The 461,373-nt window shown below is 56.6% G+C and carries 426 protein-coding genes, 7 tRNA genes, 3 pseudogenes and 1 riboswitch (2 of these 437 cut by a window edge); of the genes and pseudogenes, 179 read left to right on the top strand and 257 right to left on the bottom strand.

Annotation, left to right across the window (positions count from 1 at the left end):
* The 30 genes from N2M06_RS05105 to N2M06_RS04960 all read right to left on the bottom strand — a co-directional run.
* Positions 1–80: the 5' end (the start) of a chemotaxis protein CheA gene (locus N2M06_RS05105; protein ID WP_346351823.1), read on the bottom strand. It extends 1,930 nt beyond the left edge of the window; the window shows 80 of its 2,010 coding nt (coding positions 1–80); the start codon lies at positions 78–80; the stop codon falls past the left edge of the window.
* Positions 81–89: 9 nt separating this feature from the next.
* On the bottom strand, positions 90–848 hold the full coding sequence (locus tag N2M06_RS05100) for a protein phosphatase CheZ (protein WP_026344628.1): 759 nt from the start codon (positions 846–848) through the stop codon (positions 90–92).
* A gap of 10 nt (positions 849–858) precedes the next feature.
* Positions 859–1,242 (bottom strand): chemotaxis response regulator CheY, encoded by a 384-nt coding sequence (cheY, locus tag N2M06_RS05095; RefSeq protein ID WP_014293118.1) that lies wholly within the window; start codon positions 1,240–1,242, stop codon positions 859–861.
* Between the two features lie 133 nt (positions 1,243–1,375).
* Positions 1,376–2,089: an RNA polymerase sigma factor FliA gene (locus N2M06_RS05090; RefSeq protein ID WP_346351822.1), complete on the bottom strand. Its 714-nt coding sequence runs from the start codon at positions 2,087–2,089 to the stop codon at positions 1,376–1,378.
* Positions 2,082–2,927: a MinD/ParA family protein gene (locus N2M06_RS05085; protein WP_156816403.1), complete on the bottom strand. Its 846-nt coding sequence runs from the start codon at positions 2,925–2,927 to the stop codon at positions 2,082–2,084. The genes N2M06_RS05090 and N2M06_RS05085 overlap by 8 nt, the downstream gene beginning before the upstream one ends.
* Before the next feature lie 34 nt (positions 2,928–2,961).
* The gene (gene flhF / locus N2M06_RS05080; protein WP_346351821.1) at positions 2,962–4,314 is read right to left on the bottom strand and encodes a flagellar biosynthesis protein FlhF; all 1,353 of its coding nucleotides are present in this window, start codon (positions 4,312–4,314) and stop codon (positions 2,962–2,964) included.
* A 14-nt stretch (positions 4,315–4,328) separates the two neighbouring features.
* Positions 4,329–6,428, bottom strand: a complete 2,100-nt coding sequence (flhA, locus tag N2M06_RS05075) for a flagellar biosynthesis protein FlhA (protein WP_346351820.1) — start codon at positions 6,426–6,428, stop codon at positions 4,329–4,331.
* A gap of 111 nt (positions 6,429–6,539) precedes the next feature.
* Positions 6,540–7,673: a flagellar biosynthesis protein FlhB gene (flhB, locus tag N2M06_RS05070; protein ID WP_346351819.1), complete on the bottom strand. Its 1,134-nt coding sequence runs from the start codon at positions 7,671–7,673 to the stop codon at positions 6,540–6,542.
* 1 nt (position 7,674) lies between these two features.
* Positions 7,675–8,463, bottom strand: coding sequence for a flagellar biosynthetic protein FliR (gene fliR, locus N2M06_RS05065; protein WP_019933566.1), 789 nt, complete (start codon positions 8,461–8,463; stop codon positions 7,675–7,677).
* Between the two features lie 162 nt (positions 8,464–8,625).
* Entirely contained in the window at positions 8,626–8,895 is a 270-nt protein-coding gene (fliQ, locus tag N2M06_RS05060; protein WP_019933565.1) for a flagellar biosynthesis protein FliQ, read from the bottom strand.
* Positions 8,895–9,572 (bottom strand): flagellar type III secretion system pore protein FliP, encoded by a 678-nt coding sequence (gene fliP / locus N2M06_RS05055; RefSeq protein ID WP_245541363.1) that lies wholly within the window; start codon positions 9,570–9,572, stop codon positions 8,895–8,897. The genes fliQ and fliP (N2M06_RS05055) overlap by 1 nt, the downstream gene beginning before the upstream one ends.
* A gap of 134 nt (positions 9,573–9,706) precedes the next feature.
* Positions 9,707–10,048: a flagellar biosynthetic protein FliO gene (gene fliO / locus N2M06_RS05050; RefSeq protein WP_019933563.1), complete on the bottom strand. Its 342-nt coding sequence runs from the start codon at positions 10,046–10,048 to the stop codon at positions 9,707–9,709.
* Entirely contained in the window at positions 10,045–10,392 is a 348-nt protein-coding gene (fliN, locus tag N2M06_RS05045) for a flagellar motor switch protein FliN (RefSeq protein WP_346352154.1), read from the bottom strand. Before fliN (N2M06_RS05045) ends, fliO begins: the two co-directional genes overlap by 4 nt.
* A gap of 68 nt (positions 10,393–10,460) precedes the next feature.
* A complete protein-coding gene (gene fliM, locus N2M06_RS05040) occupies positions 10,461–11,516 on the bottom strand; it encodes a flagellar motor switch protein FliM (protein WP_019933561.1) in 1,056 nt (351 codons plus the stop codon).
* Between the two features lie 7 nt (positions 11,517–11,523).
* Positions 11,524–12,003, bottom strand: a complete 480-nt coding sequence (locus N2M06_RS05035) for a flagellar basal body-associated FliL family protein (protein WP_346351818.1) — start codon at positions 12,001–12,003, stop codon at positions 11,524–11,526.
* A gap of 9 nt (positions 12,004–12,012) precedes the next feature.
* Positions 12,013–13,851: a flagellar hook-length control protein FliK gene (locus N2M06_RS05030; RefSeq protein WP_346351817.1), complete on the bottom strand. Its 1,839-nt coding sequence runs from the start codon at positions 13,849–13,851 to the stop codon at positions 12,013–12,015.
* 91 nt (positions 13,852–13,942) lie between these two features.
* Positions 13,943–14,380 (bottom strand): flagellar export protein FliJ, encoded by a 438-nt coding sequence (fliJ, locus tag N2M06_RS05025; RefSeq protein ID WP_346351816.1) that lies wholly within the window; start codon positions 14,378–14,380, stop codon positions 13,943–13,945.
* A complete protein-coding gene (fliI, locus tag N2M06_RS05020; RefSeq protein ID WP_346351815.1) occupies positions 14,380–15,717 on the bottom strand; it encodes a flagellar protein export ATPase FliI in 1,338 nt (445 codons plus the stop codon). The genes fliJ and fliI overlap by 1 nt, the downstream gene beginning before the upstream one ends.
* Positions 15,698–16,483, bottom strand: coding sequence for a flagellar assembly protein FliH (gene fliH / locus N2M06_RS05015; RefSeq protein ID WP_346351814.1), 786 nt, complete (start codon positions 16,481–16,483; stop codon positions 15,698–15,700). Before fliH ends, fliI begins: the two co-directional genes overlap by 20 nt.
* Entirely contained in the window at positions 16,480–17,526 is a 1,047-nt protein-coding gene (gene fliG, locus N2M06_RS05010) for a flagellar motor switch protein FliG (protein WP_346351813.1), read from the bottom strand. The genes fliH and fliG overlap by 4 nt, the downstream gene beginning before the upstream one ends.
* A complete protein-coding gene (gene fliF, locus N2M06_RS05005) occupies positions 17,519–19,225 on the bottom strand; it encodes a flagellar basal-body MS-ring/collar protein FliF (protein WP_346351812.1) in 1,707 nt (568 codons plus the stop codon). The genes fliG and fliF (N2M06_RS05005) overlap by 8 nt, the downstream gene beginning before the upstream one ends.
* Positions 19,226–19,392: 167 nt before the next feature.
* Entirely contained in the window at positions 19,393–19,707 is a 315-nt protein-coding gene (gene fliE, locus N2M06_RS05000) for a flagellar hook-basal body complex protein FliE (protein WP_019933553.1), read from the bottom strand.
* An 81-nt stretch (positions 19,708–19,788) separates the two neighbouring features.
* Entirely contained in the window at positions 19,789–21,114 is a 1,326-nt protein-coding gene (locus N2M06_RS04995; protein ID WP_346351811.1) for a sigma-54 dependent transcriptional regulator, read from the bottom strand.
* Complete coding sequence (locus tag N2M06_RS04990) at positions 21,111–22,145, bottom strand: ATP-binding protein (protein ID WP_346351810.1); 1,035 nt, start codon at positions 22,143–22,145, stop codon at positions 21,111–21,113. The genes N2M06_RS04995 and N2M06_RS04990 overlap by 4 nt, the downstream gene beginning before the upstream one ends.
* 217 nt (positions 22,146–22,362) lie before the next feature.
* The gene (locus N2M06_RS04985; RefSeq protein WP_346351809.1) at positions 22,363–23,811 is read right to left on the bottom strand and encodes a sigma-54 dependent transcriptional regulator; all 1,449 of its coding nucleotides are present in this window, start codon (positions 23,809–23,811) and stop codon (positions 22,363–22,365) included.
* 264 nt (positions 23,812–24,075) lie between these two features.
* A complete protein-coding gene (gene fliS / locus N2M06_RS04980; protein WP_346351808.1) occupies positions 24,076–24,471 on the bottom strand; it encodes a flagellar export chaperone FliS in 396 nt (131 codons plus the stop codon).
* A gap of 22 nt (positions 24,472–24,493) precedes the next feature.
* Entirely contained in the window at positions 24,494–24,787 is a 294-nt protein-coding gene (locus N2M06_RS04975; RefSeq protein WP_346351807.1) for a hypothetical protein, read from the bottom strand.
* Positions 24,787–26,199, bottom strand: coding sequence for a flagellar filament capping protein FliD (fliD, locus tag N2M06_RS04970; RefSeq protein WP_346351806.1), 1,413 nt, complete (start codon positions 26,197–26,199; stop codon positions 24,787–24,789). The genes N2M06_RS04975 and fliD (N2M06_RS04970) overlap by 1 nt, the downstream gene beginning before the upstream one ends.
* Before the next feature lie 10 nt (positions 26,200–26,209).
* A complete protein-coding gene (locus N2M06_RS04965) occupies positions 26,210–26,587 on the bottom strand; it encodes a flagellar protein FlaG (protein WP_346351805.1) in 378 nt (125 codons plus the stop codon).
* A gap of 106 nt (positions 26,588–26,693) precedes the next feature.
* Positions 26,694–28,208, bottom strand: a complete 1,515-nt coding sequence (locus tag N2M06_RS04960) for a flagellin (protein ID WP_346351804.1) — start codon at positions 28,206–28,208, stop codon at positions 26,694–26,696.
* A 265-nt stretch (positions 28,209–28,473) separates the two neighbouring features.
* Here N2M06_RS04960 and N2M06_RS04955 point away from each other — a divergent pair, with 265 nt between their 5' ends.
* Complete coding sequence (locus N2M06_RS04955; protein WP_346351803.1) at positions 28,474–32,637, top strand: FkbM family methyltransferase; 4,164 nt, start codon at positions 28,474–28,476, stop codon at positions 32,635–32,637.
* Between the two features lie 45 nt (positions 32,638–32,682).
* Here N2M06_RS04955 and N2M06_RS04950 read toward each other — a convergent pair whose 3' ends face one another.
* From N2M06_RS04950 to tnpA, 4 genes are all read right to left on the bottom strand, one after another.
* Positions 32,683–33,381, bottom strand: a complete 699-nt coding sequence (locus N2M06_RS04950; protein WP_346351802.1) for a hypothetical protein — start codon at positions 33,379–33,381, stop codon at positions 32,683–32,685.
* 25 nt (positions 33,382–33,406) lie between these two features.
* Positions 33,407–34,747, bottom strand: coding sequence for a UDP-glucose/GDP-mannose dehydrogenase family protein (locus N2M06_RS04945; RefSeq protein ID WP_346351801.1), 1,341 nt, complete (start codon positions 34,745–34,747; stop codon positions 33,407–33,409).
* Between the two features lie 134 nt (positions 34,748–34,881).
* Positions 34,882–35,787: a HipA domain-containing protein gene (locus tag N2M06_RS04940; RefSeq protein ID WP_346351800.1), complete on the bottom strand. Its 906-nt coding sequence runs from the start codon at positions 35,785–35,787 to the stop codon at positions 34,882–34,884.
* A 74-nt stretch (positions 35,788–35,861) separates the two neighbouring features.
* Positions 35,862–36,275, bottom strand: a complete 414-nt coding sequence (tnpA, locus tag N2M06_RS04935; protein ID WP_346352153.1) for an IS200/IS605 family transposase — start codon at positions 36,273–36,275, stop codon at positions 35,862–35,864.
* A 60-nt stretch (positions 36,276–36,335) separates the two neighbouring features.
* Between tnpA and N2M06_RS04930 the strand changes: the two genes are divergently transcribed.
* Positions 36,336–37,517 (top strand): transposase, encoded by a 1,182-nt coding sequence (locus N2M06_RS04930; protein ID WP_346351799.1) that lies wholly within the window; start codon positions 36,336–36,338, stop codon positions 37,515–37,517.
* A gap of 117 nt (positions 37,518–37,634) precedes the next feature.
* Here N2M06_RS04930 and N2M06_RS04925 read toward each other — a convergent pair whose 3' ends face one another.
* Positions 37,635–37,952 (bottom strand): helix-turn-helix transcriptional regulator, encoded by a 318-nt coding sequence (locus N2M06_RS04925; RefSeq protein WP_346351798.1) that lies wholly within the window; start codon positions 37,950–37,952, stop codon positions 37,635–37,637.
* A 217-nt stretch (positions 37,953–38,169) separates the two neighbouring features.
* On the opposite strand from N2M06_RS04925, the gene N2M06_RS04920 reads away from it, so the two are divergent.
* The 3 genes from N2M06_RS04920 to N2M06_RS04910 are packed head-to-tail and all read left to right on the top strand — an operon-like array spanning position 38,170 to position 40,499.
* Positions 38,170–39,729, top strand: coding sequence for an ATP-binding protein (locus N2M06_RS04920; RefSeq protein ID WP_346351797.1), 1,560 nt, complete (start codon positions 38,170–38,172; stop codon positions 39,727–39,729).
* Between the two features lie 3 nt (positions 39,730–39,732).
* A complete protein-coding gene (locus N2M06_RS04915; protein ID WP_346351796.1) occupies positions 39,733–40,038 on the top strand; it encodes a nucleotidyltransferase domain-containing protein in 306 nt (101 codons plus the stop codon).
* On the top strand, positions 40,035–40,499 hold the full coding sequence (locus N2M06_RS04910; RefSeq protein WP_346351795.1) for a hypothetical protein: 465 nt from the start codon (positions 40,035–40,037) through the stop codon (positions 40,497–40,499). Before N2M06_RS04915 ends, N2M06_RS04910 begins: the two co-directional genes overlap by 4 nt.
* A gap of 200 nt (positions 40,500–40,699) precedes the next feature.
* On the opposite strand, the gene N2M06_RS04905 is transcribed toward N2M06_RS04910, so the two are convergent.
* From N2M06_RS04905 to zipA, 4 genes are all read right to left on the bottom strand, one after another.
* A complete protein-coding gene (locus tag N2M06_RS04905; protein ID WP_317073993.1) occupies positions 40,700–40,987 on the bottom strand; it encodes a helix-turn-helix domain-containing protein in 288 nt (95 codons plus the stop codon).
* Positions 40,980–41,300, bottom strand: a complete 321-nt coding sequence (locus N2M06_RS04900) for a hypothetical protein (RefSeq protein ID WP_346351794.1) — start codon at positions 41,298–41,300, stop codon at positions 40,980–40,982. Before N2M06_RS04900 ends, N2M06_RS04905 begins: the two co-directional genes overlap by 8 nt.
* A gap of 147 nt (positions 41,301–41,447) precedes the next feature.
* Positions 41,448–43,481, bottom strand: a complete 2,034-nt coding sequence (gene ligA / locus N2M06_RS04895; RefSeq protein WP_346351793.1) for an NAD-dependent DNA ligase LigA — start codon at positions 43,479–43,481, stop codon at positions 41,448–41,450.
* Positions 43,482–43,544: 63 nt separating this feature from the next.
* Positions 43,545–44,495, bottom strand: a complete 951-nt coding sequence (gene zipA / locus N2M06_RS04890; protein WP_346351792.1) for a cell division protein ZipA — start codon at positions 44,493–44,495, stop codon at positions 43,545–43,547.
* 245 nt (positions 44,496–44,740) lie between these two features.
* Between zipA and cysZ the strand changes: the two genes are divergently transcribed.
* The gene (cysZ, locus tag N2M06_RS04885) at positions 44,741–45,502 is read left to right on the top strand and encodes a sulfate transporter CysZ (RefSeq protein WP_317073989.1); all 762 of its coding nucleotides are present in this window, start codon (positions 44,741–44,743) and stop codon (positions 45,500–45,502) included.
* Here cysZ and N2M06_RS04880 read toward each other — a convergent pair.
* A complete protein-coding gene (locus tag N2M06_RS04880; protein WP_019933539.1) occupies positions 45,469–46,014 on the bottom strand; it encodes a DUF882 domain-containing protein in 546 nt (181 codons plus the stop codon). The two genes, cysZ and N2M06_RS04880, sit on opposite strands and share 34 nt — an antisense overlap.
* Before the next feature lie 137 nt (positions 46,015–46,151).
* The gene (locus tag N2M06_RS04875) at positions 46,152–47,654 is read right to left on the bottom strand and encodes a L,D-transpeptidase family protein (protein WP_346351791.1); all 1,503 of its coding nucleotides are present in this window, start codon (positions 47,652–47,654) and stop codon (positions 46,152–46,154) included.
* A 290-nt stretch (positions 47,655–47,944) separates the two neighbouring features.
* On the opposite strand from N2M06_RS04875, the gene cysK reads away from it, so the two are divergent.
* The 6 genes from cysK to dsdA all read left to right on the top strand — a co-directional run bounded on the left by cysK (position 47,945) and on the right by dsdA (position 54,624).
* On the top strand, positions 47,945–48,913 hold the full coding sequence (gene cysK, locus N2M06_RS04870; RefSeq protein ID WP_346351790.1) for a cysteine synthase A: 969 nt from the start codon (positions 47,945–47,947) through the stop codon (positions 48,911–48,913).
* Between the two features lie 107 nt (positions 48,914–49,020).
* A complete protein-coding gene (gene crr / locus N2M06_RS04865) occupies positions 49,021–49,530 on the top strand; it encodes a PTS glucose transporter subunit IIA (protein ID WP_346351789.1) in 510 nt (169 codons plus the stop codon).
* 3 nt (positions 49,531–49,533) lie between these two features.
* Positions 49,534–49,812, top strand: coding sequence for an HlyU family transcriptional regulator (locus N2M06_RS04860; protein ID WP_346351788.1), 279 nt, complete (start codon positions 49,534–49,536; stop codon positions 49,810–49,812).
* Complete coding sequence (locus tag N2M06_RS04855; protein ID WP_346351787.1) at positions 49,805–51,763, top strand: GNAT family N-acetyltransferase; 1,959 nt, start codon at positions 49,805–49,807, stop codon at positions 51,761–51,763. Before N2M06_RS04860 ends, N2M06_RS04855 begins: the two co-directional genes overlap by 8 nt.
* Positions 51,764–51,845: 82 nt before the next feature.
* On the top strand, positions 51,846–53,180 hold the full coding sequence (locus N2M06_RS04850) for a sodium:alanine symporter family protein (RefSeq protein WP_019933533.1): 1,335 nt from the start codon (positions 51,846–51,848) through the stop codon (positions 53,178–53,180).
* Between the two features lie 94 nt (positions 53,181–53,274).
* Entirely contained in the window at positions 53,275–54,624 is a 1,350-nt protein-coding gene (gene dsdA / locus N2M06_RS04845) for a D-serine ammonia-lyase (protein WP_346351786.1), read from the top strand.
* A 235-nt stretch (positions 54,625–54,859) separates the two neighbouring features.
* On the opposite strand, the gene N2M06_RS04840 is transcribed toward dsdA, so the two are convergent.
* Positions 54,860–55,459 carry a hypothetical protein gene (locus tag N2M06_RS04840; RefSeq protein ID WP_346351785.1) on the bottom strand — a complete coding sequence of 200 codons (600 nt, stop codon included), beginning with the start codon at positions 55,457–55,459 and terminating at the stop codon, positions 54,860–54,862.
* A 199-nt stretch (positions 55,460–55,658) separates the two neighbouring features.
* On the opposite strand from N2M06_RS04840, the gene N2M06_RS04835 reads away from it, so the two are divergent.
* A complete protein-coding gene (locus N2M06_RS04835; protein WP_346351784.1) occupies positions 55,659–57,920 on the top strand; it encodes an arginine/lysine/ornithine decarboxylase in 2,262 nt (753 codons plus the stop codon).
* A gap of 226 nt (positions 57,921–58,146) precedes the next feature.
* Here the strand turns inward: N2M06_RS04835 and flgL (N2M06_RS04830) are convergent, their stop codons facing one another.
* The 13 genes from flgL (N2M06_RS04830) to N2M06_RS04770 all read right to left on the bottom strand — a co-directional run bounded on the left by flgL (N2M06_RS04830) (position 58,147) and on the right by N2M06_RS04770 (position 70,637).
* A complete protein-coding gene (gene flgL, locus N2M06_RS04830; protein WP_317073977.1) occupies positions 58,147–59,403 on the bottom strand; it encodes a flagellar hook-associated protein FlgL in 1,257 nt (418 codons plus the stop codon).
* 9 nt (positions 59,404–59,412) lie between these two features.
* Positions 59,413–61,353, bottom strand: a complete 1,941-nt coding sequence (gene flgK / locus N2M06_RS04825) for a flagellar hook-associated protein FlgK (protein ID WP_346351783.1) — start codon at positions 61,351–61,353, stop codon at positions 59,413–59,415.
* 9 nt (positions 61,354–61,362) lie between these two features.
* Positions 61,363–62,328 carry a flagellar assembly peptidoglycan hydrolase FlgJ gene (gene flgJ / locus N2M06_RS04820; RefSeq protein ID WP_019933527.1) on the bottom strand — a complete coding sequence of 322 codons (966 nt, stop codon included), beginning with the start codon at positions 62,326–62,328 and terminating at the stop codon, positions 61,363–61,365.
* Positions 62,329–62,348: 20 nt separating this feature from the next.
* Positions 62,349–63,443 carry a flagellar basal body P-ring protein FlgI gene (locus N2M06_RS04815; protein ID WP_346351782.1) on the bottom strand — a complete coding sequence of 365 codons (1,095 nt, stop codon included), beginning with the start codon at positions 63,441–63,443 and terminating at the stop codon, positions 62,349–62,351.
* A gap of 13 nt (positions 63,444–63,456) precedes the next feature.
* Positions 63,457–64,131, bottom strand: a complete 675-nt coding sequence (gene flgH, locus N2M06_RS04810; protein ID WP_346351781.1) for a flagellar basal body L-ring protein FlgH — start codon at positions 64,129–64,131, stop codon at positions 63,457–63,459.
* Between the two features lie 13 nt (positions 64,132–64,144).
* Positions 64,145–64,933, bottom strand: coding sequence for a flagellar basal-body rod protein FlgG (gene flgG, locus N2M06_RS04805; RefSeq protein ID WP_019933524.1), 789 nt, complete (start codon positions 64,931–64,933; stop codon positions 64,145–64,147).
* Positions 64,934–64,944: 11 nt separating this feature from the next.
* Complete coding sequence (flgF, locus tag N2M06_RS04800; RefSeq protein WP_317073972.1) at positions 64,945–65,691, bottom strand: flagellar basal-body rod protein FlgF; 747 nt, start codon at positions 65,689–65,691, stop codon at positions 64,945–64,947.
* 159 nt (positions 65,692–65,850) lie between these two features.
* Positions 65,851–67,218: a flagellar hook protein FlgE gene (gene flgE, locus N2M06_RS04795; RefSeq protein ID WP_346351780.1), complete on the bottom strand. Its 1,368-nt coding sequence runs from the start codon at positions 67,216–67,218 to the stop codon at positions 65,851–65,853.
* A 9-nt stretch (positions 67,219–67,227) separates the two neighbouring features.
* Positions 67,228–67,926 (bottom strand): flagellar hook assembly protein FlgD, encoded by a 699-nt coding sequence (locus tag N2M06_RS04790; protein ID WP_317073970.1) that lies wholly within the window; start codon positions 67,924–67,926, stop codon positions 67,228–67,230.
* Between the two features lie 6 nt (positions 67,927–67,932).
* Complete coding sequence (gene flgC, locus N2M06_RS04785) at positions 67,933–68,352, bottom strand: flagellar basal body rod protein FlgC (protein WP_019933520.1); 420 nt, start codon at positions 68,350–68,352, stop codon at positions 67,933–67,935.
* Positions 68,349–68,750, bottom strand: a complete 402-nt coding sequence (gene flgB / locus N2M06_RS04780; RefSeq protein ID WP_019933519.1) for a flagellar basal body rod protein FlgB — start codon at positions 68,748–68,750, stop codon at positions 68,349–68,351. The genes flgC (N2M06_RS04785) and flgB (N2M06_RS04780) overlap by 4 nt, the downstream gene beginning before the upstream one ends.
* Positions 68,751–68,880: 130 nt before the next feature.
* The gene (locus N2M06_RS04775) at positions 68,881–69,702 is read right to left on the bottom strand and encodes a protein-glutamate O-methyltransferase CheR (protein ID WP_019933518.1); all 822 of its coding nucleotides are present in this window, start codon (positions 69,700–69,702) and stop codon (positions 68,881–68,883) included.
* A gap of 23 nt (positions 69,703–69,725) precedes the next feature.
* On the bottom strand, positions 69,726–70,637 hold the full coding sequence (locus N2M06_RS04770; RefSeq protein ID WP_346351779.1) for a chemotaxis protein CheV: 912 nt from the start codon (positions 70,635–70,637) through the stop codon (positions 69,726–69,728).
* 169 nt (positions 70,638–70,806) lie between these two features.
* On the opposite strand from N2M06_RS04770, the gene flgA (N2M06_RS04765) reads away from it, so the two are divergent.
* The 3 genes from flgA (N2M06_RS04765) (at position 70,807) to N2M06_RS04755 (ending at position 72,331) form a co-directional block, all read left to right on the top strand.
* A complete protein-coding gene (gene flgA, locus N2M06_RS04765; protein ID WP_346351778.1) occupies positions 70,807–71,529 on the top strand; it encodes a flagellar basal body P-ring formation chaperone FlgA in 723 nt (240 codons plus the stop codon).
* A 68-nt stretch (positions 71,530–71,597) separates the two neighbouring features.
* Positions 71,598–71,918: a flagellar biosynthesis anti-sigma factor FlgM gene (flgM, locus tag N2M06_RS04760; protein WP_346351777.1), complete on the top strand. Its 321-nt coding sequence runs from the start codon at positions 71,598–71,600 to the stop codon at positions 71,916–71,918.
* A complete protein-coding gene (locus N2M06_RS04755; protein ID WP_019933514.1) occupies positions 71,918–72,331 on the top strand; it encodes a flagellar protein FlgN in 414 nt (137 codons plus the stop codon). The genes flgM (N2M06_RS04760) and N2M06_RS04755 overlap by 1 nt, the downstream gene beginning before the upstream one ends.
* A gap of 157 nt (positions 72,332–72,488) precedes the next feature.
* On the opposite strand, the gene N2M06_RS04750 is transcribed toward N2M06_RS04755, so the two are convergent.
* Together N2M06_RS04750 and N2M06_RS04745 are read right to left on the bottom strand one after the other, a co-directional pair.
* Positions 72,489–72,890 (bottom strand): LPP20 family lipoprotein, encoded by a 402-nt coding sequence (locus N2M06_RS04750; protein ID WP_019933513.1) that lies wholly within the window; start codon positions 72,888–72,890, stop codon positions 72,489–72,491.
* Positions 72,880–73,608 (bottom strand): FlgO family outer membrane protein, encoded by a 729-nt coding sequence (locus N2M06_RS04745; RefSeq protein ID WP_019933512.1) that lies wholly within the window; start codon positions 73,606–73,608, stop codon positions 72,880–72,882. The genes N2M06_RS04750 and N2M06_RS04745 overlap by 11 nt, the downstream gene beginning before the upstream one ends.
* Before the next feature lie 162 nt (positions 73,609–73,770).
* Here N2M06_RS04745 and N2M06_RS04740 point away from each other — a divergent pair, with 162 nt between their 5' ends.
* The 9 genes from N2M06_RS04740 (at position 73,771) to N2M06_RS04700 (ending at position 80,801) form a co-directional block, all read left to right on the top strand.
* Positions 73,771–74,907 (top strand): flagellar assembly protein T N-terminal domain-containing protein, encoded by a 1,137-nt coding sequence (locus tag N2M06_RS04740; RefSeq protein ID WP_346351776.1) that lies wholly within the window; start codon positions 73,771–73,773, stop codon positions 74,905–74,907.
* A gap of 77 nt (positions 74,908–74,984) precedes the next feature.
* Positions 74,985–75,059 (top strand) — tRNA-Arg (locus tag N2M06_RS04735).
* 59 nt (positions 75,060–75,118) lie between these two features.
* Entirely contained in the window at positions 75,119–75,949 is an 831-nt protein-coding gene (locus N2M06_RS04730; protein WP_346351775.1) for an SDR family oxidoreductase, read from the top strand.
* 9 nt (positions 75,950–75,958) lie between these two features.
* The gene (locus tag N2M06_RS04725) at positions 75,959–76,807 is read left to right on the top strand and encodes a TraB/GumN family protein (protein WP_346351774.1); all 849 of its coding nucleotides are present in this window, start codon (positions 75,959–75,961) and stop codon (positions 76,805–76,807) included.
* Between the two features lie 70 nt (positions 76,808–76,877).
* On the top strand, positions 76,878–77,030 hold the full coding sequence (locus N2M06_RS04720; RefSeq protein WP_019933508.1) for a DUF3149 domain-containing protein: 153 nt from the start codon (positions 76,878–76,880) through the stop codon (positions 77,028–77,030).
* 112 nt (positions 77,031–77,142) lie between these two features.
* Entirely contained in the window at positions 77,143–77,724 is a 582-nt protein-coding gene (gene smrA, locus N2M06_RS04715; protein ID WP_346351773.1) for a DNA endonuclease SmrA, read from the top strand.
* A gap of 21 nt (positions 77,725–77,745) precedes the next feature.
* Positions 77,746–79,221: a carboxypeptidase M32 gene (locus tag N2M06_RS04710; RefSeq protein ID WP_346351772.1), complete on the top strand. Its 1,476-nt coding sequence runs from the start codon at positions 77,746–77,748 to the stop codon at positions 79,219–79,221.
* A gap of 50 nt (positions 79,222–79,271) precedes the next feature.
* Positions 79,272–79,649 carry a DUF393 domain-containing protein gene (locus N2M06_RS04705; RefSeq protein WP_317073961.1) on the top strand — a complete coding sequence of 126 codons (378 nt, stop codon included), beginning with the start codon at positions 79,272–79,274 and terminating at the stop codon, positions 79,647–79,649.
* 66 nt (positions 79,650–79,715) lie between these two features.
* Positions 79,716–80,801: a ketoacyl-ACP synthase III gene (locus tag N2M06_RS04700; RefSeq protein WP_346351771.1), complete on the top strand. Its 1,086-nt coding sequence runs from the start codon at positions 79,716–79,718 to the stop codon at positions 80,799–80,801.
* Here N2M06_RS04700 and N2M06_RS04695 read toward each other — a convergent pair whose 3' ends face one another.
* Positions 80,802–81,281, bottom strand: a complete 480-nt coding sequence (locus N2M06_RS04695) for a VC2046/SO_2500 family protein (protein WP_346351770.1) — start codon at positions 81,279–81,281, stop codon at positions 80,802–80,804.
* Positions 81,282–81,412: 131 nt separating this feature from the next.
* On the opposite strand from N2M06_RS04695, the gene N2M06_RS04690 reads away from it, so the two are divergent.
* Both N2M06_RS04690 and N2M06_RS04685 read left to right on the top strand, forming a co-directional pair.
* Positions 81,413–81,497: transfer RNA gene (locus N2M06_RS04690), tRNA-Tyr, on the top strand.
* A gap of 54 nt (positions 81,498–81,551) precedes the next feature.
* Positions 81,552–81,636: transfer RNA gene (locus N2M06_RS04685), tRNA-Tyr, on the top strand.
* An 82-nt stretch (positions 81,637–81,718) separates the two neighbouring features.
* Here N2M06_RS04685 and N2M06_RS04680 read toward each other — a convergent pair.
* Both N2M06_RS04680 and N2M06_RS04675 read right to left on the bottom strand, forming a co-directional pair.
* On the bottom strand, positions 81,719–84,811 hold the full coding sequence (locus tag N2M06_RS04680; protein WP_346351769.1) for an efflux RND transporter permease subunit: 3,093 nt from the start codon (positions 84,809–84,811) through the stop codon (positions 81,719–81,721).
* Positions 84,798–85,820: an efflux RND transporter periplasmic adaptor subunit gene (locus N2M06_RS04675; protein ID WP_245541354.1), complete on the bottom strand. Its 1,023-nt coding sequence runs from the start codon at positions 85,818–85,820 to the stop codon at positions 84,798–84,800. The genes N2M06_RS04680 and N2M06_RS04675 overlap by 14 nt, the downstream gene beginning before the upstream one ends.
* A 189-nt stretch (positions 85,821–86,009) precedes the next feature.
* On the opposite strand from N2M06_RS04675, the gene xthA reads away from it, so the two are divergent.
* Positions 86,010–86,819: an exodeoxyribonuclease III gene (xthA, locus tag N2M06_RS04670; RefSeq protein ID WP_346351768.1), complete on the top strand. Its 810-nt coding sequence runs from the start codon at positions 86,010–86,012 to the stop codon at positions 86,817–86,819.
* 30 nt (positions 86,820–86,849) lie between these two features.
* Here xthA and N2M06_RS04665 read toward each other — a convergent pair whose 3' ends face one another.
* From N2M06_RS04665 to N2M06_RS04650, 4 genes are all read right to left on the bottom strand, one after another.
* Positions 86,850–87,542, bottom strand: coding sequence for an ABC transporter permease (locus tag N2M06_RS04665; RefSeq protein ID WP_346351767.1), 693 nt, complete (start codon positions 87,540–87,542; stop codon positions 86,850–86,852).
* Between the two features lie 3 nt (positions 87,543–87,545).
* Complete coding sequence (locus tag N2M06_RS04660) at positions 87,546–88,286, bottom strand: ABC transporter permease (RefSeq protein ID WP_019933498.1); 741 nt, start codon at positions 88,284–88,286, stop codon at positions 87,546–87,548.
* 199 nt (positions 88,287–88,485) lie between these two features.
* Complete coding sequence (locus tag N2M06_RS04655) at positions 88,486–89,262, bottom strand: ABC transporter substrate-binding protein (RefSeq protein WP_317073953.1); 777 nt, start codon at positions 89,260–89,262, stop codon at positions 88,486–88,488.
* 28 nt (positions 89,263–89,290) lie between these two features.
* Positions 89,291–90,058: an ATP-binding cassette domain-containing protein gene (locus N2M06_RS04650; RefSeq protein WP_346351766.1), complete on the bottom strand. Its 768-nt coding sequence runs from the start codon at positions 90,056–90,058 to the stop codon at positions 89,291–89,293.
* A 325-nt stretch (positions 90,059–90,383) separates the two neighbouring features.
* Here N2M06_RS04650 and N2M06_RS04645 point away from each other — a divergent pair, with 325 nt between their 5' ends.
* The 3 genes from N2M06_RS04645 to ycaO all read left to right on the top strand — a co-directional run bounded on the left by N2M06_RS04645 (position 90,384) and on the right by ycaO (position 94,648).
* Positions 90,384–91,295: a lysine exporter LysO family protein gene (locus tag N2M06_RS04645; protein WP_346351765.1), complete on the top strand. Its 912-nt coding sequence runs from the start codon at positions 90,384–90,386 to the stop codon at positions 91,293–91,295.
* 152 nt (positions 91,296–91,447) lie between these two features.
* A complete protein-coding gene (asd, locus tag N2M06_RS04640) occupies positions 91,448–92,551 on the top strand; it encodes an aspartate-semialdehyde dehydrogenase (protein WP_346352152.1) in 1,104 nt (367 codons plus the stop codon).
* Between the two features lie 339 nt (positions 92,552–92,890).
* Complete coding sequence (ycaO, locus tag N2M06_RS04635; protein WP_346351764.1) at positions 92,891–94,648, top strand: 30S ribosomal protein S12 methylthiotransferase accessory factor YcaO; 1,758 nt, start codon at positions 92,891–92,893, stop codon at positions 94,646–94,648.
* Between the two features lie 201 nt (positions 94,649–94,849).
* On the opposite strand, the gene N2M06_RS04630 is transcribed toward ycaO, so the two are convergent.
* The gene (locus N2M06_RS04630) at positions 94,850–95,578 is read right to left on the bottom strand and encodes a DsbA family protein (RefSeq protein WP_346351763.1); all 729 of its coding nucleotides are present in this window, start codon (positions 95,576–95,578) and stop codon (positions 94,850–94,852) included.
* Positions 95,579–95,720: 142 nt separating this feature from the next.
* On the bottom strand, positions 95,721–96,350 hold the full coding sequence (locus N2M06_RS04625) for an energy-coupling factor ABC transporter permease (RefSeq protein ID WP_346351762.1): 630 nt from the start codon (positions 96,348–96,350) through the stop codon (positions 95,721–95,723).
* Positions 96,351–96,573: 223 nt separating this feature from the next.
* Here N2M06_RS04625 and N2M06_RS04620 point away from each other — a divergent pair, with 223 nt between their 5' ends.
* Genes N2M06_RS04620 through N2M06_RS04600 form a run of 5 tightly spaced genes read left to right on the top strand, consistent with a single transcriptional unit; the run spans position 96,574 to position 103,001 of the window.
* On the top strand, positions 96,574–97,521 hold the full coding sequence (locus N2M06_RS04620) for a TAXI family TRAP transporter solute-binding subunit (RefSeq protein WP_019933490.1): 948 nt from the start codon (positions 96,574–96,576) through the stop codon (positions 97,519–97,521).
* A gap of 45 nt (positions 97,522–97,566) precedes the next feature.
* Entirely contained in the window at positions 97,567–99,582 is a 2,016-nt protein-coding gene (locus tag N2M06_RS04615) for a TRAP transporter permease (protein ID WP_346351761.1), read from the top strand.
* Positions 99,579–99,950, top strand: coding sequence for a DUF1850 domain-containing protein (locus N2M06_RS04610; protein ID WP_019933488.1), 372 nt, complete (start codon positions 99,579–99,581; stop codon positions 99,948–99,950). The genes N2M06_RS04615 and N2M06_RS04610 overlap by 4 nt, the downstream gene beginning before the upstream one ends.
* 8 nt (positions 99,951–99,958) lie before the next feature.
* A complete protein-coding gene (locus tag N2M06_RS04605) occupies positions 99,959–101,716 on the top strand; it encodes an ATP-binding protein (RefSeq protein WP_346351760.1) in 1,758 nt (585 codons plus the stop codon).
* Positions 101,697–103,001, top strand: coding sequence for a sigma-54 dependent transcriptional regulator (locus tag N2M06_RS04600; RefSeq protein ID WP_019933486.1), 1,305 nt, complete (start codon positions 101,697–101,699; stop codon positions 102,999–103,001). The genes N2M06_RS04605 and N2M06_RS04600 overlap by 20 nt, the downstream gene beginning before the upstream one ends.
* On the opposite strand, the gene N2M06_RS04595 is transcribed toward N2M06_RS04600, so the two are convergent.
* Positions 102,998–103,699: a DUF3108 domain-containing protein gene (locus tag N2M06_RS04595; protein WP_317073945.1), complete on the bottom strand. Its 702-nt coding sequence runs from the start codon at positions 103,697–103,699 to the stop codon at positions 102,998–103,000. The genes N2M06_RS04600 and N2M06_RS04595 overlap by 4 nt on opposite strands.
* A gap of 11 nt (positions 103,700–103,710) precedes the next feature.
* The gene (locus N2M06_RS04590) at positions 103,711–105,024 is read right to left on the bottom strand and encodes an MFS transporter (protein WP_346351759.1); all 1,314 of its coding nucleotides are present in this window, start codon (positions 105,022–105,024) and stop codon (positions 103,711–103,713) included.
* A 129-nt stretch (positions 105,025–105,153) separates the two neighbouring features.
* Between N2M06_RS04590 and N2M06_RS04585 the strand changes: the two genes are divergently transcribed.
* Entirely contained in the window at positions 105,154–105,792 is a 639-nt protein-coding gene (locus N2M06_RS04585; RefSeq protein ID WP_019933483.1) for a response regulator transcription factor, read from the top strand.
* A 15-nt stretch (positions 105,793–105,807) separates the two neighbouring features.
* On the opposite strand, the gene N2M06_RS04580 is transcribed toward N2M06_RS04585, so the two are convergent.
* Together N2M06_RS04580 and N2M06_RS04575 are read right to left on the bottom strand one after the other, a co-directional pair.
* On the bottom strand, positions 105,808–109,281 hold the full coding sequence (locus N2M06_RS04580; RefSeq protein ID WP_346351758.1) for a PAS domain-containing hybrid sensor histidine kinase/response regulator: 3,474 nt from the start codon (positions 109,279–109,281) through the stop codon (positions 105,808–105,810).
* Positions 109,278–110,423, bottom strand: a complete 1,146-nt coding sequence (locus N2M06_RS04575) for a 3-phenylpropionate MFS transporter (protein ID WP_346351757.1) — start codon at positions 110,421–110,423, stop codon at positions 109,278–109,280. Before N2M06_RS04575 ends, N2M06_RS04580 begins: the two co-directional genes overlap by 4 nt.
* Before the next feature lie 91 nt (positions 110,424–110,514).
* Between N2M06_RS04575 and N2M06_RS04570 the strand changes: the two genes are divergently transcribed.
* Entirely contained in the window at positions 110,515–111,420 is a 906-nt protein-coding gene (locus N2M06_RS04570) for a ChaN family lipoprotein (protein WP_346351756.1), read from the top strand.
* On the opposite strand, the gene N2M06_RS04565 is transcribed toward N2M06_RS04570, so the two are convergent.
* A complete protein-coding gene (locus N2M06_RS04565) occupies positions 111,421–112,785 on the bottom strand; it encodes a GGDEF domain-containing protein (protein ID WP_346351755.1) in 1,365 nt (454 codons plus the stop codon).
* A gap of 122 nt (positions 112,786–112,907) precedes the next feature.
* Here N2M06_RS04565 and N2M06_RS04560 point away from each other — a divergent pair, with 122 nt between their 5' ends.
* From N2M06_RS04560 to N2M06_RS04550, 3 genes are all read left to right on the top strand, one after another.
* The gene (locus tag N2M06_RS04560) at positions 112,908–113,240 is read left to right on the top strand and encodes an SMR family transporter (protein WP_019933478.1); all 333 of its coding nucleotides are present in this window, start codon (positions 112,908–112,910) and stop codon (positions 113,238–113,240) included.
* A gap of 1 nt (position 113,241) precedes the next feature.
* Positions 113,242–113,955 carry a glycerophosphoryl diester phosphodiesterase gene (locus N2M06_RS04555; RefSeq protein ID WP_346351754.1) on the top strand — a complete coding sequence of 238 codons (714 nt, stop codon included), beginning with the start codon at positions 113,242–113,244 and terminating at the stop codon, positions 113,953–113,955.
* Positions 113,956–114,222: 267 nt separating this feature from the next.
* Complete coding sequence (locus N2M06_RS04550) at positions 114,223–115,605, top strand: DEAD/DEAH box helicase (protein ID WP_346351753.1); 1,383 nt, start codon at positions 114,223–114,225, stop codon at positions 115,603–115,605.
* Positions 115,606–115,670: 65 nt separating this feature from the next.
* Here the strand turns inward: N2M06_RS04550 and N2M06_RS04545 are convergent, their stop codons facing one another.
* The 5 genes from N2M06_RS04545 to N2M06_RS04525 all read right to left on the bottom strand — a co-directional run bounded on the left by N2M06_RS04545 (position 115,671) and on the right by N2M06_RS04525 (position 120,415).
* Positions 115,671–116,837: a benzoate/H(+) symporter BenE family transporter gene (locus N2M06_RS04545; protein WP_346351752.1), complete on the bottom strand. Its 1,167-nt coding sequence runs from the start codon at positions 116,835–116,837 to the stop codon at positions 115,671–115,673.
* A gap of 53 nt (positions 116,838–116,890) precedes the next feature.
* Positions 116,891–117,325, bottom strand: coding sequence for a CBS domain-containing protein (locus N2M06_RS04540; protein WP_019933473.1), 435 nt, complete (start codon positions 117,323–117,325; stop codon positions 116,891–116,893).
* Between the two features lie 138 nt (positions 117,326–117,463).
* On the bottom strand, positions 117,464–118,000 hold the full coding sequence (gene hutZ / locus N2M06_RS04535; RefSeq protein WP_019933472.1) for a heme utilization protein HutZ: 537 nt from the start codon (positions 117,998–118,000) through the stop codon (positions 117,464–117,466).
* Entirely contained in the window at positions 117,993–118,496 is a 504-nt protein-coding gene (gene hutX / locus N2M06_RS04530; RefSeq protein WP_346351751.1) for a heme utilization cystosolic carrier protein HutX, read from the bottom strand. Before hutX ends, hutZ begins: the two co-directional genes overlap by 8 nt.
* 17 nt (positions 118,497–118,513) lie before the next feature.
* A complete protein-coding gene (locus N2M06_RS04525) occupies positions 118,514–120,415 on the bottom strand; it encodes a TonB-dependent hemoglobin/transferrin/lactoferrin family receptor (protein WP_346351750.1) in 1,902 nt (633 codons plus the stop codon).
* Positions 120,416–120,658: 243 nt separating this feature from the next.
* Between N2M06_RS04525 and N2M06_RS04520 the strand changes: the two genes are divergently transcribed.
* The 8 genes from N2M06_RS04520 (at position 120,659) to N2M06_RS04485 (ending at position 127,146) form a co-directional block, all read left to right on the top strand.
* Positions 120,659–121,360, top strand: coding sequence for an energy transducer TonB (locus N2M06_RS04520; protein WP_346351749.1), 702 nt, complete (start codon positions 120,659–120,661; stop codon positions 121,358–121,360).
* A gap of 3 nt (positions 121,361–121,363) precedes the next feature.
* Positions 121,364–121,984, top strand: coding sequence for a MotA/TolQ/ExbB proton channel family protein (locus N2M06_RS04515; protein WP_346351748.1), 621 nt, complete (start codon positions 121,364–121,366; stop codon positions 121,982–121,984).
* The gene (locus N2M06_RS04510; protein WP_346351747.1) at positions 121,981–122,403 is read left to right on the top strand and encodes a biopolymer transporter ExbD; all 423 of its coding nucleotides are present in this window, start codon (positions 121,981–121,983) and stop codon (positions 122,401–122,403) included. The genes N2M06_RS04515 and N2M06_RS04510 overlap by 4 nt, the downstream gene beginning before the upstream one ends.
* A gap of 110 nt (positions 122,404–122,513) precedes the next feature.
* Entirely contained in the window at positions 122,514–122,708 is a 195-nt protein-coding gene (locus tag N2M06_RS04505; RefSeq protein ID WP_346351746.1) for a hypothetical protein, read from the top strand.
* A 245-nt stretch (positions 122,709–122,953) separates the two neighbouring features.
* The gene (locus N2M06_RS04500; RefSeq protein WP_346351745.1) at positions 122,954–124,009 is read left to right on the top strand and encodes a BMP family protein; all 1,056 of its coding nucleotides are present in this window, start codon (positions 122,954–122,956) and stop codon (positions 124,007–124,009) included.
* 327 nt (positions 124,010–124,336) lie between these two features.
* Positions 124,337–126,004 carry an energy-dependent translational throttle protein EttA gene (ettA, locus tag N2M06_RS04495; protein WP_346351744.1) on the top strand — a complete coding sequence of 556 codons (1,668 nt, stop codon included), beginning with the start codon at positions 124,337–124,339 and terminating at the stop codon, positions 126,002–126,004.
* A 126-nt stretch (positions 126,005–126,130) separates the two neighbouring features.
* Positions 126,131–126,838, top strand: coding sequence for an AzlC family ABC transporter permease (locus tag N2M06_RS04490; RefSeq protein ID WP_346351743.1), 708 nt, complete (start codon positions 126,131–126,133; stop codon positions 126,836–126,838).
* The gene (locus tag N2M06_RS04485) at positions 126,835–127,146 is read left to right on the top strand and encodes an AzlD domain-containing protein (protein ID WP_346351742.1); all 312 of its coding nucleotides are present in this window, start codon (positions 126,835–126,837) and stop codon (positions 127,144–127,146) included. Before N2M06_RS04490 ends, N2M06_RS04485 begins: the two co-directional genes overlap by 4 nt.
* A 334-nt stretch (positions 127,147–127,480) precedes the next feature.
* On the opposite strand, the gene N2M06_RS04480 is transcribed toward N2M06_RS04485, so the two are convergent.
* On the bottom strand, positions 127,481–128,296 hold the full coding sequence (locus N2M06_RS04480) for a phytanoyl-CoA dioxygenase family protein (RefSeq protein ID WP_346351741.1): 816 nt from the start codon (positions 128,294–128,296) through the stop codon (positions 127,481–127,483).
* 95 nt (positions 128,297–128,391) lie between these two features.
* Here N2M06_RS04480 and N2M06_RS04475 point away from each other — a divergent pair, with 95 nt between their 5' ends.
* Both N2M06_RS04475 and N2M06_RS04470 read left to right on the top strand, forming a co-directional pair.
* Positions 128,392–129,297, top strand: a complete 906-nt coding sequence (locus tag N2M06_RS04475; protein WP_346351740.1) for a LysR substrate-binding domain-containing protein — start codon at positions 128,392–128,394, stop codon at positions 129,295–129,297.
* Positions 129,294–130,040: an alpha/beta fold hydrolase gene (locus N2M06_RS04470; protein WP_346351739.1), complete on the top strand. Its 747-nt coding sequence runs from the start codon at positions 129,294–129,296 to the stop codon at positions 130,038–130,040. Before N2M06_RS04475 ends, N2M06_RS04470 begins: the two co-directional genes overlap by 4 nt.
* Here N2M06_RS04470 and N2M06_RS04465 read toward each other — a convergent pair.
* Together N2M06_RS04465 and N2M06_RS04460 are read right to left on the bottom strand one after the other, a co-directional pair.
* Positions 130,037–131,386: a Na+/H+ antiporter NhaC family protein gene (locus tag N2M06_RS04465; RefSeq protein WP_346351738.1), complete on the bottom strand. Its 1,350-nt coding sequence runs from the start codon at positions 131,384–131,386 to the stop codon at positions 130,037–130,039. The two genes, N2M06_RS04470 and N2M06_RS04465, sit on opposite strands and share 4 nt — an antisense overlap.
* Positions 131,387–131,518: 132 nt before the next feature.
* On the bottom strand, positions 131,519–132,109 hold the full coding sequence (locus N2M06_RS04460; RefSeq protein ID WP_346351737.1) for a DUF4202 domain-containing protein: 591 nt from the start codon (positions 132,107–132,109) through the stop codon (positions 131,519–131,521).
* 171 nt (positions 132,110–132,280) lie between these two features.
* On the opposite strand from N2M06_RS04460, the gene hmpA reads away from it, so the two are divergent.
* A complete protein-coding gene (hmpA, locus tag N2M06_RS04455) occupies positions 132,281–133,477 on the top strand; it encodes an NO-inducible flavohemoprotein (RefSeq protein ID WP_346351736.1) in 1,197 nt (398 codons plus the stop codon).
* A 113-nt stretch (positions 133,478–133,590) separates the two neighbouring features.
* Entirely contained in the window at positions 133,591–134,424 is an 834-nt protein-coding gene (locus tag N2M06_RS04450; RefSeq protein WP_346351735.1) for a CoA ester lyase, read from the top strand.
* A 47-nt stretch (positions 134,425–134,471) separates the two neighbouring features.
* Here N2M06_RS04450 and N2M06_RS04445 read toward each other — a convergent pair whose 3' ends face one another.
* Both N2M06_RS04445 and N2M06_RS04440 read right to left on the bottom strand, forming a co-directional pair.
* A complete protein-coding gene (locus N2M06_RS04445; protein ID WP_019933450.1) occupies positions 134,472–134,615 on the bottom strand; it encodes an entericidin A/B family lipoprotein in 144 nt (47 codons plus the stop codon).
* 54 nt (positions 134,616–134,669) lie between these two features.
* Positions 134,670–134,966, bottom strand: coding sequence for a hypothetical protein (locus N2M06_RS04440; protein WP_040614416.1), 297 nt, complete (start codon positions 134,964–134,966; stop codon positions 134,670–134,672).
* A gap of 88 nt (positions 134,967–135,054) precedes the next feature.
* On the opposite strand from N2M06_RS04440, the gene N2M06_RS04435 reads away from it, so the two are divergent.
* On the top strand, positions 135,055–135,966 hold the full coding sequence (locus N2M06_RS04435) for a lytic transglycosylase domain-containing protein (protein WP_346351734.1): 912 nt from the start codon (positions 135,055–135,057) through the stop codon (positions 135,964–135,966).
* Here the strand turns inward: N2M06_RS04435 and N2M06_RS04430 are convergent.
* The 22 genes from N2M06_RS04430 to flgB (N2M06_RS04325) all read right to left on the bottom strand — a co-directional run bounded on the left by N2M06_RS04430 (position 135,960) and on the right by flgB (N2M06_RS04325) (position 154,379).
* The gene (locus N2M06_RS04430) at positions 135,960–136,892 is read right to left on the bottom strand and encodes a flagellar motor protein MotB (RefSeq protein WP_346351733.1); all 933 of its coding nucleotides are present in this window, start codon (positions 136,890–136,892) and stop codon (positions 135,960–135,962) included. The two genes, N2M06_RS04435 and N2M06_RS04430, sit on opposite strands and share 7 nt — an antisense overlap.
* Entirely contained in the window at positions 136,892–137,758 is an 867-nt protein-coding gene (motA, locus tag N2M06_RS04425) for a flagellar motor stator protein MotA (RefSeq protein WP_019933446.1), read from the bottom strand. The genes N2M06_RS04430 and motA overlap by 1 nt, the downstream gene beginning before the upstream one ends.
* Positions 137,758–138,477, bottom strand: coding sequence for a FliA/WhiG family RNA polymerase sigma factor (locus N2M06_RS04420; protein ID WP_019933445.1), 720 nt, complete (start codon positions 138,475–138,477; stop codon positions 137,758–137,760). Before N2M06_RS04420 ends, motA begins: the two co-directional genes overlap by 1 nt.
* A gap of 9 nt (positions 138,478–138,486) precedes the next feature.
* A complete protein-coding gene (locus tag N2M06_RS04415) occupies positions 138,487–138,972 on the bottom strand; it encodes a flagellar basal body-associated FliL family protein (RefSeq protein ID WP_019933444.1) in 486 nt (161 codons plus the stop codon).
* Positions 138,973–138,989: 17 nt separating this feature from the next.
* Entirely contained in the window at positions 138,990–140,123 is a 1,134-nt protein-coding gene (locus N2M06_RS04410; protein WP_346351732.1) for a flagellar hook-length control protein FliK, read from the bottom strand.
* Positions 140,124–140,155: 32 nt separating this feature from the next.
* Positions 140,156–140,557, bottom strand: a complete 402-nt coding sequence (locus N2M06_RS04405; protein ID WP_346351731.1) for a hypothetical protein — start codon at positions 140,555–140,557, stop codon at positions 140,156–140,158.
* The gene (fliS, locus tag N2M06_RS04400; RefSeq protein ID WP_019933441.1) at positions 140,554–140,949 is read right to left on the bottom strand and encodes a flagellar export chaperone FliS; all 396 of its coding nucleotides are present in this window, start codon (positions 140,947–140,949) and stop codon (positions 140,554–140,556) included. Before fliS (N2M06_RS04400) ends, N2M06_RS04405 begins: the two co-directional genes overlap by 4 nt.
* An 18-nt stretch (positions 140,950–140,967) precedes the next feature.
* The gene (fliD, locus tag N2M06_RS04395) at positions 140,968–142,284 is read right to left on the bottom strand and encodes a flagellar filament capping protein FliD (RefSeq protein ID WP_346351730.1); all 1,317 of its coding nucleotides are present in this window, start codon (positions 142,282–142,284) and stop codon (positions 140,968–140,970) included.
* 194 nt (positions 142,285–142,478) lie between these two features.
* On the bottom strand, positions 142,479–143,354 hold the full coding sequence (gene lafA / locus N2M06_RS04390; RefSeq protein ID WP_346351729.1) for a lateral flagellin LafA: 876 nt from the start codon (positions 143,352–143,354) through the stop codon (positions 142,479–142,481).
* 131 nt (positions 143,355–143,485) lie between these two features.
* Positions 143,486–144,361: a lateral flagellin LafA gene (lafA, locus tag N2M06_RS04385; RefSeq protein ID WP_346351728.1), complete on the bottom strand. Its 876-nt coding sequence runs from the start codon at positions 144,359–144,361 to the stop codon at positions 143,486–143,488.
* Between the two features lie 263 nt (positions 144,362–144,624).
* Positions 144,625–145,623 (bottom strand): hypothetical protein, encoded by a 999-nt coding sequence (locus N2M06_RS04380; RefSeq protein ID WP_346351727.1) that lies wholly within the window; start codon positions 145,621–145,623, stop codon positions 144,625–144,627.
* Between the two features lie 14 nt (positions 145,624–145,637).
* Positions 145,638–146,534: a flagellar hook-associated protein FlgL gene (gene flgL / locus N2M06_RS04375; protein ID WP_346351726.1), complete on the bottom strand. Its 897-nt coding sequence runs from the start codon at positions 146,532–146,534 to the stop codon at positions 145,638–145,640.
* Positions 146,535–146,545: 11 nt separating this feature from the next.
* Positions 146,546–147,865 (bottom strand): flagellar hook-associated protein FlgK, encoded by a 1,320-nt coding sequence (gene flgK, locus N2M06_RS04370; RefSeq protein WP_026344610.1) that lies wholly within the window; start codon positions 147,863–147,865, stop codon positions 146,546–146,548.
* 6 nt (positions 147,866–147,871) lie between these two features.
* Positions 147,872–148,258: a rod-binding protein gene (locus N2M06_RS04365; protein ID WP_346351725.1), complete on the bottom strand. Its 387-nt coding sequence runs from the start codon at positions 148,256–148,258 to the stop codon at positions 147,872–147,874.
* Between the two features lie 12 nt (positions 148,259–148,270).
* Positions 148,271–149,380, bottom strand: coding sequence for a lateral flagellar basal body P-ring FlgIL (gene fgIL / locus N2M06_RS04360; protein WP_346351724.1), 1,110 nt, complete (start codon positions 149,378–149,380; stop codon positions 148,271–148,273).
* Between the two features lie 9 nt (positions 149,381–149,389).
* Positions 149,390–150,061: a flagellar basal body L-ring protein FlgH gene (flgH, locus tag N2M06_RS04355; protein ID WP_346351723.1), complete on the bottom strand. Its 672-nt coding sequence runs from the start codon at positions 150,059–150,061 to the stop codon at positions 149,390–149,392.
* Entirely contained in the window at positions 150,061–150,846 is a 786-nt protein-coding gene (gene flgG / locus N2M06_RS04350) for a flagellar basal-body rod protein FlgG (protein ID WP_019933431.1), read from the bottom strand. The genes flgH (N2M06_RS04355) and flgG (N2M06_RS04350) overlap by 1 nt, the downstream gene beginning before the upstream one ends.
* Positions 150,847–150,885: 39 nt before the next feature.
* Positions 150,886–151,617 (bottom strand): flagellar basal body rod protein FlgF, encoded by a 732-nt coding sequence (locus tag N2M06_RS04345; protein WP_346351722.1) that lies wholly within the window; start codon positions 151,615–151,617, stop codon positions 150,886–150,888.
* A gap of 9 nt (positions 151,618–151,626) precedes the next feature.
* Positions 151,627–152,904 carry a flagellar hook protein FlgE gene (flgE, locus tag N2M06_RS04340; protein WP_346351721.1) on the bottom strand — a complete coding sequence of 426 codons (1,278 nt, stop codon included), beginning with the start codon at positions 152,902–152,904 and terminating at the stop codon, positions 151,627–151,629.
* A gap of 19 nt (positions 152,905–152,923) precedes the next feature.
* Positions 152,924–153,589: a flagellar hook capping FlgD N-terminal domain-containing protein gene (locus N2M06_RS04335; RefSeq protein WP_346351720.1), complete on the bottom strand. Its 666-nt coding sequence runs from the start codon at positions 153,587–153,589 to the stop codon at positions 152,924–152,926.
* Positions 153,590–153,591: 2 nt separating this feature from the next.
* Positions 153,592–154,011 carry a flagellar basal body rod protein FlgC gene (gene flgC / locus N2M06_RS04330; protein ID WP_346351719.1) on the bottom strand — a complete coding sequence of 140 codons (420 nt, stop codon included), beginning with the start codon at positions 154,009–154,011 and terminating at the stop codon, positions 153,592–153,594.
* Between the two features lie 2 nt (positions 154,012–154,013).
* The gene (gene flgB, locus N2M06_RS04325; RefSeq protein WP_019933426.1) at positions 154,014–154,379 is read right to left on the bottom strand and encodes a flagellar basal body rod protein FlgB; all 366 of its coding nucleotides are present in this window, start codon (positions 154,377–154,379) and stop codon (positions 154,014–154,016) included.
* A gap of 77 nt (positions 154,380–154,456) precedes the next feature.
* On the opposite strand from flgB (N2M06_RS04325), the gene flgA (N2M06_RS04320) reads away from it, so the two are divergent.
* The 3 genes from flgA (N2M06_RS04320) to flgN are packed head-to-tail and all read left to right on the top strand — an operon-like array spanning position 154,457 to position 155,950.
* Positions 154,457–155,209: a flagellar basal body P-ring formation chaperone FlgA gene (flgA, locus tag N2M06_RS04320; protein WP_346351718.1), complete on the top strand. Its 753-nt coding sequence runs from the start codon at positions 154,457–154,459 to the stop codon at positions 155,207–155,209.
* 58 nt (positions 155,210–155,267) lie between these two features.
* Positions 155,268–155,543, top strand: coding sequence for a flagellar biosynthesis anti-sigma factor FlgM (gene flgM, locus N2M06_RS04315; protein ID WP_019933424.1), 276 nt, complete (start codon positions 155,268–155,270; stop codon positions 155,541–155,543).
* Positions 155,540–155,950, top strand: a complete 411-nt coding sequence (gene flgN / locus N2M06_RS04310) for a flagellar export chaperone FlgN (RefSeq protein ID WP_346351717.1) — start codon at positions 155,540–155,542, stop codon at positions 155,948–155,950. The genes flgM (N2M06_RS04315) and flgN overlap by 4 nt, the downstream gene beginning before the upstream one ends.
* Here the strand turns inward: flgN and N2M06_RS04305 are convergent.
* From N2M06_RS04305 to N2M06_RS04235, 15 genes are all read right to left on the bottom strand, one after another.
* The gene (locus tag N2M06_RS04305) at positions 155,922–156,332 is read right to left on the bottom strand and encodes a hypothetical protein (RefSeq protein WP_019933422.1); all 411 of its coding nucleotides are present in this window, start codon (positions 156,330–156,332) and stop codon (positions 155,922–155,924) included. The two genes, flgN and N2M06_RS04305, sit on opposite strands and share 29 nt — an antisense overlap.
* Positions 156,313–157,659 (bottom strand): FliI/YscN family ATPase, encoded by a 1,347-nt coding sequence (locus N2M06_RS04300; RefSeq protein ID WP_346351716.1) that lies wholly within the window; start codon positions 157,657–157,659, stop codon positions 156,313–156,315. The genes N2M06_RS04305 and N2M06_RS04300 overlap by 20 nt, the downstream gene beginning before the upstream one ends.
* Positions 157,646–158,329, bottom strand: coding sequence for a FliH/SctL family protein (locus N2M06_RS04295; RefSeq protein ID WP_346351715.1), 684 nt, complete (start codon positions 158,327–158,329; stop codon positions 157,646–157,648). Before N2M06_RS04295 ends, N2M06_RS04300 begins: the two co-directional genes overlap by 14 nt.
* Positions 158,330–158,355: 26 nt before the next feature.
* Positions 158,356–159,381 carry a FliG C-terminal domain-containing protein gene (locus N2M06_RS04290; RefSeq protein ID WP_019933419.1) on the bottom strand — a complete coding sequence of 342 codons (1,026 nt, stop codon included), beginning with the start codon at positions 159,379–159,381 and terminating at the stop codon, positions 158,356–158,358.
* Positions 159,378–161,072 (bottom strand): flagellar basal-body MS-ring/collar protein FliF, encoded by a 1,695-nt coding sequence (gene fliF / locus N2M06_RS04285; RefSeq protein WP_346351714.1) that lies wholly within the window; start codon positions 161,070–161,072, stop codon positions 159,378–159,380. Before fliF (N2M06_RS04285) ends, N2M06_RS04290 begins: the two co-directional genes overlap by 4 nt.
* A 9-nt stretch (positions 161,073–161,081) precedes the next feature.
* Positions 161,082–161,405, bottom strand: coding sequence for a flagellar hook-basal body complex protein FliE (gene fliE, locus N2M06_RS04280; protein ID WP_019933417.1), 324 nt, complete (start codon positions 161,403–161,405; stop codon positions 161,082–161,084).
* A gap of 2 nt (positions 161,406–161,407) precedes the next feature.
* Positions 161,408–162,760, bottom strand: a complete 1,353-nt coding sequence (locus N2M06_RS04275) for a sigma-54 dependent transcriptional regulator (protein ID WP_346351713.1) — start codon at positions 162,758–162,760, stop codon at positions 161,408–161,410.
* Positions 162,757–163,602 carry an OmpA family protein gene (locus N2M06_RS04270; protein WP_346351712.1) on the bottom strand — a complete coding sequence of 282 codons (846 nt, stop codon included), beginning with the start codon at positions 163,600–163,602 and terminating at the stop codon, positions 162,757–162,759. Before N2M06_RS04270 ends, N2M06_RS04275 begins: the two co-directional genes overlap by 4 nt.
* Before the next feature lie 105 nt (positions 163,603–163,707).
* A riboswitch (cyclic di-GMP riboswitch) is annotated at positions 163,708–163,795 on the bottom strand.
* A gap of 126 nt (positions 163,796–163,921) precedes the next feature.
* The gene (flhA, locus tag N2M06_RS04265) at positions 163,922–166,000 is read right to left on the bottom strand and encodes a flagellar biosynthesis protein FlhA (RefSeq protein ID WP_346351711.1); all 2,079 of its coding nucleotides are present in this window, start codon (positions 165,998–166,000) and stop codon (positions 163,922–163,924) included.
* Between the two features lie 10 nt (positions 166,001–166,010).
* Positions 166,011–167,141, bottom strand: a complete 1,131-nt coding sequence (gene flhB, locus N2M06_RS04260) for a flagellar biosynthesis protein FlhB (RefSeq protein ID WP_346351710.1) — start codon at positions 167,139–167,141, stop codon at positions 166,011–166,013.
* Positions 167,142–167,921, bottom strand: coding sequence for a flagellar biosynthetic protein FliR (gene fliR, locus N2M06_RS04255; RefSeq protein ID WP_019933412.1), 780 nt, complete (start codon positions 167,919–167,921; stop codon positions 167,142–167,144).
* Positions 167,922–168,188: a flagellar biosynthetic protein FliQ gene (locus N2M06_RS04250; RefSeq protein ID WP_019933411.1), complete on the bottom strand. Its 267-nt coding sequence runs from the start codon at positions 168,186–168,188 to the stop codon at positions 167,922–167,924.
* Positions 168,189–168,857 carry a flagellar type III secretion system pore protein FliP gene (gene fliP / locus N2M06_RS04245; RefSeq protein WP_245541359.1) on the bottom strand — a complete coding sequence of 223 codons (669 nt, stop codon included), beginning with the start codon at positions 168,855–168,857 and terminating at the stop codon, positions 168,189–168,191.
* 64 nt (positions 168,858–168,921) lie between these two features.
* The gene (fliN, locus tag N2M06_RS04240; RefSeq protein ID WP_346351709.1) at positions 168,922–169,299 is read right to left on the bottom strand and encodes a flagellar motor switch protein FliN; all 378 of its coding nucleotides are present in this window, start codon (positions 169,297–169,299) and stop codon (positions 168,922–168,924) included.
* Between the two features lie 22 nt (positions 169,300–169,321).
* Positions 169,322–170,158, bottom strand: coding sequence for a FliM/FliN family flagellar motor C-terminal domain-containing protein (locus tag N2M06_RS04235; protein WP_346351708.1), 837 nt, complete (start codon positions 170,156–170,158; stop codon positions 169,322–169,324).
* A 238-nt stretch (positions 170,159–170,396) separates the two neighbouring features.
* Between N2M06_RS04235 and chrA the strand changes: the two genes are divergently transcribed.
* A complete protein-coding gene (gene chrA / locus N2M06_RS04230; RefSeq protein WP_346351707.1) occupies positions 170,397–171,527 on the top strand; it encodes a chromate efflux transporter in 1,131 nt (376 codons plus the stop codon).
* A 224-nt stretch (positions 171,528–171,751) separates the two neighbouring features.
* Here the strand turns inward: chrA and purT are convergent, their stop codons facing one another.
* The 5 genes from purT to N2M06_RS04205 all read right to left on the bottom strand — a co-directional run bounded on the left by purT (position 171,752) and on the right by N2M06_RS04205 (position 178,712).
* A complete protein-coding gene (gene purT / locus N2M06_RS04225) occupies positions 171,752–172,933 on the bottom strand; it encodes a formate-dependent phosphoribosylglycinamide formyltransferase (RefSeq protein ID WP_346351706.1) in 1,182 nt (393 codons plus the stop codon).
* 51 nt (positions 172,934–172,984) lie between these two features.
* The gene (locus N2M06_RS04220; RefSeq protein WP_346351705.1) at positions 172,985–175,438 is read right to left on the bottom strand and encodes a heavy metal translocating P-type ATPase; all 2,454 of its coding nucleotides are present in this window, start codon (positions 175,436–175,438) and stop codon (positions 172,985–172,987) included.
* 14 nt (positions 175,439–175,452) lie between these two features.
* Entirely contained in the window at positions 175,453–175,644 is a 192-nt protein-coding gene (locus N2M06_RS04215; RefSeq protein WP_346351704.1) for a heavy-metal-associated domain-containing protein, read from the bottom strand.
* 300 nt (positions 175,645–175,944) lie between these two features.
* A complete protein-coding gene (gene gabT / locus N2M06_RS04210; RefSeq protein ID WP_317073909.1) occupies positions 175,945–177,225 on the bottom strand; it encodes a 4-aminobutyrate--2-oxoglutarate transaminase in 1,281 nt (426 codons plus the stop codon).
* A gap of 23 nt (positions 177,226–177,248) precedes the next feature.
* The gene (locus N2M06_RS04205; RefSeq protein WP_019933400.1) at positions 177,249–178,712 is read right to left on the bottom strand and encodes an NAD-dependent succinate-semialdehyde dehydrogenase; all 1,464 of its coding nucleotides are present in this window, start codon (positions 178,710–178,712) and stop codon (positions 177,249–177,251) included.
* A gap of 157 nt (positions 178,713–178,869) precedes the next feature.
* Between N2M06_RS04205 and N2M06_RS04200 the strand changes: the two genes are divergently transcribed.
* From N2M06_RS04200 to N2M06_RS04180, 5 genes are all read left to right on the top strand, one after another.
* Positions 178,870–179,796 carry a LysR family transcriptional regulator gene (locus N2M06_RS04200; protein WP_317073907.1) on the top strand — a complete coding sequence of 309 codons (927 nt, stop codon included), beginning with the start codon at positions 178,870–178,872 and terminating at the stop codon, positions 179,794–179,796.
* 470 nt (positions 179,797–180,266) lie between these two features.
* Positions 180,267–181,274: a TRAP transporter substrate-binding protein DctP gene (gene dctP, locus N2M06_RS04195; RefSeq protein ID WP_019933398.1), complete on the top strand. Its 1,008-nt coding sequence runs from the start codon at positions 180,267–180,269 to the stop codon at positions 181,272–181,274.
* A 58-nt stretch (positions 181,275–181,332) separates the two neighbouring features.
* Positions 181,333–181,866, top strand: coding sequence for a TRAP transporter small permease (locus N2M06_RS04190; RefSeq protein ID WP_019933397.1), 534 nt, complete (start codon positions 181,333–181,335; stop codon positions 181,864–181,866).
* On the top strand, positions 181,863–183,179 hold the full coding sequence (locus tag N2M06_RS04185) for a TRAP transporter large permease subunit (RefSeq protein WP_019933396.1): 1,317 nt from the start codon (positions 181,863–181,865) through the stop codon (positions 183,177–183,179). The genes N2M06_RS04190 and N2M06_RS04185 overlap by 4 nt, the downstream gene beginning before the upstream one ends.
* Before the next feature lie 5 nt (positions 183,180–183,184).
* A complete protein-coding gene (locus N2M06_RS04180; RefSeq protein ID WP_019933395.1) occupies positions 183,185–183,607 on the top strand; it encodes a universal stress protein in 423 nt (140 codons plus the stop codon).
* Between the two features lie 95 nt (positions 183,608–183,702).
* Here the strand turns inward: N2M06_RS04180 and N2M06_RS04175 are convergent, their stop codons facing one another.
* Positions 183,703–184,989, bottom strand: a complete 1,287-nt coding sequence (locus N2M06_RS04175; RefSeq protein WP_346351703.1) for a purine/pyrimidine permease — start codon at positions 184,987–184,989, stop codon at positions 183,703–183,705.
* A gap of 177 nt (positions 184,990–185,166) precedes the next feature.
* On the bottom strand, positions 185,167–185,595 hold the full coding sequence (gene zntR, locus N2M06_RS04170; protein ID WP_317073903.1) for a Zn(2+)-responsive transcriptional regulator: 429 nt from the start codon (positions 185,593–185,595) through the stop codon (positions 185,167–185,169).
* A gap of 200 nt (positions 185,596–185,795) precedes the next feature.
* Here zntR and purH point away from each other — a divergent pair, with 200 nt between their 5' ends.
* Positions 185,796–187,379 carry a bifunctional phosphoribosylaminoimidazolecarboxamide formyltransferase/IMP cyclohydrolase gene (purH, locus tag N2M06_RS04165; RefSeq protein WP_346351702.1) on the top strand — a complete coding sequence of 528 codons (1,584 nt, stop codon included), beginning with the start codon at positions 185,796–185,798 and terminating at the stop codon, positions 187,377–187,379.
* A gap of 15 nt (positions 187,380–187,394) precedes the next feature.
* Entirely contained in the window at positions 187,395–188,681 is a 1,287-nt protein-coding gene (purD, locus tag N2M06_RS04160; RefSeq protein ID WP_317073901.1) for a phosphoribosylamine--glycine ligase, read from the top strand.
* Positions 188,682–188,813: 132 nt separating this feature from the next.
* Here the strand turns inward: purD and N2M06_RS04155 are convergent, their stop codons facing one another.
* The 4 genes from N2M06_RS04155 to N2M06_RS04140 all read right to left on the bottom strand — a co-directional run bounded on the left by N2M06_RS04155 (position 188,814) and on the right by N2M06_RS04140 (position 191,150).
* Positions 188,814–189,206 carry a CbiX/SirB N-terminal domain-containing protein gene (locus N2M06_RS04155; protein WP_317073900.1) on the bottom strand — a complete coding sequence of 131 codons (393 nt, stop codon included), beginning with the start codon at positions 189,204–189,206 and terminating at the stop codon, positions 188,814–188,816.
* A gap of 1 nt (position 189,207) precedes the next feature.
* Positions 189,208–189,627, bottom strand: a complete 420-nt coding sequence (locus tag N2M06_RS04150) for a hypothetical protein (RefSeq protein ID WP_019933389.1) — start codon at positions 189,625–189,627, stop codon at positions 189,208–189,210.
* Positions 189,628–189,749: 122 nt separating this feature from the next.
* Positions 189,750–190,022: a nucleoid-associated protein HU-alpha gene (gene hupA, locus N2M06_RS04145; protein ID WP_019933388.1), complete on the bottom strand. Its 273-nt coding sequence runs from the start codon at positions 190,020–190,022 to the stop codon at positions 189,750–189,752.
* A 216-nt stretch (positions 190,023–190,238) separates the two neighbouring features.
* Positions 190,239–191,150 carry an NAD(P)-dependent oxidoreductase gene (locus N2M06_RS04140; protein WP_346351701.1) on the bottom strand — a complete coding sequence of 304 codons (912 nt, stop codon included), beginning with the start codon at positions 191,148–191,150 and terminating at the stop codon, positions 190,239–190,241.
* A 106-nt stretch (positions 191,151–191,256) separates the two neighbouring features.
* On the opposite strand from N2M06_RS04140, the gene N2M06_RS04135 reads away from it, so the two are divergent.
* On the top strand, positions 191,257–193,245 hold the full coding sequence (locus N2M06_RS04135; RefSeq protein ID WP_346351700.1) for a TonB-dependent copper receptor: 1,989 nt from the start codon (positions 191,257–191,259) through the stop codon (positions 193,243–193,245).
* A gap of 103 nt (positions 193,246–193,348) precedes the next feature.
* Here N2M06_RS04135 and N2M06_RS04130 read toward each other — a convergent pair whose 3' ends face one another.
* The 5 genes from N2M06_RS04130 to N2M06_RS04110 form a co-directional block, all read right to left on the bottom strand.
* Positions 193,349–194,152, bottom strand: a complete 804-nt coding sequence (locus N2M06_RS04130; protein WP_346351699.1) for a DUF1338 domain-containing protein — start codon at positions 194,150–194,152, stop codon at positions 193,349–193,351.
* Between the two features lie 16 nt (positions 194,153–194,168).
* Positions 194,169–195,638, bottom strand: coding sequence for a succinylglutamate-semialdehyde dehydrogenase (astD, locus tag N2M06_RS04125; RefSeq protein ID WP_346351698.1), 1,470 nt, complete (start codon positions 195,636–195,638; stop codon positions 194,169–194,171).
* Entirely contained in the window at positions 195,631–196,659 is a 1,029-nt protein-coding gene (astA, locus tag N2M06_RS04120) for an arginine N-succinyltransferase (protein WP_346351697.1), read from the bottom strand. Before astA ends, astD begins: the two co-directional genes overlap by 8 nt.
* A 62-nt stretch (positions 196,660–196,721) precedes the next feature.
* Positions 196,722–197,936 (bottom strand): aspartate aminotransferase family protein, encoded by a 1,215-nt coding sequence (locus N2M06_RS04115; RefSeq protein WP_346351696.1) that lies wholly within the window; start codon positions 197,934–197,936, stop codon positions 196,722–196,724.
* 386 nt (positions 197,937–198,322) lie between these two features.
* Positions 198,323–198,904 carry an aminodeoxychorismate/anthranilate synthase component II gene (locus N2M06_RS04110; RefSeq protein WP_346351695.1) on the bottom strand — a complete coding sequence of 194 codons (582 nt, stop codon included), beginning with the start codon at positions 198,902–198,904 and terminating at the stop codon, positions 198,323–198,325.
* A gap of 273 nt (positions 198,905–199,177) precedes the next feature.
* Between N2M06_RS04110 and N2M06_RS04105 the strand changes: the two genes are divergently transcribed.
* Both N2M06_RS04105 and N2M06_RS04100 read left to right on the top strand, forming a co-directional pair.
* Positions 199,178–200,968 carry a PAS domain S-box protein gene (locus N2M06_RS04105; RefSeq protein ID WP_346351694.1) on the top strand — a complete coding sequence of 597 codons (1,791 nt, stop codon included), beginning with the start codon at positions 199,178–199,180 and terminating at the stop codon, positions 200,966–200,968.
* Positions 200,969–201,292: 324 nt separating this feature from the next.
* The gene (locus tag N2M06_RS04100) at positions 201,293–202,399 is read left to right on the top strand and encodes a sensor domain-containing diguanylate cyclase (RefSeq protein WP_346351693.1); all 1,107 of its coding nucleotides are present in this window, start codon (positions 201,293–201,295) and stop codon (positions 202,397–202,399) included.
* 28 nt (positions 202,400–202,427) lie between these two features.
* Here the strand turns inward: N2M06_RS04100 and N2M06_RS04095 are convergent, their stop codons facing one another.
* On the bottom strand, positions 202,428–205,472 hold the full coding sequence (locus N2M06_RS04095; protein ID WP_346351692.1) for an efflux RND transporter permease subunit: 3,045 nt from the start codon (positions 205,470–205,472) through the stop codon (positions 202,428–202,430).
* A 14-nt stretch (positions 205,473–205,486) separates the two neighbouring features.
* Positions 205,487–206,548, bottom strand: coding sequence for an efflux RND transporter periplasmic adaptor subunit (locus N2M06_RS04090; RefSeq protein WP_346351691.1), 1,062 nt, complete (start codon positions 206,546–206,548; stop codon positions 205,487–205,489).
* Positions 206,549–206,710: 162 nt separating this feature from the next.
* Here N2M06_RS04090 and N2M06_RS04085 point away from each other — a divergent pair, with 162 nt between their 5' ends.
* Positions 206,711–207,148 carry a hypothetical protein gene (locus tag N2M06_RS04085; RefSeq protein ID WP_346351690.1) on the top strand — a complete coding sequence of 146 codons (438 nt, stop codon included), beginning with the start codon at positions 206,711–206,713 and terminating at the stop codon, positions 207,146–207,148.
* Positions 207,149–207,302: 154 nt separating this feature from the next.
* On the opposite strand, the gene N2M06_RS04080 is transcribed toward N2M06_RS04085, so the two are convergent.
* Positions 207,303–208,325 carry a DUF5924 family protein gene (locus N2M06_RS04080; RefSeq protein WP_346351689.1) on the bottom strand — a complete coding sequence of 341 codons (1,023 nt, stop codon included), beginning with the start codon at positions 208,323–208,325 and terminating at the stop codon, positions 207,303–207,305.
* A 123-nt stretch (positions 208,326–208,448) separates the two neighbouring features.
* The gene (gene zapE / locus N2M06_RS04075; RefSeq protein ID WP_346351688.1) at positions 208,449–209,552 is read right to left on the bottom strand and encodes a cell division protein ZapE; all 1,104 of its coding nucleotides are present in this window, start codon (positions 209,550–209,552) and stop codon (positions 208,449–208,451) included.
* A 171-nt stretch (positions 209,553–209,723) separates the two neighbouring features.
* On the opposite strand from zapE, the gene N2M06_RS04070 reads away from it, so the two are divergent.
* A complete protein-coding gene (locus tag N2M06_RS04070; RefSeq protein ID WP_346351687.1) occupies positions 209,724–211,454 on the top strand; it encodes a potassium/proton antiporter in 1,731 nt (576 codons plus the stop codon).
* A 10-nt stretch (positions 211,455–211,464) separates the two neighbouring features.
* Here N2M06_RS04070 and N2M06_RS04065 read toward each other — a convergent pair whose 3' ends face one another.
* Positions 211,465–212,196, bottom strand: a complete 732-nt coding sequence (locus tag N2M06_RS04065; RefSeq protein WP_346351686.1) for a UTRA domain-containing protein — start codon at positions 212,194–212,196, stop codon at positions 211,465–211,467.
* Between the two features lie 179 nt (positions 212,197–212,375).
* On the opposite strand from N2M06_RS04065, the gene N2M06_RS04060 reads away from it, so the two are divergent.
* From N2M06_RS04060 to N2M06_RS04035, 6 genes are read left to right on the top strand one after another with little or no spacing between them, the layout of a single operon-like run.
* On the top strand, positions 212,376–213,422 hold the full coding sequence (locus N2M06_RS04060) for an extracellular solute-binding protein (RefSeq protein WP_346351685.1): 1,047 nt from the start codon (positions 212,376–212,378) through the stop codon (positions 213,420–213,422).
* Positions 213,423–213,424: 2 nt separating this feature from the next.
* Positions 213,425–214,228 carry an alkaline phosphatase family protein gene (locus N2M06_RS04055; protein WP_346351684.1) on the top strand — a complete coding sequence of 268 codons (804 nt, stop codon included), beginning with the start codon at positions 213,425–213,427 and terminating at the stop codon, positions 214,226–214,228.
* Positions 214,225–215,136, top strand: a complete 912-nt coding sequence (locus N2M06_RS04050; protein ID WP_346351683.1) for an ABC transporter permease subunit — start codon at positions 214,225–214,227, stop codon at positions 215,134–215,136. Before N2M06_RS04055 ends, N2M06_RS04050 begins: the two co-directional genes overlap by 4 nt.
* Positions 215,129–215,911 (top strand): ABC transporter permease, encoded by a 783-nt coding sequence (locus N2M06_RS04045; RefSeq protein WP_346351682.1) that lies wholly within the window; start codon positions 215,129–215,131, stop codon positions 215,909–215,911. Before N2M06_RS04050 ends, N2M06_RS04045 begins: the two co-directional genes overlap by 8 nt.
* Complete coding sequence (locus N2M06_RS04040) at positions 215,911–216,927, top strand: ABC transporter ATP-binding protein (RefSeq protein WP_346351681.1); 1,017 nt, start codon at positions 215,911–215,913, stop codon at positions 216,925–216,927. The genes N2M06_RS04045 and N2M06_RS04040 overlap by 1 nt, the downstream gene beginning before the upstream one ends.
* Positions 216,927–217,592 carry an HAD family hydrolase gene (locus tag N2M06_RS04035; protein WP_346351680.1) on the top strand — a complete coding sequence of 222 codons (666 nt, stop codon included), beginning with the start codon at positions 216,927–216,929 and terminating at the stop codon, positions 217,590–217,592. Before N2M06_RS04040 ends, N2M06_RS04035 begins: the two co-directional genes overlap by 1 nt.
* A gap of 82 nt (positions 217,593–217,674) precedes the next feature.
* Here N2M06_RS04035 and N2M06_RS04030 read toward each other — a convergent pair whose 3' ends face one another.
* Positions 217,675–218,016, bottom strand: coding sequence for a DUF2750 domain-containing protein (locus tag N2M06_RS04030; RefSeq protein WP_019933323.1), 342 nt, complete (start codon positions 218,014–218,016; stop codon positions 217,675–217,677).
* A 144-nt stretch (positions 218,017–218,160) separates the two neighbouring features.
* Here N2M06_RS04030 and N2M06_RS04025 point away from each other — a divergent pair, with 144 nt between their 5' ends.
* From N2M06_RS04025 to N2M06_RS04010, 4 genes are all read left to right on the top strand, one after another.
* Positions 218,161–218,808, top strand: coding sequence for an isochorismatase family protein (locus tag N2M06_RS04025; protein ID WP_346351679.1), 648 nt, complete (start codon positions 218,161–218,163; stop codon positions 218,806–218,808).
* On the top strand, positions 218,801–219,988 hold the full coding sequence (gene pncB / locus N2M06_RS04020; RefSeq protein ID WP_346351678.1) for a nicotinate phosphoribosyltransferase: 1,188 nt from the start codon (positions 218,801–218,803) through the stop codon (positions 219,986–219,988). Before N2M06_RS04025 ends, pncB begins: the two co-directional genes overlap by 8 nt.
* A gap of 94 nt (positions 219,989–220,082) precedes the next feature.
* On the top strand, positions 220,083–220,877 hold the full coding sequence (phhA, locus tag N2M06_RS04015; RefSeq protein ID WP_346351677.1) for a phenylalanine 4-monooxygenase: 795 nt from the start codon (positions 220,083–220,085) through the stop codon (positions 220,875–220,877).
* Between the two features lie 9 nt (positions 220,878–220,886).
* Positions 220,887–221,237, top strand: a complete 351-nt coding sequence (locus N2M06_RS04010) for a 4a-hydroxytetrahydrobiopterin dehydratase (protein ID WP_346351676.1) — start codon at positions 220,887–220,889, stop codon at positions 221,235–221,237.
* Between the two features lie 121 nt (positions 221,238–221,358).
* Here the strand turns inward: N2M06_RS04010 and N2M06_RS04005 are convergent, their stop codons facing one another.
* The 4 genes from N2M06_RS04005 to puuD are packed head-to-tail and all read right to left on the bottom strand — an operon-like array spanning position 221,359 to position 225,479.
* Positions 221,359–222,633, bottom strand: a complete 1,275-nt coding sequence (locus N2M06_RS04005; protein ID WP_346351675.1) for an FAD-binding oxidoreductase — start codon at positions 222,631–222,633, stop codon at positions 221,359–221,361.
* Positions 222,634–222,647: 14 nt separating this feature from the next.
* The gene (gene puuC, locus N2M06_RS04000; RefSeq protein WP_346352151.1) at positions 222,648–224,132 is read right to left on the bottom strand and encodes an aldehyde dehydrogenase PuuC; all 1,485 of its coding nucleotides are present in this window, start codon (positions 224,130–224,132) and stop codon (positions 222,648–222,650) included.
* 19 nt (positions 224,133–224,151) lie between these two features.
* Positions 224,152–224,712, bottom strand: coding sequence for an HTH-type transcriptional regulator PuuR (gene puuR, locus N2M06_RS03995; protein WP_317073844.1), 561 nt, complete (start codon positions 224,710–224,712; stop codon positions 224,152–224,154).
* A complete protein-coding gene (gene puuD / locus N2M06_RS03990; RefSeq protein WP_346351674.1) occupies positions 224,709–225,479 on the bottom strand; it encodes a gamma-glutamyl-gamma-aminobutyrate hydrolase in 771 nt (256 codons plus the stop codon). The genes puuR and puuD overlap by 4 nt, the downstream gene beginning before the upstream one ends.
* A gap of 184 nt (positions 225,480–225,663) precedes the next feature.
* Here puuD and N2M06_RS03985 point away from each other — a divergent pair, with 184 nt between their 5' ends.
* Both N2M06_RS03985 and N2M06_RS03980 read left to right on the top strand, forming a co-directional pair.
* The gene (locus N2M06_RS03985) at positions 225,664–227,079 is read left to right on the top strand and encodes a glutamine synthetase family protein (protein WP_346351673.1); all 1,416 of its coding nucleotides are present in this window, start codon (positions 225,664–225,666) and stop codon (positions 227,077–227,079) included.
* Between the two features lie 56 nt (positions 227,080–227,135).
* Positions 227,136–228,626 (top strand): Na+/H+ antiporter NhaC family protein, encoded by a 1,491-nt coding sequence (locus N2M06_RS03980; RefSeq protein ID WP_346351672.1) that lies wholly within the window; start codon positions 227,136–227,138, stop codon positions 228,624–228,626.
* A gap of 236 nt (positions 228,627–228,862) precedes the next feature.
* On the opposite strand, the gene cydB is transcribed toward N2M06_RS03980, so the two are convergent.
* Together cydB and N2M06_RS03970 are read right to left on the bottom strand one after the other, a co-directional pair.
* Complete coding sequence (cydB, locus tag N2M06_RS03975) at positions 228,863–229,858, bottom strand: cytochrome d ubiquinol oxidase subunit II (protein ID WP_346351671.1); 996 nt, start codon at positions 229,856–229,858, stop codon at positions 228,863–228,865.
* Between the two features lies 1 nt (position 229,859).
* A complete protein-coding gene (locus N2M06_RS03970) occupies positions 229,860–231,266 on the bottom strand; it encodes a cytochrome ubiquinol oxidase subunit I (protein ID WP_346351670.1) in 1,407 nt (468 codons plus the stop codon).
* A gap of 291 nt (positions 231,267–231,557) precedes the next feature.
* On the opposite strand from N2M06_RS03970, the gene N2M06_RS03965 reads away from it, so the two are divergent.
* Both N2M06_RS03965 and N2M06_RS03960 read left to right on the top strand, forming a co-directional pair.
* On the top strand, positions 231,558–233,426 hold the full coding sequence (locus N2M06_RS03965; RefSeq protein ID WP_346351669.1) for an ATP-binding protein: 1,869 nt from the start codon (positions 231,558–231,560) through the stop codon (positions 233,424–233,426).
* Positions 233,423–234,784 carry a sigma-54 dependent transcriptional regulator gene (locus N2M06_RS03960; protein WP_346351668.1) on the top strand — a complete coding sequence of 454 codons (1,362 nt, stop codon included), beginning with the start codon at positions 233,423–233,425 and terminating at the stop codon, positions 234,782–234,784. The genes N2M06_RS03965 and N2M06_RS03960 overlap by 4 nt, the downstream gene beginning before the upstream one ends.
* Before the next feature lie 30 nt (positions 234,785–234,814).
* On the opposite strand, the gene N2M06_RS03955 is transcribed toward N2M06_RS03960, so the two are convergent.
* Positions 234,815–235,564: a M48 family metallopeptidase gene (locus tag N2M06_RS03955; RefSeq protein ID WP_346351667.1), complete on the bottom strand. Its 750-nt coding sequence runs from the start codon at positions 235,562–235,564 to the stop codon at positions 234,815–234,817.
* Positions 235,565–235,789: 225 nt separating this feature from the next.
* Here N2M06_RS03955 and N2M06_RS03950 point away from each other — a divergent pair, with 225 nt between their 5' ends.
* The gene (locus N2M06_RS03950; protein WP_346351666.1) at positions 235,790–237,412 is read left to right on the top strand and encodes a methyl-accepting chemotaxis protein; all 1,623 of its coding nucleotides are present in this window, start codon (positions 235,790–235,792) and stop codon (positions 237,410–237,412) included.
* A gap of 203 nt (positions 237,413–237,615) precedes the next feature.
* Here N2M06_RS03950 and N2M06_RS03945 read toward each other — a convergent pair whose 3' ends face one another.
* Together N2M06_RS03945 and hppD are read right to left on the bottom strand one after the other, a co-directional pair.
* On the bottom strand, positions 237,616–238,989 hold the full coding sequence (locus N2M06_RS03945; RefSeq protein WP_346351665.1) for a sodium-dependent transporter: 1,374 nt from the start codon (positions 238,987–238,989) through the stop codon (positions 237,616–237,618).
* 138 nt (positions 238,990–239,127) lie between these two features.
* The gene (gene hppD, locus N2M06_RS03940) at positions 239,128–240,204 is read right to left on the bottom strand and encodes a 4-hydroxyphenylpyruvate dioxygenase (RefSeq protein WP_346351664.1); all 1,077 of its coding nucleotides are present in this window, start codon (positions 240,202–240,204) and stop codon (positions 239,128–239,130) included.
* A gap of 316 nt (positions 240,205–240,520) precedes the next feature.
* Here hppD and N2M06_RS03935 point away from each other — a divergent pair, with 316 nt between their 5' ends.
* A complete protein-coding gene (locus N2M06_RS03935; RefSeq protein WP_346351663.1) occupies positions 240,521–240,892 on the top strand; it encodes an endonuclease domain-containing protein in 372 nt (123 codons plus the stop codon).
* 504 nt (positions 240,893–241,396) lie between these two features.
* On the opposite strand, the gene N2M06_RS03930 is transcribed toward N2M06_RS03935, so the two are convergent.
* On the bottom strand, positions 241,397–243,397 hold the full coding sequence (locus N2M06_RS03930) for a UvrD-helicase domain-containing protein (RefSeq protein WP_346351662.1): 2,001 nt from the start codon (positions 243,395–243,397) through the stop codon (positions 241,397–241,399).
* 9 nt (positions 243,398–243,406) lie between these two features.
* Positions 243,407–243,832, bottom strand: coding sequence for an Lrp/AsnC family transcriptional regulator (locus N2M06_RS03925; protein WP_019933300.1), 426 nt, complete (start codon positions 243,830–243,832; stop codon positions 243,407–243,409).
* A 139-nt stretch (positions 243,833–243,971) separates the two neighbouring features.
* On the opposite strand from N2M06_RS03925, the gene yjeH reads away from it, so the two are divergent.
* The 36 genes and pseudogenes from yjeH (at position 243,972) to N2M06_RS03745 (ending at position 289,014) form a co-directional block, all read left to right on the top strand.
* A complete protein-coding gene (gene yjeH, locus N2M06_RS03920) occupies positions 243,972–245,246 on the top strand; it encodes an L-methionine/branched-chain amino acid transporter (RefSeq protein ID WP_346351661.1) in 1,275 nt (424 codons plus the stop codon).
* Positions 245,247–245,546: 300 nt separating this feature from the next.
* A complete protein-coding gene (locus tag N2M06_RS03915) occupies positions 245,547–246,686 on the top strand; it encodes a hypothetical protein (RefSeq protein ID WP_346351660.1) in 1,140 nt (379 codons plus the stop codon).
* Positions 246,686–248,092: a cytochrome P450 gene (locus N2M06_RS03910; RefSeq protein ID WP_346351659.1), complete on the top strand. Its 1,407-nt coding sequence runs from the start codon at positions 246,686–246,688 to the stop codon at positions 248,090–248,092. The genes N2M06_RS03915 and N2M06_RS03910 overlap by 1 nt, the downstream gene beginning before the upstream one ends.
* The gene (locus tag N2M06_RS03905; protein WP_346351658.1) at positions 248,089–248,436 is read left to right on the top strand and encodes a hypothetical protein; all 348 of its coding nucleotides are present in this window, start codon (positions 248,089–248,091) and stop codon (positions 248,434–248,436) included. The genes N2M06_RS03910 and N2M06_RS03905 overlap by 4 nt, the downstream gene beginning before the upstream one ends.
* Positions 248,437–248,731: 295 nt before the next feature.
* A complete protein-coding gene (locus N2M06_RS03900) occupies positions 248,732–250,006 on the top strand; it encodes a capsular biosynthesis protein (RefSeq protein WP_346351657.1) in 1,275 nt (424 codons plus the stop codon).
* 178 nt (positions 250,007–250,184) lie between these two features.
* Positions 250,185–250,523 carry a DVU3141 family protein gene (locus tag N2M06_RS03895; protein ID WP_346351656.1) on the top strand — a complete coding sequence of 113 codons (339 nt, stop codon included), beginning with the start codon at positions 250,185–250,187 and terminating at the stop codon, positions 250,521–250,523.
* 243 nt (positions 250,524–250,766) lie between these two features.
* The gene (locus N2M06_RS03890) at positions 250,767–252,473 is read left to right on the top strand and encodes a polysaccharide biosynthesis/export family protein (RefSeq protein ID WP_346351655.1); all 1,707 of its coding nucleotides are present in this window, start codon (positions 250,767–250,769) and stop codon (positions 252,471–252,473) included.
* Positions 252,473–253,270: an ABC transporter permease gene (locus N2M06_RS03885; RefSeq protein WP_346351654.1), complete on the top strand. Its 798-nt coding sequence runs from the start codon at positions 252,473–252,475 to the stop codon at positions 253,268–253,270. The genes N2M06_RS03890 and N2M06_RS03885 overlap by 1 nt, the downstream gene beginning before the upstream one ends.
* Positions 253,267–253,947: an ABC transporter ATP-binding protein gene (locus N2M06_RS03880; RefSeq protein ID WP_346351653.1), complete on the top strand. Its 681-nt coding sequence runs from the start codon at positions 253,267–253,269 to the stop codon at positions 253,945–253,947. Before N2M06_RS03885 ends, N2M06_RS03880 begins: the two co-directional genes overlap by 4 nt.
* Positions 253,948–254,276: 329 nt before the next feature.
* Positions 254,277–255,359, top strand: coding sequence for a chain-length determining protein (locus N2M06_RS03875; RefSeq protein WP_346351652.1), 1,083 nt, complete (start codon positions 254,277–254,279; stop codon positions 255,357–255,359).
* Between the two features lie 5 nt (positions 255,360–255,364).
* Positions 255,365–257,368 carry a hypothetical protein gene (locus N2M06_RS03870; RefSeq protein ID WP_346351651.1) on the top strand — a complete coding sequence of 668 codons (2,004 nt, stop codon included), beginning with the start codon at positions 255,365–255,367 and terminating at the stop codon, positions 257,366–257,368.
* Between the two features lie 13 nt (positions 257,369–257,381).
* Positions 257,382–258,656 (top strand): nucleotide sugar dehydrogenase, encoded by a 1,275-nt coding sequence (locus tag N2M06_RS03865; RefSeq protein ID WP_346351650.1) that lies wholly within the window; start codon positions 257,382–257,384, stop codon positions 258,654–258,656.
* 170 nt (positions 258,657–258,826) lie between these two features.
* On the top strand, positions 258,827–260,992 hold the full coding sequence (locus tag N2M06_RS03860) for a glycosyltransferase (protein WP_346351649.1): 2,166 nt from the start codon (positions 258,827–258,829) through the stop codon (positions 260,990–260,992).
* The gene (locus N2M06_RS03855; RefSeq protein WP_346351648.1) at positions 260,985–262,208 is read left to right on the top strand and encodes a glycosyltransferase family A protein; all 1,224 of its coding nucleotides are present in this window, start codon (positions 260,985–260,987) and stop codon (positions 262,206–262,208) included. The genes N2M06_RS03860 and N2M06_RS03855 overlap by 8 nt, the downstream gene beginning before the upstream one ends.
* Positions 262,209–262,334: 126 nt before the next feature.
* Positions 262,335–263,813 carry a hypothetical protein gene (locus N2M06_RS03850; protein WP_346351647.1) on the top strand — a complete coding sequence of 493 codons (1,479 nt, stop codon included), beginning with the start codon at positions 262,335–262,337 and terminating at the stop codon, positions 263,811–263,813.
* A 255-nt stretch (positions 263,814–264,068) separates the two neighbouring features.
* A pseudogene (locus tag N2M06_RS03845) lies at positions 264,069–265,179 on the top strand (ISAs1 family transposase).
* A 43-nt stretch (positions 265,180–265,222) separates the two neighbouring features.
* Positions 265,223–266,017: a class I SAM-dependent methyltransferase gene (locus tag N2M06_RS03840; protein WP_346351646.1), complete on the top strand. Its 795-nt coding sequence runs from the start codon at positions 265,223–265,225 to the stop codon at positions 266,015–266,017.
* A gap of 22 nt (positions 266,018–266,039) precedes the next feature.
* Positions 266,040–267,362: a phosphoglucosamine mutase gene (gene glmM / locus N2M06_RS03835; protein WP_346351645.1), complete on the top strand. Its 1,323-nt coding sequence runs from the start codon at positions 266,040–266,042 to the stop codon at positions 267,360–267,362.
* 178 nt (positions 267,363–267,540) lie between these two features.
* Positions 267,541–268,557 carry a UDP-glucose 4-epimerase GalE gene (galE, locus tag N2M06_RS03830; RefSeq protein WP_346351644.1) on the top strand — a complete coding sequence of 339 codons (1,017 nt, stop codon included), beginning with the start codon at positions 267,541–267,543 and terminating at the stop codon, positions 268,555–268,557.
* A 155-nt stretch (positions 268,558–268,712) separates the two neighbouring features.
* Positions 268,713–269,888, top strand: a complete 1,176-nt coding sequence (locus N2M06_RS03825) for a nucleotide sugar dehydrogenase (RefSeq protein WP_346351643.1) — start codon at positions 268,713–268,715, stop codon at positions 269,886–269,888.
* A 41-nt stretch (positions 269,889–269,929) separates the two neighbouring features.
* On the top strand, positions 269,930–271,252 hold the full coding sequence (locus tag N2M06_RS03820) for a hypothetical protein (protein ID WP_346351642.1): 1,323 nt from the start codon (positions 269,930–269,932) through the stop codon (positions 271,250–271,252).
* Positions 271,252–274,089 carry a glycosyltransferase gene (locus N2M06_RS03815; protein WP_346351641.1) on the top strand — a complete coding sequence of 946 codons (2,838 nt, stop codon included), beginning with the start codon at positions 271,252–271,254 and terminating at the stop codon, positions 274,087–274,089. The genes N2M06_RS03820 and N2M06_RS03815 overlap by 1 nt, the downstream gene beginning before the upstream one ends.
* 1 nt (position 274,090) lies before the next feature.
* On the top strand, positions 274,091–275,566 hold the full coding sequence (locus N2M06_RS03810; RefSeq protein ID WP_346351640.1) for a methyltransferase domain-containing protein: 1,476 nt from the start codon (positions 274,091–274,093) through the stop codon (positions 275,564–275,566).
* Position 275,567: 1 nt separating this feature from the next.
* A complete protein-coding gene (locus N2M06_RS03805) occupies positions 275,568–277,607 on the top strand; it encodes a glycosyltransferase family 2 protein (RefSeq protein WP_346351639.1) in 2,040 nt (679 codons plus the stop codon).
* Positions 277,601–278,515: a glycosyltransferase family 1 protein gene (locus tag N2M06_RS03800; RefSeq protein ID WP_346351638.1), complete on the top strand. Its 915-nt coding sequence runs from the start codon at positions 277,601–277,603 to the stop codon at positions 278,513–278,515. Before N2M06_RS03805 ends, N2M06_RS03800 begins: the two co-directional genes overlap by 7 nt.
* 177 nt (positions 278,516–278,692) lie before the next feature.
* The gene (gene rfbD / locus N2M06_RS03795; RefSeq protein ID WP_346351637.1) at positions 278,693–279,589 is read left to right on the top strand and encodes a dTDP-4-dehydrorhamnose reductase; all 897 of its coding nucleotides are present in this window, start codon (positions 278,693–278,695) and stop codon (positions 279,587–279,589) included.
* Positions 279,586–280,473: a glucose-1-phosphate thymidylyltransferase RfbA gene (gene rfbA, locus N2M06_RS03790; protein ID WP_346351636.1), complete on the top strand. Its 888-nt coding sequence runs from the start codon at positions 279,586–279,588 to the stop codon at positions 280,471–280,473. Before rfbD ends, rfbA begins: the two co-directional genes overlap by 4 nt.
* Positions 280,470–281,021: a dTDP-4-dehydrorhamnose 3,5-epimerase gene (gene rfbC / locus N2M06_RS03785; protein ID WP_346351635.1), complete on the top strand. Its 552-nt coding sequence runs from the start codon at positions 280,470–280,472 to the stop codon at positions 281,019–281,021. Before rfbA ends, rfbC begins: the two co-directional genes overlap by 4 nt.
* A gap of 14 nt (positions 281,022–281,035) precedes the next feature.
* A complete protein-coding gene (gene rfbB, locus N2M06_RS03780; protein ID WP_346351634.1) occupies positions 281,036–282,103 on the top strand; it encodes a dTDP-glucose 4,6-dehydratase in 1,068 nt (355 codons plus the stop codon).
* An 11-nt stretch (positions 282,104–282,114) separates the two neighbouring features.
* The gene (gene pgi, locus N2M06_RS03775; RefSeq protein WP_346351633.1) at positions 282,115–283,797 is read left to right on the top strand and encodes a glucose-6-phosphate isomerase; all 1,683 of its coding nucleotides are present in this window, start codon (positions 282,115–282,117) and stop codon (positions 283,795–283,797) included.
* A gap of 262 nt (positions 283,798–284,059) precedes the next feature.
* Positions 284,060–284,848: a 3'(2'),5'-bisphosphate nucleotidase CysQ gene (gene cysQ / locus N2M06_RS03770; protein WP_346351632.1), complete on the top strand. Its 789-nt coding sequence runs from the start codon at positions 284,060–284,062 to the stop codon at positions 284,846–284,848.
* A 203-nt stretch (positions 284,849–285,051) separates the two neighbouring features.
* Positions 285,052–285,450: a nucleotidyltransferase domain-containing protein gene (locus N2M06_RS03765; RefSeq protein WP_346351631.1), complete on the top strand. Its 399-nt coding sequence runs from the start codon at positions 285,052–285,054 to the stop codon at positions 285,448–285,450.
* Positions 285,443–285,865: a DUF86 domain-containing protein gene (locus N2M06_RS03760; RefSeq protein ID WP_317074521.1), complete on the top strand. Its 423-nt coding sequence runs from the start codon at positions 285,443–285,445 to the stop codon at positions 285,863–285,865. The genes N2M06_RS03765 and N2M06_RS03760 overlap by 8 nt, the downstream gene beginning before the upstream one ends.
* Before the next feature lie 110 nt (positions 285,866–285,975).
* Positions 285,976–288,039 (top strand): capsular polysaccharide biosynthesis protein, encoded by a 2,064-nt coding sequence (locus N2M06_RS03755; protein WP_346351630.1) that lies wholly within the window; start codon positions 285,976–285,978, stop codon positions 288,037–288,039.
* A gap of 212 nt (positions 288,040–288,251) precedes the next feature.
* Positions 288,252–288,446, top strand: a complete 195-nt coding sequence (locus N2M06_RS03750; protein ID WP_317074519.1) for a hypothetical protein — start codon at positions 288,252–288,254, stop codon at positions 288,444–288,446.
* The gene (locus N2M06_RS03745) at positions 288,436–289,014 is read left to right on the top strand and encodes a hypothetical protein (RefSeq protein ID WP_317074518.1); all 579 of its coding nucleotides are present in this window, start codon (positions 288,436–288,438) and stop codon (positions 289,012–289,014) included. The genes N2M06_RS03750 and N2M06_RS03745 overlap by 11 nt, the downstream gene beginning before the upstream one ends.
* Positions 289,015–289,232: 218 nt before the next feature.
* Here the strand turns inward: N2M06_RS03745 and fghA are convergent, their stop codons facing one another.
* Together fghA and N2M06_RS03735 are read right to left on the bottom strand one after the other, a co-directional pair.
* Positions 289,233–290,066: an S-formylglutathione hydrolase gene (fghA, locus tag N2M06_RS03740; protein WP_346351629.1), complete on the bottom strand. Its 834-nt coding sequence runs from the start codon at positions 290,064–290,066 to the stop codon at positions 289,233–289,235.
* Between the two features lie 146 nt (positions 290,067–290,212).
* Entirely contained in the window at positions 290,213–291,331 is a 1,119-nt protein-coding gene (locus tag N2M06_RS03735) for an S-(hydroxymethyl)glutathione dehydrogenase/class III alcohol dehydrogenase (RefSeq protein ID WP_346352150.1), read from the bottom strand.
* Positions 291,332–291,550: 219 nt separating this feature from the next.
* Between N2M06_RS03735 and N2M06_RS03730 the strand changes: the two genes are divergently transcribed.
* Positions 291,551–292,417, top strand: a complete 867-nt coding sequence (locus N2M06_RS03730) for a LysR family transcriptional regulator (RefSeq protein WP_346351628.1) — start codon at positions 291,551–291,553, stop codon at positions 292,415–292,417.
* Positions 292,418–292,558: 141 nt separating this feature from the next.
* On the opposite strand, the gene bfr (N2M06_RS03725) is transcribed toward N2M06_RS03730, so the two are convergent.
* From bfr (N2M06_RS03725) to N2M06_RS03710, 4 genes are all read right to left on the bottom strand, one after another.
* A complete protein-coding gene (gene bfr / locus N2M06_RS03725) occupies positions 292,559–293,026 on the bottom strand; it encodes a bacterioferritin (protein ID WP_019933244.1) in 468 nt (155 codons plus the stop codon).
* 12 nt (positions 293,027–293,038) lie between these two features.
* The gene (bfr, locus tag N2M06_RS03720; RefSeq protein ID WP_019933243.1) at positions 293,039–293,503 is read right to left on the bottom strand and encodes a bacterioferritin; all 465 of its coding nucleotides are present in this window, start codon (positions 293,501–293,503) and stop codon (positions 293,039–293,041) included.
* A gap of 135 nt (positions 293,504–293,638) precedes the next feature.
* The gene (locus tag N2M06_RS03715) at positions 293,639–294,787 is read right to left on the bottom strand and encodes a hypothetical protein (protein ID WP_346351627.1); all 1,149 of its coding nucleotides are present in this window, start codon (positions 294,785–294,787) and stop codon (positions 293,639–293,641) included.
* A gap of 181 nt (positions 294,788–294,968) precedes the next feature.
* A complete protein-coding gene (locus tag N2M06_RS03710; protein WP_346351626.1) occupies positions 294,969–295,415 on the bottom strand; it encodes a MarR family transcriptional regulator in 447 nt (148 codons plus the stop codon).
* 127 nt (positions 295,416–295,542) lie between these two features.
* On the opposite strand from N2M06_RS03710, the gene N2M06_RS03705 reads away from it, so the two are divergent.
* Together N2M06_RS03705 and N2M06_RS03700 are read left to right on the top strand one after the other, a co-directional pair.
* On the top strand, positions 295,543–296,670 hold the full coding sequence (locus N2M06_RS03705; RefSeq protein WP_346351625.1) for a homogentisate 1,2-dioxygenase: 1,128 nt from the start codon (positions 295,543–295,545) through the stop codon (positions 296,668–296,670).
* The gene (locus tag N2M06_RS03700) at positions 296,667–297,665 is read left to right on the top strand and encodes a fumarylacetoacetate hydrolase family protein (protein WP_346351624.1); all 999 of its coding nucleotides are present in this window, start codon (positions 296,667–296,669) and stop codon (positions 297,663–297,665) included. The genes N2M06_RS03705 and N2M06_RS03700 overlap by 4 nt, the downstream gene beginning before the upstream one ends.
* Here N2M06_RS03700 and N2M06_RS03695 read toward each other — a convergent pair.
* From N2M06_RS03695 to rpe, 4 genes are all read right to left on the bottom strand, one after another.
* Entirely contained in the window at positions 297,650–297,850 is a 201-nt protein-coding gene (locus tag N2M06_RS03695) for a hypothetical protein (protein ID WP_346351623.1), read from the bottom strand. The two genes, N2M06_RS03700 and N2M06_RS03695, sit on opposite strands and share 16 nt — an antisense overlap.
* Positions 297,851–297,965: 115 nt before the next feature.
* Positions 297,966–298,973, bottom strand: a complete 1,008-nt coding sequence (trpS, locus tag N2M06_RS03690; protein ID WP_346351622.1) for a tryptophan--tRNA ligase — start codon at positions 298,971–298,973, stop codon at positions 297,966–297,968.
* Between the two features lie 19 nt (positions 298,974–298,992).
* Positions 298,993–299,661, bottom strand: coding sequence for a phosphoglycolate phosphatase (locus N2M06_RS03685; protein ID WP_346351621.1), 669 nt, complete (start codon positions 299,659–299,661; stop codon positions 298,993–298,995).
* On the bottom strand, positions 299,654–300,328 hold the full coding sequence (rpe, locus tag N2M06_RS03680; protein ID WP_346351620.1) for a ribulose-phosphate 3-epimerase: 675 nt from the start codon (positions 300,326–300,328) through the stop codon (positions 299,654–299,656). Before rpe ends, N2M06_RS03685 begins: the two co-directional genes overlap by 8 nt.
* Positions 300,329–300,572: 244 nt before the next feature.
* Between rpe and N2M06_RS03675 the strand changes: the two genes are divergently transcribed.
* Positions 300,573–300,749 (top strand): DUF2970 domain-containing protein, encoded by a 177-nt coding sequence (locus tag N2M06_RS03675; RefSeq protein WP_346351619.1) that lies wholly within the window; start codon positions 300,573–300,575, stop codon positions 300,747–300,749.
* Here N2M06_RS03675 and N2M06_RS03670 read toward each other — a convergent pair.
* The 9 genes and pseudogenes from N2M06_RS03670 to pilM all read right to left on the bottom strand — a co-directional run bounded on the left by N2M06_RS03670 (position 300,746) and on the right by pilM (position 308,723).
* Entirely contained in the window at positions 300,746–301,564 is an 819-nt protein-coding gene (locus N2M06_RS03670; protein ID WP_019933216.1) for a Dam family site-specific DNA-(adenine-N6)-methyltransferase, read from the bottom strand. The genes N2M06_RS03675 and N2M06_RS03670 overlap by 4 nt on opposite strands.
* 73 nt (positions 301,565–301,637) lie before the next feature.
* Complete coding sequence (locus N2M06_RS03665) at positions 301,638–302,972, bottom strand: AAA family ATPase (RefSeq protein ID WP_346351618.1); 1,335 nt, start codon at positions 302,970–302,972, stop codon at positions 301,638–301,640.
* A 3-nt stretch (positions 302,973–302,975) separates the two neighbouring features.
* Positions 302,976–304,043, bottom strand: a complete 1,068-nt coding sequence (gene aroB, locus N2M06_RS03660) for a 3-dehydroquinate synthase (RefSeq protein WP_317074506.1) — start codon at positions 304,041–304,043, stop codon at positions 302,976–302,978.
* Between the two features lie 15 nt (positions 304,044–304,058).
* Positions 304,059–304,577: a shikimate kinase AroK gene (gene aroK, locus N2M06_RS03655; protein ID WP_026344579.1), complete on the bottom strand. Its 519-nt coding sequence runs from the start codon at positions 304,575–304,577 to the stop codon at positions 304,059–304,061.
* A 157-nt stretch (positions 304,578–304,734) separates the two neighbouring features.
* A pseudogene (pilQ, locus tag N2M06_RS03650) lies at positions 304,735–305,925 on the bottom strand (type IV pilus secretin PilQ); the annotation flags it as partial.
* Between the two features lie 83 nt (positions 305,926–306,008).
* Positions 306,009–306,545 carry a pilus assembly protein PilP gene (locus N2M06_RS03645; RefSeq protein WP_346351617.1) on the bottom strand — a complete coding sequence of 179 codons (537 nt, stop codon included), beginning with the start codon at positions 306,543–306,545 and terminating at the stop codon, positions 306,009–306,011.
* A complete protein-coding gene (locus N2M06_RS03640; RefSeq protein ID WP_317074504.1) occupies positions 306,542–307,126 on the bottom strand; it encodes a type 4a pilus biogenesis protein PilO in 585 nt (194 codons plus the stop codon). The genes N2M06_RS03645 and N2M06_RS03640 overlap by 4 nt, the downstream gene beginning before the upstream one ends.
* Complete coding sequence (locus N2M06_RS03635; RefSeq protein WP_317074503.1) at positions 307,123–307,677, bottom strand: PilN domain-containing protein; 555 nt, start codon at positions 307,675–307,677, stop codon at positions 307,123–307,125. The genes N2M06_RS03640 and N2M06_RS03635 overlap by 4 nt, the downstream gene beginning before the upstream one ends.
* A complete protein-coding gene (gene pilM / locus N2M06_RS03630; protein WP_346351616.1) occupies positions 307,665–308,723 on the bottom strand; it encodes a type IV pilus assembly protein PilM in 1,059 nt (352 codons plus the stop codon). Before pilM ends, N2M06_RS03635 begins: the two co-directional genes overlap by 13 nt.
* A 163-nt stretch (positions 308,724–308,886) precedes the next feature.
* On the opposite strand from pilM, the gene N2M06_RS03625 reads away from it, so the two are divergent.
* Positions 308,887–311,265 carry a PBP1A family penicillin-binding protein gene (locus N2M06_RS03625; RefSeq protein WP_346351615.1) on the top strand — a complete coding sequence of 793 codons (2,379 nt, stop codon included), beginning with the start codon at positions 308,887–308,889 and terminating at the stop codon, positions 311,263–311,265.
* Between the two features lie 51 nt (positions 311,266–311,316).
* Here N2M06_RS03625 and N2M06_RS03620 read toward each other — a convergent pair whose 3' ends face one another.
* Positions 311,317–312,162 carry a Tim44-like domain-containing protein gene (locus N2M06_RS03620; protein WP_317074500.1) on the bottom strand — a complete coding sequence of 282 codons (846 nt, stop codon included), beginning with the start codon at positions 312,160–312,162 and terminating at the stop codon, positions 311,317–311,319.
* Positions 312,163–312,303: 141 nt separating this feature from the next.
* On the opposite strand from N2M06_RS03620, the gene dnaB reads away from it, so the two are divergent.
* Both dnaB and alr read left to right on the top strand, forming a co-directional pair.
* Positions 312,304–313,698, top strand: a complete 1,395-nt coding sequence (gene dnaB / locus N2M06_RS03615) for a replicative DNA helicase (protein ID WP_019933205.1) — start codon at positions 312,304–312,306, stop codon at positions 313,696–313,698.
* Positions 313,699–313,707: 9 nt separating this feature from the next.
* Positions 313,708–314,796: an alanine racemase gene (alr, locus tag N2M06_RS03610; RefSeq protein ID WP_317074499.1), complete on the top strand. Its 1,089-nt coding sequence runs from the start codon at positions 313,708–313,710 to the stop codon at positions 314,794–314,796.
* Between the two features lie 73 nt (positions 314,797–314,869).
* On the opposite strand, the gene N2M06_RS03605 is transcribed toward alr, so the two are convergent.
* From N2M06_RS03605 to zur, 3 genes are all read right to left on the bottom strand, one after another.
* Positions 314,870–315,748, bottom strand: a complete 879-nt coding sequence (locus N2M06_RS03605; protein ID WP_346351614.1) for a bile acid:sodium symporter — start codon at positions 315,746–315,748, stop codon at positions 314,870–314,872.
* 63 nt (positions 315,749–315,811) lie between these two features.
* Complete coding sequence (locus tag N2M06_RS03600; RefSeq protein ID WP_317074497.1) at positions 315,812–316,018, bottom strand: hypothetical protein; 207 nt, start codon at positions 316,016–316,018, stop codon at positions 315,812–315,814.
* Between the two features lie 38 nt (positions 316,019–316,056).
* On the bottom strand, positions 316,057–316,506 hold the full coding sequence (zur, locus tag N2M06_RS03595) for a zinc uptake transcriptional repressor Zur (protein ID WP_317074496.1): 450 nt from the start codon (positions 316,504–316,506) through the stop codon (positions 316,057–316,059).
* A 159-nt stretch (positions 316,507–316,665) separates the two neighbouring features.
* On the opposite strand from zur, the gene N2M06_RS03590 reads away from it, so the two are divergent.
* The 5 genes from N2M06_RS03590 to oxyR all read left to right on the top strand — a co-directional run bounded on the left by N2M06_RS03590 (position 316,666) and on the right by oxyR (position 320,383).
* Positions 316,666–316,848 (top strand): type II toxin-antitoxin system HicA family toxin, encoded by a 183-nt coding sequence (locus N2M06_RS03590; protein WP_014293460.1) that lies wholly within the window; start codon positions 316,666–316,668, stop codon positions 316,846–316,848.
* 43 nt (positions 316,849–316,891) lie between these two features.
* Positions 316,892–317,332 carry a type II toxin-antitoxin system HicB family antitoxin gene (locus N2M06_RS03585; protein ID WP_317074495.1) on the top strand — a complete coding sequence of 147 codons (441 nt, stop codon included), beginning with the start codon at positions 316,892–316,894 and terminating at the stop codon, positions 317,330–317,332.
* Positions 317,333–317,455: 123 nt separating this feature from the next.
* A complete protein-coding gene (gene dusA / locus N2M06_RS03580) occupies positions 317,456–318,454 on the top strand; it encodes a tRNA dihydrouridine(20/20a) synthase DusA (protein WP_346351613.1) in 999 nt (332 codons plus the stop codon).
* 95 nt (positions 318,455–318,549) lie between these two features.
* Positions 318,550–319,278 carry a glutathione peroxidase gene (locus N2M06_RS03575; RefSeq protein WP_019933196.1) on the top strand — a complete coding sequence of 243 codons (729 nt, stop codon included), beginning with the start codon at positions 318,550–318,552 and terminating at the stop codon, positions 319,276–319,278.
* Between the two features lie 211 nt (positions 319,279–319,489).
* Complete coding sequence (gene oxyR / locus N2M06_RS03570) at positions 319,490–320,383, top strand: DNA-binding transcriptional regulator OxyR (RefSeq protein WP_317074493.1); 894 nt, start codon at positions 319,490–319,492, stop codon at positions 320,381–320,383.
* Positions 320,384–320,430: 47 nt separating this feature from the next.
* On the opposite strand, the gene N2M06_RS03565 is transcribed toward oxyR, so the two are convergent.
* The 14 genes and pseudogenes from N2M06_RS03565 to N2M06_RS03500 form a co-directional block, all read right to left on the bottom strand.
* Positions 320,431–320,507: transfer RNA gene (locus N2M06_RS03565), tRNA-Arg, on the bottom strand.
* A gap of 25 nt (positions 320,508–320,532) precedes the next feature.
* Positions 320,533–320,609: transfer RNA gene (locus N2M06_RS03560), tRNA-Arg, on the bottom strand.
* Positions 320,610–320,634: 25 nt separating this feature from the next.
* Positions 320,635–320,711: transfer RNA gene (locus N2M06_RS03555), tRNA-Arg, on the bottom strand.
* An 11-nt stretch (positions 320,712–320,722) separates the two neighbouring features.
* Positions 320,723–320,815 (bottom strand) — tRNA-Ser (locus N2M06_RS03550).
* 140 nt (positions 320,816–320,955) lie between these two features.
* Positions 320,956–321,147 (bottom strand): carbon storage regulator CsrA, encoded by a 192-nt coding sequence (gene csrA / locus N2M06_RS03545; protein WP_019933193.1) that lies wholly within the window; start codon positions 321,145–321,147, stop codon positions 320,956–320,958.
* A gap of 216 nt (positions 321,148–321,363) precedes the next feature.
* Entirely contained in the window at positions 321,364–323,991 is a 2,628-nt protein-coding gene (alaS, locus tag N2M06_RS03540) for an alanine--tRNA ligase (protein WP_346351612.1), read from the bottom strand.
* A 102-nt stretch (positions 323,992–324,093) separates the two neighbouring features.
* Positions 324,094–324,558 carry a regulatory protein RecX gene (locus tag N2M06_RS03535; protein ID WP_019933191.1) on the bottom strand — a complete coding sequence of 155 codons (465 nt, stop codon included), beginning with the start codon at positions 324,556–324,558 and terminating at the stop codon, positions 324,094–324,096.
* 44 nt (positions 324,559–324,602) lie between these two features.
* A complete protein-coding gene (recA, locus tag N2M06_RS03530; protein WP_346351611.1) occupies positions 324,603–325,670 on the bottom strand; it encodes a recombinase RecA in 1,068 nt (355 codons plus the stop codon).
* A gap of 74 nt (positions 325,671–325,744) precedes the next feature.
* A complete protein-coding gene (locus N2M06_RS03525) occupies positions 325,745–326,230 on the bottom strand; it encodes a CinA family protein (protein ID WP_346351610.1) in 486 nt (161 codons plus the stop codon).
* 160 nt (positions 326,231–326,390) lie between these two features.
* A complete protein-coding gene (locus N2M06_RS03520) occupies positions 326,391–327,515 on the bottom strand; it encodes an ABC transporter permease (RefSeq protein WP_228212254.1) in 1,125 nt (374 codons plus the stop codon).
* 1 nt (position 327,516) lies between these two features.
* Positions 327,517–330,234 carry a ribosome-associated ATPase/putative transporter RbbA gene (gene rbbA / locus N2M06_RS03515; protein WP_346351609.1) on the bottom strand — a complete coding sequence of 906 codons (2,718 nt, stop codon included), beginning with the start codon at positions 330,232–330,234 and terminating at the stop codon, positions 327,517–327,519.
* 1 nt (position 330,235) lies between these two features.
* On the bottom strand, positions 330,236–331,306 hold the full coding sequence (locus tag N2M06_RS03510; RefSeq protein ID WP_346351608.1) for an HlyD family efflux transporter periplasmic adaptor subunit: 1,071 nt from the start codon (positions 331,304–331,306) through the stop codon (positions 330,236–330,238).
* Positions 331,307–331,755: 449 nt separating this feature from the next.
* Positions 331,756–332,880: pseudogene (locus N2M06_RS03505) on the bottom strand (ISAs1 family transposase).
* Positions 332,881–332,945: 65 nt separating this feature from the next.
* Positions 332,946–333,200 (bottom strand): hypothetical protein, encoded by a 255-nt coding sequence (locus N2M06_RS03500; RefSeq protein WP_346351607.1) that lies wholly within the window; start codon positions 333,198–333,200, stop codon positions 332,946–332,948.
* A 110-nt stretch (positions 333,201–333,310) separates the two neighbouring features.
* Here N2M06_RS03500 and mutS point away from each other — a divergent pair, with 110 nt between their 5' ends.
* Positions 333,311–335,854: a DNA mismatch repair protein MutS gene (gene mutS / locus N2M06_RS03495; protein WP_346352149.1), complete on the top strand. Its 2,544-nt coding sequence runs from the start codon at positions 333,311–333,313 to the stop codon at positions 335,852–335,854.
* Positions 335,855–336,073: 219 nt separating this feature from the next.
* On the opposite strand, the gene rpoS is transcribed toward mutS, so the two are convergent.
* The 11 genes from rpoS to pyrG all read right to left on the bottom strand — a co-directional run bounded on the left by rpoS (position 336,074) and on the right by pyrG (position 345,774).
* The gene (gene rpoS, locus N2M06_RS03490; RefSeq protein ID WP_346351606.1) at positions 336,074–337,057 is read right to left on the bottom strand and encodes an RNA polymerase sigma factor RpoS; all 984 of its coding nucleotides are present in this window, start codon (positions 337,055–337,057) and stop codon (positions 336,074–336,076) included.
* Positions 337,058–337,099: 42 nt separating this feature from the next.
* Positions 337,100–338,032, bottom strand: a complete 933-nt coding sequence (locus N2M06_RS03485; RefSeq protein ID WP_346351605.1) for a peptidoglycan DD-metalloendopeptidase family protein — start codon at positions 338,030–338,032, stop codon at positions 337,100–337,102.
* A gap of 32 nt (positions 338,033–338,064) precedes the next feature.
* Complete coding sequence (locus N2M06_RS03480; protein ID WP_019933185.1) at positions 338,065–338,646, bottom strand: YqaA family protein; 582 nt, start codon at positions 338,644–338,646, stop codon at positions 338,065–338,067.
* Positions 338,643–339,263 carry a protein-L-isoaspartate(D-aspartate) O-methyltransferase gene (locus N2M06_RS03475; protein ID WP_019933184.1) on the bottom strand — a complete coding sequence of 207 codons (621 nt, stop codon included), beginning with the start codon at positions 339,261–339,263 and terminating at the stop codon, positions 338,643–338,645. The genes N2M06_RS03480 and N2M06_RS03475 overlap by 4 nt, the downstream gene beginning before the upstream one ends.
* 5 nt (positions 339,264–339,268) lie before the next feature.
* Positions 339,269–340,015, bottom strand: coding sequence for a 5'/3'-nucleotidase SurE (gene surE, locus N2M06_RS03470; RefSeq protein ID WP_346351604.1), 747 nt, complete (start codon positions 340,013–340,015; stop codon positions 339,269–339,271).
* Positions 339,996–341,036 carry a tRNA pseudouridine(13) synthase TruD gene (locus N2M06_RS03465; RefSeq protein WP_346351603.1) on the bottom strand — a complete coding sequence of 347 codons (1,041 nt, stop codon included), beginning with the start codon at positions 341,034–341,036 and terminating at the stop codon, positions 339,996–339,998. The genes surE and N2M06_RS03465 overlap by 20 nt, the downstream gene beginning before the upstream one ends.
* On the bottom strand, positions 341,033–341,509 hold the full coding sequence (gene ispF, locus N2M06_RS03460; protein ID WP_019933181.1) for a 2-C-methyl-D-erythritol 2,4-cyclodiphosphate synthase: 477 nt from the start codon (positions 341,507–341,509) through the stop codon (positions 341,033–341,035). Before ispF ends, N2M06_RS03465 begins: the two co-directional genes overlap by 4 nt.
* A complete protein-coding gene (gene ispD, locus N2M06_RS03455; RefSeq protein WP_346351602.1) occupies positions 341,506–342,192 on the bottom strand; it encodes a 2-C-methyl-D-erythritol 4-phosphate cytidylyltransferase in 687 nt (228 codons plus the stop codon). Before ispD ends, ispF begins: the two co-directional genes overlap by 4 nt.
* The gene (gene ftsB / locus N2M06_RS03450) at positions 342,189–342,479 is read right to left on the bottom strand and encodes a cell division protein FtsB (protein WP_019933179.1); all 291 of its coding nucleotides are present in this window, start codon (positions 342,477–342,479) and stop codon (positions 342,189–342,191) included. Before ftsB ends, ispD begins: the two co-directional genes overlap by 4 nt.
* A gap of 275 nt (positions 342,480–342,754) precedes the next feature.
* Positions 342,755–344,050: a phosphopyruvate hydratase gene (gene eno / locus N2M06_RS03445; protein WP_346351601.1), complete on the bottom strand. Its 1,296-nt coding sequence runs from the start codon at positions 344,048–344,050 to the stop codon at positions 342,755–342,757.
* 86 nt (positions 344,051–344,136) lie between these two features.
* The gene (pyrG, locus tag N2M06_RS03440; RefSeq protein ID WP_346351600.1) at positions 344,137–345,774 is read right to left on the bottom strand and encodes a CTP synthase (glutamine hydrolyzing); all 1,638 of its coding nucleotides are present in this window, start codon (positions 345,772–345,774) and stop codon (positions 344,137–344,139) included.
* Positions 345,775–346,041: 267 nt separating this feature from the next.
* On the opposite strand from pyrG, the gene tenA reads away from it, so the two are divergent.
* The gene (gene tenA / locus N2M06_RS03435; protein ID WP_346351599.1) at positions 346,042–346,710 is read left to right on the top strand and encodes a thiaminase II; all 669 of its coding nucleotides are present in this window, start codon (positions 346,042–346,044) and stop codon (positions 346,708–346,710) included.
* A 56-nt stretch (positions 346,711–346,766) separates the two neighbouring features.
* Here the strand turns inward: tenA and N2M06_RS03430 are convergent, their stop codons facing one another.
* Both N2M06_RS03430 and N2M06_RS03425 read right to left on the bottom strand, forming a co-directional pair.
* Positions 346,767–347,696, bottom strand: a complete 930-nt coding sequence (locus N2M06_RS03430) for an FAD-binding protein (protein ID WP_317074482.1) — start codon at positions 347,694–347,696, stop codon at positions 346,767–346,769.
* Complete coding sequence (locus N2M06_RS03425; RefSeq protein WP_019933174.1) at positions 347,693–348,445, bottom strand: electron transfer flavoprotein subunit beta/FixA family protein; 753 nt, start codon at positions 348,443–348,445, stop codon at positions 347,693–347,695. The genes N2M06_RS03430 and N2M06_RS03425 overlap by 4 nt, the downstream gene beginning before the upstream one ends.
* Positions 348,446–348,564: 119 nt before the next feature.
* Between N2M06_RS03425 and N2M06_RS03420 the strand changes: the two genes are divergently transcribed.
* Positions 348,565–350,208 (top strand): electron transfer flavoprotein-ubiquinone oxidoreductase, encoded by a 1,644-nt coding sequence (locus tag N2M06_RS03420; RefSeq protein ID WP_346351598.1) that lies wholly within the window; start codon positions 348,565–348,567, stop codon positions 350,206–350,208.
* Positions 350,209–350,419: 211 nt separating this feature from the next.
* Here the strand turns inward: N2M06_RS03420 and N2M06_RS03415 are convergent, their stop codons facing one another.
* The 6 genes from N2M06_RS03415 to N2M06_RS03390 all read right to left on the bottom strand — a co-directional run bounded on the left by N2M06_RS03415 (position 350,420) and on the right by N2M06_RS03390 (position 357,617).
* A complete protein-coding gene (locus N2M06_RS03415) occupies positions 350,420–351,181 on the bottom strand; it encodes an SDR family NAD(P)-dependent oxidoreductase (protein WP_346351597.1) in 762 nt (253 codons plus the stop codon).
* Positions 351,182–352,075 (bottom strand): 3-hydroxyisobutyrate dehydrogenase, encoded by an 894-nt coding sequence (mmsB, locus tag N2M06_RS03410; RefSeq protein WP_346351596.1) that lies wholly within the window; start codon positions 352,073–352,075, stop codon positions 351,182–351,184.
* A gap of 180 nt (positions 352,076–352,255) precedes the next feature.
* On the bottom strand, positions 352,256–353,368 hold the full coding sequence (locus N2M06_RS03405; protein WP_346351595.1) for an enoyl-CoA hydratase/isomerase family protein: 1,113 nt from the start codon (positions 353,366–353,368) through the stop codon (positions 352,256–352,258).
* A 24-nt stretch (positions 353,369–353,392) separates the two neighbouring features.
* On the bottom strand, positions 353,393–354,547 hold the full coding sequence (locus N2M06_RS03400; protein ID WP_346351594.1) for an acyl-CoA dehydrogenase family protein: 1,155 nt from the start codon (positions 354,545–354,547) through the stop codon (positions 353,393–353,395).
* A 373-nt stretch (positions 354,548–354,920) separates the two neighbouring features.
* The gene (locus N2M06_RS03395) at positions 354,921–356,420 is read right to left on the bottom strand and encodes a CoA-acylating methylmalonate-semialdehyde dehydrogenase (RefSeq protein ID WP_346351593.1); all 1,500 of its coding nucleotides are present in this window, start codon (positions 356,418–356,420) and stop codon (positions 354,921–354,923) included.
* Positions 356,421–356,429: 9 nt separating this feature from the next.
* Positions 356,430–357,617 (bottom strand): acetyl-CoA C-acyltransferase, encoded by a 1,188-nt coding sequence (locus N2M06_RS03390; protein ID WP_346351592.1) that lies wholly within the window; start codon positions 357,615–357,617, stop codon positions 356,430–356,432.
* Positions 357,618–357,727: 110 nt separating this feature from the next.
* On the opposite strand from N2M06_RS03390, the gene N2M06_RS03385 reads away from it, so the two are divergent.
* The 5 genes from N2M06_RS03385 to N2M06_RS03365 are packed head-to-tail and all read left to right on the top strand — an operon-like array spanning position 357,728 to position 364,162.
* Complete coding sequence (locus tag N2M06_RS03385; RefSeq protein ID WP_317074474.1) at positions 357,728–358,891, top strand: isovaleryl-CoA dehydrogenase; 1,164 nt, start codon at positions 357,728–357,730, stop codon at positions 358,889–358,891.
* A gap of 9 nt (positions 358,892–358,900) precedes the next feature.
* Complete coding sequence (locus tag N2M06_RS03380; protein WP_346351591.1) at positions 358,901–360,505, top strand: carboxyl transferase domain-containing protein; 1,605 nt, start codon at positions 358,901–358,903, stop codon at positions 360,503–360,505.
* Positions 360,506–360,514: 9 nt separating this feature from the next.
* Positions 360,515–361,306 (top strand): enoyl-CoA hydratase-related protein, encoded by a 792-nt coding sequence (locus tag N2M06_RS03375; protein ID WP_317074472.1) that lies wholly within the window; start codon positions 360,515–360,517, stop codon positions 361,304–361,306.
* Complete coding sequence (locus N2M06_RS03370) at positions 361,300–363,267, top strand: acetyl/propionyl/methylcrotonyl-CoA carboxylase subunit alpha (RefSeq protein ID WP_346351590.1); 1,968 nt, start codon at positions 361,300–361,302, stop codon at positions 363,265–363,267. Before N2M06_RS03375 ends, N2M06_RS03370 begins: the two co-directional genes overlap by 7 nt.
* Complete coding sequence (locus N2M06_RS03365; RefSeq protein ID WP_346351589.1) at positions 363,260–364,162, top strand: hydroxymethylglutaryl-CoA lyase; 903 nt, start codon at positions 363,260–363,262, stop codon at positions 364,160–364,162. Before N2M06_RS03370 ends, N2M06_RS03365 begins: the two co-directional genes overlap by 8 nt.
* 62 nt (positions 364,163–364,224) lie before the next feature.
* On the opposite strand, the gene N2M06_RS03360 is transcribed toward N2M06_RS03365, so the two are convergent.
* From N2M06_RS03360 to N2M06_RS03335, 6 genes are all read right to left on the bottom strand, one after another.
* Positions 364,225–365,402 (bottom strand): IS3 family transposase gene (locus N2M06_RS03360; protein ID WP_346351588.1). Its coding sequence is split into 2 segments (ribosomal slippage): positions 364,225–365,111 and positions 365,111–365,402, totalling 1,179 coding nucleotides; the frame shifts between segments, so codons are not numbered across the junction.
* Positions 365,403–365,583: 181 nt separating this feature from the next.
* On the bottom strand, positions 365,584–366,522 hold the full coding sequence (gene mdh, locus N2M06_RS03355) for a malate dehydrogenase (protein WP_019933161.1): 939 nt from the start codon (positions 366,520–366,522) through the stop codon (positions 365,584–365,586).
* A 160-nt stretch (positions 366,523–366,682) separates the two neighbouring features.
* Positions 366,683–367,360: an arginine ABC transporter permease ArtM gene (artM, locus tag N2M06_RS03350; protein ID WP_019933159.1), complete on the bottom strand. Its 678-nt coding sequence runs from the start codon at positions 367,358–367,360 to the stop codon at positions 366,683–366,685.
* Positions 367,353–368,000 carry an arginine ABC transporter permease ArtQ gene (gene artQ / locus N2M06_RS03345; RefSeq protein ID WP_346351587.1) on the bottom strand — a complete coding sequence of 216 codons (648 nt, stop codon included), beginning with the start codon at positions 367,998–368,000 and terminating at the stop codon, positions 367,353–367,355. The genes artM and artQ overlap by 8 nt, the downstream gene beginning before the upstream one ends.
* 1 nt (position 368,001) lies before the next feature.
* Positions 368,002–368,742, bottom strand: coding sequence for a transporter substrate-binding domain-containing protein (locus N2M06_RS03340; protein WP_019933157.1), 741 nt, complete (start codon positions 368,740–368,742; stop codon positions 368,002–368,004).
* 13 nt (positions 368,743–368,755) lie between these two features.
* A complete protein-coding gene (locus N2M06_RS03335) occupies positions 368,756–369,493 on the bottom strand; it encodes an ATP-binding cassette domain-containing protein (RefSeq protein ID WP_346351586.1) in 738 nt (245 codons plus the stop codon).
* 133 nt (positions 369,494–369,626) lie between these two features.
* Here N2M06_RS03335 and argR point away from each other — a divergent pair, with 133 nt between their 5' ends.
* On the top strand, positions 369,627–370,127 hold the full coding sequence (gene argR / locus N2M06_RS03330) for a transcriptional regulator ArgR (RefSeq protein ID WP_019933155.1): 501 nt from the start codon (positions 369,627–369,629) through the stop codon (positions 370,125–370,127).
* A 160-nt stretch (positions 370,128–370,287) separates the two neighbouring features.
* Here the strand turns inward: argR and N2M06_RS03325 are convergent, their stop codons facing one another.
* The 6 genes from N2M06_RS03325 to N2M06_RS03300 all read right to left on the bottom strand — a co-directional run bounded on the left by N2M06_RS03325 (position 370,288) and on the right by N2M06_RS03300 (position 376,787).
* Positions 370,288–371,190: a Dyp-type peroxidase gene (locus tag N2M06_RS03325; RefSeq protein ID WP_346351585.1), complete on the bottom strand. Its 903-nt coding sequence runs from the start codon at positions 371,188–371,190 to the stop codon at positions 370,288–370,290.
* 92 nt (positions 371,191–371,282) lie between these two features.
* Positions 371,283–372,347 (bottom strand): ABC transporter ATP-binding protein, encoded by a 1,065-nt coding sequence (locus tag N2M06_RS03320; protein ID WP_317074463.1) that lies wholly within the window; start codon positions 372,345–372,347, stop codon positions 371,283–371,285.
* Positions 372,347–373,969 carry an iron ABC transporter permease gene (locus N2M06_RS03315; protein ID WP_317074462.1) on the bottom strand — a complete coding sequence of 541 codons (1,623 nt, stop codon included), beginning with the start codon at positions 373,967–373,969 and terminating at the stop codon, positions 372,347–372,349. The genes N2M06_RS03320 and N2M06_RS03315 overlap by 1 nt, the downstream gene beginning before the upstream one ends.
* Before the next feature lie 36 nt (positions 373,970–374,005).
* Positions 374,006–375,019 carry a Fe(3+) ABC transporter substrate-binding protein gene (locus tag N2M06_RS03310; RefSeq protein WP_019933151.1) on the bottom strand — a complete coding sequence of 338 codons (1,014 nt, stop codon included), beginning with the start codon at positions 375,017–375,019 and terminating at the stop codon, positions 374,006–374,008.
* A gap of 191 nt (positions 375,020–375,210) precedes the next feature.
* On the bottom strand, positions 375,211–376,437 hold the full coding sequence (locus N2M06_RS03305; protein WP_019933150.1) for an ammonium transporter: 1,227 nt from the start codon (positions 376,435–376,437) through the stop codon (positions 375,211–375,213).
* Positions 376,438–376,448: 11 nt separating this feature from the next.
* Positions 376,449–376,787 (bottom strand): P-II family nitrogen regulator, encoded by a 339-nt coding sequence (locus N2M06_RS03300; protein ID WP_019933149.1) that lies wholly within the window; start codon positions 376,785–376,787, stop codon positions 376,449–376,451.
* A 178-nt stretch (positions 376,788–376,965) separates the two neighbouring features.
* On the opposite strand from N2M06_RS03300, the gene arfB reads away from it, so the two are divergent.
* Complete coding sequence (arfB, locus tag N2M06_RS03295) at positions 376,966–377,382, top strand: alternative ribosome rescue aminoacyl-tRNA hydrolase ArfB (protein ID WP_019933148.1); 417 nt, start codon at positions 376,966–376,968, stop codon at positions 377,380–377,382.
* Between the two features lie 89 nt (positions 377,383–377,471).
* On the opposite strand, the gene N2M06_RS03290 is transcribed toward arfB, so the two are convergent.
* Positions 377,472–377,831 (bottom strand): YacL family protein, encoded by a 360-nt coding sequence (locus N2M06_RS03290; RefSeq protein ID WP_346351584.1) that lies wholly within the window; start codon positions 377,829–377,831, stop codon positions 377,472–377,474.
* A 297-nt stretch (positions 377,832–378,128) separates the two neighbouring features.
* Between N2M06_RS03290 and N2M06_RS03285 the strand changes: the two genes are divergently transcribed.
* Positions 378,129–379,526: a uracil-xanthine permease family protein gene (locus tag N2M06_RS03285; RefSeq protein ID WP_019933146.1), complete on the top strand. Its 1,398-nt coding sequence runs from the start codon at positions 378,129–378,131 to the stop codon at positions 379,524–379,526.
* A gap of 87 nt (positions 379,527–379,613) precedes the next feature.
* Here N2M06_RS03285 and N2M06_RS03280 read toward each other — a convergent pair whose 3' ends face one another.
* The 9 genes from N2M06_RS03280 to ampD all read right to left on the bottom strand — a co-directional run bounded on the left by N2M06_RS03280 (position 379,614) and on the right by ampD (position 396,081).
* Positions 379,614–380,294: a Fe2+-dependent dioxygenase gene (locus tag N2M06_RS03280; RefSeq protein WP_317074458.1), complete on the bottom strand. Its 681-nt coding sequence runs from the start codon at positions 380,292–380,294 to the stop codon at positions 379,614–379,616.
* Positions 380,295–380,555: 261 nt separating this feature from the next.
* A complete protein-coding gene (locus N2M06_RS03275; RefSeq protein ID WP_346351583.1) occupies positions 380,556–382,802 on the bottom strand; it encodes a TonB-dependent siderophore receptor in 2,247 nt (748 codons plus the stop codon).
* A gap of 174 nt (positions 382,803–382,976) precedes the next feature.
* A complete protein-coding gene (gene acnB / locus N2M06_RS03270) occupies positions 382,977–385,574 on the bottom strand; it encodes a bifunctional aconitate hydratase 2/2-methylisocitrate dehydratase (protein WP_346351582.1) in 2,598 nt (865 codons plus the stop codon).
* A 215-nt stretch (positions 385,575–385,789) separates the two neighbouring features.
* The gene (locus N2M06_RS03265; protein ID WP_346351581.1) at positions 385,790–388,030 is read right to left on the bottom strand and encodes a patatin-like phospholipase family protein; all 2,241 of its coding nucleotides are present in this window, start codon (positions 388,028–388,030) and stop codon (positions 385,790–385,792) included.
* Positions 388,031–388,170: 140 nt separating this feature from the next.
* Positions 388,171–389,598 (bottom strand): dihydrolipoyl dehydrogenase, encoded by a 1,428-nt coding sequence (lpdA, locus tag N2M06_RS03260; RefSeq protein WP_346351580.1) that lies wholly within the window; start codon positions 389,596–389,598, stop codon positions 388,171–388,173.
* A gap of 151 nt (positions 389,599–389,749) precedes the next feature.
* Entirely contained in the window at positions 389,750–391,657 is a 1,908-nt protein-coding gene (aceF, locus tag N2M06_RS03255; RefSeq protein ID WP_346351579.1) for a pyruvate dehydrogenase complex dihydrolipoyllysine-residue acetyltransferase, read from the bottom strand.
* A gap of 10 nt (positions 391,658–391,667) precedes the next feature.
* Positions 391,668–394,328 (bottom strand): pyruvate dehydrogenase (acetyl-transferring), homodimeric type, encoded by a 2,661-nt coding sequence (aceE, locus tag N2M06_RS03250; protein WP_317074451.1) that lies wholly within the window; start codon positions 394,326–394,328, stop codon positions 391,668–391,670.
* A 61-nt stretch (positions 394,329–394,389) separates the two neighbouring features.
* On the bottom strand, positions 394,390–395,151 hold the full coding sequence (gene pdhR, locus N2M06_RS03245) for a pyruvate dehydrogenase complex transcriptional repressor PdhR (protein WP_019933138.1): 762 nt from the start codon (positions 395,149–395,151) through the stop codon (positions 394,390–394,392).
* A 387-nt stretch (positions 395,152–395,538) separates the two neighbouring features.
* Positions 395,539–396,081: a 1,6-anhydro-N-acetylmuramyl-L-alanine amidase AmpD gene (ampD, locus tag N2M06_RS03240; RefSeq protein WP_317074450.1), complete on the bottom strand. Its 543-nt coding sequence runs from the start codon at positions 396,079–396,081 to the stop codon at positions 395,539–395,541.
* Between the two features lie 72 nt (positions 396,082–396,153).
* On the opposite strand from ampD, the gene N2M06_RS03235 reads away from it, so the two are divergent.
* The 7 genes from N2M06_RS03235 (at position 396,154) to coaE (ending at position 402,974) form a co-directional block, all read left to right on the top strand.
* Positions 396,154–396,672, top strand: coding sequence for a retropepsin-like aspartic protease (locus N2M06_RS03235; protein WP_346351578.1), 519 nt, complete (start codon positions 396,154–396,156; stop codon positions 396,670–396,672).
* 48 nt (positions 396,673–396,720) lie between these two features.
* Entirely contained in the window at positions 396,721–397,575 is an 855-nt protein-coding gene (nadC, locus tag N2M06_RS03230; protein ID WP_317074448.1) for a carboxylating nicotinate-nucleotide diphosphorylase, read from the top strand.
* Between the two features lie 131 nt (positions 397,576–397,706).
* Entirely contained in the window at positions 397,707–398,159 is a 453-nt protein-coding gene (locus N2M06_RS03225) for a prepilin-type N-terminal cleavage/methylation domain-containing protein (protein ID WP_346351577.1), read from the top strand.
* A gap of 4 nt (positions 398,160–398,163) precedes the next feature.
* A complete protein-coding gene (pilB, locus tag N2M06_RS03220; RefSeq protein WP_346351576.1) occupies positions 398,164–399,876 on the top strand; it encodes a type IV-A pilus assembly ATPase PilB in 1,713 nt (570 codons plus the stop codon).
* Positions 399,877–399,898: 22 nt separating this feature from the next.
* Positions 399,899–401,125: a type II secretion system F family protein gene (locus tag N2M06_RS03215; protein ID WP_346351575.1), complete on the top strand. Its 1,227-nt coding sequence runs from the start codon at positions 399,899–399,901 to the stop codon at positions 401,123–401,125.
* A gap of 386 nt (positions 401,126–401,511) precedes the next feature.
* A complete protein-coding gene (locus N2M06_RS03210) occupies positions 401,512–402,366 on the top strand; it encodes an A24 family peptidase (RefSeq protein WP_346351574.1) in 855 nt (284 codons plus the stop codon).
* A complete protein-coding gene (coaE, locus tag N2M06_RS03205; protein ID WP_346351573.1) occupies positions 402,363–402,974 on the top strand; it encodes a dephospho-CoA kinase in 612 nt (203 codons plus the stop codon). The genes N2M06_RS03210 and coaE overlap by 4 nt, the downstream gene beginning before the upstream one ends.
* On the opposite strand, the gene N2M06_RS03200 is transcribed toward coaE, so the two are convergent.
* The 6 genes from N2M06_RS03200 to trmB all read right to left on the bottom strand — a co-directional run bounded on the left by N2M06_RS03200 (position 402,964) and on the right by trmB (position 408,631).
* Positions 402,964–404,148 carry a CsgG/HfaB family protein gene (locus N2M06_RS03200; protein ID WP_346351572.1) on the bottom strand — a complete coding sequence of 395 codons (1,185 nt, stop codon included), beginning with the start codon at positions 404,146–404,148 and terminating at the stop codon, positions 402,964–402,966. The two genes, coaE and N2M06_RS03200, sit on opposite strands and share 11 nt — an antisense overlap.
* Positions 404,149–404,158: 10 nt before the next feature.
* Positions 404,159–405,589 (bottom strand): DUF6844 domain-containing protein, encoded by a 1,431-nt coding sequence (locus N2M06_RS03195; RefSeq protein WP_346351571.1) that lies wholly within the window; start codon positions 405,587–405,589, stop codon positions 404,159–404,161.
* Between the two features lie 46 nt (positions 405,590–405,635).
* Positions 405,636–406,244, bottom strand: coding sequence for a penicillin-binding protein activator LpoB (lpoB, locus tag N2M06_RS03190; protein WP_019933125.1), 609 nt, complete (start codon positions 406,242–406,244; stop codon positions 405,636–405,638).
* A 23-nt stretch (positions 406,245–406,267) separates the two neighbouring features.
* Positions 406,268–407,539, bottom strand: a complete 1,272-nt coding sequence (locus N2M06_RS03185; protein ID WP_346351570.1) for a hypothetical protein — start codon at positions 407,537–407,539, stop codon at positions 406,268–406,270.
* Complete coding sequence (locus N2M06_RS03180) at positions 407,493–407,669, bottom strand: hypothetical protein (RefSeq protein ID WP_346351569.1); 177 nt, start codon at positions 407,667–407,669, stop codon at positions 407,493–407,495. Before N2M06_RS03180 ends, N2M06_RS03185 begins: the two co-directional genes overlap by 47 nt.
* 248 nt (positions 407,670–407,917) lie before the next feature.
* Positions 407,918–408,631, bottom strand: a complete 714-nt coding sequence (gene trmB, locus N2M06_RS03175; protein WP_346351568.1) for a tRNA (guanosine(46)-N7)-methyltransferase TrmB — start codon at positions 408,629–408,631, stop codon at positions 407,918–407,920.
* Positions 408,632–408,840: 209 nt separating this feature from the next.
* Here trmB and N2M06_RS03170 point away from each other — a divergent pair, with 209 nt between their 5' ends.
* Together N2M06_RS03170 and N2M06_RS03165 are read left to right on the top strand one after the other, a co-directional pair.
* The gene (locus N2M06_RS03170; protein ID WP_346351567.1) at positions 408,841–410,340 is read left to right on the top strand and encodes an NAD-dependent succinate-semialdehyde dehydrogenase; all 1,500 of its coding nucleotides are present in this window, start codon (positions 408,841–408,843) and stop codon (positions 410,338–410,340) included.
* Positions 410,341–410,366: 26 nt separating this feature from the next.
* Positions 410,367–411,779, top strand: a complete 1,413-nt coding sequence (locus N2M06_RS03165) for an aminotransferase (protein ID WP_317074438.1) — start codon at positions 410,367–410,369, stop codon at positions 411,777–411,779.
* A 234-nt stretch (positions 411,780–412,013) separates the two neighbouring features.
* On the opposite strand, the gene lysS is transcribed toward N2M06_RS03165, so the two are convergent.
* Both lysS and prfB read right to left on the bottom strand, forming a co-directional pair.
* Positions 412,014–413,501 carry a lysine--tRNA ligase gene (lysS, locus tag N2M06_RS03160; protein ID WP_346351566.1) on the bottom strand — a complete coding sequence of 496 codons (1,488 nt, stop codon included), beginning with the start codon at positions 413,499–413,501 and terminating at the stop codon, positions 412,014–412,016.
* Positions 413,502–413,527: 26 nt separating this feature from the next.
* A protein-coding gene (prfB, locus tag N2M06_RS03155) for a peptide chain release factor 2 (RefSeq protein ID WP_346351565.1) occupies positions 413,528–414,626 on the bottom strand; the annotation gives its coding sequence in 2 pieces (ribosomal slippage) (positions 413,528–414,550 and positions 414,552–414,626; 1,098 coding nt in all).
* Positions 414,627–414,882: 256 nt separating this feature from the next.
* On the opposite strand from prfB, the gene N2M06_RS03150 reads away from it, so the two are divergent.
* From N2M06_RS03150 to N2M06_RS03130, 5 genes are all read left to right on the top strand, one after another.
* A complete protein-coding gene (locus N2M06_RS03150) occupies positions 414,883–415,896 on the top strand; it encodes an amino acid ABC transporter substrate-binding protein (RefSeq protein WP_346351564.1) in 1,014 nt (337 codons plus the stop codon).
* A 69-nt stretch (positions 415,897–415,965) separates the two neighbouring features.
* The gene (locus tag N2M06_RS03145; protein ID WP_317074204.1) at positions 415,966–417,150 is read left to right on the top strand and encodes an amino acid ABC transporter permease; all 1,185 of its coding nucleotides are present in this window, start codon (positions 415,966–415,968) and stop codon (positions 417,148–417,150) included.
* Positions 417,151–417,152: 2 nt separating this feature from the next.
* Positions 417,153–418,253, top strand: coding sequence for an amino acid ABC transporter permease (locus N2M06_RS03140; protein ID WP_346351563.1), 1,101 nt, complete (start codon positions 417,153–417,155; stop codon positions 418,251–418,253).
* A 36-nt stretch (positions 418,254–418,289) separates the two neighbouring features.
* The gene (locus tag N2M06_RS03135; RefSeq protein WP_317074209.1) at positions 418,290–419,018 is read left to right on the top strand and encodes an amino acid ABC transporter ATP-binding protein; all 729 of its coding nucleotides are present in this window, start codon (positions 418,290–418,292) and stop codon (positions 419,016–419,018) included.
* A gap of 121 nt (positions 419,019–419,139) precedes the next feature.
* Positions 419,140–421,014, top strand: coding sequence for a methyl-accepting chemotaxis protein (locus tag N2M06_RS03130; RefSeq protein ID WP_346351562.1), 1,875 nt, complete (start codon positions 419,140–419,142; stop codon positions 421,012–421,014).
* Between the two features lie 35 nt (positions 421,015–421,049).
* On the opposite strand, the gene recJ is transcribed toward N2M06_RS03130, so the two are convergent.
* Positions 421,050–422,786 carry a single-stranded-DNA-specific exonuclease RecJ gene (gene recJ / locus N2M06_RS03125; protein WP_346351561.1) on the bottom strand — a complete coding sequence of 579 codons (1,737 nt, stop codon included), beginning with the start codon at positions 422,784–422,786 and terminating at the stop codon, positions 421,050–421,052.
* Between the two features lie 297 nt (positions 422,787–423,083).
* Positions 423,084–423,971, bottom strand: coding sequence for a site-specific tyrosine recombinase XerD (gene xerD, locus N2M06_RS03120; RefSeq protein ID WP_346351560.1), 888 nt, complete (start codon positions 423,969–423,971; stop codon positions 423,084–423,086).
* Positions 423,972–424,045: 74 nt separating this feature from the next.
* On the opposite strand from xerD, the gene fldB reads away from it, so the two are divergent.
* Entirely contained in the window at positions 424,046–424,561 is a 516-nt protein-coding gene (gene fldB / locus N2M06_RS03115) for a flavodoxin FldB (RefSeq protein WP_019933111.1), read from the top strand.
* A gap of 194 nt (positions 424,562–424,755) precedes the next feature.
* Here the strand turns inward: fldB and brnQ are convergent, their stop codons facing one another.
* Both brnQ and N2M06_RS03105 read right to left on the bottom strand, forming a co-directional pair.
* A complete protein-coding gene (gene brnQ / locus N2M06_RS03110; protein ID WP_346351559.1) occupies positions 424,756–426,060 on the bottom strand; it encodes a branched-chain amino acid transport system II carrier protein in 1,305 nt (434 codons plus the stop codon).
* 164 nt (positions 426,061–426,224) lie between these two features.
* Positions 426,225–426,932: a methyltransferase gene (locus tag N2M06_RS03105; RefSeq protein WP_346351558.1), complete on the bottom strand. Its 708-nt coding sequence runs from the start codon at positions 426,930–426,932 to the stop codon at positions 426,225–426,227.
* 70 nt (positions 426,933–427,002) lie between these two features.
* Between N2M06_RS03105 and srmB the strand changes: the two genes are divergently transcribed.
* Positions 427,003–428,304, top strand: a complete 1,302-nt coding sequence (srmB, locus tag N2M06_RS03100; protein ID WP_317074245.1) for an ATP-dependent RNA helicase SrmB — start codon at positions 427,003–427,005, stop codon at positions 428,302–428,304.
* A gap of 124 nt (positions 428,305–428,428) precedes the next feature.
* Here the strand turns inward: srmB and yaaA are convergent, their stop codons facing one another.
* Genes yaaA through N2M06_RS03085 form a run of 3 tightly spaced genes read right to left on the bottom strand, consistent with a single transcriptional unit; the run spans position 428,429 to position 431,376 of the window.
* The gene (yaaA, locus tag N2M06_RS03095; RefSeq protein ID WP_346351557.1) at positions 428,429–429,208 is read right to left on the bottom strand and encodes a peroxide stress protein YaaA; all 780 of its coding nucleotides are present in this window, start codon (positions 429,206–429,208) and stop codon (positions 428,429–428,431) included.
* Positions 429,209–429,215: 7 nt separating this feature from the next.
* On the bottom strand, positions 429,216–430,325 hold the full coding sequence (locus tag N2M06_RS03090) for a PilT/PilU family type 4a pilus ATPase (protein ID WP_346351556.1): 1,110 nt from the start codon (positions 430,323–430,325) through the stop codon (positions 429,216–429,218).
* Between the two features lie 16 nt (positions 430,326–430,341).
* Entirely contained in the window at positions 430,342–431,376 is a 1,035-nt protein-coding gene (locus N2M06_RS03085; RefSeq protein ID WP_317074630.1) for a type IV pilus twitching motility protein PilT, read from the bottom strand.
* Positions 431,377–431,416: 40 nt separating this feature from the next.
* Here N2M06_RS03085 and N2M06_RS03080 point away from each other — a divergent pair, with 40 nt between their 5' ends.
* From N2M06_RS03080 to mutT, 9 genes are all read left to right on the top strand, one after another.
* Positions 431,417–432,109 (top strand): YggS family pyridoxal phosphate-dependent enzyme, encoded by a 693-nt coding sequence (locus tag N2M06_RS03080; RefSeq protein WP_346351555.1) that lies wholly within the window; start codon positions 431,417–431,419, stop codon positions 432,107–432,109.
* Between the two features lie 10 nt (positions 432,110–432,119).
* Positions 432,120–432,944 (top strand): pyrroline-5-carboxylate reductase, encoded by an 825-nt coding sequence (gene proC / locus N2M06_RS03075; RefSeq protein ID WP_019933103.1) that lies wholly within the window; start codon positions 432,120–432,122, stop codon positions 432,942–432,944.
* A 9-nt stretch (positions 432,945–432,953) separates the two neighbouring features.
* Complete coding sequence (locus tag N2M06_RS03070) at positions 432,954–433,505, top strand: YggT family protein (RefSeq protein ID WP_019933102.1); 552 nt, start codon at positions 432,954–432,956, stop codon at positions 433,503–433,505.
* A 69-nt stretch (positions 433,506–433,574) separates the two neighbouring features.
* Positions 433,575–433,988, top strand: a complete 414-nt coding sequence (locus tag N2M06_RS03065) for a DUF4426 domain-containing protein (RefSeq protein WP_019933101.1) — start codon at positions 433,575–433,577, stop codon at positions 433,986–433,988.
* An 11-nt stretch (positions 433,989–433,999) separates the two neighbouring features.
* Positions 434,000–434,605 carry an RdgB/HAM1 family non-canonical purine NTP pyrophosphatase gene (gene rdgB, locus N2M06_RS03060; protein ID WP_019933100.1) on the top strand — a complete coding sequence of 202 codons (606 nt, stop codon included), beginning with the start codon at positions 434,000–434,002 and terminating at the stop codon, positions 434,603–434,605.
* On the top strand, positions 434,599–435,744 hold the full coding sequence (gene hemW / locus N2M06_RS03055; protein ID WP_019933099.1) for a radical SAM family heme chaperone HemW: 1,146 nt from the start codon (positions 434,599–434,601) through the stop codon (positions 435,742–435,744). Before rdgB ends, hemW begins: the two co-directional genes overlap by 7 nt.
* Positions 435,745–435,794: 50 nt before the next feature.
* Positions 435,795–436,529: a cell division protein ZapD gene (gene zapD, locus N2M06_RS03050; RefSeq protein ID WP_346351554.1), complete on the top strand. Its 735-nt coding sequence runs from the start codon at positions 435,795–435,797 to the stop codon at positions 436,527–436,529.
* Positions 436,526–436,717: a DNA gyrase inhibitor YacG gene (gene yacG / locus N2M06_RS03045; RefSeq protein ID WP_346351553.1), complete on the top strand. Its 192-nt coding sequence runs from the start codon at positions 436,526–436,528 to the stop codon at positions 436,715–436,717. The genes zapD and yacG overlap by 4 nt, the downstream gene beginning before the upstream one ends.
* Positions 436,707–437,111: an 8-oxo-dGTP diphosphatase MutT gene (mutT, locus tag N2M06_RS03040; RefSeq protein ID WP_346351552.1), complete on the top strand. Its 405-nt coding sequence runs from the start codon at positions 436,707–436,709 to the stop codon at positions 437,109–437,111. The genes yacG and mutT overlap by 11 nt, the downstream gene beginning before the upstream one ends.
* 244 nt (positions 437,112–437,355) lie before the next feature.
* On the opposite strand, the gene parC is transcribed toward mutT, so the two are convergent.
* The 6 genes from parC to nudF form a co-directional block, all read right to left on the bottom strand.
* Complete coding sequence (gene parC, locus N2M06_RS03035; protein WP_346351551.1) at positions 437,356–439,602, bottom strand: DNA topoisomerase IV subunit A; 2,247 nt, start codon at positions 439,600–439,602, stop codon at positions 437,356–437,358.
* Between the two features lie 15 nt (positions 439,603–439,617).
* Positions 439,618–441,513, bottom strand: a complete 1,896-nt coding sequence (parE, locus tag N2M06_RS03030) for a DNA topoisomerase IV subunit B (RefSeq protein WP_346351550.1) — start codon at positions 441,511–441,513, stop codon at positions 439,618–439,620.
* A gap of 441 nt (positions 441,514–441,954) precedes the next feature.
* Entirely contained in the window at positions 441,955–442,527 is a 573-nt protein-coding gene (locus tag N2M06_RS03025) for a YqiA/YcfP family alpha/beta fold hydrolase (protein WP_346351549.1), read from the bottom strand.
* A complete protein-coding gene (gene cpdA, locus N2M06_RS03020) occupies positions 442,527–443,357 on the bottom strand; it encodes a 3',5'-cyclic-AMP phosphodiesterase (RefSeq protein ID WP_346351548.1) in 831 nt (276 codons plus the stop codon). Before cpdA ends, N2M06_RS03025 begins: the two co-directional genes overlap by 1 nt.
* Before the next feature lie 8 nt (positions 443,358–443,365).
* Positions 443,366–443,827, bottom strand: a complete 462-nt coding sequence (locus N2M06_RS03015; RefSeq protein ID WP_346351547.1) for a DUF1249 domain-containing protein — start codon at positions 443,825–443,827, stop codon at positions 443,366–443,368.
* Between the two features lie 19 nt (positions 443,828–443,846).
* Positions 443,847–444,464, bottom strand: coding sequence for an ADP-ribose diphosphatase (gene nudF, locus N2M06_RS03010; protein ID WP_317075093.1), 618 nt, complete (start codon positions 444,462–444,464; stop codon positions 443,847–443,849).
* A 197-nt stretch (positions 444,465–444,661) separates the two neighbouring features.
* Here nudF and tolC point away from each other — a divergent pair, with 197 nt between their 5' ends.
* Together tolC and N2M06_RS03000 are read left to right on the top strand one after the other, a co-directional pair.
* On the top strand, positions 444,662–445,966 hold the full coding sequence (gene tolC / locus N2M06_RS03005; protein WP_346351546.1) for an outer membrane channel protein TolC: 1,305 nt from the start codon (positions 444,662–444,664) through the stop codon (positions 445,964–445,966).
* A 28-nt stretch (positions 445,967–445,994) separates the two neighbouring features.
* Entirely contained in the window at positions 445,995–446,468 is a 474-nt protein-coding gene (locus N2M06_RS03000; RefSeq protein ID WP_346351545.1) for an FKBP-type peptidyl-prolyl cis-trans isomerase, read from the top strand.
* A gap of 9 nt (positions 446,469–446,477) precedes the next feature.
* Here the strand turns inward: N2M06_RS03000 and N2M06_RS02995 are convergent, their stop codons facing one another.
* Genes N2M06_RS02995 through N2M06_RS02980 form a run of 4 tightly spaced genes read right to left on the bottom strand, consistent with a single transcriptional unit; the run spans position 446,478 to position 450,432 of the window.
* Complete coding sequence (locus tag N2M06_RS02995; protein ID WP_346351544.1) at positions 446,478–447,491, bottom strand: AbrB family transcriptional regulator; 1,014 nt, start codon at positions 447,489–447,491, stop codon at positions 446,478–446,480.
* Complete coding sequence (locus N2M06_RS02990) at positions 447,488–448,996, bottom strand: tripartite tricarboxylate transporter permease (RefSeq protein WP_346351543.1); 1,509 nt, start codon at positions 448,994–448,996, stop codon at positions 447,488–447,490. Before N2M06_RS02990 ends, N2M06_RS02995 begins: the two co-directional genes overlap by 4 nt.
* A 4-nt stretch (positions 448,997–449,000) precedes the next feature.
* Positions 449,001–449,435, bottom strand: a complete 435-nt coding sequence (locus N2M06_RS02985; RefSeq protein ID WP_346351542.1) for a tripartite tricarboxylate transporter TctB family protein — start codon at positions 449,433–449,435, stop codon at positions 449,001–449,003.
* 10 nt (positions 449,436–449,445) lie between these two features.
* Complete coding sequence (locus N2M06_RS02980; RefSeq protein WP_346351541.1) at positions 449,446–450,432, bottom strand: tripartite tricarboxylate transporter substrate binding protein; 987 nt, start codon at positions 450,430–450,432, stop codon at positions 449,446–449,448.
* 154 nt (positions 450,433–450,586) lie between these two features.
* On the opposite strand from N2M06_RS02980, the gene N2M06_RS02975 reads away from it, so the two are divergent.
* The 3 genes from N2M06_RS02975 to N2M06_RS02965 are packed head-to-tail and all read left to right on the top strand — an operon-like array spanning position 450,587 to position 453,689.
* Positions 450,587–451,264 (top strand): response regulator transcription factor, encoded by a 678-nt coding sequence (locus N2M06_RS02975; RefSeq protein WP_317075087.1) that lies wholly within the window; start codon positions 450,587–450,589, stop codon positions 451,262–451,264.
* A complete protein-coding gene (locus N2M06_RS02970) occupies positions 451,261–452,661 on the top strand; it encodes a sensor histidine kinase N-terminal domain-containing protein (RefSeq protein ID WP_346351540.1) in 1,401 nt (466 codons plus the stop codon). The genes N2M06_RS02975 and N2M06_RS02970 overlap by 4 nt, the downstream gene beginning before the upstream one ends.
* A complete protein-coding gene (locus N2M06_RS02965; RefSeq protein WP_346351539.1) occupies positions 452,658–453,689 on the top strand; it encodes an ABC transporter substrate-binding protein in 1,032 nt (343 codons plus the stop codon). Before N2M06_RS02970 ends, N2M06_RS02965 begins: the two co-directional genes overlap by 4 nt.
* Before the next feature lie 141 nt (positions 453,690–453,830).
* Here N2M06_RS02965 and hldE read toward each other — a convergent pair whose 3' ends face one another.
* On the bottom strand, positions 453,831–455,255 hold the full coding sequence (gene hldE / locus N2M06_RS02960) for a bifunctional D-glycero-beta-D-manno-heptose-7-phosphate kinase/D-glycero-beta-D-manno-heptose 1-phosphate adenylyltransferase HldE (RefSeq protein ID WP_019933087.1): 1,425 nt from the start codon (positions 455,253–455,255) through the stop codon (positions 453,831–453,833).
* A gap of 129 nt (positions 455,256–455,384) precedes the next feature.
* Here hldE and lpxL point away from each other — a divergent pair, with 129 nt between their 5' ends.
* On the top strand, positions 455,385–456,311 hold the full coding sequence (gene lpxL, locus N2M06_RS02955) for an LpxL/LpxP family Kdo(2)-lipid IV(A) lauroyl/palmitoleoyl acyltransferase (protein WP_346351538.1): 927 nt from the start codon (positions 455,385–455,387) through the stop codon (positions 456,309–456,311).
* Between the two features lie 401 nt (positions 456,312–456,712).
* Here the strand turns inward: lpxL and glnE are convergent, their stop codons facing one another.
* Positions 456,713–459,598: a bifunctional [glutamate--ammonia ligase]-adenylyl-L-tyrosine phosphorylase/[glutamate--ammonia-ligase] adenylyltransferase gene (gene glnE, locus N2M06_RS02950; protein WP_346351537.1), complete on the bottom strand. Its 2,886-nt coding sequence runs from the start codon at positions 459,596–459,598 to the stop codon at positions 456,713–456,715.
* Between the two features lie 154 nt (positions 459,599–459,752).
* On the opposite strand from glnE, the gene N2M06_RS02945 reads away from it, so the two are divergent.
* From N2M06_RS02945 to N2M06_RS02935, 3 genes are read left to right on the top strand one after another with little or no spacing between them, the layout of a single operon-like run.
* Positions 459,753–460,166, top strand: a complete 414-nt coding sequence (locus tag N2M06_RS02945) for a YjfI family protein (protein WP_346351536.1) — start codon at positions 459,753–459,755, stop codon at positions 460,164–460,166.
* Positions 460,167–460,176: 10 nt separating this feature from the next.
* The gene (locus tag N2M06_RS02940; protein ID WP_346351535.1) at positions 460,177–460,797 is read left to right on the top strand and encodes a hypothetical protein; all 621 of its coding nucleotides are present in this window, start codon (positions 460,177–460,179) and stop codon (positions 460,795–460,797) included.
* Complete coding sequence (locus tag N2M06_RS02935) at positions 460,794–461,126, top strand: hypothetical protein (RefSeq protein ID WP_346351534.1); 333 nt, start codon at positions 460,794–460,796, stop codon at positions 461,124–461,126. The genes N2M06_RS02940 and N2M06_RS02935 overlap by 4 nt, the downstream gene beginning before the upstream one ends.
* A gap of 243 nt (positions 461,127–461,369) precedes the next feature.
* Here the strand turns inward: N2M06_RS02935 and N2M06_RS02930 are convergent, their stop codons facing one another.
* A protein-coding gene (locus tag N2M06_RS02930; protein ID WP_019936099.1) for a CYTH domain-containing protein crosses the window boundary here: on the bottom strand, positions 461,370–461,373 show its end. The gene runs 1,508 nt beyond the window's last position; 4 of the gene's 1,512 nt are visible here — the last part of the coding sequence; its start codon lies off the right edge, out of view — the gene reads right to left on this strand; it ends in the stop codon at positions 461,370–461,372.

Below are 461,373 nucleotides of genomic sequence, written 5' to 3'. Positions count from 1 at the left end.
TGCTCCGACAGCTGTTCCAGAATTTCCGATGCTTCCACCAGAAAATCCTGCAGAATATCTTCGTCTACCTCAAAGCCCATGCTTGCTCCTTAAAATCCCAGACTGGACAGCAGATCGTCCACTTCATCCTGATCCGAGACCACGTCATCACGTTGTTCCTTGTTGATGATGGGCCCTTCCGCTTCAATGGCCTTCTGTGCCTTTTCAGCGTTAGACTCTTGCTGCTCCAGGCGGGGCGCTTCGTCTGTAAGGCGGCCAAACACCGACAAAATTTCAACCAGCTTGGCTTCCACTTCCTGCACCAGCTTGATCACCCGGCGAATCACCTGGCCGGTAAGATCCTGGTAGTCCTGAGCCATCAGAATTTCGGTCAGCAGCTGACGCAGCTGCTCGGCATCCTGCTCGGAATTTTGCAGAAAGTTGTCGAGCTGATAACACAGCTCCTTGAACTGTCCCAGCTCAAGCTGGCGCTGCATCAGCCCCTGCCAGCCCGGTTTTACCTGCTGTATACGATCGCTGAGCCGGTCTGCGATGGGCAGACTGGCTTCCACTGCGTCCATAGTGCGGTTGGCGGCCTTGTCGGTCATGTCAATGACATGATTAAGCCGCTCGCGGGCGTCGGGAATGTCGGTTTCGGCCAGCACCGGCAGGCGGGGATCGTTACGAAACTCTTGCAGCGAATCATGCAACTGACGGGTAAGCTGACCTACCTGCTCCAGCAGTGCGTCGGCATGAGGCATGCAAACGTCAGTCATAAAACGATCGGCACCGGCCTGGTCACCCTGCTCCAGCAGTGCCACCAGCTGACGGGCCTGTTCCAGGTTGATCAACCCTTGTGCTTGTGTCATGGAAAGACCTTTATCCGATGCGCTCGAATACCTTTTCGAGTTTTTCTTTGAGAGTGCCGGCGGTAAAGGGTTTTACCACATAGCCGTTTACACCCGCCTGAGCCGCTGTAATGATCTGCTCGCGCTTGGCCTCTGCGGTAACCATTAATACCGGCAGATGCTTGAGCTTGTCATCAGCCCGAATGGCTTTGAGCAGGTCAATGCCCTGCATGCCCGGCATATTCCAGTCGGTGACCACAAAGTCGAAGTCGCCGTTTTTCAGCATCGGTAATGCAGTGAGACCGTCGTCGGCTTCGTGCGTGTTGTTGAAGCCCAGATCTCTGAGCAGATTTTTGATGATCCTGCGCATTGTGGAAAAGTCATCCACAATCAGGATTTTCATGTTCTTGTCCAACCCATTCCTCCTGTTCTGCTGCCTCGGCAGCCACTGAACATGGTGTAAAATACCTACTCAAATACAAGTCGGCCATCGCTCCCGTTTCTGAACGGGAATATGACATTTTTTCACATTGACTGCTTGTTCTGTATCAAGCCTGCCATTCTTTAAGACGAGATTTAAGGCGCAGCATGGCCTGACTGTGGATCTGGCTCACACGAGACTCCGACACCGACAGTATGCCGCCGATCTCTTTCAGATTCAGCTCTTCGTCGTAATAAAGTGACAACACCAGCGCCTCACGCTCGGGCAGTTTGCGAATGCCTTCTGCCAGCGCTCGCTGAAAGCGTTCCTTGGCCATGCCGTCAAAGGGGCTGCCGGTATGACTGTGCAACTCGGCCTGTTGCTCGACGCCTTGCTCAAACTCATCCATTTCAAGCAATTTGCCATGATTGACGTCTGCCAGCATGGCGTGATACTGAGTCAGTGAGACACCCAGTTCATCGGCAATTTCCCGATCCTGAGCCGGTCGCCCTTCCCGTCGCTGAATAGTATGCATGGCCTCGGCAATGTGCCGGCCGTTGCGATGCACCGAACGGGGAACCCAGTCGCCCCGGCGGATTTCATCCAGCATGGCACCGCGAATGCGAATACCGGCAAAGGTCTCAAAACTGGCTCCTTTGGAGGCATCGAAGTTTTTCGACGCCTCCAGCAGTCCGACCATGCCGGACTGAATAAGATCATCAAGCAACACACTATCGGGCAGACGGGCCAGCAGATGCTGAGCAATACGCCGCACCAGGCCGGCATGACGCTCTACCAGACTTTGACTTTGATGCTGTGCGTATGCCTGTGCTCTACTCACTCCGTACTCCTTGCTGGTTCATGGCGGGATTACGCAGCAGGCGCTCCACAAAGAACTGCAGGTGCCCTTCGGCCCGGTGCGGAGTGGGCCAGTTCAGCGCTTTGGCGGCCAGCGCCCGTATGGCGATGGCAGAAGGCGACTTGGGATACTGGTTCACTACCAGCGCCTGACGGCGCACCGCCAGACGCAAGTTACCGTCAAAGGGAATGCAGGCAACCAGCTCAAGGGAGGCATCCAGAAACTTGTCGGTGACCCGGGTCAGTTTGGCAAACAGCTCCATACCTTCACGCTGGGTACGCACCATGTTGGCCACAATTTTAAAACGAAATACGCCATGCTCCCGGGACAGCAGCTTAATCAAGGCATAGGCATCGGTAATAGAAGTAGGCTCATCACATACCACCACCAGCACTTCCTGAGACGCCCGGGAAAAGCTCAGCACCATGTCGGAGATGCCGGCGGCGGTATCTACCAGCAACACATCAATGGGCGTCTGCATTTCACTGAACGCACGAATAAGACTGACATGCTCCAGCGGCGACAGCTCGGTCATGGACTGATTGCCCGATGTGGCCGGAATAATGCGAATGCCCTGCGGGCCTTCGACCATTACCTCATCCAGGGTACATTCGCCTCTCAATACATGAGACAGATTGCGCCGGACCCGAATGCCCAGCAGCACATCCACGTTGGCCAGCCCCAGATCGGCATCGAGTACCAATACCCGCTTGCCCTGCGCTGCCATGGCCGAGGCCATGTTCAGGGTAATATTGGTTTTGCCCACGCCCCCTTTGCCGCCAGTGACGGCAATTACCTGCACTCTGTTCATTTTTTGCATAAGCCGCAGTCCGCTTGCCTGGTCATGAAACCAATTAGTCATAGAAACGCGCATCCTCATCGTCGGCGGCTTCCCAATAATAGGGATCTTCACGCTGCTCTACCGCGCCCATTGCCTGCTTGACCAGCTCACCGGCCTTGGCCAGGCGCAGATCTTCCGGTACTCGCTGGCCATCGGTGACATAGCTGATGGGCAAACTGTTCTGAATACTGATATCAAGCACATCCCCCAGCGACAGGCTTTCATCCAGCTTGGTAAGGATGCAGCCGGCCAGTGGAATGCGCCGAAAGTGCTCTACTGCCTCCTGCAGCACTCTGCGCTGGGCGGTAGCCGGCAATACCAGATAATTACGAATGCGGATCTGGCGATCACCGACCAGGGTATCGAGCTGCTCGTTCAGGCGCATATCACGCTGGCCCATGCCGGCGGTGTCAATTAATACCAGACGGCGATGACGTAACTGATAAAGTGCCTGCGCCAGCTCTTCATAGGTGCGTGCCTGCTTGACCGCCACGCCCATAATGCGGCCGTAGGTCTGCAGCTGCTCATGGGCACCGATGCGATAATGATCCGTGGTGATCAGCGCCAGCTGATCAGCACCATGGCGGGCAGCAAAGCGGGCCGCCAGTTTGGCAATGGTGGTGGTTTTACCCACTCCGGTGGGGCCGAGCAGCGCTACAGCGCCGCCCTGGCGCATAATTTCATCTTCCCCGGTCAGCACCAGCTCGGTCAGGGCGTTTTCAATCTGGGTCCAGGCTTCATGAGGGGCTGCACGCTCATGTACCCGCATGGCCAGCATATCGGCAAAACCATCACTGAAACCAAGCTGGTTCAGTTGTTTAATCACCATGGCGCGCACCGGCTCCCGGCGCTCTACTTCCTGCCACATCAGACCGGATACCTGATGTTCCAGCAGCCGGCGAATACTGGCAATTTCCTGACGCATGGCGTTCAGCTCTTTGTCTTTGGTGCTGTCTTTCTGGCGGCTGCGGCTTTTTTCACCACCGGCAAACAGCGGTGCAGGCGATGGCATCACCGGCTCCCGGCGCGCTTCCGGCTGGCCCCAGTCCACCTGCTCGGCCAGGGTTTTGGGAGACGGTGCTGTGTTGCCACGATTTAACAGCGCCTGCAAGGAGTCAGCCTGCTGCTGCTGGCTGAGTGGCGGAATAAATTGACGGGCCTGCGACGAAATTCTGACATTGTCGTCCGTTAACGGACGCTGCCCCTTATCGACCGGTGTATTGTCGTCATCGTCTACGGCGGCCACAATTTCTATGCCCCCGGACACTTTTTTATTAGACATGATCACCGCATCGGCCCCCAGCTCTTCTTTTACTTCGGCCAGGGCGGCACGCATATCTTTGGCAAAAAACCGTTTAATCTTCATTTATGGCTCTCCCGCTACTGCTGCCCAACTGAAGCCACGATGCGGATTTGGCGATCATCCGGCACTTCCTGATAAGACAGCACCCGCAGACTGGGAATGGTATGTTTTACAAAGCGCGCCAGCGTGGTACGCAGCATGCCTGACGTCAGTAATATGGCCGGCTGGCCTTCCAGCTCCTGGTTGGCAGCAGCCTGCGACAGCGACTGCTGCATGCGCTCTGCCAGCCCCGGCTCTATGCCACTGCCCTGAGTACCACCCGCCTGCAAAGAGTTCTGCAAGATCTGTTCCAGCTCAGGTGCCAGCGTAATAACCGGCAGCTCCCGCTCGGTGCCGGCAATTTCCTGCACCAGAAAGCGGCGCAGAGAAATACGGCAGGCGGCGGTCAGTACTTCCGGATCCTGACTCTTGGGCGCGTATTCGGTGAGGGTCTGCAAAATGGTACGCATGTCCCGAATGGACACCCCTTCGTTCAGCAGGCTCTGCAGTACCTTGGTGACCAGCGCCAGACTGAGCGTATTGGGTACCAGCCCTTCCACCAGCTTGGGCTGAGTGCGGCCCACCTGATCAATCAGGTTCTGTACTTCTTCATGACCCAGCAGCTGAGAGGCATTGTTGGTCAGCAGCTGGCTGAGGTGAGTGGCCACCACGGTGGCGGCATCCACCACTGTGTAACCCAGGCTCTGGGCGTTTTCTATCTGATCCCGGCCAATCCAGGTGGCTTCCAGCCCAAAGGCGGGATCCCGGGTGTCTATGCCCTGCACCGGGCCGAACACCTGACCGGGGTTGATGGCCAGCTCCCGCTCTGGGTAGATATCGGCCACCCCGGAGCTGACCCCCATCAGGGTTATCTGATATTCATTGGGGCTTAACTCCAGATTGTCACGTATGTGCACGGCAGGAATAAGAAAGCCCAGCTCCTGAGACAGCTTTTTGCGCACGCCCTTGATACGGCTGAGCAGCTCGCCGCCCTGAGACACATCCACCAGACTGATCAGCCGGTAACCCACTTCCAGCCCTATGGTGTCTACCTGGTTTACATCGTCCCAGCTGAGTTCGCGGTTTTCGTTTGCTGCTATCGCCGGTGCCTGAGCATTGCTTTCCTGTTGCTGCTCGGCCTGCTCCTTGCGACGTTTGTGCATCCACCAGGCACCGCCAGCCGCCAGGCCACCCAGCAGCAAAAAGGCAAAATGGGGCATGCCCGGCACCAGTCCCATGGCAATAAGAATGCCGGCAGCAATGGACAGGGAGCGCGGATTGTCAAAAAGCTGACCCAGCATGGCCTGCCCCATGTCTTCCCGGGTATTTTGCCGCGTCACAATTATGGCGGCGGCAATGGACAGCAACAAGGACGGAATCTGCGCCACCAGACCGTCACCTATGGTCAGCAGAGTGTAGACACGCCCTGCTTCACCAAAGCTCAGCTCGTGCTGAGCCATGCCGATAATAAAGCCGCCGATAATATTGATGAACAGGATCATAATGCCGGCAATGGCATCGCCTTTTACAAACTTGGAAGCACCGTCCATGGAGCCGTAGAAGTCGGCTTCCTGTGTGACCTCTTCCCGCCGGGTGCGGGCTTCATCCTGATTGATAATGCCGGCATTAAGGTCGGCGTCGATGGCCATCTGTTTACCGGGCATGGCATCCAGGGTAAAGCGGGCGCTCACTTCCGAAATACGGCCGGCACCCTTGGTCACCACCACAAAGTTGATGATCATCAAAATCAGAAAGACGATAAGGCCCACGGCATAGTTGCCGCCAATAACCACAGAGCCAAAGGCCTCAATCACGTTACCGGCAGCGTTGCCTCCCTGATGCCCTTCCAGCAGTACTACCCGGGTAGAGGCCACGTTCAGCGCCAGCCGCAGCAGAGTGGCTACCAGCAAAACGGTGGGAAAGGCGGCAAAGTCGAGAGGGCGCTGGGTATATACCGCCACCAGCAAAACCACCAGTGCCAGAGCAATATTGAACGAAAACAGCACATCCAGCATTAATGCCGGAATGGGCAGCACCACCATGGCCAGTGCCGCCAGCACCAGCAAAGGCGTACCCATGCCCGAATGTAACCAACGGGTCCACTGTTTAGCCTGAGAAAGCCTTGCCCTTAACTCCATGACACTCGCTGCGGTTTATTGATAGTGGCGGTGAGAATGCAAGAAGTGCGCCATAAATTTACAGGGACTGGGGCCGATTCTAATCCCTAATCCCTAATCCCTTTAAGTCAATCACACCCGGTATTCATCGGGAATCGGCAAGTCGTCTTTCAGCGGCACTGGTTTATTGCCCTGCCCTTTGCGCCAGGCGTTCAGCTGGAACACATAGGCCAGGATCTGGGCCACCGCCACAAAGAGACCGTCGGGAATTTCCCGATCCAGCTTGGTGGAAAAGTACACGGCCCGGGCCAGCGCCGGAGAAGAAATAACCGGCACCTTATATTCCCGGGCTATTTCCCGGATTTTAAGGGCCACTTCATCCAGCCCCTTAGCCACCACTACCGGAGCCGAGCCGGGTTTATCCTTGTCGTAGCGCAGGGCCACTGAGAAATGGGTGGGGTTGACCACCACCACATCGGCGGTGGGCACTTCCGCCATCATGCGGCGGTTGGCCATTTCCTGCTGCAGACGGCGAATACGGCTTTTTACCTCGGGCTTGCCCTCGGTATTTTTGTATTCATCTTTTATTTCCTGCAGGGTCATTTTCAGCTGGCGGGTGTGATTCCACACCTGAAACGGCACATCAATGGCCACAATGGGCAGCAGCGCCAGACACAGCCCCAGCCCCATCCACAGCAAAAGCTCCAGGGCATCTTTCATCGCCAGGTTCAGGGTTTCACTGCTTAAACGCAAAATATTGTCGAACTGGCCCCACAGCAGCCAGATGGCAATGGTGGCAATAAACACCACCTTGGCAATGGATTTCAGCAGCTCTACCAGTGCCTGCACGCCAAACATGCGTTTAAAGCCGCTCATGGGGCTGAGCCGGTTCCACTTTGGCATCATGGCCTGGGTGCTGAAGTTAAAGCCCCCCAGCAGGCTGTTGCCCACCAACGCCGCCACCAGCACCACCGCAAACATGCCCAACAACGGCCACATGATGCCACCAATGGCCGAGGCCAGCGCCGGCATCATGGTTTCGGGATCGAAAATGGCGGCCCGCTCCAGCTCAAAGCTGGCGGCAAACACCGCCGACATGGCGGCACCCAGTGCGTCTCCCAGCATTAACAGCGCGGCCGCGGCACTAAGCAGCACCGCGGCTGTGCCAAGCTCCTTGGAACGGGGGATCTGGCCTTTTTCACGGGCTTGCCGAAGCCGTTGCTCCGTGGGCTGTTCTGTTCTTTCCTGACCGTCCGACTCTGCCATATCAGCCTCCTTCGCAGGTCAGTCTCAGGGTGTCGCACATCACCAGTTGCAGGCGTAACCACTGATTCTCGAAATGATCCATAAAGCCGCCCAGGGTCAGCCACATAATAAACAAGCCGCACACCATGCTGATGGCAAAACCCACGCTGAAAATATTCAGCTGGGGTGCCGCCCGGGTCATGACCCCAAAGCTGAAGTTAATCAGCAGCATGGCCACAATGGCCGACAGAGCCATGGCCACCGCTGCCTGAAACAGCAGGGTAAGCAGGCTCGCCAGGTTTTGCCAGTCACCCACGCTAAAGCCACTTGCCGATACCGGCACAGAAGTAAAACTGAGTACGATGGCTTCTATCATCACCAGATGACCGTCCAGCGCCAGAAACAGCAAGGTGCCCAGCATCAAATAAAGCTGGCCCACCACGGGCGCAGACTGGCCATTGAGTGGATCCACCATGGAGGCAAAGCCCAGACTGGTTTGCATGGCGATGATCTGACCGGCGGTCACAAAGGTCTGCAGCAAAAACTGCGATAACAAACCAATCACGGCACCAATCAGTACCTGCTGTATGCTCACCAGAAACCCTTCCACCGAAAACAGCTCCACCGCCGGCATGGCCGGCAGCACAGGGGCCACGGCAATGGTGATGGCCACCGCCAGCAGCAGGCGCACATACACAGGCGTGAGGTTGGCACCAAACATCACCATGGTCATCATCAACCCGGCAATGCGAAACAGCGGCCAGAGGTAGGACGACAGCCATTGCATCAGCTCGGCAGTGGTGTAGTTCAAACAAACTCCTGAAAAGAAAGCTATAAGCCGTAAGCTGTCAGCTTTAAGCAGCCCGAGTCGTTGGTAAGCCTTCAGTTATAAACTCAATTTGTGAGCAAAACTCAGTTCCCGCAAACAATCGGGATTGTCTTACAGCTTACGGCTTAAAGCTTATGGCTGAAGTTAACCGATGACCTGTGGTATCAGCTCTGTGAGTTCATGAAAGTAGTCAATCAGCATGCCAAAGCCCCAGTGCGCTCCTACCGCCAGCGCCCCCAGAGTGACCAGCAGGCGGGGCAGAAAGCTTAAGGTTTGTTCATTAATGGAGGTGGCCGCCTGAAAAATGGAAACCATTAACCCTATCGCCAGACTGGGAAAGATCACCGCCGACACCAGCACGGTCACCAGCCAGAGGGCGCTGCGAAACAGGTCAACGAAGGTTTCCGGGCTCATCAGTTTGCTCCCAGTCCAAAGCTGGTAGCCAGGGTGCCCATAATCAGGTTCCAGCCGTCCACCAGCACAAACAGCATCAGCTTAAAGGGCAGCGATATCAGCATGGGCGACAGCATCATCATCCCCATGGCCATCAGAATACTGGCCACCACCAGATCAATCACCAGAAAGGGCAAAAACAGCATAAAGCCGATTTGAAAGGCGGTTTTCAGCTCGCTGGTGACAAAGGCCGGAATCAGTACTCTGAGTGGCACTTCTGCTTCGTTGTTTACCTGCACATTGGCAATATTCAAAAAGGTGTCGAGATCCTTTACCCGGGTCTGGGTCAGCATAAAATCACGAATGGGCTGCTCGGCGCGGGTGAGCGCTTCCTTTGAGCCGATTTCTTCCGCCAGGTAGGGCTGCAGCGCCTCGGCGTTTACCCGGTCGAGCACCGGCGACATAATAAAAAAGGACAGAAACAGACTGATGCCAATCAGCACCTGATTGGACGGGCTTTGCTGCAGGCCCAGGGCCTGCCGCAGAATGGACAGCACCACAATAATACGGGTGAAGGAGGTCATCATAATAACGATGGCAGGCAAAAACGACAGTGCCGTCATTAATGCCAGCACCTGCAGAGTTAAGCTGTATTCCTGACTGCCGTCGGCATTGGTGGTGACCGTCACCGCTGACATGCCCTGCTGAGCCAGTGCCGGCGTGGCCAGCAGCAGTAACAATGGCAAAAAATAGCGAATGCGGCTCACAGGCGTTCCTTATTCATTTATTTGCTCCGACGATTCCCAACAACCCTATTCCCTGCTCCCTATTCCTACGGGGTATTCCCTACTCCCTGTTTTTCAGGTACTTCCAGTGGCTGCTCCAGCTTGCCCAGGTGGCTGATATTCTGCGGCGTAATACCCAGCAGCACCTGCTCCTTGCCTACCTGCACTACCACCAGTTTTTCCTTGTGGCCCAGGGCCAGGCTGGACACCACTTTCAGCTGGCGGTTACCGCCCAGCACCGGCAGCTTGAGCCGGCGCAGCAGTTGCCCCAGCGCCAGCAAAAGACCGATGACCAGGGCCGATGACAGCGCCCAGGAACTCCAGTCAATTTCAGGGCCGCCCTGGGCATAAGCCGGTGCCGCCATCAATAACAACAGCAGAATTCTCATTTCAGCTTTTTAATCCGCTCGGTCTGGCTGATCACATCGGTAAGACGAATACCGAATTTATCGTTCACCACCACTACTTCGCCGTGCGCAATCAGGGTGCCGTTCACCATCACATCCAGCGGCTCACCGGCCAGCCGGTCCAGCTCTACCACAGATCCCTGGTTAAGCTGCAGCAGGTTACGAATACTGATCTGGCTGCGGCCCACTTCCATGGAAATGGTGACCGGAATATCCAGAATGGTGTCGAGCTTGCGCCGTTCTTCCTGAGTGATGGGATTTTTGCCATCGTTGCTGAAGTCATCCAGCTCGGCTTTTTTAACCTCACTTTGCTCCTGCTCCGCCATGGCGTCGCCCCAGATATCATCCAGCTCGCTTTGATCGAGTTGGTCACCTTGATCGTTCTGCTCGCTCATTATGCGTCCTCAATGGTTCTTTCCAGTTCTTCCAGCTCGGCTTCGCCATCAATGCGCACGCCGCGGCGGGTGACTTCTTGCAATTCAGTTTTAACGGTTTCGGGCCTTTTGATTTTTTCGGTAATGCGAATGGCCATTTTTTCCTGCGACCGGCCCAGCTGCGCTCTGAAGGTGGGCAGCTCTTCTACCGACACCAGCAAATGCTCGGGCATTTCAATGGGAATAATATCGCCCGCCTGCCAGTCCATGATATTGCGCAGGGTGACTTCCTTCTCCAACAGACGGGTGGACATTTCCACTTCCACATCGAGAATTTCATCCCGCAGGGCTTTGCCCCAGCGCAGGTCATTTTCGCCCTTGTCGCTCTGCACGCCGGCATCCAGCAACTCACGAATGGGCTCCAGCATGCCGTAGGGCAGGGTAACGTGAAAGTCACCGCCGCCGCCGTCAAGGTCGATATGAAAGGAGCTGACCACCACCACTTCGGTGGGGCTGACAATGTTGGCCATGGTGGGGTTCACCTCTGAGTCGAGGTATTCAAACTCCACGTCCATCACCGGTGCCCAGGCCTCTTTGTAGTCTTCAAATACCAGCTTGAGCAGCAGCTGAATGACCCGGCGCTCGGTGGGAGTAAATTCCCGGCCTTCAATTTTGGCATGACGACCGTCACCACCAAAAAAGTTATCCACCAGAATAAACACCAATCTGGCTTCCATGGTGACCAGGCCTATGCCCTTGAGCGGGCGAAAGCGCACCATGTTCAGGCTGGTGGGCAGAAACAAGGAATGTACATATTCGCCGTATTTAATTACCTGCACGCCATTAATGGAGACCTCAGCGGTGCGGCGCATCATATTAAACAGGCTGATGCGCATATGGCGGGCAAAACGCTCATTCACCATTTCCAGGGTCGGCATTCGGCCCCGGACAATGCGATCCTGTGAAGAGAAGTCAAAGGAGGCGACGCCTCCTTCTTCTTTCACTTCTTCTTCTTTGACATCGTCGGCTCCGTGTAACAGAGCATCGATTTCATCCTGGGATAACAGATCGCTCACAGCTCACCTATTGCATCACTATGCTGGTAAATAACACTTTTTCAAATAACCGCTTTTCCAGTACTTCGGCAGTGGCGTAATTCAGCTCATTAAGAGCTTCTTCACGCAGTGCCTTTTTATTGGCGGCCGTCAGATAATTGTCGGCGGTTTGACGGCTGAATACATCCAGCAGAGTGCTTTCCAGCAGTGGCAGATGCTGTCGGGCCAGCTCGGCATTGGCTTCTCCACGCACCATTAGTTGCGCCTCAATTTGCACCAGTCGGTCTCGTCGCCCGCCGGGCACGCTGAAGGTAAAGGGCTGTGACAGGCTGACATACATGGCCTGATCACTATTATTATCCTGCTCTGCTACCGGCGCTTCTTCTGCACCCGATATCAGCAACCAGGCGGCCGCTCCGCCTGCTCCCGCCAGCACGAGCAAAAGCAAAATCCAGACCAGCTTGCGTTTATACCATGCCACCTTGGGAATGGTGAGGTTCTCTGCCATTAAGTGTCCTTATGCAAAAAAGTCGATACCACCTTCATGCAATGTTCTGCCCGCTGAATATTGAGTGAAGCCTGCTTCATCATCGTTCGGGCCCTGCTCAAACGAGGATGAATTATGCCCATTTTCCCGGCCGGTTGCACCCTGCCCCTGGTTACCATTTTGCGCTGTATTCTGTTGCTGCCCGGCAAAGCTGCCCACCTGCCCCTGTCCCAGCTGAATACCTTGTTGCTGAAGCATATCACGCAGGCGCGGCATGGCCTGCTCCAGCATATCCCGGGCCTGCGCATGCTGAGCCTGGATCTGCATGCTCACTTCGCCCTGCTCGAATTTAAGCTGAATGCGGATGCCGCCAAGTTCGGACGGGTTAAGACGAATATCTGCCTCCTGCAGCTCCTGATTCACCATTACCTGCACCTGCTGGCTCAGCTGGCGGGCATTTTGCTCCGGCGCGGCCTGATGCAGATTGAGCGCCCGCTCCAGCTGAGGCTGAGCTGCGCGCTCGGGGGCCGCGGCTTCACGGGTGGCGGTAATGGCAGCGGTTTGCTGCAGTGGCTGGATCTCGTTTTTTTCGGCCTGGTGAGCGCCTGACTGCACCGCCCCTGCCAGCGCGTCAGCCAGTTTCTCGCCACGGCTGGCATCTTCATCGCGGCTTTCACCATCAGTTCCGGCATCGGCTGCGGCTTTTTCGGTAACCTGAGCCGCCAGACTTTCACTACTTTTTTCAGCCACGGTCAGATCGACCTTACTCTCGGTATTGCCTTGCTGTGTCCAACGCTGGCCGTGCTCAATTTGTGCCAGCCAGTTGGGTGTGGCAGCCTGCTGAGGCTGAACAGTGTCTTGCCGAAACGCGGTATTGGTGCTGCTGTCAAGTTCCGGCTCAGGGGCAGGCACGAAGGACGATGGCGTTACCGACTGCTGCACTGACGGTTGCCCTGATTGCGCTGATTGCGCTGATTGCGCTGATTGCGCTGATGATTGTTGTACCAGCTGCGGCGCTGGTGTTGCATTTGTGCTGACAGAAGCGCCTGCTTTATTTACCCCGGCTTCATGTTCTGATGTGCTTTTTAGCTCAACAGTTTCTGCTTTAACAACTGGCTCTTTAGCGGCCACATTCGGCTGCGCTGCCGGCTTGCTTTCGCCATTAGCGGAAGCGGCAACCGCACGCTCCTGCTCTGCATGAGCGGTCACTTGGGTATCGACCCGCTGTGCATTATCACGGTTTGCCAGTGCGTTGTCTTTGGCGGGCGCACTGTCTGTGACCGGCGCAGGCTGTTGAGGCTTTACCTCAGTGGCCACATTAGGCTGCGCTGCCGGCTTGCTTTCGCCATTAGCGGAAGCGGCAACTGCGCGTTCCTGCTCTGCATAAGGGGTCACTTGGGTATCGACCCGCTGTGCATTATCACGCTTTACCGGTGCGTTGTCTTTGGCGGGCGCAGGCAGCTGAAGCTCAGCCTTGTCAGCTATTGCAGAATCGCGCTTTCCGCTTTCAGCTGCAGACATTGCCGCTGCCGGCACCAAATTGCCGCTCTGCAGCGTATCGGCTCTCAGCTCTTCCTCGGGCTTGTCATGCTTCTGCTCTGCCGTTGCACCCGCCGGCTTGTCTGCTTCCTCTTCAGGTTCGGCTTTCACCTTGATATCAGCCTCTTTTGGCGTCGTCTCGCCCTGCTCTGATCCGGCCACTTCCTGTTTGTCTGCAGATTCATTGCCAGCCTGTACTTGCTGGCCTGCACCGGTTTCGGCGCTTTCCAGCAGCTCGGCAAAGTTAACCCCTTCACCCTCGGCTTTAGGCTGCAACGAGGCACTGGCAGAACTCACAGTGCCGGCAAAGGCAGGAATAATTGTGGTCATACAGAGTCACCTGATTAAAAGTGTGGCCACCGGGCATACACGCTGATACGGGTATGATGCAATAAATGCACCAGGTTGTCGTAGGCCGAGATTACATGGGTTTGCGGTGGTAACGGTAGATGGCGAGGTTGTCGAGCATTTTCTGCTCCTGACGGGCGGCTTCCTGCTTTTTGCGCTCGGCTTCACGTTCCATCAGTTTGGCAATGGCCTGTTTGCGGGCGCGCACCGCCAGCCAGGCATCGCGGCTTTGGGTTAATTGCTCCCGGGCCTGTTGCAGGCCTTGCTGTTGCTGCTGCTGGGCCACTTCCAGCTTGTCGATAAAGCCACGGAAATGACCAAACTGATGAGCCTCCAGCCCGCTCTGACCCCGTTGCTGAAAGGTTTGCACATACTGGCGCTGATACTGGCTCAGGGTTTGCAGCTGTTGCTCCATCTGCTGCAGCTGCAGCTGGGCAATATTCAGCTCGGCGGCGGCCTTGCGCTCTTCGCCGTCCAGCTGCTCCAGCAGCAAATTCAGTGCCCGGCTCATCAGCCTGCCCTCAGCAGCGGCATGGCCACCACTTCCAGCTCTTTGAGGCAGGCTTGGTAATCAAATACGTCCGTCATGCTCTGGGTTAAAAAACGCTCCAGCCGGGGCCGTATGGTAATGGCCATATCCAGCCGCGGATCGGCCCCGCTCTTGTAGGCACCCAGGTTGATCAGATCGTGATTTTGCTGATAGAGCGCATAAGCCTGCTTGACCGCTCTGGCCTGTTGCTGATGCTGCTCGGAAGTGACCGCCGTCATTACCCGGCTGATGGACTTTTCAATATCAATGGCCGGATAGTGACCACTGTCGGCCAGTTGCCGCGACAGCACTATATGGCCATCGAGAATGGCCCTGGCCGCATCGGCAATCGGGTCCTGCAGATCGTCCCCTTCGGTCAGCACGGTAAAGAAGGCGGTAATGCTGCCCTGCCCTTCGGCACCGTTACCGGCCCGCTCCACCAGCGCCGGCAGCTTGGCAAACACGGAAGGCGGATACCCCTTGCTGGCGGGCGGCTCTCCCACTGCCAGGGCAATTTCCCGCTGGGCCTGGGCATAACGGGTTAAAGAGTCCATCAGCAGCAGCACGTTCAGGCCCTGATCCCGGTAATATTCCGCCAGCGTCAGGGCAGTTTCACAACCCTTGAGGCGCATCAGGGGCGAGGCATCGGCGGGGGCCGCCACCACCACAGCCCGGGCGCGGCCTTGGTCGCCGAGGATCACGTCGATAAATTCCTTTACCTCCCGGCCCCGCTCGCCAATCAGACCCACCACCACCACATCGGCTTTGGCCCCCCGGGTCATCATGCCCAGCAGCACACTTTTGCCCACGCCGGAGCCGGCAAACAGCCCCATGCGCTGGCCCTGCCCTACTGTGAGTACCGAGTTGATGGCACGCACGCCCACATCCATGGGCGCTTCAATGGGCTTGCGCGCCATGGGGTTAATGGGGCGGGAAACAAAATCTGCCGTTGTGGCGGTATTGATAGGGCCAAGGCCGTCCAGCGGCTGGCCGATGCCATCAATTACCCGGCCCAGCAAGGCCATGCCCACAGGCACGCCGTTGCCGTTTCCGGCGGGCGTGACTCTGGCCCCCGGGATCACGCCTTTCAGGGATTCACTGGGCATGAGATAGAGCTTGTCGTCGGCAAAACCCACCACTTCGGCGTCCATTTCACCAAACTGGGTTTGCACCTTGCACTGGCTGCCCACGGCGGCAGTGCAGCCTACCGCTTCCAGCGTTAACCCCACCACCCGGGTCAGTTTGCCGCTGGCGGCCATCACGGGTGCCAGACCGGCACACTGATAAGCGCCCAGGCGCTCAGCCAGCGTCTGTGTCATGGAACCGGCTCCAGTTGGCCTTGATGAAATTGGCCATCAGCTCGTCGATGCGGCTGGCAAGACTGACATCCAGCTGAGACATGGCCGTGTGCAGGCGCAGCTCGCCCCGCTCAAGACCGGGCTCGGCCACCAGCTCCCAGCCGCGCTTGGCACAGGCTTCTTCACTGTAATGCGCCTGCAGCAGAGCCATGTCTTCGGCGTTCAGATAAAAGGTAAGGGTGCCTTCATGATGAGGCAGTGCCTGCAGGGCTTCCTGTATGGTAGCCAGCAGCAGTTTGGGCGAGGCGGTGGCCTCGGCCTTCAGCAAATTGCGGGCAAGCTCCATGGCCATGATCACCAGGCTTTGCTCCACGGTATGATCAATGGTGGCCAGAGGGGCCTGCAGTTGTTCGGTAAGGGTGTTCCAGCGCTCCAGCAGCGCCTGCATTTGCGCCTCGCCATCGGCCAGCCCCTGCTCAAGGCCCTGTTGCAGTCCGGCTTCGTGGCCTTCCTGCATGCCCTGCAGCCGGCCCTCTTCCCGGCCTTCCGCCAGGCCCTGCTCTTTGCCTTCGGCGTGGCCTTCTTCATAGGCGGCCTGGCGAATGGCTTCCAGGGCTTCAGCGGTAAGGGGCTCGGGAGTGGCTTCTGGCTCCGGTTCATCGGCCACCGGTGCCGGCTCGTTGCGCAGCCTGAGCGCCGCCTGCTCCTGACGAACCGGCTCGGGCTGGTTAAGTTCGGGCCACTGCCAACCCGCAGGAATACGGCCCTTGGCGTCGTAGCCACTCATACGTAATCATCTCCGCCACCTTTGGCCAGCATCAGCTCTCCGGTGTCGGCCAACCGGCGGGCCACCGCCAGGATCTCGCGCTGGGCCGCTTCCACATCGCTAACCCGCACCGGTCCCATGGCCTCCAGATCGTCCTGCAGCATTTCGGCAGCGCGACGGGACATATTATTGAAGAACTTCTCTTTAAGCTGATCATCGGCACCTTTCAGGGCTCGCTGCAGCAGCTCGGCATTCACTTCCCGCAGCAGCACCTGAATGCCCCTGTCGTCCACGTCTATCAGGTTTTCAAACACAAACATCAGATCCTGGATCTTCATGCTCATTTCTTCATCCTGATCACGAATGGAATCCATCAGGGCACCTTCAATGGAGGTATCCAGATAGTTCATGATGTCGGCGGCGGTTTTCAGGCCGCCCATCTTGGCAGCCTTGGCGTTGCTCTTGCCCACAAACTGTTTTTCCATAATGTCGTTCAGCTCCTGCAGCGCCGCCGGCTGCACTTCTTCCAGCTCGGCAATGCGCATAATCAGGTCCAGCCGCATGGGCTCAGGAAACTGCTGCAAAATGGCGGCGGCCTGATCCGCATCGAGATACGACAGCACTATGGTCTGAATTTGCGGATGCTCATTGTGAATAATGCCGGCCACCTGACGGGCATCCATCCACTTGAGCGAATCGAGCCCGCGGGAGCCGGCACCGGCGGCAATCTGGTTCACCAGACGGCCGGCCTTGTCTTCACCCAGGGCCGCCACCAGGGCATTGCGCACAAAGTCCTGACTGCCCACACCAATTTTGGTAAAGCGCTGAATGTCTTCAATAAACAGCCGGTGCACGGCACTGACCCGATCCGGACTGAAATCCCCCAAGGCGGCCATTTTCATGCCCAGGCGCTGCACCTGCTTGGGGTCGAGGTGGCGAAAAATCTGGGCGGCGTCTTCTTCCCGCAGGCTCAGCATCAGCAGCGCTGCCTTGTCGGTGCCTGTCATGCGCGACAGCAGTTGCCGCTGTGCATCGGTAATTACCAGCTCCTGCTCATCACTCATCGCTTTGTACCCAGTCTTTAATTACCTGTGCCGCCAGATCCGGCTCGTTGGATACCAGCGCCCGTACTGCCGACAGCAAGTCTTCATCCTTGTTCAGATCCGGCAGCCGCAGCTGGCCGTCCTTAATGCCGAACATACCGTCTTCCAGTTCGGCCTGCTGTGCCAGCATATCGAGATCATTATTGCCCGACAGCGCACTCTGACCGTCCAGATCCAGTTCATCCGTTTTGTCGTCTATGTTCAGCAGGCGTTTCACCATGGGACGCACCAGTGCCAGCAGCAGCACCACCAGTACCAGCACGGCACCGAGAATGCGCGCCAGCCGCCAGAACCAGGTCTGCTCATAAAAAGGAATGTCCGCCACGGCATCAAGGTCGGGCCGGTTAAACGACATGCTGACCACTTCAATGGCATCACCCCGGCTTACATCAAAGCCCAGCCCCCCCTTCAGCAAACGCTCGATGCGGGCCAGTTCGGCGCTCTCCAGCGGCACTCTTTCCGTGGTGCCGTCGGCCTGAGTCACATTTTTGTAGTCTACCGCCACCGACACCGTTAACCGGCGAATATCACCCACGGCACTTTCGGTGTGGCTGATGGTGGTGTCCAGCTCAAAGTTACGGGTCGCTTCCCGCCGGCTGCGCTCTGTGCCGGATTTTTCCGTGGCCTGCCCCGCCTGCTCGGGAATATCCGACTCCATGGGCGGCTGATTGGTCAGCGCGCCGGGAATGCCGATGGGGCCGGTGCCGGAGGTGTTGTCTTCCATCACCATCTCGGAGCGCACCGCGGGCATGTCGGGGTTATAGGTTTTTACCGTTTGCTGACGACGACGAAAGTCGAGATTCAGATCCACTTCAGCGGTGTAATTCCCCAGCCCCAGCACCGGACTGAGAATGGCGTCAATCTTCTGACGATATTCTTCTTCCTGCTGTTGCTGCAGTTCAAATTCCCGCCGGTTGCGGGCAGCCAGCGGATCCTGAGAGCCGGAGTTCAGCAGACGGCCGTTCTGATCCGTCACCGTTACCCGGCCGGGAGTGAGATCGGGTACCGCAGAGGCCACTGTGTCCACAATGGCGTCTACTTCTTCCTGGCGCAGGCTGCCGCCCCGGCGCAGATTAAGCACCACGGTAGCACTGGGCTTGCGCTTGTCGCGCACAAAGACATTTTCCCGGGGTATGGCCAGCAGCACCTGGGCACGGGCCACGCTGTTATATTGCTCTATTACCCGGGCCAGCTGACGCTCCCGGCTGAGATTAAGGCGCTCCCGCTCCAGCCGCTGGCTGATGCCAAAACCGGGATCGGACAGCAGTATGCTGTCGCCTTCCGGCGGTGCCTGAGTGAGGCCGGAGCGACGCAGCCCCAGCTGAATATCGGCATATTGATCCGCGCGCACCAGCACGCTGTTGCCGTCTATTTTGTATTCAACCTTCTGGGCATCGAGATAATCGAGGGTTTCAATCAATTCCTGATTGTTATACACCCCCAGCGGCCGCATTTCCGGCTCCTTGCCCCACAGCAGCACAAAAATGGCCATGGCCAGACAAATGGCCAGCGCCAGCACAATAACCACCTGGCGTAATACATCGGCATTGCCCAGCAGCGCAAAAGGCGTGCTCTTGCGCTCCTGAGCTTCCATATCGGTGCCGTCACTGTTGGCCGGAAGCGTGCTTTGGTCAGTTTCTGCCAGCGGATTATCTGCCACCCGTCAGCTCCTTAAACCAATCGGATTAATCATGTGTTCAGTCCGTCATCCTGACGAAAGTCAGGATCTCTCTGCAGGAAGATACCGGGTCAAGCCCGGTATGACCGTGCTTAAAATACAGTACTGATATCAGCAATGGATGGCTCTCTTCCTTAGTAAAGCAGGTATTAAACCGGCATATTCATAATGGTTTTATACGACTCCACCAGCTTGTTGCGCACCTGCACGGTAGCCTCAAAAGCAATGCTGGATTTTTGGGCGGAGATCATTACCTGCTCCAGCCCCACCGAAGGATCCCCCAGCTCAAAACGGGTGCGCAGATCACCGGTGGTTTGCTGCAGTGCATTTACCTTGTTCACGGCCTGACCCAGCAGCTCGGCAAAATCCTGACGAGGGGCCGCACCCTGCACTGGTGCCATGCTTTGGGCTTCTCCCTGCATTGACTGCATTTCTGCCAGCAAAGCAGCGGCTTTAATATCCATGGTTTGGCTCCTCAATCAGTGAATTTCATACAACCCACGCATCTTAATGCAAAGCTCGGGCCAGTTCATCTTTTGTGCGAATTAAACAGGTACTTCTATACCTGCCTCGCGCATGCGGGCAAGCTTATAACGCAAAGTCCGGGGGCTGATGCCTAACTGCTCCGCCACCTCACGCCGGCTGCCACCGCTGCTTTGCAGGGCCTGCAGAATAATGCGGTGCTCCTGACTTTCCAGCTTGTCGCCCAGCTCTGCTGTGACCGGTGCCGGGGCCGTACTGAAGGGGCCGGCATCGTCCAGCAAAATATCGGTGGCGGCAATCTCGCTGCCGGCGGCCAGAATAAGGGCCCGCTGCATCACGTTGTCGAGCTCGCGCACATTGCCAGGCCAATGCCAGTGTCTTAGCCGTGTTTCGGCATCTTCCGACAGAGTGACGCCATGCCGCCCCTGCATGCCGGCATGCCGGCTTAACAGAAAACGCGCCAGCGGCAGAATATCACCGGGGCGATCCATCAGGGCCGGCCAGACCAGCGGAAACACATTCAGCCGGTAATAGAGATCTTCCCGAAAACGGCCCTCGGTTACCGCCTGACGCAGATCCCGGTTGCTGGTGGCCAGTACGCGCACATTCAGCTTTAAGGTTTTACGGCTGCCCAGACGCTCCACTTCCTGCTCCTGCAGCACCCGCAACAGCTTGGCCTGCAGGTTCACGTCCATTTCGGTAATTTCATCCAGCAAAAGGGTGCCTTCATGGGCCTGTTCAAACTTGCCGGGGCTGGCCTGCACGGCACCGGTAAAGGCTCCTTTTTCATACCCGAACAAAGTGGCTTCCAGCATATTGTCGGGAATGGCAGCGCAGTTGATGGCCACAAAAGGCTGATTGGCCCGGTTGGAGCGGGCATGAATAAAGCGCGCCAGCACTTCCTTGCCGGTGCCGCTGGGGCCGGAGATCATCACGCTGGCATCAGTAGCCGCTACCCGGGCTGCCAGTTGCAGCAACTGGCGACTGGCGGCATCTTCAGCAATAGGGTCGCTATTGTGATTTGACTCGGGCTGCACATAGCGGCGCACCCGCTCCAGCAGGACCTCGGGCGTAAAGGGTTTGGCCAGATAATCCACGGCACCGGCGCGCATGGCGGTCACCGCGCCCGATACCTGAGCGTGCGCCGTGATCACCAGCACCGGCAGGCCGGGCAGGCGCTCGTTAATCCATTCCAGCAGCTCAAGGCCGTTCATGCCCGCCATTTGCACATCCGTGATCACCATGCGCACCGGGGTTTGCTGCAAATACACAATGGCATCTTCCGCGCTGGTGACACAGCGGCTTTCCAGTCCGGCCAGCTCCAGGGTGTCTTGCAGCGCCTGCTGCAGGCCGGCATCGTCTTCCACCAGCAAAATATCGGCGTTCATTTTGTATCCTTATGCTGCAGCAAAGGCAGCCACAAGCTGAAACAAGTGCCCTGCCCCGGCTCGGAGCTGACGCTTACGCCGCCGTTATGAGCCCGCATGACCGACGCCACTGCCGCCAGCCCAAGGCCGGTACCCTGGCTGCGGGTGGTAAAAAAGGGTGTAAAAATCTGCTGCTGCAGTTCGGGGCTGATGCCGACACCGTTATCTGCCACTTCAATCAGCAGTTGCCCCTGGTTGCCGGCGGCATGGATTGTGACGACACCGGCTCCCGCTTCTACGGCGTTTTCCAGCAGGTTGAGTATTATGCCTTTAAGGCTGTTGGCATTACCCAGCACGCTTAATCCGGGCTCGGTATTGCAAACCAGACTGGCCTTGCCTGCAAACAGGGTATTGGCGGTTTGGGTAATATTGGTAAGCAAGGCAGACACACACAGCGGCTCGGCCAGCGCGGCCTGATCAGGCCGGGCAAACAGCAGAATGTCGCTTATTTGACGCTCGATATCCGTCAGCCTTTCCATCAGCCGGCCCTGAAACCGCTCCCGCTGGGCTGCATTCAGCGCCGGATTGGCCAGGTTGGCACCGTATAAAGTCGCCGCCGACAACGGCGTGCGTATTTGATGGGCAAGGGTTGCCGCCATACGCCCCAGCGCCGCCAGCCGCTCGGCATGGCCCTGCTGCTCCGCCCAGGCGCGGGTAGGAGTAAGATCGGTCAGTTGCACCAGCTGACCAGGCTGCCCTTCCAGGTGAGAAATGGCCAGCTGCACCCGGCGACCGCTCTTTAACGACACCTGCAGGCCGTCATCGGGCCGGGGCGCAAAATCACGGGTAATCACCTCCAGCCAGGGCGTGTTAAGCAAAGGCTCGCCCAGCAGCTGGCGGGCAACAGCATTGGCGCAACTGACCACGCCCTGACCGTTTACCCACAGCAAACCACCGGGTAAAGTGTGCAGAATTTGCTCCAGCTGCTCCGGCCCCAGCACATCCAGCCAGGGCGCATCGGGCGCGGAATAAGAAGAATTTGCAGGCATCATGGCAGGTAATATTCAAAATACGTGCCAGATAAGGGCCAGCATTAAGCTATCAGCTGTAAGCTGTCAGACGCTCGCGTTGTCAAAAGATAAAATACGGTGCTTGCAGCATTACTAATTGCCAGGCTCTTTCATTATTTCGGATTGAACCGGGCATTACAGCCCGCGCAAATCGTCTTACAGCTGACAGCTTATGGCTTACAGCTCCCCGCAGGGGGGGTCAATCCCGTGCTATGCCGTATTTTTTCATTTTCTCTACCAGGGTGGTGCGGCGCATGCCAAGGTGTTCGGCAGCTCTGGCCACAATGCCGTCGTTGGCATCCAGCGCCTTGCCAATCATTTCCACTTCTATACTGGCCAGCACATCCTTCAGGTTGTAACAACCTGAGGTTAAATCGGGAATATGTAAATCCCCGTTTACTGACGCCGGCGCTTCTTCTTCCGGACTGAAATCAAAGAAAGCGCCATCGTCTTCAAAATCATCACCATTACTTGAAAAAATAGAGGCCAGGGCTGCCTGCTCATCCATTTCATCAAAGCTTTCGGGCACATAATCGCCGCGGTACTTTTCCGGCAGATCTGCCGGCTCCACCCGTTGCCCCGGGCACAGTATCATCATCCGCTCCACCAGGTTGGACAGCTCCCGCACATTGCCGGGCCAGTGATAGCCTTGCAGAGTGTTCACCGCCGGCGCAGAGAAAGAAAGCATAACCTGATGGGTATCTTTGTGGCGTTCAATCAGCTCATTCAGCAGCAGGGGCAAGTCGTCTTTGCGCTGGCGCAGGGGCGGAGCGGTAATGGGAAATACATTCAGCCGGTAATAGAGATCTTCCCGAAAGCGCTGCTCGGCAATCATCTGTTCCAGATCACGATGGGTGGCGGCAATAATACGCACATTAGCTTTAATCGGCCGGGTGCCCCCTACCCGCTCAAAAGTGCGCTCCTGCAGCACTCGCAACAACTTCACCTGCATGGGCAGGGGCATATCGCCGATTTCATCCAGAAACAGAGTGCCGCCGTCTGCCAGCTCAAACCGTCCCTTGCGGGCCGCCACGGCACCAGTAAAAGCCCCTTTTTCATGGCCGAACAACTCGCTTTCCAGCAGTTCAGCCGGAATGGCACCACAGTTAATGGGCACAAAAGGACCACGAGACTGTTGCGATAATAAATGAATGGCCTGAGCAATGACTTCCTTACCGGTGCCCGACTCCCCCAGCAGCAGCACATTGGCCTGCTTGTCGGCCACCTGGCGAATAAGGCTTTTAACCTGTTGCATGCCGGCGCTGTTACCCACCAGTAAATGATTGAGCTGCTCATTCTGCTCATCACTCACCATTACGGGCCGCCACTGGGCAGCCTGATGCAGCAATCGGGTCAGCTCGTCGTAAGTAAGGTCGTTAAGGGTGCCCAACAGATTATTGGCCTTGCACTGAGTAGAGCACAGGCTGATAAACACATGATGGGAATGATCATCGAGAAGATCTTTCAGTGGAAAATCCGTTTCCCCCAGCAGAACCGTCATGGTTTGGGGCTGCTCCCGCAGCCACGCCAGATCATTGGCGCGACTGCCGCTTCGCCATTCAACCTGCATAAAGGAAAGGATAGCCTCAAGCCTTGACCGTCGTTCCTGGTTATGATCCATGATCAAGACACAGCCGTTAAAGCCCATAGGGTAAATATCCTTTACATTCAGTTAGTTATTGAATTGATTTCTGAGCTTATCCCTAGCTCGACACCAGCATAACATTGAAGCGGTACAGACTTGAAACCAAATTAGTCGTAATTCTGACACAAGCGTCAAAACAACTCGACAAAGATAGTCGCTAAAAAGCCAGTTAAATTGACTTGGATCAAGTTTAGTACAGGAAAGGATATTTTTTTGACGATGTGACTTGCTTAGACAAGCCGGGGCTAGCCCCGGCAAAAATGATGATCAGGCAGGTACCTGTTGCTGATCCGCCGGAATGGCGTCCCAGGCTTCTTTGATGTCGCGCAGCAGCGTGCTGATGGACTCGAGCTTTTCTATGCTGTTTTCGCTATTGGCCAGCACCAGTTCGGCCATAATAAATTCATACAGATTATCGAGATTGGCAGAAATATCGCCACCTTCCTGATGATCCAGTGCCGCACGCAGCTCGGCAACAATGGTCATGGCAGAGCCCAGCAATTCCCCCTGCTCGGCGCGTTTGTTCTGCTCCATGGCAGAACGGGCACGAGCCAGACGCTCCAGCGCCCCAGCCAGCAGCATTTGTACCACTTTATAAGGTGAAGCCACGGTTTTCTGGCTGTCCAGAGCCACGGATTTATAAGCTTTCATTGAGCCACGCATGGGCACTACTCCTGACAATTATCTAATTACGTTTAACGGTTTGATAGGCCTGCACCGAGCGCCGGCCCTTTTGCATGGTCTTCAGTTTGTTGGCCAGCTCACGCTGCACCGCTTCGGCGGTTTCTTTAAGCTGCCGGGAGCGCTGTATCAGAGCAGCAGCGTCACTTTCGGTGACATTGCCTTGCTCAATCACCTGCTGCAATAGCTGTGCCCGCACTCGCAGCTGCTCAGACAGCCATTCTTCATCCAGCTCGTCTGTTTTGCCAAGCGCTGCAAGCACGGCCTCATCCAGTGCTTTTAACTGGTCGGCCAGCATTACTGCTTGGCTCCGCCAAAGCTGGGCATATTATCAAAGGCCGCAACAACAGAGTTAAGCTGCTGGTTAAGCTGGGCTACCATAATGTCCATATCGGTAAATTGCTTATAAACTCGCTCTTCATACTTTTCCATGTAAATTTCAAAGTCTGCCCGCTCTTTATTCAGCTTGTCCATCTGAGCATTCAATGAGCTGTCGCGCTTGGTAAGCACGCCTTCTTTACCCACAAAGCTTTCCAGCATATCGTCCAGCTTTTTGGAGACGCCCTCTTCCGATGCAAACAACTGACCGATTTTAGAAAAGTTATCATCAATCTGCTTTTTCAGCAGATCTTCATCCAGCTCGATTTTGCCATCTTTTTGAGTGGTAATACCCAGATCAGTGAGTGACTTGATGGGCGCACTGGCACCTTCTATGGGTTCGCTCAGCATGCGTCGAATTTGCGAGGTAAGATTGCGAGCCGTGCCATCACCGTTCAACGGACCAGCCTTTTCTGTCTCGGCATTATAAGAAGTAAGCTGGTTAATGGTGGCCATCACCGTATTAAAAGACTTAACAAACTCCTGCAGGTTTTTTTCCACCACACCCTTGTCGTAGCCAATGGTCAGGGTGGTGCTGGTTTTAAGATCCGTTTTGGTCGGATCTGCCTTGTCCGTTGGTTTTTTAAGATCCAGGGTTACCCCCTGAATGGCGTTTTTAATTTCATTGCTCTGACTGGTGACAGGGGCACCGTCTATGGTGATTTTGGCATCCTTGGCGAGCTGAATCGGTGTAACAGTGCCAATACTGCCAAGATCGTTCGTTCCTTCACCGTCACCATTGCCGGATGCAGATACCTTTATCGTATTCTCGGTACCGGTTTTCTCGGAAAAAAACACCAGCCGCGAGCCGTTGTCGTCGGTGACCACAGTAGCGCGCACGCCCTTGTTGTCTTCCGCATTGTTAACGGCATTGGCCACATCAGCCAGGGTGCTTTTGTCTTTGTCGATGGAGACAGTAAAAGACTCATCACCCACCTCCAAAGTGAGCGAGCCTGAGCCCAGCTTTTTCTCAGCATCGGCTTTGGGAATGGAATTGGTGCCCACCTTGTGCGCCTCAGCCAGCTGCTCTACCACTATAGTATAACTGCCGGCTACCGCCGTTTTGTCGGCCGTCGCATTGGCAAAGCCGCTGTTGGAAAAGCTGGTGGAGCGTTTTTCAAAGGCTTCTTCGTCACCCAGTTTTTTTAATGAACTTTTAAACTCTTCCAGCACTCCTTTAAGGGTGCCGTAAGAAGACAGCTGTATGCCAATATCACCGGCACGGCGCTGAAACATTTTTTCTTTCGGTGCGCGCTCACCGGCAACAGTGGCATCCACAAAGCTCTGAATGGGAAAGCCCGAGCCCACGCCCGGCAATTTGAGATCGGACACAAGCTGTCTCCTATGCTTTGGTGTCTATCAGGCCGCCGCTGGCTTCGGCCAGGCGAGTAATGACCTGTAGCAACTCTTCGGTCGGTATCTGACGAATGATATCACCACTGTCGTTATCTACCACAGTCACCACGTTGCGGCCCGAGTCTTCATCCACTCTGAACTTGAGGCCACGATTAAAGGTGCCAATAAAGGAGTCCATTTGCTCCGCCATTTGCTCAAGCTGCTCACCGGACAGATCGCTTTGCTGTGCTTTTTCTGCCGCCTGCACCGCCTGAGCGGTTTGAGTGGCTTCACTGCCTACGGGCTGAGTGGTAACGGAAGTGTGCTTTTGAGCAAGGTCTGCCGCCGTAGCGGGCGTACGTTGAGTGAGTGGTAGCGTATCCATGGTAAGGTCCTCATGTGAAAGCGCCGTTCAGCTTAGTGAACAGAAAGCTGCGGCACTAAGCTCAACGGCGAAAAAGCCGGGGGTTGCTCCCCGGCTGAGGTTCAGCTTAGCCCAGCAGAGACAGTGCTGCCTGCGGGATTTGCTTGGCTTGCGCCAGAATGGAAGTACCGGCCTGCTGCAGAATCTGCTGCTTGGTCAGGTTTACGGTTTCCTGAGCAAAGTCCACGTCCTTGATGCGGGACATACCGGCCGCCGCGTTCTCACGGGTGTTGGCCAGGTTGTTGATGGTGCTGTTCAGACGGTTCTGCATGGCACCCAGGTCGGAACGCTGAGCGTCAATCATGCCGATGGCACCGTCGAGAATAGAGATTGCTGACTGAGCGCCACCTTGAGTAGAAAGATCTATGGTCGAGACAGCAGAAAGTTTTGAAACCTCACTGGCATCAATATCCATGGTGTCATCATCAGCGGCAATAGAAAACGTCTCTGCGGAATCCAGTCTTACAGCACCCGCTACAATTGCGCCATCGCCATCTGAGACAGCTAACTTAGCACCTGCAGTGATGGGCTCACCTGTATTAGGATCTGTACCAAAGCCCAAGCCTTGTACCGACAGGTTATCACCGCCACCAGCACTGCTAAAGTTTGAAATGGAAATGTCCTCCCCAGTATCACTGACAAGGGTCAGCTTACCGTTTTCCATTGATGCCTTAACACCAGTTTCAGAAGACTTGGCGTTAATGGAGTCAGCAAAGGCGGTCATATCTGCCGGATTGCTCAGGTTAGCAGATACGGTAACCGGATCCTTGTTGACACCTTTTAACTCAAAACTGAACTCACCGGCTGTTGCAGTTGCATCAAGACTCAATTGAACAGCAGTTCTGGCCTCAGCCGAAACCCCAGTAGTTGAACGCTGGGAATTGACGGCTTGCGCTATAGCTTTGGCTGAAGTTCCATCGACTGTAATATCTGTGCCATTAACGTTAAAGCCTGTTGTATCAACGCCATTAGTTGCTGCTGTACCGGTTGCACCGGCAGCAACGGCTCTTGCACCGCCCAGACCCACTGCAGCACCAGTGCTTGCCGCAATAGAAAGATCTACTCGGTTAGTACCAATTGCGTTAGCTGATACATCGCGGAGAGACAGATCGATGGTTTCATTCGAGTTAGCACCAACCTGCAGAGTACGGCTACCAAAAGTACCATCAATCAGTTTCTGGCCACCAAAAGAAGTAGTTTCAGCAATGCGAGTCAGCTCACTCTGAAGGGCTCCTACTTCTTTTTGAATGGCTTCACGGTCTTCATCAGAGTTTGTTCCGTTAGCAGACTGCAGAGCAAGGTCACGAATACGCTGCAGAATGGAAGTAGACTCATTCATTGCACCTTCGGCAGTTTGCGCGATGGAGATGCCATCGCTGGCGTTCTTCATGGCTACACCCAGGCCGCGCACCTGGGAGTTCAGGCGGTTGGAGATTTGCAGGCCGGCGGCATCGTCCTTGGCGGAGTTGATGCGACTGCCGGTAGCCAGGCGCTCCATGGAGGTGGCCAGGGCATTGGAAGACTGGGTCAGGTTACGCTGGGCGGTCATGCCGGTAACGTTGGTGTTGACTGTAATCGCCATAATTTAACTCTCCGTTGAGGGTGCCGGCCAGCTGCCGGTGATGTTGTTACTAATGCTGTGTTATTTGGGGTATCGGCCTCGTTTGCGGCGGCTTTAGAAAATTTTTCTTTCAGCTTTTCCCCTGCTGAAACAGCTATCGGCTTACTGTTCTGATGCTTTAGCGAAAATTTCACCACCATCACTGCCTTACCTCGCGTCTTGCGGTCCTCCCATGCTTTTTCTACTATCGTGCTCATCTCATATGTAAACACCTCAAGGGCATTCCATGCGCTCAAAATCTCAGTGCACCACCCTCACACAGCAAATCAGCCAAATTCAAAGCTTACTGCAGGAAGGGAAAATAATTGAAGCTGAGCACCAGGCTCGAAATCTGCTGCAAGCAACTCCGAATAATGAAGAGTTGTATCTGCTGACAGCAAAAGTTTGTCAAGCACTTGGAAAAGCCGAGGCATCCGTTACTCACCTCACTAATCTGCTAAAGCTAAACCAGCATCATGCAGAGGCTAATAAGCTACTTGCAAACCATTACTTCAACTCAAGTACTTTTGAGGCGGCACTCACACATATCAACGCTGCTTTGGCACAGAGCACCAGCCCAGAGACACAAGAGCTCAAAGGGCTGATACTCGCTGGCTTACACGAATATGATAAGGCCATTGAGACATTCCTTAAGGTTGTTGATTCAGAACAAGCTAGCTGGCTAACCTGGAACAACCTGGCAAATCAGTACCGTAACCTTGGTCTTTTTAAAGAAGCTCAAGAGTGTTATCTCAAGGCAATAGAGCTCAGTGGTTTTGACGACACACCTTACAACAACTTAATCACCTTTCTGCACTATCTTCCTGAATCAAAGAAAAACGAGCTTAAATCGCTCTATAAAAACTGGGAAGAAAAGTACTCAAGGAACATATCAGCAACCAAACACCAAGCTGATAGAGCGTTAAAAAATAAAAAGATACGCATTGGCATGATCTCAGATGGATTCCGCACTCATCCTGTGGGCCAGATGATCACCTCAGCTCTTGAGGCATTACCTGAAAACGAAATTGAACTGTATGCATACAGCACCAACAATGCTGAAGACCAACTGACTTATCGCACCAAAAAAGCATCAGAAAAGTGGATGTCGGTCGCACATCTTTCAGAAGAGAAATTAGCCCAAGAATTTATTAATGACAAAATTGATATTCTCTTCGATCTTTGTGGCCATAACAATGGATGTCGTATGCGAACCATGGCCATGAAGCCAGCACCCATTTTAGTTAAGTGGGTGGGAGGCCTAATCAATACCACAGGTCTCAGCACAATGGATTATTTACTGAGTGATAGTATAGAAACTCCTGCTGGCGAAGATGAATTCTATACTGAAAAGCTTATTCGTATGCCGGATGATTACATCTGCTACGATGCTCCCATCTATACGCCAGACATTTATTCTCCGCCGGCTAAAAGAAATGATTACATTACACTCGGTTGCTTTAATAATCCCACAAAATTAAATTATGTACTTCTGGGTGAGTGGGCGAAAATAATGCATTCACTTCCAGATTCTCGCCTCTTTCTTAAAGGCTTCCAGTTCAGCAGTAAAGTACTTAGAGAAAATATTAGAAACCAGCTTAAAGACTTGGGCATTACTGAAAATCGTGTACTAATTGAAGGTCCCTCTCATCACGAAGAACTGCTCAAATCTTACAACAAAGTTGATATTGCCCTGGATACCTGGCCCTACTCCGGTGGCTTAACCACCTGCGAAGCCATGTATATGGGCGTGCCAGTAGTTACTTACCCCGGCCCCACCTTTGCCGGCCGCCATTCGGCTACTCACTTAACCAATGCAGGCATGCCACAGCTGGTAGCGGAAAGCTGGGAGCATTACCACGATCTGGTTGTGATGCTGGCCAGTGATATCGACAACCTTGCCAATATTCGACAGCACCTGAGAGGCGCATTACTTGAGTCTCCTGTCTGCAACGCCAAGCGCTTCGCCCGCAACTTCAGCAATGCCATGCGCGCCATCTGGCAGCGTCATTGCGAAGTCAAGCAACCCGCCGCCCTAACTCTGGATAAAGAAGGAAATGCACAGTTTGAAGACGAAGCAGAACCTGTGCAGCTTCAGTTACCGGAAGAGCCTGTATTGGTTGAAGATGATGACTTTCACTTCCGTTTTAACGGAAAAATAGTTGTTGTTGATCATGGAGCTGGCTTCACCTGTTCCGAGAGCTTTCACACTCTGCATAAGCTGGGTGCGATAAAAACACTCTGTATTGATCCCGGCAGTAGAATAAGAAATGCACAACAACTGACCAATACTGGTGATTTTCATCACTTCCCACTGACCGTATTAGGCGACGGCAGCGAAATGGAACTTGCCCTGGCAGTAGAAGCTGAACGTTCTACTACCTTGCCCATAATAGCTCCTGATCCGAATGCAATTATTCCTGAACAAGAACCTCCTGCACTAATAAGCACCACAAAGGTTACCAGTAACCGTATTGATGATATCGACGGACTGGAGCATATTGACTGGCTTATTCTTGATGATCAGCATCATAACCTGAGCATTCTAGAACATGGAAGTAAAAAGCTGGCCAATGCTTTATTGATAGAAGTTTGTGTAAGCTTTTCATTTGAAACACCAAGAAACAACAACTTCAATAAAGTAACCGAGCTTATGGACAAGCTTGGGTTCAGATTATTCAACCTTGACAAATTAGAGCACTCAAAATTTTTTCCTGCTTTTTCTGAAAATGAAGAGAAAATCTCAATAAAAAGTGGAAAGGCATTATTCTTACCAAACAATTACAAACTTTTAAGTTTTGATGCAAACAAATTAAAAAAACTAGCTTTTTTATTAGATTCCGTACATCATCAGAAAGGTGCCGTTTATCACCTGCTTAACAATATAAACCCCAATATAGCAGAGCAATATATACGCTCTCTAAGGAACAACAATGAAAACAATGAAACAGACATTGACAAAATCATTAATAATTTACTATCGAATCCCTTATCTAAAAAAGGGAAAAAACATTTATTAAAAAAACCACTGGTAATCTCACTTACATCTTACGAAAAAAGATTTAGCACTTTACACCTTACAATAAGATCTTTACTTTCTCAGACAGTAGAACCAGACCACCTTGTTCTCTGGATTGCAAAAGAGGAAAAAGCTCTATTACCAAAAGATGTTACCGACCTACAAGATAAAGGGTTGGAAATAAAGTTTTGCGAAGACATAAAATCATACAAAAAAATAATACCGACTATCAATAAATACCCCAACTCTTTTATTGCCACAGCAGATGATGATGTATATTATCCTCAAGAGTGGTTAGAAACACTTATAGATGTTTACAATGAGAATGAAAAATGCATTCCTGCACATCGTATACATAGAATACAGCTAGATAATAAAGACATTCCATTACCTTATCAAAACTGGATGTGGGAATACAAAAATGACTTTAATCCGCACCCACTTAATTTCCCAACAGGAATGGGAGGCGTTTTATACCCGCCATCATGTTTTCATAAAGATGTAACCAATGAAAACTTATTTATTAATTTATGCCCAAAAGGAGATGATATTTGGCTCTATACGATGGCTACAATAGCTGGATATACATTCAAGCCAACCAAAGAAAAATTAAACTTTACCACATGGCCATCGACTCAAAGTGTAGCTCTTCACCATGAAAACATTAAAGCTGGAAATGATGAACAGCTGAAAAAAATAATTAACCACTATCACATATTTAGACCACACCTACATAAGATAACTTACAACAACAAGTTACTAAAATTACATTTACCAGACAACGACGATCACATTCAAAAAATAATTAGGACAAGCAATACATTCTATGAGATAGATATGCTAAAAAGCATGGATACTTTTTTGGCTGAAAACTCCACCTTCATTGACATTGGAGCCAATATTGGCAACCACACTATTTATGCAGCCATAAAAAATAATGTAAAAACCGTTTATTCATTTGAACCACAACCATATGTCTTTAACACTTTACATAAAAACATCTGTAACAACAACCTGCAAAGAAAAGTGAGAGCTTTTAATATTGGTCTAAGTAATAAAAGTGGCCATATTGCGATGGGTGATATTGACCCGAATAACTTAGGAATGACAAAGCTGAATCCAAATGAAAATGGGGATATTAAAGTTCAAAGATTAGATGACATCGTAAAAAAAGAAGATTATGTATCCATAATAAAAATTGACGTTGAAGGAATGGAGTGTTGCGTATTGGAAGGAGCTAAGGAAACGATAATTAAAAATGCTCCTGCCATATACATTGAGGCTACCACTCAGAAAGAAAAAGAAAAAATAGAGGAAATATTGAAACCTCTTGGATATTATGAAATCAAGAAATTCAATGCAACACCAACATACTTGTACTTGAAACCTTAGAAAAAATGCAGCAGCTCAATGAAGCTGCTGCATTTAAAAAGTTAATTACTCCATCAATTCAATTTTTGTCACCCAACTATATACATCTCTCGACTCATATAACGCTGGCAACATGTGCATAAACTTCTTATCAAAAACACTCTTCAATTTGTTATATTTAGGATTATCACTTTTAAAAACCAATGGAAAAACATCATATCTATGAAAGTTAGAAAGGATATCATCTCTAAGATCAGGTTGCTGCTGGAAAATGTATTCTAATGATTCGTGTGTATATTCAAAAGGTACATTATCATCAAATATTATATGTTTTATCCCTTTCTCTGCAGCTTGCTTTATTCTAGGTATTTTATGTTGATGATCATCAAAAAAAACGACAACTTTTTCCCTGTCATCTCCAGTAATCTCTACTTCAATATTTGAAAAATCTTGCCATGTATATTCCACGTCACTCAATCTATATTCAGGTTGAAAAACATCCTGATTTAAAAATTGCCTACTGGCTAAAATCGGATCACTACATACCACTCTAACTCCTGGCAGAGCCTTTCTTATAATCCAAGTGGAAAAACCCCTCCAAGTTCCTATTTCAAAAACAAGCTCAGGCTTAGGGTTCATCTCTCTTAAAAAGTAGAACAGAGAAAATGCTCCTTGACAGTTTAGCCCATTATTATTTTCAAAAGGCCTTGATTCCCAAATGCGCTCCCATTCTATAGCCAACTCAATAACTTTATCGCCTACCACGAAAACCTCTTCTTTTTAATTAAAATTATCTTCCAACTCCCAAATATGCTACTCCTACTCTATTAGCATTTTCAGGCTCATATAAATTCCTTCCATCCACCACAACAGGAAAGCGCAGCTCTTTTTTCAGCCACTTCAGGTCCACCGCCCTGAATTCTTTCCATTCGGTACAGATCACCAGGGCATCGGCATTTTTTACCGCATCTGCTTTATTCTCACACAAACGGAGCTTGCTCTGGTTGTGGGTTGATTGCAGTTGTGCTGAATATAACCGCCGGCATTCATCCATGGCCTTGGGATCATAGGCCTGTACATTTGCGCCTGTTTGCCATAGCGCTTCCATCAGCACCCGGCTGGGGGCTTCACGCATGTCGTCTGTGCCCGGTTTGAACGCCAGCCCCCAGATGGCAATGGTTTTGCCGGCCAGATCTCCGTTAAAGGCATTACTCAGCTTTTCAAACAAGACGGTTTTTTGGCGCTCGTTTACTGCCTCAACGGCTCGCAGCAGCTGGCTGGGTTGATCAAGCTGCTCGGCGGTGCGGCACAGTGCGCGCACATCTTTGGGAAAGCAGGAGCCGCCATAGCCGCAGCCCGGGTAGATAAAGTGATAACCAATGCGAGGATCGCTGCCAATGCCCTGGCGTACTTCTTCTATGTCTACCTGCAGGTGTTCGGCCAGGTTGGCCATTTCGTTCATAAAGCTGATTTTGGTGGCCAGCATGGCATTGGCGGCATATTTGGTCAGCTCGGCGGCGCGCACACCCATAAACATGAGTTTGTCGCGGTTACGGTTGTAGGGGCCGTAGCATTCCTGCATGGCGTTTTTTACCCAGTCCGATTGGGTGCCCACTATAATGCGCGGCCCCCGGGTAAAGTCTTCTATAGCACAGCCTTCTTTCATGAACTCAGGGTTGGAGCACACTTCAAAGTGCAGGCTTGAGCCTCGTTTTTTCAGTTGCTCATATACCACTGCGGTTACTTTATCGGCTGTGCCCACCGGCACGGTCGACTTGTTAACGATGATTTTGGGCGCTTGCATATACCGGCCTATGCTGTCTGCCACCTGCAGCACATATTGCAGATCGGCGCTGCCGTCTTCATCGGGGGGCGTTCCCACGGCAATAAACAGCATGTCTCCGGCATTAACTGCAGCCTGAGTGTCACTGGTGAAAATGAGCCTGCCCGCGGCTGTGTTGGCGGCTACCAGCTCTTTAAGACCCGGCTCATAAATGGGCATATGGCCGTTATTAAGGCGATGAATGCGCTCGGGGTTGGTGTCCATGCACATCACTGAATGCCCCACATCGGCCAGGCAGGCCGCCGCCACCAGCCCCACATAACCCGAGCCAAAAACAGTGATGTTCATGAAATAGCCTTTGAATTTAGTGTCAAAACGATGATTCTATAATGCAAAAAATGGGCCAGCAGGATGCAGATCAGAGAAGCAAAGGTGTCGCATATAGCATGATTTGCCCCGTTACCACGGGGGCGGGAGTGACCTTAGCGTAACCGGGCAAGATTCTGGTCAATGCAGTCCTGGATGGTGCGCAGGGTCTCGTGAGTAATTACCTGTGAGTACATATTATTGGCGATGGCCGTAAACCGGCTGGCCACCTCACAAATATGGTCAATTGTTCTGCCGGCAACGTCCTGGGGCATCTCGGCCTCTTCGGCAAGCCGAAGCAGGTGCGTGCGGGAAATGCCCTGGGCCTCCCCCATCACGTCCATCTGGTGATATCCACCCGGGCCCTCGCAGAAGGTCACGTCGTAAGCCGGTGCCAGTCTCCAGCGGCCATTCTGCGACATAATGTAGGCGAAGTTCTTGGGATGATCGTCTCTGTTATTGAAGGCAACATTGAAAACAGCACGCTCAAAGGCCAGCGCCATCTCTCGCACATCGTTGGTACATAGCTGCGTTGCCCGCAAAAAGTTGACATAGTCCAGGACCCCCGGTGTCTGGTAATTGGCACTGGTAAAGGCAGCGAGACTTTGCATGGGGATGCGCAAACCATCCTTTCGATCAAAGCGCTTGCTGGCAAATGCCGCCAAGCCGTTGGGCAGAGAGAAATACTGCGTATCCGGCGTCTCGATACCGCACAGGCGCAGACACTCGGCGTAGACCATCTCAATCGCGCACACCTCGGCATGCTCTTCTTTGGCCGGGAACTTAACCAGCCAGGCTTCAAAACCTGGCGTAACGGCGGTGGTAAACGAATTGGTTTCAGGATTGCGATAAACCAGAGCCTTCGGCCTTGCACCTTGAGGAGAGCCGCCCACCAACAGCAAGGTCTGCAGGAACTCGCCACCTTCTCCCTGGAGCACTTCCCGCACGTCAGCGGCAAGCTGTGCCAGCGGAATATGGACGTCTGATGTTTGCCCTTCGGGCACCACGGGTTCAAACGTCATAGCCCCCATCCTAAATGGCTAGGGTACTCCCTCCGAAGGAGGAGGGAGGGGAATAGCCAAAGGTGCGTAGCACCTTAAATGGGTCTGTCCTGCTGCTCGATGTATTGCTTTATCACGGTCAAGGGAGCGCCGCCACAGGTTCCAGCAAAGTAGCTTCTGCTCCACAACACGTTTTTGCCAAACGCGCCGGCTATGTCATTAAACTCCCGGCGCAATCGGCGTGAGCTGACAGCTTTGAGCGAATTGACCAGTTTGGCCACGCCGGGAGTTTTAGGAGACATGGCAATGAGCAGATGGCAGTGATCGCTTTCTCCGTTAAATTCTTTTAGCTCTGCATCAAACCCTTCACACAATTCTCTGAAGGTGGCTTCCAGACTTTGCAGGTGCAATGTACCAAACACTTTCCGCCGGTATTTGGTGACAAAGACGATGTGAAGATGCAGGGAGTAGCAACTGTGACGCCTCTTATTATAATTACACACTGATATTGACCTTTTATGGTTGGCTTCCTACTATATGCTCATTATACGTAAACACACTGATCTGTCATGTTGATACGCAAAGCCTACAAATACAGACTGGAGCCTACCGCCGAACAAGCGGCGCGGCTCGCTGTGCTTTGCGGTCACGCCCGATTTGTATGGAATCACGGGTTGCGTCACTGCCTTGAACAACTTGACCAAGGCAAGAAGATCCCCAGCGCCTTTGAGCTGAACAAGCTCATTACGCAGTGGAAAAAACAGGATGATTTGTCTTGGCTGAAGGAAGCCTATACGGACAACTTGCAGCAAAAGCTGAAAGACCTGCACGGCGCATGGGTGCGCTATTTTGATAAGTCGCTGGCGGCTGAAAAGCCGCGCTTCAAAAAGAAAGGGAAAAATCAGGACGCGATCCGCTTCGTCAACTTCAACAAGTATTGTCAGCTAGACGGTAAGCGCGTGAAACTGCCCGGAAAACTGGGGTGGCTGACGTTCCGCAAATCCCGTCAGGTGCATGGCATCATCAAGAACTGCACGGTCAGCCACAAGTCTGGCCACTGGTATATTGCCTTTCAGGTTGAGCAAGAGGTCACCGTCCCCTTTCACCCGTCAACATCCGCCGTGGGAGTGGATGCAGGCATAGCCCGCTTCATTACGTTGTCGGACGGCTCGTACCTGAAACCACTTAATGCTTTTCGTAAGCATGAGAAGCGCCTTGCTATCGAGCAGCGCAAGCTGTCACGCAAAGTTAAGTTCTCTGCCAATTGGAAAAAACAACAAGCCAAGGTTCAGAAAGTTCACACCCGTATTGCCAACTGCCGCAACGACTACTTGCACAAGGCTTCAACCAAAATCAGCAAAAACCACGCAATGATTGCGATTGAAGACCTTCGTGTTTCTAATATGTCGAAATCAGCCAAGGGCAATGTGGAGCAACACGGAACGAACGTCAAAGCCAAGTCAGGACTAAACAAATCAATCCTCGATCAAGGCTGGTATGAGTTCCGAAGACAGCTTGAGTACAAGCAGCATTGGCAGGGTGGTATGGTGGTGGCGGTTCCTGCCCACCACACCAGCCAGACCTGCCCAAGCTGTGGTCATGTATCAAAGGAAAACCGACGGACTCAGGCGCGTTTCAAGTGTATCGAATGTGACTACACCAACAACGCGGATCTCGTCGGTGCGTTAAATGTTCTTGAGCGGGGACACCGCTTGTTAGCCTGTGGAGAGTCGGCGTTAGTCGCTCAATGAAGCAGGAACTTGCACCTGAAGTAATTTAGGTGCACCCAGTAACGGGAATCCCCCACCGAATCAGGTGGGGGAGGATGTCAACGCTCCCCCCAACCCTCGTAAAAGACGTTCACTTGCTCAGGCATTGCCGCGCTTCCTTTTTATACGGAGACGCCTGGCGCTGTTTTCGTAGCGCCGAATGTCCTCAATGCTGTCCAGCTTTGGCAGGAACAGAGCTTCAAGCTCTTTGGTTCGGCCAAGGGCCATGGCTACCCGGACCACACTCTCAAACCCGACATTGCGCCCGGCTTCCAGGTTGGACAAGGTATTGGTGCCAATGCCGGCACGCCCGGCCAACTCCGCCTGAGTCATCTCCAACGCCAGCCGCTCTGTGCGCAGGCGCTTGCAAAGCCGCTTAACGACCTCACCTGGCTTACTGAAGCTTAAATCCAACATAGTGTGCCCCAAGGCTGCTTTCCGTCAGTTAACTCACAAAATTATAGAATTAACGGATTGTTAGAGCAACGCAGTGTAACTTTTGTTTTTAGTGGATTAAGCATGGTTTGCCGCGGGTAAACCACGGCCTACAGGTGCCGCTTGCGGTAAGTGGCGAGCGCGGCTTTTGGGCCGGGTATGATACACTCAAGCCCAGTCAGGCCGGCAGGAGAGCATAATGACCAAGCGCAAGTTGCCCATAGGGATACAGACCTTCGGGGAAATCATCTCCGGGGGCTATTACTATGTGGACAAGACCCCCTATATTCATCAGTTGATCGAGCAGGGCAAATACTACTTTCTCTCCCGCCCCCGCCGTTTTGGCAAAAGCCTGCTACTCGACACTCTGCACCAGCTGTTTGAGGCCAGAGAGCCCTTGTTTCGGGGGCTGTTTATTCACGACAAGTGGGACTGGTCTCGCCCCCGGCCGGTGATCCGGCTGGGATTTGGTCGTGGCGTGATGAGAAACCGCGAAGAGCTGGATGCCCACATTCGTTACCTGCTGCGCACCAACCGTGAGCGTTTGAAGGTTGCCACCGGCCAGGCGGAAGATATTTCTTCAGAGTTTGCCGAGCTTATTCGCAAAACCCAGGAGCAGTATGGCGAGCAGGTGGCGGTGCTGATCGACGAATACGACAAACCGATTCTGGATAACATCACCAATGCCCCTGTGGCCACCGAACTGAGGGAAGGGCTGAAAAACCTCTATTCGGTGCTGAAGGATGCGGATCCGCACCTGTGCTTCTGCCTGCTAACCGGCGTCTCCAAGTTCAGCAAGGTGAGCTTGTTTTCGGGGCTGAACAACCTGAACGACATCAGCCTGGACGCGCCCTACAGCGCCATTTGCGGTTATACCGAGCAGGATGTGAGCACCGTATTTACCCCCGAGCTAACGGGTCTGGACCGGGAACAGATTAAAACCTGGTACAACGGCTACAACTGGGGCGGCGAGTCGGTATACAACCCTTTTGATGTGCTGCTATTGCTGCAAAAGCGCGAGTTTCGCCCTTACTGGTTTGAAACCGCCACCCCCACCTTTTTGATCAATGTGCTGGCGGAGCGAGGGCTTTACAGCCCGCAGCTCAGCCGGATGAACGCCCGGGAAGCGCTGCTGTCCCGTTTTGACGTGAACAATATCAGCACCGAAGCCCTGATGTTCCAGACCGGTTATCTCACCATTAAAAAAGCCGAAGAGCTGTTACCCGGACGAACCGTCTATCAGCTGGGTTTTCCCAACCTGGAGGTTGAGACCAGCCTTAACGAAGCGTTGTTGCCGGCGCTCGGGGCAGAGAACATGTTTACCGACGATCTGTTAATTACTCTGCCCGGCTTGTTGAGAAACAACGACTTCACCGGCCTGGAGCAGCACTTTCGTTCGCTGTTCGCTGCCCTGCCCCACGACTGGTATCGCAACAACCCTATTGCCCGTTACGAGGGGCATTATGCCAGCGTGTTTTACAGCCATATGGCGGCACTGGGATTCAGGATAACGGTGGAAGATGCCTCCAATGCCGGCAAGGTGGACATGACGCTGGAGTTTAACGGTCATGTTTATCTGTTTGAGTTCAAGGTGGTTGAGCAGGTGCCCGAAGGTAGCGCCCTGCAGCAGCTGAAAGACAGAGGCTATGCAGAAAAATACCGGGCCTCGAGCCAGCCCATTCATTTAATTGGGGTGGAGTTCTCCCGCGAGCAGCGCCAGGTGGTGGCGTTTGAGCAAGAAACGATTGAGGTGAGATAGCCAATGCGTTTATCTGAACAACAGCAAGTGCTGATATGCCAGGCACTGAAAAAACACTTCGGTGAGCAAAGCCGGATCTGGCTGTTTGGCTCACGCGTGGATGATAACGCCAGGGGTGGCGATATCGACCTTTATATCGAGCCGGAAGTGCAAAGCCCGGCCGGCATTGTGGATGCCCGCATTGCTGCCATGGTGGACATTTACCGGCAGCTGGGTGAGCAAAAAATCGATTTGGTGATCAACCGGTTCGCCGGCCCTCAGCTGGCGATTTATGATGTGGCCAAAGAGAATGGAGTGGAGCTTAAGTGAATACTCAGGAAGCATTTAAAGGCTGTTTAGACATCTGCCATACTCACGCAGAACGATTGCGCTGGGCCATGCAAACTCTGGCACCTTTGTATCCTTTTACTACCGAAAAACTTGGTAGCCTGAGCGCCGTGGATCTGGCGGTTATGGATCAGTTTATTGTGCGTTTCTCCAAGCTGCAGGATGCCATGGGAGCGAAGCTGCTGCCGGGCATACTGGAGCTGACCAAGGAGCAAGGCGCGCTGAACACCTTTATCGACAAGCTTAACCGGCTGGAAAAAATAGGCGCTATCGAAAGCGTTCAGTGCTGGCTGGCATTAAGAGAAATGCGTAATCAGTTCGCCCATGACTATCCGCAGGACAGCGAAATACAGGCCAACCTGCTGACCAAAGCCTTTGATATGGCAAAGCAACTGTTGAATATTCTGGAAAGCGCAGAGAAATTTGCCGAGGGTTATCTTTAAATAATTTTAACGGTGCATATGGCATGGATTCCGGCTCAAAGGCCGGAATGACGGGGTGATGCCCCCCCCTGATTTATTCAGCAATGGTGGCGAACTCTTCATATCCTGCCCCAATAAATTGGGGCCTACAGGTTGCCCGTAGTTCTACCGCGAGCAGCGACAGGTGGTGGCCTTTAAGCAAGAAACGATTGAGGTGAAATTCAGGACAAAGCCTTAAGCACATGCTTGGGGTCGCGCTCAATGGCCCGTAGCAAAGCCTTGGCGGGCCCGGTGGGCTCACGCCGGCCCTGCTCCCAGTTACGCAATGTACCCACATTTACATCAATCAGTTTGGCAAAGCGCTGCTGGGTCAGGCCGGTATTCTTGCGAATAGCCTTGACCTTGACGGCATCTACCACCCTTTCACGGGAAGGCTGACGCTCCCCTTTAACAATTTCACCCATCTGGGTCATGCTCTCGACCAGGCGGCCAAACAATTCGTTATCCATGACTCCACCCCTCGTTGATAGTACGCAGAACCTTCTTCTGCTCTGGTGTTAAATCGTCTTGTATGCCTTTTTTGTAGATTAGTATCATCCTGATCTGGCTGTCGGCACTAACGTGGTAGTAGATCACCCTTACTCCACCTCGCTTACCCTTTCCCTGAGCGCTCCAGCGCACTTTTCTGAGCCCGCCAGTGTCCTGAATCACCGGGCCGGCCTGAGGATGATTGGCCAAATGTTCCTGCAGAGCACGGTACTCGTCATCCAGCAACAGCTCTTTTACATCAGCAGTAAAAATCGGAGTTTCGATAAAAATCATCAGCTACGTCAATGGCGTACTTTAATGCTTATTGTGCGAGTTAATCTTGCATAACACAAGCACAGAAAAACAGCAGAGTGTGGGAACGAGAGAGAGAACCAGGGTTGCCGCTTTGCGGCAAATTGCGGGCGGGCCGCCCGCGCTCCATTACTCGTGCTGCTCCAGCAGTTCAATAAGCCCGTCTTCATCCATAATGGTTACCCCAAGCTCCTGGGCCTTGGTGAGCTTGGAGCCGGCGGCTTCACCGGCCACCAGCACGCTGGTTTTGGCGGAGACGGAGCCGGCTACCTTGGCACCCAGTGCCTGCAGCGCGGCTTTGGCCTCGTTGCGGGGCATGCGGCTTAAGGTGCCGGTCAGCACAAAGGTCTGGCCCGCCAGCGGCTGGGCATCGGCTTGGGGGGCTTCCATTTTCGGCCAGGTCAGGCCGCAGCCGCCCTGCTCTTTGGGCGCAACCAAGGCGTCCACCACTTCCCGGTTATGAGGCTGGCGAAAGAAGTAGTAGATGTGCTTGGCCACGATCTCACCCACGTCCGGCACTTCAATGAGCTTGTCCACCTCGGCGTTCATCACAGATTCAAGCTCCAGAAAGTGCCGGGCCAGGTTGTTGGCGGTGGCCTCACCCACTTCACGAATGCCCAGGGCATAGAGAAAGCGTGGCAGCGTGGTGGTGCGCGCCTTGTCAAAGGCGGCCAGCAGTTTGGCCGCCGACTTCTCGCCCATGCGCTCCAGCCCCATCAGGGTGTGCTGATCGAGGTGAAACAAATCCGCCGGGGTCTTTACCAGCTCATGGTCTACCAGCTGCTCCACCAGTTTGGTGCCCAGGCCTTCTATATCCAGTGCCTTACGAGAAGCAAAATGACGTAACGCCTCTTTGCGCTGAGCGGCGCAAATAAGCCCGCCGGTGCAGCGGGCCACGGCTTCGCCTTCAATGCGTTCTATGTCGGAGTCACACACAGGGCACTGAGCGGGAAAGGTTATCTCTCGCGCCGTGTCGGGGCGGCGCTCAAGCACCACGCCCACCACCTGAGGGATCACGTCACCGGCGCGGCGAATAATCACGGTATCGCCAATTTTTACTCCCAGACGGGCAATTTCATCGGCATTGTGCAGAGTGGCGTTGGACACGGTCACCCCCGCTACCGATACGGGCTTGAGCTTGGCCACCGGGGTTATGGCACCGGTGCGGCCTACCTGAAACTCCACGTTCAGCAGCTCGGTCAGCTCTTCCTGGGCCGGAAACTTGTGTGCGGTGGCCCAGCGCGGTGCCCGGGCTACAAAGCCCAGCTCAGCCTGCAGCGCCAGCTCGTCTACCTTGTAGACCACGCCGTCTATTTCGTAGGGCAGCTGATCCCGCCGCGCCAGAATATCGTCGTGATAAGCCTGGCAGCCTTCCCGGCCGCTCACCCGTTTTACTTCCGGGCTTACCGGCAGGCCCCAGCCTTTCAGGGTTTGCAGAATATCAAAGTGGCGCTCGCCCAGGGGCTCGCCGTCCACAAGGCCGGTGCCGTAGCAGTAAAAGGCCAGCGGCCGGCTGGCGGTAATTTTGGAGTCGAGCTGGCGCAGACTGCCGGCGGCGGCATTGCGGGGGTTGGCAAACACCTTGCCCCCTTCCGCCAGGGCGCGCTGGTTCATTTGTTCAAAACCGGCTTTGGGCATATAGACTTCGCCGCGCACTTCCAGCCGTTCGGGCCAGCCTTGGCCACGCAAATTCAGCGGCACGGCGCGTATGGTGCGCACGTTTTCGGTAATGCCCTCGCCGGTGGTGCCATCGCCCCGGGTGGCGGCCTGCACCAGCCGGCCTCGCTCATACACCAGGCTCACTGCCAGACCGTCCAGCTTGGGCTCGCAGCAGAAGGTCAGCGCCTCGCTGCGGCCCAGGCGGTCGAGCAGCCGTTTTTCAAAGGCGGCCAGCTCATCTTCACTGAATACGTTATCCAGCGAGAGCATGGGCATGGCATGCTGAATTTCCGGAAAGGCCGAGACCGGCGCGCTACCCACCCGCTGGCTGGGAGAAGAAGCGTCCAGCCACTCGGGGTGCTCGCTTTCAAGCGCCAGCAGCTCGCGCATGCAGCGGTCATATTCCGCATCGGGCACGCTGGGCGCGTCTTCCACGTAATATTGATAGTTCCAGGTGTTGAGTTGTTCGCGCAGGGCGAGCAGGCGGGCGTGGGCGTTGTTCATCAATGGGTTCCGCTTAAACAAAAAGTGCGGCTGATGCCGCACTTTGACTTTCAAGGTAGTAAGTTATTGTGCCTGGCTGTCGTAGTCGCGCAGCTGTTCGCGACAGTGGGCCAGATAATCCGGGCTTACCGGTGAGCGCTCCACATCAAACAGCAGGGCGTCCAGCTCTTCGGCCAGGTTCTCGGCAGTCTGCACCATCAGGTTGAACTGGTTTTTGGCCATGCCCGGGCGGGGCAGCTGCATAAAGATGGATACACCGGGGGTGCTGAAGCCGGTCATTTCCTTGGGATTAAAGGTGCCGGGTTTTACCATGTTGATCAAGCTGAACAGCACCTGGCCTTGCCCTGCCGGGGTCTGGTGATGATGAAAAATATCCATGTCACCAAAGTGAAAGCCGTTGTTGGTCAGTGCGCGCATCAGGGCATTGCCGTCAATCTGCTGATTCGGCCGGGCCATCAGGTTGATGACGTAAACGTCCTGCCAGGTGCGGGGTACTTCCCGCAACGGGGCCTGTGGCTCTGGCTCGGGCAGCACTTCCGGCTCGGCCGGCGGCGCTTGCTCTATCGTTTGTTCAGGCTCTTGCGGCCCGGCATCAGCCTGTGCTTCTTCCGCTGCGGGCTCACGTTTGGCAACCGGCTCATCAAACAGGGGATCAAACTCATCTTCCGGCTCGGGTTCGGGCTGTCGGTTTTGTACCACAGGCTTGGGCTCCGCAGTTACCACCGGCTGCTCGTCATCTTCATCGTCCAGCGCAGAAAAATGTGGCTCTTCCCGCTTGGGTGCCGGCTCTTGCTTTGCCGCCGTGGCATTCTTCTGGCCGGCAACTACCCGCACCTGACCAATGCCGTCCTGATCGAAACTGTCTTCCGATCCGGGCTCTGAAGCTACCTTCCCCATGGGTTTGTTGCGCATGGATGGCTGACGGTCTTTTTTACTGCTCCATAATCCATGGATCAGCAGGGCGGCAATCGCCATGGCGCCCAGAATAATCAAGATAACTCGCAAGTCCTGCATTATCGTGTCTCTAATAGGGGGTTCCCAATACTGCGACAAGGGTATGTTTACCATTACAATTTGACAAGTGCCTGACTGGCCCAGAGTCCACAAAATATTGACGTTTTTGCCCGTGATGCCGCCATTGGCATGAAAAATACGCTGCGACAGCCACTTTCGCGCGTCTGTTTTTGCTGATGTGGCACGCTGGCAGCCAGCACCTCCCTTCTTTAGAATAAGCGCTTCATTTTATGGTGAGGATTGTTATGTCGGTCAGTTATCACAGCGCCAGCGGGCCACAATATCTGATGAAGGGGCTCTCCCTTATCAGTGAGCGGGATTTACGTCCTTTTGTATTAATTCCGCTGCTGGTTAATCTGCTGCTGTTTGGCGGCGCTTTCTATTATCTGTTTACTCAGCTGGAAGTGATGTTCACCTGGCTGGAAGAGCAGACCCCGGATTATCTGCACTGGCTGGGCTATGTGCTGTGGCCGCTGGCACTGGTCACCATAGCGGTGGGCTTTTCGTTTGTGTTTACCGGCTTTGCCAATATGCTGGCCGCTCCGTTCAACGGCCTGCTGGCAGAGCGGGTAGAGCTGAAACTCACCGGCAATCCGGTGCCCGACAGCGGCTGGCTGGACCTGATTAAAGACACACCCCGCATGCTGGGCAGAGAGTGGCGCAAAATGACCTACTACCTGCCCCGGGCGCTGGGCTGCCTGTTATTATTTCTGGTACCCGTTGTGGGCCAGACGCTGGCACCACTGGTATGGTTTGCCTTCAGCGCCTGGATGATGGCCATTCAGTACTGTGATTACCCCTTTGATAACCACAAAATCGACTTTACCTTGATGCAGCGGGAGCTGGGCAGCAAGCGCCGGCTTACCTGGGGGTTTGGTGCCAGCGTCACACTGTGCTCCAGCCTGCCCTTTATCAACCTGCTGGTGATGCCGGTGGCAGTGTGCGGTGCTACTGCGTTATGGGTAGATCATTTTTACCAGCTGCGTACCGGGCCGGTATCCAGGTGAACAAAGTTGGAGCCGGGATAATAACCCACCCCTCCCACGGCCAGCTGTTTAGCGGCGTTGCGCACATGCGCCAGCTCTATGCCGGGCAGGCGCAGATCAATGGCCTGACCTTTCATGTGGTAGCTTTTTTTGGCCACGCCCGAGCTTTTGCTGCGCAGCATGGCGTTGGTGGCGGGAGAACGGTAACCGGAGATGATCTGAATCTCGCCCTGCTTGCCCAGACGGTGCTGCAGCAAAAACAGCTGATCAAACAGTCTGGGATCAATGCGGTGCACCTCGTTGCTGCGAAAGTCGCGCATAACCTTGTTGAATGATGCCAGGCTGTCGCCTATGTAATGACCTTTTTCCCAGAAGCTGGCGCTTATTTTTTCGCCGGTATGAAGGTTATGCAGGCTCAGCGTGCGTACCGGAGCCGACAGGCTGGCCTGTGCCGGGCTGGCCATCATGGCGGCAGCTCCCAAGCCTCCCAACCCCAGTAAAAAACGACGACGATCCACAGAGCGCGACAACATATAACCTCCTATAAGCGCACAAAGAAAGCCGGACCGGCCGTAAAGAGCAATGTAAACTCTTCACCGGCCGGTCCGGCAGGATTAATTTTCGCGGATAAAAATTACCCCCATTAACAGCAGGGATCAATTACCATTAGTTATAAGGGCATGGATGTTAGCCCCATCAGACTCATTTGTTCTTGCTGCAGGCTGCTTTTAAAGGGGTTGGCCAGTCGGCGGTCAAACTCGTAGATATCATCCCTGAACTGAGGCAAGTCTCCGTTGGCCAGCCAGCCGCGCCAATACACCATAAATACCGGTAACGGCTCTTTCACTTTTAACCAGCGGGTGCGCTTGGCGGCTTTAAGCTGCGCCAGCCGCTCACGGGAGATGGTGGCATCAAGCAGCCAGTGCGCCAGCTGCTCGGCATTTTCTACCCGCACACACCCGGAGCTGAGCGCCCGGCTGTCGCGGGAGAACAAGCCGCGAGACGGGGTGTCGTGCAGATAAATGGCATCGTTATTGGGCAGGTGAAATTTCCAGGCACCCAGCGCATTGCTGGCACCGGGCTTTTGCCGCAGGCGAAACGGAAAACGGTTTTCCATATAGAGCACATATTGCCACTCTTCACCGGGCACCACCCTGCCGGCACTGTCGATCACCTCAAAACCCATGCGCGAGATATAACCCGGATCGCGATAGAGTCTGGGCACTATGTCTTTGGTCATAATGGAGTGCGGCACATTCCAGGGCGGATTAACCACCACGTTGGTAATGCTGCTGTGCATAATGGGCGTTTTACGGCTGTTGCGGCCCACTATTACATCGCTTTCCAGCACCATGACCTGATCCTGATATAACCGCAGCCGGTATTCGGGAATATTTACCAGCATATAAGAGCTGGGCAGGCTGTCGCCTATCAGGGTACGCAACATGCTGCGCATGAGCAGCTGCGCCCGGTGACGCGGGCTGGTGTCGAGCCAGTGGTAAGTGCGCGGTCCCACTACGCCGTCTGTGGTCAGGCCATGACGGGCCTGAAACGCCTTGATGGACTGCTCAAGACTACTGTCAAACAGCGCAGGCTGCAGCGACGGGGCTTCGGCCATGTCACCCAGCCGTTGCAGGCGCTGGCGCAGCTGCGCCACCCGCGAGCCCTGATCACCGGGCCGCAAGGTGGCTCCGGCCAGTGCTGGCCAGGGTTCGTCAGCCATGGCCAGCAGCCGGGCCAGTTGCAGCTGTAACTGCTCATAATCATTGAACGCCGGCATAATCTGCTGGATCAGTTGCCGGCGACCGCCGGCTTCAGCGGGGCTGGCTGCCGCCTGATGCAGCTGCTCCATTTCACCCTGATTTGTGGAAAGTATGAGTTTTTGCGTGCGCAGATATTGCCGGTCTTCAAATTCCAGCGCTGCCCATTCGCGCCAAAAGGCAGCCAGGGACAGCCAGAGCTCATCATCGGCGGCTTCCGAGGCAGTGTCAGCAGTGACCGCTTTTTGCCAGCGCTCGGTAATGCCACTGTGCACATCCGCAAGAGACAGCTCCAACCCCAGCTGATGCAGTTGCAGGCGGGCATCGGGCTCCTGTTGCCAGGTAGCGGCCTGGGGAGCAAAGCTGAATAAACATAAACTGCATACCCAGCTTAAAATAATGGTTCTTTTCATTGTTCAATCCCGGTACTCGACTTGTTGCTGAAAACCTGTAAAGGCCAGCATTGTGATGTTTATGAATGACTTTAAGACAAGCAGGCAGCAAAAATCTTGCTTCCAGCTTAAAAAACGGCGTGACAATGATCACATGTAAGGTGAACGCCGCCTTGGCCAACCTGAAAGGAATATGATTTTATCATTTAATAACATATTGTTATAACAAATCGTCACTTCTCATTCCTGGCGGAAGGGTTAAGCTGAGACGGTACTTCACTTTTTCGTTATTTACATCAGGGACAGCCACCATGAGCAAAATTTTTGAAGACAACTCCCTTACTATTGGCCACACACCGCTGGTTAAACTGAACCGGGTTAGCCAGGGCCGGGTATTGGCCAAGGTAGAAAGCCGTAACCCCAGCTTCAGCATTAAGTGCCGCATTGGTGCCAACATGATCTGGGACGCTGAAAAGCGTGGTGAGCTGGTGGCCGGCAAAGAGCTGATTGAACCCACCAGCGGCAACACCGGTATTGCTCTGGCCTTTGTGGCGGCGTCTCGTGGTTATGCCATTACCCTGACCATGCCCAACACCATGAGCCTGGAGCGCCGCCAGCTGCTGAAAGCCCTGGGAGCCAACCTGGTGCTGACCGACGGAGCCAAGGGCATGAAGGGTGCCATTGAAAAAGCCATGGAGCTGAAAGAGTCTCAGCCGGAAAAATACGTGCTGCTGCAGCAGTTCAACAACCCGGCCAACCCGGAAATTCACGAAAAAACCACCGGCCCCGAGATCTGGGAAGACACAGACGGCGAAGTGGATGTGTTTGTGGCCGGCGTGGGCACCGGCGGCACCCTCACTGGTGTATCCCGCTATATCAAGCACACCAAGGGCAAGGCCATTACTACCGTTGCAGTAGAGCCGGTAGAGTCTCCGGTGATTGCTCAGGCCCTGGCCGGTGACGAAATCAAACCCGGCCCGCACAAAATTCAGGGCATTGGTGCCGGCTTTATTCCCGGCAACCTGGATCTGTCTCTGGTAGACCGCGTAGAGCAGGTGACCAGCGAAGAAGCCATCGACATGGCCCGCCGCCTGATGAAAGACGAAGGCATTCTGGCCGGCATCAGCTCCGGTGCGGCCGTAGTGGCTGCTAACCGCATTGCCGCTCTGCCAGAGTTTGCCGACAAGAACATTGTGGTGATTCTGCCCAGCTCCGGTGAGCGCTATTTGAGCACAGCGCTGTTCCAGGGTCTGTTTACCGATCAGGAGTTGCAGCAGTAATTAGCAGTTACCCTTTAAAGGCGCCTCAAGGCGCCTTTTTTGATGGCTGTTTATTCGCTTTATGGCCGTGCTATCATCATCGAGTGAATCCTTCAGGAGCTGAGACAATGGGTCTGTTCGATAAACTGAAAAAAATGGTGTCTGACGATACCAATGTTGCCGATGCCATTGAGGTGTTTGCCCCGCTTTCTGGTGAAATTGTCCCCCTTGAGGAAGTGCCGGATGTGGTGTTTGCCGAAAAAATTGTGGGTGATGGCCTGGCCATTAAACCCAGCGGCAACAAAATGGTGGCTCCCTGCGATGGCACCATTGGCAAGATTTTTGAAACCAACCACGCTTTTTCTATTGAGTCCGATTCGGGTCTGGAGCTGTTTGTGCATTTTGGCATCGACACGGTAGAGCTGAAAGGCGAAGGCTTTACTCGCATAGCTCAGGAAGGTCAGCAGGTAAAAAAAGGCGATACCATTTTGGAGTTTGATCTGGATTTGCTGGAGCAAAAAGCCAAATCCACGCTGACGCCGGTGGTGATTTCCAATATGGACGAGGTCAAAAAGCTTGAGAAAAAAAGCGGCATTGTGAATGTCGCCGACGACGTGATTTTGCAAGTGTGGAAGTAACCCATGCTTGGCTGGCTGAAAAATCTGTTTAGTTCACACGCGCCTGCAGGGCCCCGCTTTGAGCCGGTGGAGTACAAGGGATTCACCATTATTCCCGAGCCCGGTGCCGAAGGCGGACAATATCGTCTGCAGGGTCGCATTGTGCAGCAGCATAATGGTGAACCGCGCGAATACCGGCTGATCAGAGCCGATTTGCTGCCCAGTGCCGAACTGGCTGCCGAGCTGATGATTGCCAAAGCCCGGCGGCTGATAGACGAAAACGGTGAGCGGCTGTTTGACTGACTGGCCCGGCTTTTGCCGGCAATTGAACAGGCTGGGTGAGCGTCGCCTGCTGGTGCTGAGCGGCGATGCTCACTGGGCACAAGCGCAGGCACAACGCCTGCTGCCAGCATGTAATGACACCCACCTCTGGCTGGGAGCAGCTCCTGCCGAACAGCCCCACTGCCCCATCAGCAAATATCACAGCGCTCTTGGGCGGGAATATTCTCTGCTGGTGTTCAATGCCTTCAGCGGTTTGCATCCCGATGCACTGGGGGCTGCTGGCGGTGCCTTGGCCGCCGGCGGCATGCTGCTGCTGCTGTGCCCGCCGCTGGCGCACTGGCCTGAGTCTGGCTGCCCGGATCTGCGTCGCTATGTGGCTCTGCCCGAGCAGGCAGACCACCTTTACAGTCATTTTATTGCCCGTTTTGTACGCCTGTTGCAGGCAAATACCGATGTGTTAATTCACCGTCAGGGGCAGCCGTTCAATCTGCCAATCCTCCATCCGGGCCCGCGCTGGCAATGCCAGCCAGACCGCAATGGCTGCCTGAATGCACAACAACGCCATGCCCTGGCGGTGATACTGCACAGCGCCCGCCAACGGGTTCCTGTGGTGCTGACCGCCGACCGGGGCCGGGGCAAGTCCAGCCTGCTGGGGCGCGTTGCTGAACGCTGGTTGCAGGCGGGTAAAGAAGTGGTGTTAACCGCTCCAAGCCCGGGCGCGGCCGTTCAGGCGCAAACCCATTGCAGCCGGCTCCTGCCCTTTACAGCACCGGATGCGCTGCTGCAAACAAAGCCCGATGCTGATCTGGTGCTGGTGGATGAAGCGGCCGCCATTCCGGTGCCCATGCTGCTGGCCCTGGCACGGCAATATACCTGTGTGTTTGCCAGCACAGAGCACGGCTATGAAGGCACCGGCCTTGGCTTTACGCTTAAATTTCAGCCGGCACTGGCAGCTTTGTTTCCGCGCTGGCGCAAGCTGCACCTTGATATTCCTGCCCGCTGGAGCATCTCGGATCCGCTGGAGCCGCTGCTGTTTACCCTGCTGGCCCTGAATGCGGAGCCGCCAATGCCGCCCACCACAGGCGCGCTGGCCATTCGCGCCCTGAGCCGGACTGATCTGCTGCAACATGATGCCCCGCTGGAGCAGCTGTTTGGTCTGCTTACTCTGGCTCATTATCAGACTCGCCCCAGTGATCTGCGCCAGCTGCTGGATGCGCCCGGCGTGACGGTAGTCGCTGCATTTCGCGGTGAAATACCGGTGGCAGCAGTGTTGGTAATACGGGAAGGTGAGCTGGAGCCGCAGCTGGCCAGCGCTATCTGGCGTGGCCAGCGCCGCCCGCGCGGGCACTTGCTGCCGCAGTCACTGGCATTTCATGGTGGCCATTATGATGCCTGTCGCTTCCGCTATGACCGTATTATGCGCATTGTGGTACATCCGGCCTGCCAGGGCATGGGCGTTGGTTCACAACTGCTTGACTGGCTGAAACAGCATGCCAGCTGCGATTTTCTGGGTACCAGCTTTGGTGCCAGCCCGGAGTTGATGGCATTTTGGCAGCAAAATCAGTTTTCGCTGGTACGCATGGGGCTGAATACTGATGGCGTCAGCGGCCTAAAGGCAGCCATGATGCTCTGGCCGGCAAGCTCACAGGCCCGGGCCATGCTGCCAATATGGCAGCAGCAGTTTATGGCCGACCACCAGCCAAAAAGTACAGACACAGTGTTGCCACAGGATGGGCAACGGGCCCATGACCTGGCTTTTTATCACAGAGACTGGCATGCCGACTGCCCTGCCCTGCGCCGCTTTGTTACTCATACCCTTCCCCGGACGCCATTAACCGGATTTCAGCAACAACTGCTGCAGGCCGCCCTGCAGCCCGGTGCCGAACCCGCCAAACTGGCCAGCCGGTTTGGCTACTCCGGGCACAAAAGTGTGATCACGGCATTAAGACACATTATGCAGTGTTATTTTTAGCTGGCTTTAATGTTCTGAATGGGTCTAGTCTTAGGCGGCATCAATTCAATAATGACATTATTAACTTTCAGGAGTGACACCGATGGAATGGATCACCTCACTGCTTACCTCCATTAACGGCGTGGTATGGGGCGTGCCCATGCTGGTGGGTATTCTCGGTCTGGGCCTTTATCTGCAACTGGGTATGGGGCTGATGCCCATTCGCAAGCTGGGCACCGGCTTTAAACTGTTGTTCAGCAAAACCGAAACGGGTGCCGGCGAAATTTCACCTTTCAACGCCCTGATGACGGCACTCTCAGCCACCATAGGAACCGGCAACATAGCCGGTGTGGCCACGGCCATTTTCTTTGGTGGCCCGGGTGCTCTGTTCTGGATGTGGATGACGGCCCTGGTAGGCATGGCCACCAAATATGCCGAGGCGGTGTGTGCGGTGAAATACCGCGAGACCGATAAACTGGGCAACCATGTGGGTGGCCCCATGTATTACATCCGTAACGGCTTGGGTGCGAAATGGGCCTGGCTGGGTGTGGCCTTTGCCATCTTTGGCGGCATTGCCGGCTTTGGCATTGGTAATACGGTACAGGCCAACTCGGTTGCCGATGCGCTGGATGCCTCTTTTGGTATTTCTCACACCATGACAGGTGTGGTGCTGATGGTACTGGTGGGCATGGTACTGATTGGCGGCATTCGCTGGATTTCGGAAGTGGCCGGCAAGCTGGTGCCGCTGATGACAGTCGCCTACTTTGCGGCCGGTATTGTGGTCTTGATCATGAACATTGGCGAGATCCCCGCCGCTTTTGTCATGATTGTTGAGCACGCCTTTACTCCCATTGCTGCTCAGGGTGGCTTTGCCGGTGCGGCAGTATGGGCGGCCATTCGCTTTGGTGTGGCCCGTGGGGTGTTCTCGAACGAAGCAGGTCTGGGCAGTGCCCCCATTGCTCATGCGGCTGCCAAAACCGACAATCCGGTGCGTCAGGGCCTGATTGCCATGCTGGGCACCTTTATCGATACCATTATTGTGTGTTCGGTAACCGGCCTTGCCATTATTGTAACCGGCAGCTGGACCAGTGGTGAGGCCGGCGCCTCGCTCACTACCCTGGCGTTTTCGCTGGCCATTCCCGGCGGCGAATATATCGTCTCAGTGGCGCTCGCGATCTTCGCCTTTACCACCATTCTGGGCTGGAGTTTCTACGGCGAAAAATGCGTGCAGTTTTTGTTTGGTGTGAAAGCCATAGTGCCCTTTCGCATTGCCTGGGTGCTGGCATTGCCGATTGGTGCCACTCAGTCACTGGAATTTATCTGGCTGATGGCCGACACCATGAACGCCATGATGGCCATTCCCAACCTGATTGCCCTGGCCCTGCTGAGTCCGGTAGTGTTCAGGCTCACCAAAGAGTATTTTGCCCGGCAGAAATAAAACCTGGGGATTAGAAGCAGTAGTGACAGCGCCGCGGATTATCGCGGCGTTTGTTTTGCTATACTGGCCGCAGCTTGTTTTCAGGACTCGTTTTATGCACTCACATCCCCATTATTCCCAGAGCGACATTCAGGCTCTGTGCGCTGATTTTCCGCTATTGAACACACTAATGGCACTGACGCCGGTCAGCTGGTTCAACCCCGAACGCCAGCCACTGGATCAGGCTCTTGCCGGTGTGGGCCTGACCGCCGACGATGCGGCCGATGCAGCAGCCCGCCTGAGCCGCTTTGCGCCTTTTTTTGAAGCGGTGTTTGCCGATACCCGGCCACTGAATGGCATTCTGGAGTCACCGCTGCAGCCCATTACCGCCATGCAAGACGCCATGAATGCCCGGCTGAGCCATGAGCTTGCCGGCACCCTGCTGCTGAAGCGGGATGATCTGCTGCCGGTGTCCGGCTCCATCAAGGCCAGGGGCGGCATTTATGAAGTGCTGCACCATGCTGAAAAGCTGGCACTGAAGGCTGGCCTGCTGAGCCTGAACGATAATTACGCCAGACTCGACAGCGACGAATTCCGGGCGTTTTTTGGCCGCTATTCCATTGCCGTGGGCTCCACCGGCAATCTGGGCCTGTCGATAGGCATTATCAGTGCAAAACTGGGCTTTAAGGTGAGCGTGCACATGTCGGCGGATGCGCGGGAGTGGAAGAAGGAATTACTGCGCAGCCATGGCGTGAATGTGGTGGAATATCAAAGTGACTATTCAGTGGCAGTGGCTCAGGGCAGAGCCGAGGCACAAAACGATCCTTACTGTCATTTTGTTGACGATGAAAACTCGGTACAGCTGTTTCTGGGTTATGCGGTAGCTGGCCTGCGCTTGAAGGCCCAACTGGATCAGCAACACATTAAAGTGGATAAAGAACACCCGCTGTTTGTGTATCTGCCCTGTGGTGTGGGCGGGGGTCCGGGCGGCGTGGCTTTTGGCCTTAAGCTGGCTTTTGGTGATGCGGTGCACTGTGTATTTGCCGAGCCCACCCACTCGCCCTGCATGCTGCTGGGAGTCTATACCGGTTTGCACGACGCCATTTCGGTGCAGGACCTGGGCATTGATAATATTACCGCCGCCGATGGGCTGGCGGTGGGCCGGGCATCCGGCTTTGTGGGCCGGGTCATGGCCCCGCTGCTGGATGGTTTTTATACACTGTCGGATGAAGAGATGTTCAGCCTGCTCAGGTTACTGGAACAGCAAGAAGGCATTCGCCTTGAGCCCTCGGCTCTGGCCGGCATGCCCGGCCCCTGGCGGGTAGAAAACGACAACTCCGGCTATAAAACCCGCATGAACCTGACCGCAGCCCGCCTGGCCCGCGCCCACCATCTGGTCTGGGCCACCGGCGGCGGCATGGTACCCGCGGAAGAAATGGACAAATACCTGAACACAAAGCCGTAAGCTATCAGCTATCAGTTGTTCTGTTAGGGCCTTCCGATACGAGGTGGTGCCTGAAGTTTCTGTGTGGTTTGTACAATGGATTCTGGCCTTCGCCAGAATGACGATATATTCACCGTCGCTCCGGCGCAGGCCGGAGCCCATCAAGCAAACAGCTTGTACCAAACAGGCACACCTCAAAAACCACTACTCCACTTAAAGCTGATCGCTTACCGCTTACCGCTCCCCGAAGGGGTCGTCAGAACCAGCCGCTGTTAAGGTCATCCTTGCAGCTCCAATACTGCTCGGAATAGCGCTTGGCGCGGGCTTCTACCATGCGCGACACCCCCAGCAGCCAGCGCTTTTTCAGGTGACTGCCGCGGCGGTAGCCGGTCCAGCCTTCGTGATAATTAAGATACTGACCGTAGGCATCCCATTTTGAGATGCCGTTCAGCCTGCTGGTTTTGCTCATATACCAGCCCATAAAGTCCATGGCATCATCAAAGTCGTCCCGGTCGGCCCAGCCGTTACCGGTTTCCCGCCGGTAGTCGGCCCAGGTTTCATCCTTGGCCTGCGCATAGCCATAGGCACTGGATGCCCGGCCATAGGGAATAAATAAAAACCAGCGTACCGGTGGCCGGGCATCGTGGCGAAAACTGCTTTCCTGATACATCATGGCCATGGTCACATGAGCAGGCACACCCCATTTTTTGCGTGTGTTGTCGGCTGCATCATGCCAGTCGGGGTATTGCTCGAAAATACGGCATATATTTTCAGGGTGTTTGGGGGGTGCCGTGGCACAACCCGCCAGCAAAATGGCCGCCAGCCCAAGGCCGGCAAGTCGAAGAATTCCGGGCATGAAGATGTCCTGTGTTAAGCCAGCCTCAAATAGTGCCTGCGACGCCGTCTCTTTTCCACACCTCTTGCTCATCACCCTTCACTCAATATTATTTAATCACTCTTAATGCATAACTATCTTTTGTAAGGCTTTCGGTCAGGCAGTAGAATGCGGCTAGGCTATGATTGTGGCATTTGCTCAAAGCAACAAGGGACTTTTAATGCGCTTTTACTTTCCCATCGTCATCATTGACGAAGATTTTCGCTCCGAAAACACCAGCGGCTCCGGCATTCGTGAGCTGGCTTCAGCCATTGAAAAAGCTGGCATGGACGTGGTGGGCTATACCAGCTACGGCGATCTGACCTCCTTTGCCCAGCAGCAGAGCCGGGCTGCGGGGTTTGTGCTGTCCATCGACGATGAAGAGCTGGCCGGCAGCCGGGAGGAAGCGCATTCGGTGCTGGAGCAGTTGCGCCGCTTTGTGGAGCAAATTCGCCACCGAAATCCGGATATTCCCATTTACCTTTACGGTGAAACCCGCACTGCCCGTCATATTCCCAATGCCATTCTGCGGGAGCTGCACGGCTTTATTCATATGCACGAAGACACTCCCGACTTTGTGGCCCGGCATATTATTCGTGAAGCCAAAAGCTACCTCGACTCACTGGCACCGCCGTTTTTCCGTGCCCTTACCCACTATGCTCAGGATGGCTCCTATTCCTGGCACTGCCCGGGGCATTCCGGCGGTGTGGCCTTTCTGAAATCGCCGGTGGGCCAGATGTTTCATCAGTTTTTTGGTGAAAACATGCTGCGTGCCGATGTATGCAACTCGGTGGACGAGCTGGGCCAGTTGCTGGATCATACCGGTCCAGTGGCAGCCTCCGAGCGTAACGCCGCCCGCATTTTTAATGCCGATCACCTGTTTTTCGTGACCAATGGCACCTCTACCTCCAACAAAATCGTATGGAACTCCACGGTGGCCCCGGGTGATATCGTGGTGGTAGACCGCAACTGTCACAAGTCAATTCTGCACGCCATTATGATGACAGGTGCCGTGCCGGTGTTTCTGATGCCCACCCGCAACCATTACGGCATTATCGGCCCCATTCCCCGCAGCGAATTCGAGCCTGCGCGCATTCGTGAAAAAATGGAAGCCAACCCCTTCTGCCGGGAAATCCTGGCCAAAAACCCCGATGCCAAGCCGCGGGTGCTGACCATTACCCAGTCCACCTACGACGGCATTCTGTATAACGTGGAGGAGATAAAGGATCTGCTCGACGGCGAAATAGAGACCCTGCACTTTGATGAAGCCTGGCTGCCTCACGCCGCTTTTCACGACTTTTACGGCGATTATCACGCCATTGGCGAAGGCCGGCCCCGCTGTGAAGATTCCATGGTGTTTGCCACTCAATCCACTCACAAGCTGCTGGCGGGCCTGTCTCAGGCGTCGCAAATTCTTATTCAGGACGGCGAAAAAACCCGGCTCGATCGCCACGTATTCAACGAAGCCTACCTGATGCACACCTCCACCAGCCCGCAGTACGCCATTATTGCGTCCTGTGATGTGGCTGCCGCCATGATGGAAGAGCCGGGCGGCACCGCGCTGGTGGAAGAGTCGTTATCGGAAGCGCTGGAGTTTCGCCGGGCCATGCGCAAGGTGGACGACGAATATGGCATCGACTGGTGGTTCAAGGTATGGGGGCCGGATGATCTGACCGACCATGGTCTGGATGAGCGGGACGCCTGGATGCTGCGCTCGGAAGACAGCTGGCACGGCTTTGGCGATATTGAGCCCGGCTTTAACCTGCTGGATCCCATCAAGGCCACCATCCTTACTCCCGGCCTTAACATGAAGGGCCAGTTTGCCGAGTCGGGCATTCCTGCCGTGGTGGTGACCAAATACCTGGCCGAGCACGGCATCGTCATCGAGAAAACCGGGCTTTACTCTTTCTTTATTATGTTCACCATCGGCATTACCAAGGGCCGCTGGAATACCATGGTCACCGAGCTGCAGCAATTCAAGGACGATTACGACAAGAACGTGCCGCTGTGGAAGATTTTGCCGCAATTTGTGCAGAGTCAGCCCAGCTATGAGCGGGTGGGCCTGCGCGACTTGTGCGATCAAATTCACGCTGTGTATAAAGAAAACGACGTGGCCCGGCTGACCACTGAGATGTATCTGTCGGATCTGGTGCCGGCGATGAAACCGGCAGAGGCTTTTGCCAAAATGGCCCACAAAGACATTGAACGGGTGCCCCTGGACGAGCTGGCCGGTCGCACCACAGCGGTAATGGTAGCCCCCTACCCCCCCGGCATTCCGCTGCTTATTCCCGGTGAAGTGTTTAACGACACCATTATCAGCTATCTGCGCTTTGCCCGTGAGTTTAACCAGCGTTTCCCGGGCTTTGAAACCTATATTCACGGTCTGGTGGCAGAACAGCACCAGGGCGAGACGCAGTATTTTGTGGATTGTGTGATCGAGTAAACCCCTTCGGGTGCTGTAAGCCATAAGCTATCAGCTGTAAGTATTGCAGGCCGCAATTAAACGCGGCCTACAAACACTGTCACTCCGGTACTGAATCAAGCTCAGCATGACTGACCCGGAGTCCATGGCATGGAGCACAGTCACCAGCTGAATGCATTGTTGCCTTCAGAATGGATGCCGGCTCAAAGGCCGGAATGACCACGTGTTTTACTAAAATTCACATTAATTAAATGTAATTAAACAGACTCATGCTCTGCACCTTGCCGAACATGGTTTGAGTGGCCTGCAGGGCCACCATGGTCTGGCTGAACTCGCCGGTGGCTTTGGCATAGTCGAGATCCTCCATGCCGCCGCGCAGCTTGTTCAGGGTCAGGCTCATGTCTTCATGAGTCACCTGCTGGTTTTCGATGCGCTGCATGCGGTTACCGGTATCGGCGCGCACTCGGGTAAAATGGCTGCCCATGGCATCCAGCTCTCCCAGAATCTCAATCATTTCACTCTGGCCCGAGGGATTATGGCCGTCGGTTTCCAGCCATTCCTTAGCCCGGTTCAGCACGTCAAACACATCGCGGGTGTCCTGACCGGTACCGTCCTGCACCTCAGATGACAGAGTAATTTTATCACCTGCCTTGGCTTCACCTTTTATGGTGATATTTAACCCCGGAGCTTTTATGGTATCTCCCGGAGTGTAAGGCTCGGGAGGATCTCCAGGCGCTGGAAAGTCGTTACCCAAACTGTCTTTGATTCTGAATGCAATTCCGCCTGGATTAGCGGGATCATCTTCAAATGTGATGGTGTATTTATCAGCGTCAGCAAAATTAGCCCTGTCTTGTGGGTTGATAGAAGCCTCTTCCACCCTCAGGTTATCGTCCCGCGAGTCACCTTGAAGGTCATAAGCCACGGTAAAGTCACCTGCCGGGTTTGGTACGCCGCCAAATACCAGTTCCCCGCTGTGGTTAATGCCCACCTTTACGTTATCACCCACCATCATGTCGCGCTGGCCGCCGTCTCCGGCATAGCTCACAGAGCCGTCGGGATTACGCACAAAAGGGGAGCTGTCGGTCTGAAAGCCACCAAAGATATACTGGCCGAATTCATCACGGGTATTGGCCAGATCCAGCATTTCATCGATGCGGCTTTGCAGCTCTTCTTTATAGGCGTCCCGTTCCTGCTGAGTAATGGCCGGGTTGTTGGCCCCCAGCATAATTTCCTTTACCTGCTGAGTGGTGGTTTCGGCAGAGCTTAAGGCCCATTCTTCCCGTCGCAGCCGGTTTTCTGCCAGATTGATGTTGTTCTGGTATTGCTCCAGCTTGCGCAGCTCCTGCTTGTAGTTAAGGATGCCGTTGGCCGCCACCGGGTCTTCGCTGGCATGTTCTACCCGCTTGCCGGAAGACATTTTGCCCAGCTGATCGTTGGCCTGAGACGTTCTGGCACTGATGTTATTCAGGTTACGCTGAATAAACTGAAAACTGGCAACACGCATTATGACTCCTTAGCGGATCTGCAACAGGGTATTCATGGTTTCACTGGCGGTGGACACCACCCGGGCTGCCGCCATATAAGACTGCTGAAAACGCAGCAGATTGGCGGCTTCTTCGTCCAGGTTCACTCCGGAAGTGGACAACATGCGATCGTAAGACTGCTGATAGGCCGCCCCTGCCGCCTCGGCTTTAACGCCCTGATTTCGGGTCAGGCTGCCAATGCCCACGGCAGTCTGGTTCAGACTATCGGTCACGGTAGACTTGCCGTTATTGAGCCATTTTTTGTTCTGCAGTTCGGCAAAGGCCAGGGCGTTTTCGTTATTACCCGAGCCACCGGCCTGACGGATTTCAAATTGATCAAACTCTGCCGGCGTGCCACTTACCTTGATGGTCACACCTTCTACTGTGATTTCAGGATTGTTTGGATCAAACGCCGCTGTCACGCTTTGGCTAGCTCCCAATGAATCCACATAATCAACCGTATAATTACCGCTGCCATCAAAACTTACCGTCCAGGGGCTGTCTTTTTGTGGCAAATGGGCCTGATTATCAGCACTCAGTTCTAGTTTTGCGGTTCCCGTATTATCTCCATTCGGACTGACGACGACAGAGCCGGAAGCAGCAATTTGATCACCGGTATTCAGCTGCAGCTCCAGATCAATAGCCCCCTGCCGGGTAGGCTGGATCAGCATTTCATCGCCCGGAGCCAGGGAGTTGGCCGGATTTTCATTGAGGGTAAGCTGAAAGCCAAGCTGTTCAAGGCCCGTATTCAAATCGGTTATGTCTGCGTAACTTTCTTTTTTGCCGGTGGTAATATCGGTCAGTTCATAGCCACCCGTCGACGTGTATTTAAGACTGTATTCCCCGCCGGTCAGCTTGCCGGTATCGGTAATCTCCACCTCGCCGGTCACATTGGGGTTGTTACCCACAAAACGCTTGGCCATGGCTTCCGGGTCATTGATGTCGTTAAACATGTTTTTGCCGGGCTCACCGTTCAGATCCACGCCCTGTGTCTGAATTTTATTAAAGGCATCGGCGATGGCGATGGCGGTTTTACCCATGTCGCTGAGGTTGGGCCCCAGTACCTGATCCCGATAATGAAACAGCGCCCCCATTTCGCCGCCCAGGGCCTGACTGCCCTTGATGCGAGTAGCCTGACCATTGCTGTTGGGGGGCACCAGATACAGCTCGGTTTGCTGATGATCCGGTGAGCCGGGACGCGCTTCCATTTGATAGGCCTGATTACCGGAGACCAGCGGCTCCCGGCCGTTCAGCATGACGGAGATCATGCCGTTGCTGTCTTTCAGGGTGGTGATCTGCACCTGCTGGCCCAGATCCTGAATTAGCCGATCACGCTGATCCAGCAAATCATTGGGGGTACCATTCTGACCAGCGTTCATAATCTGCTGGTTCAGCTCGGCAATGCCGGCGGTGAGCGAACTGATATGATCGGCACGAGATTCGATATCCCGGTTTTTGATCATTTTTTCCTGCTCCAGTGAGCTGTAAAACTCGTTGAAGTGATCCACTATGTCCTGAGCGTTGGCCAGCATCAGCTCACGGTTGCCCAGGTTGCCCGGGTTATCGGCTACCGCGTTAATGGCGCCGTAGAGATCATCCAGACTGCTGGCCAGACCGGCGTTCACACTGGTCATGGTTTTGTCGAGATAGGTAAGGTGATTATACAGGGCTTCGGCACCGGCTTTTTCGGTATTGTTGACCAGCACATCACGAAAGGCATATTCCTGATACATGCGGGTTACGTCGGTTACCCGGGTGCCGGTACCGTAAAAGTTGCCACCGGAAAACATGTGCATTGTGGTGGCCTGTTCGGCCCGCTGCCGGTTGTAGCCTTCGGTGTTGACGTTGGCAATGTTATGACCGGTAGTGGCCAGCTGGGCCTGTGCCGCCAGCAGGCCGCTTACTCCGGTTTGATACATATCAACAGCCATGATGTGTCCTTATGCTTGTGATGCCAGCCGGTTCACGGTGTCGAGCACCGCACTCAGCTTGCTGGCATAGTTAGGATCGGTCGCATAGCCCGCCTGCTGCAGGGCCTTGAAATATTGCCGCGGTGAGCCGGTTTGCTCCAGTGCCTGGCCGTAGCGGGGGTTGTCATTCAGAAACTGCACATAATCGTTAAAGCTGTCATTGAATGAGGCATAGGATCTGAACGGTGCCTGTACCTTAACGGCCACGCCCTGCTCATATTCCAGCGTGCTGACCCAGGTTTTTTGCTCTTTCCAGCTTTTATCGGCCTTGATGCCAAAAAGATTATGGCTGGACTCGCCATTTTTTCTGCCGATGATCTTTTTGCCCCAGCCGGTTTCCAGCGCCGCCTGCGCCAGCATGGCTTTGGGATCCAGCCCCAGCCGCTCACCGGCGGCAGTGGCGGCGGGTAACAAGCGACGCACAAACTCTTCCGGTGAGTCAAATTTTTGACCTGCCGTCAGGGTAACGGCATCCTCGGGAGCATTTTTTGCCGCTTTCAGCGGCGGTCTGGCGTTGTCTGTCTGCTCAGCGTCCGGCGGCCGCACTACCTTGCCATTAATACGGCGAACATTATCCAGGCTGAAGTGGCGGGCTTCGGTGGCCGCACTGGCGTCTTCACCGCCCCCCAGCTGGCGCACTATCAGATCGGCCAGCCCCAGACTGCCCTGCCGGCTGAGCTCACTGCTCATCTGCTGATCGTGCATATCCTGATAAAACTGGGTATAGCGGCTGTTCATGGGGCTGTCTGATTCAAATACCTTGTTAGCATCGCGCATCGACTTGAACAACTGCTGGGTAAACAGGCTTTCAAACTGGCGGGCAGCTTCATCCAGCGCCTTGCCTCTGTCCTGCTCAAAGCCCTGCTGACGCAGCCGGTCCAGGCCCTGAATGTCGTTGGCCAGCAGACTATTTTGCACTGTATCGAGGTTTTTCATGCGGCCTCCGGTTAATGCCGTCAGATAATCACCAGTTCACCCTGAATGGCCCCGGCCTGCCGCAGAGCTTCGAGAATGGCCACCAGATCGCCCGGGGCCACGCCCACCTGATTCACTGCCTGCACCAGATCGTCCAGGGTGGTGCCGGTGTCCAGCTTGAACATGCGGCCGTCCTGCTGCTCCACGTTAATGCCGGTGTTAGGCACCACTACCGTATTACCGCCAGCCAGCGCATTGGGCTGGGATACCTGCGGGTTTTCGTTGATGGTAATGATCAGGCCGCCGTGCGTAATGGCTGCCGGTTTCAGCTGCACCTGCTGACCAATCACCACAGTGCCGGTACGGGAGTTCACAATAATTTTGGCGGCTTCATCGGCCACATCCACCGTCAGGTTTTCCAGCGTTGACAAAAAGCTGACGCGCTGACCGGGGTCGCGAGGCGCATAAACAGTCACGGAAGTGGCATCCAGCGCCTGAGCCGTGGCTGGGCCCACCAGATCGTTGATCACCTGTGCCATGCGTTTGGCGGTGGTAAAGTCGGATCTGTGCAGATTAAAGGTGATGGTGTCACCACGGGCAAAGGAGCTGGGCACTTCCCGCTCCACCATGCCACCGGCGGGAATGCGGCCTACCGTGGGCGTGTTGATCATAATGGAAGAGCCGTCGGCTCCTTCGGCCCCCAGGCCGCCCACCACCAGACTGCCCTGAGCCAGGGCATATACCCGGCCGTCCACCCCTTTCAGAAAGGTTTGCAACAGGCTGCCGCCGCGCAGGCTTTTGGCTTCACCAATGGCCGAGACGGTGACATCTATGGTTTGCCCGGGCTTAGCAAAAGGTGGCAGCTCCGCATGCACCGCCACTGGTGCCACATCATTCATTTTAGGCCGCATATTATCCGGCACGGTAATGCCGAAGTTGGTGAGCATGGTGCGAAAGGTTTGCTGGGCAAAGGCGTTGTTGCGCTCGCCGGTGCCGGGCAGACCCACCACCAGACCATAGCCCACCAGCTGGTTGGCCCGTACGCCGGCCACCGAGCTGATATCCTTGATACGGGCAGCCTGTGCCGGTAATGCCAGCAGTGTCATGCCCAGTAAAATTGCGGTAAGCCCTTTCATGCATTAAGCCTCATTAAAACGGAAACCAGGGGCTGTTAAAGAATTTGGCCAGCCAGCCGCGGTTCTGGGTGTTGGCAAAGTCGCCGGTACCGCCATAATAAATGCGGGCATTGGCCACGCGGGTGGATTCCACTCTGTTGTCGGAGCTGATGTCCTGCGGCCGTATCATGCCGCTGATGCGCACATATTCTTCACCGGTATTGAGCATCAGCCATTTTTCACCCTGCACCATCAGGTTACCGTTGGGCAGTACCTGCGCCACGCTCACGGTAATGCTGCCCTGCAGACTGTTGCTCTGGTTAGTATTGGCCTGACCATCGAATTCGTTATTGCTCGACATGCTGGCCGTCACCGGATAGCCGCCAATATTAATCGGCTGGCCACCAATGTTGAGCGGATTGATATTAAGACCACTGTCTTTGGCCTGCTGAGTCGTGGCCCGCTTCTGGGCACGGGTCGACTCGGACAGATCGACGGTAATAATGTCCCCTACCCGATGGGCTTTTATATCGGAATAGAGGCTGTTGGCGTAGTTGTCCTGAAAAATGGCACCGTTGGGCTCCAACTGCTCATGGCCAGGCCCGGGCATCACCGGCGCGTAGGCCGGATCGTCAGGCTTGGGAGTATAGGGCGTGGAGGTGCAGGCGCTCAGCAGCAGACCGGCAGTCACGATCAGAACAAGCTTCATTACCCACCTCGCATTACAGTTGCTGGTTCACATAGGCCAGCATGTCGTCCACGGCAGAAATAACCTTGGAGTTCATTTCATACACCCGCTGAGCCTGGATCAGGTTGACCAGCTCTTCGGTCACGTTCACGTTGGAGGTTTCCAGCATGCCCTGCTTAAGGGTGCCAAATCCGTCAGCCCCGGCAATGCCCTGCAGCGGCGCACCGCTGGACTGGGTTTCCAGATAGAGGTTTTCCCCCTTGGGCTGCAGACCGGCGGGGTTGGCAAAATCGGTGACAATAATCTGACCGATGACTTGTCCCTCGGCCTGACCCGCCAGCTGTACCGAGACTTCTCCGTTGGTGCCCACGCTGATGCTCTGGGCATTTTCCGGGATCTGCATTTCCGGCAGCAGCGGATAGCCATTGCCGGGCGTGACGATAATGCCTTCATCGTTCAGGGCAAACTGACCGTTGCGGGTGTATCCTGTGGTGCCGTCGGGCAGCAGCACTTCAAAAAAGCCACGGCCGTCGATCATCACATCCAGGGCATTGTCTGTGGTCTGAACGCTCCCTTGAGTAAAGGTTTTTTGCGTAGCGACCACCTTGCTGCCCGCCCCTACCATCAGGCCCGAAGGCAGGTTGCTGTCGGCGGTGGCGCGGCCCCCGGGCTGATGCACATTCTGATAGAGCAGATCTTCAAAGATGGCCCGGCCCTTTTTAAACCCAACGGTACTGGCGTTGGCCAGGTTGTTGGAGGTCACCGAGATATTGGTCTGCTGGGCATCAAGCCCGGTTTTGCTAATCCACAAGGCGGGGTTCATTCTGCTCTCCTTTAACCAATACGCAACAGCTGGGCGTGGGCTTTGTCGTTCTCTTCGGCGTGACTCATCATTTTAAGCTGAGTCTCAAAGCGCCGTTGCAAATCGATCATATGGGTCATTTCGGCAATAGGGTTGACGTTACTGCCTTCCAGCGCGCCGGCAATCAGCTGCACCTGGGCTGAGGCAGGCTCGGCTTCACCGTCTTTGCGGCGAAACAGGCCGTCATTGCCTTTTTCTATTTCATCATTGGCGGGCAGCACGGTTTTTATGCGCTGCAGCTCGGCACCGCCGTTGGGGGCTTCACCTTCCAGCCGCGCAAAGATGGTACCGTCTTTATTGATTTCCATTTTTTCCAGCGGCAACGGCAATACGATGGGATTGCCGCCATCATCCAGCACATTGAGGCCGGTGCTGGTTTGCAACAGGCCTTCTACCGAGACCTGCAGGTTACCAAAGCGAGTGTAGGCTTCGGTGCCGTCTGCGGCTTCTACCGCCAGCCAACCGTCACCGGCCACGGCCACGTCAAGATCCCGCCCCGTGGTTTGAATGGGGCCGGCGGCAAAGTTTTGCCCCGGGCTTTCCGTCATGGCAAATACCCGGCTAGGCAGCCCCTCGCCAAAGGCCTGCATGGCCCGGGCCTGCTCCAGATCGGCACGAAAGCCGGTGGTATTGGCGTTGGCCAGGTTATTGGCGCGCAAAGAGACACTGTGCATATTCTCTTTGGCACCCGACATGGCGATATACAGCAGGTGATCCATTTCAGCTCCGTGGTTGGCCGACTGAGTAATGTATAAAATACATGCAAAAAAAATGCCACTATAGCTAGAAGTAAGAAGCTATCAGCTTGAAGTAAAAACATAAAAAACCCGGGTTTTCGATCCCGGGCTTTTCTTCCAGCTTCCGGCTTTCAGCTTGAATTAACGGATTTGCAGTATGGTCTGCTGCAGTGTGCTGTTCACTTCCAGTGCACGGGAGTTGGCCTGGAAGTTGCGCTGAGCGGTAATCAAATCCACCAGCTCTGTGGTCAGGTTGGTGTTGGACTGCTCCAGTGAGGCCACGCTCACCTTGCCGAAAATACCGGTATTGGGCTGACCAGTCACCGCTTCACCGGACAACAGGGATTCCCGCCACTGAGTATCACCAATCTGGGTCAGCCCCTGATCATTCGGGAAGCGCGCCATAGCTACAATACCCAGATTCTCGGTGCTGCCGTTGCTGTAGGTGGCCTGCACAAGACCATCTGGGCCTACGTCCACCTTGGTCAGCCGGCCTACGGTATTGCCGTCCTGACTGTTGGAAGTTACTTCAAAAGCACCAGCGTTCATGCTGGCATCGGGGATTTTTATCTTGATTGTTTGAGTAGGATCTGACCCATTACCAAAATCCTGTGGTTGTGTTAAGAGTTCATTTGAATCAAGCGTACTGGGCGGTACTGCTGCCGTCACTTCCAGATTACCCGAACTATCAAAGGTAAGTGGATGAGAAGTTATTTGATTCGCTGGGTTTGATGGATCTGTAGGCCCGACTGGGTTATCAGTTGCAGGAGGAGCAGCTTCTGTCCCTAACGCATTCTTACCATCCACATATACAAACATTTTCCATTCGTTATCCGTAATGGGATTAGGTAACGCATCAGGATTTGGACCCACCTTCACGAAGTACTGAGTCAAGGTATGAGTATCACCCAATGAGTCATACACTGTCATTGAAGTAGATGAGGTATAAGTATCTGAATCCGCAGGGTTAAACTGCTGAACGTTTAACGCCGGTGCTTTAGTCGGCAAGTTAAGACTTGTTTTTACTTCACCGGTCATTTTGGGCTCACCCGCCTTGTCCGGAATTTTCAGCGCCTGGGTCGAGTTCAGGCCCAGACCTGCGGGGGTGCCGTCAGCATTGGCCTTGTAGGTTTGCAGAAAGTTACCCTGTGAGTTGGTGACATAACCTTCGTCGTTCAGGCGAAAGGCCCCGGCACGGGTAAAGGTGCGGTCCAGTGAACCAATTTCATTGGACATCACAAAAAAGCCACTGCCGTTGATGGCCATATCCAGCGAGTTGTTGGTGAACTGCAGCGCACCCTGATGAAACTGCTGTGACACGGCAGCGGTTTGCACGCCGCTACCCGTTTGTGTTTTGGCATTAGCGAAAATGGAGTTGGCATACACATCGGCAAACTCGGCCCGGGACTCTTTAAAGCCAATGGTATTGACGTTGGCAATGTTATTGGCGGTCACGTCCAGATCTTTCTGGGCCGCATTAACGCCGCTGAGTGCAATATTAAAAGACATAAGTACTCCTTACGCCGCCTTGCGGCTGGCTATTTCCAGAATTTGATTAAGCGGCAGGCCGCCCAGGCCCGCCAGGTTGACCAGAGTGGGGCTGTCGGCACTGCCCAGGGTCACGCTGTCCACTTTGCCAAAAGCCAGCGCATTCAGCTCCTCACGCTGGCCGTCGATCAGGCCGCTGACCTTGATGTTGTATTTGCCGGTAGCCGCCGGCTCGCCGGCGTCATTCATGCCGTCCCAGCTGAAGTTGACGTTGCCGCGCTGATCGCCTTCCAGCGGTATGGTGCGCACCAGCTCGCCCTTTTCATTCTCGATGCGAATCAGCACATTGGAGGCTCCTGAACCCGCTACCACAACGCCGTCTACCGGTTCATTATTGTCCCAGTAGGTCATGGAGCTGGGCACCAGCACCTTCTGCCCCACCAGGCTGGAGGCCTGCAGTGCCTGGCTGGAGGTCATGACCTCACTCAGCCCGGAAAGCTGCTGACTCATGTTATTAATGCCGTCAGCCGTGGTGAAAGACGTCATTTGTGAGATCATCTGGGAGTTATCCGCCGGCTTGAACGGATCCTGATAAGCCAGCTGCTGGGTCAGCAGAGCAAAAAAGTCTTCCTGCTCCAGCTGGGCACGGCTGTTATCAGCCGCTTTATCCGCCGGACTTTGCTCACCGGGCCACTTAAGGCCGTTAAGATAGTCTTGATTAACCTGCATGAATGATTACCCCTTGCCCAGCCGCAGAGTCTGCTGCAGCATCTGCTTGGCGGCGTCTGCCACCTGCACATTGGTCTGGTAGTTGCGTGAGGCGCTGAGCATATCGGTCATTTCTTCCACCACGTTCACATTGGGCTTGAAAATGAAACCTTCGGCATCAGCCATGGGATGATCCGGGTTGAATTCTTTTTGCAGGGGTTTGTCGGTTTCGACGATGCCCATGATTTTGACGCCGACGCTTTCCTGACGGTCCGACAGGGCCTGGTCGAGATCAGCGGCAAACACCGGCTTGCGGGCACGGTAGGTTTCATCAATGCTGGAGCTGACACTGTCGGCGTTGGCCAGATTACTGGCGGTGGTATTAAGACGAACCGACTGAGCGCTCATGGCGCTGCCGGAAATATCAAAGACTTTAAAAAGGCTCACATCGAGTCTCCTTTTATGGCTTTCAGCAGGCCGGATATCTTGCTGTTAAGAAACTCCAGCGAGGCCTGATATTGCAGGGCATTTTCCATATAACTGGTACGCTCGGTTTGTACATCCACCGTATTGCCGTCGCCGGTATCGGGCTGATTGGGCACCCGGTATTGCACTGTGCCCGGCGGTGCCAGATCCACGGCAAAGTGACGGTTATTGGTGCGGCTGAGGGAGAAATTCTGAGAACCCTGTGCCTTGCTCAGTGCCGCCTGAAAGTCCATGTCTTTCGCCTTATAACCGGGCGTGTCAGCATTGGCCAGGTTGCTGGCCAGCAGCTCGGCTCTGTCGGAGCGGGCCACCAGTGCATGCTGATGCACGCCAAATGCCTTGTCGAAAGAAATCGTCACCGCCACCCTCCTGCGTCATAGTGACCGGAATCTGAAGTACTCACACAGGAAAAAGTAAAGCAAGAGTCGTGCCATAAATAAAAAGCACCTTCAGTTAACACTGAGGTGCTTTAAGGACGGCAAGGTGAAATTATTTAAGGCGATAGATAATGCCGGGGCTGCAGCGGATCATTTCAAACTTGTCGGAAAGACCGGTAAGTGACTCAGACGCACCCAGCAGCAGATAGCCCCCCGGATTAAGAGAGCCGGCAAACTGGTTAAGGATCTTGGATTTATTCTCGGGAGAGAAGTAAATCAGTACGTTACGGCAAAATATAATGTCGAACTTGCCCAGCGAACTGTAGCTGTCGAGCAGGTTGTAGGGCCGAAAGCTGACCATATTGCGAATGGCAGGCTGCAGCTGCATACGGCCATTATCAAGCGCGGTAAAGAACCGGCTGCGTCGCTCCGGAGACAGGCCCCTGGCCAGAGACAGGCTGTCATAAATGCCCAGTTTGCACTGTTCCAGCATGGTGGCTGAAATATCAGTGGCAATAATTTGCAGCCCCGGCAAGGCACCCGGCCGCCGGCTCATGTACTCCTGTGCCGTCATGGCAATGGAATAAGGCTCCTGCCCCGATGAGCAGGCCGCAGACCAGACACGCAGTGATTTACCGGGTTTCGCCAACTCCGGAAATAAACGGTCACTCAGCTGAGTAAAGGGGTAGCTGTCACGGAACCAAAGTGTTTCGTTGGTGGTCATGGCATCGACCACGGCCGTTTTCAGTTCACGCTCCCGAGGCTGCATGGAGCGCTCTATCAGCACTCCCATGGATTCAATACCAAAACGAGACATCAGCGGTGAAAGCCGGCTTTTAACAAGATATTGCTTGCTGGCTCCAAGGACGATACCGGTGTTGCTTTCAAGAAACCGGCAAAACGCCAAATACTGCTCGTCGGTGAAATTTTTCATCCGTGCTATTACACCTTCAAAAATTAGAGTGCATCATTGACTGCACTGGCCAGCTCATCAGGCTGAAACTTGGCGATAAAATTATCGGCTCCGACCTTTTCAACCAGCGCCTTGTTGAATACGCCACTGAGTGAGGTATGCAGAATAACATGCAGATCCTTAAGAGCAGTATTACTTCGAATCTCGGCGGTAAGCGTGTAGCCATCCATTTCTGGCATTTCCACATCGGAAATCACCAATGATAACTGCTCATGAATCGGACCGTTGGCAGCCAGTTCTTTGAGCTTGTTCAGCGCCTGCCGGCCATTTTCCGTCACAATACACTTAAGCCCCAGAGATTCAACCGCCTTTACTACCTGACGGCGGGCCACAGAAGAATCATCTGCAATAAGAACAGGCTTGTGCTCGACAGCATTTTCTTTTGAGCGTTCAATAATCGCTGCGTCAACATCTGTGCTGGCAGGAGAAATTTCATCAAGAATTTTTTCCACATCGAGAATTTCCACCAGCTCACCGTCTATTTCGGTGACGGCCGTCATGTAGTTGAAGCGACCGGCCCCTTTGGGTGGTGGCAAGATCGACTCCCAGTTGACGTTGATGATGCGCTCTACCGAGCTGACAAGAAACCCCTGCACCGAACGGTTGTACTCGGAGATAATGACAAAGCTGTCTTCGGTTTGCTCTATCGGCCGGCCCCCCATGGCCTTGCTCAGGTCAATAATGGAAATGGTCTGGCCACGAACATTGGATACACCCCGAATAACCGGATGACGCTGAGGCAAGCCACTGAGCCGTGGGCATTGCAACACTTCCTTGACCTTAAATACGTTGATGCCAAATCGTTGGCGACCGTTAAGCCTGAACAATAATAGTTCCAGCCGGTTTTGCCCCACCAGTTGTGTTCTCTGGTTTACCGAGTCGAGTACACCCGCCATTATTCAGCCTCCGGAATGAGATTTAGCTGTCTGCCCGCCAGTTCAATGGCATGCTTTATGCAGCAAAATACGATGGTTCTAGCTTAACACCGGCCATGTGCCAGTGCCACTTCATAGCGGCAAAGATGGGACCAGTCATGATTTATGTACTATCGGCAACGGAGTAACGATGCTTAACGGTTTTTTGCCTAACTACCACAACAAGCCATGCATACATGTTTTTTTAAGCCTTGTATTCACGTTATTACCGGCCCTGGTAACGGCTCAGACCAGCATACACGACAGTATCCGTCATTACGCAGAAAACTATGTGAGCGATTTTGTCCAGGCAGGCCCTGATGACAAGGTAATCATTGAGGCTTCAAGCATAGATACCCGGCTGCAGCTGAGTGAATGCCCCGGCATGCTTACCGCAGAGATCCGCGGCAGTGGTGAAGTGCGGCGTAATACTCATGTGTTTGTACAGTGCCATGAGCAACCCGGCTGGCAACTGTTTGTGCCGGTGCGGGTAAAAGTACTTAAACCCGTGGTGACGGCTGCTGATCCTATCTCTCGTAATACTCTGCTGCAGCCGGCTCAGCTGCAGATAAGCTACCAGGATGAAGTGCTGGTAAGAGGGGACGTATTTGATAATATTCAGGCTCTGGTGGGCACCCGCAGCAAGCGGGATCTGCGCCCGGGCAGGCCGATTCTGGCCAGCCAGCTGTGTGTGGTATGCAAAGGAGACAAAGTTACCATAGTGGCAGAAAACGGCGGCCTGTCTATCCGGACTCAGGGCGTGGCCGATGAAAACGGCACCTTTAATGAGACCATTCGCGTACGCAACAGCCGTTCGGGCCGCCAGATACAAGGGCGCATCAGCGAGGCCGGAGTAGTAAAGGTGGGTCTGTAAATTCTGCTAAAGTTGCACAAGGGCCAGCCGATAACCGGTGTGACAGCAGCAAATCAGGACACAAGACCATGGCCATAGACAAGCTTCCTCCCGGATTTCATAACGGTCCGGTCAGCGGAAACAAATATCCGCAGAAAAGTGCATCCGCTACTACCGGCAACAGTGGCGAACCCAAAGCCGTTGCCGGGCGAGATGAAGTCACGCTCACGGCAGAGGCCAGACAACTTAACCGCATGCAGCAAAGTCTGTCTGCCGGGGACGGCACCGATAACAGCGCCCGCCTTGACGCCATTAAAAAAGCAGTCAATGAAGGCAGCTATCAGGTGAATACCGAGCGTCTTGCCGGTAATATTATCAGCCTTGAAAACGACATAGAGTCTCTGTATTAATGAGCCTTGATACGCTGCTGACCCAACAACATTCTCAACTTGAGCGCCTGCTGGCGATCACTGAGCAGGAGCTTGAGCTGATCGTTCAGCGCAAGGCGCTGGAACTCCCTCCTCTTACCGAGCAGAAACAGCAACTGCTGGCCGATATTCAGGCCACCGATGCCAGCCTGTGCAACCACCCCGATGTAGCTCTGCTGGGCACTGAGTTTAAACCCAGGGTTGATGCATTGCGTGCATTAATGACCACTTGTCAGGAGCGCAACGACGTTGCCGGACAGGTGCTGGAGCAGTCCCTTGCCGGCACTCGCCAGCTGGCCAATATTCTCAGCCGGCTGCACGAGCGCCAGAGCATGACCTATGATCAAAAAGGTCACACCAAGGGCATTAATAAAGGCTCCGGCTTCAAAGTTTAAACTGCAGAGCGAAGCATCAGTGCGGTTGCACTCCACCGACACGCTTCAAGTACCTCCATGTATCGCTCGAAAATGCCGTCCATGGCATTTTATGGTCGGCTACGGCAATCCCCACTGCTGCTTTGGGCTTGCGGCAGAGTTGTCTGTTTAGTGTCTGTCAGCGCCCGCCCCGGCGCAGTTTTTCATACAACGCCAGATCCAGCTCCAGCTCGGTCACGTACATATCACCGTCGGGATAGCTGTTTACCACTCTGGCACCGCGCACCACGCCCCGGCTGGCACTGTTTACCGGTCCGTCCTGTAATACGTTACTGTTCATTTCACTGGAGCTGGAGATCATCACACCGCTCAGCTGCTCACTCAGTTCACGGTAGGCATCCAGCCGCGACGCCCGCATGGCATGCAGCAGTTTCTGCTGATAATCCGCCGGCCGCTGTAAACTGATAGGGGCATAACCCACGGCATAAATATGGTTTCTGGCCGGTGTGGCACCACTGCCCTGCCCCACACAACCGCCAAGAAACACCAGGGTCAACAGGGTTATCAGCTTATTTCGCATAACGTCTCCGTATATGGTCAGGCACCTGCGGGCCGCGGGTGTCGAGCATGGCGGCCACCAGATAGCTCGGAATAAACTGCTGTGCACTGGCTACTACCGAATGGTCCGCCATGGTGATCAGCCGGGCATTCACCAGCCTGCCTCCCTGCGTCTCGCTGATGGTGCCATGCAGCAGATACTGGGCACCAATTTTACCACTGAGTTGCCGATAATCCCGGCTGGTGCTGATATCACCTTCAGGAGTAATGCGAATAAACGGCAGAGCCTTAAAATCGACAACCTTAAGGCCGTATTGATTAAGCTGAAACATCATGGTTTCTGACAGCAGACGACCAAACTCGTCCTGAGTGGTGTAATCCTCCTGACTGACAAAACCGCTCACTGCAATGCCTGCCTGCCGGTTCATCTGGTGAGCCGATGATACCAGCCGGTAGGCCAGTGCTGACATATGCTGCTGCAGCTGGGTTTGCCCGCCCACCAGTGAAGGACCGGCTTCCGGCAAATATACACTGCGGGCACCGGCGCTCATGCGCATGGGAATACCGTCCTGGGTATGCCGCGGAGCGCGGGCCGGTGCCGGCGTGGAGCCCAGGGGTTGATGGCTGACATAATGGGCCGCATGATCATGAGGCAGGTAATGATGCCGGCTGTCAAACCTGGGCTCACCGCTACAGGCCGATAACCCCAGCACAGTGACCAGAATAAGGGCTCTTGTCATTAACAGGCTCCGTGGTTTAAAAACTGAGTTCAGGAAACTAATCGAGTATCGGCCAAAAACAGCATAACTTTACCCGGCAAGAATATTGCATAAACCTTGCCATCTTCTTGCTGAGTGTTCGATGTTTAATTGACGCTCTTTACTTTTACACAGGATACCGCCGTGCTCAAAAATGTCTTTGCCTCATTGTTGCTGCTGTCTCCCTTTTTTACTCATGCCGACTGGTATCAGGCCGAGGGCTCGGCACCGCTCAGTCTGGGCACAGAGACAGCGCGTCAGCAGGCACTGGAACAGGCCCTGAGCGATGCCCTGCTACAGTCCGGCGCTTCCCTGAATACCATGCAGTCTGCCACCAATGGTACCTACGGCGGTCAGCAGCTGGATATTTCTGCTCAGGGCGAACTGATGGATTACCTGATTATTGACGAGCGCAAAAAACAGGGCAGGCTGTGGCTGACAGTACGGGCCGATATCTGGCCCGGTGAACGCCGGCAGGAACAATGCGCCGGCCGCTATCGTCCCGGCCTGGCACTGACCGCCATTACCCTGCGTCATCCCGAGCAGGGCAGCACGGGTCAAATTTATGAACTGGGTGCGGCCATCAGCAGCCGGTTATCGTCGATGCTGACACCCGCCGTCAATATTACGTCATCTACCGGTCAGCCACTGGACACGGACACCGCCCTGCCCAGAGACGCCGGGCTGCGTAAAGGCAGTGATGTGCTGACATCACGCCGGCAAGCCAGACTGCTGCTGAGCGGCAGCATTGAGGACATCAGTATTGAAGACGGCCACTGGACCAAGTGGACCTTTTCCGACATTCCCCGGGAGTTTCGCATGCGCATTGTGCTGGAAGACAGCCTCACTGGTGATGTGCTGCTGCAACGGGATTATCAGACCCGCTCCAGCTGGGATTATAAAAAGCACGACAAGGTAAATGTGCATCAGCAAAGTTTCTGGCATTCCGCCTATGGCCAGGCTGTTGAGCAACTGCTGCAGAATGTCAGCCAGGACCTGATCAAAGCCCAGGCCTGTATCAAGGCAGTGGGCAATATAGTGCAGCAGTCAGACGACGGCATTTTAATGGATCTGGGCCGGCGCGAGGGCATTCAGACCGGAGACAAGTTTACCCTGTTGCACAGACGCCAGCTTACGCCCGGGTATTACAGCGAAAGCACGTCAGGAGCTACTTTTGTGGTGCAGCAAAGCCACGCCGACTACAGCATTCTGATGCCTGCCGGCCAGGAAGCCAACATCACCCCGGCTACTCCCGGAGACCGACTGGTGCAGCTGTGGTAAGCCTGCTTATATAACCGGCAAACGGGCGGCAATATATTGCGCTGCAAAGGGAAATTTGCAATATTGTAGCCCGCTGTGTCCCCGTAGTTTAATGGATAAAACAAGCCCCTCCTAAGGGTTAGATGCAGGTTCGATTCCTGCCGGGGACGCCATTCATCGACGCTTTCCTTTCTGCTACATTGACGACTTCGGTTCAAACTGGGAGTCATTAATGTCTAAATCCGTCCTGATTACCGGCTGCTCTTCCGGCATTGGTCATGCTGCCGCTCACTATCTTAAGCAACAAGGCTTTAATGTGGTGGCTTCCGCCCGCCGGCCGCAGGATGTATTGCAGCTGGAGCAGGAAGGGCTACAGGCGGTATTGCTGGACCTGGCAGACGATTCCAGCATAGAGCAGGGCCTGGAGCAGGCTCTGGCTTACACCAATGGCACCCTTTATGGCCTGTTTAATAACGGTGCCTACGGCCAGCCCGGTGCCCTTGAAGATCTGCCCACTGAGGCGCTGCGGGAGCAGTTCAATACCAATTTTTTTGGCACCCATCACCTCACTCGGCTAGTGTTGCCCCTGATGCTGCAGGCCGGTGAAGGCCGCATTATTCAGAACAGCTCGGTACTGGGGCTGGTAGCCATGAAGTATCGCGGTGCCTATAACGCCTCCAAGTTTGCCCTGGAAGGCTACACAGACACACTGCGGCTGGAGCTTGCCGGCACCCCTGTGCATGTGAGTCTGCTGGAGCCAGGCCCCATTGAAACTCAGTTCAGGGCCAATGCCCGCGCCGCTTTTCTCCGTCACATCAATATGAAAGACAGCCGCCACCGGGCCGGCTATGAACAAACGCTGGCCCGGTTGGAGAAGCCCGGCCCCAGCTCCCGCTACAGCCTGCCGGCGGAAGCTTGCCTGCCTCCTGTGCTGCACGCCCTGACCAGCGCCAGCCCCAAAGCCCGTTATCCGGTGACCCGGCCCACCAAAATGCTGGGCTGGCTGCGCCGGTTTATGAGCACAGCCGCCCTCGACCGGCTAATGTTAAAGGCCGGCGGCTGAGGAGAAAATATGAAAACCGGATTATGGCTATTGTGGCTGTGGTGTGGCTCTGTGCTGGCGGCTCCGGCGCTGTGGCAGGCACAAAAAGGCGAGCAGCAGTTGTGGCTGTTCGGCTCTGTGCATATTGCCGATGAGCGGTTAAGCCAGTTGCCTGCAACTGTGTTGCAGGCACTGGATAACAGCGAATTGCTGCTGCTGGAAATTGATCCGCTCACCCTTAAAAGCAGCGATTTCTCCCATGTAATCACACCAAATACACACTGGGCCGAGCGTCTGGGACCTGAGCTTGCCGCAAAGCTTGAACAGGCAGTGAATGCCAGCGGCCAGCCCATGCTGCGTCAGCTGCCGCCCTGGTTTGCCGCATTGCAGCTGACGCAGTTAAAAGCCCGGGAGCTGGGCTTTCATACTCAGCAAGGGGTAGATATGCAATTGCGGCTGCGGGCCCGGCAGCAAAATCTGCCCGTGGCCGGTCTGGAGTCACCGGCGCTGGTGATGGAATTGCTGGCCTCGCTGCATGAGCGCGGACTGGAGCGCGACTTTATCACTCACAGCCTGGACGAGCTGGAGCAAATGCAGCCGCATCTTGAGCGCCTGCTCAACACCTGGCTGAAAGGTGATGAACAGGCACTGCTGGACCTGTTGCAGGAAGAGCAAAGCCCGGCATTAACCGGCTTTATAGAGCAAGAGCTGCTGGCCCGGCGCAATCACCTCTGGCTGGAACGCCTGGAGCAGCTGGCCCCCGCCAGGGCCTTGATGGTAGTAGGTGCCCTGCACCTTTACGGCGAGCAGGGGCTGATACAACTACTGGAAAATAATGGCTATACCCTTAATAAAGTTGAGGATACACCGCTTTATTGATCAGGATCAGAATCCGTCACAGCGGTCTCGTTAATATGCCTTTAACGGAGCGCGAGAAAGGAGACAAGCGATGGCATTCTGGCTCGATTTAATGTTTGGTAGTGATGTGGGTTTTATGTCGATGATGGTAATTATTGCCACTGCCCTGCTGATCAGTTTCTATGCGGGTTACTTCATCTACAAGGTAATGAAGGCAGATCCCAATGGTGAAGCCAGCAAATAACTACGTTAAAAAACGGCGGGCTTCACTCTCCTCCTCCCCTGAGGCCCGTCGTTCCCCCTTTTAATCCAATTGCTTATACTGCGGCTAATTCCGAACACCAAGGAACCGTGTTATGAGCCATAACGACTGGTCCTCTTTTCTTGATGAAATGGACGGACTGACGCCCCTGAAGCAGGACACCCTGCCCGCCAGCCACGCCAGCAAACGCGACGCAGCCACCATTGCCACGCGCCGCAAGGCGGCAGAAACCAGCGCCGAAGCTGCCCTGCCGCTGTTGTCGCTGGATCATGTAGCGCTGCTGCGCCCTGACGATATGGTAAGCTACAAAAAGCCCGGCGTGCAGGAAGGTGTGTTCAAAAAGCTGCGTCTTGGCAAATATCCCTGTGACGCCCGTCTCGATCTGCATCATCACAGCGTGGAAAAAGCCCGGGACGCCCTGCTGAACTTTTTGCAGGGCTGTCTGCGCCGCAACCTGAGGGCGGTGATGATAGTGCACGGCAAGGGCGAACGCAGCCAGCCGCCGGCCCTGCTCAAAAGCTATGTTTCCGGCTGGCTGCCCCAGTTGCCGGAAGTGCTGGCCTGCCACAGCGCCCTGCACCAGCATGGCGGCAGCGGCTGTCTTTATGTATTGTTGCGCAAAAGCGAACAGGCCAAACAGGATACCCGGGAGCGGCTGCAAAGCCGGCAGGGGTAACCGCTTACCAAAGGAAGCATCATGTCTTATTCCGCACTGGAACAGCATTTTGAACAACTGCATCACCTGCAGCACCTGGGTGCCATCTGTGGCTGGGATCAGGCCACCATGATGCCCGCCGGCGGCAATGAGGCCAGAGCCGAGGCCCTGGGCACACTGGCAGTATTGTGCCATCAGCAATTACAGGATGAGCGTCTTGGCGACTGGTTTGCTGGTGCAAAAAACGAAGCGCTGTCTGCTGAACAGCAGCAAAGCCTGGCAGAAATGCAGCGCAGCTGGCGTGATGCCACCCTGCTGCCGCAAGATCTGGTACGTGCCCGCTCGCTGGCCGGCTCCCGCTGCGAGCATGCCTGGCGCAGCCTGCGTCCGGCCAATGACTGGGCCGGCTTTTTACCCTTGTTTGAAGAAGTGGTGGCGCTCTCCCGCGAGGCCGCCGCCGCCCGCGCCGATGCGTTGGGGCTGTCCCGTTACGACAGTCTGCTGGAGCTGTATGAGCCGGGCATGCGCAGCCAGACCCTGGACGCTTTGTTTGATGATCTGAATCAGTGGCTGCCCAACCTGATTACGCAAGTGCAGGAAAAACAGCGCAACGAGTCGGTGCTGCAGCCGGCTGGCCCCTTTGCCACCGAACAACAAAAAGCCCTGGGGCTGGAAGTGATGACAAAGCTTGGCTTTGACTTTAACCGGGGCCGTCTGGATGTAAGCGTTCATCCTTTTTGTGGCGGCGTCAGTGACGATGTACGCCTGACCACCCGCTATGACGAAAACGACGCCGCCCAGGCGCTGATGGGCATTATTCATGAAACCGGTCATGCCCGCTATGAGCAGAGCCTGCCGGCACAATGGCGCAAGCTGCCCGTGGGCCAGGCCAGATCCATGGGAGTGCATGAGTCCCAGAGCCTGTTCTTTGAAATGCAGCTGGGCCGTCACCCGGCTTTTCTGGCCCAGCTGTCTCCGCTGCTGAACCAGTACCTGGGCGAGCAGGCCGCCTTTGCTCCTGACAACCTGGCCAGACTCTACACCCGCGTGCAGCCCGGTTTTATTCGCGTGGATGCCGATGAAGTCACCTACCCGGCTCATGTGATGCTACGTTACCAGATTGAACGGGATCTGATCGAAGGCAAACTTGAGCCCCGCCATGTGCCCGAGCGCTGGGATCAGTTAATGCAGCAGTATCTGGGGCTCAGCACCAAGGGCGATTACAAAAACGGTTGTCTGCAGGATATTCACTGGACCGACGGCAGCTTCGGCTATTTCCCCAGCTATACCCTGGGTGCCATTTATGCCGCTCAGCTGGCCGAGGCCATGCAGCAGCAACTGGGCCGCTTTGAGCAGCTGCTGAGCGGGGATCTTGCCCCCGTGTTCAACTGGCTGCAGCAACATATCTGGCAGCATGCCAGCCTACTGTCCACTGAGGAGTTATTGCAGCAGGCCAGCGGACAAAGCCTGTCGTCTGCGCCCTTTCGCCGCCATCTGGAGCAGCGCTATCTGGCTTGAACCGTCTATGCTGAAAACAGGTTTCACGGATGAAGCCATGGAGGACTGCTTTGGATGATAAAAAACCACGCCACCAGCTGGTGGTGTTTTACGATGGCTCCTGCGAAGGCTGCATCAAGGACAGAGCCCGCTACGAGCGCTGGGCCGGCGACAGGGGCCGGGATATTTACTGGTTTGATATTACCGACAAGGAAGAAGTGCTGCTGGGCATGGGTATCAGCCCGCAGCAGGCCTTGCAGGAGCTGCATGTGCAGACTGCCGAAGGGGATATCCATTCCGAGCTGGATGCCTATATTCTGCTGATGAAACGGGTGCCACGATTAATGCCGCTGGCCTGGTTTATCGGCCTTCCGGTGGTGCGGCCGGTTCTTTCCTGGCTATATCGCACCTGGGTGCGCCGGCGGCTGGAGCGGGACGGCCGCCTGTAAGCGCTAGAGTTATGCCCGGGCCTTGGGCATAATCGATGAATCTTTCACCTGAACAGCGGGAATCTCATGCGTTATGCCAATATCACCGGCTGGGGCAAATGTCTGCCGCCGGCCGTGCTGAGCAATCAGGATCTCAGCACCTTTCTGGATACCTCGGACGACTGGATTCAAAGCCGCACCGGCATTCGCGCCCGGCGCATTGCTCATGTAAACACCTCCGACATGGCCACGGTAGCAGCCCGGCAGGCACTGGCCGCCGCCGGTCTTGAGCCACACCAGATTGACGGCATTATTCTGGCCACCGCCAGTCCCGACACTCTGGTACCCAGCGCCGCCTCGGCGGTGCAGCGCAATCTGGGCATTCCCGCCGCTGCCGTATTTGATCTCAATGCCGCCTGCACCGGCTTTATTTATGGCCTGAGTGTGGGCTCGGCCATGATCCGCGCCGGCAGCATGAACCGGCTGCTGGTAATTGGTGCCGAGCGCCTGACCCACTATCTGGACTGGACCCGCCGAGATACCGCCGTGCTGTTCGGTGACGGTGCCGGTGCTGTTGTGCTGGAAGCCAGCGACGCTCCCTGCGGCCTGATTGCCGACAAACTGGGTTGTGATGCCGAGGCCAGAGATATTCTGGCAGTACCCGACTCAGGCACGGGCCGCACCCGCTTTGCCCATGTGGACGGTCTGTTTGATGTGAACTTTGAAGGTCAGGAGATTTTCAAGCGCGCGGTGCGGGGCATGGGTGAGGCCGCTGCTTTTGTGCTGGATGAGGCCGGTGTCAGCCCGGAGCATATTGATCTTATGCTGCCTCATCAAGCCAATGTGCGCATTATTGAAACCCTGGCCAAAAAAATGGCGGTGCCCGCCGATAAAGTCATGGTCAATATTGCCGACTATGGCAACACCTCGGCGGCTACTGTGCCCATTGCCCTGTGCGAAGCCCTGGAGCAAGGCCGCATTCGCCCGGGCGCGCTGCTGCTGACCGCCGCCTTTGGTGCCGGTCTTACCTGGGGTGCAGGGGTGATTCGCTGGGGCGAGCGGGTTACGCCAATACGGCAAAGCGATGCCGCCCTGCCCCCCTGCGAGCACAGTGCGCTGACATTGCTGGCTTCTGCCATTGAAGGCTGCCAACAGGCAAATAAACAGCGCTGATCAGGCGGTGGCGTGCACCGCTTCCAATACCTCCAGCATACGCTCGGGCTGCTGGGGCAGATAGGCATTCAGCTTGCCCTGCATACGCGCCAGTGCTCTGGGGTCCAGGTTGGAAGTGACCTCGGCGGGCAGTTCATCGCGGCAAGGTTTAAGGGGCTCACCGCGCATGGCCAGCAGCAGCCGCAGGCTGTCTTGCTGCAGTGAGCCGGCAAGCGTACTCAGGGTATTGGCGCGGGCCTGATCCCGTTGCTCGGCAAACATGGGCGGTGTGGGCTCGGGCAATGCAAAATACTGCCGCCAGTCGGGCTCACCGGCCGGCGTAACCGGCTCATCAATGCGGGGCAGATCCCGGGCATCTTCCGACAGCATGGCCAGCAGCAAGCCAAAATCACGACGCCGCCCCTGGTGAACCGCCTGATTAAGGCTGTCTCCCAGCTGGCTGTCGTTGATCAGCAAATTGGCCTGCACCTGTGTGGTCATGAAAACCCGAAAAGTTTAAAAGTTGAGCGTTTAAACCTTTATCGGCCGGAAACCCCCGATATTTAGCAAATTAATTGCCCTTCAGGGGTTCACAATGCCGTTTGTTTTGGTAGTATGCGCCCCACTGATGTGGAGGGGTTCCCGAGTGGCCAAAGGGATCAGACTGTAAATCTGACGGCTCAGCCTTCGCTGGTTCGAATCCAGCTCCCTCCACCACCTATTCAGTTCAGCGCGCAAGCGATGAGCAACACAATGTGCAAGTTTACTCGTGGAGGGGTTCCCGAGTGGCCAAAGGGATCAGACTGTAAATCTGACGGCTCAGCCTTCGCTGGTTCGAATCCAGCTCCCTCCACCATCATTTAAAAAAGCCGGTGCACTGCACCGGCTTTTTTATGCCTTAATACAGGTTGCCGCACTAATGTGCGGCATTCCTTTATTTACTCCCCGCTCTCCTTCAGCTCGGCTTCCAGCCGGCGCTGCTGGTGCTCCGGTGATTTGGTATGACGTGCCAGCATGCGATACATGGCCGGCACAATAAACAGCGTCAGCAGGGTGGCCAGGGCCACACCGCCAAATACCACCATACCTACCGCCTGCCGGCTTTCTGCTCCGGCCCCGCTGGCCAGGATCAGCGGCACAGCCCCGGCTACCGTGGTAAAAGCGGTCATCAGAATGGGACGCAACCGACGCACCGCCGCCTCGGTCAGGGCATCGTCAAACTCCAGCCCCTTGTCCCGCAGCTGGTTGGCAAATTCCACGATAAGAATACCGTTTTTAGTCACCAGGCCAATCAGCATCACCATGGCAATCTGGCTGTAGGCGTTAAGGGTAATGCCTGCCAGATACAGGCCGAGCAGACCCCCTACCAGCCCCAGCGGTACCGTCAGCAGCACAATAAAGGGATGTATAAAGCTCTCGAACTGAGCCGCCAGAATTAAAAATACCACCAGCAGCGCCAGTCCGAATACAAAGGCAATGTCGCTCTGATTGGAGCGGTATTCCAGTGACTCGCCCTTATAATCCACGGTAGCGGCATCGGGCAGGTTATCCCGCACCAGGCCGTCCAGATAGTCCAGCGCTTCACCCAGGCTGTAGCTGCCTTCCAGGTTGGCACTCAGGGTAATGGCTTTTTTACGGTTGTAATGATTAAGCGAGCCCGGTGCCCCCTGTTCCTTCAGGCTGACCAGATTATCGAGCGACACCAGCTGGCCGCTGTCGGTGCGTAAATAAAGCGATGCCAGATCGTCCATGCGACTGAAGTCATCTTCGTTACCCTTGAGGAATACATCGTATTCCTCCCCTTCACGGGCATAGGTGGTGACCGCCTGGCCACCCAGCATCACGTTCAGGCTGTTGGCCACCTCGGTTACAGATATACCCAGACTCGCTGCCCGCTGCTGGTCTACCTGTACCAGCAGCTCTGGTTTGGTGCGATCAAAGTCGAGTTCAAGATCGCCCAGGCCGGGATTATCCCGGGCCAGAGTACGCAGCTGCTCAGCCCACTCCAGCAGCTGATCATAATCGGCCCCGCCCAATACAAACTCAACCGGTGTACTGGAGCCGCTGCGAATGGATGACGGCAAGATGGGGATCACCAAAACATCGGTCACATTACGGGTAAGCGCGCGAATGCGCCCGGCCACCTCTGCCGACGACACGCTGCGCTCATTCCAGTTACTGAGGCTGGCAAACATGATGCCGCTGTTCACACCGCCGCCAAAGCCGGGAGTGCGCACCGTCAGGCTGCTGATAATGCCTTCTTCCCGCAGTGGCATCAGGCTGCTTTCCACCTCGCCCATGGCCTTGCTCATGCGTTCAAAGCTGGCCCCTTCTGCCCCTTTAACCATGACGAACACCACGCCTCTGTCCTCTTGTGGTGTCAGACTCTGAGGAATTTCCCGAAACAACAGGGCAATAACACCCAATGCTGCCACCATGACCACAGGGGCCCACCAGCCATGGCGCAGCTCCCGCACCAGCAGCCGGCGATAGCCTTTTTCAAGGCGGGCAAAGGCACGGTCAAAATATTGCGTCAGCCGGCCGGGCGCTTGCTCCCGTTTCAGCAGCTTACCTGCCATCACCGGACTCAGGGTTAACGCCACCAGCGAAGAAAAGCCCACGGCAGCCGCCAGCAGCACCGCAAACTCGGTAAAGATACGACCGATAATGCCGCCCATAAACACAATGGGTAAAAACACCGAAATCAGCGTGAGTGTGGTGGCAATTACCGCAAAGCCCACTTCTCGGGTGCCGTGCCAGGCTGCTGCCAGCGGTGAGCGCCCCCGCTCCAGATGGTGATAAATATTTTCCAGCACCACAATGGCATCATCCACCACCAGACCAATGGCCATGATCAACGCCATCAGGGTAATCAGATTGACCGAAAAGCCCATCACCATGGCCACAATAAAGGCACTGATCAAGGATACCGGCACCGTCACCGCCGGAATCAGCGTCGCCCGCATCTGCCCCAAAAAGATATAAATCACCAGCACTACCAGCGCCATGGTAATGAACAGGGTCTGATACACTTCGTCGATGGCGCTTTCAATAAACACCGAGCTGTCATAAGTCCAGGTCAGCTCGGTGTTATCAGGCAAAAAAGGCTGCTGTGCCCGCACTGCCCGCTTGACTTCATCAATCACTTCCAGAGTATTGGCCTGGGTTTGTTTGACGATACCAAGTCCTACCACACTCTGACCATTGGAGCGGAACAGCGTATCTTCGGGCTTTTCTCCTTCCCATATTTCCGCCACATCCCGCAGATAAATCCGCTCGCCCCCGGCCAGATTACGAATGGCCAGGTTATTAAAGTCGGCTGCCAGGTTATAACCCCGCTCAATACGGGCGGCAAAGTTTTGCTGATCGTTTTCCAGGGTGCCGGCGGGAAGCTCAACGTTCTGGCTGCGCAGAGCGGCGGCAATATCGGCCACTGTCACGCCCCGCACCGCCATGGCGGCGGTATTAAGACGCACATTCATTACCCGCTCCTTGCGTCCGCCCACCCACACGGAGCTGACGCCATCGAGCAGGCTGAATCTGTCTGCCAGCACATTTTCGGCATAATCCCCCAGCGCCAGTGCCGACATACCGGTAGATCTGAGGGTAACCCATAGGATCACGTCGTTACGCCCGGTGTCTTTGGTGACCACAGGGGCATCGGCATCATCGGGCAGCCGGCGTGAAGCCCGGGACACGGCCTCGCGTACATCACTGGCGGCATTATCAAGATCCCGATCCGGATTAAACTCCACCGTAATGCGCGAGCTGCCGTCACTGGTGGATGAGCTGATAAACTTGACGCCGCTGATGCCCGACAACTCGTCTTCCAGCCGCTTGGTCACCTGGCTTTCCATCACGCTGGCGCTGGCACCGGTATAGTCGGTGCGCACCGTTACAATGGGTGAGGTGGTGTCGGGCATTTCCCGCAGGGGCAGTTCAAAAAAGGCGATCAGACCAAACACGCACAGCATCAGGCTGAGCACGGTAGCCAGCACCGGCCGGGCAATGGCGATATCAGAGAGCCGCATCGGCCACCTCCACCTGAGCGCCGTCTCTGAGCTTGACAATGCCTTCACTGACCACCCGTTCGCCGGCGGCCAGGCCGTCGCTTATCTGCACCCACTCTCCCAGATTGCGACCTGTGATGACACTGCGCCGATCCACCTTGCCGGCCTCATCAATCACATAAACGAAACGCTGATTACCCGCATACAGCAGGCTGCTGGCCGGTACTGCCAGGGTAGTGCCATTATCCAGTTCCAGCTGCACTTGCATCAGCATGCCCGGCACCAGGGCACCGTCGCTGTTATCAAACTCCAGCCGTACCTGGGCATTCAGAGTATTGGCGTCCACCGCCGGTGCCACTACCTTGATGGTGCCGCTGAAACTGCGCTCTCCATAGGCCGCGGTAGTGCCCTGCAGCTGGTCTCCTGTTGTTAGACGGGAAAAATATTTTTCCGGCACCGCCAGGTCGAGCTTGAGCTGCTCAAGCTGATACAGCTCAGCCACGGGTTCATTGGCGCTGAGCAGACTGCCCGGAGCCACATCACTGAGCCCCATTACACCGGCAAAGGGTGCGGTCAGACTGAGATAGTCGAGCTCTACCCGGGCTGCCTGCAGCCGGGCTTCGGCCATGGCGACGGCGGCCTGCTGGCCTTCCAGCTCGGTTTGAGTCACCGCCTTGCGTTTAAACAGGGTCTGAAAGTTGTCCAGAATACGCCTGGCATCGCGCAGCTCAGCCACCGCTTCACTGACCGCCGCTTTGGCGGCTCTGTTGTCCAGACTAAGCAGCAGATCACCTTTTTCTACTGCCTGCCCGGGCACAAAGTGTACCTCCGTTACCCGGGCGCTCACCTGGGGCGCTATGGCCACCTGCCGGTTGGCCTTGAGGGTACCCACCAGCTGCAGCCTTGACGGCAGCTGTTGCTCAGTCACGGTAATGGCACTGACTACGGCTCCCTGCTGAGCCGGCACAGTGGCAGAAAACAATACCAGGCAGCAGACTGCCGCCAGGGTTTTATATTTTTTTTGCATCATTTTTTTCCAAACACCAGTTACCGTCAGTGTACCTGTTTGGCACAACCAGACTATGTCAATGTTCCGTAAAGTTGTTACAAAATGTGGCAATGTCAGCAGACCGGTGCTTTACGGCAAAAAGCACGCCCCGGCTGCCCGGCTTGCCGCTTTCTGTTAGCATGTGGCCAAATTTTTTAATCTACGCATTTTATGAAAGTTATCTCTTTTAATATCAATGGCCTTCGCGCCCGTTTGCATCAGTTACAGGCGCTTGTCGACAAACACAATCCGGATATTATCGGCCTGCAGGAAACCAAGGTGCACGATGAAGCCTTTCCGCTGGAAGCGGTGCAGGCCATGGGTTATCACGTTTATTTTCATGGTCAGAAGGCCCATTATGGAGTGGCCTTGCTGAGCAAACAGCCGGCGGTAAGCATACAGAAAGGCTTTCCTGCCGATGCGGAAGATGCCCAGCGGCGCATGATTATCGGCCGTTTTGAACGCCCCGACGGCAGCCAGTTTACCGTGCTGAATGGCTATTTTCCGCAAGGTGAGAACCGCAAGCATGAAACCAAGTTTCCGGCCAAGGAGCGGTTTTATCAGGATCTGCAACATTATCTGAATGAGTATCACCGGCCCGATGAAGATCTGGTGGTAATGGGGGATGTGAATATTTCCCATACCGATCTGGATATCGGCATTGGCGAGCCCAACCGCAAACGCTGGCTGAGGGAAGGCAAGTGTTCCTTTTTGCCGGAAGAGCGGGAGTGGATGGAGCGGCTGCTGAGCTGGGGCCTGACCGACACCTGGCGGCTGCAGAACCCGACCAATGCCGAGACCTATTCCTGGTTTGATTATCGCAGCAAGGGCTTTAATGATAACCGCGGCCTGCGCATTGATCTGGTGCTGGCCACGCAGCCGCTGCTGGCAAGGCTTGAAGACACCGGCGTTGATTATGAGCTGCGCGGCATTGAAAAGCCCTCGGATCACGCTCCCATCTGGGCCAGCTTCAGGGATTAAATGCTGCTCCCCAGTCCCTGTTCCCCGCATTTACCCCTTGCGCGGGCGCAGGTGTCTGAACCAGCGCTGTTCCAGCCGGCGAAAGCCCCACACCAGCAGAAAGGTCAGGCACATATAGAGTAGCCCCGCCGCCAGAAAGGCCTCAAAGGGTGAGTAGTAGCGGGAGTTGACGATGCGCGCCGCGCCGGTGAGATCCACTATGGTGATCACTCCCGCCACTGCCGAGCCGTGCAGCATAAAGATCACCTCATTGCTGTAGGCCGGCAGTGCCCGGCGAAAGGAGTTGGGCAGAATAATACGCCGCAGAGTGGCCAGGCGGCTCATGCCAAAGGCATGGGCCGCTTCTATCTCGCCCTTGGGCATGGTGTTAATGGCACCGCGAATAATTTCGGCGGTATAGGCACCAGTATTGAGGGTAAAGGCCAGCACGGCGCAGAACCAGGCCTGGCTGAACCACTCCCAGGCGGCGGAGTCTTTCAGCCACTGCCACTGGCCGGCACCGTAATAAATAAGAAACAGCTGCACCAGCAACGGCGTGCCGCGAAAAAAATAGATATAGGCCCAGGCCGGCCCTTTCAGCAGCCAGTTGTTACTGTTGCGCAGTATGCCCATGGGTACGGCAAGCAAGAGCCCCAGCACCAGTGCCAGCGCCACCAGCCAGACGGTGGTGTAGAGCCCCTGCCAGTACACCGGCCACTCGTTAAGAATGATTGAAAAGTCCATGGCTTACCTTCCCGGAATGGCGTAATGGCGCTCGGCCCAGCGCAGCAGCGAGGTAGACAGGGTGGTAAACAGCAAAAAGATCAATGCCACCGCCATATAAAAGGTAAAGGGCAGCTGAGTGGCCCCTGCCGCCAGCGAGGCACTGCGCACCATGTCATCGAGGCCGATGATGGACACCAGCGCCGTGGTCTTGAGCAGCACCAGCCAGTTATTGCCCAGCCCCGGCAGGGCATGGCGCATCATTTGCGGAAACAGCACACGGCGAAACACCAGCAGTGGCCCCATGCCATAGGCTCTGGCGGCTTCCAGCTCGCCTTTGTCTACGGATAAAATGGCTCCTCGAAAGGTTTCCGCCATATAGGCACCAAAGATAAATCCGATGGTAATAATGCCGGCAATAAAGGGACTGATTTCAATATAGTCCGGCACATAGCTGGTCCATTCATGGTTGGGATCGCCCCCGCCCAGCCAGTGATTCAGTGATTCGTTAAGGGAATATAAAGAGTTATTCAGCAATACCTGGCCGCCAAAGAAGATCAGCATCATCAGCACCAGATCGGGAATGCCCCGTATGACCGTGGTGTAGAGGGTGGCCAGCCAGCGCAGCGGACGCACCGCAGACAGCTTGGCCAGCGCCCCCAGCAGCCCGAGTGTGACCGCCAGCAGCAATGACAGCAAGGCCACCTGCAGGGTAATCCAGGCCCCGTCCAGCAAGGCACTTTCATAGCCTTTTAAATCGAACATCACCACTTCCTGTTTCTCTTGCTCTGCCCGCGGTTCTACTCTGCACAAGGGCAAAAACCAGGATTCAATCAGCAGGACCTCTGCGCCAGGGCCGAAAATTGCTCCTGCATATTCGGCATTCCCGCCATCCCTGGCGGTCAGACGCGCAGCGGACTCGTTTTGAATCTGGTTTTTGCCCTTAATTCAGGTGCAGCGTCAATTACTCGCCGTAGACGTCATAATCGAAGTATTTGTTGTTCACTTCCTGATATTTGCCGTTTTCACGCAGCTCGAGAATGGCCTTGTTGAGCATCTCTTTCAGATCTTTATCCTGCTTGCGCACGGCAATACCAAAGCCTTCACCAAACCATTGTTCATCGGTGACCGAGGGGCCAACAAATTCAAAGGCATCACCGCCTTCCTTGTTGAGCAGGCCTTCTTCAATGGCGGTGGCATCCAGGAACACATAGTTCACCCGGCCGGCCTTGAGATCCAGATAGGCATCGTCGGCGTTGCCGTAACGTACCAGCTCCACATCCTTGCCAAAGTTGTCGGTCAGATACTTGTCGTGGGTGGTGGCAATCTGTACGCCCACTTTCTTGCCCGCCAGGCCTTCCTTGCTCAGCTCAAAATCACTGCCCTTGGGGGCCACAAACTTGTTGGGCACCAGCGCATATTTGCCGGTAAAGTCCACGGTGCGCTTGCGCTCTTCGGTAATGGACATGGCGGCGATAATGGCATCATATTTACGCGCCAGCAGCGCCGGAATAATGCCGTCCCAGTCCTGGGCCACCAGCTTGCACTGCACCTGCATCTGCTCACACAGGGCATTGGCCATGTCTACGTCAAAGCCCTGCAGCTCGCCATTTTCATCGGTCCAGGAAAAGGGCGGATAAGCCCCTTCAATGCCAAAACGCACGGTTTTCCATTCCTTTGCCTGCACCGCACCGGTGGCAAGGGCAGCCATGACGGCACCAGCAATCCACAGTTTTTTCATGACATTCTCCTTATGTACATTCACTTGTTTAATAAACCGAAGAGATAAATTGCCGAAACCGCTCCGACGACGGATTGGCAAACACTTCTTTGGGATTGCCCTGCTCTTCCACCACGCCCTGATGCAAAAACATCAGCTTGTTGGAGACATCACGGGCAAAGCTCATTTCATGGGTAACCACCAGCATGGTGCGGCCCTCTTCCGCCAGCGCCCGCATTACACCCAGCACCTCGCCCACCAGCTCCGGATCCAGCGCCGAGGTGGGCTCATCAAACAGCATGACTTCCGGCTCCACCGCCAGCGCCCGGGCAATGGCCGCCCTTTGCTGCTGGCCGCCGGACAAGTGGCCGGGATAATAGTCCCGCCGCTCATACAGGCCTACCCGTTGCAGCAGCGCCTCACCTCTGGCAATGGCCTCTTTTTTGGGCACCCCCAGCACCTGCACCGGCACTTCAATAATATTCTGTAAAATGGTCATATGAGACCAGAGGTTAAAGCTCTGAAACACCATGGCCAGACGGGAACGAATACGCTCTACCTGGCGCATGCTGACCGGCTCACGCTCGCCGGCCCGGTTGGTGCGCATTTCGATCAGTTCACCATGCAGGCGAACCTCACCGGCAGAAGGCGTTTCCAGCAGGTTGATACAACGCAAAAAAGTAGATTTACCGGAGCCGGAAGAGCCGATAATGGAGATCACATCTCCCTTGTTGGCAGTGAGATCAATGCCTTTGAGTACTTCCAGCGAGCCATAGTGCTTGTGCAGGCCCGAGACTTCGAGGGCGGGTTTGCTCATCCGTTAGACCTTTCTGTTGCTTTCCTTGTTAGTTAACAGCTTGTTAACCTGTGCGGCAAAACTTATCACCGGACTGACGCAATAACAACATAATCCGCCGGCAAGAGCCAGTAATGTCGGTTTTTTATACCAATAGTTCACATCTGGCCACATAAAATTATGCATAAAACCGGAATAAAATCTCAACAAAGGCTTGGTTTTCGCGTTTTAAATTCATAAAGCGTAAGACAGCCGCTTTTTTTTAACGAATTGCTCACGTATGCTGTCGCAACACAGTTTAATGGTCAAAAATTGTGCCTGACCACCCAACGGGAAGATAATTACCATGTACTCCGGCATGCTTATCGTATTACTGCCCCTGGCGCTGGGCTATTGCATTCCCTGCCGCTCTCAATCCTTGCTGCACTTTATTAATGTATCTGTAGAACGCATGGTATATCTGATCCTGTTTCTGATGGGGATCAGCCTAGCCTTTGTGGATAATCTTAGTACTCACCTGGGCACAATCTTTATTCTTTGTGGCGTTTTTCTGGCCTGTGTCACGCTCTGTAACCTGGCCGGGCTCTGGCTGCTGGACCTGCGCCGGGGCCGGCTCAGTGGCGAGCGCGGTGCACCGGTTATCAGCAAATGGGCGCTGCTGCTCGACTCGGCCAAGCTGTGTCTGGTGATCCTGGCCGGTGTGGGCCTTGGCCAGTTTCTTGACCCAGGCTGGTTTCAGGTAGATACCCTGAGCGAATGGGCCTTGATGCTGCTGCTGTTACTCATTGGCATTCAGCTGCGCAACTCGGGCATGAGGCTGCGCCAGATTTTGCTGAACCGCTGGGGCCTGGCCATAGCCCTGACGGTGATGGTTACTTCCTGGATTGGCGGCCTGATGGGGGCCTGGCTGATGAATATGCCCCTGAGCCAGGGGCTGGCCTTTGCTTCAGGCAACGGCTGGTACTCACTGTCGGGCATCTTAATCGGCGACAAGCTGGGCCCGATCATGGGCAGCGCCGCCTTTCTTAACGATCTGGCCCGGGAGCTGATTGCCATCATGATCATTCCGGCACTGATGCGCCGCCACCCCAGCTGTGCCATCGGTTATGGCGGTGCCACTTCCATGGACTTTACCCTGCCGGTGCTGCAGCGTTCCGGCGGCGTGGCCATAGTGCCGGTGGCCATTGTGTCGGGCTTTGTGCTGAGTCTGGCAGGGCCTGTGCTGATACTGAGCTTTCTGTCTTTTACCAGCGGCTGACCCCCGTCGGCACGGCGTTTAGGCGGGATATGCAGCAGCCTTAACTGTACAAAAAACAGTCGATTTTTTCGGTTTTTCCTTGCACCTTTGGCTGCAATCAGTATTGTGTGGGGCAGGTTTTTTGATTCTCTTTCAAAGAAAGGACACGAATGATGAAGAAAGTAGGTCTGGTCGGCTGGCGCGGTATGGTCGGCTCTGTTCTGATGAGCCGCATGGTGGAAGAAGGCGATTTTGCCCGTATTGATCCCGTCTTTTTCACTACCTCCCAGGCCGGGCAGCCTGCACCGGACTTTGGCAAAGACGCCGGCACCCTGCAGGATGCCTACGACATCGACGCCCTCAAGGCGCTGGATGTGGTGCTCACCTGTCAGGGCGGCGACTACACCAAAGACGTTTATCCCCGCCTGCGTGCTGCGGGCTGGAATGGCTACTGGATTGATGCTGCCTCTGCCCTGCGTATGGACGACGACGCTCTGATTGTGCTGGATCCGGTAAACGGCAAGCAAATTCAGGATGCGCTGGCCAAGGGCACCAAAACCTTTGTAGGCGGTAACTGCACAGTGAGCCTGATGCTGATGGCGCTGGGCGGTCTGTTTGAACAGGATCTGGTGGAGTGGGTGTCTGTTTCTACCTATCAGGCGGCCTCCGGTGGCGGTGCCCGTCATATGCGTGAGCTGGTTACCCAGATGGGCATGCTGCGTGACGAAGTGGCCGGTGAGCTGGCCGATCCGTCCTCCGCCATTCTGGAGCTGGAGCGCAAGGTGACCGAAAAAACCCGCAGTGGCGACCTTCCTGTCGATAACTTCGGTGTGCCTCTGGCCGGCAGTCTGATCCCTTGGATCGACTCCCAGCTGGAAAATGGCCAGAGCCGCGAAGAGTGGAAAGGCCAGGCCGAGACCAACAAAATTCTGCAGACCGGTGCTGCCATTCCGGTAGACGGCCTCTGTGTGCGTGTGGGTGCTCTGCGCTGCCACAGCCAGTCTTTCACCATCAAGCTGAAGAAAGACATTTCGATCCCGGAAGTGGAAAAGCTGCTGGCCAGCCACAACGACTGGGTAAAAGTCATTCCCAACGATCGCCAGCAGTCCATGGACGAGCTGACCCCGGCCGCCGTGACCGGCACCCTGAGCGTGCCGGTGGGCCGCCTGCGCAAGCTGAACATGGGTCCGGAATATCTGGCCGCCTTTACCGTGGGCGACCAGCTGCTGTGGGGGGCCGCCGAGCCCCTGCGCCGCATGCTGCATCTGCTGCCCTAAGCCGCCACCACTGTTGCTGAAAACGCCCGCCCCGTGCGGGCGTTTTTGTTGCTGCCAATTCACCCCAGTGCGAAGCAGCAGCGCGGTTGCGCTTCGCCGACACGCTTCAAGCACCTCCCTGTGTCGCTCGGCAAATGCCATCCTTGGCATTTGACGGTCGGCTACGGCAATCCCCACTGCCGCTTCGTGAAGCTGCTGCGTTGACTGTTGAATACTGACTGGCAAGCTTAGTGCCCAACGAATGCACGGCTGCGGCCTGCCATTTTGTTTCCGCTTGTTCAATTTATCGCCTCGGGTTAGGATCAGCCCCCTTTTTTGCCGAACCCGCCCGAGGTATTCATGAAAACCTTTATTCCCAGCAAAGACGCCGCGCTGGAAGACTCCATCAGCCGCTTTCAGCACAAGCTGCAGGCGCTGGGCTTCAATATTGAAGAAGCCTCCTGGCTGAACCCGGTACCTCATGTGTGGTCGGTGCATATTCGCGATAAAGAATGCGGCCTGTGCTTTACCAACGGCAAGGGTGCCACCAAAAAGGCGGCACTGGCCTCGGCGTTGGGTGAATACTTCGAGCGTCTGGCCACCAACTATTTCTTTGCCGACTTCTACCTGGGCCGGGACATTGCCGAAGGTGACTTCGTGCATTACCCCAATGAAAAGTGGTTTACGCTTCCCACCGACAACAGCCTGCCCGCCGGCCTGCTGGATGACTATACCCGCGGCTTTTACGATCCCGACGGTGCCCTCACCGCCGATATGCTGATCGATCTGCAGTCCGGCAATAAAGAACGCGGCATCTGCGCCCTGCCCTTTGAGCGCCAGGGCGACAACCAGACCGTTTATATTCCCATGAATATTGTCGGCAACCTCTATGTGTCCAACGGCATGAGCGCCGGCAATACCAAAACCGAGGCCCGCACTCAGGGCTTGTCGGAAGTATTTGAGCGTTCCGTCAAAAATCGCATTATTGCCGAGCGCATCAGCCTGCCGGCCATTCCCGATGAAGTAATGGCCCGTTATCCGCATATTCAGGAATCCATTGCCACCCTGGAAGCGGAAGGCTTTCCCATCTTTGCCTACGATGCCTCTCTCGGTGGCCGTTATCCGGTTATCTGCGTGGTGTTATTCAACCCGGCCAACAGCACCTGTTTTGCCTCTTTCGGTGCCCATCCCCGCTTTGCGGTGGCGCTGGAGCGCACCGTGACCGAGCTGCTGCAGGGCCGCAGCCTGAAAGATCTGGATGTGTTTGTGCCGCCGTCATTCGACGATGACGAAGTGGCCGACCATCACAATCTGGAAACCCACTTTATCGACTCCTCGGGTTTAATCAGCTGGGATCTGTTCCAGGAAAAGTCGGATTATGACTTTGCCGACTGGGACTTCAGCGGCAGCTCGGAAGAAGAGTTCAATCATCTGATGGCCATCTTCAACGAGCTGGAGCAGCCGGTCTACATTGCCGACTACGAGCACCTGGGCGTATATGCCTGCCGCATTCTGGCCCCGGGCATGTCGGATATTTATCCGGTGGAAGATCTGGAGCTGGCCAACAACAATATGGGCGCTCATCTGCGTGCCACTCTGCTCAGCCTGCCCGGCAGCGACGCCGACGGCGAACAACTGATGGCGCTTTATGATCAGCTGGAGCAGGACGGTCTGGACGACTTTACCCGCATTCGCGAGCTGATTGGCATTGCTTCCGACAAGGGCAGCGCCTGGCATACTCTGCGGGTGGGTGAGCTGAAGTGCATGCTGGCCCTGGCCGCCGGCGAGCTGGAAACCGCGCTGGACTATGCCGACTGGACCTTAAGCTTTAATGCGTCCGTGTTCAGCGAAGAGCGTGCCCGTTATTACCGCTGCCTGAAGGCCTCCCTGGAGCTGCATCTGTCCGACGACCGCGAGCCCGAGCAATACCGCGCCGCCTTTAGCCGCATGTTTGGTGAAAATACCGTGACTGAGGCCTGGGCCCAGATTGATGGCAGCGCCCGCTTCCATGGCCTGACCCGCGCCGATGAAAGCCTGAAGGATTTTGCCTCTCATCAGGCCCTGCTGGCCACTTACCAAAAGCTGCAGAAAGCCAAACGCGAAGCCAGCTGGAAGTGATGTTGAGGGATTAGGGACTAGGGACTAGGGAAGTGGCTAGATTGGCGATGAGCGCAGCGAATCCCAACATTTAACCTTTACGCCACTGAAACCAAAAGACCCGGGCCAAGGCCCGGGTCTTTGGCTATCGAAAGATGGGAAAACCGGAACGCTTTCACGCTCTCTAGTCCCCAATCCCCATTCCCTGATCCCTGCAGTTAATCAGGATTTCTGCTTTTTCAGAATGTCTTTCAGGCCGGCTTCGTCGATGGCACCGGGCACCAGGGTGCCATCGGGGAACACCAGTGCCGGCGTGCCGTTCAGCCCCAGCGCCCGGAACAGGCTCAGGTTCTGGTTCAGCTTGTCGGCAATGTCTTTGCTGTCGGCAGTTTTTTGCAGGCTGGCAGCATCCAGGCCGGCTTTCTCTGCAATAGTGGCAAGGGCAGCTGCCTGTACCCGCTTCTGGCTCATCATGGCCTGATGCAGCTCTTCATATTGCTTGGGTGCTTCCTGTGCGGCTGCCAGAGCCAGACGCGCCGCTTTTACTGAATCCGGCCCCAGAATGCCCAGATCCTTTACGATAATTTTCAGCTCAGGCTCGCCTTTAAGTACTTCCAGCAGGGTCTGGTTCAAACGGTGGCAGTAAGGGCAGTTGTAGTCGGTGAAATACACCATTTCTATTTTGCCGTCGGGATTACCCATTACACCGTCGGTTTTATTGTCAAAAAGCTGAGCCGACTGCTCTTTCAGCTGTTTGGAAAATTCCGCCTGCTGAGCCACCCGGTCATTTTCTTCCAGCTTGATAATGGCATCACGCAGCATTTCGGGCTCTGCCATCAGGGCTTCCCGCACGCGTTTTTGAAAGTCTTCCTGACTCATTTCTGCCTGTGCCATCATAGGCAGGCTGAGGGCCACCAGCGGGGCCAGTATTTTCAGTGTATGACGTTTCATATTATTCTCGTTTTGGCGTAATAGGTGCAGCACAGCCTACCAGAGCCGGCAGCACGGCAGAAGCCCCGTTACTTGTTGATGATGTAGTCCCTGTCATAAAAAATGCACATCCATTGGGAGCGGCTGGCCACCAGAAGCCCTGCTATTTATTGATCAGGTAGTCCCTGTCATAAAAGGTGCACATCCACTGAGGGCGGAACACCACCAGCAGGGTAATGGCCATGCCGTTCAGCAGCGCCTCGGGAAACAACAGCAGCGGTAATATGGTGAGGTAATCGTTCTGTACTATCTGCCAGCTGTACTCACCGCTCCACACCATATATGCCGCCAGTGCCGCGGTTTTTACGGAAATAGTGAGAGCGGCATTAAAAAAACCCGCCACAAAGATATAAACAAACAAATGCCGGTACAGGTAACTGTAAGTGACCAGAAACAGAAAATAGCTGAATGACACCGGCAATATTACGCCCAGCAACAGGTTTACCCCAAACTCGGACCAGGTTTCAAAACCAAACCCCGTCACCAGCAGCAGCGCCAGGGTAGCCATCAGCAGTCCCAGCCGCCAGCCCAGCATCAGCGCCAGTGTAGTCAGGCCCAGAAAATGAATCTCCAGTCCGTCCCGAATACCAGCCTGCAACATCCACAACGGCACCAGGGCGATGGCACCACCAAAACACAAATGCTGCCGGCGCTTGTCTGCCAGCAGTGCCGGCCAGTTCACCCGCCAGGCCGCCATCAGCACCAGCCCGACCGCCATTATCCATATCATCATGATTTTGCTCTTTGCTCGGTGATGTTTACCGGCTCCATAGCCAGACGGAGCCGCTCAGACATTCTGAAAATTCAGAATGAATACTACCCAACTTCCGGAATAGCAGAAACACTCTCACACTCACACCATTAAAATCAATAACTTACAAAATAAAACAGAGTGTTAACTTCTGGCACCAAACCTGCAACACCTTCATCGCAAACTCACAACCAAGGAAGAGAAAATGAAGATGTTCAAACACTGTTTGCTCGGTGCCTCGCTGGCATTGTCGGCTACCACTGCTCAGGCGGCTGAGTTTATTAACGTACTGACCGGTGGCACCAGCGGTGTTTATTACCCGCTGGGCGTTGCCATTTCCCAGCTTTATGATGAGCATATTCCCGATTCGAAAGTTCAGGTGCAGGCCACCCGCGCCTCGGTTGAAAACCTGAGCCTGTTACAAAAAGGCCGTGGCGAAATTGGCTTTGCCCTTGCTGATAGTGTGGCAGATGCCTGGAATGGCGAAAAAGAAGCGGGTTTTCCGGCTCCGTTGAAAAAACTGCGTGCCGTAGGCGCAACCTATTCAAATTACATTCAGATTGTGGCCCGGGCCGACAGTGGCATCACCAGCCTGGAAGATCTGAAAGGCAAGCGTATTTCTGTGGGCGCGCCGCGTTCAGGCACTGAGCTCAATGCCCGTACCATTTTCAAGGCAGCAGGGCTGAGCTACGATGATTTTTCCCGCACCGAGTACCTGCCCTTTGGTGAATCGGTGGAGCTGATGAAAAACCGCCAGCTCGATGCCACCCTGCAGTCTGCCGGTCTGGGCATGGCTGCCTTTCGCGATCTGGCTTCGCACGCTCCCGTGGTCTTTGTGGCCATTCCTGAAGCGCTGGTCGCCGGTATTGAAAATGACGCTTACCGTCCGGGCCTGATCCCGGCCGGAACCTATACCGGACAGGATAGCGATATTCCTACCGTGGCCATCAGCAATCTGCTGATCACCCATGAAGATGTCTCTGATGACACCGCCTACCAGATGGCCAGACAGGTCTTTGAGAACCTGCCTGCCCTGCGCAATGCCCACAATGCCGCCAACGGCATTGAGCCAGAAGGTGCCGTGAAGGGCCTGCCCCTGCCGCTGCATCCCGGTGCAGAACGCTATTATCGCGAGCAAGGCCTGATCGAATAACAAAATAACAAGCGCTGGCCGCCAGCACGGCCAGCCCGGGAGACGATGATGAGCAGTAATCAGAGCCGACACGCGCTTATTTTTTATGGCGCACTGTGTTTTTCTGTTTTTCAGATTATTACCGCTGCGTTCAGCCCTTTATCCACCACTGTGGTGCGGGCCATACACGTAGGCTTTTTACTCTTTTTGGTTTATCAGCTTTACGGTGCCCGCGGGCAAGCCCTGAGCCGGCCCTCGGTATGGGGGATTCTGCTGGGCACTGTGGCCATGTTGTTTGCTTTTTATCACTGGTGGTTTGAAGCGGATCTGATTTACCGGGCCGGCGAGCTGAGCCAGACAGACTGGGTCATTGGCACCGTGACCCTGTTGATGGTCTTTGATGCCGCCCGGCGTCTGATGGGCTGGGCACTGCCGCTTATCTGCCTTGCCTTTGTCGGCTATGCGCTGTTTGGTGAATATCTGCCCGATGTGCTGATGCACCGAGGCTACGGGCTGGATCAGGTGGTGTCCCAGCTGGCTTTCAGTACTGAAGGCATTTACGGCACCCCGACTTATGTGTCTTCCAGCTATATCTTTCTGTTTATTCTGTTTGGGGCCTTTCTGGAACAGGCAGGCATGCTCAAGCTGTTTAATGATGTTGCCATCGGCTCGGTAGGCCATACCCGCGGCGGGCCGGCCAAAGTCTCTGTGCTGTCATCGGGCATGATGGGCACCATTAATGGCTCTGGCGTGGCCAACGTGGTCAGCACCGGCCAGTTTACCATTCCGCTGATGAAAAAATTTGGCTACCGGGCCGACTTTGCCGGCGCGGTAGAAGCCACCAGCTCAATGGGAGGCCAGATCATGCCTCCGGTTATGGGGGCCGTGGCCTTTATTATGGCTGAAACCATTAACGTCCCTTACGTTGATATCACCAAGGCGGCACTGGTGCCGGCTATTCTCTACTTCTTTACCGTATTTTTAATGGTGCATCTGGAAGCGGGCCGTGCCGGCCTGAATGGCCTGCCCAAATCCGAATGTCCCAACCCGCTGCAGGCGCTGAAGGCGCGCTGGTATCTGTTACTGCCCCTGGTGGCGCTGGTGGTCATGCTGTTTTCCGGCTTTACGCCCCTGTTTGCCGGCATGATGGGACTGGCCCTGACTGTGGTGCTGATCATGGGCAATGGTCTGGCACGGCATATCAGTGCCAGAGGCTTGCGTTACGGCTTCTGGGTTATACTGGGCCTGGCCTGCGCCACCTTTAATCACTACGGCATTACTGCCATCTTTGTGATTGTGGCGGTGCTGACCGTGTTGCTGCTGGCCAAACGGGAGCAAAACATTCTGAGCACTGTGGTCAACGCCCTTTATCAGGGCGCACTGCATGCCCTGCCGGTGGGCGTGGCCTGTGCGCTGGTGGGCGTGATTATCGGGGTTATTTCACTGACCGGTGCCGCCACCATAGTGGCCGGGTTTATTATTCAGCTGGGAGAGCACAGCCTGCTGCTGTCACTGGCGTTAACCATGCTGACCTGTCTGGTGCTGGGCATGGGCATTCCTACCATTCCCAACTACATCATTACCAGCTCCATTGCCGCGCCTGCCTTGCTGGAGCTGGGTGTGCCCCTGATTGTGTCCCATATGTTCGTGTTTTATTTCGGCATTATGGCCGATCTGACGCCACCGGTGGCCCTGGCTGCGTTTGCCGCCTCTCCCATCGCCAAGGCCTCGGGGCTGCGCATCGGGGTTCGCTCCCTGCAAATAGCCATTGCCGGCTTTGTGGTGCCCTATATGGCCGTCTATTCGCCTGCACTGATGCTGCAGGGCGATGCCGGGCTGGCCGCCACCGTCTTTGTTATTTTCAAGGCGCTGCTGGCGGTATCGCTCTGGGGCATGGGGGCCATTGGTTACTGGCTGAAGCCCTTTAGTCTGGCCGAACGCCTGCTGGCAATCGCAGCGGCAGCCCTGCTGGTGTTTTCTCTGCCCATGACCGATGAGCTGGGTCTGCTGCTTGCCGCTCTGATACTGGCGCGGCACTGGTGGCAGCAACGTCGCCAGTTACAGCTCAACACAGCTTCATGATCTGTTTATCAGGTGCCAAGACGCTGGTAATGCTGCTGACCGGCAGCATTACCCTGAGCTGGCAGCATTCGGTAGAAAAAGTGCGCTGGGAGGAGCAGTACCAGTCTGACGGCCGGTATTTACTGCTTACTCACGCCAGTGTGGCAGGTTCGGGGGCCGGTATGGAGCCGCCTCCCGATGCCAGCTTCAGTGATGGCCGCTGGCACTGGAGACCCGGCGTGCAAATTGAGCAACTGGTGCTTGCCGGCTCCGAATTTACCGGTGAGTATAGGCTGTGCTCTGCCCCGGGCCGCTGCCACCCGCTGAGTCACTGGCTGCCCGGTGCCCATTCAGTCACACTGTCATCCTGCCATAAGGAGCCCCGCTAATCTCCGCCTTGTTCAAACATTTCAGCCGCTTGCTGCTGTTGCTGGTATTTATGCTGATACTGGCACTGGTGTGGCATCAAAGCTGGCAGCATCAGGCCGCAGAGCAGGAGCACAGGGCTCAGCAACAGCTCAAGGTTTACCGGGCGGCACTGGAATCCGAAATAGCCCGCTTTGAAAATATACCCCGCGCATTACAGTCTCATCCGGTGCTGCTGAATGCGCTGGAGCAGCCCGGCAGCCCTGACACCATCAACCGGGCCAACCGGCTGTTACAACAGCTGGCAGAAGACACCGGAGTGGAAGCCCTCTACCTGATTGACGCCCACGGTCTGACCCTGGCGGCCAGCAACTGGCATACCCCATTCAGCTTTATCGGGCAACGCTATCGTTTTCGGCCCTACTTTACTGATGCGCTGAACGGCGATGTCGGCGAGTTCTATGCAGTGGGTGCCACGACCCGCACGCCCGGTTATTTTTTCGGGCTGCATATGGCGGGCCAGGATCAGACCAAAGGCGTGCTGGCCGCCAAAATTACCCTGAAAAAACTGGAACAAAGCTGGCAGCTGGCCGGAGAAAAAGTGCTGGTGGTAGATAAGGAACAGGTGATTGCGCTGGCGTCAGACACTCAGCTCAAATTTAAAACCCTTGTGCCTCTCAGCCCTGAGGCAAGGCGGCGGCTGGATCAGGACCGGCAATATGCGCCCATGTCGCTGGCTCCTGTGAGAATAACCCGGCACGGCCCGCAAATACGGTGGCAAAAGGCATTGTACGGCACCAGCGAACTGGCACTGCCGCGCCTGCAGTGGCGCATGCAACTATGGTGGCCCAGCCGCCAGTTGTCCGTCAATGCCACCCTGCTGACCGCGCTCACCGGTGTGGGGCTGATTGCCCTGCTGCTATTACTGCTTTACTGGCGGCAACTGCGTCGTTACTACCGTATGCAGGCCAAAGCACGGTGTGAACTGGAGCAACAGGTGATGTCCCGCACTGCGGCGCTGGCCGCCAGCAACCACCAGCTGGAGCAACAGGTAAAAGAGCGCACTCAGGCAGAAGCCAGGCTCAGGGCCATGCAACATGAGCTGATCCAGACCAACCGGCTGGCCGCACTGGGGCAGATGGCGGCGGGTGTGGCCCATGAAGTCAATCAGCCACTGACCGCACTCAGAAACCAGTCGGTCAACACCCTGCTGCTGAGTGAACGGGGACGATACGCCGAGGTGAAAACCAGCCTGCAAACCATGGAGCGACTGATTGACCGCATTGCCAGACTCACTTCACAACTGAAGCTATTTGCGGCTACCCGGCGCAGCACCAAAGGACAAAGTGATCTCAATGAAGCGCTTGGCAATGTGATGAGCTGGCTTGCATCACGCTTTGCCACTCAGGGTGTTGAGCTCAAGCTGAGCCAGCCTGATACTGTGCTGCTGCCAATAGAGCTGCATGCCCTTGAGCAGATCCTGGCCAATCTGCTGAGCAACAGCCTGGATGCCCTGAATGGCCATCATCATGGTGTGATTACCCTTGCTGCCGGCCAGCACTGGCTGCAGGTGAAGGATAATGGTCCGGGCCTGGATGCCGGTATTCGGGATAAAGTAACCGAGCCTTTCTTTTCTACCAAGCAGGCCGGTCAGGGTCTGGGACTGGGGTTATCTATTGTGCGCGATCTGACAGAGGCCAGTGACGGCCGGCTGACCATTCAGCATCCGCCCGGCGGCGGAGTCCTGTTTCATATTGACTGGAGCGCCAATGAACAGAGCCCCCATTGAAGTCTGGCTGGTAGAAGACGATGACGATGTTCGTCAGACCCTGCTGCAAACACTGCACCTGTCTGATATGCCGGCCCGTGGCTTTTCCCGCGCCGAACAGGCGTTAAAAGCCCTGAAGCCCGATGCTGCCGTGGTGTTTCTCTCCGATGTACGCATGCCGGGCATGGACGGCCTTGCCCTGCTCAGACAGCTGCAACAGCAGGATCCGGATTTGCCGGTGTTATTGCTCACCGGCCATGGCGATATTCCCATGGCGGTGGAAGCCATGCGCCTGGGAGCCCAGGACTTTTTTGAAAAGCCCTATCAGCCGGAGCAATTGCTGCACAGCCTGCGCCGGGCTGTCGATAAACGGGCCCTGATACTGGATAACCGTCAGCTGCGACGCCGTCTGGCCGCCGGCAAACAGGCGGAGCTGCTGCTGGGCAATACGCCGGAAATGGAACAGCTGCGCCGGCAGATTGATAATATTGCAGATACCAGTGCCAGTGTGCTGATCCTGGGAGAAACCGGCACCGGCAAGGAGCTGGTAGCCCGCAGTCTGCATCAGGGCAGCGGCCGCAAAGGCAACTTTGTGGCCATTAACTGCACGGCGCTGCCCGAGTCGATTTTTGAAAGTGAAATGTTCGGTGCCGAGCCGGGAGCTTTTACCGGCGTCACCAAACGGCGCATCGGCAAGGTGGAGCACGCCGATAACGGCACTCTGTTTCTGGACGAAATAGAAGGCATGCCCCTGCACCTGCAGGCAAAAATGCTGAGAGTGTTGCAGGAGTCGGTACTGGAGCGGCTGGGAGGCAACCAGTTGGTTCAGGTGGACGCCAGGGTGGTCGCCGCCACCAAGATTGACTTGCAGGAAGCGGGACGAGCCGGTCTGTTCCGGCCGGATCTGTACTTTCGGCTTAATGTGGTGACGCTGGCACTGCCGCCACTGCGCCAGCGTCGGGCCGATATTCCGCTGCTGTTTTTGCATTTTGTCGAGCAGGCACAACAACACTATAACCGTGATGTGCCTGCGCCTGCCGATGCCTTGCTGCAGCAACTGATGTGCCGGGACTGGCCCGGCAATGTGCGGGAGCTGCGCCATGCCGCCGAACAATATGTACTGGGGGTGATGCCGGCTGAGCCGGCGCACAACCTGATGACATTACCGGAGCAACTGGCGGCACTGGAGCAGCAACTGATTTCTGACGCCATGCACAAAACACAGAATCAGGTGGCACTGGCTGCCGAGCAGCTGGGTATTCCGCGCAAAACACTGTATGACAAACTTGCCAGATACCGCGATTAATCGGCTTGCGCCATGCGGTGATCCAGCTTGCTGAGTGTTGCAGTCACTGCCAGCTGGCTGTTTTCTTCATGGCTTATCTGCACCAGCAGATAGTCCAGCTCCGGTGCTACCCAAAAGCGGGTTTTACGTTTGCTGTTGCCCCTGTCCCGTTCAACGATCAGAGTATCAAGCGTGCCCACTCCCGTTTTAAGCGCCTGGGTACCCACTACTTTGAAAGGTGTTTTTTTGATCTCACCGTCACGTACCACCTTGTAATCAAAGGCTTCTTTGCCGGCCATCAGGTCGCACCGGGCCTCAAAGAAAAAGCTGACCGGATCGAACACGCCCCCTTCCGCCGCCAGCAGCTTGTCGCCGTCCTTGTTCTGATAAAGGACCATGCCGGTAGACTGATCAAACACCAGCCGCTCTTCCCGGGTCACTCCCAGCGCTTTGGCCTTGTAACTGAAGGTATCGGGACGGGCAGTGCAGTCATTCCAGGTAAAGCTGGCTTTTTGATCCACATCCAGCAGCCAGTGGCGCAGAGAAAAATGCACATGATACTGCTCCCGGTTGCGATCTATGGTGAGGGTGTTGACGCCCCGGGTAGCGTCACCGTTCAGCATCACCGAAAACTCGGCGCGCATATAGTCAATGTCACTGGCATGAGCCGCGCTTGCCAGCAACAGGCCGGTCAGCGCCAGCAGGCATTTTTGCAACATGTTTTATCCTCTTATGAGTTGTCCTGCACATTGGGCAGGCCTTGAGCCAACCATACACCAATAAAGGTTAACAACGAAAACACCAGCACGACCGCCAGTGACGATAACAGACCGAGCAACATACTCAGGGCACCGGCCAGCAGTAATAATAACCCCATCAGGGTGTTACTGACGGCCACATAATCGGTGCGCTTATCCCCCCCGGCCAGATCCACCAGAAAGGTTTTGCGCCCTACCCGCACGCCCGCATGGGCCACACTGAGCACAAAAATAACCAGCGCGAAATAACCCGCCGGCACCGGACCACCCAGCATCAGATAAAGACACACGCCCAACCCCAGCAGCGCAGCAATCAGCCCCGCCAGCTGCATCACCCGCTGCGACGACACATCTGCCAGCTTGCCCCAGAACCAGCTGCTGGCAAACTGCGCCAGCCCCTGAGCAATGACCATGCCGCCCAAAATATGAATGCCGCCGTTATATTGCTGAGCCAGCAACACATAATAAGGCGTGACCAGAGCGGTGGACATCAGCAGGGTACGCACCAGCAGAAAACGGCCAAAGGCCGGATCCTGCCTGATGAGCTTGAGGCTGCCAAGCGCATGCTGCCAGCCGTTCACGCCGCCATCGGTGGCACCGGGCTGCTCTGCTATGCGGGTGTAACACAGCATGCCCAGCACCCATACCAGGGCCGCCGCCAGCAAAACAGCCACATAGCCCCACAGCGGCAGATCACCGGCCACACTGAGTAACAAACCACACACCAGCCCCACACCGCCGGCCAGGCTGGCCCCGGTGCCGGTCACCTTGCCCCGCTCTTTTTTAGGAATCGTCTTGCCCAGTACGTCTTTGGAAGCGATGGAGCAAAGCCCGCGGGACAGGCTCATCAGTGCCAGCAGCAGCAATAACAATACCCCGGCCAGCCAGCCCGACCAGATCCAGGCCGTGACTGCCATCAATACCAGACAGCCAGCCTGCAGACCGGCCCCCCACAGCCAGGCTCGTTTGCGCAGCGGCATTTTGCGTACATATGCTCCCAGAAACAACTGGGGCAGCATGGAGCCGCTTTCCCGTATGGGCACCAGCCAGCCAATCAGCCAGACGGGTGCTCCCAGCGCCTGAAACAACCAGGGCAATACGGTTTTGGCATTCACCATCAGCTCGGCCAGCGCAGTGGCAAGCTGGGCCAGGATCAACCAGCGACGGTTACCCACTACCTGATGGCACTCGTTATCGGGAATATCTTTACAGATGCGGGCGTCTTCGTCCGGGGCAGTCAGCCCGGCCAGCCAGCTATTATCTTGCTTTGATTTGGTTCCAAACATAGTCAGGCTCAATCTGCGTGATCACGAAAATAGGGCCAAAGAGTTCTCAGCCACGCTGCAAAGCCCTATCATACAACTAAAGATGGAATGAGCTTCCATTGAATACTTTACAGACACAAGGAAAGCATCATGGACTCGGGCTATCACATTATCATTGCCGATGATCACCCCCTGTTTCGCAACGCACTGCAGCAAGCAGTGCAACTGGCAGTGCAGGGTGCCCACCTGCAGGAAGTGGACAGCATCGACAGCTTGATGACGCTGTTGTCGGACACCGATGATACCGACTTGCTGCTGCTGGATCTGAAAATGCCCGGTGCCAGTGGTTTCTCCGGCTTAACCCGGCTGCGGGCCCAATATCCGGCACTGCCGGTGGTGGTGGTGTCTGCCAGTGAAGACGCCTCGGTCGTGCAGCAGGCCATGCGCCTGGGTGCCGTGGGCTTTATTCCCAAGTCATCACCCATGCCGGTGCTGGTCAGCGCCCTGAATACGGTGCTGGAGGGCGATAACTGGTTTCCGGAAGGTATTGATGCCACTGACGCTCCTGAAGATGACATGGCAGAACGGCTGGCCAGCCTGACGCCGCAGCAGTTCAAGGTGCTGACCATGTTGTCGGAAGGCAAGCTGAACAAGCAGATTGCCTATGAGCTGGATGTATCGGAAGCCACGATCAAGGCTCATGTGACTGCCATTTTCCGCAAACTGGATGTCAAAAACCGCACTCAGGCGGTAATTGCGCTGTCCCAGCTGGAAGGCGGCGAGTTCTGAACTGCTCCCCAGTCCCTAGTCCCCGTGTTTCACCAGATGCTGCAGCAGCGCCCGTAACTTCAATGGCTTGACCGGTTTGCTCAGATAACTGAAATCGAGTTGTTGCAGTTGTTGCTGCAGCTCGGGCTGACGGTCGGCACTGATCACCACAGCGGGAATACGACCAAACTCCAGCCGCAGCATATTGATGGCTGACACACCGGTTTCACCGTCATCCAGATGATAATCCGACAGTATCACCTGCGGAATAAACCCTTCATGGCACAACATTCGTGCTCCGTCGCCACTGCTGGTCAGTGCCACTTCACAGCCCCAGCGCGTCAGCAGGCTTTTCATGGCGGTCAGAATATCGGCTTCATTATCAATACACAGCACACGCAACCCGGCCAGACGATTGTTACTACTGCTCACTGCCGCAGGTACCGGAGCCAGGGCATCTGGCAGCTGGCGTGAGCGCGGCAGGGTCACACTGAATACAGACCCCTTACCTTCTTCCGAGTGCACGCCCAGCTTGTGGCCAAGAATGCCCGCCAGGCCCTGAGAAATGGCCAGCCCCAGCCCCAGTCCCTGCTGATGGCGCTGGCCCGGCTCCAGGCGCATAAACTCATCAAAAATGACATCCAGTTTGTCAGCAGGAATGCCGGGACCATTATCCCATACTTCTATGCGAACCTGGTCGCCAGCCCGGCGCAGACCCAGCACAATATGACCGCCATTACTGTAACGCAGCGCATTGGTTAAAAAGTTCTGCAGTATGCGCCGTAATAAACGGGGATCGCTGTATACCCCAAGCCGGCTGCTGACCACGGAAAAGGCGCCGCCCTGCTGCTCTGCCAGTACGCCGAGCTCCGCCTTGAGGGTGTCGAACAACTCCTTAATGGGAAAGTCCTGAAATTTGGGCACCAGCTTGCCCGACTCCAGCCGGGACATATCCAGCAGATCGCCAATCAGCTCTTCTGCTGCGGTAAGAGAGCGGTCGATATGCCCCGCCAGCCGCCGGCTTTCTTCGTCGCCGGAGGTTTCCAGCCAGGAAGAGGCAAACAGCTTGGCAGCATTAAGCGGTTGCATCAGATCGTGACTGACCGCCGCCAGAAAACGGCTCTTTGACGCATTGGCCAGCTCTGCCTGACGGTTGGCTTCCAGCAATTGCTCGTTCACTGCCGACAGCTCCTGCGTGCGCTCTGCCACCCGCTGCTCCAGCATGACGTTGGCGTCTTTCAGCACCTGCTCGGCCTGACGGAAAGTAGTAATATCACTGAAGGTCATCACAAAGCCGCCGCCGGGCATGGGATTGCCCTGTACTTCAATTACCCGGCCATCAGGCCGGGTGCGGGATGACACATGGCGGCTGCCCGCCTTCATAAAGGCCACCCGCCGGCTTACCTGCCGGTCTACTTCGCCGGGGCCACACAACCCCTGCTCGGCGTTATAACGGATAATGTCGGCAATGGGCCGGCCTACCCGCACCAGCCCTACAGGATACTGAAACAACTCAAGATAGCGCCGGTTCCAGGCCACCAGCCGCAGCTCCTTGTCTACCACTGAAATGCCAAGGCCAATATGCTCAATGGCCCCCTGCAGCAAGCCCCGGTTAAAACGGAACACATCGCCGGCCTCGTCCACTATGGTGGCCAGCTCTTCCAGCTCCATGGAACGGCCCTGTACCGCCGAGGCCAGCACCAGCCGTGCCGACGAAGTGCCGAACACCCCCGCCAGCACCCGCTCGGTGTGACGGATCAGGCTGGCAGGTGCCTGCATGCTGCCTTCCAGTGTGCCCTGTTCACCGGCATAGCGGGCAAAGGCACGCTTGACTCTGGCTTCACCCACAAAACGAGACGCCAGTTGTTCCAGATCCCGCACTGTCACCTTGGCGCGATAGACATCACCGTCGTCCTTATGATGCCGGCCCACAAAAGCCGCCGCCTGAAAGCGTTCCCCTACCGACGGCACTGACAGCCAGGAGCCCACCAGATATCCCGCCAGGTTACAGGTCAGACTGAGCAAAATGCCCCAGGTGACCGGACTCATGTCGGCCAGCCAGCCCAGCGCCGGCGGCGTTAACAGCCAGAGCACCACGTTGGTGCTGGCATCGCCGGCAAACAGTCCGGTTTCCGCCATCAGGTTCAGCAGCCACATCAGCATGCCCAGGCTAAGGCCCCAATAAGCACCGCGCCGGTTACCACCCCGCCACAACAGCCCCAGCACCAGCGGCGGCGCAAACTGGGCAATGGCGGCAAAACTGAGATACCCGATGCGTGACAGACTGCTGATATCTCCCAGCCATAAAAACACCAGCCAGGAAGTGGCCATAATCACCACAATGGCAGTGCGGCGCACATTCAGCAGTAACTGAGCCACATCCTCAAAGCCCGCGCCCTGCAGCTGGCGGCGGCGCAGTATCATGGGCAACACCAGATCGTTGCTGATCATAATGGCCAGCGCGATGGTGGAGATAATCATCATGCCGGTGGCCGCCGAGGCACCGCCAATAAAGGCCAGCATGGCCAGATTGGGCAGCCCCAGATCCAACGGCAGGCTGATCACATAGGTATCGGGCGAGGTGCCCGCGGTCAGCCACTGCTGGCCCGCCAGTGACAGCGGCAGTACCAGCAGGCCAAACAGCAGCAGGTAAACCGGAAAAATACGCCGGGCCAGGCGCAGGTCAGCCTCGCTGTGATGCTCCACCACAGCCACATGAAACTGACGGGGCAGGCAGATAATGGCACTCATCGACAGCAGGGTATAAACGCCGATATCGAGCAGATGACCGCCACTGACCACGCTGAGCGAGTTGATAAAGTCATCGGTGATCATCACCCGCTGCTGATTGGGATAGGCCAGAATCAGCCAGAGCGCAAAGCCCCCCACCACAATAAAGGCAATCAGCTTGACCACCGACTCGGCGGCAATGGCCACCATCACGCCGCGCTGATGCTCGGTGGCGTCAATATGACGGGTGCCAAACAGCAGAATAAAGAGAGTAAACAGCAGGGTGACCATCAGCGCCACTTCACCGGCATTGCGCCCGGCCCCGGCCACCACATCCGGGGCCATCAGGTTCAGCCCCATCACAATGGCTTTCAGCTGCAACGCAATATAGGGCAGCACGCCCACTATGGCGATCAGGGTAATAAACACCGCCAGCCGCTGCGATTTGCCGTAACGGGCAGCAATAAAGTCGGCGATGGAGGTAATGTGCTCCCGCTTGGCCACCTCAATCAGGCGGGCAATAAAACGCCCCCCCAGCGTGAAAATGAGAATGGGGCCAAGGTAAATAGTGAAAAAGGTCCAGCCGTCGGTGCTGGCCTGACCCACAGTGCCGAAAAAGCTCCATGAAGTGCAATACACCGCCAGTGACAGGCTGTAGAGCATGGGCCGCATGCGCCGCACCAGGTTGCCCATGCGTGGCCGGTCACCCAGCCAGGCCAGCAGAAACAGCACGCCCAGATAGGCCAGCGCAATATTGATAACGGTCCAGCCCTGCATCATGGTGCTGCTTGCTCCTTATTTAAGGGCCCGGCCAGCAGCCAGGCCACGGGCAGCACCAGGGCTGCCATAAACCAGAAAGTATGTCCGCCAAAGGCGGAGTAAAGCTGCCCCGATATCATCAGCAAGATACCCGAGGCCACTCCGAGGGCAATGGCGGCATAAAGCGCCTGAGCACCAAAAACGGCACGCTCGTCCAGCTCCCGGCTGATAAACCTGACTGCCCCCAGGTGGCTGACGCCAAAGCTGCCCGCGTGCAGTAATTGCGCCAGCACCAGCCAGAGCAGCTCTGTCGTCGCCCCCAGTACGCCCCAGCGCAACAACGCACACAGAAGCCCGGCCAGCAGCAGGGTGCGGGCGGTGACATGGCTCAGCCATTTGCGGTCCAGCGCAAACACCATAATTTCTGCCAGCACACCCAGCCCCCACAGGTAACCAATCACAGTGGTGCTGTAACCCTCTTGCTGCCAGTAGAGCGCACTGAAGCCATAATAAAAGGCGTGACTGCCCTGCAGTAACGAGGTGATCAGCAAAAAGCGCCCCACCCCGGGCCGGCGCAACACCACCATAATGCTATCGCCGCTTCGTCCGACGGGCTGCTCCGCCGGTGCCGGCCTGGGCGGTATTAAGGTCAGCAGGCTGATCAACGTCAGCGACATCACCATACTGTGTAAAATCCACTGGCTGCCGCCATATTCATTGAGCATGCCCACCACCAGATTGGCAGCAATAAAAGCCGCCGAGCCCCACAACCGGGCTTTGCCGTAGTCCAGCTGAATTTGCACGATATAGCGGCTGGCCATGGCCTCACTGAGCGGAATCAGTGCCGGATATACCAGATTGACCGCCAGCGTCAGTATCAGCAGCCCCACCGTGCTCTGCCAGCCGTAAAAAGCCATAAATCCCAGGCAACCGAGCAGCGCCAGCCCCTGAATTACCGGCAACAGATGGCGCGCGGCGCGCACCCGGCTCATTACGCCAAGAATGCCGACACAACGCACCGCCATACCCAGCCCCAGCAGCAGGCCTACCAGACCCGCACTGGCACCGGCATTGCCCAGCCACAGCGCCCAGAAGGGTAAAAAAGTGCCATAACCAAAGTAATAAAGGGCAAAAAACAGTGATAGCCAGAGCGCAGGCGTCATATCGGTTTCAGTCGGGGCAACATGACGGCTATGATAAAGCCTTTAGCAGTGAATTTCTGTTACCAATCCGTATTAAATAAAAGGCCCGCTTATGCGATATATCAGTATGCTGCTCTGCACTCTGCTGCTGGCCGGCTGCCAGGCACAGCCTCAGGCGGCCGATACCCTGTATGACTATCAACTGCTGGATGATAAGGGCCAGCCGTTAAGCGTGGCAGAAGCGGCGCAAAGGCTGACCGATGCCGATGTGATTATGGTGGGCGAGTTGCACGGCCACTCCGGTGTGCATCGTTTTCAGGCCGAGCTGCTGGCCGCTCTGCTCAGCCAGCCACAACCACTGGCACTGGCCATGGAGCAATTTACCCGTGATCATCAGCCCGAGGTAAATGCCTACCTGGCGGGCGAGCTGGGTGAAGACGCCTTTATTGAACAGGCCAACGCCTGGCCTTCTTATCGTCATGATTACCGGCCGCTGGTGGAGCTGGCCAAATCGGCGGGTATTGAGATCATTGCCGCCAATGCGCCGCGCCAGATAGTGCGCTGCATTGGCAAGCTGGGGCCGGATTATCTGAACCGGTTACCCGAAAATGAACGAGGCTGGGTGGCCGGGCAGCTGACCCTGCATGAAGATGAATACAAAACACGCTTTATGGCCACCCGCTTTCACGGCCATGCTCCGAGCGAGAACCAGTTTGCGGCACAAACCAGCTGGGACGACACCATGGCCGAGAGCATGGCGTTGTATCTGGCCGAGCACCCTGAGCACAACATCATGCTGACCGTGGGCCGCTTTCATATTGCCGATGGCCTGGGTACGGCCCAGCGGCTGCAACAGCGCATGCCCGGTGTGAAGATGGCGCTGATTTACCCTGTACTTCCCGATGAAGCCCGGCCGGCAGCACCCTTGTGGTCTTTACAAGTGCAGGCCCTGCCCGCCCCCCGCCTGGCAGGCGAGCCATTGCCGGCCATTAACATGGCTACCCCCGAGTGCCGTTAATCAATCGGCGGCAATGCAACGGTTACGGCCTTCGGCCTTGGCGCGATAAAGGGCTGCATCGGCCCGGTTAATCAGCTGAGCATAATCGGGGTGGCCGTCAAAGGTGGCCACGCCACCACTGATGGTCACCTTCAGTACCTGCTGCTCTTCCAGCTCCAGCTCGCTGTTCATCAGTTTTTCGCGAATTTTCTCCGCTACTTTCAATGCATTTTTGGCATCGGCTTCTACCAATACCACCAGCAGCTCTTCACCGCCATAGCGAAAACAGAAGTCGCTGCTGCGAATATTGCCGGCCACCAGCCCCGCTACCTGCTGCAGCACCAGATCGCCCCCCTGGTGGCCGTGATTATCGTTAATGGACTTGAAATGGTCCACATCGAACAGCACCACAGAAAAAGTGCCGCCACCACGCATGGCCAGGCGCACTTCCCGGTTCAGTACCGCCGGCAAAAAACGCCGGTCCAGCAATCGGGTCAGGGTATCGCGGCCATGCTCCAGCTCAATAAAGCGATCAAACAGCTTGCTCAGCAGATAAGACACGGATCGCAGCTGTTGCTGCAGTGCCGCCATGTTTTCTGCAAGCTGTGTCCGCTGCTCCAGCCCCCCTTCCAGTGCCGGCAACTGCTGCTCATCTATCTGATTGAGAATGCGCTCTATTTTTTCAAGCTCGGGCGCGCCCTCAAATACCGACATCGCCTGATGATAAAACCAGAGGCCAAACTCCGACTGGCGCAGCGGCTGCAACGGCATGCCGGGCTGATGCAGGGTAAACATCAGCTCCTGGCTCCAGTCGAGCAAAGAGGCACGTTGCCGCTCCCGCTCTACTGACAGGTTCATGCCCAGATTGTGCAGCCGGTAGGCTTCTGCTGCCCGGCTCTTGATATCCGATTTGGAAGCAAATGCCAGATTCATCAACTCCAGGGAAAGGTCAATCACTTCTATCAGATAAGTGCCTGCCTGCAGCCATTGCTCTGGCTCATGCCACTGCTGAGTAACGTATTCAAGCAAACGTTTTTTATGCAGCCGGGCACCAGCCGATACCAAATTAACAGGCAGATTGATACGGGCATGTACCTGGCCTACCTCAAACTGACGCTCTACTGCGTCCTCAACCTGAGCCAGCTCGCTCACCGCAAACACCTGCTCCAGCCAGCGGGTCATGGAGGCCGTCAGCTGCCGGTTGACCTGCTCATGCTCAAGAAAACGGCGGGCATCGGGCAGATCCATCATTTGCTGATAAAAATTCAGCGCCAGCTCCCGGCTGTGAGCCTGCACCAATTTGTATATGTCATGACGCAGCGCTGGTGCATAGTCTGTAAGAATTTGCCGCCACTGGGATCGGCCGTAATCGAGAGGATTTATCATAAACAAACACAACGCAGAAAGTAGGAAACCGGTTCAGCAAAGCAAGGCGAACCTTACTCCGCGGTCAGTTTACGATAAACTCGAGCATATTAACCGTTTCTTTTGTAACTGAACCAAAACCTATGAATGCATATTTGCTGCTGACCCTGGCCATCGTGGCCGAAGTGGTGGCCACCACCGCCCTGAAGGCCGCCGCCGGTTTTACCCGGCCTGGTCCCTCCCTGCTGGTAGTCATGGGTTATGGCCTGGCGTTCTGGCTGCTGGGGCTGGTGGTGAAAACCGTGCCGGTGGGGGTGGCCTATGCCATCTGGTCCGGGGCCGGTATCGTACTGGTAACCCTGCTGGCGATATTATTTTACCGCCAGCTGCCGGACCTGGCCGCTGTGCTTGGCATGGGGCTGATTATTGCCGGCGTAGCGGTAATACAACTGTGGTCTGACACTGGCGGGCATTAATATGAAACTATGCGGACATCGCGGCGTGGCAGCGCTGGCACCGGAAAATACCCTGGCCGGCCTGCGTGCTGCTCACAGGCTCGGGCTTGAATGGGTGGAAATTGACGTACAGCTCAGCCAGGACGACGAGGTGGTGGTAATCCACGATCAAACCGCTAACCGCTGCAGCAATGGCCGTGGACAGGTACGCGAGCTGGCATGGCCGGAGCTGGCCCGGCTGGATGCCGGCGCCTGGTTTGGTCCTGCGTTTGCCGGCGAGTCCATTCCCCGGCTGGCGGACTACCTGGCGCTGGCCCGACAACTGGACATCCGGGTCAATGTGGAGCTGAAGGTGTTTCCCGGCGACGATGCAGCCCGGCTGAGCCGGCGGGTGAGCGAGGTGGTCAACGAGCGGCAAACGCCTGCCGGCGCCCTGCTGTTCTCCAGCTTTGAACCGGCCTGCCTGGCCCACCTGCAGCCACTGGCCCCCGCCATTGCCCGCGGCCTGCTGGTGGAGCGCCTGCCCCGTGACTGGCATGCTCAATTACAGCGGCTTGGCTGCACCGCCCTGCACTGCAATCATAAATACCTGACTCAGTCTCAGGCGAAAGCAATCAAAGCCGCCGGTTTTTCTCTGCACTGCTACACCGTAAACGAGGTGGCCCGCATGCATACCCTGGCCGACTGGGGCGTGGATATGATTTTTACCGATGATCCGCGCGGGTATAGACGGTAAAGGGAGCAGGGACTAATTCACAACATTGTCGCCGCCTGCCGGAATGTTGGGACTCGTCCCAACCCGCAGAGCCAATTGTCATGCCGGCCCCCGAGCCGGCATCTTTCTGCAGACAAAAGTGTCCCCGCCACAGACTCCGGGTCAGGCCCGGAGTGACTAATGTCTGCCGCTTTTTATGGCTTTTGCCGCTTTTCTGTTATCATGCCAGCACGTTGCCTACCGGCAATCCCTCAATCGTCCGCCAGGACCTTGTTAGTTCGGAGTCTCATGTCATTTGCTTCCCTCGGTTTGAACGAAAAGCTCGTTCAGGCTATTAACGAATGTGGCTATACAGAGCCGACCCCCATTCAGCAACAAGCTATTCCGCTGGTATTAAAAGGGGGTGATCTGCTCGCCGGCGCTCAGACCGGCACCGGCAAAACCGCCGGCTTTGGCCTGCCCATGCTGCAGCGCCTGAGTGAAACCAAGGCCCGCCCTCTGGCCAATGGCCGGGCACCGGTGCGCGCTCTGGTACTTACTCCTACCCGTGAACTGGCCGCCCAGGTGGAAGAAAACCTGCGCGCCTACGCCAAACACACCGATCTGCGCACCCTGGTGATGTTCGGCGGTGTCAGCATCAACCCGCAAATGAAGGCCCTGGGCCGCAAGGTTGATATCGTAGTGGCCACTCCGGGCCGGCTGCTGGACCATGTATCCCAACGCTCTATCGACCTCTCCCGCGTTGAAATGCTGGTGCTGGACGAAGCCGACCGCATGCTCGACATGGGCTTTATCCGCGACATTCGCCGCGTACTGGCGCTGCTGCCCAAACAGCGGCAGAACCTGCTGTTTTCCGCCACCTTCTCCGACGAAATCAAGGCACTGGCGGAAGATCTGCTGCACCAGCCCGAGCACATTGAAGTGGCCCGCCGCAACGCCACCGCCGAAACCATTGCCCAGCGCTTCTTTGAAGTAGACAAGGGCCGCAAGCGCGCCCTGCTCAGCTACCATATCGGCCATCACAACTGGCGGCAGGTGCTGGTATTTACCCGCACCAAGCATGGTGCCAACCGCCTGGCCGAGCAGCTGGGCAAAGACGGCCTGCCGGCCATGGCCATTCACGGCAACAAGAGTCAGGGTGCCCGCACCAAGGCCCTGAGTGAGTTCAAAAATGGCGGTATTCGCGTGCTGGTGGCCACCGACATCGCGGCCCGCGGTATCGACATCAGCGAGCTACCCCATGTGGTCAACTATGAGCTGCCCCATGTGGCAGAAGACTATGTGCACCGCATTGGCCGTACCGGTCGTGCCGGCAGCAACGGCGAGGCACTGTCGCTGGTAAGCGCCGAGGAGAAACCGCTGCTGAAAGCCATTGAAAAGCTGATCAAGCAAAGCGCCGATCTCGAGCAGGTGGCCGGTTTCGAACCCGATCCCAATGCTCCGGTGACTCCCCTTGAAAATTCACGCGGCGGCAACCGTGGGCGTCATGGTGGCGGCCAGCGTTCTGGCGGTCAGCGCAATGGTGGTCAACGCAATAGCCAGCGTGCCAGCGGCAACCGTAATGGCGGCAATGGTAACGGTCAGCGCACCGGCAACCGCAATGGCAATGGCGAAGGCCAGCGCAGCGGTGCCCCCCGCCGTCGCTCACGTCCGCAGGCCGCGGGTCAGTGAACAGGGACTGGGGATTAGTGATTTGAAAAAGCCCGGCTAACGCCGGGCTTTTTTACTTCCCGCCTCTAGCTTACGGCTTCCAGCTTTCTTTTGCGGCTGTTCAGCCAGTGCACACCGCCGCCAATCACAAGCCCCCAGAAGGCGCTGCCGATTCCCAGCAAAGACACGCCCGACGCCGTGACCATAAAGGTGAGCAGGGCCGCGTCCCGTTCCTGCTCGTCCCGCAATGCCACCGTTAAACTGTTGCCAATGGTGCCAAGCAGCGCCAGTCCGGCAATGGCCATAATCAGCTCCTTGGGCAACGCCGCAAACAACGACACCACAGTGGCGGCAAACATGCCCATCAATATATAAAACACACCGGCCCACAGTGTGGCTTTGTAACGATGTTCGGGTTTGGCGTCCACTTCCGGCCCCATGCAGATGGCCGCACTTATCGCCGCCAGATTAAAGGCAAAGCCGCCAAAGGGGGCCAGTAGTATGCCGGCCAGGCCAGTCACACTGACCAGCGGTGAGGCCGGCACGCCATAGCCATGAGCGCGCAGCACCGCCACCCCGGGCACGTTTTGCGAGGCCATGGTCACCATAAACAGCGGTATGCCCACCCCAATCAGACTGGCCAAACTGAACTCGGGCCACATCAGCACCGGGCCGGCAGCTTGCCAGTCTAGCCGCTCCGGATGCATCAGCCCCTGCCCTGCCGCCAGCGCCAGCCCGGCCAGCAAACACAAGGGGATCACATAGCGGGACAGCCGCCGGCGCAGCGCCAGGTACACCGCCAGCATGGCTATCACCAGTACCGGTGCCGTCTGCACCGACACGAACAGGTCCAGGCCAAAGTTAAGCAGCACGCCGCCCAGCATGGCTGCCGCCAGTCCGCCGGGCAGCAACCGCATAATATGATCAAACCAGCCGGTCAGGCCGCACACCAGCAGCAGCGCCGAGCTGAACAGAAAAACCCCCACCGCCTCGCTCATGGGCAAACCGGCCAGGGCCGTCACCAGCAGGGCCGCACCGGGGGTGGACCAGGCGGTCAGCACCGGCTGGCGGTAACGCAGGGTCAGCAGCAGGGTGGTCAGCCCCGAGCCCAGCCCCAGCGCCCACATCCAGGAGCTGGTCTGAGCCTGGCTGGCACCGGCGGACGCAGCAGCCTGAAAAATAATGGCAGCCGAGCTGCTGTAGCCGACCAGCACCGCAATAAAACCGGCGGAAAGGTGAGACAGGCTGAACATGAAAGACTCCAAAAAAAGCGCAGCCAGGCTGCGCTTTGTTCAACAAATAATCATTACTGCTGCGCTTTCAGCAGCTCGGCACACAAGCGCACAAAATCCGACGAGGTCACCATGCCCTGCAGCCGGCCTTCTTCATCCACCACCGTCAGGCAGCCGTGCTTGTTGCTGAGAAAAAAGTCCACCACTTCGGTAAGCGGCGCCTGCACATCCACGCTTTCCAGATCATTATCCAGAATTTCCATGACCCGGCACTGGCGCTCCCGTCTGTCCAGAGCACTGACCCCATAGTCGGAAAGCAGGCCCATAATGGTAGCAATCATGCGTTTTTGAGTCAGGACTCCCAGCAACTTGCCGGTGAGCGGATCCACCACCGGAATATGCCGGATACTTTTTTCACGCATTAAATCATGGGCGTCTTTCAGGGTCGCGGTCTGATCCAGAGTCAGCAGCTCCCGGGTCATGATGTCGCCAACACATTCTAAAGCCATGAGAAACTTCCTTTTTTCATATTTATCATCATCACTCATAGTATGAGCCCTGTTTTGGCACAGTGCTGCGCCGCTTGCAACAAAAACAAAAAGCCCGCAGGCAAAATGCATGCGGGCTGTTAACGGCGCGAAACTATATTACTGATTCGCCGCCATGGGTTTGTGGCCGTCAGTCAGGTGCAGTACATCCACCAGATCGTCTCCGCTTACCGCAAAGGCCTGGCCAAAACCTTTTACAAACAGGCCTTTGATGGGCACCAGACGAAACAGATGAAAGTCTGCCAGGTTTGCCAGGCCAGTTACCGTCTCGCCATGACGCTCGGTGAGAGCGTCAACCCCTAGCTGCCAGGCATCGGTATTGCGCGCTACCCGCTCGGGAGTGGCATCAAAGGTCAGGCGCTTGCGGGCAAACAAAGTGCGGCTGTTCTGCTCGTCCTCCACCATCATCAGTGACACTTTCGGGTTGGCCAGCAGGTTACGGGCATGGCGGGCCATTTCGCTGATCAGAATATAATAGCCGTCTTCACGCAGGGCAAACGGCGCATAGCTGACATTTGGCTGGCCTTCGGCATCCACGGTGGCCAGCAACAAGGTTTTCATTTGATCCCGAAACTCACGAATTTCCGGCTCCAGCCGTCCCTGCAAACGGGCCTGTTTTTCGGCGTGCTCAGCCATGTTGCAACTCCTTCAGTGCATGAAACGCAGCCACCTGTTCAGGGAACAGCGTCCCCTTGTCATCGCGGCCCAGATAAATTTTAAAAATGCAGTGGCCTGCCTCATTGTAAAACACAATGGCGTGAGCCTCTTTGCCCCGGTGCGGCTTGCTCTGCAGGGCAATATGACAAATGGCATCCAGTTTAAGGTGACCATGCAGCTCGCCGAGGGCACCAAACAGGTTGTAGTAACCATGACCGATGCGGCCTCTGGGCAGGGGAGCCTTTACCTCAAAAACGGAGCCGGACACTTCAATAATGGTGGTCACCGGCCCCCACTCCGCCACCTGCTCCAGCACAGTTTGAGCATGCCGGCCGGCCAGCGGGCAGACCATGTTCGCCGGCAGACATTGCATCACTCGCCACTCGCTGGTGTTCAGCCGGCGGGCCATTTCCACCGGGCGCAGGGCCGGCTCGGCGGCCAGCAGGGCGCTGACACTTTCTTTCAGCTCCGACATGGATAACTCCTTGAATATTAGAAGCGGTACAGGGCGCTCAGCTTGATATTACGTCCGGGCTCATACAGCTCACTGAAAGCACGGCGGTAATAACGATCGGTCAGGTTGTCTGCGGTCAAAGCCAGCTCCAGCCCGCTTAATGCTCCCTGGGCATACCAGCTGGCACCCACATCCAGCAGGGTGTAGTTGCTGTAATCTATGTCTTCAAATTGTACCGAGCCGGCATATGTTAACCGGGCACCCAGCCTGAACTGGCTGTCCAGCAACCAGTAGCCGGCATGAGCCACCCATTTGTCGGCGGGAATGCCTTCCAGCGCCTTGCCGGTAGCCTTGTCTCTGCCGAGGGTGCGGCCGTAAGAAAGGCCCAGCTCCAGATCCCGCCAGTCATAGTCAATGGCCAGCTCCCCTCCCTGCAGCTCGGCATCCTGCACATTGTCATAACGGGTTTCAAACACCCTGTTGGCAAAGTCCATGATAATTTGCTGTTCAATAAAGTCTTTCACCTCATTCCGGAACAGGCTGGCGTTCAGCCTGAGCCTGTCCTCGCCCGTCAGCACACCATCAAAGCTTGCCCGGACAATCAGCTCCTTGTTGGCCGCTTTTTCCGGGCGCAGCTCAGGGTTGGGCACAAAGACATTGGTTCCCATCGGACCCAAGGAGAAATGCGTTCCTGTGGTGTACAGCTCTTCGCTGGTAGGTGCTCTGAACGCCTCGTCATAACGGGCAATCAGTTTCAGCCAGCCGGTGGCCTGCCAGCTCAGCGCCAGCGATTTGGACAGCTCGCTCTCGCTGCGCTTTGAACCGGCAAGATTCTTGGCCTCGGTCTGAAAATGGTCGTAACGCAAAGCCGGCAGCAGGGTCCAGGCTCCGGACAAGGGCAGCTCAGCCTGCACAAAGCTGCCCACCACCTCGGAACGGCCATCTGCTGGTATAGGACGATTAGTACCTTGCCGGTAGCCCCGGCTTTTATCCTGATAGCCGTCCAGTCCGTAGGTGAGTTTACCCCACTCCAGCCGGGAGCGGTTTACCAGACTGAGCCCCAGAGTGCGATAGTCAGTATGATCACGCTGGTTTTGTGCCACACGAAACTCATCCACTTCGGAGCGGTTGTGGTACAGCGTCAGATCCAGATCCAGATCCACCAGCCCGGAGGCCGGGTTCAGCTGATAATCCAGCACAGTACTCTGATCGGTCGATTCCCGATCCACCAGCGGACTGCTGGTATTCACATTGGTTTCAGGATTACCGGGCACCGAACCGATGGTTTCACTCTGGCGGTGGCTCAGGCTAAAGCGCTGAGTATCGTCCGGCTGCCAGCCAAGCTTGATCAGCCCGCCCTGACCACACTCGGCGGAATAGGCAAGGCTGCGATCATCGCCCAGACGAACATCGTTCTGATCCCGGTAATAGCCGTTCAGCAGCAGATCAAACTGCTCACCGGCACCATAAATAGCAGCACTGGTACGGTTTTGATCTGCCGCCGTGCCATGACCCTGCCTGATATAGCCACCCACATTCTGGCCACCGTTCAGCAAATCCCGCCCGTCCTGAGTGGTCTGCGCCACCACGCCGCCAATGGCACCACTGCCCCACAGGCTGCCGGCCGGACCTTTAATAACATCAATCTGCTTGAGCAGCTCGGGATCCAGCTGATAGGTGCCTCTGTGTCCGGCCACAAAGTTCTGCCGGGCACCGTCTACCAACTGCAGCACCCGGGTACCTTCAAGACCACGAATAACCGGTTTTTGATTACTTCCCCGCGGGCCACCGCCAATATCAATATTGGGCTGGTATTTAAGTGCGTCAGCCACACTGTCGGGTTGCTGTTGCTCCAGTTGCTGACGAGTGATAACAGCGGCGCTGTACTTGCTGCTGCTCAGGGTAGAATTATCGCGGCTGGCCTGGATCCTCCAGCTCACTGCTGCCGACAGCCGTTGCCGGTGCTGACAACGCCATTCCCAGAGCCAGCGCTATCAGCGACGGCTTACTTATCACATCGTTATGCTTCACCTGGCACTCCCCGCCTATTGGGTTTTAAGATGGTGGCGAGATTAATGAAACAGTTTTCTAAATGCAACCAATTATCATTTCAATAGACATTGCCATAAAAATCCGTATGCTGTGGCTGTGATATTTTTGTACTGTTTTTTTGAGGATGGATTGTGAGCCTTAAACGCTATGGCGTCTTTGTTGTTTGTTCTCTGTTGCTTCATGGGCTGCTGGCTCAGGCAATGGAGCGCAATCCCATGGAAATTGCGCTGGCACCGGCTGAAAACCCGGGCCCCATCAGCGTTAAAATGATGCCCACCGTGACCAGGCCCGCTCCCCCTGAGCCCGCGCCACCCAAGCCGGAACCGAAACCCGAGCCAAAACCCAAGCCTGAGCCGGCCAAGCCAAAGCCGGAACCGAAACCCGAGCCCAAGCCTAAGCCTAAGCCCAAACCCAAGCCAAAACCTGTGCCCAAACCTGAGCCAGCGCCCAGGCCCGAGCCAGCACCCAGGCCTGCTCCCAAGCCGGCACCGGCCCCCGAGCCGGTCAAACAGGCCCCCAGGGAGCAGCCCCAGCAAACCAAAAACAGTGCGCCCAAGCGCATTGAAAAGCCGAGCTTTAAGACCCGGCCCTCGCCCATTGCCTACCCGGTGCAGGCGCGCCGGCGTGGCCTGGAGGGCACAGTGGTGGTTGAGGTATGGCTGGACGAGCAGGGCAAGCAAACCAAACGTGTTCTGGCACGCTCTTCCGGCGTGAATGTGCTCGACAAGGCGGCCATTAAAGCCATCGCCAAATGGCGGTTTTCTGCTTATATAGAAAACGGCCGGGCCCTGGCTCACCGCGTACAGATCCCCATTCGTTTCAAACTGGACTAAATCATGGCGTTTATTAATCAACTGCATCAACAACTGGGCCTGATGAGCTGGCCCCTGATCATCTGCTCTGTCATTACTCTGGCCATCTGGCTGGAGCGGGGTCTGACCCTGCTGTGGATAAGCCTGCGCGGCGAGCAGGAAAAACGCCGTCTGCGCAGCCAGGGCAACACCTATCCCGGCAAGGATGAAAAAGCCCCTGCCTCCGTCATGCTGCAGGGCTGCCGGTTGCTGATACAACACCAGGAATGCTCTAAAGCCATTCGGGAAGATCTGGCCGCGGTCTGGCTGCAGCAACAGCGCCGCCGTCTGCATGCCGGCTTGCGGGTACTGACTCTGGTGGGGGTTATCAGCCCGCTGCTGGGCCTGCTGGGTACCGTGCTTGGCCTGATTGAGATGTTCAGAAGCATCGGTGAGAGCGGCGGCCCCGTTACGCCGGCGCTGCTGGCCGACGGTCTGGGCCAGGCCATGAGCACCACCGCCGCCGGCCTGCTGATTGCCCTGCCGGCCATTGCCGGTGCCCAGCTGTTCGGGCTCTGGGCCGATCGTCTGCTTGACCGCCTGACCCACGAGCTGAACCGCTGCAACCTGCATCTGGAAGGACTGGGGCTGGGAGGTCGTTCATGATCAAAAGCCCGGAGGCGAGCCAGTCGGCCTGGCGCGCCATGACCCCCGACATCACTCCCCTGCTCGATATCATTTTTATCGTGCTGGTGTTTTTGCTGCTCACCGCCAATATTCCGCTGCAGTCTCTGGAAGTGGACTTGCCCAAAACCGACAGCGAGGCGCTGTCGGTGGTACAGGAGGACAAGAGCATGACCATCAACCTGCTGGCGGGCAGTCCGGCCTGGGCGCTGCAGGGAGAAAAATACGATGACTGGGCCGCGTTCAGGCCGGTGCTGGAACAAAACCTTGAAAGCCTGAAAAAGGCAGAGCTGATGCTGGCCTCAGACAGCACGGTCACCGTGGACAACATGATGAAACTGCTGGCCTTTTTGCAGGAGCATGAGATCCAGGCCACCCAAATCCTGATGGAACAAGAGTAATGGCCACACGCCGGCAGCAGATGACGGACGAAAAATAATCTGCCGCCCTGCTTCTGGCCGTGACCCGGTCATGCTATAAGCAAGGCTTCTTCTTTACCGGAAGTGCTTCGATGAAAACCATCAAAATAAGAAAAGGCTTGCTCTCCTGCGTTGTTCTGGCTGCTTTGTGGACGCCCCTGCTGGCCTCGGCCGCCGCCATCGACAAACACGCGCAAAAACCGGTCTGGATGGACTGGGCGTTTTTTGGCAATACAGTGGCCTCGGCCTGCCTTACCCGCTGGTGCAATAATAGGGACCCAGAGTAACCCGATGCCGCAGGGATGCGGCATTATCTTGCCTTCCTCTTTCTTCCCTGCCGTGTTTTTCTTCCCGCTCAGCGGCGCAGATCCTCTCCCCGATCACATTTACGCCCCCATTTTCGCATTTTTTGTGATCAAAACCGCACCCATAGTAACACTTATTTAACAACAATAAGACCAAAGTATAGGGTGTGCTTCACCAGAAAGGTTCACAGCAAACCCTTAACATTGAAACAATCAAGGATGAAACCATGAACAACACCATGCGCAACCTGCTCGTCGCCGCCGGCCTGGCACTCACTCCCCTGGCTCAGGCCATGGCTGCCGACAAGGCCGATATTGCCGTGCTGATCCCCGGCAAGCACAACGACGGCGGTTTTATGCAGGCTGCCCACACAGGCTACGAAAAGATTCGTGATCAGCTGGATGTGAACGCCAGCTTTGTATCCAATATTTCTGCCACCTCGGATCCGGTTCTGCTCACCGAGGCCATGCGCGAGCTGGCCCAGAAAGGCCCGGACATGATCATCGCCCACGGCGGTCAGTGCAACGGCCCGGCCGAGACCGTGAGCAAGGAGTTCCCCGACATCAAATTCGTGGTGATTCAGGGCCATGTACAGGGTCCCAACCTGTCCAGCTATGTGGTGCGCCAGGAAGACTCCGCCTGGCTGGCGGGCGCGCTGGCGGGCCTGACCACCGAATCGGACGTGGTGGGCCACATCTCCGGCGCCTGGCCCAAGCCCGGCCTGATTGGCCGTGCCGCCTTTTATGACGGCCTGATGCACGTGAACCCGGATGCCAAATACCTGACCTGGTTCACCGGCGATCTGGACAACACCGGCATCAACGCCGAAGCCGCCGCCGCCGAAATCGCCCATGGTGCCGACGTGATTTACACCATGCTCAACGCCGGCCGCCAGGGCGTGATTGACGAGATCAAAAAACACAACGGCGAGGTGCGCCATATCGGCAACGTGTCCGACTGGACCCAGGTGGACGACACCTTTGTGGGCTCGGCAGTGGCCGATGCCAGCGTGGCTATTCTCAACGCCGCCCAGGACTTCACCACTGGCAAGTGGCAGCCCAACCAAATCACCGAAATCGGCCTCGGCCAGGGTGACGTAGTCAAGCTGACCCTGGCGGACGACGTTTCCCCCGAAGTGCGGGCGAAACTGGACGAGCTGGCCGAAAAGCTGATCAGCGGCGAAATCACCATGAAAACCACCTATGAAGGCAAGGAATTCCACCCCGCCACCGGCGACTTTGTGGATCAGTCCTTCAAGGAAACCCTGAAGACCAAGTCCTGATCCTGTCTTTTGAATAACTGAGCGCCTTCGGCGCTAATGCGGGCGGGCCGCCCGCGCTCCAGTGGGTAGATGGCGATGAACGAAGTGAATCCCAACATTTCGCAGACAACCGCGTGTTGGAATTCGCTACGCTCATTCGCAACCTACTCTGCTTCGTATTACCGCTACTCCAGACAGCCAGGTTCTGCACTTTTCACCCCACTCGCCACTGGCATTCCCCGCCCAGCCAAGTACCATATAGCGCCATGGCCCTGCGTTGGCCGCGGGCTGACTCACAGCCTGCCAGAAAGGCCTGTCAACTCACTGATTTATCAGGACAATATAGAAATGGCTCAATTTGTTTACACCATGCACCGCGTGGGCAAGGTGGTTCCGCCCAAGCGTCATATTCTGAAAAATATCTCCCTGTCGTTCTTCCCCGGCGCCAAAATTGGTGTTCTGGGTCTGAATGGCGCGGGTAAGTCCACCCTGCTGCGCATCATGGCCGGCATCGACACCGAGATTGAAGGTGAAGCCCGCGCCCAGCCCGGCATCAAGATCGGTTACCTGCCCCAGGAGCCCCAGCTCAACCCCGAGCACACGGTACGCCAGGAAGTGGAAGAAGGCGTGGCCGAAGTGGCCGGTGCCCTCAAGGAGCTGGACGCCGTTTACGCCGCCTATGCCGACCCCGATGCCGACTTCGACAAACTGGCCAAGCGCCAGGGTGAGCTGGAAGCCATCATTCAGGCCCACGACGGCCACAACTTGGACAACCAGCTCGAGCGCGCCGCCGATGCCCTGCGTCTGCCACCCTGGGATGCCGTGATCGGCAAGCTGTCCGGTGGTGAGCGCCGCCGCGTGGCCATGTGCAAGCTGCTGCTGGAAAAGCCGGACATGCTGCTGCTCGACGAACCTACCAACCACCTGGACGCCGAGTCCGTAGCCTGGCTGGAGCGCTTCCTGCACGACTACGAAGGCACCGTAGTGGCCATTACCCACGACCGTTACTTCCTCGACAATGTGGCCGGGTGGATCCTCGAGCTGGACCGTGGCGAAGGCATTCCGTGGGAAGGCAACTACTCTTCCTGGCTGGAACAAAAGGATCAGCGCCTGTCTCAGGAAGCTTCTTCCGAAGCCGCCCGTCAGAAGTCCATTCAGAAGGAACTGGAGTGGGTGCGTCAGAACCCGAAAGGCCGCCAGGCCAAGTCCAAGGCCCGTATGGCCCGCTTTGAAGAGCTGCAGAATCAGGACTTCCAGAAGCGCAACGAAACCAACGAGCTGTTCATTCCGCCCGGTCCGCGCCTGGGTGACAAGGTCATCGAGGTGGAGCACCTGACCAAGTCCTACGGCGACCGCGTGCTGATTGACGACCTGTCATTCAGCATTCCCAAGGGTGCCATCGTCGGCATCATCGGCCCCAACGGTGCCGGTAAGTCGACCCTGTTCCGCATGCTGACCAACGCCGAGCAACCGGACAGCGGCAGCATCACGCTTGGGGATACCGTGCAGCTGGCCTCGGTGGAGCAGTTCCGCGACGCCATGGACAACAACAAGACCGTATGGGAAGAAGTGTCCGGCGGCCTCGACATGATGCGCATCGGCAACCTGGAGATCCCCAGCCGCGCCTACCTGGGCCGGTTCAACTTCAAGGGCACCGACCAGCAGAAGCGGGTCGGCGAGCTGTCCGGTGGTGAGCGCGGCCGTCTGCACATGGCCAAGCTGCTGCAGACCGGTGGCAACGTGCTGCTGCTCGACGAACCGACCAACGACCTGGATGTGGAAACCCTGCGCGCGCTGGAGAACGCCCTGCTGGAATTCCCCGGCTGCGCCATGGTGATCTCGCACGACCGCTGGTTCCTCGACCGTATCGCCACCCACATCCTCGACTACAAGGATGAGGGTAAGGTGGAGTTCTTCGAAGGCAACTTCACCGAATACGAAGAGTGGAAGAAGAAGACCTACGGCGCCGAGGCCATTCAGCCCAAGCGTATCAAGTACAAACGCATCGCCAAGTAAGGCTTGTAGCTGTGCTGCCAAAGGCCCGCCTCGTGCGGGTCTTTTTTATTGTTGTGATCCTTCACCTCGCCCTTACTACCCCCTATGGTATGCTGTCTGTTTTACGTCTTCACACACGGAACTTTTATGGACACCTATGCGGCCCAGGCCCAGCTGGACCGGCAGGATATCTGGCAGGGCTTTAAGCAGCTGCTGCCCCTTTCCTTTTTTGTGGCCGCCTTCGGCCTGGCGTTTGGTCTGGCCGCACACCAGACCGGCCTCGGCGACGGCAGCATCGTGCTGATGAGTGCCACTGTGTTTGCCGGAACCTCCCAGTTTGCCGCCCTCGACGTCTGGGGATTGCAGGTGCCGCTGGTACCCTTAATGATTACCACCTTTGCCATCAATGCCCGTCACCTGCTGATGGGAGCCACCCTCTACCCCTGGTTGCGCCATCTGCCACCGGCCAAACGCTACGGCATGATGCTGTTCGCTTCCGATGCCAATTGGGCCCTGGCCATGCAACACTTTCACAAGGGTGAACGGGCTCTTGGCATTTTATTTGGCGGCGGCATGGCAATTTGGGCCTTCTGGATGATCGGCACCTGGCTCGGAATCCGCTTCGGCAGCGCCATTGAAGATCCGGTCAGCATCGGCCTCGACATGGTACTGGGCTGCTTCCTGCTGGCCATGGCGCTGGGTGCCCGCAAGGATCTTCGTACCCTGCTCATCTGGATAGTGGCCGGGGGGAGCTCTATGGCTGCGTACTGGTGGTTGCCGGAAAACAGCCATGTGGTGGTAGGCGCGCTGGCCGGCGGACTGCTGGGAGCAATTTGGATGGAGAAAGGGAAATGATGCTGGAAACCGCCGGCAACGGCACCCTGCTTATTATCGCTGTTATGGCGGTGGTTACCCTGTTCACCCGACTGGGTGGTGTGCTGATCATGTCCGTTATTCCCATTAACCGCCGGGTGCAGAACTTTATCAGCGCCATGTCGGGATCCGTGCTGATCGCCATTCTTACCCCTCAGGCGGTCAACGGCGACGACGGTGCCCGGGCAGCTCTGCTGGCCACCGGCCTGGTGATGTTAATCCTGAAAAAGCCCTTGCCCGCTATCGCCGCCGGCGTGCTGACCGCGGCGCTATGGCGGCAACTGCTTTAACAAAGCTGGAAGCGAGAAGCTGAAAGCGAGAAAGACAACTCGTCGCCTGCGAAGGCAGGGGCCCATGTGCAGAGCGGAATATTGTCGCCTTGTTCGTGGATTCCTGCCTGCGCAGGAATGACAAAAATACCGTAGCAACCGCACTGCTGCTTCTGCCTGATCCGAGCAACCTGATGCTCAAAGTAGCTGCCGCTTTAGCCGGCAGGGCCTGGGTAACAGGCCTTTAGTACAGGTTTGTCTGACAGTTTGCGCCGGCTGAAGCGGCACCTACAGCTAGATACAGAAAGGCCCGCTGTTCAGCGGGCCTTTCTCATTTGCGGTTAACAAAGCGGCATTAACGCCGCCATACCACCGGGAACCAGTCTTCTCGCATGCGGTCGCCGGTTTGCAAATTGATGCCGTCAAAGGGCGGTGAAGTAGGTCCGCCCCGGTTTACATAACGCACATCGTCGCCCATAAAGCGGGTGGAAAAGGCCCGGCGGCGATTCTGAGTCTGGTTGCCCGGCGCGCCGTGCACGGTTTTGAAGTTAAACAGCAGGGCATCACCCAGCTCCATTTCCGGAATCATGATCTCGAAATCACCATTGTCGATATCCGGCATCTCCATATAGGGGCTGTCGTCGGTATACCAGGACGCATTGGTGGACCACTTGCTCGGGCGCACCGGCTTGGGCCAGCGGTGGGAGCCCAGTACCACCTGCAGGGCATTTTCTGGGGTGATGGGATCGAGCGGTATCCAGTAACTGCCGGTCTGCTCGCCGTCCACACAGTAATAAGGGTTATCCTGATGCCAGGGGGTGGCCTTGGAGGTGCCCGGCTCCTTCACCAGAATATGCTCGTGAAACACCTGAATGGCGTTCGAGCCGGTGGCCTCACCCACAATGGCGGCACCGGGCGACTGCTCTATCCACTGACGAAATTCGGGAATACGCTGCCAGTTGCAGTAATCTTCAAAGAAACGACCGGTATCGGTGCCGGTTACGTTCTCGCGGCCATGTTCGCTGGGGTGTTGCAGCACTCGGTCAAAACCGGCACGCAGCGGCTCAATCCAGTCTTTAAATACACCTTTAATCACAATGGCACCATCACGCTGATAGGCGGCCTTCTGCTCGTCGGTCAGCCAGATATTGCTGGCAATGGCTGTGGTCATGTCCCTCTCCTTCCCCGGTATTTGATGACAGCTCGACTTTAACAGTCTTTTTACATAGCATAAAAATATAGATTTAATATAAAGTGCATAACCTAATGGCTATACCATTTACTTTTCGTCAGCTCAGTTACTTTGTGGCAGTAGCCCAGCACGGCAGCATCAGCCGGGCAGCCGTTGCCCTGCATGTGTCTCAACCCTCTGTGTCCATTGCTATTAATCAGCTGGAAGGTCTGCTCGGCCAGCCGTTGTTTCAGCGCCATCGTGGTCAGGGGGTGAGCCTGAGCCCAAGGGGAGAAACGCTGTTTAATGAAGCACGACATATTCTTACCCTGTCGCACAACCTGCTGGACGACAAACATGAAAATACCGATGACGTGCAAGGCCAGCTGGTGATTGCCTGCTTTCGGGATATAGCGCCCTACTATCTGCCGCGTCTGGTGAGTGAGTTTGAGCGTCGCTACCCCAAGGTCAGAGTCAGTATGCAGGAGCAGGATCTGGCCGGTGTACGGGAGTTTCTGGAGCAGGGCAAGGCAGAGTTGGTGCTGAGCTACGGCCTGAGCCTGCCACCGGAATGTCGCACCCATGTGCTCGATGAGCTCAAACCATACGCCCTGTTGCCGGTCGATCACGCACTGGCAGAACAAAGCAGCCTAAGTCTGCGGCAGCTGGCACAAGAGACTCTGATCTTGCAGGATCTGCCGCTGACCCGGGAATATTTTCTGTCGCTGTTCTGGCACCGGGATCTGCAGCCGGCCCGCATTCATCACACCCTGTCGTTTGAAATGCAGCGCGGTCTGGTGGCCCATGGCCATGGTGTGGCACTGTCCTGCACCCGGCCCGCCGGCGATCAAAGCTACGACGGCGCTGCCATCGCCTGTGTGCCGCTGAATGACGATGTACCGCCCCAGCGGGTGGTGCTGGCACGGGCTTCAGACTTTCCGTTGTCGTTGCCGGCACGGCTGTTTGTGGAGCAGATTACCGGCAGGACCATGGCACCATGACTCAACCCAGCTGGATACTGCTGCGCGGGCTGGCCCGGGAGTGCCGCTATTGGGGAGACTTTCCAAAGCAACTGGCCACTCGGCTTAACGCACAAGTGCAGTGTCCGGAGCTCTATGGCAACGGCATTTATCACCAGCAAAAAAGTGCCACTACCATAGCGGAGATGGTGGAGCAGCTTCGTTGCGAAATAACCATACGCCGGCCGGTTTATCTGCTCGGGCTGTCAATGGGTGGCATGATTGCCATTGAATGGGCTGCTCGCTACCCACAAGAAGTGGCCGGTCTGGCTCTGGTGAACTCAAGCAGCACTCTTAACCCCTTCTGGCTACGCCTTCGGCCAATGGCCCAGCTGGGAGTGGGGCTTGCATTGCTGATGACCAGAGCGCAAAGAGAGAGACTTATCTACCGCCTTACCTGCAATCATCGACATGATAGCGATACCCTACTGCCAGGCTGGATACACTACGCCAACCAGTACCCCACCGCTCACCGCAACTTTGCACGTCAGCTTGTCGCTGCCGCCCGCTACCGAGTGCCAGCCAGAGACTTGCCTGTAAAGCCGCTTGTGCTGTGTGGCCTGGAGGATCATCTGGTTAATCCATTATGCAGCCAAACACTGGCGCAGCACCTGCGCGCCTCCTTGCATCAGCATCCCCGGGCCGGCCACGATCTGCCCCACGACGATCCCGACTGGCTGCTGAGCAAGCTGGCCCGATATTCAGACCAGCAAGGCTTGGATTAAAGCACCTGTGCCGCTATCCAGCCAAAGAGGACCAGCGGAATGTTGTAATGGATAAAGGTAGGGATCACCGAATCGCGGATATGATCATGCTGACCATCGGCATTCAGACCGGCGGTGGGGCCCAAAGTGGAGTCGGACGCCGGTGAGCCCGCATCACCCAGCGCACCGGCAGTCCCCACCAGCGCCAGGGTAGCCAGCGGCGAAAAGCCGAAGCTGATAGCCAGAGGCACATAAATAGCGGCAATAATCGGAATGGTGGAAAACGATGAGCCGATGCCCATGGTAATAAACAGGCCCACCAGCAGCATGACCAGCGCCGCCAGTCCCGGATTATTGCCAATCAGCGCGCCCGAGCCGGTCACCAGCTCAGGGATAGCACCGGATGCCTTCATCACGCCGGCAAAGCCCGAGGCGGCAATCATAATAAAGCCGATCAGCGCCATCAGCCGCATGCCCTGAGTGAACACATCGTCCTGATCCTTCCACTTGAACAGGCCGTTCATCGACAGCAAGGCAAAGCCCAGCAAGCCACCCAGCACCATGGAGCCGGTGGTCAGCTGCACCACCAGCGCACCCACTATGGCTACACCTATCATCATCAGCTGTTTGCGGCTGAGCTGCGGCCGGCTGGCTTTATCCTGCTTTACCTCATTCAGTGGCGACTGATAGCCGCGAGGGCGGCGATAACTGAACAGCACCGCCACCAGCAGCCCCAGCAGCATGCCCAGCGCCGGCAACAGCATGGCCTTGGGAGCCATGGCGGTGGTTACCTGCATACCCAGCTCTGCACCGGCCTGATTCACGCTGTTGGTCAGGATATCGTTAAGAAAAATGGTGCCAAACCCTACGGGGGTGGTCATGTACATAATGGTAATGCTGAACGTGATCACACAGGCCACGGCACGGCGGTCCAGCTGCAGCATGTTCATCAGCCCCAGCAGGGGCGGCACCAGAATGGGAATAAAGGCAATATGCACCGGCACCACAGTGCCCGACGCCGCCCCCACCAGGATCAGCGCGACAAACAGCAGCCATTTTACACCGCCGGGGGCAGTCTGCTCACCAGCGCCACGCCGGCCCCCCACCCAGGCCAGCGCCTTGTCGGATACCATGGCGGTAATGCCGGTGCGCGACAGCGCCACCGCAAAGGCTCCCAAAGTGGCATAAGCCAATGCTACTGTCGCACCGCCGCCCAGCCCGTCGTTAAAGGCGGAAATAACCTGATCCACCGACATGCCGGCCCAGAGCCCGCCCACCAGAGCCGCCACTACCAGCGAAAACACCACAGACACCCGGGCCAGACACAGGCCCACCATTACCAGAATCGCCAGCACAATCGCATTCATCGGATCCTCTCCCCTTTTACTCACATCCTGTTAAGGGTGCATCGGCCCCGACACACAAAAATTATTTAACATTGATAACAAATTAAGCATAAATATAGTTTCTATATGGTTGGCATAGCCTTAAGGCCATGTTCAGCCTGCCAGTGCCTGTTTGATCAATGCCAGCATGGCAGGTGACAAGGGCAGTGCCAGCGCTGCCGTCTGCCCTTGCGCAGACATTTTACCCCAGGTTTTGGCAATAATGCTCACCACCTTGGCGTCGTCGTGGCCGGCAGCAAAGTCTTCAAGATAAAACTGCAGAAACACCAGACAAATCACATCTTCCAGCAGCTGGACTTCTGCATCCTGCTTCAGGCGTTGCTTCAGCAACAGGGCGCTCACCCGTTGTTGGGCTTTTTGATCGTAACCGGCTTCAGCCATGAGATGGCCGGTAAGATCGGCGTGATATTGCGCCAGTTCACTGCGCCAGCGCTTGTAACCGGCTCTGTCCATGGGGTAATCGGAACGGGGAATGGCCCAGCGGCGAATATGCTGAGCCCGGGCGGCAATATGCAGCAGCTCGCCGGCATCGGGCGCAAACATCTTGAGTTGTTGCGTCATGCGTTCACTGTAAAGGCGCTCTTTGGGCCAGTCTTTTCCTGCAACCGTCTGACGGTTGGGATCCTGCTCATTCACTTGATCTATGCCACGAATAACTTGCTCAAAACCCGATGATGGCGTCATTTGGCTAATTCCTTGCTCACAATGGCCGCAATCATACCGGCTGCAGCCCGCTTGCTCGAGCCTCAGGCACAAAAAATGCAAAAATTAATTGATGCATCTCAGATGTATCTATATCATTCAGCCCCATTAAGTGACATATTTGATACAACTTTAAAGGCAAACGAGGTACTCATGCTGGAAGCCCGCACCATTGAAATCGTGAAAAGCACCGTTCCCCTGCTGGAGTCGGCCAACACCGCCCTGACCGAACATTTCTACCAGCGGATGTTTCGCGACAATCCCGAGCTGAAAGATGTGTTTAACCTCAGCCACCAGCATACCGGCCGCCAGCCTGCCGCCTTGTTTGCCGCCGTGCTGGCCTATGCCAAAAACATCGACAACCCTGCCGTACTGAGCACAGCGGTAGAGCGCATCGCCCAGAAGCACACCGGTTTTTCCATTCAGCCGGAGCAGTACGCCATTGTGGGCCATCACCTGCTGGAGACCATTAAAGAGCTGGCTCCCGATGCCGCCACACCGGAAGTGATTGATGCCTGGGCTCAGGCCTACGGTGCCCTGGCCGATATTTTTATTGGCCGGGAAGAGCAGATTTATGCAGAGAACGAAAACCGGACCGGTGGCTGGCGCGGCACCCGTAACTTTGTAGTGAAAGAAAAGCAGGTTGAAAGCGAGCTTATCACCAGCTTTCTGCTGGCCCCTGCCGACGGCGGCCCCGTGGTCGGCTTTAAGCCCGGTCAGTACCTTAACCTGCACCTGGTTTCCGACCAGCTGGCACATAATGAATATCGCCAATATTCACTGTGCCAGGCACCCAATGGTGAAAACTATCGCATTGCGGTGAAGCGCGAGCAGGGTGGCGTGGCCTCCAGCTTTATGCACGATCAGGTTCAGGTAGGCGACACCCTGCAGGTGCTGCCGCCTTCCGGCGACTTCTTTATGGACGTGACTCCGCAAACCCCTGTAGTACTGCTGTCTGGCGGCGTAGGTCTGACCCCCATGCGCGCCATGCTGGACCAGCTGCTGAGCCAGAATCACACAGCTCCCGTTTACTGGCTTCACGCCTGTGAAAACGGCGCTCAGCACGCCTTCAAAACAGACATTCAGGCCCGCCGTCAGGCTCATGCCAATCTGGAAACCCATGTCTGGTACCGGCAGCCGCAGGAGACCGATCGCCCGGCAGAAGATTACGACGCCAGCGGCCTGATGGATCTAGGCAAGCTCAGAGACGCCATCTGCCAGCCCGGTGCTCACTACTATTTCTGCGGCCCCGTGCCCTTTATGGCCATGGTGAAAGAAACTCTGTCCGGCTGGGGCATTGCCGACGACCAGCTGCACTATGAAGTATTCGGCCCACACCAAAGCCTGTAACCACAGCACGCTCTAATACAAGGCCCGGCTGCTTGCAGCCGGGCCTTGTTTGATCTAAACAGAAGACGTCTTCACATCGCTTCGCCATCGCGAAGGGTTAAACGGAGTTTTCTATGAACATCAATACGCTGCAGACCCTGCTGTTTGTTCCCGCCAACCGCCCCGAGCGGTTTGCCAAGGCCCTCAGCAGTGGTGCCGATGCCGTTATCATCGATCTGGAAGATGCTGTGCCTCCGGCAGAAAAGGATGCTGCCCGCAGCACCCTGGCCCACTGGCTTACCGGGCAACCTCCGGCCTCGGTATTGGTGCGCATAAACGGCACCGACACCCCCTGGTTCAATCAGGATGCCGCCCTGTGCCGTGCCGATGCGGTGGCCGCCATTGTGGTGCCCAAGGCAGAAGATCCCGATGCCCTCACTGAACTGGCCAATGCCAGCGACAAACCCCTGCTGCCTTTTATTGAATCAGCCAGAGCCCTGGCTCTGCTCAATGATATAGCCACCGCCAATGGCGTGGCCCGGCTGCTATTCGGCCAGCTCGACATGGCGCTGGATCTGGCCATGGACTATCCGCCTCCGGCCGGCGAGCCCCAGGATCAAACCCCTTTTTTGCCCATTCGCAGCCAGCTGGTGGCCACCTCCCGGGCTCACGAGCTGGCCGCACCGCTGGATGCGGTGTATACCGCCTTTAACGATGACGAAGGTCTGCAGAACTATGTGCGGGAAGGGGCGAAACTGGGCTTTGGCGGTGTTTTGCTGGTGCATCCGCGTCAGGTAGCTCCGGCCACTCAGGCGCTGGCCCCTACTCAGGCGCAAATCAACTGGGCAGATAAGGTCATGGCGGCCAATGAACAAACAAACGGGGCCGTGGTGGCGGTCAATGAACATATGGTAGACAGTCCGGTGATCGCCCGGGCCCGGCGTATTTTGCAGCATAATCGCCATTAAGCAGCAGGGCCGGCAATGGCCGGCCCTGCGCTCACGAAAACGGCAACTTACAGTTTTTTCTGTACGTCTCTTGCCGCATCCTGAACCACTTCACCACCACGCTCTATGTCTTTGCCGGCACCGGCAAAGGTATTACAGCCAGTCAGCACCAGAGCTGCCGTTAAACACAATACTAATTGATGTAATTTCATTGACTGCCTCCGTAAGTTGAGTGCTTAACCAGTATAGTGATTTTCGGGCAGGTGTCAGACAGCACTTAAGGCACCCCATATCATCAGCAATGCCAATATCATGGCCGCACTCACCACCGGATAAACCAGATAACCGTCATTACTGCGCTTTGCCTGACGGTAGAGCAGATGGACCAGTACTCTGGAATACAGCAATAACAAACAACCGGTGAGCACAAACTCCGGCAATGTCAGCCATTTGGCCCTGGTGCCGTACAGCAGCAGCAGCAAAGGCTGCAGCACTATCAGATAAAGCGTGAATTTATGCAGACGCCTGCCCAGTTCAGGCCTGCCTACCTGTTCCCGTCTCATGATTGCTCCTTGAGCTTTTCTGCCCTCATATAACGACAGAATCACAGTAAAAACAAAATCAGGCACATAAATTGCCTTAAAACAGCTCATGAGAACCTTACTGCTTTTACTGATAATCGGGCTCTACAGCGGCATTGCTCAGGCATTTAACTTTGACGGGGCGCTGTACCAGCACCCGCGGGTGCAAAAAGAGCTGGATTATCTGCATCAACATCCTAAATATCTGCAACGCAGCCGGCAAAGAGCGGAACCCTGGCTTCCTCACCTGTTGCCGCTGTTACAGGCCAGACAACTGCCTGCTCAGCTGGTGTGGTTACCGGTGGTGGAAAGTGCCTACCTGCCGGGGGCCGTGTCACACGCAGGGGCAGCCGGGTTATGGCAGCTGATGCCGGCTACGGCAGAGCGCTTTGGTATTCTGGTATCGGAGCAATACGATGGCCGGCTGGCACCGCTCAGTGCCAGCCGGGCCGCCATCAACTATTTAGCCTGGCTGTATCAATATTTTGATCAGGACTGGCTGCTGGCACTGGCCGCCTATAATGCCGGAGAAGGACGGGTGCGCAGGGCCATTGCCCGCAGCGGCACCCGGGACTTCTGGCAGCTTCCTCTGCCGGAAGAAACCCGCCGCTATGTGCCGCGCTTTCTGGCGGTACAGTATTTGTTGGGTGAGCCGGTCAGGGGAGTGTCTTCTGTGACCGAATATAACATTACCGGGCCTGTCTCACTGAATAGTCTGGCTGCCCGGCTGGGCGTGTCAGCGGAAACACTGAAAGCCCAGAATCTGGCTATCAAAAGTCATCAGCTGCCGGCAGACCGGGAGTTCTCCATACTGGTCAGTCATACTGCTGCTCCGGGAAAAGAGCGGATCATTTCCATAGAAACACAGCCTTTGTTCACCGCTCAGGCCGCCGGTCTGGATTTGTCAGGCAGCGGCAGCCTGTTTGAGCAATCCGGCCCCGCGTTCAGCCAGGCAGCGCCGCCGGGCTGGCGGCTTTACTGAACCTGACCGGATGAACTCTGCTGCAACTGAGCACTTTGCTGCTGCTTATTGAAAATACCATCGGGTAATCCTGCCTCAAATAACGCCTGCAGCAACTGCTCTGCCTGCTGGCTGAGCATCAGCAGCTCTACACGCCGGTTATTGCCGGATGTGGGGTTTTCACGATCAAAGGGAGCCTGATCAGCCATGGCTACCACCTGCAGCACCCGGGATCCGGGCACACCGGCCAGCTCCAGCAGCTGGCGCACATTCTGTGCCCGGGCACCGGACAGATCCCAGTTGGAATAATGCTGACTGACATAACGCACCGAGTCGGTATGACCGGAAATAACCAGGCGGTTTTCCACCTTTTCAAATACCGGTGCCAGACTGCGCAGCAAGTGCTCAAAATCCGATTCCATACGCGCACTGCCCCGGCTGAACATGGGCTTGTCAGCCTGATCATGAATACGTATCCGTAGTCCTTCGGGCACTATGTCCAGCTCCAGGTTCTGCTCCATACCCTGTCGCTGGGCCAGCTGACCAATCAATACCGCCAGCTGCTGCTTGTCCTGTTCGCTTTCTACCCTGCCCGGGCGCAGCTCGGCAGGACTTTGCAATGGCTCTGTGGCCAGACTGATGTCCTGCAGCTCGGTGGCCTGGCCGGGGATCTGTGCCAGCGGCTGCCCCTGCATGTCTACCGGAAACGGCGTTCCTCCCAGCAGGTAAGGGCTGGTGCTGCCTTCAAATACCGAATAGTCGCGCAGCTTGCTGGATACGGTTTCCCGCTCCTGCTCACTGGACACCGCCAGTATCCACAACACCATGAACAGGGCCATCATGGCCAGGGCAAAGTCGGCAAACGCCACCTTCCAGGCCCCGCCATGACTGCCCTCTCCTTTATGGCGCGATTTGCGCCGGACGATAATGGTTCCCTGATCCCGCATCAGACGCTGTCCGCTTCTGCTTCGTTCAGCCAGGATTCCATATCCATAAAGCCTGGCTTGATGTCCTGTTCAATCGACTTGCGGCCGGCATCTACCGCCAGCAGAGGAGACTTGCCACCCACATGGGCGACCAGCACGGCTTTCACACACTCCAGCGCCGTAATCCGCCGGCCCACCCATTGTTCCATGGCGTTGCTGGCCGGGCTCAGCAAACAATAACAGACAAAAATACCCAGAAAGGTGCCCACCAGGGCAGCGGCCACATGTACCCCGATATAGGTTAAGGGGCCGTCCAGATGCTGCATGGTAATAATAATACCCATCACCGCTGCCAGAATGCCAAAGCCGGGCATGGCATCGGCGGTTTTGGCCATGGCATGTGAGGGCTTGAGCATGCTTTCTTCCAGGGCATCAATCTCCTGCTCCAGCAAGGCTTCCAGCTCGTGAGCACTGAGCTTGCCCATGCCCAGCATGCGCAGATTATCAATAATAAAGCCCAGCAGCTCCGGTCTGGTCATAATCAGGGGGTAACGGCTGAACAGAGGGCTGGTATCAGGCGACTCTACATGACCATCCAGCGCCTTAAGTCCCTTCAGCCGGGTTTCCTGCAGCAGCTGGTGCAACAGAGGCAATAACTGCCGGTACAGTTCGGCATCGTCTTTCTGCCCGCCACAAATGGCTTTCAGCTGCTGCCAGATCCCCTTTAACACCGCCGCAGAATTCCCCAGGATCAGCGCGCCCAGTCCGGCTCCCACAATAATGACAATTTCAGCTGGCTGCCACAGTGCCGCCAGCTTACCATTGGCCATCATAAAACCACCAAACACACAGATCAGAATAACGGCTAGCCCTACCAGCTTCTGCATCAGGTTTCTCCACTACTGGCAAATTCGCGGTTTAACAAAGCCAGGCATTGTTTATGCAACTGGCACACTCTGGACTCGGTCAAATCGAGCACCAGGGCAATTTCTTTCATGTTCAGTTCATGCTGGTAATACAACGACATCAGCCGCTGCTCCCGTTCGGGCAGGCGTGACAGCAAGGCGCGAATATGACGCTGCTGATCCAGCCGGCCCAGCGCGTCGTTGTTGGCAGGTTCGTGACCGTGTTCCAGCAGTTCCTGCAGGCTTTCCATTTCCGCCAGCTGGCCGGCATACAGAATGCTGCGCAGTTCATCCATATCCACCCCCAGCGCCTCGGCCAGCTCTGGCTCTGTAGGCCGACGGCCCAGACGACGCATCAGCTCCCGTTCCGTTTGTGAACAATGGTGACTTTGCTGGCGTAACAGCCGTGGCCGCCAGTCATGCCGGCGCAATTCATCCAGAATGGCTCCGCGTACCCGTTTAAAGGCAAAGCTGGCAAAGCTGTCATCAGGCGGCCCACCATAACGGCGCAAGGCCTCCAGCAGGCCCATGATGCCAATCTGAGCCAGATCATCGGCATCCATCACGCTGTTCACCTGATTTCTGAGCTGGCCCAGCACCCGTTTTACCAGCGGCATGTACTGTTCGAGCCAATAGCTTTCATTTTCTGCCCGGGAGCCCAGCTCGGTTTCCTGTTCAGGCCAGTGCTGCTCCATTAACATGCTCGCCTCCTATTGAATAACCAGCTTGGTGATCAGCACCGCCTCTACCGAGGGCGCATAGCCATAGCTTTGCAGCCGCTGATTCAGCGCCTGCTGCAATTCGGTCTCGAATCCGTCCATTTGCTGCAGCCGGGCCTGTACCTGCTCATGGTCAAAACCACTGAAATAACCAAGTGTGGTATTTCTCAGTGCCGGCAATATGCCCTGCCACAAGCTCACCTGCCGGGGCTGATGACTCATCAGCGCCAGCTCCAGCACCATGTAGTGGTTGCGACCTTCTCCGGCCAGCCCGATAACAAACTGCTCCAGTGGCTGAAATTGTGGCTCACTGACCGGCTCAGGCTCGGGAGCCGGCTGCAACATGGCCAGCCAGCCCTTTTCTTCCAGCGTCTGGCGGTAATCGGCCAGCACAAAGGTGCCGGCTCCCATGCCCGCCAGCAGGGTTATCAGTAACAGCAGGCCAATCAGTAAATAAGAACGGGATTTTTTTGCCACTTGCTTGTTTCCTTTAGTTAAACCAGAGCGTTAAACCAGCCCTGCCCTTCGGGGCGTAACGCGGCGTCATCATCATGTTCACCGGCCATGCCAATGTGTGTTTCATCATTCATGACGTGCGGCGCAGATGAATGCTTGCCCTGCTGACCCACATTCACCTCCACACCGCCACCATGCTGGCTCAGCAAATCCTGACGCAAACGATCAGCCTGAGCCGTAATGGCATCACGAATGCCGGCATGGCTGGCATTGATCTGTATCTGCAGCCTGTCGCCTTCCAGCCTTACCGTCAGCTCCATGCGCCCCATTTCCGGCGGATCCAGCTTGATCCGTGCTTGCTGTACCTGCTGATTCAGCTGCAGCTCTACCTTGTCTTTCAGAGTGTGCAGCAACTGCTGGCCCAGCATCGCCTTGTCTGCCGGCACCTGCAGCGGAGCCCACTCGTGAACAGCAGCAGGCGCTCTCGTTGCCGAAAAAGGAAGGGCCGGCGGATGACCATCGGTGCCAGGAGTGGGCATTAATGAGGCAGCAGGAGATGAAGCCGGCGGCAGTGCATCAGCTCCGTTCAGACGCTGCAGCACCAATCCGTTGTTAAAAGAGACGGTCGCTTTGTTTAACGCCGATTGCTCCGGCCCGGGTACATACTGGGCTGCTGGTTGTACCGGCCCGGGGGCATATTGGGCTGCCGGTTGCAACGACTGTTGCTGCAGCCGCCACAGCTGCACCGGTACTTTTTCTGATGACACGCCGGCATCATCCGTGGTTATCAGGGGGCTATACTGCGCCGTTTCGAACGGTGTCAGCCCGGGCGTATCGCCGGCTTGCCTGTACTCTGGCAGATCAGCATTGGGGGCCGCTGCGGAATGATCTTGCACCGGCAGAGACTCACCCACTAACTGCCCAAAGCCGGCTGTTTGCTCATCGGGCTGTTCAGCCGGCTGTGGCGCTGGTTGCTCGGCTGATGGTTCAGTTACTTGTTCGGCTGACGGCTCGCCTTCATGTCCGGCCGGCAAGATATTGACCAAGCCAGGCCTGGTGTCAGCTGGCAGCAGCCCGGCGTCAGGCAAATACCCGGCAAAGCCCGGCATTTCTTCAGCAGAAAAGCCCGGCTCTGCTTTGATGTTTTGCTCAAAGCCAACCACAGTGCTCACTGTTCGGCCCGGCAAAGAGACCGGCAGCGACATCACGCCTGCTCCTCCAGCTGGCTTATCCAGTCATAGGCCAGAGAGCCCTGATGCTGCTGACGCAGCTGGCCCAGCTGCTGTTCAAGCCGGCCGGCCTGCTCACTGACCAGCCGGAAATGTTCACGATATTGAGCAGCAAAGCGGTTCAGCAGCATTTTTTGCTGCTCGGTCAGCTGCGCCCGGTAAGGGCTGAGATCACTCAGCACCCGGCGCAGCAAGCCATCGAGTTCGCTCATCCAGCCCCACTGGCCGGCGTTAACCGCCTGTTCGGTACGTTGCTGCAATATCAGCAAGCGGGCAAAAATAGGGGCTATCTCGGAGCGCTCATGAGGCCCGTCAGTGGCAGCGGAAGGAATGGCGGCTTCCGCTGCCGGCACAGAAGGGTCCTGCTGCCTGGTCATGCCGGTACTCCGTTACCCATGCCCTGCCAGCCGTCCCGCAGGTCGGCCAGTACCTTGTTCACCGGTGCCAGCAGAGATGCATCATTATGCACACTGGCGCTGAACAGCTGCCGGCCACAGAAGTCATAGAGCGCATGCAGATTAAAGGCCAGCTCGCCGCCGTTCTCCATATCCAGTGAACTATCCAAACCTCCAATAATATCAATAGCTTTGGCAATGGATTTACCTTTTTGCTCCATGCGGCCGGCAACAATATGGCCTTCGGCGCGGGCAACTTCATCCATCAGTCCGTCCATCAGCATCAGCACCAGCTCACGGGGCGAGGCCTGAGCAGCCCGGGCATCGGTGTGGGTATGCTGGTAAATATCAAGGCCGGAATCGGCATCAAACATGGTCAGCTCCTGGCGTTATTAAAACATGGTCATGGTCTGTTGCATTTGCTGTGCCAATGTTTGCATACGGGTAAACTGCCCCAGATAGCGCTGATAAACCTTGTTCATACGATTATCCAGTGCTTCCTGACGGTCGGTAATGCGATCCAGTCCGCTCTGCAGGCTGCGGTCGCGCTGCACCAGAGTCCCGTTGCGATCCAGATAGGGCTTAACATCGGCTTCCAGCCGGGTGAGCAGACCATTTTCACCGGTAAAAGCCTGTTCCAGCGCACCGGGTTTATTTTGCTGCAGCTTGGCCATGGCGGCAGTGTCGAGTGACAGCTTGCCGTAGCGGTCTGTTTTGATGCCCAGCTCCGCCAGACTGACACCGGCAGGCGGGTTAGAAAGAGTACCGCGCAGCCTGCCCAGCAACCCCCGGGCCATGCTGTCGCCGGCCAGTACTGCCTTACTGCCTTCCTTGCTTTGAGTATGCTTTTGCACTTCTCCCACCAGGCTGTTGTAGGCATCCACGATTCCCTTGAGCGACTCCTCAATGGCGGTCTGGTCGGTAGACACGCTGAGCGAAAGCGGCGCATCGGTATAGTTACCGAATTCATCCTGAGCATGGGCCTTGCTGACGGTCAGGTTGAGACCGTCTATCTGGCCGTCAAAGTTGTTGGTGCTGCTGGCAAGCTGCAGGCCGCCGGCCCCGCCCAGCTCAATGACGGCGTCCTGCGCCGAGGCCAGCTGGGTTTTATTGGTAATGGCCGTTTGCAGCTGGGTAAAGCCGGCATCGACGTTACCACCGCTCAGCTTGATGGTCATGGCCTGGCTGGCACCGGTCTTGCTGCCGGTCAGCATAAGGTGAGTCTGACCACCGGAACGCACCAGAGAAGCCTGCACGCCGTTATTGTCGGCTGCCTTGCTAATGGCATCACGCAGACCGGTCAGTCCGCTGGCCGAGTCAAGGGTCGACAGATCCAGACTCAGGGTCTGGCCATCCACCGTAATATCCAGAGTGCCTTGGGTAGGCAGGGTCCAGTTCTCATCAAGAGCCAGAGAATACTGATCTGCCTTGGCCAGCTGTTTGACATAGAGCTGATAATCGGCATTGGCCGCGCCGGCCTTTACCGTGGCAGTGGCATAGCCTTCGCTGCTGAACGTGGCAGACTGACTGCTCAGGCCACCGTTTTCATTCAGCCCCTTGATGGCGTCCTGCAGTGCCTGCAGTTTGTTCTTGATCTGGCTGTAAGCCTCTTTTTCGGTACTCAGCTGGTTATGCTGGGTTCTCAGCAGACCTTCCAGGGGCGCTCTGTCTGCCGATGTCAGCATCTGCGCCATAGAAGAGGGATCCATTCCATTCATTCCAAACATTGCCACCTCCGCAGCGTCTTAAAAACAGGCATATTTATTATTCAAACAACGGCACTTACCGCGACAGACTTAAACAGGAAACAGATTTATAAAATAAAAAAACGGCTCATAAAGAGCCGTTAAAAAAAGCAAAGAACACAATCCGGGGACAGGCCCCTCAAACAAGCTATTGGTTATTAACGCAGCAGCGACATCACCAGGCCACTCATCTGGTTGGCGTTGCTCAGCACCGACATGCCGGACTGCATCAGCATCTGGTTTTTGGACATGTTGGAGGCTTCAGACGCGAAGTCGGCGTCCATAATACGGCCCTTGGCAGCTTCATTGTTTTCACGCATATTGGACAGGTTATTAATGGTATGCTCGAGACGGTTGATGTTGGCACCAAACTGAGCACGAGCAGTGCCTACAGCATCAATCGCCTCACTCACTGCAGTAATAGTTGCGGCAGCACCGACTTCAGAACCACCTGTAGCTGCCGTAGTGTATTCTGCAGAAGCTGCACCAAGTTTACCAGCCAACACCTGAAGTGCACCGGTTGTACCAGTCATGTCGATTGATAAAGTTTCATTTTCCGTGGAACCAATCTGAAAACTAACAGCTGCCGCGCCAAATTTACCACCAGTACCGTCCTTGCTAAATAAAGCTTCCCCGGCGTAAGTGGTATTGGTCATTATGTTATCAAGCTCGTATGCAAGCTGATCATATTCTGCCTGCATTGCCGCTTTATCATCATCACTGTTGGTACCGTTAGCACCCTGAGTGGCCAGATCCTTCATACGGTGCAGAATATTGGTCATTTCATCAAAGGCACCTTCACCGGTCTGCAGCATGGAAATGGCATCCTGAGAGTTACGCATGGCCACGCCCTGACCGTTGCTTTGGGCCTGCAGGCGAGTGGCAATCTGCAGGCCGGCGGCGTCGTCGGCAGCAGAGTTAATGCGAAAACCAGTACCCAGACGCTCCATGGCGGTGCCCAGCATCTTGTTGGTGCTGTTCAGCGTATTCTGCGTTACCAGAGAAGTGTAATTGGTATGAATGGACAATCCCATAATCGTTTCCTTGTAAAAAGCATGAATGGGTGATTCATAGTGTCAAAACGGCCGGGCCGGGGCGGGACTTTAATAAAAACACCAATAAAAAAGGCTCCGGTAACAGGAGCCTTGAATGCAGCAAACTTAGCTTAACGCAGCAGCGACATCACCAGGCCACTCATCTGGTTGGCATTGCTCAGCACCGACATACCGGACTGCATCAGCATCTGGTTTTTGGACATATTGGACGCTTCAGACGCAAAGTCGGCATCCATAATACGGCCCTTGGCGGCTTCGTTGTTCTCACGCATGTTGGACAGGTTGTTAATAGTATGCTCCAGGCGATTGATATTGGCACCGAATTCAGCTCGAACAGTTCCAACCGACTCCAGCGCAGTATTAACTAACGTAATGGTTCCTGCTGCACCAATTTCAGTGCCCGCTGTACCTGCTTCGTAGCTTTTGGAAGCTGCCACAAGCGCGTCTGAAACAGCGTTGATGCTGGTCTTAGCTTTAACTGTCAATGTTTCACTTGCAGTCGAGCCAATCTGAAAGGAAACACCTGCTGCACCACCCGTAAACTTACCCGCAGTACCTGCTTTTAACTTATCGAAAAGTGCATCTCCGGCATAAGTAGTGTTAGACATGATATTACCCAGCTCTGCACCTAATTGATCATACTCAGCCTGCATGGCCGCTTTATCATCAGCGCTGTTGGTACCGTTAGCACCCTGAGTGGCCAGATCCTTCATACGGTGCAGAATATTGGTCATTTCATCAAAGGCACCTTCACCGGTCTGCAGCATGGAGATGGCATCCTGAGAGTTACGCATGGCCACGCTCTGACCGTTGCTCTGAGCCTGCAGACGCACGGCGATTTGCAGGCCGGCGGCGTCGTCGGCGGCGGAGTTAATACGAAAACCGGTGCCCAGGCGCTCCATGGCGGTGCCCAGCATCTTGTTGGTGCTGTTCAGGGTGTTCTGGGTAACCAGAGAGGTGTAATTGGTATGAATGGACAGGCCCATAATCGTTTCCTTGTAAAAAGCATGATTGGCTTGGTTCACTCAATTAAAACGGCGGCTGAATTGGACAACTTAAAAGAAAAGGTAAAAATTTTTGTGAGGGGTAAAACGAAAGAAGTGAGAGGGAAAACGAAAAAAAATAACCCCCTCCCAACCTCCCCCTTGAACAAGGGGGAGGAGCTTATGCGGTCCCTTCCCTTTGAACAAAAGCGAACTTATGCAGACGCTGCCCCCTCCCCTTATCAAGGGGAGGGTTGGGGTGGGGTTTATTCCTTGCGCAGCAACGCGACCGCGTTATGGCGGGTCACATTGGCCTGGGCCACCAGCGCCGACACCAGCTGCTCAAAAGGGCTGGCGCTGCGTTCGAGTGGTACCTTGCTGGCCGGAGCCGGCACTGCGGGCCATTCGTCGGCCATTTGCTGCAAAATAAAACGGCGCTGCTCCTGCAGCCGGGCGCTGTAGTCATGAATCCGGCTCATTACCCGTTGCAGGTGTTCCCGCTCACTGGCCAGCTCACCCTTGCGCGCCGCCTGCAGCAACGGTGCCAGCGCATCGGGCTCGGGAGTGGGTTTGATCAGCACCGGCTCACCCGCCGGCACCCGCACGCCCTCGCCCTGCATTAAAATAGGCTGGCGTAATATGGCCTCGGCCCGGTCGCTGGCTTCCAGCTGCACTTTGCCCTGCTCGGCAGAGGCGCTGATGCCAACAGGCTTGAGATGGCGATTCAGCTGGGCAAGGGTGTCCGCTGGGCGCTGCCCCGGGTGAATGGTAATGCCCATGGCCTGCTGCTGGCCGGCCAGCAACAGGGTAATACGCTCGCGGCTGCCTTTTACGCTCAGCAGATCAACCTTGTCGAGCTGAAACCGATGGCGCGCGGCGTTACCTTCCAGCGCCTTGGGCTGCAGCCGTGCATCCAGCCTGCCTTGCTGCTGCAGCTGTTCACTGAGCCGGCTCAGCTGCTCACCCCATTGCTGCTGCTGCTCAGCATTCATACCCGATGCCTGCAGCCGCTGGGCCAGAGCACGCAACTGCTGCCAGGCCTGATTCAGCGACTGCTCCGCTGCCTGCAGCCGGGCCACGCCGGACTGAGCCTGACTGAGCTTGCCCCACTGCTGAAAACGCCCCGGTGCAGACAGTCCGGTCCGGCCGGTGATAAGCGTCTTATCACCATTTTTTTTGTCGGCAGGACCGGGAGCGGCAGCAATATTTCCGGCCGGCTCCAGCGAGCTGTTGACCGCGCCCGGACGTGTGCTGGCAACGTGCATAATGTTATTTATCCTTACAGGGCGTTAAACAGCGACAGCTTGTTCACATTCACAAAGGCCTGCTGGCTGCTTTGCAGCGCCAGCAGCATCTGCTGCATATTCATTGCCGCTTCGCCATAGTCCAGTGCCGACAGCTCATTATGCAGACCCTGGCCAAACACCTTCATTTCGCCATGGGTAGCCACTACCTGCTCCAGACCATTGATACGCCCGCCAATATCGGTGAGGGTGCGGGTCAGATTACCGATACCCTTGTCCATGCTGCTGAGCATATCGGCCACATCATTGCTGATATTGCCGGTAGCGGTATCCAGCAGCTGAATAAAGTCATGTACATCCTGCAGCAGGTTACCGCCGTTGAACATCAGCCCTTCGGCGGTGTCGTTGGCAGACACGCTCACGCCGTTGGCAATGCTGACCTGGCGCTGGTAATCATCGCCCTGATAGGTAAACACGCCCGGCGTGGTTTCTGCCACCGCCGGCACATCGGTACGGGAGCCGGAAAACAGGTAGTGGCCTTCTTCATTGCGGGCATTCACCAGATCCAGCAGACTCTCTTTGAGCGATTCCATCTCCTGAGTCAGGGCCCGGCGTTCTTCCAGCTCATAGGTGCCGTTGCCCGCTTCTACCGTCATGTCCCGCAGCCGCAGCAGTATGTCCTTCATGGCGTCTATCTGGGTTTCCTGCTGGCCCAGCCGGCTGGTAACCTGCAGAGCGTTTTTTTCGTACTGCTCGATGGCACTGATTTCCTTGTCGATGCCCTGCAGCCGCACAGTAGCGAGCGGGTCGTCCGATGGCTTGAGAAGACGATCACCGCTGCCCATTTGCTGCAGCAGCTTGCCATAGTCGGCACCGCCCTGCTGCATGCTCTGCATCATGATCCGCTGAATTTGTCCTGTACTGACGCGCATGAATACTCCCGTTAAATCATGTTGAGCAGGGTGTTGAACAGCTGATCGGCAGTGCCAATCACCTTGGCATTGGCCTGATAATTCTGCACATAGTTCATCATGTTCATGGCTTCTTCATCCAGGTTAACACCACTGACACCGTCACGACGGGCCTGAGCCTCGGTACGAATATTATCGGATGCAGCGGCATCGGCCTGCCACTGGGCACTGGTAATGGCCAGATCACCCACCAGCGAGCGATAACTTTCATAACTGGCATCTTCCAGCCCCAGCAGCGTTTGCAGATTATCATTATTGCCCGGGCCGCCGGCACCCGCGGCCAGCGCCAGCTGCTCCGGCGTCAGATCATCGGGCACCTTCAGGCTGCCGGCAGCATCACCGGCGGTAAACTCAAACAGGGGGGCACCGGGCTGGCCATTGAGATCCACTCCCTTGGCCAGCTGCTGATTGACCTGAGTGGCAAATTCTTCGGCAATGCGGTTCATTTCATTGCGGGCCGGCTGCAGTTGCTGCTCCCGGTGCAGCATCAGGCCTCCCAGGCTGCCGCCTGTGCTGCCGTCAAGCGGGTAATCCTGACCGCTGAAATGGACCGATACGCGCGTATCGTCCCGGCTGATTTGTGCAGCCTGGCTACCCAGCACCAGCGGCTGGCCCTGCTCCAGACTCACATTAATAGTGCCATCGGCCTGCTGAGCGGTACGAATATCCACCAGTCCGGCCAGCTGACGCAACGCTTCATCGCGGCTGTCTTGAAGAATACCGGCGTTACCGCCCCTGGCACCCACCGACTTGATTTTTTGGTTCAGCTCCGCCACCTGAGTTAACAGACTGTTGGCCTGGCTGTTGGTCGCATCCAGTTGATCCAGCACCCGGCGCTCCTGGGCATCCAGCTGACTGCCAAGATGATTGAAACGCTGAGTCAGGGCTTTGGCCGATGCAATAATCTGCTGGCGGGGAGCCATGCTCTGGGGCGTTTCGGCAGCACCGTTAAGGGCGGCAAAGAATTGATTAAGGCCGGGCAGCAGACTGCTGTCCTCACTGCCCAGCACGGTTTCCATCTGGCCAAGATAATCACTGACCTGCCGGCGCTCGCCGGCTTCAGATTCGGCCCGCCACAACTGAGCCGTGAGAAACTCATCCGCCACCCGGCGCATGCCGGTGACCTGTACACCACTGCCACCCATGACACCAAAGCCGCTTTGCCGGGCTGCCAGCTGCACTTCCTGGCGGGTATAGCCGGGCACATTTACGTTGGCCACGTTCTGACTCATGGTATTCAGCGCCGCCTGGGCTGCCTGCAGGCCCGACAGGCCGTTATTGATCATCGCCATTCCTGGTTATCCGTTTTTGGCCACCCGCAGCGGCTGGCTGAAGGCGGCAAGGGAAGTCTCTCCGTTATTAGCGACCGTGGCAGCCGGTGTCTTTAACAGGCCCCCCAGCTGATTCACCATCAGCTCCCGCAGCCCGGTCTGCCCACGGGAAGCCAGGTTCATGGCAATCTGACCGTCGTGCCAGTCGCGCATCATGGTCTGCTGCGGGCCCGGGGCAAAAGGGCTGTCGGGATCCCGTAAGGCATCGGTGGCGGAACGCATGTTTTTCAGTACCATCTGCAGAAACATGGCTTCAAACTGTTCGGCGGCCTGCTTCAAGCCCTGCTCCGGTGACTGGCGCTTGATGTTATCCAGCCCCTGCCAGTTAAGGTATTGGCTCTGTTCGGTTTTCATTATTTTTATTCCTTACAACACGACCAGCTCAGCTTCCAGGGCACCGGCTTCATCCAGCGCCTGCAAGATCGACATCAGATCATCCGGCTTGGCACCGATACTGTTCACCGCCTGCACTATCTCATTCAGCTCTGTGCCTTCGGGCCATACAAACATCTCGCCCGGCTCCTGCTCCACCTTGAGATCCGACTCGGGCGTGACCGCAGTTTGCCCTTGCGAGAAAGCATTGGGCTGGCTCACATTAAATCGCTCGGTAATGGTCACGGTCAGATTGCCATGGCTGACCGCAGCGGCCCGCACCTTGACATTCTGTCCCACCACCACTGTGCCGGTGCGGCTGTTGAAGACCACCTTGGGCCGCTTTGGCCCCATATCAACGCGCACATCTTCCAGCATTGACATAAAAGTGACCCGCTGGCGGGCATCTGCCGGTGCTCTTACCTCAATGGCACGGGGGCCGGTGGCCTGAGCCACATCAGGGCCAAACACCTGATTAATGGCCTGCTCCACGTTACGGGCACTGCGAAAGTTGGCATCCTTGAGATTCAGGGTCACCACCGGCTCACTGACAAAGCTGGAAGGAATTTCATTCTCGATCAAGGCACCGTTGGGGATCAGCCCGGCTGTGGGTACGTTAACGGTAATGGAAGAGCCGCTGTTACCTTCTGCCTTCAGGCCGCCCACCACCAGATTGCCCTGGGCCACGGCATACACCTGGCCGTCCACGCCACGCAACGGGGTCAGCAGCAGAGTGCCGCCACGCAGGCTTTTGGCATCGCCGATGGAAGACACAGTCACATCCAGCGTCTGGCCGCGACCGGCCAGCGCCGGCAGAGTGGCGTGCACCGACACCGCCGCCACGTTTTTCAGCCGGGGATCCGTGCCGTCTTCCAGCTGCACACCAAACTGGCGCAACATATTGGTCATGGACTGGCCGGTAAATTTCACCTGACTGCGATCGCCCGTGCCCGACAGGCCCACTACCAGACCATAACCCACCAGCTGATTGTCACGAATGCCCTGCACGTCCACCACATCCAGCAGCGGCCGCTCACTGGCCTGTGCCGGTGCCGTCAGGGCACTGAGCAGCAGGCTCAGTATGATCAAAAACGAATACTTCATTCTCAGCTCCTACAGAGGAAACCAGCTGCTGTTAAAGAACCGCGACAGCCAGCCCGCCTGATTGCTGTCGGCCAGCGCACCGCGACCGGCATAGGTAATGCGGGCATCGGCCAGCCGCTGAGACGGCACCCGGTTCTGGCTGTCAATATCATCAAGGCGAACCAGCCCCTGCAGACGTACATATTCATCCCCCTGGTTCAGCCGAATCCACTTCTCTCCCTTTACCCGCAACACGCCGTTGGGCAGCACTTCCGAGACGGTGACGGTAATGGAGCCGGACAGAGTGTTCTGCTGGCTGGCACTGGCTGAGCCACTGAAGTCACGGTCGGCGCTGGCCTCGGCGGTCAGGTTGGTGCGCAGCTTGCGCCCCACCAGCGGCACCGGAATATCAATGCTGCTGCTTTTATCGAGGCTGGTGTCGGCTTTTTTACTGGACTGAGTACGCTCCTGCAGCAGCACCGTCAGCATGTCACCCACCCGAAAGGCACGTCTGTCCTGAAACAGGGCAATCATGGTGCCGTTGCTGAAAGCACTGCCATGGCGGGCCTGCTGATGAGCCGGCACTGTGGGCGGTGTGGGCGCCCAGTCATCCTCACCCGGCTTTGGCGGAACCAGCTCATAGGTGGTGCAGCCGCTTAGTATCAGCAGCGCGACCGCCGGCAAATGGCGCAATATGTTCATCACAATGCCTGACTGACGAACTTCAGCATCTGATCCGCCGCCGAGACCACCTTGGCGTTCATCTCGTAGGAGCGCTGAGTGGTGATCATGTCCACCATTTCTTCCACCACGTTCACATTGGAGCCTTCCAGCGTCCCTTGCTTGAGGGTGCCCAGTGCTTCATCACCGGCCTGCCCTTCCATCGGCTCACCGGAGGCGCCGGTCTGGCGATACAGGTTACCGCCCATGGCCTCAAGTCCGGCCGGGTTGGAAAAATTGGCCAGGGTGATAAGACCCAGCTCCTGGGGCTCGGCCTGGCCAGCCAGAGTGGCACTGACGATACCATTGGTACCTACTGTCACATTGATGGCGTTTTCCGGAATCTCAATCTGAGGCACCAGCGGCAGACCGTCGGTATTCACCATCAGCCCTTCAGAATTACGGTGAAACTGGCCGTTACGGGTGTATGCCAGCTCACCGTTGGGGCGCTCAATCTGAAAAAAGCCCTGCCCCACAATGGCCATATCCAGCTCCTGGCCGGTATTCTGAAAACTGCCGGTAGTAAATACTTTCTGGGTACCCACCACCTTGACGCCGTTCCCCATCTGAATACCGGTAGGGATCTGGTTTTGCTGATCCGCCGCCGCACCGGGCTGACGCTGCACCTGATAAAAGAGATCTTCAAAGGCCACGCGGTCACGCTTGAAACCTACCGTGTTGACGTTGGCCAGATTATTGGAAATGGCGGTCATGCGCGCATCCTGTGCGCTCAGACCGGTTTTGCTTACCCACAGGGCTGCATGCATGATTATGTATCCTGTTTCAATTCGTTAAATGACCGAAGCTCAGCTGCCGCGGATCAGGCGGGCACCGGCCCGGGCCTGGTCATCGGCGGTTTTCATGGCGCGCACCTGCAGCTCAAACTGCCGGCCCAGTGCCATGGTCTGTACCATCTCTTCCACCACATTGACGTTGGCACCTTCCAGATAGCCCTGCTTGAGCACTATATTTTCATCCACGGGCAATGGACCGGGCTGGTCGGCATAAAAGAGACCATCCAGCCCCTTTTTCAGCTGCCCTTCTTCAGGACGTACCAGCTTGATGCGGCCGCCTTCAATCTGAGCTCCGCCTCCGGGCGGGGTCAGGCTGACGGTGCCGTCATTGCCGATTTCCAGTTTGCTGAACTCGGGCAGCACCAGAGGGCCGTCTTCTCCCATGACCGCATGGCCGTTAATAGTGAGCTCACCTTCCGGGCTGATCAGCATATTGCCGGCCCGGGTATAACCTTCGTTGTTATCCCCGCTCTGAACCCCGATAAAGCCTTCTCCCTGAATGGCGATATCGAGATCCCGGCCGGTTTGCTGCAGGAGCCCGGCCGCCATATTGGTGCCGGCGGGCAGACTCTGGGCCAGTGCCCGGGTATGCAGCCCATCCCCCTCAAGAAAGCGGGCCGAGGCCTGCTCATAATCAGCCCGAAAGCCCTGTGTATTGGCATTGGCCAGGTTATTGGCGCGAATGCCCTGAGCCATCATGGCGTGCTGGGCCCCGGACATGGCGGTATAAAGCAAACGATCCATTCAGCGGCCTCAGAAGGAGTTGAACAGCACCTGCGTCATCTTGTCGGCGGCGCTGATGCTTTTGGAGTTGGCCTGATAGTTACGCTGGGCGGTCATCAGGTTGACCAGCTCACCGGTCAGATCGACGTTGGAGCCTTCATAGGCACCGGCGGTCAGGGTGCCCAGAGTACCGGTGCCCGGATCCCCCATGACAGCCGCGCCGGAAGCAAAGCTCTGGTGCCAGCTGGTGCCATCGCCCTGGCGCAGGCCATTGGGGTTGGCGAAGTTGGCCATGACTACCTTGCCCTTGATCTGATCCTGACCGTTGGTAAATACCGCATACATATCACCGTTGGATTCAAAGCGAATGCCCGCCAGCTCACCGGCGGTATAACCGTCGGGCTGGTTGCGGGACACACTGAACTCGCCGGCGTACTGAGTCATGGCAGCAGGAGACATGGTTACATTTACCGGATTAGCACCACCATTGGGCGTAAAGGCCAGAGAGATCTGACTCAGCTTCGCATCCGTTGGATGCACCACTGCATTGGTACCGGTCACACTGGAAAACTTGCCTTCACTGTCAAAAGTCATGGTAACACCGGGCAATGAGCCGGGCTTGGCGGGTGCCGGTGCGGGTGGCGCGGGAGGCGGTGCCGGATTTACCGGTTCTCCGTCCACATAAAAGTGCTGCTGCCATTCATTGGCACCGGTTTTTACAAAGTACTGGGTCATCACATGACGTGTGCCTAGTGAATCAAATACTTCACTGGACTGGGAAAAGTTGTAACTGGTAGCATCTTCCACATCAAATGCCGTGGCCGGAATTTCCGCATCCGCCTTCAGGTTGGCGGTAAAGTCGACCCGGGTGCTGGCCTTGGCCGGCAGACCGGCACCGTCAACCCGCAAATCCTCAATCACGCCCTGCTGCAACTCACCTGCCTCATTGACCATGTTGCCCTGCAGGCGCATGCCGTTGCCGCTGACAATGTAATTATTGGCATCCCGGTTAAAGGTACCGGCCCGGGTAAAGGCCGTCTGGCCGTTCAGACTGGTCATAAAGAAACCGTTGCCGGAAATGGCCAGATCCAGGGCGCGGCCGGTGTTCACTACATCACCGTCGCGATCAAAATTCTGAGAGACATTATTCACTTCAACGCCACCGGGCTGACCGCCGCCGTAAACAGCCGCAAATTCCGCACGGGCGCTCTTGAAGCCGGCGGTGGATACGTTGGCAATATTATGGCTGATCACTCCCAGCGACTCGCTGGTGGCCCGCAGGCCGCTCAGGCCGATACTCATGGACATAACTGATTTCCTTAAGCGATTAAGACTGACCGAACTCGGTCACCTGGAACAATGACATCTGGCCCACACCCGCCAGCCCCAGCATGATGTCGCCGCCACCGGCAGGCAGGCTGACTTTTTCAACGGTGCGTGCCATATGGGGTGACAACGACAGGCTCTCTCCCTTACGGCTGGCCACTACCTTGAATTCGTACTCACCCGCCGGCAGCTCGGCAAGGCTGAAGTCCTGATCACCGGCGGGATTACGCCATTCCTGCTGATGAACCCGCTGCCCGCTCTGGTCATAAACTTCCAGAGAAAGCTGCTCGGTACCCGCCGGCACCGGTATGGTGCCGCTCAGGCTTTCCGCCGACGCCAGACTGATGGACTGCACCGGTACCGTTACCTTTTTCCCCATCAGGGAGGTGCTGCCCAGCACCTGCAGAGTGTCGAGCAGGGTAGCCTGCTGCTGGGCCTGCATTTTCATCTGCTCAATGCCTTCCACCATGCTGAACTGCGCCAGCTGGGTCACATACTGGGTGCCATCCAGCGGGTTGAGGGGATCCTGGTTATTGATCTGGGCTACCATCATCTGCAGAAATTCACTGCGCAGATCACTGACACCGCCACCACCGGCGGCAGGCGCTATGCCGTTTTTCGAGTTGCTGACGGCGCTGTCCAGGCCGTTAATGCTTGCCAGTGCCATGATTAACGCTGCCCCAGATTCAGCAGGCCCTGCTGCATGCTGTTCACCCGGCCAATCACTTCCACCGCCGACTCAAAACTGCGCGAGGCAGACATCATGTCGGCCATTTCTTCCATGACGTTCACGCCGGCGTAATACACATGGCCGTCGGCATTGGCCAGAGGATGATCCGGCTGATAACGTTGCTCGGGCTGGCGATCCGAGGGCAAGACACCCGCTATATTCACTTTGGCACCAGCCAGCTCACCGGCCTGGGTCTGCTGATACAAAGTGGCAAACACCGGTTTGATAGCACGGTAGGCTTCCTCTTCACTGGCCGCCACCGAGCCGGCATTAGCCAGGTTGGACGCCACTGTATTCATACGACTGGTCTGCGCCTGCAGGGCGCTGCCGGCTATGTCATATATTCCGCTAAACGACATAATTACCGTCCTTCTATGGCCTGCTGCAGGCCCCGTAGTTTGATGTTCATAAAGGTCAGACTGGTCTGAAAGTCCATGGCATTTTCGGCAAAGGCGGTCTGCTCAACGGAAAGCTCTACCGTGTTGCCGTCCTGAGACGGCTGATAGGGCACACGATACAGAGGCCCGGACGCCAGGCCCGGCTGGCTCACGCCCTCACGCAGGGCACTCTCGGTCTGTTGCAGTACGGCTTTGTAGTCAATATCCCTGGCCTTGTAACCGGGGGTATCCACATTGGCCAGATTACCGGCCAGTAATTGTGTTCTGTCCATCCTGAGCGATAATGCATGGGGATGAATACCCAGCGCCTTGTCGAATCCCAGTGCCATTTGCTGTACCTTTCACGTCACTCATATTGATTTCATCATTGTCTTTCAATTTTTATGCCAAATATAAAAAACCTTTAATGACAAACACTTATAAACATACCAACACCATTCCCGGCTTACTTCGGGAAAGGCGTTTTCCCCCCGGAAAGTACCTGCTGGTGCTGATGCTCATGCTCAGTTTTTCAGTCCGTGCTGAGCTGGCCAATGAACTGGTCAGGGCAGCCGAACAACGGCTGGCTGACTATGCCGCCGAACGGGACTGGCTGCCTTATCAGGCTCAATTCAGTCCCTGGCTGCCTGCAGGGGCTGAACATCTGCCGGAATGTACTCAGGCCTTGCAGTTTGAAGCAGCCCGGGCAGATGATGAGCCTTGGGGGCGGGTGCCCTGGTTGATCCACTGCCCCGATAAGTCGGGCTGGAGCACACGGGCACGGGTGGAAGTCAATGTGCAAATGCCGGTATGGGTGGCCAAAGAGCGTCTACGCCGGGATCAGGAGCTGACACCGGCAGCAGTGCGCCTGCAAAGTCTGAGTCTCGAGCGGCTGTATCGTGGTTTTGTGGCCGGGCGCAAACCGCCCCGGCAACGACTGTTGCGGGATCTGCCTGCCGGTGCCCCTCTGTATCCGGCACTGCTGGCCCCTTTATGGATGGTGAAGAAGAACGAGCAGGTAATCATTGCCGCCGGCGGCGAAGGGTTTGTTGTTACCACCACGGGGCTGGCGCTGGAAAATGGCAGCAAAGGAGAACTGATCAGAGTGCGCAATGTCGGCTCACAAACGGTCATTCAGGCCCGGGTCGTGGCCGAAAACCGGGTGCAAAGCTTGCGTTAAAGTTTTGCTCTGGCCCGGTCGTTCATTATTAACAGCCGCATTAATCATGGAAAATAGTATGAAAATCAGCCCTCACCGTATTGCACCACTGAGTCTGGTACCACAGCGTGACGCACCGGCGGGCAGCACCGGCAAAGCTGCTGCCGCTTCTACAGAGCAAACCGCCTTCAGCCCGGAGCTGGGCCTGCTGCAGCAGGCCAAAGCAACCCTGAACGAACTGCCGGAAGTGGACATGGACAAGGTCACCCGATTACGTCAGGCCATCGCCAACGGCGAACTGCCGCTGGATCTGGATGCCCTGTCTGAGGCGGTACTGGAGCTGCATCGCCGATGAGCAAACAGATCCTGAAAGAAATCTGGCAGGCCCTGCAACAGGAGCTGGAGGGCTATCAGCGCCTGCACCGCATGTTGCAACATCAGGCCCGTCTGCTTACCGGCCAGGATCATCAGGGGCTGCTGAGCCACAACCCCAAACAAATGACCCTGACCAGCCAGCTGGCTGCCCTGGCGGCGAGGCGGGAAACGCTGCAGGCCGGACTGGGTGTCGTCTCTCCCGAGCAATTGTGCCGGTCCCTGCCCGCTCCGCTGGCGGAAAAACTGGGCCTGCTCTGGCAGTCGTTACAGCAGCAAGCGCGCCTGTGTCGTGCCCTCAACGACAGCAACGGCCGGCTGCTGGCCAGTCAGAAAGAATGGCTGGAGCATCGCCTGGGCGTTACCGAGGCCGTTTATCAGCCGGCCTGACACACCACTCCAGCTGAGCCTCCCATTCCCGCCGCTGCTGTTCGCGGTGATACTGCTCCGCCCGTTTTTGCTCCAGTAATTCCAGCCCCTTGATTTTACCCGCCTGCTGCCGGCTCAGCCGCTGCAGGCGCTCGCTGTCCTGCTGTGCTGCAGCCAGCTGATGCCGGTGGCCGTCAATCACAGCATTCAGCTGTTGTCGTATATGACCTTGATTGAGCAAGCCCAGTGCCCCGCCCGCCGGCACTGCCGCCAGTCCGCTTCTGGCCTGTAACAGCGCCTGGTGCTGATGCTGCAGCTGTTGTGCCCGCTGCTGCAGGTTATCGCGCTGCTGAATAAGGCTGGTGAGCTGCTCTTTCTGTTGGTTAATCAGGTGTCTGCGCATTGTGGTTACCTGTCAGTTCCGCCAGTTGCTGCAAACTTTGCTGCAGGCTGACCGGCTCGTGCTCGCTCTGTTGCAAAAACGCCGTCAGAGCCGGATAAGCTGCAATGGCTTCATCAGTTTCCCGGCTTTTACCACTTTGAATGCCGCCCAGGGGCAGCAGCTCCCGTACCTGCTGATAAAGCCCAAACCAGCGCTTGCACAGCACCGCCTGCGCCAGGTGTTCAGGAGTGGCTACTTTGCTCATTACCCGGCTGATCGACGCGCCGATATCAATAGCCGGATAATGCCCCTGCTCCGCCAGTTGCCGGCTGAGTACCACATGACCGTCCAGAATGGCCCGTGCCGCATCAGCCACCGGATCCTGCTGATCGTCACCTTCCGCCAGCACGGTATAAAACGCGGTCAGGCTGCCGCTTTGCTGTTCGCCATTGCCAGCCCGCTCCACCAGCCCGGTCAGGGCGCTGAAGGCAGAAGGCGGATACCCCCGGGCCACCGGCGGCTCTCCCACCGCCAGTCCAATCTCTCGCCGGGCCTGCACATAACGGGTCAGTGAATCCATCAGCAACAGCACATCCTTGCCCTGATCCCGAAAATACTCCGCTACCCGGTGGCAACTTTCCGCTGCCCGCACTCTCAGCAGAGGGCTTTGATCCGCCGGAGCGGCAATGACCAGGGTTTTGGCTCTGCCCTGCTCACCCAGGCAGTCATCAATAAATTCACGCACTTCCCGGCCCCGCTCGCCAATCAGTCCCACCACCACCACATCGGCCTGAGTGTAACGGGCCATCATGCCCAGCAGTACGCTCTTGCCCACGCCGGGGCCGGCAAACAGTCCCAGCCGCTGGCCCTTGCCCGGTGTCAGCAGGGCATTAATAGCACGCACCCCTACATCCAGAGGCTCGCTTACCCGCCGGCGCAACAGCGGATTAGGAATGGCGGACTGCCAGGGCACCGGCTGCCCCTTGATGGCAGGCAGGCCATCCAGCGGCCGCATCAGGCCGTCAACAATCCGGCCTAACGCCAGAGACGACACCGGTATGCTGGCCTCACTGGCACAGGGGCGCACCCGGGCACCGGCATACAGACCCGAAGGGGTACCCAGCGGCAGCAGCATGGCCTGTTCCCGATCCAGCGCCACCACTTCGGCTTCCAGCTCGCCGCCGCCGTCGGTATCAATAAAGCAGCGTTGCCCCATCACCAGCCGGCAGCCGGATACCTCCAGTAAATTACCGGTTACCCGCAGCAGGCGGCCATACACCTGCCCGATATCCAGCTCGTCATTGAGTGCCGCCCGGGCCAGCTGCAGCCGGTGCTCAAGCAGGCTCATCACTGCTTTCCAGGCTTCGGGCCACCCGCGCTATGCCCTTTTGCAGACGCTCTTCGGTAAGCGCTTCCAGGGTCAGGGTTTCGGTTTCGATGCGACAATCTCCCGGCGCCAATGCCGCATCTTCATGCAGCGCCCAGCCCTGACACTCGGTGATGCCGATTTCCTTCAGCCGGGCGCGATCATCCGGGTTCACAAAAAGTTGCAGCTCCTGGGTGCGGCTGTCGATGCCGCTCAGGGCTTCTTCCACTATCACCAGCACCTGCTGCGGATTCAGTGTCAGCTCGGAGCGGATCACCCGCCGTGATACTTCTTCCACCAGCTGGCACAACTGCTCCCGCTGGCGGTGCAGTGCTGACAACGACACTTGCTGCCATTGTTGCTCGGCGCTGCTTTGCCACTGACGCAGCTCATCAGCCAGATTTTGCTGTAACTCCCGCAGCTGAGCCAGACTCTGCTGCCGGCCCTGCTCAATGCCCTGCTCCATTCCCAGCCTGAGTCCTTCCTGCCGGCCTTGCTCCAGACCAGCGGCATGTCCCTGCTGCAGACCATCTTGATAACCCTGCTCCAGACTTTCGCTGTAAGCCGCCTGCTCTTCCTCCTGACTGGCCTCCGGTTGCTGAGGCTCCCCATAAAGCGGCGGAAAGCGATAACGGCGGTAGGCAACCGGCATATTCCCGTTTCGGAAGTGTCGTTTCACTAGTTCACCACCTGCTCTTCATACAGCTGGAATTCCAGCTCGCCCTGTTCAGCCAGCTCACGCACCAGGTTCATCACGTCCTGACGGGCATTTTCTACCCGGCTTACCGCTACGGCACCCTGACGCAGCATATCCTGCTCCATCTGCTGCGCCATACGTCTGGGCATGGCTTCCAGCATGGCCCGGCGCACCTGACTCTCGGCACCTTTCAGCGCCAGCCCCAGCACCTCCACCGGCAGATCCTGCACAATGCGTTGCAGGGTTTCCGGTGTTTGCCTGGCCAGGCTGGTAAAGTCATACATATTGCGTTCAATATCGCCGGCTTTTTCCGCATTATGCAGCTTGATAAGCTCCATCAGCTCGCCCCGGTTACCCTGATAGCGATTGACGATGTCGGCCACCTGCCGCACCCCGTCAACCCGGGCACCGGCATTGTGCGCCACAAACTCCATACAGCGGGCCAGCGCCGCCTTCAGCTCCACCACCACGAATTCACTCACCTCGTTGAGGTTGGCCACACGCAGCAGCAGCTCGTCATGGCTCTCCCCGGGCAGCAAAGACAGAACGGCAGCAGCAGAGTCGGCAGGCAAAAATGCCAGGATCACCGCCTGCATCTGGGGATGTTCCTGCTGCAGAAAACGTGCCAGCAGCTCGGGTTGTACCCACTGCAAGCGCTGAATCTCATGGCGCACCACATCACCGTACATGGAGTCCAGCAAGCCGCGGGCCAGCTTTTCACCCAGCGCCAGATCCAGGGTTCGCTCAAGGTATTCCCGCGATGCCGAATTAATGCCACTCTGCTGCCGGTAAAGATCAAAAAACTCCTGCAGCGTCCCCCGGGCAGAGTCTGCCGAGACCCCGCTCAGGCGGGCCATGGCGGTAGTCACCTGATTGACTTCATCCCTGTCGAGGCGCTGCAGCACCCGGGCGGCGGCAGACTCTCCCATGCTCAGCAGCAATACCGCTGCTTTTTCAATATCTTCCAGATTCAGGCCGGTGATCTGTTCAGTCTGCTGCTCGCTCATGATGTTTTAATCCAGTGTTTGATAACTTCCGCCACTCTGTCGGTTTCACGCTCGGCCAGCAGCTGCAGGTGAGTAACCTGCACTGTCAGTTCACTGCCCGGCGGCGGCAGCTGCCACTCCCGCTCATCCGCTTCCCAGGGTAGTGTGGTGTGTGGTCCTGCCCGCTCAACAGACGCCATCTGCCCCGGCAGAGCGGCCGAGGAACCATGCTCACCAGCGTCGGGCAGCGCTGCCTGCAGCTCACGCAGGGCCGCCGCTTTCTGATTAGTGCCCAGGTGGCGTATCAATGGCCGCACGCCCAGCAGCAATATCGCCAGCACCATAAAAGCACCGATCAGATAACGGGCATAAGCCTGAGTTTGTGGCTGCTGCCACCAGGCCAGCTGCTCCGGAAACTCGGTAAGCACGGCTTGCGGCGCGAAATCAAAACTGGACAAAGCAAAACTGTCGCCGCGCGCCTGGCTGAACCCTACCGCCCCCTGCACCATTTGCCCCAGCTGAGTCAGCTGTTGCTGATCCCAGCCGCCTTCCGGTGCCGCGCTCTGGTTCAGCAACACGGAAATACTCAGCTGCTTGATACGGCCACTCTGATAACGGGTGTGCACCACTGAGCGGCCGCTCTCGAACTGGCGCTGATATTCCCGCTGTTCACGCTGGCTCTGGTTGTCTTTGCTGTCGGTATTTTCACTCTCGGCGTCGGTTTGCGGCGGCGTGTTGGAAAGCGCGCCGGGAATACCCAGTTCCAGGCTGTTCTGAGTGCGGTTTTCACTGCCGGCTTCCCGCAGCAATACCGGTGTTTTATCCAGGCTTTCCCGGGTTTCTTCCACTGCGTTAAAGTCGAGATCGGCAGTGACCTGCACGCGAAAGTTATTCCCACCCAGCACCGGATACAACATATCCCGCGCGCGCTGGGCCAGTTGCTGCTCCAGCTGGCGGCTGTATTCCACCTGGCGCAGGCTCAGGCCGCGGCTCTGGCCGTTCATGGTCAGCTCATCACTGAGCACCCGGCCACGCTGATCAATCACCGACACCTTATCACGCGTCATGCCCGGCACGCTGCCGGACACCAGATTGACAATCCCTTCTACCTGCGCCGGATCCGGCCCGTGCCCCGGTACCACATCCAGCATCACGGAAGCGGTAGGAGTCTGCTCCGCCCGGCCAATAAACAGGGTTCGTTCGGGCATGGCCAGATGCACCCGGGCCTGCCGCACCCAGTCCAGCGCCATAATAGTGCGCGCCAGCTCGCCTTCCAGGGCATGGCGATAACGGCGGGTTTCCATAAACTGACTGGTGCCAAACCCGGTGCCCTGAGCCAGCTCCTCCATGCCCGCAGGCAGCATGGCCTTAACCCCCTGAGCAGCCAGCTGCATTCGTACCTGTCCCAGCAGCGCTTCATCTACCAGGATCTGGCCACTGTGAGCATCCAGCCGGAACGGAATCTGCTCCTGCTCCAGCACCTCCACGATGCGTGCCTGATCGTACAGTTCCTGCTTGCCGTAAAGCGGAACAAAACTGCGCCCCGCCTGCCACAGAAACACCACCACAGCGACCGCTATCATCAGTGCCAGACTACCCAGTAAAATCACCTGCCGATGATGATCAGACAATCCCTGCCAGCGGGAACGGGCCTTGCCAAATCCGGTTTTAAACGGCTGGCCGGCAGCCATCAGTGTGCTTGCTTGTGCCATCACAACTCCTTACAGCGGCATGCGCATGATGTCGTCAAACGCCGTCATCATTTTATTACGCACCTGCACCAGGGTAGAAAAACTCAGGCCCGCCTTCTGGCTGGCCAGCATGGCGCCCACCAGATCCTCACTGGCACCGGTTTCCACCGCCGTCATCAGACTGGCCGCCTGCATCTGCTCATGATTAATGGCACGTACCGTGGTTTTCATCATGTCACCAAAACTGCCCTGCTCTGCGGCAGGGGTAATAGTGACCCCGCCCTGAGCCTGATGCTGCAGCTGATTAAGACGAACCAGCATTGCCTGCTGGGCGCTTTCGGGGGAAATAGTCATGGTCAGGCTCCTAAGGCGCGGTCAATATCAATGCCCTGCTCACGCATGGCTGCAAGCTTGTAGCGTAGTGCTCTGGTGGTCAGCCCCAGGGCTTCGGCGGTGCGGGAGCGATGCCCGCTGTGCTGGCGCAATATCTGCAGCACATAATCAAACTCGGCACGCTGACGGCTGGCCTGCAGTCCGTCAGCCACCTTTTCCGCTACCGGCTGACTGAGCGGCAGCAAGACGTTGGCAGCCCGGCCCTGGCCAGCATCGGGCAGCATAAGATCCGGTATATCAATAATGGCGCTGCGGGCCAGAATGAGCGCCCGCTGAATCACGTTTTCCAGCTCACGAATATTACCGGGCCAGGGATAGCTGAGCAGCGCCCGCTCTGCTTCCACGGTGAAGCTAAACGACTCACCCTGGCCGTATTTGTGCAGAAAGTGACGTGCCAGGGGCATAATATCTTCCGCCCGTTCTCTCAGTGCCGGCCAGCTCAGCGGCAATACATCCAGCCGGTAGAACAGATCTTCCCGGAACTCGCCGGCGCTGACCGCTTCCCGCAGATCCTTGTTGCAGGCTGCAATAATGCGCACATTCAGATTAACTTTCTGATGACTGCCCAGCCGCTCCACTTCCTTTTCCTGTAATACCCTCAGCAGCTTGGTTTGCAGCGCCAGAGGCATTTCGGAAATTTCATCCAGCAGCAGGGTGCCGCCGTTGGCCAGCTCGAACTTGCCCGCCTGAGCCTGAGCCGCACCGGTATAAGCCCCCTTGCTGTAACCAAACAGCACCGCCTCCAGCATGCTTTCGGGAATGGCGGCGCAGTTGACCGCCACAAAGGGCCCTTCACTGCGATCGGAAACCTGATGGATATAACGGGCCAGACATTCTTTGCCGGTCCCCGATTCACCGCCTATCAGCACGGCAGCGGGAGTTTGTGCGGCCCGGTACGCCAGTTGCAGCACCTGCAAACCGGCCCGCGAGCGTACCACCATGTCACCGGTACTATTGCGCAGCGCCAGGCTCTGGCCCAGCACTCTGAGCAGCTGACTGGGCTGAAACGGCTTGAGCACATAATCACTGGCGCCGGCGCGCAGGGCCTCTCCGGCCAGCGCACTTTCACCCTGCTCCACCATGGCCAGGATCACTGCCTGCGGAAACCGGCTGCTCAGTAACTGGATCTGCTCGATAAAACCGGCTCCCAGGTCGCTGTCCATCAGGATCACCGCAGGCTTGTGTTCACTGCGTGTCTGCACTGTGGCCGGCTCAGACTGGTAGCCCGCCTTGCGTAAGGCATCACAGCACTTGTCAGGCATACCACTGTTTGAGATCAGCCAGAGCAAAGAGGAAGAGTAACAACTTGAGTTCATGATGCTTTTTCCACCTTGAGCAGAGAAATAACAAGACGTCGGTTTTGATAACGTCCGGCAGGAGTGGTGTTTTCGGCTAACGGATAAGCCTCGCCAAACGCACGAATGGTGATAGGCAGAGCAGGATGAAAACGGCGCAATTCAGCTGCCACCTGTTCCGCCCGCTGACGGGATAATTCAAGATTAAGTGACGCGGAGCCGCTGTTGTCGGTATAAGACTCCAGCAGCAGGGAAACCGGCTCGTTCGTGTTAATGCGCGACGCCAGTGCCGCAATCTGATGCTGCTGCCCGGCACTCAATTCGCGGGCACCAGACTGAAAATTCAGGATAAGGCCACTGTCATCTGCAACAGGCTCTGCACTGCCGGTGCCAAGGCACCGGCGATATTCACTGTAAGCCTGCTGAAAATGAATACTGGGAATCACAATGCGACGCGGATTGCCCGGCTCGGTAATGGCCAGCCAGCGACCGTTGGCCAATGCAGTCAGTGCATCAGGCACCTGCTGGCTGAAGATCAGTGTCTGGTTCTGCCATTGGCTTTGGCTCAAACTTAGCTCCGGCAGCTGTTGCCAGGGTGCAGGCACAACGGTCAGTACAGCCGGCCCGCCCTGAATGCCACGGGCATGCCAGGTCACTGTCAGTAAAGGACGCTTGTCGGAGCCGGGACTGAAGCGGGCACGGGCGACATCGTGGATGACATGTTCAAGTACGCAGCGAGATGCTCTTCGCTCGGCATGCCAGACAGCCTGATCCAGCTCGGTCACGTAATTAGCCAAGCTTGCAGCGCTGCCCAGCAATACACTCAGGCAGGCGATGCCTTTAAGTATTGCTAGCTTATTCATCTTGTGTTGTGTCATTTAAACCGGCAAAAAACACCGGCCCGGCCAGGATGAGAATAACGCTGAGAAAGGTTTTACAGGTGGCGAAACGCCAGAAAGGTAACCTGCCTTGGCGACCCCGCTATCATAGGAAGTAATTTCCCTTAGACCGGAAGCTTTGCGTCCTGCGTTTTCACGCAGTTTGCCCTTGTCATCAGCAACAGTATTTTAGTGCGCCAGCATTTGACTAAATAAACCGGATGGTTGCAAGCCTAATACAACATTTTTAGTGCGGCTATTACCGGAGCGAACACAATTTGCGCATTTTGTGTTCACATCTTACTCATCCCAGCGTACCTACCACATCAATCTGAATATGCTCGGGTACTTCATTATAGGAAAGCACTTTCAGCCCCTTGGCAAAGACAGCTCCATAGCGGGCCAGCAACGGACGTAACTGAGGCATCACCAGCAGCACTGCCGGCACCCCCTGCTCCTGTAACGTTTCTGTCACCGACGGCATTTTTTGCTGCAGCTGAGACAGCAGGTTGGGCTCTACCGGAAAACTGTCGATACTGGTTTTGGCATTTTGCTGCTGGGCCTGACTCAGGGCACTGAGCAGGGTCTGCTCCAGGGTGTCGGCCAGGGTAAAGGCGCTTAATACGTCACGCTCGCCCATAATCTGGCGCACTATTACCCGCTTCAGGGCGCAGCGCACATCCGCCGCCAGCAATACCGGGTCCTGTGTAATACCAGCCCCTTCCACCAAAGCGGTGGCAATGGTCACCACATCTGCCAGACTGACCTGCTCTTTCAGCAGCGCACGGAAGACTTTGAGCAGCAGCACCGGCGGCAGTGCTTCTGTCAGCAAGCCCGCCAGCTTGGGTGCCTGCTGCTGCAGCCGCTCCTGCCAGTGAGTCACATCATCCAGCACCAGTAATTCCGGCAGGTGCTCGCGCATCAGCTTGCTGACATGGGTGGCCACCACACTGGCGGAATCGACCACCGCATAACCGTAGTTCAGGGCCTTGGCCTTGTTACCCGGCTCAATCCATACTGCCGGCATGCCGTAGGCGGGCTCCTGGGTCAGTTCACCGTCTATTTCGCCATAGGTCTCGCCCTTGTTAATGGCCAGCATGCGCTCACCGTCGGCGCTGCCACTGGCCATCACCACCCCGGCCAGCTTGATGCGGTATTCCTGAGGTGCCAGTTGCAGGTTGTCGCGCACCCGCACTTCGGGCAACAAAAAACCGGCCTGTTCCGACAGGCTCTTGCGTACGCCGCGAATACGCCCCAGCAACGGAGCCCCCTGCTCTTCATGCACCAGATTGACCAGCCGGTAGCCCAGCTCCAGGGTCAGCAGATCAACCTGGGGCAGATCCTGCCAGCCCAGAGCAGGATGAGTATCCTGCTCCCGCGCCAGTAATTGCTCCGCCTGCTCCAGCGAATCATCGGCTGCCCCATCGGCCTGCTGCAGTCGCCAGGCCACATACCCCAGCACGGCGGCAAACAGCAGAAACACAAAGGTCGGCATGCCGGGCACCAGCCCCAGAATGAGCATAACGGCCGCCCCGGTCCATACCACCCGGGGCGACGCCAGCAGCTGCTGGCCCACCTGAGTGGACATATCGCTGTCGTCATTGACCCGGGTCACGATAATGGCGGCGGCGGTGGCCAGCAGCAATGAGGGTATCTGGGCCACCAGACCATCACCTATGGTCAGCAGGGCAAAGCGCTGAAAAGCCTCGTCGGCGCTCAGTTCATACTGGAACATGCCAATCATGAAGCCGCCCAGCAGATTGATAAAGAGGATCAACAGGCCGGCAATGGCGTCACCGCGCACAAACTTGGAGGCACCGTCCATGGAGCCGTAGAAGTCTGCTTCCCGGGCCACTTCCTGCCGGCGGTTGCGGGCCTGCTCCTGATCGATGGCACCGGCATTCAGATCGGCATCAATGGCCATCTGCTTGCCCGGCAGGGCGTCCAGGGTAAAGCGGGCCGCTACTTCCGAGATGCGCTCGCCGCCCTTGGTGATCACCACAAAGTTGATGATCATCAGAATCACGAACACCACCATGCCCACCACATAGTTGCCGCCGATCACCACCTCGCCAAAGGCTTCGATTACCTTACCGGCGGCCCCCGCCCCTTCATGGCCGCTGAGCAGCACCACCCGGGTCGAGGCCACGTTCAGGGTCAGCCGCATCAGGGTGGCGACCAGCAGCACGGTAGGAAATACCGAGAAATCCAGCGGCCGGCGCGCCGATACAGCTACCAGCAACACCATGATCGCCAGCACAATATTAAAGGTAAAGAGGGCGTCCAGCAGCCAGGGCGGCAGAGGCAGAATCACCATGGCGAGCACGGCAATCAGCAGCAGGGGGACGGCCATATAAGGACGGCTAAGGCCTTTCCAGTTCACACTTCACCTCTTAATGTTGATATTTCTTGGGAATACTGAAATCAGGCAGAGCACCGGGCTTGCGCCCTCGCCCGTCCCGCCAGGCCTGGAGCTGCAGCACATGGGTCAGCACATAGGCCACGGCACTGTACAGACCCGCCGGCACCTGCTGATCCACCCGGGTAGAGTAATACAGAGCACGGGTCAGGGGCGGCAGACTAATGATCTCCAGATCGTGCAACCGGGCCAGTTCGCGAATACGCGCGGCCAGCGCATCGGTGCCCTTTGCAATCACAAAGGGAGCGTCGGCCCGTTCGGGATCATACTTGAGCGCCACCGCGTAATGGGTGGGGTTAACAATCACCACATCGGCATCGGGCACTCGCTGCTCGATGCGGCCGGTGGCCATCTGAAACTGAATTTGGCGAATGCGTTGCTTAATCTCGGGGCGGCCATCTGTGTTTTTCTGCTCTTCCTTTACTTCCTGTTTGGTCATCTTCAGCTTCTGGTTCATCGACCATTTCTGAAAGGGCACATCGATAACGGCAATCAGCGCCAGCGCCGCGCACAGACTCAACACTGCCAGCACCAGCAGCCCCAGACCCTGACCAAAACCGGTTTCCAGCGGCATGCGCCCAAGAAATACCAGTCGTTCCCACTGGCTGTAAAGCAGCACACCCAGCGTGCCCCCCAGCAGAGTGACCTTGAGCATGGATTTGAACAACTCCACCAGCGTCTGCTTTGAAAACATGCGTTTAAGCCCGGAGAGCGGATTAAGCCGGGTCAGTTTGGGCTGCAGGCTGTCCCAGGAAAACAGCAGACCGCCGGGTACCAGCCCCGACAGCAACAGCAAAACGGAAATAGTCAGAAACACCGGCAGCAGCGCCCACAGGGTGGCCATCAGTGCCTGCTCCAGCAGCTCCAGCATACGCGCCGGCTCCCGCGTGGCCGCCGCCGGCAGCTCCATCGCCAGAGTAAATAACCGGCGGAAAAACGCCCCCAGCGCCGCCGTCTGCCACCAGATCACCACACCGCCAAGCAACAGCAACACCAGGGTATTGAGATCCTTGGAGCGGGCTATCTGGCCTTCACGACGGGCCTTGCGCTTGCGCTGCTCGGTAGGCTGCTCACTTTTATCCTGAGAAGAATCCTGCCCGGCCATTTACAAACTCCACTGGCGCATGAGATCAAACACGTCCTGACTGAATTCCAGATAACGCTGAGGAATATTGGCCAGCATCAGCAGCAGCGACACCAACCCCAGCATCATGGTCATGGGAAAGCCGAGGGCGAAGATATTGAGCGAAGGCGCGCTGCGGTTCATCACCCCAAAGGTGATATTGACCAGCAGCATGGCAATCACCGCCGGCAGCGCCAGCAGCAGGGCGGCACCAAACATCCAGCCGGCGAGATTCACCAGCACTGACAAATCCAGCTCGGTCAGACTATGGCCCACAGGCCAGCTGCGAAAGCTCTCTACAATCACATCCAGCGCCAGCAAATGACCGTTCCAGGCCAGAAACAGCAAGGCCACAAAGATCCACAACAACTGGCCGATCAGCGGTGCAGAGCCGCCGTTCACCGGATCGTTCATCACCGCCATGGCCAGTCCCATCTGCATCGACAGGATTTGTCCGGCCATGGTCACCACGGTAAACAGCAGCTGCAGCATCAGCGCCAGCAGGGCACCGAACAACAGCTGCTCCAGAGTGATCACCAGAGTAGCAAAGGAAAACGGATCTATTGCCGGTCCCAGTGGCAGCAGCGGCATCAGCACCATGGCCAGAGAAAACGCAAACAGCAGCCTGATTTGCGGACTCAGGTGGCCATCACCAAACAGCGGCAGCACCCAGAAAAATGCCGCCAGCCGGCAAAAGGGCCACCAGCCCTTGCCTATCCAGGCCATCAGCTCAGGAGTGGTCAGGCTGAGCAAAGGCGTCATTCACAGACTTCCGGGAATAATGGTGTAGAGCATATCGAACAGCTCCATCAGCTCCCGCAGCAGCCAGTGGCCGGCAAAGATCAGCATCAGCAGAGTGACCAGCAGGCGCGGAAAAAAGCTCAGGGTCTGCTCCTGAATTTGCGTGGCCGACTGAATAATACTCACCACCAGCCCCACCACCATACCGGGAATGATCAGCACGCTGACCATGGCGATAATGGTCAGCACCGCCTGACTGATAATGTCCACCGTCTGCTCGGGCGTCATTCAGCCTCCGAAACTGCGGGCCAGGGTGCCCACCGTCATGGCCCAGCCGTCCACCAGCACAAACAGCATCAGCTTGAACGGCAGCGAGATCACCAGGGGCGACAGCATCATCATGCCCATGGCCATGAGTACGCTGGCCACCACCAGATCGATCACCAGAAAAGGAATAAACAGCATAAAGCCAATCTGAAAGGCGGTTTTCAGCTCGCTCAGCACAAAAGCCGGGATCAGCACCTCAAAAGGCACCTCCTCGGGGGCCAGGTCGGTGGGCTCCTGAGCGATATTGAGGATCTGCTCCAGATCCGTTTCCCGGGTCTGGGCCAGCATAAAGGTCTGCAGCGGCGCTTTTGCCGTCACCAGCGCCTGCTCAAAGCCGATATCACCATTGTCATAGGGCACAAAGGCGTTGTGATAAATGTCCTGCCATACCGGCCGCATAATCAGCAACGTCAGCGACAGGGCAATGCCGATCAGCACCCGGTTGGGCGGGCTTTGCTGCAGGCCCAGGGCCTGACGCAGCACTGCCAGCACCACGATAATGCGGGTAAAGCTGGTGAGCATCAGCAAAAACGCCGGCAGCAGCCCCAGCGCCGTCATCAGCAGTAAAATCTGAATTTTCAGGCTGTATTCCGTTTCGCCGTCAGGGCCGGTAACCGATAACAAGGGCATATCGGCCAAAGCCTGCCCCGGCAGAAGTACCAGCACAGTGACCAGAAGCAGAACCAGCCAGGGCTTATGCTTCATTGGCTCCAGCCTGATTTGCGGGCCGGTTTACAATACGGGTCAGGCGTACGCCATAACGGCCATTGGCCACCACCACTTCCCCTTGCGCCAGCAGAGTACCGTTCACCTTAAGATCCAGCGGCTCACCCACGGCCTTATTCAGCTCAATCACGGCACCTTCACCCGCCTGCATCAGCTCACCCAGGCTCACTTCGGCGCTGGCCACTTCCAGCGATACCCTGACCGGCAACTGCTGAAAATAATCCAGCCCCCGCTGCTCTGCAGCCGGTGCAGCCGCTTCTTCTGCCTCCATGGCGGCTTCATTGAACAGACTGTCCAGATCGTCTCCCGGCAACAGTCCCATGTCCTGATGTTGTATTTCGCTCATCTGTTTACTGCTCCGTTACAGCTCAATCTATGAATCCGTGACTGGCAAACACCAGCATGCCATCGCGCTCGGCCACCCGCCCTTTCAGCACCGGCAAATCGCCGGCCCGGGCCACCACCTCCTGCAGCAGATGAATGGGCAGCACATCCCCTTCGCGCAGTTCTGCCAGCCTGCCAAGAGGCAGTTCAAAGCTGGCCAGGGGCACTGACAAACGGGTATTAAGCCCGGGCAAACCGGCATTCAGCTCAACCGCCAGCCCTGTAATAACCGGCTCGTTCTGTGCCTGAGGGGCAACCTCCAGTGCTGGCAGTGCCAGCACCCAACTCAGCTGACGGCCGGCAAAATGAATCTCGAACTTCAGGTAACTCACTGCCGCTATGTCAGGTTTGAATCCCAACATACGGGGGCTTGCCGGTACCGCTTCTGGCAATATTCGTGCCACCAGGTTATCGGCCAACATGGACAATAAACTGTTGCCCAGCCGGCGCTCGGTTTCAGAGACCCCCCGCAATGTCATTGCTCTGTCTGTGGGCATGCCGCCAAAGGTCATTTCTGCCAGCTGATACAGGGTGGCGTGCTCTATATAGAGGGCTGCAGAGCGCTGCAGCCGGCCATCCCATTGATGCTCCATCACAAAATAAAGCGTCTCGGCATCGTCTTCGGCCTGCGTCAGCAAACGGCAGCTCAGGCTCAGTTCACTGCGGCAGAGCATGGCTTCAAGCCGGCGTCGCCAGCCATCCCGGCAGCTCTCTATGGCCTTATGCAGGCGCTCACGCTGCTGCTCGCGCGGAGACTCTTGCTGAAAAAAATCATAGGGGGGAAATACCTCTTCCCCTGTCAGGTGAATTTTTCCGCTCAATGGCGCGAACTGCGTTTGTGTGGTTCGCTGCTTATTACTCACTGCCTTTACCTCCGGGGCGGCTGCCTCACCTGAATAACTACCAAAGCAGATGGTGGGAACCAATACGTTTAGCGACGTTTGCGAGCAGGGTTAAGCAATAACTGTTCCAACACATTCAGACAGATAAATAATCGGCACATGAACTGTCATCATGGGGATAGTATGATGACCCCATCGTGATTAACCGGAGCCATTTATGCTGTCCGTATTTTGGCAATTTTTACTGCTGGGTTGTGTCAGTTTTGGTGGTCCTGCTGCCCATATCGGCTACTTTCAGCGCCACTTTGTACAAAAATTGGGATGGATTCCTCAGGATCGCTTTGCCTCGACGATGGCATTGTGCCAGTTCCTGCCAGGGCCTGCCTCCAGTCAGCTGGGTTTTGCCATCGGCTACCAGCGCGCCGGCCTGGGCGGGGCCATTGCTGCTTTTATCGGTTTTACCCTGCCCTCGTTTGTGCTGATGCTGGCACTGGCCCTGCTGGGCAGGCACTTTGCCGACTCACCCGTTACCTCAGCAGTGGTAAACGGCCTTAAGCTGTTTGCCCTGGTAGTGGTGGCCGATGCGGTGCTGACCATGGCCGGCCAGTTCTGTCGCCGGCACCTGACTCTGGCTCTGGCGGTGGGAACCGCTGCACTGCTTTGGCTCTGGCCGGGGTTGCTGGCCCAGTTTATTGCCCTGCTGGCCGCCGCCGTGGTCGGAGCCATATTGCTTACCCGCGACAGCGGCGAGCCAGTGCGCAAGGCCTTTATTAACTGGCCGTTTTTATTGTTGTTCGCCGCCTTGTTTGTGGGTCTGCCGCTGCTGGCCCATGGTGGCTCGGCGGGGCTGTTTGCCGACTTTTATCAGGCAGGCAGCCTGGTGTTTGGCGGCGGCCATGTGGTGCTGCCCCTGCTGCAGAACCTGCTGGCAAACGATCTTTCCAGTGAAGTGTTTCTGACCGGTTACGGCGCAGCCCAGGCCATGCCCGGCCCCATGTTTACCCTGGCCACCTTTCTGGGCGCAGAGTTATTACCCGCCAGCCCGCTGCTGGGCGCACTGGTCGCCACCTTTGGCCTCTTTTTGCCGGGCTTTTTACTGGTGCTGGCGTTTATTAATGGCTGGCAGGCGCTGGCGTCCAGTCCGCGCATGGCCGGAGCCATTGCCGGAGTGAATGCGGCTGTGGTGGGATTATTGCTGGCGGCCCTGTATCAGCCGGTGTTTGTGGCCAGTGTGACCGGTGCGCCGGCGCTGGCCGCGGCGGCGCTGGGTTTGCTGGCACTGCGCGTGTTCCGTTGCCCGCTGCTGGTACTGATCCCGGCCTTTATGCTGCTGGGGGTGTGGTTGTAAGTGCAAGGGGATTAGGGTGGTGCCGGCCTCTATAAAGGAGGCCAAAGGTGGCCGCTTCGCAACCGATCAAATGCCATGGCCGAAAATTGCTCCTGCATTTTCGGCATTCCCTCCATCCATGGCGGTCAGATGCATTTGTCGAGCGCCCCAGGGAGGGGCCTGAAGCGTGTCGCGAAGTGGTTCCTTTGGCCGACGTTTTCCCGTACCTACAGACGATTAAGAACTTAAAACTCTACTTTAACTGCGGCGGCGGCGCGGCGGGCCTTTTCCCGGGCGTTGTCAATGCTGTCGCTCAGGGCCAAGGCCACGCCCATACGGCGGCGGCCGTTGATTTCCGGCTTGCCGAACAGGCGCAGATCCGTATCGGGCTGGGCCAGGGCTTCACTCAGGTTGCCAAAGGTGGTTTGGCTGGACTCCCCTTGTGGCAGTATCACCGCCGAGGCCGCCGGGCCGTACTGGCGAATCGCGGGAATGGGCAGGCCGAGAATGGCCCGGGCGTGCAGGGCAAACTCCGACAGGTTCTGGGAAATCAGGGTCACCATGCCGGTGTCGTGAGGCCGGGGCGAGACTTCGCTGAACAGCACCTCATCACCGCGAATAAACAGCTCAACGCCAAACAGACCCAGGCCACCCAGGGCGCTGGTGACTTTTTCCGCCATGGTTTCGGCCGCCGCCAGCGCCGCCGGGCTCATGGCCTGAGGCTGCCAGGACTCGCGATAATCACCGTCCACCTGCACATGACCGATAGGCGCACAGAAGCGGGTGCCACCGGCATGGCGCACGGTCAGCAGGGTAATTTCGTAATCGAACTCCACAAAACCTTCTACTATCACCCGGCCACCGCCCGCGCGGCCGCCTTCCTGCGCATAATGCCAGGCGGCATCGATATCGGCCTCGGTTTTCACCGTGCTCTGGCCCTTGCCCGACGAGCTCATAATGGGCTTGACCACACAGGGCAGGCCAATCTCGGCCACGGCGGCGCGAAACTCATCTTGGGTGCCGGCAAAGCGATAAGGCGAGGTGGCAAGCCCCAGCTCTTCCGCTGCCAGCCGGCGAATGCCTTCCCGGTTCATGGTGAGCTGAGTGGCCCGGGCGGTGGGCACCACGTTAAAGCCTTCCCGCTCAAGCTCGGCCAGCGTATCGGTGGCAATGGCCTCGATCTCGGGCACGATAAAATGCGGCTGCTCTTGTTCTATCACGGCGCGCAGGGCGGCACCGTCGAGCATGGAAATCACATGGGAACGATGAGCCACCTGCATGGCCGGCGAGTTGGCATAGCGATCCACCACTATCACTTCAACGCCCAAGCGCTGCAGCTCAATGACTACTTCCTTGCCCAGCTCACCGCCGCCGCACATTAAAACCCGGGTGGCAGTTGCCGAGAGGGGGGTACCCAGAGTTGTCATAACAGAAGTCCTGTTTTGTGAGAAAGCGCGCATTATAACAACTCGGGTCTGTTATGCGCCCCTGAACCGTTTCAGCCGCAGGGCATTACTCACCACAAACACGCTCGACAGCGCCATGGCACCGGCGGCCAGCATGGGCGAGAGCAGCAGACCAAAAGCCGGATAGAGCACACCGGCCGCCACCGGAATAAGACACACATTGTAGGCAAAGGCCCAGAACAGGTTCTGGCGAATATTGCGCAGGGTGGCATGGCTGATGGCCAGCGCCTGAGGCACGGCGCGCAGATCGCCGCGCATCAGCACCACGTCGGCCGCCTCAATGGCAATGTCGGTGCCGGTGCCAATGGCCAGCCCCACATCCGCCGCCGCCAATGCCGGCGCATCGTTAATGCCGTCGCCCACAAAGGCCACTGTGCCGTGCCGCTGGCGCAGGTGCTCCAGGGCTTCCACCTTGCCATCGGGCATGACTTCCGCCTCAACGGCATCTATGCCCAGCTGGGTAGCAATGGCCCTGGCCGTGCCCTTGTTGTCACCGGTGATCATGGCCACTTTCAGCCCCTGCTGATGCAGGGCGGCAATGGCATCGGGCGTGCCTTGCTTGATGCGATCCGCCACCGCCAGAATGGCTGCCGGTTTGCCGTCGATAGCGGCATAAAGCGGCGTTTTACCTTCATCAGCCAGCTTGCGAGCGGTGTCGGCAAACACCGACAAGTCCATATCAAGGGATGTAAGATAACGATCTGCACCCACATTCACCTGAACCCCATCGACGTTTGCCTTTACGCCCATGCCGGTAACGGTGTCGAACTCGCTTACTTCAGGCAGGTTAAGCTGGCGCTCCTCGGCCGCCGCCAGCAAGGCTTCGGCAATGGGGTGCTCGGAGCGCTGCTCCACGGCAGCAATGTGCGCCAGCACCTCGTCCTTATCAAAGCCTTCGTTCACTTGCAGATCGGTGAGTTCAGGCTTGCCTTCGGTGAGGGTGCCGGTCTTGTCAAAGGCGATCACCTTGACGCCGCGCAGCGCCTGCAGCGCCTCGCCCTTGCGAAACAACACGCCCAGCTCGGCGGCCCGGCCGGTGCCCACCATAATGGAGGTGGGCGTGGCCAGCCCCATGGCACAGGGGCAGGCAATGATCAGCACCGCCACGGCGTTAACCAGGGCAAAGCTGAGCGCCGGTGCCGGCCCCAGCCACCACCAGAGCACAAAGGTGAGCAAGGAAAGGGTCATGACCACGGGCACAAACACACCGGTGACCTTGTCCACCAGCGCCTGAATGGGCAGTTTGGCTCCCTGAGCCTGCTCCACCATGCGAATAATTTGCGAAAGCCGGGTCTCTTTGCCCACTTGCGTGACGGCAATCAGCAGCGATCCCTTGTTGTTGACAGTGCCGCCGGTGACCTCACTGCCCTTCTTCTTTTCTACCGGCTCAGGCTCACCGGTCAGCATGGACTCGTCCACCCAGGAAGCCCCTTCCACGACGGTGCCGTCTACCGGAATGCGCTCGCCCGGGCGTACCCGTACTTTGTCTTTTACCCTCACCCGCTCAAGAGGCACTTCTTCGGTGCTGCCATTGCGTTCCACTCTGGCGCTGGGTGCCTGCAGGCCGAGCAGCTTTTCAATTGCCTCGCCGGTGCGGCCTTTGGCCCGCGCCTCAAGAAAACGCCCCAGCAGAATCAGGGTGACGATCACTGCCGCCGCCTCAAAATACACCTGCCGGCTGCCGGCGGGCAGCCAGTGCCCGGCAAAGGTGGCCACGGTGGAATAGCCCCAGGCGGCCAGGCCCCCCAGCGCCACCAGCGAATTCATTTCGGGAGCCCCGCGCAGCAGCGCCGGCAGCCCTTTTTTCAAAAACAGCAAGCCCGGGCCAAACAGCACCAGACTGGCCAGCACAAACTGAATGCGCCAGTTCAGGGCTTGCCCCAGGGTGTTGTTAATCCATTCATGCATGCCGGGCACAAAGTGCGCGCCCATTTCCAGCACAAACACCGGCAGGGTAAGCACAGCAGCCATGATCAGCGAGCGTTTCAGCGATTGCCGCTCCCGCTCGCGGCCATGACCCTCGTCGGTCGCAGGCGCATCCTCGGCGGCCTCGGCACTAAAGCCGGCTTTTTCCACCGCCGCCGTCAGAGCACTGATATCCTGACTGCCGGCAAGCCACTCCACATACGCCCGCTCGGCGGCCAGATTGACTCTGGCCGACAGCACACCGGGCAGCCGGCTGAGTACTTTTTCTATCCGGCCAGTGCAGGACGCACAGCTCATGCCGCCAATCACCAGCTCCGCCTGCTCGGTCGGGCACTGGTAGCCGGCCTTGTTCACTGCTGCTGCCAGCTCACCGGCGGCGGTGCCCTTGTCCAGCACCAGCTCGGCACGGTTCGACGCCAGGTTCACGCTGACCGAACGCACTCCCGGCACACCGCCCAGGGCCTTTTCAACCCGGGAGACGCAAGACGCGCAGCTCATGCCCTCTATGAGCAAACGCAGCGCTGCTGATTTAGTGCTCATGGTTGCCTCCGCTGTTACTCGCAGTCGTAACCGGCGTCGCTCAGCGCCTCGATAATCTCTTCCCGGGGCAGGCCGGAGCTGATGCTCACCTTGCGGCTGGCCAGTTCAAAGTTCAGTTCGCAGTCCGGATCCAGCTCGGTCAAAATGCCGGAAATCACGCCTACACAGTGGCCACAGGTCATATCAGGTACGGTAAGAGTCAGCATGGTTTAGCTCCTTATGATGTTAAACACCCTTACTTTGAACCCTGACACAGGGGGAAGGTCAAGCTTCGAGTTATTGAAAGTTATACGGCCCGACCTCATGAGGCAGTAGCAGGGATGGCCGTAACCGACCGTCACATGCCAGGGAAGGCATGTGCCGAGCGTCCCATGGATGGGCCCGAAGCGTGTCGGTGGAGGCAACCCTGCTGATGTCTCATGACACTCCGGAATCCCAGGTTTCAAAACAAAAAAGGCGGGCACAAGGCCCGCCAAAGCTACTTTGACATCGACGTATCAACCGGCTTAAACGAGTTCGGAAAGCACCTGTTCAAGCAGATCCAGACCTTCGCTGACCACCTCCAGCGGTGAGGTCAGGGCCGGCAAAAAGCGAATGACGTTGCCGCGTACACCGCAAGACAACAAAATCACCCCCTTCTCGATTCCCTTCGCCACCACGGCTTTGGTCAGCTCCGGATTGGGCTGATCCACATCCCCGTTGTGTACCAGCTCCATCGCCACCATGGCACCCAGGTTACGCACCTGGCCAATATGGTGAGGATATTTGCTCTGCAGCTCGCTCAGACGCTTGTTCATCAGCTCGCCAATGGCCAGGGCTCTGTCGCACAACTGCTCTTCTTCAATAATGTTCAGCACTTCCAGACCGGCGGCGCAGGCCAGCGGAAAGGCGGCATAGGTGCCTCCCAGACCGCCCGGGTTGGCAGCGTCCATGATGTCGGCCTTGCCCACCACGGCAGACAGCGGAAAACCGCCGGCAATGCCCTTGGCCATGGTCATCAGATCCGGCTCAATACCAGCATATTCGGTAGCAAACAGCTTGCCGGTACGGGCGAAACCGGTCTGAATTTCATCACAAATCAGCACAATGCCGTGCTGATCACAGATAGCACGCAGTTTCTGCAGGAAGGACGCCGGTGCCTGATAAAAACCACCTTCTCCCTGCACCGGCTCTATGATCAGCGCTGCTACCCGGCCTGGCTCGATATCACAATGAAACAGCTCATCCAGGGCCTTGAGCGACTGCTCTTCGGTAACGCCGTGATAGGCATTCGGGTACGGCAGGTGATAAATCTCATTCGGGAAAGGTCCGAAACCTGCCTTGTAAGGGGCAACCTTGCCGGTCAGGCCCATGGCCATATTGGTGCGGCCATGAAAGCCGCCGTTAAAGGCAATAATGCCGCTGCGTTTGGTATGAGCACGGGCAATTTTCACCGCGTTTTCCACTGCCTCGGCACCTGTGGTGACAAAAATGGCTTTTTTGGCAGTGGGGCCCGGAGCCAGTGTTACCAGACGCTCGGCCAGCGCCACCACACTCTCGTAGGGCGTGACCATGGCACAGGTGTGACTGAAGCGCTGCAGCTGTTCGTTGACGGCAGCCACAATGCGCGGGTGGCTGTGGCCAGTGTTGACCACGGCAATGCCGGCGGCAAAGTCGATAAAGCGGTTGCCTTCCACATCCCAGATTTCATTATTTTTGGCACGATCGACATAAACTGGGGCCATGTTGCCCATGCCACGGGCAAAGACGGCGTCTTTGCGTTGCTGAAGTTGCTGATTCTTGCTCATGATAATGCTCCTTTTATTCACGCTCAGCGAATGCCGCCCATGCACAGATATTTGGTTTCCATATAGTCCGCCAGCCCTTCGGCGGAGCCTTCCCGGCCCAGACCGGATTCCTTCACGCCGCCAAAGGGGGCAATTTCGTTGGACAGAATGCCCTCGTTAATGCCGATCATGCCGTATTCCAGCTGCTCGGCAATGCGCCAGATGCGGCTGTGACTTTCAGTATAGAAATAGGCGGCAAGACCATAGGGAGTGTCGTTGGCAATGGCCACGGCCTCGGCATCATCCTTAAAGCGGATCACCGGTGCCACTGGGCCAAAAATTTCCTGATTGGCAATGGCCATTTGCTGGGTCACATTACCGAGAATAGTAGGCGCATAGAACAGCTCGCCGGCTGAATGACGGCGGCCACCGGTAACCAGGGTGGCACCTTCGCTCAGGGCAGCGTCTACCATGCCGGCAATCTTGTCGACGGCAGCCTTGTTGATCACAGGGCCAAGAGTGGTGGCCGCATCAAGACCGTTACCAATAACAAACTTTTCCACTTCCGCCTTGAAGCGGGCCATAAATTCATCGTAAATGCCATCCTGCACCAGAATGCGGTTGGCGCAGACACAGGTCTGACCGGCGTTACGGTATTTGGAGATAATGGCACCAGTGACGGCGGCGTCGAGATCGGCGTCGTTGAACACAATAAAAGGCGCGTTGCCACCCAGCTCCAGGCTGAGCTTTTTCATGGTGTCGGCGCTCTGGCCATAAAGCAGCTTGCCCACCCGGGTTGAGCCGGTGAACGACAGCTTGCGCACGCGAGAATCGCTGGTCAGCACATTCCCTACTGTTGCCGCCTGGCTGGAGGTGATCATGTTGATCACGCCGGCCGGAATGCCTGCCTGCTCGGCCAGCGCCATCAGCGCCAGGGCAGAAAACGGGGTTTCTTCAGATGGCTTGACCACCACGGTGCAGCCCGCCGCCAGCGCCGGGGCCAGCTTGCGGGTAATCATGGCGTTGGGAAAGTTCCAGGGAGTAATGGCCGCCACCACACCAATGGGCTGCTGAATGCTCAGCGCCCGCTTGTCGCCGGTGGGGGCAGAGAACACCTTGCCGTAGGCACGTTTGGCTTCTTCAGCATACCACTCAATGTAGGAGGCACCGTACAGCACCTCGCCACGGGTTTCAAACAGGGGCTTACCCTGCTCCTGGGTCATCAGCCGGGCCAGATCTTCCTTGTGCTCAATAATAAGATCAAACCAGTTGCGCAGCAGGCGGGCCCGCTCTTTGGGGTTAAGCGCACTCCAGGCCGGCAGTGCCCGGCTGGCGGCATCAATGGCAGCGCGGGTTTCGGTTTCGCCCATGTCGGGCACCTGGCCCAGATGATCGCCGTTGGCGGGGTTATAGACAGCAATGGTGTTGCCACTGCCGGCCTGACACCAGCGGCCGTCGATATAACCGCTTTCTCTTACCAGGGTGCTGTTTACTGCAGAAATGCTCATTTAAGCTGCCTCATCTTGAGTCCATCCTCGCCCGCAAGTCCAATTGCCGTGAGCAGCGCCACAACGGCACGGGCCACTGTTTGACAACATGCTAGCCCCCGGCGCAAAGTCCGGTAAATCACCCCCTCTCAACATACACATTGAAGCAGTTCAAACTATGAGCCAGACCAACAGACCCGTTCTCAGCCAGATTGGCGACTATGAAATTCGCCTGCTGAAACTGTTTAAAACCGTGGTGGAATGCGGCGGTTTTTCCGCAGCGGAAACCGAGCTCAATATCAGTCGTTCCACCATCAGTGTGCACATGGCCAACCTGGAAAGCCGGCTCAAGCTCAAGCTGTGCCGCCGGGGCCGCTCGGGTTTTTCACTGACCGATGACGGAGAAGTGATCTACGACTCCACCAAGCGGCTGTTCAGCCGGCTGGAAGAGTTTCGCTACACAGTAAACGAACTGCATGAGCAGCTCAGCGGCGAGCTGAGAATTGTGTCCAGTGACAGTATCTGGCTGGAAGATGAATTTTCCATGGTGGAGGTATTTGCATCCCTGGGTGAACAGGCACCGGATGTAAACGTGAGCGTGGATGTGGCTTACATGGGCGAAATTGAACGCCGGGTGCTGAGCGAAGAAGCCGATATTGGCTTTATTCACTACCACAGGGATCTGGAAGGGCTGGATTATCATCATCTCTATCAGGTGCGCTGTTTTCTTTACTGCAGCGATCGTCACCCGCTGTTTACCGAGCAGAATGATACCGAGATTGCCGAACGCCTGCCCGAATTCAAGCTGATCCACCCGGGCATTCATACCAACCCGGAAACCAGCGCCCAGCTGGCGGGCATGCAACTGGCCGGCAGGGCCTACCACTACGAGCCCCGCGCGGCCCTTATTCTTTCCGGTCAGTACATCGGCTTTTTGCCCGAAAGCTACGCCCGCCGCTGGGTAGACACAGGCCGCCTGCGTCCGCTGCTGCCCCGCCAGAAAACCCACCTGCTGGGCATTTCTGCCATTACCCGCAGCCACGGCCGCCAGAGCCGCATTCGGCAGTTGTTTTTGCAGCTGCTGAAAGCGCAGCTGAACAGTTAACCCCCTCCCGACCTCCCCCTTAAAAAGGGGGAGGAGTATTTAATTTCCCTTCTCCTTGAAAAGGGGGAGGAACACTTGGTTTCCTCTCCCCTTGAAAAGGAAGAGGAGCACTTGGTTTCCTCTCCCCTTGAAAAGGAAGAGGAGCACTTGGTTTCCCTTCTCCTTGAAACGCTGCAGGTCGGGGTGAACGCAACAAATCACAACAATAAAGGCGTCCAGGTATCGCTATAACAATATGATCACACTCACAGTTCGCGCCTTTGCTGCTGCTGACAAAACCGTCAGAAACAGTGCTAACTGCTGTATACACAAGGACTTTCCGCTTTTTGTTTGACTGTCGTCAAACTCAAGTTTCGCTTGAGTGAATTTAACCGGACGTTAACCTGACGCAGACTTCTTTCCGTCAAACCTAACCCGCTTCGGGCCAGGCCCGACATCAACGGAACGTGATAACACAAGGGACTTACAACATGAACAGACTCTGGAGCACTGCCCGCACCAAGATTGCCGCCTCTCTGATTGCCGTTGCCGGCATGGGCGTCACCATGGAAGCCATGGCCGCCGACGTAACCTGGCGCTTTACCAACCTTTACTCCCGTGGCACCGCCTTTGGCGATGTATATCAGTCTTTTGCCGACAAAATTGAAGCCGACTCCAACGGCCGCATGAAAATCAACATGCTCTATGCCGGCGAAGGCGTAGACACCAAAGGTATTGTCAGCGCCACCAAATCCGGCCTGCTCGACATGGCCGCTCCCTTTCAGCCCATGCATGCCGGTGAAATTCCCTTTGGCGTGGTAGAAGTCGGTCTGCCCGGCTCCAACGGCAGCCTGGAAGAGCTGAACCAGCTGTTTCATGAAAAAGGCTGGAATGAAGTGCTGACCGAAGCCTATGACCGTCACAACCTGGTGTGGCTGGCTCCTTACTTTCAGCCTGGTGTTTATGTCATCACCAAAGAAAAAATTGAATCCATTGCCGACTTTAAGGGCCTGAAAATTCGCGCGCCCGGTGCCTATGGCCGCTTCTTCCGCGAGCTGGGTGCCTCTCCGGTTAACCTGACCTGGGGTGAAACCTACACCAGCCTGGCCACTGGCGTGATTGACGGCACCATCGGCTCCAACCTGATCGACCACCGCGACGGCAACTTTGCCGAGGTGGCCAAGTTTATGTATCCGGTGCCGGTGTCGAGTGCTCAGGCGCTGCCGGTGCTGGTCAACAAAAATGCCTGGAACAAGCTGCCGGACGACCTGAAAGACGTGGTCCGCAACGCTGCCAAATGGCATGCAGAGCAACAGGCCGAAAAATCGGCCCTGTGGGAGCAGGAAGCGGTAGCCGATATGGAAAAACAAGGCCTTACCTGGAGCCCCGCAGCGTCCGATGCCGACAAACAACAGTGGCAGCAAGCTGCTGAAGCAGTCTGGGCCCACTATGGTAAAACCGATAAATACAGCTCTCGCCTTGTTGAGCTGATGAAGTAAGCCTGACCACTGCCCCGCGGCTGCGGGGCAGCCTGCACAACCCTCATCCGGATGTATCATGAAAACACTGCTTCGCTTCTGGTGCAGAGGCACCGGCTGGCTGGTGGCGGCCACCAGCCATACCATTTCTCTGGCGCTTCCCCTGCTGGCAGGCACGGTTGCCTTTGAGGTGTTCTCCCGTTATGTACTCGACCGCCCTACCCTCTGGGCCTATGACGTGTCGCTGTTTTTATTCGGCTATATCGGTGCCCTGTGCGGCGCTCATGCTCAGCTGAAAAAGTCTCATATCAATGTGGATATTGCCTATCTGGCGGTCTCCCAGCGCTGGAAAAACATTTTTGATCTGCTGGCCAATACCCTGGGCGGCTTCTTTTTGCTGGTCATTGCCAGCAAGGGCTGGGAAAAGGCGGTAGAGGCCATGGAGTTCGGTTATACCCGTCAGTCTGAATGGGCCCCGTCCATCAGTCATTTCTGGATTATGGTCACGGCGGCTGCCGTGCTGTTTTTAATGCAGTTGTCTGCAGACATGATCAAAGACGCCTGGCAGCTGGTGACCGGTGATACCCTGATGAACGAGGAAGAACAACCATGAGTATTGAACTGATCACCGGCCTGCTGCTGCTGGGCGTGCTGGTGTCCTTTATTATGGGTGCTCAGGTAGGCCTGGCACTGGGCGGCGTGGCCATGTTGCTGGGCTATGCCACCTGGGGTGAAGGCATTTTTAATATTGTGCCCACTACCATAGAAAGCACCCTGTTCAGCTTTGTGCTGCTGGCCATTCCGCTTTATATCTACATGGGCCAGCTGCTGACCCGCTCCGGCATTGGCGATGCCATGTTCAAGGCCAGCCAGCTGGTGATTGGCCGTATTCGCGGGTCGCTGGCCATCAGCGTGATTGGCGTTTGCTCCATGATCGGTGCCATGGTGGGCATTATCGGGGCCGGCATCATGACCTCGGGCAGCATTGCCCTGCGCCCCATGCTGGAGCGCGGCTACGACAAAAAGCTGGCTCTTGGGGTGATTATGGCCGGCGGTGGCCTGGGCATTCTTATTCCGCCCAGCATTCCCATGATACTGTTCAGCTCCACCACCCAGAATTCAGTAGGCAAAATGTTTATTGCCGCCCTGATCCCGGCCCTGCTGTCGATCACCGTGATGGTGCTGTATGTGATCATCTCCTGCAAACTCAACCCCGGCCGCGCGCCCATGGGCCATGCGCTGGACGTGCCCAAAAACAAGCGGGAAAAGTTAATCACACTGCGTGACGGCTTTATGGCTCTGGGCCTGATTGCCCTGGTGCTGGGCAGCATTATCAGCGGTGTGGCCACACCGACCGAGTCCGGTGCCATTGGTGTAGTGGGTGCCCTGCTGCTGGCCATGCTCTATAAACGCTTCAAACTGAAAATGATGCAACGCTCCGGTGCCGAAACCGCATTGCTGGTGAGCGTGGCCATCTGGATTGTACTGGGTGCCTCGGTATTCAGTAATTTTCACCTGCTGATGGGCGTGCAGGGCATGGTGGCTGACTTTGCCGCCGGCCTGGATCTGCCCCCCATTGCCATCATCATCATGATGCAGGTGGTCATGCTGCTGCTTGGCTTCATTATTGATGAAATGATCATCGTACTGATCTGTGCGCCACTGTTTACCCCTATTGCCGTCAGCCTGGGCTATGACCCTATCTGGTTCGGCATTCTGATGATTCTGAACATTGAGATAGCGGTGCAGACTCCACCCTATGGCTTTGCGCTGTTTTACCTCAAGGGCATAGCGCCTCCCGGGGTGACCATGATGGATATTTACAAGTCCATTCTGCCCTTTGTGGCGCTCAAACTGGGCGTGTTGATCCTGTGTATGCTGGTGCCGGAAATTGTGACCTGGCTGCCCAATAAACTGATGGGGTAACGAATATGTTCAAGGAAATTTTACTGCCGCTCGATTTTGAGCACGAATATCTTACCGCCCGGGTGGTGGAGTCGGCACTGCGCTTGTGCCACCCGCAAGGACGTATTCATCTGTTATATGTGAACCCGTCCCGGGTACATCATGCCGCCGCGCCTTTTTACTCAAAAGAGCTGCTGGAAAAGCAGGATGAGGCGATAAGAGATCAGTTATCCGGCTTTATGCAGACTTATATTCCTGCCGAACATCAGGGCCGTATGGAGGTACGCCACGGTGTGGTGTATGACACCATTCTGGCCCGGGCAAAGAAGCTGGCAATCGACATGATTATTATGCCCGCATCCCGTCCCGGGGCCGAAACCTACCTGCTGGGCTCCAACTCCTCCAAGGTGGTGCGCCACGCCGACTGCGCCGTGCTGGTGGTGCGGTAAGAGCTCCAACCCCACCCCTGCCCTCCCCTTATCCAAGGGGAGGGAGCTACAGACGTTTCCCCTCCCCCTTGTTCAAGGGGGAGGTTGGGAGGGGGTTAATTACTCCGGCCTTTCGGCCAGAGCTGCTCCATGGCCAGCGCCAGCAGGGTGCCGGTAAGCAGGCCGTTGCCCAGCAGGTATTGCGCCATGCTGGGAAAATGGCGGTACAGGCCGGCGGGCAGGAACATGCAGCCCACGCCCAGCAACAGGGCCACGCCCACTATGGTGCTGGTGCGGTTGTCCATGCCTTCTTTGGTAATCAGCTGAAACGCCAGACTCACCAGCTTGATAAAGGTGGCCAGCAGGGCGGCGTTGGCCACCGGTGCCGGCAGCAGCGACAGCACCCCTACCGCATCCGGAAACAGCGCCACCAGCGCCAGCAAGGCACAGGCCAGAATAAAGGGCGCGCGTCTGTCTTCGCCGCTCAGCTGAATAAAACCGGCAGTTACCGGCAGCGGCACCACGGCGATGGTGGCAAAGCTGCCTGCCAGGCCATGACTGATACCGGATGCCCAGCTGCTGCGGTTAATCACAGCGTTATCATCACGCTGGCGCTCGGTGACCACCGCCGATACAGCGGTAACCGCCGCTATCTGGTTGGAAAACAACAGCAGGGAAAACAGCACCGCCACCACCAGCATGCCTGCATCCAGCCTTGGCAGGCCCCAGGCAAACAGCTCGGGCAAACCCAGCCCGGCGTTATTGGCAGCCGTCCCGCCAGACAAACCAAACAGCCAGAATGCCAGCCAGCCCAGCACTATGCCCACCAGCACCGCATAGGTGCGCAACACCGTATGGCGGCTGAAAGAGCACAACAGTACTCCCAGAAAAACCAGCAGACCAATCAGCAGCACCGGCAAGCTCATGGCACCAGTGCGCGGATCCGTGACCATGCCACGCACAAACACCCCGGCCAGCTGCACCACCAGCAGCAGGATAAAACAGCCGGTGACCAGGGGCGTAAACAAAAACAGCAGACGGTGCACCTGCCTTGCCACGCCCAGCACCAGCATAATAAGCCCGGCCACCAGCACGCCGCCGGAGAGAAGCCGCAGGGTGTCGAGGCTGTCAAGACCCTGCTCACGGCCGATATAAGCCATCACCACAAACACAATAGCCCAGGATCCGGCGGGGCCGTCGGCAATAGGATAACGATGCCCCAGCCAGGCCTGTAATCCTGAGCTTAATCCCACCACCAGCAGAGTGCGCTGCACCAGACCGGCCACCCCGGCACTGTCCAGCCCAAAGGCCTGGCCCAGCACAATGGGCAGCGCCAGCGCATTGGCCAGCAAAAACACAAACCACTGAGTCACGCTCAGCCCCCACCCCAGGTGGTGTCGCATGAAAAATCTCCTGTAACAAACAATGAAGGAATGTCTGTAGCTGCCGCTTCAGCCGGCAGGGCGTGCAACGCACGCCTTTAACTCAGGTGCCTGCATCATTGCGCCGGCTAAAGCGGTGCCTACGGCTCTACACAGGCACAACAAGACAGGCCACCGGTGGTGGCCCTTTCAGGGGGCTTAACGGGCGTTATTGTCGGTATTCTCAAGCTTGCCGTCCAGCGCCTCCAGAATGGAGCAATGCTCGGCGCTTTCCTGGCCGCCACAGCAGGCGTCCGACAACTGGCGCAAAGAGCGGCGAAATTGCTCCAGCTCACGAATGCGCTCTTCCACGTCGGCCAGCTTGGTGTCGGCCACCGCTTTTACTTCCCGGCAGGTCACCCGGCAACTGCTGATGCGCAGCGCCAGCAGCTCCTCAATGTCTTTCAGGGAAAAGCCCACCTTTTTGCTGCGCAGAATAAAGTGCAGGCGTTTTTTATCCTCTTCGCTGTATTGCCGGTAACCGGTGGGGGTGCGCAAACTGGGCACCAGCAGCCCTTCTTTTTCATAAAAACGCAGGGTGTCGGGCTTGATGCCAAAGGCGCTGGCCAGCTCGCCAATTCGATACATGTTTTTCTCCTTGTTGCACCGGTCTAATTACATATAAAGCCTCTTTACGCCAAACCAAATAGTCCGGCAAGGGGCGGCAAAAACGGGTAGAATATGCCGCCTTCTGTTCTGGCGTGCCAGGCGGTTTGGTAAAGCCGGTGTCATGATTTGCGCCGATTTTACCAAACCCCCCGATGAATCGTTAAAGGAACGAGAACATAATGGAAACTGCCCGACCCATTCGCCGTGCTCTGCTGAGTGTGTCCGACAAACAAGGCATTGTGGCATTCGCCCAGGGGCTGCATGCCCGTGGCGTTGAGCTGCTGTCTACCGGCGGCACCGCCCGTCTGCTGGCGGAACAAGGCCTGCCCGTGACCGAAGTATCCGACTATACCGGTTTTCCGGAAATGATGGACGGCCGCGTCAAGACCCTGCATCCCAAGGTACACGGCGGCATTCTCGGTCGTCGCGGCCAGGACGACGCCATCATGAACGAGCACGGCATTGCGCCCATCGACATGGTGGTGGTCAATCTCTATCCTTTTGCCAATACCGTTGCCAAGGCCGACTGTACGCTGGAAGACGCCATCGAGAACATCGACATCGGTGGTCCCACCATGGTGCGTGCCGCAGCCAAAAACCACAACGACGTGGCCATCGTAGTAAACGCCAGTGACTACGACCGCCTGCTGGCTGAGCTGGATGCCAACGGCAACAGCCTGACTCAGGCCACCCGCTTTGATCTCGCCATTGCCGCCTTTGAGCACACAGCCCAGTACGACGGCATGATCGCCAACTACTTCGGCACCATGGTACCGGCCTATCACCAGGCCGCCGAGGGCTCGAAGTTCCCGCGCACCGTCAACTACCAGTTCACCAAGAAGCAGGATCTGCGCTACGGCGAAAACAGCCACCAGAGTGCCGCCTTCTACGTGGAAAACAACGTAGACGAAGCCTCCGTGGCCACCGCCACCCAGCTGCAGGGCAAGGAGCTGTCTTACAACAACATCGCCGACACTGACGCCGCGCTGGAGTGCGTGAAGGAATTTGATGAGCCGGCCTGTGTCATCGTCAAGCACGCCAACCCTTGTGGTGTGGCCCTGGGTGAAAACCTGCTGGAAGCCTACGATCGCGCCTACCAGACCGATCCCACCTCCGCCTTTGGCGGCATCATCGCCTTTAACCGCGAGCTGGACGAAGCCACTGCCCGCGCCATTATCGAGCGCCAGTTTGTGGAAGTGATTATCGCCCCGTCCATCAGCGCCGAGGCAAAGGCCGCCGTGGCTGACAAGAAGAACGTGCGCCTGCTGGAATGCGGCCAGTGGAGCAGCCAGACCAGCACCCTCGACATCAAGCGGGTGAACGGCGGCATTCTGGTGCAGGACCGGGATCAGGGCATGGTGAACATGAGCGATCTCAAGGTGGTGTCCAAGCGCCAGCCCACCGAGGAAGAGCTGAAAGACTTGCTGTTCTGCTGGAAAGTAGCCAAGTTCGTTAAATCCAACGCCATCGTCTATGCCAAGGGCAGCCAGACCATCGGAGTGGGTGCGGGTCAGATGAGCCGCGTTTACTCCGCCAAAATCGCCGGCATCAAGGCCGCCGACGAAGGCCTGCAAGTAGAAGGCTCTGTGATGGCATCCGATGCCTTCTTCCCCTTCCGTGACGGCATCGACGCCGCGGCCGCTGCCGGCATCAGCTGTGTTATTCAGCCCGGTGGCTCCATGCGCGACGACGAAGTGATTCAGGCCGCCGACGAGCACGGCATGGCCATGGTATTTACCGGCATGCGCCACTTCCGCCACTGATAGCGAGGACACAGCATGAACGTATTGGTTATTGGCGGTGGCGGGCGTGAACACGCCCTGGCCTGGAAAGCCGCCCAGTCACCCAGAGTAAACAAGGTATTTGTGGCTCCGGGCAATGCCGGCACCGAGCTTGAGCCTGCGCTTACCAACGTGGCCATTTCCGCCACCGATATTCCGGCGCTGCTGGCCTTTGCCAGGCAGGAGCAAGTGGAGCTGACCATAGTGGGCCCCGAGGCCCCCCTGGTGGCCGGTGTGGTAGACGCCTTTGAAGCCGAAGGTCTGGCCATTTTCGGCCCCACCGCCGGTGCCGCCCAGCTGGAGGGCTCCAAGGCCTTTACCAAGGATTTTCTGGCCCGCCAGCAGATTCCTACCGCCGCTTATCAAAACTTCACCGAGGTGGAGCCGGCACTGGAATATCTGCGTGAGCAGGGTGCGCCCATCGTCATCAAGGCCGACGGCCTGGCCGCGGGCAAGGGCGTGATTGTGGCCATGACCCTGGAAGAAGCCGAAGCTGCAGTGCGCGACATGCTGGCAGGCAACGCCTTTGGTGATGCCGGCAGCCGTGTGGTAATTGAAGAGTTTCTGGAAGGCGAAGAAGCGTCATTTATCGTGATGGTGGACGGCGAGCATGTGCTGCCCATGGCCACCAGCCAGGATCACAAGCGCGTGGGCGACCAGGATACCGGCCCCAACACCGGCGGCATGGGTGCCTACAGCCCGGCGCCCGTGGTGACTCAGGAAATCCATGATCGCATTATGGAGCAGGTTATTATGCCCACGGTGCGCGGCATGGCCGACGAAGGCCATGTGTACAAGGGCTTTCTGTATGCGGGCCTGATGATCGACCAGGCCGGTCAGCCCAAGGTGATCGAGTTTAACTGCCGCTTTGGCGATCCGGAAACCCAGCCCATTATGCTGCGGCTCAAATCCGATTTGGTGGAGCTGTGTCTGGCAGGCTGCAAAGGCGAGCTGGATAAAGCCACTGCCGAGTTCGACCCGCGCGCCGCTGTGGGCGTGGTGCTGGCCGCCGGCGGTTACCCCGGAGCTTACCGCCAGGGCGATGTAATCACCGGCATTCCTGCCGAAACCGAAGGTGCCAAGGTGTTCCATGCCGGCACTCAGTTCAAGGGCGAGGACGTGGTCACCGCCGGCGGCCGGGTGCTGTGCGCCACCGCCCTGGGTGAAAGCGTGAGCCAGGCTCAGGCCAACGCCTATGAGCTGACCCGGCAAATCAAGTGGAATGATGTCTTCTTCCGCAACGATATCGCCTGGCGGGCGATAGCACGGGAACAGGCGAAATAAAAGCTGAAAGTGAAACGGGGCCATTCTGGCCCCGTTTTTTTACCCCCTCCCGGCCTACCCCTTGTCAGGGGGAGGAGAAACAAGCTCAGCCTTCACCCTTTAAGGGGAAGGTGCATAAGCTCCCTTCCCTTTTTAAGGGGAGGGCTGGGGTGGAGTTTCGTCATCACCCTGCAACTGCCCTGCCAGCCACTGATCAAAACCGGGCACGGCCCCCAAATGGGGTAACAGCGTCAGTTTTACTCCGGGGTATTGCTCTTTCTTTTCTGTCAGCACAGATGGCAGGTCGTTCACCACGTGTTTGCCTTCCGCCAGAAAATAAGGGAACAGAGTAATGTCTCTGGCACCGGCGGCCACCTGAGCATCAATTACCTGGCCCAAAGACGGTTCGGCCAGCTCCCAGAAGCCATGACCCACCAAATCAAAGCCGCCTTTCATGGCGGCTGTCATGCGCTGGGCGAACCCCGCAATTTCCTCATTGGCAGCCGCCCGCCGGCTGCCGTGAGCGACCAGAATAAAGCCTTTCATGTTATTCCTTGTTCATACACACGTCCGGCGGCTGAGCCGCCAGCACATCCACACAAAAGTCCCAGCAGGCAATACGGTAGTGCTGAATGTCTTCGTCGAGATGGGAACCCTGAGTCTCCTGATGAAACCAGGTTAAAAAGCGGGACGGGGTGATCAGCTGCACCTGGCTGTCGATATCGTTATCTTCTTCCAGCAGCTCGGGCACGTCGGCCCCTTCCAGCACGCGATAACCATACAGATGGCCAAAGCTGAGCCAGTACACAATGTGCGGCGGCGTGTCCATATCAGACGGCACCCCCATGGCCAGCTCTAAACAACCGCTCCATACGTCCTGATGCAGCTCGGTTAACATTAAACCGGTAGCCAGACCGTGAGCACCGGCCCAGGGCACGGCAACCTGACGAATTGCGTTCACTTCCATTACAGCCTCCCAGGTTAGGGGCAGGACCTGACCTCAGTTATAACAATCTATTGATCGCGGGGGCAAGTGACGTGATAAAAAAACCCGGCCTGAAGCCGGGTTTGGAATGGGCAGAGCGCGTCTTAGTTGACCGCGTCTTTCAGCGCTTTGCCGGCAACAAAAGCAGGAACGTTTGCTGCAGCAATCTGAATTTCCTGGCCGGTTTGCGGGTTACGACCGGTGCGGGCAGCACGATGGTTTACCTTGAAGGTACCAAAGCCTACCAGTTGTACCGGATCGCCTTCTTTCAGGCTTTGAGTGATACCGTTCAGTACTTCTTCCAGGGCAGCCTTGGCCTGCGTTTTGTTCAGGTCGGCCTTGGCGGCGATTGCATCGACAAGCTGAGTCTTGTTCATAAGGTATCCTTTCTCACTTGGCATTAAGCGGTTGCCCACTCTATTCAAATTAGCGGCCCAAGCAAAGCCTTTGGCCTGGTGCCTGTTATCAAGTGCCGTTGTTTTGTGCGGAAATTGCGGAAAATATCACATTCCACAGGTGATACACTCAAGGTGAGCCTTGAGCTGTGCTCAGCATAGCCGAGCCCATGGGCCTCTGCCAAGGCCCGTCACCACTCAGGACTTGAGATCCCGAATCACCACAGTGGAGTCACAGCGGCCCATGCCCTGCTCCAGCAAACGCTCATAAACCTGATGCACATGCTCGGTCAGCGGCAGTTTGAGGCCTTGCTGCGCGGCTTCGTCGAGACAAATGCCCAGATCCTTGTGCATCCACTGGGCGGCAAAGCCAAAATCGAACTTGTCGTCGGCCATAGTCTGAGCACGGTTTTCCAGCTGCCAGCTCTGGGCGGCACCACCGGCCAGCACGTCAATCAATGTCGGAATATCCAGTCCCGCCTTCTGGGCGATCATCAGGCCTTCGGCAATGCCCTGCACGGCCCCGATCACGCAGATCTGGTTGACCATTTTGCAGCGCTGACCGGCACCCACGGGGCCCAGCCGGGTCACCTTTTTGCCGTAGGCCGCCAGCACGGGGGCTGCCTCGGCCACATCGGCTTCATGGCCGCCAATCATAATGGTGAGCGCGCCGTTTTCTGCGCCCAGCTGACCGCCGGACACGGGCGCGTCAATAAAGCGCACTCCCTGTTTGCCGGCCGCATCCGCCAGCTCTTCCGCCAGTCTGGCCGAGGTGGTGGTATGGTCAATCAGCAGTGCCCCTTCCTTAATGCCCGCCAGCACGCCCTCGTCGCCATAGATAACCGAGCGCACATCGTCGTCGTTGCCCACGCACACCATCACCATGTCGGCCCCCTGAGCGGCTTGCGCCGGAGTCGCCCCGCTGGTGCCGCCAAAACGGGCCGCCCACTCCGCCGCCTTGGCTGAACTGCGGTTATATACACACACTTGGTGGCCCGCCTGCTGCAGGTGTCCGGCCATGGGAAAGCCCATCACGCCCAGTCCGATAAATGCCAGTTTCATGGTTTGGCTCCTTTTAATAAATGAGTAATACCGGCGGCATGATCCCATGCTCCACCGGGAGTAACAAGGTGCCCGCGCTGCGACAATATGCCGCATTGTGCTGATTCAGGGCGAGTTTTACTCTCATGGCCTCGTTTCGCAAGCGCACATTATCATGAAATATCAGTACCTTGTTTCGCTCAGCCTGCCGCTGCTGGGTGCTGGCACCACGTATGCCAGTAACAGCGAGCCGGTTTATCCGGCCACTACCGTTGCCACTCCCATTACCATTACCGCGTCGGCGCTCAGCGCGCCCGGCGAAGTACGGCTGGATCCCACCAATCCGGTGCAGCCCATTCCTGCTGCCGACGGGGCCGGCCTGCTGAAAACCGTGCCCGGCATCAGCATTACCCGCAAGGGCGGTATGGCCGGCGATCCGCTGTTGCGCGGCCTGGGCGGCTCACGGCTGTCCATTACCAGTGACAATAATTATGTGCTGGGCGGCTGCCCCAGCCGCATGGATCCCCCCACCGCCTATCTGTTCCCCCGCTCCTTTGATGAAGTGATTGTCATCAAAGGGCCACAAACCGTGACTCAGGGGCCGGGGCTGGTGGCGGGCTCGGTGCAGTTCAAGCGTCATCCGCGCTATTACAGCGAGCCTGATTTTATGCTGGATGCCGGCATGACCACCGGCAGCGGCGATCGGTTTGATGCCTTTGCCGCTCTGGAGGCCGGTAACGCACTTGGTTATCTGCGCCTGAACGCCAACCACAACGAAGCCGGCAACTACAAAGACGGCAGCGGCAACCGGGTGAACTCTGCCTACGATAAAAACAGCCAGAGCCTGCAGCTGGGCCTGACGCCGGACGATCTCAGTCTTATTGAGCTGTCTTATGATCGCAGCCGGGGTGAAGCCGCCTATGCCGACCGCAGCATGGACGGCAGCAAGTTCGACCGGGACGCCTGGGGCATCAAGCTGGAGCGCCAGGCCATTACGCCCTGGCTGGGCAAGCTGCAGCTGCAATATGGCCACAGCGAAGTGGATCATGTCATGGATAACTACAGCCTGCGGCCGGTGCCGGTGATGATGGGCAAGCCCATGTATATGGCCATGAATCCGGATCGCACCACCGACACCGCCCGGTTGCTGGCCGAGCTGAACCTGGGCGCACACCAGACTCAGGTGGGCATAGACTGGATGCAGGACGCGCACCGGGGCCGCATGGCCAGCGGCATGACTCAGGCCGACGCCGATGCTTACCGCCAGCTGCCCCGCCAGGACAATCAGTCTTTTGAAAATATAGGGGTGTTTGTAGAAAACAACTGGCTGCTGACTGACAAGCAGCAACTGATAAGCGGTGTTCGCCTAGACAAAACCGAGGCCCGTTTTGAAAAGCTGCCTGCCAGTTCGTCACTGAAAGAGCAGGATTACTACCTGCATGCGGGGTTTGTGCGTCTGGAGCACAGTCTGCAGGACTGGACCTGGTATGCCGGCTACGGTCAGGCCGAGCGGGCACCGGATTTTTGGGAGCGCAACCGCAACGGCGCACTTGAAACCGAAACCAACCACCAAATAGATGCCGGCGTGCTTTACCGCCATGGGGCACTGAGCGGCTCTGTGTCTGTGTTTGCCGGTTATGTGGACGACTTTATTCTGGTAGACAATCATTCCGCCGACAAAGCCCGCAATGTTAATGCCCGCCGTATGGGCGGCGAGGCCGAGCTGAACTGGCGCTTTGCCGATAACTGGACCCTGGGCTCCAATGTGTCTTACACCCATGGCCAGAACCTGAGCGATGATATTGCGCTGGGCCAGACCCCGCCGCTGGAGCTGAACACCACGCTCGGCTACGACAACGGCGTTCAGGAAGTGGCACTGCTGATGCGCAATGTGGCCGGGCAAAACCGCTTTGCCGAAGGTCAGGGCAATATTATTGGCCAGGACACGGGCCCCTCTGCCGGCTTTACCGTGTTCTCACTCAATGCCGGCTGGCAGGTAACACCCACGGTAAAACTGGCCACCGGCGTCGATAACCTGCTGGATAAAGACTACAGCGAGTTTATCAATAAACAGGAAAGCTACCCGCTTGGCGATAATCCGGTAACCGGCCGCATCAGCGAGCCCGGCCGACAGTGGTGGGCAGAAGTGCAGATTAGTTTGTAAGCTAACCCCACCCTACCCCTCCCCTTACAAAGGGGAGGGAATTATTTTCCGCGGACTGCAACCCCACTGCTGTCTCTCACACTGCTGGCTATGGTAAACACCTTCAGCCACTAGCTGTATTGGTGCTCTCAAAGATCTTGTCTGCCGAAGCGGCCACAAAGCCGGTGTAGAGCTCACCGTCGGGCTTGGGATAACGCAGGGCAAACTCGTAAAAGCAGCTGGGCAGTGAGGCTTCACCGTCGGTGAACTGCACCAGGGCAGTGTCGGCCATGGTGGAAGACTGCTCCAGCAGCACATCGGGAGAGCCCTTGATCTCGCCGCCGGCGTCATTGAGGCGGAATCCGGCCTGCTTGAGGGCACTGTTGACCGCGTCCAGGCTGTCATAATCCTCAAGGTGGTTCACACTCACGGTAAAATGATTGGCCCGGTAACCGTATACCGCCATCCAGCCGGCGTATTCACTTTCTGCCGCCAGGGTTTTGTAATCGGCATGGGAGATTTGCCAGGGCGCACCGGAATAGAGAAAGTCTTTTTGCTCCGGCAGGGTGTCGTCCACCTGATCAATCAGCCTCGCCACTATGCGCTGAAGCGTAGGCGAGCACTGCTCCAGCAGCAATTCACTGATAAACACCTTGGGCGCAGCCGGGTCTGGATGTTCGTAATGGCGGGCATAGAGCTTTTTGGCCTCGAAGTGGTATTCGCCCTTTTGCTCGTAGCCCAGCGCCAGAAAATGCGCCGCCAGCTTGTCCAGGCCCAGTTTGGGGTGGTTAAAGGTACGAAAGGCCACATGATCGTTCACAATGGCCTTGCCGCCGCCCAGCAAATCATGAATTTTCAGCGCGCTGGGGGTCACGGTTAAATAGTGTTGCCAGAGTGCCTCAAACAGTTCTTCTACAGAGGTATGCATAACCGACTCCTGTGAGTTAAAAGCTGAGCCCGGGTGACAATGTGCCCGGCATTTCAAGGCTGTCGCCTTCCACCGAGGCCACCGGATAGGCGCAATAATCTGCGGCATAATACGCACTGGCCCTGTGGTTGCCGCTGTCGCCCACCCCACCAAAGGGGGCGGCACCGGAAGCACCGGTAATGGGCCGGTTGCGGTTTACAATGCCGGCGCGAATATGGCGATAGAAGTAGTCCCAGTCGGCTTCGCTGTCGGACAGCAAGCCCGCCGACAGGCCATAGCGGGTGCGGTTGGCCAGGCTCAGTGCCTCGGGCAAATCATTGAAGCGAATCACCTGCAGCAGCGGACCGAAATATTCTTCATCGGGCAGCTGATCAATACCGGTCACGTCCACTATGCCCGGCGACACCAGGCCGGTGCCCGGCTGCAGATGTTTCAGCATCAGCAGCGACTCACCGCCAAAAGCCAGCAAATGCGCCTGAGCCGCCACCATGCCCCGGGCGGCACGCTCGGAGATCATGGCCCCCATAAAAGGCTGAGGGTCGGCGTCGTAATGGCCCACCCGAATGGCCTTGCTTACCGCTACCAGCCGTGCCAGCAGCCGGTCACCGGCCTCGCCCACTGGCACCAGCAAGCGGCGGGCACAGGTGCAGCGCTGACCGCTGGTAATAAAGGCCGACTGAATAATGGCATGCACGGCGGCATCCACATCGGCCACCTCTGTGACCACCAGCGGATTATTGCCGCCCATTTCCAGCGCCAGAATTTTGCCCGGCTGACCGGCAAACTGCTGATGCAGCAACTTGCCGGTGTTGGACGAGCCGGTAAAAAACAGGCCGTCTATGCCGTCGTGGGCTGCCAGCGCCTTGCCGGTGCTCACTTCGCCCTGCACCAGATTGAGCACACCGGCGGGCAAACCTGCTTCATGCCACAGACGTACGGTTTCCTGGGCCACCATGGGCGTAAGCTCAGAGGGCTTGAACACCACCGTATTACCGGCAATAAGCGCCGGAATAATATGGCCGTTAGGCAAATGGCCGGGAAAGTTGTAGGGGCCGAACACCGCCACCACACCGTGAGGCTTGTGGCGCACAAAGGCCTGAGCACCGGCCATGGGATTTTCTACTGTGCCGGTGCGCTCAAAGTAGGCTTTTTCGGACAGGCCAGCCTTGCCAATCATGGCGGCCACCTCGGTCAGCGCCTCCCATTCGGGCTTGCCGGTTTCCCGGGCAATCAGCCTGGCCAGCTGCGGCTTGTGCTGCTCCAGCAGCCCGGCAAACGCCTTGATAATGGCCAGCCGCTCAGCCACCGGGCGAAAGCCCCAGTCGGCACTGGCGGCCCGGGCGGCGGCCACGGCAGCATTCACCTGCGCCTCATCGGCGGCGGCGCCCTGCCAGACTACCTCATTTTTGGCCGGGTCGAGGGATTCAAACACAGCGTCCGCTCCGGTCAGCCACTCACCATTAATATATTGCACGGCTTCAGTCATTGCGTTTCATCTCCGCTACCCTGACGGTATCTCCGTCTTCCACCTTCAGCAGGCTGGCCACCGCTCTGGTCATCACCGCCTGCCCCTTTTGTTCATTAATGGCCATCTCTCCCAGCAGCGCCCGGAACCCTTCAAAACGGGTGTTACTGACAAGGTGTGTCTGCGCCCTGACCGGATGACCAATTTGTACCGTTAACCGGCGGCTGTTGCGCAGAGTGCGAATGTTGTGCACCTCGCACTCCACTGTGGGGCCGGCATCAAAAATATCGACATAGCCGCGCCAGGAAAAACCCTCTTCCTCCAGCAGATGCAGCGCCGGCCGGGTTTTATCGTGGGTTTTACCAATCACCGCCCGGGCTTCTTTAGACAGCAAGCTCACATAAATGGGGTATTTGGGCATTAAATCGGCAATAAAGCCCTTCTGGCCAATGCCGGTAAGATAATCCACGGTGGGAAAGTCCATGGAGAAAAAGTGCTCCTGCAGCCAGCTCCAGAAGGGGCTGTTGCCGCCCTCATCAGACACGCCGCGCATTTCTGCCAGAATGCGCCGGTCAAACAGCTCGGGAAATTCCGCCAGAAACAAAAACCGGCACTTGGATAACAGCCGGCCGTTCATGCCGTGACGGGCGGGCTCGCGCAGAAACAGGGTACACAGCTCACTGACGCCGGTGTAATCGTTGGTGAGCGTCAGGGTTTCCACCACATTGTGAATACCCAGCTTGCGGGAGCAGTGCACCTGCTTGCCCAGCAGATAGGTGTAGAAAGGCGAAGTCAGCCCCACCGCCGACTCCAGCGCCGTGGTGCCCAGTACTTCACCGGTGTCACTGTCTTCGGCCACAAAGAAATACAGGCAATCCCCCTTGCCACCGGCGCGGCTGGCAAAGGAGGTTAATGAATGATCAATTTTTTTCTGCAGCAGCTCGTCGTTTACCGGCAGCGACGTAAAGCCATGCCCCGACTCAATGGAAATCTGCTTGAGAATGGCAAAATCACGCTGCTCTATGGGTCTTATTACCAGCATGCAGCACTCCTTATGACGAAATAAGCGGGGCACCCTGCCCCGCCGTTAACGGCAGCGGTGTATCAGCCGTTCACTACTCTTGCTACGGCACGCTCAAAGCGGGCCAGACCTTCCAGCACTTCTTCTTTGGTAATCACCAGCGAAGGCGCAAAGCGCACCACATTGGCTCCGGCAATCAGTACCATCAGGCCTTCCTCGGAAGACGCCTGCAAAAAGTCCTTGGCGCGGCCGGCAAACTGCTCGTTCATCACGCAGCCCAGCAGCAGGCCTTTGCCACGAACTTCCGAGAAACAGCCATATTTGGCATTGATCTTCTCAAGTTCTTCTCGGTACCAGCCTTCGCGTTCTTTCACACCAGCCAGCACTTCGGGCGTGTTAACGGTGTCAAAGGCGGCCTCGGCCACGGCACAGGCCAGCGGGTTGCCGCCATAGGTGGAGCCATGAGTGCCGGGCTTGAGTGATGCGGCAATATCGGCGCGGGTAAGCATGGCACCAATGGGGAAGCCACCGCCCAGCGCCTTGGCACTGGTAAGAATATCGGGGGTAACGCCGGTATCCATATAAGCATAAAGGACACCGGTGCGGCCCACGCCGGTCTGCACTTCGTCAAACACCAGCAGCGCCTTGTGTTCATCACACAGCGCCCGCACCGCTTTCACAAACTCGGGATCCGGGCTGATAATGCCGCCTTCACCCTGCAGCGGCTCCATGACCACGGCACAGGTACGTTCCGACATCATCGCCTTGAGCGCTTCAAGATCATTGTAGGGAACATGGTCAACATCGGCGGGTTTGGGGCCAAAACCGTCGGAATAGGCCGCCTGGCCGCCCACGGTGACGGTAAAGAAGGTACGTCCGTGAAACCCCTGGTTAAAGGCAATGATCTGGGTTTTTTCGGCATTAAAGTGCTCAATGGCATAACGGCGGGCCAGCTTGAGCGCGGCCTCGTTGGCCTCGGCACCGGAGTTGCAGAAATACACCCGCTCGGCAAAGGTGGCATCCACCAGTTTTTTACCCAGGCGCAGCGCCGGCTCGTTGGTCCAGACGTTACTCAGATGCCACAGCTTCTCGCCCTGCTCCTTGAGTGCACTGACCAGCGCCGGATGGCAGTGGCCCAGGCAATTCACCGCTATGCCGCCGGCAAAGTCGATAAACTCCTTGCCGTGCTGATCCCACACCCGGGCCCCCAAGCCACGGACAGGAATGCTCTGAGCCGGTGCATAGTTGGGCACCATGACTTCATCAAAGAGTTCTCGGGTAACGGCCATATCAGACATCTTCTCTTCCTCCATTTACCGCAGCATGCTCTGCGATAAAAGTTAAATCCATGTAAACACGCAAGCATTATTGCAAAGTAACCATAACTTGTCTCTATGATAAGTCACAATTCTGGTGGTTTATTTTGCCAGTAAAATAACTGTAGTCATTTATCTTGCATAAGCTCGCAACGAGGCGTGTTTAAACCGGCAGCAAGCACTGCACAGCTGCATAAACACGCATCACTATTATTCCTTTCGCCGCCAGCACTTGCGAGCGAGAAAGCCTGATAAGCAGAATAAGAAAAACTTATAGTATGGATGGGCAAAAAAGCGGGTCTTACAGATCTGGTCACGCCGGGCCTGACCCGGAGTCTGGAACAAGCAAGCAGCTGTTTGCAGTATCACTACAGAATGTTTAAAAAATTTCCCAGCAGCTGATGGCCACCCTGGGTAAGAATGCTCTCAGGGTGAAACTGCACACTGTGCAACGACAACGTTTTGTGTTGCATGCCCATGATCTCGTCGCGCTCACCCTGAGCGTTTTCACTCCAGGCAGTCACCTCAAAGCAGGCCGGCAGACTGTTAGCCTTTACCACCAGGGAATGGTAACGGGTCACGGTAAGCGGATCGGGCAGTTCCGCAAACAATCCGCCGCCGGTATGGCGAATCGCCGAGGTTTTGCCGTGCATCACTTGCCGGGCCCGCACCACCTCACCACCAAACGCCTGAGCAATGGCCTGATGCCCCAGACACACGCCCAGAATGGGCAGCTCACCGGCAAAGTGTTCAATGGCCGCCAGTGACACTCCCGCCTCATTGGGGGTGCAGGGGCCGGGAGAGATCACCAGCCCAGCCGGCCGCAGTGCGGCAATCTCATTCAGGCTGATGTCGTCATTACGGCGCACCACCACTTCCTGCCCCAGCTCACCAAAATACTGCACCAGGTTCCAGGTGAAGGAGTCGTAGTTATCGATCATCAGCAGCATATTGCACTTATCTCTTTGATTTAATTGAAATAGTAAAGCCTTACACTGCTTTGATACCCGCTCTGATACCCGCAATTTCATTTGATACCCAGAACCGAGACCTCAACAGCACACATGAGGAAGCGGTATTTTCGCATCTATCCCGTTGGCGTCAAACTCAGGCGCAGCTAACTTTCACTTTTTAGGCCAAGCTTAAAATATTATGTAAATAAGGGTGAGCATGGCCGGTCTTGGTCTGAATTGGTCGTTTGTGAATCATAAGGAATTGACACTATGGGGTGGAGCAAAAGTTTTGGTTTTCTTCGGCTCGGGCATAGCAGTAATGACCGGCTCAGAGAAGCACTGGATAATGCTATCGACGCCGTTGTCAGCATCGATCAGCACAACAAAGTGATCTACTTCAACCCCGCCGCGGAACGACTGTGGGGATATAGCAAAGACGAAGTACTCGGCAATAACGTGAATATGCTGGTCCCCGGCACCATCCGTGCAGCTCATGACGGTTATATCAACCGCAACCGGGAAACAGGGAAAAATGTGATTGTTGGCACCAGCCGTGAGGTTCAGCTGCAGCGCAAAGACGGCCAAATGGTGTGGGCCAGTCTGTCACTCTCCCGCTATCAGCTGGGTCGTCACATCGGCTATACCGCTTTTGTGCGGGACATCACCGCCGAGCACAATATGCGTGAGACGATTAACCAGACCTTGGAGCAGGCCATTGATGCTGTCGTCACCATTGATGAAGACAATACTGTCACCTTTTTCAATCAGGCCGCGGAGCGGCTGTGGGGCTATGACAGATCCGAAGTGCTTGGCCAGAACGTCAAAATGCTGGTTCCTCACCAGCTTCAGGCCAGTCACGACGGCTATATCAACGCCAATCGCGATACCGGAAAAGATAAAATTGTCGGCACCAGCCGTGAAGTGCCGGTCTTTCGCAAGGACGGCAGCAAATTATGGGCCACACTGGCGTTATCCAAAGTCCAGCTCAGCGGACGTATCATTTACACTGCCTTTCTTAAAGACGTCACCGCTGAGGTCGCACGGCGGGAAGAATTCCGCTTGTTATCGCTGGTGGCCAACCGCACTAACAATGCAGTGATTATTACCGATACAGAAGGACGCATAGAATACGTTAACCCCGGATTTTGTGAACTGACCGGTTACACTGCGGAGGAAGTACAGGGGAAAATACCGGGCCGTTTTCTTCAGGGCGAACAGACAGATCCGCAAACCGTGGCCCGCATCAGTGAGTATATTGCTCGCAGGGAAGCCTTCTACGACGAAATTCTGAACTACGACAAACACGGCACTCCCTACTGGATATCTCTTGCAATCAATCCGGTGTTCAGTGAGCAAGGCAAGCTGGAACACTTTATCTCCATTCAGGCCAATATCACCGAAACCAAATCAAAGGCGCTGGAATTTAATACCAGACTTGATGCCATCGGTGCCTCTTTCGTGGTCGCAGAGTGGGATCAGAATGGCAAACTGAACTACACCAACGACTTGCTCAACAAGGTAATGCAACTATCAAATGCGGCCCCGGCCCAAAACCCGCTGGCACAACTGTTAACACTGCTGGGAGAAGCAGATTGGCGCAAGTTGCATCAGGGAGAAAGCCTGAAGCAGGACCTGGATTTATCCGGTATGACAGCACACCCTGTGTGGCTGGATGTCACTTTTACCCCCATCATGAATGTAAACGGCCGCCTGTCCAAAGTGGTAATGTATGGCTCCGATATCAGTTTACGCAAACTCACCATTGATGAAACTAACAGCGCCATGAATGAAGTGCTGCACTCAAGTGAGCAAATTCAGCATATTGCCCGCACCATCAATGATATTGCCGAACAAACCAATTTGCTTGCGCTGAACGCAGCCATTGAAGCCGCACGGGCGGGAGAACAGGGACGCGGGTTTGCCGTGGTAGCTGATGAAGTGCGAACGCTGGCTTCCCGCTCCAGAGCATCGGCGGACGAGATAAGCCGGCTGCTCAGCGACAGCAAAATACGTATTGAAGGGCTGGCCGACTCCCTGCAAAAACTGGAACAGACAGAATAATCATCTGTTCAAGCAGGGTGTTAACGAGTCAACCGAAACAAGATGCTGCTTTATCAAAGCAGCATGAAAGCTGAGCACTATCTCGATCGGCAGTATCGACATGGTCCAAAGCATTGGTATACTCATGGGTGCCAGATATTTTACCGTTTTTTGCCCCACAATATGTGCGGTGATATGGCCCAGAGCGGGTTTATCTGCCGCCCTGCACCAGCAGTGATACACAAGGGCGACAGATGCAGCGCCCTCCCTCAATATCAGGGAGGCTCGTACAGGTGATCGAGTGCCCGTGCTTGTTGTCGATCAACCACTAACCGGTAATACACCATGACCTCTTACTCCTCTCAGCCCGGTGATGCCAGGGCTTACAGCGAAGAAGCTCGCCTTTCTGTTCTGGCCTCTTACGATATTCTTGACACGCCACCGGACAGTGCCTTTGATGACATCACCGAGCTGGCGGCGTTGATCTGCGATACGCCCATCGCCGTGATCAACTTCGTCGACCGGCACCGCCAGTGGTTTAAGTCCGAACAGGGGCTGGGAGTGAGGGAAACCCCGCTGGACATCTCCATTTGTGCCCATGTCATTTTGCAGTCGGAGTTATTTGTTGTGCCCGACACTCGACAGGACGCCCGCTTTGCCTGCAATCCGCTGGTGACCGGAGAGCCCTATTTGCGCTTTTATGCCGGCGCCCTGCTCAAAAGTCCGGAAGGCTTTCCCCTGGGCACCCTGTGCGTACTCGACTATCGGCCCCGGGAGCTGACGGAGAAACAGCGCATCGCCCTGACCGCCCTGGCCAGTCAGGTGATGAACAACCTGGAGCTGATACGCGTTCAACAGGCCCAGGCCGCCTTGATCGAGCAACTGCAGTCGGCCCAGAAAGAGCTGATCCATCTGGCGTCCACCGATCCCCTCACCGGCCTGTATAACCGACGGGCCATCAAGGAGCGCCTGAGTCAGGAGCTGGCGCTCATTGAGCGGAGCCGGGCGCCGGCGGCCCTGATGCTGATGGACCTGGATCATTTTAAAACCATCAATGACGACTTTGGCCACGAAACCGGCGACAGGGTCATTGAGCACTTTGCCCGGGTTTGCAAAAACGTGTTTCGTCAGTCCGATATTATCGGTCGCTGGGGCGGTGAAGAGTTTGTGGTGCTGCTGCCCGGCGCCACCGAAGCCGAGGCCTGGCAGGCGGCGCAGCGCCTGCACCAGTCGTTGCGGCAGACACCCTTGGTCGGTGATGAGCATCCGCCGCTGCTTATCACCGTCAGTATCGGCCTGTGCAGCCTGAGCAAAGACTGCGAGCTGGAAGACACCCTGCGCCAGGCCGACGAGCTGCTCTATCAGGCCAAAGACAGTGGCAGAAACCGTACCGTCTGCGCCTCTGCAACCACCGATGGTGAAACACCTGACGACCTGACTACTCCGGACTGAACCGGCCAGCCCTGTTGCCATTCCCCCTTCATGATCCGACGGGCCTGATGCGAAAGATAGCCACATAAAGCAGCGGCACCACTATCAGGGTCAGCACGGTAGCAAAGGCCAGACCAAACATAATGGTGACCGCCATGCTTTTGAAGAAAGGATCCATCAGCAGCGGAGCTACCCCCAAAATGGTGGTAAAGGCCCCCAGAAAGACCGGCCGTGCCCGGCTCACAGCCGCATCCATCACGGCGGCAAAGCCCGGCTTACCCCCGGCTATTTCGGCATCGGCCTGATCTACCAGCACAATGGCATTTTTCACCAGCATGCCAATCAGGCTGAGCAGGCCCAGTATCGCCATAAACTCGAACGGCACCTGAAACAACACCAGCCCAAGCGTCACGCCAATAATAGCCAGAGGTGCGGTCAGCCAGATCACCAGCGGCTGACGCAGGGCGTTAAACATGACCACCACTGCCAGAATCATGGCACTGAAACCATAGGGTGCCGACAGCGCCAGCCCTTCATTAGCTTCTTTTGAGGCCTTATCTTCCCCGTGCCACTCCAGCCGGTAACCGGGAGGCAGCGCCATGGCTTCAATCTCGGGCCGCAGCCGTTCCAGCAGCGGTCCGGACAACTCACCGGGCAACGGATCGGCCTGCGCCTTAATGGTAGGGAACCGGTCCACCCGGCGAATGATGGCATCCACCCATTCCAGCTTAACGGAGGTGACCAGCTGACTGACCGGCACATACTCCCCCGCTGTGGGGCTGTATACCTGCACGTTTTCCACCATGTCAGCGGTAGCCCGTTCGGCTGCCGGTGCCCGGGAAATAATGGGGATCAGCTGGTCACCTTCACGATAAACGCCGACACGTTCGCCACTAAAGGCACGGTTAATGGCCTGGCTGATATCGGCCAGGGTCAGGCCGGCACGGCGAGCAGCCACTTCATCTACCACAGGGCGTAATACAGGCACTTTTTCACGCCAGTCGTCCTGAATGGCAATGGCGCCGGCATCTTGCGCCATAATGGCCTTGGCCTCTTCTGCCAGCTTACGCAACACCGCCGGCTCCGGCCCCATAAAGGCGGCTTCTATTTTTTTGCCGCCGCCCCGGCCCAGCATGAACTTCCATACTTTTATATCCGCCAGCGGATGGCGCTCGGACAGCTGCTGCTGCAGGCTGGCAACCATGCCGGCAATTTGCGTGGGATCATCCACATCCACCAGCAGCTGACCGTAACTGGTGTTGGGATCTTCCGGACCGTAAGTCAGCATAAATCGCAAACCACCCTGCCCGATAAAGCTGGTGACATGGGTCACGCCATCCTGCTGCTGTACAAAGTCACCAATGCGGGCAAGCTCGGCTTCGGTTTGCCGAATATCTGTGCCCTGAGGCAGGTACATATCCACCACAAATTGCGGCCGGGCCGACTCGGGCATAAAACCCGGCTGAACCCATTTAAAGCCAAACATGGCACCGGCCAGCAGCGCCAGCAGCAGGCCACCGGTAATGGCACTGTGCTGCAGAGCTGTACGCAAGATACCGCGATAACGCACCATAATGCCCGATTCAGGCTTGTCTTGTGCAACCGGCTTTACTTTCAGCAGCGCCACACAAAACAAGGGCGTCAGGGTAACGGCAAACAACCAGCTGAACAGCATGGAGTAAAGAATGACCCAGAACAATGAGCCGGCATATTCCCCCATATCCGTTGGTGACAGCCCAATGGCACTGAACGCCAGAATGCCCACCGCGGTTCCGCCCAGCAGCGGCCACTGAGTGGACTGCACCACAGCCGCGGCGGCGCTCTCGGCCCGCTCGCCCTTTTGCATGCGCACCAGAATGCCGTCGGTCACTACAATGGCATTATCCACCAGCATACCCAGGGCAATGATAAGCGCCCCGAGTGACACCCGCTGCATGGCAATATCATCCAGCCGCATTACAATCAGAGTTCCGGCCACGGTAAGCAGTAATACGGCTCCCACAATAATACCGCTGCGCAGGCCCATAAACAGCACCAGCACCAGCACCACTATGGCCACAGCAGCCACCAGATTGGAGACAAAACCGTTTACTGCCTCACGCACCGAGTCGGACTGATAAGAGACTTCGTTCAGCACCATGCCAATGGGACGCTCGCTGTCCAGCTCTGCCAGCCGAGCGCGCACTGCATCACCCATGTCCACCACGTTGCCGCCGGCCACCTGGGAAATGCCCAGCCCAATAGCGGGCTTACCGTCATATTTCATCAGCGCCCGGGGCGGCTCACTCTCGGCGCGGGTAATGGTGGCCAGGTCTTTCAGAAATACCACGCTGTCGCCATCCTGCGAGGTGATGGCAAGGTTCCCCAGCGCTTCAACCGAGTCGGCCTGTCCTTCAGGGCTGAAATAAATCCGCTGGGGGCCAATCTGCAGATTGCCGGCATCGCTGATCACATTCTGCTGACGCAGGGTCTGATAGATATTGCTCAGGGGCACTCCCAGGCGAGCTGCCTGGGCGGCAGAAATTTCCAGATAAATGGCTTCCTGAGGCGCACCAAGAGTCGCAATTCTGGCCACGCCGGGCACCTGCAGCAGCTCCCGCTCCAGCCCGCGTAAGTAGTCTTTAATTTGCTGCAGAGTAAAACCTTCACCGGTGACCGCAAAAAATAACGCATACACATCACCAAAGTCGTCATTCACCACCGACGGCCCCGCCCCCGGCGGCAGCTGGCGCTGCGCATCGTTCACCTTGCGTCTGAGCTTGTCCCACACCTGCTCCAGCTCGCGGGCGCTGTGGGCAAAGCGCATATCAATTTCCACTTTTACCAGGGAATCGCCCATGCGCGATACCGACGTCACTTCTTTCAGCTCCTGCAGTTGCTGCACGGCTTCCTCAATGGCTTCGGTCACCTCTTCTGCCACCTGCGCCGGCAAGGCACCGGGATAAGGCGTGGAGATCACCGCCTGGCGAATCACAAACTCCGGATCTTCAAACCGGCCCAGGCTCTGATAACTGATATAGCCGCCCACCAGCAACAGCAGACAGGTCATCCAGGCAATGGTGCGCCTGGCAAGGGTATGTTCAGCAATATTCACGGAAAAATCCTTGTTCAGGGAGTGGATGACATGGGGCGCACTTTCATGCCTTCCCGCAGCTGACTAACGCCGGCAGTCACGATGCGCTCACCGCTTTCAAGGCCGGTGCTTACCACCACGTTTTCGCCCTGAACAGGTCCCAGCGTGATCGGCTGGCGTTCTACTTGCTGGCTCTCGGAGTTAACCTTCCACACACTGGTATTACCGTCCGGGCCTGCTACTACCGCCTGCAAGGGAATGGTCACGATCGTTTCAGCTCCCTGCTCCATGGCATCAGGCATAATCTCTACCGACATGCCCGGCAGCAGAGTAAAACCGGGCTCACCACTGAGTGCCAGTACCGCCTCATAGCTTTGGGTTTGCGGGTCTGCCTCGGCAGAGAACGACTTCAGCTCCACCGGCAGTGGCTGGCCGGGTCTGTCGGCAAACACTGCCTGGCCTTTAAGCTGTTTGGGGGCGGTGCGCACTACCCGCTCGGGCACGCTGATCACAATTTCCAGACTTTGGGTGTCCTGCAGGCTGACCACCGTTTGCTTGGCCTGCACATTACTGAAGTTTTCCACCTGGCGACGGGTCACCACGCCGTCAAAAGGAGCCAGCAGGCGCGTGTCGTCCATGTCTTTTTTGGCAGCCAGGTAGCCCGCCCGGGCTACTTCCATGGCAGTACGCTTCTGATCCACTTCCGCCCGCGCCACGGCCTGGCTTTGCTGCCAGATGCGATTAACCCGGTTATAGTCAGTGCGGGCCTTGTTGTATTCCGCTTCAGCGGAATTCAGCCGTATCTGATAGTTTTCGCCGTCCAGCCGGGCCACCAGTTCGCCCTGCATAACTCTCTGCCCTTCCTGTACCGGCAGCTCCACAATGCGCCCGGGCACGTTAAAGGCCAGCTCCGCCCGCTGCACCGCCCGTACCCGGCCGGGAAAACGCAGGCTGCTGTCGCCGCTGCCGGCACCGACCTGCATGATTTGCGCCGGGCGCACGGTTTCTTCATCAGTGGCCGGCGGCGCTTTTTGTTCACAACCGGCCAGCAGTGCCGCTGCTCCCAGCAGGACGACCAAAGCGTGTTTCATTCCCATGGCATGATCACCCTTGTGTTATTTGAGTCTGGTTTGGCATTAATCGGGGTCGAAAAGATTGAGCTGTCAGTTAGTGTCGGCCAAAGCCGGCTTGCCAACAAGGTTGCTGTCGCCCAGAATGGGCCATCGTTTTTTCTTCTTTTTCATAAAGATATAAAAACCATGGCAATAGAAGACGATCACCTTACCACCCATTTCGGGCGCATCTGGCCGGCCCATGTGGAAGCGCTGACCGGCCTGCTGATCCAGCTGCGGCAGCAGTTTGACGGCGATCTCGACTTAATGCTGATCCTGGGCATTATCGGCACCCGCGCTCAGCCCGCGCGTCAGGCCAGTGCCATGACCTATGACCAGTTTATGGCCGGCGAACGGCCCACCCCGGCGGGACGGCCCATCAATATTCAGTCGGTGGCGGAGTGCAGCGGCATGGCCCGGGAGACGGTGCGCAGAAAGGTGAGCAAACTGGAACAAATGAGGCTGATCACCCGGGAAGCCAACGGCAATCTGCTGGTTACGCCAGAGGCCACCCGTGCACTGACGCCGGCGACCGAGGCCAGTCTGCGTTATATGGCGGAAATGCGACAGCATTTCGTGGCATGAGCAGAAAGCTCACCAGCGCGAAGCCGGTCGTGAGCACTGCCGCGGCCTCGTGGCCGAGCCCGGCGGCGACACCGATGGTGGCGGTCAGCCAGATCCCGCCGCTTGGCTCCGCGATGGTGTGTGTCTGATTTCGAGCCGTGACCGGCATGGCGGTTCACTGGGTGACGTCGAAGCGCAGCATGCCGATCATCTGCCCGGCTTCGGTCACGACCCGCACGCGCCAGCGGCCTTCGGGGTTGCCGGGGAAGTTGCGCTTGTGGGTCCAGGCGCGGTAGCCCGCTTCGCGCCCTCCGCTTATGTCCAGCGGAATGCGGTCGACGCGCCGGCCGTTGTGCTCCCAGACATGGTAGATGCGCTCCTTCAAACCGCGCGGTGCGTTAATCGCGGTAAAGGCATAAAGCCCGTTGTCGTGCAGTTCCCGGCTGGACAGCTGGCGCAGGCGGTTACCGGGTTTGCGCGAGGCATCGTCGATGCTCATGGTCACGGCGACATCGGTCAGCCACAACGTTGCCGGAGGGACCCAGATGCGACCCATCCAGCCTACCAGCCCGACACTAAGCGCGAGCAACGGGATGGCGATCAGGCTTTTCCAGTTCCATTCGGGAAAGAAGCTGAACAGGCTGGGCAAGGCCAGCAGCACGGCAATGATCAGCGAACAGAGGTAACTCTGCGGCGTGGACAGATGAAAGATGATCGGCAGCGCCGTCAGCAGGACCGCGAACAGCGTCAGCGCATGGAAAGCCAGATAGATCCAGCGGCGCGGCGCCAGCCATTGGTAATACAACGGATCGATCAGCGAGATCAGCGCGGCGATGCCCAGCAGCACCGTGAACGCCGACTGGCCGCTGTTCCAGGTGGTGGTGAAGAAGAAGAACGGGATGATGAAGAACAGGCTTTCCTGATGCACCATTTGCGTGACGTAACGCAGTAGTGGAGGCGGGACCTTCCAGCCGAACCGGAGTTCCACGCCGCGGCGCAGGCTGTTTTCCAGCATCAGCCAGAGCCAGCTGGCCAGCATCACCACCGCGATCACCTTCGCCAGCCCTGCATGGCGCTCCACCAGAACGAAGCTGGCAACGCCCGAGCAGAACCCGAACAGCGCGACGACGCCCGGATAGTGCAGGATCAGGCGCGAGGCCAGATTGAAAAGGCCGGCAAGGCGGGATTTCAGCAGCATCTCGGTTTCACGTTAAGCGGTGCCTTCTATGAGTATCAGTGCCGGCTGCGAACGCGGGCTGGTCGCCTGACGATCGTGACTCATGCGGCCCGTGCAACAGGCCTATCAACCGGCTATTGGCCATTATGTTTCAGCCCCAAACCGCGCCAGCTGCATTTCCTTCAGCCGGCTCAGGGTGCGGCGAAACGGAAACGCCAGCGCGCCATCGGTATAGAGTGCATCCATGGCCACGGCGGCATTGATATAAACCGGAATACCGCGGTCATAGCATTCATCCACCAGCGCAATAAAACGGCGCACGCCGTCGTCCTGCCGAGACAACGCCGGTAACACACGATCGCCGGCAGCCACCTGCGCGGTGCCGTCTTCCGTCCCCCGGGCAATGGGGTTTTGCCGGCTGTTGCAACTGAGCTGCGGCACTTCGCTCAGCAATATTTGCTCAAACTGATCGCACAGGGCGATAAAATCCTGGGCCGCCAGCGGCTGCTCGCACAAGTCAGCATAACGACACCAGAGCACCCCCTTGCTGCATCCCAGCACAGGAATGGAACAATTACCCAACATTAAAGGCTCAGTATTCTTCTTCGTGCCGGCCAGTTGTTCAAACACGGCGGCAAGAGCAGCAGGTTCGTTCACCCAGTAACGCTGCTGTTGCCGTCCCGGATGCAGGCGATGATCCTGCTCACCATGCACCGCTACTACCTGCATACATTCAGTCATGGCTGCCACCGCCGGCAAAAACTGCTCCCGATTAAAGCCGTCTTCATACAGACCTTCCGGCGGCTGGTTGGAGGTAGTGACCAGCACCAAGCCCTCGGCGAACAGCCCCTGCCAGAGGCGCCCCAGCAGCATGGCGTCGCCGATATCGCTCACGAACAGCTCGTCCAGGCACAGCACCCGGACCTCGGCGGCCAGCTCCGCCGCCAGCCGGGCCAGGGGATCCTCGGTGCCGGTGAGCTGGAACAGGCGGCGGTGCACCCAGCGCATAAAATGATGAAAATGCAGCCGCCGGGCCGGCACCGTCAGGCTCCGGAAAAACACATCCATCAGCCAGGTCTTGCCCCTGCCCACCGGCCCCCAGAGGTAAATGCCGCCGGCAGCCTCGCCCGCCTGCAGCTGGCGATGGCACAGCTCCAGCGCGGCAACGGCCCGGCGCTGGGCGGGGTCGTCACGAAAGCCCGCATTCAGGGCGTCAAGGTAGGCGGCATGGGGAGAAAGCGGGGTCATGGGCACTCGCAGGCGGCAATGAAGGGGGTCATTAGGCCATAGCCGGCCAGCCCGGACAAGCCACTTCCCCACCGTCCCGGCCGCCTTTTCCGGTGCACGGCCGGACGTGCTTGATATAATATAATGGTCTTACCTGCCCCAGTAATAACCATAACAACGGGATATGACACCATGTTCGCGATCGACCGATTGATACTGCTCGCCGCCATCCTGATCCTGTTTGGCATTCTGTCCAGCAAGCTGTCGGCCCGCCTCGGGCTGCCGGTGCTGGTCCTGTTCCTGCTGACCGGCATGCTGGCCGGGGAAAGCGGCATCGGCGGCATCGCCTTCGACAGCCCCCAGGCCGCCCATGCCCTGGGTACCCTGGCGCTGGCGATGATATTGTTTGACGGCGGCCTGCAAACGCCGGTGTCCTCCATCAAAATGGTGTGGCGCCCGGCCTCGCTGCTGGCTACCCTGGGCGTGCTGGTGACCGCCCTGGTCACCGGCGTGGCCGCCGCCTATATCCTCGATTTGCCCCTGCTCGAGGGCCTGCTGCTCGGCGCCATCGTCGGCTCCACCGACGCGGCGGCGGTCTTTTCCCTGCTGCGCAACGCCGGCATCCACATCAATAAACGGCTGAAGTCCACCCTGGAAATAGAAAGCGCTTCAAACGACCCCATGGCCATCTTCCTGACCGTGGGCCTGCTGGAAGTGCTGGTCAACGACATGCCCTTCGGGCTTGGCCTGCTGCAGTTGTTCGTGATGCAAATGGGCCTGGGCGCCGTGGTCGGCCTGCTGGTGGGCTGGGTGTCGGTACGGGTGATCAACCGCATCCAGCTGGTGGCCTCCGGCCTGTACCCGGTGATGGTCGCCAGCTGCGGCCTGCTGGCCTTCGGTATCGCCGCCAACCTTGGCGGCAGCGGCTTCCTGGCGGTCTTCCTGGCCGGCGTGGTGCTCGGCAACAGCCGCTTCGTGTTCCAGCGCGGCACCTTTTTGTTTCACGACGGCCTGGCCTGGCTCAGCCAGATCACCATGTTCGTGGTGCTCGGCCTGCTGGTCTATCCCGAATCCCTGCTGGAGGTTTGGTGGCAGGGGCTGCTGATTGCCGCCGTGCTGATCCTGGTGGCCCGTCCGCTGGCGGTGGTGCCCATGCTCCGTCTGTTCCGCTTCAGCCGCAACGAAATCGCCCTGGTGTCCTGGGTCGGCCTGCGCGGCTCCGTACCCATCATTCTGGCGATTTTCCCGCTGATGTTCGGCCTGCCCAACGCCGAGCTCATCTTCAACGTGGTGTTCTTCGTGGTGCTGATCTCCGCCACCCTGCAAGGCTCCACCCTGCCTCTGGTGGCCCGCCGGCTGGGCCTGACCGAGCCGCCGCCGGCAGCCCCCGCCGCCACCCTGGAGATCACCGCCGTCGGCGACATCGACGCCGACATTGTGGAATACACCCTGGGCGAGCACCCCCGCGCCGACGGCCGGCTCCTGTCCCAGATGGCGCTGCCCGACGATACCGTGGTGGCGATGATCACCCGCGGCACCACCGTTATTCCGCCGCGCGGCTCCACCCGCTTGCAGCAGGGCGATCACCTGTTCGTGGTGCTCAAGCCCGAAACCCGGCCTTTTGTGGACTGCGTCTTCGCCCAGGTGGCCGAGGCGCCACGCCTGGATTTGCCCGACACCGAACTCCGGCTCAAGGGCAGCACCCGGGTGGAGGACTTGCGCCATTCCTACGGCATCGACCTGGCGGTGGAGCCGCAACTGACCCTGGATCAGCTGTTGCGCCGGGAGCTGGCCGAGGATCTGAAGGACAGCGGCGGCCTGGTGCTGGACAACGTCTGCCTGCAGGTCAGGGGCATGATCGGCAACCGCGTCACTACCGTCGGCCTGCGCCCCCTGCCCCAGGCCGAGGACGCCCCGCTCTAGCGCCCGGCCCTTACTCCCTCCGGTGCTGGCTGTCGACGCGGATACGCACCGCGTCGTGGCGCCAGATCTCCCGGTCGCAATCGAGCAGCCGGCCGTGCTGGTCGTAATTGATGCGGGTCACCGCCAGCACCGGACTGCCCGGCGCCAGGTTGAGCACCCGGGCCGCTTCTCCCCGGGCCGCGGTGGGGCAGATATCGAAGCGGGAACGGCCGTACTCTAGCCCGTACTCGCGCCGGTACAGCTCGGTCAGGGACTGGCTCAGATCCTGGCGCTCTATGCCGGGAAACCATTCGGGCCGCAGAAAGTGCTCCACATAGAGCACGGCGCGGCCGTCGATGCGCCGCTCCCGGCACAAACGAAACAGCCGGCTCAGGGGTGCAATCTCCATTTCCGCCACCAGCTCGCAGGGCGCCGGCACCCAGCGGCTCGCCAGCACCCGGGTTTCGGCGCGGCGCGCCTGGGCCGCCACCAGAGCGTGGAAATGGGAGCGGCTGGCCGGGTTGTAGACCAGGCGCGGGCGCGACACAAACCAGCCGCGCCGTTCCTCCCGGTAAATCAGTCCCTCCGCCTCCAGTATCGACAACGACTCCTTGACGGTGATACGGGTCGTCTCGAACAGGGCCGCCAGTTCCCGTTCGGCGGGCAGCTTGATGCCCGGCGCCAGGGTTGCGCCGGCAATCTGGCGGCGCAGGGTGTCGGTGATGAGAGCAGTCTGGGTTTTGGGTTGCAACTCCACGGTCATGGCCTAGTCCAGTAACGAATCACGCCAGCCTGCCAGCGGGCCGTGACAGGCTAATGACAGGGATATCGTGCAAAACTTCATCAAAATGGCATTTAACTGCCACCAAAGTGTCGCCTTGGTGTCACATTCGCTGCCTAGCATGAGTTCCGAACCTGACCTAGTCCAGAGGATTGGAACTGATGAAACACCTGTTTAGCGCAAGTCTGCTTACCCTGGCCCTGGGCACCACCGCCCAGGCCGCCGATCTCAGCGAATTGGAAGCCAGGGCCCGGGCCGAAGGCCAGGTCAACAGCGTCGGCATGCCCGACAGCTGGGCCAACTGGAAGGACACCTGGCGGGATCTGGGTAGCCAGTACGGCCTGAAGCATCAGGACACCGACATGAGCTCGGCCCAGGAAATCGCCAAGTTCGCCGCCGAAAAAGAGGATGCCACCGCCGACATCGGTGACGTGGGTGCCGCCTTTGCCCCCATCGCCGTACAGCAGGGCGTCACTCAGCCCTACAAGCCGTCCACCTGGAGCGAGATCCCCGACTGGGCCAAGGATGCAGACGGCCACTGGATGCTGGGCTACACCGGCACCATCGCCTTTATCGTCAACAACGAGCTGGTGAAAAAAGTGCCCACCTCCTGGGCCGATCTGCGCGACGGCGACTACCAGGTCACAGTGGGGGATGTGGGCGTGGCCGCTCAGGCCAACAGCGCCATTCTGGCCGCCGCCTTTGCTCTTGGCGGTGACGAATCCGACCTGAGCCCGGCGCTGGATCTGTTCGCGGATCTGGCCCGCCAGGGCCGGCTGTCGCCGGTAGACACCAATATCGCCAACCTGGAAAAAGGCGAAATTGAAATGGCGGTGCTGTGGGACTTCAACGCCCTCAACTACCGGGATCAAATCGACCGGGAGCGCTTTACCGTGGTGATCCCCTCAGACGGCTCCCTGATCTCCGGCTATGCCACCATCATCAACAAGTACGCCAAGAACCCCAACGCCGCCAAGCTGGCACGGGAGTACATTCTGAGCGATGCCGGCCAAATCAACCTGGCCCGGGGCTATGCCCGTCCCATTCGCAGTAACGTGACCCTGCCCGACGACGTGCAGGCCAGGCTGCTACCCAACGAGATGTACGCCAATGCCCGCCCCATTGCCGACTTCGGCATCTGGGAGCAAAGCACCAAGCGCCTGCCCCGCCAGTGGCAGACCGAGGTGTTGGTGCACCAGCAGAGGTAAGCATGCACAAGGTCATACTGATCATCATTGACGGTCTGGCCCACGAGGTAGCCCGGCACAGCCTGGGCTACCTGCTGGCCATGACCGAAGCGGGGCGCGCCACCGGCTACAAGCTGCAATGCGAACTGCCGGCGCTGTCGCGCCCCTTGTACGAAACCATTCTCACCGGCACCCGGCCGGTGGATCACGGTGTAGTACACAACGGGGTGGTGCGTTTAAGCAACGAGACCAGCCTGTTTCACCTGGCTCAGGGTGCCGGCCTCACCACGGCGGCGGCGGCCTACCACTGGATGAGCGAGCTGTACAACCGCGCGCCCTACGATCCACTGCGGGATCGCTTTACCCAGGACCCACAGCTGCCCATTCAGCACGGCATTTTCTACCACCAGGACGACTACCCCGACAGCCACCTGCTGGTCGACGCCGAGTGGCTGCGCCAGAGCGCGGATCCGGATCTGCTGCTGATCCACCCGATGAACGTGGATCATGCCGGCCACCAGTTTGGCCTGGACTCCTCCCAGTACCGCAACAGCGCCCGTCGCTTCGATCTGCTGCTGGCCGATTATGTGCCGCGCTGGCTGCAGCAAGGCTATCAGCTGATGATCACCAGTGATCACGGCATGAACCGGGATCGCAGCCACAGCGGTGCCCTGCCGGAAGAGCGGGAAGTGCCGCTGTTTGTGCTGGGCTCGGCATTCAGTCACGACCGCCACGCCCACCCGCGCCAGACCGAGCTGTGCGGCACCCTGGCCAGCCTGCTCGGCCTGGATCACCACAAACCCCAGTGCCGGGAGCTGCTGATATGACCGATCTTGCCCTGAGCTCCGACCGGCCCTCACACACCGCGGCTCCCGTGCACACCGGCAGCGTTCCGGCCGCTCGCCCTTCGGCCTGGCGACGCCGGCTGCCGCTGCTGTTGCTGCTGCCCTTTGGCCTGGTGTTTACCCTGTTTCAGCTGGCGCCCATTGCCTGGGTGGCGATCAACGCCTTTCAGGCGGGCGGCGACTGGAGCCTGGTCCACTTTCGCGAGATCCTCGGTTCCCCCTGGTATCACCAGTCCTTTACCAACAGCCTGGATCTGGCGTTCTGGTCCAGCCTGGCGGGCCTGGCCATTGCCACTCTGGGAACGGCGGCACTGCGGCGGGTGCCGGGCCGGCTGCAAAACGCCGTGGTGGCCTTTACCACCATGGCCAGCAACTTTTCCGGCGTGCCCCTGGCCTTTGCCTTTATCGTGCTACTGGGCATGAACGGCGCCCTGACCCTGTTACTGCAGCAGCTGGGGCTGGCCGAGCAGTTCAATCTCTATTCCCGTGGCGGCCTGCTGGTGCTCTACACCTACTTTCAGGTGCCGCTGGCGGTGCTGTTGCTGTACCCGGCCTTTGACGCCGTGCGCGACGACTGGCGCGACGCCGCCGCTCTGCTGGGGGCCGGCCCGATACGCTACTGGCTGCGGGTGGTGCTGCCGGTGCTGAGTCCGGCCCTGCTCGGCACCTTTATCATACTGCTGGCCAATGCCCTCGGCGCCTACGCCAGCACCTATGCGCTGATGACCAGCAACTACAACCTGGTGACCATTCAAATTGCCGGCCTGGTGGCGGGAGACATCTTCCTCGAGCCCCAGCTGGCGGCGGCGCTGTCGCTGCTGCTGATGGCCCTGCTGGTGCTGGTCACCGCCGTTAACCAGTGGCTTGTTGCCTGGAGTCGTCATGTCTAAGCCCCCCCTGTCCGCCCGACTTACGGTGTGGACCCTGGTGGTCCTGCTGGCCGCCCCCATCGCCATTACCCTAGCCTATTCCCTGGCCGAGAGCTGGGGTGCCCACATTCTGCCGCAGGGGTTCAGCATCCAGTGGTATGCCAAACTGTGGACCGACCAGCGCTTTCTGGCCGCCTTTGGTCGCTCGCTGCTGGTGTGCCTGGCGGCGCTTACGCTCAGCCTGGTGCTGATTCTGCCGGCGCTGTTTGTGGTGTTTTACTACTTTCCCAAACTCAAAGGCCCGATGAACCTGCTGGTGTTGCTGCCCTTTGCGGTGCCACCTGTGGTGTCGTCGGTGGGCCTGCTGCAACTGTACGCCGGCGGCCCCCTGCCCCTGGTGGGCACGCCCTGGATCCTGGTGCTGTGCTACTTCACCCTGAGCCTGCCCTTTATGTACCGGGCCCTGGCCAACAACCTGGAGGCGGTTAACCTGCCCGACCTGATGGACGCCGCCCACCTGCTGGGTGCCGGCACCACCCGCGCCTTTTTGCGCGTGGTGCTGCCCAACCTGCGCAACGGCCTGCTCAGCGCCCTGTTTCTGGCGTTTTCCTTCCTGTTCGGGGAGTTTGTGTTTGCCAACCTGCTGGTGGGCACCCGCTTTGAAACCCTGCAGGTCTACCTGTACAGCCAGCGCACCACCAGCGGCCACTTCACCAGTGCCATGGTGATGTCCTATTTCCTGTTTATCGGCCTCGCCACCTGGGTGGCGCTGCGCCTGCAATCCCGGAGCACCTGATGTTTTATCTGGAAGTTGCCCATCTCGCCAAATCCTTTGGCGACACTCGCGTGTTCAGCGACATTCACTTCGATATTCGCCGGGGCGAGCTGGTGACCCTGCTCGGCCCCTCGGGCTGCGGCAAGTCGACCCTGCTGCGCAGCCTGGCCGGTCTGGTCAGCCCGGATCACGGCCATATTCGCGTGGCCGGTGAAGACATTACCCACCTCAAGCCCCAGAAGCGGGGCATCGGCATGGTGTTTCAGAGCTATGCCCTGTTTCCCAACCTGACGGTGGCCGGCAACATCGCCTTTGGCCTGAGTATGCAAAAGCTGAACAGGGCCGAGCTCAACCGCCGGGTGGCGGAAGCCGTGGAGCTGGTGGGTCTGGAAGGCCGGGAAAAGCACTACCCCGCCCAGCTTTCCGGCGGTCAGCGCCAGCGGGTGGCCCTGGCCCGGGCATTGGTGGTGCAGCCGCGCATTCTGCTGCTGGACGAGCCGCTGTCGGCGCTGGACGCCCCCATTCGCAAGCGGCTGCGCGAGCAGATCCGGCGCATTCAGCAACAGCTTGAACTGACCACAGTATTCGTGACCCACGATCAGGAAGAGGCCCTGACCATGTCGGATCGCGTCTTTGTAATGAACCAGGGCCGTATCGTGCAGGCCGACACCGCCGAGGGCGTTTACACCCGCCCCGCCAATGACTTTGTGGCGGGCTTTATGGGCAGCTACAACCTGCTCGACGCACAACAGGCCGCCGCCCTGTTCGGCATGCGCATTCGCGGCCGGCTGGCCATTCGCCCCGAGACCATTTACATTCACGAGCCGGGTCGCGATTATAGTATGCCGATGACAACGCCTTTACCCGCCCACGTGGAGCACCACCAGCTGCTGGGCAACGTGATCCGTTATCGCATGAGACTGGCCCACGCCACCCTGGAGGTGGATACGCTAAACCGGGGCCCGGCCTCATTACTGTCTGCCGGAAGCCGGGTCGAGCTGCTGCTCCCCAAAAATGAACTGAAAGAGGTTGCCTGATGAAGCTGGCCATATTTGATCTGGACGAAACCCTGATTGCCGGTGACTCTGCCACTTTGTGGCTGGAGTTTCTGGCCAAGCGTGGCCTGGTCAGCGACGCCCTGCTGGCCGAAGAGCAGCGGTTAATGGAAGACTATTACGCCGGCACCCTCGATATGAACGCCTACATGGCGCTGACCCTGGCACCGCTGGAAGGCCGTACTGCGGCAGAGATCAGCCGGCTGGCAGCAGAATTTATCACTCACCATATTGCCCCCATTGTCTACCCCGAGGCGCGGCAGCGGCTGGCGTGGCACAAGGCTCAGGGGCACCGCTGCCTGATCATTTCCGCCACCGGCGAGCACCTGGTCAGGCCCATCGCGCATTATCTGGGGGTGGAAGACGCCATTGGTGTACAGGTGGAAGTCGTGAACGGCCGCTACAGCGGCCGGCCGGAAGGTGTTTTCAGTTTTCAGCAGGGAAAGGTAGTGCGCCTGGGTCACTGGCTGCGGGAACACAATGTTGAGCCGGACTTTTGCTACGGCTACAGCGACTCCAGCAACGATTTACCGCTGCTGGAGTACGTAGATGAAGCCGCTGTAGTCAACGGTAACGAGGCGCTGAACGCCATCGCCGCCGAGCGAGGCTGGCAACAGCTGAGCTGGACGCTGAAAAAACAGCCGTAAGCGATCAGCTATAAGCATAAACAGACAACGCCGATATTGCCCGAAGCAGCAGTGGGGATTGCACTGCTGCTTCGCATTGCCGTCAGGCGAATTCTTTCACCATTTCCAGCACATCCAGCTCGATACCATCAAGCTCTTCGTTCCAGTTGGGGCCAATGCGTACGCCGTCTTCCGACAGGTCTTCCACCCAAATTTCCAGAAACTCGGCCAGCGTGATCTCAAACGGCTCATACTGGGCCCACTCATCCACGCACTGGGCCTGAGCCTCAGCTTTGGTAGACCACACCGGCATCACTTCGGTATCCTCAAACTCGGTGGAGTCACACACCACCCACTCGTCTCCGAAGCGAAGCCCCCACATCACATTGTCGGCTTTAACTTGATCGATAAAACGCTGATATTCTGTCTGGTGGAGCTGGCTCATTACGGTCACCTTTGGCTTAATGAGGGGAGAACACCCCGAATGGGGGCGATACTGAACCAAATTAACATTAGACTCAATCAAAACAATATTAAAAAACAGTGCTATGCAGTGCCCTTGCCGCACATCACAAACAGGAGACGGCACATGAAATTGCCCGCCAAACACAGGGTAGCCAGTCTGGACGTGGATGCCCAGTATACTTTTACTCCCGCCTGCCCCAATGAGCTGCCGGTAGCCGGTGGCGACACCATTGCCGAAGAGCTCAACCGCCAGGCCGCCTTTGCCGGCCTGCGCCTGGGCTCCAAAGACGCTCACTCACCGCAAGCCGTCTGGGTAGCCAGTGATGACAAGCCCGCGTTCAGTCCGGTGGAAGGTGACAACGTCGATATTCGCTGGCCCCTGCACGCCGTGCCCGGCACCCGAGGCTTTGAGCTGCTTGACGGTCTGCCCCACCCGGCCGATTATGACTTTTTTGTATGGAAAGGCGTGGAGCCCGACATGCACCCCTACGGTGCCTGCTATCACGACATGGCAGAGCGCCAAAGCACCGGCCTGATTGAATACTTACGCGGCAACCGCATCAGCACCGTCATCATTGGCGGCCTGGCCACCGACTATTGCGTGTTTCACACGGTGAAGCAGCTGCTGGCCGCCGGCTTTACTGTCATTGTAAACCGTGCCGCCACCCGGGGGGTGGCCGATGACACAACGGAGAGGGCCATTGCCGAGATGATTCAGCTGGGCGCGCACTTTGTGCAGCATGCCGGCGAGCTGGAGCAGGCCCATGACTGAGCCCGTGATCACCACCCTGCTCGACACCGACCTCTATAAATACACCATGATGCAGGCGGTGCTGCATCAGCATCCGGCCGCCGAAGTGGAATACCGGTTTCGCTGCCGCACCCCAAATGTGGACTTTTCAGCCTGCTTTAACGACATCAGCCGGGAAATTGACCACTTATGCACACTGCAGCTCAGCGATGACGAGCTGAATTATCTGGCCGGTCTCGATTACATCAAGCCCGACTTTATTCACTTTTTACGGCTGTTCCGGCTCGACCGGCGCTTTGTGCACCTTGAATGCGTTAACGGCCGGCTGGAACTCAGCATTCGCGGCCCCTGGCTGCACACCATTCTGTTTGAAGTGCCGCTGCTGGCCATTATCAGCGAGGTGTATTGCCGCCATCATTATCCTAAGCCCAACTGGGAGCAGGCACGGGCGCGCACGCAACAAAAAATGGACCTGCTGGCACCGGCAGAGGGCTTTCGCTTTTCCGACTTTGGCACCCGCCGGCGCTTTTCTGCCAGATGGCAACAGGAAGTAGTGCAAACCCTGGCCGCCGGCCTGCCCACACAGTTTTCCGGCACCAGCAACCTGGCGCTGTCACGGCTGATTGACCGCCCGCCCATGGGCACCATGGCCCATGAATTTTTGCAGGCCTTTCAGGCGCTGGGCCCGCGCCTGATAGACAGCCAGAAAGCAGCGCTGGACGCCTGGGTGAGTGAATATCGCGGCCGGCTGGGCATTGCCCTGACCGATGTGGTGGGCATGAATGCATTTTTGCAGGACTTTGATCTCTACTACGCCAAGCTGTTCGACGGCCTGCGCCACGACTCGGGCGATCCGGTTATCTGGACCGAAAAAGCCCTGGCCCACTACCGCAAGCTGAAAATCGACCCCAACGGCAAGCGGCTGGTCTACAGTGACTCACTCACGGTCAGCAAGGCACTGGAGCTGTATCAGCGCTTTGCCGGGCAGTGCCGGCCGGCCTTTGGCATTGGCACCCACCTGACCAATGACGTGACCAGCACGCCGCCGCTCAGCATGGTGATTAAAATGACCCGCTGTAACGGCCAGGCAGTAGCCAAACTGTCCGACAGCCCGGGCAAGGCCATGTGTGAAGACGCCGGTTATCTGGCTTATCTGTCTCAGGTATTTGGCGTGCAGCCGCCCTCCGTAAACAAAAACTGACACCCCTGTAACGTCACAGTGCCGCCCTGCCCTTTTCACCCATAGCCGCTGTCTCTACAGTAAAGGCATTATCACTGACAAAGGGCAAGGCTGAATGAACGCCTCCACCTACGTGGCCCGCACACCCGGGCCTGACGGCCATATTCATTATCCGGAGGAAGAAAACGCTATCTGGCAGATGCTTATCACCCGCCAGCTGGATTGTGTGCAGCAAACGGCCTGTAACGAATATCTGACAGGGCTTAAGCAGTTAAATCTGCCACAAGACCACATTCCACAATTGGCAGACATTAACCGGGTGCTGCAGCCTGCCACCGGCTGGCAAGTGGCCCGGGTGCCGGCGCTTATTTCCTTTGATCGCTTTTTTGAGCTGCTGGCCGGCCGGCAGTTTCCGGTGGCCACCTTTATTCGCCGGCGGGAACATCTGGATTATTTACAGGAGCCGGATATTTTTCATGAGCTGTTTGGCCACTGCGCCATGCTCACCCATCCGGCCTTTGCCCGCTTTACTCATACCTATGGCAGGCTTGGCGAAAAAGCCAGCCCCAAAGAGCGGGGGTTTCTGGCGCGGCTGTACTGGTTTACCGTGGAGTTTGGCCTGCTGAACACACCCCGGGGCCGGCGCATTTACGGCGGAGGCATACTGTCATCACCCGGTGAGACTCAATATGCTTTTGAGTCGGGCAAGCCGGAGTTTCGCCCCTTTAACCTGCTGGATGTGCTGCGCACCCCCTATCGCATCGACATTATGCAGCCCATTTATTATGTGCTGGACAATCTGGATCAGCTGTTTGCCATTGCCGATATGGACATTATGGCCGAAGTGCACAAGGCACAGCAGCTGGGGCTGTTTGCACCTGCTTTTCCACCCAAGAAAACCGCCATTTAAGGAGACACCATGAGCCAACTGGCCCAACAACAATGCGAGGCCTGCCGCGCCGATGCGCCCAGAGTCAGCGATGCCGAGCTGGCCGGACTAATGACGCAGATCCCCGACTGGACACCCCAGTCCCGGAACGGTGTGCTGCAGCTGGAGCGGGAGTTTACCTTCAAGAACTTTAAACAGGCCTGGGCCTTTGCGGATAAAGTGGCAGAACTGGCCGAGAGCGAGTTTCATCACCCGGCCATTTTGCTGGAATGGGGCAAGGTCACCGTGACCTGGTGGACTCATGCCATTCATGGGCTGCACCGCAATGATTTTATTATGGCGGCACGGACGGATCAGCTGCTCCCTTCGGGAGAGCTGTAAGCGATCAGCTTGAAGCGGTAAGAAAAACAAAACGATTGCAGACACAACCCCGCGCCTGCAATCACCGCTTTTTTGAACAACTTCCAGCTTTCGGCTTTCGGCTTTCGGCTCCCCGCAGGGGTCAAACCCCGAGCTTATCCCGCAGGCTGTAATAAGCCGCGCCCATGGCGCTGAAAGGTACCTGGAAGCGGCGGCCGCCGAAAAACGGCAGGTGCGGCAGGCTGGCAAAGGCGTCAAAACGCTCAGCCTGGCCTTTCAGCACTTCCGACAATAACCGCCCCGCCAGGTGAGTGCAGGTTACCCCATGGCCGCTGTAGCCCTGCATGTAATACACATTGGGCTCCAGCCGGCCAAACTGGGGCAGACGCGACAGGGTCAGCAAAAAGTTGCCGGTCCAGCGATAATCCACCTTAATGCCTTCCAGCTGCGGAAAGGTCTTCAGCAGTTTGGGCAGCACCAGCCGGTCAATGTCGTCCGGATCCCGGGCACCGTAGACCACACCACCGCCATACAGCAGCCGGTTGTCGCCGGTTACCCGGTAATAATCCAGCAGATAGTTACAGTCTTCCACGCAATACTGATTGGCAATCAGGCTGTGCGCCTGCTCGTCGCTCAGCGGCTCAGTGGTCACAATCTGAGTGCCGCAGGGCATGGCTTTGGCCGAGAGCTTTGGCTCCAGGTTGCCAAGATAGGCATTGCCCGCCAGCACCATAAATTTTGCACTGACGCTGCCCTTATCGGTTGTGGCCAGGGCCGGATCGCCGTATTTGAGCCCGGTGACCGCCGACTGCTCAAAAATGCGTCCGCCCAGTTTGCGAATGGCTTCTGCCTCGCCCAGCGCCAGATTCAGCGGATGAATATGCCCGCCTCTGTGATCCAGCAAACCGCCCACATAGTTCTTGCTGTCAATTTCCTGAGTAATACGCTCAGCATCCAGCAGCTCCAGGCCGTCGTGGCCATAGCGCTCCCAGTTGCCCTTCTGGCTTTCCAGTTCATGCAACTGGCGGCTGTTCAGCGCCGCAAAAATACCGCCGGGTTTAAAGTCGCACTGAATATCGTACTGCTGAATGCGTTCACGAATAATATCGCCGCCTTCAAACATCATGCTGCCCAGCATGCGCGCGGTATCGTGGCCATAGCGGGATTCAATCACGTCTATGTCCCGGCTGTAGGAGTTGACCAGCTGGCCGCCGTTGCGGCCACTGGCACCAAAGCCGATACGACCGGCTTCCAGCAGCACCACATCAAAGCCGGCTTCACACAGAAACAAGGCAGTAGACAGGCCGGTGTAGCCGCCGCCCACCACACATACATCGCACTGAATGTTCTCGGTCAGTTGCGGCCAGGGCGCATGCTCGTTGGCAGTGGCCGCATAATAGCTGTTAACGTGCTCCATGGTTCTGTTCTCCCTTAATCCAGTGCCAGCCAGGTGGTTTTGAGTTCGGTAAACTTATCAAAGGCATGCAGCGACTTGTCGCGGCCGTTGCCGCTTTGCTTCACGCCACCAAAGGGCACCGTCATGTCACCGTCGTTATAGTTATTAATAAACACGGAGCCGGCTTTCAGCTGCCGTGCCAGCCGGTGCGCCCGGCGCAAATCCGAGGTCCACAGCCCGGCGCCCAGACCATACTGGCTGTCATTGGCCAGACGCACGGCTTCGCTTTCATGCTCAAAGGCAGTAACGGCCAGCACGGGGCCGAAAATTTCTTCCCGCGACACCGTCATATGAGGGTTCACCTGCTCCAGCACAGTCGGCCCGATAAAATTGCCCGCCTGATCCCGGCCATCCAGGCCCAGCACAGCGCCGTCTTTCAGACCTTCGGCAATATAGCGGCACACGCTGCCGTGATGATCGCTGTCGATCAGGGTGCCCATGGCAGAAGACGGATCCAGCGGATCCTTGGGCTTGAACGCTTCGGCGGCTTTTTTCAGCTCCGCCATAAAGGCGTCCTTGATGCTGCTTTCTACCAGCAGCCGGGTGCCGGCAATGCACACCTGCCCCTGGTTGTAGAAAATGCCGGCGGCAGAAGCCCGGGCCGCTTTGGCCAGATCCGGGCAGTCGGCAAACACAATGTTGGCACTCTTGCCGCCGGCTTCCAGCCACACCCGTTTCATGTTAGAGCGGCCGGCATATTCCAGCAGCAACCGCCCCACGCCGGTGGAGCCGGTAAAGGTCAGGCAGTCCACGTCCTCATGCAGCGCCAGCGCCTTGCCCGCCTCATGGCCAAAACCGGGCAGCACATTAAGCACGCCATCGGGCAGGCCTGCTTCTTTAGCCAGTGCCGCCAGGCGAATGGCCGACAGCGGTGACTTCTCGGAAGGTTTTAAAATCACCGAGTTGCCCGCTGCCAGCGCCGGCCCCAGCTTCCAGCAGGCCAGCAGCAGCGGAAAGTTCCAGGGCACGATGGCCGCCACCACGCCAATGGGCTCACGGCTGACCAGCGCCAGCGCATCGGGGCCGGTGGGCGCAATTTCGCCATAAATTTTATCAACCGCTTCCGCATACCAGCGTATGCAGCGCACCGCCCCGGGAATATCATCCCGCAGGCTGTGGCGAATGGGCTTACCGGTGTCCAGGGTTTCCAGCAGTGCCAGCTCTTCACTGTGTTGCTCCATCAGGCTCGCCAGCTTCAGCAACACCGCCTTGCGTGCAGCAGGCGATTGCTGTGACCACACCCCTGCCTCAAAGCTGGCCCTGGCGGCCACTACCGCCATGTTCACATCGGCGTCTCTGGCACGACTCACCTCTGCCAGGGTGGCATTGGTGGCGGGATTAATGCTCGCAAAGCGCTCGCCGGCCACGGCCTCGCGATAGTCACCTTCAATAAACAGCCGGGTTTCAGGTTTCAGCTTGTGTGCTTCGGCCTGCCAGTGGGCCTGAGTTCTGAATTCCATCATGTGTCTCCGCTTTGCATTACAGGTTGGCCGGCGTATGCGCACTGATAATGCGGCATTCCCGGCTCGATGAATTGGTAAAGGTATGGGGCAGGCCAGTGTCTATTACATAACTCTGACCGGCGCTCAGCTGGTAGCGCTCACCGTCCACCGTCAGCTCAATGTCGCCTTCCAGCACAGTGCCCACTTCTTCTCCCGTGTGTTTAATATGGCCGCCGGTACTGGTGCCCGGGGCATAGCATTCAATTAAAAACCCTAATGTGCGCCTGGGGTTGCCGTTGTGCACCAGTTTGAACGACACGCCCCGGCTGCCAATCTCCACCAGCTCGCTTTCGTTAATCACTACCTTGTTGCGGACAGCGGGTTGCTGCTCGGCAAAAAACGCTGACAGCGACATGTCATATACCTTGAGCAGTTTTTGCAGGCTGCTCACCGCCGGGCTCACCTTGTCCTGCTCTATGGTGCAAATGGCACCATGCGTCAGGCCCGATAACTCCGCCACCCGGCGCTGGCTCAGCCCCAGCTGCCGACGAATGCTGGCCAGCCGGCTGCCCAGTGCCAGCTCATGCCCGCGGCTCACCCCCGGCTCCTTTGCCCGGCATAGTCATGGCAGGCCGCCACAAAGCCGTCAAACAGCGCGCGAGACAGCGGGTTTTCCCGGCTTTGCCACTCGGGGTGCCACTGCACCCCCAGCGCAAAAGGATGATTCACAAGGCTGATGGCTTCTACCAGACCGTCGGGTGCGGTGGCTTCCACCTGCACACCGGGCCCTGTGCTTTTGGCACCCTGCATGTGCAGCGAGTTCACGTTAAGCTCAGCGTCACCGGCCAGCCGGGCCAGCACACCACCCGCCACCGGAGTAATGCTGTGGGCCGGCGCATATTGTTGCTCCAGCGGTAATTCCTTGTTCTCACGGTGCTCGGCAAACAGACCGGTTTCATGCAACCGCCGGTGCAGGCTGCCGCCACTGGCCACCACCATTTCCTGAAAACCGCGACAAATGCCAAACAGTGGCATTTTCATGGTCTGTGCCGCGGCAATCAGCCGCAGGCTGAGTCTGTCCCGGCCTTTGTCGGTGTGCGCTTCTTCGCCGGTTTCACCGTAATGATGCGGCTCCATATTGCTGTAGCTGCCGGTCAGCAAAATGCCGTCAAGGCGCGCCAGCATGGCATCAAGACTCTGCTCGTCTGCACCCAGCTGGTGCACCAGAGGCACAGGCACAGCACCGGCAGCCACAATGGCATCCAGGTATTTCTGCTGCACCGTTAACCCCGGATGAGGCCCCAGCTGCTGCTGGCAAAGGATCACGCCCACCCAAGGCTTGTTAAATATATAAACCATCGACATAAGCATCCATCCGCTCTAAATTTTGAACACTTCGCCTCTGAGACGAGGAAACCGTAAAAAATATAGTCAAAACCCTAGCATCACCGTTTTGAAACCACAATAATTTTTAACACTTGCAAAACAAATTAAACAATCCTAAGTTATCACCGTAAATTATATTTAACGGTCACATGGTGGTGAAATCATGCAAGCAAACACAACGGTTACAGCCCTTCCTTCTGCCGGCGAGCCGGCCTTAACCCCCTTTGAACAGGAGGTAGCCGCTTACCTTGCCCGCTATCCCGACACTCAGTATGTGGACGTATTACTCACCGATCTTAACGGTATCTTTCGCGGCAAGCGGCTGCCGGTAACTGCCCTCGACAAGCTGGAAAACGGCTGTTTTTTCCCCGCGTCCATGTTTGCCATGGACTTTCGCGGCAACGTAGTGGAAGAAACCGGCGTCGGGCAGGACATCGGCGAGCCGGATCTGCCCTGCTACCCCATTGCCGGCACCCTGGTGCCCTCAGCCGCCGACTCCGACAGCGTAGCCCAGCTGCTGCTGACCATGGTGGATGAAGACGAGCAGCCTTTTGCGCTGGAGCCGCGCAATGTGCTTAACCGGGTCTGGCAGGAAGTCAAAGCCAGAGGCCTGACGCCGGTCATTGCGCTGGAGCTGGAGTTTTATCTGGTAGACAGAGACAGAGACGAACAGGGCCGGCTGCAGCCTCCCCGCTCCCCCCTCACCCAAAAGCGCGACACCTACAGCCAGGTATATTCGGTCGATAACCTTAATAACTTTGCCGACATTCTTGCCGACATAGACACCATTGCCGAGCGGCAGAAGCTGCCTGCCGACGGGGCCGTGGCCGAGGCCGCGCCGGGCCAGTTCGAGATCAATATGCATCACGGCAGTGATGTGCTGGCCGCCTGCGATCAGGCACTGGCATTAAAACGGCTGATTAAGCTGGTGGCGGAGCAATATGAAATGGACGCCACCTTTATGGCCAAACCCTATGAAGAGCACGCCGGCAGCGGCCTGCATGTGCACATCAGCGTGACCGATGAGCAGGGGGTGAACCTGTTTTCCGATGATCAGGGCGAAGACACTGCGCTGCTCAAGCGCTCACTGGCAGGCATGCTCGATTTAATGCCCGACAGCATGGCGCTGCTGGCCCCCAACGTGAACGCCTTCCGTCGTTTTCAGCCGGGTATGTATGTGCCGGTGCAGGCCTCATGGGGTCACAACAACCGCACTGTGGCCCTGCGTATTCCCGCCGGCGACGACGAGGCCCGCCGCATTGAATACCGGGTGCCCGGTGCCGATGCCAACCCTTATCTGGTGGTGGCCACCATACTGGCCGGTCTGCTGCACGGGCTGGATAACCCGGAGCTGCCGCTGCCGGCTCCTGTGGTGGGTAACGGTCTGGAGCAGCAAGGTCTGCCTCTTCCCACCCGCCAGAGCAGTGCCCTGGCCAGGCTGGAAGGCAAGACCCCGCTCAAGCACTACCTGGGGAAAGACTTTATCGAGGTATACCGTATCTGCAAAAACGACGAGCAGCTGGAATTTGAAAAGCGCATCACCGACATAGAGCTGGAATGGATGCTGAAAAACGCCTGATGCCGGAACATATCTGAAGAGCGCCCCAAGGTGCCGACCTCACGACCAGAAGGAAAATGATGATGGAACATCCCGACACCCTTGCAATGACCCCCAGTGTAAAATGGCCACCACTCTGGCGTGGCCTGGCGGTGGCCAGCCTTGCTGCCATGGTCTTTGCCTGGCTGGGCTTTACCCATGAACAAGGCAGTGACTATGGCGCGCTCAGCTTGTTGCCTGCCGCCCTGGTGATCACCATGGCGGTCATCACCCGTAAAACCGTGGAGTCTTTGCTGGCAGGCAGCCTGCTGGGGCTCTTGCTGATCAACCCGGGCGATTTGATCAGTCCGCTGGCAGACGTGACCCTGGCAGTGATGATGGATGAAACCATCGCCTGGCTTATTCTGGTCTGCGGCATGATGGGCGGCCTGATTAACCTGCTGGCCCGGGGCGGCGGCGTGCACAGCTTTGGTGCTGTCATGACCCGCATTATCAAAACCCCGAAAAGCGCCATGGCCGGCACAGTGGGCCTGGGGCTGGTGGTGTTTATTGACGACTACCTCAACTCGCTGGCGGTATCGTCCTCCATGAAGCGCATTACCGACAGCTTTAATATCTCCCGGGAAAAACTGGCCTACATCGTCGACTCCACCGCCGCGCCCATCTGCATTCTGGTGCCGGTCTCTACCTGGGCGGTGTTTTTTGCCTCGCTGCTGGAAGACTCGGGCGCAGCAGAAGGCGGCAAGGGCATGTCGCTCTATGTCGCCAGCATTCCTTACATGCTGTACGGCTGGGCCGCGCTGGCGGTAGTGGCGCTGGTGGCAGCAAACAAACTGCCGGATCTGGGTGCCATGAAAAAGGCCGAAGCTCGGGCCAGAGCCGGCCAGCCGGTACCGGAAGGCTGGCAGGATGAAGTCACCGCTGAGCCCGCCAACGCCGTGCCAGGCTGGCTGGGACTGACCAACTTTCTGCTGCCCATGGTGGTGCTGGTGCTGGCGAGCGTGTATTACGACATTGATCTGCTCAAAGGCGTACTGGTGGCACTGGGCGTCACCATGGTGCTGTATTCGGTACAGCGGCTGCTGTCGTTTCAGCAGCAGGTGGATGCCACTCTGGACGGCTTCAAGGTCATGCTGTATCCGCTGGCCACCGTCTGTGCCGGTTTTATTCTGAAAGAAGTGAATGATCAGCTGGGCATGACCCGCTACATCATCGACACGGTCACACCGCTGATCACACCGGCGCTGCTGCCTGCCATCGTGTTTCTGGTGATGGCAGCGGTGGTGTTCAGCACGGCATCAAGCTGGGGCGTGTTTGTGATTTCGCTGCCCATCGTCGTGCCCCTGGGCCAGGCCATGAACGTGCCCATGCCGCTGGTGGTGGGCGCCCTGCTGTCGGCCTCGGCCTTTGGCAGCCACGCCTGCTTTTTCAGTGACTCCACCGTGCTCTCGGCTCAGGGGGCCGGTTGCGACACCATGGATCACGCCATGACCCAGCTGCCCTACGCCCTGATTGGCGGTGCCATCACGCTCGCTGCCCTGCTGGCCGCCGGCTTCTGGATGATGTAACAACACCAAGCTGTAAGCCATCAGCGATCAGCTGTAAGCCGCCCAATGTAACCTGCAGGCACCCTATCATGCCTGCAGGTTATGGGGTTGACTTATGGCTAACAGCTTAAAACTTACAGCTTCCGAAGGGGATTAGATACCCAGCAGCCACCTCAGGGCCATGCCCACCACAGTAAGCACTGCCACCCCGGCAAGATAAAGGCCGGCAAACCACAGCCAGCTTTTCTTGCCGGCCATCAGTAACCTTCCTCAAAGTCTTCTACCTTGCCCGAGAAAATGCGGTAACCCCACAGGGTATAGGCACAGATCAGCGGCAGAAAAATAAGCACCCCCGGCAGCAGGAACTTAAGGCTGGTATCAGGCGCACTGGCCTGGGCAAAGGTCAGCTGATGAGGAATAAGATACGGGAACAGGCTCACCACCAGCCCCGCAAAGCCCAGCAGGAACAGGCCACAGGCCAGCCAGAACGGCCGGGTTTCATGGGGTTTACCGTCAAGATCCCGATACAGCAGCACACCCAGCAGCGCACTCAGCAGCGGCAGCGGAGACAGCCACAACAGGTTAAGGCCGTCAAACCAGCGAGCGCTCACTTCCTCGTTGGCCAGCACCATCCACAGGCTCAGCACCAGCAGTATGGCCATAATTATGATCACCAGCCTGCGTCCCAGGTGCGCCGCCCGGGCCAGCATTTGCCCGCGGCTTTTCAGCACCAGATAACAACAGGCCAGCAGCGCATAAGCCACCATCAGTGCAAAGCCGGTAAAAATGCTGAACGGGCTGAGCCAGGCCAGAGCGCTCAGCTCGGCGGGTGCGGCATCTACGCCCTGCACCACAGAGCCCAGAATGGCCCCCTGACAAAAGGTGGCTACCGTAGAGCCCAGCCAAAAGGATTTATCCCACCAGGGCTTGGAGCGGTTGGATTTAAAGCGGTACTCAAAGGCCACCCCACGAAATATCAGGCCAATCAGCATAATAATAATGGGGGTATACAAGGTAGACAGCACCCCCGCATAAGCGGCAGGAAAAGCCGCAAACAGCACCACACCGCCAAATACCAGCCAGGTTTCGTTACCGTCCCACACATGGGAAATAGAGCGCATCATATGATCCCGCTCGTTTTCGCTGCGAAACCAGGGATACAAAATGCCCAGGCCCAGATCAAAGCCGTCCAGCACCACATACATGAGGACGGCAAAGCCCAGCAGCAAATAATAAAACAGCGCCAGATCCATATCAGTTCTCCACCACGTCACGTTGCAGTTTCTTCACCCACTCCAGGGCAAAGCCGGGGGCATTTACGCCTATCATGTGCTGCTCCAGGCGCGCCATGTCCGGCGGCCCCTTGCGTATCAGCTTGGCCATAAAATAGAGATACACGCAAAACAGCAGGCTGTAGGTCAATACAAACAGGGTCAGCGAGAACAGAATACGCTCCGGCGGCAACGGCGACACCACATCCATGGTGCGCACCAGACCATGCACCAGCCAGGGCTGACGGCCCACCTCGGCCACATACCAGCCGGCCAGGGTAGAAATCACGCCAGAGGGAATCATCAGCATCATCAGCCACTGAAAGGGCCGGCTCTGAAAGTTGCCATTGCTGCGTCGCAGCCACAGGCCCCACAAGGCGGCCACTATCATCAGCACACCCAGCCCCACCATAATGCGGAACGAAAAGAACACCAGCGGCACATGGGGTCTGTCTTCGGCGGCCACCGACTTGAGCCCCTGCAGCTCGCCGTCGGCATCATGAGTGAGGATCAAGGACGCCAGCTTGGGAATTTTAATCTCAAAGTGGTTGGTCTCGGCTTCCATATCGGGCCAGGCAAACAGCAGCAAGGGCGCGCCGGTTTCGGTCTCGGGCCAGATGCCCTCCATGGCCGCCACCTTGATAGGCTGATGCTCTTTTACATTCAGGCCATGAAAATCACCCACCACCGCCTGCACCGGAGCCAGCAGTAGCGCCGCCCACAGCGCCATGGACAGGCCCTTGCGGCCAAAGGCCAGATCCCGCTTTTTAAACAGATACCAGGCACTGACACCACCAATCACAAAAGTGGCGGTCAGCATGGATGCCAGCAGCATATGAGACAGCCGGTACGGCATGGACGGGTTAAAAATCACCTCCATCCAGCTGGCCACCTCAAAACGACCATCTACCAGCTCATAGCCGGCCGGCGTCTGCATCCAGGAGTTGGCCACAATAATCCAGAAGGCCGAGATCCAGGTGCCCACCGCCACCACACAGGTGGCAAAAAAGTGCAGCTTTTCACCCACCCGCTGCCAGCCAAACAGCATAATACCAAGAAAGCCCGCCTCCAGAAAAAAGGCGGTCAGCACTTCATAAGCCATTAACGGCCCCAGCACGGCACCGGTAATTTCGGAGAAGCGGGAAAAGTTGGTCCCGAATTCATAAGACAGCACTATGCCGCTTACCACCCCCATGCCAAAGGTAATGGCAAAGGGTTTAATCCAGAACTTGGCTAATTGAAAGTAAACCGGATTGCGGGTTTTAAGCCAGAGCCCTTCCCAGATGGCAATGGCCGTGGCCAGACCAATGGTAATGGCAGGAAAAATAATGTGAAAACTGACAGTAAAGGCGAACTGTATTCGCGACAGTATGGCGGCATCAAGCTCCATGGATCCTCCTTATCGGACCAGCTGGCGGCGAACCAGTGCAGGCAGGCCCGCCATAAGAAGAACGATAACAATAGCGGAAAATTCCATCATCAGGGTGATCAGGCTCATAATTATAATGCTCACTCGTTAGTCTGGTTACTCTAATCAGGCACAAATCATGCCAACATCATAGCTACTTACTCCCTCCTTGCTCTGAATCAATAAAACGCGCAAAATTTGTGTTAACCGACAACAAGGTTTACAGTTTTTCACGCCCCAAGTGTCAACCTTATTTACACCGGACTTGCTGTTATGCCGCTGGAATTTGCCTTTGAACTCATGATGATGCTCACCAGCGGCTGCGCCCTGCTGGTGTCGGCCTGGTTGTTCTGGCGGGCCCGCCGGCAGCGCAGCATGAAGGCGCTGGCCGGCTTTGGCGTTATGATGGCGCTCTGGTGCGCCGGCCATGTGGCGGTGTTTTATGGCTGGCATACCACCGGCATGGCGCTGATCCTGGCCAACCCGCTCATGCCCACCTTTTTTCTCGACTTTGCCATTGGCTTTGTTAATCAGGGGCCGGCCCGGCGCTCCTGGCTGAGCCGGCTGGCCCGCTTTCGCGCGCTGCTTTATGTCACCGCCGTGCTGGTCAGCCTCGGCACCCTGTGGCTGGGGGGCGGCAGCATTATCGCCTTTGGCCCCTTTGAGCATTATTTTGTCTTTCGCGGCAGTGGCTGGTTCAACATTGGCTACACCATTTTCATTGGCGTGCTGGCCCATGCGCTGCTGCTGTGGGGATTTATACGCCAGCAGGGCAACCGCCGCCGCTCCATTGCCGCCATGTTTGCCGCTGGCGCCTGGGGCCTGCTGCTGGCCACCAGTTTTATCTTTCCGTCATTGGGGTTCTACTGGTATCCCTGGCCCATGCTGCTGTTGCCAAGCTATGTGCTGCTGCTGGTCTACGGGGTGGTGCGCTATCAGATGCTGGAGGTCAATGCCTGGGCCAACCGCGCCCTGCTGTGGATTTTAATGACAGCTCTGCTGCTGGGGCTGATGGCGCTGTTCAGCGCCATGGCCGGCCAGCTGGGCATGCAGGCGCTGGCGGCGGTGCCGCAGTGGCAGCTGTGGCTGTATTCGGTGCTGCTGCTGCTGCTGGCGCTGGCCCTGTACCGCCCGGTCAGTGCCCTGGTTGAGCGGTTAATTTATCCGGGCAGCCGGCTTGACGAGCAGCTGCTCGACACCTGGCTGGCACAGTTAAGAGACACCGACAGCTGGCACTCGCTGGCACAGGAAGCCGAGCAGCTGCTGGCCCGGCAAATGGGTCAGCCAGTGACCGTGCGGCTGCTCACCACAGCCCCCCGCTTTGAGCCCGGCCCGGGGCTGGAGCTGTGGTGCCTGCATCATAAGCAAGACTGGCAGTTCCGGCTTAAAGGCTTTGATGATGTCACACCGGGCATGCGTCTTACCGCCGAAGTGTTCGGCTCCTTGCTGGCCACCCGCTGTGGCCTGCTGGAACGCTCGCTGCAGCTGGCCGAAGCCGAGCGCAAGCGGGTATCAGAGCAGCATCTGGTGGAGCTGGGCGGTCTGTCAGCGGCCATGGCCCATGAGCTGCGCAACCCGCTGAATATTATTTCCATGGCCACTGCCGGCCTGGAAGCCGAGCGCAAAGCCATGATTCAGGATCAGCTCAAACGCGCCGACCGGCTGATAGTAGACATGCTGGCCTATTCCGGTCAGCTGCATATTCAGCCCAGAGCCGTGCCGCTGCTGCCGCTGCTGCACAGCCTCAGGCCCCAGTTCAACTGGCAAGACGTGCAGCTTGAGCTGACGCTGCCCGATGACTATCAGGTATTTGCCGATCCTTACCGCCTGCAGCAGGTGCTGACCAACCTGCTGGATAACGCCCTGTCGTTTGTGCGCAACCAGCCGGATGGCCGCATTGTGCTGGCGGCCGGCACGTCGGCGGGCGAGCTGTGGCTGCATAACAACGGCCCGATCATTCCTGCAGATATGCAGGCCAGACTGTTCCGGCCTTTTGTCAGCCATCGCCCCGGCGGCAGCGGTCTGGGGCTGGCCATAGTGCAGCGCATTATGGAAGCCCACGGCGGTCATATTGAATACCGTAATAACGCCGGCTGGCCGGTGAGCTTTATGCTTTATTTTCCCGAGGAGCCCGCATCATGAGCAACGCCCGCATTGTGGTAATTGACGACGAACCCGCCTTTCGCACTCTGAGCAGCCAGTGGCTGCAGGCAGAGGGCTATGAAGTGCACACCGGGGCCTGCCTGGATGATCTGCGTGAGCTGCTCACCAGGGTGGATGCCGACTTGATCCTGCTGGATCTTTCTATGCCGCCGGCCTTTGATCCGCGCCAGACGTTGGCCGCGCTGCCGGAATTTACCGACAGACCGGTGATCATTCTGACCGGTCACGGCGAGCGCGAACTGGCACTGGAAGCCCTGCGCCAGGGAGCCTGGGATCTGCTGGCCAAACCCATGGATCCGGATTTGCTGGCAGTGGTGATCCGCCGGGCCATTACCAAGCATCAGCTGGTGCGCGAACTCAACAGCCTGAAAACCCGCATCAGCAAACAGCACCCCATCACCACCCTGATTGGCGCTTCACCGGCCATGAACAACACACGGGCGCTGGTCAGCCGCATTGCTCCCACCGATGTACGGGTGCTGGTCACCGGCCCGTCCGGCACCGGCAAGGAAGTGATCTCCCGTGCCATTCATGATCTCAGCAGCCGGGCTCATGGCCCTTTTATTTCCGTGCACTGCGGGGCCATTCCTGCCGAGCTGCTGGAAAGCGAGTTGTTCGGCCATACCAAAGGGGCCTTTACCGGGGCCGATCGCAACAAGGCCGGCCTGCTCAAGCTGGCCGACGGCGGCACCTTGTTTCTGGATGAAATTGGCGATATGCCCCTGGCCATGCAGGTAAAACTGCTGAGAGTACTGCAGGAAGGCAGCTTTTATCCGGTGGGCGGGCGTGAGCTTGAAACCATTAACGTCCGGCTTATTTCCGCCACCAACGCCAGCCTGCCCGATAAAGTGGCCAGCGGCGAATTCCGGGAAGACTTGTTCTACCGCATCAAGGGCGTGACCATAGAAACCCAGGCACTGGATCAGCGTCCGGAAGATATTCCGCTGCTGATCAGCCACTTTCTCGAGCTGCAGGCTCAGGGCAGCGGCCGGCCACCGCTGCCCCCCGACACCGCCGCCTTTAACTGGTTTATTCAGCGGCGCTGGCCGGGCAATGTGCGCGAGCTGAAAAGCACCCTGGACAGCGTGGCCGCCATTGCGCAGGGCGGAGTTATCACCCTGGATGATATTGCCCTGCTCTACCCGGATGCCAAAGACAGCAGCCAGGTTACGGTGCCCCCCGGCGGCGACACTCTTGATGCCCAGGTGCGGGCACTGGAAATATCACTGATTAGCAGCGCCCTGGCCAGCCACGACAACAACCGCACTCACGCCGCCCAGGCGCTGGGCCTGTCTCGCCAGGGGCTGCTCAAAAAAATAGAAAGATACGGATTATAGGCCCGCGTTTATCAAACGGGGCCTTCACCATTAACCGCTGCAGCTGGCGTTGGCCGCGGCTTGCTGCGCTTTTTCAATACGGGCTTGAGTGGCCGGGTGGCTGGAGAACAGGCCGCCGCCATTACCGCCGTGCTTCATCAGCTTTTGCTGAGCGCGCACCGCCGCATAGGGGTCCATCCCCTGCTGGCACAGCACTTCCACACCGTAGGCATCCGACTCCAGCTCATCTTTCTGAGAAAACTGAGCGCTGAGGAACTTGGTACCAATATCACCATACTGGGAAGCCGCCAGCTGCCCAACGGTGCCACCGGTTGCCACCGCTGCCTTCTTTGCCGCTTCGGTCAAGTAAGCGGTTTTAAACTGGTTCAGGGAGTGCTCAAACTTAACGTGACCAATTTCATGACCAATCACCGCCATCAGCTCGCCGTCGTCCATAATATCCATCAGGCCGGAATAAACACGCACCGTGCCATCGGGCATGGCAAAGGCGTTAATTTCGTCAGCCTCATACACTGCAAAGTTCAGCGGCGTGCCATCAACACTGGTCAACCCCTTGGTCAGGCGGGCCAGACGCTGGCTGTAACGGCTGTTTTTGGCAGACAGTTTATTTTGCGAATCCATCTGCCTGGCAGACAGACTGGCCTGAGCCTGCAGCTCCTGCTTGGACAAAGTCATGCCTTTAAACGCTGTTAAGCCGGCATCCATATAGCCGCCACCATTAGACACACAGCCAGACAGGCCGGCCACTGCAACCAGGGCGGCAATCACGGTTTTTTTCATATAAATGCTCTCTTATTAATTGTCAGCAACTGAAGCGTTATCACTTCGTTTTTCAACGTGGGCAATGTAAATAAATATAGATTCAATCGCAACCGTCACATTCAGTAAATAAGTTTCTTCTGAATCTGATTTAACTGCCTATACTGCCTTTATTGATCCTTCGCAATAACGCCGCGCGTCCTCCCTGTCATGATGCGCGCCATTATCAAATAAAGAGGCAACACCATGCTGAGAAAACTGAAAATTGGCCCCCGTTCGGTTCTGTCGTTCAGCGCCCTGGGTCTTGTTACCCTGCTGCTCGGGTTAACCGCCATACTGCAATTCAGCCGTGTAGGCGATGAAGTCAACATCATGGCCGACCGGCGCATTCCCGCCGCCATCAAGGTGGGTGAAATACGCCGGGACTTTCTGCTCATTCGGCTTTATACCCTGAATGCCCTGTATGCCGACACGTCTCAGCGCAGGCAGAATGCCCTTTCCCGGCTGCAGGAGCTGGAGTCCAGTTTTCAAAGCAATATGCAGGAAATGAGCGGTTATATCGAGTCGGAAACAGGCAGCCGGCTGATGGCCGATATCAGCGCCAGCAAAGAAAAATATGATCAGCTGCAACAACGGCTTATCGGCATGATCAACGCCGGTCAGCTGGAGCTGGCAGAGCAGTTCCGTTATCAGGACTTTGACGGCACCGGACTGCAGGTTACCAATTATCTGAATGAGCTGGGCGCAGATCAGAAAACCCGGGCCAACACCGCCGCCGCCGTTACCAATAACATGATTTCTTCATCCAGCACCATTATGGTGGTCGCCATTCTGGTGGCCATTGCCCTGGTAATAGTGCTGGCCCTGTTGTTCAGCCGCAGCCTGCTGCTGCCCATTCGCAAGGCGGTAGAGGTGAGCCGCACCATCGCATCCGGCAACCTCACCAGCCAGTTTAATGACGATGCCAACGACGAAGCCGGCGACATGATTCGTGCCCTGCGGGACATGCAGCAACGGCTCAAGCAGACCATAGTGGAAATTAATGACTCATCCAATCAGCTGGCCTCCACCGCCGAAGAGCTCAATGTGGTCACGGATCAGTCTACCCGCACCCTGCAACAACAAAGCGATGAACTGGAGCAGGCCGCCACCGCCGTTAACGAAATGACCTCTGCCGTGGAAGAAGTGGCCCGCAATGCCGCCGCTACCTCACAGAACTCAGACACCGCCGACGACAAGGCCCGCATTGGCCGCGACAAGGTTTCTCACACCATTAATACGGTGGCAGAGCTGGAGCAGGAAATTACCAATACCCGCCATGGGGTAGAAAGCCTGGCAACCCGGGTGCGCGACATTGGCACCGTGCTGGATGTGATCCGCGGCATTGCCGAGCAAACCAACCTGCTGGCGCTGAACGCCGCCATTGAAGCCGCCCGTGCCGGTGAATCGGGCCGCGGCTTTGCCGTGGTGGCCGACGAAGTACGCGCACTGGCGCACCGCACTCAGGACTCCACCAAAGAAATTGAGGCCATGATGCACGCCATTCAGGGCGAAACCAACGACACCGTAAACGCCATTCAGGTCAGCACCGAGCGCAGCGCCCAGACCCGGCAAATTGCACTGGAAGCCGGCGACGCCCTGGAGCTGATTGCCGAAGCCATTATGCAGATAAACGAACAAAACCAGACCATTGCCAGCGCCGCCGAAGAGCAGGCCTCGGTCTCGCGGGAAGTAGACCGCAACCTGGTCAATATTCGGGATCTGTCGGTGCAAACAGCAGCCGGAGCCAACCAGACCAACGCCTCCAGCAATGACTTGGCCCGCCTGGCCGAACAACTCAACCAACTGGTGAAAAAGTTTCAGGTTTAAAGAGATAGGGAGTGGGGCACATATATTCCCTCCCCTTTCTAAGGGGAGGGTCAGGGTGGGGTTTGCTTCACCCCCTCCCTGCCTCCCCCTTAAAAAAGGGGGAGGAGATCTTCACACATCCCTGCTCACTACCCTGCCCCTTCACTATTCCCTCTTCACACCTCCCCTACTCGTCACTACTCCCTCTTCACTCCTCCCCAGCTTTACCCCAAATTGGTATAAAACACGATCAGCACTGCAATGGGAGTAAGATAGCGCATCACGCCATACCAAATGCCGTGCCAGCGCTGGCCAAGCTCGGCGGCGGAGTGTGCCGGCTTCATTACCCAGCCGGCGAAAATGGCGGTAAGAAACGCACACAGCGGCATCATGATGTTGGCGGTAAAATAATCGTACAAATCAAACAGTGTCTTGCCTTCAAAGCGCTCAAACATGCTGAGCGGCGCAAAGTCAGACCACATATTCAACGACAGCAGCGTAGTAATACCAATCAGCCAAGCCACAACACCGCCGCCAATGGCTGCTTTCACCCGGCTGATGCCCCGCTCATGCAGGTGGCTGACCATCGACTCCAGCATGGAAATAGACGAACTCCAGGCCGCAAACAACAGCAGCACAAAAAACAGCAGGGCAAAAAAGCTGCCGCCGGGCATCTGGCCAAAGGCCACCGGCAGAGTCACAAAAATCAAACCTGGCCCCGCACCTGCTTCAAGACCGTTAGCAAACACCACCGGAAAAATGGCCAGGCCCGCCAGCAGAGCCACACAGGTATCAAGAATAGCCACGGTAAAGGAAGTGCGCACAATCGACACGTTTTTGTTGAGATAAGCGCCGTAAGCCATCATGGCACCGCTGGCCAGACTAAGGGTAAAAAAGGCATGGCCCAGCGCCACCAGCACCGCCTCGGCGGTCAGGCTGGAAAAATCGGGCCGGAACAAAAAGCTCACCGCCTCACCAAAATGCCCGGTGGTGGTGGCATAACCCACCAGGATCAGCAGCAGCACAAACAGCGCCGGCATCAGCTTGGTTACCGCCCGCTCCAGACCATGGCGCACACCGCCCGCCGACACCAGCACGGTTAACCCCATAAATACCGAGTGCCACAGCAGCAGCTGCCCCGGCGACGCCAGCAGGTTATCAAACAAGGTACCCGAGCGTTCAGCACTGATATTGCTCAGCTCACCGCTGGCCGCCGACACAATATAGGGCATGGTCCAGCCGGCAATCACGCTGTAAAACGACAGGATCAAAAATGAGGCCACAGTGGCCAGAATGCCAATGCCCACCCAGCCACGAGACCTGCCCTCGGCCTGAGCCAGCACCTGCATGGTGCCAATGGGGCTTTTGCCGCCGCGCCGGCCCAGCATCACCTCTGCCATCATGATGGGAATGCCGATAACAGCAATGCAGGCCAGATATACCAGCACAAAGGCACCGCCGCCGTTTTCGCCGGTGATGTAAGGAAACTTCCAGATATTGCCAAGCCCCACGGCCGAGCCCACCGCCGCCATAATAAAAGCGAACCGGCTGGACCACTGAGCCGGACTGGCACCGGCTCCCTTTACACTGTTAACCACACCCACTCCGTTTTTCGTTTTAGCCTGTTGGCATCATCAGCCACCCCGGCTAAAGGTGTAAAGAATGGCTGACAGCATGTCCTGCTATTTTGCCACCTTACGTTCAAATAAAAAACGGCTCGGGATAAAAAATGAAGACTAATCCGCCTTCAGCACCCCTCTGCGTATCTGATCCTCCTCAATAGACTCAAAAAGCGCCTGAAAATTACCTTCGCCAAAGCCCTCGTTGCCCTTGCGCTGAATAATTTCAAAGAAAATGGGGCCAATCACGGTATCGGTAAAAATCTGCAGCAAGAGCCCCTGCCCCTGAGTAGGCGCACCGTCCATTAAAATGCGATTGCGTTGCAAGCGCGCCACATCCTCACCATGGCCGGGCAGGCGGTCATTCAGACGCTCATAGTAAGTGTCGGGCGTGCTCATAAAGCTCATGCCGCCGGCGCGCAGCTGCTCTACCGTGCGGTAAATATCCCCGGTGCCCAGAGCAATATGCTGAATGCCCTCGCCTTTATACTGGCGCAAAAACTCCTCAATCTGGCTGTGCTCGTCGGAAGACTCATTAATGGGAATACGAATTTTACCGCAGGGGCTGGTCATGGCCCGGGAGCGCAGCCCGGTAAGCTTGCCTTCAATATCGAAATAACGAATTTCGCGAAAATTAAACAGCCGCTGATAAAACCCGGACCAAGTGTCCATATGGCCGCGGGCCACATTATGAGTAAGGTGATCAATGCAGGTCAGCCCCACGCCCTTCGGGTGGCGCTCCACGCCCTCAATGGGGCGAAAATCCACATCATAAATGCTGTGATCACCGTATCTGTCTACCAGATAGATAAGCGAGCCGCCTATGCCTTCAATGGCCGGGATCTGCAACTCCATGGGCCCGGCACCGGACGGCACCACTTTGGCTCCGTCGGCCTGCAGCCGGCGAATGGCCGCCGCTGCATCTTTCACACGAAAGGCCATGGCATTGGCACAAGGGCCATGCTCCCGCGCAAAGCGCGCCGCCTGGCTGTCGGGCTCGGCATTCAGAATAAAGTTGATATCGCCCTGACAATACAGGGTCACATTTTTGCTGCGATGGCGCGACACCGCCGCAAACCCGAGCCGCTCAAACAACTGCGCCAGCCGCTCGGGCTCGGTGGAGGCATATTCCACAAACTCAAAGCCGTCAGTGCCCAGCGGGTTTTCCCACAAATTATTGTTACTCGCCGCCATAACGCCCTCCTCACCCGAACATGGCGGATTAAGTATAGAGGCGGGGATGAAGAATGAAGCCGGGGAGGAAATGAAGGTGTAAAGAAATGATTACAGCATTACAGTTCCCTCCCCTTTTCAAGGTGAAGGGCTAGGGTGGGGTTAGCTTTCAACCCTCTCCCAACCTCTCCCTTAAAAGGGAGAGGAGCTCATACTGTTCCCTCCCCTTTTCAAGGGGAGGGCTAGGGTGGGGTTTGCTTTCAACCCTCTCCCAACCTCTCCCTTAAAAGGGAGAGGAGCACATACTGTTCCCTCCCTTTTCCACTACACTATTCCCATGAGCACCACCTTCAACCGCAAATCCCAGCTGCCCTTTCGCAGGGCACTGCGGCAAGAAATGACAGCACCGGAACGAATACTCTGGCAGCAACTCAGAGCCGGGCAAACCGGCGTTAAATTCCGGCGGCAGCACGGCATTGGCCCCTATATCGTTGATTTTTACTGCCCAAGCTTAAAACTGGTACTGGAAATTGATGGTGACAGCCACTTTTTGAATGAAGCAGCGCTGGCCTACGATAAGCAAAGAACGTTGTATTTATCCCGCTTGAGTATTGATGTGCTTCGGTTTACCAATCTGGAAGTCATGCAGAACCTGGATGGCGTGATGGCCGTGATTATGGAATATGTGCGTTCTTCAACAACCCCCTAAGAGAGAAAACCCTCTCCCAACCTCTCCCTTAAAAGGGAGAGGAGCAAAACAGCGGCATCCCTTAAAAGGGAGAGGAGCACATCTCTGTTCCCTCCCCTTTTTAAGGGGAGGGTTAGGGTGGGGTTTGCCTTCAACCCCCTCCCACCCTCCCCCTTGAAAAGGGGGAGGAGCAAAACAGCGGCATCCCCTTAAAAGGGAGAGGAGCACATCTCTGTTCCCTCCCCTTTTTAAGGTGAAGGGCTAGGGTGGGGTTTGCTTTCAACCCCCTCCCACCCTCTCCCTTGAAAGGGAGAGGAGCAAAACAGCGGCATCCCCTTAAAAGGGAGAGGAGCACATCTCTGTTCCCTCCCCTTTTTAAGGTGAAGGGCTAGGGTGGGGTTAGCCTTCAACCCCCTCCCAACCTCCCCCTTGAAAAGGGGGAGGAGCAAAACAGCGGCATCCCCTTAAAAAGGAGAGGAGCACATACTGTTCCCTCCCCTTTTTAAGGGGAGGGTCAGGGTGGGGTTAGCTCCGCCACCGGCTTACTCCCGAATAACCGCCTTCCAGCAGCTCCTTTACAAAAGGTGACGGCAGTTGGCTGTCGGCCAGCAGAAACACCTGCTCGCGGGCGCGGGTCAGGCCCACATAAAACAGCCGGCGCTCTTCGGCGTGAGGAAAGTCTTCTTCGGCAGGCAGCAGCGCATCCAGCAAAGATGCCTGCTTTTTCTCAGGCGGAAAGCCATAATGGCCGCGGGCAAGGCCCAGCATAATCACACAGTCGGCCTCTTTGCCCTTGGCACCGTGCAGGGTCTGGGCGTTCAGGGTCAGGCCGGCAAAGCGTTTGCGCCAGCCGGCGAGCAGATCATCATCGGGCAGGCTAAAGCGAAAGCGAGACAGCACATACACACTCGCCTCGGGCCGCTGCGTCGCAATTTGCCCCAGCAGGCGGGCCACGGCATCCATGGTGTTATCGGCCGTAACCGGCAGCACATGCACACAGGGGCCTTCAGTGCGGGTAAGGGTGCTCAGGGTTTTGGGCAACTGCTGCGGATTGCGGGTAACAAAGCGGCTGGCCACCTTTTCAATCACGTTATTAAAACGAAAGGTAGTATCAAGGGCCGTTACCGCACTGGCTCCAAAAAAGTCGGCAAAGCCGGTGGTCACAGACACATCCGCCCCGGTGAAGCGATAAATGGCCTGCCAGTCGTCGCCCACGCAAAACAGCGCCAGCCCGGGGGCAGCCTTGCGCAGTGCCAGCAGCAGGCCGGCCCTGTGCTCAGAAATATCCTGAAACTCATCCACCAGCACATGCCGCCAGGGCACCACAAAACGGCCGCTGTACACCAGCTCGGCGGCCTGCTCTATCATGTCATCAAAGTCAATTTCGTTATGCTCGCACAAATACTGCTGATAGCGCGCCAGCAAGGGCCGCACCAGTGCCAGCTGCTCAGCCTGCTCCGGGGTTAACTGCTCAGGCGCGCCATACAGTTTAAGCGCTGCCACCAGCGGTGCCCACTCTCGGGCCAGGCGGGCAAAATCGGGGGTTGGCACCGTCTGAAAACGATGCTGGCGCAGCCAGGCCAGCAGGCGTACGCCATAGCTTTCATCCTCGGCCAGCTGTTCCAGCCACTGAGCAAACACACGCTGTTTTTTCTGCTCGTTACCGGCCAGCTCACTCAGTGCCGGAGCCCGCCCCGTGGCCTGCGTAATAATATTCAGCCCCAAAGCATGAAAGGTGCTTACCTGCACATCACGGGCATGTTCGGGCAGGCGCTGGCGCATTTCTGCCGCCGCCTCATTGCCAAAGGCCAGCAGCAGCACCTCATGAGCATCGGCCTGGCCTGATGCCAGCAAAAACGCGGTGCGCGCCGCCATCACGCTGGTTTTGCCGCAGCCGGCACCGGCCAGCACCAGGTTATGATCTTCATCGGTCACGCAGGCCAGACGCTGGGCAGCCGTCAGCGGATGGGCCTCCAGAGTATCAAACAGCGTTTTATGCTCTCTCAGCGCCTGCTGGCAATATTCCTCTGTGCACTGCTCACGCCAGTCGTTATTTGCCTGCTGCAGGGTGGCCACCAGCTCAAAGGCCGCATACACACGGTCACTCAGGCCCTCGGGCAGGGTAAAGGCATGCCACTGCACCGGCTCGTGTTCAAGCCACAGCTTCAGCTGCTGCCAGCGGGAATAGCGCAAATAGCCCATTTCCAGCAGCGCCAGGCAGCGCTCCGCCAGCGGCAGCACCCGCGCCCCGTGAAACTCAAACCAGCCCAGCGCCAGCTGTTGTGCCAGCGCACCGGCCCGGGCAGCAGGCAGCCAGGCGCACACCAGCTGGCCGTCGTGGCAGTCCAGCACCAGCTGGCGAAACAACCGCCCCTGCTCCAGCTGCGGCGGGGCCAGCAGCTCATGCCAGCCCAGTGCATGCTGCTCATCCTTAAGATGTAATACCGGGCCGTGCGCCGAAGCAGTTACCGCCACAAACGGATGGTTAAACAGCTGGCCCAGCCAATGGGCTTTGCAAATGAACATAAATAAGCCTTAAGACAGGGTATTAATCACTTCGCCCAATATCATGTGAGTGCGCACCGTTTTAATATGAGGCGTGTGCTCAATAATATGGCGAATGGCATCCAGCCGCTCCATTGACTCGGCCTCCACATACACCAGCATGTCGGTTTCGCCGCTGATGGTGTAGCACAGCTTAATTTCCGGCACAGCCCGCAGTGGCTCGGCATATTGTTCGCACTGGCGCACATGATAACAAAGGGCAAAATAAGCCCGCACCACGCCCTTGGGCTGCCCCACCCGGGCATGATACCCCTTGATAATGCCCCGCTCTTCCAGGCTCTTGATGCGCTCCGACACCGCCGAACGCGACAGGTTTACCTCACGGGCAATGCTGGCCACCGCCATGCGGGCGTTTTCCGTGAGCAAAGACAGAATTTTCTGGTCGAACTTGTCCACTGTTACCTCATTTTCACGCTGCCGGACAAACGCCGGGTAAAAGCGACGTTTTGCCGGCTGAAAGCAGCATAGTGCCAAGTGGGGTTGAAAGAATGTGGCGGTAATATATCAGAATTACTGAATGCGGATTTAAAACTCGATGGGACGATTACATAAAGAGCTGGGCCTGGGCTACGGCACCGGCATGATGGCCACCTCGCTGCTGGGCAGCGGCATTTTTGTGGTGCCGGCAGTGGCGGCCAGCCTGGCCGGGGCCGACTCGCTCTGGGCCTGGCTGTTACTCATGGTGCTGGTGCTGCCGGTGGCCTTTACCTTTGCCCGCCTGGGCCGCGCCTTTCCCCATGCCGGCGGCGCACCGCATCTTATTGGCCGGGCGCTGGGTCTGCCCATGGAAAAACTCGCCGCCTTTTTGTTTCTGGCGGTGCTGCCCGTGGGTCTGCCCGCCATGCTCACCCTTACCACCGGCTTCTGGCATGCCCTGTTTCCGCTGAACAGCACGGGTGATCTGCTTATTCAGCTGGGCACCCTTGGTCTGGTGCTGGTGCTGGGCAGCCGCCCCAGCGGAGCCTCGGGCCTGGTGCAGTTATTAATTGCCGTGACCATTGTCAGCCTGCTGGTGGCAGTGTGGCTGGCGGGCGATCTGGCCACCAGTGCCGCCGCCACTTTGCCGGCACCATCCACAGTCAGCTGGAGCGCCCTGCCCGCCGTGCTGGCGGTGATGTTCTGGTGCTTTGTGGGTCTGGAAGCCTTTACCCACATGGGCGAGGAATTTCGCCGGCCCGAGCGGGACTTTCCGCTGGCGCTGCTGTTTGGTGTGCTGCTGGCAGGCTTTATCTACTTCGCCTACGCCATGGCGGTAGTAAAATTTGGCCTGTTTGGCGACGAGCGCACCAACACCACGTCATTCCCGGTGCTGCTGGCCATGCTGTTTGGTGAAAAAGGCCGCTGGGCCGCCGCCCTGGTGGGCTACGCCGCCTGCTTTGCCAGCCTCAACCTCTATGTGCAGGGCTTTGGCCGCCTGCTGTGGAGCATGGCCGACGAAGGCAAGTTGCCGGCAACCTTAAGCAAACTTAACCGCCACGGCGCACCCTTTGCCGCCCTGTGCTGGGTGGTGGCAGCCAGCGTCATTTGTGTGCTCGCCGCCTGGTTGTTCAGGCTGCCGCTGGAAACCTTAATGCGCTACGCCAACGGCAACTTTGTGCTGGTGTATCTGCTGGCCATGGTGGCTGGGGTAAAACTGCTGCAAGGCTTCTGGCGCGTGCTGGCCGTGGTGGCCACCCTGCTGTGCGCCGGCGTATTTATTTATCTGGGGCTGGAAGCCGGCTACGCCCTGGCCATGGGCGCAGGCTTTGTGCTGCTGCGGCGGGTTCGGCAACCCCAACCTGGCGTAACTGCTCCTCCCCCTGCCAAATAAACCCCACCCTAACCCTTCACCTTACAAAGGGGGAGGAACAGTATCAGTTCCTCCCCCTTTTCAAGGGTGCCACTGTTTTTCTCCTCCCCCTTTTTAAGGGGGAGGTCGGGAGGGGGTTAAAGGCCAACCCCACCCTAACCCTCCCCTTATAAAGGGGAGGGAATAATTGCTCTGTGCCCCTCTCCCTTTCAAGGGAGAGGCAGGGAGAGGGTTAAAGGCCAACCGCTTTTTCTCCTCCGTCGCCAATAATTTCAATTTACTGTACCCTATGCGCGCCCCATCCAGCTCAGGAACAACGGATTGACCGCCATTAAACAACGCCAGGTATTTTATCTTCACGGCTTTGACCCTCGCGGAGCCGCCCACTATCACCGGCTCTATCGCGAGCAGGCAGCGCAGCAAAGCAAGGTAAACGGGCTGAATATTAACGTGGCTGACCGCAAACGCCACAGCAGCCACAGCCACCAGTGGCAGCTGAATGCCAGCGGCACGCAAAGCAACTACTGCTTTTTAAGCTGGGACGACATAGTGCGCCGGCACTGGGCCAAAGGCTGGCGGCAAATAGTAAGTGATGCCCTGTGTTTTGTTAGCGCTTATTTACTTTCCGGAAAAATATTCCGCTTTGCCAAAGCCTCTCCCAAGCAGCTGATGGCAGGGCTTTATCCGCTTATTTTTTTACTGCTGAGTGTATTTGCGTCTTTATGGCTGTCGGGTCTGGCCGCCGGCCAGCTACCCTGGCAAATGGCGCAATGGCCCGCCGGGCTGGTGCTGTTTGCAGCCCTCATGCATGGCAGCAAGTGGCTGGGCAACAAAATGGCGGTGTTCTGGCTGTTGCGCATTTATGCGTTCTCGGCGCGCTGGGCCAACGGCAGGGTGCCGGAGCTGGAACCCCGCATTAATCACTTTGCCGGCCAGATTGCCAATGCCATTAACGATGAGCGTAACCAGGAAGTCGTGGTCATCGCCCACAGCGTGGGCACCATGGTGGCCATGCCCGCCATGGCCCGGGCGCTGGAGCTGATTAGCAACAAAGCCAGGCTGGCCAACCAGCGCGTGGTGCTGATCACGCTTGGGCACTGCATTCCGCTGGTAAGCTTTCATCGCAAGGCCAGCGCCTTTCGTGCCGACATGCGCGCACTGGGGCACACGCCCGAGCTGCTGTGGCTCGACTACACAGCCCCTACAGACGGAGCCTGCTTTCCGCTGCTGAACCCGGTAACGTCCTGCGGCGAAACCTGCGCCCCCAACGCTGGGCCGCGCATGCTCTCTCCGCGCTTTTTTACGCTATTTCATACGCCGCGTTATAAAAAACTGCGGCGCGCCTGGTATACCATGCACTTTTTATACTTAATGGCCACCGACAAACCCGGCCCTTACGACTTTTTTGCCTTTACTGCAGGGCCTCTCGCCATTGCCAGCCAACTGAAGGAGCGAAATTGATGAGCTGCCCGGTATTTCCCAAACCCGCCAAAAGCAAAGCCTCGCTGTGGAAAGTGTTTTTCACCAAGCGCCACTCCTGGCTGGATGCACTCTATGAGCGCAGCTACGGCATGAAAATGGGCGAATACAAACTGCCCGGCCTTACTCTGTATATGGTGAACCAGCCCGAACTGGTAAGAAACGTCATGGTGCAAAACATGGCCAACTTTCCTAAAAACCAGATGCTGGGCGATATTTTAGAGCCACTGCTGGGCGAAAGCATTTTCACCACCAACGGTGAGCAATGGCAAAAACAGCGAGACATGCTCGATCCGGCCTTTAAACACGCCCGGGTGCAGCAGGTGTTCGGGCTGATGCAAAACGCCGCTCAAGACATGCTGGCACGGCTTAAAAACCACCAGCCCGGGCAAGACATAGATCCGGAAATGACCTTTGTCACCGCCGACATTATTTTTCGCACCATAATGTCGGCCAAACTGAACGAAGCGCAGGCCAACCGCATTCTTGAGGCGTTTGTGCGCTTTCAGGCCGAGTCGCCCAAACTGGCCTTAAAAAAAATGTTCCGTCTGCCCGGCTTTATGCAGCGTGGTGCCAGTGAGCGCCAGCGCATGGCCGCTGCCAAAGAAATTCGCGGCACCATAGAAGACATTATCCGCCCGCGCTATCAGCAGGCCGAGGCCGCCCGCGCCGGATGCCCCAACGCCAGGGCAGAGCTGGAAAACCAGCAGGATATTCTCTCTTCCCTGCTGCTCACCACAGACCAGAGCACTGGCCAGCCCTTTAACTTCAACGAAATAGTGGATCAAATCTCCATGCTGTTTCTGGCCGGCCACGAAACCACCGCCAGCTCACTCACCTGGTCACTCTATTTACTGGCCCTGCACCCGCAGGTGCAGCAAGACGCCTATGAAGAAGTAAGCCGGGTACTGGCAGAGCAGCCCATGAGCGTGGCAGCCATTCGCAAAATGGTGCTGGTGCGGGACGTCTTCCGGGAAGCCCTGCGGCTTTACCCGCCGGTCGGGTTTTTATCACGCGAGTGCGCTCACGCCACCGAAATGCGAGACAAACAAATGAAAGCCGGCAGCACCGTTATGGTTTCGCCCTGGCTTATTCACCGCCATAAAGACTACTGGCACAATCCGCACAGCTTTGACCCCTATCGCTTTACCAGCAAAGAGCTGAAAACGCCGCTCAGCAAATCTTACCTGCCCTTTGGTGCCGGCCCGCGGGTATGCATTGGTGCCGCCTTTGCCCAGCAGGAATCCAGCCTGATACTGGCCAGCATTTTGCAGCACTACCACATATCCATGCCACAAGGCTTTGAGCCCCAGCCCGTGGGCCGGCTGACCATTCGTTCAGAAAACGGCCTGCAACTGGTACTGACCCCAAGAGAGCAACAAGCATGAAAGAACGCATAGCCGGCTTTATTTTAATGTGCGCCGTAGTGCCTCTGGCCGTATTGGGCTATCTCATCATCTGTTATGTAGGCTTTTTAGGTAAAACCGAACGCGCCCGCAGCGGCGTGCGCGCGCTGGACCACTTTGTAAACGCCTCGGTTTTTAACGGCTACGCCTGGGAATCCATTTCATCCCACGCCTGGCGCGAACGCGACAATAAAAAATGGGCCAAATTCGTTATCTGGCTCACCAACCACTTTCAGCAAGACCACTGCCGGCGCGCCAACAAACGCGAACAGCCCCTGGTAGATTTAATGCTGCAGAAGGGACTGCATAAGCAAACGATCAAGTGACTCAATTTGCTCCTCCCCCTTTTTAAGGTAAGCCATCTTTGCTCCTCCCCCTTTTCAAGGGGGAGGCTGGGAGGGGGTTGCAACAGACCCCACCCTGACCCTTCACCTTAAAAAGGGGAGGGAATCGTTTCTGCCCCCCCCCCTTTTTCAAGGTAAGCCATCTTTGCCCCTCCCCCTTTTCAAGGGGGAGGTTGGGAGGGGGTTAGTAAACTTTTTCATTAATACCAAATTTCAGTTGTGCTATTATCCCGCCGCCAAGAAAGTGGGAACACCAAAAAAATTTCACAGGATTTGAATGAAATCAGCCTTGCTACTCCAGGGACCACTAGGACCTTTCTTCCAGCATTTCTCTCGTTTTCTGAGCGAGCAAGGCGTTTCTGTACACAAAATTCACTTCAACGGTGGCGACGGCTGCTGGCCCTGCCGCGGTGAAAATATTCATTACACCGGCAGCCTGCCCGAATGGCGGCATTTTCTGCACAACTACATTAGCAAAAACGAAATTGATACCGTTTTCTGCTACAGCGACTGCCGCGAATATCACGCAATAGCCCGCATTTATTGCCAAAGCCACAACATACGCTTTTTTGTATTTGAAGAAGGCTACCTGCGCCCGCACTACATCACGCTGGAGCAGCACGGTGTAAACGCCCACAGCCCCTGGTATGGCAAACTGGCACAAGAGCTACCCAAACAAAGCCCCGAGCGGGTGCACCATGAGTTTGATATAAAAGCCAACTTCAAACGCCGCATTTATTTTGCCATGCGTTACTATGCCAGCATGCACTGCCGGCGCTGGCGCTTTCGTCACTATGTGCACCATCGCCACCGCCCCTACTGGAAAGAAGGCATAGCCTGGCTAAAGGGCTGGTATACCAAATATACCCACACCGCCCACGACAAGGGGCTGCTGCAAACCCTGGCAGACCATCACTCAAAGCACATATTTCTGGTGCCGCTGCAGGTGGCAGACGACTTTCAGATCCGTGAGCACTCACACTTTAACGATGTGGCAGAATCCATTGTTCACATAACAGACTCATTTGCAGCAAATGCGTCACCCAATGACGTGCTTTTGTTCAAGCATCACCCCATGGACAGGGGCTACACCAACTATACCAGGCTCATTCATAACCTGGCTGCAGAGCACGGATTAACCGGCCGCGTGTTCTACGGCTATGAGCTGCCCCTGCCCGAAATATACCGCCACTGCAAGGGCGTGGTAACAGTAAACAGCACGGTGGGCATGTCGGCCCTGTTGCACCATGTGCCCACCATTACCCTGGGCAAAGCCCTGTATGACGTGCCCGGCCTCACCAGCCAGTGCACGCTAGATGAATTTTGGCGAGCACCGCAGCCGGTAAGTGATGACCTGTTTAAACGTCTGCGCGCGTTTTTGTTAAAACACACTCAGCTGAACGGCAGCTTTTATTGCCGGCCCCACAGCACCTGCCGGCAAATTTGGCAACGGCTGCAGCAGCAGGCACAGCCACCCATACGCCAGAGGCCCAAACTGGTTATAGAGAAAGAACAAGTTTTAGCCACCAAAACCAAGCAAGAGGTGGCCTGAACCAAGGGCTGATCGCAACGCCACAAACAAAATGGTAGTATTCGGCACGCAAAAATAACGCTTAGCCATGCAAAATGCGAAAGCGTTTAAATAACACTCAATCGGCGAATTGGGAGCCGCACCCCAAGGGCGGTAGCGTGCCTTTTTACAGAAACCTTCAGTTAAAGCGAGTAGCACCATGTCTTTGATACGCACAACTCTGGTGGCTCTGGGCCTTGCTCTGGCCGGCTGCGCCAGCCAGCCTGCTGCCACCACCAGCGCAAACACCGTAAACAGCACGCCGCTTAATGAATTTTTAAGCAACGCCGCCAGCCACAGCGCCACCCAGCTGGCCACCAGCCCCTGGGGCCCCAATGTGCAGATAACCGCCGGTGCCACTTACTTCGCGGCCAGCGGCAAAACCTGCCGTCCGCTGCAGATAACGCTGCCAGCCGGCAGCCAGCAAGAACAAATAGCCTGCCAGGCCAAAAACGGGGAATGGCAACTAAGCCGGCCTTTCGGCAGCCATAAGCTTTAAGCTGTCAGCTGTAAGTTAACCCCCTCCCAACCTCCCCCTTAAAAAGGGGGAGGAGTAATACGCTCCCTCCCCTTACCAAGGGGAGGGCCGGGGTGGGGTTAAAACAAACAACACCAAATCAACAAACACAGCAGAAACGTTCAATCAGCGTGTTTTAACTTAAAGCTGACAGCTTATAGCTTACAGCTATGTTTTCCGCTTATAGCTGCCCGCTACATATTTCGCAGATTCTGAGAACAAGTCATGTCCTTAAAAAAACTCGCCCTACCGTTCGGCTTACTCACAATTTTAGCGGGCCAGGGCCCCGCCCACGCCCAACTCATTGGTATAAACGCCGGCGAACTGCCTGCCGAACAACAAAGCCGTTTTAACGCACCGTCCGAGTCGGACAAAGCCGCACAAAACAACAACACCCAATGGCGCAATGCCCGCTATGGTGTGCCCGGTGCCACCATGGCACAACAAGACTACCCCAGCTTTGGCAGCCACCTGTTTACCGGTGGCTTCAGCGGCGTGCGTGCCGATGGCCTGAACCCCGACTACATCATTACTCCCGGTGATCAGGTCACCCTGCGGGTATGGGGCGCAGTAGAAATAGACAGAGTGCTGCCGGTTGATGCACAGGGCAATATTTTCATTCCCGGCGTGGGCCCCATTAAAGTGCAGGGCATAAAGCACGGCCAGCTGGATGCCAAAGTGCGCAGCGCCGTTAACTCCATTTATTCCAACAACGTGCAGGTATACACCAACCTGCAGGGCGTGCAGCCGGTCTCCGTGTTTGTAACCGGCTATGTGCAAAACCCCGGTCGTTTTGCCGGCACCCCCAGCGACTCGCTGCTTTATTTTATTGATCAGGCCGGCGGCATAGACAGCGCCACCGGCAGCTATCGTAAAGTGCACCTCAAGCGCCACGGCAAAACCATTGCCACCGCCGATCTCTACGCCTTTTTGCTAAACGGCACCCTGCCCAATGTGCAGCTGAAAGACGGCGACACCATAGTAGTGGAAGAGCGCGGCCCTACCGTTATCGTAGACGGTGACGTAGCCCGCCCCTATCGCTATGAGCTGCAGCCCAACCAAATGACCGGGCAAGAGCTGCTTAATCTGGCCCGGCTCAAATCTAACGTAACCCATGTTTTGCTGCGCGGTGCCCGCACGCAGGGCCCCATTTCGCGCTACGTAAAACTGGACGAACTCAGCCGGCAGCAACTTAACAGCGGTGATCAGGTAATTTTCAGCAGCGACATGCGCGACAACACCATAGTAGTGAGGCTTGAAGGCAGCTATTACGGCCCGTCCCGCTTTGCCCTGCCCCGTGATGCCCGCCTGCACGAGCTGCTGAATGCCGTGGCCGTGCCGCAGAACATGACCGACACCAACAGCATCTCGCTGAAGCGGGTAAGCGTGGCCGAGCGCCAGAAACAGGCCCTGGATGAAAGCCTGGCCCGGCTGGAAACCACCTATATGGGTGCCTCATCTTCTACCGCAGAAGAAGCCGAAATTCGAGTGCGCGAGGCAGAGCTTATCAGCCAGTTTATTGAACGCGCCCGGCAAGTAGAGCCCAGCGGCCGGCTGGTACTGGCCAACAACGGCACCATCAGTGACATTCGCCTGCAAGACGGCGACGTAATCACCATTCCCGAAACCTCCGACTCAGTGCTGATAAGCGGTGAAGTACTGGTGCCTCAGTCTGTGGTGTTTAACACCAACCGCAGCGCCAGAGACTATATAGAAGGGGCCGGCGGCTTTACTGACCATGCCAATGAAAGCCGCATTCTGGTAGTGCGCCAGAACGGCGAAGTGCGCGAAGCAGACGACGTAACCCTGCGCCCGGGTGACGAAATTCTGGTGCTGCCCAAGGCCCCTACCAAAAACCTGCAGCTGGCCGGCACCATTACTCAAATTCTTTACCAGATTGCCATTGCTGCCAAAGTAGCGGTAGATATTTAATGAGCACCATGCAAAGCCGCACACCCTGGCAGGTAACCCGTAGTGTGTGGTTTGCCATGTTCATGCGCGAAGCGGTGTCGCGCACCATGGCCGACCGCATGGGCTGGTTCTGGATGATTTTTGAGCCAGTGGCCGTAGTTAGCATCATCGTGCTTATTCGCACTCAATTGAGGGGAACCAGCCAGCTTATTACAAATGCCGATTTCATTCCCTGGATGATCATCGGCATGATGGGCTTTTTTCTAATCCGCGAAGGGCTAAGCCGTAGCCAGGGTGCCATTAATTCAGCACAAGCACTGTTTGCTTACCGGCAAGTGCAGCCGGTAGATCCGGTAATAGTTCGCATCTGGGTAGACGGCATGCTACGCACTGTGGTGTTTGTGCTGTTTGTAGCTGGTGGCGTGCTGCTGGGGCTGCATATTTTCCCCGATAATGTACTGCTCGGATTACTGGGGTGGGCCTCATTATTAGCACTGGCTCTGGGCTTTGCTTTGGTGATTTCAGTCATAGTTAAACTGATTCCCGAAACTGGAAAAATCATCAATATGCTCAGCTTGCCTTTGATGATTATCAGTGGGGTAATTTTGCCACTTAACAGCTTGCCCCACAGCATTCTGGAATATTTAATGCTCAACCCCATAGTACATGGGCTTGAGCTGCTGCGTGCCGGTTTTTTTGAGCACTATCATATGGTGCCCGGCACCAGCCCGCTTTATTTGTGGCTATGGATATTAGGGCTGAACGCAGCGGGTTTATTGATGCACCTGCGCTATAAAGAAAGGTTAAAAGCCAAATGATTACGCTCAGTAACCTTTATAAACGCTATAACAACCGGGACGGCCGCGAAGCCCCCTGGGTGCTGAAAGACATTAATCTCACTATTCCTACAAACGTAAGCGTGGGCTTGCTGGGCCGCAATGGTGCCGGCAAAAGTACATTACTGCGCTTAATTGCCGGCATGGACAGCCCGGAAAAAGGCAAAGTAGAACGCCATTGCCGGGTGTCTTGGCCCATAGGCCTTTCCGGTGGCTTTCAAAGCTCCATGACCGGGCGGCAAAACGTAAAGTTTGTAGCGCGGGTGCATGGTGCCGGCATGGACGTGCATCGCATTATAAAATCGGTAGAAGACTTTGCCGAGCTGGGCAGCGCCTTTGACCGCCCCATAAAAACCTACTCATCAGGCATGCGCTCACGGCTTAATTTTGGTTTATCTCTGGCGTTTGACTTTGATGTTTACCTCTCGGACGAAGCCACCGCCGTAGGCGACCGCGCCTTTAAAGACAAAGCAGCCAAAGCCTTTAAAGACAAGGTGGGTCAGTCCAGCCTGATAATGGTGTCTCACTCCGAAGGCATACTCAAAGACCTCTGCCAGGCCGGTATTTACCTCAAAAATGGCCAGGCCCATTGGTATGACGACATAAATGACGCCATAACGGCTTACCATGAAGAAACGTCCCCGCCACCGGCGGGGTAAAACCCCCTCCCACCCTCCCTCTTGATAAGGGGGAGGAGCAAAAACTCCCTCCCCTTTTTAAGGGGGGCCAAACGCTTTGCTCCCTCCCCTTTTTAAGGGGAGCCAAACGCTTTGCTCCCTCCCCTTTTTAAGGGGAGCCAAACGCTCTGCTCCCTCCCCTTACCAAGGGGAGGGTTGGGGTGGGGTTAAAACAAACAACACAGAACAAACAAGCACAACGCAGAAGCCACAAACAACGCCGCGCAACTTAAAGCTGACAGCTTAAAGCTTACAGCTATGTCACCGCTGCTATAGAACATCTTCTTACTCAAATTTAGAACTGAGATCCCATGAAGCACTTTGTTAAACAAAACCCCCATTGGGCGCTCGCCCTTGCGGCCATTATTGCCGTTGCTTTTTACTGGTTTGCCTGGGCATCAGACAGGTACGTATCCCGCGCCACCGTAGTGCTGGAAAGCCCGCAAATTGCCGCTCCCGAGTTCAGCTTTGCCAGCCTGATTAAAGGCGGTGGTGGCCACAGCGATCTGCTACTGCTGCGCGAACACCTGCTATCTACCGACATGCTTAACACCGTGCTCAAGCAACTGCCTTTTCGTGAGCACTACAGCGAAAACGGCGACCTGTTCGCCAGCCTGTGGAACAAAGACGCCCCCATAGAAGAGCTGCACAAATACTATAAAAAACGCGTAAGCGTAGAGCTGGACGAATACGCCGGCGTATTGAACATAGAAGTGCAGGCCTTTACACCTGAATTTGCCCACGATCTGGCTCAATTGTTGCTAAGCGCCGGCGAAAACCACATGAATGCCATGGGCCAGCGCCTGGCCGAAGAGCAGGTTAAATTTCTGGAAAAACAAACCGACCGCCTGGGCGACCGGCTGGACGAAGCCCGGGCCAACCTGCTGGCATTCCAGAACGAACATGGTCTTATCTCGCCCATTCATACCGTAGAAAGCCTTAACCAGGTAGTGGGCACGCTAGAAGGTGAACTGGCCCGCCTGCAGGCGCGCTACACGGCGGCACAAAGCTACCAGAGTGTGCGCTCTGCCGAGCTGGTGCAAATAAAAGCCGAAATAAACGCCCTGCAACAGCAAATTGGCAAAGAGCAAAACCGCCTGGCCAAAGAAACCGGCAGCGCCCTTAACCAGATATCCGCCGGCTATCAGGCCCTGGAGTTAAAAGCCCAGTTTGCCCAGCAAACCTACTCCAGCGCCCTGGCCGCACTGGAAAGCACCCGTATAGAAGCCGCCCGCAAGCTCAAGCAGGTAAGCGTGCTGCAAAGCCCGCTGCAGCCGGAATATGCCACTCAGCCCAAGCGGCTTTATAACGCCAGCATGTTTGCCATTATCACCCTGTTCCTGGCCTTTATTGCCAACATGATGATGCTGATCATTCGCGACCACCGGGATTAATCACCATGACCTCAACCCACATTCACACCCTGGTGCACATAGGTGCCGGCAATGGCAGCCAACTGCTGCAACACCAGGCAATGCAACCGGCCCGCTGGGTGCTGATAGAGCCCGTGCCAACCCATGCCAGCAGCCTGCGCCACAAATACCCCAGCGCAGAAGTATGGGAGCTGGCCATTAGCTGCCAGCACAATAACCAGCCGGCAACCTTAACCGAATTTAACCTGAGTGAAGCCAGCAGCCTGCACCAGCCCAGCGGCCTGCTGCAGCTCTATCCGGGCATAAAAGCAGTGCGTCAGCACCAGGTGCAAACCCAAACTCCAGCTGCCATGATGGCAACCCTGAAACTTCCTGAGGGCGAACAACACAAGCTGGTAATAGAAGCAAATGGCGAAGAAACAGCCATTATAGAGGCATTAACACAAGCTGGCCTGTTACAGCAATTTAAACAAGTGCAACTGGCCTTGCCTGCTACGCCTCTTTATATACATGAACAACACACAGAGCAGTTACCACAGCTATTGCAAAGCTGCCATTTTGAACTGACCAAAGAAAACACCGATGATCCCGACATTCACGTGCAGCTGTGGCAGTTTAACGAGCTCTCATATCAGCTTGCACAGCAGCGCGAAACACTGCTTGCCCAAATTAACGAACAAGCACAACAAATCACCCAGCTAACCACTCAGTTGCAGCAAGAGCAGACTAAGCACACTGCCGCCAGCCGCCATGCAGATGCGCTCAAGTCCCAGTTGGCTGAACTCAAAACCAAAAATGCAGAGTCTGGCCAACAACTTGTCGACTTGCAGCAAAAACTGAACGAGCATGAACGGCAAATAGCCGAGCTGAACACTCAGCTGGAACAAGAACAAAACCAACACGCTGCCGCCAGCCGCCATGCCGAAACCCTTAACAGCCAACAGGCAGAGCTTAATGCCAGGATGGTCACCACGGAACAGTCTCTGGCAGAAACACAAGCACGGCTTGCTACCAGCGAAGAAGAGCTCACCAAATATAAAAGCTACTTTCAAAACCGCAAAAAACAGCACGAAGCCGCCGAGCAGCAAATTGTTGAACTCACCCAACAGCTAAGCAGTGCCAACGAGCAAATAAACCAGCTAACAACACAACTACAACAGCAGCAACAGGCTGGCAGCAAGCTCAGCGAGCTGGAGCAAAAAATGGAGCAGCTGTTTGACAGCCAGGCCGAGCAACTGCGGCAAAACACCAACGCCCTGGGCCAGCATGTAACCAAAATGCATGCCAGCAGTAACCGCCAATGGCAAGCAGCCCTGGCCGTGCAGCACAGCCTGAGTTTTGGTGAACAACCACTGCAGTTTTCAGACACCAGCATAAGCCCGGAGCTGGCACAGCACCTGATAACGCTGGTGCAAAACAATAACTACGATCTGATTATTGAATTTGGCAGCGGCCACTCTACCTCACTGCTGGCACGAGCCCTGTTAAGCCAACACAAACGCTGGCAAGGCACTGGCCAGCTGGCCTTGCACAACGGTGAGCCACAAACACAGCTGGTGCCCAGCGAGCACGATCTGCCCAAACGGGTGATTAGCTTTGAGCACAACAAAAACTACCACCAGCAAACACAGCACAACCTGCAGCAACAAGGCCTGAGCGAAATAGTAGAACTGGTGCATGCCCCGCTGGTGAACTGCACCTTTAGCCCGGAACAGTTGTTCTATGACTGTGAACCTAAACTGCAACAACTAGCCAGTTTGCTGCAAAACGAAGAAAAGCACATTCTGGTGCTGGTAGACGGTCCCTCGACAGAGCCCAAAGCACACAGCCGCACGCCAGCTCTGCCTGCCTTGCTCAACCACTTTGCCCGCCACCGGCTGGACGTGGTGCTGGACGACCACCACCGCGACAGTGAACAACAAAGCGCAGAGCAATGGCGCAGCAAACTGGCTGAACGCAGCCTGAGCTTTGAAGAACACGTATGGGCCGGTGATAAAAGCTTCCTTACCATCAAGATTAACTATCAATAAACCTGGAAAGAAAATGAAAAAATCAGATATAAAAATTGCTGTATTAGGCTTGGGCTATGTAGGATTGCCTCTGGCGGTTGAGTTCAGCAAAAAATATAACACCATTGGGTTTGATATAAAGAAATCACGAGTAGATATGCTTAAAGATGGTATCGATGATACTCTGGAAGTATCGAGTGATGACCTTAAATCCGCATCAAACCTGTGCTTTACCCACAAAGAAAGTGACATTAAATCTGCAAATATTTATATAGTTACTGTACCCACTCCTATTGATGATCATCGTCAGCCTGATTTAACTCCGCTTCTCAAAGTATCAGAGCTTATTGGCAGAGTAATTGATAAGGGTGATATAGTTATTTATGAATCAACGGTTTATCCTGGTGCTACTGAAGAAGACTGCATTCCAGTTATAGAGCAAGTATCGGGACTAACCTTCAATAAAGACTTTTATGCAGGCTACAGCCCAGAACGAATTAACCCAGGTGACAAAGAGCGACCGGTAACCAAAATTATGAAGGTCACTTCAGGGTCTACTCCAGAAATAGCTGATTTTGTAGATAGCTTGTATAGCAGCATTATTACAGCTGGCACCTTTAAAGCTAGCAGCATCAAGGTTGCAGAAGCCTCTAAGATTATCGAAAACACTCAGCGCGACGTAAACATAGCCCTAATCAATGAACTTTCCATGATCTTTAGCCAAATGGGCATTGATACTCATGATGTCATTGAAGCGGCTGCAACCAAGTGGAACTTCATAAAATTACAACCCGGATTAGTTGGTGGCCATTGTATAGGTGTAGACCCTTATTATCTTGTTCACAAATCCATGTCTGTTGGCCATATTCCAGATATTATCCGTACAGCCAGAGAAATTAATGACGGCATGGCACGCTTCGTTGCCGGAAAACTGGTTAAGGCGATGATTCAAAAAGGCCAACAGATAAAAGGTGCTAAAGTACTGGTGATGGGGTTGACCTTTAAAGAAAACTGCCCTGACGTACGTAATACCAAGGTTATTGATCTTATCAAAGAGCTTGAGTCTTATGGTATGAACATTGATATTTATGATCCTTGGGTAAATAAAGAAGAAGTAAATACTGAATATGGATTAACTGTTTTATCTGAGCCTAAAGAAAAAAGTTACAATGCGATTGTTCTAGCTGTAGCTCACAATGAATTTAAGGAGATGGGTAGTAAAATTATGGATTTGACAGATGATCAAAATACTATCCTTGACATGAAAAAAATTCTTGATAGTTCATTTTCAGACAGTGTCAGACTGTAATTAGAAGATAATACCTCTTTAAAACATAGGAAAACCATTGAGCAGTATATAAAACATTGCTTCAATAAAGAAAAGTTCACAAGATTAATATATGCTGCTCTCTTTAAGATGTTTGCAAATATAACCCTCAGTCAAACTCATGAAAATGCTTCTTTAAAACTGGAGTAAAAATGGAATCAGATCTAAAAAAAGCATTTGACTTGTTCGAAACTCAAAAATACCAAGAATCACTAGATATTTACAAAAAATTAAAATCAAAAAGCAAGTCAAGCCACTTTGATATAAATATAAAAATCATAGAGAAAAGATTATCGCACAAGAAAAATAAAAGCTTATATCAAAATGGCAATCAATTAGATCTAATGAAGTCTCATGGAATAGAGCAAGTTTATGTAATAAACTTAGAGTCTAGATTTGATAGAAAGTTGAAGATATTAAGAGAACTATCTAGAGTAGGAATAAGAGCAAACATAGTAAAGGGCGTGAATGCCAGAGAGAGTGAAGACGCGAAGAGAAGATATGAAAAATTTAAAAAAATGTCTAGCCACGCTGGTGAATTCACAACTCACATAAAAGACGAAAAGTTAAGAAGAATAAAATCCTCAATTCATCTTGGAGCATTTGGGTATAATCTTTCACAGAAAAAAATATTTAAGGATGCAATAAAGAAAGGTTTTAGGAAAATAGCAGTTTTTGATGATGATATCTTTTTTACGAATTCTTTTGAAGACAAACTGAAAAAAAAACTAAATGAGCTTAAGAGCTATAAAGTAATAATGTTAGGCTCTTCCGAGTACATGTATCAAGATGATGAGAACTTCGAGAAAAGCATAGAAAACAAGGATACATATAATCCCATACCAGGAAGGACACTTGGTAGCTTTGCAGCAGTATACGACCATTCTGTATTTCATGATATCTTAGCAGGAATTGACTCCAACTTAGGCACATTTGATAATGTGGTTTTAGGCCATGTATTTAAAAAATATAATTCAGAGTGCTTTGTCTTCAACCCTAATATATGCATCCCATCAATAGAAGAAAGTGATATAAGAGATACAAAAAGAGAACAAACAAGCCACTCAGATAAGATGCGTTGGGACATAAGTAATTTCTATGAATGGAAAAAGAAACCATCTTTCAACGTAATTGTAAACTCTCCAGGACAAGTTATAAACCTTGAAAAAATAAATTTAAATAATGATGCAAGAATATGTATTTTTTATAAATCCAATGATGGCCCTAGGAGCATCATACCTGGAAGAAAAAACAACCATATAGACTTCATTCATGATGACATTATCAAAGTGAATGAAAAAGACAAAGTTTTCTTCAATAGTTTACCACACGCTGATTTCAATATTTTACTAAATGATACAGATTTCAATATAGATACATGTAAATTCAAAGAGATACTAGAAGACTGTTTCAAAGAAAAAAAAGCTAATACCCCAGTCATAGTTAAAAATGAAAAGCAAAAAAAGAATGAGATAGACTATTTTTCTATAATTATACCTGTCTATAGAGAGATAGAAAAGGCTTTGCCGAGCATAGCTTCAGCTATAAATCAAAATGAAAAAGTAGAAGTTATAGTTGTAAATGACAATCCTAACAACAAAAATGTGAGCGCCTATTTAAAAGAAAAACTACCTCAGACAAAGAATGAACTGAGAATAATAAACCATACAAAAAAAAGAGGTGCATCAGCAGCAAGAAATACAGGCCTGTGGGCCTCAAAAGGGAGCTATATTTCCTTTCTAGATGATGATGATATATATCTCGAGAATAGAATAAAAAACGCACGGTTAAAAATAACTCAAGAAAATGATGAAAGTATAGGAGCAGTTTACTGTGGCTTCAAAGGTGGTGCTCATGATGGAGTAGATAAATCAAGATTCCTGTCAGGAAACCTATTCGAAGAAATTATAAGCTTGGAATATCAAAAGCACTTTATAAATACAGACACAGTAACATATAAAAGAGAATCTCTTATCAGTATTGGGGGTTTTAATGAATCTTATATCAGGCATCAAGACATAGAGATGAACTCTCGATTTTTTCTCCAGTTCAACATCATCCCATTAGAAAGTATAGATGTAATAATCAGGCCAACCCCTCAAAACAAAACATTCACACCAAATTTTGAGAATATACTTGAGCTAAAGAAAAAGCTGCTAAGTGACTTCAGGAATGAAATATCAAACCTGGACGAAAACAAAAGAAATACGCTAATTAGAAACCACCTTTCGGATATACTAAAAAGAACAACTGAAGAATCAGATAAAACGAGAGAGAAAATAAAGGCGGAATTAATAGGCTTAATCACTCATGAATAAAAAAGAAATCACATCGTCTTATAACCGAGCTTTAAAACTCCCTTCATTATATTGGTCTGAACTGATCAACATAGATAGATTATCAGGAAAAGAAAAGAGGGTAAACTTTTCAAAAAAAGCATCAAATTACGACTTTGAAAAGCTAAAGTATAAGAATGAGCCTCTTCGGTATACTAAGAGACACATACTAAAAGAAATTGACAATATACCTTGCCATAAAGAAAGGTTAATTATGGCATTTGAGCATGCAGACGGCATTGAACTACCAGCACTTAACCTATTGTGCGCAAACTACCTAAAAGAAAAGTTTATAAAAGAAACAGCATACAATTATTTTGTAAATAGATATTTACAAAATTTCTCTATGGATGGGCTTAAACTATCCGAAAAGAAAAATAAAAACATATTTAATAGATTCACATTTCAACCCAAAGAAAAAAAACAGATTCATCGTGAGATGGTAAGTGTAATAATGCCGGCTTTCAATAATGAAAAAACTGTCACATACGCTGCAAAGTCGATACTAAATCAAACTCACCGCAATTTAGAACTAATTATTGTCGACGATTGCAGCACTGACAACACTTACAATACATGTTTAGAGCTACAAAAACATGATAACAGAATAAAAGTTCTTAGAAACCATGAAAATAGCGGGGCATATTACTCTAGGAATCATGGCCTTAAACTTAGCCAAGGCGACTATGTTACAATATTAGATGCTGATGATTGGTCATTCCCTGAAAGATTGCAAATTCAAATATCAAGACTAAAAAATGAAGACGCAGTCGCACACCTAGGATACTATCTTAGATTAACAGAAGAAGGGTTCATCACAGGATTTAGAATAAAGGGAAAGTACTCATACGATGGTGCTCTTCATAAATGCCTTGCATCACTTATGATAAAAAAAGATTACTTAGATAGCTATCTGGGTTATTGGGACAGTGTCCGCTTCGGTGCTGACTCAGAAATGTACAATAGGATTCTATCACTAAAAAATGGAAAGTTAATTGAAGATATTACTCCATTAATGCTTGCCCTAGAAAGAGATGATAGCTTGACAAGAAGACCTGAGTCAGCATTAGGCAATAAAGCAAGATCAAGTTATGCAAAAGCCTTTCTGGAGTGGCATGAAAATATAGATGAAAAAAATTCCAAGTTGGAATTCCCATTAAAAGAAAGGCCCTTTTCAGTCGATACTTCAATGCTGTAGGTAAAAAAAACACTAGCATTATAATAGATAGACTTTAAGTCTGAGACTTAAAGAATAAATGTGCAAGTCGTAAAACCCTGCCACAATATTTTATTTTGTAAAAACTTCATTACATTAAGGAAGAAAATGAAAAAAATACTATTCCTATATTTTGACTATTTCATGAAGAAGGCTCTAGAAGAAAATATAAAAATGGAGGATTTCAACCTCTCTTTTTATGGAAGTGATGAATGGGGAGATAAAGCCAATTCAACATCTAGGTTACTTATAACAAACTTCCAAGCGATAGAAAAACTAAAAACAAAAGGATTTAATATTGAACAGGTAGCAGTAACCAAAATAAACAACACCATTCTTGACAAACTAAAAAATTACGATCTAGTCATAGTAAACCAAACAGCAAACAACAAATCCCATGAAATAACCTCTGAACTGATAGATTATATAAAAAAGGAAAGACTATATGATAAATTTATATTTGGAACAGAAGTTACATGGTTTGCTGAACTAGCGAAGGGGAGGTATACAGAAGAGCAATTAGATGCAATATATACAAAATGCACATTATTAAGACACACAGCAAAAACAGATCGCCCCATTTATGCCAAGAACAAAAAGAACAATATAATAGAATTTGAGATCGGATTAGATACAAACTTAGTTAAATCAGAAAAGAAAATAACTGAGAGAAACAGCATCACATTTGTTTGCGCTCCGCCAGGAAGAGTAACAAAAAACAATGAATTAGTAGATGAAATCATAGGTAAAATAATTTCATCAGAAAAATTAAACCACTTAAAAGTAAAAAAAGTAACACCTCCATATCGCACATCACAGCTTTGGTCCATTTATGACAACACAAGATACTTAATCTTTACATCTAATGGAGAAACCTTTAGCTATGTACTAAATGATGCTAAATCAAAAGGTGTAGTTACTTTATACCCTGAACATATGTTCGAAAACAACATATCAGGAGAGTATACAGTCGTTTCTTATCCAGAATCAGGGGTTCACTACAAAACAACCGATGAATTAATTAACAAAATAATTGAACTCGAGAAAAACAAAGAAAGCCTTAAATTAGAATCCTACCATTCAAGAGACTTTGTAGTAAAGAATTTTTCTATAGAAAAAATAAGTGAAAACTGGGAAAGATTGATAACGGGCAGACCAATAAACACAAAAAAATGTTACCTACTTGACTCATCTCTAGAAAGCTTTGGAAGTAAATCTGAATTTCAACGCTTCATTATGAAAAACGATATCCACTCGGTAATCATAATAGAAGATAAAAACAACTTATCACCTGAGTTTGATGCACTTAGCTACTATGATAAATTGAATGGAATTTTGTACCATAGATACATTTACAATATCAATGGAGGCACTTTAAGGAAATTTGTAAAGCTTGACGATAAAAGCAAAATGTACAAATATACAAGCAATGGCGATATTGTAGAGAAAGAAAAAAAAGAACACGTTATAAACTTCCTAAGACTATACAAAAGAATCCATAAAGTAGATAAATTCATATTAAATGAAACTTTAAACAAAAAATTCAAAGATGAATTGTCAATCGACTTAGAAATGATACATAACTGATATAAACATTGCTGCATTAGAAAACAGGGTGAAATCAAACACTAGTAACCTATTATACACCAAATTACACAGGGCAAGATCATGAAACCCCATTGCGTGGCAAGGCTTTCAGCGGGGTAAAAATGAAAATATTAGCAGCCACTTTTGACACCGGAATGCACGTTTTTTGAAGAAAAATGTCGATTTTCAAGGATCGCTTTCACGATCCGCTCTCTCTGTGATCATATGCTGTCTTTTCAACAACAGCTTATCTCCATGAATGGACTCAGCCTTTTAGACTACCTCTCCATCATCCGAGACCCACGCCAGCAGTGGAAAATCGAGCACAAGCTCGCGGATATCCTGTTTCTGACCGTCGCGGCGGTTATCGGCGGCGCAGAAGGTTGGGAGGATATAGAGGACTTCGGGCATGATCATCTCGACTGGCTACGCCAGCACGGTGACTTTGAGAACGGTGTTCCTGTACATGACACCATCGCTCGAGTGATGGGCATGTTGTCGGCCAAACAGCTGCAGAAATGCTTTGCCTCCTGGATGCAGACTTGCTACGACGTGACTGAAGGCGAAGTGATTGCCATTGATGGAAAGACCTGAGACACAGCTACGACAAGGGAAAATGCAAGGGAGCCATTCACATGGTGTCTGCCTTCATCGCCGCCAATCAGGTGGTACTGGGGCAGGTGAAAACCAGTGAGAAGTCCAACGAGATCACCGCCATTCCGGAGTTACTGGAGCTGCTGAGTATCCGTGGTTGTCTGGTCACCATTGATGCCATCGGCTGTCAGCGAGCAATCGCCAAAAAGATCCTCGGTAAAGGTGCTGATTATCTGCTGGCCGTAAAAGGCGATCAGCCCAATCTGGAAGCGGCCTTCAACGATTACTTCCGGTTGGACATGTTCCAGCAGGAAAAGCCGGCCATGGTCGTAAGGAAACCCGGCTGAGTCTGGTATTGGAAGATCTGTCCATCCTGGGTGATCAGGAATATGAGTGGCCTGCCCTGAGAACACTAAGAATAGTAGGGACAATCCGCGAAGAGCGTGGCCAGTCGGCAAAAGAGCTGGATATCACAGTGCGGTATTACATCAGCTCGGCGCAGTTGTCGCCTAAAGAAATGCTGGAGGCCACCCGCTCACATTGGTCAATCGAGTCGTAACTACACTGGCGGCTGGATGTAGGCATGCGGGAAGATGATTGCCGTATTCGCCGTGAACAAGCCGGTGAAAACATGTCGGCAGTTCGCCATATCGCGTTTAATGCCTTAAACAGTGATACCAGTTTCAAGGCTGGTATCAAACGCAAACAAAAACGGGCAAGTCGAAATACAGCTTACCTGTCTCAAGTCCTGTCAGGACTGGGGCTTTCGTAATCTTGCCCTGGACTAACTCCGAACTAAAGCAAGGAGTAAGCTTATGGATAATCTAAAAGCAATGGAAGAGTTAAAAAAAGAAATTTCAGCCAACACAAGAAAAATAATAAAAGAACTCAGCACGGAAAATAAAAACATTTATACCCAGTTAGAAAGCTTACTCTGGCTACAAAAAAGATTAAAATTAAAAAACCAACTGCCACCGCTCCGTGGTTGGCCTGTATCACCGGATTTATTGCTAAAACTTCACACCTACATTACTGAAAAAAAGCCAAAGACCATTGTAGAAACAGGTTCAGGTGCAACAACCTTGGTCATTTCTGATGCCTTGCGCCAAAATGGTTTTGGTCATCTTTATTCTTTGGAACATCTTGAGTTTTATGGAAACCAAACACAACACAACATAAACCAGGAGTTACTAGAAGCCTGGGGAAGTATCAAGATTAGCTCACTCAGCAAGTGGACAGGTGAACATCTGAACCAAGATAAAGAAAAACCAGCAATGTGGTATTCGATTGATACAATAGATAGCATTAAAGAAATTGACTTATTAATAGTCGATGGTCCACCAGAGTCAACATGCCCTTATGCTCGTTACCCAGCCCTACCAGCCATGTTTAACAAGTTATCTGACAAAGCTCAAGTATGGATGGACGATGCAAACAGAAAAGATGAAACTGAGATCTGTGAATTTTGGGCGAAAAAATTTGATATGGATATAGAGCTCATCCCTCTAGAGAAAGGGCTTTGCATTTTATCTAAAAAAGAGCAAAAGGCTCTCCCCCTTCCTCAACCTGTATCGTTCAATTTTGGTATTAAACAAAATTACATTGGCTAAACAAGCTAACAAAGAGAGTAGCATGACCAGAAAATATTTCGGCACCGACGGCGTTCGCGGCAAGGTCGGCAATTACCCTATTACTCCTGAATTTGTGATGAAGCTGGGCTGGGCTGCCGGCAAGGTGCTGTCGCAAACCGGCACCAAAACCGTATTGATCGGTAAAGACACGCGCATTTCCGGCTATATGCTGGAGTCGGCGCTGGAAGCGGGGCTTTCTGCTGCAGGGTTAAATGCTGCCCTGCTGGGTCCCATGCCTACGCCGGCCATTGCCTACCTTACCCGCACCTTTCGTGCCGAGGCCGGCATTGTAATCAGTGCCTCGCACAACCCCTATTACGATAACGGGATCAAGTTTTTCTCTCATAACGGTACCAAACTGCCAGATGAGGTGGAGCTGGCCATTGAGGCCATGATGGATCAGCCCATGGACTGCGTTGCCTCCAATAAACTAGGCAAAGCCCGCCGCATTACCGATGCCGCCGGCCGTTATATTGAGTTTTGCAAGAGCACCTTTCCAACCGAGCTCAGCCTTGAAGGGCTCCGCATTGTGCTGGACTGTGCCCATGGTGCCACCTACCACATTGCCCCGGCAGTATTCCAGGAGCTGGGGGCCGAGGTGATTACCATTGGTGCCAGCCCCGATGGACTGAACATTAACGATAATGTCGGCTCTACCGCGCCAGATGCACTGGTTGCAGCGGTTAAGCAATATCGTGCCGATATCGGCATTGCATTTGATGGTGACGGTGACCGCCTGGCCATGGTGGATCACACCGGAACACTACTGGATGGCGACGAACTGCTGTTTATTCTGGCGCAACATGCCAGCCGCCAGGGTACTCTGGGTGGCGGTGTAGCCGGCACGCTAATGACCAACATGGCGCTGGAGCTGGCCCTGGCCGAGCACAACATTCCCTTTGTGCGCGCCAAGGTAGGTGACCGTTATGTAATGGAGCAGCTGCAGCAACATGGCTGGAAGCTGGGCGGTGAAAACTCCGGCCACATTATCAGCCTGGATCATAACAGCACTGGAGACGGTATTATCGCCGCTCTGCAGGTGCTTAAAGCTGCTGTTGGCCAGGGGATTACCTTAAATGAGCTGCGTCGTGATCTCACCCTGTTCCCCCAGCGCCTGGTGAACGTACGTTTTGCTCCCGGCAGCAACCCGCTGGAAAGCGATGCCGTTAAACAACGGGTAGGAGAAGCAGAAGTTAAGCTTGCCGGCAATGGCAGAGTGCTGCTGCGCAAGTCGGGTACCGAGCCGCTTATTCGGGTGATGGTGGAAGGGGCTGATACGGCTTTGGTAAATGAGCTGGCGGAGTATATTGCGGAAGCTATTTAAGCCTTCGGCTTAAAGGTGCGAGCAGGAAGGGTTTGCTCAGTTAAAATCGGGCTTTAAGACGGACCACCTGCGCCCCACAACACACGCGGTCTCAAATTATCCTAATTGCTTGCACTTGCCTTTGAATCGTTGGAAAGTGCACTGGGTGCTTATTTGTATTAATTAAAAGAGACAAATAATGACAATTCTGGTAACCGGCGGAGCTGGGTATATTGGCTCTCACACTGTTGTGGAGCTGCTGAACGCCGGTAATAATGTGTTGGTGCTGGATAATCTGTCCAACTCCTCTTCCGAATCACTAACGCGAGTGGAGCACATCACCGGCAAGGCAGTCCCCCTTGTGAAAGGGGATATTCGCAACCCAGCTCTGCTAGAGCGATTGTTTTCTGAGCACAATATTAATGCAGTGATGCATTTTGCCGGGCTGAAGGCTGTGAGCGAGAGTGTGCAAAAACCTCTGGAATATTACGACAACAACGTAAATGGCACCCTGGTACTAATTAATGCCATGCGTCGTGCCGGCGTGTTTAAGCTTGTGTTCAGCTCGTCGGCCACTGTGTATGGCGAGCCGAAGCATATGCCCATTACCGAAAGCTTTACCGTGGGCGGCACCACCAATCCTTATGGCACCTCTAAGCTGATGACGGAGCAAGTGTTGCAGGATGTAAGCAAGTCGGACCCACGCTGGGCCATTGCTGTGCTGCGTTATTTTAATCCGGTGGGAGCTCATGAGTCTGGCCTGATTGGAGAAGATCCAAGCGGTACTCCAAATAACCTGCTACCCTATATCGCCCAAGTGGCGGTGGGCAGACTTAAGCAGCTGGCAGTGTTTGGTAACGATTACCCTACGTCTGACGGCACCGGCGTGCGTGATTATATTCATGTGGTAGATCTGGCTTTGGGACACCTGAAGGCATTGGCCCGCATTGCTAAGCATAGTGGTGTAAGCGTTTATAATCTGGGCACCGGTCAAGGTTATTCGGTGCTACAAATGGTGAAGGCCTTTGAGCAGGCCAGCGCTCGGAACGTGCCTTATGTCATTGCACCGCGCCGCGCTGGCGATATTGCAGAGTGCTGGTCGGACCCAGCCAAGGCGCTTAAGGAGCTAGGCTGGAAAGCCGAGCGTGGCCTTGAAAAAATGATGATCGACGCCTGGCGCTGGCAGTCTCAAAATCCACAAGGCTACAGGAAGTAGAGTATGTGTGTGCCGCAAGGTTTTTACGCGCTTCTGCGGTTGCTAATGCGGGCAGCATTTTAGCAGGGCAAGGATGCAGCCAAGCTGAAGCCATACCAATAAAAACTCTTAACAACAAAACTTGAACAAGTGAAGGTGGGCTGAGTTGTACACTTATGAGTGAAACAAGAGTTACTGTGGTGGGGTTGGGGTATGTGGGGGTGGCCAATGCGGTGCTGCTGGCGCGGCATAACGCTGTGGTGGCCTACGACATTAACCCCGAGCGGGTGGCCATGCTTGCGGCGGGACAAAGCCCGGTGCAGGATGATGACATCAGTCATTTTCTGGCCACTCAGCCGCTGGCGTTAAGCTGCACTGCTTGCCCCGAGCAGGCCTTTGCCAAGGCCGACTTTATCGTGATCGCCACCCCTACCGATTATGATCCGCTCACCAATTTTTTTGATACCAGCTCGGTAGTGTCGGTTATTGAGCAGGCATTGGCCATTAACCCCACTGCGGTGTTTATTATCAAGTCTACCGTGCCGGTGGGCTTTACTGCCGGTTTGCGCCAGCGTCTGAAATATGAGCGCATTTTATTCTCACCGGAATTTTTGCGTGAAGGCCAGGCCTTGTACGATAACCTTCACCCTTCCCGTATTGTGGTCGGCGGTCACTGCGAGCATGCCTGTCACTTTGCTGCTTTGCTACAACAAGGGGCTGAGACCAAAGAAGTACCTGTGCTATTGGTAAATAGTAACGAAGCCGAAGCCATTAAGCTGTTTGCCAATACCTACCTGGCCATGCGGGTAGCCTTTTTTAACGAGCTGGACACCTACGCAGAAAGCCACGGCTTAAATGCTAAAGAGATCATAGAGGGTGTGGGGTTAGACCCTCGCATTGGCCAGCATTACAATAATCCGTCTTTTGGTTATGGTGGCTATTGTCTGCCCAAAGACACCCGCCAGCTGCTGGCTAATTACCAGCATGTGCCCAACAACCTGATTGGTGCCATTGTAGATGCCAACCGCACCCGCAAAGATTTTATTGCAAGCCGGGTGCTGGCCCGCCAGCCCAGTGTGGTGGGCATTTACCGGTTAATAATGAAGCAGGGCTCAGACAACTTTCGCCACAGCGCCATGCTGGGTGTACTGCGCCGGTTACAGCAGCAGGGTGTTACTGTCGTTATTTATGAGCCAACCCTGCAGCAGGGCGAGTTTAACGGCTGTTTGCTGGTCAATAACCTTGAGCAGTTCAAGCAGCAGGCTGATGTTATTCTGGCCAACCGGCAGCATGCCGATTTACAGAGTGTGGCTGGCAAGGTATACACTCGGGATGTTTTTGGGCAAGACTAGTTTCAAAAAAGAGCACAATCATTTTATTTGCAGGAGCAACCATGACACTCACCTTTGCCGCTGCGGCATTTTGCAACTGGCAACTGGCCTCTCCCGCGTTGCGCCAGCTTGTTTCTGAGCATGAATTAAAGGTTACTGAACTTGCCGGCGCAGCTGTCCTGGAAGAGCTGGAACATGCCGGAGGCAACTTGGTGCTACTTTATGCACCGCTTTATATGGCGCTGGAGCAGGCTGCCGCTCGCGGCACCGAGCCTTCTCAGGCGGTGGCGTTATGGCAGCATAATGCAGCTTTGTTGGCTCATTTTTGCAAAAAAATGCGCGGTAAGGCGTTATTATTTAACCTTGCCGATATATTGGCTGCACCGCAGCTGTTTCACACTTTGTGCGCTCAGCACTGGCCAGCGCTTGAACTGCCGGAGCAAGCTACGCCAGCCATTAAGCACACCACCTCTGCACTGCAGCGCTTAATGGCAGAAAACATGCTTGCCAGCAATGCAGAGCTGCAGTCATTAGAGCAGCAACTGCAGGCATTGGCACAGCCGCTGGGCTCTTTCTCGTCATCCTTGGCCATGGCTGATCTGGATAAGCTGCTGGCAGACTTTCAGGCAGGCAAGCAGGCCCATATTAACTGGCAGAACACAGAGCAGCAGTTAAGCCAGCAGCAGCAGCGCATTGCCAGCCTGAGCCATGAAAAAGATGCTGCCCAGTCTGCCCTGGCAGAGCAAAAGCAGGAAAACGAGTTGCTGCTTGAGCAGCTGCACCAGGTGCAAGAAACGCTGGAAACCAACCTGCAGCACAGCACTACACTAGAGCAACAACATAAAGCCGCAGAGCAAAAAATAGCTCAGCTAACCAAAGAGCGGGATCAGGCTCGAAATAGTGCTAAAAAAATGACATCTGAGCTTCAGCAAGAGAACTGCTTGCTGCTGGAGCAGTTGTTTACCGTGCAGGAAGAGCTGGAAAAACATCTCTCCCCTCCCCCTTCAGTTCCGCTTTCTGTTGTGGCCCCCAAAGAGCCGGTCTCGAACAAACCTGCAGTTAAACCGTCTTCCCTTAAGGGCAAAATGAAAAAACGCGCTGAGAAAAAACAGCTGCAGCGCCGTGCAGCTGAGCTGGCGGCTTCTTCTTTATTTAACGGTGACTGGTATCTTAAGCAATATCCCGATGTGGCCGCCGACAAGCTCTTTGCCAGCAATCCGGCATTGCACTATCTGAAATGCGGCGGGTTTGAAGGGCGAAACCCAAGCCCGGGCTTTAACAGCCAGGATTATCTGGATGCCAACCCGGATGTTGCCGCTGCCGGCTTTAATCCGCTTTATCATTATTTGCGCTTTGGTCAGGCTGAAAAGCGGCCGCTTTATTAATGAGCGTAATTACACACGCTGAGCGAGAGCAGGCATTGCAACGCCTGTTTAATGCGCAGTGGTATCTTGAGCATTATCCGGATGTGGCCGCCGCCGGCATGGATCCATGGCACCATTTTATTCACCATGGCCGGCAAGAGCAGCGCCTGCCCTGCCCCAGCACTGCACTGGCACTGGAAGAGCAACTATGGCGGGGCCATACCCATGCCTTGGGTGAGTTGCAAACACTGGCTAACACTGGCGGAACCGAAGCCGCCATTGCGGCCTGGGTGCTGGCCCGCTGGCATGCCTCAAACTCTGAGCACACCCTTGCCGAGCCGTTATTGCGCGCATTTTTTGCAGACGTAACAGCCGGCTTACTGGTTGGTCATGCCGGGCCATGGCTGCTGATGTTCCATGTGCTGTGGCATCAGGGAAAGATGCAGGAGGCCACCGCCTGGCTGGAGCAGCCAGGATGGCCCAAGGTGCCGGATTGGGCGCTCGCCAGATTTATGCTGCCAGAGCAGCACACCCTGGCCACCCTAAATGAGTTTTATCAGGAACAGGGGCTGTGTTCAGTTGCTTTGCACCATGCACAACAGCCGTTAACGCTTGATAATTTGAGTGCGCCACAGGCACCGGCTGCTGTTCGTGCCTGGTGGCAGCGCAAGCCGCTGGTATCGATTATTATGCCCTGCTTTAATGCCGGGGCCGGCATTGCTACCGCACTGCGCAGTTTGCAGCAGCAAAGCTGGAAAAACCTTGAAATTCTGGTGGTGGATGATGCCTCTGCGGATAACTCTGCCAGCATAGTGGCCGGGCTTGCAGCCCGGGATCCGCGTATTAAGCTGCTTCGCCACTCCGTTAATCAGGGTGCTTACGCTGCGCGTAACACCGCCCTGGCCCAAGCACGCGGAACATTTATTACCACTCATGATTGTGACGACTGGTCGCACCCGCAAAAAATAGAGCTACAAGTAAAGGCCTTGCTCAAATATCCCAAAGCTCAGGCTTGTATTTCTTACATGATAAGGTGTTCTCCGGAGCTCCACTTTGAACGTTGGCGAATGGAAGAATCATGGGTCACCAAAAATTTATCTTCCCTGATGTTCCGAAAAAAGGTACGTAAGGCTCTCGGTTATTGGGATTCAGTATCTGTGGGTGCAGACTCTGAGTTCTATCATCGAATTCTTAAACATTTTGGAATTAACAGCCTTATAGAGATAATACCTGGCATTCCTTTAATGTTTGCAAGAGTAAATGGCTGCTCGCTTACACAGCAAAGCAAAACACACTTACGAACACACTATCAGAATAACGGTATACGTCGCCGTTACCACAACAACGCACTGGCATGGCAGCAAAACGCTCGCACGCTGTATATGCCGGCCAGGCCAGAGCAGCGCCCTTTTGCCGCTCCTGCCCCCATGTGTCGTGGCACCGCCAGGGCAAAGGAGCACAACCTCAGATTGCTTGCAGAGCAGAGCACCTTGTTTGATGGTGACTGGTATTTGCGACGCTATCCGGATGTGGCCGCAGCGGGCATGGAGCCATTACAGCATTACCTGCGTTTTGGCCATCTTGAGTGGCGCGATCCCGGCCCTCATTTCAGCGGTTCGGGTTATCAGTTTGCGGTACCCGAGGCCCAGCAGCAAAACCCGCTTTTGCATTTACTGCGTGCCGACACAGCTCATGAATACGCGCTGCCGCTGCTGAATGGTGCTCTGGCATGGCGTTCAGATCGCCCGGTATTACTGCTGTGTGCCCACCTGGTAAGCGATAAAACCTATGGTGCCGAGCGCAGTTTTTTGGATGTGCTGAGCGCTTTGGGCCATTTGCCCTATAACCTGCTGGTTACTTTGCCTTCTGCTCAGAACATGGATTATGTGGAGCAGATAAGATCCCGCTGCCAGCACCTTGTGGTGTTGCCTTATCACTGGTGGCAACACGGGCGCAGCGCAGAGCAGGCCACAGTGGTGCATTTTTCCGGGCTTATTAAAGAGAACAATGTTGCTCTGGTATATTGCAACACACTGACACTGTGGGAACCTTTGCTGGCTGCCAAAGCCTGCGGCGTGCCCGCTGTAAGCCATGTGCGTGAGCTGCCCGAGCACGATGCCGCGCTGTGCACAAACTTCAATGCCTCTTCTGAGCAAATTCGCCAGCACCTGCTGGAGCATTGTGATGCTTTTATTGCCAATTCTCAGGTTGTGGCTCGTTATCTTAACGCGCCCGGGCGGGTTCATGTTGTTGGTAATGTGATAGAGGCGCAGGCTTTTAGTGTGCCGCTGCCGGGCAAAAGCCGCGTGCAGGTAGGCATGATCAGCAGCAACCTGCCTAAAAAAGGCCTGTACGATTTTGTGCAGCTTGCTTCTTTGTTACAACAACAAGGAGTGCCCGCCACCTGTGTGCTGATTGGCCCGGAAAATGAACACACACAGGCGTTGTTCAGCAACAGCGAAGCGCCAGTTAACCTTGAGTTTGCGGGCTATAGCGCAACGCCTCAGGCGGCATTGGCACAGCTGGATGTGCTGGTAAACCTTTCGCATTTTCAGGAGTCGTTTGGCCGCACTGTGCTGGAAGCAATGGCGGCCAGCCGCCCGGTTGTTTGTTATTACTGGGGCGCATTGCCTGAGCTGGTAGTGCACGAACAAACCGGCTTTCTTGCCCCCAAAGGCGATGTGCAACAAGTAGCCGAACATGTGGCCGCACTGGTTGCAAACCATGAGCTGCGCACCAGCATGGGCATGGCAGGGCGGCAGCGCGCTGAGCAACTTTATAGCATGCAGCACATGCAACAGGCATTTACTCACTTGCTGCCCGGGCTGATAGGCTCAGCAAAGAATAAAGAGAACTAATATGCAATATCAGTCATTCCCCGGTGTTAAGGGGGGCTCTGCTTCATCGCAAAAGCTTACTGCCCTTCGCCTTCCTTCACTCAAAGATAAACGTTTTCTTGATGTGGGCTGTAACGAAGGTTTTTTTTGTGGTTATGCGTTGTTTGAAGGTGCCAGCCATGTTACCGGCATGGATAAATCGGCTAATGCCATCAGCAAGGCAGCAGCACGTTTTCCTGATGCTGAGTTTTTAAATCAAACCTGGGACACACTGCCTGAAGGGCCTTTTGATGTTATTACGCTGCTTTCTGCACTGCATTATGCAGAAGATCAGGAGGCGCTTATTCATCGCCTGGTTGAACGACTATCGCCCGATGGTCTGCTGGTGCTTGAAATTGGTATTGCGCCCAACCGGGCAGGTAAAGGCTGGATAAAAGTAGAACGAGCCATTGACGAACGATGGTTTCCTACCCGTATAAAGCTGGGTGAAATACTAAAAAATTATGCCTGGAAAGTAATAGGCCATAGCGTAATGCAAAACGGAGACCCGCTGCCACGCTATGTGGTACATATTCGTAAACTAAAGCCTTATGCCTGGCTGCTAATGCAAGACCCGGCCACTGGCAAGTCTACCATTTCGCGGCAGCTGTTTGCTGGCAGAAAAGATATTCCTGTTATTTCCGGAGACAGAACCTACCTGCAAATAACAGAAGGAAAGCATAATGTGTCGCAGGAAATGCGCGCTATGGTCAGCGAAGACTTTTCAACCTCTACCATAGGTAAAACCACCAAGAAGTTGTTTGATAGCAACATGACCAGTGAGCTTGCAAAGCTGTGGGCTGGTCTTGCTGGCTTTAATCATTTCGCACTCGATTCTTATATTCCTGAAAATTATCGCACTCAGTTTAAAGCTGCATTATCTGAGCTTGGTTACTTTCCTGTGGAGCTGAACTGGGAAGACCCCACTCCTCTTGCCTCTGCTCAGTCTGTTATTAGCAAAGCCAGACAATATGAACAGCATCTGCTTAAGCAACAAACTGAGCATGCAGGCGCTGTAATAAATATTAACCGACTGCCAAGAGGCGATCTTAAAAAGCTGGTTAAGTTTCATATAGACTCACCAGCACAAGGTGAATGGCGTGGATCTGACAGCCAGGTAACTGTTAGCGGCTGGGCAATCACCTTTGATTATTTACAGACCAGCTATCAGGTTTATGCTTCGGCCAATGAACATGAAGTTATTACCTCTCCTGAAAAGAACAGACCAGATGTATTGAGCGCTGTTTTTGGTGAAGCGGAAGACATTCCCGAGCTTTGGCAACAACAGCCCTGTGGGTTTAGTTTTAATGTTCCTGCGGAGTGGTTTGAAGCAGGCTCTGAGCTTGGCATTATCATTAATAACACTCGCATTCCTCTTGCACAAATTTCTGTGCAAAAAAATCAGACTGCCACTTTAAGCTCTATGCTGACAAACAGTCTGAAGCGGTTGCGCCATTAATATGCAAGAAATACAACACCTGAATTTTACACCCGTATCCGGCTGGACCCTTATCAGTGGCCAGCTGGATTACAACGGCCCAACACTGGAAGCAACACTTTTCTTTGAACAAGAGAATGGTGTTAACACTGCTATAAACTTACCTGTTACGCTTAAGGGCAGGCTACATGAGGTTGTAAAAATACCCAAAAGCAAAAAATTAAACCTTAAAATAAAAAGCACAGGTAAAACCGGCAATCTGGAAAGCATAAAGATTGAAAAGTTGAGCTGGCCTACCGCACGTTATTTAATGGGCCGTCGACTTTACAACACTTATACCACTTCTTCACCCAGGCAACGACGGGTGCTTAACTTAAACCCTGTTGCCATGCTTCTTAATCCCTACTCAGCTTATCAGCTGATAGGTAAAGGCCGCTACTTTACTGCCTCTCCTTGTTATGACCAGTGGATAAAGCAAAGTGAGAACTTTACTCCGTCTGTGGCTCGCCGGCTAAAGAAAGCCATAAAACATAAAAAACTGACCAATGTAAAAATAAATGTTGTTATTGATGCCCGCTTTGCTGATGCCCCGGGTGTGGTGCAGCAGAGTCTGACATCGCTGCGGCAACAGCTTGAGATGTTATCTGCATCAGTAAGCTTGCTGGTAACGGAACGACAGAAAGCCGAGTGGGGCGCAGTCTTTGATGTTGCACTGCTGACTATTGATGAATTAAAAGTTACACACAGTGAAAACTGGGTGCTGCTGATGCAAGCCGGCACTCAACTTGCACCTTGGGCTTTAGCCTGGCTGGCTACAGAAATGGTTAACCAAAACAACCACTTCATTTACTCCGATCATGACTATTGGATCAATGAAAAGCGCGAAAACCCGCAATTTAAGCCAGACTGGTCACCTGAGCTGGCTCGCAGCTCAGGTTACATAGGCTCGGCATTTGCCATGCGTGGTCATGTTTTTTCTTCAGCACTGAAGCGCTGTGGTTTTACTTCTGCTTATGATCTTGTGCTGGAGGCAACAGCAAAGCTTGAAGATAGTGCAGTGTGCCATATTCCAGCTGTGTTGTTTCACCATGCAGCCAATAATGCCACTCCCTGCCGCGCAACACTGGCGCGCTATTTTGAGCGACATAAAATTAATGCGGCAGTTTGCGAGCAGGGTGACTTTTTAAGTGTGCGCTATGGGTTGCCACCTGTTCTGCCAACAGTGTCTATTGTGGTGCCCACGCGTGATGCGCTGCACTACTTAAAAACCTGTGTAGACAGCTTGCTTAAAAAAACCACCTGGCCCAACTTTGAACTGTTGGTGGTAGATAATCAAAGCTGTGAACAGGCTACTCTTGACTATTTTGAACACATATCTCGCCACCCAAATGTGCGTGTGCTGCATTACAACAAACCATTTAATTTTTCTGCCATTAATAACTTTGCTGTAAGCCAGGCAAACGGTGATGTGGTTTGCTTGCTGAACAACGACACTGAAATTATCAGCCCCGACTGGCTGGAAGAAATGGTATCGCGTTTGCTGCAACCCGGCACCGGTGTGGTGGGTGCTCGCCTTTATTTTAGTGATGGACGGGTGCAACATGCCGGCGATGTATTGGGCCCGGGCGGTTGTGCCACTCACTTGCATGGCATTCTTGAGGGAGATGACCCCGGCTATATGCACAGGGCTATGCTGGCACAGGATTTATCGGCAGTAACGGCAGCATGTTTGGTTACTCATAAGGCATTATATGAGCAGCTGGGCGGACTGGAAGAGCAGCTTACCGTTGCTTTTAATGATGTAGATTATTGCCTGAAAGTGAGAGAAGCCGGCCAGCGTGTCATTTACACGCCTTATGCCGAGCTTTATCACCACGAGTCTGTTTCTCGCGGCAAAGACGACTCTCCTGAGAAAAAAGCCAGAGCACAGCAAGAAACACTCTATATGCGCCATCGGTGGGGTCATATTATTGAAAGAGATCCTTTCTATAACCCTAACCTTAATTATTCTCAGCCCGACTTTAAACTGGGCAAGATTCCACGGGTAGACTGGCCATGGTAACCCCCACCCTGCTGGTTCAGCAGGGTGCCAACCCTTCAGCTGATTTTTTTGTGCGGCCTTATCTGCGCAATATGAATGCAGCGGTAACAGAGGCTCATCTGCATAACCCCCCTCCCTTGAGCGCACATTTTGCGAGAGTGGTTTTTGTGCGTTATTTAACACCAGCCTGGTGCAAGTGGGTTGAACAGCACCGCTCGCACATTGGCCAGCTGGTGTTTTTTATGGATGACGATCTGTTTGACCTGCGTGCTCACACAGGTTTGCCGCTGCGCTATCGCTACAAACTGTGGAAAATGGCGTTGCGCTATAAGGGCTGGCTGCAGCGCATGCAGGCTGAGTTGTGGGTGTCTACGCCCTGGCTGGCAGAGAAATATGCCAGCTGGTCTCCTGTGGTGTTACAGCCGCAATCACCTTATGTGCGTTCAACACTACAAAAAACGCTGTTTTATCATGGTTCTGCATCACACGGAGCCGAGTTTGAATGGTTATATCCGGTGTTTGAGCGAGTGCTGGAACAGGATGCCAGCCTGAGCGTGGAGTTAATCGGCAGCCAGGCAGTTCGCAAGCAGTTTGCTGCTCTGCCCAGAGTGCATGTGCTGCACCCCATGAGCTGGCCAGCTTATCAGGCTTTGCTGGCCCGCCCGGGCCGCACCATTGGCCTGGCCCCCTTGCTGAATAACCACTTTAACGCTGCCCGTGCCCCCACCAAGTTTTTTGATATTACTCAGGCCGGTGCCGTTGGCATTTATGTGGATCACCCGGTTTACCGCTCTCTGGTGCGTCATGAGCACAATGGCCTTTTGTTGCCCATGGAGCAGCAAGCCTGGGTGAATGCCATTTTGCGGTTAAGTGCGAATGAGCAGGCAAGGCAGGCAATGTGGGAGCAGGCGCGAAACTTAACTTCCTAAACCCCCTCCCGGCCTCCCCCTTAAAAAGGGGGAGGAGCCACTTAGTTCCCTCCCCTTGCTAAGGGGAGGGTTAGGGTGGGGTTTGCTTAACCTTGTTATCCCTTCCTTGTGTTTTATAATCCCTTTCTTTTATTACAGGCGGCTTAGGCCGCCTGTTTGCCACCCACGGAGTTGTGTATGCATATTTTGCTGTTGGGCAAAAACGGCCAGGTGGGCTGGGAGCTGCAGCGGGCCCTGGCACCGCTAGGCAAGGTTACTGCCCTTGGGCGGGAGCAAACCGATCTGTGCGGTGATTTGTCTTGCCCCGAGGCGCTTGCCGAGACTGTTCGCGCGCTTAAGCCGAATGTGATTGTTAACGCCGCCGCTTATACCGCCGTAGACAAGGCAGAAACCGAGCAGGCACTGGCGCAGCAGGTGAATGCTGCCAGTGTTGCAGTGCTGGCCAAAGAGGCCGCAGCCTTGGGTGCCTGGCTGGTACATTACTCCACCGATTACGTTTTTAACGGCACCGGCAGCACGCCCTGGACAGAACAAGACGCACCTCAGCCGCTGAACCACTACGGTGCTACCAAGCTTGCCGGAGAGCAGGCTATTCTTGCCCATTGCACGCAGCATTTAATTTTTCGCACCAGCTGGGTATACGCCGCCCGGGGCAGTAATTTTGCCAAAACCATGCTGCGTCTGGCACAAGAGCGCAGCGAGCTGAGTGTTATTAATGATCAGGTGGGGGCACCTACCAGTGCCGAGCTGATAGCGGATGTAACGGCGCATGCTTTGCGCATGGCGTTGCGCCAGCCCGCCCTTGCCGGGATTTATCATTTGGCCGCCCGAGGTGAAACCAGCTGGCACGGTTATGCCGGTTTTGTGTTTGAGCAGGCCCGCAACAGCGGCGTGGAACTTGCCCTGCAAACCTGCCAGCCCATTTCTTCTGAGCAGTGGCCGGTGCCGGCAGCGCGCCCGTTAAATTCCCGCCTTGACTGCAGCAAGCTGGAAGCCACTTTTGATCTGGCCCTGCCTCACTGGCAACAGGGTGTAACCCGCATGCTGACTGAAATTCTGGAGCAAACCCATTGAGCACTCGTAAAGGCATTATTCTGGCTGGTGGCTCCGGCACCCGACTTTATCCGGTGACCATGGCGGTAAGCAAACAACTGCTGCCGGTATACGACAAACCCATGATCTATTATCCGCTGTGCACCCTGATGCTGGCGGGCATTAAAGACATTCTTATTATCAGCACACCACAAGATACGCCCCGCTTTGAGCAGCTGCTGGGTGATGGCAGCCAGTGGGGCATTAATCTGCAATATGCGGTGCAACCAAGTCCCGATGGTCTGGCCCAGGCCTTTGTGATTGGTGCCGACTTTATTGGTGACGATGACTGTGCCCTGGTGCTGGGCGATAACATCTTTTTTGGCCATAACCTGCAGCAGGAGCTGATGCAGGCCAGCAGCCAGCGCAGCGGTGCCACTGTGTTTGCCTATCATGTGCACGACCCCGAGCGCTATGGCGTGGTGGAGTTTAACGAACAGGGCCAGGCCCTTAGCCTGGAAGAAAAGCCTACCCAGCCCAAAAGCAACTATGCGGTTACCGGCCTGTATTTTTACGATAATCAGGTCATTGATATTGCCCGCAACCTTAAGCCTTCTGCCCGGGGCGAGCTGGAAATTACCGATGTGAACAGAATATATCTGGAACGTGGCGAGCTTGCCGTTACCACCATGGGCCGGGGTTATGCCTGGCTGGATACCGGCACCCACAACAGCCTGATGGAAGCCGGCACTTTTATTCAGACCATTGAGCAGCGCCAGGGGCTTAAAGTGGCCTGCCCGGAAGAAATTGCTTATCGCAAGGGCTTTATTAGTGCCGAGCAGGTGACAAAGCTGGCAGCCCCGCTGGCTAAAAATGATTATGGCCAATATTTGTTGCAACTGATTAAGCCAGGTTACAAAGCATGAATATTGTGAATACCGCCATTCCCGACGTGGTGATCATTGAACCCAGCGTGTTTGGTGACGATCGCGGCTTTTTCTTTGAAAGCTTTAACCAGCGCAATTTTGAGCAGGCCATTGGCCGCCCGGTGAACTTTGTGCAAGACAACCACTCCCGCTCCGCCAAGGGGGTGCTGCGCGGCCTGCATTACCAGGTGGCTCAGCAACAGGGCAAGCTGGTGCGCTGCACTTTGGGTGAGGTGTTTGATGTGGCAGTGGATCTGCGCCGCGATTCTGCCACTTTTGGTGCCTGGGTGGGTGTGCATCTTTCAGCGGAGAACAAGCGCCAGCTGTGGGTGCCGGAAGACTTTGCCCATGGTTTTGTGGTGCTGTCTGATGTGGCCGAGTTTTTATATAAAACCACTCACTATTACGCACCAGAACACGAGCGGGCCATTCGCTGGGACGACCCCACACTGGCCATAGACTGGCCATTGCAAAATACTCCGCTGCTGTCTGGCAAAGATCAGGCGGCAGCCTTGTTTGCCGATGCCGAACTGCCCCCTGCTGAATAATGAGAACTGACGTTATGCGTAAAATTCTGGTTACCGGCGGTGCCGGCTTTATCGGCTCTGCCGTGGTTCGTCATATCATTGAAAACACGCAAGATGAAGTGATTAACCTGGACAAGCTCACCTATGCCGGCAACCTGGAGTCTTTGGCGGATGTAGCCGACTCTGCCCGCTATCACTTTGTTAAGCTGGATATTTGTGACCGTGCCGGCCTGGATGAAGTGTTTGCCCAGTATAAGCCAGACGCCGTTATGCACCTGGCAGCAGAAAGCCATGTAGACAGATCCATCTCTGGCCCGGCCGAGTTTATTAATACCAATATTGTGGGCACCTACACTCTGCTGGAAGCCGCCCGCCACTACTGGAACGGCCTTGAGAGCAGCGCAAAAGCAGCGTTTCGTTTTCATCATATTTCTACTGATGAAGTGTATGGCGATTTGCACGGCACAGATGACCTCTTCACTGAAACCACGCCCTATGCGCCCAGCTCGCCCTACTCGGCCAGCAAGGCCAGCTCGGATCATCTGGTGCGGGCCTGGCAGCGCACCTATGGCTTGCCCACCCTTGTTACCAGCTGCTCTAACAACTACGGGCCTTATCACTTTCCGGAAAAACTGATCCCGCTGGTGATTTTAAATGCACTGGAAGGCAAGCCGCTGCCTATTTATGGCAAGGGTGACCAGATCCGTGACTGGTTGTATGTGGAAGATCACGCCCGGGCTCTGTATGAAGTGGTCACCCGTGGTGAAGTAGGCGAAACCTACAACATTGGCGGCCATAACGAAAAAACCAACCTGGAAGTGGTGTTGGCGGTTTGTGAGCTGCTTGACGAGCTTGCTCCTGAAGCTTCCAGCTTCCAGCCTCCGGCTTCCCGCTTAATTACTCATGTAGCCGACAGACCCGGCCATGATGTGCGCTATGCCATAGACGCCGCCAAAATTGAGCGTGAACTGGGCTGGACGCCGAAAGAGACGTTTGAAAGCGGCATTCGTAAAACCGTGCAGTGGTATCTTGCCAATCAGGAATGGGTGAACAACGTAAAAAGCGGTGAATACCAGAACTGGCTGAACGCACATTACCAATAACCGGAGTGACGGTGCCGCTATCTACACATCCTTTGTTTAAAGCGCTGCAACGCAGCGCTGAATCCATGCCCACGCTGGCAGCGCGCTTTGCTGAAAACAGCCAGCGCGTGCAGCAGCTGACTTTTCATGTTGGTGAAGAGTTATTAGTGGACCTTTCCCGCCAGCAGGTGTGCCCTGCTGTGCTGCAGCAGCTGTGCGAGCTGGCCCGGCAAATGAACCTGCCTGCGGCCATTGCCGGCCTGTTTGCCGACAACCAGTTTAATCCCACCGAGCAACGCGCCGTGCTGCACACGGCACTGCGTATGCCGGCAGGTAGCACGCTTGAGCATAAGGGCGTGAATGTGGTGCCTGCGGTGCACGCCGAGCTGGCCAAGATGCACCGCTTTTGTGAGCAAGTGCATTCGGGCGAGTGGCATGGCTTTACCGGTCTGGCCATCACCGATGTGGTCAACATTGGCATTGGTGGCTCCGACCTGGGCCCGGCCATGGTATGCGAAGCGCTTAAGCCCTATTGCACCACCGGCATTCGCGCGCATTTTGTGTCGAACATAGACCCGGCGCATCTGGCCACCACCCTTGAGCCGCTTAACCCGGCCACCACTTTGTTTGTGGTGTCGTCCAAAAGCTTTGGCACGGATGAGACCATGTCTAACGCGGTGGCTGCCCGCCAGTGGCTGCTGAGTGCCTGTGGTGACGACAGCCTTATTCAGCAGCATTTTGTGGCGGTGTCTACCAATCACCGTAAGGTGGTGGAGTTTGGCATTGCGGCCGAAAACATGTTTGAGTTCTGGGACTGGGTAGGCGGGCGCTTTTCTTTGTGGTCTGCCATTGGTCTGCCCATTGCGCTGGCGGTGGGCTTTGAGCGCTTTGAAGAGCTGCTGGCCGGTGCCCATGCCATGGATGAACACCTGCGCACCACACCCCTTGAGCAGAACATTCCGGTGCTGCTGGCGTTGTTAACCGTGTGGAACCATAACGTGTTGGGCCATGCCAGCGAAGGGGTGTTCCCCTACAGCCAGCTGATGCACCGTTTTCCGGCATTTTTGCAGCAGCTGAATATGGAGTCGAACGGCAAGTCGGTTACCTTGAGTGGCGAGCCGGTCAGCTGTGCCACCGGCCCCATTGTGTTTGGTGATGTGGGCTCCAACAGCCAGCATGCGTTTTTTCAGCTGCTGCATCAGGGCACCACTGTGGTGCCGGCGGAGTTTATTGGTTTTGTAAACTCGCCTTACGACTTTCCCGCACATCGCCACAAGTTGCTGGCCAATATGCTGGCTCAGGCCGAGGCACTGGCCTTTGGCAAACCGGCGGCTGAAGTGGAAGCCGAGCTGAGAGCGGAAGGCTTGAGCGAACAGCGCATTGCCGAGCTGCTGCCCAGCAAGGTAATGCCCGGCAATCGCCCCAGCACGGTGATTTTGTGCAAAGAGCTGACTCCTCACACCCTTGGCAGTTTAATTGCCCTGTATGAGCACAAAACCTTTGTGCAGGGCGTGCTGTGGAACGTGAACAGCTTTGACCAGTGGGGCGTGGAGCTGGGCAAAAAGCTGGCCAGCGGTCTGGTGGGTGCCCTTGCCGGTGAAACGGATGCCTCAAACCACGATGCGGCCACGCAGAGTCTGGTAAAGCAAATTTGCCGTTGGAGCGCCCCTGCGGGGAGCTGTAAGCCTGCCCCTGCGGGGAGCTGTAAGCCGTAAGCTATCAGCTGTAAGTTAACCCCCTCCCGACCTCCCCCTTGAAAAGGGGGAGGAGATGAAATGGTGCCCTTTGAAAAGGGCGAGGAGATGAAATGGTGCCCCTTGAAAAGGGGGAGGAGCTGAAATGGTGCCCCTTGAAAAGGGGGAGGAGCGAAAACAGTTCCCTCCCCTTTTTAAGGGGAGGGTCAGGGTGGGGTTAGTTGCCCCCCCCTCCCAGCCTCTCCCTTAACAAGGGGGAGGAGCAGATATAGAAGGAAACAGAATGCTCATTACTCAGGAATTGCTTAATCAGGTAGACGCGCTGGCCCGCAAGGCCGGTGCTGCCATTATGGAAATCTACGGCCGCGAATTTACCGTTGAGCAAAAGGAAGATAAGTCACCGCTTACTGAAGCCGATGCCGCCGCCCACAATATGATTGTGCAAGGCCTGGTTGAACTGCCGCTGAAAGCGCCGATTTTGTCGGAAGAAGACACCGCCGGTTTTGCCGGTGCCGATGAGCATGGCCGCTATTGGCTGGTGGATCCGCTGGATGGCACCAAGGAGTTCATTAAGCGTAACGGCGAGTTTACCGTGAATATTGCGCTTATTGAGCACGGCAAGCCGGTGCTGGGCGTGGTGTATGCGCCTGCTCTGAATGTGGGTTATATGGCCGCCGAAGGTCTGGGTGCCTTTAAATATGAAGGCAATGGTGCGCCTGTGGCCATTAACGTGGCTGAACACCAGGCCGGCACGCCCTGGCGGGTGGTGGGCAGCCGCTCTCATGGTGGTGGCGAGTTGCCTGCCCTGCTGGAAAAGCTGGGGGAACATGAGCTGGTGCCCATGGGCAGCTCACTTAAATTATGTCTGGTAGCAGAAAATACCGCCGATATTTACCCCCGCCTTGGCCCTACCTCACTGTGGGACACCGGTGCCGCCCAGTGTGTGGTAGAGCAGGCCGGCGGCACTGTGGTGCAGTTGAACGGCGAGCCGCTGAGTTATGCCAATACTCGTGAGGTGCTGAACCCGCATTTTCTGGTGCTGGGCGGGAAGAACCCTTTTGGGGAGCTGTAAGCTGTAAGTTAACCCCCTCCCAACCTCCCCCTTGAAAAGGGGGAGGAGCAAAACAGTTCCCTCCCCTTGGCAAGGTGAAGGGTCAGGGTGGGGTTTGTTACAACCCTCTCCCAGCCTCTCCCTTAAAAGGGAGAGGAGCAAATCGGGGTTCCTTCCCCTTGAAAAGAGGGAGCAAAATAGTTCCCTGAAGTACAGGAGCAGAGATGGATCAACTGGCAAACATTGTAGCGCTGGCACAACAACGGCCAGATATTGCTGCACTTTGGCTGTATGGCTCTCGCGCCAGAGGCGATCACCATGCCCGCAGCGATTATGATCTGGCGGTGGTCTTTACTCACTGGGAGCCGGATGCGTTATCTCGCCGGCTAAGGCCCGAAGAAGTAGCCTTGGACTGGCAACACAAACTTGCCATGCCGGAAGGCACCATCAGTGTGGTTGACCTGACCATTGCTCCTGTTCCCCTTGGCTGGAGTGTGCTGAGCCAGGGCAAACTATTACTGGACTTATCCCCTTCCCACCGCATGCAGGCAGAGCAGCGCATTTATTCCATGTGGGAGCTGGACTACGTTCATGCCAACAAGACTGGAGAAGAAAATGGCTGACACCGTACCTAACGCCTACCTGAGTGCGCAAAAAGAACATGTAGACCAGTGCGAACTGGACTTGGACGAGCTAAAGCAGCGGTTACAGCAAGGCCCTTGGAGCCGCTTTGAACAAAGGGCTGCAGAGCGAACACTTCAGGTTCTTATAGAGTCTTGCATTGGTCTGGCCAAACACTGGTCCAAACAAGAAACAGGCATGACGAGTAATGAGGCACTAACTGCATTTAACCGGCTGGCTGAAAAGGGCGTGATTGATAAAAGTACGCCCTGGCGCAAGGTTATAGGGCTTCGAAATGCGCTGGTGCATGACTATCTCGAAGTTGACCCTGTTATTGTGCATAGTGTGGTTTCATCTGATTATCATCAGGAACTTATCAATTTTGCCCGTTTGGGAATTAAAGCGTTGATGAAATAGCCAGCCCCTTCGGGGAGCTGCCGTAGGCCCGAATTTATTCGGGCAACAGGCACCGCTTGCCGGAATGTTGGAACTTGTCCCACCCTGCCATTCTTTATCTTTGGTTTTTTATGCTCCTGACCACTTCTTTTGGTATTTGGCGTCAGCGCCGGGTGCTTAATGCTTTGCTGGCACCTTTGCGTGTTGGCTTTTTTACCACTGAAAAAGCCACCGCTGTGGTGGGCTGGGGCATGAAGCCCAATACCGAGCAAGCGCGCCGGCTGGCACAGGCGGGCGATTTGCCCTTCTGGCAGCTGGAAGACGGCTTTATTGGTTATATTGGCCACCCGGCTGAGCGGGGCCGGCGGTTGTCACTGATTGTGGATGACGTGGGTGTCTATTACGACGCCACCCGGCCAAGCGCCCTTGAGCATATGCTGGACGATATTAGCTGGTGGAGTTCTGACTGGACGCAACGAGCGCGAATGCTGCGCCACACTCTTACTGAACACGGCATTACCAAATATAACTGTTATGCCGGCAATACCCTGCCCGTTTCTGTGCGTAACAAGCTGGATTCGAACCGCCCGCGCGTGCTGGTGATTGATCAGACCATGGGGGATCAGTCGGTGCGGCTGGGGCTTGCCGGTGAGCAGCATTTTGCCGATATGCTGGCTGCGGCCAGGGCCGAGAACCCGAATGCCCAGATTATTGTGCGCACCCACCCCGATGTGCTGCTGGGTAAAAAACAGGGCTATTTAACGGCAGCTGCCGGTAACGATGTGCTGTTGCTGGCCGACAATGTAAACCCTTTTACATTGATGGCCGAGGTAAGCAAGGTATATACGGTGACTTCTCAGCTGGGCTTTGAGGCATTGCTGGCGGGCAAGCCGGTGGTGTGTTTTGGAGTGCCCTTTTATGCCGGCTGGGGCGTTACTGATGATCGTGTTGCCGTGCCCCGCCGGGGCCAGCCACGCACTGTGGAGCAGTTGCTGGCGGCGGCTTATCTTCGTTATTGCCGCTATGCGGACCCGGTAACCGGTGAGCGCTGTGAGCCGGAAGCGCTGCTGGATTTGATCCTGGCCCAGCGCGCGCCCGTGCCGCCGGTGGATGAGCTGTATGCCGTTGGGTTTTCACTGTGGCGGCGGCGGTTTGCGCCGTATTTTTTGCGCCGTTATGCCCGGAAAGTGACATTTGTTGATCGTATTCCGGACGCAGTGGATTCCGGCCTTCAGCCGGGTAATACACAAGCCGTGCTGGTGTGGGGGCGCAAATTTGAGTCTGAACTGGCGAGCTGCTCATTGCCGGTGTGGCGCATGGAAGACGGCTTTTTACGCTCGGTGGGGCTGGGGTCGGATCTGCGCCGGCCCGGCTCGCTGGTGATTGACCCTGCGGGCATGTATTACGATCCGCGCACCCCCAGTGCCATTGAACAGCATTTAAAACAGCATGACTTTTCTGAGCTGGAGCTGAAACTGGGTGAACAGCTGCTGACACACTTTCACGAGCAGGCCCTGACCAAATATAACGTGGGCACTCGCAGCCAGCTGAACTGGCGGACACTGGCTGAAGAGCGCCGTATTATTCTGGTGCCCGGCCAGGTGGATGATGATGCTTCTGTGCAACTGGGCAGCCCCTTTGTGGCGGGCAACGCCGCTTTGCTTGAAGCGGTGCGGGCGGCCCACCCCGATGCCTTTATTGTGTTTAAGCCGCACCCGGATGTGGTGAGCGGTAACCGCCGGGGCCAAGTGCCGGAGAAGGTGCTGAACGCCTGTGTGGATGTGGTGGAAACCAGCGCCGGCATTGTAGACTGCCTGGATGCAGCAGACGCCGTGCATGTGCTGACGTCATTAACCGGGCTGGAGGCTTTGATCCGCAGTAAACCGGTAACCGTATGGGGCCAGCCATTTTATGCCGGCTGGGGCCTGACCACCGACATGCACCCGCTAGCACGCCGGGGCCGCAACCTGCCCCTGGCGGCACTGGTGTACGCTACTTATGCCTGGTATCCCACTTATGTGGATTATAAAACCGGCCTGTGCAGCACTCCGCTGCGCATGGCGCGCCAGCTGGCGGAAGAGCGGAAAAATTACCGGGAGCCAACACACCCGGCTCTGCTGTGGGTGTATCGCCGCTGGCGCAAGATGCGGTACTTGTGGGAGGCGTTTGCCCCTTCGGGGAGCTGTAAGCCGTAAGTTAACCCTCTCCCAGCCTCTCCCTTAAAAAGGGAGAGGAGCTGAAACGATTCCCTCCCCTTTTTAAGGGGAGGGTCAGGGTGGGGTTTGTTACAACCCTCTCCCAGCCTCTCCCTTAAAAGGGAGAGGAGCTGAAAAGTGACTACAACTACTGATTTTGCTATGTTGCTAAGTGAGTAACGGCTCTATCTGGCATATTGAGGAACGTACCCATGAAATTTCGCATCCGTTCACACCCTCAGCTTCGAGCGGCTGGTTCAGTGATGGAGATCTGGCCTATGGGAAATTACATTGAATATATGCCCAAAGGCACTGCTCAGCAGCGCATAGAGCAATGCTGGCAACGTGTTGGTAACCAGCTTACCCATTCATTTAAAGTTTATAAAAAGCAACAACATGGCACATAAAACAGCAGAAGAAGGTGATAATAGCGAGTGCCAGAAGACGCAGAACGCCGATCCTGTAAGTGACTATCTGGAGCCAGAGGCTGATGCAGAGTCGCTTGTGCAAGGGCTTAAACACGGTCAGTTAACACCCGCTCAGCAGGAGGCATTGGCTGAGCTTCTGGTTGAAGATGAGTCTCCGCAGCATATCATGGCTATTCATCGCCAGCAGACGACTATGTACAGCGGCAGCTTGCCTCCTCCTGAGCAGTTCAATGCTTATGATGAACATACACGCCGTATTATTCTGCAAATGGCTGTAGATGAGCAAAGCCATACCCATGAAATGCAAAAAACTGGTCTCACCGGTGCAATAGAGAAAGATAAACGAGGCCAGCAATATGGCTTAGCCATTGCTCTCGGAGGTTTTGTTGCTGCCGCCTGTATTGCCCCTTTCAGCCCGGTTGTAGCAGGTATTATCGGTGCCTTGGATATTTTTGGCATGGTCGCTCTGTTTGTCGCTCCCCGAGTACTGGAAGGCAGGTTTAGAAAACAATCTCCAGCTCAGTCTCCCTCTGAAGACTCCCTCTAGCTTAAAACTGCAGTGTTTTAGTGCATAGGGATAAAATAACTGACTCAGGGAGAAAACCTCAACTAACCCTCTCCCAGCCTCTCCCTTAAAAAGGGAGAGGAGCTGAAACGATTCCCTCCCCTTGCCAAGGTGAAGGGTCAGGGTGGGGTTTGTTACAACCCTCTCCCAGCCTCTCCCTTAAAAGGGAGAGGAGCTGAACTGTCAGGGTGGGGTTTGTTTTAACCCAGATACTCCGCATGAAACCGCAGGTGGTCTTCTATAAAGCTGGCGATGAAGTAGTGGCTGTGGTCATAGCCGGGCTGCAGGCGCAGTTCAAGCTTGGCACCGCTTTCATTGGCAGCCGCTTGCAGTGTTTCCGGCTTGAGTTGTTCGGCCAGGAAGTTGTCGGCGTCACCCTGATCCACCAGCATGGGCAGTGAGCTGCCTTTTGCTTTCAGCAGCAGGCTGGCGTCGTACTCGGCCCAGGCCGCTCTGTCTTCACCCAGATAGGCACTCAGGGCTTTGTGGCCCCAGGGGCAATCCGTGGGGTTGGAGATGGGCGCAAAGGCAGACACAGACACAAACCGCCCGGGGTTGCGCAGTGCCAGCACCAGGGCGCCGTGGCCACCCATGGAATGACCGCTGATGGCGCGCTTGCCGTTGAGCGGCAGCTCGCTTTCTACCAGAGCCGGCAGCTCGCTCAGCACATAGTCATACATGCGGTAGTGGCTGCTCCAGGGGGCCTGAGTGGCGTTTACATAAAAACCCGCGCCCAGGCCCAGATCGTAGGCACCTTCTGCATCGTCGGCCACGCCGTTGCCCCGGGGGCTGGTGTCAGGAATGATCAGCGCCAGCCCAAGCTCAGCAGCCACGCGCTGGGCACCGGCCTTGGATGAGAAGTTTTCGTCGGTGCAGGTTAACCCCGACAGCCAATACACCGCCGGCACCGGCCCCTGCTCTGCCTGCGGCGGCAGAAACACGGAAAACTGCATGCTGCAGTTAAGGGTTTTGGAGTCGTGCTGGTAGCGAATTTGACGGCCGCCAAAGCATTTTTGTTGTTGTAGCAGTTGCATTATTGTTCCTTGTAGGCCCGACTTCAGTCGGGCAAACCGTGCTGCATGAAGCACTGAAGCCCCGTTTAAACGGGGCCTACAGACTAAACCCCCTCCCAACCTCCCCCTTAAAAAGGGGGAGGAGAAGACGGTGAGCTTACAGCTATTTATTTGTCGTAAAGAATCACAGAACGAATGGACTTGCCTTCGTGCATCAGGTCAAAGGCGTGGTTGATGTCGTCCAGGCCCATGGTGTGGGTGATGAAGGTGTCCAGCTCAAACTCGCCGTTCATGTATTGCTCTACAATGCCGGGCAGCTGAGAGCGGCCTTTTACGCCGCCGAAGGCGGAGCCTTTCCATACCCGGCCAGTTACCAGCTGGAACGGACGGGTGGAGATTTCGGCACCGGCCGGGGCCACACCGATGATCACTGACTCACCCCAGCCCTTGTGGCAGGCTTCCAGTGCGGAGCGCATCACCTTGACGTTGCCGATGCACTCAAAGGAGAAGTCGACGCCGCCGTCGGTCATTTCTACAATCACGTCCTGAATGGGCTTGTCGTAGTCGTTGGGGTTTACGCAGTCGGTGGCACCCAGCTTTTTGGCAATTTCGAATTTGTCTTCGTTGATGTCGATGGCAATAATGCGGCTGGCCTTGGCCTGCACGGCACCAATAATGACTGCCAGGCCAATGCCGCCCAGGCCGAATACCGCTACTGTGTCGCCTTCCTGCACCTTGGCGGTGTTTTTAACCGCGCCCATGCCGGTGGTAACGCCACAGCCCAGCAGGCATACTTTTTCCAGCGGCGCTTCTTTGCTGATTTTGGCCAGGGAGATTTCCGGTACCACGGTGCGCTCGGCAAAGGTGGAGCAGCCCATGTAGTGGAAAATCGGCTTGCCGTCTTTAAAGAAACGGGTGGTGCCGTCGGGCATCAGCCCCTTGCCCTGAGTGGCGCGCACGGCCTGGCACAGGTTGGTTTTGCCGGATTTGCAGAATTTGCATTCGCCGCATTCGGCGGTGTAGAGCGGAATAACATGGTCACCCACCTGCAGGCTGGTGACGCCCTCGCCCACGGCTTCTACTATGCCGGCACCTTCGTGGCCCAGAATGGACGGAAACACGCCTTCGGCATCGTCACCCGACAGGGTGTAGGCGTCGGTATGGCACACACCGGTGGCCACAATGCGCACCAGCACTTCGCCTTTTTGCGGCGGCATCAGATCTACTTCTTCAATGCTGAGCGGCTTGCCCGGCTCCCAGGCTACAGCGGCGCGGGTTTTAATCATGTCCATTATTGGCTCCTGTTGGCTTTAACACACGAATCATCAGTGCGGTTGCACTACGCCGGTCTGTCAGCTCAATGGTTTTAACTTACAGCTGACAGCTTATAGCTTACAGCTCCCCGAAGGGTTCAGCTCCCCGAAGGGAGAATGCCGCTTATTGTATTACAGCCCCCACCGTTGATAATGACTTATATAGCAAAACACTTTTACCAGTGAGTAAAAATGATCGACTGGGAAGGCATTAACGAATTTGTAAGTGTAGTGGAGAGCGAGAGCTTTACTGCGGCAGCACAGCGGCTGAATGTGTCTGTGGCCCATGTAAGCCGGCGGGTGAATCAGCTGGAAAAGCGGCTGGGGGCCAAGCTGCTGTATCGTACTACCCGCAAGCTCACCCTTACCGACACAGGCCGTGTTTATTACCGGCAGGTGTGCCATATCCAGCACGCCCTGCAGGCGGCAGAGCAGGAGGTTATGACGCTTGAGGGCAACCCGGCGGGGCGGCTGCGCATTACCGCGCCGGTGTATTATGGCGAGCAGTTTGTGGCACCGCTGGTGAATAACTTTTTGCTGCGATACCCCGGCCTGCAGCTGGATATGGTGCTGACCAATAGCACAGTGGATCTGGTGCAGGAAGGATTTGATCTGGCCATTCGGCTGGGCAGTCTGGGCTCGTCCAGTTTAATGTGCCGCAAGCTGGCCCGGCGCACTCAGTTTTTGTGTGCCTCGCCGGATTATCTGGCCCGTTATGGCACCCCCCGGCACATTAATGATTTGAGCACACATCGCTGCCTGGCCGGCACTGTGGATCACTGGCGGTTTATTGAGAACAAGCAGCCCCGCCGTTTTCGCCTGCCGTCTGGCTGGCATTGCAATTCCGGGCTGGCACTGAAGGATGCCGCCATCAAGGGACTGGGAATTGTGCAGCTGCCGGATTATTACGTGACCGAAGCGCTGAACAAGGGGTTGCTGGTGAGCCTGCTGGAGGAATACAGGGTGCCGGACGACGGCGTGTGGGTGGTGTATCCGAACAATAAACACCTGTCGCCAAGAGTGCGGCTGCTGGTGGATTATCTGGTTGAATGTTTGTAGGGAAATGCAAAAACGATTCCCTCCCCTTACCAAGGGGAGGGTCAGGGTGGGGTTTGTTGCAACCCCCTCCCAACCTCCCCCTTAAAAAGGGGGAGGAGCAAAAACGATTCTCTCCCCTTAAAAAAGGGAGGAGCAAAGGGGTTACATCTGTGATTGCAGGTAGTTGGGCAGGCCGATGCGCTGAATGAGGCCCAGCTGCTGTTCCAGCCAGTGGGTGTGATCATTTTCGGTGTCTTCCAGCAGCACCTGCAGCATGTCGCGGGTCTGGTAGTCCTGCTCTTGTTCACACAGGGCCATGACCTTGCGCAGATCCTTGATGACTTTATATTCCAGATCCAGATCGCTCTGCAGCATGGAGGGCACATCTTTGCCCACGTTCAGCGGCACCCGGGTCACCATGTCGGGCGTGCCTTCCAGAAACAGAATGCGCTCAATCAGCTTGGAGGCATGGCCTTTTTCGTCTTCAAATTCGTGGTCAATGCGCTCGTAGAGCTTGGTGAGCCCCCAGTCTTCATACATGCGGGAGTGAATGAAGTATTGGTCCATGGCGCTGAGTTCGCCTGCCAGCAGCTCGTTGAGTGCGGCAATAATTTGCTGATTACCTTTCATTATTCTGCTCCCTTACAGTTGTGACTGCTGGTAATTTTCAAGGCCGATTTTGCTGATAAGGTCCAGCTGAGTGTCTATCCAGTCGAGGTGGCCTTCTTCGTATTCTTCCAGCTCACAGAGCAGCTCGCGGGAGACGAAGTCGTGCACCGACTCGCAGTAGGCAATGGCGTCTTTCAGCACTTTCAGCTGCTCTGCTGCCTGATCGCGGTCGCAGCCGAGCATTTCTTCGGTGTTTTCACCAATACGCAGCCGGTTCAGGTGCTGCAGGTTGGGCAGGCCCTCCAGAAATAGAATGCGCTCGATCAGCTCGTCGGCCTGTTTCATGTCTTTGATGGATTTTTTGTATTCCCGCTCGTTCAGCTTGCTGAGGCCCCAGTTTTTAAACATGCGGGCGTGCAGAAAATACTGGTTGATGGAGGTCAGCTCTATGCTGAGCACCTTGTTCAGGTGCTCAATGACTTTTTTGTCCCCTTTCATAACCACTCTCCCCGTTCAATGATGGCCATAAGGATAGACGCCAAATGGCCGTTTTTCAAATTAAAACATAAGATAAGTTATTGATTTAAGAGAACTTAACTATAAGCGAGAACTAATCACATTCGCGCTTTGATCTCACTCGATCCAGATGGGGTTGGAGTAGGCGCGCTTGCCGTTGCGATCTTCCACTACCCATTGCATCCAGGTGTGGTTGGGCGGCACAGGCACACCGGTTCTGAACCATTTGGCACCGTTAATTTTCCAGCCGGCTACCTGCACACCATCCAGCCAGACTTCGGCCCTGGCCAGACCCACCTCGGAGCGAAACTCTACCTGAGTTTCGGTAAAGGGTTTGGCGGTGCCGCCGAAGTTGGTGGTAATGGGATACACCTGCGGGCCAAAGCTTAAAAAGCTGTGGCCTTTGCCTGCGGCCGTGGCGTAGTCGGCACTGAGCCTGCCTTTGGGCGTGTAGGCATAGAGCTTGCCGCTGTTGCCGCCCAGATAAACCTTTTCACCCCGGCTCCAGCGCTGTCGCAGCTCCTGCAGGCGCGCCTCAAAGCCGGAGGTGACCGGCGTCAGCTCCAGCAGTGCCAGCCTGGGTATGCCCTGGCCGCCATACATGGGCTTGTCGGCGCTGAGCACGTCCAGGGCACCGGCGCTGAGCCAGGCACTGACTTCCCCGCTGTCGCGGTTTTTGCGCAGATCGTCGCTTTCATAAAGAATGCCCAGTTCGTTTTGCAGACTGGCGGCGGTCCAGTGCGCCTGCACCATGTTGGGCATGTCGTTATAGCTGGGCAGGGCTGCAGGAACCTGGTTGCGTTCCAGCTGATAGCCGGAGAACTGTTTGCCATCTTGAGTGGTGCTTAAACGAATGCCGGCATTGCTGAGGTTAACCTCATAGCGGCTGGTTACCGGTTTGCCGTTCAGCTCGCGCTGCAGTTCTATTACAACACGCTCGCCAGACTGTTCTTTCACGTCAATTTTTGTCGATGTGAGCTTGCCGTCACCGGGCACAAAGTCGAGGGAGCGCACCAGATCCGGGCCGTACTGGCCGTTGCTGGCAATGGCCAGATCCACCACGGCGCCGGTGTCGGCACTGATGGCAAAGGCGAAATAGGGTGATCTGACGGTAATGTCTTTTTCGCCGGTGGCGTTACCGTTTTTAATAAAGGTGGGGCCGTGCAGCACATCCAGGCGAGCCGGCACGGGCTCATTTTTGTTGGAGGCACAGGCAGAGAGCACCAGTGCAGCCAGCACTGTGAGTCCGGTTTGGTAAAAGCGCATAACAAAAATCTCGATAAAGTGTAGAAGCAGGTAAATTCTGACAGTTTGCCAATGGAATACAACTGCAAGCGCAGTGTCATTCCGGCCACCGAGCCGGAATCCATTCTGCAGACGACGGCGGGGCCTGCCATAGACTCCGGGTCAAGCCCGGAGTGACAGCTTACAGCTCCCCGAAGGGGCATTACATATTTTCCAGCCGGGTGAGCAGCTGGTTAAGGCTGGCAAGCAGCGGCTTGGTGTCGCCGCCGGTCAGGCCTTCGGCCAGACCGGCTTCCCATTCCAGCACTCTGGGCACCATGCGCTGATGCAGTGCCTTGCCCTCGGGGGTGAGCAAAATGCGGGCGGCGCGCTGGTCCCTGGGGTTGGGCTTGCGCTTTATCAGCTTTTTATCTTCCAGCCCCTGCAGCGCCCGGGACACTTTTACCTTGTCCATGCAGGTGATGTCGGCCAGCTCCCGGGCAATCAGCGAGCGGCCGTCGCCCAGCACCGCCATCAGCCGCCACTCGGGCCGGGTTATGCCAAATTCCTTGCGATAGAAGACGGCCAGCTCGGCCCCTACCCGCTCGGCTACCTGCATCAGTTTGTAGGGTAAAAAGTGTTCCAGCTCCAGCGCGCTCTGCTCATCCATGACTTGCTTCCTGTTTGCCTGTAAAGACAGGAGTGTAACCATTTTTGAACACAAGTTTGAAGCCATGCCGCACATTATGGCCAGGCAGCTATAGTGAGTAAGAGTTTGATCTTCACCGGAGGCAACATTGAAACACCGAGTGTCTTTTCCGCTGCGTGAAGGCGTGCATTCCCGCCAGGCGCATTGCGATTTGCCCGCCGGCAGCTATGAGCGGGAGATTGGCAAAGACGGCTTTTTTGGCCCGGCCACTCATATGTATCACCGCCATCCGCCTACCGGCTGGAGCCATTGGGAGGGATCATTGCGTCCGCGCGCACTGGATACCAACAAGCTGCCCGATATGGGCCCCTGCCCCTGGCATGCGGTTCCTTTGCTTTATAACGAGCATTTATGCGTTCGGTTGTGGCGCTGCAACAGCCCCATGGATCATCTGGTGCGCAACGGCGACGGCGATGAATGCCTGTTTGTGCATGCGGGCAGCGGCGTGCTGTTTTGCGACTATGGCCGGCTGCCCTTCAGCAAGGGGGATTATGTAATTATTCCCCGCTCCACCAGCTGGCGAATTGAGCCGAATGAGCCGGTTACCCTGCTGATGATAGAAGCCACCCACGGCAGCTATCAGCTGGCCGACCGAGGCCCAGCCGGCCAGCATGCCATTTTTGACCCGGGTGTGCTGGAACATCCTCATATAGATGAAGCCTTTGCGGAGCAGGCCGGGCGCGCCGGTGAGTGGCAAGTCAGGCTCAAGGCCCGGGGTCAGTTTAATACCATCACTTACCCCTTTAATCCGCTGGATGCGCTGGGCTGGAAGGGTGACTTAACCGTGCTGCGGCTGAACTGGCGGGATATTCGGCCATTGATGAGCCATCGTTATCATCTGCCGCCTTCTGCGCACAGCACCTGGGTGGCCAGCCACTTTGTGATCTGCACCTTTGTGCCCCGCCCCATGGAGCAGGACGCCGGTGCACTCAAGGTGCCGTTTTTTCATAACAATGACGATTACGACGAGGTGCTGTTTTACCATGAAGGTAATTTTTTCAGCCGGGATAACATTGATGCCGGCATGATCACCTGGCACCCCTGTGGCTTTACTCACGGGCCGCATCCCAAGGCGCTGGCCTCCGCACAGAGCAATTCCCGCACGGCCACCAACGAGGTAGCAGTGATGATTGACAGCCGCTATCCGCTGGAGCTGGCTACCCTTCCTGCCGGTGTGGAGAACACCGATTATGTCAACTCCTGGAGGAAATCGTGAAACTGGCATCTTTAAAAGAAGGCCGCGATGGCAGCCTGATGGTGGTATCCCGGGATTTGCAGCTGGCCTGCCGCGCCGATGGCATTGCAGCTACCCTGCAGGCGGCACTGGATAACTGGGATGAGTGCGAGCGGGGGCTGAACGCCATGTATCAGCGTTTGAACCGTGGTGAATGCGCTCATGCTTTTGCCTTTGATACGGCGGCCTGTGCCGCGCCCCTGCCCCGGGCCTATCAGTGGGCCGACGGCAGTGCCTATGTGAGCCATATAGAGCTGGTGCGCAAAGCCCGTGGGGCCGACATGCCGCCGGGTTTCTGGACCGATCCGCTGATGTATCAGGGCATGTCGGACGGGTTTCTCGGCCCCTGTGAGCCAATTGAGCTGGCGGATGAAGCCTGGGGCATCGACTTTGAAGGGGAAATAGCGGTGATTACCGGCGATGTGCCCATGGGCACCACAGAGGCCAGCGCCCTGCCCCATGTGCGGCTGCTGATGCTGGTAAATGATGTGTCGTTGCGCAACCTTGTTCCCGCAGAGCTGGCCAAGGGCTTTGGCTTTTTTCAGTCAAAGCCCGCTACCAGCTGCTCGCCGGTGGCCGTGACTCCCGACGAGCTGGGCCAGCACTGGCAAAACGCCCGGCTGCACCTGCCGTTGCGGGTCTTTTTAAACAACCAGCTGTTTGGCCACCCCAATGCCGGGGTTGATATGACCTTTGGCTTTGACCGGCTTATTGCTCACGCCTGCTTCAGCCGCCATTTGAGTGCCGGCACCGTGATTGGCTCGGGCACCGTATCCAACCGGGATGAAAGCACCGGCTCCTGCTGCATTGCCGAGCGGCGCACCCGCGAGCTGCTGAACACCGGCGAAGTCAGCACGCCATTTATGCAGTTTGGAGACAGCGTGCGTATGGAAATGCTGGACGAGCAGGGGCGCAGTATTTTTGGGGCCATTGATCAGCAACTGGTGCACTATAAAGCAGCTCAGCTGTCGAGATAGCGCCCCAGGGTGAGCTCACGCTCGCGCTGGCATTCGGCCAGATAAATAGCAGCGGCAACCTGAGCTTTGCTGTGATATTCGTCTATGGCGCGAGAGACCATGCGCTCCAGGGTTTTGTCGTTTTTGGCCATGCGGAACTTGCGCAGCCAATACATTTTATCCTGCAGTTGCTGCTCTGGATTCATAGTTTCATTCATTGATGAGTGTATTCCAAAAGGAAGAAGTAAACAGGGTGAACCTGTTTATTAAGATAGTTGAAAATAATAAACAGTTCCCGCGCCGGGCGCGGGAACAGCAAACTTAACGTGCCCGGGGCACAAAACCAATTACATCATACACTTTGTCGAGGGTTTTCACTGCTTTTTCCCGGGCCTTGCCGGCACCCAGCGTCAGCACCCGGCGCAGCTCGGTTTCGTCTTCCCGCAGCTCATGAAAACGCTGCTGAATGGGCGTAAGCATGTCGAGCACGGCTTCGGCGGTGTCGGTTTTGAGGTGACCGTACATTTTGCCTTCAAAGTGCTGCTCCAGCTCGGCCATGGAGCGGCCGCCGGCACCGGACATGAGGGTAAGCAGGTTAGACACGCCGGGCTTGTTTTGGGGATCGAACTTCACCAGGGGCGGATCGTCCGAGTCGGTGACGGCGCGCTTCAGCTTTTTGGCGATCTTTTTGGGATCTTCCAGCAGGCCGATAAAGTTATTGGCGTTATCGTCCGACTTGGACATTTTTTTGGTGGGCTCCTGCAAACTCATAATGCGGGCACCGTCTTCCGGAATAAAGGGCTCGGGTACGGTAAATACCTCGCCGTACAGCTGATTAAAGCGATAGGCAATATCCCGGGTCAGCTCAAGATGCTGCTTTTGATCATTGCCCACCGGCACCTGATTGGCCTGATAAAGCAGAATGTCGGCAGCCATTAACGCAGGATAAGTAAACAGGCCGGCGTTAATGTTTTCGGCATAGCGGCTGGACTTGTCTTTAAACTGGGTCATGCGCGACAGCTCGCCGAACTGGGTGTAGCAGTTCAGCACCCAGGCCAGCTCGGCGTGTTCGGGCACATGAGACTGAATAAAAATGGTGCTCTGCTCGGGGGTGAGGCCAATGGCCAGATAAAGCGCAGCGGCATCCAGACAAGCAGAGCGCAGGGCCTGCGGGTCCTGGCGCACGGTAATGGCGTGCATATCCACAATGCAATACAGGCAGTCATAGTCCTGCTGCATTTTTACCCACTGGCGCAGGGCGCCCATGTAGTTGCCTATGGTCAGCTGGCCCGAGGGCTGGGCACCGCTGAGTACGATGGGTTTAGCCATGATATTCCTTGTGGTGTATTTAAAGCTTAAGTATTGAAACCAGACCGGCAAAGTCGTCGAGCACCCAGTCGGGCTGGCTGTCGGCAATGGCGCGGCCATAGTTATAGCCGTAGGTGAGCCCTGCCACCGCCATGCCTGCTGCTTTGGCCGCCAGCACGTCGTTTTCGGAGTCGCCCACCATCAGGCTGCGGGCCGGGCTTACATTAAGCTGCCGGCACACATGCAGCAGCGGAGCAGGACTGGGCTTTTTCTCGGTCAGGCTGTCGCCGCCCAGCACCAGTTCAAAATAATCTTCAAGTCCGGCGGCGGCCAGTATGCCCGGCACAAAACGGTAGGGCTTGTTGGTCACCAGCGCCAGCCGTTTACCCGATGCGCGCAACTGCTCAAGGGTGCCGAGCACACCGGGATAAAACACCAGGGTGCCGTGGGCATGGCTGGCGTAGGCCTCGTCAAACCGGTAACGGGCCTGCTGCTGCAGCGTGGCGTCCGGAATATGCCCCAGGGTCGCCGTCAGCGCACGCTGTACCAGCATATCGGCCCCGTTGCCCACCCAGCCGCGCACCGCACTCAGCGGCTGGGTGGCATAATTGAGACTGGTCAGCATGTCGTTGATGGCTTCAGCCAGCTGAGGCACGCTGTCTATTAAGGTGCCGTCGAGATCAAACTGAACCAGATCAAAATCAGCCATGGGCGGCAGCCAGCTCCCGGCGCATGTCGTCAATCACCGCTTTGTAGTCGGGCTGACTGAAAATGGCCGAGCCGGCCACAAACATGTCGGCACCGGCTTCGGCTATTTCCCGAATATTACCGGGCTTGACGCCACCGTCTATTTCCAGGCGAATGTTGCGGCCGCTTTCATCAATGCGGCGACGGGCCTCGCGCAGTTTGTCGAGGGTGCCGGGAATAAAGGACTGACCGCCAAAACCGGGGTTGACCGACATCAGCAGAATAACGTCTACCTTGTCCATGACATAGTCAAGATAGCTTAGCGGTGTGGTCGGGTTAAACACCAGGCCGGCCTGACAGCCCTGCTCGCGAATAAGCCCGAGGGTGCGGTCGATGTGCTCGGATGCTTCCGGATGAAAGGTAATAATGGAAGCACCGGCTTTGGCGAAGTCGGGCACCAGGCTGTCTACCGGCTTAACCATCAGGTGCACATCGATGGGCGCGGTAATGCCATAATCACGCAGCGCCTTGCACACCATGGGGCCTATAGTGAGGTTGGGCACATAGTGGTTATCCATGACATCAAAATGGACCACATCGGCACCGGCCTGCAGCACGTTATCTACGTCTTCGCCCAGACGGGCGAAATCGGCAGACAGAATGGAAGGTGCAATTAAAAAGTCTTTCATCGGGGTTACCTTGAGCGCAAAAAACGCTCCAATTCTACCCCTTCAGAAAGCGGTAAGCTATAACCCCCTCCCAGCCTCCCCCTTAAAAAGGGGGAGGAGACAAAGAAACACCTCCCCTTAAAAAGGGGGAGGAGACAAAGAAACACCTCCCCTTAAAAAGGGGAAGTGTACAGGAGCACACATTCTCCCTCCCCTTTCCAAGGGGAGGGTCAGGGTGGGGTTGGAAGGAATGTAAGGAGTTTAAATGAACTGGAAACACAGATTGCAGGGCGTGCTGGCGGCCTTGTTCGGGGTGCAGTCGGAGCACCATCGCCGGCTGCAGTTTTCCGGCAGCCCCTGGCCCTGGGTGGCACTGGGGGTGGTGTTGATACTGGTATTTGTGCTGGCACTGCTGGGAATTGTAAAAATGGTGCTGTCTTAGCGAAACAGCGCCAGCAGCTCGTTAACCTTTTGCCGGTTATGGCCGTGACGGCTGATGGTGCGCTTGACCGCCACCACATCAAGGCTGGCTTCCCGGTACAGCTCGCGGGTGAGCGGAATATCGTGATTGCTGATCAGCACCGGCACGCCCCTAGCGGCGGTTTCCCGGGCCAGCCGGGCCAGTATGGCCTGATCGTCCAGAGTAAAGCCGTTGGCGGCATAGGTGGTAAAGCTGGCGGTAGTAGACAAAGGTGCATAGGGCGGATCACAGTAAAACACCTGATCCTGAGTGGCATTGGCAAACACCTGGTCATAGCCCTGGCACACAAAGGTGGCTTTTTGCGCTTTTTCGGCAAAAAACCACAGCTCTTTTTCCGGAAAATAAGGCTTTTTATAGGCCCCGAAAGGCACGTTAAAACCGCCCTTGCGGTTGTAGCGGCACAGGCCGTTATAGCCATGGCGGTTCAGATATAAAAACAGCAGGGCTCTGCGCCAGCTGTCCTGCTCCTGATTGAACTCGGTGCGCAGACCATAATAAACGGCTTTGTCGTTGTGCTCAGACACAAACAGGCCCGCAGCCTCGCGCACAAAGGCATCGGGGCGCGTTTTCAGCAGCTGATAGAGGTTGATCAGATCGGCGTTGATATCGGCCAGTATGTAGGCATCGAAGTTCGAGTTCAGAAATACCGAGCCGGCCCCCACAAAAGGCTCAACCAGGGTGCCTGCCTCAGGCAGCCGGCGGTTGATGTTGTCTACCAGACCATATTTGCCGCCGGCCCATTTAAGAAAGGCGCGGGTTTTTGTTACTGTTGCCATGCTTGCCGGACCCGGAACGCAAATAAAGGGCGCGCATTGTAACCCCATGGAAGAGTCATGACCATGGCCATGACTAGGGGGTGGCCTCTTTTTGCACCTGGCCAAAAGGCTTGGGCCAAGGCTTGGCAGCCCTGAGCTCTGCAGGCAGGCGGCCAACTGCCGCTCTGGCCTGCTCGGCTGAGGCAAAATCACCGTGCACCAGCACATACCAGGGCTGACCGTTCAGGTTGCGGGAATAGACCCAGGCCGGTGATAAGTTATGGCGGGTCATCAGCTGATTAAGTGCGTTCTTGTCCCGGCTGGCCATCAGCTGCAGGGTGTAGTGCCCTGCCGGCTGCCGGGAAAGCGCAGCGGGCTGACCGGCTGCCGGCTGTGCCGCCGGCGCACTTTGTGCCTGCTTGCTGACCGCTTGTACGGTTTTGCGCTGCATCAGCTGACTGACCACTTCATCGTCTATGACCACCCGCTCCTTGCTGGTGTCTTTTGGTGTTTCCGCTACCTGAGTGGCCACTTGCGGAGACTCAGGTAAAGGCTCTACCGGCCAGTCACTGACCAGGGCTTCTCCCTGCTCTTCAGCAGCAGGCGTCACCGGCAGGGTGTCAGCGGTCACAGGACCGGCCGGAGGCTCAGGCAGGGATTCAGCCTGAAACGGCTGAGCAACCTGTGCCGGCGGCGCTTCATCCTTGCCCAGCAAGGCACTGACAATCACGCCAAGCCCTACAATAATCAGCCCTGTCAGCAGAATTTTAACCGGCTTTTGCTCCAGCCACTGGCGGTATTCGGGTGTTTTCATGCTTGGCTCCGTACTGACCACAAGATCTCCCGGATAATGCATGCCGGCCAGTTGCCCGGCCGCCGGCGCACTATCCCGGAGGCTGCATAACTGCAGTTTATCTTCTTCGCTCAGTTCAGGAACTTCAAGCTCCAGCACCGGCATTTGCAGCTCCTGCAACAGGGTGCGCACGCCACTGGCCCAGGATGACAACCCCATCAATACCATAAAGGGCCGCTGCGCCGATGGCAGTGCCAGGCTCATTTCGGCCAGCTCCTGCAACTGAGCGTCGGTCAGCCACTGGGCGTTATCCACCACCAGCAGACGCTTGCCGGGTGCGGCGGGCAGCAGCCGGTTTACCGAGTCGGAAAGGGGATCGCCGGCATCAAAGATGGCACCGGCAAACCACTGCTCCAGCAAGGCTTCACGAAATACTTTCTGGCTGGTGATTAGACGGGCGTCGAGCACCACCGGCGTCAGCAACTCACTTTGCTGAGTGAGCAGAGTGGCCAGCGTGGATTTGCCCGCCCCTTTGGGGCCGGATACCAGCGCCAGCTCATGGTCGAGCCGGGCCAGATGCAGCAGCCGTTCTAGCAGCTGCTGCTGGGATGAGAGCGCACGCACAGAGCCGGTCACGATTCAGCTCAGCACCTGTGTCAGCTGGGCTTCTGTGACATCACTGACCACTTGAGCCCGGCCTATGCCCTGGGGCAGCACCAGACGCAACTGACCCGCCAGCACTTTTTTGTCCCGCATCATGTGGGGCAGATAATTGGCTGTGGTCATTTGCTCAGGCCCGGCCACTGGCAGGTTAGCCTGCTCCAGCAAGGCCTGAACCCGGGCCACCTCGGCCTCGGTCATATCACCGCGCAGGCGGGCAGTATGACAGGCCTGCATGGTGCCGGCCGCCACCGCTTCGCCGTGCAGCCAGTTGCCATAACCCATTTCGGCTTCAATGGCATGGCCAAAGGTATGGCCCAGATTAAGCAGCGCGCGCACGCCGTGCTCACGCTCATCACTGGCCACCATGTCGGCCTTGATTTCGCAGCAGCGGCGAATGGCATAAGACAACGCCTCGGTATCGAGCTGTTGCAGACGCGTGATGTTCTGCTCCAGCCAGGCGAAGAAGCCGGCGTCCCAGATAATGCCGTATTTGATCACCTCGGCCATGCCGGCGGCAAATTCGCGCGCCGCCAGTGTGCCGAGGCAATCGGTATCTATCAGCACCAGCTCGGGCTGATAAAAGGCCCCTATCATGTTTTTGCCAAGAGCATGGTTAACCGCGGTTTTGCCGCCCACCGAGGAATCAACCTGAGCCAGCAGTGTGGTGGGTACCTGAATAAAGGGCACACCACGCTGATAGCAGGCAGCAGCAAAACCGGTGAGATCACCGATAACACCGCCCCCCAGGGCGATAAGGGTAGTATCGCGGCCGTGACCGTTTTCCAGCAGCGTGCCCATCACCTGATTAAAGGTGTCGAGATTTTTAAACTGCTCGCCGTCGGGCAGCACCAGGCTTTCTGCCTCAAGCGGAGCCAGTGCTGCCAGCAAGGGCGCAAGATACAGCGGTGCCACTACCTCATTGGTGATCACCAGCACCTTTTTGCCCTTGATGGCACTTTTCAGCAAGGTACCATCGGCAAGCAGGCCACTGGCAATATGAATGGGATAGCTGCGCTCTCCCAGGTTCACGGTTAACCTTTCCATGGAGCTTCTCCGGGCTTACAGGCCAATAAGTTCAACAATCTGGTTGGCCACCAGCTTGGCGCTTTGCTCATCGGTGCGCACCACATAGTCGGCCACTTCCCGATACAGCTCGTTGCGCTCTTCAGCCAGACGCTCCAGCACATCCCGGGGCTCTTCTTTGGTTTGCAGCAAGGGCCGGCGCTTGTCTTTCTGCACCCGGGCCAGCTGTTTTTCTACCGTGGTTTCGAGGTAGACCACTATGCCCCGGGCCGACAGCCGGTTGCGGCTTTCGCGGCTTTTTATTGAACCGCCACCAGTAGCCAGCACTATGCCCTGCAGCTCGCTCAGCTCATTGATGACCTTTTCTTCGCGTAGACGAAAGCCTTCTTCGCCCTCTACATCAAACACCCAGCTGATATCGGCACCGGTACGGCGCTCGATTTCCTGATCGGAGTCATAAAACTCCATGTGCAGTTGCTGCGCCAGGTATTTGCCGATGGTGCTCTTGCCCGCACCCATGGGCCCCACTAGGAAGATATTGCGTTTTTCAGCCATGTTGCACGAAATTCTCACAAACAAATGCGCCCCACGAACACCGCGGGGTCGACGATGAACCTAACCTTGATTTTCTGAAACTGGACGCCGGATTATCGCAACTGCGCCGGCGACTGGCAAGGAGCATGCCGCCACTGTTTATTTTGGCGACAATTCCTTAAATGCTGTCATGCACGATACGGGGGGTGACGAAGATAATCAATTCCCGCTTGCGGTTGGTGTCTTGCGTGCTTTTGAATAAGTGCCCCATTACCGGTATGTCGCCCAGCAGCGGCACCTTGCTCACCCGGCGTAAAATGTCCTGCTGGTAAATGCCTCCCAGCACCAGGGTTTCACCGTCGTTGACCAGCACCTGAGTGGTGACCGACTGGGCATTGATGGAAGGCACCTCAGAGCCGTCAGCCTGAGTGATAAACTCGCCAACGCTGTCTTGAGTGACCAGTAAATCAAGCACCACACGGTGATCAGGCGTAATTTGCGGTGTGACTTCCAGGCTGAGATAGGCATCGGCAAATTCCACATTGGTGCCCTGCTCACTGACGGTGCTGTAGGGAATTTGCACCCCCTGCTGAATCACCGCCGGTTTCTGGTTGGAGGTGGTCACTCTGGGGCTGGCAATAATTTCGGCACGGTTTTCCCGCTCCAGCGCGGTCAGTTCCAGATCGAGAATATTACCGCCGGACAGCTTGGCAATCTGCAGGCCGATGGAGCCGCCTTCCGCCGACACTGGCAGATTGACATTGAGGTTACCCTCGGTTTGGTTGCTGCCGCCGGCGGTGTCGTTGCGGTATTCCCAGTTAATGCCCAGCTCCTGCTCCAGCCCCTCGTTGATGGTGACCATGCGTGCTTCAATTACCACCTGCTTAATGGGAATATCCAGCAGCGTCAGCATGCGGCGCACATTGCTGATGCTTTCCCGCGTGTCTTTAATGACCAGCATATTGGTCCTGTCATCCACCGCTATGGCCCCCCGCTCCGATAACAGCCGGGTGCTTTCATTACTGAGCAGCGCCAGCATGCTGGCCGCTTTGGCGTAATTGATTTGCAAAAATTCGGTCTCCAGCGGGGCCAGCACCTGCTGCGCCTGCTGATTTTCCAGCTGGCTCTGCTCCTGCAGTGCCAGCTCGGCAGCCGGGGCCACCAGCAGAATATTGCCGTTCATGCGCTTATCGAGACCACGCACCTGCAAAATGGTATCCAGTGCCTGCGACCAGGGCACGTTGTCGAGACGCAGAGTCAGATTGCCCTGTACCGAATCGGTGGTGACCAGGTTAACCTGATTGAAATCAGCCAGGATCTGCAGTGCGGTGCGCACCGGAATATCCTGAAAATTCATGGATATGCCCTTATTCCCCTGCTGGCTCAGCTGCTGTGCCATTGCCGGCATCAGCACCAGAGACAGTAACACTGACACCATCAGCCTGCCCATGGTTATTGTTTGCATACGGCGCACTCCTGTTCTTTGCTGACCAGCAACAAGGTGCTTTCACGGCGACTCCAGCACCCCCTGCCATCGGACAGATATTCTTCCAGCACAATACGTTCACGGCTGACCACCCTGACTTCACCATGATGCAGCCCCATTCGGTCACCCGGTGTCACTGTGTGGGTAATGCCGTCGGGCGCAGACACCAGACCTGTGATCAGCCCGCCCTGCTGCAGGGTGCCGCGCATGGACAAGCGCTCAAGTGCATAGTGCTCAAGCGGCTGTTTGGGCCCGCGCATAGCGGGCGCAGTGCAATGAGCGGCAGCGGGTGGTGCGGTGGCGGCCACTTCCGGCACAGGCAGCGCAAAGGGGCTGCGCTGACTGGCCGGCTGATAGGGCTCGGGTACATAGCTGCTGACCGGTGGCACCGGCTCGGGTGCCGCCCCCGGCCGGGTGCGCACATCCAGGGTGTATTGCTGCAGGTTATCCGGATCACCGCAGCTGGCCAGCCCCAGCAGCAGCACCAGCATCAGCGCTTTCATGGCATCTCCTGCGGGTTATATTGATAGGTTTTGGCCTGCATACTCATATTAAGCTGCTCGTTGCCGGTGTGGCTGAGGGTAAAGCTGTCGAGTATGACAATGCGCGGCAGGGCGGCGATATCGGCCACAAAGTGCCCCAGCTGATGATAGCTGCCACTGACAATAATGCGCATGGGCAGCTCGATGGAAAACTTCCCCGGCTGCTCGGCTTCCCAGTTGATGCGCTCTATCTGCAGGCCGTTGTCGGTGGCAATGAAGCTGATGTCGTCGAGCAAACCGGCCACTTCAAGCCGGCTGGGCAGTTTTTGCAGCTCGGTATCAAGCCGCGCTTTAAGAGTTTTGAGCTGTTTTTCATAAGCAGGCAGGGCCGCAGCCTGCGCCGCTTTGGCCTCAAAGGTGTTTTTAAGGCTTGCTTCCCGCTCTGTCATGCGCGCGAGTTCGGCTCTGTTATCACTTAACAGAAACTGCCACATCAGTCCGCACAGCAGCAAACAGACAGCCGCAATAACACCAACTCTCAGGGGCCGTGGCCACTGCCCGATATGCTCAAGCTCCAGTTCGTTAAGCTCTTCCAGGTTCATGGCTGCTCTCCTTGCGGGGTGACCATCACATTCATGGAAAACTGGCTGAGGGGAATGTCGCCGTCACCGGCGGCGTAAATGGCACTGAGCCTGGGTCTGGCAAGCCAGCGGCTGGCCTCCATGCGGCGCAGCATGGCAGCCACCCTGGGGTAGGCTTCGGTTTTGCCCGCCAGCTCAAGGTGCTCGCTGCTGACCTTAAGCGAGTTTAAGTACACACCGGGCGGAACCAGCTCCGGCATCTGATTAAACAGATGCACTGAAAAGGCCCTTTGCTGTTGCAGCTCATCAATCAGCCGGACCCGCTCCAGCAATTGCTCCCGCTGCTGACGAATGGTGCTGATTTCTCCTAACGCCTGATCCAACTGGTTGATCTCGGTTTGCAGATAATGGTTACGCGCCTGCTGCCGGGTGATCTCTTGTGTCAGACGGACATTAAGCAGCGCCATGGCCAGCAAGGTAAGCGCCGAGGCCAGTGCCAGCTGCAGCATAAAGCGTTTTCTTTGCCTGGTTGCACGATCTTGTCGCCAGGGCAGCAGATTTATACGGGACACGGGGTAAAGCTCCTTAGCGCCAGCCCCAGGGCAATGGTGCAGGCAGCGGCACCGGGATAGTCCTGCTCACTGCCACCCAGCAGCCGGTCAAAACGCGGCTGCAGCACGGGAATAGCTAACTCCTGCTCCAGCACGGCGGCCAGCTGGGGCAGCTGGCTGGCGCCCCCGCTGAGAAATAGCGCCTGTGGTGGCCGGCTGTCGGTACCACTGTTAAAAAGGTGCATGTTGCGGCGAAGATGCTGAAGCACATTGTTGATATGCTGCTGACTGGCGTTTTCCTGCAGCTCCGCAGGCAGCGTGTGATCCAGCTTGGCTGCTTCTGCCTGAGCAAAGGGCAGCCCGGTCAGCTCACTCAGTTCACGGGTAAGGTCAGCTCCGCCAAAGTGATTAAGCCGGCTGTGGATCAGCTCGCCCTGCTCCAGCACGCCAAAGCTCAGACACTCGGCACCAATATCGGCCAGCGCCAGCCGCTGCACGCCTATTCGCTCACTGGCCAGCAGGGCATGCGCGGCCCTTGCCAGCGCGTGAATGCCAATATCCATTACCTGCACGCGCCAGCCTGCCAGCTCAAGGGCTGAAACCCGGCTGGCAATGCTTTCTTTGCGGGCGGCACTGAGCAGAATGTTTTCTCTGTCGGGGCGCTGCGGGTTGGTGCCCAGACGTTCAAAGTCCAGACTGATATCTGCCAGAGAAGAGGAAATATGCTGCTCGGCTTCCAGACTTATTTGTTGCTCCAGCTCCTCATCGGTCAATCCTCTGGGCAAGGCAATAATTTTGCTGGTGACATTGCTGCCGGAGACCGCGGTGGCCGCAACCCCCGCACGACTGCCAAGCTCACGGCGTAACCGCCTGAGCGCTTCACCAACAGCCGCAATATCCTGTATTTGATGATCCACCATACTGTGAACAGGAGCAGGAACCATGGCCATGGCTGCCAGCTGCATGTGCTCCGGCCGGCCTTTCAGGACCACCGCCTTGAGATTGGCCGAGCCCAAGTCCACACCCACCATCCATTCTGTATCCCGCATTCTGAGCAGACTAAACATGAGCGTCCATACCCTTGTTTTTATTAATGTCTTTAAGCTTAGACGGCCTTGGGGCCAAGGTTGGAATCAGGCTAAATATAGCCAAAAGCGCTCGAACATAACGGCGCTCACAGGATATACTTCGTGGCTACTGGTTAAAAAATGATTTATTGGGTTAACTTGCATGTTTAAATGGCTTATTCGCCTGCTCAGTCTTGTGTTCTTTCTGGGCTTATCGGGCATAGTGGCACTGTTGGTGCTGTATCAGCAGATAGGTGCTGAGTTGCCTGATGTGTCTGCGCTGAAGGAAGTTCGTCTGGAAACACCGATGCGAATTTACAGCCAGGACAACGAACTTATTTCGCAATATGGTGAGCAGCGCCGCACGCCCGTATCCATTGAGCAAATGCCCCAGCCACTGATTGACGCCTTTCTGGCTACCGAAGATGCCCGCTTTTATGAGCACCCCGGCATCGATCCTGTGGGTATTGTGCGGGCCGCCATGGTATGGCTGAGCACAGGAGAAAAACGTCAGGGGGCCAGTACCATTACCCAGCAGGTGGCCCGCAACTTTTTTCTGACCCGGGAAAAAACCATAGTGCGCAAGGTAAAGGAGATTTTTCTTGCCCTGCACATTGAAAAACAGCTGAGCAAGAATGAAATTCTGGAGCTGTATCTGAATAAAATTCCGTTGGGACACCGCTCCCACGGCGTGGGTGCCGCGGCTCAGGTATATTACGGCAAGGACCTGGCGGACCTGACCCTGGCAGAAATGGCCATGATTGCCGGTCTGCCCAAGGCCCCCTCCATTCTGAACCCCATCAGTCATCCGCACCGGGCCGAAGAACGCCGCGCCGTGGTGCTGGGCCGTATGCTGGAAACCGGAAAAATTACTCAGGCTCAATATAACGAGGCCATGGCCGCACCGGTAAAAGCCCGTTATCACGGTGCCGAAATTACCCTGAATGCGCCTTACCTGGCAGAAATGGCCCATCAGTTTGCACTGACCCTGTTTGGCGAAGAAGCCTACACCCGGGGCCTGAATATTTACACCACAGTACATGCAGACGAGCAGCAGGCGGCCAATGAAGCCTTGGTTAACGGCCTGCTGGGTTACGACCTGCGCCATGGCTACCGTGGCCCTGCTGCTACCCTGTGGCAGGGTGGCACGCCCTGGAATGAAGAACAGATCACCGAGCACCTTGATACGCTGCCGGACTACTGGCCTCTGTTGCCGGCAGTGGTAACCGGTGTGAGCGAACGCAGTGCGACCGTGGTGATTAAGGACAAGGGCAGCAGCACCCTTGAATGGGACGGCCTGAAGTGGGCCCGGGCCTATATTGCCGACAATCGTCAGGGACATGCTCCCAAGCAGGCCAGCGAGATTGTAAAGGCCGGCGAGCAAATCTGGGTGCGCCCTCAGGGTGAGGGCTGGATGCTGGGCCAGGTGCCTGAAATTAACGGTGCTCTGGTGGCGCTGGAACCACAGACAGGTGCGGTAACGGCGCTGAGCGGCGGCTTTAACTTTACGCTGAACAAGTTTAACCGGGTGAATCAGGCTGAGCGCCAGATGGGTTCCAATATCAAACCCTTTATCTATTCCACCGCGCTGGATCATGGTTTTACCCTAGCCAGCCTGGTGAATGATGCGCCCATTAACCATTGGGATGCCGGCAGCGGCAACTCATGGAAGCCGCGCAACTCACCCAATGTTTATGACGGCCCCATTCGGGTGCGAGAGGCGCTGGCTCGTTCAAAAAACGTGGTGTCTATCCGCCTGCTGCGCGACAGTGGCATTGCCAATGCCATGCAGCGCCTGAATGACTTTGGCTTTGATACGGCCAGCATTCCTGCTACCGAGAGCCTGGCACTGGGTTCACCGTCGGCTACGCCGCTGCAGATGGTGACCGGCTATGCTGCCTTTGCTAACGGTGGCTACAGGGTATCGCCTTTTGTGGTGGAGCGTATTGAAGATGCCAATGGTCTGGTGCTGTATCAGGCAGCACCGGAGCAACAGCGCATCATCAGTGAGGAAAACGCCTTCTTGATCAGCTCGGCGCTGGGCTCGGCCATTCAGGGCGGAGCCAGTGGCAGCCGCCGCTGGAATGGTACCGGCTGGCGGGCGGGCCGGGCACTGGGGCGCACCGATATTGCCGGCAAAACCGGCACCACCAATGACTCCCGGGACGCCTGGTTTTCGGGCTTTAACCCCAACCGGGTGGCCACTGCCTGGGTAGGCTTTGATGACTTTGGCCGCCCGCTGGGCCGCACCGCCTATAACCCCAATCTGGGGCGGGATCAGGTGGCCGGTGGTGAGTTTGGTGGCAGTACTGCGCTGCCCATCTGGGCGGATTATATGAAAGTGGCGCTGTCGCATTTTCCCGAGCAACCGCGCAGTGTGCCCGCCGGGCTGGTGTCGGCGAGCATAGATACCAGCACAGGTTTGCTGAGCAGCCAGGGGCGCACCGAGTATTTTGTGAAAGGCACCGAGCCTCAGCGCTACAGCCGGCCCGACAGCCACCAGCAGTTTGGCGGCACCAGTGTGACCGACGAGTTGTTTTAAACCACCATAAAAAAGGGCAGCCCGAGGGCTGCCCTTTTGATTTCGGGTTAATCAGGCCAGATCTTCCAGGCCCACAATCAGCCAGGGCGCATCGGGCTGGGTCAGGTCCCGCTCCAGGTGCCAGATTTCATTGATATCCTGCTCCACATTTTCAGCACTGTCGCGGTAGCGGCCGCTGAACTTGAGGCTGACCTGGGCCTGATAGGAAGTGTGATCGGCACGAACCAGCTCGGCATCCACAAACATCACTTCAGTGTGTTGCTCGCCGCTCAGGGTGGCGCGCTCACGGCTCAGCTCGGCAAACAGCTCAGGCGACATATATTCACGCATTTTTTCCAGATTGTTCTGGTTCCAGGCCTCTTGCAGCGTACGGTAGTGCTCACGGGAGCCCTGCAAAAACGCCTGCAGGTCAAAACCGGGAGGCAGGCTGAAAGGCACATCAGTCTGGCCAAAGCCGCCGGTTGCACCGGCAACCGGTGCCTGAGGCGGTGCCTCAAAACGCTGAGGGCCATTATAGGCGGGCTGTTGTGCCTGTGCCTTGCCCCGGCGCAGCGCCCGGAACAACATAACGGCACCAAAGGCCAGACCGGCAATCAGTATGAAATCCATGAACTGAAAGCCTTCAAAAGCACCGGAGCCCAGCAGGGCCGCAAACAGACCACCGGCCAGCAGGCCACCCAGCAAACCGCCCATCAGGCCGGACTTTTTGGACTGGGGCTGAGTCTGGTTGGTGTTATTGCGGTTAATATTCTGCTGAGCGGGCTGGGCCGGTGCTGTTTTGAACGACTTACCCACAGAGCGGCTGCCGCCGCCCATTTTACGGGCTTCGGCATCAAAGGCGGTGGCGGTGAGGCCGACCGCAAAAATCAGAGTAAAAAGTGCAAGCAATTTGCGCATGGTTATTTCCTTGGTTAACGGGCTGGTAACATCCTAATGCAGTGACATGTTATGTCAATATTCTCGGCAGACAACTTTGAACCTTTCAGTTACCGGTAAAAATTCCGATAATGACGTTTTGCTCAATCAGTGAGAATTTAGATGACAGACAAGACCGCCGCCCGGTCCGATCAGGCCCTGGCCCAGCTGAAAATGCCCCCTCATTCCTTTGAAGCAGAGCAATCTGTGCTGGGCGGCTTGCTGCTGGACAACAACGCCTGGGACAGAGTGGCGGAAAAGGTCTCGGATGCCGACTTTTACAGCCGGCCGCACCGGCTGGTGTTTCAGGCCATGCAGCGGCTGAGCCAGAACAACAGCCCCATTGATCTGATCACGGTGCAGGAAGAACTGGAACGCCACGAAGCCCTGGAAACCGTGGGCGGTTTCTCCTATCTGGTGGAAGTAGCCAAAAACACGCCCAGCGCCGCCAACATAGGTGCCTATGCCGACATAGTACGCGAGCGGGCCGTGGTACGGGAAATGATCTCGGTGGCCAATGAAATTGCCGAGGCCGGTTTTGACCCCCAGGGGCGCAGTTCGGCCGATCTGCTGGATTTGGCAGAAAGCCGGGTGTTCAAAATTGCCGAGAGCCGTACCAATGCCAATGAAGGGCCACAACCACTGCGGCACCTGCTTGAAAAGACGATCGATCGCATAGAGGAATTATTTAAAAATCCGCACCAGGGCATTACCGGTGTCTCTACCGGATACAATGATCTGGATAAAAAAACTGCCGGACTGCAGTCTTCCGATCTGATTATAGTGGCAGCACGCCCCTCTATGGGTAAAACCACTTTTGCAATGAATCTTTGCGAGCACGCTGCACTGACAAATGACAAACCAGTACTCATATTCTCCTTGGAAATGCCATCTGAGCAGATTATTATGCGGATGCTTGCATCCCTGGGAAGAATCGATCAAACCCGTATTCGAACCGGGCAGCTGGATGATGAAGACTGGGGCAGATTGTCTTCCACCATGGGCATGTTGCTGGAAAAGGGTCAGCTTTATATTGATGATTCTTCCGGCCTGACGCCAACCGAAGTTCGCTCCCGCGCCCGTCGCGTGGCCCGCGAACATGGAGGCCTCAGCATGATCATGATTGACTATCTGCAGCTGATGACGGTGCCCAGCCTGGCGGATAACCGGACTCTGGAGATTGCGGAAATCTCACGCTCGCTCAAGGCGCTGGCCAAGGAGCTGGAAGTGCCCGTGGTGGCACTGTCTCAGCTGAACCGAAGCCTGGAGCAACGGGCCGATAAACGGCCGGTCAACTCGGATCTGCGGGAATCCGGCTCCATTGAGCAGGATGCCGACCTCATCATGTTTATCTACCGGGACGAGGTCTATCACGAAGACAGCCCCGACAAAGGTATCGCTGAAATCATTATCGGCAAGCAACGTAACGGACCCATAGGCAAGGTGCGGCTGACGTTTCAGGGGCAGTTCTCCCGCTTTGATAACTACGCCGGACCGGATTTCGATGATGATTATTAAGGAGCGAAGATGGATGCACGGGGAGCGGTGGCCCGCATCAGTCTGGAGGCAATTCGGCACAACCTGAAGGTGGCAAAACAACATGCCCCTGACGCCAGCGCCATTGCCGTAGTAAAAGCCAATGCTTACGGCCACGGTGATCTTGCCGTGGCGGCAGCCCTGGAGCAGGACGCCGACATGTTTGCGGTGGCCCGCTTTGAAGAAGCCCAGCGCCTGCGCGCCGGCGGCATTCAGTTGCCCATTCTGCTGCTGGAAGGTTTTTTTAATATTGACCAGCTGCACTATGCAGCCCGCCACAACTTTCACCTGTGTGTGCACAGCCATGAACAGCTGGCCGCGCTGGAGCGCACTCCCCTTGCAGCTCCGGTCACCGTATGGGTAAAAATTGACTCCGGTATGCACAGGGTGGGTTTTTTGCCGGAAGAAGCCGATGCCGTATTTGCCCGCCTGAGCAAGCTGTCGCAGGTGGTGCAGCCGGTAAATGCCATGACGCATTTTGCCCGCGCCGATGAACCCGACAACCGGGGTGCCACTGATGAGCAGATTGCCCGCTTCAAGGCGGTAACCGAAGGCCGGGTAAAGCACACTGCTCTGTGCAACTCCGCCGGCGTGCTGGCCTTTCCCGATGCCCATGCCGACTTTATTCGCCCGGGCGTGATGCTCTATGGCATTACTCCCTTTGGCGAGCAACAGGGCACCGACGTTGGCCTGCGCCCGGCGATGAACTTTACCACTACGCTGATTGCGGTGCGCGAGCACAAGGCCGGCGAGCCGGTGGGTTATGCCGGCAGCTGGGTCAGCCCCCGGGATACCCGCATTGGCGTGATTGCCGTGGGCTACGGCGACGGTTATCCGCGCATGGCCCCGGCAGGCACCCCTGTGCTGGTGAACGGCCGCCGGGTGACGCTGGCCGGCCGGGTATCCATGGACATGGCCACGGTGGATCTGGGCCCGGATGCCACCGATAAGGTAGGTGATGAAGTCATTCTGTGGGGCGACGGCCTCGCTGCCGAAGAAGTGGCCCGCCATGTGGGCACCATTGCCTATGAGCTGGTAACCCGCATGACCGCCCGCCCCCGGCTGGAGTACACCGACTAAATGACAAGGTTGGGACTCGTTCCAACCCTTCTTCATCAAAAAGCCCGGTTGTATTCAACCGGGCTTTTTTGTTTCATGCCTCTCGCCACTGTACCGGCTGTTGCCGGCGGCGAAACCATCCCAGCAGCAGCAACGCCGGAATATTCATTACAATGCCATAAAGCAGGGCCATCAGCGCCAGCTCATCGGAGCCGAGCTGAGTGTAGGCCACCATAATGGCAATGGCAGCATTCTGAATGCCGGTTTCAAACGCCAGACTGCGGCAGGCGGCCTCGGAACAGCCTGTAAGCCGCGCGATCCAGAACCCCGCTCCCAGTGCCAGTGCACACAACAGCATCATGGCCAGCGCCGCGCCGCTCCACAAAGAGGGCAAGGCGTCACGGTGACGTGCCACCAGCACTATCAGCAGCAATAAAAACGCCAGACTCACTACCTTTTTCAGACGGGGCTGATATTGCTGCACCCAGATACACCAGCGCCGGCGCACCAGCATGCCCAGCACCACAGGTACAATGCAGATAAGCGCCAGCTGTGCCATGGCCGGCCCCAGCGGCAAAGACAATCCCGCTTGTTGCTGGCCCAGCCAGCTCAGCTGCAACACCACGGATACGGGCATCCACAAGGGAGCAAGCAGCCCTACAAAGGCGGTCAGGCTGATAGACAGTGCTGTGTCACCGTCTGCCAGAAAGCTGAACATATTGGAGGTGGCTCCGCCGGGGGCCGATGCTACCAGAATGAGTGCGGCACCCAGCAGTGGCGGCAACGCCAGCAACACTATCAGTAACCAGGCCAGCAGCGGCAGTAATAACCACTGCAGCACCAGGCCGGTAAACAGAGCCCGGGGCCGGTGTAGCAAACGGCGAAAATGGCCGGGCTCCAGCGTGGTGCCCATGATCAGGGTCATCAGCCCCAGCAGCAGGGGCAACATCAGATTAATCAGCGGCTCATTCATGCCGGCACTCCGCACTCAAAAATGGCATGCTAGCACGATGGCGCTTTAAGGTTCTGACTCAGGTCATTTTTTGACGTTAAAACGCTGCTCGAACACACCATCGGCAGCATGCCACTTGAGGTAATACCAGGGGTTGTCGGTTTGCCAGACCGGAAAGGTCAGCTCAATTTTATTGTCTTCATAGCGATACAGCGAGGTGCTTAAATGCACCTCGCTGGCCAGAAACAATAAAAACAGCAGGAATATGATTGACCGTATTAATGCACCCATGGATCCGCCCTTGTGGTGGTGACATTAATACAAGCATATCAGCTGGTGGTGTTTTCGCCGGCACAGTGCCGGCACTGGCCGTGGGCCTCAATGGACTGGCTGGTAATGGCAAAGCCGTGCAGCTCAGCCTGATGCTCAAAGGCATGGTTAATCGCCTCGTCGTGCAGCTCTATCACATTGCCGCACTGAGTGCAGATAAGCAGCTGCATGGGGTGATGCTCGGCAAAATGCTCGCAGAACAAAAAGGCATTCAGCGACTCCACCTTATGTACAAAACCCTGGGCCAGCAAAAAGTCCAGCGCCCGGTAAACCGTGGGCGGCTTGGCATGGGGCTCCAGCTCTTTAAGCTGATCCAGCAGCTCGTAAGCGCTCACCGCTCCCTTATGACCAGCGATTAAAGTGAACACATGACGGCGGGTGGGCGTAAAACGCACACCACGCTGGTTACACAGCCGCTCGGCACGCTCAAGTTGTTGTTGCACAGACATAAATCAGGCTCATTAAAAGGCTACTGGGCGTATTCTACCACAGCCGCCCCGCCCTTCCTGCGCCCGGGCAGTCTCTGGACCCATTTCTTCCTACTTTGCCCGTCTTGCGCCCTGTGTGTATGCGTGTGTAGAATGAGTTCACTTGGTTAGGAGGCTCTAATGACGTCAGGCGACCTGATCAAGGAATTGAAGGCCGCCGGCTGCGAGCTCAAACGGCAGGGCAAAGGGAGTCACGAGATATGGTACTCACCAATCACGGGCAGAACCTTCCCGGTGCCACACCCGAAGAAATCGCTGCCGGTCGGCACTATCAAGTCCATTAAGAAAGCGGCGGGGATCTAACCCCCCGCTCCTTGGGCCTGACACTATGCTAGCGGAGGTGCTTATGTTGTTTTCAGTCGGTGTTGAATATCCGTCCCATGACGGCGAGGCGCTCGGCCTGGTGGTGCCTGCGCTTTGTAATGATGATTATGCCTGCTTCAGTGCAGCTGACAGTGAAGCGCAAGTGAAAACTATGGCCACAGAAGCCATTGCCATGGTGGTAGAGGAAATGGTCAGCAATGGCCATGGCGTTGACGGCATCAAGGATCTTGGCCCGCGTCATTACCGGCAGATGGAAGACTATAACCACTGCGATGGCTGGCTGTTGCTGGACGTGGATTTAACCGAGTTTATGGGCAAGCCAAAGCGGATTAACGTCAGTCTGCCGGATGGTCTTATTCAGCTGATTGATACTCGGGTGAAGGCATCACAGGGCCAATACCGCGACCGCAGCCACTTTCTGGCCGTGGCCAGCCGCCACGAACTGGAAGAACACTCAATCTAAGCTATCTTGCCGAAGGCAGCAGCCTTCGGCATCAATGTCATTACCCTCCTTCGCCCGGGCTTGGGTCTGTGAGCCGGCTTGGGTATAATGCGCGCCCTCTTGTTCAAAAAGTCATCATTGCTCATGTTTCAATACTCCAGCGCCCGTTTCTCCGTTGCCCCCATGCTCGACTGGACTGACCGCCATTGCCGCTATTTTCACCGGCTGATGAGCCGCCATGCCCAGTTGTATACCGAAATGGTGACCACAGGGGCCATTATTCACGGCAAGGGCGACTATCTGGTTTATAACGAGCAGGAGCATCCGCTGGTGCTGCAGCTGGGCGGTAACGATCCGCAGGCGCTGGCCCAGTGCGCACGCCTGGCTGAAGAGCGTGGTTACGATGAAATTAACCTGAACGTGGGCTGCCCGTCGGATCGGGTGCAGAACGGCCTCTTTGGTGCCTGCCTGATGGCACACCCGCAAACCGTGGCCGACGGCGTGGCTTCCATGAAGGCGGCGGTGTCCATTCCGGTGACGGTAAAAACCCGCATTGGCATTGATGAGCAGGACAGCTACGAGTTTCTGTGCACCCTGGTAGATAAGATAACGGATGCTGGTGTGGATGCGCTGATAGTGCATGCCCGCAAGGCCTGGCTGCAAGGGCTGAGCCCCAAGGAAAACCGGGAAATTCCGCCGCTGGACTATGAGCGGGTATATCAGCTCAAACGGGATTATCCCGCCCTGACCATGGCGGTGAACGGCGGCATTAAAACCCTGGAAGAAGCTCACACTCACCTGCAGCAACTGGACGGCGTTATGGTTGGCCGTGAGGCATATCAAAACCCCTATATGCTGGCACGGGTAGATGCCGAGCTGTTTGATGATCATCATGAGGTACCCAGCCGCCATCAGGTGATCCGCAACCTGCTGCCTTACATAGAACAGGAGCTGAGCCGGGGCACTTATCTTGGCAATATCACCCGCCATACTCTGGGTATTTTTCAGGGCATGCCGGGAGCCCGGGGCTGGCGTCGTTATTTAAGCGAAAACGCTCACAAGCGGGGTGCCGGTCCGGAAGTGGTGGAAGCGGCCATGGCCAGAGTGCCTGAAGATCATGAAGCGCTGACTCAATTGGTTTAACCTATCAAAGGGAAAGAGTTAAACAACTTTCCCTTTTGAACCTACCGAGCAATACTGAGTCCTATCAAAGACGCACCAACACAAGGACTCAAATCATGCTTACAGACAAAACCGGTCAGCGCGTGCCTCAGGCAGTTTTCCGTACCCGTCAGAATGATGAGTGGGTTAATGTGACCACCGACGAGCTGTTCAGCGGTAAAACCGTGGTGGTGTTTTCTCTGCCCGGTGCCTTTACACCCACCTGTTCATCCACTCACCTGCCCCGCTATAACGAACTGGCCCCTGTGCTGTTTGAAAACGGCGTGGATGACATTATCTGCATGAGCGTCAACGATACTTTTGTGATGAATGCCTGGCTGGCAGATCAGGAAGCGGAGCACATTCATGTGATCCCCGACGGCAACGGCGAGTTTACCGATGGCATGGGCATGCTGGTCGACAAGCAGGATCTGGGCTTTGGCAAACGCTCCTGGCGCTATTCCATGCTGGTGAAAGACGGCGTGATCGACAAAATGTTTATTGAGCCAGAGAAGCCCGGCGACCCCTTTGAAGTATCCGATGCCGACACCATGCTGGCTTATATCAACCCGGAAGCAGCCAAGCCCTCGGCCATCACCGTATTCAGCAAGCCGGGCTGCCCCTTCTGCGCCCGTGCCAAGCAAATGCTGCTGGACCGCAAGATGCGCTACGAAGAGGTTATTATCGGTCAGGATGCCACCAGCATCAGCCTGAAGGCAGTATCCGGCCGCAGCACGGTTCCTCAGGTGTTTATTGACGGCCGCCACATTGGTGGCAGTGACGAACTGGCTGAATTTCTGGGCTAAGCCTGACCCAGGCGAAGTATCAACAGGGTTGCTTCCACCGACACGCTTCAAGCCCTTCCATGGGACGCTCGGCAAATGTCATCCCTGACATTTGACGGTCGGTTACAGCAATCCCTGTTGCTCCTTCGCCAGACTGTGCATTACGTATCTTTTCATTCTCACCAGAATCGGGGATCATGCTTATAACGGAGTTGATAACCATGGTGAACAGGTGAATTTACGGGATTTGGAATATCTGGTGGCGCTCGCAGAAGAGCGCCATTTTCGTAAGGCGGCAGAAAAATGTTTTGTCAGCCAGCCCACCCTCAGCGGTCAGCTGCGCAAGCTGGAAGATGAGCTGGGTGTACTGCTGATGGAACGCACTTCCCGCAAGGTGTTATTTACCCCGGCAGGTGACGCCATTACCGCTCAGGCTCGCCGGGTGCTGGCCGCTACCAAGGATCTGCGTGACATTGCCCGCACCTTTACCGAGCCCATGTCCGGTGAGCTGCACATTGGCCTGATTCCTACCGTAGGGCCTTATTTACTGCCCCATATTATTCCCGCTCTGAGGCAACACTTTCCTGAGCTGCAAATCTTCTTATACGAAGCCCAGACCCAGGTGCTGCTAAAGCAACTGGCCGACGGCGATCTCGACTGCCTTATTCTGGCCCAACTGGATGATATGGATAATTTCGGCTCCATACCGCTCTACGACGAGCCCATGTTGCTTGCCTTGCCCGCAGGCGACAAGTGGGCCGAGCGAACTGAGATTGGTCTTGAGGAGCTTAAGGGCGAGAAATTACTGATGCTGGAAGACGGCCATTGCTTGCGGGATCAGGCCATGGGTTTCTGTTTTGCCGCCGGTATAGGCGAAGACAGCCACTTCAAGGGCACCAGCCTGGAAACCCTGCGCAATATGGTGGCGGCCGGCTCAGGCCTTACGCTTATTCCCAAACTGGCCGTGACTGAACACAAAGAAGACAGCGGCGTGCGCTATCTCAGCGTCACCAACCCCTGCCCCAGCCGGACCATTACTCTGCTGCACCGGTCGCACTCAGTGCGCCGCCCCTGCTTTAATGAAATGGCCCGGGTGATCAGCCGTTTGCTGAGCGAGCTGCTGTAACAAATACAGAAAAGCAAAAAGCCGGCACAAGGCCGGCTTTTCTAATATGGCGCATCCGGGAGGATTCGAACCTCCGACCGCTCGGTTCGTAGCCGAGTACTCTATCCAGCTGAGCTACGGATGCATAACAGGTCGCGTTTATTTTCAGATGGCGCATCCGGGAGGATTCGAACCTCCGACCGCTCGGTTCGTAGCCGAGTACTCTATCCAGCTGAGCTACGGATGCTTTTCTGAAAAACACTTTTAAACAATGGCGCATCCGGGAGGATTCGAACCTCCGACCGCTCGGTTCGTAGCCGAGTACTCTATCCAGCTGAGCTACGGATGCACTACAAAAAATGGCGGTGAAGGAGGGATTCGAACCCTCGATGCGGGTATAAGCCGCATACTCCCTTAGCAGGGGAGCGCCTTCAGCCTCTCGGCCACCTCACCGTGTTTGCGGGGCGTATATTACCGCCGGGCCAAAATAAGTCAAACACTTTTCCAACCCGATTTTTTCGTTCGAACAGACTTTAACCATTTGGGCGCAAAAGCCATCAAAAAGAATGAAAAACACCCCGTAAAACTGAAAATTAATACTGGCTGTCGTCGCCGGTACCCTTTTCTGCCTGTATCCGCATGTAGATTTCTTCGCGGTGTACAGACACTTCTTTGGGTGCATTTACACCAATGCGCACCTGGTTACCCTTAACACCCAGCACGGTGACAGTGACTTCGTCACCGATCATCAGGGTTTCACCTACCCGACGGGTCAAAATTAGCATATGGCTGCTCCTGTTTTGGCTATCTGTTAGTAAAAAATGTTGTTTATTATCCGATAAAGGCGACGAAAAACCCAGCCTTCCTGTGGCATGAAATGGGGTAAAACATCGTCAAAATCAAGAGGCCTGTCAAAGACAGGCCTCTTTTACTGTTCGGCGTATGGCTGCCGACTCAAATTATAGACGCTGTTAGGTAATAACAGGTCGTTTCAGCTGCGATCAGAGGCGCTCGCCCAGCCAGCCGGACACAGACTCCAGCGCCGCCGGCAGGGCTGCCGGCTCACTGCCACCAGCCTGGGCCATGTCCGGGCGGCCACCGCCCTTGCCACCCACCTGCTGGGCCACCATGTTGACCAGCTCGCCGGCTTTCACCTTGCCGGTGAGATCCTTGGTGACGCCGGCAATCAGGCTGACCTTGTCACCGGTAACAGTGCCCAGCACCACCACACCGGACTGCAGCTTGGACTTGAGATCGTCCAGGGTGCCGCGCAGTGATTTGGCATCTACCCCTTCCAGATTGGCGATCAGCACCTTGTTGCCGTTGATCTCAACCACCTGATCCAGCAAGGACGCGCCGGCCTGTGCCGCCAGCTTGCCCTTGAGCTGCTCAATTTCCTTTTCCAGCTGACGGCTGCGCTCCAGCACCTGACGCACCTTGGCCGATACCGAGAAGGTATCACCCTTGACCAGGCTGGCAGCCTGGGCAATTTCGTGATCAAGCTGATGCAGATAGGCCAGGGCCGCTTCACCGGTGACGGCCTCAATGCGGCGCACACCGGCGGCAATGCCGCTTTCCGAGAGAATTTTGAACAGACCGATATCACCGGTCCGGCTGACGTGAGTACCACCACAGAGCTCGGTAGATACCTCGCCCATGGATACGACCCGCACTTCGCTTTCGTCATATTTCTCGCCGAACAGCGCCATGGCACCGGCCTGTTTGGCCCCTTCCAGATCCATCAGCTGAGTGGCCACCGGCAGGTTGGCGCGAATGTCGCGGTTGACCATGTCTTCCACTTCCCGCAGTTCCTGGGCACTCATGGCTTCCAGGTGAGAGAAGTCAAAACGCAGCCGCTCGGGCTCGACCAGCGAGCCTTTCTGGGTAACATGCTCGCCCAGCAGCTTGCGCAGGCTGGCATGCAGCAGGTGAGTCACGGAATGGTTCAGTGCCGTGGCCTGACGGCGGGCACCGTCAACGGCCGCAGAGACGGACTCACCCGTTTCCAGGGTACCCAGCTCCAGATGGCCCAGGTGCAAAATGCCGTTACCCGCCTTTTGCGTGTCTTTCACCACAAACAGGCCGTCGTCCATGCGGATCACGCCCGCATCCCCCACCTGACCACCCGACTCGGCGTAGAAGGGGGTAGTATCAAGTACTACCGCGCCTTCTTCACCGGCAATCAGGGCATTCACCGGCTCACTGCCCTTGAACAGCGCGGTCACCTTGCCCGCCTGAGCCAGGTGCTCATAACCGGTAAAGGCAGTTTCACCCTCTACCTTGATGGCTTTGGTGTAGTCCACGCCAAAGTTGGAGGCTTCCTTGGCCCGGGTGCGCTGTTGCTGCATCTGGGTTTCAAAGCCGGCCTCATCAATGCTGAGCTCACGGTCCCGCAGCACGTCGGCAGTCAGATCCGCCGGAAAACCGTAGGTATCGTAGAGCTTGAACACCACTTCACCGGGCAGCACCTTGCTCTCGCCCAGCTCATTGATGGCGTCTTCCAGCAGCTGCAGGCCACGGTCGAGAGTACGGGCAAACTGCTCTTCCTCCAGCCGCAGCACCTTCTCGATGATCGGCCGCTGACTGTTCAGCTCGGGATAGGCATCGCTCATCTGCTCGCACAGGGAACCCACCAGAGTATGGAAGAAGGTCTTGTCGGCACCCAGCTTGCGGCCGTGGCGCACGGCACGGCGAATAATACGGCGCAGCACATAGCCCCGGCCTTCGTTGGAGGGCATGACGCCATCGGCAATCAGGAAGGAGCAGGAACGAATATGGTCGGCAATCACCCGCAGCGACTTGTTGTCGAGATCAGTGGTGCCCACCGCCTCGGCCGCTGCCTTGATCAGCGCCTGAAACAGATCGATTTCATAGTTGGAGTGCACGCCCTGCAAAATGGTGGCGATACGCTCCAGCCCCATGCCGGTGTCGACCGACGGCTTGGGCAGCGGCTCCATGGTGCCGTCGGCATGACGGTTGAACTGCATGAACACCAGGTTCCAGATTTCGATATAGCGGTCACCGTCTTCTTCCGGGCTGCCGGGAGGGCCACCCCAGATATGCTCGCCGTGATCGTAGAAGATCTCGGTGCAGGGGCCGCAGGGGCCGGTGTCACCCATGGTCCAGAAGTTGTCGGACGCGTATTTGGCACCTTTGTTGTCACCGATGCGCACAATGCGATCCACCGGCACACCAATTTCCTGAGACCAGATACCAAAGGCTTCGTCGTCGGTCTCATACACTGTGACCCAGAGTTTTTCCTTGGGCAGCTTGACCACGTCGGTCAGGAATTCCCAGGCAAAGCGAATGGCGTCCTGTTTGAAGTAGTCACCAAAGCTGAAGTTACCCAGCATTTCAAAGAAAGTGTGGTGACGGGCGGTGTAACCCACGTTTTCCAGATCGTTGTGCTTGCCGCCGGCACGCACGCAACGCTGGGAGCTGACCGCTCTGTTGTAGGCCCGCTGCTCCAGACCCAGGAACAAGTCCTTGAACTGGTTCATGCCGGCATTGGTAAACAGCAGGGTCGGGTCGTTGTGGGGTACCAGCGAGCTGGACGCCACCACCTGGTGTCCTTGCTGGCGGAAATATTCGAGAAACGCGTTGCGTAACTCAGACGTGGTCATTCGCATGGAAAATCCTGTTGATAGCTTGGTAGGCAATTACTCCCATAATTTAAAAGGAATGGGCAGCAATGTAAAACGCGTCATGGCGCGCGTGGGTGTGAAAAAGCGTTATTGGTCGCCGGCTTCAAGGGCATAACGAATGTGATCCGGGCCAAACCCCCTCGCCTGCAGATAACGCATGCGCCGGGCCCGCTCTTTGAAATCGGGAATGGGGGCATCACCAAAACGAGCGAAATGACACTCCCGGGCCAGCTCAAACCAGTCGGTTTCTTCTTGCTCAAGCGCTGTGGCAATCTCGTCGGGATGAACGCCTTTGCGCTGCAGCTCGGCACGAATACGCTGAGGACCATGCTTTTTGTAGATGTGCTGACGCACCTGCACTTCGGCAAAGCGCGCGTCCTGCAGCCATTGCTGTTGCTCCAGCTTGTTCAGGGTGCGGGTAATGGCCTCCTGCTCAAACTCGCGCTGGCGCAGCTTTTGCTCCAGTTCCCGCCGGCTGTGATCCCGCCGGGACAGAATTCGCAGGGCACAGTCCCACACGGGCTGATCCGGATTGGATGATTCAAATAACATGCCTGTCTCTTAACACAAAGGCCGGGCATTGCCCGGCCTTGTTATCAGAATTCGGCGTTATCGTCAGGGCCGTCCAGTTCCGGCAGGGCTTCACCCTTGCCGTCAGCGTCAGCCGCCGCTCCCGGAGCCAGCAACAGCATCTGGCGCAGTTGCTGCTCAATTTCTTCGGCAATACTGGTGTGCTCCAGCAGATATTTGATGGAGTTGGCCTTGCCCTGGCCAATTTTATCGCCCTTGTAGCTGTACCAGGCACCGGCTTTTTCAATCAGCTTGTGCTTCACGCCCAGCTCGATCAGCTCGCCTTCCTTGGAGATACCGGCGCCGTACATGATCTGGAACTCGGCCTGTTTGAACGGCGGTGCCACCTTGTTCTTGACTACCTTAACCCGGGTTTCGTTACCCACCACTTCATCACCTTCCTTGATGGAGCCGATGCGGCGAATATCGAGGCGTACCGAAGAGTAGAATTTAAGCGCGTTACCACCGGTGGTGGTTTCCGGGCTGCCGAACATCACACCGATTTTCATGCGGATCTGGTTGATGAAAATACACAGGCAGTTGGCGCTCTTGATATTACCGGTCAGCTTACGCAGCGCCTGAGACATCAGACGAGCCTGCAGGCCAACGTGGGAGTCACCCATTTCGCCTTCAATCTCGGCGCGGGGAGTCAATGCCGCGACAGAGTCAACAATAATGACGTCAACGGCACCGGAACGAACCAGCATGTCGCAGATTTCCAGAGCCTGTTCACCGGTATCGGGCTGGGACACCAGCAGATCGTCAACGTTCACACCCAGCTTGCCGGCATACACCGGGTCCAGTGCGTGCTCGGCATCCACAAAGGCACATACCTTGCCTGCGCGCTGTGCCTGGGCAATCACCTGCAGGGTCAGGGTGGTTTTACCGGAAGACTCGGGACCGTAAATTTCAACAATGCGGCCGGTGGGCAGGCCACCAATGCCCAGAGCGATGTCCAGAGACAGGGAGCCGGTGGAAATGGCTTCAACATTCAAAGCCTTGTTGTCGCCCAAACGCATGATGGAACCCTTGCCAAACTGTTTTTCAATCTGACCCAGGGCGGCGGCCAAGGCTTTTTCTTTGTTCTGATCCATAAAATGCTCCGCTGAAATTGACTGGTGCTTAATTTTAGAAACTGAGGTTGAGTATACTGGTTATTCGTACAGTATCAAGTGGGTTTTTGTTCAAGCAGAGACAGGCAACATGCCAGTGCCTGAATCACGGTCTGATGACGTACCGCCGCCCGATCACCATCCAGCTGCAACAGCCGGCACTCGAGCAGGCCGGTACCGGCCATATAACAGGCAAGCCAGACGGTACCCACCGGCTTCTCAGGACTACCACCACCGGGGCCGGCGACACCGGTTACCGCCACACCAAGATCGCAGCCAGAGTGTAAGCAGGCACCGCGCACCATGGCCTCGGCAACTTCCCGGCTGACCGCACCATGTTGCTCAATCAGCGCCATATCTACCCCAAGCATGTCGTGTTTGGCGGCATTGGAATAGGTGACGAAGCCCCGATCAAACCAGGCTGAACTGCCGGCAATGTCGGTCATAGCACAGGCGATACCGCCGCCGGTACAGGACTCTGCGGTGACCATCATAAGGTGTTGACGCGCCAGCGCCTCGCCCAATTGTCGTGCCAAAGTCATGCTGTCCAACCGTGGTTCCTCCCACTCACCGAAAGCGCCTATTATGCCGGTTGCCATGTCTCGGCTCCATGGCCCAGACCAATAAATGATTCATGGTCCGCTCACCAGACTGGGGACCGATACAATGTTCACTGGTGTTACTCTTGTTCTCGGGCCCCGTTCAGGCCATCTGGCTCAGGGTTTTTCTGAAGCGGGCCAGAGCCACGGTGAAAAAGACACCGCCGATCAGCAGCAAGTAAAGCAGTTCGGGCCAGACCACGGACAACCCCGCTCCCCGGTACAAAATAGCCTGGCTCAGGGACACGAAATGAGTGGTGGGCGCCGCCAGCATCAGTTCCTGCACCAGCTGGGGCATGCTCTCCCGGGGAGTGGAGCCTCCCGACAGCAGCTGCAGGGGTAACAGCACCAGCATCATCAGCAGTCCGAACTGGGGCATGGTGCGGGCCTGGGTGGCCAGGAAAATACCCATGGAAGTGGTGGCGAACAGATGTACCGTCGTGCCCAGCAGGAACAAACTTATCGAGCCCTCTATCGGCACTCGCAGTGTCCCCTGAACCACCAGGGCCATGGACAGGGCCACCGCGGCCAGCACCACCAGCCCCATGGACCAAACCTTGGCCAGCATGATCTCGGTGGGAGTGACCGGCATCACCAGCAGGTGCTCTATGGTACCGTGTTCCCGCTCCCGGATCAGGGCCGCCCCGGTGAGGATGATGGACAGCATGGTAACGTTGTTGATGAGCTCCATCACCGCCCCGAACCAGGACCGCTCCAGATTGGGGTTGAAGCGCATGCGTACCGCCAGATCCACCGGCAGTTCACTGTCGGTCCGGTAGCGCCGCACGAAATCGTCAACCTCCTCCTGGATGATTTGCTGGATCGAGCCACTACCGGTAAAGGCCTGGCTCATACGAGTGGCGTCCACGTTCAGTTGCAGGGCCGGCGACCGGCCCGCCAGCACATCCTGCTGGAATCCGGGTGGTATGTTAATCACGAAGGTATAGCGTCCCGCATCCATCCCCGGATCCATCTCGTCCAGAGAAATCATCGCCGGATCCTTGAAACGGGGAGGATAAAAAGCCGCCGCTATCCGCCCCGACAAGGGGGAGTTGTCTTCGTCCACGATAGCAATGGGAGCGCCATGCAGGGTCTCCGGCATGGCAGTGGCGGCGGTGTAGATGGCGACGGAGAAGGTATAAACGATCAGTACCAGCATGATGGGATCCCGCACCAGACTCCACAACTCCTTGACCCCGAGCCGAAATATGTTGGCAAGCGCTCGCATCTTACCGCTCCTGTTTTTTAAGCAGGGCCACCGACAGCCCCAGAATGACGGGTACCGCCAGCAGCAGCGGCCAGAAAGAGGCGCTCAAATCCCCAAAGCCCAAGGCCTTGCCAAACACGCCCCGGCTGATGTTGAGGAAATGGGTGGCCGGATAGATCTGGCCGATCAGGGCTCCCATCCCTTCCAGAGAGGACACCGGGTTAAGCACTCCTGAGAACTGGATGGCCGGCAGCAGAGTGCCGATCATGGTCACAAACATGGCGGCGATCTGGCTGCGGGTGAACGTAGAGGCAAAGAGCCCGAAGCCGGTAGAAAACAACACAAACAGCCATGCCCCCAAGGCCAGGGTGGCGAAGCTGCCGGTCAGCGGCACCTCGAACAGAGTGATCGCCAAAGCGACCATCAGCAGGAAGTTCAGCATGGCAAGCAACACATAGGGCAATTGCTTACCGAGCAGAAACTCCGTTCTGGACACAGGAGTCACATAGAGGTTGATGATGGAGCCCAGTTCCTTTTCCCGTACCACCGCCAGAGCAGTGAGCATGGCGGGAATCATCAACAGCAGTATGGGGATCACCGCCGGCACCATGGCCGGCAGGCTGCGCACGTCCGGATTGTAGCGGAAGCGGGTCTCGATTGTAGCCGACCCCGTGGCGCTCTGTCCCAGACTATAGCGGGCCTGCTCCCGCAGCCAACTGTAGTGCATGCCCTGCACATAACCGCTGATGGTCTCCGCACGGAGCGGCATGGCCCCGTCCACCCAGACGCCGATCTCCACCTGATTGCCGCGCTTGAGCTCCCGAGCGAAGCCTGGCGGTATCTCTATGGCCAGGGATAGCTCGCCGCTGCGCATACGCCGGTCCAGCTCCTGATAATCACTCAAGGGCGGCTGCTCGATAAAATAACGGGAGCCCGACAGGTTGAGGGTGTAGTTTTGGCTCAGCCCGGACTGATCCCTGTCCAGCACGGCGTAACGAAGATCCTCCACGTCCATGCCGATGCCATATCCCATAATGAACATCAGCAGCACCGTGCCCAACAGAGCCAGAGCGGCACGAACCGGATCCCGAGCCAGTTGCATCGCCTCCAGCCGGCTGAAGCTGAGCATGCGCCCCAGGCTGAAACCCTGCCGGTGCGGAGTCGCCGGAGTGGCGGACGCCGCCGGGGCCACGGGTGGCGTTTCCTCCGGGCCCGCCGCCTGTTCCAGGTAGTGGATAAATACCTGCTCCAGGGTGTCGGCCCCGTGCTGCTCCACCAGGGCGGCCGGTGCGTCACTCACCAGTACCCGTCCCGCATGCATCAGGGATATACGATCGCAGCGCTCAGCCTCATTCATAAAGTGGGTGGTAATAAAAATGGTCACCCTATCCTTGCGAGCCAGTTCGATCAGCAATTGCCAGAACTGATCCCGGGCGACCGGATCAACCCCCGAAGTGGGCTCATCCAGAATCAGCAGCTCGGGGCTGTGTACCATGGCCACCGCCAGCGACAACCGCTGGCGGATCCCCATAGGCAGTCGCTCCGGCAGAGCATGACGCACCTCCTCCAGGTCGAAGCGACGGATCATTTCCTCTACCCGGTCAGATATTGCCGCCTCCGCCACCCGGAACAGGCGGGCATGCAATACCAGGTTCTGCAATACCGTCAGCTCGGAGTAGAGGGAAAACGCCTGGGACATATAGCCCACCCGCCGGCGGGTAGCTATGTCGTTGCCGTCCACTGGCTGGCCAAACAGCCAGGCCTGGCCCTCGGATACAGGCAACAGACCGGTCAGCATCTTCATGGTAGTGGACTTGCCGCAACCGTTGGAGCCGAGAAAGCCGAAGATCTCCCCCCGGCGGATCTGGAAGTTGACCTTATCCACTGCCACGAAGTCGCCGAAACGCATGGTCAGCTCCCGAGCTTCAATGGCGATCTCCTCGTCTTCGGTCAGTTCCAGGGGGGGGATCACCACCTCCCGGTGACCCTGGCGGCGGGATTCGGGTAGCAAAGCGATAAAGGCGCGCTCCAGGCTCGGACAGCCAGTTCGGGCGAGCAGTTCATTCGGGCTGCCCGTGGCCAGTACCCGGCCCGCGTCCATGGCCACCAGCCAGTCGAAGCCTGCCGCTTCCTCCATGTAGGCGGTGGCCACCAGCACGCTCATCTCGGGCCGCTCGGCCCGGATACGATCGATCAGGTTCCAGAATTGGCTGCGTGCCAGGGGATCCACCCCGGTAGTGGGCTCATCCAAAATCAGCAGCCGGGGATCGTGGATCAGGGCGCAACACAGCCCCAGCTTCTGTTTCATGCCGCCGGACAGCTTGCCGGCGGGGCGGCTCAGGAAGGGATAAAGGCCGGTACTGCGGGTCAAATCCTCGATGCGCCGGCGTCGCTCGGCCTTATTGTGGCCGAACAGGCGACCGAAGAACTGCAGGTTCTCCTCTACCGACAGAGTGGGATAGAGATTCTTGCCCAACCCCTGGGGCATATACGCGATATGGGGACAAACCCGGTTCCGGTGTGCGGCATCGGCCATACTACCTTCCATCACCCGCACCCGGCCCTGCTGCACCGCCCTTGCGCCGGCCAGCAGCGACAGCAAACTGGACTTGCCCACCCCGTCCGGGCCAATAAAGCCCACCATGCGCCCGGCGGGAATGGCAAGATCAATGCCATCCAACGCCCGAGTCTCTCCATATTGCAGACAGACGCCCTCTGCATGGGCCACATGCGCCTTCATCTCAGGGTTCCAGCTTGACGGTCAGATCCTCAGGCCAGGGCTGGTGCTGATCCAGCCTAACCCATACCACGCCGGGCAGCCCCGTTTTTACCTGGGTAAGATGGGCCCGGAGCAGATCCGGATCCACCTGGGCGCGCACCCGGAACATCAGTTTCTGCCGCTCGCTGGCGGTTTCCACCGTTTTGGGTGTGTACTGGGCGATATCCGAGATAAAAGAGATGCGCGCCGGGATCACGTATTCCGGCGCCGCGTCCAGCAGGATACGCGCCTCGCTGCCGAGCGCCAGCCGCCCCACCAGCTCGGAAGGCAGAAAAAAGGTCATATATACATCGGTCAGATCCACCAGGTTGAGCACCTTGCCACCGCCACCCAGCACCTCTCCCGGCTGGGCTATCAGGTACTGCACCCGCCCATCCCGGGGAGCGCTGAGCTGGCTGTCGTCAATATCCGCCTGGATACGGGCGATAGTGGCCGCTGCTGCCGCTACCGCTGACTCGGTCCCTACTACTTGGGCCCGAGCCGCCTCAACCCCGGCTTCGGCGGCATTGACCTGGGCCCGGGCCGCACTCACAGCAGCACTGGCCCCGAGCAAGGCCGCCTTGTCGTCGTCCAACTGCTGCTGAGACAAAGATCCCCTGCCGGTCAGCACCCGGGAGCGTTCATAGCGCCGGCGAGCGGCGTCTTCCTCCGCCTCCCGCTGGGCCACCAGAGCCCGCGCCGCCTGCTGTTCGCTCTCCCGCGCCAGCACCTGAGCACGAGCGCTGTTAACCGCATTCAAGGCCTGCTGGTGCTGGGCCCTGGCCTCCTCCCGCTGAGCCTCCAGCACCGTCACCTGCATCCGGGCCAAAGGCATGCCGGCCTGCACGAAGCTACCCTCTCGAACCAGTATCTCCTCCACCCGGCCAGCCTGCTTGGTGGCTACATCGATCTCAGTCGCCTCGATACGTCCATTGCCGCTGACAAAACCATCCCCATAACCGGAGTCAAGGCTCCCCTGCCAGACATAAGCGGCGACGGCAGCTACCGCCAATAAAGCCAGCAGCAGAAGATGTTTTTTATTTATATTTTTCATTTATCTCACCCAGGATATAAAAAGGTGTTCCAAACAGTTCTTCCCGATTATGACAGTCGACGGTGTACCCGATCAGGCTAAACCAGAATTATCTGCCCCTTGGAGGCAATAAGAGCAATAAGGAAAATATTAAGCACCCCGTACCCTACAAACAGCATTATCTAAAGAGACGGCAACGCACCAGCCGTGGGAGAGCCTCGTACTCTCTCCGGTTTTTTATTATTTGAAACAGTCAGTTGAGCTTTTTTACTCGATAAAACCAACCGACGACATGTATAAAAATAACACAATGGAGTTAAAGCTCTAAGCTGTATTTTCACCCTGACCGATAATACTGTCCCAAGCTAAAAAAACTTTTCAAAATCAATGTCCCAGATCAAAGAATCTCATTTTTTAATTTAAACATCATCTTTCCCATACTCCTTTATGCAGGGCGACCGCATGAATGTTCAGTTTTTCATCAACTCTGATATCCCTGCTTTAAGCACCTTTTCAAGGTGCTCGGTTTTCATCCAGCACCGTCTTTGTTTGCCAACGATGCTCAGCTTGGTTGGCTCCGCTCTGAGCATGTTGAGCGCCATGTGCCGTAGGCAGGCCAGGTTTTCCGCTGCGTTATCCTTGTAAATCTGGCAGGCGTCTTCCTGCATGCTGACGTCCAGAACCCAGTGCATGGACTCAATCGCCCAATGCTCTCGAACTGCCCGGGCGAGTTGCTCTGCATCCATCGCCTTTGAGCTAATGTAGTAACGATATTCCAGCTGAACAGGTCCGCCCTTTTCGGTACGGAATCTTTCAACCATGGCAACGGTTTTCAAACCTTTCCAGCAGGAGAAGTCCCCCGCTAACTGTTCACTATCAAGCACATAGCTACGCCGGGATTCGATGCAGCCATGATGAACCTCCGTCTTCATATGGTTATCCGGCGCGGCGGCACGCTATGTTGCGAACAGCGCTTGAACAGCACGAGCAAGCTTGCTTTGGTTGCCTTTTACCGCCAGAAGATAGTCACCCCCCTGGTCCACAATCATCTTGGCAATCTTGGTTTGGCAGCCCATCGCATCGATGGACACCAGCGCCCCACGCAGGTAGAGCAGTCTGAGCAGCTCCGGTATGGCGGTAATTTCGTTGCTTTTGCTGTCCGTTTTCAGCTGACCCAGCACCAATTTGTTGGCGGAGGCATAGGCGCTGATCATGTGAATGGTGGAGAGACGATCTTCCCGGTTATAGGAGCCCCGCAGGGTCTTGCCATCAATAGCCACCAACTCGCCTTGGGTCAGTTCATGTACCGCCTGCATCCAGCGCAGAAAGCACTTACGGAAGAGCTCGGGCTTGATAGCGGAGATAATACGAGCAATGGTGTCGTCCGCCGGTACGCCCTCCAGAAACAGACCTTGCTCGCGGAACCAGTCGTGATGGCCAAGAAGGTACTCGCGGATCTCGAACCAGCCTCGAGCCCCCGCGATAATGGCACACAGTGTGCCGAACAGCACATCGAACAGCGGATACGTGACTTTGGCGCTCTGCCGATGATCTTCAACCGGCTTGAAATGCTCTTTAAAGGCGTCGAGAGACATGGATTCGGACCTAAAAATAAGCATAAGCTCACAGCCTGCTGGCTGCGTCAACCACCTCTGTTTGTTTAAAAAACGTTCACGATCTTGCCCTGCTCCTTTATGTTAACCGAATCATTACATTCTGTTTGCATAGTGCAAATAACCGAACCCGATGATGGTTTATTGTTGACCACGTTCGGCATCAAAATGGTTCCTTCTAAAATAGCAGTTGTCAGCCATCCGACAGGAAGCACCACCACCTGCGGTGTGCGCAACTTTTGCCAGGCACAATTGTTCCCGACGGCGGAGGTCTGATACTCTTTAGGTCCCGTCCGTGGCATACCCGTCACCTGCCCCATCCAGCCCGGGTAACCCGGACAGCACCAGATCTCATGACAGACAGGGTAAAGGCACCAAGGTGAAAGCGACCGAGCACACACAACACACTCCCATGATGCAGCAATACCTGGCCCTGAAGGCCCAGCATCCGGATATTCTGCTGTTTTATCGCATGGGGGATTTTTACGAACTGTTCTACGACGATGCCAAAAAAGCGTCACGCCTGCTGGACATTTCCCTGACCAAACGCGGCAAGTCAGCGGGCACTGCCATTCCCATGGCAGGGGTGCCCTATCATGCGGCGGAGAATTATCTGGCGCGACTGGTACAGATGGGCGAGTCGGTGGCCATTTGCGAGCAGATTGGCGATCCGGCCACCAGCAAAGGTCCGGTGGAACGCCAGGTGGTGCGTATCGTCACCCCCGGCACCCTGTCTGATGAAGCCCTGCTAAATGAGCGGCAAGACAACTGCCTGGCGGCGGTATATCACGACGGCGAACGTTTCGGTTTTGGCATTCTGGATGTGAGTACCGGTCGCTTTGTGATCAACCAGTTTGAGAAAGAGGAAACCCTCACCGCCGAATTACAGCGCACTCAACCCGCCGAACTGCTGTACCCGGAAGGGTTTGACTGGTTTGGCCTTATCGAGCACCGCAAGGGACTGCGACGCCGGCCCGAGTGGGAATTTGATCTCGGGACCGCCCGTCACCTGCTGTGCCAGCAGTTTGGTACCCGGGATCTGGTGGGATTTGGCGTGGAGCAGTCCATCACAGCCCTGTGCGCCGCCGGCTGTCTGCTGCAGTATGTAAAAGATACTCAGCGCACCGCCCTGCCCCATATCAACAGTGTGCGGCTGGAGCGGCGTCAGGACATGGTGATCATGGATGCTGCCACCCGTCGTAACCTGGAGCTGACCCTGAACCTTTCGGGTACCATGGAAAATACTCTGGCCGAAGTACTGGACTGCACCGCCACCCCCATGGGCAGCCGGCTGCTCAAGCGCTGGATCCACCAGCCCAGCCGCAACAAGGATGAGCTGACACAGCGCCAGGATATTATTGCCACCCTGATGGAAAACGGCCGCCATGAAGACCTTCACCCGCTGCTGCGTCAGGTGGGCGATATGGAACGGGTGCTGGCCCGGCTGGCGCTGCGCTCCGCCCGGCCCCGGGACTTAAGCCGGCTGCGTGCCGCGCTGCAGGCCCAGCCCGACATTCAGGCGGTGCTGGCCGAGGCGAACACCGGGTGTCTGACACCTCTGGCTGAACAGATCTCTGACTTTCCCGCGCTGGCCGAGCTGCTGGAGACCGCCGTGGTCGATACGCCACCAGTGGTGATTCGGGACGGCGGCGTGATCCGCGGTGGCTATAATGCCGAGCTGGATGAGCTGCGTGAGCTGGCCGCCGGGGCGCATCGCTATCTGGAGGAGCTTGAAGCCCGGGAGCGCATTGCCACCGGCATCAGCACCCTGAAAGTGGCTTATAACAAGGTGCACGGTTTTTATATTGATGTGAGCCGGGCCAACGCTCATCTGGTGCCGGTGCATTATGTGCGCCGCCAGACCCTGAAAAACAACGAGCGCTACATTATTCCCGAGCTGAAGGAATATGAAGACAAGGTGCTCAATGCCCAGAGCAAAGGGCTGGCACTGGAAAAACGCCTGTACGAACAACTGCTCGACCGGCTGCTGGAGCATCTGGCACCGCTACAGCAAAGTGCGGCGGCGCTGGCTTGTCTGGATGTGCTGGCCAACCTGGCTGAGCGGGCTGAAAGCCTGGATTATTGCCGCCCTGAGCTGACCGACGATGAAGTGATAACGATAGAGGAAGGCCGCCACCCGGTGGTGGAGCAGGTGATGACGGATCCCTTTATTGCCAACCCGTTATCATTGTCTGATGAACGCAAAATGCTGGTGATCACCGGCCCCAACATGGGCGGTAAGTCCACCTATATGCGCCAGACCGCACTCATTGTGCTGCTGGCCTACATGGGCTCTTTTGTGCCGGCACAATCGGCGCGCATCGGCCGGGTGGATCGGATTTTTACCCGCATCGGTGCGTCCGACGATCTGGCCTCGGGTCGCTCCACCTTTATGGTGGAAATGACCGAAACCGCCAATATTCTTAACAACGCCAGCCGCCACAGCCTGGTGCTGATGGATGAAATAGGCCGCGGCACCAGCACCTATGACGGCCTGGCCCTTGCCTGGGCCTGTGCCGATGCACTGGCCAACCGGCTGCACGCCTATACTCTGTTTGCCACTCATTATTTTGAGCTGACCGCCCTGGCAGCACTGTGGCCGGCAGTGGCCAATGTGCATCTGGATGCGGTGGAGCACGGCGATACCATCGCCTTTATGCATGCGGTACAGGAGGGGGCCGCCAGCCGCTCTTATGGTTTGCAGGTGGCGGCGCTGGCAGGCGTGCCCAGGCCGGTGCTCGCCCTGGCGCGGCAAAAACTGGCTGAGCTGGAGAGCGGCCGGGACGCTCCCGCGCCCGTCGCCGAGCCTCAGGGCTCACTGCCGCTGTTTGACGAGCCGGTGAGTCCGGCGCTGACCTTGTTGGATGAACTGAACCCGGACGAGCTCACTCCGCGCCAGGCGCTGGAGCAGCTGTACCGGTTGAAAGAGGCCAGAAAAGACAGCTGTAAGCTTTAAGCTGTCAGCTATCAGAGGAGCAGCCTGGAAGGTTATCAGTCGTGTTTGTGAACCCGGCTCTGTCTGATACCGGCACTATTCAGCATTAAAAAACCGGCAGAATGACGAATTCTGCCGGTTTTTTTGTACAGCCCTTCAGGGTATGCCGAAGTCACAAGCACAGTCGATGGCTTTCAAGCTCCACCACTTACAGCTGACAGCTTACGGCTTTGTTTTTCGTTATTCGCTGTGAAACAGGGTATCGATGTTCAGGCCCTGCTGGGTGAGAATTTCTTTCAGCCGGCGCAGGGCTTCTACCTGAATTTGGCGCACCCGCTCCCGGGTCAGGCCAATTTCCCGGCCCACGTCTTCCAGGGTGGACGGCTCATAGCCCAGCAGACCAAAACGCCGGGCCAGCACTTCCCGTTGCTTGGGGTTGAGCTCTTCCAGCCAACGCACCAGGCTTACATTCATGTCGTTGTCCTGGGTTTCGGCTTCCGGATCCTTGTCGTTCTCATCGGCCAGCACATCGAGCAGCGCCTTGTCACCGTCACCGCCAATGGGCGTATCGACCGAGCTGATCTTTTCATTCAGCTTGAGCATGCGGGATACGTCTTCCACCGGTTTGTCGAGGGCCTCGGCAATTTCATCGGCGGTGGGCTCGTGATCCAGCCGGTGGGCCAGCTCACGGGCGGTGCGCAGATAAACGTTCAGCTCTTTTACCACATGAATGGGCAGGCGTATGGTGCGGGTCTGGTTCATAATAGCCCGCTCTATGGTCTGACGGATCCACCAGGTGGCATAGGTAGAGAAACGAAAACCGCGCTCGGGATCAAACTTTTCCACCGCGCGGATCAGGCCCAGGTTACCTTCTTCAATCAAATCAAGCAGGGCCAGGCCACGGTTGTTATAACGACGGGAAATTTTAACCACCAGCCGCAGATTGGACTCAATCATCCGCTTGCGGGCGGCAAGATCGCCACGCAAAGCCCGGCGGGCGTAATGAACTTCTTCTTCAGCGGTCAGCAACGGTGAGTAGCCTATCTCTCCCAGGTACAGCTGAGTCACATCCAGACTCCGCAGAACCGGTGCACTCAGGGTTTCTTCTACCTGCTCATCCTCTTTTTCTTCAGCTTCAGCCAGCTCAACATCAGTGACATTCAGCTCTTCGTCCTTGTTAAAGTCTGTTTCTGCGTTTTGGGTGTTGTACTTTTTCTGGCTCATGGCAGTTCTCCCTTAACCCGGGAACAGCCTTATTCCCGGTATTTATCGCTTAGGCAGATATTTTCTCGGGTCAACCGAGTTGCCCTGATGCCGGATTTCAAAGTGCAACCGGACATCAGTCGCATCACTGCTTCCCATATCCGCTATGTGCTGACCTGCTTTCACCGTGTCCTGCTCTTTTACACGCAGTACTTCATTGTGAGCGTAGGCCGACAAGTAATCATCGTTGTGCTTGATAATGATTAAATTGCCATAACCACGTAGCGCATTCCCTGCGTATACCACTTTTCCTGCTGCAGCAGCCTTGACCGCCTGGCCTCTGCTGCCACGAATGTCGATGCCCTTATTGCCGGTTTCCGACAGTGAGAAACCCGATATGACTGCTCCGCTGACGGGCCACTGCCAGGCAACAGGACCATTGACAGACACTTTTTTTTGTACTTCTGTGCCAGCGTATGCTTTTCTTTTGACCGGTGCAACTGCCTTTGGCGATTTTGCAACCTCTGTTTTTTTGGATACAGGCGGGGCTGGTTTCGCCCGGGACCCGGCAGCGACCACCGGCTGGCTGATGGCATGCAACGCCAGTTTCTGACCCACATAAATCCGGTAAGGCGGACGCAGTCCGTTCAGGCTGGCCAGGTCGGCCACTGAGTGCTGAGTGCGGCGGGCAATGCCGCTGAGCGTATCGCCCCGGCGCACTTGATATATGCGCGCCTTGCGGCCTGGCACGTCCAGCTTGAGCGTCTGTCCGGGATAAATACGGTAAGGAGCCCGCAGGCCATTATGCCGGGCCAGAGTGGTCACATCCGTGCCCGCCTGCCAGGCAATGGAATAAAGGGTATCCCCCCTGGCCACCACATAATGACGACCGTTGGCTTTTACCTGACCCTGAGCATGTTCACCCACACCGCGCACCGGTGCAGGCCGTGAAGCAGAGCAGGCCGAAAGCAACTGCAACAGTACCAGACTGATCACAGTTCCTTTTAAGGTCTTGCTCCGCCACATCATCAGTTTCTCAGCAGCAGGTAAGCGATCACGGCGGCAGCAACGCACAGCCAGCCCAGCAGATCAATATAACCAATGAGCTTGCGCTCCATTTTTACGCCGCCCCACACCATCAGTCCCGAGACCAGATAAAAACGCAGGCCACGGCCTATCAGCGACACCAGAATAAAAGGCAGAAAGGCCATTTGCAGCAGACCGGCAGTCACGGTAAACACCTTGTAGGGAATGGGAGTAAAGCTGGCAATAAAGATCACCCAGATGCCCCAGTCATCAAACCACTGCCGGGCCACGGCAATTTTACCTTCATAGCCCATGGTCTGAATAAAAGGCGCGACCAGCGGCTCCCACATGGCATAACCCAGAAGATAGCCAAACGCCGCCCCCAATACCGAGAACACAGTGGCCAGAGCAGCATAACGCCAGGCCTTTTCCGGCTTGGCCAGCGCCATGGGGGCCAGCATGACATCCACCGGCACCGGCCAGAAGATGGACTCCACAAAACTGTTCATGGACAGATAAAAAGGTGCATGGCGGTGTACCGCCCACATCATCACCAAACGGTACAAACGGGAAAACAGCTTCACTCAAGATCACCCTGAATTAAAGGAACAAACCGCACCGGCTCAAGCATGGTGCGATCAAATTGATTGCCCCGGCGCTGATACAGCCACAGTGCCTGCTGGCTGTCTCCTACCGGAATGACCATGCGACCGCCATCCGTCAGCTGCGCCAGTAACGCCGAGGGCACCGAGCTGGCCGCCGCCGTCACAATAATGGCATCGAAGGGTGCCTTGCTGGCCCAGCCTTCCCAGCCATCGCCGTGTTTGGTGCGTACATTATATAAATCAAGGCGCTGCAGCCGACGCCGTGCCTGATATTGCAGCGGCTTGATGCGCTCTATGGTAAAAACCTCGTCTACCAGCTGAGCCAGCACGGCGGTCTGAAAACCTGAGCCGGTGCCAATTTCCAGTACTCTTTGCGGCAGGCCGTCCTGCAGCAGCGTCTGAGTCATGCGCGCTACTATATAAGGCTGCGAGATGGTCTGGCCAAAGCCAATGGGCAGGGCGCTGTTGTCCCAGGCCTTATGGCTCATGGCTTCATCCACAAACTCGTGCCGGGGCAGAGCGGTAATGGCCTTCAGCACTTGTTCATTATCAATGCCCTGCTGTTTCAGCAGGTGATAAAGCTGCTCTGTACGCACCCTCTTTACTCCACATCCTCAATCCAGCGGGACAGTGCCGCCATCTGGTCGTAAGCGGTCAGATCTATGGTGAGCGGCGTAATGGACACAAAGCCCCGCTCTACCGCGTCGAAGTCGGTGCCCTCACCGGCATCCTGAATAGCCCCGGGAGGACCTATCCAGTAAATGGGCCGGCCCCTGGGGTCAAACTCCCTGAGTACCGCATCGGAACGATGGCGGTTACCCAGACGAGTCACCTTGATACCCCGAATTTCTTCCAGGGGCAAGTCGGGAACATTGACGTTTAAAATCTGATTGGAGTAAATCGGCGCACGCAGCAACCCCTGCACCATGACACCGGCAAAATGGGCTGCAGTTTCAAAGTGTTTGTCACCACACAGGGAGATGGCCAGGGACGGCAGCCCCAGATGACGGCCCTCGGTGGCCGCCGCTACCGTGCCCGAGTAGAGCACGTCGTCCCCCAGGTTGGCACCATGGTTAATGCCTGCTACCACCAGATCCGGGTCCGGATCCAGCAGGTGATTGACCGCCCAGTGTACGCAGTCGGTGGGCGTGCCCTTGACGGAATAAAAGCCGGATTCATCCAGCTTGTCGGCCCGCAGAGGCACTTCCAGCGTCAGGGAGTGACTGGCACCGCTGCGGTTGCGATCCGGTGCCACTGTCACTACTTCGGCAAATTCCGACAGTGCCCGGCTGAGCACGCGAATGCCCCTGGCGTTTACACCGTCATCATTACTCACCAGTATTTTCATGAAGTTCCTTTTCTTTGATAAGTTCCCGCACCAGGCTGGTGGCATAGGTGCCTGCCGGTAACCAGAACGACAGTGTCAGCCGGTCGCCATCACGCTGCCAGCTCAGTTGCTCAGGTTTAAGCAGCAGAGCGCGGCGCTCCTGCTTAAGGCCGTTGGCTTCCAGTCCGGCCATCAGCGCCTGCTGACCTTCCAGCGCTGTTTGCTCAAGAGTGCCGGCCTCATCTTCTGCCGGCAGCCGGCCACGCCCCCAGAGAGGGGCACTCAGGCGAATATCGCCACTGGCAAAACGGGCCTGTATGTCTTCGTTGAGCGGATTGTCGTCATTCAGGGTAAAAAACGACTGGCTGCCCGCCAGCATGACGCAGTCGCCGTTCAGCAGCTGCTCCCCCCTGCCTTCAGCCAGACGCTGGCTGGCAGCCAGGTTAAACAGATAACTGCGGGCCGCCGACAAGTACATCGACCGCTTATTGCGATCCTTGATACGTTTTCCGCCAAACATGGCTCTGGCCTGCTCGATATTGCCGCCGTTGTGGCCAAAGCGCTGATCGCCAAAATAGTTGGGCACGCCCCGCTTGCCAATGGCCTGCAGACGGGCATCAAGATCACCTTCACCGTCAAGCTCGATCAGGGTCAGCTCAAACCAGTTACCCTTGAGCGCGCCGGTTTTCAGCTTTTTATTGTGCCGGGCAATGGCCATAATCTGCACATCATCGCTTTCCAGCGGCGAGAAGTCGGGCATCTCCTTGCCCGGCAGATGTACGCCAAACCACTGCTCGGTAACCGCATGGCGGTCCTTGAGGCCGGCCCAGGTGACATCCCGCTGAGCAACACCGGCGAGTTTTGCCAGATCCCGGGCTATCCACTGAGTGTTTTGTCCGCGCTTGCGAATATGCAGAAAAATATGTTCGCCTTCACCACCCGGAGCAAAGCCCAGATCTTCACGCACAATAAAATGTTCGGGCTCGGCCTTGAGCCAGCCGCTGACGGTGGGCTCACCATGGAGATAATGCCAGTTATTCATGCTTTTACCAGTAACACCACGGCTTCTGCCGCTATGCCCTCTTTACGGCCCACAAACCCCAGTTTTTCGGTGGTGGTGGCCTTGACGTTAATTTGCGATACCGCTGCCTGCAGATCTTGTGCAATGGTGGCAGTCATGGTGTCGATATAAGGTGCCAGCTTGGGTGCCTGGGCCATGACGGTAACGTCCGCATTACCCAGCACATAGCCGGCGCTCAGCACTTGAGCGTATACATTCCGCAACAGAATGCGGCTGTCGATGCCGGCAAATTCCGCATCGGTATCAGGAAAATGCCGGCCGATATCGCCGGCCCCGATGGCACCGAGCAGGGCATCACTCAGAGCGTGCAGAATAACGTCTCCGTCGGAATGGGCCAGCAGCCCCTGCTCATAAGGGACTGCCACACCGGCCAGCATACAGGGGCCGTCACCACCAAATTTATGCACGTCAAACCCGTGCCCGATTCGCATCATGAGTTGTTCTCTTTAAGCTGCTGTAGAAAGAAGCCGGCCAGGGCCAGATCTTCCGGCTGCGTGATTTTAATGTTGTCGGCCCGCCCTGGCACCAGCAAAGGGTGAAAGCCGGCCAGCTCCATGGCGGACGCTTCGTCGGTAATGGTCAGGCCTTGTTCCAGCGCCTTGCTCAATGCCCGCTGCAGCTCCCGCGTGTTAAAACACTGGGGCGTAAGCGCATGCCAGAGTTCGTTGCGGGACACACTTTCGGCGATGGCACCACAGCCGTCTCCGCGCTTCATGGTGTCTCGCACCCGGCTGGCCAGTATGGCTCCCTGGGGCTGATTGGCTGCCGCCAGCAAGGCGTCGAGATCCTCCATGGCCAGACAGGGCCGGGCGGCATCGTGCACCAGGACTTGTTCACTGGTGACCTGCGCCAGCGCATTAAGCACTGAGTCGGCCCGCTCCCGGCCTCCGGCAGCCCGCGCTATGCGCGGATCGGACGCCAGCGGCAAAGTGCCGAACCATTGATCTTCCGGGCTGACTGCCACCACCACCCGCTCAATCGCCGGGTGCGACAGCAGACGCATCAGCGTGTGCTCCAGTACGGTTTTATCACCCAGGGGCAGATATTGCTTGGGAATGGTGCTGCCCATGCGTTTGCCTACGCCGGCGGCCGGCACCACGGCGGTCATCTTGATCATTGTGCTGGTTTGTCTTCCGGAAGCAGAATTCGGTAGAAGGTTTCGTCGGGTTTAATCATGCCCAGATCATTCCGGGCCAGTTCTTCCACGGCAGCCAGACCCTGGTTGAGATCCTTGATTTCCCGGTATAACAGGGCATTTCGCTCGGCCAGGCGTTCATTATCAACAAGCTGGCGTTCTACATTGGCGGCCGCTTCATGGTATTCGGCCAGGCCGTTTTTACCCTGCCACAGGTGGTATTGCAGGGTGGCCAGCAGGGCAAGCAGTATCAGCGTCAGGGTGCGCATTCATCCTCCGGAACAAGGCGGCTAGTTTCCCATATTCGACGGCCGAACAAAAGAAACCCCGCACAAGGCGGGGTTTCAGGATAACAACGAAAGCGGTCTGCAGTCACGGGAGCAAGGTCGTACAAAGGGACTGCGCCGCCGACACGCTTCAAGCCCATCCGTGGGACGCTCGGCAAATGTCATCCCTGACATTTGACGGTCGGCTCTGCAGTTCCCTTTGCCCTCCCGGTTCGACTTCCCGGCAGTCTGCCTTTAACAGACAGCAGGGTCAGGCATTATGCCTGGCCTTTAACCTCGGACAGACCGTTGAACGGGGCCTTGGCACCCAGCTCTTCCTCAATACGGATCAGCTGGTTGTACTTGGCCACGCGGTCGGAGCGGCTCATGGAGCCGGTTTTGATCTGGCCGGCGCAGGTGCCCACAGCCAGGTCGGCAATGGTGGCGTCTTCGGTTTCACCGGAGCGGTGAGAAATAACGGCGGTGTAGCCGGCGTCCTTGGCCATTTTGATGGCGTTCAGGGTTTCGGTCAGGGAGCCAATCTGGTTGAACTTGATCAGAATGGAGTTGGCAATCTGCTTGTCGATGCCTTCCTTCAGGATCTTGGTATTGGTTACAAACAGATCGTCACCCACCAGCTGTACCTTGTCACCCAGAATCTTGGTCTGGTAGGCAAAACCGTCCCAGTCGGACTCGTCCTGACCGTCTTCAATGGAAACGATCGGGTACTGCTGGCACAGCTCGGCCAGATAATCGGAGAACTGCTCGGAGGTGAAGATCTTGCCTTCGCCCTTCATGTTGTACTTGCCGTCTTCATAAAACTCGGAAGAGGCACAGTCCAGGGCCAGGGTCACATCTTTACCCAGGGTGTAGCCGGCCTGCTCAACGGCTTCCTTGATGGCAGCCAGGGCGGCAGCGTTGGACTCCAGGTTGGGAGCAAAACCACCTTCGTCACCCACGGCGGTGCTCAGGCCCTTGGCCTTCAGTACCTTGGCCAGGTTGTGGAATACCTCGGCACCAATGCGCAGGGCTTCCTTGATATTTTTGGCACCCACCGGCTGGATCATGAACTCCTGAATGTCGACGTTGTTGTCGGCATGCTCACCACCATTGATGATGTTCATCATGGGCAGCGGCATGGAGTACTGACCGGGAGTACCGTTCAGCTCGGCAATCCAGGCGTACAGCGGCAGCCCCTTGGCGGCAGCGGCAGCTTTGGCGTTGGCCAGAGACACGGCCAGAATGGCATTGGCACCCAGAGTGGCTTTGTTATCGGTACCGTCCAGATCGATCATGATCTGGTCGATCTCGGCCTGTTGGGTGGCGTCCTTGCCTGTCAGAGCGGCAGCAATGCGGTCGTTGATGTTGGCAACGGCGGTCTGTACGCCCTTGCCCAGGTAGCGGGATTTGTCGCCGTCACGCAGTTCCAGCGCTTCGCGGGAACCGGTAGAGGCACCGGACGGTGCTGCTGCACGGCCCATTACACCACCTTCCAGGTAAACGTCGGCTTCCACGGTGGGGTTACCACGGGAATCGATGATCTCACGACCGATCACTTTAACGATCTTAGCCATTCTCACTTTCCTCTTGAGTTAAACGTAAAACCTAACTAACGCACTAAAAATTACGGCCGACCCAAGGGGTCAGCCGTTGGTACTGGTTACTCCAGCTCTCCCTGCTGATACTGACCGGCCGCTTTTACAAAGCCGGCAAACAGGCCATGACCGTCGCGGGGGGTGGAGGTGAACTCGGGGTGGAACTGGGCCGCCACGAACCAGGGGTGATCCGGGTTTTCAATGATTTCCACCAGTTTCTTGTCGGCAGAAAGACCGGTCACCTTCAGGCCTGCCGCTTCAATTTTGGGCAGCAGGCGGTTGTTCACTTCATAACGGTGGCGATGACGCTCATAGATGGTGTCGGAGCCATAAAGAGCATGAACCTTGGAGCCCGGTGCCAGATGGCACAACTGAGCACCCAGGCGCATGGTACCGCCCAGATCGGACTCTTCGTCCCGCATTTCCACATTGCCTTCTTCGTCCACCCATTCGGTGATCAAACCCACCACCGGATAAGGGCTCCTGGGATCAAACTCACTGGAGTGAGCGCCTTCCAGGCCGGCCACGTTGCGGGCATATTCGATCAGGGCTACCTGCATGCCGAGGCAGATACCCAGATAAGGCACCCGGTTTTCCCGGGCGTAGCGGGCGGCCATGATTTTGCCTTCCACACCGCGGGCACCAAAACCACCGGGCACCAGAATGGCATCCAGTCCTTCCAGCAGGCCGGTGCCCTTGCTTTCCAGATCCTGGGAGTCGATGTATTTGATATTAACGGTAAGGCGATTTTTCAGGCCACCGTGCTTGAGCGCCTCGTTCACCGACTTGTAGGCATCGGGCAGCTCTATGTATTTGCCCACCATGCCGATGGTCACTTCACCTACCGGATTGGCTTCTTCGTAAATAACCTGCTCCCACTCGGACAGATCCGCCGCCGGGCATTCCAGACCAAAGCGCTTGGCCACCAGCTCGTCCAGCCCCTGAGACTTGAGCAGGGCCGGAATTTTGTAGATGGAGTCGACGTCTTTCAGAGAGATAACGGCCTTTTCGGACACGTTACAGAACAGGGCTATCTTGCCCCGCTCCACTGCCGGAATAACCCGGTCTGAGCGACAGATCAGCACATCGGGCTGAATGCCGATAGACAGCAGCTCTTTTACCGAGTGCTGAGTGGGTTTGGTTTTCACCTCTCCGGCAGCGGCCATGTAGGGCACCAGGGTCAGGTGCATAAACAGGGTGTTTTCCCGGCCCACTTCCACCGCCAGCTGACGCAATGCTTCAAGGAACGGCAGGGACTCAATGTCACCAACGGTGCCGCCCACTTCCACTATGGCCACTTCATGACCTTCGGCACCGGCGATAACGCGGTCCTTGATGGAGTTGGTAATGTGAGGAATCACCTGAATGGTGGCCCCAAGATAGTCGCCGCGTCGTTCCTTGCGCAGCACATCGGCGTATACACGACCGGAGGTAAAGTTGTTGCGGCGGGTCATTTTGGTACGAATGAACCGCTCATAGTGGCCCAGGTCCAGATCGGTTTCGGCACCGTCATCGGTCACGAAGACTTCACCGTGCTGGGTGGGGCTCATGGTGCCCGGATCCACGTTAATGTAGGGATCCAGCTTCATGATGGTCACATTAAGGCCTCGGGCTTCGAGGATAGCGGCCAGAGAGGCTGCTGCAATGCCTTTGCCCAGGGAGGAGACCACCCCGCCAGTAACAAATATATATTTAGTCGTCATGCTGAACCTGAAAAGCTTGGGAACGAATGAAATGTGGAATTCGAGACGGGGTCACATTATACGCAAGAAGCCCGTTTACGACAATGAAACAATGGTCTTGTCGATCCGCATTTTCTCGTTCGAATGCCAGTGACTATAACCTTTAACGTAGTTTTATTACAACAGGATAACATTTACTCCCTTGCCATTATTTGCCGCCGAGTCAGAATGGGCCAGGCCGGTCCGTTAGCGGCCGGCACTGCTGACCCTCACTAATAAGGATATGAAATGAGTTTTACTTTCAATGATTTGAAAAAAAACTGCGAGCACAACTGGCGCAGCTACCTGCAGCATGACTTTGTGCGCAAGCTGGGTGACGGCACCCTGGCCCCCGACGCCTTTCGTCATTATCTGAAACAGGATTACCTTTTTCTTATTCAGTTTGGCCGAGCCTTTGCCCTGGCGGCCTATAAAAGCCCTACCTTGAGCGATTTACGCCATGCCAAGGCCGGGCTGGACGCCATTATCGATCTGGAGCTGGGGCTGCATATCGACTATTGCAATCAGTGGGGCATCAGCGAACAGGAGCTGGCAGAGCTGCCGGAAGCCCGCGCTACACTGGCCTACACCCGTTATGTGCTGGACACCGGCAACCGGGGTGATCTGCTGGATCTGCATGTGGCGCTGGCTCCCTGCCTGGTGGGCTATGCCGAGATTGCAAGCTGGCTGACGAAGCAGCCTGCCACGGTGCGCGGCGACGCCAACCCTTATGAAGCCTGGATTGCCATGTATGAAAGCGCCGAATTTCAGGCCGCCGCGCAGGCTGAAATTGCCTGGCTGAACGAGCGTCTGGCGGAAGTGCCGGCGTCCCGCTTTAAGCAGCTGTGCCGTATTTTTGATGACGCCACAAGACTTGAAATCGACTTCTGGGACATGGGCCTCGAGCAGAGAATGTGATTTCTGAGGGAATGGGGACTCCCATTCCCTAATCCCTGCTCCCTATTCCCTGCCCTTCAAAGTTTGTCGATCAGCTCGGGCAAAACGTCGAACAAGTCTGCCACCAGGCCGTAGTCGGCCACCTCAAAGATGGGGGCGTCTTCATCCTTGTTGATGGCCACTATCACCCTGGCATCCTTGATCCCGGCCAGATGCTGAATGGCACCGGAGATGCCCACGGCAATATACAGCTCGGGTGCCACTATTTTACCGGTTTGCCCCACCTGCTGAGCGTTGTCGGCCAGGCCTGCATCCACCGCCGCCCGGCTGGCACCAATGGCGGCATTCAGCTTGTCTGCCAGTTGCTCTAACAGGGCAAACTGCTCTTTGGTTCCCAGCCCTCGCCCGCCGGAGACCACCACCCGGGCCGAAGTCAGTTCCGGACGCTCGCTGACACTCAGCTCATCCCGCTCAAAACGGCTGCTGTTTTCCACCGGCACCGCCGCCAGCTTTTCCACCGGCACGGGTTCACCGCTTTCAGCCGCCGCGTCAAAGGCGGCAGGGCGAATGGTCAGCAGGCTGACCGCATCCAGTGACTGCACTCTGGCCAGGGCGTTGCCGGCATAAACAGGGCGCACAAAAATGTCTTCGCTTTCAATGGCCACCACATCGGCCACCATGCCCACCCCCAGCAGGGCGGCAGCTCTGGGCAGCATATCCTTGCCAAAGGTGGAGGCCGGTGCCAGCACATGACGATATGCGGTGGCCAGCCGCGACACCAGGGCGGCACAAGGCTCCGCCAGCTGATGCTGATAGAGGGCATCATCTGCCAGCAGCACCCTGGTTACACCAGCAAGGCGGCTGCCCTGCTCCCCCACGGCGGCACAGTCATGGCCCATTACCAGCAGGTGTATCTCGCCCTGCAGCTGTTTGGCCGCACTTATTACCTTGTGTGTATTGAAGTTCAGAGTCTGATTATCGTGTTCGGCTATCACCAGTATGCTCATGGGATCACCTTGGCGTCGGTTTTCAGTCTGGTTACCAGCTCGGCCACATCGGCCACCTTGATGCCCGCCTTGCGCAGCGGCGGCTCGCTGACACTCAGCAGGCGCACATGGGGCTCAATGGCTACCCCAAGCGCGTCGGGAGTCAGGCTGGCCAGTGGCTTTTGTCTGGCTTTCATTATGTTGGGCAAGGATGCAAAGCGGGGCTCGTTCAGCCGAAGATCCGTGGTGATCACCGCCGGTGGCGCAAGGCGCAGGGTGCGCAGACCACCGTCCATTTCCCGGGTGACCAGCAGCTCGTCGCCTTCACGTTCAATGGCCGAGGCAAAGGTGGCCTGAGGCCAGCCGTTCAGCGCCGCCAGCATTTGTCCGGCCTGATTATGGTCAGTGTCGATAGACTGTTTGCCCATGATCACCAGATCGGGCTGTTCGCGCTCACACAATGCTGCCAGCAACCGGGCCACTGCCAGGGGCTCGGCGGGCTTATCGGTTTCTATCAGAATGGCGCTGTCGGCTCCCAGCGCCAGCGCGGCCCGCAACTGCTCCCCGGCGTCGGCCGGACCTATGCTGACGGCCACTATCTCGGACACCCAGCCTTTTTCCTTCATGCGCACCGCTTCTTCCACGGCAATTTCGCAAAAGGGGTTGGCGGCCATTTTAACGTTGCTCAGATCCACGTCGCTGCCATCGGCACGCACACGCACCCGAACATGGTAGTCAATCACCCGCTTGACGGTTACCAGTACTTTCATGCTCGCTCCCGGGATCAATCAGTCCGACTTAATACTAGTCGATTCTGCCGCATCAGCGATTTGTTAAATATCGCCGCCAATACAATACTTTAGCCAGAGCAGTCTGGCAGGAGAGCGCAATGGCACGGGAGTCGATGGAGTTTGATGTCGTGATAGTGGGGGCCGGCCCGGCAGGGCTGACGGCGGCCTGCCGCCTGATGCAGAAAGCCAACAAAGCGGGCCTGAAGCCGAGTGTATGCGTAGTCGAAAAAGGCGCTGAAGTAGGTGCCCATATATTGTCGGGTGCTCTGCTTGACCCGCGCTCCCTGAGTGAGCTGTTTCCCGACTGGCATGAGCGTGGCGCGCCGGTGAACACTCAGGTTGGCAATGAGCATTTTTATATGCTGAGCAGTGAACAGGGTGGCCTGGAGCTGCCGCCCTTGCTGGTGCCCCGCTCCTTGCATAACAAGGGTAGTTATATCGTCAGCCTGGGCAAGCTGTGCCGCTGGCTGGCCCGACAGGCCGAAGAGCTGGGCGTGGCCATATTCCCGGGATTTGCCGCAGCCGGGGCGCTGTTCGACAAACAAGGGGCCGTATGCGGTGTGCTCACCGGCGATATGAGGGTGGCCGCCGATGGCTCGGCCAGGGCCGGCCATATGCCGGGCATGGAGCTGCATGCCAAATACACACTATTTGCCGAAGGCAGCCGGGGACATATCGGCAAGAGCCTGATCGACCGTTTTGCGCTGGACAGAAGGCGGGATCCTCAGCATTACGCCATTGGCTTTAAGGAGCTGTGGCGGCTGGATTCAAAGCGTTATCAGCCAGGTCTGGTGGTGCACGGCGGCGGCTGGCCACTGGGCAATAATGGCGGCGGTTTTTTTCTCTATCACGGCGACGACGGCCTGGCTTCGGTCGGTCTGATTGTGGATCTTAATTATCAGAATCCGCATCTGGATCCCTTTCAGGAGTTTCAGCGGCTGAAACAGCATCCGCTGCTGGCCCGTCACTTGTGGGGCGGCGAGCGGCTGTCCTGGGGGGCCAGAGCGCTCACCAAGGGCGGGCTGAATTCACTGCCGCAAATGGTGCTGCCCGGTGCCCTGCTGCTGGGTTGTGATGCGGGCACACTCAACGGCGCGCGCATCAAGGGGATTCATACTGCCATGAAGTCAGGCCTGCTGGCCGCCGACGCCCTGGTGCCGGCATTAGCCGAAGGCCGGCGCGGCGACAAGCTGACAGTGTTTGACACTCATATGAAAAACAGCTGGCTGCATACCGAGCTGAAACAGGCCCGGCACTTTGTTCCTGCATTGCATAAATTCGGCCCCTGGGCCGGAGGCGCGATAAACTGGCTGAGCCAGAATCTGCTGGGAGGCCGGTTGCCGTTTGCGCTGCACGACCGCACGCCGGATCACGCCGCTCTTAAACCGGCGGCAGCCTGCCCGGCAATTGCATATCCAAAACCCGATGGTGTATTGAGCTTTGATCGCATGTCGTCGGTACATTTAGCCAATACCGGCCACGATGAAAATCAGCCCTGCCATTTGCGCCTTGCAGACCCACGGCTGCCGGTGCGGAATAACCTGCCCCGCTTTAATGAGCCGGCGCAGCGCTATTGCCCTGCGGGCGTTTACGAAGTGATAAAGACGAATGGCAAGCCGGTATTTCAGATTAATGCCGCCAACTGTGTGCACTGCAAAACCTGTGATATCAAGGATCCGGCACAAAATATCACTTGGGTGCCACCGGAAGGCGGCAGCGGACCTAATTATTCCGGCATGTAATATAAAAAAACCCTGAAGGCAATGTTCCCTCGTAAGGAATCAATGCGTTCAGGGGTATGGCAGTGGTTATGGTTATTTTTTTGTTTAGCTCTGTTAACGCTAAGGGCACGTTCCGTTGCTGTGCGTTGCAAAAAACAATACGCTTACCACTGTCTGTTAACAAGATAGACTTTAGTGTTAACCTTGCCGACGAGGATCACAAAACCCTGGTTTACAACCGCAAACCGCCATCCATTTCCAGTATGCGCCCGTTGAAATAGTCGTTTTCAATAATATATTGCAGGCTGTGCAGCAACTCATCCACCTTCGCCAGCCGGCCAGCAGGAATGCGCTGAGTAATGCGCGCCATGGCTTCAGGTTTCATTTGTGCTGTCATGTCAGTACTGATCACGCCCGGCGCGATTCCCGCCACCCGAATGCCAAAGCGGGCCAGCTCCCCGGCCCAGCCCACCACCAGAGACGCTACCCCTGCTTTGCTGGCAGCATAGTTGCTTTGCCCCGGATTACCGGCTCTGGCAACGGAAGAAATATTGATAATCAGACCGCCCTCTCCCCGCTCGGCCATGATAGCGGCGGCTTCCCGGCCACAGAGAAAGCTGCCGGTAAGATTAACATCAATCACTTGCTGCCAGTCTTGCAGGCTCATTGTGCGGCTGATCTTGCCCTGTTCCAGCTTTACCAGCAGCGCATCACGCATCACACCGGCATTATTGACCAGCACATTCAGGCCGCCCAGCTCCCGTACTATATGGCCAAAACAGTCGGTTACCTGAGCTTCATCGGCCACATCGCACAGGTATACCGCCACCCGGGCACCGGCAGCGGCGACCATTTCACCGCTTTTGGCCAGATCCTGCTCGTTGGTATCGAGCAGTGCCAGCGTCGCCCCCTGCCGGGCCAGATGATAAGCCATGGCTTTTCCAAGGCCGCGGCCAGCACCGGTAATCACCACTACCTTGCTTTTAATATCCATTTAGTCCTCTCCCTGATGATAAAACCGGAACAGGCTGGAGAAGTCGAGCCCGCCATGACCTGCGCTGTGATGAAAGCTGAACAGGGCCCGCGCCGCCGAGCCCAGGGGCACCGGCGAACCACTGGCCTGGCTGAGGCTCATGGCCAGCCCCAGATCCTTGCACATCAGATTGACCTGAAAGCCGCCGTGATAGCCATGGCTGGCGGGGGTGTTTTCCATGACACCGGGTACCGGATTGTAGTGCTCCATCACCCAGTTATTACCCGAGCTCTGCTGAATGATCTCCGATAATACGGCGGCGTCCAGGCCGTGGGCCATTCCCAGATTAAGCGCCTCGCAACTGGCGGCCATTTGTGCGGCCAGCAGCAGGTTGTTACAGGCCTTGGCTACCTGGCCGGCCCCATGAGGGCCGGCATGCAGCACCTTTTTTCCCATATGCGCCAACACCGGCTGAGCCCGGGCGAACTGCTCTTCGCTGGCACCAACAATAAAGGTGAGTGTACCCGCCTCGGCTCCGGCCACGCCGCCGGAGACAGGCGCATCCACAAAGTCAAGCCCGTGTTTTGTGGCCATATCGGCCATTTTTCTGGCGGTGTCTGCTTCTATGGTGGAGCAGTCAATGACCAAGCAGCCCGGAGCCAGATGACCAAAGAGCCCCTTGTTACTGCTGTACAGCGCCTCGATCTGCTGCCCGCTCTGCAACATGGAGATCACCACGTTGGCATGGCTGACCGCTGCCACTGCCGTGGTGTGGGGAATGGCGCCCAGGGCTGCGGCCCGGCTGACTGCTTCTGGTTGCAGATCGTAGACCTGCACTTGATGCCCGGCCCTGATAAGGTTTGCTGCCATGGGCAGCCCCATATTACCCAGGCCGATAAATGCAATCGTCGCCATAGTGTGCCTCCTTCAGCTTACGTCGCCCCGAAGGCCAACTTCACGACACGCTTCAAGTACCTCCATGTAACGCTCGGCAAATGCCATCCATGGCATTTGATCGGTCGTGAAGCTGTTCCTCCGGATCTCCGTCTCAACATCAGCATGGCCTGCTTGGGCGCAAACTGAATATTTTGTTGCTTACCTGAGATCCGCCAGTGGACTCAGGCCCCAGGGGGACGTGAACAGGGTGTCGAGCAGTGCTGTGTCCACTTCGCTCAGGCTGGTGTAAGTCCAGTCGGGGGTTTTGTCCTTGTCAATCAGGTGAGCGCGTACGCCTTCGGCAAACTCACGAAAGCGGCATAGCTGCACCGACAAATCCAGCTCGGCCTGAAATACCCGCGCCAGCGAGAAATGCCGGCAGCGCGCCAGTTGCCGGTGGATCACCGCCATGGCCAGGGGGCTGCCTGCGGCCAGGGTTTGCTTGGCTCGCCAGAACCAGTCGTCTTCGGTGCTCACTTCCAGTATGGCGTTGACCTTGTCGGCCAGGGTGTCTTTGTCCATCAGTTGCTGAATTAAGTCCTGATGCCGGCGTAAAGGTGAGTCGAGCTGAGCCAAAGCTTCAGCTGATTCGGCTTCCAGTTGTCTGAGCACACTGGCCGGACTGCTCTTTTTTTGCTGCAGTCTGGGCCAGAGTTCACTCAGCTTGTCTTCGGCTATAAAACGGTTGGCCAGCCCCAGCCAGAGGCTGTCTTGGGCATTGAGCGAGCAGCCGGTCAGGGCAATAAATTCGCCCAGCCCGGGCGGCAGGCGGTTCAGAAACCAGCTGCCGCCCACATCCGGATAAAGGGCAATGGTGACTTCGGGCATGGCCAGCCGGCTGCGCTCGGTCACAATGCGCTGACCAGCCGCGGTAAACAATCCCATGCCGCCGCCCATCACTATGCCGGAGCCCACGCAGACCACTGGTTTAGCAAAGGTATGCAACAGATAATCGAGCCGGTATTCGCGCTCAAAAAAGCGCGCCGCCGCTCCGGGCACGGCACCCAGTTCGTGCCTGCCGCAGCCGGCCCGGGCAGCGGCAATCGCCTTGCTCAGCCCCACCACATCACCACCGGCACAAAAGGCCTTGCTACCTGCTCCTTCCAGCACCACAGCGACAATGTCATCGTCTTGCTGCCATTGCTGCAGTGTGGTCAGCATGGTTTCAATCATGTCCTGATTAAGGGCATTCAGCTGCGCTTCCCGATCCAGCACCAGCCGGCCGATATCGCGGCCGTCGGCAGCAGGCTGCCGGCTTACTGTGACACTCATGGCACCTCCTGATAGTTACATTTTTTATTGCAGGTCATCGCCTTCGCTCAGCAGCCGGCGGGCGATCAGCAGTTTCATGATTTCATTGGTGCCTTCCAGAATGCGGTGCACCCGGGTATCGCGCACATGGCGCTCCAATGGATATTCCCGAATATAGCCATAGCCGCCATAAAGCTGCAGCGCCTGATCGCAGACGTTAAAACCCACGTCGGTGGCGAAGCGTTTGGCCATGGCGCAATAAGTAGTGGCATCCGGGTGACTGGCATCCAGCCGGCTGGCGGCCAGCCGTACCAGCTGGCGGGCCGCTACCAGCTCGGTGGCCATATCGGCCAGGGTGAACTGCAGCGCCTGAAACTCCGCCAGTTTGCGGCCAAACTGGCTGCGCTCCTGCAGGTAATTGCGCGCCAGGTTCAGTGCCTGTTGCGCCGTGCCCAATGAGCAGCTGGCGATATTGATACGGCCACCATCCAGCCCCTTCATGGCGAGCTTGAAGCCTTCGCCTTCCCGCCCCAGCAACTGGCTGGCGGGCACCCGCACGCCGTCAAAGGTGACACTGCGGGTGGGCTGACTGTGCCAGCCCATCTTGTCTTCCGGCCGGCCGTACTCAATGCCAGGGCTGCTGGCATCAAGGGCAAAGGCGGAAATGCCGCCGGGGCCGTCGCCGCCGGTGCGGGCCATGACCACCAGCACCTGGGTGCTGCCTGCCCCCGAGATAAACATCTTGCTACCGGTCAGTTCATAGTGGTCACCCACTTTTTTCGCCCGGGTTTTCAGGGATGCGGCATCGGAGCCGGCATTGGGCTCGGTAAGACAATAGGAACCGAGCAAACGCCCACTGATCATGCCTTCCCGCCATTGCTCCCAGACCGCTTTTTCTGCGGTACTGGCAATCATCCAGGTGACCATATTATGAATGGTGAGAAAGGCAGTAGTAGAGGTGCAGCCCATGGCCAGCCGTTCAAAAATCAGGCTGGCATCGAGCCTTGATAAGCCCAGCCCGCCCGCGTCTGCCGGCGTATAAAGCGCACAAAAGCCCAGTTCACCCGCCTGCTGCAGGGTCTCTACCGGAAAATGATGTTCTCTGTCCCACTCAGCGGCAAAAGGGGCAAGCGCCTTGTCGGCAAACTCTCCCGCCAGCGCCACAAAGGCCCGCTGATCCTCATTCAGTTCAAAGTTCATGGCTCCTCCTGACTGGCAACCAAACGTTGACTGCAAATTCCTGCCTGCCTTCGAGCAAAGGGCACTACTTCGCCGACACGCCGTAAACCCCTCCATGGGGGCTCCGCTGCGCCATCCATGGCGCAGAGGGTACGGCGAAGCAGACACCCTTTGCTCTTCGGGAAAATGCCGAGTTGCCTGACGACATTTATAAGGCGACACCGGCGTGAAGCGAAGAAGCAGCAGGGATTGCCGGAGCCGACCGTCAAATGCCAGGGATGGCATTTGCCGAGCACTACATGGATGTACTCGCAGCGTGTCGGCGCAGGTAACCCTGCTGATTCTTCGCTTGGCAGGAGCACCCAAACAGCAGACACCCTTCCCGATGTGCTCATCATTTCAAATGAATCGACATATTGGGGCCGGCTGCCACATCATCGTCGAACCAGCGGGCGGTGACGGTTTTGGTTTCGGTGTAAAAACGCACCGCCTGTTTACCGTAGGCATGCAAGTCGCCATAAAAAGAGCCGCGCCAGCCGGTAAAGGAAAAAAACGGCAGCGGCACCGGTATAGGCACATTAATGCCCACCTGCCCCACCTGTATCTCTTGCTGGTATTTACGCGCCGCCGCCCCCGAGGCGGTAAAAATGGCGGTACCGTTGCCATAAGGGTTGGCGTTCACCAGGGCAATGGCCTGCTCAAGGCTGTCGGCTGCCATTAACAACAGCACGGGGCCAAAAATTTCTTCGGTATAAATGCGCATGGCAGGGGTGACGCCGGCAAACAGGGTGGGGCCTACCCAGTTGCCGTCCGGGTGCTCGCTCACGGTGCAGTCACTGCCATCCAGAAGACAGTCGGCCCCTTCCTGCTTGCCCGCTGCAATCAGCGCCAGCACCCGTTTTTTAGCGGCTTTACTGATTAACGGACCGTAACCGGCTTGTGGATCATTCCAGACTCCGGGCTGCACCTTCGCCAGTACTGCTTTAATATCGGGAATCCACGCCTGGGCCTCGCCCACCAGCACGCCTACCGAAATGGCCATGCAGCGCTGGCCGGCAGCGCCCACAGAGGCCCCAGCCAGATTGTTGATGGCCTGCAGCTTGTTGGCATCCGGCATCACCACCATATGGTTCTTGGCCCCGGCAAACACCTGCACTCGTTTTAACCGGTCGGTGGCGGTGCGATACACATGCCGGCCCACGGCCACCGAACCCACAAAAGACACGGCAGCAATGTCGTCGTGTGTGAGCAGCTGATCCACCACCTCAGGCCCGCCATGCACAATATTCAGCAGGCCATCGGGTGCACCGGCCTCTTTAAATAATCTCGCCAGCTCCATGGGCACCAGCGGGTCCTGCTCTGAGGGTTTCAGTACAAAGGCATTGCCGCAGGCGATAGCCAGCGGAAACATCCACAGGGGGATCATGGCCGGAAAGTTAAAGGGAGTGATCCCCAGACACACACCAATAGGCTGACTGAAGCTGTAACAGTCCACGCCGGTGGCCACCTCGGTCTGGATTTCTCCCAGGGTCAGTGAGCTGATATTGGCGGCCTGCTCCACCACCTCTATGCCCCGCCACACATCACCTCTGGCATCTTCCAGGGTCTTGCCGGTATCCCGGCTGAGCAGTTGCGCCAGCTCGTCATGGTGCTCCTTGAGCAGGGCCTGGTAGCGCAGCATTAATCGCGCCCGCTCCGGCACCGGCACCGGCACCCGTTGCCACTGTTCAAAGACGTTTTTTGCCGCCGCTATCGCCGCCTTTACTTCATCAGCGGTGGCACAAGGCAAATGAGCAATCACCTTTTGGCTGGCCGGGTTGGTCACTTCCAGCCACTGCTGTGTTTTGCTTTGCACCATGCTGCCGTTGATCAGCAGCGGAACCTGATAGGCCATGGGTTCACCTCATTCACACAATTCAACGGCCAGCGCCGTGGCCTCGCCGCCGCCAATGCACAGAGCCGCCACGCCGCGCTTGAGCCCACGCTTGCGCAGGGCATGAAGCAGGGTCACCACAATGCGGGCACCACTGGCACCGATAGGGTGCCCCAGAGCACAGGCACCGCCATTCACATTCACCTTGTTCGGATCCAACCCCAGCTCTCTGATAGCCAGCAGGGTGACCACCGCAAAGGCCTCGTTGATCTCAAACAAATTCACCTCACTTGCCTGCCAGCCCAGCTGTGAAAGCAATTTCTGAATAGCTCCAATAGGAGCCAGAGTAAATTCGGCAGGCGCTTGTGCATGAGTGGCGTGGCCCACAATGCGCGCCAGCGGTGTTAACCCCAGCTCAGCCGCCCGCTGTGCGGTGGTCAGCAACAGGGCGGCGGCACCGTCGGAAATGGAGCTGGAGTTGGCGGCAGTCACGGTGCCGTTTTGGGCAAAGGCCGGTTTAAGGGTGGGTATTTTTTCCGGGTTTGCCTTGCCCGGCTGTTCATCGGTATCGACGCTGGTTTCTCCGCGCCGGCCAGACACTGTGACCGGGGCAATTTCCTCGCGAAAGTCCCCTTCCATCATGGCCCGCTGCGCCCTGTGCAGTGAAGTAATGGCAAAATCGTCCATCTCGGCCCGGGTCACGCCAAAACGATCCGCTGTGTCTTGAGCAAAGCAGCCCATCAGGCTCCCTTCATAGGCGTCTTCCAGGCCGTCGCAGAACATGTGATCCAGCAACTGGCCGTGGCCCAGCCGCAAACCGGCTCTGGCTTTGGGTATCAGATAAGGGGCCTGACTCATGCTTTCCATGCCGCCGGCCACTATTACCGAGGCCGAGCCCGCCATTAACTGATCATGCGCCAGCATCAGTGCCTTCATACCCGAGCCGCACATTTTGTTCACCGTGGTACAAGGCACCGACACCGGCAAGCCCGCCCTCAGCGCTGCCTGCCGGGCCGGTGCCTGACCCTGACCGGCAGGCAGCACGCAGCCCATGATCACCTCGTCTACTTGACCGGCCTTCACGCCGCTTTTTACCAGTGCCGCCTCAATGGCCACAGCTCCCAGACCATGGGCCGGCTCACTGCTCAGGGTGCCCATCAGGCCGCCCATGGGAGTGCGGGCGCTGGCGGCAATCACAATGGTATGGTTTGTGCTCATGCTGGCCTCATTGCTGAAAATTACGTCACTTGATAAAGCTTAGCCGGCTTCTCCTGACTATAGTTAATGCATTCAAACGAACCCGATTTATTTCATTAACGGGAGGCATGATGGCGTCATATTCCACGCTTGAGCTTGATCTCGGCGATATGCATATCCTGTTGCGTGAGCAGGTGGCCGCCTTTGCCCACAAAGAAATCGCCCCTCTGGCCGAGGCCATTGACAGAGACAACCGCTTTCCTGCCGAGCTCTGGCCAAAGCTGGGCGAAATGGGGTTGTTCGGCATTACGGTGGCAGAAGAGTTTGGTGGGGTGAACATGGGTTATCTGGCTCATGTGCTGGCCATGGAGGAGATCAGCCGGGCCTCGGCCTCGGTGGGGCTGTCTTACGGCGCTCACTCCAATCTGTGTGTCAATCAAATTCACCGCCATGGCAGTAAGGAGCAACAACACAAATACCTGCCCGCCCTGCTCAGCGGTGAGCATATCGGTGCCCTTGCTATGTCCGAGCCCGGGGCCGGCTCCGATGTGGTAGCCATGAAGCTCACCGCCCGCCGCGACGGCGATCACTTTGTGCTGAACGGCAACAAAATGTGGATCACCAATGGCCCCGATGCTCATATGTTTGTGGTGTATGCCAAAACCGCTCCGCAGGCAGGAACAAAGGGCATCAGTGCCTTTATTGTGGACGCTGGTACCCCCGGATTTTCCACCGCGCAAAAGCTCGACAAGCTGGGCATGCGCGGCTCCAACACCTGTGAACTGGTATTTCAGGACTGCCGGGTGCCCGCCGCCAATCTGCTGGGGCCGCTGAACGAGGGCGTAAAAGTGCTGATGAGCGGCCTGGATACCGAGCGGCTGGTGCTGGCCGGCGGACCGCTGGGCATTATGGCGGCGGCTATGGATCTGGTGGTGCCCTATGTGCGCGAGCGCAAGCAGTTTGGCCGGGCCATTGGCGAGTTTCAGCTGGTGCAGGGCAAGCTGGCTGATATGTACACCCGCATGAACGCCGCCCGCTGTTACACCTACATGACCGCCATGGCCGCCGACAAAGGCAGGCTCAGCCGCCAGGACGCCGCCGGCGTGATTCTGCTGGCAGCCGAAACGGCTACTCAGGTAGCCCTGGATGCCATTCAGCTGCTGGGCGGCAACGGCTATATCAATGAGTACTCCGCCGGCCGCCTGCTGCGGGACGCCAAGCTCTACGAAATCGGTGCCGGCACCTCGGAGATTCGGCGCATGCTGATTGGCCGGGAGCTGGTGCGCGAACCTTAAGGAGCCGTTATGACCCAGTTTGTCAGCCGGGTACAGCCGGCGTCAGCAGAGTTTATTGCCAACCAGGCCGCCATGGCCGCCGAGGTGGCCGCCCTGCGGGAACAGGTAGCCGTCATTGCCGAAGGGGGCGATGCCGAAAGCCGGCAGCGCCACCATGCCAGAGGCAAGCTGCTGGCACGGGAGCGCATTGCCGCCCTGCTGGATGAGGGCGCGCCCTTTCTTGAGCTGTCGCAACTGGCGGCGCTCAACGTATATGACGAGCCGGTGCCGGCGGCGGGCATTATCACCGGCATTGGCCGGGTCAGCGGTGTGGAGTGCATGATTGTGGCCAACGATGCCACCGTCAAGGGCGGCACCTATTACCCGCTCACGGTAAAAAAACACCTGCGGGCACAGACCATTGCCGAACGCTGCCGCCTGCCCTGCCTGTATCTGGTGGACTCCGGCGGCGCGCATCTGCCCAGCCAGGATGAGGTGTTTCCGGACAGAGAGCACTTTGGCCGCATCTTTTTTAATCAGGCGCGCATGTCTGCCGCCGGCATTCCTCAGCTGGCGGTGGTCATGGGTCTGTGTACCGCCGGTGGTGCCTATGTACCGGCCATGGCGGACGAGTCCATTATGGTGCGCAATCAGGCCACCATTTTTCTGGGCGGTCCGCCTCTGGTAAAAGCCGCCACCGGCGAAGTGGTCAGCGCCGAAGAGCTGGGCGGTGCCGGTGTGCACACAAAGCAGTCAGGCGTGGCAGATCATGCTGCCGATAACGACCACCAGGCGCTGGCCCGGGCCCGCCGGCTGGTGGCCAATCTCAATCACTGCGCCGTTCCCGCACCGCCTCACGAGCCAGCTCTGCCACGCTACTCAATGGATGAGCTTTACGGCATTGTCGGCACCGATTTGCGCAAACCCTTTGACGTGCGGGAAGTGATTGCCCGGCTGGTAGATGACTCTGTGCTGGACGAGTTCAAGCACGACTATGGCTCCACTCTGGTGACCGGCTTTGCCCGCCTGCACGGCTATCCGGTAGGTATTATTGCCAACAACGGCATTCTGTTCAGCGAATCGGCCCAGAAGGGCGCGCACTTTATCGAGTTGTGCTGTCAGCGCCATATTCCGCTGCTGTTTCTGCAGAACATCACCGGCTTTATGGTGGGCAAAAAATACGAGGCCGAAGGCATTGCCAAACACGGTGCCAAGCTGGTGACCGCCGTGGCCTGCGCCAGCGTACCGAAAATCACGCTGATCATCGGCGGCAGCTTTGGTGCCGGTAACTACGGCATGTGCGGCCGGGCCTATGATCCGGACTTTTTGTGGTGCTGGCCCAATGCCCGCATTTCGGTCATGGGCGGTGAGCAGGCCGCCGGCGTGCTGGCTACTGTGCGCCGGGATGCGCTTGCCAAGGCCGGTAAAGACTGGTCCGCCGAAGACGAAGCCGCCTTCAAGGCCCCCATTATCGAACGCTATGAGCAGCAGGGGCATCCCTGGTATGCCAGCGCCCGACTATGGGACGACGGTGTGATTGACCCCAAAGACAGCCGCACCGTGCTGGCCATGAGCCTGGCGCTGGCAAGCAATCGCACACAAGCCCCCACCCGCTTTGGCGTGTTTCGCATGTAAGGAGGCGTCATGTCCGAACCCGTGTTGCTGCAAGCCGCCGGACAGGGCGTTTGGCAGCTGGTGCTGAATAACCCCGAACGCTGCAATGTGCTGAACGACGCCACCATTGACGCCTTTCATGACCGCCTGAGCGAAGCCGAGGCCAAGCCAGCGCTGCGCCTGCTGGTGCTGAAAGCCGAGGGCAGGCACTTTTGCGCCGGGGCGGATCTGGGCTGGATGCAGCGGGCCGCCGCGTTACACTCACCACAAAACCGTGCCGATGCCGCCCGGCTCGCCGAGCTACTGTGGCGGCTGGATCGCTTTGCCCAACCCACTCTGGCACTGGTGCAGGGCGCGGCCTACGGCGGTGCCCTGGGGCTGGTGTGCGCCTGCGATATGGTAATGGCCGCCGATGACGCCCGCTTCAGCCTGAGCGAAACCCGGCTCGGGCTGATCCCCGCCACCATCTCCCCCTATGTACTGCGGGTGCTCGGTGCCCGTCAGGCACGGCGCTATATGCTGAGTGCCGAGGTGATTGACGCGGCCACCGCCGAACGGCTGGGGTTGGTGCATGAAGTGACCACACAGCCTTTGCAGCAGGCCGCCGCCCCCGTCATTGAAGCGCTGCTGCGGGGCGGCCCGCAGGCACAAATCGCCACCAAAGATCTGATCCGGGACTATGCCGGCCAACCGGTAAGCCGGGCTTTGGTCACTGACAGCGCTGCGCGCCTGGCCTCCCTGCGCGTGACCGATGAGGCTAAAGAAGGGCTGGCCGCCTTTCTGGAAAAACGCAAGCCAAGCTGGGAGGACGACGTATGCTGACCAGACTGCTGGTGGCCAACCGGGGCGAAATTGCCTGCCGGGTGCTGCGTACCGCGCGCCGGCTGGGGCTGCACACCATAGCCGTGTATTCCGATGCCGACCGCCATGCCCTGCATGTGGCCATGGCCGACGAGGCCTGGTGCATAGGCCCGGCACCGGCGGTAAAAAGTTACCTTAATCAGGCGGCGCTGCTGGAAATCGCCAGCGCCTGCGGGGCCGATGCCGTGCACCCGGGTTATGGTTTTCTGTCGGAAAACGCCGGTTTTGCCCAGGCCTGTGCCGACACCGGCCTGATATTTGTGGGTCCGTCTCCATCCGCCATTGCCGCCATGGGCGACAAGGCCGCCGCCAAGGCGCTGATGGCCACGGCCGGCGTGCCTCTGGTGCCCGGCTATCATGGCGATGAGCAAAGTAATGAACGGCTGAAAGCCGAGGCCGATGCCTGCGGCTACCCGCTGCTGCTGAAGGCGGTGGCCGGCGGCGGTGGCAAGGGCATGCGCATTGTGCACAACCCCGCCGGGTTCGAGGAAGCGCTGGCCGCCGCCCGGCGCGAGGCCAGGGCCGCCTTTGGCAACGACGCCATGCTGCTGGAGCGCTACCTGCCCGAGGCCCGCCATGTGGAGGTGCAGGTATTTTGCGATACCCACGGCAACGGTATTTACCTTTCGGAGCGGGACTGCTCGGTACAGCGCCGCCATCAGAAAATTCTGGAAGAAGCCCCCGCTCCCGGCCTGAGCCAGGCCACCCGCACCGCCATGGGCGAAGCCGCGGTACGTGCCGCCAAGGCCATCGGCTATCGCGGGGCCGGCACCGTGGAGTTTCTCTATACCGAGGACGGCCACTTTTACTTTATGGAAATGAACACCCGGCTGCAGGTGGAGCACCCGGTAACGGAACTGATTACCGGGCTGGATTTGGTGGAATGGCAGCTGCGAGTAGCCTCGGGGGAACCCCTGCCGCTCACTCAGGACCAAATCACGCTGCGCGGCCATGCGGTGGAAGCCCGCATCTACGCCGAAGACGCCGAGCACGGTTTTCTGCCCGCCGCCGGCACCCTGCATGTGCTGCGCGAGCCCGCCACCTCAAGCCGGATACGCCTAGACACCGGCGTGCGTGAGGGTGATGAAGTAGGCATTTATTATGATCCGCTGATCGCCAAGCTGATCGTCCACGATCAAAGCCGGGAAGCCGCATTAAACCGGCTGGCACAGGCACTGGCGCAATATCGTATTGGCGGGGTGAAAACCAATATCGGCTTTTTGCATCGTCTGTGCCGACATTCCGCTTTTATTAACGAAGCGCTGCATACCCGCTTTATTGAACAACACGAGCACAGCCTGTTTAGCGCCCCGGCTCTTGCCAACGGTGAGGTACTGGCATTGGGGGCGCTGGCACATGTGCTTGGCCTGCCAAAAAACAGCTCCTCGCCCTTTGCCGCCGCCACCGGCTGGCGGTTGAACCAGCCTGCGGCTTACTCACTGCGGCTGGACTATGGCGGCGAGTGTTATGCAATCACACTGACCGCCACCGAAGCCGGCTGGCGGGCAGGAGTAAATGAGCAAACCTTTGATCTGCAGGGCGAGCTGGCTGGTGAGCAGCTGAGAGCCATGGTGAATGATCGCCGGATCAGCCTGCATATAGCCAGTATCGATGCTCACCTCTGGCTGTTTTATCAGGGGCAACGCTTTGATTTACGCAAAGTAGCCGACGAAGCCGGAGCCACTCAGCACAGCGCCGGCGGCAGCCTGACCGCGCCCATGCCCGGGCTGGTGGCTGAGCTGAAGGTAGCCGAAGGCGACCGGGTCGCCGAGGGGCAGACCCTGCTGGTGCTGGAAGCCATGAAAATGGAGCATCCCATTCGTGCGCCCATGGCGGGCACAGTGGCGGCCATTCACTTTCGCGCCGGCGAGCAGGTGAGCGAAGGAGACGAGCTGTTACGGCTGGAGCCTGACAATGGATAAGGTCAAACTGGTGGAAATGGGCCCCCGGGACGGCCTGCAGAACGAGCCGGCGCAAGTGCCCACTGCGGTAAAAATCGAGCTGGTGCAGCGGCTGGCGAACTGCGGCCTCACCCATATTGAAGCCGCCAGCTTTGTCTCCCCCAAATGGGTGCCGCAAATGGCCGATGGCAGAGAGGTGTTAACCGGCCTTAGCCGCAAGCAAGGCGTGGTCTATTCGGCGCTGACGCCCAACCTGAAAGGTCTTGAAGCGGCCCTGGCCGCCGGTGCCGATGAAGTGGCGGTGTTTACCGCCGCGTCCGAACGCTTCTGCCAGAAAAATATCAACTGCTCGGTGGCGGAGAGTCTGGCGCGTTTTGAGCCGGTACTGCAGCTGGCCCGTGAGCGCGGCGTGCGGGTGCGGGGCTATGTTTCCACTGTGCTGGGCTGCCCTTACGAAGGCGACATTGCCCCCGCCGCCGTGGCCAGGGTGGCTGGTGAGCTGTACCGTTTGGGCTGCGATGAAATCTCTCTCGGCGATACCATAGGTACCGGCACCCCGAACAAGGCCATTGCGATGCTGTCGGCGGTACGTCAGGAAGTGCCTCTGCTGCGGCTGGCAGCTCACTTTCACGATACCTACGGCCAGGCGCTGGCCAACTTGTATGCCGTGCTGGAGCAGGGCCTGCGCATTATCGACAGCTCGGTGGCGGGTCTGGGCGGTTGCCCCTATGCAAAAGGTGCCAGCGGCAACGTGGCCAGCGAAGATGTGGTTTATCTGCTCCACGGCCAGGGCCTGGACACGGGAGTGGATCTCGATCGGCTAGTGCACACCGGCCGCTGGATCAGCCGGCAGCTAGGCCGGGAAAACGGCTCCAAGGTGGGCAGGGCCTGGGATAACCACAGCTATAAGCCATAAGCTGTCAGCTGTCAGCTGTAAGTGGTGTAGCTGGACTGGCCCCGATAAAGTAGACACTTAAGTTAAGCGGCCGCTGCGTAGGCATTGGGAGTTATTCCTCCCAGCGCCATGTGGCGCCGCACTTTCGGGTAATACTCATCCGTATAGTACCGTACTTCATCTGCCATTTCGTCTCTTCCGAGCATTCCCAGAGGGCGAGTCCACTCCTTCTTGAGCAGCGCGAAGAAGCTTTCCGAACAGGCGTTGTCCCAGCAGTTACCTCGGCGTGACATGCTGATGGTAATTCCCCGTTTATTGAGCCAACGCATCACCTCTTCGCTCCGATACTGGCTGCCTTGGTCTGAGTGAAACAGCAGCTGTTTCCCATCTGGCTGCTGTTGTTGCCACGCCTGCTCAAGGGCCTCCAGCACCAGCTGAGCGCTATTGATCGCACCCATGGCTCGGCCCACCACGCGGCGTGTGCCCAGGTCCAGGACTGCAGCAATGTAGAGCCAGCCTTCACTGCACCGGATTTGGGTGATATCTGATACCCAAACTCGGTTCGCTGACCCCACCGAGAACTGGCGATTCAGCAGATTCGGCAACACAGGCAAGGATGATGCTGGCTTTTGATATCCTGCTTTAGGAGCCGTGCATGAACGATAACCAGCGTCTCGTAGCAACCGCTGCACCTGATTTTTACCACAACAGAATCCGGCATCCCGCGCGTCCAGCCATAGCTTCCGATATCCCGGCACATTCTTCAGTTGCCTGGCTCGCTCGAGCAGGAAGGTTTTCAGAGTTTGTCGCTTGATGGCACGCTCTCCCGGAGTATGCTGACGTGCTCGCCAACGATAATATCCCGCTCGTGACACATTGAGTACTTCACACATTATCGAGACCCGCCAGCGTTGACTTCGTTGGGCCTCGATAAAGGCAAACCTTACTTGCTGTGCTTGGCGAAGTACTCTTGCGCCTTTTTTAGGATTTCGTTCTCCAGCTCTTTTCGTTCAAGCAGCTTCTTCAGTCGAGCATTTTCACGCTCCAGATCCTGCAAGCTTTTTTCTGGTCCGGTGTTTTCAACTGCTTTATCAGATGCTTTTTTGGCCATGATCCACTCTCTACGCCAGCGCTGTAATTGGGATGGATGAACACCAAGTTTGTCAGCAAACTGAGCTTGTGTCTCGGTGGTAGACAGCGAGGCCTCGACGGCCTCACGTTTGAATGTGTCGCTAAAGCGACGGCGGGGTTTGTATTTCATAACACCTTCTCATTAAATGAAGGTGTCTACTTTTCTCGGGCCAGTCCAAGCCTGGTTGATACTGAGCCATGCTTGTAGAAAAGCGGGAGGTTGTCCCCCCCCATTCCCTAATCCCCAGTCCCCACTCCCAAAACAAAAAAAGGGAGCCGAAGCTCCCTTTTTAGTGTTTAACCCGTAAACCTTACTGGTTAACGAACTCCACACCTTTCTCAATGTCGCCACGCAGGGTTTCCAGCATGCCGTCCATTGCAGACTTTTCAAACGCGCTGAGTTCGCCGTAAGGCAGAACTTTTTCTACGCCGTTCTTGCCGAGCAGTACTGGCTGGGCGAAGAACTGGGCGTGTTCGCTGCCGCCGTCTACATAGGTGCACTCAACCACGTTGGCTTCACCCTGCATGGCTTTCACCAGAGACAGCGCGAAACGGCAGGCTGCCTGACCCATGGACAGAGTAGCGGAGCCGCCACCGGCCTTGGCTTCAACCACTTCGGTACCGGCGTTCTGAATGCGGTAGGTCAGTTTCTCGATTTCTTCGTCGGAGAAGGAAGCGCCTTCCACCTGAGACAGCAGCGGCAGTATGGTCACGCCGCTGTGGCCACCGATTACGGGAACCTTGACGTCGGCCACATTCAGGCCCTTGGCTTCCGCCACAAAGGTCTCGGCACGGATCACGTCCAGAGTAGTGATACCGAACAGCTTGTTCTTGTCGTAGATGCCGGCTTTTTTCAGTACTTCGGCAGCGATGGGAACCGTGGTGTTCACCGGGTTGGTGATGATGCCGATGCAGGCTTTGGGGCAGGCAGCCGCGGCTTTTTCAATCAGGTTTTTCACAATGCCGGCGTTCACGTTGAACAGGTCGGCACGATCCATGCCCGGCTTACGGGCTACACCGGCAGAGATCAGCACAATGTCGGCACCGGTCAGGGCCGGAGTGGGATCTTCACCACCAAAACCAACCACGTTAACAGCGGTAGGAATGTGGCTCAGATCGGCGGCTACACCGGGAGTGACGGGAGCAATATCGTACAGGCTCAGTTCAGAGCCGGCAGGCAGGTTGTTCTTCAACAGCAGGGCGAGAGCCTGACCGATACCACCGGCAGCTCCTAGTACGGCAACTTTCATAACTGAACTCCGTTTATAATTGAATAGTTATACGTTTCCTGGGCTTTAGCAAAATAGCGAAACAGCCGTTCAAACACAATGCCCAGGCCAATCAAATGTTATGGTTCTGTGAGCCAACGCAGCACGCAACAGCAGCGCGGTTGTGCTACGCCGACACGCGTTACCCCTGCTGCTGAAACGCCAGCGCGCGCTGTTCCAGCAGGCGGAACAACCAGGTCAGCAGGCTGTTCATCAGCAGATAGATGGCACCGGCCACGCCGAACACCGCCAGGGTGTCGTAGGTCTGACCGTTGATGCGCTGGGCCAGACCCATTATGTCCATAATGGAGATGGTACTGGCCAGCGAGCTGCCCTTCAGTACCAGCACCACTTCATTGGAATAGGCCGGGATCACCCGGCGCATGGCATGGCGCAGCTTGACGCTTAAGGTCTGCCATTCATTCATGCCCAGCGCCCGGCAGGCCAGGGTTTCCCCTTTCGGCACCGCATCCAGCGCGCCTTTGAACAGCCGGCAGGTATAGGCGCCGGCATTCATGCCCAGGGCCAGAATGGCGCAGAACATGGGCTCACGCAAATAGGTCCAGGCCCAGCTTTGCTTGATCCAATCAAACTGGGCCGGTCCGTAATAGATCAGAAAAATCTGCACCAGCAGCGGTGTGCCGGTGATCAGCAGCAAGTAGCCTTCTGCCAGCCAGTGGGCAAGCGGCACCCGCTTGTCCAGCACCCAGGTCAGCACCAGGGCAATGACCAGCCCCAGCAATAAACCGGCACCGGTGATCAGCAGGGTGATCTGCAGACCTTCCAGCAGGGTCAGGCCGTAATCCAGTAATTTAGTCATAGCGGGTTACCCTCGCCTGCAGCCGTTTCAGCCCCTGCTGGCTGACCAAAGTAATGGCCAGATAAATCAGGGCCGCCAGCGCATACCAGGTAAAAGGCTCGTAGGTGCTGGCCGCCGCCGATTTGGCCTGATGCATGAGATCATGCACGCCAATCAGGGATACCAGCGCCGTGTCTTTCAGCAGCACCAGCCACTGGTTGCTGAGGCCGGGCAGTGCATGCCGCCAGGTTTGCGGCAGCACGATATAAAAAAAACTGTAAAGCGCGGGTAACCCCAGTGCCTGCGCCGCCTGACGCTGGCCCCGGGAAACCGCATTGAACGCCCCTCGCAGGGTTTGCGCGGCATAAGCCGCAAACAGCAACGACAGCGCGGTGACACCGCACCAGAAGGGGCTGAATTCAATATATTCACCGGTTAACAGGAACAATACCTGAGTCGAGCCGAAGTAAATAAAGAACACCACCAGAATTTCCGGCAGGCCTCTGAGCACGGTTGTCAGAGCAAAGGCCGGCAGCCGAAGCAGCCGCCAGCGACTTATCTCGGCACCGCACAGCAAAACGGCGAGCACCATGCCCACCGCCAGCGATACCAATGCCAGCCCGAGGGTCATCAGGCCGGCATTCAATAAATGATTCATCATCTTATTTGGGGAAGTACTTGCTGTAGAGGCGGTCGTAGGTGCCGTTTTCCTTCAGCTCGGCCAGGCCCTGGTTCAGCTTGTTCAGCAGTTCCTGATTGCCCTTGGTCACGGCAATACCAAAACCGGTGCCGAAGTAGTTGTCGTCGGTCACCGCCTCGCCCACCACTTCATAGCCGGTGTTTTTGCCCAGCCAGTCGCCTACCACGGCAGTATCGGCAAACACGGCTTCAATGCGGCCGTTGGTCATGTCCAGCAGACCGTCCTGCACACTCTGGTAAGGGCGCGGCTTCAGGCCTTCACCTTCCAGCTTGTCCTGAATGTATTTCTGGTGGGAAGTGCCGTTCTGCACCCCCACGGTCAGGCCTTTCAGCTCATCAATGCTGCTGAACTTGTCATTCGGGGCCACAAATACCGCGGAGTTTTCGTAATAAATATCACTGAAGTCTACCTGCTCGGCACGCTCGGGGGTGATGTCCATGGCGGCAATGGCAGCATGATAACGCTTGAACTTGAGGCTAGGGATCAGGCTGTCAAAGGCCTGATTGTGAAAGCTGCACTCCAGCTCCGCCACCTCACACAGGGCCTTGGCCAGCTCAATGTCAAAGCCCTGCATTTCGTTGTTGTCATCAACAAACTCAAAGGGAGGGTAAGCGGCGTTGGTCACAAACTTTACTTCATCGGCCAGAGCAGCAGTACTGCCAAAGGTGGCCAGCAGGGCAACAGACAACAGGGTCTTTTTCATGAGTATGTCCTTATTAATGAGTCAGAAATTCCGCCAGACGCTGGGTCTGAGGATGGTCAAGCAAGCCGGCATCGCCGTATTCCACCAGCTTACCCTGCTCGAGATAGGCCACCCTGGTGGCTACCCGGCGGGCAAAATTCACTTCGTGGGTCACTATAACCTGAGTAATGCCGGTTTTACCCAGCTGTAAAATGATCTCGGCCACTTCTTTGGTAATTTCCGGATCCAGCGCAGCCGTAGGCTCGTCAAACAACAAGACACCGGGGTTCATCATCAGCGCCCGGGCAATGGCCACCCGTTGCTGCTGCCCGCCGGAAAGCGCACCGGGCCAGGCATGGCGCTTGTCGGCCAGCTTTAACTGCGTCAGCAGTTGCACCGCTTTTTGCTGAGCCTCTGCCTTGCTCATGCCCAATACCTTGCAGGGCGCTTCCAGCAGGTTTTGCTCTACCGTGAGGTGTGGCCAGAGGTGATATTGCTGAAACACCATGCCCACCTTGCTTCGCAGCAGCTGCGCCCGCTTTGACAGCCTGCCATTGTTATCGGCAGGAAAGCTGAACTGCTCGCCGGCAATCGCCAAAGTGCCGGAGTCCGGAATATCCAGCAGGTTCATCAGCCGAAGCAAAGAGCTTTTTCCTGCTCCACTAGGGCCAAGCAGCACTAATGTCTCTCCAGCATCGCATTGCAGCGAAACCTGGCTTAAAATTTCCTGACCAGACCAGGACTTGTTTATGCCGCTGAATTCTATGCCCATGCGCTATATTCACTTCATTCGTCAGAGTCTTTGGCTGATTTTATTTTGCAATATTGTTAATGCAAGCTAATTTTGCATCTTTATGCAAGATAAATGACTATTCCTTGATAAAACCCTATAACGGATAGACAATATGCCCCATTCACTCACGCTTGGTCGACTGCAAAAAATGAACGAAAAACAGGAACAGCTGGTCAAGGCGTTCAAGGCGCTGCTGAAAGAGGAGCGTTTCGGCTCTCAGGCGGAAATCGTTAATGCCCTGCAGGAGCTGGGGTTTGAAAACATTAACCAGTCCAAGGTGTCGCGCATGCTGAGCAAGTTCGGCGCTGTGCGCACCCGCAATGCCAAGATGGAAATGGTCTATTGCCTGCCGGTGGAGCTGGGCGTGCCTACTTCCAGCAGCCAGCTGAAGAACCTGGTGCTGGACGTGGGCCATAACAGTGCGCTGATCGTGATCCACACCAGCCCGGGCGCAGCCCAGCTGATTGCCCGCATGCTCGACTCTCTGGGCCGGGCCGAAGGCATTCTCGGCACCATTGCCGGCGATGACACCATCTTCATCACGCCCACCATGGAAACCCCCATCGAAGAGCTGCACCAGAGTGTGCTGGAGCTGTTCGAGCAATACGTCTGACGCCTGCGGCGAGCTGGAAGCTGGAAGCCAGAAAGAATAAGCGGTTGCTTTTGTATAGCGCCGTTTTTATTCATCTCAAGCCACACCATAAGTTCTGGTTACTGACTTAATTGCCAGACGGGTTGCTTCCAGCTTCGGGCTGACAGCTTTCAGCTGCAGTTCAGTCCCCTGCCCGTTCCAGCCAGTCTTCCGACGGCGCGAAAAACGCCGCGCCGGTTTTGGCCTCAGTAAACAACGTTAAATGATCAAAATGGCCGTTGTTGTCTTTGCGGTACATGCTTTCCAGCATGGCGGTAAAGTGGCGCGGCGTATTGCAACAGGAAATAAATACCAGCCCCTGCTCGGTGGCGCTGCCCCAGGGCATGCTCTGGCGCAGAATTTCCATGCTGCGGCCCGTTTCGTCTTTCAGACTGGTGCGCCTGGTATGGGCGGTGGGTGCCTTGTCGGAGGAAGCAAATTCAATATTGTCGGCCTTGGTGCGGCCATAAATGGCTTCCTGCGACGACAGGCTCAGCTTTTGCCAGCGGTTCATACGGTGATGAAAACGCTGCACATGCACATAGCTGCCGCCGGCAAAGGGGCCATCAGCCAGCAGTGCCACGCTGGCTCTGTCTTCGCCTTGCGGGTTTTCGGTGCCGTCCACAAAGCCGGTCATATCGCGACAGTCGAGATAACGGAAGCCCTGGCGCTCGTCCTGCACGTTCACCAGCCCGGCCAGCAGCGCCATTACCCGCTGAACGCCGATATAGGCCACATCCAGCCGGTCGGCTCGCAATTGTACAAAGAGATCGGCCGGAGTTTCCGGTGCAGCGTCTCCCTGCGCGGGAAAGGCGGTCAGTTCGGGCGGGCGGGCATCAGGATAGAGGTTATCCCAGACCCGATTACCAATGGCTACCAGGCCGGAAAAAGCGGCGTCGGCATAGCTGCTTTCCAGCTCACGCCACAAGGCGGGCAGCCGGGCCAGCGCGGCTGTTACGGCAGCGTGACTGCCCGGCACTATATTCAGGAACAGGTAATGGGCATGCAGATTGGGTTCGGCACAAATGCCGGCTTGTGCTTTCATGATGGCTTATCCGTTACTTCGAAAGAGCCTAATATAACAACAAAAACAGGGATTAGGGACTGGGTTACAGTCCCTAATCCCCATTCCCGCAGTTAAGCGACTGCCTGCCGGCGCTGGGCTTGTTCAGAAAAAAAGGTCAGAGCATGTGGGGTTACACTTACCTGTACCCGGCTGACAGCAGGCAGCGGCTCGTTAATACTTACTTCAAGGGTCAGCCCATGGCATTCCACCAGGCAGCGGGTATGGGCACCAAGAAACTGCTGCTCCAGCACGCGGCCATTGCCCTGTTCATGCTCGGTCAGTTGTATCTGGCGCGGACGCAGCAGCAAACGGCCTTCACTGCCTGGCTCGGCATCAAGCTCCACCTGGCTTTCAATGGGACCGATGGGAGTAACCAGGGTATGGCGGTTATGCACCGTGGCCGGAACATAGTTACTCTGGCCGAGAAAGTCGGCCACAAAGGGCGTTTGCGGATGCTGATACAGGGTTTGCGGCCGGCCCACCTGCTCAATTTGCCCTTCCCGGAACAGCGCCAGCTTGTCGGAGAAAGCAAAGGCTTCTTCCTTGCTGTGAGTCACAAAGATGGCACTGATGCCCTGCTCTTTCAGCAGGGTGCGTATTTCTCCAATCAGACGCATACGCACCTGAGTGTCGATATTGGAAAATGGCTCATCCAGCAGCATCAGCTGGGGCTGGCAGATTAATGCCCGGGCAATGGCCACCCGCTGCTGCTGACCGCCGGAAAGCTGATGCGGATAACGATCACCAAGTCCGGCCAGATTAACCAGCGCCAGCACTTCCTTGACCCGGCGCTGAATGAGCGCCTTGTTGCTTTCTTTGCTTTGCAGACCAAAAGCAACGTTTTGCGCCACATCAAGATGAGGAAACAGCGCATAATCCTGAAAAATCATGCCGATATTGCGCTGCTCCGGCACCGTCGCCTGACCGCCGCCATTGACCTGCTGATCATTAATGGTAATTTCACCCTGGGTGACCGGCAGCAAGCCGGCTACGGCTTTCAATAGTGTGGTCTTGCCGCAGCCGCTGGCACCCAGCAGACACATGATCTCATTACGTTCCACATTAAGCGACAGGCCATCAAGCACCGGCTTGCCGTTATAACTGCAACAAATGTCGTGAATAGTCAGTGCCGCCATCAGTGATGTTGCTCCAGTGAACGGTTGAGAAAAATCAGCGGTATCAGGCCTACCAGCACAATCACGATAGCGGGCAGCGCCCCCAGCTCCAGCTGCTCGTCGGACACAAACTGATAGACATAAGTGGCCAGTGTCTGAAAGTTAAAGGGGCGCAGCAGCAGGGCTGCCGGCAGCTCTTTCATGCATTCAATAAAGACCAGCAGGGCGCCGGCCAGCATGCCCTTGCGGATCAGTGGCAGATGCACACGCTTGATCATGGCTGCCGGGCCGTAGCCCATGGTCTGGGTTACCATGTCCAGAGACGGAGACACCTTGTTCAGGCTGCTTTCTACCGCACCGATGGCCATGGCGCCGAAACGCACCAGATAACCAAAGGCGATGGCCGTCATGGTGCCGGTGAGCAACAGGCCCGGCTCAGGCAGATTAAACCACAGCGCCATATCGTTAATGGCAAAGTCCAGCATGGTCAGTGGTACCAGCACACCAATGGCCAGCACTGTGCCCGGCAGCGCGTAGCCCATGGACGCCAGCCGCATGGGCAGCACAGTGTAGCGTTTACCTTTTAAACGGTGAGTCATGCCCAGCAGCAGCGCTACCATCAGCGCCAGCACAGCCACCACCACAGACAGCACCAGACTGTTCAGGCTGTATTCAAAGAAACGGCTGTTCCAAGCCTGATCAAAATAACGCACGGCGTGATAACACAAAATACCAAAGGGCAGTAAAAAGCCCAGCCCCACCAGGCTCCAGCAAAACGCCAGCGCTGCCCACTTGCGACCTCCGGCAAGCCGGTAGCCGCTGTCCTGCTCGTGGCCCATGCTTTTCTGAAATACCTGCTGACGCTTGCGGCTCATGCGCTCCATGCTCAGCAACAGCACCACCACCAGCAGCATAATGGCGGAGATCTTGGCTGCCGCCTGCAGACTGCCGTAGCCCAGCCAGGTGTCGTATACCGCTGTGGTCAGAGTATTGACCGCAAAGAAATTCACGGTACCGAATTCAGCCAGGGTTTCCATTGCCACCAGCGACAACCCTACCGCCAGCGCAGGGCGAGCCAGCGGCAGACTGACCCGCCGAAAACTTTGCCAGGGCGTGCACCCCAGCAGCCGGCTGGACTGAATAAGACTGGTAGACTGCTCCAGAAAGGCGGTGCGCCCCAGCAGATAAACATAAGGATAAAGCACCAGCCCCATCACCAGGGCAGCGCCCCCCAGGGTGCGAATGGGAGGAAAGAAATAGTCAGTGGCCGACTGCCAGCCAAACCAGGTTCGAAGGACCTGCTGTACCGGCCCTGAATAATCGAGCAAATCGGTGTAAACAAAGGCGACAATGTAGGAAGGCATGGCCAGAGGCAATATCAGTGCCCATTGCAGTATGCGCTTGCCGGGCAGCTCGCACATGGCCATCAGCCAGGCCGCAGGCAGACCAAATAACAGACTGAGCCCCATGACCAGCAGCACCAGCCAGAAAGTATTGCCAATATAAGCAGGAAGCACAGAAGCCCACAGATGACGGAAGATGTCTTCTGCGGGCAACAGGGCTTCAATAACCAATGCCAGAACCGGCAAGGTCAGTATCAGGGCAATGACCCAGCTACTGACCGTCCAACCATGTCTTTTCATTTACTACTCAAAGCGGGGGAATCTACCCCCGTCTTTTTACAGATCGTATTTCACTTCGTCTACCAGCTTGATCGCGTCTTTGGCATGTTTGGCCACATCGGCCAGCGGCAGAGTATCGGATTTGAAGTCACCCCAGCCTTTTACCAGCTCGGACGGTTCCACACCCGGCTTAACCGGATACTCATGGTTGGCAGAAGCATACAGGTGCTGGGCTTCATCACCGGCCAGGAATTCCATCAATTTAAGAGCGGCGTCCTTGTTCTTGGCATGCTTGGCCATGGCTACCGCAGAGATGTTCACATGCGTGCCGCGACCATCCTGATTGGGGAAGTTGATATAAACCGACTCGGCCGCCTCACGCTGATCGTCGTTGGTCAGCATAACGCCATAGTAATAGCTGTTGCCCAGGGCATAATCGCACACGCCATCATGAATGGCCTTGATCTGATCGCGGTCACCACCCTGAGGCTTGCGTGCCAGGTTGTCTTTCAGGCCCTGCAGCCAGTTTTTGGTGTATTCGGTACCGTGCTCGGCAATCATGGAGGCAGTCAGCGCCACATTGTAGGGATGCTTGCCGCTGCGGGTACAGATTTTCCCTTTATACTTGGGATCCGCCAGCTCTTCGTAGGTGATGTCATCACGCTTGCCTACCCGGTCAACCGAACTGTAAATGGCGCGGGCACGCGTAGTAAGGGCATACCAGCTGCCACCGGCATCACGATACTGGGCCGGAATACTCTCTTCCAGCACATCGCTTTGTACCGGCTGTGTAAGATCGGCATTCACTACTTCCATCAGGCGGCTGACATCCACCGTCAGTACCAGATCCGCCGGAGACAGTCGTCCTTCCCGCTCCAGTCGCTCACCCAGGCCGTCTTTCATAAACACCACATTCACATCAATACCGGTTTCCTCGGTAAAGGTATCCAGAATGGGCTTGATCAGGAATTCCTGACGGTTGGAGTAAACGTTCACTTCTTCAGCAAAGGCCTGAGCAGTAAAGCTGGATGCCAGTAAAGCGGCGGCAGAGAGAACAAACTTTTTGGTCATACACAGTTCCATTTGGTTGACTGAGAATAATTAACGTTTAGAAGTATACAGAGAGCATAACGGGAATCAACTACCAAAGCGTATTGAAATAAGAAAAATTTTCATCTGCAATACGATCTTTTGCAGCGGATCAAAAAAGAGGAGCCGAAGCTCCTCAAAAACAAGACAAACTGCCTCGTGACGTAAAGGCATTAACGGGGCTTGAGCGTCACAAACTCAGGATAGGCATCAATGCCACAGTCAATTTGATCCATGCCCGACAGCTCTTCTTCCTCTCCAACACGAATGCCCATGGTGCGCTTGAGCCCGAACCAGACCAGCAAACTCATTACAAAAGACCAGCCGCCAATCACCAGTATGCCTGCCAGCTGAACAAGGAAACTGGCCTCACCATTGGCCACCGGCACCAGCATCAGGCCCAGCATACCGCATACACCATGAACAGATATGGCACCCACGGGGTCGTCAATACGCAACCGGTCCAGCCCGACAATGGCATACACCACCAGCACGCCGGCCAGCAAACCGATGCAGGCTGCCCACAAGTGTCCGGGCGATAAGGGATCGGCGGTAATTGCAACCAGGCCCGCCAGGGCACCGTTGAGGATCATGGTAAGATCGGCCTTGCCCCAGGTCAGCTTGGTGACCAGCAGCGCACCAATGGCACCGGTAGCGGCAGCGGCGTTGGTGTTCACAAAGATTTTGGCTACGGCGGTGGCGTTCTCGACATCAGACACCAGCAGCTGAGATCCACCGTTAAAACCAAACCAGCCCATCCATAAGATAAAAGTCCCTAGGGTCGCCAGCGGCATGTTGGAGCCGGGAATGGGGTGCACTTCGCCATGCTTGCCATATTTGCCTTTACGCGCACCCAGCAGCAGCACACCTGCCAGAGCTGCCGCCGCACCGGCCAGGTGCACAATACCGCTGCCGGCGAAGTCAGTGAACCCCCACTCTGAAAGAAAACCGCCGCCCCAGGTCCAGTAGCCTTCTACCGGATAGATAAAGCCGGTCATAACGACGCTGAAGGCAAGAAAGGCCCATAATTTCATGCGCTCGGCCACGGCACCGGAAACAATGGACATGGCGGTTGCGACAAATACCACCTGAAAGAAAAAATCAGACTCAAGGGCATGATCCGCGCCTTCAGCCACATTGCCAATCAGGCCGCCTAAGCTTGGCATGACACCGCCTTCAGCGTTATTGACATACATGATGTAATAGCCCACCAGCAGATACATGGTGCAGGCAATGGCAAACAGCAGTATGTTTTTGGTCAGTATTTCGGTGGTGTTTTTGGCCCGTACCAGACCGGCTTCCAGCATGGCAAACCCCGCTGCCATCCACATCACCAGCACACCCGACATCAGAAAGTAAAAAGTATCGAGGGCAAACTTCACTTCGGTTAATGCATCCATGACAAATCCCCTTAAATGGCATCCATGTCCCGCTCGCCGGTGCGAATACGTACCGTTTGCAGCAGGTCATACACAAAAATTTTGCCGTCGCCGATTTTGCCGGTGCCGGCAGCTTCCAGAATGGTTTCAATCACCCGCTCAACCTCTTCACTGTGAGTGGCAATTTCCAGCTTGATCTTGGGCAAAAAATCCACCTGATACTCGGCACCACGATACAGCTCGGTATGGCCCTTCTGACGGCCGAAACCTTTCACTTCCGTTACCGTCATGCCGTCTATGCCCATGGCGGCCAGAGCGGCACGCACATCGTCAAGCTTGAAGGGTTTGATAATGGCGCAAATCATTTTCATCCTGTGTTCCTCGCGCTGTTAAAAGAGTCAGGATGATACTTACAAGCTTTATGCCAGTTTTTTATTTATTTAAATTCAAACACTTACAATAATCAGCATGGATGTTCGCAAAGGCACAATGTTATGCTGGTGCAATAGCAAAGCAATCAGCACCAAAACGGTGCAGAGGAAAGAGAGAATGCTGGAGATATCAGCCCGGGTAAGCATCCCGGATAATGAACTGGAGTTTATTACCATGCGGGCCGGTGGCCCCGGCGGCCAGCACGTTAACAAGACCGACTCTGCAGTGCAGCTGCGCTTTGATTACGCCAACAGCCCCAGCCTGCCCGGCATCTATAAAGAAGCCCTGTCCAGAATGAAGGATCACCGGATATTGCCAAGCGGCCTGATACTGATCAGAGTGGAAAGCGAGCGCAGTCAGCTGATGAATAAGGAAGCCGCCAAAGAAGCGCTGGTGGCCCTGTTACAGAAAGCCGGCAGACCGGTAAAAGTACGCCGCCCCACCAAACCCAGCAAGGCCGCCAAAGCCAGACGTACCGACAGCAAAACCCACAGGGGCAAGATCAAAAGCACTCGGGGGAAGGTCAAGCTGTGACTGGGGATTAGGGACTGGGGAATGGAGATTAGTCAAAAATAAGGACTTTCCAGTCCCTATTCCCTGCTCCCTAATCCCTGATTACCGGCCTACCGGCCGGTCAGAAATTCCCGCCATTGGGTTAGCAGGCGGGCGAGATCGTCCAGGCCGCAGCCGGCGTAGTGGGCGTCATCGTAATAGCTCATGCCCTCTTCCAGCGCCTCGCTGTCAAAAGCCAGACCGTGGCCGGCCAGCTCAGCTTCGCCGTCACTCAGTGCCAGCGTGAATTCGGCATATACCTTACGAAACTCCTCCTGGGGCTGAGCGTCGAGTCGAGTGATGGTATTCAGCAACCATCCTGCTTCAGCCGCTGTTACCTCGTCGGTCAGCCATTGCCCAAAGGCCTCGTGGCCCATCTCGCACCGGGCACGGCAGCGGCCGTCCAGATCACGTAAAAATTCAAATTCCATGGTGCAGCTTTCCGGCACAAAAGAGCGCTATTTTAACGAGGTGGTTCATTCGCTCACAAGTAGCATTCGAGTAAAAAAGCAAAGTGACGAATTTTGTCCCGGTAAACCAACTTTTCGGTCAGGTGATGATAAAGCGAACAAAAAATGCATACATTTTATGCTCGTTTTGCATCCGGTTACTGGTCGTCAGCCTGCTTATCCAGTATCCTATGCGCCCTTCAGCCGAGTGCGTTTTCAACCACAGGCCAGAAATAACCATAACAAAACCAACACCCGTAGATACATACCGGAAAAAATATGTCCAACACGCAGCAATCTTCGCACCAGAGTGATCTGGTGTACCGGCTTCATGACAAGCCGCCGTTTATGCAGTCTCTGTTCGCCGCCATTCAGCACCTGCTGGCCCTGTTTGTCGCGGTAATCACGCCTCCGCTGATCATCTGTCAGGCGCTGGGCATTCCTGCTACCGACACCGCCCATATCATCAGTATGTCGCTGTTTATTACCGGTGTGGCCTCATTTATTCAGATGAAACGGTTTGGTCCTGTGGGCACGGGTTTGCTGTCCATTCAGGGCACCAGCTTTAACTTTCTTGGTCCTATCATTGCCAGTGGCCTGGCCATGAAAGACGGCGGCGTGACCACCGAAGCCATGCTGGCGGCGATTTTTGGTACTGCGCTGCTGGCCGCACCTACCGAGATGATTATTTCCCGTTTTCTGCACCTGGCCCGGCGCATTATTTCCCCGCTGGTCAGCGGCATTATCGTGACCCTGATCGGCCTGACCCTGATCCAGCTGGGCCTCACTTCCATCGGTGGTGGCTTTGGTGCCATGGAAGCCGGTGAATTCGGTTCGCTGGAAAATCTGGCTCTGGCAGGTACTGTGCTTGGCATTATTATTCTGATGAATCGCAGCCGTAATCCTTATATCCGGCTGTCTTCCATTCTGGTGGCCATGGTCGCAGGCACCCTGCTGGCCTGGTATATGGGCAAGCTGGCACCGCTGTCCGGCAGCCTGCCGACCATTGCCCTCCCCATTCCCATGCAATATGGTCTGGGTTTTGATGCATCCCTGTTTATTCCGCTGGTGCTGGTGTATGTGATCACCTCACTGGAAGCCATTGGCGATACCACCGCCACATCGGAAGTCTCCGGCGAACCCGTATCCGGCCCTGTATACATGAGCCGTCTCAAGGGCTGCGTGCTGGGTGATGGTGTTAACTCCTCACTGGCCTCCATCTTCAATACCTTTCCGGTATCCACCTTCAGCCAGAATAACGGCGTGATTCAGATGACCGGCGTGGCCAGCCGCCACGTGGGCTTTTATGTGGCCGGTATTCTGGTGGTAATGGGCCTGTTCCCGGCCATCAGTACTCTGGTGCAGCGCATTCCCGAGCCGGTATTGGGTGGTGCCACTCTGGTAATGTTCGGCTCTATTGCCGCCGCTGGTGTACGTATTCTGTCCCGTGAAAAACTGGATCGCCGCGCCCTGTTCATTATTGCCATTTCCTTTGGCATGGGCCTGGGTATTTCCCAGAAGCCGGACATTCTGCAGTTTATGCCCGACATCATTAAGAACGTGTTTGCTTCCGGCATCTCCGCCGGCGGCATTACCGCCATTGTAATGAACATCATTATGCCGATGGGCAAGCCCGAGACCGACGACGCCGCTGACGCCGAAACTCAGCAGGCGTAATCTATCAGGGAATCGGGATTAGGGACTGGGGGACTGGTGAAAAGCGGTTCCCGGTCCCTTTTTCTTTTCCTGCTCCCTGTTCCCCACTCAAAGCGCCCAGCGGCGCAGCAGGTTGTGATAGACACCGGTAAGCTGAATGCTGGTCTCGTTGTCGGCTCCCAGCTGCTGGTTAATGTTCTGAATGCTGGTGTCCAGATCAAACAACAGACTGCGCTGGCCATCGTCCCGCACCATGCTCTGAATCCAGAAAAACGAGCTGATACGCGCCCCTTGTGTCACCGGCAGCACCTTGTGCAGGCTGGAAGACGGATATAGAATCAGATCTCCTGCCGGTAGTTTCACACTGTGAGCACCATAGGTGTCTTCCACCACCAGCTCGCCCCCTTCATATTCTTCCGGTTCACAGAAAAACAAGGTCGCCGACAAATCGGTACGAATGCGCTCTCCCGTAACCGGGTGCATACGAATGGAATTGTCTACGTGAATGCCGAAAGCCTGGCCGCCCTGATAGCAATTGAACAGCGGCGGAAAGATTTTCGCCGGCAGCGCCGCCGCCACAAATAGCGGATGACGGGCCAGCGCCTCTGTGATCATTTTGCCAATCACAGCAGCGGTGTCGCTGTTTTCAGGCAGTTGCAGGTTGTTTTTGGCCTGAGCCGACTGAAAACCGGCGGTGGCATTGCCGTCTATCCAGTCGGCCGCCAGCAAAAGCTTGCGGCATTCGGCCACCTGTTCGGCGCTGAGCACGCCGGGTATATGCAGCATCATGATGAAATTCTCGCTTTCTTGCTAAACAAATAAAGCCCCGGCAGGGGCTTGTTATCAAACTAGAAATGGCATGCCGCTGTCAGATCCTGCACAGGGAAGCACCAGCAGGGTTACCTCCGCCGACACGCTTCAAGCCCATCCCTGGGACGCTCGGCACATGCCGTCCATGGCATGTGACGGTCGGCTTCGGCAACCCCTGCTGTTGCTTCCGGCAGCATCGAGTTGCTAAACGCCAGCAGAAGTTCTGTTCAGACAGATCTATCAGAACCGGTAGTTGGCGGAGAGCACGGCAGAGCGGCCATCACCCAGCTCCACGGCGGAGCTGCGGGTCAGAATGCCGGTGGCCGGATCAACCGAGCCGTTGCTGCCGCGAACCCGTTCTACATACTCTTCATCAAACAGGTTGTTCACGTTCAGCTGCAGGCTGAAAGCCTCATTAACCCGATAAGACGCCATGGCATTGTGCACCCAGTAGCTGTCGATTTGGGTATCAGAGCTGCTGGTGACGGCACGGGAGCCCACATAGCGGGCACCATAACCCAGCTCAACGCCCGGAAATACTTCATAGGTGGTCCACAGATTACCGCTGTTGCGGGGCGTGTTCTGCAGCTCACGACCTACTGCATCGGGGTTGGTCACCGAGCTCAGGGTTTCGCTGTCGAGCAGAGTATAGTTGGCAAACACTTTCCATTCGTCGGTCAGCACACCGGTCAGCCCCAGCTCGGCACCCTGTACTCGCTGTTCACCCGCGTTATACAGGTTATCGTTGGCGTCTTTTTCATTGACGTTATTCTTGTTAACCCGGAACAGTGCCGCATCCACCCCCAGACGACCGTTCATCAGCTCCCACTTGGTACCCAGCTCCCAGGTTTCATTCTTCTCTGGCTCCAGGCTTTCGGCACCGGCAGCCCCCCGCAGCGGCAAACTGCCTGAGGTGGCCAGCGCTTCGGCAGACGGATTAAAGGAAGTACCGTAAGCCAGGTAAATACGGCCATTATCGGCGGGCTTGTACACTATGCCGGCACGACCGCTGAACATTCGATCACTGGTAGAGGTGGTATCACCGCTGACCTTATTGGAGGTATCACCCGAGATCCAGTCTTGGCGCGCGCCCAGACTCAGATCCCACTGCGGGTGCAGCGTAATAGTATCAAACACATACAGTGCCCGCGTGTTCAGCGCCGCCTCGGTACCGCCGCTGTTTTTATAATTGACGGGCCCGCTCCAGTGCCCCGGCGGATGGTAGAGATCAAAGCCATTGGCCGGATAATTACCACTCAGGTTATCGCTGCCGGAGGTCAGATCATAGGTCTCGCGCGAAATCTCGCCGCCTACCAGCATGTCATGCCTGAAAGCGCCGGTGTCAAACTCAAAGGCCACACCAGTCTGGTTGATCCACAGCTCGGTTTTGGCATCGCGACGGTAGCCCTGCGGCCCGGCAGGCAGATATTGCCCATCCGGCAAGGCAACCCAATTGGGATTATTCCTGTCGCCCAGATTTTCCCCCAGACTGACATGAGATGCAGAAATAGTGGTGTCTCTGTCTACCCGGCTGTAGCGGGTCTGGTTCTCGATGCGGGCAGTGTCGCTCAGCTGGTGCTCAAGCTTGAGAGTAATGGCATCGGACTGAATTTTTTCTTCGTCCAGGTTGCGCCAGCCGAAGTAGCTCTCTCTGTCTACACCGGGCAGCACCTTGCCGTTTTGCGCCGGCAGGCCGTAGTCGGGCAGATTGTCATCCTGCTGATGGAAGTAGCTGAGGGTGGCCTGAGTCTGCTCGCTCAGCCCTATGGTTACCGAGGGCGCAATACCAAAACGCTGACGATCAATGTTATTGCGCCCGGGCACGTCGTTCTCGTGAGCCATCAGGTTGATGCGGGCAGCGCTGTTCACGCCCACATCCAGGGTGGTGTTGGCGTCCAGGGTCACACGGCGATAGTTGTCAGTGCCCAGGCTGGCACCCAGCTCGGCAAAGTCACGCTGTTGGGGAGTCTTGCTTACCTGGTTGATGGCACCGCCCGTGGTGCCGGCACCGCCAAACACCGAGTTGGGGCCTTTCAGCACTTCCACCTGCTCAATGTTAAAGGTGTCGGTGCGGTTGTTCTGGCTGCTGTCGCGCAGGCCGTCAATCTGCATGTTGGAATTGGCACTGAAGCCGCGAATGTTGATCTTGTCGCCAGAGCCGCCGCCACCCTCGCCCGCATCAAAGGTAATGCCCGACACGTTGGACAGCACCTGGCGCAGGCTCAGCGCCTGCTGCTCTTTCATCACTTCTTTGGGCACCACTGTGACTGTCTGGGGCGTGTCCAGCAGGGGCTTTACATATTTGCTCGAGGCCGACGCTTCTGTCTTATAGGCCTGCTCCCGCTGATCCTTGACGGTGACCGTATCAAAACGAGTGACATCCTGCTGGGCATAGGCAGGAACCGCCATGCTGGCCACGGCCAGCCCCACGGCGGAACTGAGCATGGTTTTGGGGGAACCGGCGGTTGAGCGAATAAAGGTGCGCACTGACAACTCCTTGTTAGTATTTAGACTTAAAGATATTTTTGTAAAGGATACTAATTCTCATTTATTATTTGATTTAGATCAAGCTCTGAAATGTCTGTTCCCGCTATTTATTTCAGGCATAAAAAAACCAGCCCGAAGGCTGGTTTTGTATATCAGAGTGAATATGTTCGGCGTTTAAACGGCCTGCTGCACTATCACCGTATTGGCTTTTTCCACGTAGCTGTCCAGCTCATCGAAGTTCAGGTAACGATAAGTATCGGCAGCGGTGGCGTTCAGCTCCTGAGCGTATTCCAGGTACTCGGCCACGGTGGGCAGCTTGCCGTGAATGGCAGCCACGGCAGCCAGCTCGGCAGACGCCAGGTAGACGTTGGCACCCTTGCCCAGACGGTTGGGGAAGTTACGGGTGGAGGTGGACACCACGGTAGTGTTGTCCCCTACCCGCGCCTGGTTACCCATGCACAGAGAGCAGCCCGGAATCTCGATGCGGGCACCCACCCGGCCAAAGATACCGTAGTAGCCTTCGGCGGTGAGCTGATCCTTGTCCATCTTGGTGGGCGGCGCCACCCACAGGCGGGTCGGCAGCTGGCCTTTAAAGCGGTCGAGCAGCTTGCCGGCGGCGCGGAAGTGACCGATGTTGGTCATGCAGGAGCCGATGAAGATTTCATCGATGCTCTCGCCGGTCACGTCAGACAGCAGACGGGCGTCGTCGGGATCGTTCGGTGCACACAGGATCGGCTCCTTGATCTCGCTCATGTCGATTTCCAGCACGTGGGCGTACTCGGCATCGGCATCGGCTTCCATCAGCTCGGGGTTGGCCAGCCACTCTTCCATGCCCTTGATGCGGCGTTCCAGAGTACGCTTGTCACCGTAACCTTCGGCGATCATCCACTTCAGCATCACGATGTTGGAGTTCAGGTACTCGATGATCGGCTCTTTATCCAGCTTGATGGTACAACCGGCGGCAGAGCGCTCGGCGGTGGCATCGGCCAGTTCAAAGGCTTGTTCCACCTTCAGTTGGGGCAGACCTTCAATTTCCAGCACCCGGCCGGAGAATTCGTTGATCTTGCCTTCCTTGGCCACGGTCAGCAGACCGTGCTGAATGCCGTAGTAAGGAATGGCGTGAACCAGATCCCGCAGGGTGATGCCGGGCTGCATTTCGCCCTTGAAGCGCACCAGCACGGATTCCGGCATGTCCAGCGGCATCACGCCGGTGGCGGCGGCAAAGGCCACCAGGCCGGAGCCCGCCGGGAAGGAGATACCGATGGGGAAACGGGTGTGAGAGTCACCGCCGGTGCCCACGGTATCGGGCAGCAGCATGCGGTTCAGCCAGGAGTGAATAACACCGTCACCCGGGCGCAGAGACACGCCGCCCCGGTTCATGATGAAGTCGGGCAGAGTGTGGTGGGTGGTCACGTCCACCGGCTTGGGATAGGCGGCGGTGTGGCAGAAGGACTGCATGGTCAGATCGGCGGAGAAACCCAGGCAGGCCAGATCTTTCAGCTCATCCCGGGTCATGGGGCCTGTGGTGTCCTGAGAGCCGACCGTGGTCATCTTGGGCTCGCAGTACTGGTTGGGGCGCACACCCTTAACGCCGCAGGCCTTGCCCACCATTTTCTGGGCCAGGGTGAAGCCCTTGCCGGAGTCGGCGACCGGGGCCGGACGCTTGAATACCTCGGAGGGTGCCAGGCCCAGCGCTTCCCGGGCCTTGTCGGTCAGGCCACGGCCGATGATCAGCGGAATACGGCCGCCGGCACGCACTTCATCGAGCAGCACGTCGGTTTTCAGTTTGAAGGTGCTCAGCACCTCATCGCTGCCGTGGCGGCAAATTTTACCCTCGTAGGGGTAGATGTCGATCACGTCGCCGGTGTTCAGTTTGGTCACATCACATTCAATGGGCAGGGCACCGGCATCTTCCATGGTGTTGAAGAAGATGGGGGCGATTTTGCTGCCGATGCAGATGCCGCCGGCGCGCTTGTTGGGCACAAACGGAATGTCGTCGCCCATGTGCCACAGCACTGAGTTGGTGGCGGACTTGCGGCTGGAGCCGGTGCCGACCACGTCGCCCACATAGGCCAGCGGATGACCTTTTTGCTTCAGGGCTTCAATGGCGGTGATGGGGCCGATCACACCGTCTTCATCGGGCTCAATGCCGGGACGGGCGTTTTTCAGCATGGCCTGGGCGTGCAGCGGAATGTCGGGGCGGGACCAGGCGTCCTGGGCCGGAGACAGGTCATCGGTGTTGGTTTCACCGGGCACCTTGAATACGGTCATGGTGATCTTGTCAGCCAGAGGCGCGCGCTCCAGGAACCACTCGGCCTCGGCCCAGGACTGCATTACCTGCTTGGCAAAGGCATTGCCGGCCTTGGCTTTTTCGTCCACATCGTGGAAAGCGTCAAACATCAGCAGAGTGTGGCTCAGGGCCTTGGCGGCGATGGGCGCCAGGGCGTCCACGTCCAGCAGCTCAACCAGCGGAGCAATGTTGTAACCACCCTGCATGGTGCCCAGCAGTTGTGTGGCCTGCTCGGCAGACACGACCGGCGAGCTCACTTCGCCCTTGGCCACAGCAGCAAGAAAACCGGCCTTTACATAGGCAGCTTCATCAACACCGGGGGGAATGCGAGTGGAAAGGAGTTCGTAGAGGAAAGATTCTTCGCCAGCGGGCGGGTTTTTGAGTAATTCAACCAGGGCAGCAACTTGCTCTGCGTCGAGCGGTTTGGCAACCACTCCCTCAGCGGCACGTTCTTCGACGTGTTTACGATAGGCTTCAAGCACGACTGTATCCTCTTATTATCATTCGCCACCACGGGCGTAAGTATCCTTTATAGGGGGCCTTGGGCGTCGGTGAGACGCCGCGAAAGTATATTAGTTTTAACCGTGAATTAAAATCCGGCCTGCCCTACCTTTGGTCGAATGTTTGACTAACGCCATGTTTTGAATAGCATTTCCGTGCATAAACCACAGTTTTGAGCACCAACAAGCCATTAACATTAAAAGCTGAACAGATTGCCAAAATAGAGGTAGATGCTGCTTTTATTCCCATCAGCCTGACCAAATGCCAGATAGAGCGGCCCCCAGTTGGTGTCTACACCAACGAATATGCTACCGGCTGTCAGTGATTCATCCCAGCCCACATCGGCACCCGAGTTCCATACGCCCCCCCGCTCCAGTGAAGTACCCAGATAGACGGGTGAGCGAAAAGCACCAAAGTCATTATCCAGCCAGCGGTAGTGATAGAGCAGTCCGGCCAGACCGCTGTAGCGGCCGCTGAGCTGCTCGCTCTGATAACCGGACAAATTGAATAATCCTCCCAGGCTGCGGGCAAACACCGGCAGCGGCTGCTCGGCGGTAGAGCCTCCCAGCGTCAGCTTGGTGATCAGAGTATGACGGCCGGCATTCCAGGGGCGCAGCCAGTCCAGTTCATAGTCAAGGCCGGTGACGTTTTCATTATTACCCTGCCCTTCCAGCCGGTTGCGGTAATAGCCCAGGGTCAGCCCGGCACTTTCCCCGCGGGTGGGGAAAAATACATTATCCAGCGTGTCATGGGTCACTCTCAGATAAGGTCCGGCAGAGAACACATCCAGCCCGCCGTCCAGATTCCGCGCCTCTATGCTGCCGGTCAGCCCCTGAAAACCCAGGGCCAGCTCACTCCAGGGGTTGAGGTTATAGCCCAGCTCGCTCAGCAGGCTCCAGGTGGAATAATCAAAGTCCAGGGTAGTGAGCCGGCCGAACTGCTCATAGGTTTCGTCACCGGGCTCGATAAAAAAAGTGCGCCGGCGCTTCTCATATTCCCCCCTGGCCTTCCAGAAAAAGTCATAGTCGGTATCCAGCGGCGTGTAGAACTCGGTGGCCAGCAGCTTGTTGCTGCCCAGAGTGACTTCAGCCAGCCACTCGCCCCCCAGCATATTGATATTGGTGCGGCGAAACTGAGCACCAATCTCATAACTGGTGCGGCTGGAGAAGTCATCTTCCAGTGCAAACTTGAGATCCACAAAGCCCGGGCCCCAGCCTTTTTCCGTGGTCTGCACTGTCAGCACCTGCTCGCCGTCCCGCTCTTCAATGCGGTAACTGACCTGCTCAAAGGCATCCAGCGCATAGAGCCGGCGCACCCCCTGCTCCAGCTCTTCGGTCTGGTGAAAGTCACCGGACTGAAGCCCCAGCGCATCACGGATCACGGCCTCGCTCAGGCTGGCATTGCCTTCCACTTCAACCCGGTCGAGAAACACCACATCACTGCGCTGCAGCCGGGCGCGTCTGTCCAGCTTGCGGTTACGGTAATCAATATAATCCTGCTCACTCAGCGCCAGCGGCAACAGCTCGGGCAACAGGGCGGTAGCAGCCGCCCTGCCTCTGGCAATGGCTGCAGGCATCAGCCTGAAATCTCCCACGCCAATGCCGGTGATATCGGGAGTCAGCAGCACATCGTCCTCGGTAAGCAGTGCCTTTTGCCGCTCTGTGCCAGCCCGGGTAAGGTAGTTGGTAAGCTGGGTGACCATGGCCAGGGCGCTGTCGAGGCTTTCTCTGGGCAGCATGGCATCACCGATGTCCACGGCAATCACTACCCCGGCCCCCATGTCTTTAGCCACATCCACCGGCAGATTGTTGACCACGCCGCCGTCGGCCAGCAGCTTGCCGTTCAGATCAACCGGCTGCAGCACACCCGGCACCGACATGGAGGCCTGCATGGCGGTGGCCAGGTGGCCCTTGTTCAGTACCACAGGCGTCATGGTTTCCATGTCGGTAGCCACCGCCCGGTAAGGAATGGGCAGCTGATCAAAGTTCTTCAGCCGGGGAATGGTGAGGGTGCTGCGCCTGAGCAGGGCCCCCAGCGCCTGGCCCTGAAAAAAGCCGCCGGGCAGGCTGAGCTGCCATTGTTCGTTCAGACCGATATCAGTGCGCAGCAGAAATTCATCATTCTGGCGCTTGCGCCTGAGCGAAAGTTCGTCGCGACCGACCTTGTCCTGATAGCCCTGATTCCAGTCCAGGCTCAGCAGCTGCTGCTCCAGCTCATCGGCGTCCAGCCCCAGGGCATACATGCCCGCGATATAAGCTCCCATGCTGGTGCCGGTAACAATATCTACCGGAATGCGGTGCGCTTCCAGTACCTGCAGCACTCCCACGTGGGCCGCTCCCTTGGCCCCGCCGCCGCTCAGCACCAGCGCCACACGCGGACGCTCCGCCAGCGCCGGCAAGGACAACATCAGAGTTAACAGCAAAATAAAGAGACGCATGACAGCTCACGGCAGTACAAACAATGCGTGCATTGTATGCCGGGGAATGGGGAATGGTAGTCCCTAATCCCAAGTCCCTATTCCCTAAAAAAATCCCCGGCCAGTGGGCCGGGGATTTTTATTGCCGAAGGCAAAAAGAATTACTTCTTCTTCTTGGCCTTGGGATTCGGCATATCGGTGATGGAGCCTTCGAACACTTCGGCAGCCATACCCACAGACTCGTGCAGAGTGGGGTGAGCATGAATGGTCAGCGCGATGTCTTCGGCGTCGGCACCCATTTCGATGGCCAGACCGATTTCACCCAGCAGTTCGCCGGCGTTGGTACCAATGGTGGCACCACCCAGAACACGGTGAGTGTCCTTGTCGAAGATCAGCTTGGTCATGCCGTAGGCAGAGTCGGAGGCGATGGCACGGCCGGAAGCCGCCCAGGGGAAGCTGGCCACTTCTACGTTCAGGCCCTGCTCCTTGGCTTCCTTCTCGGTCACACCTACCCATGCCACTTCCGGCTCGGTGTAGGCAATGGACGGGATCACTTTCGGATCGAAGTAGTGCTTCATGCCGGCAATCACTTCGGCAGCCACGTGGCCTTCGTGCACACCCTTGTGCGCCAGCATGGGCTGACCCACTATGTCGCCAATGGCGTAAATGTGCGGCACATTGGTACGCAGCTGCTTGTCGACGTTAATGAAGCCACGCTCATCCACGTTAACACCGGCTTTTTCAGCGTCCAGCGACTTGCCGTTGGGCGCGCGGCCAATGGCCACCAGCACGGCGTCGTAGACGTTGGTGATGGTCTCGCCTTTCTTGTCTTCCATGGTGACGTGAATGCCATCATCTTTGGCGTCAACGGCGGTCACCTTGGTTTCCAGCATCATATTGAACTTGCTCTTCACCTGCTTGGTGAAGATCTTGATGATGTCTTTGTCGGCAGCGGGAATCACCTGGTCGAACATTTCAACCACATCGATCTTGGAGCCCAGAGCATGGTACACGGTACCCATTTCCAGGCCGATGATACCGCCACCCATTACCAGCAGCTTCTCGGGCACTTCTTTCAGCTCGAGGGCATCGGTAGAGTCCCATACGCGCGGATCGTCATGGGGAATAAACGGCAGTTTAATCGGACGTGAGCCGGCAGCAATGATGGCGTTGTCGAAGTTAACCGTGGTGTTGCCACCCTCGCCTTCCACCACCAGGGTGTTGGCACCGGTGAACTTGGCCACACCGTTCACCACTTTAACCTTACGCATCTTGGCCATGCCACCCAGACCCTGAGTGAGCTGACCGATGACTTTTTCCTTGTGCGCGCGAACCTTGTCCAGATCGATCTGCGGCTCGCCAAAGGTCACACCGTGGCTGGCCATCATTTTGGATTCTTCAATCACTTTAGCGATGTGCAGCAGTGCCTTGGAGGGAATACAGCCCACGTTCAGGCAAACACCGCCCAGTGTGGAGTAGCGCTCGACGATAACGGTTTCCAGACCCAGATCGGCGGCACGGAAAGCGGCGGAATAGCCGGCAGGGCCCGCGCCCAGAACCACAACCTGAGCTTTGACTTCTTGACTCATGGTGACCTCTATTATGATTTTTAGCCCTGTTCAGGCAGTGGCGACAGGAGAACCAGACTCAAGACGGCCACTACATTACAAACGGGGAAAAGTTTACTGTTCTGTTATCAAAAAGAAAGTAAAAAGGCAGGCTTATGCCTGCCTTGTCACATTAAAGGGCCAGGCGGCGAAGGTCGCTCAGCACACCACTCAGCATGGTGATGAAACGGGCACCGTCGGCACCGTCAATCACTCTGTGGTCGTAAGACAGCGCCAGCGGCTGGATCAGGCGGGGTTCAAACTCCTTGCCGTTCCATACCGGCTTGATGCCGGACTTGGACACACCCAGAATGGCCACTTCAGGGGCGTTCACGATAGGCGTGAACTGGGTGCCACCAATGCCGCCCAGCGACGAAATGGTGAAGCAACCGCCCTGCATGTCGGCCGCGGTCAGCTTGCCGGCACGGGCTTTCTTGGAGATTTCGCCCAGCTCGATGGCCAGCTCGCGAATGCCTTTCTTGTTCACATCACGAACAACCGGCACCACCAGACCATTGGGAGTGTCTACTGCCACACCAATGTGCACGTATTTTTTCATCACCAGGCTCTGGCCGTCTTCGGAGAGAGAAGAGCAGAACTTGGGATAGGCTTCCAGCGCCTTGGCGGCGGCCTTCATGATGAAGATCAGCGGAGAGATCTTGTAACCCAGCTTCTGTTTCTCGGCAATGGCGTTTTCGCTCTTGCGGAATTCTTCCAGCTCGGTGATATCGGTCTCGTCAAACTGAGTAACGTGGGGAATTTTCACCCAGTTACGGTGCAGGTTGGGGCCGGAGATCTTCTGAATGCGGGTCAGGGCCACTTCTTCCACTTCACCGAACTTGGCAAAGTCGACCTTGGGCCAGGCCAGCACTTCCATACCACTGCCGGCCACAGCCACGCCCGCGGGTTGACCGGAAACCTGCTTGATAATGGATTTAACGTAGTTTTGTACGTCTTCTTTCAGAATACGCTGTTTCGGGCCGGTGGCGGATACCTTGGACAGATCCACACCAAACTCGCGGGCCAGACGGCGTACTACCGGGGTGGCGTGCACGTAGGCGTTGTTCTCAACGAACTCGCCCTTGGCAGGTGCGGCCGGAGCAGCCGCCTTCGGTGCTTCGGCTTTAGGTGCTTGTGCTTTCGGCGCTGCGGCCGGAGCAGCAGCAGCCGGAGCGGCACCTTCCACAGCAGCGGCTGCCGCCTCAAACACCATTACCAGCGAGCCGGTGTTCACCTTGTCACCGGTAGCTACCTTGATTTCCTTGACCACACCGGCGAACGGCGCGGGCACTTCCATGGAGGCCTTGTCGCCTTCCACGGTCAGAATGGACTGATCGGCTTCTACCTTGTCGCCCACGGCCACCATCACTTCGGTCACTTCTACTTCGTCACCGCCGATATCGGGCACGTTCACGTCTTTGGCAGCAGCAGCGGCCGGGGCCGCAGCAGGGGCAGCTTCAGCTGGCGCAGCAGCAGCCGGCGCAGCTTCACCCGCCGGTGCGGCACCAGCCACTTCAAAGACCATGATCAGAGAGCCGGTGTTAACCTTGTCGCCTACGGCAGTCTTGATCTCAACAACCTTGCCGGCAAAGGGCGCAGGTACTTCCATGGAAGCCTTGTCGCCTTCCACGGTGATCAGGGTCTGCTCTTCCTCAACGGTGTCGCCTACGGCCACGGCAATTTCGGTGACTTCTACTTCATCACCGCCGATGTCCGGTACGTTTACGTCTTTCTGCGCGCTGGCAGCGGCCGGTGCAGCAGCGTCAGCCTTGGGGGCTTCTTCTGCAGCAGCCGGGGCGGCAGCGCCGCCCTCTGCTTCAAAAACCATAATCAGTGAGCCAGTGTTGACCTTGTCGCCAACGGCAATCTTGATTTCCTTGACCACGCCGGCGGCGGGGGCAGGAACTTCCATGGAGGCCTTGTCGCCTTCCACGGTGATCAGAGATTGTTCTTCCTCAACCTTGTCGCCCACGGCAACCAGGATCTCGGTGACTTCAACCTCATCGGCACCGATATCCGGCACCAGAATATCTTTAGACATGTGTTACCCCTTATGCGTACAGCGGGTTGATCTTGTCGGCGTCGATGCCGTACTTGGCGATGGCGTCGGCAACCACTTTCTTGTCGATGGTGCCCTGCTTGGCCAGCTCGGTCAGCGCGGCAATCACAACATAGTGCTTGTTCACTTCAAAGTGACGACGCAGGTTGTCACGGCTGTCGGAACGACCGAAACCATCGGTGCCCAGCACCTTGTAGCTGGCAGACGGCATAAAGGCACGCACCTGTTCGGCGTAGTTCTTCATGTAGTCGGTGGCAGCAATGGCCGGCTCGGAACCCATCACCTGAGCGATGTAAGGCACGCGGGCCTCTTCGGTCGGGTGCAGCATGTTCCAGCGCTCCACGTCCTGACCTTCACGGGTCAGTTCGTTGAAGGAGGTCACACTGTATACATCGGAGCCGATGCCGTACTCGTCGGCCAGGATTTGAGCGGCTTCACGCACGCCAACCAGGATGGAGCCGGAGCCCATCAGCTGAACCTTGCCGTTCTTGCCTTCCACGGTGTCGAGCTTGTAGATACCCTTGCGGATGCCTTCCTCGGCACCTTCCGGCATAGCCGGCTGATGGTAGTTCTCGTTCAGCGTGGTCAGGTAGTAGTACACGTTCTCGGGGTTGTCGCCGTACATGCGACGCAGACCGTCCTGCACGATTACCGCTACTTCATAAGCGTAGGTCGGATCGTAGGTGATACAGTTGGGGATCACGCCAGCCTGAATGTGGCTGTGGCCGTCTTCGTGCTGCAGACCTTCACCGTTCAGGGTGGTACGACCGGAGGTACCGCCAATCAGGAAGCCGCGGGCCTGCTGGTCGCCAGCCGCCCAGCACAGGTCACCCACCCGCTGGAAACCGAACATCGAGTAGTAGATGTAGAACGGAATCATGGGGCAGTCGTTGGTGCTGTAGGAGGTGGCAGCGGCCAGCCATGAAGACATGGCGCCCAGCTCGTTGATACCTTCCTGCAGTACCTGACCCTGCTTGTCTTCCTTGTAGTAGGCAACCTGCTCACGGTCCTGCGGCGTGTAGTTCTGACCATGAGTGTTATAGATGCCAATCTGACGGAACAGACCTTCCATACCAAAGGTACGGGCTTCGTCGGCCAGAATGGGCACAATGCGTTTGCCGATGGACTTGTTCTTCAGCATGATGTTCAGAGAACGCACAAACGCCATGGTGGTGGAGATTTCACGCTTCTGCTCTTCCAGCAGCGGCTGGAAGTCTTCCAGTGCCGGAATGTCCAGCTTGACGGTGGTTTCGGGCAGGCGGGTCGGCACATAGCCTTTCAGGCTCTGACGACGGGCATGCAGGTATTCATATTCGCGGCTGCCTTCTTCAATTTTCAGGTAAGGCAGGTTGGGCAGGTCTTCATCGCTCACTTCAATGTTGAAGCGGTCACGCATGTGCTTGAGGGAAGACATGTCCATTTTCTTGACCTGGTGCGCGATGTTCTTGCCTTCGGCAGAATCGCCCATGCCGTAACCCTTGATGGTCTTGGCCAGAATAACGGTGGGCTTGCCTTTGGTGTCGGCGGCGTTCTTGTACGCAGCGAACATCTTGGCAGGATCGTGACCGCCACGGTTCAGGGCAAAGATCTCTTCGTCGGTCCAGTCTTTTACCAGAGCAGCGGTTTCGGGATATTTACCGAAGAAGTGCTCACGCACATAGGCACCGTCTTTGGACTTGAAGGTCTGGTAGTCACCGTCCAGAGTCTCGTTCATCAGCTGAACCAGTTTGCCGGAGGTGTCTTTGGCCAGCAGGTCGTCCCAGCGACGGCCCCAGATAACCTTGACCACGTTCCAGCCGGCACCGGTGAACAGGCCGTCCAGTTCGTTGATGATTTTGCCGTTACCCACCACAGGGCCGTCGAGGCGCTGAAGGTTACAGTTGATAACGAAGCACAGGTTGTCCAGCTTCTCACGGGCGGCAATGGTAATGGCACCCTTGGATTCCGGCTCGTCCATCTCGCCGTCGCCCAGGTAGGCGTATACGCGCTGCTCGGAGCAGTCTTTCAGGCCACGGTCGGTCAGGTACTTGAGGAAGCGGGCCTGATAGATGGCGTTGATCGGACCCAGACCCATGGACACGGTCGGGAACTGCCAGAAGTCCGGCATCAGCTTGGGATGCGGGTAAGACGGAATACCCTTGCCGTCCACTTCCTGACGGAACATGTCGAGCTGGGCTTCGGTCAGACGGCCTTCGGCAAAGGCGCGGGCGTAGATACCGGGAGAGATGTGCCCTTGAAAGAACACCAGATCGCCGCCGTCTTTCTCGTTACGACCACGGTAGAAGTGGTTAAACGCCACTTCGTACATGGTGGCACTGGAAGCGAAAGAAGACATGTGACCACCCAGGTCCAGATCTTTCTTGGAGCCACGCAGTACAATCATGACTGAGTTCCAGCGGATGATGGCGCGGATCCGCCGTTCCAGATCCCAGTTGCCCGGGTACTCAGGCTCTTCGTCGGTGCTGATGCTGTTGACGTAATCTGAGTGAGCGTTGCGGGCCACGGCTACACCATGCTTGATGGCTTTGGTGGTCAGGCGCTCGTAAATGTACTGAGCGCGCTCAGGTCCTTCTTGACGGATCAAAGACTCCAGGGCGTCAAGCCACTCTTGAGTCTCTATTGAATCCACATCATTTTTCAGGATATCAGACATGGCTGTTTCCTATCTCGTTTGGGGCTGATGCCCATGGGTTTCGTCGCTGCCGAAGGCATTATTATTCCTGTTGCCGGGTCCGGCGCAGAGAACGCTGAATGCGGCTTTCTTCACGCTGGATCTCGAACAGGGTTTCTTCAATAAAGGCCAGGTGCTCATGACAAGCGTCCCTGGCCTTTTCCGGCTCGCGAGACAGTATGGTCTGGATCAGATTGGCGCGATGTTTGCGGATCTGCTCCACCATGCCGGCTCGCCGGTTAAGAATCTGAATGTTGCGCAGAATGCTGGACTCCAGCATGGGCTGAATGGCTCTCAGCAGGTGCAGCAGCACCACGTTGTGGGCTGCGGCCGCCACCGCCAGATAGAATTCAGCGGCATGCTTGGCTTCACCAGCCAGGTCGCCCTGCTCCTGAGCGGTAATAATGGCCTGCTGGGCCGCACGAATGGCATCAAAATCGGTTTCAGTGCCGCGCATGGCGGCGTAGAAGGCAGAGATACCTTCCATGGTGTGACGAAACTCCAGCAGGTCATACTGAGATTCCGGATGTTCCGCCAGCAGCTGAAACAAGGGATCCGCCAGGCCTTTGGTGAGGGCATTTTGTACGTAAGTGCCCCCGCCCTGCCGGCGGGATACCAGACCGCGCACTTCAAGGTGCTGAATCGCTTCGCGCACAGACGGGCGCGACACCGCAAACTGCTCGGCCAGCTCACGCTCGGGCGGCAACCGCTGACCCGGCTTCAGGCTGCCTTCCACTATCATCTGCTCCAGTTTGGTGGCGATAGTTTCGGCAAGTTTGGGTTGTTTGATTCGCTGGTAGGCCATTCACTCTGCTTTAAAAATTGGTAATACCAATTAACACTGTTAAAAAAAGGTATCAGAGCAGGCAAGAATTGTCCATGGTTTTTGTGATCATTGCATACAAAAGACCATTTGCGCGCGGTAATTTTTTGGGCCGGCTCATAAAACTAGACCAGCCCCGGGAAAACACAAGAATATTGGTAATGGTCAGACCAACCGAAAACCGGGGAATGGGGATTAGGGACTGGGGGTTAGTGGTGTAGCAGGCAACGCCGATGTTGCCCGAAGCAGCAGTGGGGATTGCCAGAGCCGACCATTAAATGCCATGGATGGCATTTTCGAGCGCTACATGGAAGTACTTGAAGCGTGTCGGCGGAGCGCAACCGCGCTGGTGCTTCGTGAGATGAGGTCTCAGAGCAGGGCGCGAAAGCGTTTCCAGTCAAAGCCGGGGCCGGGGTCGGTTTTGCGGCCGGGGGCAATGTCGCTGTGGCCGGTAATGCGGCCGGGCGTGATGGCGGGGTAATGTTGCATCAGTATTTGGGTAACCGCGGCCAGTTGCTGATACTGGGCCTCGGTATAGTCACCGGTATCGGTGCCTTCCAGCTCAATGCCAATGGAAAAATCATTACACTTGTCACGGCCGTCAAAACTCGACAGTCCCGCATGCCAGGCCCGTTTATGAAACGGCACATACTGCACCAACTCACCGTCGCGGCGAATAAGGCAATGGGCTGACACCCGCAGCTGATGAACAGCCTCAAAATAAGGATGCATATTTGCATCAAGACGGCCCATAAAAAGGTCATCTATGTAATGATCACCAAAACGCCCCGGTGGCAGGCTGATGCAATGCACCACCAGCAGGGAAATATCATTATCAGGGCGGTCATCCTGATGAGGAGACTCACAATAACGGGCCGGACTGAGCCAGCCATGCTCCAGGGTAAAAGACATAGAGGGTCCGTTCACTGTATTCGGGCGGACGTATACTAACAGGGTAACGGCAAACTTTGCCAAGGAGCCGATATGGGACAATCGTCAGATCCGGTGCGCCGTGCCGGGCGCATTATGTGGATTCTGGTATGGGCACTTGGGTTATTGATGCTTACCTGGTATTTCAGCCACCTGCTTGACCGGCAACACAATCCCAATCAGCAGGTGCAGATACTCAGCGCCAACAGCATGGTGCTGGAGCAAAACCGTTATGGCCATTATGTGGCCAGCGGGGCAGTAAATAACCAGCCGGTGGTGTTTTTGCTGGATACCGGTGCCACTCAGATGGCCGTGCCCCGGGCCGTGGCTGCACGGCTGGAGCTGCCGGTAGGCGCACCACTGACGCTGGGCACAGCGGCTGGTCAGGTCACTGGTTACCGCACTCATATTAAATCGTTGTCGCTGGGGCCCTTCACCCTGTACGATCTGAGCGCCGTCATTATGCCCAGCCAGAGTGAGGAAATACTGCTTGGCATGAACGCCCTGCGCCGCTTTGAGCTGATACAGCGGGGCTCACAAATGACCATTACCTATTCCGGGCCGGAGCAATGATTCCGGCATTTTCAGTACAATTGTGAACTTGTGACAAAGGTAGACTCAATGCCCAACTCCACCCTGGCCAACGAAATCCGCTTAAATGTAACTGCCGCCCTCACCGAGGATCTGGGTGGCAGCACGGATCCTGTGCAGGATATTACCGCCATGCTGCTGCCAGAGAGCCAGCAGGTTACCGCGCACCTGATTACCCGTGAAGACGGTGTGTTCTGCGGCCGGGACTTTGCCGAAGAAACCTTTACCCAGCTCGGCGGGCAAGTGGAGTTACACTGGCTGGTAAAAGACGGTGATACCGTGACCGCCGGCCAGCGGCTGCTGACCCTGACCGGGCCGGCCCGTGCCATTCTTACCGGTGAGCGCACTGCGCTCAACTTTATTCAGACCCTGTCTGGCGTGGCTAGCGAAACCAGACGCTATGTCGACAAACTGGCCGGCACTCACTGCCGCCTGCTCGACACCCGCAAAACCCTGCCCGGCCTGCGCCGGGCGCTGAAATATGCGGTGACCTGCGGCGGCGGCCATAATCACCGCATGGGCCTGTATGACGCTTACCTTATCAAGGAAAACCACATCTTTGCCTGTGGCGGCATCGACAAGGCAGTGGCTGAAGCCCGCCGCCTGCAGCCGGAAAAGCCGGTAGAAGTGGAAGTGGAGTCTCTGGCGGAGCTTAAACTGGCACTGGATGCCGGTGCCGATATTATCATGCTCGACAACTTCAGTGTGCCCGATATGCGCACCGCCGTGGCCAGCACCGCCGGCCGCGCCAGACTGGAAGTGTCGGGCAATGTGACCCTGCAGACCATCGCCGACTACGCTGCCACCGGCGTGGACTTTATTTCTGTGGGTGCCCTCACCAAGCATGTGCGGGCGCTGGACCTGTCACTGCGGGTTGAAAACTGATCCCGTGATCTGACCACTGCCATCATGATGCCGGGTTTGCCGATTGGGCAAACCCGCTAACGCTTGCTATAGATATAAGACGGGTAAAACAAAACAGATACCCGTTTGTCAGGCGTTTCAAGGAAGAAGTCATGATGAACCATAAACCAAGCTGCCCTCAGTCCGGCTTTACCCTGATTGAACTGATGATAGTGGTTGCCATTGTTGCCATTCTGGCGGCAGTGGCACTGCCCGCTTACCAGACCTACACTCAGCGCGCCAAATTTACCGAAGTGATTGCCGCCACCGGACCGGCTAAAACGGCGATTGAGGTCTGTGCCCAGACCGGGGGAAGTGACTGTACCGCCTCCGCAACGGGTGCTCTGACCAATGCTGTGGATACAGACATTGTTAAAGCAGTCAAAGTGGAAGTAGACAGTACAGGTAATAACAAAGAAGGCCCCTGGATCATCACTGCTACAGGCACAGATGAAGTGGACGGCAGTACATTTATTATGAAAGGCGAACTGGATAACGGCAGGGTTAAGTGGACAAATAACCCTTCAGATAATACAGGCTCATGTGTCACTAAGGGCATCTGCTAACCCTATGAGCACCTTCACTTCTCCCTCCAGCAGCGGCCTTGCCAGAAGCCTGGTGGCTTCTGCCTTACTGTCTGCCGAAGAGCTGGAGCTGGTACAGGAGCAGGCCAGAAAAGAAGGCAGGCCGCTGGGCTCGGTGCTGGTAGAAAAGCAGTGGCTGTCTTCCGAGGAGCTGGCGCGCTTTTGTGAGCGTGAGTTTATGCTGCCGCTGAGCAATCTGCATGATTTCGATATCAAACAGCTTGCACCTGAATATCTGAGCATGGATCTGATAGAGCATCACCATGCCATTCCGGTGCTGCTGGAAGACAAAGTCCTTTACCTGGCCATGTCTGACCCCACCAATATAGGTGCACTGGAAGACTTCAGCTTTCGCTTTAATCTGGTCACCGATGCCCTGCTGGTAGAAGAAGGCAAGCTGCAGGCATTACTACAGCAGCTGCAGCAGCAACATGGTGCCGGGCTGGAGTTTGAACATACCCTTGATGATGATATTGCCGCCCTTGAACAGGATGAACAAAACGCCTGGCAGGAAAAGGACAGGATCAGCGCCGATGATGACGCGCCCATTGTGCGCTATATCAACAACATCATGATCAATGCGGTACGCAAGGAAGCGTCCGATCTGCACTTTGAGCCCTATGAACGTTTTTTTCGTATTCGCTTTCGCATTGACGGCATACTGCACGAAGTGGCATCGCCGCCGGTGCAGCTGGCGGCGCGCCTGGCTGCCCGGCTCAAGGTAATGGCAAAGCTCGATATCGCCGAGCGGCGCTTGCCTCAGGATGGCCGTATCAAACTGCACTTGTCCGGCTCAAAATCCGTCGACATGCGAGTGAACACACTGCCCACCCAATGGGGAGAGAAGGTCGTTATTCGTCTGCTCGACAGCGCTGCCACCCGCCTTGGCATTGAGCAGCTGGGGTTGACTGACGTGCAGAAAACCTTATATCTGCAGGCATTACAGCGCCCTCAGGGCATGATACTGGTCACCGGGCCCACCGGCTCGGGCAAAACCGTGACACTGTATACCGGCCTGAGTATTCTCAATCAGGTCACTGCCAATATCTCTACTGCCGAAGACCCTATTGAAATTAATCTGCCGGGTATCAATCAGGTACAAATTAATCCCAAAGTCGGATTGAGCTTTGCCTATGCATTGCGGGCATTTCTACGGCAGGACCCCGATATTATTATGGTGGGCGAAATTCGTGATCTGGAAACCGCTGAAATTGCTGTGAAGGCAGCACAAACCGGTCATCTGGTGCTTTCTACGCTGCATACCAACTCGGCGGCAGAGACCCTGACCCGCCTCAGCCATATGGGGCTGCCCGCTTACAATATTGCTTCATCCATCAGCCTGATTATTGCCCAGCGCCTGGCCCGTAAACTCTGTGTTCATTGCCGGGAGCCGGAACAGCTGTCCCCCGGGCAACTGAGCCAGCTTGGCTTTACGCCGGCACAGCAGGCCAGTGGCATCACACTTTATCGCGCCACAGGCTGCGACCAGTGTACAGATGGCTATAAAGGGCGCACCGGGGTTTATGAAATCATGACCATGAGTGAGCAGCTGGCTGAGCTGATTATGAACAATGCCGGTGCCCTTGCCATTGCACGGGCGGCACAGCAAGAGGGGATGATCTCATTACGCCACTCGGCGCTGGCCAAGGCAGGCCAGGGGCTGATCAGTCTGGCTGAGGTAAACAGAATTACCGGATAATGCCGTTCACGGGGAGCTGAACATGGCCGACACCAACGCATTCCGAGTGTACTCGTATAAGTGGGAAGGCATTAATCGTCAGGGCCGGAAAACAACAGGTCTGCTGCAGGCAACCGATGTCAGATCGGCCCGCCGTGAACTGCAACGCCAGGGCGTAAACACACTTAAAATTAAACGTCAGCGGCAGGGGATGCTGGCGCGTTACAGCAACATTATCAAGGCTGCCGATATTGCCATTGTTACCCGCCAGATTGCCACCATGCTGGAAGCCGGCGTGCCTCTGGTGCAGACACTGCAGATTATTGCCCGTTCTTCGGGAAAGCCGGCACTGCGGGAGCTGGCCAGCGCGCTGGCTGCAAACGTGGAAGGCGGCACACCGCTTTCTGAGGTATTAAGAAAATATCCGCATTACTTTGATACTCTTTATTGCGATCTGGTGCATTCCGGTGAGCAGACTGGGGCACTTGAGCATATTTTTGATCGTATTGCTGTGTACCGGGAAAAAGCCGAAGCCATCAAATCCAAAATTCGCAAGGCCCTGTTTTATCCCGCCCTGATTGTGCTGGTGGCCATGGCCGTCACGGCAATTTTACTGCTGTTTGTTATTCCCCAGTTTGAAGATATATTTGCCGGTTTTGGCGCTCCCCTGCCCCTGTTTACACAAATGGTGATCAGCCTGTCGCGCTGGTTACAGCAGTATTGGCTTTATATGGTAACCGGCGTCATTGTGGGTATTTTGCTGTATATTCGGGCCTGGCGGCGTTCACAAAAAGTGCGCAATATGACAGACCGCTTTGTGCTGCGCCTGCCCGTTGTGGGCGCTATTTTGCATAAGGCAGCCCTGGCCCGTTTTGCCCGCACCCTGGCCACTACCTTTTCTGCCGGTATTCCACTGGTAGAAGGGCTGGTGTCTGCCGCCGGCGCCTCTGGCAATGTGGTGTACCGGCGGGCGGTAATGAAAATGCGGGATGAGGTTATTGCTGGCATGCAGATTAACCTGGCCATGCGCACTACCCGCTTGTTTCCGGATATGGTGGTGCAAATGGTGATGATAGGTGAAGAATCGGGTGCCATTGACGATATGATGCACAAGGTGGCCAGCATTTATGAGCGCGAAGTAGACGACGCCGTTGACGGCCTGTCGAGCCTGATTGAGCCATTGATTATGGTGGTGCTGGGCATTTTGGTTGGCGGTCTGGTCATTGCCATGTATCTTCCCATCTTTAACCTGGGCAGCGTGATACGCTGAATTCAACTTGCTTGTTGGGCCATGCGAGTTCGTCGGACAAAGGGCACTACTTCGCCGACACGCCGTGAACCCCTCCATGGGGGCTCCGCTGCGCCATCCATGGCGCAGAGGGTACGGCGAAGCAGACACCCTTTGCCCTCCTTGTCAGGCACCGAGTTGACTGTCAGTATTCTGCAGACAGCTCTGCAACATCACGAAACGGCAGCGTGGATTACCGGAGCCGGCCATCAAATGCCAGGGATGGAATTTGCTGAGCGCCCCATGGATGGGCCTGAAGCGTGCCGGCGGAGCGTAACCGCGCTGTCGCTTCGCACTGCGTTCGCTCAGGCAATTTGCAACGATAAGTCGGGTAAAAGCCGAGAGAAAATAATGATACTGGAAACCTCATGACCCAACTGCTCGACCATACTTCTCTGCTTTATATTGTGATCCCCCTGCTCGGCCTGCTGGTGGGCAGCTTTCTTAATGTGGTGATTCACCGGCTGCCGCTGATGATGCAGCGAGAGTGGCAGCAGGAATGCGCCGCATTAAATGAACAGCCGGTGGTGGAGCAGGCTCCCTTTAATCTGTGTGTGCCCCGCTCGCGCTGCCCGCACTGCGAACACCCGCTGGCGGCCAGAGATAATATTCCCCTGCTCAGCTGGCTGTGGCTGAAAGGCCGGTGCCGCTATTGCCGCGCGCCTGTTGCCAAACGTTATCCGCTGGTAGAGCTGACCTCGGCCCTGCTGGCAGGGCTGGTGCTGTGGCGCTTCGGGCCCGGAGCGCAACTGGTGGCGGCGCTGGTGTTCAGCTGGGTGCTGCTGTGCATGACCCTGATTGATCTCGATCATCTGCTGCTGCCCGATAACCTGACCCTGCCGCTGCTGTGGCTGGGCCTGCTGCTGAATGTGGGCGAACTGTTTGTATCCCTGCCGTCGGCGGTGATTGGCGCTGCGGCCGGTTACGGTATTTTATGGAGCCTGTTCTGGCTGTTTAAACTGGCCACCGGCAAGGAAGGCATGGGCTATGGTGACTTCAAACTGCTGGCTGCCATTGGTGCCTGGTTTGGCTGGCAAAGTCTGCTGCCGGTGCTGTTGCTGGCGTCCTTTACCGGTGCCGTGCTGGGCCTCGGCCTGATGGCATTGCGTCGTCTGAATGAAGATCGCGTGCTGCCCTTTGGTCCGGCGCTGGCACTGGGCGGCTGGTGTTATCTGATGTGGGGGACGGAAGTGGTGGACCTGTACTGGAGTATTGCGCTGTGACTTATGTAATTGGCCTGACCGGCGGCATTGGCAGCGGAAAAAGCACAGTAGCCAGCCTGTTTGCCGGGCTGGGCGCAGACATTATTGATGCCGATATTATCGCCCGCGAGGTGGTGGCCACCGGTGAGCCGGCACTGGCAGCCATTGCCCATCATTTTGGTGCCGGTATTCTTGCCGGGAATGGCGAACTGGACAGGCGCGCCCTGCGGGCCCGGGTGTTTGACAACCCGCAGGAAAAGGAGTGGCTCAATACCCTGCTGCACCCGATTATTCGCGAGCGCATGGTGGCCGCCTGTGCCGCCAGCACGTCCCCTTACTGCCTGCTGGTGGTGCCCCTGCTGGTAGAAAACCAGCTTACCAGCCTGTGCCACCGGGTATTGGTGGTGGATGTCAGCCCCGAGACTCAGCTTGCGCGCACGGTAAAGCGGGATAACGCCAATGAAGCACAAATTCGCGCCATTATGGCCGCTCAGGCCAGCCGTGAACAGCGCCTGGCCGCTGCCGACGACGTTATCAACAACAACAGCCCCGACCAGGCGGGGCTGTTGAAAGAAGTGCAGCAGCTGCATCAATACTACCTGACACAGGCTCAGGCCATTACAGAATAACGCCGCCGCCTTCAGCAGTTTGCGTATTCTGTTTGGCCGGGGCACTGGTCGTGCGTTTGCGCGGTGCCGGCTTACGGGCCGGGGCCTTGGCCGGACGCACTATCTGGCCTTTTTCTACCAGACTGGCTTCTCCTTCTACCAGAGTGGCGTAAGCCATTTTCGGCTTGACCGTGGTAATGCGGATCTTGCCAATGGCTTCTTCATCCTGACCCAGCACTTCGCCGGTGTAGGGATCCACCAGCTTTTCACCCAGGCTGTATACCGTAAAGTAACTGCCGGATTTCAGGGTTTTGCCACCCTGGTTGATGATAATACGGTCTCCGGTCACGCTGATTACCCGCAGCGGATAGATATTATCCATCGACTCCTGGAAAATTTTGTTAACCGCCTGATTAATCAGACCATTCAGATTACCGTTGCTGGCACTCAGACTCACGGTATCGGACCATTTCACCTGCCGCGTGGGCACTTCAATAATCTGATAGCGCACCTTGAGCGCACTGCGGGCATAATGGTTTACCTCGCCGGTCATCGCGACCGTCTCGGACCAGCGCCGGGTGCTGGCATTCTGAACCTGACCAACCAGCATATAGTCCAGCCCCAGCACCTGCCCCATGCGTGCTTTTTCGGTCAGCGCCGTATCATCACTTTCCCACAGCTGACGTTCTTGCTGATAAGCCTGATCCTGCTCTCTGTCCAGCACCGCAAAACGGCGGCTTTGGGTATACAGATCCTGCAGCTCACGGCTGAAGGTGGCTCCATGACTGCCTTTAAACGGCAACACGGCCAGCTTGCGCCGGCTGTCGGCAGACATGCCTGCGGGCTTGTAGCGCAGCACATTAACATGCAGCTCTACCCGGCAGCCGCCTTCACCACACTGCTGCGACAGCATCTGATAGCTGTCTACCATGCCTTTGGCGGCCATGCGGCCGTCACGCTGAGTGTGAGTCAGGCTTTCGGTCTCGCCGTTTTTCTTATGCAGCAGCTGCTCTACCTGCTGTGAGCTGTTGATATCTACGCCATTTACCTGACGCACTGCTTCTATCAGGGCATTTTCTACCGCCAGCTGCTCGGTAACGCCATGGCCGGTAACCTGTACCGGCGTCACATTTGCCTGAGCCATACCAGACAAAAATAATAAAGGCAGCAAGGCTGCCAGTAACCACTTTTTCATCACATCACCCTCAGAAGTCCGACACATCCATCATGTCCAGGCTGGCACCCTGATTGCTGCCGCCCTGATAGCCTGCCGCGCCTTTCTGCCCAGGCACCTTGCCGGCCTTGAAGGTACGCATGGCCTGCTCTTTCTGCGGATGCCAGGCCACCACCACGCCATTGATTTCGCGATCTGAAGTAGGATGCTTGTGAGTCCAGCGCTTGGCTACCTGCAGCCCCACCAGGCCTTTCACTGACGAGCTCATGCGCGACATTTGCCGGGTTTCCTTGAGCAGCTTGGTGGTCAGCTCATCTACGGTTTCTTCACCTTCGTCCGTTTTGGTCACAGTGGCATGCTCTTCACGAGTCTGCCCCGTGGTGACTTCTGCACTGACAGTGCCATAGAGGTTATAGGCTTCGGAAATATGTGCATAAGCGGCCTGCTCGGCCTCAATAAAGGCAAAGTCACGGTTGTCGTTGCATTCTTCATAGTCCACCGGATTACAGCTGTTGCCGGCCATACCAAACGACACCAGCATGGGGTAACCCTGCTCGTCGTGCAGCAACTTGACGCCATATTCATACATCAGGTTGGCCTTGTTGGACTCAAGAAAGTTATCCAGATTAATGCCACGCTTTGCCGGCTCGGGCTGAACATGTCCTTTGCTCTCCTGTAAGGAAGCCAGCACATTCTTCATTTTATTGGAGGTCGACAACACCGCAGCCACGGCCGTTTTACCGTTGTCGTCGGTAATTTCAAACGTGCGGATGATCATGGCACCGCTGATTTCACCCCGTGAGCGAGTCCCCACAGTGCGGCTGATGGCCTTGCGCATCATCAGCTTGCGCTTGGACGGAGGCGCAGCATTATATTCCTGAGGATCCACGCCCAGCTCTACCAGCTTTTGGCTCAGTGACGCATCAGCTACCGCCACCACCTTGTCGAACATGGCTTCCAGTTTGCTGCTTTGCTGCAATTCTTCAGGCGTAAACTCCGGCTCTTTGCTGGTTTTAAATGCTTCCCGCATGACCTCGGACGAAATATCAATATAGAGCTCTTTGATTAAGGCTTCCCGCGCCTTGGTTTGCGCCTGCAGATAAGCAATATTGCGGGCATCAGCCCAGTCCGGTGAGGTAGGTGCACGGCTGACATCAGCTACGCCATATTGCAGGAATACTTCCTGGCCACGGCCCTGACGCTGATAGGCTTCTTTACGCTCGCGCACATATTTGTCGGCCTGCTCCTGCACGTACAGGTGGGCGTTATCAATGCCACGCTCGGCAGATTTTACAATTTCCAGCTCAGTTTGCGCCGGGGCCACCGGCTCATCCACCACTTCTGCAGCGGGCGGCGGTGCCGTAATCGGTGCCGGCGCATTGGCCGGAGCAGGATCATTCTGAGCATATGCGGCAGGCACCATGGCCAGCAGCAAGCAGGCCGCGAGATAATGTTGTTTCATTACTTTTCTTCCCTAAAAAACAACGGGGCCATCAGACCCCGTGCCATTACCAGGTAACAGTGCGGCTGTCACCGCGCTTGATGATGGGGTACTCGCCTTCCCAGTAGGCCAGGCCGTTTTCCAGGTTGGTCAGAGTCAGCTGGAAGTAGTAATCGGACTGCTGAGTACGGCGATCCACCCGGTTATTACGCTGAATAATTTTGCCGCTCAGACTGAAATCAGGAGCAATCACCGCATTATTGCCTTTTACGGTACTGCGCTTGACCATGGAGGATTTGCGCAGCTCACGCACCTGCTGGGTCATGGCGTCTTCCGGCCCGTTCAGGCCAATGGCAGTGGTGGTAATGAACTTGCCGCTTTGCAGCAGGCTGACGCGGATTTTCTTGGTCAGCTGATCGGTATCAATACGCTGAGTGGTATCGTTGATCATGGAAGAGACCGCCATGACATAGCGGCCGCCCTGAGATGCCTTGGGGTGTACCAGCAGCGGGCTGGCAACCATGTCATCCACCGCCTGAGACGCCGCCTTCTCAAAGTCTTTATAATCCAGGCCCATTACCACTGTCTGATCTTCACCCGGATTAACATAGTGAGCCGTAGTGGCACAGCCAGACAGGGCAGCCATCAGGATCACGGCGGACATTTGCTTTTTCATTGTGCTCTCTCTTGTATTTGCTTTTACAGATTCATCACTTCAACCTGGGGAGTCTGCATGGGCGAAGTCGCCTTTACATACACCAGGTGAAAACGGCTTTCGGGATCCAGGGTAACGTTCAGCGGTTGCTCCAGCTCGGCTACCTTAATATTCAGCTTACCGTTCGACGGACGCTGCACCCGCGCCAGCTGCCATTCCTTGGGCAGGGCGCTCCAATTACGAATATCTGCACCGGTAGTCGCGGCCTGAGTCAGACCCGCGGCCAGCCCCAGCAGCTGGTTTTGATCCTGCAGCTGTTTCTGGGCAACGGTTTTAAGCGTGGCGCGAATCACTTCGCGGCTCAGAATGTAGGGGAACTCGGTTTTAAACTCAGCCTGAATAATACGATCCATGCTGGCCAGAGGGCGGGTTTTAACCGGGCCCATCTGCAGGTTGCTGAACGCAGACTGCCGCTCTACCAGCTTGGGCAAAGCAATGCCGCTGTAACTGACATTGGAGGTGAACACGAACAGCGGCAGGTCAATGCGGAACTCTTCTTTTTTGCTGCTCAGACCGTTTTCAAACAGCACCCACACTGTGGGCTTTTGACGCTCCATTGACTGACCACGACGCAATGCATTGGCCATGTTCATATCGGTTTTTACATCGGCGTGCTTGGTCAGGCCATATACGCGTTTAAAACTGGAATGAGCCTTGCTGTAATCACTCTTGTCCTGAGCCTTGAGCATGAAATACAGTCCATGCATATAAGTGGCAAAGGGGTTTACATAACCGTCGTAGGCCTGCCACTCAGACAAGTCAACGCCCTGCTGGGCCAGTAACGGATCGGCCGCTTCCAGAGTGCGGTTTACGTTTTCCTTATCGACTTTTTCTTCTTCCTGAGTCAGCTCTTCTTTCTGTGCAGCAATTTTGGCAGCGAAATGTTCAGCAGCGCGGCGTTGGCGATCCTCCGTGCGGTTCCACTCAATACGGGCATTGGCATAATCACCCTGCGCCATAAAGTTAAGGGCTTTATAGGTATTGAGCATGACGCCGTCATACTGCGTCTGGGTATAGCTGGTGATGCTGTCATTCACCAGCATGGAGCCGGCAAGCTCAACGCCCTGCATCAGCATATGCTTGGTGTCTTCATCCTTCATGCCGTGCTCGGCCTGATCAAACAGGCTGTTGGAGCGGGCGTATATTTTCTCCTGGCGCATCAGGCTGGCTGCCTGCAGTGACCATAGCAGGTCATCGGCCCTGCCTGTGTCATCCAGACCTGAGTGCTGCTCGGCAATGGCCGATGGCAAGCGCATCGAGACTGCGGCCTTCAGCCAGCGCCTGGTCAAAATCACCGAATTTGTTTTTCTGATAAGCCGTCGTACAACCAGACAGCAGCAATATGCCTGCCAGGGCGAAGGGAAATTTTCCTGCGAGGGGATTCATTATGCGCTCTTCCGTGCGTTTTTAATTAAAGTTAATAAGTGCGTCTAAAACTGACGCAGCATATTAAACACAAAAAGAGGACCTGTTTGAACTGTTCGTTAGTATTAAAATGATATTGTTGCGATGAAATATCAGAAATTAAGCAAAAAATCGCCATATAGAAGAAAAGTGCAACACAGAACTGCTTACATAACGAAACAGGGCCGGCAATGCCGACCCTGTTACTTGAGCGCAGGAATAACCTTGCGTTATGACGTACGGGTAAAAATCAGATCCCAGACGCCGTGACCCAGTCGGTGGCCGCGCTGTTCAAACTTGGTCAGCGGGCGGTAATCGGGGCGCGGCATATAGTCGCCGGAAGCAGCAGCATTGGTATAACCCGGCGCGGCCTGCATCACTTCCAGCATATGTTCGGCGTAGTTTTCCCAGTCGGTGGCCATGTGGAATTCACCGCCGATTTTCAGCTTGCTGCGCACCATTTCCACAAACTCGGGGCGTACTATGCGGCGTTTGTGATGACGTTTTTTGTGCCAGGGATCCGGGAAAAACAGCTGCACTCTGTCCAGGCTCTGCTCGGGCAGCATTTGTTCAAATACTTCCACCGCATCGTGGCACATCACCCGCAGGTTGGTCAGACCGGATTCCGCCGCGCCCATTAAACAGGCACCCACACCCGGCGTGTGCACTTCAATACCGATAAAGTCCTGATCCGGCGCCGCTGCGGCCATTTCCACCAGGGATCCGCCCATACCAAAGCCGATTTCCAGCACCCGCGGCGCGCTTCGGCCAAATACCGTGTCCAGATTCAGCAGTTCACCGCTGAACTCGATGCCCATCACCGGCCATTGCTCTGCCATGGCTTTTTCCTGCCCCTTGGTCAGGCGGCCTTCCCGGCGCACAAAACTGCGAATTTTACGTTTGCGCAGCTCTTCTTCGGTCTGGGCGGGCTTGTGTTCTGTCATTCTGTTTCTCCGGCGAGCAATGAAGTGCGAATTATCCAAAGTTAGGGCCAAGGTGCAAGCCGAAATGCACCGGCAAAAAAAGTAGCTGTTTTTTAGCCGCTTTCAAAAAAAACACCATGCTGTTGCTGCCATTACCAAAAAAATCACCGGGGTCCGCCGCCTAGACTGAACACATCAGCAAGCAACCCGAACAATGCAGGAGATGGCTTATGACCGCCATGGAACGCCTTATGCCCAACGGCAAAGTGACCGATGCCCTTATGCCCTACCTGCAAGACCCGCGTCTGGTGCGGGAGCTGGCTTACATTAACGGCCAGTGGGTGCACAGCCAGAGTGACCTGCCGGTGTTCAACCCGGCCACCGGAGATGTGATTGGTCATGTGCCCGAGCTTAATGCCGAGCATGCCACTCAGGCAGTGGATGCCGCTCAGGCCGCCTTTGGCCCCTGGGCCGGCCTGATGGCCGATGAAAGAGCCGCCCTGCTGCTGCGTTGGCATGACCTGATCCTGGAGCACAAGGAAGATCTGGCCACCCTGATGGTGCTGGAGCAGGGCAAGCCCCTGCAGGATGCCAGAGGCGAAATTGATTATGGCGCTTCTTTTATTCGCTGGTTTGCCGAAGAATGCCGGCGCGCCTATGGCGACACCATTCCCGGTCATATTGCCGGCGCACAGCTGCTTACCCTGCGCGAGCCCGCAGGGGTAGCGGCGCTGATCACGCCCTGGAACTTTCCTCATGCCATGATCACCCGCAAGGCCGCGGCCGCTCTGGCCATTGGCTGCACTGTGGTGATCAAGCCTGCCAGAGAAACACCGTTTTCAGCCCTGGCGCTGGCGGAGCTGGCAGAGCGGGCCGGCTTTGTCCCCGGCGTAATTAATGTGCTCACTGGCCCGGGCAAGGCGCTGGGCGATGCCCTGTGTGCGGATAACCGAGTGCGGGCACTGTCTTTTACCGGCTCCACTCACGTCGGCAAACAATTATTGGCCGCCTGCGCCGGCACCGTGAAAAAGTGCGCCATGGAGCTGGGCGGCAATGCGCCGTTTATTGTGCTGCCCGATATGGACGTGAAAGAAGCTGCCAAAGCGGCCGTGGCCGCCAAGTTTCAGACCGCCGGTCAGGATTGTCTGGCCGCCAACCGCATTCTGGTGCCCCAAAGCCAGTATGAAGAGTTTCTCGATGCCTTTGCCGGCGAAATGGCCCGCATCAAAGTGGGTAACGGCCTCATTGCCGGCACCACCATGGGGCCGCTGATCCATCGCAAGGCCGCGGATAATGCCCAAAGCCTGGTGGACGATGCGCTGGCCAAAGGTGCCCGGCTGTTTGCCGGCAGCCAGCAGGCCGTGCCCGGTGAACACTTTTTTATGCCGGTGCTGCTGGCGGATGTAACGCCTGCCATGCGGGTATTTCGGGAAGAAACCTTCTGTCCGGTCGCCGCCGTACTGCCTTATTCAAATACAGACGAGGTGCTGGCCCTGGCCAACGACACCGAATATGGCCTGGCCGCCTACATATTTGGCCATGACCAACGGCTGATCTGGCCACTATTGCAAGGGCTTGAGTTCGGCATGGTGGCAGTGAACTCGGTAAAAATGACCGGCCACAGCATTCCCTTTGGCGGCGTTAAACATTCGGGCCTGGGCCGGGAAGGCAGCCGCCACGGCTTTGATGATTTCAGCAACATAAAATACGCCTGCCTGGGCGGGCTTTAATCGCGTATTTTTGAAGGAGGTTTATCATGACCATCAACACCAAACAGTGGCTTGAAACCGATCGCAATACCATTTTTCACGCCTCCACTCCTCTTGGCCAGTATGCCCGGGGCGAAATGGGCGGACGCATTATTACCGGTGCCGAAGGCATTCGCATTAAAGACTCAGAAGGCATTGAGCTCATTGACGCCTTTGCCGGCCTCTATTGCGTCAATATCGGCTATGGCCGCATGGAAATGGCCGAGGCTCTTTATGAGCAGGCCAAAAAGCTGGCTTATTACCACACCTATGTGGGCCACAGCAGCGAGGCACTGATTGAGCTGTCCAGCCGTATTCTCGACAAGGCCCCCGCCGGCATGAGCAAGGTGTATTACGGTCTGTCGGGCAGTGATGCCAACGAAACCCAGATCAAACTGGTGTGGTACTACAACAACGTGCTGGGCCGGCCACAGAAGAAAAAAATCATCTCCCGGGAGCGGGGTTATCATGGCTCTACCATCGCATCCGGCTCGCTCACCGGCCTGCCGCTGTTTCATGCTCACTTTGACTTGCCGCTGGAGCGCATTCATCACACGGTGGCCCCCTGTTACTACCGTCGTGAAGACAGTGCCATGAGCGAGCAGGACTTTTCCCGCTGGTGTGCCGAGCAGCTGGAAGCCAAAATTCTGGCGGAAGGGCCGGATACGGTGGCCGCCATGATTGCCGAGCCAGTGCTGGGTACCGGTGGCATAGTGCCGCCGCCGGCGGGCTACTGGGCCGAAATTCGCAAAGTACTCGACAAATATGAAGTGCTGCTGATTGCCGATGAAGTGGTATGCGGCTTTGGCCGGCTGGGGGCCGAGTTTGGCTCCATTTATTACGATATGCAGCCGGATCTGATGACCATTGCCAAGGGCCTGACCTCGGCCTATCAGCCGCTGTCCGGCGTGATAGTGGGAGACAGAGTCTGGCAGACCCTGGAGCGGGGTACCGACGACTGGGGCGCTATCGGCCATGGCTATACCTATTCCGGTCATCCCATGGGGGCAGCGGCGGCATTGTGCAACCTGGATATTATTGAGCGGGAAAACCTGGTAGGCAACGCCGAAACGACCGGTGCTCACCTGCAGCAGCGCATGCAGGCGGCCTTTGCTCATCATCCGCTGGTGGGTGACTGCCGCGGCATAGGCCTGCTGGCGGCACTGGAGTTTTCTGCCGATCCGGCCAAGCGTACGCCGCTGGATCCTGCCCTCAAGGTAGGCCCGCGCATTGCTGCCGCCTGCCTGGAGCAGGGGCTGATTGCACGGGCCATGCCCCACGGCGATATTCTGGGCTTTGCCCCGCCGCTGGTGGTCACTCCGGACGACATTGACGATATCGTTGCCCGTACCGAAAAGGCGGTGAACAAGGTGACTGACGAGCTGGTGCGTAACGGTGAATGGCGACCGGCCAGGGATTGAAGTTCAAAAAAAGTGAAGGGTGAACAGTGAAGAGTGAAGAGTGAAAAAGGCCTGTCAGTGACAGGCCTTTTGTGTTTTTAGCGCACCGGTGCTGCACGAAACAGCGGCAGGGATTACCGGAGCCAACCGTCACATGCCATGGAAGGCATGTGCCGAGCGTCCCATGGATGGGCTTGAAGCGTGTTGGCGCAGGTAACCCTGCCGATGTTTCGCATGACGTACTCTGCGCTCCTGTTACCGCTGCGGACGCAGGGTCGGGAACAGGATCACGTCACGAATGGTGTGAGAGTCGGTCAGCAGCATCACCAGACGGTCGATACCGATGCCCTGGCCGGCGGTGGGCGGCAGGCCGTGCTCCAGCGAGGTCACATAGTCCTCGTCGTAGAACATGGCTTCGTCGTCACCGGCGTCCTTCTGCTCCACCTGATCGCGGAAACGCTGAGCCTGATCTTCGGCGTCGTTCAGCTCAGAGAAGCCGTTGGCGATCTCGCGGCCGCCGATAAAGAACTCGAAGCGGTCGGTGATGCTCGGGTCGTCGTCGTTACGCCGCGCCAGCGGTGATACTTCCGCCGGATATTCGGTAATGAAGGTCGGCTGGATCAGGCGGTGTTCGGCGGTCTCTTCAAAGATCTCGGTGATCACGCGGCCCAGGCCCCAGGTTTTTTCAACCTTGATCTTGAGATCCTTGGCCACTTCACAGGCACCTTCAAAGGTTGCCAGCTGGTCCAAGGTCACTTCCGGGTTGTACTTGAGGATGGCGTCTTTCATGCTCAGGCGCGCGAACGGCTTGCCGAAGTCAAAGGTCTCCTCGCCATACTGCACTTCGGCGCTGCCCAGCACCTCAGTAGTAACGGTGCGCAGCATTTCCTCGGTGAAGTCCATCAGGTCACGGTAATCGGCGTAGGCCCAGTAGAACTCCATCATGGTGAACTCGGGGTTGTGCCGGGGCGACAGACCTTCGTTACGGAAGTTACGGTTGATCTCAAACACCTTCTCGAAACCGCCCACCACCAGCCGCTTCAGGTACAGCTCGGGGGCGATACGCAGGTACATGTCCAGATCCAGCGCATTGTGATGGGTGATAAAGGGACGGGCCGAGGCACCACCCGGAATCACCTGCATCATGGGGGTTTCCACTTCCATAAAGCCGTGGCCGTTCATAAAGCTGCGAATGGCGGCCATCACTTTTGAGCGCACCATGAAGGTCTTACGGGAGTCGTCGTTGGTGATTAGGTCCAGATAGCGCTGACGGTAGCGGGTTTCCTGATCCGACAGGCCGTGGAATTTCTCCGGCAGCGGGCGCAGGGCCTTGGTCAGCAGCTGAAAGCTGTCCATGTTGACGTAGAGATCACCCTTGCCGGACTTGTGCAGGGTGCCGGTCACGCCAATGATGTCACCGATGTCGAGGCCGTTGTACTGCTCCTTGATCAGCTTCTGGGCATCCTTGGTGGCATAGGCCTGAATGCGGCCGGACATGTCCTGCAGGGCCAGAAAGGGGCCGCGTTTGGCCATAATGCGGCCGGCCACCGAGGCGACCTTGCCCAGCGACTCAAGGGTCTCTTTATCGTGCTCACCGAATTCGGCCTGCAAATCGGCGGCCAGGTGCTCACGGCGAAAGTTGTTGGGGTGACCGTTGGCGGGGCAGTCCTTGCGGATCTGGTCCAGCTTGGCACGGCGCTCGGCAATGAGCTTGTTCTCGTCTTGTTGCTGCTCTGTCGTCATGATTAAGCCTTGTTTGAATCTTTTATTTACAGCCCGGACTTGAGGCTGGCTTCAATAAACTTGTCCAGATCGCCGTCCAGCACCGATTGGGTGTTACGGGTTTCCACACCGGTACGCAGATCCTTGATGCGGGCGTCGTCCAGCACGTAAGAGCGGATCTGACTGCCCCAGCCAATGTCGGACTTGCTGTCTTCCAGCGCCTGTTTCTCGGCATTCTGCTTTTGCAGCTCCAGCTCATAGAGCTTGGCTTTCAGCTGCTTCATGGCCTGATCGCGGTTCTTGTGCTGAGAGCGGTCGTTCTGGCACTGCACTACCACGCCGGTGGGCTCGTGGGTAATACGCACCGCCGAGTCGGTCCGGTTAACGTGCTGACCACCGGCACCGGAGGCGCGGTAGGTATCGATACGCAGATCCGCCGGGTTGATGTCGATCTCGATATCGTCGTCAATCTCCGGATACACAAAGGCAGAGCAGAACGAAGTGTGACGGCGGCCACCAGAGTCGAACGGAGATTTACGCACCAGACGGTGCACACCAGACTCGGTGCGCAGCCAGCCATAGGCATATTCACCGGAAAAACGCACTGTGGCGGACTTGATACCGGCCACTTCCCCTTCCGACAGTTCGATGATCTCGGTTTTAAAGCCGCGGGCCTCACCCCAGCGCAGATACATGCGCAGCACTATGTTGCACCAGTCCTGGGCTTCAGTACCGCCGGAGCCGGACTGTAAATCGAGATAGCAGTCTGACGCGTCCTGCTCACCGGAAAACATGCGACGGAATTCCAGATCCTCAAGCTTTTTCTCAAGGCCCGCCAGGTCGGATTTGGCTTCTTCGAAGGTGTCTTCGTCTTCTTCTTCTACCGCCAGCTCCACCAGCTCGCCAATGTCGGCAATACCCCGGTCCAGCTCTTCCAGGGTTTCCACCACGGTTTCCAGGGCGGATCTTTCCTTACCCAGTGCCTGGGCGCGCTCGGGCTGGTTCCACACATCCGGCTGTTCCAGCTCGGCGTTTACTTCTTCCAGACGCTCTTTTTTGGCGTCATAGTCAAAGGTACCCCCTAAGAAGCTGCGCCCGTTCAGACAGCTCCTTAAGTTTGTTGTACACAGGGTTTGTTTCAAACATGGACTGACAGACTCTCTGTTTACTAAGTGAGTGGACTTGGCGCTTGGCCAAATAAGGCGGCTATTCTACCCAAAAGCTGCCCAAAACGCAGCCATACCGATGATTTTCATCCGCAAACAGGGACCCTTTTGGCATCAAAATATTCACCTGCCTTTCCTGCACTGTGGCGATCTTGTGCTAATACTCTAAATGGCATGCCGTTTTATGCCCCCAATGCATAACGCAATCGTTTAATCGCCAACAAGAGGATGTGTTTATGACAGGCAAAGGAACAGCAGCGATTCTGATAGCCGGCACTTTGCTGGCCGCCCCGCTTCAGGCCGCCACCCTGGATGAAGTAAAACAGCGGGGAGAGCTGAAGTGCGGTGTCAACAGCGGCCTGCCGGGTTTCTCCAACCCGGATGACAAGGGCGTATGGAAAGGGCTGGATGTGGATCTGTGCCGGGGCATTGCCGCTGCCATCTTCAACGATGCCGGCAAGGTGCAGTACATTCCGCTCAACGCCAAGGAGCGCCTCACCGCCCTGCAGTCGGGTGAGATTGATGTGCTGTCGCGCAATACCACCTGGACCTCCAGCCGCGATACTGAACTTGGTATCAACTTTACCGGCGTCAACTACTACGACGGTCAGGGCTTTCTGATCAACAAAAACCTGGGCGTCAGCAGCGCCAAGGAGCTGGATGGTGCCGCCATCTGTATTCAGTCGGGCACCACCACCGAGCTGAACGTGGCAGACTATTTCCGCCGCAACGGCATCGGCTACAGCGCCGTTGTGTTCGACACGTCCGAGCAGACGGTACAGGGGCTGGAAGCGGGGCGCTGTGACGTGCTGACCTCGGATCTGTCCCAGCTTTATGCCCTGCGCATCAAGCTGTCCAAACCCGATGATGCTGTGGCACTGCCCGAGGTCATTTCAAAAGAGCCGCTGGGGCCTTCGGTACGGCAGGGAGATGATCAATGGTTTAATGTGGTCAAATGGACTCACTTTGCCATGATCAACGCCGAAGAGCTGGGCATTACCAAAGCCAATGTCGACGAGATGAAAACCAGCGAAAATCCCGACGTTCGCCGTCTGCTGGGCCTTGAGGCCGACTTTGGCAAAGGCATGGGTCTCGACAAGGACTGGGCCTATCGCATCATCAAGCTGGTAGGCAACTACGGTGAAATCTTCGAGGCCAATGTGGGTCAGGGCTCACCGCTGAAAATTGAACGGGGCCTGAACGCACTCTGGACCGAGGGCGGCCTGCAATACGCACCACCTGTGCGTTAACCCCGGTAAGGGCTGCCTGCGGGCAGCTCCTTATTTACAGGTGTCACTGTCATATTCAAGGATGAAGCCATGTCGTCACCGGTCAAGTCTGCTTCCCCTTCGGTAAAGTTCTGGCGCGATCCTGCCAAGCGGGCGCTGCTGTTTCAGGTAGTACTGCTGTGCGCCGTGGCTGCCTTTATCGGATTTATTGTTAACAACACGCTTAATAACCTCAGTACTCGCGGCATTACCACCGGCTTTGGCTTTCTGGATGATCCTGCCGGTTTTGCCATTGCCCAGTCACTGATCCCCTACGCCGAAACCGACACCTATGGCCGCACTTTTGTGGTGGGCCTGCTTAATACGCTGCTGGTATCGTTTCTCGGCATTATCGGTGCCACTGTGCTGGGCTTTATCATTGGGGTGGCACGGCTGTCACCCAACTGGCTGATCGCCCGGCTGGCCTCGGCCTATGTGGAGTTGTTCCGCAACCTGCCATTGTTGCTGCAGATGTTTTTCTGGTATTTCGCCGTGCTGCGTACCCTGCCCGGCCCACGCAACAGTCTGAGCCTGAATGACAGCGCCTTTCTTAATGTGCGCGGCCTTTATTTACCAGAGCCTCTGCCCGGTGCGGGTTTTCACTGGATCTGGCTGGCGCTGTTGCTGGCCCTGGCCTTGTCTTTCTGGCTGATCCGCTTTAATCACCGTCGCCAGGAAGCCACAGGGCGGCGACTGCCTGCCTGGTGGATCAGTATCGGGCTGATACTGGCCCTGCCCGGTCTGACCTTTGTCGCACTGGGCGCACCGCTGGAATGGAACTACCCTGAGCTGCGCGGCTTTAACTTTCGCGGCGGCATGACCATTATTCCCGAGTTTCTTGCTCTGTGGCTCTCACTGACGGTGTATACCGCCGCTTTTATTGCGGAAATTGTCCGCTCCGGTATTCAGGCTATTTCTCACGGCCAGACCGAGGCCGCTCATGCGCTTGGCATTAAAGACAGCCTGACACTGCGGCTGGTTATTATTCCTCAGGCCATGCGGGTCATTATTCCGCCACTGACCAGCCAGTACCTTAATCTGACCAAGAACTCCTCTCTGGCCACCGCCATCGGTTATCCGGATCTGGTCTCGGTATTTGCCGGCACCACCCTTAACCAGACCGGTCAGGCTATTGAAGTCATAGCCATCACCATGCTGGTGTATCTCACCATCAGCCTGCTGGTGTCTTTCTTTATGAACTGGTTTAACAACCGCATGGCGCTGGTGGAGAGGTAAGCATGTATAAAGATACCCTGACCCCGGAGCGTCCGGCACCGGTTTCCAGCAAAGGGCTGCCCGGCTGGCTCAGAGCCAACCTGTTTTCCGGCCCGCTCAATACGGCAGTGACCCTGCTCGGCCTTTATGCCCTCTATCTGATACTGGTCCCTGTGATTGACTGGGCCATTATCAGCGCCGACTGGACCGGCAGCAACCGTAACGACTGCACCGGTGACGGGGCCTGCTGGGTGTTTATCAGCGCCCGGCTGCAGCAGTTTATTTACGGCTTTTATCCGGATTCAGAACTGTGGCGCATCAATCTCACCTTTGTGCTTTTTGTGGCGCAGCTGCTGTGGCTGGCCCTGCCCCGCATGCCGGGCAAAATGTGGCTGGCTCCTTTTATGGTGGTGGTGTTTCCGGTCATCGCCTGGGTGCTGCTTTATGGTGGCTGGTTCGGTCTGGCAGAAGTACCCACTCACCGCTGGGGCGGCCTGACCCTGACCCTGATACTGGCAGTAGTAGGCATTACCGCCGCCCTGCCTATCGGTACCCTGCTGGCACTGGGGCGGCGCTCGGATATGCCCATAGTGCGCAGCCTGTCGGTGGTATTTATCGAGTTCTGGCGGGGCGTACCGCTGATTACCGTGCTGTTTATGTCGTCGGTGATGCTGCCACTGTTTGTACCCGAGGAGCTGACCCTCGACAAGCTGGTGCGGGCCATGATTGGCATCATTTTTTTCCAGTCTGCCTATATGGCAGAAGTGGTGCGCGGTGGCCTGCAGGCCATTCCCAAGGGTCAGTATGAAGCTGCCGAAGCGTTAGGGCTGAATTACTGGAAAATGATGGTGCTGATAGTACTGCCCCAGGCGCTGAAGCTGATGATACCGGGCATAGTGAATACCTTTATTGCCCTGTTCAAGGATACCAGCCTGGTGCTGATTATCGGCCTGTTCGACCTGCTGGCCATAGTACAGTCGGGGCTGGCAGACCCCAACTGGCTGGGCTTCGCCACAGAAGGATATGTGTTTGCCGGGCTCATTTTCTGGATATTCTGCTATGGCATGTCCAAATACAGTCAGTATCTGGAACACAAGCTGCACACCGGCCATCACAAACGTTAGTGGAGTAAGTACATGGATGCACAGCAACAGGAATACATGGTTACCCTGCAGGGCGTGAACAAATGGTATGGGGATTTTCATGTACTGCGGGACATCGATCTGACCGTGACCAAGGGCGAGCGCATCGTCATCTGCGGGCCCTCCGGATCGGGCAAGTCTACCCTTATTCGCTGTATTAACCGGCTGGAAGAGCACCAGCAGGGCGATATTATCGTGCGCGGCACGCCACTGACCAACGACGTAAAAAACATTGAAACCATTCGCCGGGAAGTGGGCATGGTGTTTCAGCACTTTAATTTGTTTCCGCACTTAACCGTGCTGGAAAACTGCACTCTGGCTCAGATTTGGGTGCGTAAAACTCCCCGCCGGGAAGCAGAAGAAACCGCCATGAAACTGCTGACCCGGGTCAAGATTGAAAGTCAGGCCAAAAAGTATCCGGGCCAGCTTTCCGGCGGCCAGCAGCAGCGGGTAGCCATTGCCCGCAGCCTGTGCATGAACCCGGAAATCATGCTGTTTGACGAGCCTACCTCGGCGCTGGATCCGGAAATGATCAAGGAAGTGCTGGATGTGATGATAGAGCTGGCGGAAGAAGGCATGACCATGATGTGCGTGACTCACGAAATGGGCTTTGCCCGCACCGTGGCCGACAGAGTGATTTTTATGGATGCCGGTCAGATTATTGAAGAAAACGATCCCGAAACCTTTTTTCACCATCCGCAGTCGGAGCGGACCAAGCTGTTTCTCAGTCAGATCCTGGGTAACTGAAGCGGTATTTGGCTGCAGCGTAAAACACTGCAGCCAGGTCAATTAACAGCAAAAAAATTCATTCAAGGTTTGTTCGGCTTCAGCCGATAACACCTGTACCTCCCTTGCCTAGCGTAAACATATGCAAAACCTTAAATTGAAGCACAAGATACTGCTGAGTTTTGTCGTTGCTATCGTGCTGACGGTGGCCGCCATCAGCACGATGAGTTTTATTAACCTGAAAGATCAGCTGTACCGCGACAGCGAGCACTCGGTAGCCGCCATGGCCGAGAAAGAAGCCTCACGGGTTTCCAACTGGCTGAACATGCGTCAGGGCATGCTGACTGCAGCCAGCAAGCAGCTGGGGGAAGATCCCCATCCGGCACTGCAGCTGATTGAAGAAGCCGGTGATTTTCAGCTGGCCTATTTTGGCACCAGCACCGGCCTTATGCTGGACGCTCACCCAAGGGATCGCAGCGGCTACGACCCCCGCTCCCGCCCCTGGTATCAGCTGGCCCAGCAGGAAAAGCGCGCCGTTGTTACTACCCCCTATGAGGACGCTACCTTTGGCGGCACTGTAGTGACCCTGGCCGAGCCGGTCAGCCGTGGCCCCTGGCAGGGGGTGATTGCCGCCGATGTGGCCATTACCAGCCTGATTGAAAGTGTGAATGCCATCCGTCTGCCTGCCGAAGGCTATGCCATGATGCTGAGCCAGGATGGCACCCTGATTGCCCATCGCGACGCCAAGCTGGCGCTGCAGCCTTCTACTCAAATAGATGAAGAGCTGAGTACCGGCAACCTGAGCCGCTGGCAACAAATTGAGAAGCTTAATCCGGTCAGCCTGAACGGCACCAGCAAGCTAGTGTATGCCGAGGCCATTCCAGACAGTGACTGGCAACTGCTGTTTGTGCTCGACAAGTCCGCACTGGAAGCACCTCTCGGTGCTCAGCTGTGGCGTCAACTGGGTATTTCCGCGCTGGTGATTATCGCTGCCGTGGTGCTGATCAGCCTCTTGCTGCAATATCTGCTGGGGCCACTGGTCAAGGTATCCCGGGCACTGGCCCAGATTGCCGATGGTCAGGGGGATCTGACCCAGCGCATTGAGCTGCATGGCAAAGACGAGGTTGGCCTGCTGGCCACCAACTTCAACCGTTTTGTGGCCAGTCAGGCGGATCTTATCAAACAAATTCGTCAGCAGGCTCATCACCTGGGCGGCAGTGCCGAGCAGGCTTCGGTACGTGCCAACCAAACCGTGACCGAGCTGGGCCGGGCCCAGCAGGAAGTCACCATGGTGGCCACCGCCGTCACTGAAATGGCCTCTGCCACCCAGGAAATTGCCCATAATGCCGAACAGACGGCCACCGCGGCTCAGCAGTCGAGTTCCAGCACCGAGCAGGGCAAACAGCTGGTACACAAAACCCGCGATTCAATTTTCACGCTGGCCAAGGAAATGGAGCAGGCCGCGGCGGTCATCACTCGCCTGGATCAACACGCTCACGATATTTCCAGCGTGCTGGCCACCATTCAGGGCGTAGCCGAGCAAACCAACCTGCTGGCACTGAACGCCGCCATTGAAGCGGCACGGGCCGGTGAGCAGGGCAGAGGCTTTGCCGTGGTAGCCGATGAGGTGCGGGTGCTGTCTCAGCGCACTCATGCGTCTACCGAAGAAATTCAGGGCACCATAGGCACACTGCAGCAGGCCACCGGCGAAGCGGTAAAACTGATGCAGGCCAGCCGCAATATGGCCGAGCTGAGTGCAGAAGATGCCGAGGCCGCAGCGCAGGCGCTGGAGGAAATTACCGCTGCAGTAGGATTGATTTCAGATATGGCCAGCCAGATTGCTACCGCCGCGGAAGAGCAGAGCCAGGTGACCGGGGAAATTACCCAGAACACGACCGCCATCAAGGATGCCTCTGACGAGCTGGCCAACGATGCCGAACAGTCTTTGCAGCAGTCCAAGGATCTGCATCAGCAGGCCGGTGAGCTCAAGGGACTGGTCAGCGCCTTTCGAGTATAAATAACACAGGCAGCGCCGGCTGCCTGTGTTTTACTTCACGATAGTGGTGCCAGCCGCTCCACCAGCAGTTGCAGCTGGCGTCGCCCCTTCCATTCATTCACATCCGGCTTATATACCAGCTGCACTTTCTGAATGGCGGCATTGGGCCAGATACCCAAGTCCACATTAAAGGCGATAGCATCGATCACGGTGCGCCCTTCGTCCGGGCTGAGCACCAGCTTGAGGTGTTTGTCGCCCACCAGCCGCTGCTGAATAATGCGAAACTCACCGTCGAATACCGGCTCGGGAAACGCCTGTCCCCAGGGGCCGGCAAAGCGCAGCTGCTCCGCCAGCTCCAGATTCAGCTCGTTCACGCTCAGCTCGCCGTCACTTAAAATTTCACCGGCCAGCAGCTCGGGGCTGACCCACTCATCCACCATTTGCTCAAAAGCGGCCTTGAACGGCGTTAAGGCGTTTTTGGTCAAAGACAGCCCGGCGGCCATGGCATGACCACCGAACTTGGTGATAAGTCCGGGATGACGGGTGTTGATGGCATCAAGCAAATCGCGCAGGTGCACGCCGGGAATGGAGCGGCCCGAGCCTTTCAGCTCATCGTCGCCGGCCTCGGCAAAAGCGATCACCGGGCGGTAATACTGCTCCTTGATGCGCGAAGCCACCAGCCCCACCACGCCCTGATGCCAGTCGTCCTGATGCAGTACCAGCCCGGACGGCAGCTCGCCGTCGCTAATGCGCACCCTGGCCAGGGTAGCCAGGGCTTCCTGCTGCATGCTGGCCTCGATGGCCTTGCGTTCACGGTTCAGCTCATCCATCTGCGCTGTCAGCCGGCGGGCTTCATTAATATCGTCACAGAGCAGACAGGCCACGCCCATGGACATATCATCCAGCCGGCCCACCGCATTGAGCCGCGGCCCGAGGGCAAAGCCCAGATCAGACGCTACCAGCCGCTGCTGATTACGTCCGGAAATATCAATTAATGCCTGAATGCCAGGGCGCAGCCGGCCGGCGCGCATGCGCTGCAGTCCCTGATGCACCAGCACCCGGTTGTTACCGTCCAGGGCCACCACATCGGCCACCGTGCCCAGCGCGACCAGATCGAGATAATCCGCCATATTGGGCGGGCGAATGCCCTGCTGCTCAAACCAGCCCTGCTCACTCAGGGCCGAGCGCAGCGCCAGCAGCAGGTAAAAAGCCACCCCTACCCCGGCCAGGTTTTTGGAAGGAAAATCACAGCCGCTCTGATTAGGATTGACGATGGCGTCGGCATCGGGAACGTTTTCACCGGGCAGGTGATGGTCGGTCACTATGACCTCCATGCCTGCGGCTTTGGCTGCCGCCACGCCGCTGATGCTGGAAATGCCGTTATCCACGGTGATCAGCAGCTCGGCCCCCAGCTTTTGTGCTTCTTCCACCACCTGCGGACTCAGACCATAGCCGTAGTCAAAACGGTTGGGCACCAGATAATCCACGGCTTGCGCCCCCATGGCCCGCAAGCCGTGCACCATCAGCGCCGAGCTGGTGGCACCGTCACAGTCAAAGTCGCCCACTATCAAAATGCGGCGCTGGTTTTTCAGGGCGGCAGCCAGCAGACGCACCGCTTCACCCATGCCCTTGAGCACCGGCTTGTGCAGATTGCCCGCCTGTAAATTCAGCTGCTCCGGCGTGGTGACACCCCGGCTGGCATACAGCCGCTGCAGTAAGGGAGAAAGGCTGGCAGGCAGCTGATGAGCCACCGGCTCACGCCGGCGAATGGGCAAAGCAGAGAAGGATGACATGAATAATACTGGCTGTTTAAACAGGGGAAACACACTAACCGCACCCGGTGAAATTTGCAACGCTCCGACCGCCTTCGGCGGAGCTGTAAGCTATCAGCTGTAAGTTGCTCAGGTGGTGCTAATAGATTCGGGGTTGTGCCTGCAGCTTTTTCCTGTCGGTGTTGTGGATTTGTGCCAGCTAAAGCGGCACCTACACCTACCTACTGTCAGCCATTATATAAACGCAGGCACGGCGCAGTGCCTCCAGCCATACCACTTAAGGCTTATAGCTGACAGCTTACAGATCCCCCGAAGGGGTCATCCGCGGGGGTGGTGCTCTTCATGCAAGGCATTGAGGCGGTGAGTGGCCACATGGGTATAGATTTGGGTAGTGGAGAGATCCGAGTGGCCCAGCAGCATTTGTACCACCCGCAGGTCGGCTCCGTGGTTAAGCAGATGAGTGGCAAAGGCATGGCGCAGGGTGTGGGGCGACAGCTCCTGAGTAATGCCGGCGCGCAGGGCGTAATGCTTGATGCGGTGCCAGAAGGTCTGCCGGGTCATCTGCCGGGCCCGGCGGGACGGAAACACCACGTCTGACGCCTGCTCGCCCAGCAGCGCTGCCCTGCCCTCTTTTAAAAAACGGCTTAACCAGTGAAGGGCTTCTTCGCCCATGGGGACCAGCCGCTCCTTGTTGCCCTTGCCGGTTACCCGTACCAGCCCCTGACGCAGACTCACACTTTCCATCGACAGACTCACCAGCTCGGTCACCCGCAGGCCGGTGGCATAGAGCAGCTCCAGCATGGCCTTGTCGCGCAGCTCCAGCGGATCAGCGGCTTCAGGAGCATCGAGCAGGGCCGATACTTGTTGCTCGCTCAGATCCTTGGGCAAGCGTTTGGGCAGCTTGGGGCCGGCAATGAGCACGCTGGGATCGTCGGCACGCAGCTGCTCGCGCAGCAGATACTGAAAAAACCGCCGCAATACACTCAGCATACGCGCCGTACTGCTGGCCTTGAAGCCCAAATCGATACGATGGGCCAGATAGTGCTGCAGAGTCAGGCTGTTAACCGCCAGCAAACTGTCGCCTTCGCCGTCCAGCCAGCCGGCAAAATGGCTGAGATCACTGCGATAGGATGCCAGGGTATTGTCGGACAGGCCTTTTTCCAGCCAGAGGGCATCGATAAACTGCTCGACCAGCGGATGACTCATATTCACTCCATATTCTGCCTGCAGGGCGGCTTCTGTTATTATGAGCCCATTCCATCAAGAGTGAACGGAGCCCCATGAATATCGGTTTGTTTTATGGCTCGACCACCTGCTATACCGAGATCGCAGCCGAAAAAATTCGTGAGCAGCTCGGTGCCGAGCTGGTTGATCTGCATAATATCAGGGATGTGCCTCTGGCGCGTGCGCAGGATTATCCCATTCTTATTCTTGGTATTTCTACCTGGGATTTTGGTGAATTGCAGGAAGACTGGGAGTCTCATTGGGACGATATCGATACCCTGGATCTGGACGGTCATGTGGTGGCGCTGTTCGGTATGGGCGATCAGCTGGGTTATGGCGAATGGTTTCAGGATGCGCTGGGCATGCTGCACGACCGGGTGGTGGCCCGGGGGGCCAGCGTGGTGGGTTACTGGCCCAACCAGGGTTATGAGTTTGAAGCCTCAAAGGCGCTGACCGAAGACGGCAAGTACTTCGTCGGTCTGTCACTGGATGAAGCCAATCAGTACGACGACACCGATCCCCGCATTGAAGCCTGGGTCGCGCAGATACTGGATGAAATCGCGGCGCTTTAATCTCTTTGATCAACAAGTACCGCAACGCGAAGAGCAGTGGGGATTGCCGTAGCCGACCGTCCCATGGATGGGCTTGAAGCGTGTCGTGAAGTGCAAACTGCACTGATGCTTCACATGCCGCTCTTTCTCAGCAATGCGTGGCTAAACAACAAAAAAGCGGCATTGAAGCCGCTTTTTTATACCGGTTGCCAGGCTCAGGCCGTGGCAGTCCGGGCTGTTTTGCCCACAGTCAGGCCGATAATGGCAGCAATGGCGGTGGGCAGGGTCCAGGCCATGCCCACGCCGAACAGCGGCATAAAGTCCAGCAGGCTCATATCCAGGCCGGCGGCCTGCATGCCATCGAGCAGACCAAACACAAAGGCCACGCTCATGATCAGACGAAAGGCAAACACGGGAGCGCGCATCAGCGGCCGCAGATAAGTGGCCACCACCAGCGCAATGGCCACCGGATACAGCGCCACCAGAATGGGTACAGACACACTGATCAGGGTGTTCAGACCCACATTGGCCACCAGCATACAAGCGGTAGCAATGGCCACCACCCAGCCTTTGTAACTGCCCTTACCGGTCAGGTTATGAAAATAATCGGCACAGGACGACACCAGCCCCACCGCCGTGGTCAGGCAGGCCAGGGTCACAATGGCCGACAAAATCAGCAGCCCCGGCTCACCAAACAACGACAGCACATATGCACTGATAATCTCGCCACCGTTGCTGGCGTCCAGTACCACACCCTGGCTGGTACCACCCAGCACAAACAGCGAGATATATACAAAGCCAAGACCTGCTGCCGCAATCAGTGCCGCAGCCATCAGATAACGGGACTGAGCACGGGTATCAGTGACGCCTTTCTTGCGCAGCACATCCAGGATCAGCATGGCAAACAGCAGGGAGGCAAACGTATCCATGGTGTTATAGCCTTCAATAAAGCCCTTCACAAACGGCTGAGCCAGATAGGCCTCGGTGACCGCCGGCTGTGTGCCCTGAGGATTCACAAACACGGCAATGGCCAGCGCCACCAGTAACAGCAGCAGCAGCGGAGTCAGCAACTTGCCAATGGCTTCCAGCAGCCGGCCCTGACTCAAAGACAGCAGCAGCGCCACACCAAAAAAACCAAGGGTATACAGAGTTAATGCGCCCTGCCCGGGGTTTTCCAGAAAGGGCTTAACGCCCATCTCATAGGCCACCAGACCAGTGCGGGGAGCGGCAAAGGCCGGGCCGATAATAATAAAGATGGCACTGCCCATCAGGGTAATAATCACCGGCGGCAAATAGCGGCCCATCACCGGCAAACCGCCACCGGCCAGCGCTGCTGCCACCAGACCGGCCAGGGGCAGACCTACGGCTGTGGTCAGGAAACCAAACATGGCGCTGGTCATGTTTTCACCGGCCAGAAAACCGGCCAGGGGCGGAAAGATGATGTTTCCGGCACCCAAAAAGAAGGCGAATGTCATGAACCCCAGGCCCATCACATCAAAAGTGGACAATGGCTTTTTCAAGGCAAACCTCGTGGCGGCAAAGCGCTTGGCGAAAGTTTCGTTCGGAAACTAACGAAATTAACAAAACGATGCGCTGCTGTTTAAGGTTTGTGAAATACTAAAAACCAACAGAACGCGAGCTGAACAGTAGCATAATGATGTGAAAAGCATCTTCAATACAAAATTTACATCTTCAGATAGAAGGGGGAGACCTTTCCTTTGTATATGTCGCCATATTCGCCACATGCAGTATTAATGACAATTTCTTCTTTGATTACACAGTTTTTGATCCTGCCAAAGCGCAATAAAAAACGAGTGGGTGTTTTACCCTCACGAGTGATCACCGACTGCTGCTCCTGCAGATAAAGGGCATTTGAGTCTGCCAGTGTCAGCGCTTCTTCATGTGCCTGCCAGGGCAGCACCAGACAAATCTGTCCATTTTCACTCAGTAACCGGCAGCCATGACTGAACAGGTCCGCCAGACTCAGGCTGCCGCCGTGGCGGGCACTGGCCCGGGCCGCGCAGTCAAAATGCTGCCCCGGCACAAAATAGGGCGGGTTGGAGACGATCAGATCAAAGGGTTTCGCCACAAACTGCTGCAGCGCGCCCTGTTCAATGTGCATTTTCCCGGGCCAGGGCGACTCGGCCACATTTTCTGCCGCCTGCGCTGCGGCTGCCTTATCCAGTTCCAGACCGGTGATCTGCACCTGACCGTTACTGCGCTGGGCCAGCATCAGCCCCACCAGACCGGTGCCGGTGCCCACATCCAGAATGCGTTCAGCTCTCCCCAGTGGTGCCCAGGCCCCGAGCAGAATGCCGTCGGTGCCCACCTTCATGGCACAGCGGTCATGGTTAACCTGAAATTGTTTAAAGCGAAAACCCTGTCCGGCCATGGTGATCCCGAGAGTATTTTGATGGAAGTTAGCCTATAATAACCGGCCATTTTGGTTGACGGAATTGAACATGAGCAGTATGACCTTTGAGCAACTGGAGCTGGACCCCATTCTGGTTCGCGCTCTGGCCCGCATGGGCTATGCCAGACCCACCACCATTCAGAGCCAGGTCATACCCGAAGCCATGAGCGGCCGGGACATTATGGCCTCCGCCCCCACCGGCACCGGCAAAACGGCATCGTTTTTGCTGCCGGCCTGCCAGCACCTGCTGGACTTTCCGCGCCGTCAGGCCGGTCCGGCCCGAGTGCTGGTGCTCACCCCCACCCGGGAGCTGGCCAAGCAGATTGCCGACGACGCCAAGGCCCTGCTGAAAGACACCGGTCTGCGGGTAGAAACCATTACCGGCGGCGTGCATGCCGACAAACATCTGCCGGCGCTGACCAAAACCACCGACATCGTCGTGGCCACTCCGGGCCGGCTGCTGCAATACATAGACGAAGAGTCATTCGACAGCCGCGATATTGAAATGCTGATCCTGGACGAAGCCGATCGCATGCTCGACATGGGCTTTATTCAGGATGTGGACCGCATTGCCGCCGAGGCTCGCTGGCGTCGTCAGACCATGCTGTTTTCCGCCACCCTGGAAGGCCGTGGTCTGATGAAGTTTGCCGCCGATATTCTCAAGGAGCCGGTAGAGCTGTCTGCCGAGCCGCCCCGCAGCGAGCGCAAGAAAATCAATCAGTGGCTGCACCTGGCCGATAACCCGGAGCACAAGTTTGCGTTGCTGCTGCACCTGCTGCGCCAGCCCGATGCTACCCGCAGCATTGTGTTTGTAAAAACCCGCGAGCGCCTGATGGAGCTGGCCAGCCGGCTGCAGCAGGAAGGCCTGGACAACGCCTGGCTGCGGGGCGAAATGGATCAGGACAAACGCTTTGAAGCCCTGCGCCGTTTTCGCAACGGCAAGGTCAACATTCTGGTAGCCACCGATGTGGCTGCCCGGGGCATAGACCTGCCCGAAGTCAGCCATGTGATCAACTACGACATGCCGCGCACCGCCGATGTGTATGTGCATCGCATTGGCCGCACCGGCCGGGCCGGCCGCAAGGGCACTGCCATCAGCCTGGTGGAAGCCCACGACATGGCCATGGTAGTCAAGGTAGAGCGCTACACCGATCAAAAGCTCAAGCGCCGTATCATTGACGAGCTGCGCCCCAAACACAAAGAAGCGGCAGTGACGGTACGCAAGAAAAAAGAGGCCGACAGCAAAGGCAAAAAAGCGGTTCAGCCCAAGAAGAAAACCCGCCTGCGCGACAAGAAGGCCAAGGGCCAGCCCCGCTGGCTGAAAGACAAGCCGGCCGACGACAAGGCATAAAAAAACCGGCCTTCATGGCCGGTTAAACAAAGAGAGAGTCAAAAAAGGGAATTGCTGAAAGTCAGTAGACACATCCTTATAGAGAGCGGCAACCGCATAAAGGTTCCCGCTCTTTTTTATTTTTTCAGGATGTTTGCTCTTCCCGCCTGAACACCAGCTCGGTGGCGGTGGACTCGTCTTCTGCAAAGTAATAGCCGGCAGTATCAAACGCCGTCAGCTGGCTGACCTCGGTCAGCCGGTTTTCAATAATGTAGCGGGCCATCATGCCCCGCGCCTTTTTCGCGTAGAAGCTGATAATTTTGTACTGGCCGTTTTTGCAGTCCTTGAACACCGGCGTAATAATCTGGCCTTCCAGCTGCCTTGGCTTAACCGCCTTGAAATATTCATTAGAGGCCAGATTAATCAGTACGTTGTCACCCTGGGCCGCCATGGCCTCATTCAAGGTTTCTGTAATCACAGCGCCCCAGAAGGCGTACAGATCCTTACCGCGGGCATTGTCGAGCTTGGTGCCCATTTCCAGCCGGTAAGGCTGCATCAGATCCAGTGGCCGCAACACGCCATACAGTCCCGACAGCATGCGCATATGTGCTTGTGCAAAGGCAAAGTCGTCGGCAGTCAGGCTTTCGGCATCCAGCCCCGTATAAACATCGCCTTTAAACGCCAGCAGTGCCTGCTTGGCGTTCTCCGGCGTAAATTCCGGCTGCCAGTCGGCAAAACGGGCGGCGTTCAGGCCTGCCAGCTTGTCACTGATCTTCATCAGCTTGCCAATCTCTGCCGGGGTCAGCTTTCGGGCCCGCTCAATCAGCTCGGCCGAGTGCGCCAGCAACTCGGGCTGGGTGTAATCGGCAATCACCGGCGGCGTGTCATAGTCCAGCGTTTTGGCAGGGGACACTACTATCAGCATAATTTCCTCAGGATTCGATGGTTACATTGTCGAACAGGCCGGAGTCGAGCCCGCCGCCGCCCTGCAGCTTGATCATCAGCCGCAGATCGTTGGGAGAGTCAGCATAGGCCAGTGCTTCGGTGTAGCCTATATGCTGCTGGCTGTAGAGGTCAAACAGTGCCTGATCAAAGGTCTGCATGCCTGCCTCACGGGATTTGGCCATGATTTCCTTGAGCTTGTGCATGTCTCCCTGACGGATCACATCGGCAATGAGCGGTGTATTCAGCAAAATCTCAAACGCGGCCCGGCGTTGAGTGCCATCCTGGGTGGGGATCAGTTGCTGAGCCACTATGGCTCTGAGATTAAACGATAAATCAAACAACAACTGACGGTGCTTGTTTTCCGGTACCAGATGCATAATGCGGTCAATAGCCTGATTGGCGTTGTTGGCATGCAGGGTGGCCATGCACAGATGACCGGTTTCGGCAAACGACAGCGCATAGCCCATGGTTTCTTCCGAGCGGATTTCACCAATCAAAATGACATCCGGAGCCTGACGCAACGAGCTTTTCAGCGCGGCATCGAACGATTCGGTGTCGATGCCCACTTCCCGCTGAGTAATAATGGAACGTTGATGCTGATGGACAAATTCCACCGGATCTTCAATGGTCAGAATATGGCCGTCGGCATGGCCGTTGCGGTGGCCTATCATGGCCGCCTGAGTGGTGGACTTGCCGGTGCCGGTGCCCCCCACAAACAGCACCAGACCGCGCTTGGCCATGGCAATGTCGCGCAGGGTTTCGGGCAGATACAGCTCCTCAAAAGACGGAATCCGGCTTTCAATGCGCCGTAGCACCATGCCGGCCTTGTCTTGCTGCCAGAAAGCGCTGACCCGAAAGCGGCCATGATCATCGTCGTGTATGGCAAAGTTGGCTTCTTTTTGCTGATGAAACCGCGTCTTGTTTTCCGCCGTCATGCAGGATTCAACCAGCGCCAGTGTTTCCTGCTCAGTCAGTGGCTGCTCGCCCAGAGGCATAAGTTTGCCCTGCGTCTTGATGGTGGGCGCAATGCCCGCCGAGATATACATGTCCGAGGCCTTGTGCTCGCACATGCGGCTTAATAATGATGCCAGCTTCATGGCTTTCTCCGGTGTATCAGATGCTTTGCGGATCCGCCGCACGCAGGCGGGCATCGGCAGGGGCCACCTGACCGCTGGCCACCAGCCGCTTGAGAGACTGATCCATGGTCTGCATGCCATGGGCCATGCCGGTCTGAATCACGGAATACATCTGGGCGACCTTGTCTTCACGGATCAGGTTACGAATGGCCGGCGTGCCCAGCATGATCTCGTGGGCCGCTACCCGGCCGCCATTCACCTTTTTAAGCAGGTTCTGGGATATCACCGCCCGCAATGATTCCGACAGCATGGAACGTACCATGTCTTTTTCCGCACCCGGAAACACATCAATAATACGGTCAATGGTCTTGGCCGCCGACGAGGTATGCAGGGTACCAAACACCAGATGGCCGGTTTCGGCGGCAGTGAGTGCCAGCCGAATGGTCTCGAGATCCCGCAGCTCTCCCACCAGAATAATATCCGGGTCTTCCCGCAGCGCCGAGCGCAGCGCATTGCTGAAAGAATGGGTGTCTCTGTGCACTTCCCGCTGGTTGACCAGGCATTTTTTATTGTCGTGCACAAATTCAATGGGATCTTCAATGGTCAGAATATGCTTGTTGAAGTTGTCATTGATGTGATTGACCATGGCCGCCAGCGTGGTGGACTTGCCCGAGCCGGTGGGGCCGGTCACCAGCACCAGACCACGGGAATACTCGGCAATGCGCTCAAAGATGTCCGGTCCGCCCAGCTGTTCCAGGGTCCACATGTCGCTGGGGATCACCCGGAACACCGCCGCCGCCCCGCGCGCCTGATGATAGGCATTTACCCGAAAACGCGCCAGCCCCGGCAGCTCAAAGGAAAAATCGACTTCAAAGTTTTCTTCCAGCTCCTTGCGCTGGCGATCATTCATGATGTCGTAGACCAGCCGGTGCACTTCTCTGTGATCCAGCACCGGCAAATTAATTTTGCGAATATCGCCATCCACCCGCAGCAGTGGCTGCACACCGGAAGAGAGATGCAGATCCGAGGCATTATGCTTTACACTGAACGCCAGTAATTCCGTAATATCCATATTTTTTCCCGTTGCCCGAGGCTTAACTGAATTTATTCATATGAGTACTATCGCACAGCATCTTCAGGACGTTAACGCCCGTATGCAGGCTGCCGCCGAACAGACGGGCCGCCCTGCTCACCATATTAACCTGCTGGCCGTCAGCAAAACCAAACCTGCCGAAGACGTGAAGACTGCCTATGCCGCCGGACAGCGCAGCTTCGGTGAAAACTATGTACAGGAAGCGGTAGACAAAATAACCAGCCTCAAACAAAGTTGCCCCGATGCGGTATGGCATCTTATCGGTCCGCTGCAGTCCAATAAAACCCGGCTGGTGGCCGAACACTTTGACTGGGTGCAGACAGTCGACAGGCTCAAGATAGCACAGCGCCTTAATGATCAGCGCTCGGCCCATATGTCACCGCTCAATATCTGTCTGCAAGTAAATGTAAGCGGTGAGGCCAGCAAGTCCGGGCTGACTCCCGCCGACGCCGAAACCCTGGCCGACGAAATAGCGCACTTGCCCAATCTGTGCCTGCGCGGCCTGATGGCGATTCCGGAGGCAACCGACAATTCCGAGACCTTGCGGGCACAATTACTAGAGTTGAAGCATCTGTTTGATAGAATGCAGAAAAAACATTCCACCATGGACACACTGTCGATGGGAATGAGCAACGATCTGGAACTCGCAGTAGCTTGTGGCAGTACCCTGGTGAGGGTAGGCACGGCTATTTTCGGCTCCCGCAACCCTTGAGTGATCATTGATGGAACACAGAAAACTCGCTTTTATCGGCGCGGGCAACATGTCTCGCAGCCTGATTTCCGGGCTGATCCGCTCCGGCTATCCGGCCAGTCACATTACCGCCGCCAACCCGTCCCGGCCCAAACTGGATGCCCTGGCTGCCGACTTTGGTATTCATATCACCCAGAATAACCTCGAAGCCGCCACTCAGGCCGAGGCCATCGTGCTGGCAGTCAAACCCCAGATGATGGCTGGCATGCTGAGCGAGCTGCTGGCTGCCGGGGCTGACTTCAGCGGCAAACTGCTTATTTCCATTGCTGCCGGTATATCCGTTAACCGGCTTGAACAGATGGCCGGCGGTCATGCCAATATAGTGCGCACCATGCCCAATACGCCGTCTTTGCTCGGCCTGGGCATGACCGGCCTTTATGCCGGCGCGGCGGTAGCGCAGGCAGACAGGGATTATTGCCAGCAAGTGATGGAAGCCGCCGGAAAAACCCTGTGGGTGGCCGAAGAGGACGGCATTAACCAGATTATTGCCGCTGCCGGCAGTGCGCCTGCCTACTTTTTTCTGTTTATGGAAGCCATGGCAAAGCAGGCTGAGCAAAGCGGCTTCTCTGCCGATGAAGCCCGGTTGCTGGTGCAGCAAACCGCGCTGGGTGCCGCCAATATGGTGGCTGCCAATCCGCACTTGTCTTTGGGCCAGCTGCGTGAGCAGGTCACTTCCAAGGGCGGTACCACCGCCGAAGCGATTCGCAGCTTTAACGACAATGGTCTGGAGCCGCTGGTGGCCAATGCCATGCAAGCCGCCGTGGCCCGGGCCCGGGAACTGGAAAGCCAGCTTTAAGGATATTCAATGAACACCGCTTATTATCTGATTAACACGGTTTTCGATCTTTACCTCATGGTGGTGCTGCTGCGTATCTGGCTTCAGCTGGTCAGGGCCGACTTCTATAATCCGTTCAGCCAGTTTGTGGTCAAGGCCACTAATCCGCCACTGAAACCGCTGCGTCGCCTTATTCCGGGCTTTTTCGGTATTGATATGGCCGCCGTGGTACTGGCACTGATAGTGGCTACGGTCAAATTTACGCTGCTTAAAGCGATGAATGTGTTCATAGCGGACTGGAGCGTGGTATTGCTGGTAGGCGTCATCACAGTGCTGAAAAAGGCCGGTGTGATGCTGTTCTGGATTCTGATTATTCGCGCTTTGCTGAGCTGGGTCAGCCAGGGGCGCAGTCAGATTGAGTATGTGATGTATCAGCTGACCGAGCCTTTGCTGGCACCGCTGCGCCGTATTATTCCGCCAATGGGCGGGCTGGATCTCAGCATTCTGGTGGCCTTTATCGGTCTGCAGGCACTGAACTGGCTGATGGGCGATTTGTTTGGCTCACTCTGGTGGCAGCTATAACCGGCGGAACTCCTGAGCAAGGCGTTCTAAACTAATCACTGTCAGCCACAGGTTAAAAGGGGAATTCTTATGTTTAAAGCCATTATCGCCACTCTGGCCTTGCTGTTTACTTTTCAGGCTTCAGCCGAAGAGACCCGCATCGGCGACTGGACCGTACACTACAGTGCCTTTCCGTCTACCTTTCTGGCACCCGATGTTGCCAGAGACAACAATATTGAACGCAGCCGCTTTAATGGTCTGCTCAATATTGCCGTGCTCGACGCCGACGGCAAGGCCGTTCAGGTGGCTCTGAAAGGCCAGGGCAAGAACCTGCTGGGTAATGTACGTCAGCTGGAATTTCAGACCATTCGTGAAGGTGAGTCTGTTTACTACATTGCCCAGTACCCCTACCGCAATGAAGATAATGTGCTCTTCACCATTGATATCAGCGGCCCCAAACAGGGCGGCGAGCTGAGCTTCCGTCATACCTTTTACACCGAGTAAGTTGTTCTGTTGTGACTCAAAAAATTGTACTGGCCTCCGGCAACGCCAAAAAAGTTGCCGAACTGCAAAGCCTGCTGGGCGAACTGGGCATGAGTGTGGTGCCGCAAACCGAGCTGGGCGTGACTGACGCCGATGAAACCGGCACCACCTTTGTGGAAAATGCCATTATCAAGGCCCGTCACGCCGCACAAATAACCGGCCTTCCCGCCATTGCTGATGACTCCGGCCTGGCGGTGGCAGCTCTGGACGGCCGCCCCGGTGTTTACTCGGCCCGCTTTGCCGGCCCAGGTGCGACAGACCAACAAAATCTGGAGCTGCTGCTGGAGCAAATGCAGCAAGTGCCCGAAGGCCAGCGCCAGGCCACTTTCTGGTGTGTGCTGGTCTATATGCGCCATGCCGACGACCCCACGCCGCTCATTTGCACCGGCCACTGGCAGGGCGAAATTACCCTTGCTCCTGAAGGTGAGCACGGCTTTGGTTACGACCCTGTTTTCCGGGTGCCGGAAGCGGGCAAAACCGCTGCCGAACTGACCCCTGCCGAGAAAAACCGCCACAGCCACAGAGCCAGTGCCCTGCATCAGCTGCAACAACTGCTGCAAGAAGCGATGCAATGCTGATACTGCCACCTTTGAGTCTGTATATTCATATTCCCTGGTGTGTACAGAAATGCCCTTACTGTGACTTTAACTCTCATGCCTTGAAGCACGATATTCCCGAGCAGGAATATATCGATGCCCTGCTGCAGGATCTCGACGCCGATCTGCATTTTGCACAGGGGCGCAAACTGCACAGCATCTTTATTGGTGGCGGTACGCCCAGCCTGGTAAGCCCCGAGTCCATCGGCCGGCTGCTGGCCGGGGTGCAGCAGCGTCTGCCCTTTGAAGACGATATTGAAATTACCCTGGAAGCCAACCCGGGCACGGTGGAAGCCGGCCGCTTTGGCGGCTTTCAACGGGCCGGTGTTAATCGTATTTCCATTGGTGTGCAGAGCTTTCAGGCCGACAAGCTCGAACGCCTGGGCCGTATTCATGACCCCGCACAGGCCCGCTTTGCCGCACAGGAAGCCGCCGGTGTGGGGCTGAACAGCTTTAATATTGATCTGATGCACGGTCTGCCTGAACAACGCCTTGAAGACGCTCTTTATGATCTGGAGCAGGCACTGGCGCTGGCACCGCCGCACCTGTCCTGGTATCAGCTCACCATAGAGCCCAATACGCCGTTTGCTTCTCGTCCGCCGGCGCTGCCGGAAGACGACACCCTGGCAGATATTTATGAACGGGGTCACGCGCTGCTGCTGGCTCACGGCTATCAGCAATATGAAGTGTCTGCTTATGCCAAACCCGGGTTTGAGGCCAGACACAACCTCAACTACTGGCGCTTTGGCGACTACCTCGGCATTGGCTGCGGTGCCCACGGCAAAATCACCCTGCCGCTGCAGGGGCAAATACTGCGCACCGTCAAGGTCAAGCATCCCCGGGGTTATCTGGACTCAGGCCGGCCTTATCTGGATCAGCACTGGCATATAGAGACGCAGGATCTGTCGCTGGAATATTTTATGAACCGGCTTCGCCTGTTCGAGCCCATTCCCTGCCACGAATTTACTGGCCTCACCGGCTTGCCGCTGGCGCAGCTGCAGGCCCCGCTGGCTGAGGCCTGCCGGCTGGAGCTGCTGGAAAACACCGGCAGCCACTGGCGAGTAACACCGCTGGGCCGGCGTTTTCTTAACCGCCTGCTCGATTTGTTTCTTGAGGAGTGAAGCGGGTACACTTGCGCCATTAATGCCTCGAACTACAGGCCAAGCAGCTTATGTCATCACTGGTTTACGAATTTCCTCTTAATGAAAAATGCCGTAACTATTTACGGTTGAATGAACTGCTGAAGCAAATTGAACAATGCCGCAAACTGAATGCTCCCGGCCAGGCCACCGCCCTGTTCAAGGCGCTGCTCGACGCCCTGGAGTTACTGGAACGTTGCGACTTGCGCAGCGACCTGGCCAAGGATCTGGATCAGCAGAATGCCAGGCTGGAGGCCTGGGCCCAGGTGCCCGGCGTGGATGCTACCGCTTTGCAGCAGTTCTCCCAACAGCTGACCTCCCTCAGCCAGCAGCTGCCCCGCAGTGCCCGGCTGGGCCAGACCCTACGCGAAGACAGGCTGCTGTCGGCGGTACGCAGCCGTTTTGCCATTCCCGGAGGCCTCTGCTCTTTTGATGTACCTCAGTTGCATCACTGGCTGCATCAGCCTGCCGAGGTACAGCAGCAGGATCTGGAGCGCTGGGTTGGCCAGCTCAGCCTGCTGCGTCAGGGTCTGGATATGCTGCTGACGCTATGGCGGGAAAGCAGCCAGTTCAGTGCCCAGCAGGCCAATGCCGGCTTTTTTCAGGACAGCGCCGAAAATACCAACATGATCCGGTTACGGCTGCCCACCGAGCAGGCGGTTTATCCGGTGGTCAGCGGTAACAAATATCGTTTTACCATTCGTTTTATGCCGGTGGGCAACACCGATATCGGCAATATCGACTTTGAACTGGCAGATATCAAATGAGCAAGATAACCACAGTCCCCTGCCCCACCTGCGGAACAGCAGTAGAATGGGGCGAGCAAAGCCCGTTTCGTCCCTTTTGCAGCAAGCGCTGCCAGCTAATTGATCTGGGTGAATGGGCCGATGAAGAAAAGCGCATTCCCGGCGAGCCTGCCTGGCTGCCGGAGCAGGATGGTGAAAATGAATACTGAGGTGAAGAAATCGGTGCTGGTGGCGGTAGGCGTGATTGAAAACGCCGCCGGCGAGATTTTTGTCTGCCGCCGGGGCGAAAGCCAGCACCAGGCCTTTAAGTGGGAGTTTCCCGGCGGCAAGGTAGAAGCCGGCGAAACCGTGCCCCAGGCCCTGGCCCGGGAGCTGGAAGAAGAAATCGGCATTCGGGTCACTGTGTGCGAGCCCTTAATGCGCATTGAGCATGACTATGGCGACAAACAAGTCACCCTGGATATTCGCAGAGTCACCGCCTTTACCGGCGAGCCCCACGGCCGTGAAGGCCAGCCCAGCCGCTGGGTATCGGTGAGCGAGCTGCACAGCTACGACTTTCCCGCCGCCAACAGCCCGATAGTGGCAAAACTGCAAAACCCATAGCGGGAAGCCAGAAGCCGGAAGAATTGGATGTAGATACCGCTTTAGCCGGCACAAACCGGAAGGCGCTTTCAGACAAAAGGCCTGCTGCGCAGGCCCTGCCAACTAAAGTGGCAGCTACAACAGAAGCATAATCAGATCATTTACTGATGTAATAAAAAGCCGGGCTAACAGGCCCGGTTTTTGTAGGCCCGAATTTATTCGGGTAACTTGCTCGTTGCCCCACTGAAGTGGGGCCTACAAGAGCCTACGATTCAATCTCCAGACCATCTACCCGTTGCAGCCCACGGGGCAGCAGCGCGCCGCGGCGGCCGCGTTCACCTTCATAGTGGGCCAGGTCGGCAGGCTTGAGGGTCAGCTTGCGCTTGCCGGCATGAATGGTCACGCTGGCCCCTTCCGGCACCACCGCCAGCTGCTTGACGAAGTCTTCCCGGGCCTGCACCTTGGCCCCGGTAATACCGATCAACTTATTACCTTTGCCCTTGGCCAGCATGGGCAGATCCTTTAACGGGAACAACAGCATGCGGCCCTCGTTGGTCACCACCAGGCAACGGGAAGTCTCCACCTCCGCCACCGGCACCGGCTTGAGCACCTCGCCCCCGGCAGGCACGGTGAGCAGCGCCTTGCCGTTTTTGTTGCGGCTGACCATGTCACCATAGCGGCAGACAAAACCGTAACCGGCATCGGACGCCAGCAGATAGAGCCGCTCGTCGTCTCCGGTGAGAACAAAGCGGACCTGCTCGCCCGGACTCAGGCTGCAGCGACCGGTGAGTGGCTCCCCCTGACCCCGCGCCGACGGCAGGCTGTGGGCATCCAGGCCGTAGGCCCGGCCGGAGCTTGCCAGAAACACTGCCATCTGATTGCTGCGCCCGGCAGCGGCATCGAGAAAGCTGTCCCCGGCCTTGTAGCTGAGGGCAGCTCCATCCACCTCATGGCCCTTGGCGGAGCGGATCCAGCCCTTTTCCGACAGCACTATGGTCACCGGCTCGCTGGGGATCAGCTCCTTCTCGCTCAGAGCTTTGGCTTCTTCGCGCACCACCAGCGGAGAGCGGCGATCGTCGCCGTATTTTTCGGCGTCTGCCAGAATTTCCTTTTTCAGCAGGGTGCTGAGACGACGCTCAGATCCAAGAATCTGCGCCAGTTTGTCGCGCTCGGCGGCCAGCTCGTCCTGCTCGCCGCGAATTTTCATTTCTTCCAGTTTGGCCAGGTGACGCAGTTTCAGCTCAAGAATGGCTTCCGCCTGAATCTCGGTGAGATCAAACCGGGCCATCAGCACCGGCTTGGGCTCATCCTCGGTACGAATAATCTCGATCACTTCATCGATATTAAGAAAAGCGATCAGCAAGCCGGCGAGAATATGCAGCCGGGCTTCTACCTTGTCGAGCCGGAACTGCAGCCGGTTGCGCACCGTTTCACGGCGGAACTGCAGCCACTCACTCAGAATGCGATCCAGCGTTTTCACCTGAGGACGGTTGTCCAGCCCCAGCATGTTGAGGTTAACGCGGTAATGCTTTTCCAGATCCGTGCTGGCGAACAGGTGCTGCATCAGCTGCTCCACGTCCACCCGGCTGGAGCGGGGAATGATCACCAGACGGGTAGGGTTCTCGTGATCGGACTCGTCCCGCAAATCCGCCACCATGGGCAGCTTCTTGGCCTGCATCTGGCCGGCAATCTGCTCAAGTATTTTGGCACCGCTGGCCTGATGGGGCAGCGCCGTGATGACGATGTCGCCCTGCTCCATCTGGTAGACGGCACGCATTTTGATGCTGCCCTTGCCGGTTTCGTAAATTTTTTGAATATCGGCTTTGGGGGTGATGATCTCGGCCTGAGTGGGATAATCGGGGCCGGCCACATGTTCCATCAGCTCAGCCACAGTGGCCCTGGGGTGCTCCAGCAGATGTACACAGGCATTGGCCAGCTCGCGCACATTGTGGGGCGGAATATCGGTGGCCATGCCCACGGCAATGCCGGTGACGCCGTTCAGCAATATGTGCGGCAGCCGGGCCGGCAGCATGCGCGGCTCCTTCATGGTGCCGTCGAAGTTGGGGATCCACTCTACCGTGCCCTGTCCCAATTCACTCAGCAGCAGCTCGGAGAAGCGCGACAGCCGCGCCTCGGTATAACGCATGGCAGCGAACGATTTGGGATCGTCCGGCGCGCCCCAGTTGCCCTGCCCGTCCACCAGCGGGTAGCGATAAGAGAAGGGCTGGGCCATCAGCACCATGGCCTCGTAACAGGCGTAGTCGCCGTGCGGGTGGTACTTACCCAGCACGTCACCCACGGTACGGGCCGACTTCTTGTGCTTGGACAGGGCCGACAGCCCCAGCTCGCTCATGGCGTAAATAATACGGCGCTGTACCGGCTTGAGACCGTCGCCGATGTGCGGCAGGGCCCGGTCCATGATCACGTACATGGAATAATTGAGGTAAGCCTGCTCGGTAAAGGTGTGCAGCGGCAGGCGCTCCACCCCTTCCATGGTAAAATCTTGATTCATAGTAATTTATTGTCCTCAGGCCAGGGGATCGACCATATTGCCCTTGGTTTCCAGCCATTCCCGGCGGTCGCCGGCGCGCTTTTTGGCCAGCAGCATGTCCATCAGCTTTTCGGTGGCCTCGCTGTCGTCCACCGTCAGCTGTACCAGCCGGCGAGTATTGGGATCGAGCGTGGTTTCGCGCAGCTGCTTGGGGTTCATCTCGCCCAGGCCTTTAAAGCGGGTGACCTGCACCTTGCCCCGTTTTTTCTCGGCCTTGATGCGTTCCAGCACACCGTCGCGCTCGTCTTCGTCCAGGGCGTAGAAAACTTCCTTACCCACATCGATACGATACAGGGGCGGCATGGCCACAAACACGTGCCCTGCCGCCACCAGATGCTGAAAATGGCGCACGAACAGGGCGCACAGCAGAGTGGCGATGTGCAGGCCGTCGGAGTCGGCGTCGGCGAGAATACACACCTTGCCGTAGCGCAGGCCGGACAAGTCTTCCGAGTCCGGATCCAGACCAATGGCCACTGAGATGTCGTGCACTTCCTGAGAGGCCAGCACCTGGCCGGACTCCACTTCCCAGGTATTCAGGATCTTGCCGCGCAGGGGCATGATGGCCTGAAACTCTCTGTCCCGGGCCTGCTTGGCACTGCCGCCGGCGGAGTCCCCTTCCACCAGAAACAGCTCGCCCTGCATGGGATCGGAGCAGGCGCAGTCGGTCAGCTTGCCGGGCAGCGCCGGCCCCTGGGTGACCTTTTTGCGCACCACTTTCTTAGCCTGACGCAACCGGCGCTGGGCGCTGCTGATGCACAGCTCGGCCAGCTGCTCGGCCAGCTCGATATGCTGGTTCAGCCACAGGCTGAAGGCGTCTTTTACCACACCGGAAACAAAGGCCGCACACTGGCGCGACGACAGCCGCTCCTTGGTCTGGCCGGCAAACTGGGGATCCTGGATTTTGACCGATAATATGTAGGCACAGCGCTCCCAGATATCATCCGGGGTCAGTTTCACGCCCCGCGGCAGCAGGTTGCGGAATTCACAAAACTCACGCATGGCATCGAGCAGGCCCTGACGCAAACCGTTAACGTGAGTGCCTCCCTGCGCCGTGGGGATCAGGTTAACGTAACTTTCCCCCAGGGTGTCGCCCCCTTCCGGCAGCCAGCACAAGGCCCAGTCGGCGGCCGAATGCTCGGCGGCGAAGCTGCCGGTAAAGGGCGCTTCCGGCAGGCAGGGATAATCCTTGACCGCTTCCACCAGATAGTCTTTCAGGCCATCTTCATAGCACCATTCCAGCGATTCGTTATTGGCCTTGTCATCAAAACGAATGGTGAGCCCGGGGCACAGCACCGCCTTGGCCCGCAGCAGGTGCTTGAGCCGGGTGGCGGAGAATTTGGGGGCATCGAAATAGCTGACATCAGGCCAGAACCGTACTCGCGTACCTGTGTTGCGCTGACCGCAGGTGCCGGTCACGGTCAGCTCACTGACCTTGTTGCCATGCTCAAAGGCCATTTCGTAGACCTGGCCGCCACGGCGCACGGTCACGTCGAGCCGTTGGCTCAGGGCGTTGACCACGGAAATGCCCACACCATGCAGACCACCGGAGAACTGGTAGTTTTTGCCGGAGAACTTGCCGCCGGCGTGCAGCTTGCTGAAAATAAGCTCCACCCCGGAGATGCCTTCTTCCGGATGAATATCGACCGGCATGCCGCGGCCGTCGTCGATCACCTCAAGGGACTGATCCTCATGCAGTATTACTTCCACCTTGCGGGCGTGGCCGGCCAGGGCTTCGTCCACGCTGTTGTCGATCACTTCCTGGCCAAGGTGGTTGGGGCGGCTGGTGTCGGTATACATGCCGGGGCGACGACGCACCGGCTCCAGACCATTGAGCACCTCAATGGCGTCGGCAGTATATTGACTCGATGTCATGTTGACCTTCGGTAATCTGGGGTGATTGCCGGATCTTACTACTCGAAGGCCATTGCTGGAAGAAGGAAGCAAAACAGCCGGAAGCCGGAAATAATATCGTTTGCAGGCCAGTGCACTGCCGTCGGTCAAAGGGCACTGCTTCGCCGGCACGCCGTAAACCCATCCATGGGGGCTCCGTTGCGCCATCCATGGCGCAAAGGGCACGGCGAAGCAGACACCCTTTGCCCTCCTCAGCACACCCGGCGCTGGCTGTCAGCTTACAGACAACGCCGGTGTTGCCCGAAGCAGCAGTGGGGATTACCGAAGCCGACCGGCAAATGTCATGGATGACATTTGCCGAGCGTCCCAAGGATGGGCTCGAAGCGTGTCGTGAAGGGTAACCGCGCTGCTGCTTCGCTTTGCAGCGGGCCAGACAGACACGGACGTGGGAACGAGAGCGGATTACAGTTGCAGGAAGCGGATTATCTGGGCGCAGTAGTGCTGAAAGCCGATAAAGGAGTGGTCACCGCCTTTCTGAATACAGACCCGGGCAAAGCGGTAGTAGTCCAGCGCTTCCCGGTAGTCGAGCACTTCGTCGCCCTGCTGTTGCAGCAGCCAGATGCGCTCAAGACAACAGGGCTCATTTACTCTCAGCTCTGCCAGCTCGGCCATATGCTGACGCTCCAGCGTATAGCGCTCGCCGGTGTAGGGGTTTTCGTGCTCCCCCAGCCAGTCGGCCAGCAGAATATGCGGATTGACCGCCGGGTTCACCACCACGGCACGCACGCCATAGTGCTCCGCCACCCGCGTGGCCCAGAAGCCACCGAGGGACGAGCCGACCACCCCAAAGGGCGTATTAAGCTGGTCACACATGGACGCTATCTGAGCCCAGGCTGCCGCCGGCGTGGCCGCCAGCTGGGGGCAGACCAGCTCAATATCAGGCCTGTGCTGCTCAAGATGTTCCCGCATCAACTGAGCCTTGATGGAATTGGGAGACGAATTGAAGCCGTGCAGATAAAGCAGGGTGGCCATCATTAATATCCTCTGGCACTGAAGTCGGGCACAAAGGCGTCGGGGGGCAGCCGCCACACCCGGGTACTGAGCCGGCCATCAGGGTGCAGCGACAGCTGACGCCAGCCCGGGGCGGTATGATCCAGAGCGAAGTCATCAGACAACGGCTTGAACTGAATGCAGGTAGAAGGACTGGCCAGATAACGAATACCGTTTTGTACCTCGTCAAAGCCCTGATGTACATGACCGCACAACACCACTCTGGTGGCATTATGCTGGTTTAGCCTGACCGCCAGTTCATCCGCATTACGCAGGTTGTGCTGATCCAGCCAGGCGCAGCCTACGGGCACCGCCTGATGATGCACTGCCACCAGCAGATGATGATGGGGATAAGCAACGACCGCCTCGTCCACCATGACCAGCTGTTCATCGCTTAACCGGCCGCAGGTTTCGCCCTGGGCCTGAGAATCCAGCAGCAGCACCTGCCAGTGCTCACCCAGCAAATGCTTGGCCTGGCTGATGCCGGCGGCATCGAGCTCGGCCTGCATGACAGGGGCTTCATCATGATTGCCCGGCAACCAGAACACCGGCGGGGCCAGCTCAGCCATCATATTCACAAAGTGGCGATAAGACGCCGGGCTCTGATCCTGAGACAGATCGCCGGTGGCCAGAATGGCATCACAACCGGCAAGCTCTTCCTTCATGGCATTAACCACCGCCCGGCAGCTGTGCCAGGTGGGCACACCCAGGAGATCACCCTGAATATCGGCAAACAAGTGAGTATCGGTGATCTGGGAAAGCTCGATAATGCCGCTGGCGGCCTGAGTACCAAGGGGAAGAGTGGAAAGCGTCATTGCCTCGCTCAAAGCTGTTTGACCGTGCTGAATCCGTATTGCAGGCAACATCTCAGCCATTCGGCCAGAAAGAAATTAACCTGTTCCTTTTCGTTACGGTGGTGCATTTTTTGATTGGGATAATCATAACTTGGCTGCAGGGTTGAAATCTGTTGACTGGCACACACTTCGGCCATTCTTACATCATGATACAGTCGCACTCGCACCTTCATGCGCATAAACACCGGCAAACCGGGGGTGCACTGTTCAATGGACACATGCCAGGTGTAGGGCGCGGTTTCCAATACCCGTAGCACAAACAGCACCTGCTCACTGATGCCCACCGACAGGCTCTCGCCCGCTTGAGCCTCATTAGGCAACAGCTTCATCAGCGCCATATAGTTGGTGTCACAAGTGCGCTGCAGCCCCTTTAAGTCCGGCACATGCTTGTTACGAGTACGAACAGATATCAACGTCTCCTCCTTGGGCATGGCAAGGGCTTGTCTTGCCCTACTTCCACAGCCCGGCTTCATGGTTCAGCGCCAGCCATTGCAGTGCAATCACACTGGCGGCGTTATCTATTCTACCATCAGCCAGCCATTGCATCGCCTCTCTGCGCGAAAGCCGGTGCACGCGAATATCTTCGCCTTCGTCGGTCAGCCCCGCATGACTGGCTGCCTGAGTGGCATCCACCTCCCCTACAAAGACAGTAATGCGCTCGCTGCAACCGCCCGGGCTGGAGAAATAACTCATGGCACGGGTCAGCCGGCCCAGGGTTAACCCTGCTTCTTCTTCTGCTTCACGGCGTACCACTTCTTCTTCCGACTCGCCGGGCTCCACTATGCCCGCCACCACTTCCAGCAGCCAGGGGCTGCTGTCATGATGAATGGCACCCACGCGAAACTGCTCCACCAGAACCACCTCATCGCGTACCGGGTCATAAGGCAACACAGCAGCAGCATGCCCCCGGTCAAACAGCTCCCGGGTCAGTTCCGGGCCCCAGCCGCCGGCAAACAGACGGTGGCGCAGCCGTACCTTCAACAGCCGGAAAAAACCTTTATACCCCGTATCCTCGGCTATAATCTGCATGTCCTGCCGCCCAAAACGGGCGCTGTTATTATTGCTCATGCTGGCTCCTTGCTTGACATTCCGACGGCAAAATTTAGACTGAAACGCCTTAATGAATGAACGTTCATTCTCTTATTGTATATTGTAACGACCTGCCGAATTAATAATGCGCATGTTACCGTTATACTGAACAGACGAAAACCGACTGCCTGCATGTGCCGGGCATAATGGCTCCACTCGCTTTACAAGGCCCATTCATGAAAAAAACACTGTTGTCGACCCTGGTATTGCTGTGTGCCGCAGGCCAGGCCCAGGCTGAAAACCTGCTGGAAGTGTATCAGCAGGCCACCCAAAACGATCCTCAGGTGCGTGAGGCCAAGGCTCGCCGCGATGCCGCCTTTGAAAAAATCAATGAGTCCCGCGCTCCCCTGTTGCCTCAGGTGAACCTGGGGGCCGGTGCTACCTATACCGAAAGCAATCAGACCGACTCTACCGTCACCAATGCCGGTGTTAATCTGAGTCAGGCACTGTATCGCAAGTCAAGCTGGGTCAACCTGGATATCACCGAAAAGCAGGCAGCACAAAGCGAAGTCAGCTACAAACAGGTGCAGCAACTGCTCATTTTGCGTGCCACTCAGGCTTACTTTAATGTGCTTAATGCCGAAGACGCCCTGAGCTTTGTCCAGGCCAATAAAGAAGCGGTCAGCCGCCAGCTGGAGCAGACCAAGCAACGTTTTGAGGTGGGCTTGAGTGCCATGACAGACGTGCACGAAGCTCAGGCTCAGTATGATCAGGCACTGGCAGATGAAATTATTGCCCGCAACGCTCTCGACAACAGCAAAGAAGCCCTGCGTGAGCTTACCGGCATGAGCTATGATCAGCTGTCTGCACTCAACACTGACAGTTTCAGCCCTCAGGCACCGGTGCTGCGCGCTGACGGCTGGCTCGACATTGCCCTGGAGCAAAACCTGGAGCTGCACGGCCAGCGCATTGCCAAAGACATTGCCAGCGAGCAAATTGATCTGGCACAGGCGGGTCATCACCCTACTCTCGACTTGAATGCCGGCCTTAACAGCCGCCGCACTGATTTCAGCGGCAGCTCGGCCAGCAATAATGTACGCGACAACACCCTCAGTGAGGGCAGCTTGGGAGTCAGCTTTAATCTGCCGCTTTATTCAGGTGGTGCCACCAGCTCTCAGGTAAGCCAGGCACAATACAACTATGTCGCCGCCAGCGAGCTGCTGGAAAAAAGCTTTCGCTCCGTGCAGAGCAGCGTGTACTCCTCTTATAACGACGTCACCGGCGCACTTGGCTCCATTCGCGCCTTTGAGCAGCTGGTAGTGTCGGCAGAAAGCGCACTCAGTGCTACCGAGGCCGGCTATGAAGTGGGAACCCGCACCATAGTCGACGTGCTTAACGCCACTCAGCAGCTGTATGATGCCAAGCAGAAACTGTCTTCTGCCCGTTACAACTACATCATCAGCCAGTTGCAGCTCAAGCAGGCCGCCGGCAACCTCACCGAGCAGGATCTGATTGACATCAATAACGGACTGCAACGCTGACGCTGCACACTCAACACAAGGAACCAACGTGGTTAAGATTATTGTAGGCATTGCCCTGGTAGCCCTATTTTTGCTTTTTTTCTATCGCGCTCAGGGCAACAAACAGGCCGCTGCAGAAAATATTCAGGCCGGTGAAGCCTTCCTTGCCGATAACAAACAGCAGGAAGGAGTACAGACCACCGCCTCCGGCCTGCAGTATCAGGTATTGCAAGCAGGCACCGGCACGGTTCATCCTAAGGCCAGTGACAAGGTTACGGTGCATTACCATGGCACTCTGCTCGACGGCACCGTCTTCGACAGCTCGGTTGAGCGCGGCGAAACCATACAGTTTGGTCTCAAACAGGTGATCAAGGGCTGGACCGAAGGCCTGCAACTGATGGTGGAAGGCGAGAAAACCCGCTTCTTTATTCCCGCCGAACTGGCCTACGGCAACCGCGCCGTTGGCACAATACCACCGGGTTCCGTACTGATTTTTGAGGTTGAGCTGTTCAGGATCAACTGATAAGAGGTTTTATTTGCCGGGTTCGCTGACTGCAGCCCGGCGCATCAGCCAGCCGGCAATCACACCCAACAGCACAATACGCAACACATGGTGAAATATCACCCAACTTGGCTCCAACCCGGTCACCAGCGCCAAGTAAATCATGGCTTCTACCGCTCCCGGCGCATAGGCCAGCCACACCTGAAACACCGGCAACTCCAGCCACCAACCCACCAGCCCCGCCCATAACAATGACACCAGCGAACTCGACAGGCTTACCAGTAAACCGGCCACCAGCAGGCCCGCCATTTCCCGCGCTGGCAGCGGTCGCAACCGGCTGCCCATCAAGGCCCCCAGCAGAATCATACTGACCGGGATCAGTCCCGCCACCGGCAGTACTGCTTCACCCAGCCAGGCAGCGCAGGATCCGGCCACAAACACGCCGGAAAGAATATGGCTGGCCGGCACCCTGAGCCGGTCCAGCAACTGACCGCCGCCCCAAGCCAGGGCCACCAGCGCCAGGGTGGCGGGAGCGGACAGCGTCAGACTGGCAGGTGTGGGGGCCAGCGGCACCCACTCCAACACCATAGCGGTGCTGACCGTGGCCACCAGGGCGATCACCCGCACCGTTTGTGACAGGATCACGCGAATGGGATTATCGAGCTGGGTAGCCAGCGCCGCCATCACCGACAGCGCCCCCGGTGACGAGCCCATCGCTGCTTCCTGGCGGGACCAGCCAAGCCGGTGCAACAGGTATTGCCCCAGAGGAATTTGCGTGGCCAGACACAGCAAAAGCCCCGCCACACTAATCAATAGCGAGGCGGGGCCGGGTAAATGCAAGTCCAGACGCAGCCCCACGGCCACCCCCAGACAGGCCTGTATGGTTGGCAACAAACGCCGGGGTAACGCGACTTCCCACCCCAGTAATACGGCTCCGGCCACCGCCAGCATGGCCCCCAGCAGCCAGTCGGAAGGAAAGCCGGCCCAATGGGCCAGCCCTCCTCCCGCCGCACCCAGCAGGGCTGTACGCAGCCAGATGATCATGCTTCGGCGGCCGCCTGCTTTTGCCGGCGGCGCCGGCTCATCAGCAGCGGCAGCACCAGTACCAGCACGCTCAACCCCCATAGCGTCAAGGTAACGCCATTACCGAACAATATGCCCCAGTCACCGGCACTGATAGACAGTGCCCGGCGCAGGTTGTCTTCCAGCACCTCGCCCAGTACCAGGCCAAGAATGACAGGTGCCAGCGAGAAGCCCAGCTTGCGCAACAAAAAGCCAAACACTCCCAGCAGGATCATGAAGAACAGATCAAAACTAGCACCGTGAATGGAGTAGATGCCCACAAAGGTCAGCATTACAATCACCGGCACCAGATAGGCCTGGCGCACACTCAGCATGCGCACGAATATCCCGACCAGAGGCAGGTTCATCACCAGTAGCGCAATGTTACCCACAAACATGGAGGCGATCAGTCCCCAGGCGATGTCCGGCTTCTGAGTGAACAGCAGCGGACCCGGGGTCACATCGAACAACAGCAAGGCACCCAACAGAATGGCGGTGGTCCCCGAACCGGGAATGCCCAGCGTCAGCATGGGCACCATGGAGCCCACTGCTGCCGAGTTGTTGGCCGCTTCCGGGGCCGCCAGGCCGCGCACGTCACCCTGGCCAAACTCATTGTGCTCGCCGGCCAGACGCTTTTCGGTGCCGTAGGCCACGGCACTGGCCACCGAGGCACCGGTGCCGGGCAGCACGCCAATCACAAACCCAACCAGGGTGGAGCGCAGCACGGTCCAACGTACCTGCACCAGATCCGCCGCCTTGACGAAGGACTTGCTGACCTTTTCCAGCCGGCCGCCACCGCCGTAGTGATGCTCCACCAGCAGCAGTATCTCGCTGATGGCAAACATGCCGATCACCACCACCAGAAAGTCGATGCCGTCAAACAGGCTGGTCAGGCCAAAGGTAAAACGCAGCACGCCGGTACCCGAGTCCACGCCCACGGTGGCCATGGCCAGGCCAATCAGGGCACCGATCACGGTTTTCACCGGACGCGAACCCACCATGGATGCCAGACAGCACAACGCAAACACCATCAGCGCCACAAACTCCGCCGGACCAAAGGTCACCGCCAGCCGGGTCAGCAAGGGAGTGAAAATTACCAGCAGCACCAGGGCCCCCATGGAGCCGGCAAAGGACGACACCGCCGATAGCGCCAGCGCCCGGCCGCCCTCACCCCGCTTGGCCATGGGGTGGCCGTCCAGGGTGGTCATAATGGCCCCAGCATCGCCGGGTACGTTCAGCAAAATACTGGAGATGCGGCCACCATATTCGGCACCATAATAAACTCCTGCCAGCAAAATAATTGCTGAAGCCGGTTCCAGGCCGATGGAATAAGCCAGAGGAAGCAGAATGGCAATGCCGTTGATGGGACCAATACCCGGCAGGGCCCCCATCAGGGTACCGAAAAAACAACCTGCCAGAACCAGCCCCAGGTTCATGGGTGTCAGGGCTACGGCAAAGCCGCTCGCCAGGGTAGACAAAACATCCATGGGTTCAACCTCCAAAAATAGTGCCCACCGGCACATTCAGCTCCAGCAGCCAGCTCAACAGCAGGTGCCCCACGCCGCCCAGCGCCGCGGAGTACACCAGAGCCCGGCCCCAGTCCAGCCCGAACAGGCGGGCAAACAGGGTGCCGACCAGCCAGGTGGATAACACAAAGCCCAGCCATTCAAAACACCAGGCATAGGCCAGCAGGCACAGCACCACCACCACATGGCGGGCAAACAGGCTGCGGCCATAGGCCTCTTTCAGCCGATCAGGCCGAATGGCCAGCCACAGGGCGGTGGCGAACAGCAATACTGCAAGGATCAGCGGTATGGCCTTGGGACCCACGGGTTCATATTGAAAGGGCACATCCAGTTGCCAGGCGGCAGCCCCCAGGGCCACCGCCAGCACCATCAGCGCCAGCGAAAAACAGCGATCCGCCATAGCGCACCTCTTACTTGAGCAGTCCCATTTCACGGGACAGGGTCTGGAATTTCTCGACTTCGGCTTTTACGTAAGCTTCATACTCGTCGCCGGCCATGGACAGGGGGAACAGTCCCTGGTGGTTGCGCACCTCGACAAATTCCGCGGTCTGGTAGAGCTCGTTAAACTGCTGCACCCAGTAGTTATAGGCCTCGTCGGATACGTCCGGCGCCATGTAAAAGCCGCGCATGATCGGCCATTCCATGTCATAGCCCTGCTCGGTGGCGGTGGGAATATCCGCAAAATCACCGTCCAGCCGCTTCGGCGACAGTACCGCCAGCACCCGCACTATGCCCGCATCCAGCTGGCCTTTGATTTCAGACATATCTCCTGGATAAACCTGAATATGATTGCCCAGCACAGCTGCCATGGCGTCACCACCGCCTTCATAGGCCACGTAGCGCATGGAACGCGGATCCAACCCCAGACTGCGATAGAGAAAAGCCGCCTTCATCCAGTCCTGGCTACCCACGGTGCCACCGGCACCAAACACCAGCTTGTTGGGATTGGCTTTCAGATCCACCACCAGCTCTTCCAGGCTTTGCCAGGGCGCATCGTCTTTGACAATAATGGCACCATAGTCGGTACCGACTGCACCTACCCAGCGGGCGTCATCCACATCCAAATCCCGGCCAAATTTGTGCAGGGCCAGGTTCAGTGAAGAGCCGGAGCTGAACGCCACCACGGCGTTGTTGTCTTCCCGGCGGTTGCTGTTCATATGGGTATAGGCCACAGCACCCACGCCACCGGGCATAAAGGTCACCCGCATCGGCTCTTTCAACAGACCGGATTTATCCAGGCTGGTAGTAAGAATGCGGCAGGTGAGATCAAAGCCGCCACCTGGCTTGGCAGGAGCGATGCACTCGGGTTTATCGGGGGTAAATTCGGCGTTTGCGGTACCGGTCATCATCAGCAGGCCGGCGCCCAGCAGAGCCTTGGTGAGGGAATGCAGCTTCATAACGATTCTCCTTGTTTGGGGTTCCATGGCACAATTTCAGCCATTTGAAGCCAAACCCTTGTTTCACATAAAAGCATTAACAAGGGTTTTACAATTCCCTATGCTAACGGCGTAAGCTGTCACCAAGCTGTCATGAAGGAGCAAGGCTCAAAATATGCGCATTCTTGTGATCGAAGACACGCTCGTACTGGGCGAGGCCATTGCCGACCGACTGCAGAAGTTGGGGCATGGCACCGATCTTATTGGCAATGGTCGACAGGCCGCAGACTGGTTGCGTCACCAGCAGGTAGACCTGATTATTCTGGATCTCAACCTGCCTGGTCTGAATGGTGATACCCTGCTGGCGGAGCTGCGCCAGCGCAGGAACACCACGCCGGTACTGATCCTCACTGCCCGGAACGGCCTTGACGATCGCATCAAACTGCTTGATTTGGGTGCCGACGACTATCTGGCCAAGCCCTTTGACTTTGGTGAGCTGGAAGCACGGGTTCGGGCCCTGCTGCGTCGCCGACAGGGTTATGCCGCCGACGTAAGCGAGCACGGCAACCTGATGTTCAACCGCTCAGCCAAGACCGTTACCATCAATGGCGAACCCTGTTTACTGGTGAACCGGGAATTCCGGCTACTGGAGATTTTTCTTGGCGGACTGGAGCGGGTGATGAGCAAAGAAGAACTTACCGACAAACTGTTTAACGCCGATGAAACGCCCTCTGCCAATGCCATTGAGCTCTATGTAGCCAGACTGCGCAAAAAGCTGGTGGGCAGCTCGATACATATTCAGACCCTGCGCGGCCTGGGCTATGTGGCCCACGTGCAGCCAATACAACCATGAACGTCGCAGACAACCTGCGCCACCCGGCTCTGCGCCGTCGTCTGCTGGTCCTGAGTGGTGCCGTGTTGGCGATCCTGGCCCTGCTTACGCTGACGCTGATGCACAGCTATGCCCGGCAAACCGCCGATCGTAGCTACGATCTGATGCTGGGTAGCGCCGTGCTGCAGCTGGGCCAGTCAGTACGCCACACCAGCCGAGGCTTTACGGTCGATCTTCCGGTGGCGGCCTTTGCCACCCTGGCCCAGGCTCGGGACGACCGGGTGTTTTACCGCATCAGTGTCAACGGTGAAGTGCTGACCGGCTACGCAGATCTGCCCGCCCCACCACCCCGCTCGGCGTCGGCACAAGCGCTGACTCAGGCCAAGCCGGACTTTTTCAATGTCATTTATCAGGATAAGCCGTTGCGCGTGGCCCGACTGGTGCGGCTCAACACCGAGCGCCTGCCGCAGGATACAATCGTTATCGAGATGGCCCAAACCCGGCTTGCCCGAAACGCCATGGTCGAGGCCATGCTGCATCCGGCCCTGGAGCTGATGCTGGCGGTGCTGGCGGTGGCCTTGGGGCTGCTGTGGCTGGGCATTTATTACGCTTTTTCACCGTTTCGTCAGCTGGCCAGGGCGCTGGCACGGCGCTCCCCGAAGGATCTGACGCCGCTGGCTTTGCCGGTGCCCAAAGAAACCTTGCCTCTGCTCGATACCATCAATCACTTTATCGTCCGCCAGCAAGCCATGCTGGAGCGAATGGAGTCCTACACTTCCATCGCCGCCCACCAGTTGCGCACTCCCCTGGCCAGCTTGCGCGCCCTGTGTGAAAACGCACGGGACGAAGCCGATACCAGTCGACGGCAGCGAATACTGGGACAATTGGTAGAGCAATGCGACCAGCTGTCACTGACGGTGCGTCATCTGCTCAATCAGGCCATGCTGGATCATCGCTTTCACAGTCTTGAGCCAAAGCCTGTGGCCTTGAATGAACTGACCCGCAATGTGTGCCTGGAGCTGGCGGTTCAGGCCTTGCGCCAGGGCGTGGAGCTGGCCTTTGAGCCCTCTGAAAAAGAAATGCATATTCAAGGGGATGCCTTTGCCCTGACCCAGATGCTCAGCAACCTTATTGATAACGCCGTGGCTCACAGCCCACAACAGGGGCTGGTAGAGATCAGGGTAACGGGCAGTACCATTCGCATTTGCGATCAAGGGCCGGGCATTGCCGACGACGAAAAGGAAAAGGTGTTTGAACGCTTTTACAGGAGTATAACCAGCCGTCACTATGGCAGTGGTATGGGCATGGCTATCGCCCGGGATGTGGCCGAGCATCATCATGCTCACATTCTCCTTTCCGACAACCTGCCCCATGGCCTGGTGGTGGAGATTTGCTTTAAACCGAAGGAGCCACAATGAACTGGTGTTACGGGGTCCTGTCCCTGCTCTGCGCGCTAATGGCACAGGCCGAACAAACGGTACGGCTACCGGCACAACAACATCAGCAGCATGAACTGGTGATTTACAGCGCCACCGATTACCAGCACATGGCACCACTGCTGCACGCCTTTCAGCAACGCCAGCCTTATGTCGCCATTCGTTTTGAGGACTTTAACTCCCAGGCGTTGTATCAGCGATTTCTTGAAGAAGGCAAAACCTCTCCGGCAGATCTGCTGCTGAGCTCAGCCATGGATCTGCAACTGAAACTGGTCAATGACGGTCACGCCCGACTCTGGCACTCCGAACGTACCAAAGCGCTGCCCGACGGCACCCACTGGCGTCACGAGTTGTTTGCCGTGACCGTAGAGCCGGTGGTAATGGTGCTCAACCGCAAACTGCTGGGTGAACATGACCTCCCTCAAAGCCGCCAGGAGCTACTTGCCCTGCTACGCCAGGATCCTGATCGTTTCAGACAGCGCATTCGTACTTATGACATTACTCAAAGCGGCGTCGGTTACCTGCTGGCCACCCAGGACAGTCAGCAGGGCGAAAGCTACGGCCGTCTGCTGGAAGCCTTTGGCGGCCTGTCGGTACACCTGAGTGAAAGCAGCAACGACATGTTGGACGAACTCGCCAATGGCGATGCCATACTGGGTTATAACCTGCTGGGCTCCTATGTGGCCGCCGCCGTGGCAAAACATCCACAACTGGCGGTGGTGGCCCCCCGGGATTACAGCCTGATGCTGATGCGCCTGGCACTGATCCCCCGGCATGCTCAACACACAGAGCTGGCCGGCGAGCTGCTCGACTTTATGCTGTCTCCCAGCGGCCAGGCGGCACTGGCCGAGGGCGGCCTGCTGCCCCTGCTGACCCCAGACTACGGCCTGACCATCACTCCACAAGGCCCGGTCACTCCCATTCCACTGAGCCCGGCTCTGTTGCCGGCACTGGACCCCCTCGATAAGCAAGGCTTTGTCCGTTCGTGGATAAATTCCTTGGTACCCTGAACAAGAGGCATACCAAATGGATTCATCACTTGCTCAGACCGTCGTCCTGATAAACGTCTGTACTTCCCTGCAGAAAGATACCGGGTCAAGCCCGGTATGACAGTGTTTTAAACTGAGCGTTGTTGCCAGAAAATGACAGAGTCAGCGGGTACGAATGGCTTCGATAATGGCGGTGGTGGAGCAGCCGTCTTCAAAGTTAAGCACTTTCACTTCGCCACCGTTAGCGGTCACTTCAGCGTAACCGGCGATCTCTTCCGGCTTGTAATCACCACCCTTGACCAGAATATCCGGCAGCACGCCGGCAATCAGCCGCTGAGGCGTGTCTTCGGCAAAGGGCACCACCCAGTCTACCGCGCCCAGCGCTTCCAGCACCGCCATGCGGCGATCCACTGTGTTTACCGGCCGGCCTTCGCCCTTGAGCGCCCGTACCGACTCATCAGTGTTCACTGCCACTATCAGCCGATCACCCAGCTTGCGGGCATTGTTCAGGTAAGACACATGGCCAGCGTGGAGAATGTCAAAGCAGCCATTGGTCATGACGATTTTTTCGCCGCGGCGGCGGGCTGCTTCCACCACAAACTTGAGCTGCTGCTCACTGACCACGCCCATGCCAGACTCGGCCGCACCGTAAAGGGCGTTGGCCAGTTCAATGGCAGACACGGTAGAGGTACCCAGCTTGCCCACTACGATGCCGGCGGCCACATTGGCCAGAGCACAGGCTTCTTCCAGCTCCAGACCGGCAGCCAGGCTGGTGGCCAGAGTGGCGATGACGGTATCGCCGGCACCGGTCACGTCGAACACCTCATGAGAGCGGGCCGGCAAATGCAGCTCGTCACCCTCACGGCGAATTAAGGTCATGCCATGCTCGGAGCGGGTGACCAGCAGCGCCTGCAAGTCAAAGCGCTTCACCAGCTCCCGGCCGCGCTCCACCAGCTCCTGCTCGTCTTTTACCTTGCCCACCACGGCTTCAAACTCGCTCATATTGGGCGTGAGCAAAGTGGCACCGCGGTATTTTTCAAACTCGGTACCCTTGGGGTCAACCAGCACCGGCACCCCTGCCTCACGGGCTGCTCGGATCAGCTCCTGCACCCGTGCCAGAGCGCCCTTGGCATAATCCGACAACACCACCACACCGGCCTGGGCCAGCGCCGCAGCATGCTTTTCGGTAAGAGGAATGGCATCGTCGGCATCAAAACCGTTTTCAAAATCGAGCCGCAGCAGTTGCTGGTTACGGCTCATCACCCTGAGCTTGGTGATGGTGGGATGTACGGCATGGCGCACAAAGTCACACCGCACCCCCACCGCCTGCATGCGATCTTCCAGGGCATTGGCTGCTTCATCGTTGCCGGTCAGGCCCAGCAGCTGAGCACCGGCACCCAGCGCAGCGGCGTTCAGCGCCACGTTGGCGGCCCCCCCCGGACGTTCTTCATTGTGCTCTACCTTGACCACAGGCACCGGCGCCTCGGGAGAGATGCGTCCGGTGGGACCGGACCAGTAGCGGTCCAGCATCACATCCCCGACTACCAACACCCTGGCATGGTTAAATTCCGGCAGCTTGATCTTCATAGGTAAAGACTCTTTAAACAGGTGGAAAGCACAAATAATATCACAGCCAAACCGCCCTTGGGCGCGCGGGTGGTCATTAACGCCGGAGTTCTTTAAAATCCGCACATTCCTTTTTACTGGCGCTGTGACATGCAAACACACCGGCTTCCTTCTTTTCGTGCAGCCTTGCTGCATCCGCGCTTCTGGCCTGCCTGGCTGGGGCTGGGGGTGCTCTGGCTGCTGGTTACATTGCTGCCCTGGCGCGCTCAGATGGCACTGGGCAGAGCCTTGGGCCGGCTGGCCATGAAGCCGCTGAAGTCCCGGGTAAAGGTGGCCCGGCGCAATCTGGAGCTGGCGCTGCCGGAGCTGAGCGACGCTGAGCGGGAAACGCTGCTGAAGGCCAACTTTGAAAGCGTGGGCTGCGCCGTGTTTGAAACCGGCATGGCCTGGTTCTGGCCTCACTGGCGCATGCGTGCCATAACCATCATGGAGGGCACAGAACATGTGGATGCCGCCGTGGCCAAAGGCCAGGGCATGCTGCTGCTGTCGGCGCATTTTCTGACGCTGGAGCTGAACGCCCGCCAGTTCGGCCTTTATCGACCCGGTGTGGGCGTGTACCGGCCCAACACCAATCCGGTGCTGGAATATGCTCAGGTGCACGGCCGCTGCCGCTCCAATAAATATCTGGTGGACCGGCTCGATATCAAGGGCATGCTCAAGGCGCTGCGCGCCGGTGATGCGCTCTGGTATGCACCGGATCATGACTATGGCCGTCACGCCAGTGTGTTTGTGCCCTTTTTCGCCGTGGACAAGGCCGCCACCATTACCGGAACTGCCACCCTGGCGCGCGTAAAGAAAACCGTCACTCTGCCCTGCTTTACCCTGCGGGAAGAAAATGGCTACCGGCTGGTGATCCAGGCCCCGCTGGACAACTTTCCCGTCGGCGACGATGAAGCCGATGCCATCACCGGCAACAGGGTAATAGAAGCCGCCATTCGCCGCGCGCCGGAGCAGTACATGTGGCTGCACCGCCGGTTCAAGACCCAGCCGGAACGGGGCATGCCGTCACGGTACTGAGCTTAAGGGGGACTGGGGACTGGTAATCAGGTCTCGAGTTTTCGTTTGATGCTGCGCTGCAACCCGTTAAGCAAGCGAAATGTGTGGTCCAACTGCCGAAAGACATCATGAGTTTCCTGCAGCAAGCCAAGCATACACGCAATCTCCGTCTGAGTGTCGAGCTCATTCAGCGAGCCTCTGGCAATGCTCAGAAAATGAGCGTATTCACGGGTGCTCGCTCTGGCCACATCTTCGGCAATGTTCGAAGGCACTGAATGGCGGCTCTGCGCATCTGGGACGTGAGACCAAACAACTCGGCCCAAGGGAATGACGCCGAGACCTCATAAGTCAGCTTGACCGGCAGCATGGATTCACGCCAGACATCCAGTCGCTTGTGCGTCTTCATATTTCCCCTCCAGTCCCTATTCCCCAGTCCCTATTCCCCCGGCCTTAAGCCATTTACGCCAGCTTGCCAGTACCCATTGCCGCTCCTGGGTCAGTTCAGTATCGGGCACCAGGCCGGGCAAGTCCGACAGGCTGAGGCGGTGGCCCCGGTCGCGAATGGCGCAGTAGGCCCGGCGTAATTGCAGCGATTCCTGCTCATCCAGCAGCCCGGTTTCTACTGTCATTTCCAAAATGCGCATATTGTCGGACCAGCGGGTCAGCTCCTCGTGCTCGCTGCTGTGGGCCAGCACCAGAAACTGGGTCAGAAACTCAATATCCACCAGACCACCGGCAGACTGCTTGAGGTGAATTTCGCCGGCCTTGGCCCGGTTCAGGTGCTCGCGCATTTTCTCGCGCATGGTCACTACCTCCAGCGCCAGCTCGCCGGCGTCCCGCGGCCGGGTCAGAATATGAGTGCGAATACGGGCAAATTCCTCAAACAGGGCCGGTTCACCCACTATCATGCGGCTGCGCACCAGCGCCTGGTGCTCCCAGGTCCAGGCATCTTTTTCAAGATACTGACCGTAGCCATCCAGGGGCGTCACCATCAGGCCGGCATTGCCGCTGGGGCGCAGCCGCATATCCAGCTCATAGAGCACGCCACTGGCGGTGCGGGTGCTGAACAGGTGAATAATGCGCTGGGCCAGTCGCAGATAGAACTGGCGGCTGTCCAGGGGCTTGTCGCCGTTGGTCTGGCCGGTCAGGCCGCTTTGATGCACAAACACCAGATCCAGATCCGAGCTGTAGGCCAGCTCAATGCCGCCCAGCTTGCCGTAGGCCACCACACCAAAGCCCTTGTCGCCGGTGTCGGCCAGCTGGGTCGGCACGCCATGGCGGGCACTGATCTGATGCCAGGCCTGATTGACCACCTCTTCCACTATGGCTTCCGCCAGCCAGGTGAGATGATCGCTGACTTTCATTAATGGCAGGGCACCGGCCACATCGGCGGCAGCAATGCGCAACAACTGCACCTGTTTGAACTGGCGCAGCGCCTCCATTTGCTGCTCCACGTCTTCTTCCGGCACCCGCAGCAGAAACTGGCGCAGTTCATCCTTGTAGGTTTCCGGCGGAATCGGGTTATACAGCACCTGAGGCACCAGCAGCTCGTCCAGCAGAATGGGAAAACGCGCCAGCTGCTCGGCCACCAGCGAGCTGGCTTCACACAAACGAATAAGCTGAGTCAGGGCCCCGGCGTTTTCCACCAGCAGCTGCAGATAGGCGGTGCGGGTGGCAATTTGCAGCAGCAGCTTCTGCAGCCGGGCAAACAGGGTGCCCGGTGTGTCCGACTGACTCACCCGCTCCAGCAGCACCGGCATCAGTTTCTCCAGCGCCTGCCGGCCTTGCGGCCCCATGGCCCGGCGCGGGCATTCTTCCTTGAAGGTGTTAAGGGCATGGGCCAGCCGTGCCGCCTTGTCATCGACCATGCCCTGCTCTGCCAGCAGGCCAGCCAGCTCGCTTTCATCCTCCCAGTCAGTCTGCCAGATATCGGACCAGATCTGGGCTACATCCTCGTCTTCTGCTTCGGTGCTGTCACCAATCAGCAGCTCAAACTGGCGGTGCACCCGGTCCATGGCGCTGTGCAATGTAGTAAGAAAGTCGCTCCAGCTGTCGTGTCCCGTCAGCCAGGCCAGCCGCGTCTGATCCAGTTCGTCTTGCGGCAGGGTCTGGGTTTGCTGATCGGCAAAGGCCTGCAGGTAGTTTTCTACCTTGCGCAAAAAGCGGTAACTGGCGTGCAGCTCACCGGCCACCTCGGGAGTAATGGCACCGGCGTCGCTGGCGGCCTGCAGTGCCTCGGGCAGATGACGCACCTGCAGTGCCGGCTCCCGGCCGCCGCGGATCAGCTGAAATACCTGAGCAATAAACTCCACTTCACGAATGCCGCCGGCCCCCAGTTTAATGTTGTCTTTCAGGCCCTTGCGACGCACTTCGGCGGCAATCATGGCTTTCATCTGGCGCAGGGAATCGATCACCCCAAAGTCGATATAACGACGATAGACAAAGGGCTTGAGCATGGCGCGCAGCTCGGCGGTGTATTCGCCTTCATCGTTAAGAATGCGCGCCTTGACCATGGCGTAGCGCTCCCAGGTGCGGCCATGGTGCTGATAGTAGTCTTCCATGGCGGTAAAGCTCACCGCCAGCGGCCCCGACTCGCCAAACGGCCGCAGGCGCATGTCCACTCGGTATACCTGGCCGTCTATGGTGGTCTGGTTGAGGGCATTGACCAGCTTTTGCCCGAGGCGAATAAAAAACTGCTGATTGGCCAGCTCCCGCCGTCCACCTTTGGTCACGCCGTTATGAGGAAAGGTAAAAATCAAATCGATATCGGAAGAAAAGTTAAGCTCACCGCCGCCCAGCTTGCCCATGCCGAGAATGAGCATGGGCACGGCGTTGCCCTCGGCATCAGTGGGAGTGCCCAGCTCGGCACACTGACGGCGGTAGAGCCAGCGGTAGCTTTCCACAATCAGCGCATTGGCCAGCGCCGAAATATGCACAAAGCTTTCTTCCACCTCGGCTCCCAGCAGCATTTCCCGCCAGGCAATCAGCAGCAGCTCCCGTCGCCGGTACTGGCGCAGCAACCGCATCATGACCGCCTCATCATGCACGTCATTCAGCATGGCTGTCAGCTCGGGCTGATACCGCCCGGACCTGTCAGCATTAAACAAGTCCCGCTCATCACTCAGCGTCAGTGCAAGCTCAGGCTGACGGCACAGGCTGTCGGCGGCAAAGTCACTGCAGGCAAACAACTGCTTCAGCTGAGTGACCCGCCCGGCACTGAGTTGCGGCAACACGCCGGCGGCACGTTCTGCAAATAAAGACCAGTGTTTTTCGGCCTGAGCGGCCATGGAAGCGGGCAATGCGGACATCGGCAATTCCTTTTATGCGGCAGTAAGCCCCAGATTATCACCCTTACCGGCCATGCACAGCGTTAACCCGGCATTTTATGCGGTTGTCATGACGCTTGCGCAGCCGGGGCAGGCTGAATTAGTCTGTAACTGACTTATTATGTCAGGATACTTCATGGAACTATCAGTAATCGGCCGTCACCTGGAACAATTGGGTGAGGCCTCAACCACCGGCTTTACCTTTCAGTGCTATCCCATTCCCGGCGAAGTGGAAGTGCTGAGAGTCACGGTAGACGGGCGAGAGGAGCTGCCCCTGTTTATTTCCGTGTCGGACGATCAGATCTTGTGCATCAGCTATCTGTGGGATGAAAGTCAGGTCAATCCGGCCCGCCGTCAGGCCATGCTGGAAGCCATGCTTGACATGAATATTCCCATGCCGCTGTCGGCCTTTGCCCGGCTCAATGACTGGTATGTGGTATTTGGTGCCCTGTCGCTGAATTCTTCTCTGGCCGACATAGAGCATGAGCTGGCGGTACTGAGCGACAACTGTCTGGAAGTGATCGAAGACATGGCGGAATTTTTGTTGTGAGGGCGCAATCATGAGCGTATTGGGTCAGGTGCTGCGCAGCCTGCAGAATGAGCAGGACGGCAGCCTCAATCCGGAGCAGGTGTGCCTGCAACTGATGCAGGACTGCCGCCATGCCGAGCAGCATATGCAGGGACTGGAACGTCAGTACCGGCAACTAAAAGATGAACAAGCAAGGTTGCAGCAGCAAGCCGGCAGCCTGCTTCAGCGTCATCGTCAGCTGGAGCAGCAGGTGCTGGCAGCACTGGATACCGATGAACAGCAGGCCCTGAGCCTGGCACACTTGCTGGCAACACTGGAAAGTGAGCAGACCGGTCATGCCACCCGTCTGGGTCATATCAGCAAACGGCTGACCTGGTATCGCCGCCGCTGGCAGGAAGCCGAGCGTCATTATCACGACTTGTGCCGGCAACTGGCCATGGCCAGAGCCAGTCGCTGCGTACGCCAGACCATGGCTGCCATTCGTGAACACCCGGACGTCACTCTGATCAATGCCAAGCAGGCACTGGCCGATATTCGCGCCCGGGAGCAGCAGCAGGACGCCGACGAGCCCGCTGCGCCGCCGGCCCCTGCCAGCACCAGTGCCGACCAGGTACTGGCACGGCTGCAGCAACAACGGAAGCAGCGCTCATGAGTCAACGCAAGCTGCCCGACAAGTGGCAGAGTTCGGTGCGCGCCGCACGGGCGGTGCAGGTGGCGTTTGATATGGATGAAAAACTGCAATACCGCATTCGCCGGGAAGCACTGGACAATGGCCTGAGTCCGTCGGATCAGATTCGGCATATTCTGAATCTGCCCACCTCAGCCCGCCCCAAGCGCCCCCGGTTAACGGTGTCGCTGAGTCCGGACGACTACGCTCGTCTGGCGGTGCGTTATGGTCTGGAACCGGAGCAACAGCTGGAAATTAAACACAGAGTGATGGACGAACTGCTGGAATACAGCAAAAGCAAACCCCGCCTGTAGGCCCGAATTTATTCGGGCAACTTGCTTTCAGCTGACACCACAACGCGAAGCATCAGTGCGGTTGCACTCCGCCGACACGCTTCAAGTACCTCCCTGTAACGCTCGAAAATGCCATCCTTGGCATTTAATGGTCGGCTACGACAATCCCCACTGCTGCTTCGGGCAATATCGGCGTGGACTGTACCTGCTCTGAATGTTTTTCTTCCAGCTTCTAGCTTCCAGCTTCCCGCTCCCCAAAGGGGGTCAA

The sequence above is a fragment of the Oceanimonas sp. AH20CE76 genome, assembly GCF_039654065.1.
GTDB classification, from domain to species: domain Bacteria; phylum Pseudomonadota; class Gammaproteobacteria; order Enterobacterales; family Aeromonadaceae; genus Oceanimonas; species Oceanimonas smirnovii.
Note: the sequence above shows the minus strand (reverse complement) of the source record. Positions and strands in the feature narration are given on the sequence as shown.

Coding starts and splice junctions, on each gene's coding strand:
- N2M06_RS05100 (WP_026344628.1), bottom strand. CDS start 848: ATGACACAAGCACAAGGGTTGATCAACCTGGAACAGGCCCGTCAGCTG.
- N2M06_RS05085 (WP_156816403.1), bottom strand. CDS start 2,927: ATGCAAAAAATGAACAGAGTGCAGGTAATTGCCGTCACTGGCGGCAAA.
- flhF (WP_346351821.1), bottom strand. CDS start 4,314: ATGAAGATTAAACGGTTTTTTGCCAAAGATATGCGTGCCGCCCTGGCC.
- flhA (WP_346351820.1), bottom strand. CDS start 6,428: ATGGAGTTAAGGGCAAGGCTTTCTCAGGCTAAACAGTGGACCCGTTGG.
- flhB (WP_346351819.1), bottom strand. CDS start 7,673: ATGGCAGAGTCGGACGGTCAGGAAAGAACAGAACAGCCCACGGAGCAA.
- fliQ (WP_019933565.1), bottom strand. CDS start 8,895: ATGAGCCCGGAAACCTTCGTTGACCTGTTTCGCAGCGCCCTCTGGCTG.
- fliP (WP_245541363.1), bottom strand. CDS start 9,572: ATGTCAGCGGTGACGGTCACCACCAATGCCGACGGCAGTCAGGAATAC.
- fliO (WP_019933563.1), bottom strand. CDS start 10,048: ATGAGAATTCTGCTGTTGTTATTGATGGCGGCACCGGCTTATGCCCAG.
- fliN (WP_346352154.1), bottom strand. CDS start 10,392: ATGGCGGAGCAGGAGCAAAGTGAGGTTAAAAAAGCCGAGCTGGATGAC.
- N2M06_RS05035 (WP_346351818.1), bottom strand. CDS start 12,003: ATGGCAGAGAACCTCACCATTCCCAAGGTGGCATGGTATAAACGCAAG.
- N2M06_RS05030 (WP_346351817.1), bottom strand. CDS start 13,851: ATGACCACAATTATTCCTGCCTTTGCCGGCACTGTGAGTTCTGCCAGT.
- fliJ (WP_346351816.1), bottom strand. CDS start 14,380: ATGAGCCGGGCACTGAATTTGCTGCTGGAGCAGCTGGACGGCGAAGAG.
- fliI (WP_346351815.1), bottom strand. CDS start 15,717: ATGACACAGACGCTGGCTGAGCGCCTGGGCGCTTATCAGTGTGCCGGT.
- fliH (WP_346351814.1), bottom strand. CDS start 16,483: ATGAGTGGCTACGACGCCAAGGGCCGTATTCCTGCGGGTTGGCAGTGG.
- fliG (WP_346351813.1), bottom strand. CDS start 17,526: ATGAGTGATGAGCAGGAGCTGGTAATTACCGATGCACAGCGGCAACTG.
- fliE (WP_019933553.1), bottom strand. CDS start 19,707: ATGGATATTAAAGCCGCTGCTTTGCTGGCAGAAATGCAGTCAATGCAG.
- N2M06_RS04995 (WP_346351811.1), bottom strand. CDS start 21,114: ATGAACGCCGATATTTTGCTGGTGGAAGACGATGCCGGCCTGCAGCAG.
- N2M06_RS04990 (WP_346351810.1), bottom strand. CDS start 22,145: ATGATGCCTGCAAATTCTTCTTATTCCGCGCCCGATGCGCCCTGGCTG.
- N2M06_RS04985 (WP_346351809.1), bottom strand. CDS start 23,811: ATGGGCTTTAACGGCTGTGTCTTGATCATGGATCATAACCAGGAACGA.
- fliS (WP_346351808.1), bottom strand. CDS start 24,471: ATGCGTGGCTCAATGAAAGCTTATAAATCCGTGGCTCTGGACAGCCAG.
- N2M06_RS04975 (WP_346351807.1), bottom strand. CDS start 24,787: ATGCTGGCCGACCAGTTAAAAGCACTGGATGAGGCCGTGCTTGCAGCG.
- N2M06_RS04965 (WP_346351805.1), bottom strand. CDS start 26,587: ATGGATACGCTACCACTCACTCAACGTACGCCCGCTACGGCGGCAGAC.
- N2M06_RS04960 (WP_346351804.1), bottom strand. CDS start 28,208: ATGGCGATTACAGTCAACACCAACGTTACCGGCATGACCGCCCAGCGT.
- N2M06_RS04955 (WP_346351803.1), top strand. CDS start 28,474: ATGCGCTCAAAATCTCAGTGCACCACCCTCACACAGCAAATCAGCCAA.
- N2M06_RS04945 (WP_346351801.1), bottom strand. CDS start 34,747: ATGAACATCACTGTTTTTGGCTCGGGTTATGTGGGGCTGGTGGCGGCG.
- N2M06_RS04940 (WP_346351800.1), bottom strand. CDS start 35,787: ATGACGTTTGAACCCGTGGTGCCCGAAGGGCAAACATCAGACGTCCAT.
- N2M06_RS04930 (WP_346351799.1), top strand. CDS start 36,336: ATGTTGATACGCAAAGCCTACAAATACAGACTGGAGCCTACCGCCGAA.
- N2M06_RS04925 (WP_346351798.1), bottom strand. CDS start 37,952: ATGTTGGATTTAAGCTTCAGTAAGCCAGGTGAGGTCGTTAAGCGGCTT.
- N2M06_RS04920 (WP_346351797.1), top strand. CDS start 38,170: ATGACCAAGCGCAAGTTGCCCATAGGGATACAGACCTTCGGGGAAATC.
- N2M06_RS04915 (WP_346351796.1), top strand. CDS start 39,733: ATGCGTTTATCTGAACAACAGCAAGTGCTGATATGCCAGGCACTGAAA.
- N2M06_RS04905 (WP_317073993.1), bottom strand. CDS start 40,987: ATGGATAACGAATTGTTTGGCCGCCTGGTCGAGAGCATGACCCAGATG.
- N2M06_RS04900 (WP_346351794.1), bottom strand. CDS start 41,300: ATGATTTTTATCGAAACTCCGATTTTTACTGCTGATGTAAAAGAGCTG.
- ligA (WP_346351793.1), bottom strand. CDS start 43,481: ATGAACAACGCCCACGCCCGCCTGCTCGCCCTGCGCGAACAACTCAAC.
- zipA (WP_346351792.1), bottom strand. CDS start 44,495: ATGCAGGACTTGCGAGTTATCTTGATTATTCTGGGCGCCATGGCGATT.
- cysZ (WP_317073989.1), top strand. CDS start 44,741: ATGTCGGTCAGTTATCACAGCGCCAGCGGGCCACAATATCTGATGAAG.
- N2M06_RS04880 (WP_019933539.1), bottom strand. CDS start 46,014: ATGTTGTCGCGCTCTGTGGATCGTCGTCGTTTTTTACTGGGGTTGGGA.
- N2M06_RS04875 (WP_346351791.1), bottom strand. CDS start 47,654: ATGAAAAGAACCATTATTTTAAGCTGGGTATGCAGTTTATGTTTATTC.
- cysK (WP_346351790.1), top strand. CDS start 47,945: ATGAGCAAAATTTTTGAAGACAACTCCCTTACTATTGGCCACACACCG.
- crr (WP_346351789.1), top strand. CDS start 49,021: ATGGGTCTGTTCGATAAACTGAAAAAAATGGTGTCTGACGATACCAAT.
- N2M06_RS04860 (WP_346351788.1), top strand. CDS start 49,534: ATGCTTGGCTGGCTGAAAAATCTGTTTAGTTCACACGCGCCTGCAGGG.
- N2M06_RS04850 (WP_019933533.1), top strand. CDS start 51,846: ATGGAATGGATCACCTCACTGCTTACCTCCATTAACGGCGTGGTATGG.
- dsdA (WP_346351786.1), top strand. CDS start 53,275: ATGCACTCACATCCCCATTATTCCCAGAGCGACATTCAGGCTCTGTGC.
- N2M06_RS04840 (WP_346351785.1), bottom strand. CDS start 55,459: ATGCCCGGAATTCTTCGACTTGCCGGCCTTGGGCTGGCGGCCATTTTG.
- N2M06_RS04835 (WP_346351784.1), top strand. CDS start 55,659: ATGCGCTTTTACTTTCCCATCGTCATCATTGACGAAGATTTTCGCTCC.
- flgL (WP_317073977.1), bottom strand. CDS start 59,403: ATGCGTGTTGCCAGTTTTCAGTTTATTCAGCGTAACCTGAATAACATC.
- flgK (WP_346351783.1), bottom strand. CDS start 61,353: ATGGCTGTTGATATGTATCAAACCGGAGTAAGCGGCCTGCTGGCGGCA.
- flgJ (WP_019933527.1), bottom strand. CDS start 62,328: ATGAAAAACCTCGATACAGTGCAAAATAGTCTGCTGGCCAACGACATT.
- N2M06_RS04815 (WP_346351782.1), bottom strand. CDS start 63,443: ATGAAAGGGCTTACCGCAATTTTACTGGGCATGACACTGCTGGCATTA.
- flgH (WP_346351781.1), bottom strand. CDS start 64,131: ATGAAGCTTGTTCTGATCGTGACTGCCGGTCTGCTGCTGAGCGCCTGC.
- flgG (WP_019933524.1), bottom strand. CDS start 64,933: ATGAACCCCGCCTTGTGGATTAGCAAAACCGGGCTTGATGCCCAGCAG.
- flgF (WP_317073972.1), bottom strand. CDS start 65,691: ATGGATCACCTGCTGTATATCGCCATGTCGGGTGCCAAAGAGAATATG.
- flgE (WP_346351780.1), bottom strand. CDS start 67,218: ATGTCTTTTAATATTGCACTCAGCGGCGTTAATGCGGCCCAGAAAGAT.
- N2M06_RS04790 (WP_317073970.1), bottom strand. CDS start 67,926: ATGCAGGTTAATCAAGACTATCTTAACGGCCTTAAGTGGCCCGGTGAG.
- N2M06_RS04775 (WP_019933518.1), bottom strand. CDS start 69,702: ATGAAAAATTTCACCGACGAGCAGTATTTGGCGTTTTGCCGGTTTCTT.
- N2M06_RS04770 (WP_346351779.1), bottom strand. CDS start 70,637: ATGGCGGGTGTACTCGACTCGGTAAACCAGAGAACACAACTGGTGGGG.
- flgA (WP_346351778.1), top strand. CDS start 70,807: ATGCTTAACGGTTTTTTGCCTAACTACCACAACAAGCCATGCATACAT.
- flgM (WP_346351777.1), top strand. CDS start 71,598: ATGGCCATAGACAAGCTTCCTCCCGGATTTCATAACGGTCCGGTCAGC.
- N2M06_RS04755 (WP_019933514.1), top strand. CDS start 71,918: ATGAGCCTTGATACGCTGCTGACCCAACAACATTCTCAACTTGAGCGC.
- N2M06_RS04750 (WP_019933513.1), bottom strand. CDS start 72,890: ATGCGAAATAAGCTGATAACCCTGTTGACCCTGGTGTTTCTTGGCGGT.
- N2M06_RS04745 (WP_019933512.1), bottom strand. CDS start 73,608: ATGACAAGAGCCCTTATTCTGGTCACTGTGCTGGGGTTATCGGCCTGT.
- N2M06_RS04730 (WP_346351775.1), top strand. CDS start 75,119: ATGTCTAAATCCGTCCTGATTACCGGCTGCTCTTCCGGCATTGGTCAT.
- N2M06_RS04725 (WP_346351774.1), top strand. CDS start 75,959: ATGAAAACCGGATTATGGCTATTGTGGCTGTGGTGTGGCTCTGTGCTG.
- N2M06_RS04720 (WP_019933508.1), top strand. CDS start 76,878: ATGGCATTCTGGCTCGATTTAATGTTTGGTAGTGATGTGGGTTTTATG.
- smrA (WP_346351773.1), top strand. CDS start 77,143: ATGAGCCATAACGACTGGTCCTCTTTTCTTGATGAAATGGACGGACTG.
- N2M06_RS04710 (WP_346351772.1), top strand. CDS start 77,746: ATGTCTTATTCCGCACTGGAACAGCATTTTGAACAACTGCATCACCTG.
- N2M06_RS04700 (WP_346351771.1), top strand. CDS start 79,716: ATGCGTTATGCCAATATCACCGGCTGGGGCAAATGTCTGCCGCCGGCC.
- N2M06_RS04695 (WP_346351770.1), bottom strand. CDS start 81,281: ATGACCACACAGGTGCAGGCCAATTTGCTGATCAACGACAGCCAGCTG.
- N2M06_RS04680 (WP_346351769.1), bottom strand. CDS start 84,811: ATGCGGCTCTCTGATATCGCCATTGCCCGGCCGGTGCTGGCTACCGTG.
- N2M06_RS04675 (WP_245541354.1), bottom strand. CDS start 85,820: ATGATGCAAAAAAAATATAAAACCCTGGCGGCAGTCTGCTGCCTGGTA.
- xthA (WP_346351768.1), top strand. CDS start 86,010: ATGAAAGTTATCTCTTTTAATATCAATGGCCTTCGCGCCCGTTTGCAT.
- N2M06_RS04665 (WP_346351767.1), bottom strand. CDS start 87,542: ATGGACTTTTCAATCATTCTTAACGAGTGGCCGGTGTACTGGCAGGGG.
- N2M06_RS04660 (WP_019933498.1), bottom strand. CDS start 88,286: ATGTTCGATTTAAAAGGCTATGAAAGTGCCTTGCTGGACGGGGCCTGG.
- N2M06_RS04655 (WP_317073953.1), bottom strand. CDS start 89,262: ATGAAAAAACTGTGGATTGCTGGTGCCGTCATGGCTGCCCTTGCCACC.
- N2M06_RS04650 (WP_346351766.1), bottom strand. CDS start 90,058: ATGAGCAAACCCGCCCTCGAAGTCTCGGGCCTGCACAAGCACTATGGC.
- N2M06_RS04645 (WP_346351765.1), top strand. CDS start 90,384: ATGTACTCCGGCATGCTTATCGTATTACTGCCCCTGGCGCTGGGCTAT.
- asd (WP_346352152.1), top strand. CDS start 91,448: ATGAAGAAAGTAGGTCTGGTCGGCTGGCGCGGTATGGTCGGCTCTGTT.
- ycaO (WP_346351764.1), top strand. CDS start 92,891: ATGAAAACCTTTATTCCCAGCAAAGACGCCGCGCTGGAAGACTCCATC.
- N2M06_RS04630 (WP_346351763.1), bottom strand. CDS start 95,578: ATGAAACGTCATACACTGAAAATACTGGCCCCGCTGGTGGCCCTCAGC.
- N2M06_RS04625 (WP_346351762.1), bottom strand. CDS start 96,350: ATGATGATATGGATAATGGCGGTCGGGCTGGTGCTGATGGCGGCCTGG.
- N2M06_RS04620 (WP_019933490.1), top strand. CDS start 96,574: ATGAAGATGTTCAAACACTGTTTGCTCGGTGCCTCGCTGGCATTGTCG.
- N2M06_RS04615 (WP_346351761.1), top strand. CDS start 97,567: ATGATGAGCAGTAATCAGAGCCGACACGCGCTTATTTTTTATGGCGCA.
- N2M06_RS04610 (WP_019933488.1), top strand. CDS start 99,579: ATGATCTGTTTATCAGGTGCCAAGACGCTGGTAATGCTGCTGACCGGC.
- N2M06_RS04600 (WP_019933486.1), top strand. CDS start 101,697: ATGAACAGAGCCCCCATTGAAGTCTGGCTGGTAGAAGACGATGACGAT.
- N2M06_RS04595 (WP_317073945.1), bottom strand. CDS start 103,699: ATGTTGCAAAAATGCCTGCTGGCGCTGACCGGCCTGTTGCTGGCAAGC.
- N2M06_RS04590 (WP_346351759.1), bottom strand. CDS start 105,024: ATGTTTGGAACCAAATCAAAGCAAGATAATAGCTGGCTGGCCGGGCTG.
- N2M06_RS04585 (WP_019933483.1), top strand. CDS start 105,154: ATGGACTCGGGCTATCACATTATCATTGCCGATGATCACCCCCTGTTT.
- N2M06_RS04580 (WP_346351758.1), bottom strand. CDS start 109,281: ATGATGCAGGGCTGGACCGTTATCAATATTGCGCTGGCCTATCTGGGC.
- N2M06_RS04575 (WP_346351757.1), bottom strand. CDS start 110,423: ATGACGCCTGCGCTCTGGCTATCACTGTTTTTTGCCCTTTATTACTTT.
- N2M06_RS04570 (WP_346351756.1), top strand. CDS start 110,515: ATGCGATATATCAGTATGCTGCTCTGCACTCTGCTGCTGGCCGGCTGC.
- N2M06_RS04565 (WP_346351755.1), bottom strand. CDS start 112,785: ATGATAAATCCTCTCGATTACGGCCGATCCCAGTGGCGGCAAATTCTT.
- N2M06_RS04560 (WP_019933478.1), top strand. CDS start 112,908: ATGAATGCATATTTGCTGCTGACCCTGGCCATCGTGGCCGAAGTGGTG.
- N2M06_RS04555 (WP_346351754.1), top strand. CDS start 113,242: ATGAAACTATGCGGACATCGCGGCGTGGCAGCGCTGGCACCGGAAAAT.
- N2M06_RS04550 (WP_346351753.1), top strand. CDS start 114,223: ATGTCATTTGCTTCCCTCGGTTTGAACGAAAAGCTCGTTCAGGCTATT.
- N2M06_RS04545 (WP_346351752.1), bottom strand. CDS start 116,837: ATGTTCAGCCTGTCTCACCTTTCCGCCGGTTTTATTGCGGTGCTGGTC.
- N2M06_RS04540 (WP_019933473.1), bottom strand. CDS start 117,325: ATGGCTTTAGAATGTGTTGGCGACATCATGACCCGGGAGCTGCTGACT.
- hutZ (WP_019933472.1), bottom strand. CDS start 118,000: ATGGCTGAGCACGCCGAAAAACAGGCCCGTTTGCAGGGACGGCTGGAG.
- hutX (WP_346351751.1), bottom strand. CDS start 118,496: ATGTCGGAGCTGAAAGAAAGTGTCAGCGCCCTGCTGGCCGCCGAGCCG.
- N2M06_RS04515 (WP_346351748.1), top strand. CDS start 121,364: ATGGCGTTTATTAATCAACTGCATCAACAACTGGGCCTGATGAGCTGG.
- N2M06_RS04510 (WP_346351747.1), top strand. CDS start 121,981: ATGATCAAAAGCCCGGAGGCGAGCCAGTCGGCCTGGCGCGCCATGACC.
- N2M06_RS04505 (WP_346351746.1), top strand. CDS start 122,514: ATGAAAACCATCAAAATAAGAAAAGGCTTGCTCTCCTGCGTTGTTCTG.
- N2M06_RS04500 (WP_346351745.1), top strand. CDS start 122,954: ATGAACAACACCATGCGCAACCTGCTCGTCGCCGCCGGCCTGGCACTC.
- ettA (WP_346351744.1), top strand. CDS start 124,337: ATGGCTCAATTTGTTTACACCATGCACCGCGTGGGCAAGGTGGTTCCG.
- N2M06_RS04490 (WP_346351743.1), top strand. CDS start 126,131: ATGGACACCTATGCGGCCCAGGCCCAGCTGGACCGGCAGGATATCTGG.
- N2M06_RS04485 (WP_346351742.1), top strand. CDS start 126,835: ATGATGCTGGAAACCGCCGGCAACGGCACCCTGCTTATTATCGCTGTT.
- N2M06_RS04480 (WP_346351741.1), bottom strand. CDS start 128,296: ATGACCACAGCCATTGCCAGCAATATCTGGCTGACCGACGAGCAGAAG.
- N2M06_RS04475 (WP_346351740.1), top strand. CDS start 128,392: ATGGCTATACCATTTACTTTTCGTCAGCTCAGTTACTTTGTGGCAGTA.
- N2M06_RS04470 (WP_346351739.1), top strand. CDS start 129,294: ATGACTCAACCCAGCTGGATACTGCTGCGCGGGCTGGCCCGGGAGTGC.
- N2M06_RS04465 (WP_346351738.1), bottom strand. CDS start 131,386: ATGAATGCGATTGTGCTGGCGATTCTGGTAATGGTGGGCCTGTGTCTG.
- N2M06_RS04460 (WP_346351737.1), bottom strand. CDS start 132,109: ATGACGCCATCATCGGGTTTTGAGCAAGTTATTCGTGGCATAGATCAA.
- hmpA (WP_346351736.1), top strand. CDS start 132,281: ATGCTGGAAGCCCGCACCATTGAAATCGTGAAAAGCACCGTTCCCCTG.
- N2M06_RS04450 (WP_346351735.1), top strand. CDS start 133,591: ATGAACATCAATACGCTGCAGACCCTGCTGTTTGTTCCCGCCAACCGC.
- N2M06_RS04445 (WP_019933450.1), bottom strand. CDS start 134,615: ATGAAATTACATCAATTAGTATTGTGTTTAACGGCAGCTCTGGTGCTG.
- N2M06_RS04440 (WP_040614416.1), bottom strand. CDS start 134,966: ATGAGACGGGAACAGGTAGGCAGGCCTGAACTGGGCAGGCGTCTGCAT.
- N2M06_RS04435 (WP_346351734.1), top strand. CDS start 135,055: ATGAGAACCTTACTGCTTTTACTGATAATCGGGCTCTACAGCGGCATT.
- N2M06_RS04430 (WP_346351733.1), bottom strand. CDS start 136,892: ATGCGGGATCAGGGAACCATTATCGTCCGGCGCAAATCGCGCCATAAA.
- motA (WP_019933446.1), bottom strand. CDS start 137,758: ATGCAGAAGCTGGTAGGGCTAGCCGTTATTCTGATCTGTGTGTTTGGT.
- N2M06_RS04420 (WP_019933445.1), bottom strand. CDS start 138,477: ATGTTAATGGAGCAGCACTGGCCTGAACAGGAAACCGAGCTGGGCTCC.
- N2M06_RS04405 (WP_346351731.1), bottom strand. CDS start 140,557: ATGACCAGGCAGCAGGACCCTTCTGTGCCGGCAGCGGAAGCCGCCATT.
- fliS (WP_019933441.1), bottom strand. CDS start 140,949: ATGTTTGATGCCGATTCCGGCCTTGATATTTACCAGCATACCCACACC.
- fliD (WP_346351730.1), bottom strand. CDS start 142,284: ATGGATCCCTCTTCTATGGCGCAGATGCTGACATCGGCAGACAGAGCG.
- lafA (WP_346351729.1), bottom strand. CDS start 143,354: ATGGGATTGTCCATTCATACCAATTACACTTCTCTGGTAACGCAGAAT.
- lafA (WP_346351728.1), bottom strand. CDS start 144,361: ATGGGCCTGTCCATTCATACCAATTACACCTCTCTGGTTACCCAGAAC.
- N2M06_RS04380 (WP_346351727.1), bottom strand. CDS start 145,623: ATGCACGTTGCCAGCACACGTCCGGGCGCGGTCAACAGCTCGCTGGAG.
- flgL (WP_346351726.1), bottom strand. CDS start 146,534: ATGCGCGTCAGTACAGGACAAATTCAGCGGATCATGATGCAGAGCATG.
- flgK (WP_026344610.1), bottom strand. CDS start 147,865: ATGGCGATGATCAATAACGGCCTGTCGGGCCTGCAGGCAGCCCAGGCG.
- N2M06_RS04365 (WP_346351725.1), bottom strand. CDS start 148,258: ATGAAAACCGAACAGAGCCAATACCTTAACTGGCAGGGGCTGGATAAC.
- fgIL (WP_346351724.1), bottom strand. CDS start 149,380: ATGAAGTATTCGTTTTTGATCATACTGAGCCTGCTGCTCAGTGCCCTG.
- flgH (WP_346351723.1), bottom strand. CDS start 150,061: ATGAACATATTGCGCCATTTGCCGGCGGTCGCGCTGCTGATACTAAGC.
- flgG (WP_019933431.1), bottom strand. CDS start 150,846: ATGCATGCAGCCCTGTGGGTAAGCAAAACCGGTCTGAGCGCACAGGAT.
- N2M06_RS04345 (WP_346351722.1), bottom strand. CDS start 151,617: ATGGATCGTTTGCTTTATACCGCCATGTCCGGGGCCCAGCACGCCATG.
- flgE (WP_346351721.1), bottom strand. CDS start 152,904: ATGTCCATGAGTATCGGCCTGAGCGGCCTGCGGGCCACCAGCGAGTCG.
- N2M06_RS04335 (WP_346351720.1), bottom strand. CDS start 153,589: ATGGCACTGGCAAGCATTAACGGCCTGGACAGCGCCGTCAGCAACTCG.
- flgC (WP_346351719.1), bottom strand. CDS start 154,011: ATGTCGTTTAGCGGAATATATGACATAGCCGGCAGCGCCCTGCAGGCG.
- flgB (WP_019933426.1), bottom strand. CDS start 154,379: ATGGCACTGGGATTCGACAAGGCGCTGGGTATTCATCCCCATGCATTA.
- flgA (WP_346351718.1), top strand. CDS start 154,457: ATGACAAACACTTATAAACATACCAACACCATTCCCGGCTTACTTCGG.
- flgM (WP_019933424.1), top strand. CDS start 155,268: ATGAAAATCAGCCCTCACCGTATTGCACCACTGAGTCTGGTACCACAG.
- flgN (WP_346351717.1), top strand. CDS start 155,540: ATGAGCAAACAGATCCTGAAAGAAATCTGGCAGGCCCTGCAACAGGAG.
- N2M06_RS04305 (WP_019933422.1), bottom strand. CDS start 156,332: ATGCGCAGACACCTGATTAACCAACAGAAAGAGCAGCTCACCAGCCTT.
- N2M06_RS04300 (WP_346351716.1), bottom strand. CDS start 157,659: ATGAGCCTGCTTGAGCACCGGCTGCAGCTGGCCCGGGCGGCACTCAAT.
- N2M06_RS04295 (WP_346351715.1), bottom strand. CDS start 158,329: ATGCCGGTTGCCTACCGCCGTTATCGCTTTCCGCCGCTTTATGGGGAG.
- N2M06_RS04290 (WP_019933419.1), bottom strand. CDS start 159,381: ATGAGCGAGCAGCAGACTGAACAGATCACCGGCCTGAATCTGGAAGAT.
- fliF (WP_346351714.1), bottom strand. CDS start 161,072: ATGGCACAAGCAAGCACACTGATGGCTGCCGGCCAGCCGTTTAAAACC.
- fliE (WP_019933417.1), bottom strand. CDS start 161,405: ATGACTATTTCCCCCGAAAGCGCCCAGCAGGCAATGCTGGTTCGTCTT.
- N2M06_RS04275 (WP_346351713.1), bottom strand. CDS start 162,760: ATGAACTCAAGTTGTTACTCTTCCTCTTTGCTCTGGCTGATCTCAAAC.
- N2M06_RS04270 (WP_346351712.1), bottom strand. CDS start 163,602: ATGAATAAGCTAGCAATACTTAAAGGCATCGCCTGCCTGAGTGTATTG.
- flhB (WP_346351710.1), bottom strand. CDS start 167,141: ATGGCCGGGCAGGATTCTTCTCAGGATAAAAGTGAGCAGCCTACCGAG.
- fliR (WP_019933412.1), bottom strand. CDS start 167,921: ATGACGCCTTTGCTCAGCCTGACCACTCCTGAGCTGATGGCCTGGATA.
- N2M06_RS04250 (WP_019933411.1), bottom strand. CDS start 168,188: ATGACGCCCGAGCAGACGGTGGACATTATCAGTCAGGCGGTGCTGACC.
- fliP (WP_245541359.1), bottom strand. CDS start 168,857: ATGCCCTTGTTATCGGTTACCGGCCCTGACGGCGAAACGGAATACAGC.
- fliN (WP_346351709.1), bottom strand. CDS start 169,299: ATGAGCGAAATACAACATCAGGACATGGGACTGTTGCCGGGAGACGAT.
- chrA (WP_346351707.1), top strand. CDS start 170,397: ATGCTGTCCGTATTTTGGCAATTTTTACTGCTGGGTTGTGTCAGTTTT.
- purT (WP_346351706.1), bottom strand. CDS start 172,933: ATGACAACTCTGGGTACCCCCCTCTCGGCAACTGCCACCCGGGTTTTA.
- N2M06_RS04220 (WP_346351705.1), bottom strand. CDS start 175,438: ATGAGCACTAAATCAGCAGCGCTGCGTTTGCTCATAGAGGGCATGAGC.
- N2M06_RS04215 (WP_346351704.1), bottom strand. CDS start 175,644: ATGCTGACTCTTACCGTACCTGATATGACCTGTGGCCACTGTGTAGGC.
- gabT (WP_317073909.1), bottom strand. CDS start 177,225: ATGAGCAAGAATCAGCAACTTCAGCAACGCAAAGACGCCGTCTTTGCC.
- N2M06_RS04205 (WP_019933400.1), bottom strand. CDS start 178,712: ATGAGCATTTCTGCAGTAAACAGCACCCTGGTAAGAGAAAGCGGTTAT.
- N2M06_RS04200 (WP_317073907.1), top strand. CDS start 178,870: ATGAGCCAGACCAACAGACCCGTTCTCAGCCAGATTGGCGACTATGAA.
- dctP (WP_019933398.1), top strand. CDS start 180,267: ATGAACAGACTCTGGAGCACTGCCCGCACCAAGATTGCCGCCTCTCTG.
- N2M06_RS04190 (WP_019933397.1), top strand. CDS start 181,333: ATGAAAACACTGCTTCGCTTCTGGTGCAGAGGCACCGGCTGGCTGGTG.
- N2M06_RS04185 (WP_019933396.1), top strand. CDS start 181,863: ATGAGTATTGAACTGATCACCGGCCTGCTGCTGCTGGGCGTGCTGGTG.
- N2M06_RS04180 (WP_019933395.1), top strand. CDS start 183,185: ATGTTCAAGGAAATTTTACTGCCGCTCGATTTTGAGCACGAATATCTT.
- N2M06_RS04175 (WP_346351703.1), bottom strand. CDS start 184,989: ATGCGACACCACCTGGGGTGGGGGCTGAGCGTGACTCAGTGGTTTGTG.
- zntR (WP_317073903.1), bottom strand. CDS start 185,595: ATGTATCGAATTGGCGAGCTGGCCAGCGCCTTTGGCATCAAGCCCGAC.
- purH (WP_346351702.1), top strand. CDS start 185,796: ATGGAAACTGCCCGACCCATTCGCCGTGCTCTGCTGAGTGTGTCCGAC.
- purD (WP_317073901.1), top strand. CDS start 187,395: ATGAACGTATTGGTTATTGGCGGTGGCGGGCGTGAACACGCCCTGGCC.
- N2M06_RS04155 (WP_317073900.1), bottom strand. CDS start 189,206: ATGAAAGGCTTTATTCTGGTCGCTCACGGCAGCCGGCGGGCGGCTGCC.
- N2M06_RS04150 (WP_019933389.1), bottom strand. CDS start 189,627: ATGGAAGTGAACGCAATTCGTCAGGTTGCCGTGCCCTGGGCCGGTGCT.
- hupA (WP_019933388.1), bottom strand. CDS start 190,022: ATGAACAAGACTCAGCTTGTCGATGCAATCGCCGCCAAGGCCGACCTG.
- N2M06_RS04140 (WP_346351701.1), bottom strand. CDS start 191,150: ATGGGATCATGCCGCCGGTATTACTCATTTATTAAAAGGAGCCAAACC.
- N2M06_RS04135 (WP_346351700.1), top strand. CDS start 191,257: ATGAAATATCAGTACCTTGTTTCGCTCAGCCTGCCGCTGCTGGGTGCT.
- N2M06_RS04130 (WP_346351699.1), bottom strand. CDS start 194,152: ATGCATACCTCTGTAGAAGAACTGTTTGAGGCACTCTGGCAACACTAT.
- astD (WP_346351698.1), bottom strand. CDS start 195,638: ATGACTGAAGCCGTGCAATATATTAATGGTGAGTGGCTGACCGGAGCG.
- astA (WP_346351697.1), bottom strand. CDS start 196,659: ATGCTGGTAATAAGACCCATAGAGCAGCGTGATTTTGCCATTCTCAAG.
- N2M06_RS04115 (WP_346351696.1), bottom strand. CDS start 197,936: ATGTCTGATATGGCCGTTACCCGAGAACTCTTTGATGAAGTCATGGTG.
- N2M06_RS04110 (WP_346351695.1), bottom strand. CDS start 198,904: ATGCTGCTGATGATCGATAACTACGACTCCTTCACCTGGAACCTGGTG.
- N2M06_RS04105 (WP_346351694.1), top strand. CDS start 199,178: ATGGGGTGGAGCAAAAGTTTTGGTTTTCTTCGGCTCGGGCATAGCAGT.
- N2M06_RS04100 (WP_346351693.1), top strand. CDS start 201,293: ATGACCTCTTACTCCTCTCAGCCCGGTGATGCCAGGGCTTACAGCGAA.
- N2M06_RS04090 (WP_346351691.1), bottom strand. CDS start 206,548: ATGGGAATGAAACACGCTTTGGTCGTCCTGCTGGGAGCAGCGGCACTG.
- N2M06_RS04085 (WP_346351690.1), top strand. CDS start 206,711: ATGGCAATAGAAGACGATCACCTTACCACCCATTTCGGGCGCATCTGG.
- N2M06_RS04080 (WP_346351689.1), bottom strand. CDS start 208,325: ATGCTGCTGAAATCCCGCCTTGCCGGCCTTTTCAATCTGGCCTCGCGC.
- zapE (WP_346351688.1), bottom strand. CDS start 209,552: ATGACCCCGCTTTCTCCCCATGCCGCCTACCTTGACGCCCTGAATGCG.
- N2M06_RS04070 (WP_346351687.1), top strand. CDS start 209,724: ATGTTCGCGATCGACCGATTGATACTGCTCGCCGCCATCCTGATCCTG.
- N2M06_RS04065 (WP_346351686.1), bottom strand. CDS start 212,196: ATGACCGTGGAGTTGCAACCCAAAACCCAGACTGCTCTCATCACCGAC.
- N2M06_RS04060 (WP_346351685.1), top strand. CDS start 212,376: ATGAAACACCTGTTTAGCGCAAGTCTGCTTACCCTGGCCCTGGGCACC.
- N2M06_RS04055 (WP_346351684.1), top strand. CDS start 213,425: ATGCACAAGGTCATACTGATCATCATTGACGGTCTGGCCCACGAGGTA.
- N2M06_RS04050 (WP_346351683.1), top strand. CDS start 214,225: ATGACCGATCTTGCCCTGAGCTCCGACCGGCCCTCACACACCGCGGCT.
- N2M06_RS04045 (WP_346351682.1), top strand. CDS start 215,129: ATGTCTAAGCCCCCCCTGTCCGCCCGACTTACGGTGTGGACCCTGGTG.
- N2M06_RS04040 (WP_346351681.1), top strand. CDS start 215,911: ATGTTTTATCTGGAAGTTGCCCATCTCGCCAAATCCTTTGGCGACACT.
- N2M06_RS04035 (WP_346351680.1), top strand. CDS start 216,927: ATGAAGCTGGCCATATTTGATCTGGACGAAACCCTGATTGCCGGTGAC.
- N2M06_RS04030 (WP_019933323.1), bottom strand. CDS start 218,016: ATGAGCCAGCTCCACCAGACAGAATATCAGCGTTTTATCGATCAAGTT.
- N2M06_RS04025 (WP_346351679.1), top strand. CDS start 218,161: ATGAAATTGCCCGCCAAACACAGGGTAGCCAGTCTGGACGTGGATGCC.
- pncB (WP_346351678.1), top strand. CDS start 218,801: ATGACTGAGCCCGTGATCACCACCCTGCTCGACACCGACCTCTATAAA.
- phhA (WP_346351677.1), top strand. CDS start 220,083: ATGAACGCCTCCACCTACGTGGCCCGCACACCCGGGCCTGACGGCCAT.
- N2M06_RS04010 (WP_346351676.1), top strand. CDS start 220,887: ATGAGCCAACTGGCCCAACAACAATGCGAGGCCTGCCGCGCCGATGCG.
- N2M06_RS04005 (WP_346351675.1), bottom strand. CDS start 222,633: ATGGAGCACGTTAACAGCTATTATGCGGCCACTGCCAACGAGCATGCG.
- puuC (WP_346352151.1), bottom strand. CDS start 224,132: ATGGAATTCAGAACTCAGGCCCACTGGCAGGCCGAAGCACACAAGCTG.
- puuD (WP_346351674.1), bottom strand. CDS start 225,479: ATGTCGATGGTTTATATATTTAACAAGCCTTGGGTGGGCGTGATCCTT.
- N2M06_RS03985 (WP_346351673.1), top strand. CDS start 225,664: ATGCAAGCAAACACAACGGTTACAGCCCTTCCTTCTGCCGGCGAGCCG.
- N2M06_RS03980 (WP_346351672.1), top strand. CDS start 227,136: ATGATGATGGAACATCCCGACACCCTTGCAATGACCCCCAGTGTAAAA.
- cydB (WP_346351671.1), bottom strand. CDS start 229,858: ATGGATCTGGCGCTGTTTTATTATTTGCTGCTGGGCTTTGCCGTCCTC.
- N2M06_RS03970 (WP_346351670.1), bottom strand. CDS start 231,266: ATGGAGCTTGATGCCGCCATACTGTCGCGAATACAGTTCGCCTTTACT.
- N2M06_RS03965 (WP_346351669.1), top strand. CDS start 231,558: ATGCCGCTGGAATTTGCCTTTGAACTCATGATGATGCTCACCAGCGGC.
- N2M06_RS03960 (WP_346351668.1), top strand. CDS start 233,423: ATGAGCAACGCCCGCATTGTGGTAATTGACGACGAACCCGCCTTTCGC.
- N2M06_RS03955 (WP_346351667.1), bottom strand. CDS start 235,564: ATGAAAAAAACCGTGATTGCCGCCCTGGTTGCAGTGGCCGGCCTGTCT.
- N2M06_RS03950 (WP_346351666.1), top strand. CDS start 235,790: ATGCTGAGAAAACTGAAAATTGGCCCCCGTTCGGTTCTGTCGTTCAGC.
- hppD (WP_346351664.1), bottom strand. CDS start 240,204: ATGGCGGCGAGTAACAATAATTTGTGGGAAAACCCGCTGGGCACTGAC.
- N2M06_RS03935 (WP_346351663.1), top strand. CDS start 240,521: ATGAGCACCACCTTCAACCGCAAATCCCAGCTGCCCTTTCGCAGGGCA.
- N2M06_RS03930 (WP_346351662.1), bottom strand. CDS start 243,397: ATGTTCATTTGCAAAGCCCATTGGCTGGGCCAGCTGTTTAACCATCCG.
- yjeH (WP_346351661.1), top strand. CDS start 243,972: ATGGGACGATTACATAAAGAGCTGGGCCTGGGCTACGGCACCGGCATG.
- N2M06_RS03910 (WP_346351659.1), top strand. CDS start 246,686: ATGAGCTGCCCGGTATTTCCCAAACCCGCCAAAAGCAAAGCCTCGCTG.
- N2M06_RS03905 (WP_346351658.1), top strand. CDS start 248,089: ATGAAAGAACGCATAGCCGGCTTTATTTTAATGTGCGCCGTAGTGCCT.
- N2M06_RS03900 (WP_346351657.1), top strand. CDS start 248,732: ATGAAATCAGCCTTGCTACTCCAGGGACCACTAGGACCTTTCTTCCAG.
- N2M06_RS03895 (WP_346351656.1), top strand. CDS start 250,185: ATGTCTTTGATACGCACAACTCTGGTGGCTCTGGGCCTTGCTCTGGCC.
- N2M06_RS03890 (WP_346351655.1), top strand. CDS start 250,767: ATGTCCTTAAAAAAACTCGCCCTACCGTTCGGCTTACTCACAATTTTA.
- N2M06_RS03885 (WP_346351654.1), top strand. CDS start 252,473: ATGAGCACCATGCAAAGCCGCACACCCTGGCAGGTAACCCGTAGTGTG.
- N2M06_RS03880 (WP_346351653.1), top strand. CDS start 253,267: ATGATTACGCTCAGTAACCTTTATAAACGCTATAACAACCGGGACGGC.
- N2M06_RS03875 (WP_346351652.1), top strand. CDS start 254,277: ATGAAGCACTTTGTTAAACAAAACCCCCATTGGGCGCTCGCCCTTGCG.
- N2M06_RS03870 (WP_346351651.1), top strand. CDS start 255,365: ATGACCTCAACCCACATTCACACCCTGGTGCACATAGGTGCCGGCAAT.
- N2M06_RS03865 (WP_346351650.1), top strand. CDS start 257,382: ATGAAAAAATCAGATATAAAAATTGCTGTATTAGGCTTGGGCTATGTA.
- N2M06_RS03860 (WP_346351649.1), top strand. CDS start 258,827: ATGGAATCAGATCTAAAAAAAGCATTTGACTTGTTCGAAACTCAAAAA.
- N2M06_RS03855 (WP_346351648.1), top strand. CDS start 260,985: ATGAATAAAAAAGAAATCACATCGTCTTATAACCGAGCTTTAAAACTC.
- N2M06_RS03850 (WP_346351647.1), top strand. CDS start 262,335: ATGAAAAAAATACTATTCCTATATTTTGACTATTTCATGAAGAAGGCT.
- N2M06_RS03840 (WP_346351646.1), top strand. CDS start 265,223: ATGGATAATCTAAAAGCAATGGAAGAGTTAAAAAAAGAAATTTCAGCC.
- glmM (WP_346351645.1), top strand. CDS start 266,040: ATGACCAGAAAATATTTCGGCACCGACGGCGTTCGCGGCAAGGTCGGC.
- galE (WP_346351644.1), top strand. CDS start 267,541: ATGACAATTCTGGTAACCGGCGGAGCTGGGTATATTGGCTCTCACACT.
- N2M06_RS03825 (WP_346351643.1), top strand. CDS start 268,713: ATGAGTGAAACAAGAGTTACTGTGGTGGGGTTGGGGTATGTGGGGGTG.
- N2M06_RS03820 (WP_346351642.1), top strand. CDS start 269,930: ATGACACTCACCTTTGCCGCTGCGGCATTTTGCAACTGGCAACTGGCC.
- N2M06_RS03815 (WP_346351641.1), top strand. CDS start 271,252: ATGAGCGTAATTACACACGCTGAGCGAGAGCAGGCATTGCAACGCCTG.
- N2M06_RS03810 (WP_346351640.1), top strand. CDS start 274,091: ATGCAATATCAGTCATTCCCCGGTGTTAAGGGGGGCTCTGCTTCATCG.
- N2M06_RS03805 (WP_346351639.1), top strand. CDS start 275,568: ATGCAAGAAATACAACACCTGAATTTTACACCCGTATCCGGCTGGACC.
- N2M06_RS03800 (WP_346351638.1), top strand. CDS start 277,601: ATGGTAACCCCCACCCTGCTGGTTCAGCAGGGTGCCAACCCTTCAGCT.
- rfbD (WP_346351637.1), top strand. CDS start 278,693: ATGCATATTTTGCTGTTGGGCAAAAACGGCCAGGTGGGCTGGGAGCTG.
- rfbC (WP_346351635.1), top strand. CDS start 280,470: ATGAATATTGTGAATACCGCCATTCCCGACGTGGTGATCATTGAACCC.
- rfbB (WP_346351634.1), top strand. CDS start 281,036: ATGCGTAAAATTCTGGTTACCGGCGGTGCCGGCTTTATCGGCTCTGCC.
- cysQ (WP_346351632.1), top strand. CDS start 284,060: ATGCTCATTACTCAGGAATTGCTTAATCAGGTAGACGCGCTGGCCCGC.
- N2M06_RS03765 (WP_346351631.1), top strand. CDS start 285,052: ATGGATCAACTGGCAAACATTGTAGCGCTGGCACAACAACGGCCAGAT.
- N2M06_RS03760 (WP_317074521.1), top strand. CDS start 285,443: ATGGCTGACACCGTACCTAACGCCTACCTGAGTGCGCAAAAAGAACAT.
- N2M06_RS03755 (WP_346351630.1), top strand. CDS start 285,976: ATGCTCCTGACCACTTCTTTTGGTATTTGGCGTCAGCGCCGGGTGCTT.
- N2M06_RS03750 (WP_317074519.1), top strand. CDS start 288,252: ATGAAATTTCGCATCCGTTCACACCCTCAGCTTCGAGCGGCTGGTTCA.
- N2M06_RS03745 (WP_317074518.1), top strand. CDS start 288,436: ATGGCACATAAAACAGCAGAAGAAGGTGATAATAGCGAGTGCCAGAAG.
- fghA (WP_346351629.1), bottom strand. CDS start 290,066: ATGCAACTGCTACAACAACAAAAATGCTTTGGCGGCCGTCAAATTCGC.
- N2M06_RS03735 (WP_346352150.1), bottom strand. CDS start 291,331: ATGATTAAAACCCGCGCCGCTGTAGCCTGGGAGCCGGGCAAGCCGCTC.
- N2M06_RS03730 (WP_346351628.1), top strand. CDS start 291,551: ATGATCGACTGGGAAGGCATTAACGAATTTGTAAGTGTAGTGGAGAGC.
- bfr (WP_019933244.1), bottom strand. CDS start 293,026: ATGAAAGGTAATCAGCAAATTATTGCCGCACTCAACGAGCTGCTGGCA.
- bfr (WP_019933243.1), bottom strand. CDS start 293,503: ATGAAAGGGGACAAAAAAGTCATTGAGCACCTGAACAAGGTGCTCAGC.
- N2M06_RS03715 (WP_346351627.1), bottom strand. CDS start 294,787: ATGCGCTTTTACCAAACCGGACTCACAGTGCTGGCTGCACTGGTGCTC.
- N2M06_RS03710 (WP_346351626.1), bottom strand. CDS start 295,415: ATGGATGAGCAGAGCGCGCTGGAGCTGGAACACTTTTTACCCTACAAA.
- N2M06_RS03695 (WP_346351623.1), bottom strand. CDS start 297,850: ATGAATCCAGAGCAGCAACTGCAGGATAAAATGTATTGGCTGCGCAAG.
- trpS (WP_346351622.1), bottom strand. CDS start 298,973: ATGGCTAAACCCATCGTACTCAGCGGTGCCCAGCCCTCGGGCCAGCTG.
- N2M06_RS03685 (WP_346351621.1), bottom strand. CDS start 299,661: ATGGCTGATTTTGATCTGGTTCAGTTTGATCTCGACGGCACCTTAATA.
- rpe (WP_346351620.1), bottom strand. CDS start 300,328: ATGAAAGACTTTTTAATTGCACCTTCCATTCTGTCTGCCGATTTCGCC.
- N2M06_RS03675 (WP_346351619.1), top strand. CDS start 300,573: ATGAACTGGAAACACAGATTGCAGGGCGTGCTGGCGGCCTTGTTCGGG.
- N2M06_RS03670 (WP_019933216.1), bottom strand. CDS start 301,564: ATGGCAACAGTAACAAAAACCCGCGCCTTTCTTAAATGGGCCGGCGGC.
- aroB (WP_317074506.1), bottom strand. CDS start 304,043: ATGGAAAGGTTAACCGTGAACCTGGGAGAGCGCAGCTATCCCATTCAT.
- aroK (WP_026344579.1), bottom strand. CDS start 304,577: ATGGCTGAAAAACGCAATATCTTCCTAGTGGGGCCCATGGGTGCGGGC.
- N2M06_RS03645 (WP_346351617.1), bottom strand. CDS start 306,545: ATGAAAGCGCTGATGCTGGTGCTGCTGCTGGGGCTGGCCAGCTGCGGT.
- N2M06_RS03640 (WP_317074504.1), bottom strand. CDS start 307,126: ATGAACCTGGAAGAGCTTAACGAACTGGAGCTTGAGCATATCGGGCAG.
- pilM (WP_346351616.1), bottom strand. CDS start 308,723: ATGTTTAGTCTGCTCAGAATGCGGGATACAGAATGGATGGTGGGTGTG.
- N2M06_RS03625 (WP_346351615.1), top strand. CDS start 308,887: ATGTTTAAATGGCTTATTCGCCTGCTCAGTCTTGTGTTCTTTCTGGGC.
- N2M06_RS03620 (WP_317074500.1), bottom strand. CDS start 312,162: ATGCGCAAATTGCTTGCACTTTTTACTCTGATTTTTGCGGTCGGCCTC.
- dnaB (WP_019933205.1), top strand. CDS start 312,304: ATGACAGACAAGACCGCCGCCCGGTCCGATCAGGCCCTGGCCCAGCTG.
- alr (WP_317074499.1), top strand. CDS start 313,708: ATGGATGCACGGGGAGCGGTGGCCCGCATCAGTCTGGAGGCAATTCGG.
- N2M06_RS03605 (WP_346351614.1), bottom strand. CDS start 315,748: ATGAATGAGCCGCTGATTAATCTGATGTTGCCCCTGCTGCTGGGGCTG.
- N2M06_RS03600 (WP_317074497.1), bottom strand. CDS start 316,018: ATGGGTGCATTAATACGGTCAATCATATTCCTGCTGTTTTTATTGTTT.
- zur (WP_317074496.1), bottom strand. CDS start 316,506: ATGTCTGTGCAACAACAACTTGAGCGTGCCGAGCGGCTGTGTAACCAG.
- N2M06_RS03590 (WP_014293460.1), top strand. CDS start 316,666: ATGACGTCAGGCGACCTGATCAAGGAATTGAAGGCCGCCGGCTGCGAG.
- N2M06_RS03585 (WP_317074495.1), top strand. CDS start 316,892: ATGTTGTTTTCAGTCGGTGTTGAATATCCGTCCCATGACGGCGAGGCG.
- dusA (WP_346351613.1), top strand. CDS start 317,456: ATGTTTCAATACTCCAGCGCCCGTTTCTCCGTTGCCCCCATGCTCGAC.
- N2M06_RS03575 (WP_019933196.1), top strand. CDS start 318,550: ATGCTTACAGACAAAACCGGTCAGCGCGTGCCTCAGGCAGTTTTCCGT.
- csrA (WP_019933193.1), bottom strand. CDS start 321,147: ATGCTAATTTTGACCCGTCGGGTAGGTGAAACCCTGATGATCGGTGAC.
- alaS (WP_346351612.1), bottom strand. CDS start 323,991: ATGCGAATGACCACGTCTGAGTTACGCAACGCGTTTCTCGAATATTTC.
- N2M06_RS03535 (WP_019933191.1), bottom strand. CDS start 324,558: ATGTTATTTGAATCATCCAATCCGGATCAGCCCGTGTGGGACTGTGCC.
- recA (WP_346351611.1), bottom strand. CDS start 325,670: ATGGATCAGAACAAAGAAAAAGCCTTGGCCGCCGCCCTGGGTCAGATT.
- N2M06_RS03525 (WP_346351610.1), bottom strand. CDS start 326,230: ATGACTTTGGCACGACAATTGGGCGAGGCGCTGGCGCGTCAACACCTT.
- N2M06_RS03520 (WP_228212254.1), bottom strand. CDS start 327,515: ATGCGAGCGCTTGCCAACATATTTCGGCTCGGGGTCAAGGAGTTGTGG.
- rbbA (WP_346351609.1), bottom strand. CDS start 330,234: ATGAAGGCGCATGTGGCCCATGCAGAGGGCGTCTGTCTGCAATATGGA.
- N2M06_RS03510 (WP_346351608.1), bottom strand. CDS start 331,306: ATGAAAAATATAAATAAAAAACATCTTCTGCTGCTGGCTTTATTGGCG.
- N2M06_RS03500 (WP_346351607.1), bottom strand. CDS start 333,200: ATGCCACGGACGGGACCTAAAGAGTATCAGACCTCCGCCGTCGGGAAC.
- mutS (WP_346352149.1), top strand. CDS start 333,311: ATGATGCAGCAATACCTGGCCCTGAAGGCCCAGCATCCGGATATTCTG.
- rpoS (WP_346351606.1), bottom strand. CDS start 337,057: ATGAGCCAGAAAAAGTACAACACCCAAAACGCAGAAACAGACTTTAAC.
- surE (WP_346351604.1), bottom strand. CDS start 340,015: ATGAAAATACTGGTGAGTAATGATGACGGTGTAAACGCCAGGGGCATT.
- N2M06_RS03465 (WP_346351603.1), bottom strand. CDS start 341,036: ATGAATAACTGGCATTATCTCCATGGTGAGCCCACCGTCAGCGGCTGG.
- ispF (WP_019933181.1), bottom strand. CDS start 341,509: ATGATGCGAATCGGGCACGGGTTTGACGTGCATAAATTTGGTGGTGAC.
- ispD (WP_346351602.1), bottom strand. CDS start 342,192: ATGATCAAGATGACCGCCGTGGTGCCGGCCGCCGGCGTAGGCAAACGC.
- ftsB (WP_019933179.1), bottom strand. CDS start 342,479: ATGCGCACCCTGACGCTGATACTGCTTGCCCTGCTGGCCACCCTGCAA.
- eno (WP_346351601.1), bottom strand. CDS start 344,050: ATGGCTAAGATCGTTAAAGTGATCGGTCGTGAGATCATCGATTCCCGT.
- pyrG (WP_346351600.1), bottom strand. CDS start 345,774: ATGACGACTAAATATATATTTGTTACTGGCGGGGTGGTCTCCTCCCTG.
- tenA (WP_346351599.1), top strand. CDS start 346,042: ATGAGTTTTACTTTCAATGATTTGAAAAAAAACTGCGAGCACAACTGG.
- N2M06_RS03430 (WP_317074482.1), bottom strand. CDS start 347,696: ATGAGCATACTGGTGATAGCCGAACACGATAATCAGACTCTGAACTTC.
- N2M06_RS03425 (WP_019933174.1), bottom strand. CDS start 348,445: ATGAAAGTACTGGTAACCGTCAAGCGGGTGATTGACTACCATGTTCGG.
- N2M06_RS03420 (WP_346351598.1), top strand. CDS start 348,565: ATGGCACGGGAGTCGATGGAGTTTGATGTCGTGATAGTGGGGGCCGGC.
- N2M06_RS03415 (WP_346351597.1), bottom strand. CDS start 351,181: ATGGATATTAAAAGCAAGGTAGTGGTGATTACCGGTGCTGGCCGCGGC.
- mmsB (WP_346351596.1), bottom strand. CDS start 352,075: ATGGCGACGATTGCATTTATCGGCCTGGGTAATATGGGGCTGCCCATG.
- N2M06_RS03405 (WP_346351595.1), bottom strand. CDS start 353,368: ATGAGTGTCACAGTAAGCCGGCAGCCTGCTGCCGACGGCCGCGATATC.
- N2M06_RS03400 (WP_346351594.1), bottom strand. CDS start 354,547: ATGAACTTTGAACTGAATGAGGATCAGCGGGCCTTTGTGGCGCTGGCG.
- N2M06_RS03395 (WP_346351593.1), bottom strand. CDS start 356,420: ATGGCCTATCAGGTTCCGCTGCTGATCAACGGCAGCATGGTGCAAAGC.
- N2M06_RS03390 (WP_346351592.1), bottom strand. CDS start 357,617: ATGAGCACAAACCATACCATTGTGATTGCCGCCAGCGCCCGCACTCCC.
- N2M06_RS03385 (WP_317074474.1), top strand. CDS start 357,728: ATGGCGTCATATTCCACGCTTGAGCTTGATCTCGGCGATATGCATATC.
- N2M06_RS03380 (WP_346351591.1), top strand. CDS start 358,901: ATGACCCAGTTTGTCAGCCGGGTACAGCCGGCGTCAGCAGAGTTTATT.
- N2M06_RS03375 (WP_317074472.1), top strand. CDS start 360,515: ATGTCCGAACCCGTGTTGCTGCAAGCCGCCGGACAGGGCGTTTGGCAG.
- N2M06_RS03370 (WP_346351590.1), top strand. CDS start 361,300: ATGCTGACCAGACTGCTGGTGGCCAACCGGGGCGAAATTGCCTGCCGG.
- N2M06_RS03365 (WP_346351589.1), top strand. CDS start 363,260: ATGGATAAGGTCAAACTGGTGGAAATGGGCCCCCGGGACGGCCTGCAG.
- mdh (WP_019933161.1), bottom strand. CDS start 366,522: ATGAAAGTTGCCGTACTAGGAGCTGCCGGTGGTATCGGTCAGGCTCTC.
- artM (WP_019933159.1), bottom strand. CDS start 367,360: ATGACTAAATTACTGGATTACGGCCTGACCCTGCTGGAAGGTCTGCAG.
- artQ (WP_346351587.1), bottom strand. CDS start 368,000: ATGATGAATCATTTATTGAATGCCGGCCTGATGACCCTCGGGCTGGCA.
- N2M06_RS03340 (WP_019933157.1), bottom strand. CDS start 368,742: ATGAAAAAGACCCTGTTGTCTGTTGCCCTGCTGGCCACCTTTGGCAGT.
- N2M06_RS03335 (WP_346351586.1), bottom strand. CDS start 369,493: ATGGGCATAGAATTCAGCGGCATAAACAAGTCCTGGTCTGGTCAGGAA.
- argR (WP_019933155.1), top strand. CDS start 369,627: ATGCCCCATTCACTCACGCTTGGTCGACTGCAAAAAATGAACGAAAAA.
- N2M06_RS03325 (WP_346351585.1), bottom strand. CDS start 371,190: ATGAAAGCACAAGCCGGCATTTGTGCCGAACCCAATCTGCATGCCCAT.
- N2M06_RS03320 (WP_317074463.1), bottom strand. CDS start 372,347: ATGGCGGCACTGACTATTCACGACATTTGTTGCAGTTATAACGGCAAG.
- N2M06_RS03315 (WP_317074462.1), bottom strand. CDS start 373,969: ATGAAAAGACATGGTTGGACGGTCAGTAGCTGGGTCATTGCCCTGATA.
- N2M06_RS03310 (WP_019933151.1), bottom strand. CDS start 375,019: ATGACCAAAAAGTTTGTTCTCTCTGCCGCCGCTTTACTGGCATCCAGC.
- N2M06_RS03305 (WP_019933150.1), bottom strand. CDS start 376,437: ATGGATGCATTAACCGAAGTGAAGTTTGCCCTCGATACTTTTTACTTT.
- N2M06_RS03300 (WP_019933149.1), bottom strand. CDS start 376,787: ATGAAAATGATTTGCGCCATTATCAAACCCTTCAAGCTTGACGATGTG.
- arfB (WP_019933148.1), top strand. CDS start 376,966: ATGCTGGAGATATCAGCCCGGGTAAGCATCCCGGATAATGAACTGGAG.
- N2M06_RS03290 (WP_346351584.1), bottom strand. CDS start 377,831: ATGGAATTTGAATTTTTACGTGATCTGGACGGCCGCTGCCGTGCCCGG.
- N2M06_RS03285 (WP_019933146.1), top strand. CDS start 378,129: ATGTCCAACACGCAGCAATCTTCGCACCAGAGTGATCTGGTGTACCGG.
- N2M06_RS03280 (WP_317074458.1), bottom strand. CDS start 380,294: ATGATGCTGCATATACCCGGCGTGCTCAGCGCCGAACAGGTGGCCGAA.
- N2M06_RS03265 (WP_346351581.1), bottom strand. CDS start 388,030: ATGCGTCTCTTTATTTTGCTGTTAACTCTGATGTTGTCCTTGCCGGCG.
- lpdA (WP_346351580.1), bottom strand. CDS start 389,598: ATGAGTCAAGAAGTCAAAGCTCAGGTTGTGGTTCTGGGCGCGGGCCCT.
- aceF (WP_346351579.1), bottom strand. CDS start 391,657: ATGTCTAAAGATATTCTGGTGCCGGATATCGGTGCCGATGAGGTTGAA.
- aceE (WP_317074451.1), bottom strand. CDS start 394,328: ATGTCTGATATCCTGAAAAATGATGTGGATTCAATAGAGACTCAAGAG.
- pdhR (WP_019933138.1), bottom strand. CDS start 395,151: ATGGCCTACCAGCGAATCAAACAACCCAAACTTGCCGAAACTATCGCC.
- ampD (WP_317074450.1), bottom strand. CDS start 396,081: ATGTCTTTTACCCTGGAGCATGGCTGGCTCAGTCCGGCCCGTTATTGT.
- N2M06_RS03235 (WP_346351578.1), top strand. CDS start 396,154: ATGGGACAATCGTCAGATCCGGTGCGCCGTGCCGGGCGCATTATGTGG.
- nadC (WP_317074448.1), top strand. CDS start 396,721: ATGCCCAACTCCACCCTGGCCAACGAAATCCGCTTAAATGTAACTGCC.
- N2M06_RS03225 (WP_346351577.1), top strand. CDS start 397,707: ATGATGAACCATAAACCAAGCTGCCCTCAGTCCGGCTTTACCCTGATT.
- pilB (WP_346351576.1), top strand. CDS start 398,164: ATGAGCACCTTCACTTCTCCCTCCAGCAGCGGCCTTGCCAGAAGCCTG.
- N2M06_RS03215 (WP_346351575.1), top strand. CDS start 399,899: ATGGCCGACACCAACGCATTCCGAGTGTACTCGTATAAGTGGGAAGGC.
- N2M06_RS03210 (WP_346351574.1), top strand. CDS start 401,512: ATGACCCAACTGCTCGACCATACTTCTCTGCTTTATATTGTGATCCCC.
- N2M06_RS03200 (WP_346351572.1), bottom strand. CDS start 404,148: ATGAAAAAGTGGTTACTGGCAGCCTTGCTGCCTTTATTATTTTTGTCT.
- N2M06_RS03195 (WP_346351571.1), bottom strand. CDS start 405,589: ATGAAACAACATTATCTCGCGGCCTGCTTGCTGCTGGCCATGGTGCCT.
- lpoB (WP_019933125.1), bottom strand. CDS start 406,244: ATGAAAAAGCAAATGTCCGCCGTGATCCTGATGGCTGCCCTGTCTGGC.
- N2M06_RS03185 (WP_346351570.1), bottom strand. CDS start 407,539: ATGCGCTTGCCATCGGCCATTGCCGAGCAGCACTCAGGTCTGGATGAC.
- N2M06_RS03180 (WP_346351569.1), bottom strand. CDS start 407,669: ATGAATCCCCTCGCAGGAAAATTTCCCTTCGCCCTGGCAGGCATATTG.
- trmB (WP_346351568.1), bottom strand. CDS start 408,631: ATGACAGAACACAAGCCCGCCCAGACCGAAGAAGAGCTGCGCAAACGT.
- N2M06_RS03170 (WP_346351567.1), top strand. CDS start 408,841: ATGACCGCCATGGAACGCCTTATGCCCAACGGCAAAGTGACCGATGCC.
- N2M06_RS03165 (WP_317074438.1), top strand. CDS start 410,367: ATGACCATCAACACCAAACAGTGGCTTGAAACCGATCGCAATACCATT.
- lysS (WP_346351566.1), bottom strand. CDS start 413,501: ATGACGACAGAGCAGCAACAAGACGAGAACAAGCTCATTGCCGAGCGC.
- N2M06_RS03150 (WP_346351564.1), top strand. CDS start 414,883: ATGACAGGCAAAGGAACAGCAGCGATTCTGATAGCCGGCACTTTGCTG.
- N2M06_RS03145 (WP_317074204.1), top strand. CDS start 415,966: ATGTCGTCACCGGTCAAGTCTGCTTCCCCTTCGGTAAAGTTCTGGCGC.
- N2M06_RS03140 (WP_346351563.1), top strand. CDS start 417,153: ATGTATAAAGATACCCTGACCCCGGAGCGTCCGGCACCGGTTTCCAGC.
- N2M06_RS03135 (WP_317074209.1), top strand. CDS start 418,290: ATGGTTACCCTGCAGGGCGTGAACAAATGGTATGGGGATTTTCATGTA.
- N2M06_RS03130 (WP_346351562.1), top strand. CDS start 419,140: ATGCAAAACCTTAAATTGAAGCACAAGATACTGCTGAGTTTTGTCGTT.
- recJ (WP_346351561.1), bottom strand. CDS start 422,786: ATGTCATCCTTCTCTGCTTTGCCCATTCGCCGGCGTGAGCCGGTGGCT.
- xerD (WP_346351560.1), bottom strand. CDS start 423,971: ATGAGTCATCCGCTGGTCGAGCAGTTTATCGATGCCCTCTGGCTGGAA.
- fldB (WP_019933111.1), top strand. CDS start 424,046: ATGAATATCGGTTTGTTTTATGGCTCGACCACCTGCTATACCGAGATC.
- N2M06_RS03105 (WP_346351558.1), bottom strand. CDS start 426,932: ATGGCCGGACAGGGTTTTCGCTTTAAACAATTTCAGGTTAACCATGAC.
- srmB (WP_317074245.1), top strand. CDS start 427,003: ATGAGCAGTATGACCTTTGAGCAACTGGAGCTGGACCCCATTCTGGTT.
- yaaA (WP_346351557.1), bottom strand. CDS start 429,208: ATGCTGATAGTAGTGTCCCCTGCCAAAACGCTGGACTATGACACGCCG.
- N2M06_RS03090 (WP_346351556.1), bottom strand. CDS start 430,325: ATGAAGCTGGCATCATTATTAAGCCGCATGTGCGAGCACAAGGCCTCG.
- N2M06_RS03085 (WP_317074630.1), bottom strand. CDS start 431,376: ATGGATATTACGGAATTACTGGCGTTCAGTGTAAAGCATAATGCCTCG.
- N2M06_RS03080 (WP_346351555.1), top strand. CDS start 431,417: ATGAGTACTATCGCACAGCATCTTCAGGACGTTAACGCCCGTATGCAG.
- proC (WP_019933103.1), top strand. CDS start 432,120: ATGGAACACAGAAAACTCGCTTTTATCGGCGCGGGCAACATGTCTCGC.
- N2M06_RS03070 (WP_019933102.1), top strand. CDS start 432,954: ATGAACACCGCTTATTATCTGATTAACACGGTTTTCGATCTTTACCTC.
- N2M06_RS03065 (WP_019933101.1), top strand. CDS start 433,575: ATGTTTAAAGCCATTATCGCCACTCTGGCCTTGCTGTTTACTTTTCAG.
- hemW (WP_019933099.1), top strand. CDS start 434,599: ATGCTGATACTGCCACCTTTGAGTCTGTATATTCATATTCCCTGGTGT.
- zapD (WP_346351554.1), top strand. CDS start 435,795: ATGTCATCACTGGTTTACGAATTTCCTCTTAATGAAAAATGCCGTAAC.
- yacG (WP_346351553.1), top strand. CDS start 436,526: ATGAGCAAGATAACCACAGTCCCCTGCCCCACCTGCGGAACAGCAGTA.
- mutT (WP_346351552.1), top strand. CDS start 436,707: ATGAATACTGAGGTGAAGAAATCGGTGCTGGTGGCGGTAGGCGTGATT.
- parC (WP_346351551.1), bottom strand. CDS start 439,602: ATGAATCAAGATTTTACCATGGAAGGGGTGGAGCGCCTGCCGCTGCAC.
- parE (WP_346351550.1), bottom strand. CDS start 441,513: ATGACATCGAGTCAATATACTGCCGACGCCATTGAGGTGCTCAATGGT.
- N2M06_RS03025 (WP_346351549.1), bottom strand. CDS start 442,527: ATGATGGCCACCCTGCTTTATCTGCACGGCTTCAATTCGTCTCCCAAT.
- cpdA (WP_346351548.1), bottom strand. CDS start 443,357: ATGACGCTTTCCACTCTTCCCCTTGGTACTCAGGCCGCCAGCGGCATT.
- N2M06_RS03015 (WP_346351547.1), bottom strand. CDS start 443,827: ATGCCCAAGGAGGAGACGTTGATATCTGTTCGTACTCGTAACAAGCAT.
- nudF (WP_317075093.1), bottom strand. CDS start 444,464: ATGAGCAATAATAACAGCGCCCGTTTTGGGCGGCAGGACATGCAGATT.
- tolC (WP_346351546.1), top strand. CDS start 444,662: ATGAAAAAAACACTGTTGTCGACCCTGGTATTGCTGTGTGCCGCAGGC.
- N2M06_RS02995 (WP_346351544.1), bottom strand. CDS start 447,491: ATGATCATCTGGCTGCGTACAGCCCTGCTGGGTGCGGCGGGAGGAGGG.
- N2M06_RS02990 (WP_346351543.1), bottom strand. CDS start 448,996: ATGGATGTTTTGTCTACCCTGGCGAGCGGCTTTGCCGTAGCCCTGACA.
- N2M06_RS02985 (WP_346351542.1), bottom strand. CDS start 449,435: ATGGCGGATCGCTGTTTTTCGCTGGCGCTGATGGTGCTGGCGGTGGCC.
- N2M06_RS02980 (WP_346351541.1), bottom strand. CDS start 450,432: ATGAAGCTGCATTCCCTCACCAAGGCTCTGCTGGGCGCCGGCCTGCTG.
- N2M06_RS02975 (WP_317075087.1), top strand. CDS start 450,587: ATGCGCATTCTTGTGATCGAAGACACGCTCGTACTGGGCGAGGCCATT.
- N2M06_RS02970 (WP_346351540.1), top strand. CDS start 451,261: ATGAACGTCGCAGACAACCTGCGCCACCCGGCTCTGCGCCGTCGTCTG.
- N2M06_RS02965 (WP_346351539.1), top strand. CDS start 452,658: ATGAACTGGTGTTACGGGGTCCTGTCCCTGCTCTGCGCGCTAATGGCA.
- hldE (WP_019933087.1), bottom strand. CDS start 455,255: ATGAAGATCAAGCTGCCGGAATTTAACCATGCCAGGGTGTTGGTAGTC.
- lpxL (WP_346351538.1), top strand. CDS start 455,385: ATGCAAACACACCGGCTTCCTTCTTTTCGTGCAGCCTTGCTGCATCCG.
- glnE (WP_346351537.1), bottom strand. CDS start 459,598: ATGTCCGCATTGCCCGCTTCCATGGCCGCTCAGGCCGAAAAACACTGG.
- N2M06_RS02945 (WP_346351536.1), top strand. CDS start 459,753: ATGGAACTATCAGTAATCGGCCGTCACCTGGAACAATTGGGTGAGGCC.
- N2M06_RS02940 (WP_346351535.1), top strand. CDS start 460,177: ATGAGCGTATTGGGTCAGGTGCTGCGCAGCCTGCAGAATGAGCAGGAC.
- N2M06_RS02935 (WP_346351534.1), top strand. CDS start 460,794: ATGAGTCAACGCAAGCTGCCCGACAAGTGGCAGAGTTCGGTGCGCGCC.